Annotated in this window: 334 protein-coding genes, 2 tRNA genes and 4 pseudogenes (1 of these 340 only partly in view); 145 read left to right on the top strand and 195 right to left on the bottom strand. The window is 35.2% G+C overall.

Annotated features, from left to right (window positions below):
• The 5 genes from GXM17_RS02515 to GXM17_RS02495 form a co-directional block, all read right to left on the bottom strand.
• The gene (locus tag GXM17_RS02515) at nt 1-474 is read right to left on the bottom strand and encodes a DUF6265 family protein (protein ID WP_163397702.1); all 474 of its coding nucleotides are present in this window, start codon (nt 472-474) and stop codon (nt 1-3) included.
• 224 nt (nt 475-698) lie between these two features.
• Nucleotides 699-3,008 (bottom strand): type IA DNA topoisomerase, encoded by a 2,310-nt coding sequence (locus GXM17_RS02510; RefSeq protein ID WP_163397701.1) that lies wholly within the window; start codon nt 3,006-3,008, stop codon nt 699-701.
• A 104-nt stretch (nt 3,009-3,112) separates the two neighbouring features.
• Nucleotides 3,113-3,541 carry a copper resistance protein NlpE N-terminal domain-containing protein gene (locus GXM17_RS02505; RefSeq protein ID WP_163397700.1) on the bottom strand — a complete coding sequence of 143 codons (429 nt, stop codon included), beginning with the start codon at nt 3,539-3,541 and terminating at the stop codon, nt 3,113-3,115.
• Between the two features lie 127 nt (nt 3,542-3,668).
• A complete protein-coding gene (locus GXM17_RS02500) occupies nt 3,669-4,805 on the bottom strand; it encodes a T9SS type A sorting domain-containing protein (RefSeq protein ID WP_163397699.1) in 1,137 nt (378 codons plus the stop codon).
• 218 nt (nt 4,806-5,023) lie between these two features.
• The gene (locus tag GXM17_RS02495; protein ID WP_163397698.1) at nt 5,024-5,215 is read right to left on the bottom strand and encodes a hypothetical protein; all 192 of its coding nucleotides are present in this window, start codon (nt 5,213-5,215) and stop codon (nt 5,024-5,026) included.
• A 770-nt stretch (nt 5,216-5,985) separates the two neighbouring features.
• Between GXM17_RS02495 and prfA the strand changes: the two genes are divergently transcribed.
• A complete protein-coding gene (gene prfA, locus GXM17_RS02490; protein ID WP_163397697.1) occupies nt 5,986-7,062 on the top strand; it encodes a peptide chain release factor 1 in 1,077 nt (358 codons plus the stop codon).
• 335 nt (nt 7,063-7,397) lie between these two features.
• Here the strand turns inward: prfA and GXM17_RS02485 are convergent, their stop codons facing one another.
• The 10 genes from GXM17_RS02485 to GXM17_RS02440 all read right to left on the bottom strand — a co-directional run bounded on the left by GXM17_RS02485 (nt 7,398) and on the right by GXM17_RS02440 (nt 13,275).
• Entirely contained in the window at nt 7,398-7,775 is a 378-nt protein-coding gene (locus GXM17_RS02485; protein ID WP_163397696.1) for a hypothetical protein, read from the bottom strand.
• A 33-nt stretch (nt 7,776-7,808) separates the two neighbouring features.
• Nucleotides 7,809-8,168 (bottom strand): hypothetical protein, encoded by a 360-nt coding sequence (locus tag GXM17_RS02480; RefSeq protein WP_163397695.1) that lies wholly within the window; start codon nt 8,166-8,168, stop codon nt 7,809-7,811.
• A gap of 40 nt (nt 8,169-8,208) precedes the next feature.
• The gene (locus GXM17_RS02475; protein ID WP_163397694.1) at nt 8,209-8,493 is read right to left on the bottom strand and encodes a YtxH domain-containing protein; all 285 of its coding nucleotides are present in this window, start codon (nt 8,491-8,493) and stop codon (nt 8,209-8,211) included.
• Between the two features lie 52 nt (nt 8,494-8,545).
• The gene (locus GXM17_RS02470) at nt 8,546-8,698 is read right to left on the bottom strand and encodes a lmo0937 family membrane protein (protein ID WP_007811479.1); all 153 of its coding nucleotides are present in this window, start codon (nt 8,696-8,698) and stop codon (nt 8,546-8,548) included.
• Nucleotides 8,699-8,733: 35 nt separating this feature from the next.
• Nucleotides 8,734-9,387: a porin family protein gene (locus tag GXM17_RS02465; RefSeq protein WP_163397693.1), complete on the bottom strand. Its 654-nt coding sequence runs from the start codon at nt 9,385-9,387 to the stop codon at nt 8,734-8,736.
• Nucleotides 9,388-9,422: 35 nt separating this feature from the next.
• The gene (locus GXM17_RS02460; protein ID WP_244307315.1) at nt 9,423-9,941 is read right to left on the bottom strand and encodes a DUF4142 domain-containing protein; all 519 of its coding nucleotides are present in this window, start codon (nt 9,939-9,941) and stop codon (nt 9,423-9,425) included.
• 181 nt (nt 9,942-10,122) lie between these two features.
• On the bottom strand, nt 10,123-11,910 hold the full coding sequence (locus GXM17_RS02455) for a sensor histidine kinase (RefSeq protein ID WP_163397691.1): 1,788 nt from the start codon (nt 11,908-11,910) through the stop codon (nt 10,123-10,125).
• An 11-nt stretch (nt 11,911-11,921) separates the two neighbouring features.
• The gene (locus GXM17_RS02450) at nt 11,922-12,371 is read right to left on the bottom strand and encodes a response regulator (protein ID WP_110345566.1); all 450 of its coding nucleotides are present in this window, start codon (nt 12,369-12,371) and stop codon (nt 11,922-11,924) included.
• A gap of 20 nt (nt 12,372-12,391) precedes the next feature.
• Nucleotides 12,392-12,943, bottom strand: a complete 552-nt coding sequence (locus tag GXM17_RS02445) for a helix-turn-helix domain-containing protein (RefSeq protein ID WP_163397690.1) — start codon at nt 12,941-12,943, stop codon at nt 12,392-12,394.
• A 146-nt stretch (nt 12,944-13,089) separates the two neighbouring features.
• On the bottom strand, nt 13,090-13,275 hold the full coding sequence (locus tag GXM17_RS02440; protein WP_163397689.1) for a CsbD family protein: 186 nt from the start codon (nt 13,273-13,275) through the stop codon (nt 13,090-13,092).
• A 266-nt stretch (nt 13,276-13,541) separates the two neighbouring features.
• Here GXM17_RS02440 and GXM17_RS02435 point away from each other — a divergent pair, with 266 nt between their 5' ends.
• The 3 genes from GXM17_RS02435 (at nt 13,542) to GXM17_RS02425 (ending at nt 17,583) form a co-directional block, all read left to right on the top strand.
• Nucleotides 13,542-15,722 carry a DUF5723 family protein gene (locus tag GXM17_RS02435; protein WP_163397688.1) on the top strand — a complete coding sequence of 727 codons (2,181 nt, stop codon included), beginning with the start codon at nt 13,542-13,544 and terminating at the stop codon, nt 15,720-15,722.
• A gap of 114 nt (nt 15,723-15,836) precedes the next feature.
• Complete coding sequence (gene pyrF, locus GXM17_RS02430; RefSeq protein WP_163397687.1) at nt 15,837-16,658, top strand: orotidine-5'-phosphate decarboxylase; 822 nt, start codon at nt 15,837-15,839, stop codon at nt 16,656-16,658.
• Between the two features lie 124 nt (nt 16,659-16,782).
• Nucleotides 16,783-17,583 (top strand): ABC transporter substrate-binding protein, encoded by an 801-nt coding sequence (locus GXM17_RS02425; RefSeq protein WP_163397686.1) that lies wholly within the window; start codon nt 16,783-16,785, stop codon nt 17,581-17,583.
• 259 nt (nt 17,584-17,842) lie between these two features.
• Here the strand turns inward: GXM17_RS02425 and GXM17_RS02420 are convergent, their stop codons facing one another.
• Nucleotides 17,843-19,387 carry a hypothetical protein gene (locus tag GXM17_RS02420; protein WP_163397685.1) on the bottom strand — a complete coding sequence of 515 codons (1,545 nt, stop codon included), beginning with the start codon at nt 19,385-19,387 and terminating at the stop codon, nt 17,843-17,845.
• Between the two features lie 154 nt (nt 19,388-19,541).
• Here GXM17_RS02420 and GXM17_RS02415 point away from each other — a divergent pair, with 154 nt between their 5' ends.
• The 7 genes from GXM17_RS02415 (at nt 19,542) to acs (ending at nt 30,107) form a co-directional block, all read left to right on the top strand.
• Nucleotides 19,542-20,717, top strand: coding sequence for a 2-isopropylmalate synthase (locus tag GXM17_RS02415; RefSeq protein WP_163397684.1), 1,176 nt, complete (start codon nt 19,542-19,544; stop codon nt 20,715-20,717).
• Nucleotides 20,718-20,760: 43 nt separating this feature from the next.
• Nucleotides 20,761-21,879: a 3-isopropylmalate dehydrogenase gene (gene leuB / locus GXM17_RS02410; protein WP_163397683.1), complete on the top strand. Its 1,119-nt coding sequence runs from the start codon at nt 20,761-20,763 to the stop codon at nt 21,877-21,879.
• Between the two features lie 266 nt (nt 21,880-22,145).
• Nucleotides 22,146-23,819 (top strand): dihydroxy-acid dehydratase, encoded by a 1,674-nt coding sequence (ilvD, locus tag GXM17_RS02405; RefSeq protein ID WP_163397682.1) that lies wholly within the window; start codon nt 22,146-22,148, stop codon nt 23,817-23,819.
• 67 nt (nt 23,820-23,886) lie between these two features.
• On the top strand, nt 23,887-25,575 hold the full coding sequence (gene ilvB / locus GXM17_RS02400) for a biosynthetic-type acetolactate synthase large subunit (protein WP_163397681.1): 1,689 nt from the start codon (nt 23,887-23,889) through the stop codon (nt 25,573-25,575).
• Between the two features lie 89 nt (nt 25,576-25,664).
• Nucleotides 25,665-26,189 (top strand): acetolactate synthase small subunit, encoded by a 525-nt coding sequence (gene ilvN / locus GXM17_RS02395; RefSeq protein ID WP_163397680.1) that lies wholly within the window; start codon nt 25,665-25,667, stop codon nt 26,187-26,189.
• A gap of 46 nt (nt 26,190-26,235) precedes the next feature.
• Nucleotides 26,236-27,705 (top strand): ketol-acid reductoisomerase, encoded by a 1,470-nt coding sequence (gene ilvC / locus GXM17_RS02390; protein ID WP_163397679.1) that lies wholly within the window; start codon nt 26,236-26,238, stop codon nt 27,703-27,705.
• A 491-nt stretch (nt 27,706-28,196) separates the two neighbouring features.
• On the top strand, nt 28,197-30,107 hold the full coding sequence (gene acs, locus GXM17_RS02385; protein ID WP_163397678.1) for an acetate--CoA ligase: 1,911 nt from the start codon (nt 28,197-28,199) through the stop codon (nt 30,105-30,107).
• A gap of 66 nt (nt 30,108-30,173) precedes the next feature.
• On the opposite strand, the gene GXM17_RS02380 is transcribed toward acs, so the two are convergent.
• From GXM17_RS02380 to recG, 4 genes are all read right to left on the bottom strand, one after another.
• Nucleotides 30,174-30,632, bottom strand: coding sequence for a 2-dehydro-3-deoxyphosphooctonate aldolase (locus GXM17_RS02380; RefSeq protein ID WP_163397677.1), 459 nt, complete (start codon nt 30,630-30,632; stop codon nt 30,174-30,176).
• 148 nt (nt 30,633-30,780) lie between these two features.
• Nucleotides 30,781-31,056, bottom strand: a complete 276-nt coding sequence (locus GXM17_RS02375) for an ATP-dependent Clp protease adaptor ClpS (RefSeq protein ID WP_163397676.1) — start codon at nt 31,054-31,056, stop codon at nt 30,781-30,783.
• Nucleotides 31,057-31,094: 38 nt separating this feature from the next.
• Nucleotides 31,095-31,928, bottom strand: a complete 834-nt coding sequence (prmA, locus tag GXM17_RS02370; protein WP_163397675.1) for a 50S ribosomal protein L11 methyltransferase — start codon at nt 31,926-31,928, stop codon at nt 31,095-31,097.
• 97 nt (nt 31,929-32,025) lie between these two features.
• Nucleotides 32,026-34,134 carry an ATP-dependent DNA helicase RecG gene (gene recG / locus GXM17_RS02365; protein WP_163397674.1) on the bottom strand — a complete coding sequence of 703 codons (2,109 nt, stop codon included), beginning with the start codon at nt 34,132-34,134 and terminating at the stop codon, nt 32,026-32,028.
• 207 nt (nt 34,135-34,341) lie between these two features.
• On the opposite strand from recG, the gene GXM17_RS02360 reads away from it, so the two are divergent.
• Both GXM17_RS02360 and GXM17_RS02355 read left to right on the top strand, forming a co-directional pair.
• Nucleotides 34,342-34,755, top strand: coding sequence for a hypothetical protein (locus GXM17_RS02360; RefSeq protein WP_163397673.1), 414 nt, complete (start codon nt 34,342-34,344; stop codon nt 34,753-34,755).
• A 208-nt stretch (nt 34,756-34,963) separates the two neighbouring features.
• Nucleotides 34,964-35,506 (top strand): DUF1697 domain-containing protein, encoded by a 543-nt coding sequence (locus tag GXM17_RS02355; RefSeq protein WP_163397672.1) that lies wholly within the window; start codon nt 34,964-34,966, stop codon nt 35,504-35,506.
• Between the two features lie 62 nt (nt 35,507-35,568).
• Here GXM17_RS02355 and GXM17_RS02350 read toward each other — a convergent pair whose 3' ends face one another.
• The 6 genes from GXM17_RS02350 to gcvT form a co-directional block, all read right to left on the bottom strand.
• A complete protein-coding gene (locus GXM17_RS02350) occupies nt 35,569-36,432 on the bottom strand; it encodes a hypothetical protein (protein ID WP_163397671.1) in 864 nt (287 codons plus the stop codon).
• A gap of 16 nt (nt 36,433-36,448) precedes the next feature.
• Nucleotides 36,449-37,267: a 3-deoxy-8-phosphooctulonate synthase gene (gene kdsA / locus GXM17_RS02345; protein ID WP_163397670.1), complete on the bottom strand. Its 819-nt coding sequence runs from the start codon at nt 37,265-37,267 to the stop codon at nt 36,449-36,451.
• A gap of 192 nt (nt 37,268-37,459) precedes the next feature.
• Nucleotides 37,460-37,660 (bottom strand): hypothetical protein, encoded by a 201-nt coding sequence (locus tag GXM17_RS02340; RefSeq protein WP_163397669.1) that lies wholly within the window; start codon nt 37,658-37,660, stop codon nt 37,460-37,462.
• Nucleotides 37,661-37,789: 129 nt separating this feature from the next.
• Entirely contained in the window at nt 37,790-38,503 is a 714-nt protein-coding gene (locus tag GXM17_RS02335; RefSeq protein WP_026729302.1) for a YebC/PmpR family DNA-binding transcriptional regulator, read from the bottom strand.
• A 280-nt stretch (nt 38,504-38,783) separates the two neighbouring features.
• Nucleotides 38,784-40,814 (bottom strand): carboxy terminal-processing peptidase, encoded by a 2,031-nt coding sequence (locus tag GXM17_RS02330; protein ID WP_163397668.1) that lies wholly within the window; start codon nt 40,812-40,814, stop codon nt 38,784-38,786.
• Nucleotides 40,815-40,961: 147 nt separating this feature from the next.
• Entirely contained in the window at nt 40,962-42,044 is a 1,083-nt protein-coding gene (gene gcvT / locus GXM17_RS02325) for a glycine cleavage system aminomethyltransferase GcvT (protein ID WP_163397667.1), read from the bottom strand.
• A 234-nt stretch (nt 42,045-42,278) separates the two neighbouring features.
• Here gcvT and GXM17_RS02320 point away from each other — a divergent pair, with 234 nt between their 5' ends.
• Nucleotides 42,279-43,127 carry an NAD(P)H-hydrate dehydratase gene (locus GXM17_RS02320; RefSeq protein WP_163397666.1) on the top strand — a complete coding sequence of 283 codons (849 nt, stop codon included), beginning with the start codon at nt 42,279-42,281 and terminating at the stop codon, nt 43,125-43,127.
• Between the two features lie 6 nt (nt 43,128-43,133).
• On the opposite strand, the gene GXM17_RS02315 is transcribed toward GXM17_RS02320, so the two are convergent.
• The 3 genes from GXM17_RS02315 to smpB form a co-directional block, all read right to left on the bottom strand.
• Nucleotides 43,134-44,159, bottom strand: a complete 1,026-nt coding sequence (locus GXM17_RS02315; protein WP_163397665.1) for a Fic family protein — start codon at nt 44,157-44,159, stop codon at nt 43,134-43,136.
• 90 nt (nt 44,160-44,249) lie between these two features.
• The gene (locus tag GXM17_RS02310) at nt 44,250-44,888 is read right to left on the bottom strand and encodes a hypothetical protein (protein WP_163397664.1); all 639 of its coding nucleotides are present in this window, start codon (nt 44,886-44,888) and stop codon (nt 44,250-44,252) included.
• Nucleotides 44,889-44,943: 55 nt separating this feature from the next.
• On the bottom strand, nt 44,944-45,399 hold the full coding sequence (gene smpB, locus GXM17_RS02305; RefSeq protein WP_163397663.1) for an SsrA-binding protein SmpB: 456 nt from the start codon (nt 45,397-45,399) through the stop codon (nt 44,944-44,946).
• Nucleotides 45,400-45,469: 70 nt separating this feature from the next.
• Here smpB and GXM17_RS02300 point away from each other — a divergent pair, with 70 nt between their 5' ends.
• Nucleotides 45,470-45,703: a VF530 family protein gene (locus GXM17_RS02300; protein ID WP_163397662.1), complete on the top strand. Its 234-nt coding sequence runs from the start codon at nt 45,470-45,472 to the stop codon at nt 45,701-45,703.
• Here the strand turns inward: GXM17_RS02300 and GXM17_RS02295 are convergent.
• The 4 genes from GXM17_RS02295 to GXM17_RS02280 all read right to left on the bottom strand — a co-directional run bounded on the left by GXM17_RS02295 (nt 45,700) and on the right by GXM17_RS02280 (nt 51,310).
• Nucleotides 45,700-46,257, bottom strand: coding sequence for a DUF3575 domain-containing protein (locus tag GXM17_RS02295; RefSeq protein ID WP_163397661.1), 558 nt, complete (start codon nt 46,255-46,257; stop codon nt 45,700-45,702). The two genes, GXM17_RS02300 and GXM17_RS02295, sit on opposite strands and share 4 nt — an antisense overlap.
• Before the next feature lie 117 nt (nt 46,258-46,374).
• On the bottom strand, nt 46,375-46,923 hold the full coding sequence (locus GXM17_RS02290; RefSeq protein WP_163397660.1) for a GNAT family N-acetyltransferase: 549 nt from the start codon (nt 46,921-46,923) through the stop codon (nt 46,375-46,377).
• A 9-nt stretch (nt 46,924-46,932) separates the two neighbouring features.
• Entirely contained in the window at nt 46,933-48,663 is a 1,731-nt protein-coding gene (locus tag GXM17_RS02285; RefSeq protein WP_163397659.1) for a sodium:solute symporter family protein, read from the bottom strand.
• A 118-nt stretch (nt 48,664-48,781) separates the two neighbouring features.
• Nucleotides 48,782-51,310, bottom strand: coding sequence for a PIG-L family deacetylase (locus GXM17_RS02280; protein WP_163397658.1), 2,529 nt, complete (start codon nt 51,308-51,310; stop codon nt 48,782-48,784).
• A gap of 371 nt (nt 51,311-51,681) precedes the next feature.
• Here GXM17_RS02280 and GXM17_RS02275 point away from each other — a divergent pair, with 371 nt between their 5' ends.
• Nucleotides 51,682-52,023 carry an SMEK domain-containing protein gene (locus GXM17_RS02275; protein ID WP_163397657.1) on the top strand — a complete coding sequence of 114 codons (342 nt, stop codon included), beginning with the start codon at nt 51,682-51,684 and terminating at the stop codon, nt 52,021-52,023.
• Nucleotides 51,963-55,169, top strand: coding sequence for an AAA family ATPase (locus GXM17_RS02270; protein WP_163397656.1), 3,207 nt, complete (start codon nt 51,963-51,965; stop codon nt 55,167-55,169). Before GXM17_RS02275 ends, GXM17_RS02270 begins: the two co-directional genes overlap by 61 nt.
• A gap of 306 nt (nt 55,170-55,475) precedes the next feature.
• Here the strand turns inward: GXM17_RS02270 and arsB are convergent, their stop codons facing one another.
• The 6 genes from arsB to GXM17_RS02240 form a co-directional block, all read right to left on the bottom strand.
• Nucleotides 55,476-56,537 (bottom strand): ACR3 family arsenite efflux transporter, encoded by a 1,062-nt coding sequence (gene arsB / locus GXM17_RS02265; protein WP_163397655.1) that lies wholly within the window; start codon nt 56,535-56,537, stop codon nt 55,476-55,478.
• Nucleotides 56,534-57,166, bottom strand: coding sequence for an arsenate-mycothiol transferase ArsC (locus tag GXM17_RS02260; RefSeq protein WP_208796405.1), 633 nt, complete (start codon nt 57,164-57,166; stop codon nt 56,534-56,536). Before GXM17_RS02260 ends, arsB begins: the two co-directional genes overlap by 4 nt.
• An 18-nt stretch (nt 57,167-57,184) precedes the next feature.
• Nucleotides 57,185-57,661 carry a DUF6428 family protein gene (locus GXM17_RS02255; RefSeq protein WP_163397654.1) on the bottom strand — a complete coding sequence of 159 codons (477 nt, stop codon included), beginning with the start codon at nt 57,659-57,661 and terminating at the stop codon, nt 57,185-57,187.
• A gap of 59 nt (nt 57,662-57,720) precedes the next feature.
• Nucleotides 57,721-58,047 (bottom strand): ArsR/SmtB family transcription factor, encoded by a 327-nt coding sequence (locus GXM17_RS02250; protein ID WP_163397653.1) that lies wholly within the window; start codon nt 58,045-58,047, stop codon nt 57,721-57,723.
• A gap of 89 nt (nt 58,048-58,136) precedes the next feature.
• A complete protein-coding gene (locus tag GXM17_RS02245) occupies nt 58,137-58,787 on the bottom strand; it encodes an endonuclease III domain-containing protein (RefSeq protein ID WP_163397652.1) in 651 nt (216 codons plus the stop codon).
• Nucleotides 58,788-58,793: 6 nt separating this feature from the next.
• Nucleotides 58,794-59,657, bottom strand: a complete 864-nt coding sequence (locus GXM17_RS02240) for an alpha/beta fold hydrolase (protein ID WP_163397651.1) — start codon at nt 59,655-59,657, stop codon at nt 58,794-58,796.
• A gap of 132 nt (nt 59,658-59,789) precedes the next feature.
• On the opposite strand from GXM17_RS02240, the gene GXM17_RS02235 reads away from it, so the two are divergent.
• The 4 genes from GXM17_RS02235 to GXM17_RS02220 all read left to right on the top strand — a co-directional run bounded on the left by GXM17_RS02235 (nt 59,790) and on the right by GXM17_RS02220 (nt 67,157).
• On the top strand, nt 59,790-61,217 hold the full coding sequence (locus GXM17_RS02235) for a glycogen synthase (protein ID WP_163397650.1): 1,428 nt from the start codon (nt 59,790-59,792) through the stop codon (nt 61,215-61,217).
• Nucleotides 61,207-62,487, top strand: coding sequence for a glucose-1-phosphate adenylyltransferase (locus tag GXM17_RS02230; protein WP_163397649.1), 1,281 nt, complete (start codon nt 61,207-61,209; stop codon nt 62,485-62,487). Before GXM17_RS02235 ends, GXM17_RS02230 begins: the two co-directional genes overlap by 11 nt.
• Nucleotides 62,488-62,656: 169 nt before the next feature.
• Nucleotides 62,657-64,561, top strand: a complete 1,905-nt coding sequence (gene glgB / locus GXM17_RS02225) for a 1,4-alpha-glucan branching protein GlgB (RefSeq protein WP_163397648.1) — start codon at nt 62,657-62,659, stop codon at nt 64,559-64,561.
• Between the two features lie 196 nt (nt 64,562-64,757).
• Nucleotides 64,758-67,157, top strand: a complete 2,400-nt coding sequence (locus GXM17_RS02220) for a glycoside hydrolase family 31 protein (RefSeq protein WP_163397647.1) — start codon at nt 64,758-64,760, stop codon at nt 67,155-67,157.
• Nucleotides 67,158-67,365: 208 nt separating this feature from the next.
• On the opposite strand, the gene GXM17_RS02215 is transcribed toward GXM17_RS02220, so the two are convergent.
• From GXM17_RS02215 to GXM17_RS02185, 7 genes are all read right to left on the bottom strand, one after another.
• Nucleotides 67,366-68,427: a DUF2931 family protein gene (locus GXM17_RS02215; RefSeq protein ID WP_163397646.1), complete on the bottom strand. Its 1,062-nt coding sequence runs from the start codon at nt 68,425-68,427 to the stop codon at nt 67,366-67,368.
• A 39-nt stretch (nt 68,428-68,466) separates the two neighbouring features.
• Entirely contained in the window at nt 68,467-69,447 is a 981-nt protein-coding gene (locus tag GXM17_RS02210) for a DUF2931 family protein (protein WP_244307313.1), read from the bottom strand.
• A gap of 67 nt (nt 69,448-69,514) precedes the next feature.
• Nucleotides 69,515-71,170, bottom strand: a complete 1,656-nt coding sequence (locus tag GXM17_RS02205; protein ID WP_163397645.1) for a phospholipase effector Tle1 domain-containing protein — start codon at nt 71,168-71,170, stop codon at nt 69,515-69,517.
• 2 nt (nt 71,171-71,172) lie between these two features.
• Nucleotides 71,173-72,978, bottom strand: coding sequence for a type VI secretion system Vgr family protein (locus GXM17_RS02200; protein WP_163397644.1), 1,806 nt, complete (start codon nt 72,976-72,978; stop codon nt 71,173-71,175).
• 445 nt (nt 72,979-73,423) lie between these two features.
• Nucleotides 73,424-75,208, bottom strand: a complete 1,785-nt coding sequence (locus GXM17_RS02195) for a prolyl oligopeptidase family serine peptidase (protein WP_163397643.1) — start codon at nt 75,206-75,208, stop codon at nt 73,424-73,426.
• Nucleotides 75,208-76,332 (bottom strand): glycoside hydrolase family 88/105 protein, encoded by a 1,125-nt coding sequence (locus GXM17_RS02190; protein WP_163397642.1) that lies wholly within the window; start codon nt 76,330-76,332, stop codon nt 75,208-75,210. The genes GXM17_RS02195 and GXM17_RS02190 overlap by 1 nt, the downstream gene beginning before the upstream one ends.
• Nucleotides 76,333-76,350: 18 nt before the next feature.
• Entirely contained in the window at nt 76,351-79,149 is a 2,799-nt protein-coding gene (locus tag GXM17_RS02185; RefSeq protein ID WP_163397641.1) for a glycosyl hydrolase, read from the bottom strand.
• Between the two features lie 426 nt (nt 79,150-79,575).
• Between GXM17_RS02185 and GXM17_RS02180 the strand changes: the two genes are divergently transcribed.
• From GXM17_RS02180 to GXM17_RS02115, 14 genes and pseudogenes are all read left to right on the top strand, one after another.
• Entirely contained in the window at nt 79,576-82,758 is a 3,183-nt protein-coding gene (locus tag GXM17_RS02180; RefSeq protein WP_163397640.1) for a SusC/RagA family TonB-linked outer membrane protein, read from the top strand.
• Between the two features lie 45 nt (nt 82,759-82,803).
• Nucleotides 82,804-84,909 carry a RagB/SusD family nutrient uptake outer membrane protein gene (locus GXM17_RS02175; protein ID WP_163397639.1) on the top strand — a complete coding sequence of 702 codons (2,106 nt, stop codon included), beginning with the start codon at nt 82,804-82,806 and terminating at the stop codon, nt 84,907-84,909.
• 364 nt (nt 84,910-85,273) lie between these two features.
• Nucleotides 85,274-86,779, top strand: coding sequence for a sialate O-acetylesterase (locus tag GXM17_RS02170; RefSeq protein WP_163397638.1), 1,506 nt, complete (start codon nt 85,274-85,276; stop codon nt 86,777-86,779).
• Nucleotides 86,780-87,099: 320 nt separating this feature from the next.
• Nucleotides 87,100-88,107 (top strand): family 43 glycosylhydrolase, encoded by a 1,008-nt coding sequence (locus GXM17_RS02165; protein ID WP_163397637.1) that lies wholly within the window; start codon nt 87,100-87,102, stop codon nt 88,105-88,107.
• Between the two features lie 47 nt (nt 88,108-88,154).
• Entirely contained in the window at nt 88,155-89,225 is a 1,071-nt protein-coding gene (locus GXM17_RS02160; protein ID WP_163397636.1) for a glycoside hydrolase family protein, read from the top strand.
• Between the two features lie 38 nt (nt 89,226-89,263).
• Entirely contained in the window at nt 89,264-89,578 is a 315-nt protein-coding gene (rhaM, locus tag GXM17_RS02155) for an L-rhamnose mutarotase (RefSeq protein ID WP_163397635.1), read from the top strand.
• Between the two features lie 264 nt (nt 89,579-89,842).
• Complete coding sequence (locus tag GXM17_RS02150) at nt 89,843-90,925, top strand: PKD domain-containing protein (protein ID WP_163397634.1); 1,083 nt, start codon at nt 89,843-89,845, stop codon at nt 90,923-90,925.
• Between the two features lie 25 nt (nt 90,926-90,950).
• Nucleotides 90,951-92,234, top strand: a complete 1,284-nt coding sequence (locus tag GXM17_RS02145; RefSeq protein ID WP_163397633.1) for a DUF4861 family protein — start codon at nt 90,951-90,953, stop codon at nt 92,232-92,234.
• A gap of 201 nt (nt 92,235-92,435) precedes the next feature.
• Nucleotides 92,436-93,788 (top strand): annotated as a pseudogene (locus GXM17_RS02140) (glycoside hydrolase family 88/105 protein).
• Nucleotides 93,789-94,041: 253 nt separating this feature from the next.
• Nucleotides 94,042-95,379, top strand: a complete 1,338-nt coding sequence (locus GXM17_RS02135; protein WP_163397632.1) for a TolB-like translocation protein — start codon at nt 94,042-94,044, stop codon at nt 95,377-95,379.
• Nucleotides 95,380-95,668: 289 nt separating this feature from the next.
• Entirely contained in the window at nt 95,669-96,997 is a 1,329-nt protein-coding gene (locus GXM17_RS02130) for a rhamnogalacturonidase (RefSeq protein ID WP_163397631.1), read from the top strand.
• Between the two features lie 96 nt (nt 96,998-97,093).
• A complete protein-coding gene (locus tag GXM17_RS02125; protein WP_163397630.1) occupies nt 97,094-99,529 on the top strand; it encodes a glycosyl hydrolase 115 family protein in 2,436 nt (811 codons plus the stop codon).
• Nucleotides 99,530-99,631: 102 nt separating this feature from the next.
• Complete coding sequence (locus tag GXM17_RS02120; RefSeq protein ID WP_163397629.1) at nt 99,632-100,999, top strand: sulfatase family protein; 1,368 nt, start codon at nt 99,632-99,634, stop codon at nt 100,997-100,999.
• Between the two features lie 231 nt (nt 101,000-101,230).
• Nucleotides 101,231-101,407 (top strand): histone H1, encoded by a 177-nt coding sequence (locus tag GXM17_RS02115; protein ID WP_031453507.1) that lies wholly within the window; start codon nt 101,231-101,233, stop codon nt 101,405-101,407.
• Nucleotides 101,408-101,503: 96 nt separating this feature from the next.
• On the opposite strand, the gene GXM17_RS02110 is transcribed toward GXM17_RS02115, so the two are convergent.
• From GXM17_RS02110 to GXM17_RS02095, 4 genes are all read right to left on the bottom strand, one after another.
• Nucleotides 101,504-102,487 carry an SGNH/GDSL hydrolase family protein gene (locus tag GXM17_RS02110; protein WP_163397628.1) on the bottom strand — a complete coding sequence of 328 codons (984 nt, stop codon included), beginning with the start codon at nt 102,485-102,487 and terminating at the stop codon, nt 101,504-101,506.
• Between the two features lie 230 nt (nt 102,488-102,717).
• Complete coding sequence (locus GXM17_RS02105; protein WP_163397627.1) at nt 102,718-104,241, bottom strand: rhamnogalacturonan acetylesterase; 1,524 nt, start codon at nt 104,239-104,241, stop codon at nt 102,718-102,720.
• Between the two features lie 424 nt (nt 104,242-104,665).
• The gene (locus tag GXM17_RS02100; protein WP_163397626.1) at nt 104,666-107,524 is read right to left on the bottom strand and encodes a glycoside hydrolase family 2 TIM barrel-domain containing protein; all 2,859 of its coding nucleotides are present in this window, start codon (nt 107,522-107,524) and stop codon (nt 104,666-104,668) included.
• 20 nt (nt 107,525-107,544) lie between these two features.
• Nucleotides 107,545-108,843 (bottom strand): rhamnogalacturonan acetylesterase, encoded by a 1,299-nt coding sequence (locus tag GXM17_RS02095; protein ID WP_163397625.1) that lies wholly within the window; start codon nt 108,841-108,843, stop codon nt 107,545-107,547.
• Between the two features lie 270 nt (nt 108,844-109,113).
• On the opposite strand from GXM17_RS02095, the gene GXM17_RS02090 reads away from it, so the two are divergent.
• From GXM17_RS02090 to GXM17_RS02080, 3 genes are all read left to right on the top strand, one after another.
• Entirely contained in the window at nt 109,114-112,737 is a 3,624-nt protein-coding gene (locus GXM17_RS02090; protein WP_163397624.1) for a DUF4450 domain-containing protein, read from the top strand.
• A 74-nt stretch (nt 112,738-112,811) separates the two neighbouring features.
• Nucleotides 112,812-115,007 (top strand): hypothetical protein, encoded by a 2,196-nt coding sequence (locus tag GXM17_RS02085; protein ID WP_163397623.1) that lies wholly within the window; start codon nt 112,812-112,814, stop codon nt 115,005-115,007.
• Between the two features lie 279 nt (nt 115,008-115,286).
• Nucleotides 115,287-117,134 carry a rhamnogalacturonan lyase gene (locus GXM17_RS02080; RefSeq protein ID WP_163397622.1) on the top strand — a complete coding sequence of 616 codons (1,848 nt, stop codon included), beginning with the start codon at nt 115,287-115,289 and terminating at the stop codon, nt 117,132-117,134.
• Between the two features lie 212 nt (nt 117,135-117,346).
• Here GXM17_RS02080 and GXM17_RS02075 read toward each other — a convergent pair whose 3' ends face one another.
• Nucleotides 117,347-118,387 (bottom strand): GntR family transcriptional regulator, encoded by a 1,041-nt coding sequence (locus GXM17_RS02075; protein ID WP_163397621.1) that lies wholly within the window; start codon nt 118,385-118,387, stop codon nt 117,347-117,349.
• A 282-nt stretch (nt 118,388-118,669) separates the two neighbouring features.
• Between GXM17_RS02075 and rhaT (GXM17_RS02070) the strand changes: the two genes are divergently transcribed.
• From rhaT (GXM17_RS02070) to GXM17_RS01965, 22 genes and pseudogenes are all read left to right on the top strand, one after another.
• A complete protein-coding gene (rhaT, locus tag GXM17_RS02070; protein WP_163397620.1) occupies nt 118,670-119,740 on the top strand; it encodes an L-rhamnose/proton symporter RhaT in 1,071 nt (356 codons plus the stop codon).
• Nucleotides 119,741-119,770: 30 nt separating this feature from the next.
• Entirely contained in the window at nt 119,771-121,912 is a 2,142-nt protein-coding gene (locus GXM17_RS02065; protein ID WP_163397619.1) for a bifunctional aldolase/short-chain dehydrogenase, read from the top strand.
• 218 nt (nt 121,913-122,130) lie between these two features.
• On the top strand, nt 122,131-123,405 hold the full coding sequence (locus GXM17_RS02060; protein WP_163397618.1) for a sugar isomerase: 1,275 nt from the start codon (nt 122,131-122,133) through the stop codon (nt 123,403-123,405).
• 123 nt (nt 123,406-123,528) lie between these two features.
• A complete protein-coding gene (locus GXM17_RS02055) occupies nt 123,529-124,890 on the top strand; it encodes an FGGY-family carbohydrate kinase (protein ID WP_163397617.1) in 1,362 nt (453 codons plus the stop codon).
• 262 nt (nt 124,891-125,152) lie between these two features.
• Complete coding sequence (locus GXM17_RS02050) at nt 125,153-125,884, top strand: (Fe-S)-binding protein (RefSeq protein WP_163397616.1); 732 nt, start codon at nt 125,153-125,155, stop codon at nt 125,882-125,884.
• A 164-nt stretch (nt 125,885-126,048) separates the two neighbouring features.
• Nucleotides 126,049-127,449 carry a lactate utilization protein B gene (locus tag GXM17_RS02045; protein ID WP_163397615.1) on the top strand — a complete coding sequence of 467 codons (1,401 nt, stop codon included), beginning with the start codon at nt 126,049-126,051 and terminating at the stop codon, nt 127,447-127,449.
• Nucleotides 127,442-128,029 carry a LutC/YkgG family protein gene (locus GXM17_RS02040; RefSeq protein ID WP_163397614.1) on the top strand — a complete coding sequence of 196 codons (588 nt, stop codon included), beginning with the start codon at nt 127,442-127,444 and terminating at the stop codon, nt 128,027-128,029. Before GXM17_RS02045 ends, GXM17_RS02040 begins: the two co-directional genes overlap by 8 nt.
• 17 nt (nt 128,030-128,046) lie before the next feature.
• Nucleotides 128,047-128,865: an SDR family oxidoreductase gene (locus GXM17_RS02035; protein ID WP_163397613.1), complete on the top strand. Its 819-nt coding sequence runs from the start codon at nt 128,047-128,049 to the stop codon at nt 128,863-128,865.
• 27 nt (nt 128,866-128,892) lie between these two features.
• Nucleotides 128,893-130,047, top strand: a complete 1,155-nt coding sequence (uxuA, locus tag GXM17_RS02030; protein ID WP_208796409.1) for a mannonate dehydratase — start codon at nt 128,893-128,895, stop codon at nt 130,045-130,047.
• Nucleotides 130,048-130,213: 166 nt separating this feature from the next.
• Nucleotides 130,214-132,061: a type VI secretion system Vgr family protein gene (locus GXM17_RS02025; protein WP_341872896.1), complete on the top strand. Its 1,848-nt coding sequence runs from the start codon at nt 130,214-130,216 to the stop codon at nt 132,059-132,061.
• Between the two features lies 1 nt (nt 132,062).
• Nucleotides 132,063-133,997: a T6SS phospholipase effector Tle1-like catalytic domain-containing protein gene (locus tag GXM17_RS02020; protein ID WP_163397611.1), complete on the top strand. Its 1,935-nt coding sequence runs from the start codon at nt 132,063-132,065 to the stop codon at nt 133,995-133,997.
• Entirely contained in the window at nt 133,984-135,186 is a 1,203-nt protein-coding gene (locus GXM17_RS02015; protein WP_163397610.1) for a DUF2931 family protein, read from the top strand. The genes GXM17_RS02020 and GXM17_RS02015 overlap by 14 nt, the downstream gene beginning before the upstream one ends.
• Before the next feature lie 83 nt (nt 135,187-135,269).
• Nucleotides 135,270-135,965, top strand: a pseudogene (locus GXM17_RS02010) (DUF2931 family protein); the annotation flags it as partial.
• Nucleotides 135,911-136,363 carry a hypothetical protein gene (locus tag GXM17_RS02005; protein ID WP_163397609.1) on the top strand — a complete coding sequence of 151 codons (453 nt, stop codon included), beginning with the start codon at nt 135,911-135,913 and terminating at the stop codon, nt 136,361-136,363. The pseudogene GXM17_RS02010 and the gene GXM17_RS02005, both read left to right, overlap by 55 nt.
• Before the next feature lie 354 nt (nt 136,364-136,717).
• Nucleotides 136,718-138,310, top strand: coding sequence for a family 43 glycosylhydrolase (locus GXM17_RS02000; protein ID WP_163397608.1), 1,593 nt, complete (start codon nt 136,718-136,720; stop codon nt 138,308-138,310).
• 316 nt (nt 138,311-138,626) lie between these two features.
• A complete protein-coding gene (gene galA, locus GXM17_RS01995) occupies nt 138,627-141,449 on the top strand; it encodes a beta-galactosidase GalA (RefSeq protein ID WP_163397607.1) in 2,823 nt (940 codons plus the stop codon).
• Nucleotides 141,450-142,488: 1,039 nt separating this feature from the next.
• Nucleotides 142,489-143,955, top strand: a complete 1,467-nt coding sequence (locus GXM17_RS01990) for a DUF1254 domain-containing protein (RefSeq protein WP_163397606.1) — start codon at nt 142,489-142,491, stop codon at nt 143,953-143,955.
• Between the two features lie 17 nt (nt 143,956-143,972).
• On the top strand, nt 143,973-145,109 hold the full coding sequence (locus GXM17_RS01985; RefSeq protein WP_163397605.1) for a DUF1254 domain-containing protein: 1,137 nt from the start codon (nt 143,973-143,975) through the stop codon (nt 145,107-145,109).
• 177 nt (nt 145,110-145,286) lie between these two features.
• On the top strand, nt 145,287-146,132 hold the full coding sequence (locus GXM17_RS01980; RefSeq protein ID WP_163397604.1) for a hypothetical protein: 846 nt from the start codon (nt 145,287-145,289) through the stop codon (nt 146,130-146,132).
• A 530-nt stretch (nt 146,133-146,662) separates the two neighbouring features.
• Nucleotides 146,663-147,244 (top strand): DUF4136 domain-containing protein, encoded by a 582-nt coding sequence (locus GXM17_RS01975; RefSeq protein ID WP_163397603.1) that lies wholly within the window; start codon nt 146,663-146,665, stop codon nt 147,242-147,244.
• A gap of 136 nt (nt 147,245-147,380) precedes the next feature.
• Nucleotides 147,381-148,574, top strand: coding sequence for a helix-turn-helix domain-containing protein (locus tag GXM17_RS01970; RefSeq protein ID WP_163397602.1), 1,194 nt, complete (start codon nt 147,381-147,383; stop codon nt 148,572-148,574).
• A gap of 116 nt (nt 148,575-148,690) precedes the next feature.
• Nucleotides 148,691-149,854: a BamA/TamA family outer membrane protein gene (locus GXM17_RS01965; protein WP_163397601.1), complete on the top strand. Its 1,164-nt coding sequence runs from the start codon at nt 148,691-148,693 to the stop codon at nt 149,852-149,854.
• Between the two features lie 28 nt (nt 149,855-149,882).
• Here GXM17_RS01965 and GXM17_RS01960 read toward each other — a convergent pair whose 3' ends face one another.
• From GXM17_RS01960 to GXM17_RS01945, 4 genes are all read right to left on the bottom strand, one after another.
• On the bottom strand, nt 149,883-150,644 hold the full coding sequence (locus GXM17_RS01960) for a porin family protein (protein WP_163397600.1): 762 nt from the start codon (nt 150,642-150,644) through the stop codon (nt 149,883-149,885).
• A 9-nt stretch (nt 150,645-150,653) separates the two neighbouring features.
• Nucleotides 150,654-151,775, bottom strand: coding sequence for a hypothetical protein (locus GXM17_RS01955; protein WP_163397599.1), 1,122 nt, complete (start codon nt 151,773-151,775; stop codon nt 150,654-150,656).
• Between the two features lie 230 nt (nt 151,776-152,005).
• Entirely contained in the window at nt 152,006-152,395 is a 390-nt protein-coding gene (locus GXM17_RS01950; RefSeq protein WP_163397598.1) for a hypothetical protein, read from the bottom strand.
• A 75-nt stretch (nt 152,396-152,470) separates the two neighbouring features.
• On the bottom strand, nt 152,471-153,841 hold the full coding sequence (locus GXM17_RS01945; protein ID WP_163397597.1) for a GH1 family beta-glucosidase: 1,371 nt from the start codon (nt 153,839-153,841) through the stop codon (nt 152,471-152,473).
• A gap of 552 nt (nt 153,842-154,393) precedes the next feature.
• Here GXM17_RS01945 and GXM17_RS01940 point away from each other — a divergent pair.
• Together GXM17_RS01940 and GXM17_RS01935 are read left to right on the top strand one after the other, a co-directional pair.
• Entirely contained in the window at nt 154,394-154,873 is a 480-nt protein-coding gene (locus GXM17_RS01940; protein ID WP_163397596.1) for a TlpA family protein disulfide reductase, read from the top strand.
• Between the two features lie 11 nt (nt 154,874-154,884).
• Nucleotides 154,885-155,496 (top strand): thioredoxin family protein, encoded by a 612-nt coding sequence (locus GXM17_RS01935; protein ID WP_163397595.1) that lies wholly within the window; start codon nt 154,885-154,887, stop codon nt 155,494-155,496.
• 55 nt (nt 155,497-155,551) lie between these two features.
• Here GXM17_RS01935 and GXM17_RS21750 read toward each other — a convergent pair whose 3' ends face one another.
• From GXM17_RS21750 to GXM17_RS01920, 3 genes are all read right to left on the bottom strand, one after another.
• Entirely contained in the window at nt 155,552-155,722 is a 171-nt protein-coding gene (locus GXM17_RS21750) for a DUF3861 family protein (RefSeq protein WP_244307329.1), read from the bottom strand.
• Nucleotides 155,723-155,862: 140 nt separating this feature from the next.
• Entirely contained in the window at nt 155,863-156,591 is a 729-nt protein-coding gene (locus GXM17_RS01925) for a LytR/AlgR family response regulator transcription factor (RefSeq protein WP_167522104.1), read from the bottom strand.
• Nucleotides 156,592-156,593: 2 nt separating this feature from the next.
• A complete protein-coding gene (locus tag GXM17_RS01920; protein WP_163397594.1) occupies nt 156,594-157,637 on the bottom strand; it encodes a sensor histidine kinase in 1,044 nt (347 codons plus the stop codon).
• 267 nt (nt 157,638-157,904) lie between these two features.
• Here GXM17_RS01920 and GXM17_RS01915 point away from each other — a divergent pair, with 267 nt between their 5' ends.
• Genes GXM17_RS01915 through GXM17_RS01905 form a run of 3 tightly spaced genes read left to right on the top strand, consistent with a single transcriptional unit; the run spans nt 157,905 to nt 163,666 of the window.
• Nucleotides 157,905-159,068, top strand: a complete 1,164-nt coding sequence (locus tag GXM17_RS01915; RefSeq protein ID WP_163397593.1) for an efflux RND transporter periplasmic adaptor subunit — start codon at nt 157,905-157,907, stop codon at nt 159,066-159,068.
• A gap of 6 nt (nt 159,069-159,074) precedes the next feature.
• Nucleotides 159,075-162,242 carry an efflux RND transporter permease subunit gene (locus GXM17_RS01910; RefSeq protein WP_163397592.1) on the top strand — a complete coding sequence of 1,056 codons (3,168 nt, stop codon included), beginning with the start codon at nt 159,075-159,077 and terminating at the stop codon, nt 162,240-162,242.
• 17 nt (nt 162,243-162,259) lie between these two features.
• Nucleotides 162,260-163,666 carry an efflux transporter outer membrane subunit gene (locus GXM17_RS01905; protein WP_163397591.1) on the top strand — a complete coding sequence of 469 codons (1,407 nt, stop codon included), beginning with the start codon at nt 162,260-162,262 and terminating at the stop codon, nt 163,664-163,666.
• Nucleotides 163,667-163,824: 158 nt separating this feature from the next.
• Here the strand turns inward: GXM17_RS01905 and GXM17_RS01900 are convergent, their stop codons facing one another.
• Entirely contained in the window at nt 163,825-164,157 is a 333-nt protein-coding gene (locus GXM17_RS01900; protein WP_163397590.1) for a four-helix bundle copper-binding protein, read from the bottom strand.
• 278 nt (nt 164,158-164,435) lie between these two features.
• On the opposite strand from GXM17_RS01900, the gene GXM17_RS01895 reads away from it, so the two are divergent.
• Both GXM17_RS01895 and ku read left to right on the top strand, forming a co-directional pair.
• Nucleotides 164,436-164,801, top strand: coding sequence for a SpoIIAA family protein (locus GXM17_RS01895; protein WP_163397589.1), 366 nt, complete (start codon nt 164,436-164,438; stop codon nt 164,799-164,801).
• Between the two features lie 48 nt (nt 164,802-164,849).
• Nucleotides 164,850-165,629 (top strand): non-homologous end joining protein Ku, encoded by a 780-nt coding sequence (gene ku / locus GXM17_RS01890; protein WP_163397588.1) that lies wholly within the window; start codon nt 164,850-164,852, stop codon nt 165,627-165,629.
• Here ku and ligD read toward each other — a convergent pair.
• Both ligD and GXM17_RS01880 read right to left on the bottom strand, forming a co-directional pair.
• The gene (gene ligD / locus GXM17_RS01885) at nt 165,626-168,172 is read right to left on the bottom strand and encodes a DNA ligase D (RefSeq protein WP_163397587.1); all 2,547 of its coding nucleotides are present in this window, start codon (nt 168,170-168,172) and stop codon (nt 165,626-165,628) included. The two genes, ku and ligD, sit on opposite strands and share 4 nt — an antisense overlap.
• Complete coding sequence (locus GXM17_RS01880) at nt 168,159-168,641, bottom strand: hypothetical protein (protein ID WP_163397586.1); 483 nt, start codon at nt 168,639-168,641, stop codon at nt 168,159-168,161. The genes ligD and GXM17_RS01880 overlap by 14 nt, the downstream gene beginning before the upstream one ends.
• 599 nt (nt 168,642-169,240) lie before the next feature.
• Here GXM17_RS01880 and GXM17_RS01875 point away from each other — a divergent pair.
• The 9 genes and pseudogenes from GXM17_RS01875 to GXM17_RS01835 all read left to right on the top strand — a co-directional run.
• Nucleotides 169,241-170,674 carry an MFS transporter gene (locus tag GXM17_RS01875; RefSeq protein ID WP_163397585.1) on the top strand — a complete coding sequence of 478 codons (1,434 nt, stop codon included), beginning with the start codon at nt 169,241-169,243 and terminating at the stop codon, nt 170,672-170,674.
• Nucleotides 170,675-170,706: 32 nt separating this feature from the next.
• Entirely contained in the window at nt 170,707-171,732 is a 1,026-nt protein-coding gene (locus tag GXM17_RS01870; protein WP_163397584.1) for a glycoside hydrolase family 43 protein, read from the top strand.
• Between the two features lie 277 nt (nt 171,733-172,009).
• The gene (locus tag GXM17_RS01865) at nt 172,010-173,020 is read left to right on the top strand and encodes a GntR family transcriptional regulator (RefSeq protein WP_208796404.1); all 1,011 of its coding nucleotides are present in this window, start codon (nt 172,010-172,012) and stop codon (nt 173,018-173,020) included.
• 3 nt (nt 173,021-173,023) lie between these two features.
• Nucleotides 173,024-174,505: a xylulokinase gene (locus GXM17_RS01860; RefSeq protein WP_163397583.1), complete on the top strand. Its 1,482-nt coding sequence runs from the start codon at nt 173,024-173,026 to the stop codon at nt 174,503-174,505.
• A gap of 11 nt (nt 174,506-174,516) precedes the next feature.
• Nucleotides 174,517-175,842, top strand: coding sequence for a xylose isomerase (gene xylA / locus GXM17_RS01855; RefSeq protein ID WP_163397582.1), 1,326 nt, complete (start codon nt 174,517-174,519; stop codon nt 175,840-175,842).
• Between the two features lie 507 nt (nt 175,843-176,349).
• On the top strand, nt 176,350-177,006 hold the full coding sequence (gene fsa / locus GXM17_RS01850) for a fructose-6-phosphate aldolase (RefSeq protein WP_163397581.1): 657 nt from the start codon (nt 176,350-176,352) through the stop codon (nt 177,004-177,006).
• Nucleotides 177,007-177,148: 142 nt separating this feature from the next.
• Nucleotides 177,149-177,304 (top strand): hypothetical protein, encoded by a 156-nt coding sequence (locus GXM17_RS01845; RefSeq protein WP_163397580.1) that lies wholly within the window; start codon nt 177,149-177,151, stop codon nt 177,302-177,304.
• A gap of 96 nt (nt 177,305-177,400) precedes the next feature.
• Nucleotides 177,401-178,249, top strand: a complete 849-nt coding sequence (locus GXM17_RS01840) for a DUF4861 family protein (RefSeq protein WP_163397579.1) — start codon at nt 177,401-177,403, stop codon at nt 178,247-178,249.
• 229 nt (nt 178,250-178,478) lie between these two features.
• Nucleotides 178,479-178,730 (top strand): annotated as a pseudogene (locus tag GXM17_RS01835) (alpha-L-arabinofuranosidase C-terminal domain-containing protein); the annotation flags it as partial.
• Between the two features lie 10 nt (nt 178,731-178,740).
• Here the strand turns inward: GXM17_RS01835 and GXM17_RS01830 are convergent.
• Nucleotides 178,741-180,246: a PAS domain-containing sensor histidine kinase gene (locus GXM17_RS01830; RefSeq protein WP_163397577.1), complete on the bottom strand. Its 1,506-nt coding sequence runs from the start codon at nt 180,244-180,246 to the stop codon at nt 178,741-178,743.
• A 385-nt stretch (nt 180,247-180,631) separates the two neighbouring features.
• Here GXM17_RS01830 and GXM17_RS01825 point away from each other — a divergent pair, with 385 nt between their 5' ends.
• The 4 genes from GXM17_RS01825 to GXM17_RS01810 all read left to right on the top strand — a co-directional run bounded on the left by GXM17_RS01825 (nt 180,632) and on the right by GXM17_RS01810 (nt 185,871).
• Nucleotides 180,632-181,234, top strand: a complete 603-nt coding sequence (locus GXM17_RS01825; protein WP_163397576.1) for a biliverdin-producing heme oxygenase — start codon at nt 180,632-180,634, stop codon at nt 181,232-181,234.
• On the top strand, nt 181,235-183,505 hold the full coding sequence (locus tag GXM17_RS01820; RefSeq protein WP_163397575.1) for an ATP-binding protein: 2,271 nt from the start codon (nt 181,235-181,237) through the stop codon (nt 183,503-183,505). It begins immediately after the preceding gene.
• A gap of 317 nt (nt 183,506-183,822) precedes the next feature.
• Entirely contained in the window at nt 183,823-185,082 is a 1,260-nt protein-coding gene (locus GXM17_RS01815; protein WP_163397574.1) for a putative DNA modification/repair radical SAM protein, read from the top strand.
• A 6-nt stretch (nt 185,083-185,088) separates the two neighbouring features.
• Nucleotides 185,089-185,871 carry a TIGR03915 family putative DNA repair protein gene (locus GXM17_RS01810; RefSeq protein WP_163397573.1) on the top strand — a complete coding sequence of 261 codons (783 nt, stop codon included), beginning with the start codon at nt 185,089-185,091 and terminating at the stop codon, nt 185,869-185,871.
• A 250-nt stretch (nt 185,872-186,121) separates the two neighbouring features.
• On the opposite strand, the gene GXM17_RS01805 is transcribed toward GXM17_RS01810, so the two are convergent.
• A complete protein-coding gene (locus GXM17_RS01805) occupies nt 186,122-187,588 on the bottom strand; it encodes a glycoside hydrolase family 130 protein (RefSeq protein WP_163397572.1) in 1,467 nt (488 codons plus the stop codon).
• Between the two features lie 263 nt (nt 187,589-187,851).
• Between GXM17_RS01805 and GXM17_RS01800 the strand changes: the two genes are divergently transcribed.
• Nucleotides 187,852-188,091, top strand: coding sequence for a hypothetical protein (locus GXM17_RS01800; protein ID WP_163397571.1), 240 nt, complete (start codon nt 187,852-187,854; stop codon nt 188,089-188,091).
• 103 nt (nt 188,092-188,194) lie between these two features.
• Here the strand turns inward: GXM17_RS01800 and GXM17_RS01795 are convergent, their stop codons facing one another.
• Nucleotides 188,195-190,810, bottom strand: a complete 2,616-nt coding sequence (locus GXM17_RS01795) for a glycoside hydrolase family 3 C-terminal domain-containing protein (protein ID WP_163397570.1) — start codon at nt 190,808-190,810, stop codon at nt 188,195-188,197.
• A gap of 292 nt (nt 190,811-191,102) precedes the next feature.
• Between GXM17_RS01795 and GXM17_RS01790 the strand changes: the two genes are divergently transcribed.
• Complete coding sequence (locus tag GXM17_RS01790) at nt 191,103-195,437, top strand: hybrid sensor histidine kinase/response regulator transcription factor (RefSeq protein ID WP_163397569.1); 4,335 nt, start codon at nt 191,103-191,105, stop codon at nt 195,435-195,437.
• A gap of 651 nt (nt 195,438-196,088) precedes the next feature.
• On the opposite strand, the gene GXM17_RS01785 is transcribed toward GXM17_RS01790, so the two are convergent.
• Nucleotides 196,089-196,406, bottom strand: a complete 318-nt coding sequence (locus tag GXM17_RS01785) for a GIY-YIG nuclease family protein (RefSeq protein ID WP_163397568.1) — start codon at nt 196,404-196,406, stop codon at nt 196,089-196,091.
• A gap of 960 nt (nt 196,407-197,366) precedes the next feature.
• Between GXM17_RS01785 and GXM17_RS01780 the strand changes: the two genes are divergently transcribed.
• The 11 genes from GXM17_RS01780 to GXM17_RS01730 all read left to right on the top strand — a co-directional run bounded on the left by GXM17_RS01780 (nt 197,367) and on the right by GXM17_RS01730 (nt 218,384).
• Nucleotides 197,367-198,182 carry a hypothetical protein gene (locus GXM17_RS01780; RefSeq protein WP_163397567.1) on the top strand — a complete coding sequence of 272 codons (816 nt, stop codon included), beginning with the start codon at nt 197,367-197,369 and terminating at the stop codon, nt 198,180-198,182.
• Nucleotides 198,183-198,258: 76 nt separating this feature from the next.
• Nucleotides 198,259-201,468: a SusC/RagA family TonB-linked outer membrane protein gene (locus tag GXM17_RS01775; RefSeq protein ID WP_244307311.1), complete on the top strand. Its 3,210-nt coding sequence runs from the start codon at nt 198,259-198,261 to the stop codon at nt 201,466-201,468.
• A 20-nt stretch (nt 201,469-201,488) separates the two neighbouring features.
• Nucleotides 201,489-203,384, top strand: coding sequence for a RagB/SusD family nutrient uptake outer membrane protein (locus tag GXM17_RS01770; RefSeq protein ID WP_163397566.1), 1,896 nt, complete (start codon nt 201,489-201,491; stop codon nt 203,382-203,384).
• A gap of 12 nt (nt 203,385-203,396) precedes the next feature.
• Nucleotides 203,397-205,049, top strand: coding sequence for a DUF5123 domain-containing protein (locus tag GXM17_RS01765; RefSeq protein WP_163397565.1), 1,653 nt, complete (start codon nt 203,397-203,399; stop codon nt 205,047-205,049).
• A 170-nt stretch (nt 205,050-205,219) separates the two neighbouring features.
• Nucleotides 205,220-206,869, top strand: coding sequence for a glycoside hydrolase family 43 protein (locus GXM17_RS01760; protein WP_163397564.1), 1,650 nt, complete (start codon nt 205,220-205,222; stop codon nt 206,867-206,869).
• Between the two features lie 172 nt (nt 206,870-207,041).
• Nucleotides 207,042-208,262 (top strand): glycoside hydrolase family 88/105 protein, encoded by a 1,221-nt coding sequence (locus GXM17_RS01755; RefSeq protein ID WP_208796403.1) that lies wholly within the window; start codon nt 207,042-207,044, stop codon nt 208,260-208,262.
• A 179-nt stretch (nt 208,263-208,441) separates the two neighbouring features.
• Nucleotides 208,442-210,130 (top strand): glycoside hydrolase family 28 protein, encoded by a 1,689-nt coding sequence (locus tag GXM17_RS01750; RefSeq protein ID WP_163397563.1) that lies wholly within the window; start codon nt 208,442-208,444, stop codon nt 210,128-210,130.
• A gap of 265 nt (nt 210,131-210,395) precedes the next feature.
• Nucleotides 210,396-213,614 carry a pectinesterase family protein gene (locus GXM17_RS01745; protein ID WP_163397562.1) on the top strand — a complete coding sequence of 1,073 codons (3,219 nt, stop codon included), beginning with the start codon at nt 210,396-210,398 and terminating at the stop codon, nt 213,612-213,614.
• 12 nt (nt 213,615-213,626) lie between these two features.
• On the top strand, nt 213,627-216,209 hold the full coding sequence (locus tag GXM17_RS01740) for a carbohydrate-binding protein (protein WP_163397561.1): 2,583 nt from the start codon (nt 213,627-213,629) through the stop codon (nt 216,207-216,209).
• Nucleotides 216,210-216,333: 124 nt separating this feature from the next.
• The gene (locus GXM17_RS01735; protein WP_163397560.1) at nt 216,334-217,323 is read left to right on the top strand and encodes an alpha/beta hydrolase; all 990 of its coding nucleotides are present in this window, start codon (nt 216,334-216,336) and stop codon (nt 217,321-217,323) included.
• 248 nt (nt 217,324-217,571) lie between these two features.
• Nucleotides 217,572-218,384: a rhamnogalacturonan acetylesterase gene (locus GXM17_RS01730; protein WP_163397559.1), complete on the top strand. Its 813-nt coding sequence runs from the start codon at nt 217,572-217,574 to the stop codon at nt 218,382-218,384.
• Between the two features lie 88 nt (nt 218,385-218,472).
• Here GXM17_RS01730 and GXM17_RS01725 read toward each other — a convergent pair whose 3' ends face one another.
• The 4 genes from GXM17_RS01725 to GXM17_RS01710 all read right to left on the bottom strand — a co-directional run bounded on the left by GXM17_RS01725 (nt 218,473) and on the right by GXM17_RS01710 (nt 221,353).
• Nucleotides 218,473-218,742, bottom strand: coding sequence for a hypothetical protein (locus GXM17_RS01725; protein WP_163397558.1), 270 nt, complete (start codon nt 218,740-218,742; stop codon nt 218,473-218,475).
• Between the two features lie 172 nt (nt 218,743-218,914).
• A complete protein-coding gene (locus GXM17_RS01720) occupies nt 218,915-220,033 on the bottom strand; it encodes a sensor histidine kinase (protein WP_163397557.1) in 1,119 nt (372 codons plus the stop codon).
• 2 nt (nt 220,034-220,035) lie between these two features.
• Complete coding sequence (locus GXM17_RS01715) at nt 220,036-220,299, bottom strand: hypothetical protein (RefSeq protein WP_163397556.1); 264 nt, start codon at nt 220,297-220,299, stop codon at nt 220,036-220,038.
• A 139-nt stretch (nt 220,300-220,438) separates the two neighbouring features.
• Nucleotides 220,439-221,353, bottom strand: a complete 915-nt coding sequence (locus GXM17_RS01710) for a DUF6625 family protein (protein WP_163397555.1) — start codon at nt 221,351-221,353, stop codon at nt 220,439-220,441.
• Nucleotides 221,354-221,832: 479 nt separating this feature from the next.
• On the opposite strand from GXM17_RS01710, the gene GXM17_RS01705 reads away from it, so the two are divergent.
• The 4 genes from GXM17_RS01705 (at nt 221,833) to GXM17_RS01690 (ending at nt 225,060) form a co-directional block, all read left to right on the top strand.
• The gene (locus GXM17_RS01705; protein ID WP_163397554.1) at nt 221,833-222,837 is read left to right on the top strand and encodes a glycoside hydrolase family 43 protein; all 1,005 of its coding nucleotides are present in this window, start codon (nt 221,833-221,835) and stop codon (nt 222,835-222,837) included.
• Nucleotides 222,838-222,990: 153 nt separating this feature from the next.
• Entirely contained in the window at nt 222,991-224,031 is a 1,041-nt protein-coding gene (locus GXM17_RS01700; RefSeq protein WP_163397553.1) for a LacI family DNA-binding transcriptional regulator, read from the top strand.
• 240 nt (nt 224,032-224,271) lie between these two features.
• Complete coding sequence (locus tag GXM17_RS01695; protein ID WP_163397552.1) at nt 224,272-224,709, top strand: hypothetical protein; 438 nt, start codon at nt 224,272-224,274, stop codon at nt 224,707-224,709.
• 138 nt (nt 224,710-224,847) lie between these two features.
• Nucleotides 224,848-225,060 carry a hypothetical protein gene (locus tag GXM17_RS01690; protein WP_163397551.1) on the top strand — a complete coding sequence of 71 codons (213 nt, stop codon included), beginning with the start codon at nt 224,848-224,850 and terminating at the stop codon, nt 225,058-225,060.
• Nucleotides 225,061-225,208: 148 nt separating this feature from the next.
• Here GXM17_RS01690 and xth read toward each other — a convergent pair whose 3' ends face one another.
• The 3 genes from xth to GXM17_RS01675 all read right to left on the bottom strand — a co-directional run bounded on the left by xth (nt 225,209) and on the right by GXM17_RS01675 (nt 227,735).
• Nucleotides 225,209-225,982: an exodeoxyribonuclease III gene (gene xth / locus GXM17_RS01685; protein WP_163397550.1), complete on the bottom strand. Its 774-nt coding sequence runs from the start codon at nt 225,980-225,982 to the stop codon at nt 225,209-225,211.
• Nucleotides 225,963-226,196, bottom strand: a complete 234-nt coding sequence (locus GXM17_RS01680; protein WP_163397549.1) for a hypothetical protein — start codon at nt 226,194-226,196, stop codon at nt 225,963-225,965. Before GXM17_RS01680 ends, xth begins: the two co-directional genes overlap by 20 nt.
• Before the next feature lie 114 nt (nt 226,197-226,310).
• A complete protein-coding gene (locus GXM17_RS01675; RefSeq protein ID WP_163397548.1) occupies nt 226,311-227,735 on the bottom strand; it encodes an exonuclease domain-containing protein in 1,425 nt (474 codons plus the stop codon).
• Between the two features lie 288 nt (nt 227,736-228,023).
• Here GXM17_RS01675 and GXM17_RS01670 point away from each other — a divergent pair, with 288 nt between their 5' ends.
• Nucleotides 228,024-228,659 carry a YciE/YciF ferroxidase family protein gene (locus tag GXM17_RS01670; protein WP_163397547.1) on the top strand — a complete coding sequence of 212 codons (636 nt, stop codon included), beginning with the start codon at nt 228,024-228,026 and terminating at the stop codon, nt 228,657-228,659.
• Nucleotides 228,660-229,019: 360 nt separating this feature from the next.
• Here GXM17_RS01670 and GXM17_RS01665 read toward each other — a convergent pair whose 3' ends face one another.
• From GXM17_RS01665 to kaiC, 14 genes and pseudogenes are all read right to left on the bottom strand, one after another.
• A complete protein-coding gene (locus GXM17_RS01665) occupies nt 229,020-229,355 on the bottom strand; it encodes a hypothetical protein (protein WP_163397546.1) in 336 nt (111 codons plus the stop codon).
• Between the two features lie 196 nt (nt 229,356-229,551).
• Nucleotides 229,552-229,695, bottom strand: a pseudogene (locus GXM17_RS01660) (DUF3606 domain-containing protein); the annotation flags it as partial.
• A gap of 66 nt (nt 229,696-229,761) precedes the next feature.
• Nucleotides 229,762-229,986 carry a hypothetical protein gene (locus GXM17_RS01655; RefSeq protein ID WP_163397544.1) on the bottom strand — a complete coding sequence of 75 codons (225 nt, stop codon included), beginning with the start codon at nt 229,984-229,986 and terminating at the stop codon, nt 229,762-229,764.
• 151 nt (nt 229,987-230,137) lie between these two features.
• On the bottom strand, nt 230,138-230,596 hold the full coding sequence (locus GXM17_RS01650; RefSeq protein ID WP_163397865.1) for an RNA methyltransferase: 459 nt from the start codon (nt 230,594-230,596) through the stop codon (nt 230,138-230,140).
• 122 nt (nt 230,597-230,718) lie between these two features.
• Nucleotides 230,719-231,015, bottom strand: a complete 297-nt coding sequence (locus GXM17_RS01645) for a hypothetical protein (protein WP_163397543.1) — start codon at nt 231,013-231,015, stop codon at nt 230,719-230,721.
• On the bottom strand, nt 231,005-232,330 hold the full coding sequence (locus GXM17_RS01640) for a restriction endonuclease subunit S (RefSeq protein WP_163397542.1): 1,326 nt from the start codon (nt 232,328-232,330) through the stop codon (nt 231,005-231,007). Before GXM17_RS01640 ends, GXM17_RS01645 begins: the two co-directional genes overlap by 11 nt.
• Entirely contained in the window at nt 232,327-233,892 is a 1,566-nt protein-coding gene (locus tag GXM17_RS01635; RefSeq protein WP_244307310.1) for an HsdM family class I SAM-dependent methyltransferase, read from the bottom strand. Before GXM17_RS01635 ends, GXM17_RS01640 begins: the two co-directional genes overlap by 4 nt.
• A 72-nt stretch (nt 233,893-233,964) precedes the next feature.
• On the bottom strand, nt 233,965-234,954 hold the full coding sequence (locus tag GXM17_RS01630) for a virulence RhuM family protein (RefSeq protein ID WP_163397541.1): 990 nt from the start codon (nt 234,952-234,954) through the stop codon (nt 233,965-233,967).
• Nucleotides 234,955-234,956: 2 nt separating this feature from the next.
• Nucleotides 234,957-238,031 carry a type I restriction endonuclease subunit R gene (locus GXM17_RS01625; RefSeq protein ID WP_163397540.1) on the bottom strand — a complete coding sequence of 1,025 codons (3,075 nt, stop codon included), beginning with the start codon at nt 238,029-238,031 and terminating at the stop codon, nt 234,957-234,959.
• A gap of 261 nt (nt 238,032-238,292) precedes the next feature.
• Nucleotides 238,293-238,694 (bottom strand): response regulator, encoded by a 402-nt coding sequence (locus GXM17_RS01620; protein ID WP_163397539.1) that lies wholly within the window; start codon nt 238,692-238,694, stop codon nt 238,293-238,295.
• 4 nt (nt 238,695-238,698) lie between these two features.
• Entirely contained in the window at nt 238,699-239,952 is a 1,254-nt protein-coding gene (locus tag GXM17_RS01615; RefSeq protein ID WP_163397538.1) for an ATP-binding protein, read from the bottom strand.
• A 3-nt stretch (nt 239,953-239,955) separates the two neighbouring features.
• Nucleotides 239,956-240,255 carry a circadian clock KaiB family protein gene (locus GXM17_RS01610; protein WP_163397537.1) on the bottom strand — a complete coding sequence of 100 codons (300 nt, stop codon included), beginning with the start codon at nt 240,253-240,255 and terminating at the stop codon, nt 239,956-239,958.
• Between the two features lie 2 nt (nt 240,256-240,257).
• Entirely contained in the window at nt 240,258-240,554 is a 297-nt protein-coding gene (locus tag GXM17_RS01605) for a circadian clock KaiB family protein (protein ID WP_163397536.1), read from the bottom strand.
• A 1-nt stretch (nt 240,555) separates the two neighbouring features.
• Nucleotides 240,556-242,238: a circadian clock protein KaiC gene (kaiC, locus tag GXM17_RS01600; RefSeq protein ID WP_163397535.1), complete on the bottom strand. Its 1,683-nt coding sequence runs from the start codon at nt 242,236-242,238 to the stop codon at nt 240,556-240,558.
• 353 nt (nt 242,239-242,591) lie between these two features.
• On the opposite strand from kaiC, the gene GXM17_RS01595 reads away from it, so the two are divergent.
• Genes GXM17_RS01595 through GXM17_RS01575 form a run of 5 tightly spaced genes read left to right on the top strand, consistent with a single transcriptional unit; the run spans nt 242,592 to nt 246,864 of the window.
• Entirely contained in the window at nt 242,592-243,419 is an 828-nt protein-coding gene (locus GXM17_RS01595; RefSeq protein ID WP_163397534.1) for an STAS domain-containing protein, read from the top strand.
• 12 nt (nt 243,420-243,431) lie between these two features.
• A complete protein-coding gene (locus GXM17_RS01590) occupies nt 243,432-243,830 on the top strand; it encodes an STAS domain-containing protein (protein ID WP_163397533.1) in 399 nt (132 codons plus the stop codon).
• A complete protein-coding gene (locus GXM17_RS01585) occupies nt 243,811-244,227 on the top strand; it encodes an anti-sigma regulatory factor (RefSeq protein ID WP_163397532.1) in 417 nt (138 codons plus the stop codon). Before GXM17_RS01590 ends, GXM17_RS01585 begins: the two co-directional genes overlap by 20 nt.
• Nucleotides 244,220-245,233, top strand: coding sequence for a PP2C family protein-serine/threonine phosphatase (locus tag GXM17_RS01580; RefSeq protein ID WP_163397531.1), 1,014 nt, complete (start codon nt 244,220-244,222; stop codon nt 245,231-245,233). The genes GXM17_RS01585 and GXM17_RS01580 overlap by 8 nt, the downstream gene beginning before the upstream one ends.
• Before the next feature lie 5 nt (nt 245,234-245,238).
• Entirely contained in the window at nt 245,239-246,864 is a 1,626-nt protein-coding gene (locus tag GXM17_RS01575; protein WP_163397530.1) for a sensor histidine kinase, read from the top strand.
• 57 nt (nt 246,865-246,921) lie between these two features.
• Here the strand turns inward: GXM17_RS01575 and abc-f are convergent, their stop codons facing one another.
• Nucleotides 246,922-248,511, bottom strand: a complete 1,590-nt coding sequence (gene abc-f, locus GXM17_RS01570; RefSeq protein WP_163397529.1) for a ribosomal protection-like ABC-F family protein — start codon at nt 248,509-248,511, stop codon at nt 246,922-246,924.
• Nucleotides 248,512-248,706: 195 nt separating this feature from the next.
• Nucleotides 248,707-248,958, bottom strand: a complete 252-nt coding sequence (locus GXM17_RS01565) for a DUF7218 family protein (protein WP_163397528.1) — start codon at nt 248,956-248,958, stop codon at nt 248,707-248,709.
• A gap of 378 nt (nt 248,959-249,336) precedes the next feature.
• On the opposite strand from GXM17_RS01565, the gene GXM17_RS01560 reads away from it, so the two are divergent.
• The 5 genes from GXM17_RS01560 to GXM17_RS01540 are packed head-to-tail and all read left to right on the top strand — an operon-like array spanning nt 249,337 to nt 254,316.
• The gene (locus GXM17_RS01560) at nt 249,337-249,810 is read left to right on the top strand and encodes a (2Fe-2S)-binding protein (protein WP_163397527.1); all 474 of its coding nucleotides are present in this window, start codon (nt 249,337-249,339) and stop codon (nt 249,808-249,810) included.
• Nucleotides 249,811-249,827: 17 nt separating this feature from the next.
• Nucleotides 249,828-250,442 (top strand): cytochrome c, encoded by a 615-nt coding sequence (locus GXM17_RS01555; protein WP_163397526.1) that lies wholly within the window; start codon nt 249,828-249,830, stop codon nt 250,440-250,442.
• Nucleotides 250,443-250,468: 26 nt separating this feature from the next.
• Complete coding sequence (locus GXM17_RS01550; protein ID WP_163397525.1) at nt 250,469-252,631, top strand: molybdopterin cofactor-binding domain-containing protein; 2,163 nt, start codon at nt 250,469-250,471, stop codon at nt 252,629-252,631.
• A gap of 54 nt (nt 252,632-252,685) precedes the next feature.
• Nucleotides 252,686-253,711 carry an XdhC family protein gene (locus GXM17_RS01545; RefSeq protein ID WP_163397524.1) on the top strand — a complete coding sequence of 342 codons (1,026 nt, stop codon included), beginning with the start codon at nt 252,686-252,688 and terminating at the stop codon, nt 253,709-253,711.
• Nucleotides 253,711-254,316, top strand: a complete 606-nt coding sequence (locus GXM17_RS01540) for a nucleotidyltransferase family protein (RefSeq protein WP_163397523.1) — start codon at nt 253,711-253,713, stop codon at nt 254,314-254,316. The genes GXM17_RS01545 and GXM17_RS01540 overlap by 1 nt, the downstream gene beginning before the upstream one ends.
• 1 nt (nt 254,317) lies before the next feature.
• On the opposite strand, the gene GXM17_RS01535 is transcribed toward GXM17_RS01540, so the two are convergent.
• The 15 genes from GXM17_RS01535 to GXM17_RS01465 all read right to left on the bottom strand — a co-directional run bounded on the left by GXM17_RS01535 (nt 254,318) and on the right by GXM17_RS01465 (nt 268,871).
• The gene (locus tag GXM17_RS01535) at nt 254,318-254,815 is read right to left on the bottom strand and encodes a 4'-phosphopantetheinyl transferase family protein (protein WP_163397522.1); all 498 of its coding nucleotides are present in this window, start codon (nt 254,813-254,815) and stop codon (nt 254,318-254,320) included.
• Nucleotides 254,812-255,066 (bottom strand): acyl carrier protein, encoded by a 255-nt coding sequence (locus tag GXM17_RS01530; RefSeq protein ID WP_163397521.1) that lies wholly within the window; start codon nt 255,064-255,066, stop codon nt 254,812-254,814. Before GXM17_RS01530 ends, GXM17_RS01535 begins: the two co-directional genes overlap by 4 nt.
• Nucleotide 255,067: 1 nt before the next feature.
• On the bottom strand, nt 255,068-256,342 hold the full coding sequence (locus tag GXM17_RS01525) for a beta-ketoacyl-[acyl-carrier-protein] synthase family protein (protein WP_163397520.1): 1,275 nt from the start codon (nt 256,340-256,342) through the stop codon (nt 255,068-255,070).
• Complete coding sequence (locus tag GXM17_RS01520) at nt 256,339-256,776, bottom strand: 3-hydroxyacyl-ACP dehydratase FabZ family protein (RefSeq protein WP_163397519.1); 438 nt, start codon at nt 256,774-256,776, stop codon at nt 256,339-256,341. Before GXM17_RS01520 ends, GXM17_RS01525 begins: the two co-directional genes overlap by 4 nt.
• A gap of 21 nt (nt 256,777-256,797) precedes the next feature.
• Nucleotides 256,798-257,850, bottom strand: coding sequence for a type III polyketide synthase (locus GXM17_RS01515; RefSeq protein ID WP_163397518.1), 1,053 nt, complete (start codon nt 257,848-257,850; stop codon nt 256,798-256,800).
• Nucleotides 257,847-258,560, bottom strand: a complete 714-nt coding sequence (locus tag GXM17_RS01510) for a methyltransferase domain-containing protein (protein WP_163397517.1) — start codon at nt 258,558-258,560, stop codon at nt 257,847-257,849. The genes GXM17_RS01515 and GXM17_RS01510 overlap by 4 nt, the downstream gene beginning before the upstream one ends.
• Nucleotides 258,561-259,688 carry an NAD(P)/FAD-dependent oxidoreductase gene (locus tag GXM17_RS01505; protein ID WP_163397516.1) on the bottom strand — a complete coding sequence of 376 codons (1,128 nt, stop codon included), beginning with the start codon at nt 259,686-259,688 and terminating at the stop codon, nt 258,561-258,563.
• A gap of 112 nt (nt 259,689-259,800) precedes the next feature.
• Nucleotides 259,801-259,998: a hypothetical protein gene (locus tag GXM17_RS01500; protein ID WP_163397515.1), complete on the bottom strand. Its 198-nt coding sequence runs from the start codon at nt 259,996-259,998 to the stop codon at nt 259,801-259,803.
• Between the two features lie 88 nt (nt 259,999-260,086).
• A complete protein-coding gene (locus GXM17_RS01495; RefSeq protein ID WP_163397514.1) occupies nt 260,087-260,578 on the bottom strand; it encodes an acyl-CoA thioesterase in 492 nt (163 codons plus the stop codon).
• 51 nt (nt 260,579-260,629) lie between these two features.
• On the bottom strand, nt 260,630-261,223 hold the full coding sequence (locus tag GXM17_RS01490) for a TetR/AcrR family transcriptional regulator (protein ID WP_244307309.1): 594 nt from the start codon (nt 261,221-261,223) through the stop codon (nt 260,630-260,632).
• A gap of 78 nt (nt 261,224-261,301) precedes the next feature.
• On the bottom strand, nt 261,302-262,084 hold the full coding sequence (locus GXM17_RS01485) for a hypothetical protein (RefSeq protein ID WP_163397513.1): 783 nt from the start codon (nt 262,082-262,084) through the stop codon (nt 261,302-261,304).
• Between the two features lie 527 nt (nt 262,085-262,611).
• Nucleotides 262,612-264,921, bottom strand: coding sequence for a T9SS type A sorting domain-containing protein (locus GXM17_RS01480; RefSeq protein ID WP_163397512.1), 2,310 nt, complete (start codon nt 264,919-264,921; stop codon nt 262,612-262,614).
• A 101-nt stretch (nt 264,922-265,022) separates the two neighbouring features.
• The gene (locus tag GXM17_RS01475; protein ID WP_163397511.1) at nt 265,023-265,673 is read right to left on the bottom strand and encodes a response regulator transcription factor; all 651 of its coding nucleotides are present in this window, start codon (nt 265,671-265,673) and stop codon (nt 265,023-265,025) included.
• On the bottom strand, nt 265,660-267,180 hold the full coding sequence (locus tag GXM17_RS01470; RefSeq protein ID WP_163397510.1) for a sensor histidine kinase: 1,521 nt from the start codon (nt 267,178-267,180) through the stop codon (nt 265,660-265,662). The genes GXM17_RS01475 and GXM17_RS01470 overlap by 14 nt, the downstream gene beginning before the upstream one ends.
• A gap of 635 nt (nt 267,181-267,815) precedes the next feature.
• Nucleotides 267,816-268,871, bottom strand: a complete 1,056-nt coding sequence (locus GXM17_RS01465) for a GntR family transcriptional regulator (RefSeq protein ID WP_163397509.1) — start codon at nt 268,869-268,871, stop codon at nt 267,816-267,818.
• A 267-nt stretch (nt 268,872-269,138) separates the two neighbouring features.
• Between GXM17_RS01465 and GXM17_RS01460 the strand changes: the two genes are divergently transcribed.
• Nucleotides 269,139-270,905 carry a mechanosensitive ion channel family protein gene (locus GXM17_RS01460; protein ID WP_163397508.1) on the top strand — a complete coding sequence of 589 codons (1,767 nt, stop codon included), beginning with the start codon at nt 269,139-269,141 and terminating at the stop codon, nt 270,903-270,905.
• A 94-nt stretch (nt 270,906-270,999) separates the two neighbouring features.
• On the opposite strand, the gene GXM17_RS01455 is transcribed toward GXM17_RS01460, so the two are convergent.
• On the bottom strand, nt 271,000-273,996 hold the full coding sequence (locus GXM17_RS01455; protein ID WP_163397507.1) for a DUF4982 domain-containing protein: 2,997 nt from the start codon (nt 273,994-273,996) through the stop codon (nt 271,000-271,002).
• A gap of 641 nt (nt 273,997-274,637) precedes the next feature.
• Between GXM17_RS01455 and GXM17_RS01450 the strand changes: the two genes are divergently transcribed.
• Nucleotides 274,638-275,336 (top strand): DUF1826 domain-containing protein, encoded by a 699-nt coding sequence (locus GXM17_RS01450; protein WP_163397506.1) that lies wholly within the window; start codon nt 274,638-274,640, stop codon nt 275,334-275,336.
• A 48-nt stretch (nt 275,337-275,384) separates the two neighbouring features.
• Here the strand turns inward: GXM17_RS01450 and GXM17_RS01445 are convergent, their stop codons facing one another.
• Nucleotides 275,385-275,648, bottom strand: coding sequence for a hypothetical protein (locus GXM17_RS01445; protein ID WP_163397505.1), 264 nt, complete (start codon nt 275,646-275,648; stop codon nt 275,385-275,387).
• A 458-nt stretch (nt 275,649-276,106) separates the two neighbouring features.
• On the opposite strand from GXM17_RS01445, the gene GXM17_RS01440 reads away from it, so the two are divergent.
• The 5 genes from GXM17_RS01440 to GXM17_RS21980 all read left to right on the top strand — a co-directional run bounded on the left by GXM17_RS01440 (nt 276,107) and on the right by GXM17_RS21980 (nt 282,997).
• Complete coding sequence (locus GXM17_RS01440; RefSeq protein WP_163397504.1) at nt 276,107-278,254, top strand: pectinesterase family protein; 2,148 nt, start codon at nt 276,107-276,109, stop codon at nt 278,252-278,254.
• On the top strand, nt 278,251-279,879 hold the full coding sequence (locus GXM17_RS01435; RefSeq protein WP_163397503.1) for a T9SS type A sorting domain-containing protein: 1,629 nt from the start codon (nt 278,251-278,253) through the stop codon (nt 279,877-279,879). The genes GXM17_RS01440 and GXM17_RS01435 overlap by 4 nt, the downstream gene beginning before the upstream one ends.
• Nucleotides 279,880-280,240: 361 nt before the next feature.
• The gene (locus GXM17_RS01430; RefSeq protein WP_163397502.1) at nt 280,241-281,554 is read left to right on the top strand and encodes a TIGR00341 family protein; all 1,314 of its coding nucleotides are present in this window, start codon (nt 280,241-280,243) and stop codon (nt 281,552-281,554) included.
• A gap of 677 nt (nt 281,555-282,231) precedes the next feature.
• Nucleotides 282,232-282,567 (top strand): SdpI family protein, encoded by a 336-nt coding sequence (locus GXM17_RS21985; RefSeq protein ID WP_163397501.1) that lies wholly within the window; start codon nt 282,232-282,234, stop codon nt 282,565-282,567.
• Between the two features lie 151 nt (nt 282,568-282,718).
• Nucleotides 282,719-282,997, top strand: a complete 279-nt coding sequence (locus tag GXM17_RS21980) for a transposase (protein ID WP_244307308.1) — start codon at nt 282,719-282,721, stop codon at nt 282,995-282,997.
• A 40-nt stretch (nt 282,998-283,037) separates the two neighbouring features.
• On the opposite strand, the gene GXM17_RS01415 is transcribed toward GXM17_RS21980, so the two are convergent.
• Nucleotides 283,038-283,111 (bottom strand) — tRNA-Arg (locus GXM17_RS01415).
• Nucleotides 283,112-283,226: 115 nt separating this feature from the next.
• On the opposite strand from GXM17_RS01415, the gene GXM17_RS21975 reads away from it, so the two are divergent.
• Nucleotides 283,227-283,349 (top strand): hypothetical protein, encoded by a 123-nt coding sequence (locus GXM17_RS21975; protein WP_280115291.1) that lies wholly within the window; start codon nt 283,227-283,229, stop codon nt 283,347-283,349.
• A gap of 254 nt (nt 283,350-283,603) precedes the next feature.
• Here GXM17_RS21975 and GXM17_RS01405 read toward each other — a convergent pair whose 3' ends face one another.
• The 3 genes from GXM17_RS01405 to GXM17_RS01395 form a co-directional block, all read right to left on the bottom strand.
• Nucleotides 283,604-284,212, bottom strand: coding sequence for a 3'-5' exonuclease (locus GXM17_RS01405; protein ID WP_163397500.1), 609 nt, complete (start codon nt 284,210-284,212; stop codon nt 283,604-283,606).
• 1 nt (nt 284,213) lies between these two features.
• Nucleotides 284,214-286,130 carry a DUF294 nucleotidyltransferase-like domain-containing protein gene (locus GXM17_RS01400; RefSeq protein WP_163397499.1) on the bottom strand — a complete coding sequence of 639 codons (1,917 nt, stop codon included), beginning with the start codon at nt 286,128-286,130 and terminating at the stop codon, nt 284,214-284,216.
• Between the two features lie 337 nt (nt 286,131-286,467).
• Nucleotides 286,468-286,884: a hypothetical protein gene (locus GXM17_RS01395; protein ID WP_163397498.1), complete on the bottom strand. Its 417-nt coding sequence runs from the start codon at nt 286,882-286,884 to the stop codon at nt 286,468-286,470.
• Nucleotides 286,885-287,027: 143 nt separating this feature from the next.
• On the opposite strand from GXM17_RS01395, the gene GXM17_RS01390 reads away from it, so the two are divergent.
• Complete coding sequence (locus GXM17_RS01390; protein ID WP_163397497.1) at nt 287,028-288,254, top strand: multidrug effflux MFS transporter; 1,227 nt, start codon at nt 287,028-287,030, stop codon at nt 288,252-288,254.
• A gap of 45 nt (nt 288,255-288,299) precedes the next feature.
• Here GXM17_RS01390 and GXM17_RS01385 read toward each other — a convergent pair whose 3' ends face one another.
• From GXM17_RS01385 to GXM17_RS01360, 6 genes are all read right to left on the bottom strand, one after another.
• The gene (locus tag GXM17_RS01385; protein WP_163397496.1) at nt 288,300-289,556 is read right to left on the bottom strand and encodes an NAD(P)/FAD-dependent oxidoreductase; all 1,257 of its coding nucleotides are present in this window, start codon (nt 289,554-289,556) and stop codon (nt 288,300-288,302) included.
• Between the two features lie 168 nt (nt 289,557-289,724).
• Nucleotides 289,725-291,059, bottom strand: a complete 1,335-nt coding sequence (locus GXM17_RS01380; RefSeq protein ID WP_163397495.1) for a DEAD/DEAH box helicase — start codon at nt 291,057-291,059, stop codon at nt 289,725-289,727.
• Between the two features lie 194 nt (nt 291,060-291,253).
• Entirely contained in the window at nt 291,254-291,931 is a 678-nt protein-coding gene (locus tag GXM17_RS01375) for a metal-dependent hydrolase (protein WP_163397494.1), read from the bottom strand.
• A gap of 25 nt (nt 291,932-291,956) precedes the next feature.
• The gene (menA, locus tag GXM17_RS01370; protein ID WP_163397493.1) at nt 291,957-292,919 is read right to left on the bottom strand and encodes a 1,4-dihydroxy-2-naphthoate octaprenyltransferase; all 963 of its coding nucleotides are present in this window, start codon (nt 292,917-292,919) and stop codon (nt 291,957-291,959) included.
• A gap of 98 nt (nt 292,920-293,017) precedes the next feature.
• A complete protein-coding gene (locus tag GXM17_RS01365; RefSeq protein WP_163397492.1) occupies nt 293,018-293,851 on the bottom strand; it encodes a 1,4-dihydroxy-2-naphthoyl-CoA synthase in 834 nt (277 codons plus the stop codon).
• Between the two features lie 727 nt (nt 293,852-294,578).
• The gene (locus tag GXM17_RS01360; RefSeq protein ID WP_163397491.1) at nt 294,579-295,484 is read right to left on the bottom strand and encodes a LamG domain-containing protein; all 906 of its coding nucleotides are present in this window, start codon (nt 295,482-295,484) and stop codon (nt 294,579-294,581) included.
• Between the two features lie 415 nt (nt 295,485-295,899).
• On the opposite strand from GXM17_RS01360, the gene GXM17_RS01355 reads away from it, so the two are divergent.
• Nucleotides 295,900-295,980 (top strand) — tRNA-Tyr (locus GXM17_RS01355).
• 292 nt (nt 295,981-296,272) lie between these two features.
• Complete coding sequence (locus GXM17_RS01350) at nt 296,273-297,580, top strand: site-specific integrase (protein WP_163397490.1); 1,308 nt, start codon at nt 296,273-296,275, stop codon at nt 297,578-297,580.
• Between the two features lie 42 nt (nt 297,581-297,622).
• On the opposite strand, the gene GXM17_RS01345 is transcribed toward GXM17_RS01350, so the two are convergent.
• From GXM17_RS01345 to GXM17_RS01265, 18 genes are all read right to left on the bottom strand, one after another.
• Nucleotides 297,623-297,943 carry a hypothetical protein gene (locus tag GXM17_RS01345; protein ID WP_163397489.1) on the bottom strand — a complete coding sequence of 107 codons (321 nt, stop codon included), beginning with the start codon at nt 297,941-297,943 and terminating at the stop codon, nt 297,623-297,625.
• Nucleotides 297,930-298,205 carry a hypothetical protein gene (locus GXM17_RS01340; RefSeq protein WP_012026320.1) on the bottom strand — a complete coding sequence of 92 codons (276 nt, stop codon included), beginning with the start codon at nt 298,203-298,205 and terminating at the stop codon, nt 297,930-297,932. Before GXM17_RS01340 ends, GXM17_RS01345 begins: the two co-directional genes overlap by 14 nt.
• Nucleotides 298,206-298,240: 35 nt before the next feature.
• Complete coding sequence (locus GXM17_RS21745; protein WP_244307307.1) at nt 298,241-298,543, bottom strand: hypothetical protein; 303 nt, start codon at nt 298,541-298,543, stop codon at nt 298,241-298,243.
• Nucleotides 298,544-298,547: 4 nt separating this feature from the next.
• Nucleotides 298,548-299,699 carry a hypothetical protein gene (locus tag GXM17_RS01335; RefSeq protein WP_163397488.1) on the bottom strand — a complete coding sequence of 384 codons (1,152 nt, stop codon included), beginning with the start codon at nt 299,697-299,699 and terminating at the stop codon, nt 298,548-298,550.
• 8 nt (nt 299,700-299,707) lie between these two features.
• Nucleotides 299,708-300,577, bottom strand: coding sequence for a conjugative transposon protein TraN (gene traN, locus GXM17_RS01330; RefSeq protein ID WP_163397487.1), 870 nt, complete (start codon nt 300,575-300,577; stop codon nt 299,708-299,710).
• A gap of 12 nt (nt 300,578-300,589) precedes the next feature.
• Nucleotides 300,590-301,879, bottom strand: a complete 1,290-nt coding sequence (gene traM, locus GXM17_RS01325; RefSeq protein ID WP_163397486.1) for a conjugative transposon protein TraM — start codon at nt 301,877-301,879, stop codon at nt 300,590-300,592.
• A gap of 262 nt (nt 301,880-302,141) precedes the next feature.
• Nucleotides 302,142-302,750, bottom strand: coding sequence for a conjugative transposon protein TraK (traK, locus tag GXM17_RS01320; RefSeq protein ID WP_241687457.1), 609 nt, complete (start codon nt 302,748-302,750; stop codon nt 302,142-302,144).
• 24 nt (nt 302,751-302,774) lie between these two features.
• On the bottom strand, nt 302,775-303,986 hold the full coding sequence (gene traJ, locus GXM17_RS01315) for a conjugative transposon protein TraJ (protein ID WP_163397485.1): 1,212 nt from the start codon (nt 303,984-303,986) through the stop codon (nt 302,775-302,777).
• Nucleotides 303,987-303,989: 3 nt separating this feature from the next.
• Nucleotides 303,990-304,625 (bottom strand): TerB family tellurite resistance protein, encoded by a 636-nt coding sequence (locus GXM17_RS01310; RefSeq protein ID WP_163397484.1) that lies wholly within the window; start codon nt 304,623-304,625, stop codon nt 303,990-303,992.
• Between the two features lie 11 nt (nt 304,626-304,636).
• Nucleotides 304,637-305,251, bottom strand: a complete 615-nt coding sequence (locus tag GXM17_RS01305; protein ID WP_163397483.1) for a hypothetical protein — start codon at nt 305,249-305,251, stop codon at nt 304,637-304,639.
• A gap of 16 nt (nt 305,252-305,267) precedes the next feature.
• A complete protein-coding gene (locus tag GXM17_RS01300) occupies nt 305,268-305,951 on the bottom strand; it encodes a conjugal transfer protein TraI (protein WP_163397482.1) in 684 nt (227 codons plus the stop codon).
• Between the two features lie 9 nt (nt 305,952-305,960).
• On the bottom strand, nt 305,961-308,432 hold the full coding sequence (locus GXM17_RS01295) for a TraG family conjugative transposon ATPase (protein WP_163397481.1): 2,472 nt from the start codon (nt 308,430-308,432) through the stop codon (nt 305,961-305,963).
• A 32-nt stretch (nt 308,433-308,464) separates the two neighbouring features.
• Nucleotides 308,465-308,779: a DUF4133 domain-containing protein gene (locus tag GXM17_RS01290; RefSeq protein WP_163397480.1), complete on the bottom strand. Its 315-nt coding sequence runs from the start codon at nt 308,777-308,779 to the stop codon at nt 308,465-308,467.
• Between the two features lie 12 nt (nt 308,780-308,791).
• On the bottom strand, nt 308,792-309,127 hold the full coding sequence (locus GXM17_RS01285; protein ID WP_163397479.1) for a DUF4134 domain-containing protein: 336 nt from the start codon (nt 309,125-309,127) through the stop codon (nt 308,792-308,794).
• Between the two features lie 127 nt (nt 309,128-309,254).
• Nucleotides 309,255-309,716: a hypothetical protein gene (locus GXM17_RS01280; RefSeq protein WP_163397478.1), complete on the bottom strand. Its 462-nt coding sequence runs from the start codon at nt 309,714-309,716 to the stop codon at nt 309,255-309,257.
• Between the two features lie 197 nt (nt 309,717-309,913).
• The gene (locus tag GXM17_RS01275) at nt 309,914-311,107 is read right to left on the bottom strand and encodes a hypothetical protein (protein ID WP_163397477.1); all 1,194 of its coding nucleotides are present in this window, start codon (nt 311,105-311,107) and stop codon (nt 309,914-309,916) included.
• 56 nt (nt 311,108-311,163) lie between these two features.
• Entirely contained in the window at nt 311,164-312,033 is an 870-nt protein-coding gene (locus GXM17_RS01270; protein WP_163397476.1) for a helix-turn-helix domain-containing protein, read from the bottom strand.
• A 334-nt stretch (nt 312,034-312,367) separates the two neighbouring features.
• On the bottom strand, nt 312,368-312,976 hold the full coding sequence (locus tag GXM17_RS01265; RefSeq protein ID WP_163397475.1) for a hypothetical protein: 609 nt from the start codon (nt 312,974-312,976) through the stop codon (nt 312,368-312,370).
• 332 nt (nt 312,977-313,308) lie between these two features.
• Between GXM17_RS01265 and GXM17_RS01260 the strand changes: the two genes are divergently transcribed.
• Together GXM17_RS01260 and GXM17_RS01255 are read left to right on the top strand one after the other, a co-directional pair.
• The gene (locus tag GXM17_RS01260) at nt 313,309-314,982 is read left to right on the top strand and encodes an AraC family transcriptional regulator (protein ID WP_163397474.1); all 1,674 of its coding nucleotides are present in this window, start codon (nt 313,309-313,311) and stop codon (nt 314,980-314,982) included.
• Between the two features lie 77 nt (nt 314,983-315,059).
• Nucleotides 315,060-315,236, top strand: a complete 177-nt coding sequence (locus GXM17_RS01255; protein ID WP_042565375.1) for a histone H1 — start codon at nt 315,060-315,062, stop codon at nt 315,234-315,236.
• 86 nt (nt 315,237-315,322) lie between these two features.
• On the opposite strand, the gene GXM17_RS01250 is transcribed toward GXM17_RS01255, so the two are convergent.
• The 6 genes from GXM17_RS01250 to GXM17_RS01225 all read right to left on the bottom strand — a co-directional run bounded on the left by GXM17_RS01250 (nt 315,323) and on the right by GXM17_RS01225 (nt 320,634).
• On the bottom strand, nt 315,323-316,711 hold the full coding sequence (locus GXM17_RS01250; protein ID WP_163397473.1) for a hypothetical protein: 1,389 nt from the start codon (nt 316,709-316,711) through the stop codon (nt 315,323-315,325).
• A gap of 185 nt (nt 316,712-316,896) precedes the next feature.
• On the bottom strand, nt 316,897-317,373 hold the full coding sequence (locus GXM17_RS01245) for a hypothetical protein (protein ID WP_163397472.1): 477 nt from the start codon (nt 317,371-317,373) through the stop codon (nt 316,897-316,899).
• A 206-nt stretch (nt 317,374-317,579) separates the two neighbouring features.
• The gene (locus GXM17_RS01240) at nt 317,580-318,557 is read right to left on the bottom strand and encodes a hypothetical protein (protein WP_163397471.1); all 978 of its coding nucleotides are present in this window, start codon (nt 318,555-318,557) and stop codon (nt 317,580-317,582) included.
• Nucleotides 318,558-318,732: 175 nt separating this feature from the next.
• Complete coding sequence (locus GXM17_RS01235; RefSeq protein ID WP_163397470.1) at nt 318,733-319,491, bottom strand: hypothetical protein; 759 nt, start codon at nt 319,489-319,491, stop codon at nt 318,733-318,735.
• A 183-nt stretch (nt 319,492-319,674) separates the two neighbouring features.
• Complete coding sequence (locus GXM17_RS01230) at nt 319,675-320,145, bottom strand: hypothetical protein (protein WP_163397469.1); 471 nt, start codon at nt 320,143-320,145, stop codon at nt 319,675-319,677.
• 228 nt (nt 320,146-320,373) lie between these two features.
• Nucleotides 320,374-320,634, bottom strand: a complete 261-nt coding sequence (locus GXM17_RS01225; protein WP_163397468.1) for a helix-turn-helix domain-containing protein — start codon at nt 320,632-320,634, stop codon at nt 320,374-320,376.
• Between the two features lie 581 nt (nt 320,635-321,215).
• Between GXM17_RS01225 and GXM17_RS01220 the strand changes: the two genes are divergently transcribed.
• From GXM17_RS01220 to GXM17_RS01210, 3 genes are read left to right on the top strand one after another with little or no spacing between them, the layout of a single operon-like run.
• Nucleotides 321,216-324,185 (top strand): SusC/RagA family TonB-linked outer membrane protein, encoded by a 2,970-nt coding sequence (locus tag GXM17_RS01220; RefSeq protein WP_244307306.1) that lies wholly within the window; start codon nt 321,216-321,218, stop codon nt 324,183-324,185.
• 9 nt (nt 324,186-324,194) lie between these two features.
• Complete coding sequence (locus GXM17_RS01215; RefSeq protein WP_244307305.1) at nt 324,195-325,580, top strand: RagB/SusD family nutrient uptake outer membrane protein; 1,386 nt, start codon at nt 324,195-324,197, stop codon at nt 325,578-325,580.
• Between the two features lie 11 nt (nt 325,581-325,591).
• The gene (locus GXM17_RS01210) at nt 325,592-328,264 is read left to right on the top strand and encodes an alpha/beta hydrolase family protein (RefSeq protein ID WP_163397466.1); all 2,673 of its coding nucleotides are present in this window, start codon (nt 325,592-325,594) and stop codon (nt 328,262-328,264) included.
• Between the two features lie 41 nt (nt 328,265-328,305).
• On the opposite strand, the gene GXM17_RS01205 is transcribed toward GXM17_RS01210, so the two are convergent.
• The 3 genes from GXM17_RS01205 to GXM17_RS01195 all read right to left on the bottom strand — a co-directional run bounded on the left by GXM17_RS01205 (nt 328,306) and on the right by GXM17_RS01195 (nt 330,686).
• The gene (locus GXM17_RS01205) at nt 328,306-328,578 is read right to left on the bottom strand and encodes a DUF6520 family protein (protein ID WP_163397465.1); all 273 of its coding nucleotides are present in this window, start codon (nt 328,576-328,578) and stop codon (nt 328,306-328,308) included.
• 82 nt (nt 328,579-328,660) lie between these two features.
• Entirely contained in the window at nt 328,661-330,181 is a 1,521-nt protein-coding gene (locus GXM17_RS01200; protein WP_163397464.1) for a MauE/DoxX family redox-associated membrane protein, read from the bottom strand.
• 214 nt (nt 330,182-330,395) lie between these two features.
• Complete coding sequence (locus GXM17_RS01195; protein ID WP_163397463.1) at nt 330,396-330,686, bottom strand: hypothetical protein; 291 nt, start codon at nt 330,684-330,686, stop codon at nt 330,396-330,398.
• 394 nt (nt 330,687-331,080) lie between these two features.
• On the opposite strand from GXM17_RS01195, the gene GXM17_RS01190 reads away from it, so the two are divergent.
• The 3 genes from GXM17_RS01190 to mobC are packed head-to-tail and all read left to right on the top strand — an operon-like array spanning nt 331,081 to nt 334,727.
• A complete protein-coding gene (locus tag GXM17_RS01190; protein WP_163397462.1) occupies nt 331,081-331,473 on the top strand; it encodes a plasmid mobilization protein in 393 nt (130 codons plus the stop codon).
• The gene (locus GXM17_RS01185; RefSeq protein WP_163397461.1) at nt 331,458-332,726 is read left to right on the top strand and encodes a relaxase/mobilization nuclease domain-containing protein; all 1,269 of its coding nucleotides are present in this window, start codon (nt 331,458-331,460) and stop codon (nt 332,724-332,726) included. Before GXM17_RS01190 ends, GXM17_RS01185 begins: the two co-directional genes overlap by 16 nt.
• Before the next feature lie 18 nt (nt 332,727-332,744).
• Nucleotides 332,745-334,727: a conjugal transfer protein MobC gene (gene mobC / locus GXM17_RS01180; protein WP_163397862.1), complete on the top strand. Its 1,983-nt coding sequence runs from the start codon at nt 332,745-332,747 to the stop codon at nt 334,725-334,727.
• A 31-nt stretch (nt 334,728-334,758) separates the two neighbouring features.
• Here the strand turns inward: mobC and GXM17_RS01175 are convergent, their stop codons facing one another.
• Together GXM17_RS01175 and GXM17_RS21875 are read right to left on the bottom strand one after the other, a co-directional pair.
• Nucleotides 334,759-335,028: a hypothetical protein gene (locus GXM17_RS01175; protein ID WP_341872895.1), complete on the bottom strand. Its 270-nt coding sequence runs from the start codon at nt 335,026-335,028 to the stop codon at nt 334,759-334,761.
• Nucleotides 335,029-335,279: 251 nt separating this feature from the next.
• Entirely contained in the window at nt 335,280-335,408 is a 129-nt protein-coding gene (locus GXM17_RS21875) for a hypothetical protein (RefSeq protein ID WP_280115289.1), read from the bottom strand.
• A gap of 93 nt (nt 335,409-335,501) precedes the next feature.
• Between GXM17_RS21875 and GXM17_RS01170 the strand changes: the two genes are divergently transcribed.
• The 3 genes from GXM17_RS01170 to GXM17_RS01160 all read left to right on the top strand — a co-directional run bounded on the left by GXM17_RS01170 (nt 335,502) and on the right by GXM17_RS01160 (nt 337,679).
• Complete coding sequence (locus GXM17_RS01170) at nt 335,502-335,894, top strand: single-stranded DNA-binding protein (protein ID WP_163397460.1); 393 nt, start codon at nt 335,502-335,504, stop codon at nt 335,892-335,894.
• Between the two features lie 28 nt (nt 335,895-335,922).
• Complete coding sequence (locus tag GXM17_RS01165) at nt 335,923-336,951, top strand: DUF932 domain-containing protein (protein ID WP_163397459.1); 1,029 nt, start codon at nt 335,923-335,925, stop codon at nt 336,949-336,951.
• Nucleotides 336,952-337,214: 263 nt separating this feature from the next.
• Nucleotides 337,215-337,679 carry a JAB domain-containing protein gene (locus GXM17_RS01160; protein WP_163397458.1) on the top strand — a complete coding sequence of 155 codons (465 nt, stop codon included), beginning with the start codon at nt 337,215-337,217 and terminating at the stop codon, nt 337,677-337,679.
• A gap of 464 nt (nt 337,680-338,143) precedes the next feature.
• Here GXM17_RS01160 and GXM17_RS01155 read toward each other — a convergent pair whose 3' ends face one another.
• From GXM17_RS01155 to GXM17_RS00955, 42 genes are all read right to left on the bottom strand, one after another.
• Nucleotides 338,144-340,627: a TonB-dependent receptor gene (locus GXM17_RS01155; RefSeq protein WP_163397457.1), complete on the bottom strand. Its 2,484-nt coding sequence runs from the start codon at nt 340,625-340,627 to the stop codon at nt 338,144-338,146.
• An 82-nt stretch (nt 340,628-340,709) separates the two neighbouring features.
• Nucleotides 340,710-341,858 (bottom strand): lactonase family protein, encoded by a 1,149-nt coding sequence (locus GXM17_RS01150; RefSeq protein WP_163397456.1) that lies wholly within the window; start codon nt 341,856-341,858, stop codon nt 340,710-340,712.
• Between the two features lie 46 nt (nt 341,859-341,904).
• Entirely contained in the window at nt 341,905-344,367 is a 2,463-nt protein-coding gene (locus tag GXM17_RS01145; RefSeq protein ID WP_163397455.1) for an endo-acting ulvan lysase-like protein, read from the bottom strand.
• 52 nt (nt 344,368-344,419) lie between these two features.
• Complete coding sequence (locus GXM17_RS01140) at nt 344,420-345,937, bottom strand: sulfatase (protein ID WP_163397454.1); 1,518 nt, start codon at nt 345,935-345,937, stop codon at nt 344,420-344,422.
• Nucleotides 345,938-345,951: 14 nt separating this feature from the next.
• Complete coding sequence (locus GXM17_RS01135) at nt 345,952-348,993, bottom strand: glycoside hydrolase family 2 TIM barrel-domain containing protein (RefSeq protein ID WP_163397453.1); 3,042 nt, start codon at nt 348,991-348,993, stop codon at nt 345,952-345,954.
• A 251-nt stretch (nt 348,994-349,244) separates the two neighbouring features.
• Nucleotides 349,245-350,285: a GntR family transcriptional regulator gene (locus GXM17_RS01130; RefSeq protein WP_163397452.1), complete on the bottom strand. Its 1,041-nt coding sequence runs from the start codon at nt 350,283-350,285 to the stop codon at nt 349,245-349,247.
• Between the two features lie 33 nt (nt 350,286-350,318).
• Nucleotides 350,319-353,000, bottom strand: a complete 2,682-nt coding sequence (locus tag GXM17_RS01125; protein WP_163397451.1) for a glycoside hydrolase family 2 TIM barrel-domain containing protein — start codon at nt 352,998-353,000, stop codon at nt 350,319-350,321.
• 82 nt (nt 353,001-353,082) lie between these two features.
• On the bottom strand, nt 353,083-354,558 hold the full coding sequence (locus GXM17_RS01120; RefSeq protein ID WP_163397450.1) for a sulfatase family protein: 1,476 nt from the start codon (nt 354,556-354,558) through the stop codon (nt 353,083-353,085).
• Nucleotides 354,559-354,585: 27 nt separating this feature from the next.
• Nucleotides 354,586-356,502: an ulvan lysase-like protein gene (locus GXM17_RS01115; protein ID WP_163397449.1), complete on the bottom strand. Its 1,917-nt coding sequence runs from the start codon at nt 356,500-356,502 to the stop codon at nt 354,586-354,588.
• 435 nt (nt 356,503-356,937) lie between these two features.
• Nucleotides 356,938-357,675 carry a ThuA domain-containing protein gene (locus GXM17_RS01110; protein ID WP_163397448.1) on the bottom strand — a complete coding sequence of 246 codons (738 nt, stop codon included), beginning with the start codon at nt 357,673-357,675 and terminating at the stop codon, nt 356,938-356,940.
• A gap of 171 nt (nt 357,676-357,846) precedes the next feature.
• Nucleotides 357,847-358,161, bottom strand: a complete 315-nt coding sequence (rhaM, locus tag GXM17_RS01105; RefSeq protein ID WP_163397447.1) for an L-rhamnose mutarotase — start codon at nt 358,159-358,161, stop codon at nt 357,847-357,849.
• A gap of 19 nt (nt 358,162-358,180) precedes the next feature.
• Entirely contained in the window at nt 358,181-359,431 is a 1,251-nt protein-coding gene (locus GXM17_RS01100; RefSeq protein ID WP_163397446.1) for an alginate lyase family protein, read from the bottom strand.
• A gap of 312 nt (nt 359,432-359,743) precedes the next feature.
• Nucleotides 359,744-362,479, bottom strand: coding sequence for a T9SS type A sorting domain-containing protein (locus GXM17_RS01095; RefSeq protein ID WP_163397445.1), 2,736 nt, complete (start codon nt 362,477-362,479; stop codon nt 359,744-359,746).
• 433 nt (nt 362,480-362,912) lie between these two features.
• Entirely contained in the window at nt 362,913-364,358 is a 1,446-nt protein-coding gene (locus GXM17_RS01090; RefSeq protein WP_244307304.1) for a sulfatase, read from the bottom strand.
• A 40-nt stretch (nt 364,359-364,398) separates the two neighbouring features.
• Nucleotides 364,399-365,256 carry a hypothetical protein gene (locus GXM17_RS01085; protein WP_163397443.1) on the bottom strand — a complete coding sequence of 286 codons (858 nt, stop codon included), beginning with the start codon at nt 365,254-365,256 and terminating at the stop codon, nt 364,399-364,401.
• Between the two features lie 72 nt (nt 365,257-365,328).
• Nucleotides 365,329-367,122, bottom strand: coding sequence for a sulfatase family protein (locus tag GXM17_RS01080; protein WP_163397442.1), 1,794 nt, complete (start codon nt 367,120-367,122; stop codon nt 365,329-365,331).
• Nucleotides 367,123-367,183: 61 nt separating this feature from the next.
• Nucleotides 367,184-368,962, bottom strand: a complete 1,779-nt coding sequence (locus GXM17_RS01075; RefSeq protein WP_163397441.1) for a glycoside hydrolase family 43 protein — start codon at nt 368,960-368,962, stop codon at nt 367,184-367,186.
• 116 nt (nt 368,963-369,078) lie between these two features.
• Entirely contained in the window at nt 369,079-370,542 is a 1,464-nt protein-coding gene (locus GXM17_RS01070; protein WP_163397440.1) for a sulfatase family protein, read from the bottom strand.
• 380 nt (nt 370,543-370,922) lie between these two features.
• A complete protein-coding gene (locus GXM17_RS01065) occupies nt 370,923-373,778 on the bottom strand; it encodes an alpha-L-rhamnosidase (protein WP_163397439.1) in 2,856 nt (951 codons plus the stop codon).
• A 281-nt stretch (nt 373,779-374,059) separates the two neighbouring features.
• Nucleotides 374,060-374,851 (bottom strand): gluconate 5-dehydrogenase, encoded by a 792-nt coding sequence (locus GXM17_RS01060; protein ID WP_163397438.1) that lies wholly within the window; start codon nt 374,849-374,851, stop codon nt 374,060-374,062.
• 34 nt (nt 374,852-374,885) lie between these two features.
• Nucleotides 374,886-376,037: a DUF4861 family protein gene (locus tag GXM17_RS01055; RefSeq protein ID WP_163397437.1), complete on the bottom strand. Its 1,152-nt coding sequence runs from the start codon at nt 376,035-376,037 to the stop codon at nt 374,886-374,888.
• A 201-nt stretch (nt 376,038-376,238) separates the two neighbouring features.
• Nucleotides 376,239-377,705 (bottom strand): sulfatase family protein, encoded by a 1,467-nt coding sequence (locus tag GXM17_RS01050; protein WP_163397436.1) that lies wholly within the window; start codon nt 377,703-377,705, stop codon nt 376,239-376,241.
• 13 nt (nt 377,706-377,718) lie between these two features.
• Entirely contained in the window at nt 377,719-379,353 is a 1,635-nt protein-coding gene (locus GXM17_RS01045; protein ID WP_163397435.1) for a sulfatase-like hydrolase/transferase, read from the bottom strand.
• Between the two features lie 89 nt (nt 379,354-379,442).
• Entirely contained in the window at nt 379,443-380,849 is a 1,407-nt protein-coding gene (locus GXM17_RS01040; protein WP_163397434.1) for a sulfatase, read from the bottom strand.
• 168 nt (nt 380,850-381,017) lie between these two features.
• Nucleotides 381,018-384,536, bottom strand: a complete 3,519-nt coding sequence (locus GXM17_RS01035) for a glycosyl hydrolase (protein ID WP_163397433.1) — start codon at nt 384,534-384,536, stop codon at nt 381,018-381,020.
• A 136-nt stretch (nt 384,537-384,672) separates the two neighbouring features.
• On the bottom strand, nt 384,673-387,039 hold the full coding sequence (locus GXM17_RS01030) for an alpha-L-rhamnosidase-related protein (protein ID WP_163397432.1): 2,367 nt from the start codon (nt 387,037-387,039) through the stop codon (nt 384,673-384,675).
• Nucleotides 387,040-387,145: 106 nt separating this feature from the next.
• The gene (locus tag GXM17_RS01025; RefSeq protein ID WP_244307303.1) at nt 387,146-390,625 is read right to left on the bottom strand and encodes a glycosyl hydrolase; all 3,480 of its coding nucleotides are present in this window, start codon (nt 390,623-390,625) and stop codon (nt 387,146-387,148) included.
• A gap of 203 nt (nt 390,626-390,828) precedes the next feature.
• The gene (locus GXM17_RS21630) at nt 390,829-391,293 is read right to left on the bottom strand and encodes a hypothetical protein (protein WP_208796402.1); all 465 of its coding nucleotides are present in this window, start codon (nt 391,291-391,293) and stop codon (nt 390,829-390,831) included.
• 83 nt (nt 391,294-391,376) lie between these two features.
• The gene (locus GXM17_RS21625) at nt 391,377-392,240 is read right to left on the bottom strand and encodes a hypothetical protein (protein ID WP_208796401.1); all 864 of its coding nucleotides are present in this window, start codon (nt 392,238-392,240) and stop codon (nt 391,377-391,379) included.
• 446 nt (nt 392,241-392,686) lie between these two features.
• Nucleotides 392,687-395,548, bottom strand: coding sequence for a carbohydrate-binding protein (locus GXM17_RS01015; RefSeq protein WP_163397431.1), 2,862 nt, complete (start codon nt 395,546-395,548; stop codon nt 392,687-392,689).
• Nucleotides 395,549-395,671: 123 nt separating this feature from the next.
• Nucleotides 395,672-396,577, bottom strand: a complete 906-nt coding sequence (locus GXM17_RS01010; protein WP_163397430.1) for a T9SS type A sorting domain-containing protein — start codon at nt 396,575-396,577, stop codon at nt 395,672-395,674.
• Nucleotides 396,578-396,829: 252 nt separating this feature from the next.
• The gene (locus GXM17_RS01005) at nt 396,830-398,386 is read right to left on the bottom strand and encodes a T9SS type A sorting domain-containing protein (RefSeq protein ID WP_163397429.1); all 1,557 of its coding nucleotides are present in this window, start codon (nt 398,384-398,386) and stop codon (nt 396,830-396,832) included.
• Nucleotides 398,387-398,696: 310 nt separating this feature from the next.
• A complete protein-coding gene (locus tag GXM17_RS01000; protein WP_163397428.1) occupies nt 398,697-399,830 on the bottom strand; it encodes a glycoside hydrolase family 88/105 protein in 1,134 nt (377 codons plus the stop codon).
• Nucleotides 399,831-399,833: 3 nt separating this feature from the next.
• Nucleotides 399,834-402,101, bottom strand: a complete 2,268-nt coding sequence (locus GXM17_RS00995; protein ID WP_163397427.1) for a glycoside hydrolase family 3 N-terminal domain-containing protein — start codon at nt 402,099-402,101, stop codon at nt 399,834-399,836.
• A gap of 61 nt (nt 402,102-402,162) precedes the next feature.
• Entirely contained in the window at nt 402,163-404,724 is a 2,562-nt protein-coding gene (locus GXM17_RS00990; protein ID WP_163397426.1) for an endo-acting ulvan lysase-like protein, read from the bottom strand.
• A gap of 1 nt (nt 404,725) precedes the next feature.
• The gene (locus tag GXM17_RS00985) at nt 404,726-408,250 is read right to left on the bottom strand and encodes an alpha-L-rhamnosidase-related protein (protein ID WP_163397425.1); all 3,525 of its coding nucleotides are present in this window, start codon (nt 408,248-408,250) and stop codon (nt 404,726-404,728) included.
• A 214-nt stretch (nt 408,251-408,464) separates the two neighbouring features.
• Complete coding sequence (locus tag GXM17_RS00980; RefSeq protein WP_163397424.1) at nt 408,465-409,526, bottom strand: fasciclin domain-containing protein; 1,062 nt, start codon at nt 409,524-409,526, stop codon at nt 408,465-408,467.
• A gap of 40 nt (nt 409,527-409,566) precedes the next feature.
• On the bottom strand, nt 409,567-410,394 hold the full coding sequence (locus tag GXM17_RS00975) for a hypothetical protein (RefSeq protein WP_163397423.1): 828 nt from the start codon (nt 410,392-410,394) through the stop codon (nt 409,567-409,569).
• Nucleotides 410,395-410,413: 19 nt separating this feature from the next.
• Nucleotides 410,414-411,964: a RagB/SusD family nutrient uptake outer membrane protein gene (locus GXM17_RS00970; protein ID WP_163397422.1), complete on the bottom strand. Its 1,551-nt coding sequence runs from the start codon at nt 411,962-411,964 to the stop codon at nt 410,414-410,416.
• A gap of 11 nt (nt 411,965-411,975) precedes the next feature.
• A complete protein-coding gene (locus tag GXM17_RS00965; protein ID WP_163397421.1) occupies nt 411,976-415,113 on the bottom strand; it encodes a SusC/RagA family TonB-linked outer membrane protein in 3,138 nt (1,045 codons plus the stop codon).
• A gap of 612 nt (nt 415,114-415,725) precedes the next feature.
• The gene (locus GXM17_RS00960; RefSeq protein ID WP_163397420.1) at nt 415,726-419,784 is read right to left on the bottom strand and encodes a two-component regulator propeller domain-containing protein; all 4,059 of its coding nucleotides are present in this window, start codon (nt 419,782-419,784) and stop codon (nt 415,726-415,728) included.
• 98 nt (nt 419,785-419,882) lie between these two features.
• The gene (locus tag GXM17_RS00955; protein ID WP_163397419.1) at nt 419,883-420,935 is read right to left on the bottom strand and encodes a GntR family transcriptional regulator; all 1,053 of its coding nucleotides are present in this window, start codon (nt 420,933-420,935) and stop codon (nt 419,883-419,885) included.
• Nucleotides 420,936-421,417: 482 nt separating this feature from the next.
• Here GXM17_RS00955 and GXM17_RS00950 point away from each other — a divergent pair, with 482 nt between their 5' ends.
• The 5 genes from GXM17_RS00950 (at nt 421,418) to rhaT (GXM17_RS00930) (ending at nt 428,614) form a co-directional block, all read left to right on the top strand.
• Complete coding sequence (locus GXM17_RS00950; protein ID WP_163397418.1) at nt 421,418-423,523, top strand: bifunctional aldolase/short-chain dehydrogenase; 2,106 nt, start codon at nt 421,418-421,420, stop codon at nt 423,521-423,523.
• Nucleotides 423,524-423,631: 108 nt separating this feature from the next.
• Complete coding sequence (locus tag GXM17_RS00945) at nt 423,632-424,912, top strand: sugar isomerase (protein ID WP_163397417.1); 1,281 nt, start codon at nt 423,632-423,634, stop codon at nt 424,910-424,912.
• A gap of 81 nt (nt 424,913-424,993) precedes the next feature.
• Nucleotides 424,994-426,367, top strand: a complete 1,374-nt coding sequence (locus tag GXM17_RS00940; RefSeq protein ID WP_163397416.1) for an FGGY-family carbohydrate kinase — start codon at nt 424,994-424,996, stop codon at nt 426,365-426,367.
• Nucleotides 426,368-426,377: 10 nt separating this feature from the next.
• Nucleotides 426,378-427,526 (top strand): alpha-hydroxy acid oxidase, encoded by a 1,149-nt coding sequence (locus tag GXM17_RS00935; protein WP_163397415.1) that lies wholly within the window; start codon nt 426,378-426,380, stop codon nt 427,524-427,526.
• 41 nt (nt 427,527-427,567) lie between these two features.
• A complete protein-coding gene (gene rhaT, locus GXM17_RS00930; RefSeq protein WP_163397414.1) occupies nt 427,568-428,614 on the top strand; it encodes an L-rhamnose/proton symporter RhaT in 1,047 nt (348 codons plus the stop codon).
• 580 nt (nt 428,615-429,194) lie between these two features.
• Here the strand turns inward: rhaT (GXM17_RS00930) and GXM17_RS00925 are convergent.
• The 7 genes from GXM17_RS00925 to GXM17_RS00895 all read right to left on the bottom strand — a co-directional run bounded on the left by GXM17_RS00925 (nt 429,195) and on the right by GXM17_RS00895 (nt 445,969).
• Nucleotides 429,195-432,185, bottom strand: a complete 2,991-nt coding sequence (locus GXM17_RS00925) for a glycoside hydrolase family 2 protein (RefSeq protein WP_163397413.1) — start codon at nt 432,183-432,185, stop codon at nt 429,195-429,197.
• A gap of 118 nt (nt 432,186-432,303) precedes the next feature.
• Nucleotides 432,304-434,391 (bottom strand): polysaccharide lyase family 8 super-sandwich domain-containing protein, encoded by a 2,088-nt coding sequence (locus GXM17_RS00920; protein ID WP_163397412.1) that lies wholly within the window; start codon nt 434,389-434,391, stop codon nt 432,304-432,306.
• A 97-nt stretch (nt 434,392-434,488) separates the two neighbouring features.
• Nucleotides 434,489-437,254, bottom strand: a complete 2,766-nt coding sequence (locus GXM17_RS00915; protein ID WP_163397411.1) for an alpha-L-rhamnosidase — start codon at nt 437,252-437,254, stop codon at nt 434,489-434,491.
• 462 nt (nt 437,255-437,716) lie between these two features.
• Complete coding sequence (locus tag GXM17_RS00910; protein ID WP_163397410.1) at nt 437,717-440,392, bottom strand: carbohydrate-binding domain-containing protein; 2,676 nt, start codon at nt 440,390-440,392, stop codon at nt 437,717-437,719.
• 116 nt (nt 440,393-440,508) lie between these two features.
• Nucleotides 440,509-442,617, bottom strand: a complete 2,109-nt coding sequence (locus tag GXM17_RS00905) for a glycoside hydrolase family 3 N-terminal domain-containing protein (RefSeq protein ID WP_244307302.1) — start codon at nt 442,615-442,617, stop codon at nt 440,509-440,511.
• A 163-nt stretch (nt 442,618-442,780) separates the two neighbouring features.
• Entirely contained in the window at nt 442,781-444,160 is a 1,380-nt protein-coding gene (locus GXM17_RS00900; RefSeq protein WP_163397408.1) for a cellulase family glycosylhydrolase, read from the bottom strand.
• A 51-nt stretch (nt 444,161-444,211) separates the two neighbouring features.
• Nucleotides 444,212-445,969 carry a sulfatase family protein gene (locus GXM17_RS00895; RefSeq protein ID WP_244307301.1) on the bottom strand — a complete coding sequence of 586 codons (1,758 nt, stop codon included), beginning with the start codon at nt 445,967-445,969 and terminating at the stop codon, nt 444,212-444,214.
• A 574-nt stretch (nt 445,970-446,543) separates the two neighbouring features.
• Here GXM17_RS00895 and kduI point away from each other — a divergent pair.
• Complete coding sequence (kduI, locus tag GXM17_RS00890; protein WP_163397858.1) at nt 446,544-447,383, top strand: 5-dehydro-4-deoxy-D-glucuronate isomerase; 840 nt, start codon at nt 446,544-446,546, stop codon at nt 447,381-447,383.
• The gene (locus tag GXM17_RS00885; RefSeq protein ID WP_163397407.1) at nt 447,384-448,178 is read left to right on the top strand and encodes a gluconate 5-dehydrogenase; all 795 of its coding nucleotides are present in this window, start codon (nt 447,384-447,386) and stop codon (nt 448,176-448,178) included.
• Nucleotides 448,179-448,312: 134 nt separating this feature from the next.
• Here the strand turns inward: GXM17_RS00885 and GXM17_RS00880 are convergent, their stop codons facing one another.
• Nucleotides 448,313-448,996, bottom strand: coding sequence for a substrate-binding domain-containing protein (locus GXM17_RS00880; RefSeq protein ID WP_244307300.1), 684 nt, complete (start codon nt 448,994-448,996; stop codon nt 448,313-448,315).
• On the bottom strand, nt 448,914-449,273 hold the full coding sequence (locus GXM17_RS21740) for a hypothetical protein (RefSeq protein ID WP_244307328.1): 360 nt from the start codon (nt 449,271-449,273) through the stop codon (nt 448,914-448,916). Before GXM17_RS21740 ends, GXM17_RS00880 begins: the two co-directional genes overlap by 83 nt.
• Nucleotides 449,274-449,469: 196 nt before the next feature.
• On the opposite strand from GXM17_RS21740, the gene GXM17_RS00875 reads away from it, so the two are divergent.
• From GXM17_RS00875 to GXM17_RS00840, 8 genes are all read left to right on the top strand, one after another.
• Nucleotides 449,470-450,477 carry a sugar kinase gene (locus GXM17_RS00875; protein ID WP_163397406.1) on the top strand — a complete coding sequence of 336 codons (1,008 nt, stop codon included), beginning with the start codon at nt 449,470-449,472 and terminating at the stop codon, nt 450,475-450,477.
• A gap of 30 nt (nt 450,478-450,507) precedes the next feature.
• Nucleotides 450,508-451,170, top strand: coding sequence for a beta/alpha barrel domain-containing protein (locus tag GXM17_RS00870; protein WP_163397405.1), 663 nt, complete (start codon nt 450,508-450,510; stop codon nt 451,168-451,170).
• 17 nt (nt 451,171-451,187) lie between these two features.
• Complete coding sequence (locus tag GXM17_RS00865; RefSeq protein ID WP_163397404.1) at nt 451,188-452,000, top strand: SDR family oxidoreductase; 813 nt, start codon at nt 451,188-451,190, stop codon at nt 451,998-452,000.
• Between the two features lie 231 nt (nt 452,001-452,231).
• On the top strand, nt 452,232-453,389 hold the full coding sequence (gene uxuA / locus GXM17_RS00860; protein WP_163397403.1) for a mannonate dehydratase: 1,158 nt from the start codon (nt 452,232-452,234) through the stop codon (nt 453,387-453,389).
• A gap of 11 nt (nt 453,390-453,400) precedes the next feature.
• Nucleotides 453,401-454,816 (top strand): glucuronate isomerase, encoded by a 1,416-nt coding sequence (gene uxaC, locus GXM17_RS00855; RefSeq protein ID WP_163397402.1) that lies wholly within the window; start codon nt 453,401-453,403, stop codon nt 454,814-454,816.
• 58 nt (nt 454,817-454,874) lie between these two features.
• Nucleotides 454,875-456,248, top strand: a complete 1,374-nt coding sequence (locus GXM17_RS00850) for an MFS transporter (RefSeq protein ID WP_163397401.1) — start codon at nt 454,875-454,877, stop codon at nt 456,246-456,248.
• Between the two features lie 40 nt (nt 456,249-456,288).
• Nucleotides 456,289-457,941, top strand: coding sequence for a right-handed parallel beta-helix repeat-containing protein (locus tag GXM17_RS00845; protein ID WP_244307299.1), 1,653 nt, complete (start codon nt 456,289-456,291; stop codon nt 457,939-457,941).
• Between the two features lie 34 nt (nt 457,942-457,975).
• Nucleotides 457,976-461,373: the 5' portion of a hybrid sensor histidine kinase/response regulator transcription factor gene (locus tag GXM17_RS00840; protein WP_163397400.1), read on the top strand. The gene runs 682 nt beyond the window's last position; 3,398 of the gene's 4,080 nt are visible here — the first part of the coding sequence; it begins with the start codon at nt 457,976-457,978; its stop codon lies beyond the right edge, outside the window.

The raw sequence follows: 461,373 nt of genomic DNA, 5'->3' as shown, positions 1-461,373 counted from the left end.
TTACTTTTTAGTCATCACAAACTTCTCAGAACTAACTTTCCCATTCAGCTTCCCCGAAATCTCTGCTGTCAGAGTGTTATTACCACCTTTTGTATAAGTAATTTTTTGAGGGTAATCGTGTTGTGGATTTTCAAAAACCAATTGTTTTTCTGTTTCTGATGTTGAAGGAAAAGCTACAGGTTTGCCGTCATTTTGACCTTTTACAGTAGCAATGTATGTTAATGCTTCACCTTTTTGCGCTAAAACAATGCTTTCAAAATGTATCGTGTCTTTAGCTTTTATAAAATAGGATGCAGCTTTAAATGTGCTGTCGTTGACTTTTTGCCAGTTTTCGGTTAAAACTCCATCCGGTGATGTATTTTCCCAGTTTCCAATTAGCCAGTCTGCTTTTTTGATTTTATCTTCTACGGTTTCTTTTTTCTGGCAAGAAACAACAGCTATTACAAGCGTTAAAAGAGTAATTTTATGAAACATATTTATTAAGTTTTGATAGTACTAAAGTATAAAAAAAAAGTTTGCCACGACTCGACCGAAGGGACAGACGAAGTAATTACACAAATTTCCATGAATTTCTTTTTTATATCTTCCGCAGATTAGAATGATTAAAAAGGATTTTGTCTCCACGCAGATTCAGCATATTTATATTTAGTTCCGAATTATAAAAATCTGTCAAATCTGCTAAATCTGCGTGAAATATTTTAAACGCTTTCACTCAGAATAGAATACACCAATTCCTTTGTTGGTTTTTGATCTCGAAGTTTTGCTCTTACTTCGTCAAATGTTACTTTAAAATCACAGCCCGATTTGTATTCAGCACAGCCGTAAGCGGTTTTGCCTTTCAAAATTGTGCCTTTTTTGCATTTCGGACAAACTACTATATCTGAACTTTCTTTTGTTTCTTCTTTTTTATCGGTTTTCTTTGGTTCTAATTTTAGTTTGTAATTTTCTTCAAAACGAATCAAACCTTCAACAATTCCGGAATCGGTTTTAAAACCTTTAATATTTATAGTAGAACCTTTCTGAACCAATCGTAAATATTGGCTTTCCGTAATTTTTTTATCAAGGAAAACAAAAGGCAGTACAAAATCACAACCCGATTTGTACTCAGAACACCCAAAAGCCGATTTGCCTTTTAAAATATTTCCTTTTTGGCATTTAGGACAAATTTCTGCCGAAATTCCGGATGCTTTCTTTTTCTCTTTTTCTACTTTTACAATTGGTTTCTGAATCGTTGAGGCATGAGAAATATTAGCATGTCTCGTTTCGCTCCGAACTTCGGTTACCAAAGCTTCGACCATGCGCTTCATGTTTCTGATAAATGCTGCAGCGGTGAAAGTTCCTTTTTCAATGTCTTTTAATTGTTTCTCCCAGGAACCGGTCAATTCTGCCGATTTGATTAATTCATTTTGAATGGTTTCTATAAGCTGGATTCCGGTTGGTGAAGGTAATACCTGCTTTTTGTTTCGAACAATATACTGACGTTTAAAAAGTGTTTCGATAATATTCGCACGTGTAGATGGGCGGCCGATTCCGTTCTCCTTCATCAATTCACGTAAATCTTCATCATCGACCTGCTTTCCGGCAGTTTCCATAGCGCGCAGTAGAGTTGCTTCTGTAAACTGATTGGGCGGTTTGGTTTCTTTTTGCAAGAACGAAGGTTCATGCGGCCCTTTTTCGCATACAACAAAACTTGGTAGCAGATCTGGTTCTTTATCTTTGGCGTTAGGGTCTTCAAAAACAATGCGGAAACCTTTTTTCAGGATTTCCTTTCCGGTTGCTTTAAATGTTACTTCAGCAGCTTTTCCTATTACAGTAGTATTCGCAACCAAACAATCATCATAAAAAACAGCAATAAAACGTTTTGTAATGATATCATAAACCTGTTGCTGATTGTAAGGCAGATTAATCTCAATTCCTGTTGGAATAATCGCATGGTGATCGGTTACTTTTTTGTCGTTGAAAACCTTAGGCGATTTTTTGATTTTTTTTCCTAAAAGCGGTTCTGTTAAATGTGAATAATTTGTCAGTTTTTGCAGAATTCCAGGCACTTTGAGATAAATATCTCCCGGTAAAAAAGTAGTATCAACTCTGGGATACGTAATTACTTTTTGTTCGTATAATGTCTGTGCAATTTTCAGGGTTTCTTCTGCTGAGAATCCAAATTTCTGATTGCAATATACTTGTAGGCCTGTTAAGTCAAAAAGTTTTGGAGCATATTCGTTTCCGTTCTTTTTATCAACAGAAACAATTTCGAATTCACTTTCTTTAACTTTTTCTGCCAGGATTTCTCCGTCCTCCTTTTTCAGGAAACGGCCATCTTCATAACTAAAAAGGGTTTCTCTGTACAATGTCTGTAGTTCCCAGTAGGGTTGTGGCTTAAAGTTTTCGATTTCTTTAAAGCGGTCAACTACCATTGCAAGTGTTGGCGTCTGAACGCGACCGATAGATAAAACCTGTTTGTAACCGCCATGTTTTACGGTGTACAAACGGGTAGCGTTCATTCCCAAAAGCCAGTCTCCAATGGCTCTTGAAAATCCGGCGTAATATAAATTGTCATAATTTGCAGAAGGTTTTAAGTTTTCAAAACCTTCTTTGATTGCTTCGGTTGTCAAAGATGAAATCCATAAACGCTGAATTTCTCCTTTATAATTAGCCTCGTTCATCACCCAGCGCTGAATCAGTTCTCCTTCCTGTCCGGCATCCCCGCAGTTGATGACTACTTCGGCTTTGTCGAATAAACTTTTTATGATTTTAAACTGTTTTTCGATACCCGAATTCTGAACCACTTTAGTTTCAAATTTTTCAGGAAGCATGGGCAGGTTATTCAAATCCCAGCTTTTCCAGTGGGGCTTGTAATCGTTGGGCTCTTTTAAGGTACATAAATGTCCAAAAGTGTAGGTAACAGCGTAACCATTGCCTTCGTAATAGCCGTCGTGTTTGTTGTTGGCTCCCAAAACGGAGGCAATTTCTCTTGCTACACTAGGTTTTTCGGCAATACAGACCTTCATTTTCTCTTTTTATTTGTAAGCGAAATTAAGGATTTTTTACAGAAAACCGGCTAAGCTTCTAAGATACTATTTGTATAGACCTCCATTAAAATTAGCAAGGGGAATTATATTTTAAAAAGATCAATTCTTTGCATCCAGGAAATATCTGATTCTAAAAACTGCAGTTTAGTCTTAACTACTTTGTCGCTTTTATCTCTGGGATTTTTGGTAATAAATCTTGCTGTTGAATTATTTAAATCTAAAGTATATTTTTCGTCAAAATCTTCATTTTTGTTAGATGTAAAAGTAATCAGATTGTCTTTTGAATTCCATTTTCCTTTTCCATATTTATTGGTTTCAGGTGGGGTTCCGCCTTGTATTTTCTTATAGTAATGAAATACAAATGTTCCATCAGCATTTAAAGTGAGTTTATATTCGATTAAATGTTTTCCTTCTTCACCAAGTGATCGTGTGTATTCGCCGGAAAAATCTTTTGATTGAGCAAATGAGTTTAAGCCAGTTATGAATAGCAGAGAGAAAATTATTAGTTTCATGAATGAAAATTTAAAGATTTCTATTACACAAAGATTAAATTTTTTTCTCTTTCGAAAATGCAAAAAGCTGCAAAAAATATTTTCTTGCAGCCTTGTAATAAATTGGGAGTATGGTTTTTATTTCAGGTTATTTAATAAATTTAAATGATTTATTGCCTAATTTAATTATATAAACACCATGGCTGTATGAACTTATGTCAATCGAGTTTTCGTTTGCAGAAAGTTCTTTTGAAGTTATTAATTGTCCGGATATATTGTAAATACCTGCCTGAGAATTGTTTTCTAATCCTGTAACAGTAAGTGTTGTTTTTGAATTAGAAACAGAAACTGCTTTTAAATCCTGATTGAATTTGTCTTTAGATAAAGTAGCATCCTGTACTGTAACTACTTTCCCCTGATTTAATAGAGTCATAAATAATTTATCTCCAATTAAAACAACATCTCTGAAGTTCGCATTAAAAAAACTAATAGGGGTAGTATTAATTGGATCTTTATAAGTTGTATTTTGAGCTACGAAAGTCAATGGAGTAGATAAATTAAGTGGTTTTGTTCCAATACGATTTCCATCTGCAATAAATACATTATTACCATTTACGAATAATCCTTTGTTGAAACCCAGATTTTTCATATATTCTGTTACTGTGATTACAGGATCTGTAATATCAAATCCAAAAACTTTCTGTACACCCCCTACTGATATCATTAAATTATTGCTATAAAAAGCCATATCACTTGCTTCTACATCTTCAGCTAAATTGTTTACAACAACTGTAGCAATAGGATTATTAACATCTATTTTGAGAATCTGTACTACATAGTCATCGTGGGCTATTTCGGCCTCAGATGCGAAATAAATAGTAGATCCTGTAATAGCTAATGCTGAAACATAATTTGGAGTAGTATAAATTACATTGACAGGTGCTCCCGGATTATTGATGTCAAAAGCAACAATTCTACATCCTGAAGAAGTATTGTTTACTTCGTCATAATTTTCTTCAGAGATATAAATAATATTCCCGCTAATGGTAAGATTGGTCATGTAAAAATTTGCTGCAGCAGTATAAATTACGTTTGCAGTAGGAGAGCCTGAAGCAGTATTTATTTCGTATAGATTTTTAGACCCCTGAACATACAATATGTTTCCCTTGTTGATCATTGCCGATGGATCATCTAAACCAGAAATATAATCTGTAGCTTCTTGTTGAGAATAAGAAATAGAAAATAGCGCAAAACTTAAAAGTGTGAAGAGTAATTTTTTTGTCATGAATAATGATTTTAAAAGTTAAAATTAACTCCAAAAATACGAAATGCTTCTGTTTTTTAAATACTCCTTTTGGTGTATTTTTGAGGATTAATAAATGTCAGATGCATTAAAAACTCTAAAATTACGAGATGTTTATTTTAGTAATTACTCTTAAAGGTTAAAACTATTACATATTGAGGATACGTCTTCGCCACTGTAATTTTTTGAAAGTTCTTTATTTATTTCTCAGCTCTTTTTTTGTTGTTTTTGACCAAAATGTAAATTGATAACATAAAAACTACCATATATAGTCCGTCCAACCACGGTTTTTCAAAACTTAGATTTTTAAAATCGAAGTGTTTAAACAATGTCCATCCTAAAATGATTGCTATTGTTCCAAATATAAATGAAGGTGCTTTTTTATTTTCCATCTTTTTTTAGTGTTTTGCTGTTAAATCAATTGTTATTCCTATTGCCATTATCAAAATGAAGAAGGTTATCATTCCCAGAAAAATGCTTATTAAGGCTTTTATATAATTGGCGGCTTTTTTTTCTTCAAAAAAATTTCCGGTTGCCCAGGTTAAATAAATTACACTGACCGTTCCTGCTATGTTTAATAATTTTCTTTCGCAGCTTGTAAGTTATTGAGAATTAACTTTTCGGTTTCAATTGAACAATTCAATGTCGACCTAATCTCTTTAATGGAAACGGTAATTAATTGACCATCGACCTCAGGAAAGTAATCATCAAGGCTAAAAAATTTTTGAGCTAACTTCCTCAAAAGTTGGTGCTTTCTAATGTTGTTCTCCATATCTTTCGTTGTTGCTGATCCGTGATGAAATAGCTGGTAACTCGTTTTTATATCCGCATAAATTCAACTCCTTTTATTTGAAATGGGGTACGTTATGTGCATATTTGTTTTGTATATTTTTTCAAATATAATTTATTTATAACGAAAATTCACGATATAAAATTCTAAAATATTCTTTTGCCATATTATTTTTATAAAGCCAAAAAGTCATAGCCCTGATAGCAGCGGCATCCTTTTTAGGCAAACGAAAACCGTAATTCAACAATAGACATTCTGCCTAAAAAGATATAGCGGATAGCAGGAAACAGCTCCTAAAAAAACCATCAGCGAACAACTTTTAACTATCAACTATTTTATGTAATTTTGCAGTCCAATAAAAGAAACTAGAAAATGTTAGACAGACTTCAATATGTAAAGCAGCGTTTTGACGAGATTTCGGATTTGATTATTCAGCCGGATGTTATTTCAGATCAGAAACGTTATAAGCAGCTTAATCAGGAATATAAAAGTATTAAAGCGCTGGTTGAAAAGAGAGAAGAGTACATCATAATTTTAGCAAATATTGACGAAGCAAACGAAATTATTGCTGACGGGAGTGATGCTGAAATGGTGGAAATGGCAAAAATGCAATTGGATGAAGCAAAAGAACGTCTGCCGGAACTGGAGGAGGAAATAAAATTTATGCTGATTCCGAAAGATCCTGAAGATGCGAAAAATGTGATGGTGGAGATTCGTGCCGGAACGGGTGGTGATGAAGCAAGTATTTTTGCCGGGGATTTGTTCAGAATGTACACTAAATATTGCGAAACACAAGGCTGGAGAACTTCGGTTGTGGATATGAACGAAGGTACTTCGGGAGGTTTCAAAGAGATTATTTTTGAGGTTACCGGAGAAGATGTTTACGGAACTTTGAAGTTTGAAGCGGGCGTTCACCGTGTACAGCGTGTTCCTCAGACTGAAACACAGGGACGTGTACATACATCGGCAGCAACTGTTATGGTACTGCCGGAAGCAGAGGAATTTGATGTTCAGGTGGATATGAATGATGTACGTGTTGATTTCTTCTGTTCGTCAGGACCTGGGGGACAATCAGTAAACACTACAAAATCTGCGGTTCGTTTGACGCACATTCCAACCGGATTGGTAGCACAATGTCAGGACGAAAAATCGCAGCACAAGAACAAAGATAAAGCTTTGATGGTATTGCGTTCACGCTTATACGAAATGGAATTAGCCAAAAAGCAGGAGGAAGATGCTAAAAAACGTAGTTCTCAGGTAAGTTCGGGCGACCGTTCTGCTAAAATCAGAACTTACAATTATGCTCAGGGACGTGTAACGGATCACCGTATTGGTTTGACCTTATACGATTTGGGTAACATCATGAACGGCGATATACAGAAAATAGTTTCTGAACTTCAGTTGGTAAATAACATGGAGAAACTCAAAGAAGCTTCTGAAGTGTTTTAATTTAATATTCATATTTAGATTCTTAGATTTTAACTAAAAAGACAGAATACACAAAAAGCCAAACTTAATAAGTGAGGCTTTTTTTAATGCAAAAAAGCAAAGTCCACTAATGCAAACTTTGCTTTTTTTCTAAGGCTCCATTTAATAAATAGAGATTTATAGTGAGGTATTAACTGTTTAACCGTTTGTTAAAGCTAGAAACGTATAAACTAGTTAGATACCTAAAAATACTCTTGTGTATTCAAAGCATTTATAGAAATTCGAGTAAATGTAAACACCATTTTTAATTATTATTTCGTTTATCTTTTCCATAATAGTTGTATTAAGTTATACAATTACTCTTCAAACGATTCTTCCTGATATGAATCCTTCACTGAAGGCTCATGATGGTCTGCCGGCTTTGCTACCAAAGTCGTTACAGCAAGCTGCAATACTGACCCAAGGATGTTTTTAAACGTAGAATCTGTTTTTCCTACAACCAGTTTTTTAGCCAGGTAACCAATTCCAATGCTTATCGCTGATTGGGCAAGATCACTCTTGAAGCCCACGGCTTCATTGACTTCCTGGAGTGTATTGCGAATGAGATTAAGGGGTTTTAAATTTTCCTTAATTTCATCGATTTCATCTTTGATATCACACCATTCTCTGTCTTGTTGTTCTTCTAAAAGCTTAATTCTTTGATTTAATGAATCAATAGTGTAAATAGTTTCCATAAATAGTCTTTTTTATTTTATCAATTATTAAAATCAGTTCTTTGAATCTTTTAGAATACTCGAAACAATAATGTTCCCGATAGGCGTTTTAATCAGCTTGTGCTGTGTTTTGTGTAGTACAATTGCAACAATTAAATAAAATCCTGCTATTGCAAAAAAACCGTAATAGTATTCACCAAGTTCTTTTCCTATCCATAAACTAAGGCCAATATTTAGAAACAAAGTAAAAAATGCAACAACAGCGCCAACCGCTATCCGTGATGTTAATGTTGATAAAACATCTGCAGTTGCTGATACCGTTTTAAGTTTAATTAACTCTAAACTTGTTTTGGTATAGTTTTCTGCTTTTTCATACATATTTAGGTTTTCGTTTGTTGTTGCATTAGTTTCCATGATATTTGGTATTTTATATGGTTGAAGAAAAGGATCAGTCTTAGTAGTTTGTTTTTACAGTCTTAGCTTCATCTTTCATCGAATTGAAGTCTTCTTTTACCTGATTGAATTTTGCTTTTCCTTCTTCAATAATATCTTTGCCATTTGTGTTAATAGTGCTTAAGATACCGTCAAATTTTCCTTTAAGATTATCACCGTAACCTTTTGATTTATCTTTGATTTTTTTTCTGGTTTCTGAACCTTTATCCGGTGCAAATAATACTCCAATGAATGCTCCTGCCGCTGCAGCTCCTAAAATTCCTAAAATTGTGCTACTAGTTTTCATAATATTTGATTTAAAATGATTAATATAAAATGTTTAATAATCTTTGATTTTTTTAAATTTCGCGACCTTTAATAAGTCTGAACAGTATTGCTATAATGGCAATTACCAATAATATGTGAATAATACTTCCTGCACTGTAAACAAAGAACCCTAAGGCCCAAAGAATGACAAGAATCACTGCGATTGTATATAATAAATTTGACATGATTTAAAATGTTTATGGTTAATTAATGCTTTTTTTTAATTCAGTTTATACGCTAAGTATAAAGTTAAGTTGCTGTTTTTAACATCAGGGAATGTAACGGTGTTTCCGAAACCAGCATCTCGCTCTTTACCGATAGTTGTCAAACCATAGTTATAACGTAATCCAATACTGATTGGGTTAAAATCAACACCAACACCAGCTGATAAACCTGCATCAAATCTTTCGAAATCATCTGCGTCATACTCATCTTCAAATTCAACATCTCCTTCACCTTTTGTTTTTGCATCAACTAAGTAAGAAGCATATCCACCCACATGAATATTGAAATTTTCAGTTAGATTGAATCTTACTAACAATGGAACTTCTACATAACCAAGTTTGAATTTAGATGTGCCTTCTACACCGGCAAAGTCATAATCTAATTCAGCACCTTTTGTTGTATATAAAATCTCAGGCTGGATAAAAATGTTGTCTGCTATTGGAAAAGCTGCATAAACACCGGCATTGAATCCCCAAAGTACGTTTTCGTCATTGATTTCATCAGAGTCAGAATAAAGGTTTGACATATTCACTCCCCCTTTGATACCGAATTCCGGTCCTACAACTGTACTGCTCTGTGCAGATACTATCCCAAATGAAGTCATCATAAAAAGTGATAAGGCGTATAAAAAATTTGATTGCATTTTCATAATTTAAAAATTTTGTTAATAATTCTAATTTAATTTTAATTGATCTGTTTTTTAATTTTTTCTGTTTTTCTTAAAAATTCGTATTGTTTGGGTAAATAATGAGTAACTAATTTTAATATTACAGTGTCGTTTGTTTCATTTGCGACAGATTCAAATAATCTGATCGTTTCTGATAACGATTTTGCAGTTGAATTTAAGTAAGCCCTGTCAAATTCAGCATCTTTTTTGTTTTGAAGCTCATAAACATCTTTATTGGTAACCGCTGTGTTTATTTCATTAATTATAATGAGTTTTTGAACGGCTATTTTATTGATTTGATGAAGCAACTCGTTTTGACTTTTTTCAATCTGTCTGCTGATATCTTTTACAGCCTTTTCTGAACTTTTGTGATGTGCCAGCTGACTTTTTGAAATAATCGATTTTGTCGTTTTTGAAGTTGCTACAAAAAAATAAGCTTCAGTTTCTTCCGGATTTTTTGTAAGAACGTATTTATTGTCTTTGTTTTCTTGGCTTTTTTTTCTGTTGCAGGCTAAAATTGCTACAGATAAAATCACAAAAAAAACAGCTTTAAAAAATAATGTTTTTGATGAGGACATCCTGTTTAAATTGTTACTTCATTATTACATTACAAAGATGCTAACGAATAGTAAGTTTTGCTTTACAGCATAAAAAAGAAACGTTATATAATTCCCATTACGGAAAAATATAACGTTTTTTAAGATGTTTTTTGGTGAATTATTCCGGAAGAAATACAGTAAACACGGAGCCTTTTCCCGGTTCGCTGTTGGCGGTGATATATCCTTTATGGTTCTCGACAATTTTTTTGCAAATCGCTAAACCGATGCCAGTACCCGGATAATCAGTTTTAGAATGCAGTCTTTGAAATAATACAAAAATGTTGTCTTTAAACTGTGGATCAAATCCCATTCCGTTATCTGTAAAAGTAATTTTGTAGAATTTATTAAAAGGCTCATCCATAATTTCAGGATATTCGTTGGATAAGACTTCCTCACAATTAATAGTGATTTGCGGAGCGGTCTCCGGCTTGCTGTATTTTAATGAATTGCCAATTAAATTAATAAAGAGCTGTTCTATCTGATAAGGTATTACTTCAAGGGTAGGCAATTCGCCAATTACTTCCAGATTAGCTTTTTTTTCATCGATTGTAACTGCAAGTTCAGATTTGGCATTTTCCAATAATTCATAAAGGTCAGATTTGACGAACTCTTTTTTGGTGGTATTAGTTCTTGAAAACAATAATAAATCATCAATTAAGACACGCATTCTTTTAGCAGATGTTTCTACTTTTATAATGTAATCCTTGGCGCTGTCAGAAAGAACAGCTTTGTCTGCCTCAGAAATTCTGGAAATAAAAGTTTGAATTTTCCTAAGTGGTTCCTGTAAGTCATGACTGGCTACATGATTAAACGACGCTAATTCCTTATTGCTTTTTTCAAGTTCGTTATTTCGCTCCTGAAGTTTAATATTTAATAAATGTTCGTCGGTGATATCGAAATTTATTCCTAATAAAATAGTACTGCCATTTTGATCTATAAGTAATTTTCCAGTCGATTTAAAATGCCTGATTTCGTTGTTTGGAAGAATAATTTTATAATAGGTAAAAGGAAGCTCTCTATTTTTGATTATACCTTCTATAGATGCTGCAATAATTTCTTTATCGTCAGGATGAACAAAATTTAAAAAGGTGTCTTTGTTTGGTACAAAAGAATTTGGCAAACAACCTAAAAGGCGAAACTGATTATCAGAATAGTCGATTTTATCCGTATCCAGATCCCATTGCCAGGTGCTGAATTTACCAATAGCTTCTGATTCTGCCATTAGTCCAGATGAGATCAAAAGTTTTTTATTATATACTTTTAATCGTTCCAGGTCGCGGCTTATTTTTCTGTATGCTAATAAAATGAAAATTAAGGCAACTAAAAATAATGAAATTGAAAGAATTGGGCCTAAAGAAATTTCCTGATCGTATTTTTTCAAACTCTTATTTAAAAAAGTTTTTTCGATATCATTCATTTCGTCTACCTTAAAACGAATGTTTTCCATTAAAATTCGGCCACCAAACATATGATTGTCCAGTTTTCTTTTGTCATAAGTTTCGGGTGTACTGTATTTTAGGCAGTTTTCAAACGAAACATAACGCTGGATGATTAGTTTGTATATTTTTTCAAGGTTTTTTTTCTGCTCCGGATTGTCGGCGGTAAGTTTCTTCAATGCTATAAAAGAAGAATTTACCTTGTCGCGTGAAAAAAGATAAGGAGTCAGGAATCTGTGATTGCGGGTAATCATATAGCCACGCTGGCCTGTTTCTGCATCCTTAATCGCAGACATAAGCCGCTCAAGTTCTATGTTTATTTCATAGGTATGCATGAGCAGCTTGCTGGATTCGTTTAAATCCCGGTTATGTTTGTAAGCTATTGAGGAAAGAAAAAGTAAAATGAAAATAGCTATTATAAAAATAACTCTCAAATAATTTGAGGAATTAAACTTAGGAATCCATTTCATTATTATTGTAATTATTTAAGGCTTAACAGGAAATTATCACGGTTTAAACCTGATGTATGATAATGCCAATTCAGCGTTATAACTTCATTAATAATTTTTTTAAGCGCATTAAAATCACTTGGCTTTTTGATGTAAATATTTGCACCTTCAATAAAGGTATCTTCTATATCCTCATCTGAAGAAGATGTAGAGTAAATTGCAATTATCAGATTTTTCAGATGCTCTGTTTTTTTAATTTCTATCAGACATTCTTTTCCTGTTTTTTTAGGCATGTTCAAATCCAGAAATAAGATGTCCGGCAATTTAGTGTCAGGATTCATTAAATGTTCCATTAACTGTAAACCATCGAAAACAAATTCTACTTTGGTTTGAACTTTTACTTCTTCAAAAGCATCTTTAAAGAAAAGTCTGTCGTCTTCGTCGTCATCGGCGAGTAAAATGTGTAATGCGTTTTTTTGCATTGATTATAGGTGTTTGGTTTTTATTTTAAATTTTCTCTTCGTTTTTTAATAATTCTCAGAAATGCTGAAGGTGTTATTCCGGTTGTGTTTTTAAATTGTGTACTTAAATGTGCCACACTTGAGTAATTCAGTAAAAAAGCAATTTCGGTCAGACTCATTTCATTTACAATCATTAACTGTTTTGCTCTTTCAATTTTTTGAATGATTATAAAATTTTCAATTGATGAATAAGTTACTTCAGAAAACACATTTGATAAATAACCATAACTATGATTTAATTTATCAGCTAAATATGCCGAACTTTTATAATTATTGTTGTCATCAGTATATACCAATTCAATTATAGCATCCTTTATTTTTTGAACCAAAACACTTTTTTGATTTTCTACTACTTCAAAACCAAACGGCTCCAGGCTGTTTTTAAGTTTTTCTAATGCTTCGATGCCCAGATTTTCCTCCAGTTCAATCTCACCAAATCCTAAAGTTGAAAAATTTAAATTTTGCTCTTCCAGCTTTTGTTTTAGATAAAGTGTGCAAATTGTATTGATGTCAAATTTTATAAATAATTTCATTTTTGTAAAAATATGGTTAAAGATAACTAATTTATTTGATTTTTGCGTTAATACTGGCTTTTAGAAAAGGGAATCTTTAAAGCTTGAAAATCAAAAAAATACCGCCTAATTTTAGTTAAGCGGCATTTAGGACATGTTGAAAGTTTTTACAAATTTGATACAATATCATCCCATTCTTCTTTCGTTTTACCTAGCTTTTGCTGTATTCTTCCGTAAATCTCATCTTCTTTTCCTTCTTCATATAACAAATCATCATCTGTCAAATCAGCATATTTTTGTTTTAATTTCCCTTTAAATTCATTCCAGTTGCCCTTTATTTCTGTATTATTCATGGCTCTTAATTTTTATTATTAATATGATGTAAAAATCAAAAATTCATTAATCTTCTTTGTTATATATATATGCTAAACTGTTGTATAATTCACATATATGGGTTTTCCTTTTATGTTTTGCTAATATTCTTATAAAGGAGTTTTTGAAGAATTATATTTTTGACATAATTGGCAGAAGTTGTTACATCAATTCAACATTTTGGTAATATATGTTTAAATCTATTATTGTAGTTTTGCCGCCAATTAAACCTAAAACCCCTATTTTAATGAAAAAACAATTACTCATTTTATTAACATTTACTTCATTTGCGATTCAGGCGCAGTCTTATTCAGGTTATTTTCACGACAATTATGCCGGAGTACAAAGTGTTCTTTTTAACCCTGCTTCAATAGCTGATTCCCGTTTTAAAACTGATATTAATTTGTTTTCTGTCAGTAGTGCTGTTAGTAATGATTTGTATGGCGTTAAACTTTTTGATGTTTTTAAAGACGGCTATGATTTTGACAGTCAGTCTAAAATGAGCCCTTCCAATGCAAACAATGCTCTGGTTAATTTTGATGTTATGGGACCTTCATTTATGTTTAACATTGCGCCAAAACATACTTTGGCAGTTTTTACCCGCGCACGGTCGGTAACAAACCTTAGAGATGTTAATGGGTATCTTGTTGATCAGGTAAAGGATGGTCTGGATCAGTCAGGCAGTTTTAATTTTAATGCTGGCAGTCCAAACGGGGCGTCCCATGCCTGGGGAGAATTAGGTATTTCATACGCAGCTGTTTTACTTCAAAAAAATCAACATTTCCTAAAAGGAGGTTTTACAGCTAAATATCTGCAAGGTGTTGGAAATGCTTATATTCAGGGAAAAGATGCAAATGCAATATTTGTTGAAAACACAAGTGACCCGGAAAACAGTACATTGTTTACAAATGGACAGCTTACTATTGGCGGAAGCCAGGATTGGGAAGCAAATGAAGATTACGAATTTGATATTAATTCAGGCGGGTTCGGTTTTGATTTTGGACTTGTGTATGAATGGAGACCGGATTATGATAAGTATGATTTGAATAATGCAAAACCTGTAGATAATAATTTCAGGGATTTAAATAAATATAAGTTACGTTTCGGATTATCTGTAACTGATATAGGCTCTATCAATTATAAAAAAGCAAAACAGGATACTTATGATATAACTGGTACCCTAACACAGGAAATAATAGACGAAACAGAAGATATATACGATTTACTAAACGAACGTTATACAAAAATAGCAAGTGCAAAAGGAGTAAAAGCAAATCTGCCAACAGCATTACATGCCGATGTTGACTGGAATATCCATAACAAATTCTATCTGAACCTTAATGGTGATATTAGTATGGTTTCAGACACAAAGTTAAACTCAATTAATATTGCTGACAGAGTAAGTCTGACTCCCCGCTACGAAAGCAGATGGTTTAGCTTTTTTGTTCCTGTTACCTGGATGGAATATAGCGGAACTCAGGTGGGTTCAGGGGTGCGTGTAGGTACTTTCTTTGTTGGTTCCGGATCAGTATTATCGAATTTAGTTTCGAAAGAGTCAAAAGCGGCTGATTTTTATTTGGGATTAAAAATTCCGGTTTATCAAAAGAAATTTAAAGACAAGGATGGTGATGGTGTTATTGATAAAGAAGACGCATGTAAAGATGTGGCAGGACCAGTTGAAAATAACGGATGCCCATGGCCGGATAAAGATGGTGATAAAGTTTTTGATAAGGATGATGCTTGCCCTGATCTCGCCGGACCAATTGAAAATAAAGGCTGTCCCTGGAAAGATACAGATGGAGATACTTTACTGGATAACGTTGATGCCTGTGCAACAGTTGCTGGTCCTGTAGAAAATAAAGGCTGTCCATGGCCTGATACAGATGGAGATCGTGTTTTAGATAAAGACGATGCTTGTCCGGATGTTGCAGGTTTAGTAGAAAATAAAGGTTGTCCGGTTTTAGATGCTGATAAAGATGGTATCCCTGACAGTGAAGATAATTGTCCGATACTTGCAGGTCCAAAAGAAAACAAAGGCTGTCCTGAAGTTAATAAAACTACATTAGAGCAGTTAAGAGTGGAAGCGAAATCTATTTTCTTTCCAACAGGCAAAGCTACTCTGGATGTTGCTGATAAAGGCCAGAACTCAGGAAGACTGGACGCTATCAAAGAAATTTTGAAAAATTATCCAAATGCTAAATTTGCTGTTAATGGACATACTGACAACGTTGGAAATGCTAAGGCAAACCAAAAGTTATCTGAACAAAGAGCAAAAGCTGTTATGGATGCCCTGATTGCAAAAGGTGTGAATCCTGCTAATTTAACTTCTAATGGTTACGGATCTACAAAACCTGTTAAATCTAATAAAACAGCTGCCGGAAGAGCAGAAAACAGAAGAACAGAAATTGTTTATTTAGGTAATTTATAAGCCTGTCTGAATATAAAACCAAAAAGCCATTCTTAATTGAATGGCTTTTTTTATTTTTGCATACTTTTTAAAAAAGAAGCATTTCTTTGAATTGAAAAAACTAAAAATTCACGAATGACTACACAACAACTACACGAACAAATTCTGCAAAAAAAATCATTTTTATGTGTTGGGCTTGATCCTGATTTAAACAAAATCCCTCAGCATTTATTAGAAACCGAAGATCCTATCTTCGAATTCAATAAAGCTATAATTGATGCTACTCATGATTTGACTGTCGGGTACAAACCAAACACTGCTTTTTTTGAAGCGTATGGCATTAAAGGATGGGTTTCACTGCAGAAAACAATCCATTACATAAATGAAAAGTTTCCTGAAATTTTCACGATTGCAGATGCAAAAAGAGGTGATATCGGAAATACGTCAAGCATGTATGCGAAAGCTTTTTTTGAAGATTTAAATTTTGATAGTGTAACAGTTGCTCCTTATATGGGAAAAGATTCAGTAGAGCCTTTTCTTGCTTTTGAAAATAAACATACTATAATGCTGGCTTTAACTTCAAACGAAGGAGCTTTTGATTTTCAAACTTTAGAAACCAACGGAAAGGAATTATACAAACAGGTTTTGGAAACTTCTAAAACATGGAAAAACAGTTATAACTTAATGTATGTAGTTGGTGCTACCAAAGCGGAGTACTTTACAGAAATCAGAAAAATTGTTCCGGATAGTTTCTTACTGGTTCCTGGAATCGGTGCTCAGGGCGGAAGCTTGTCAGAAGTTTGCAAATATGGAATGAATGATAAAGTTGGTCTGCTGGTAAATTCTGCAAGAGCAATTATTTACGCTTCAAAGGGAACTGATTTTGCTGAAAAAGCGAGGGAAGAGGCTTTGAAAGTACAGCAGGAAATGGAAGAAATTCTTAGTTTGAAGTTTTAAACAACTTTATAAATAGATTAATCGCAAAGTTCGCTGAGATTTCGCAGGGTTCGCAAAGATAACTTTGTGTTCTTAGCGTAAATTTTAGCGAACTTTGCATTTAAAACCTGAATCAAAATCAGACATGAAACAATTAACAGATCAACTAGGTACTTTACACTCTTTTCAAACAGCTCCGATACGTATTGTTTCGTTAGTGCCTTCTCAAACGGAATTGTTATATGATTTAGGTTTGGAAGATAAAATTATCGGAATTACGAAGTTTTGTGTGCATCCATATCATTTGAAATCAACAAAGAAAATTGTTGGCGGAACAAAAAAGATTCATTTTGAAAAGATAAAATTACTGCAGCCTGATGTTATTATTTGCAATAAAGAAGAAAATACTCCCGAAATTGTAGAACAGTTAAGTAAAATTTGTCCGGTTTGGGTCACGAATATTGTTTCTGTTGAAGATAATTTTCAAATGATTTCAGATTTTGGACAACTTTTTAATTGCAGAACCGAAGCTCAAAAGTGGAATGACAAATTGACTTTCGCTTTAAGCGATTTTAAAAAATACGTTCAGGATATTGAGATGAAAAAAGCTGCTTATTTTATTTGGAAAAATCCATATATGGTTGCCGGGAATGAGACTTATATTAATGAATTATTAAAGTTGAATCATTTTAAAAATATCTACGAAGATAAAGGGCGTTACCCTGAAATTGAAATCAAAAAAATGCGTTTGGAAGGTGATCCTGATCTGGTTTTCCTTTCTTCTGAGCCTTATCCTTTTAAAGAAGAAGATGCTTTTGAAATTGGAAGATTTACGCATCACGCCAAAACAGTTTTTGTAGACGGCGAAATGTTCTCCTGGCACGGAAGCCGGTTATTAAAGGCTTTTTCGTATTTTAAATTGCTTCATGAAAGATTGAAGAATTAATGAATATTTAAATTCCAAAACCCAAATTTCAGCCTGATATAAAATTGGAATTTGGATTTTTTATTTGGAAATTTTATCAAAAAAAGAATGCCGGCATCTCGAAGACGCCGGCATCATTTAACTAACCAAAACCAAAATAATAAATAACCAGTTTATTACATTACAAATGTCCGACATATATCTTTCTTTTGCTGTTAAGGTTTTGTTATTACTTTGTTGGACTTAAGTTAAGATTTTTAATATATTGTTATGCATTCAATTAACGACTGTTGAGTTTGGCTTTCTCTTTAATGATATCGGCAATTTTTCGATTTTCAATTTTGCTTTCCAGCCATGAAATGATATCTAAATACAGAAAAGCTCTTTTTTCATAGGTATTTTTTTCTAATTCGATAAAGCGTTCGCGCATCTTAATAAACTCTTTTTTAATATCGGCCGGATAAAAATTATTAAGGTTTCTCATGAATTTAATGATTTCTTTCTGAACCTCATGCAAATCATTCATCTTCAAAAGGAATTTGTATGTACTCTTAAGATGATTTTCCAGATAATAATCTTTTCCTAACTCATAATGTGCAATCAATGACAGGAGTCTGGCAAAGCACATTAAATCTTCACGCATTGTTAAGTTTTTGTTGTTGATTATCTTGTCCAGATAATAAATTGACTCATTGTATTTTTCATTTCCAAAATAGATAGAGGCAATTTTGTAATAAAACAACATTTCATGATGTTCGTCAAGATGTTCGCTGTGAATTTTAATTTTTTCTAAAATTTCCGGAATCAAATATTCGCTTTCGGCAAAAGTACCTTCAAGAATATGATAATTGAGCTTGTTATTGTATATATATAAAAAGGATAGTGACGCAATGTTGTCATTAACCGGAAATCGGGCATCCTGAATTGTTTCTTCTAAAAGTGTCAGGTATTTTTTGAAATTTGACTTATGTTTCAGCATATAAAGCGATTCTAAAAAGTAATGGTTTCCTTTTAGAAAAAACACCGGATTCTGGTAAATCATATTCGGATTGTCATAAAACAAACGAACCCATTTATAGGCAAATTTGTAACTCGCAAGGAAATCCTGGACAAGGAAACTGCGCCACAAATTGGCATTGTAAAACCAATACTTTTCACGAAAGCCAAACTTGCTTTCATCTAATTTTGAGATGTGTTTATTGAAATAGTCATCAATATATTTGTATTCCTCATCGTTTTTTACGTAACCTGTTTTTAACATGATTCCATACAACTGAAGCGATAAATTGGATAACTTGCTCGAAATAGTGTTTCGGTAATTCAACTCCTTTGCCTGAATAACCAATTCATCTGCGCGTCCCTGAATACTTCGGGTAATATATTGCGACTCGATTAGTTTTTCGAATTCAACAATTTCATAAGCCATGTATTTTTCATCATTTTCAAGGGCTATCATTTTGGTTTTATCCAGAATTTTCAGGCTTTGTTTGTATAAGCCTTTGTTGTATAAGATAACGGCAAAATCTATTTGTTCCCTTAATTGATAGCGAATGTTCTGGCTCGGGATATTCAGGCGGATACTAACTAGAATCTGTTTGTACAGATATGATTTTAAATTGGATAACTGAACTTTCTTGATGCTTCCGCTTTTCAAAATAAGTTTTTCATCATAAGTTTCAGACTTATCTAAAATATTAAACAATTCAATGAATTTTGTGTTGGAACTCGTTTCCAGACGACTTGCAAAAATTTTAAATTGTCTTTTTTCCGACTTAGAAAGTGATTTTATCAGTACAAATAAAAAATCTTTTTGATGGTTAGCCATTGTAAAATATAATAATGTAACTTATTGATTTTTAATATAATAATTAATTATAAATTGTTTTATGAACAGTATAATTTCATTAAAATGAATTTCATACTGAAGAAGTACAATATATATTTGTTTCAGGATGTGAAATTACATTAAATAAATGAATATGAATAGAGAGAAAGTTCAAATTTTTGACACCACTTTGCGTGATGGTGAACAGGTTCCAGGATGTAAGTTAGATACCAAACAAAAATTGGTTATTGCAGAAAGACTTGACAAAATGGGAGTTGATATCATCGAAGCAGGTTTTCCTGTGTCAAGTCCGGGCGATTTTTTATCGGTCTCTGAGATTTGTAAAATTGTAGAAAATGCAACTGTCTGCGGGCTTACAAGAGCTGTAAAAAACGATATTGATGTTGCAGCAGCTGCCTTAAAGCATGCTAAAAGACCTAGGATCCACACCGGAATCGGAACTTCAGAATCTCATATAATCCATAAATTAAATACTACACCAGAAGATATTATTGCCAGAGCAAAATATGCTGTTGCGCACGCAAAATCGTATGTAGAAGATGTAGAGTTTTACGCAGAGGATGCAGGCAGAACTGATAATGCTTTCTTAGCAAAAGTTTGTGAAGAGGTAATAAAATCAGGAGCAACAGTATTGAATATTCCAGATACAACAGGATACTGCCTGCCTGAAGAATATGGTGCAAAAATAAAATACTTAAAAGAAAACGTAAAAGGTATAGAAAACGTAATTCTTTCGTGTCACTGTCATAATGATTTAGGAATGGCAACTGCAAACTCAATCGCAGGAGCTATCAATGGAGCAAGACAAATTGAATGTACTATTAATGGTATTGGTGAAAGAGCAGGAAATACAGCACTAGAAGAGGTAGTGATGATTTTTAAGCAACATCCATACTTAAATTTAGATACAAATATCAATACAAAAGAATTAAACGAAATGAGTCGCTTGGTCTCTGAAAGTATGGGTATGATTGTTCAGCCAAATAAGGCAATCGTAGGGGCAAATGCATTTGCGCATAGTTCCGGAATTCACCAGGATGGTGTAATCAAAAACAGAGCAACTTACGAAATCATGGATCCGCTTGATGTTGGGGTTAATGAATCGTCTATCATTTTGACTGCAAGAAGCGGAAGAGCTGCTTTGGCATACCGTGCTAAGAAGGTAGGTTACGAATTGACCAAAACACAATTAGATATCGTTTATATTGAATTTTTGAAATTCGCTGATATTAAAAAAGAAGTTTTAGACGAAGATATTCATCAGATAATTGAAGCTTCTAAAATTCAGGGTGATTTAATAAGAAGCTAATTTAATAACAATCAGGTTTTAAATACATAACGGACGAGGCATTATGAATTTGAAAATAGCAGTTTTACCAGGAGACGGAATTGGACCGGAAGTAATTGCACAAGCCAAAAAAGCATTATATGCAATTGGCGAAGTGTATAATCACGAATTTGTTTTTGAAGAGGCTCTCATGGGGGCAATTGCTATTGATAAAACAGGAAAACCGCTTCCTGAACAAACCCTGAATCTGTGTCTGAATACAGATGCGGTTTTGTTTGGTGCAATTGGTGATCCTAAATATGATAATAATCCAAATGCAAAAGTTCGTCCGGAACAGGGATTGTTAAAACTTCGTAAAGAGCTTGGTTTGTTTGCTAATATTCGTCCAATTAAACCCTATAAAGCACTGATTGAATCTTCTCCCTTAAAAAGAGAAATTATTGAAGGTGCTGATTTTACTATTTTCAGGGAATTAACAGGAGGTGCTTATTTTGGAGCAAAAACGCTAAATGAAGAAGGAACGCATGCATCTGACTTATGTGAATATTCAGAAGAGGAAATTACCAGAATTACACATTTGGCTTTTAAATCGGCACAAAACCGACGTAAAAAGTTAACGATGGTTGACAAGGCAAATGTTTTGGAAACTTCAAGGTTATGGAGAAAGGTTGTTCGAAAAGTTGCGGAGGAGTATAAAGATGTGACATTAGACTTTTTATTTGTGGATAATGCCGCAATGCAGCTGATTTTAAATCCAAAACAGTTTGATGTGATTTTGACAGAAAATTTGTTTGGAGATATTTTATCTGATGAGGCAAGTGTAATTACCGGTTCAATTGGTTTATTGGCTTCAGCCTCTTTAGGAGAAAAAAATGCGCTTTTTGAACCTATTCACGGTTCTTATCCAGAGGCAAAAGGAAAAAATATTGCAAATCCAATCGCTTCAATCTTATCAGCCGCAATGCTGTTAGAGCATTTTGGATTAGCAAAAGAAGCAAATATCATCTATAAAGCAATTGAAAAAGCAATAGAATTTAAAGTTGTAACAGTAGATTTAAAAGCAGACTCAAAATTTGGTACAAATGAAGTGGGAGATTTTGTTTCAAACTTTATTTTCAGTAAAGACGATTTGCTGTATTTTAATAATGATAACGTTCATCTTGGACAATCTACGATTGTTTAATTTTTTTTGTTAAATAATGCAATAATTAACAAGAAGTGTTTAAAATGTTGAGTTTTTGTTTTTTTAGTCCTATTAGTTTTTGTACTTTTGTGGCACCAAAAAAATAAATGATGCAAATCTCAATTATTATTACTTCTGTCATTGTTGTCAATGTGTATAACACATCTGCATCGGGAATGGTATAAATATAATTGAAAGAATATATTATAACCTCCCACTTAGTTGGGAGGTTTTTTTTAGGAATAAAATTAGAAATTAAATAGATAATGGAATTAAACAAGTACAGCAAAACAATCACGCAAGATGAAACTCAGCCAGCTTCACAGGCAATGTTCTATGGAATTGGTTTGACAGAAGAGGATCTTAAAAAAGCGCAGGTAGGAATTGTGAGTATGGGTTATGATGGAAATCCTTGTAACATGCACTTAAATGACCTGGCTAAAGATATTAAGAAAGGGGTCTGGGATGCTGATTTGGTCGGTTTGATTTTTAATACTATTGGTGTAAGTGATGGTATTTCTAACGGTAATGATGGGATGCGTTTTTCTTTGGTTTCCCGTGATGTAATTGCCGATTCTATTGAAACTGTTATGGGAGCACAATGGTACGATGGTATGATTGCTGTTCCGGGTTGTGATAAAAATATGCCTGGTGCTTTAATGGCTATGGGTAGGGTAAATCGCCCTTCTATTATGGTTTATGGTGGATCAATTCATCCTGGAAAGTGGAAAGGTGAAGATTTGAATATCGTTTCTGCTTTTGAAGCTTTAGGTAAAAAAATTAAGAACACGATTACACCAGAAGATTTTAAGGGGGTGATTCAAAATGCTTGCCCGGGAGCAGGTGCATGTGGTGGAATGTATACGGCTAATACTATGTCATCAGCGATTGAAGCATTAGGAATGAGTTTGCCATACAGTTCTTCTAATCCTGCTTTGAGCCCAGAAAAGAAACAAGAATGTGTTGATGCTGGTAAAGCAATCAGAATATTATTAGAAAAAGATATTAAACCTAGAGACATTATGACCCGTAAAGCATTTGAAAATGCAATTACGATGGTAGCTGTTTTAGGAGGTTCTACTAATGCAGTTATGCACTTAATTGCAATGGCTCATTCTGTAGGTATCGAATTGACATTAAAAGATTTTCAGGATATCAGTGATAAAACACCATTGTTAGCCGACTTAAAGCCGAGTGGTAAATATTTAATGGAAGACTTACATAATGTAGGTGGCGTTCCTGGAGTAATGAAATATTTATTGAAAGAAGGTTTCTTGCACGGTGATTGTTTAACTGTAACAGGAAAAACACTAGCTGAAAATTTAGCTTCGGTTCCTGATTTACATGATGGACAGCAAGTGGTTTTTGAAGTTGAAAAAGCGTTAAAAGCTACCGGAAATATTCAGATTTTATACGGAAATATAGCGACAGAAGGTTGTGTGGCTAAAATTAGTGGTAAAGAAGGGGAGTTTTTTGAAGGTACAGCAGTAGTTTTTGAAGGCGAAAAAGATGTAATCAGAGGAATTCAGGCCGGTGAAGTTAAGCCCGGAAACGTGGTAATTATTCGTTACTGTGGTCCAAAAGGAGGTCCGGGTATGTCTGAAATGCTAAAACCAACATCCGCTATTATGGGAGCCGGTTTAGGAAGTTCTGTAGCTTTGATTACGGATGGACGTTTCTCTGGTGGTTCGCACGGTTTCGTAGTAGGACACGTAACTCCGGAGGCTTATGAAGGAGGAGGGATCGCATTAATAGAAAACGGAGACGTTATTACAATAGATGCTGTGAATAACACCATAAATATGAAAGTTTCTGATGAAGAATTAGCAGAAAGAAAAGCTAACTGGAAGAAACCTGAAAATGGAATTAAACAAGGAGTTTTACTTAAATATATGCGTTCGGTCTCCAGTGCCTCTGAGGGATGTGTTACCGACAAATAATTTAATAAAAACAACCAGCTTGTAAGTCTAAATAAAAAAGATTTATTTGCGAAAAATATAAGATAAAATGAAAATATCAGGGGCAGAAGCCGTTATTAGATGTTTATTAGCAGAAGGAGTAGACTTGGTTTATGGATATCCTGGAGGAGCCATAATGCCTGTTTATGACGAATTATATAAGTTTCAGGATGAATTGCACCATGTTTTGGTGCGTCACGAACAGGGTGCTGCTCATGCAGCCCAGGGATATGCAAGAGCTACTGGCAAGGTAGGTGTGGCTATTGCAACTTCAGGTCCAGGTGCTACAAATTTAGTTACCGGGATTGCAGATGCGCAAATTGATTCTACACCTATGGTTTGTATTACAGGTCAGGTTGGAAAACATTTACTTGGATCGGATGCTTTTCAGGAAACAGATATTATCGGAATTTCAACTCCGGTAACCAAATGGAATTATCAGGTTACTGAAGCTCACGAAATTCCGGAAATTATTGCTAAAGCATTTTATATTGCACGTTCTGGTCGTCCTGGACCTGTTTTGATTGATATTACTAAAAATGCTCAGTTTGATGAGTTTGAATTTAGTTATGAAAAATGTACCGGAATTAGAAGTTATCATCCAAAACCGGTATTGAATCTTCAGAAAGTACAGGAAGCTGCAGATTTAATTAATAATGCAAAAAAACCATTTATTGTCTTTGGACAGGGTATTATATTAAGTGAAGCAGAAGAACAGTTAAAAAGATTAATTGAAAAATCTGGTATTCCTGCTGCGTGGACAATTTTGGGATTGTCAGCTTTGCCCACTGATCACCGCTTGAATGTAGGAATGGTAGGTATGCATGGTAATTATGGTCCTAATCTTTTGACTAACGAATGTGATGTTTTAATTGCATTAGGAATGCGTTTTGATGACCGTGTTACGGGAAAATTAGCTACTTATGCTAAACAGGCAAAAGTAATTCACTTTGAAATAGATCCGGCAGAAATAGATAAAAACGTAAAAACTGAAATTGCAGTTTTAGCTGATGTGAAAGAAGCATTAACAGCTTTGATTCCGTTAATTGATAAAAAATCACATGATTCATGGCATAATGAATTCAAGGAGAAATATAAAATTGAATGTGAAGCCGTTATTAATGAAGAGTTAGCTCCAACAAATGGAAAAGGAATTTCAATGGGAGAAACTATTGAAATGATTAATAAATATTCAAAAGGAGATGCAATAATGGTTTCTGATGTTGGTCAGCATCAAATGTTTGCCTGCCGTTATACTAAATTTAATACAACTAAGAGTAACGTTACTTCTGGTGGATTGGGAACAATGGGGTTTGCTTTACCAGCAGCTATTGGTGCAAAAATGGGCAGACCTGACCGTGAAGTTGTTGCAATTATAGGTGATGGAGGTTTTCAGATGAATATTCAGGAGTTAGGTACAATTCACCAGACAAAAGTTCCTGTGAAAATTGTTGTATTGAATAATGAATTTCTTGGAATGGTACGTCAGTGGCAGGAATTGTTTTTTGATTACAGATATGCTTCTACAGTAATGATTAATCCAAATTTCTGCGCTATTGCAGAAGGGTATTACATCAAATCAAGAAAAGTAACAAAGAGAGAAGAACTTGATGAAGCTGTTGCAGAAATGCTGGCTTCTAAAGATTCGTATTTCCTCGAAGTTATGGTAGAAAAAGAAAATAATGTGTTTCCAATGATTCCAACAGGAGCTTGTGTTTCAGAAATTAGATTAAGCTAAGAAAAAGTTTCAAGTTTTAAGTTTCAAGTTTCATTTTCTCTGCAGAATTTGAAACTTGAATCCTGAAACAAATAAAACTAAAAAACAACATGGAAGAAAAAACATTTACCATATCGGTATATTCAGAAAATAATGTGGGTTTGCTTAACAGGATATCAGGAATATTCTTAAAGCGTCACATCAATATTTTAAGTTTAAACGTTTCAGAATCAGAAATAGAAAATGTTTCAAGGTTTATCATTGTAGTTGAAACTACAGAAAAGTGGGTTAAAAATATTGTCGGACAAATCGAAAAACAAATAGAGGTTATAAAAGCATTTTATCACACAGATGAAGAAACAATTTATCTTGAAAATGCATTGTTTAAAATAGCTTCCAGCTTATTGTTTGATGAGAAACAAATTCAGAATATAATCAAAGAAAGTCAGGCAACAATTGTAACTGTTTCCCGTGATTTCTTTGTGATTTCTAAATCCGGAAGACGTTCTGAGATACAAGAACTATATGCAAAGTTTAAGCCTTATGGCATTATGCAGTTCGTACGTTCTGGAAGAATTTCCGTATCAAAAGAAAAGATGGAAATTTCGTCTTTATTGTTAGAAGAATTAAAATAATAATCAATTTCATAATTAAACATCATACTTATTAAATATTAAAAAAATGGCCAATTATTTCAACACATTACCACTTAGATTACAATTAGAACAATTAGGGGTTTGCGAATTTATGGATCAATCAGAATTTGCAAACGGGATAGATGCATTAGCAGGAAAAAAAGTCGTAATCGTGGGTTGCGGAGCACAAGGATTGAACCAGGGTTTGAACATGAGAGATTCAGGTCTTGATATTTCTTATGCTTTGCGTGCAGATGCAATTGCTGAAAAAAGAGCTTCTTTTAAAAATGCTACTGAAAACGGATTCAAAGTAGGTACATATGAAGAATTAATTCCAACTGCTGATTTAGTTTGTAACTTAACTCCGGATAAACAGCATACTGCTGTGGTAAATGCAATTATGCCATTAATGAAACAAGGTTCAACTTTGGCATATTCCCATGGATTTAATATCGTTGAAGAGGGAATGCAGATTCGTAAAGATATTACTGTGATTATGTGCGCTCCTAAATGTCCGGGTTCTGAAGTACGTGAAGAGTACAAAAGAGGTTTTGGAGTTCCAACTCTTATCGCTGTCCACCCCGAAAACGATCCAAATGGTTTAGGTCTGGATCAGGCAAAAGCTTATGCGGTTGCAACTGGAGGTCATAAAGCAGGTGTTTTAAAATCATCTTTCGTTGCGGAAGTAAAATCTGACCTAATGGGTGAGCAGACTATCCTTTGCGGATTATTGCAGACGGGATCTATTTTGTGTTTTGATAAAATGGTTGAAAAAGGTATTGATGCGGCTTATGCTTCAAAATTAATTCAATACGGTTGGGAAACTATCACAGAAGCTTTAAAACACGGAGGTATTACAAATATGATGGACCGTCTTTCTAATCCTGCAAAAATTGAAGCTTATGAATTAGCAGAAGAATTAAAAGATATTATGCGTCCGTTATTTCAAAAACATCAGGATGATATTATTTCCGGAGAGTTTTCAAGAACTATGATGGCTGACTGGGCTAATGATGATGCTAATTTATTAAAATGGAGAGCTGCAACCGGAGAAACTAACTTTGAAAAAACAGCTCCACAAGAAGCCCCGATTTCAGAGCAGGAATATTTTGATAACGGAGTATTAATGGTTGCTATGGTTAAAGCAGGTGTTGAATTGGCTTTTGAAACAATGACTGAAGCAGGAATCATTGAAGAGTCTGCTTATTATGAGTCTTTGCATGAGTTGCCTTTGATTGCTAATACAATTGCCAGAAAAAAATTATTCGAAATGAACCGAGTAATTTCTGATACTGCAGAATACGGATGTTATTTGTTTGATCATGCTTGTAAACCACTATTAGTTGAATTCATGAAAAAAGTAGAAACTAATATTATCGGCAAACCCTTTTCAGCTTCAAACGGAGTAGATAATGCAGTTTTGATTGCTGTAAATAAAGAAATTCGTCAGCATCCTATCGAAGAAGTTGGAGCCTGGTTAAGAGAGTCGATGACAGCAATGAAAAAAATTGGATAACATAATATAGATTACACACCACGTTTGTGTGTTGGGATTTTGCACTGTATCTTTGTTTTTTATATAATATTTTGAATTAGTAAGCACTTATTAAGATAATAACAGATATGGAGCATTTACATTCACTTAACTCCAATTAATAGAGAGTTAAGTGAAGTAATCCCTAATTTGTATTGAGTATGTTTTTGATTGTTAATATACTTGTAGAAAATTTCTGTTTTAATTAATAATGTTGCTGCTATTTTCAAAATGGAATAGGTTGTGATTCTAAATTAATTGTTATTGAAATTGTTAAAATTAAAAGGCATGGTATTGTATATCATGCCTTTTTCTATAATATGTAATTTTAATTAAAAGTTGTTTTTTTGTATTAAATTCATTAAATCGATGTGTTTTTTTTATGATTTGTTTTTTTTTAATAGAATTTATGAATTAAATAATTTTAAGAATACATTGTTATTTAATACATTTATAAAAAAATTACAACAACTATGAGTTATTATAAAATTGAAAATTTAGAACAATATTTTAAACATTACAATAAGTCAATAAGAGAGCCTAGAAAGTTTTGGGGTAAAATAGCTGAGGAAAACTTTACCTGGTACCAGCAATGGGAAAAAGTTGTTGATTTTAACATGGCAGAGGCGGAAGTAAAATGGTTTACGGAAGCCAAAGTTAATATTACAAAGAATTGTATTGACAGACATCTTAGTAAAAGAGGAGAAAAAACTGCAATTATATTCGAACCAAACAATCCTTCTGAGGATGCAGTACACATTACCTACAACGAGTTATATGAAAGAGTTTCCAAGATGGCAAACGTATTGCGTGAGCAGGGGGTAGCAAAAGGAGACAGAGTTTGTATTTATTTACCAATGATTCCGGAACTTGCAGTAGCTGTTTTAGCCTGTGCCAGAATTGGTGCTATACATTCAGTAATTTTTGCCGGATTTTCAGCTTCTGCCGTTTCTGCAAGAATCAATGATTGTGAATGCAAAATGGTTATTACTTCTGATGGAGGGTACAGGGGAAATAAAACAATTGACCTTAAAGGAATTGTTGATGAAGCTTTAGAAAGCTGTACTTCAGTTTCTAAGGTTTTAGTCGTAAAAAGAACTGAAACTGAAATTAATATGCAGGAAGGCAGAGATCTTTGGCTGCAGCCATTACTAGATGTTGCTATTGATTATAATGTAGCTGAAATTATGGATGCAGAAGATCCTTTGTTTATTTTATACACGTCAGGATCTACAGGGAAGCCAAAGGGAATGGTTCATACAACTGCAGGTTATATGGTATATACTGCCTATACTTTTAAAAATGTTTTCAGTCATGAAGAAAATGATATTTTCTGGTGTACTGCAGATATAGGATGGATTACCGGACATTCATATATTTTATACGGACCATTACTCAATGGAGGAACAACTGTGATTTTTGAAGGAGTTCCATCGTATCCGGATTTTAGCCGTTTCTGGGAAATTATTGAAAAGCACAAAATCACCCAATTCTATACTGCTCCAACAGCAATTCGTTCTTTAGCTAAAGAAAGTCTTGATTATATTCAGAAATATCCTTTAAAATCCCTTAAAGTTATTGGTTCTGTTGGAGAGCCAATCAACGAAGAGGCATGGCACTGGTTTAATGACCACGTTGGAGATAAGAGATGCCCGGTTGTAGATACATGGTGGCAGACAGAAACCGGTGGAATTATGATTTCTCCGATTGCTTTTGTAACACCAACTAAACCTACTTATGCAACATTACCATTGCCAGGAATCCAGCCCGTTTTGATGGATGAAAAACGTAATGAAATTGAAGGCAATCAGGTTGTTGGTAGTTTATGTGTTAAATTTCCATGGCCTGGAATTGCCAGAACTATCTGGGGAGATCACGAGCGTTATAAAAAAACATATTTTTCTGCTTTTCCTGGTAAATTCTTTACAGGAGATGGCGCTTTAAGGGATGAAGTTGGATACTACAGAATTACGGGTAGAGTAGATGATGTTGTAATTGTTTCAGGTCACAATTTAGGAACAGCTCCAATTGAAGATGCTATCAACGAACATCAGGCTGTTGCCGAATCAGCTATTGTTGGTTTTCCACATGAAATTAAAGGAAATGCATTATATGGATTTGTAATATTGAAAGAAACAGGCGAAATTCGAAATAAAGAGAATTTAACTAAAGAAATCAATCAATATATAGCCGATCATATTGGTCCAATTGCTAAATTGGATAAAATTCAGTTTGTATCAGGCTTGCCAAAAACGCGTTCAGGTAAAATTATGCGTAGAATTTTGCGTAAAATAGCTGAAGGGGATTTTTCTAATTTTGGAGACACTTCAACTCTATTAAATCCTGAGGTAGTAGAGGGTATCATGAATGAAAGAATTTCCTAAATAATTTAATTTGTAAAAAACAGAAGCCGTTTCAATTCGAAACGGCTTCTGTTTTTATGATTTTGATTAATTGTTTTCTTTCTTTAAACTTAATCCCATTGGAACCATAAGGACACCCTTTTCATAAATATTAAGATAAAGTGTTACTGGTTTTTTCTGTCCTTCCCATTTTAATTCATATACATTTAAAAATCCTGCCCCCATATCACTTCGTTTGGTCGGAAAAGGGCAACAGGTTTCTAATCTTGTATAGGTAATTTCTTCACCATTAGGTCCTGCTAATGCATTTAAAAAACGTAATTCATTCAGGTCTTCATCTTTTGTATTTCGATAGAAAATATTAATAGGGTAATCAGGATTATAACCGTACTTTTTGTTTTTGCTGAATTCCTTAATTACAAATGTGTTATTTTTACTTAAAACTAAGTCAGGAGCATTATCATCTACATTTTTTAATGTAGATTTGGTACTCACACATGAAACAGTACAAATTAATAAAGCAATAATAAAAGTTGTTTTTTTCATCGATTTTGTTTTGTTTAATACAAATGTAAAAGATTTTTTACTCTTTTAAATAGTATAACTAAATATTGTTCCTTCACTTTTACAAATAAAAAACATTCTATCCTATCCAGACTTTGAATAAAATAGAATGTTTTTTAGGTTATTAAATCTAAACAATTTCCGCACTAAGTCCTGCTTCCAGAAGTTGTGTACATTGTGGTTTTAATTTATCTATTGGGCCAGTTTTTACTGTACATTTTCCGTTATAATGTACAATTAAGGAACATTGTTCTGCCTGTTCTGCTGTATGGCTGCAAACACGCATTAAAGTATCGATTACATGGTCAAAAGTGTTTACATCGTCGTTGTAAACAATTATTTCATTATTGAAACCTACTGTTTCTTTTTCCCGAACTTTTTCTCTTACTTTTTCTTTAGTACTCATAATTTTTTCAGATTTTGTACTGTAGTAATTACTATAATCTAATTTACGTATTTTAATGAAACCCAGTTGTTTCTCTGTAACTTTTTAACATAACTTAAACCTCTTTCTTTGCAGGAAGCATCTATAAATGGAATATCTTCTTCATAAAAACCACTTAATAGTATAATTCCTTTTGGGTTCAGGCAATCTACATAAGACTGCATATCATTTAACAAAATGTTTCGGTTAATATTGGCTATTATTAAATCGTATTTTTTGTCTTTTAATAAAGCTGCATCTCCTTCGTAAACAGCAATATGTTTGCAATTATTTCGTTCAGCATTTTCAATAGAATTCAAATAACACCAGTTATCAATATCAATAGCATCAATAGGGCGGGCGCCTTTCATTTCAGCTAAAATGGCTAAAATAGCAGTTCCACAACCCATATCCAGTGTTTTTAAACCTTTGACATCCATTTCTAATAGATGCTGAATCATCATGTGGGTTGTTTCATGATGCCCTGTTCCGAAACTCATCTTTGGCTCAATTACAATATCAAATTCTGCATTTGTTTTTTCATGAAAAGGAGCGCGAACATGGCATTTTCCATCCACATCAATAGGTTCAAAATTCCTTTCCCATTCCTCATTCCAGTTTACCTGATCGATTTCTTCAATTGTATATTCGATTTTAAATTCGGCAGATTGTAAAATGTAAATGTCATCTAAAATATTCTCATCCCATAAATCTTTCTTTACAAAAGCGGAAATTCCCTTATCAGTTTCAGTAAAGCTCTCGAAAGCTTTTTCACCCAGTTCGGCAATTAATATTTCTGATCCAGGTTCTTTGGGCATAATTGAAAAATGATAGCCTAAATATATATGTGACATAGATAATTTTTTTGCAAAGGTAAGAATCGAAAGTACAAGTTTCTTATAAAAAAAAGAGTAATCTAAAAAATTTGAAATGGCTGGACTTTTAGAATAATTAACTAATGTAATTCCAGATGTTTTTTTTCCTGGTCAGTTCGATAAAAACAGCTTTTAGTACAGCATGCTCGGGTTTTTGTAAAGGACTGTCTTCTTTTAAAATTTTCATGGCGTAGTTTCGGGCTAAACTCAAAATATCGCGGTCGCGAACAATATCTGCTATTTGAAGATTTAATACACCGCTTTGCTGAGTTCCCATTAAATCGCCAGGACCGCGAAGTTTTAGATCGACTTCAGCAATTTCAAACCCATCATTGGTCTGAACCATCGTTTCCATTCTGGTTTTGCTGTCTGAACTCAGTTTATGACTTGTCATTAAAATGCAATAACTCTGTTCTGCACCGCGACCTACACGCCCCCGTAACTGATGAAGTTGAGACAAACCAAAACGTTCGGCACTTTCGATAACCATCACACTCGCATTCGGGACATTTACCCCAACTTCAATTACAGTTGTAGCGACCATAATATTCGTTTTCCCTTCCGAGAAGCGCTTCATTTCTGCGTCTTTGTCAGCAGGTTTCATTTTTCCATGTAAAATCGAAATTGAATATTGCGGCAATGGAAAATCACGGGAAATACTTTCGTAACCGTCCATTAGATCCTTAAAATCCATTTTTTCCGATTCCTGAATTAATGGATAGACAATATAAATTTGTCTCCCTTTTGCAATTTCATCACGCAGAAATTTCCAGACTTTCAGGCGGTTGCTGTCATATCGATGAACAGTCTGAATTGGTTTTCTCCCCGGAGGTAATTCATCTATTACTGAAATATCCAAATCACCATATAAACTCATTGCTAATGTCCGAGGAATAGGAGTAGCAGTCATAACTAAAACATGTGGGGGAATTTCGTTTTTCTTCCATAACTTTGCTCGTTGTTCAACACCAAAGCGATGTTGCTCGTCAATAACAGCTAATCCTAAATTTTGAAATTTTACTTTATCTTCTAGCAAGGCATGTGTCCCAATTAAAATGTGTAAAGTTCCATTTTCAAGTTCTTCGTGAATAATTTTTCGGGCTGCTGTTTTAGTAGAGCCTGTTAATATTTTGATATTGATATTTAATGTTTTTGCTAATTCAGATAAACCAATAAAATGCTGATTAGCCAAAATTTCAGTTGGAGCCATTAAACACGCCTGAAAGCCATTATCAATTGCCAAAAGCATGCTCATAAAAGCAACAATTGTTTTCCCCGAACCCACATCTCCCTGCAATAACCGGTTCATTTGTGCATTGCTGCCCATGTCTGAACGGATTTCTTTAATAACTCTTTTTTGCGCATTGGTAAGCTCAAATGGCAAATGATTTTGATAAAATTCATTGAAGAATTCACCCACTTTTGTAAAAGGATGTCCTTTTATTTTATGTTTCCGAATAAGGTTTTTTGTAATTAACTGGAGCTGAATAAAAAATAATTCTTCAAATTTCAGCCGAAATTGGGCTCTTGCCAAAGCATCGGCACTTTTAGGAAAATGTATGTTGAATAAAGCTGCTTTTTTTGAAATTAATTTCAGTTCTTCAGTTAAATAAGAAGGAAAAGTTTCAGTAAACAAAGCTTGTGTTTCAATGAAAAGCTGTTCCATCAGTTTATTTATTGTCCTGTTTGAAATTCCTCTGTTTGTTAAGGCTTCTGTTGAAGGATAAACCGGCTGCATGGCGGAGCGAAGGCTTTTTTCGTGTTCTTTTAAAAGCTCAATTTCAGGATGCGCCATACTGAATTGGTTTCCATACAAAGAACACTTTCCGAAAACTACACAAGCTTCATTCAGTTTCAGACTCTCTCTAATCCATTTGTGTCCCTGAAACCAATTTAAGTCGATTTGCCCGGTGTCATCAATAAAAGTAGCGACAAGTCGCTTTTTGTTTTTGGCAAATTCAACTGTTTTAATGTGGATTATTTTTCCAATAATCTGAACTTCAGAACCTGTATTTTGCAATTCGTTAATCTTATAATATCGCGTTCTGTCAATATATCGATTCGGAAAGAAATTAACCAAATCTCCGTATTTATGGATACCTAATTCCTTACGAAACAACTGACCACGGCTCGGACCAACGCCTTTTAAGTATTCGATAGGGGTTTCAAGGAGATTATTATACATTCAAGATTAGTTTTTTATATTGCTTATTTTTAGATTTGTAGAATTGGTTTTTATTGAATAGCGAAGATAAATTTTAATTACTAAATTTTAAAATGAATTTCAGTGATTAACTACTTCAAGGTTAAGTTTATCATTTGTCTGTATATTACTACGCAACCATTTTAATAAAGTAACATCTTAATTATAAGTAACCTTAAAATATATAAAATGAAAAAAATTGGACTTTTACTTGTATTGCTTGTCTTTTTAGAGTCTTGTTCTAACGATGATTCAGATACTAAGAAACAACCTGATGTTATAAACTATTATGGAACATGGATACAGCATGCAGAATCCAGATTTGCAAATGATCCATCTTCAAAACAGTTTTCTTACATATTTAGAAAAGATAATACATTTTCGAAAATTAGAAGATATGAAAACATCAATACGACTCTAACGGGAACTTTTAAGATTTTAAAAAAAGATAATGTAACTCAGTTTATATTGACTTATCCAAAATACAATCCGTTAATTTCAAATTGTACAAATGATTTGATAGAAAGTTTTAATTTGGAATCAGTATATTTAATTGACGAAGCTCGTGCATGCGATCGTTCATATGTATTTAAAAAAATATAGTAAACGAATATATTTTAATTTCTAAAATTTCGCTGGTTTTTCTAACAGAGTTCTTATTTTCATGGCCAATATTTATAAAAAAGATGCCGATTAACTTTTAGATCTGGCTAAATAAAATACCATGAGAAAAATGGAAATTTGACATTAAGTGGCAGATGAAGATGATGAAGGGTAATAGTTTTTTATCTTTGACTCTAAATTCGATAAAATGACAACCCACTTAGCACTTTTACGAGGAATTAACGTTTCCGGCCATAACATGATGAAAATGGATGCTTTGAAAACAATGTTGGAGAATATTGGTTTTCAAAATGTACGAACCTATCTGCAATCCGGAAATGTTTTTGTTGATACACAAGAAGAAAGTGCATCAAAAGTAGGATTTATGATGAAGCAGGAAATTTTTAAGGTCTTTGGGCACGAAGTTCCTGTTGTTGTAATTACTAAAGAAGATTTGCAATTGTGTTTTAAAAACAATCCGTTTCTCAAAGAAAAAGATATTGATACAAAAAAACTCTACGTTGCTTTTATTTCAATAGCTTTAAAAAAAGAAAGTATAAATGATTTAAAAATTAGTCAGTTTAAACCTGATGAAGCAAGTATTGACGGAAACAGGATTTTTATAAAATATGCAATTGGTGCAGGAAAAACCAGATTTGACCAAAAATATATTGAGAAGAAACTCAATGTTACGGCAACCATCAGAAACTGGAATACGGTTACCAATTTACTAAATATGTATTCGGAGTAATTAATCCAAAAAGCAGAACTCAATTGAATTCTGCTTTTTTATGATGATTATTTTTGTGTTTTTTAGATTCTGAAAACTCCTCCAAATGATATAATTTTCTGAAAGAAGAAAAATTCCTGAAAAGCGCTGTCATGACTATCGGATGTAGTTTTAATATCCTGCATATTGATATATCCGCCCTTTAATTCTCCCTGAAGAAAAAAGTGTTTGTAGAAAGTTAAATTAATTCCCGCTTTTGCAGATACACCATATCCTGAAATGTGAAAATCATCATGACGCTCTTTTCCCAAAAGTTTGGTGTTGGTTTTAGGGTATAAAATCCCTCCGCTAATACCTTCTGTTAAGTTAATTTGAACTTTGTCAATGTTTGGGAGGCTAAACCATTTTGAAACATCATCATGTCTTGAAAATTCTGAATTGATGTAATTTAAACCATCTGTATGCTCGTAAGTTAAAAACGTTTCATCTTCAAAAGGAACAGCTGTGTTGTTGTAATTACCATTATGTATTGAACCGGCCTGATCTTCAGGCAAATTTATATCGCCTGTAACGTTGGCTGTCTGACTCTGCGTCATTACATATTTCATGTGGTCTACACCAATTGATATGCTGTAATGATCGCTAATAAAATAACCCAATTTAAGATTTGTCTGTGGTATTGTCATTCTGCAAGGATTGACATAATCAATGTTCCATCCTTTTGGTTTGTCATGCGCTTTCATATCATGAACAGTAAATTCATAATCTTTACCTCTGAAGGTTACATCAGATTTGGAGTAGCTTTCTCTATTTCCTCCCCATGAAACAAAAAATTTTCCTTTATTGTGTGCTGTGTATTTGTGTTGTATTGCGATTTCTTCCTGGGCAAATGTATTCACAACGAAACATATAAAGAAAAAGTGCAAGAATAAAAACTTATTTTTCAATGAATTATTTGGGATATTAAAATGAATTAACTGTTTTTCTGATGGCGACTAACCTGGTCATTAAGCCCTCAAAATAATCTAAATGCAGCATATTGGCTCCATCGCTTTTAGCATTTGCAGGGTCAAAATGTGTTTCGATAAAAATACCATCAACGCCTACTGCGATACCCGCCTTGGCTACAGTTTCAATCATGTCTGGTCTTCCGCCTGTAACACCCGCGGTTTGGTTAGGCTGCTGTAAAGAGTGTGTTACATCCAAAACGGTTGTTGCATATTGCTGCATAGTAGGAATTCCGCGATAATCAACAATCATGTCCTGATAACCAAACATAGTTCCACGGTCTGTAACTATAACATTCTCATTATTACAGTCTAATACTTTTTGTACGGCATGTTTCATACTTTCCGGACTCATAAATTGTCCTTTTTTCAGGTTTACAGTTTTTCCGGTATTGGCAGCAGCTACAACCAAATCAGTCTGGCGAACTAAAAACGCAGGAATTTGTAAAACATCAACATATTGTGCAGCCATGTCAGCATCTTCATTGGTGTGAATATCTGTTACTGTGGGAACATGAAACGTTTCTGAAACTTTTCGTAAAATTTTTAGAGCTTTTTCGTCCCCAATTCCGGAGAAACTATCAATTCTGGAACGGTTGGCTTTTTTAAATGAACCTTTAAAAACATAAGGAATCTGAAGTTTGTCGGTAATACCAACCAATTTTTCAGCAATTCTGAGAGCCATTTCTTCTCCTTCAATTGCGCAGGGACCTGCTAATAAAAAGAAATTACCACTGTCAGTATGCTTAATTTGTGGAATATGCTGTAAGTTCATATCTGTGATTTTTTGACTGTGCAAAGGTAGTTAGGATTTGCGATTTACAGATGATGATTTGTGATTATTTTAAGAAGTAATCTTAATTTAAAAACTATTCTAATAAAATGAGTCCTAAAAAACTCCTTTGAATAATTTACGATTCGAAATAAAAAAAGCCTTTAAATACTCAAAGGCTGTGAAAAAAAAAAATTAATGATGACCGTGTGCATGTGATTTAGCACTTTTTTTGCCAGATATTTTCTTAGCTTGTCCGGGAGGCATCTTTTTTGATTTATGATGTGTGTGTGAGTGATTGTGTGTGTGATGGACAGTACAGCTCAGCATGCTTACAATTACAAATAAAATAACCATTATTATAACGGCTATTTTAGTGTACCTGGAATTTCTCATAGGGTTATTTTAAATTTGGAATTGCAAATATAACAGTTATATTGCTATTAATTTATCTGTTGATTGTTTTAAATTATTATAAAGAAAAGCCCTGGATTTCCAGGGCTTTCTAATTTTTATGTAGAAAAATTATTCTTCTTTCATTGTATGATAAACGTTCATTACATCATCGTCTTCTTCTATTTTTTCAATCAGTTTTTCTACGTCGGCTATTTGTGCTTCGGTCAGTTCTTTAGTGATTTGCGGAATACGTTCAAAACCTGAAGATAAAATTTCTAATCCTCTGTTTTCCAGTTCTTTTTGTAAAGCTCCAAAACTTCCAAATGGAGCGTAAATTAAGATTCCGTCTTCATCCTCAAAAACTTCTTCAGCACCAAAATCGATTAGTTCTAATTCTAATTCTTCGGCATCAAGACCATTATTTGCAATTCGGAAATTACAAGTATGATCAAACATAAACTCGACAGAACCCTGAGTTCCCATCGTTCCGTTGCATTTATTGAAGTAACTGCGGATGTTGGCAACTGTTCTGTTATTATTATCAGATGCTGTTTCAATCAAAATCGCAATTCCGTGAGGAGCATAACCTTCAAACAAAATTTCTTTATAGTTGGCAGTATCTTTATTACTGGCATTTTTTATAGCACGCTCCACATTATCCTTCGGCATGTTGGCAGCTTTTGCGTTTTGTATAACTGCTCTTAATCTGGAATTGGCGTCTGGGTTTGGACCGCCTTCTTTAACAGCCATAACGATATCTTTACCAATTCTGGTAAATGTTTTGGCCATTGCTGACCAACGTTTCATTTTTCTTCCTTTTCTAAATTCGAACGCTCTTCCCATTACTAATTTTTATTTTGTGATGCAAAAATACAGTTATTCCTTATTTTTCCAAAATCATTCCTATTCTTTTTTGAATTATACTTATTGAGAAATAGTCAAAAAAATGTCTTATTCAAATTAAAGTTGCTAAATGTTGTTTTTAGCCCCGATTGCAGTGGAAATCCTTGCAAGCCAGTGTTTGGCTTGTAAGATTGAAACGAAAAGCGGGACAATTGTGGCTAAAAATGACTGAGGTTTCTGCTTCAAAAAGACAACAAAACTCTGCTTTGGATTATCTGAATTATTTTGAGGTATTAAATTCATTAATAATATTTACAGCTTCGTTTAGGTAAGGATTGGTTTTCAGGTTATCAATCTGATACTGATTTATTGTTTTTTCAGCGGGATATACACCAAGTAAAAATTGATTTACTGTTGAGTTGTAAACATCCAACGGATTATTTTCATCGCTAAATGTGTTAATTTCTTTCCATAATTTTTCCCTTATGGTTTTTTGTTCAAAAATTGAGTTTAGCGTCATTGGAACTTCAGTCTTTGGCACATTTATCATTGCGTCAATTTTTGAATTGATTTCCCTGATTTGTTTAAAATAGAAATTGTCAGCGAGCCTTGCTGAACTGTTTTTGGCTATTTTATCAATCAGACTTCTTTTTACATAGGGTTTATATTTTAATAAGGGAATTATGCTGTCGTTCTTGATGGCAGTTGGAAAACTACTTTCTTTTTGAAAAACATTTTCATAAAATTCCGGAAGAACAACATCTGGAGTAACGCCAGTGTTTTGGTGACTTTTACCCGTAACCCTGTAAAATTTATTAATACTGATTTTTAAAAAATCAGTAGTTGTATGTTCATCAAGAGGAACAATGGTTTGCATAGTCGCTTTTCCCAGTGTATTACTGCCTACTAATAAAGCACGGTTATAGTCTTGTAAAATTGAAGCAAAAAATTCACTTGCTGAAGCCGTATTGCTGTTAATTAAAAGTACAATGGGACCTTTATAAATCAAACCTCTGTACGGATCGTTAATTACAGATTTGTTTTGTTTGTTGTCTACAACTACCGAAAGTGGTCCATAATCGATAAACATTCCTGATAATCTGATGGCTTCTTCCATAGAACCACCGCCATTATTAATCAGATCGATTACTAGTCCATTTATATTGTCCCTTTCAAGTTTTATAACTTCACGGGCTACATCGTCAGCACAGCCTTTACGGTCATTCTCGTCAAGATCAGCATAAAAGCTTGGAATCTTAATATAGCCGATTTTACTTTCTTTTCCAATAATAAAGCTATATACCGAATTATCTTCGTCTTTCATTATTTGTTTTTCGATATAAACCTCAAAATTTTTACCTGAATTACGTTTTAAAGTAAGTGTTATTTTTTTATTTGACTCTGATAAGATCATGCTGGAAACAGATTCCAAAGATGCACAAGAAACGTGTAATGTTTCTTTTTGATTTGAAATTGAAACAATCTGGTCTCCTTTTTTAATCTGTCCGGTCTGAAAAGCAGGACCATTTGGATCCAGTTCTTCAATAATGATCTCATTTTTTTCATTTAATTTTAAACTTACCCCTAATGAAAAATGTTCTTTTGAAAGTGATGCTACAAAGCTTGATTTTGTATCATCGCTAAAGTAAGCTGTATGTGGGTCAAAATAGGCACAAAAAAAGTTATAAAAGCTTTCCTGTTGTGTGTCTTTTCGTTCTAAAATTGTATTAATCCTGCAAATTTCGTTTGAAAGAACAGTAGATCTTGATTGTGATTCTATCGATTTAAAATTTAATTTAAGTGAATCGAGATTGTTGCTTTTTTCTGCAATATCATCTAAAATTTGATAGCGAAGTTTTTTAAGCCAGACTCTTTCTAAATCTTCTTTTTTGAGGTAGAAGGTGAAAGCTTTTTTATAAAACCGAATGGTGTCTTTTTTATTGTATTCAATTGATCCGGCCTGAATTTTTTCTAACACGGCTTTAGTCCGTAAAAGGCCAGTTTTATATTTAGCTATTATATCGTATAAAAAGCTGCAATCACCTTTTAGGATTAGATCGTCTATATTTAAACGATAAAGTTTAGACATTTCATCGTATTCCGATTTAAAAAAAACATTTCGTGAGGGATCCAGTTCGTCCATTAGATTATCAAAAACATATACGGATAAACTGTCATCTACAGGTTTTGGTCTAACGTGCTCGTTTTGTATAAGAAAATTGATCTTGTTGAGTATTGTGCAAGTGTGATCACTATTTTGACAAAATAGGAAGTTAGTAATCAACAAAAATGCTACTAATACTTTTTTCATATTTAGAATAAATGAATATTAAATTTACGCTTAATTTTTCATTAATTGTTATATTTTTTCATATTATTCTTATATAAAAAATATCTAGGAATAAAAAAATGCACTACCATTCAGTAATGCATTTTATAAAAATCTGGTTTCAAAAATTTATTTTTTGTAAAAGGGCAATTTAACCACTTTAGCCGCAACATCATTTTTTCTGATTCTGATAAAAATATCGGAGTCAACTGCACTGTTTGCAACCGAAACATAACCCAAACCAATTCCTTTGCCCATAGATGGAGACATAGTTCCGGAAGTTACAATTCCAATAACATTTCCTTCCCCGTCAACAATTTCATAATCGTGTCTTGGCACCGCACGTTCCTGCATTTCAAAAGCAACTAATTTTCTGGTAACACCTGCTTCTTTTTGCTTTTTAAGAGCGTCTGAATTCGTAAAATCTTTGGTAAATTTCGTAATCCATCCTAAACCGGCTTCAAGGGGAGAAGTAGTATCATTGATATCGTTGCCGTACAGGCAGAATCCCATTTCTAAACGTAAAGTATCACGGGCAGCCAGGCCAATCGGTTTAATTCCGAAAGGAGCTCCGGCTTCAAAAACTTTATTCCAGATTTGCTCCACTTCGCTGTTTTTACAATAAATCTCAAATCCTCCGGAACCTGTATAACCAGTTGCAGAAATGATTACGTGTTCAATTCCTGCAAAATCGCCTACTTCAAAATGATAGTACGTAATCGCAGACAAATCAACAGATGTCAAAGACTGCATCGCTTCAACCGCTTTTGGCCCCTGAATAGCTAAAAGAGAATAATCATCTGAAAGATTCCTCATTTCAACTCCCAAATCATTGTGAGACGAAATCCAGTTCCAGTCTTTTTCAATATTCGAAGCATTTACGACTAATAAATATTGCTCTTCTTTCATTTTATACACAATCAAATCATCTACAATTCCGCCTTCGTTATTTGGAAGACACGAATATTGTGCTCTTCCAATTGTCAAAGTCGAAGCATCATTTGAAGTCACTTTCTGAATCAAAGCCAGTGCATTTGGGCCAGTTAATAAAAATTCCCCCATATGCGAAACGTCAAAAACACCAACACCGTTACGAACCGTTTCATGTTCAGCATTAACTCCTTCGTACGTAATTGGCATATTATAACCTGCAAAAGGTAGCATTTTTGCTCCTAAACCTTCATGTATGTGCGTTAGCGCGGTATTTTTCATTGTGTTGATGTATAAAATTATGTTGCAAATCTATTCAAAAAATATCGAATCCGAATAGCATAAATTATAAATTTCGCAATGTTTAGGAGCTGTTTCCTGTTATTCGCTATATCTTTCTGTTTTTAAAGAAAAAACAAAAAGGATGCCGCTGCTCCCAGGGCTAAGGAATCGTTATAAACAATAATCTATGATTTAGGTTTTTTAATGTAACTTTAGTATATAAAAAGTATCGCGATGAAGTCTCCGTTTTTAATCACAAAAGAAGAAATTCTAAAATTCTACAAACCTGTAAATCCATTGACACATAAGGGGCTTCAGGGGCATGCGGTGCTAATTGCCGGAAGTTATGGTAAAATAGGGGCAGCAGTTCTGGCTTCAAAATCCTGTATAAAATCGGGTTGCGGTCTGGTAACTGCTTTTACTTCAAAATGTGGTTATCAAATTCTTCAGATCTCAATTCCTGAGGTTATGGTAGTTACTGATGAAAACCCAAACTTTATTACTAATATTCATCTGCCGCTAATTCCAAATGCAATAGGTCTGGGGCCGGGAATAGGAAAGGAGTTGGGAACGCAAAAAGCTTTGTTTGAATTTTTAAGAACAAATAAAGTCCCTTTAGTTTTAGATGCTGACGCTTTAAATATTCTATCAGAAAATAAGGCGTGGCTTGAATTAGTACCTGAAAACACAATTCTGACTCCACATCCAAAGGAATTGGAGCGTCTGATTGGCAAATGGGATTCTGAATCTCAGAAGTTTCAAAAAACAGTTGCATTTTCAGAACATTATAAAGTAATTATTGTGATGAAAGGAGCTCCAACTTACATTATCAGTCCGGCAAGGATTTACCAAAACACTACCGGAAATGCCGCTTTAGCAACCGCCGGAAGCGGTGATGTGCTTACCGGAATTATCACCAGCTTGCTGGCACAGGATTATGAACCTGTTCAGGCAGCACAATTAAGTGTATTTCTTCATGGTCTGACAGCGGATATCGCTTTACCGCAAATGGGTTATCAGTCTTTTATTGCAACTGATATTATTGAAAATCTTGGAAAAGCATTTTTGATCCTTGATAATTAATTTCATTTACTCTTTTTTGATATATCTTTCGAGGTTTTCTTTTTCTATTTGAGCAACAAAAAATATAAAATCTTCAGAATCATTATTCTCTAATAATTTTAAATACTGTCTTTTATTTTCATCATTCCCTTTTATATTTACAATTGGATATCCTTTTTGCATTAAAATCAGGTTCATTATCAGTCTGGACGTTTTTCCGTTTGCATGATTAAACGGCTTAATTTTAAAAAGGCGAAAATGCATTTCTGATGCCAAAACAACTGGGTGCAGTTTGTTTTTATTGATTTCGAACCATATAAAATATTCTTCTATTTCTTTAGGAATGCTAAGTTGTTTATCAGGCGAAGCAGGCTCTTTATCACTAGCAGTTGCAATTTTTCTGTAATTTCCACTTTCAGGATTTATTCCTCTCTGAATTAAATTATGTATAGACAAAAGATCACGTTCATAAAAAGAATTGTTTTGCTGTAAATCTTTTAAATAACGAATAGCTTCCTGATGGTTTACAGCTTCCAGATGCTCTTTCATGCTTTTACCTGATATCGTCAGACCTTCGTTAATTACCATTTCGGTTTCCTTCAGTGTCATGGTATTTTCATCTATACGATTACTTTCAAAAGTATATTCCAGTGCTGTTTTTTGTAAAATTTCATTAAAATTATTTTGTGCAGTTGTGTCGAATTTAGCCTTTAGCCAATCAATTTCTTTTAGGATTTTTTCTAATGCGCCCGATAGTTTTATTTTACTTACCGACTTCCGGTATTTAAGTTCTTCTTGTGCAGCTGTAAGAGCCATTAAAGCTAATTCTTCATTTTCAATTTCATGCAAAATTTTTTCCTTGAGCCAGCTGGTCATTATTTTTTCATAATCAATTCCTAAAAGTTCTGCTAATTTTAAAACTTGCTCCCTGGTGGGTTGTCGAATGCCATTTTCGAATTTACTGATCAATGCCTGATCAATATTCAGAATTTGTGCAACCTCTCTTGTTTTTAGACCTTTTTGTTCTCTTCCATTTTTAAGAAGTGATTTCATAGTGAAAGCATTTATTGTCTTGACTAATTTTGTCATAAAAAAAATAAAAAAAAGAGCAATATTATAAAAACATTGCTCCTGTAATACTCATTATTTAGGAGGCAGCGTACCGTCTTTTCGCATTTCTTTAATTACCGTCTGCATTATGGCATCAACTGTTTGCCCCAGATCTGTAACATATTCTGATTTTGTTGTTCCGGTCCAGATTAGTTTATTTGCTTTTAATGAAAAAACATTTGTTTCAACCATATAAGCTGTTGTTTCCTGATAATAGCCCGGGTCATAGAACATTGGAGAGTACATTCCATACCAGTTACCAAAACCATAGCCGTACATTCCTCCATATATTCCGTCAAATCCGCCATAATAAAGACCGGTATTTGTTCCAGGAACATAAGTGGTTTCCTTTTCAGTACTTACCAGACGCATGGTAACCACACCATCAAAGTTTTCATCATTTAATATTTTCAGCTTTTGGTCCTGGGTCAGTTGTAAGTTAGTACCATTAAGATACTGATAGGAAGTTTTAAAAATAGGATTTGCCGCAGCAATTCTGTTTTCGGCTGTTCTTCTGGAAGCTTCGTCTTTTAAAAGAGCAACAACCAGAACTTTTTTAAAATTTTCCTGGGCAACGGTTATGTTTGGGTCTCGCCAGCTGTTGACAATTGATGTGTTGCTTCCACAACTAAGAAACATAAACACAAAAACTAATAGTAAGCACTTTTTCATATTTATTGATTTAAATTCTATTGTAGTAAATTTAATAATAAAATATGATAATAGTCTAATTATAAGCTTTTTTTATTCGGTCCAAATCCCTTTTGGTATCCTGCTCTTTTAAAGATTCACGCTTGTCATAATTTTTCTTTCCTTTGCAAAGTCCAATTTGAAGTTTGGCCAGGCCTTTCTCATTTGTAAATAATTTAAGCGGAATAATAGTAAGCCCTTTTGCCTGAACGCTTTTATGAAGTTTTTTTAATTCTTTTCTGTTCAGAAGCAATTTTCTCTCACTTCTTGATTTGTGATTAAACTGGTTCCCAAAAGAATATTCTTCAATGTATGTATTAATTGCGAAAAGTTCATTATTGCTAAATTCGCAGAAACTTTCGGTAATATTAGCTTTTCCTAAGCGGATTGATTTAATTTCAGTTCCTGCCAAAACAATTCCGGCAGTATAGGTGTCGATTATTTCATAATCAAACCTGGCTCTTTTATTAAGTATATTGACTGTTTTTAACATAGGAAGACAAATTTAGCAACAAATATATGAAAGAGCAATTGTTTTTGTAGAAATGATATAAATTTGCAATATGGAAAACCAAAAATCTAAAGACCCTTTACACGGTATTACGCTTCAAAAGATAGTAGAAAAACTGGTGGATTATTACGGTTTTGATACTCTGGGAGAATTAATTCCCATAAAATGTTTTAATGAAAACCCCAGTGTTAAGTCCAGTCTGACTTTTTTGAGAAAGACCGACTGGGCCAAAAAAAAAGTAGAAAATCTGTATATTAAATCACTTTCTAAGTTTGGTGAAAATTAATTTAGTTTGTAAGAAATCATTACACCTCCTCCATACGGCAGATATTCACTGCTTTTATTCCAGTTTTTTACATTTTCATATCTTCCTGGAGTTCCATCATTATACAGACCTTTATAAAATCCCTGATGCCAGCCTCCCCTGATAAAAATATCTAATATAAATTTATCGCTAAGTTTTTTATTGTATCCTAAAGTTGCACCTATTCTATATCCCATACCTTTTTCATACATGTTGGTATCCCAATAACCCCATTTTTGAATTTTATAAGTATCAAATCCGGAATGGAATCCTGCGTAAAAGCCATTGTATTTTTCTTTAAAATGATAACGGATCTCAGGAGTGTAAGTATAAAATTCCATTGGATTTTTGCCATCAAATGATTTCCAGAATGAAGCCATAACATCGAAGCTAAAAGTAGTTTTCTCACCAATACTCGTTTCCACGCCAACATTTGGAACAAGAACAATGGCTGTAACGGCATTGAATTTCAGATAGGTCTGGCTTTGAACATTTGATGAAATTATAATAATGGCAAATAAAAGAATTTTTTTCATTCAATCCAGACATTTAATAATAAGATTATTCTCGTTTTATTCCGCAAATATAGAATTATTAGATTTATGATTTAGCGTTGAAATAACCTAAAGTTATATAAAGACTTTAATAAGATTTTATTTATCTAATAATGAGTATATTACCTTGTCCAGAAATTTGCCTTCATAGAACTCACATTCTTTCAAATGGGCTTCTTTGATAAAATTACATTTTTGTAAAACTTTTTCAGAGGCAAAATTTTCCGGATCGATTACGGCTTCAATTGAGTGTAGTTTTAAATCTTTAAAACCATACGTAATCAATCGTTTTACTGCTTCAGTAATAATTCCTTTTCCATGAAATTCAGGAAGCAGCATGTAACCAATTTCGGCACGATAATTTTCAGGCTGCATTCTGTAATATCCAATAATACCTAATAATTTACAGTCTCCTTTTAAAGTAATTCCCCAATTGATTCCTGCATTTGAGATGATTTTTTCTTCAATCATGGCTATATGCTCCAAAGCATCTTCAGTTGTTTTTACCAAAGGTCTAGGAATATATTGCATCGTTTCCGGATTAGAACGCAATTCGAAAATCTCCTTTACATCATCTTTTGTGATTTGTCTTAAGAGCAGGCGGTCTGTTGCTATGACCGGAAATGGTGTAAAATTAAAATTCAGCATATCTCATAATTATAGTTCATTTAATTGATGACTGTTTCTTCTGAAAAAGATTAGCTGAATTAATAAAGACAAAACAATCGTTAAAATAGCACCTATAAAATTTAGCCACAAATAACCTAATTTTTCCTGACCACTCGGGTAAACATAAATCATAAAATAATAAATGATAAAGATGGTTAACTGACTGATAATTGCACTGCAGAACATTGACTTTGCCTCGACACGTTTCAAATAAAAACCAACCAGGAAGATACCCAAAACAGTTCCGTAAAATATGGATCCAATAATGTTTACCAATTGAATTAAATTCTCAAACAATGTTCCGACACAGGCAAAAAGTATGGCGACAATTCCCCAAAAAAGCGTGAAGAATTTGGTAGCATTCAGATAATGTTTTTCAGATTTTTCTTCTTTAAGATTTCGTTTATAGATATCTATTGCTGTTGTTGATGCTAATGCATTTAATCCCGAAGCAGTTGATGACATCGCCGCTGATATGATAACGGCCAGTAATAACCCAATAAGCCCCTTTGGCAGATAGTGTAAAATGAAATGGAAAAATACATAATCCTTATCATTAGTCTCACTATTGCTGTCGGCTTTAGAAATAATTTCTTTCGCACGGTCACGCAAATCTTTTTCTTTGTTCGATAGTGTAACTAACTCTTTCCTTAGAATGGGATTATCATAATCCTGATTCAATTGTTCGATATACAAAAGATTAATTACTTTTTTGTCTTCTGAAAGTTTATTTAGTTTGACTTCCAAAGCATGATATTCATCTTTATATTCTGATTTTTCAATAATTATCTTGTTATTCGGATTAAAGTTCAGTGGTACAGGATTGAATTGAAAAAAAACGAATACCATAACCCCTGTCAGCAATATAAAAAACTGCATGGGAACCTTTAATAACCCGTTCATGATTAATCCCATCTGACTTTCCTTAACAGATTTACCTGATAAATAACGCCCTACCTGCGACTGATCTGTACCAAAATAAGCAAGCATCAGGAAAAATCCACCTGTAATTCCGCTCCAAAAAGTATATCTTTCTTCCGGATCAAAAGAAAAATCTACAATATTCATTTTGTCATTGGCACCGGCAATATGCATGGCACTTGAAAAAGTCATATCTTGTGGCAAATAATGCAGAATCAGAAAGAAAGTGATAAACATCCCGGACATAATGACAAACATTTGCTGCTTTTGAGTCACATTTACCGCTTTTGTTCCTCCTGAGAAAGTATAAATTATGACCAATACACCAATAAATATATTCATCAAAGTTAAGTTCCAGCCTAACAGAGTTGATAATATGATGGCCGGGGCATAAATAGTTAAACCAGTTCCTAATCCCCTTTGTACCAGAAATAATATAGCGGCAAGTGAACGCGTTTTTACATCAAATCTTTTTTCGAGAAATTCATAAGCGGTAAATACTTTAGTTTTATGATATAAAGGAATAAAAGTCAGACAAATGACAATCATGGCGATTGGCAATCCAAAATAAAACTGAACAAACCCCATTCCGTCATGATAAGCCTGCCCCGGTGTAGATAAAAAAGTGATTGCGCTTGCCTGTGTTGCCATTACAGAAAGCCCAACAGTGTACCACGGCGTTTCATTATTCCCTAAAATAAAATCTTCAACATTTTTACTTCCTTTGGTTTTCCAGGAGCCATATCCTACAATAAAAAGAAGAGTAACTATCAATACGATCCAATCAAATAGCTGCATAGTTTACGAATATAATTGCATGATTAAGAAAAAAATAACGATATAAACCGCATTGGCTACCAATACATAAGTGTAGCTTTTTTTCCATCTTTTTTCTTTTTTGGCTTCCATGTTTAATTTAGTTTTTTAATTCCTGTTTTGGAGCTTCTACAGGCTGTTTTAGCGAAATAATATTCGAAAGTAATCTGTAAGCTCCTGAAACACCTTCGGGCAGTTCCCTGAAAAAGCTCAAACCGGTATAAATATAATACCCTTTTCCATAGGGAGCGACCAGCAAAGCCCCTTTTTTATCTGTTTCTCCCTTGTCATGTGATGAAATAATTGGCGTAAAAGCTGGATCATATTGATTAGGGTAATATAAGCCTTGTTCCTGGGTCCAGCCTTCAAAATCTTTTGTAGTAATTTTGTTTGGTGTGTTCAAGACCGGATGATTTGGTGCCAGAAAAGTGATTTTTGCATTTTCCTCCGTAACGCGGTCATTAGAAAGTTTAAGAGGGTAGGGAGCAATATTATCCGTTATTAATCTTCCATTTGTATTGTACTGCACAATCATGGTTTTACCACTTTTTACAAAATCAAAAAAAATTGGCTGTTTGTTGGCCAAAGCATTTACTGTATTGTAAGCACGAACTCCGGTAATGACAACATTAAACTGGTCAAGCTTCTCGGGTGTAATTTCTTCAGGTTTCAAAATAGTCACTTTGTAACCCATCTGAACGAGGCTTTCCGGAACTTCATCTCCTGCACCCATAATATAACCAATGGCATCACCTGTAGTTTTTAAATCAATTCTGATACATTTTGATTCGGCTGATTTTAAAACCAGTTGTTTCGTAATGTGATTGAAATCAATAATCGTCTGATCCTTGTCAAAAATCTTGTTTTCCATTATAACTACACTTTTTGCAGCAACTTCTTCAGGGCTGGAAGGAGGGATGACTTCAAAATAAAAAGTCTGTTCCATGCCTTTTTTATCTAAAGCAAACGGAATCTGTTTTGGTGAAACTACCCAGCTTTTAGGCAGTTCCAGCTGTAAGTCACCTTTAATTCCGTTTTTGCCGGCACGCACTTTAACCGGAACGAGTTTGCTTTTGTTGTCCTTAAAAATCAATACTTTTTCAAGGATTGAAGAGGTAACTTCCGGTACGATATCCAGAAAATTATACATTTCGCCTTTCACGCCGTCATTGTATTTATAGACAACAGTTCGTTCAAACGGAATATCAACACCGTCAATTCTGATATTAAAAATAACTTTTACATCTCTGATAATGTCCGGAATCCCGATAATTTCCTGATTCGAAACCGTGTACATTCCAACACTGGCTTTTTCTTTCAGCCAATACGGCTGAGTGTATTCCATAGTTTCAGGAAGCTGAATTTCGAGTTTGAATCGCTGGTCGTTATTGTTTTTTAAGAAGAGCTTATATTTAACCGTGGTTTTGTTATCCGGTAATGAAGTTAAGCCTGTCAGCTGCATTTCAGCTGAAGATCTGTTGATTGCTTCAATATTTAGCTTAATAGTGCTTCCGGGTGTAGCTTCCTGTTCTTCAGCAACAGCTTCCAGATATAATCCGGCACTGGATGCGATGATATTTTTTATAGCCTCAGATTTTAAATCTTTCCAGTGTGTGTCTTCCAATTCCTGAATCATTGAATACGCCTTCACCAAATCCGGAATGCTTGCAGAAGGATTACTGAAATTATAATTGGCAATAATCTTTGAAATCAGTTCGCCAATTGGTTTACCATCTTTCACACGATTCCAGGAGGTATCTATTCCGTCAAATAAATCATCACGGTTTTTAGGTTTTTCGCCATTAATCAGTTCCAGGTATTCTGTTTCATCACCTCTCGCTCCGGTACTTCCAAAACCCTGCGATTGGTGACAGCTGCGGCTTAAAGCAGCAATTTCCTGATTCGATTTTCCAATTCCGGCATAATAAACACCGGTTTGCAGGGCGGTATATTTCGATTTGTCTGCAGCATCAAATTTTTCCTGACTTCCAAAAAACCACCAGGACGGATTAAAAAATTGTCTTTTTACCTGCCATGGCTGTACATATTTAAGCTGTTCCGGATATATTTTTACATCATTCGTTAATTTATAACTATCTACACTCAGCATGGCTGACGAGGTATGATGGCCGTGAGTCGTTCCCGGCGAGCGATGATCAAAACGGTTGATAATCACATCCGGCTGAAATTTCCGGATTGTCCAGACTACATCGGCAAGGACTTTATCTTTATCCCAGATTTTTAAAGTTTCATCAGGATTTTTCGAAAATCCGAAATCATTCGCACGCGAAAAAAACTGTTCACCACCATCTATTTTTCGTGCTTCAATCAGTTCCTGAGTTCTGATCACGCCTAATAATTCACGCAGTTGCGGGCCAATTAAATTCTGGCCTCCGTCGCCACGCGTCAATGACATATACCCCGTTCTCGCATTTACCTCATTCGACAAATACGAAATAAGGCGTGTATTTTCATCATCCGGATGCGCTGCAATGTATAAAACAGAGCCCAGAAAGTTTAATTTTTGAATTTGATTATAAATTTCGACAGCATTAGGTTTTTGAGGCTGCTGGGCAAAAGAAATTTGAATACTGATAAAAAAAAGTAAAAATAACTGTGTTTTTCGCATAGCGTGATTCGTATTTTTGAAAGAGTCCCAAAAATAGTAATTAAATCTTTGAACCGTAATTAAATGAAATGTTAATGTTGATTTTTTTAATGAGAAGCTATTTCCAGCTGTACGCTATATCTTTTGTGCCGAACCCCGGCACAAAAGGATGCCGCTACCATCTGGGCTAGGGCATTTGGTTTCATAAAGTTATTTAGAATGTTGTTTGACGATTTGTAAGAAATAATAAATATATTTGAAAAATTAATACGAAACAAAACATGCGCATATACACCTAAATTTGGATGTATATACGCTATTTTATAGCGAGTAAAAACAAGTTAGTGGCAACCTTCTGACGTAAACCTCTAAACAACAAATTAAAGCCGAAAATGAACGAAATAGAACTTTATCTTTTCGCTTATAATGACAAAATCAAAAAAGAAGGAATTCTAAATAAGCACGATAAAAAAATTGATGCAGAAGATTTCTTTTTGAGAATTTTTAAAAAGGTTTATAACTTTCATAAATTAAATAATCTGAATTATGAAAAACCAAATGCTCCTGGAATAGATTTATTTGAAGACATAAAAAAAATCGGGATTCAAATTACAGCAATTCAGAGCAATGAAATAAAAAAAATATCTGAAACAAAAAGACTTACATTAAGTAATTGGAAGGAAAAAGGCATAAAAGAGCTTTGGATTTTTTTATTATTGAAACTAACTATTTAAAAAGTATCGACACCTCAATTATAGAAGAAATTGATGGCGTTAAAATCCATACTAAAACCATTAAAAATTTAATTGGTGATATAAATCAATATTCTAAAGAAAAGAGATTTGAAATTTATGAATTAATAAAACAAGAAGTAAGTGAAGAGTTTTATGGTTTGTCCAAATTAGTACTTTTTAAAGAAATTGAAAAAAATCAAAAATTTGATGAGACAAATTATTTTAATAAAGAAGATTTAATATATTTCAGTAAAAAGGAACAACGTAAAATTGATAGTTTAGCTTACAATTTTACAAATGATATTATAGAACAATATTGCATTTTAGGTAATCCTTGCAGTGGAAAAACTACAATTGCTTATGCAATAATTCAAAAAATAAAAAATAAAAAAATATTTTATCTTAATCTTACAGAACCAATTTTTGACTCATCAAAAATTCTTGAAGAATTAATCCAAATATCTCATTATCATTCTTTAGTGATAATAGACAACATTCACGATGACATTAAATTATTTTTAAAAATAAAAGAAAGACTATCGAAATTTAAATGGATTAATACACTTTATTTATCACGCTACTATAAAACATTTGATGAAGAATACGAAAATAGCATTTATGATAAAATTGGAGAAATCAAATTTTACAGAATTGATCTAAATGAAAATTTAGAAGAAAAAATTTCAGGTATTGTTTCAAAAAAAATTGAATCATTAAATAATCAATATCCAAATATTAATTGGTACAAAGGAGATTTTAATGATATTCTAAAAAACGCAAGCAGTAATCTTTTAAAACTAAATATTGCATTAAAGATTTGGGAAAATAAAAACAAAAAATTAAATAATATAACGTTTGATAAAATTAAGAACGATAGTATTTTAGAGAGTTTTTATGAGGAACATAATCTAATTGAAGTTGAGAGTGATTCTCTTAATACATACTGTCTTTTATTTAAAAATGACATTCCATTTATCTTATTGAAAGGGCAAAAAAAAATAGATGATAAACTAAAAGAAAAAGGAATAATTTTAAAATACTCCTCAAGCGATTATCATTATTTCCCACATAAAGAATATGCAAAATTAATATTCGATTCTATTTCATACGTAAATGAGAATATAGATTTAGAAAAAAAATCAGAATTAATAATCAATTATATTTCAAAATTTAATAGACAAGATTACTCATTAAATATTCATCTTTTGCTTAATAAATTCTTTAATTCAGAAATTTTAGAAGAAACAGAAATTGTAATAAGCATTTTAGAAAATGAAAAAATAGAGCAAATAATAATAGAATCATTTTCAACAAACATTAAAGAATTTGAAGTAAATTCTTTAATTACAATTCTATTTAAACTTTGTACTCGAATTGATAAAATAAAATTATCAAAATATTACAATTTAATTATAACTTATCTAAATAGAAATAAACTTAATTTATTTCTATTTCAGGATTATATGAATTATTCTAACCTAATACAGATTTCAGAATCATTATCAATTGAATTACCATTTGAAAAAATTATAAATGTATTACCCGAAAATGAAATTGTAAAAACAAATTCCATTGTAGAATTGACATTGAGAATAAGCAAACAAAGTAGAAAACCTGAAACAGTATATAAAATATTAAATTCTTTTCACTTTCCTGAGTGGTTAGAAAAGATTAACAAACTTCCAGGCTTTTCAAACATAACAAATTCACTTTCGGAATTAAATACTTCAAGTGAAACAAAAAAACTTGTTTATGGTCTAATCCGAAAATTGGATTGGAATAAACTAATCGAGAAAGCTCAAAAGCAAAAAATAGATCAAATTGCAAAATCTTTAAGAGAACTTCAAAAAATTGATATTTCTGTAGGTACAAATTCTTGCACATTTATTTTCCATCAGCTTATTGAAAACAATACAATAAATCAAAAATTATTAAATTCTTCTTTATCTGAATATTCAAAAGCATTATCTGATTTATCGAACATAAATTCTGAATCAGCCAAAATGTTTTTATCAAATGACTTAAAAAATGGAATTCTAAAAAACAAATTATTAAGTGAGAATAGTTTTTCAAATTTTAGAGCAAGAGTTTTAGAATTGAAGCGACTTTCAAATCAACCTAAAGAATTTATTTTAATTGTTAGTGAAGTAACTAATAAAAATGAATTCATAACAAAAATTGAAACCGAAAAAGATATTAATTCACTTCTTTCATTTTATGAATTTGCGAAAGAAAATTTAAATATTAAAAATTCTCAAACAATTCAGATTACAAAAAAAGTAATTGATGAAATTGATTCGAGTAGCTCAATTATCGAATTAATAAGAAATCCAAAAATATTAAAAATTAAAGGTTTTGATAAAAGTATTATTTTATCAATTACACCAGAAGAAATTGATGACTATATAAAATCAAAGAAAATTACATATTTAGAAGATATATTTAGAGTAATTTCAGATTTTAATATTGATAAATCGATTAGTGTTTTTAGTCAACTTAAAAATGAATATTTAATAGCTTCGCTATTAAATATCGATTTAAATATGTCTCAATCACTTGAGGTTTTATATAGATTAAAGAATAAAGTTGATAAAAATGACAAACAGAACTGTAATGAAAAAGTTAGCTATTTGCTTGATGAATATTTAAAAAAATACACAAATATTGAAAGGCGTTATAATAAGTTAACAATCAGTGATTTTTTAAAATCATTTTATTTTAGTTATTCAATAAATCCGGAAATAACTGAAAAACATTGTAAAACTGATTTATTAAACAAATTGCAAAAAAACAATCATAAAGGTTTTCAAATCGGTCCATTATTTCAAGCCGTAAGACGCATTTCTGAAATAACAAATGGAAAATATGATACCGAATTACTAACATTTTTAAACAATAATAGTGACAATTTTATATTCACAATTCAAAACGAAGATGTTTTAAAATCACTTTCAGGCTTATTCGAATTACACAAATGTATATTCAAAATATACGCAGACGAATTATTATTCAAATGTAGAAAATCAATTATTCTAAAATCAAATCAAAGAAGAAATGATAAAATATTTAAAGATAAAATAATTCCTGATTTAGAGAAAATTGGTTTTGATAAAGCAAAAGTGATTATAAAAGAATTGAGAAAATAGAATTTCGTAAAAATAAAGGCAGCCACTAATTGAGTAAACGGCTCCGCTCCCAACGGAACGGAGTGCGCCTCTCACAACACCGGGTTCTTCGGCTTAGCTCAGGATAAACCAAGCGGTCACATACCCGGCGGTTCGCAAAGTGATGGGTTAAGTTCAAACCTCGGTCAGGGATTGATAACCCCGCTGTTTTAGGCGTTTTAAGGTAATGGTGGTACTTAAAATCGGACTCTGAGCAATTGCATACGACCTCACAGATTTATGCACAACGATAGCGCAGAAATTGTATTCTATAACGGCACAGTAATCCTAAGAATAATACTTCTTCCTAAACCAAAAAGCAGCATTCACAAGGGCAATCAAAGCAGGAACTTCGACTAAAGGACCAATAACACCTGCAAAAGCTTGTCCGCTGTTGATTCCGAAAACACCTATTGCAACGGCAATCGCCAGTTCAAAATTGTTTCCCGTGGCTGTAAAAGCTATAGCAGTACTTTTCGAATAATCAGCACCAAAATACTTTCCGGTAAAAAAGCTGATAACAAACATAACAGCAAAATAAATCACCAAAGGAATCGCAATTCGAAGTACGTCCATTGGAATCTGAACAATCAATTCTCCTTTTAAGCTAAACATAAGCACAATCGTAAATAACAAGGAAATCAGGGTAACAGGAGAGATAAACGGAACATATTTATTCTGAAACCATTCTTCTCCCTTAAGTTTTATAAGGCTATAACGACTTATGATGCCAAGCGCAAAAGGAATTCCTAAATAAATGCCCACACTTTCTGCAATTTGCCCAATACTTATATTCACATTAAATCCTGTATAGCCAAAATAAGGAGGCAGAACAGTGATAAAAATATACGCATAAACACTATAAAGCAAAACCTGAAAAATACTGTTCAAAGCGATTAACCCGGCAGCATATTCACGGTTTCCGTCAGCCAGGTCATTCCAAACCACAACCATAGCAATACAGCGTGCCAAACCAATCAGTATTAAGCCGATCATGTATTCCGGATAGCCTTTTAAAAACAGAAGTGCCAGCAAGAACATTAAAATTGGCCCTACAATCCAGTTTAAAAATAAAGATGCTCCTAAAACTTTTGTGTTTTTAAAAACTTCTCCCATGTTTTCGTATTTTACTTTTGCCAGGGGTGGATACATCATCAATATGAGTCCAATTGCCAGCGGAATATTGGTCGTTCCGCTGGAAAAGGAGTTTATGAAATTTCCGCTTGACGGAATAAAATAACCTATAGAAACGCCAATTATCATGGCAATAAATATCCATAATGTTAGAAATCGATCTAAAAAAGACAATTTTTTTCTTTCTGCAACTGGCGTACAATGATTTATAGTCATATTTTTTTTATTTGGGAGAAAACGTAAAATAGTTCACCAGCAATCTGAAGACTGCGTTCCTGATATTTCTCAGTTTGCTGTGGTGTATTGTCAAAAGCTTTTGGATCTTCAAACGTAATGGGGATCCGTTTTTCTGCTCCCGCTATAAACGGACAGCCTCCGTCTGCCTGAGAGCAGGTCATGATTGCGGCAAAACCACTTTCAGGATTAAACCCATCATCGTACGTTTTTGAAAAACCTATAATTGCTGATTGATTTTCAGCAAATTTTATGGCGTAAACCGGATTACTTTCTTCAGAAAGTTTTTGAATTTTAAAACCTGTTTTTTCTAAAACTTCAGCTACTTTCGGGAACAGGGCTGTAGCTTCTGTTCCGCCCGAATAGCAAAAAACATTTTTTATTCCGTAATAATGTGCTGCTGTTTGCGCCCATACTTGCGACAAATGACTGCGTCTGGAATTGTGAGTGCAAATTAGGTTCAGGCGAATGTCTTCCTGATTCGCTACTTTTAGCTGAATATAATCAATTAGTGGTTGCAGCGTGTTTTTGCGTTCCGGGGTTATGTCATTAAATTTAAATAAGGACACGATTTTTTCAATTTCAGGAAATAAGATTTCTTTGTTAGGCATATTTATTTGTTTAAAAAATTAGCAGCACCCTCCGCCCGGAGTACATGAATTAGCGTTTTCAGTACTAAGCTGAGGAAGATTTAAACTGGATTTTTCTGTAGGTGCTCCGCAATTTTCCTGAGCTAAACACGCTGTTTGTTTATTAAGAAGTTGAAAATTTTCACCATTGAAACCCAAATCATATTTTCCAATCGTAGTAGTGTCCTGATATTCGACTTCAATTTCAAAATTTTCAATTCCCAAAACTTTTTCAGAAAGTTCTATAATGTGAATCAGTTTTTTTGGTTTTAAACGATGTTCGAAATCGTTGGCGTTCCAAAGCTGAAAGTTGACTACAGTCTCTTTACGGACAGTTCCTCCACAATCAATAAAGTTTTTAGTTATTAAACCTACTTCTGTAACATGAAAATGCTCCGGTACAAAATTTCCGTCCGGTAATTGAAAATTTACTGTTTCTACAGTATTCAATAGGGTTTTGATTTCTGATAGTTTCATAATATAAATATTTAAATTATTTATTGCAATATTGCGATATGATATGCTAAAAAAAATGTTTAGCAACATTTTTGATCTGTGAGTGTGAGAATGATTTTAGAAAAATAATCTTTTATAATAGTGAGTGTCTTTTCATCAATACAGTAACAAATAGCATTGCCTTCTATATTGCCTTTGATGATTCCGGCATTTTTTAATTCTTTCAAATGTTGGGAAACGGTAGGCTGCGCAAGCGGAAGCTCGTTGACAATATCTCCGCAGATACAGGTATCTACTTTCAACAGATATTCAATAATAGCAATTCTGGCAGGATGTCCTAATGCTTTTGCAATCATGGCAATTTGATTTTGACTATCAGTGAAATGTTCTGTTTTAGTTGCTCCCATATTATTATTTTTATATTGCAATATTACGATAAATATTTATTTAAAAAAAACTGATTTTACTGTTTTTTAATATTTAAAGATATAGTTAATCAAATTCCATTTTTAAGATATAGAAAATAATAACAAATATCATTCAAAACACATTCTTCACATTTGGGTTTTGGCCTGCAGGTTTCCCTGCCGTGAAATGAAATGGCCATGCCAACTTCTGACCAGATATTTTTGGGCAAAACTTCCATCAGTTGTTTTTCGACTTTGTTGCCGTCCTTGTTTTCTTTTACAATGCCAAGTCTCGGGGCAACACGAATCACATGTAAATCGGTAATTATGCCTTCTGCGGGCTGATGTGTTTCTCTTAAGATCACATTGGCAGATTTTCTTCCTAAACCTTTCAGAGCTGTAAGTCCATTTAGGGTAAGCGGGATATCTTTATCGTTTTGAATTGTTTTGGCAATTTCAAGAAGCCAGTTGGTTTTGGTAGCGTGATTGCGAACTTTACTGACGTAAGGTATAAAAGTTTCTGAATCTGTTTTTGAAAGACTTTTTAGGGTTGGAAACTCAGCAAACAGGGCAGGAGCGATGTTGTTGATATTCGCATCAGAATCCTGAGCAGACAAAACCACCATGACCAATAGCTGATAGGTATTTTCATAGTCTAATGGGTGTTTTTTACCTTTGTATTTTTTTAAAATAGGTTTTAAGTCTTGTCCCCAATTTCTCGTTTCTTCAAATAAATCCATGGCAGTTTAATTAAGTGTAAATTCAATAATTTTTTTAATTACGTCCTGATTTCCCAATATCTTTCGGTGGCCAAGACCTTCTGTTAAAAGTAAACTTCCTTTTTGGAGGTGTTGATGAATATGAATCCCTGCTTTTACAGAAACTTCCGGGTCATTTTTATCATGAATCACCATAACAGGAAATGCTATTTCTGCTGCTGCTTTATATGCTGAAAAGTCATCCATTTTTACCTGATATTTATTTTCAAAATAATCACGCAGTCGATTACTAATTTCGGGTTTTAATCTTAATTTCGAAACAAATTCATCCAAAATATCCTGTACAATATCACCACTGCCTATAATAACAGCTTTTTTTACATTCAAGCCGCTTTTAATTGCATTCAGAACTGACATTCCGCCTAATGAATGACCTACAGCAATTTCAAACGGTCCGTATTGTTTTTCTATTTCTAAAATCGAGGCTATAAATTCAGACATTATGGTAGTACTGCCTTTCGATTTTCCGTGTGCGGGAGCATCAAAACTCACAATTGAATATCCGTGTTCTAAAAGTGAATCCGCAATTTTAAATAATTGTGTTCCGCGTCCGGACCATCCATGAACCAGTAAAACTTTCTTCTCGCTTTTACCATACTCATAAACTGTAATGCTTTTATCAATTGACGGCACAGGAGCTGTATTCTGGATGCTTTCAGATTCCATTTTTAATTCTCTTTTCGGAATTTTATGTTTTATGGGTGTTGTAAAAAGTTTTGCTGCATAAGCCGTTACAAGCTTCTGGGAAACAAACGCGCATAATTTCGCATAAATAATAATAAACAATGGTATTTTTAAGGATTTTACAGGATTTGATGTTTTTTTTGGCATAATGATAATTTTTATTTTGGAGCAAAATTCTACTTAGTTTTTTCCTAAATTTAAAAAACATAAAATTACAGAATAATAGCAATTTACGTATTAATTTAATTTAGTACGAATTCCATAAAACAGGAGTCTTAAATGAACATATTTCATATTAGCGCAGAATGTTACCCAATGGCCAAAGTTGGCGGATTAGCTGATGTTGTGGGGGCACTGCCAAAATATCAGCAAAAAGCGGGAAATCAGGTTAGAGTAGTGGTTCCTGGATATGATACAAAGTTTAAAAATGAAAATGATTTTCAAACGATACATTCAGGCAATGTTGTTTTAGGCAATTTTATGTTCCCTTATAATGTTCTAAAGGAAGCAACTGATAAACTCGGGTATGAATTATATCTGATTGAAATTAAGGAGTTATTTGACCGCCCGAATGTTTATGGTTATGAAGATGATATCGAACGTTTTTTGTCTTTTCAGATTGCGACTTTAGACTGGATTTCGGCTGATGATATAATTCCGGACGTCATCAACTGCCACGACCATCATACAGGTTTAATTCCGTTTATGCTTCAGTTTAGTTATAAATATGAAGTTTTGAGTAAGGTCAGAACTGTTATCACGATTCACAATGGATTGTATCAGGGATGGTTTGGTCATGATAAAATGCATTATATTCCGGAGTTTGATGTACGTCATGCAGGTTTTCTGGAATGGCATAATTCCTTGAATTCACTTGCTGTAGCGGTTAAATGTGCTGACGCAGTGACCACAGTTTCCCCGAGTTATCTGGATGAAATTAATATTTCGGCAAACGGACTGGAATCATTATTCAATAAAGTTCGAAGCAAATCAAAAGGAATTTTAAACGGAATAGACATTGAAGTATGGAATCCTTTGACAGATAAAATGCTTGATTCCCATTATTCGATTGATAATTTTGACTTTGGAAAACAAAAAAACAAGGAAAAACTCTGTGAACGATTCGAATTAGATCCTTCAAAACCTTTGTTTAGTTTTATTGGAAGATTATTCGATGAAAAGGGCGGAGATCTTCTGCCACAGGCTTCAGCAATCGCGCTGTCTGAAAATTTTGAAAATATCAATATTCTGATTTTAGGATCCGGAAACCCTGATATTGAAGCGCAGTTAGTAGCGCTTAGAAATAAGTACAAAGGAAATTACAATGTTTTCATAGGATATAATGAAGAACTGGCTCATTTGATTTATGCCGGTTCTGATTTTATATTAATGCCTTCAAGAGTAGAGCCTTGCGGATTAAACCAAATGTATGCACTGCGTTACGGCACAGTTCCGATTGTAAGAAGAACAGGAGGTTTACGGGATACTGTAATTGATTTTGGAGATAATGGAAACGGAGTATGTCATGATCAGGCTTCGGTTGAAGATATCTGCTATTCTATTAAGCGCGCAGTAAATCTGTATGATGATAAAACTAAATTCAATGAAATAATAAAAAAAGGAATGTCAACGGATCATTCCTGGGAAAGAGTTTGCAAAGAATACATCGAAACATATAACCAAATAATTCAGAAAAATGAAAGTTAACAAAAAGGGAGTCGTTGCTATTATTTTAGGAGGTGGTCAGGGATCACGTTTGTATCCGCTAACAGAAACAAGGTCAAAACCAGCTGTTCCTATTGGTGGAAAATACAGATTAGTAGATATTCCGATATCCAATTGCATCAATTCGGATATTTTTAAAATATTTGTCTTGACACAATTTAACTCGGCTTCTTTGAATGCGCACATTAAAAATACCTTTAATTTCAGCATTTTCAGCCAGTCCTTTGTTGATATTTTAGCAGCAGAACAAACCCCGGACAATCCGACCTGGTTTCAGGGTACTGCCGATGCGGTACGACAATGTATGTCGCATTTTTTAAAACATGATTTTGAATATGCATTGATACTTTCAGGAGATCAGCTGTACCAAATGGATTTTAACGAAATGCTGGACGCACATATTGCCGCTAATGTACAGATGTCAATTGCTACTTTACCAGTAAATGCTAAAGATGCGCCTGATTTTGGAATCCTTAAAAGCAATAGTGAAAGTTGTATTGAAGCTTTCATAGAAAAACCGAATACTTCACTTTTGCCTGAATGGGAATCTGAGGTTAGTGAAGAAATGCATGCTAAAGGAAAAAAATATTTAGCCTCAATGGGGATTTATATTTTTAACCGTCAATTGCTGGAAGAATTAATGGCTGATCCGGAAACTAAGGATTTCGGAAAAGAAATTATTCCGCAAGCTGTTGGAAAGCATAAAATTCTAAGTTACCAATACGAAGGCTACTGGACCGATATCGGAAACATTGATTCTTTTTTTGAAGCCAATATTGGTTTAACTGCTGATATACCTGAGTTTAATTTGTTTGATGATGAAAACAAAATCTTTACACGTCCAAGGTTACTGCCTCCTTCAAAATTTAGAAATTCAAACATTAATCAATCCCTGATTTCTGAAGGCTGTATTATCAATGCTAATGAAATTAAAAATTCGGTTATAGGTATACGATCCAGAATTGGCAACGGAACTGTGATTCAGCATTCTTATGTTATGGGAAATGATTTTTATCAGGATCTGGATGAAATGAATCGTGATACCCAAAACAATAAAATACATATAGGAATTGGTGAAAACTGTTTTATAAAAAATGCCTTAATTGACAAAAACGTGCGTATTGGGAACAATGTTCATATCAACGGAGGCAAACATCTGGAAAATTTTACTAACGAATTATACACTATTAAGGATGGTATTGTTGTTATCAAAAAAGGCGTTGTGATTCCGGATAATTTCAGGATAGATTGATTTTTAGTGCTTATTCCGTAGTAATCAGTCCCTGGTAATTAGTAAAAAAATATTTGCTTTTACAAAAGGACTGTCACTAAGTATTGATAACAAAATTTCTACACAAAAAACTAATTACTAATTGCTAAGGACTAAGGACTAAGCACTAGTTACTAATTACTAAAAAAATATGTCCAACGTTATTACGCATTCTCTATTTACTGATTTTGATATTGATTTGTTCAAAGCCGGGAAGCATTTCAGGTTATATGAAAAACTGGGTGCGCACTTAATTGAAGTCAATGGGGTAAAAGGTGTTTATTTTGCTGTCTGGGCGCCAACTGCCCAATCTGTTTCAGTTGTAGGGGATTTTAATTACTGGACTCAGGGAGAACATTTACTGCAGGTGCGTTGGGATTCTTCGGGAATTTGGGAAGGTTTTATACCAAATTTAGATAAAGGTGTTATTTACAAGTACAAAATACAGTCTCATATTGATGGGATTATTACCGAAAAAGCCGATCCTTTTTCTTTATACTGTGAAAAACCGCCACATACGGCTTCAGTAGTCTGGGATTTAGATTATAACTGGAAAGACGAAAAGTGGATGCAGTCACGTCACGAACACAATGCACTGGATAAACCTTATTCGGTTTATGAAGTACATTTGGGCTCCTGGAAGCGCGGGAATGACAATAGGTTCCTGACATATCTCGAATTGGCTGACGATTTGGTTGCTTATGTTAAAGAAACCGGTTTTACACATGTAGAATTTATGCCGGTTATGGAGTATCCTTATGATCCTTCATGGGGTTATCAGCTGGTGGGTTATTTTGCTCCAACATCCCGTTTTGGCAAACCACAGGATTTTATGGTCTTGGTTGACAAACTCCATCAGGCGGGTATTGGTGTGATTCTGGACTGGGTGCCGTCACATTTTCCAGATGATGCACACGGTTTAGGATTCTTCGATGGTTCGCATTTATATGAGCATCCTGACCGCAGGAAAGGCTATCATCCGGACTGGAAAAGCCTTGTTTTTAATTATGGTCGTAATGAGGTTCGTGCTTTTTTAATTAGTAATGCTGTTTTCTGGCTTCAGAATTATCATGTTGATGGTTTACGTGTTGATGCCGTAGCGTCAATGTTGTATTTGGATTATTCCAGAAATGATGGCGAATGGGAGCCTAATATTTATGGTGGAAGGGAAAATCTGGAGACAATAAGTTTCCTAAAAGAATTTAATGAAGTTATTTACGCTAATTTCAACGGCGTTCAAACCATTGCAGAAGAAAGCACTTCTTTTCCGATGGTTTCCAGACCAACCTCTTTTGGAGGTTTAGGCTTTGGGATGAAATGGATGATGGGATGGATGCACGATACTTTAAAATATTTTCAGAAAGAAACGGTTTACAGAAAATACCATCAAAACGATTTGACTTTTTCGATGACCTATGCCTTTACCGAAAATTTCATGCTCCCTTTTTCACATGATGAAGTGGTTTATGGAAAACAATCAATTGTCTATAAAATGCCGGGTGATGAATGGCAGAAATTTGCCAATTTAAGATTGCTTTACGGTTACATGTTTACGCATCCCGGAACCAAGTTGTTATTCATGGGAGCTGAGTTTGGGCAAACGGCCGAGTGGAATTTTGAGAACAGCCTGGACTGGCATTTATTGAAATATGATTTTCATTCAGGGGTAAAAGATCTAATTACAGATTTGAACCAGTTGTACAAATCGAGTCCGGCGTTGTATGAAAAACAATTTACCGGAGATGGTTTTGAATGGATTAACTATTCCGATCATCAAAATGCGGTTATATCTTATCTGCGAAAAGGAAACAAAGCTAAGGAAAACCTGGTTGTTGTCTGCAATCTTACTCAGGTTGTCCGGGAGAATTACAGAATTGGAATTTCTCAAAAAGGAAACCTGAAAGAAATTTTTAATAGTGATTCCAAACTTTACGGCGGAAGCGGTGTCGCAAATTCAGGAATAGTAAAAATAGAATCTTCTCCTTATGATGGAAGAGATTATTCTGTAGAATTAATTTTGCCTCCTTTAAGTGTTACGGTTTATTCTTTTGTATAATCGATTTCGTCCATGCTGTGATTTTGTCATTTTAAAGGATATAAATTACTGAATTAGTTTTTTTTTGATGTGTAATTTATCACTCATTTAGAAAAAACGTTTTCGTTAATAAACCTTTTATTCATAGGGGATTACTAAGTTTTTTTGTAAGTTTGAAACTAAAGGCAGTATCATTCAAAATTAATTCATTATTCATATGATTACAAATACCGCACTAGAATATAAGGGCAATTTATTTCCATCCAAAGTCGTTTCGTATGAACATGAAGGCGATTCCATTTCTTTTTACACAGACAATAACGTAATTTTAAAAGTCACTATTCTCAGGGACAGTTTAATTCGTTTTCGTTTTACCACAAAAGGCTATTTTAGTAATGATTTTTCGTATGCAATTGATAAAAGTCAGCTGCATGGTTATAATTTTCTGAATGTTGCCGAAGAAGAAAATCATTTTGAAATCAGGACCAGTAAAGTAAAATGTAAAATTAAAAAGGCAGATCTTCGTTTGTCGGTTTACGATCTAAATGATTTTTTAATTCTCGAAGACGAACTTGGCTTTCATTGGGAGGAAAGCTACGAATATGGCGGAAACATTGTAAAAATGAGTAAATCATCAAAGGATGGTGAATGTTTTTACGGTCTTGGTGACAAAGCCACGCAAATGAATTTAAAAGGCAAAAGAGTTGAAAATTTTGCTACGGATCAATATGCTTATCATAAAGATCAGGAACCTTTATATAAAGTAGTTCCTTTTTACATTGGCCTTCATAACAAACAATCTTACGGGATTTTCTTTGACAACACCTTCAGAACTTTTTTTGACTTCTGTCAGGAGAGAAGAAACGTGACCAGTTTCTGGAGTGAAGGTGGAGAAATGAATTATTATTTCGTTTATGGCCCCCAAATGCAGGATGTGGTTACTACTTATACTCATTTGACTGGTAAGCCGGAATTACCGCCACTTTGGGTTTTAGGGTATCATCAGTGTAAATGGAGTTATTATCCGGAGAGTAAGGTAAAAGAAATTACTTCAAAATTCAGGGAACTTAAAATTCCTTGTGATGCCATATATCTGGATATTGATTATATGGATGGTTTTCGATGTTTTACATGGAATAAGGATTATTTTCCTGATCCAAAGAAAATGGTTGCAGAACTTGCCGAAGATGGCTTTAAAACCATAGTAATTATTGACCCGGGAATCAAAATTGATAAAAACTACTGGGTTTATAAAGAAGGTCTGGAAAAAGACTATTTCTGTAAAAGAGCTGACGGGCCTTATATGAAAGGAAAGGTCTGGCCGGGCGAATGTAATTTCCCGGATTATACCAACCCTGCAGTAAGAGAATGGTGGGCTGGATTGTTTAAGGAATTAATCTCAGACATTGGTGTAAAAGGAGTGTGGAATGATATGAACGAACCTGCCGTTATGGAGGTTCCGAATAAAACTTTCCCAATGGATGTACGTCACTTTTATGATGGAAATCCCTGCAGTCACAGGAAAGCACATAATATCTACGGTACGCAAATGGCAAGGGCAACTTACCATGGTGTAAAACGATTTGTATATCCAAAGCGTCCATTTGTCATTACAAGATCTGCTTATTCAGGTGCTCAGCGTTATACCTCTTCGTGGACAGGTGATAACGTAGCAACATGGGAACACTTGTGGATTGCGAACATTCAGGTTCAGCGTATGAGTATTTCCGGAATGGGTTTTACAGGATCTGATATAGGTGGATTCGCCGAACAGCCAACAGGTGAATTGTACGCACGCTGGATTCAGTTAGGTGTTTTTCACCCTTTTTGCAGAACACATTCTTCAGGAGATCATGGAAATCAGGAACCCTGGGCTTTTGATGAAGAAGTAATCAATATTACCCGAAAATTTGTGAGCCTTCGTTATCAGTTACTCCCATATTTATATACCATGTTCTGGCAGTATATCGAAGAAGGAATTCCAATGCTAAAACCTTTGGTTTACTACGATCAGGATGATACGCAGACACATTACCGTAATGATGAATTTATCTTTGGAAATCACATATTAGTCTGTCCGATTCTGGAGCCTAATGCTGTAGGAAGACGTATGTATATTCCAAGAGGTGAATGGTACAACTATTGGACAAATGAATTTGCAACAGGAGGAAGAGAAATATGGATTGACACTAAGCTTGATGAAATTCCGGTTTTTGTAAAAGCAGGGTCAATTATCCCGAAATATCCGGTTCAGCAATATGTTGGGGAATTAGAATTTGATGAACTTGTACTCGATTATTACTTCAAAATAGGAAAGGAAAAATCAGAAGTTTATGAAGATGCACAGGATGGTTATGATTATAAAAAAGGCCGATTTAGCTTTTTATCTTTCAGAACTATAGGAAAAGAAAAAGAATTAATTATTCAGCTTCATAAAGAAGGGAAATACGAAACTCCTTACAGTAAATACAAAATAAATTTTATAGGATTGCCTTTTAAAGTGACTGAAATTGAAATTGACAATGAAAAGATTGAATTTAATGCCGATGATTTTGAATTGAACCGTTTTTTAATTGTTGATAAAGGGTTTAATGAGCTTCATATTATTGGGGAATAATTTCTTTTATATTATGAAATCAAAAAGCCAAATCCGTTTTGGACTTGGCTTTTAATATTCGTCAGATATTTCTAGCAAATTGAAAAAGGGCGCAAGTTTTAAAAGTCAAACCCCGTTATTTTAAACTCAAATACTTTTAGGATAGTGTCATTATTTTTTGACACTACCACGGTGTATTTTTCTTTTGCGTTGCAAATAAATGATACGTTTATTTATAGGACTCTTTAAATTTTTGCTCACTTAAATACAGTCTTTTATTGACCGTTTCTAAAGGTTTATTATTTAAGAACACTTCAAAACCGCTATTATCTTCGCTTATTTTTATCTGAATTTCATTATCTCCGGTATTCTCATTTTTAAATTGTTCATTGGTTTTTTGCCAGTCAAAAAAGACTCTTCCTTCAAATTTTTCTCCTTTGCCTGTTTCCCAAAAAAAAGTAATAGCACTCGGAATAGCCCTTTCTCGTTTGGCAGGATGTAATGATATAGGTCGAACTCCAACCTCAGATTCTGCATTAAAATATTCAGTCATAACTTCAAAAAGTCTGAAGTTTGAATTTGTAGAAGCTATTACAGGTCGCCAAACATATTTCTTACGGTAATTATCCCATTTTGCAGGGTTTGCATCTGGAATCATTCGGGTATTTCTTATTTGTTGCCTTGAAACTGTGATTCTGGATGAAAATAATTTGTCCGCTAATGCTTTGTCGTCTTTGACAACTTCTGCCTGATAGCGCCCCAGTTCTTTTTGAGTAGCACCATACCGCAACCACACCACAACCATCCCTTTTGGTGCAAAGCCAAAAACCAGATCTCTAAACTCCGTATAGGCTCTTTGGTCGAATTTTCTCTCATATACGTATTCTTTTAGATCTTCGTTATATTCTGAATCTTCATAATTACAATAAAATCTTTTGGTTAAATCCTCCATAGTAGCCACAGGAAAATCTACATTCAAGCGGTAAAAGGTGTCTTCATATTTAGCATAATAGGTAACATTTACCTCGATAGGGGTGCCATACTGTTCTGTCCAGTGTGCATGCGCAGCACCCCATTCTCCTGAAGAGCCTCCGTAAGGAAACGAGGCTGACCATCCTTTCTCAATAGTTTTTATTTTATCATAAACCAGTTCGATCCTATATTTGTTTTCAGGATGGCACATTTCTACGTGAAATTGCGGTAATTCTTTTTTCATTTGACAACTCATTAATTGGGTAAAAACAGCAGCTACTAAACTACGATACAGTACTTTTCTTTTTATTTTATCCATGATGTATTTCTCTTTTTTTGTTGTCAAATGAATGGCTAGTTATTTATAGGACTCTTTAAATTTTCGCTCACTTAAATACAATCTTTTATTAACTGTTTCTAAGGGTTTATTATTTAAGAACACTTCAAAACCGCTATTATCTTCGCTTATTTTTATCTGAATTTCATTATCTCCGGTATTCTCATTTTTAAATTGTTCATTGGTTTTTTGCCAGTCAAAAAAGACTCTTCCTTCAAATTTTTCTCCTTTGCCTGTTTCCCAAAAAAAAGTAATAGCACTCGGGATAGCCCTTTTTCGTTTAGCAGGATGTAATGATATAGGTCGAACTGCAATTTCAAATTCTCCATTAAAATATTCAGTCATTACATCAAAAAGTCTGAAATTTGAATTTATAGAAGTTATTACAGGACGCCAAACATATTTAGTTCGATAATTATCCCATTTTACAGGGCTTATATCTGGATTAAAATGTTTTTCACGTACTTGTTTTCGATTCATTGACCATGATGCAAATAATTTTTTTTCCAGAGCTGCGTCATCTTTTACGACTTCTGCCTGATAACGACCGAGTTCTTTTTGGGTAGCACCATACCGCAGCCAAACCACAACCATCCCTTTTGGTGCAAAACCAAAAACCAGATCTCTAAACTCAGTATAGGCTCTTTGATCAAATTTTCTCTCATATACATATTCCTTTAGCTCTTCGTTATATTCTAAATCTTCATTATTACAATAAAATCTTTTGGTCAAATCCTCCATCTTTTCTACTGGAAAATCTATATTCAAGCGATAAAAGGTATCTTCATACCTTGCATAATAGGTAATGTCAGCTCCTATTGGAGTTCCATATTGTTCTGTCCATGATTTATGAGAATCTCCCCATTCTCCTGAGGAGCCTCCATAAGGAAACGAAGCTCGGTTTCCTTGGAGGGTTTTTATATTATCATAAACAGGTTCGATTCTATATTTGCTCTCTGGGTCGCACATTTCTACGTGAAATTGCGGTAATTCTTTTTTCATTTGACAACTAATTAATTGGGTAAAAGCAACAGCTACTAAACTACAATACGATACGATTTTTTTTATTTTATCCATGATGTGTTTCTCTTTTTCTATATTTTTGTAACAAAGCGCCTTCTTTAGATGGTGCCTGGCTTTCGCGTGTTTCCAGTCCAAATTTATTGGCTTTTACGGACCAGTGTAGGTATTCGTTTCGTAAGGTTTTTAAATCCTCAGGATTTATATAATCAAGATACGATAGTTGTCGCAACTCATTTAAGTATTCCTGTGCTAATGTTGGTTTGTTCTTTATATATTCATTTCGCAAATCACTGCAGGCTTTCATATAGTTCATTATTTGATTGTAAACTCCCTGCAAAAAAACATCACTTATTTCGTGTTTATTTTCAATTATATTAGTGTCATATTTCACACCAAAATGATCGGAGAAAAAAAACATCTTTTTTAGAGGTATTTTGTCATAAGTATTGCGTAGACCTTTTCTAGTGCCCACAACGGTATAGAATGTTTCGGCATCATCAACGCTTCCTTTTGTTTCTGTACCTAAATCTGAATCACGAAGAACGCCTGCAGTAATTTGATAGGGTTTATACCAGCCTTCGTTAATTACTATTTGTCTAAATTTTTCAATCTCGATATCCGTATCATGAATTACCCTGTTGTATATTGATTCTCTTTTGTAATACAAAACAGAAACTTCGTCTTCCAGATCATTATAAGCACCGCCTATGTCACAATGTACGCCCGGCAAGGTATATTCTAGCCCATTTAATCCTGCACTTGTGATATCGGTAAGGTCAAAATTTTCTCTATATTCATCATCAGCCGAAAGCTGAAAAACAAAATGTGAATTTTTAATGGCATTAAGATCTAAGTCGCTTACATCATTGCCATGATAAATCCCGTAAGAAGCAACCGTATCATAGAGCCCTGTAAAATTGAATTTAATTGTTTTTGGATTAATTTCGTTTTTCAGCAAGCAGGCTGCAAAATAACCGTGTTTGTATAATAAAGGGCTGTAGGATACCTTAAACCTAAAATCTGCAGTTTCCATTCCCTGGTAGCTATGAGGTGTGTTTACCGTTATGTTGTTCTCCCTATCAGTATTAAAAATAATAGCGGGACTATTGGCAACATGCAAAAAATGTCTGGCTGCCGCTGCACCACGGCTAAAACCAAAAACATTTATTTTTAATTCATCTATTTTTTTTCCTTTGTATTTCTTCTTCGAAACTTTTTTCCCAGCTTCAACACACGCCTTTATTACTTTTGCCATTACTCCTCTATTGCCTATGCCCAGCGCAACATCCGGTAAAATATCGTCACTCTCTAAATCTTCTGTACCTATCCCTTCTATATAAATACTCTCCTGAAAAGAAACATTTGTAGCTACAGTATCATACCCCCGGGCGACATTGGTAAAATCATTGGTATAACTATCGTCTTCATGGTTCGATTCCTTATAATTTTTACCTTCTATTGTATTGGTTTTATTGTTTTGGGTACCATCAAAAAAAATATTTAATGTAATTGTAATACAGTCACTCATAGAATCAGCAGCATGCAAAGGCTCATAATTGTGATAAAAAATGCCATCTTCATCTCCGTACCAATTGTTATTTTGAGCCGCAATAAAGTCTACATTACCTTTGGTTGCACGTATATCAATATCGTCTGTAGCGGTTTTTTTTAAGGTGCCGCCTATAATTCTTGTAATGCTCATGACTAACCGTTTTTAGATATTTCTCCACTATAGTTATTTACATTTTTGGCACCTCGTACATTGATGTTTTTTTCGGTACTATTTAAAAAAACTTCCTGAGCCATTTCTTTAATGTCTTTGCTCTCGGTTTCTTTATTCCCTTTTATCCATTCAAACATACTTCCTACAACATTTAAGGTGAAATTTATTCCGATAGAAATAATTTTTGAACCTGTAATTGTTTCGGTATAATTTCCGCCAACAGTATTGGTTTTATTAAGGCCAACATTGGTATTCATATTTTGTCCGGCATTCATATTAATATTCTCACCAGCATTGAAGGTCATGTTTTTAGGAGCATTCACATCAATATTTCCCTGGCCATCCATTTTCCAGGTATTGCCGCTTGGATCTTCAATCAAAATACTTCCATCGCCGTCGTTCAGAATAAATTTGATTCCTGAACGGGTGTGAATTGCCTTCACATTATTCTGACCGTCTGCATAACCACTGGTTTCACTTCCATTGTATTGCGTTCCCAAAACATACGGATTCTGTGCATTGCTTCCTTCAAAACCTACTAAAACTTCTTCATCGATTTCCGGAATAAAATAAAATCCTTTGCCTGAGCCTGAGTGTGGCTGTATCATTCGGATCCAGTCAGTTGAATTTCCGCCTGCCCAGTTGAACTGTACTTTTATACGTCCCAATCCTTGCGGATCATTATTATCTTTTACTTTGGCTGGCTGTGTTTCTGCTTTGGCAAATGTATGTACATCTGTATAATGTGGTGCTGCAACATCTGCCGGAATAGCTTTGAAATTGCAGCAATAATTTCCGTGAACCTGCGAGATGTGTGATACTTCTGTCACAATGAGTTCATGTTCTACAGTCTGGTTTATAATACTAAAAACCTGTCCAAGTCCTAACGGAAAATAAGAAGTACCGCTGTAATATACGCTATTGGCATCACTTCCTGCGGTTTGCAGTCTGACCATTTCTTCAATTTCTTCATTGCTTTGGGCATTGGTTGTGAAAGCTCCATTGTTCAGGTCGTTTTGTGCAACCGTTCCCTGATTGTGTCCTATAACTGCTGAAAAGCTGTCTTTGCTGCCTCCTGCAGTTCTGGCTGAAGCATTACGAATACTGGATGCTCCATTGTAATCATAACCTCCCAAAGAAATCTTATGCGAAACCATATTCGCCTGTATTTTAAAATTATGCAGCGAAGAACCGTTGATGAGTTTTATTTTACTGGTTTTGGTCTGTCCGAACTGCATTCGCATTCCGTCAAAATAAAACCATTGTCCGTAACGTTTGGCCAATCGCTTCAAGAAATCAAAATTGGTTTCGTTATACTGCGCCAAGTATTGAAATTCCTGCAGATAAGTAGCTTTTATAGCATCTCTTTCGTAAAATTCTCCCGGACCTTCTGCTAAAATATCCAGTACAATATCATTCATACCTCTTTGCTGGTAGGTTCTCGATTTTTTCATATCATCAAGAACGATAGTGTGGCTAATACCTTTGACATGTAATCCTTCGGCGCTGCCATGAAGATCTATAGAAGAAAGTTCTGTAATGATTCCTTTGCTCATCAAACGGATTCCCGTAAGGCTTTTAAAGGTAAAGATGACTTCATCTCCGAGATAGGTTCTGATGGCCTTTGCCTGATCTGCCGGATTGATGATCGCCTTGCCGGTATATTGCCAAACGAAAGAAAAATGATGGTGATCGGCCATCTTTTGTGACAATTCTAAGTTATAATAAACCACGTTTTGGGTAAAACTTCCTATGCTGATGTGTACCTGATCTGAAAAATGTGCCATAAGTAATTTGGGGATATATTAAGTAAGAATTTATTTTCAAAAATAGAACTTAAATTTACTTTTGCAAACATATTCTGATAAAATTGTATTTTATTATTCTTATGTAGTTGTATAAGACAGATTTAGAAGTTTATTAATCTTGCATTCCGGTTTAAAATTCTATAATTTATTGCCGTATTTTATTAATACTGAAAATATAATCAATTTTTATAATCAGACTTTAAATGAAGAGTATATTAGTCTCTTGTCAAACAATCTGAAGTGTACAAAAAAGTCAAAATATGTAATTACATCTTTCAGGTATCCAAATATTTTGGAATAAAAAAAGGCTGTCCTATATTTTTTCGGACAACCTTTTGTAAAGCTATAGAAAGAAAAATAAAAGTTTAATTTTAATAGTATGGGTGAATTTAAAGGAGACTCATGTTTTGAAATATGTAAAATTCTATTCTTTTTTTAAAGCATTTATTTCAGCCGCTGAAACTTTAATTACAGTTCCGTGGCGTGTGCCTTTTGGGAAACTAACCTGCTCAGAAATATCTTCCCAGCCTTTGGAGGTTTGTTTAACAGCGCCATATTTTTTCTGGGTATATTTGTCAAAATACACAATCCATTCATTATCTATTTGAATAGCAGTAGGTCCTTCAGCCCAATAATTTCCTGTAATTGGTTCGCTTGCTTTTGTGTAGGGACCTTCCAGTTTTTTGCTGCTTGCTATTTTTAAATTTTTCTGAACGGGTACTTTTGTTTCATCTTTTAGATACATGGTGTAGCCATTTTCAGTCTTTACAATAGAAGCATCAATGACATTAAAACCAGGTTCATAAAGCAATTTGGTTTTAGAGAACTTTTTAAAGTCTTTAGTTGTAGTGTAATAAATCCTGTGATTGTATCCTTTTTCTTCTTCTGATTTGGTTTCCGGAAACTTTCCGTCAATTGTAGAAGCCCAGTAAATCATGTAGTTTTTAGATTTCTCGTCGTAAGTGATTTCCGGAGCCCAGGTATTTCTTGTCTTTTTTTCATGTACCATAACCGGAATAAATTCCTGTTTTGACCATTGAATCAAATCTTTTGAAGAAGCATACCCAATTCCTTTATCTGTCCAGCTTACCGTCCATACCATGTGATATAATCCGTCTCCGCCTCTTATAACGCAAGGATCGCGCATAAGTTTATCTTTGCCAACTTCTGGTGTCAAAAAAGAGGTGTCATTTTTTAGGGTATTCCATTTGTAACCGTCTTCGCTGTAAGCTAAATGCAGTCCGTCTTCACCATTACCTTTAAAATAGGTGAATAGATAACCATCATTTTTTAAATTATAATCGTTTACAGCAAGCCATTTTCTGCAGGTTTCAGGCCAGTATGCATTAGTGCCTTTTACGCCCAGACCAAAACCATGACCTCCGTTTTCATATAAATGCATTTCTGCCAAAACTTTTTCTTTTTTTAAAGCCAGATAATAATTGATACTGTTTTCTACAGGAACGGCCTTATCATCAGTAGCATGAACTAAAAATGTTTTTGGTGTTGAAGCTGTTACCTGCTTTTCATTCGAATATTTATCAACTATTTCTCCCTGAGCATTTTTACCTAATAAATTGTCTTTTGAACCCTGATGTGTAACACCTTCCTGCATGGAAATTACTGGATAAATCAAAATTGAAAAATTAGGTTTTGCACTTGTTGTATCACTAGGAGTATATACCTTATCGTCATAATGAGTCGCTAAAGTTGATGCCAGATGACCTCCTGCAGAAAAGCCCATAAAACCAATTTTATCAGGATCCAGTTTCCACTTTGCAGCATTTCTTCTAACCAGACGAACGGCTTCCTGAGCATCCTGCAATGGAGCAACAGTTTTGTTTTTCATAATCAAATCGCTCGGCAGTCGGTATTTTAAAACAAAAGCATTTATTCCCAGGCTGTTAAACCATTCCGCAACTTTATAACCTTCTTTATCAATGGCCAGCATGCCGTAAGCGCCTCCGGGACATATTATGACTGATGTTCCGTTTGATTTTTCCTGATCTGCAAAATAGGCTGTGAGAGTAGGCACGGTTACTTTGCGGATATCTACAGCAATTCCATCTTTGTTGGTAACAATTTTCTCTGTATATTCTTTATTTTCAATAGCATCAGGAACTTTATCCCATAGTGGAATTTCCTTTTTTTGTGAGAATACTGAAAGGCTTATTCCCAGAGAAATAAAATAGAAGAATGCTTTTTTCATTATTTCATTTTATAAATTTCAGATCCTGCAAGTAGAAAACAACCCAATCCGTAATCTTCAAAATCAGGGATTTTATCGTATGATAATGGCTGTCCGTCTTTTGGCTCTTTTCCTGTAGATTGTAAATAGCCTAAAAATCCTGTATCATGCAAAGCGTCTTTAGTAATAGCATTCCATGCTTTTTCGATTACAGGTAAATACGTTTCTTTTTTCAGAATTCCGCTGTTGATTCCATAAGCCATTCCGTAAACGAATAAAGCAGTACCGGATGTTTCTTTTTCTCCAAAATTGGTAGGATCATGTAAACTTACATTCCAGAATCCGTCAGGTCTTTGAATTGGGACTAAAGCTGCAGCCATTGCTTTTAAATCTTTTACATACTGATCTCTGTGAGGTGCATTTTGTGGAATTATCGTCAATACTTTTGCCAAAGCGCCAATTACCCAGCCATTACCACGGCTCCAGTAGCAGTCTTCGCCATTTGGTTCTTTATATGGAGGATCAAAATCAGCATCACGCCACCATAAACCATCTTTTGGGTTAAAAAGTCCGTTATCGCCATGTTTGTTTCTTGAATACATATACATTTGATACATTTTTTCAAAATAGCGATTATCTTTTTCCAAAACTCCCATTTTGGCAAAAACCGGCATTCCCATCTGAATCGCGTCAATCCAAGACCAGTCGTCTAGTTGAGGAGTATTAAGCAGCATATTGATGTTGGCTTTGGTATTCTTTAATTTTTTAGCATCAGGTTCTAAATTGTATAAATCAATATAGGTTTGGGCAGCACAGTAGTTGTCTGCATTTCGGGTTACATTTCCGCCATTGAATCCCCATTTGTGAAACTCTGCCCAGTCATAAGCATATTTGTAATACGCTTCTTTTGGGAAAATTTCGTGCAAAGCCATTAATCCTTCATAATAAACACCACGAGTCCAGATATTGCTTGGACGTTCTTTATTGGTGATGATTGTTTTACCCGTTTCAGGCCATTTTTGCATAAAATAATCATTTGCCAGAATCATTTGTTTTAGTACCAGTTTTTTATCAAATGGCTGTTGTGCGTTTGTGGTTTTCGTATATAAAAAGCATAAAGCGAAAACTAAAAGTAACTTTTTCATTTTATTATTATTGAGAAATTAATTTTGTTGTTTTAAAGGTGTAATTGTAACAGGTCCTAATAATCCGGATGGCATTGGATTCCATTTGGCAGCATCGAATTTTTTATAATCTTTGTCAACCATATTGATTTCATAGAAAATCTTCCATTCTTCGCCTTTTAATTCTTTATCTCGAATTCGGTTTGCAGAAAGGTTCGTTACCTGAATTTTTAAAGTGTTTATTCCTGGTTTTAATTTTCCAATATTTAATTTATAAGGAACAGACCATGCCGTACCAACGAATTCGTCGTTTAACCAGACTTTTGCACTTTCGCGAACATCTCCAAGATTTAAACTCCACGACTCTGTTTTAGCATTCGGATTGTCAAATTCTAAAGTATATGTCGCAGATCCGGAAAAAGCTTCAGCTTCCGGACCTAATTTTGTCCATGATTCAAGATTTGAAACTGTCGCAGCTGGAGGTAATTTTGGTCCGCCTTTATCAAAATTAATTTTCCAGTTTCCTTTTAATGCAATAGCATCAGCAGTTGGTTCGTAGTAGTTCCATTTTTTTTGTGAAGCAGTATTTTCTGTTTTCAAAAAATAAGATTGTCCCGGTTCAATTTTGACTTTTACCAAAGTATTCTTGGCTGTTTTCTGAACAATTGCATTTCCGAAATTTCTATTTAACGGATTAAAAATCACTACTTCTTTATTGCCAATTTCTAACGGAATAAATCCGTCGATTGTTTTTGGTGTGTGATTTACCAAATAATATATTTTTTCTCCGTCAACATTTCTTCTGATAAATTTTAAACCTGTATTTACAAGTGTTTCAGGATATATCTGAGCCTTTTCCAACGTTTCAAAAATATCCGAAACAGGTTTTACAGCTTCTTTATTTTCAACCAAAACAGACTGAAGTTTTGCTTCCTGATTTTTATAATCATTAAAACCCGGAACAGATTCAGGCAATCCCTGAAAAAATATTTTACCGCCAGCTTTTTGTAATTCGATCAGTTTTTGCAAAGTTGCCAATGGCATTTTTTTGCATGCAGGAATAATTAATGATTTGAAAACACCGCCCGGAAGAACAATATTACCATTTTTCACTTTGGCTTCAGCAATAAAATTATCAGAGATAAAATCAACTCCGTACCCTTTTTTCATCAGTTCTTTTGTAGTATTGTAAAATGGAGTTCCATGCAGCCATTCGTCTAAAGAGTGTATTTTGTATTCAACAAATAAACTTCCTTTTTTAAACTTGTCCCAATTGTCAAAAATAGGCCAGTAAAGCAATATTTCATTGTCCGCTTTTCCCTGCTGCAGCATGGACTGGCAGTTTGATATGTAGGAGAACAGGGCAGGAGCGTCTTCCCAAATGCTGTTGTTTGCATTAAAATTTACAGAAGCATAAAATTTCCATCCCGGCCAAACGGCTCTGTCTGGCGAATAAGTAGATCCATGAAGAAAGATATGATTCACTCCGTTTAGCATTAAATCTTCAGCTTCAGGCTTGCATTGTGACAAGGCGGTTTTAAAATGCTCTCTCAGCCACGTAAAAGTTTCAGAGGATACCAGATTTTTACCAGAAATATGTGCTGCAGAAGAAGAGAATTTAAGCATCACCGGATCAGCATCACCTTCGCGGATATCGTCTTTTTCACGTCTGAAACCCGGAATATCAAACGGCATCGATCCAAAAGTCTCACATTCGGGTATATCCGCAGAGGCGTACAAGTCAATCAAATTTCCGGGAGATCCATGAGCCTGAAGCTTGGTTTTAAAGTTTTTTGAATGTGCCCATTGCGTCCACGGCTTATCAAATTTATTCAATAATAAGTCGGCTATGGTTTGTCTGTAATCGCTTCTTATCCGGTTAGAAACTTCGTCATCTTTTTCACCTAACAATAATGCCAGTTGCTTTTTAAGATCATAACCTCTTCGGTTTTGGAATTCTTCGAAAAAATTTGGGGTAAAGTCAGTTCCGTAAACTTCATAACTGTCATTAAAAACAGCCCTGATTTTTCCTTCACGCCCTTTTAAAGCTTTGTTGAACGGAACTACATAAGCATTCAAAGCCTCTTCCGAATAATGATCTAAAGTAAATCCTTTTCCACCCGGAGCCGATCGTTTTACCTGTTGTCCGGTTTTGCCGCTAAAAACAGCATATAGGGTATAATCTGTTTTTTTTGCTTTCCATTTTAGTTTGTTTGGTTCTGAGGTATTCGGTAAAACAACAGAAGCTCCTTCGATGCCTTTATCATTTAGTTTTGAATTTTTATTTTTTAACTGATCAGTCAGGTTTACATAACTTCCGTCGCTTCCGTATGCTATTACATATAAAAGCTCAGCAGGGTTTTTTTCTTTAGGATCTTCATGTTTAATAGAGCGATCAATTGTTTCATTCTTTTTTAGCTGGTATTTTTCGACAATCAGTTTTGTGGCTGCGTGAGGTAAGGTAACATGAGAACCGCCATACGGCCATCCTGTACCCAGAACCATATCCACCTGCATGTTAAGACTGTCTGCTATATGAATCGTGTAATCAAGCATTTCAATCCATTTTGGAGACAAATAATCAATGAAATTATTTTCTTCGCCTTTTACACCATATATAGGAGTTATTTCTACACCGCCAATTCCAACTTTATGAAAATCAACAAGACTCTTTTTTAAGTTAGGTTTATCTACAGCACTTCCCATCCACCACCAACGGGCCCAGGGCTGATTGATATTAGTAGATTTTGGCCATGGAGAATTTAAGTCCTGTGAGGAGGAATTAATTATAAAACAAAGGATAAATAAGAAAGTGAAATAGGTTTTGGTATGTTTCATTATGGGGATATATTCAATGGGTTGAAATTATTTTTCTAATTAACTAATAATTCAGCATTTTTTCGTATTAGCTAATTGAGTAAAAATATATTGCTTTTATGAAATTGCTATCCTGCTGCATCCTGTAATCAATTATTGATAATATTTTAGTGAATATGTTATAAGGTGTGTTTTTTTTTGATATGTTAGTTTTTTGTTATAAAAATTATGAATGTGTAAAAATAATTTAGTTAAATTTTAAATGCTTTACAAGCAACATAAACAGTGTTTTTGATGTTGTCAATCAGTAAGTTGTCTTCATTTTGTTAAATAAAAATTAAATACAATACATAATATACTGAAAATTAACAGGATACTACAGGATGCGGTGAGAGGTACTTCTGGATAAATTTGGTTAAACTAATTAATTAACCAAAAATTATTTTTATGAAAAACAAATTTAGTCTTTTGCTGCTTTTGAGCATGTTTGCATTATTGCACACATCTGGTTATGCGCAAAACAAAGTGGTTAAAGGAACAATCACTGATGCATCGGGATTGCCGATACCAGGGGCGAATGTTCTCTTAAAAGGTACAAAGACGGGTACTAGTACTGATTTTGACGGTAAATATTCTATTAGTGCAGCACCTGGTCAGGTCTTGGTTTTTTCTTCTACTGGCTCAAAAAGTCAGGAAATAACAGTTGCTCAGAATTCAGAGATTAATGTAAAATTGGTAGAGGAAATAGCACAACTTAACGAGATTGTTGTGGTTGGTTATGGGACGCAAAAGAAATCTGATTTAACTGGAGCAATTGGTAGTGTAAATGCTGAGCAATTAATGAATCGACCAGTGCCAAATGCTGTAGAGGCATTGCAAGGTAAGGTTGCAGGGGTTGATATCACAACTACAGAACGTCCGGGAACCGTTGGTAGAGTACGTATTCGTGGCCAGCGTTCAATAACCGCAGGTAGTGATCCGTTATATGTTGTAGATGGTGTTCCTTTGATGTCAGCATCTGGTATTGAAACACTTAATCCAAGGGATATTGAATCGATGGATATTCTTAAAGATGCTTCTGCTGCAGCTATTTATGGTTCACGTGGAGCAAACGGTGTTATCATCGTAACAACTAAACAAGGAAAATCGGGCAGGTTCACTATGAATTATGCAGGTACTGTAACCACTCAGGATATAGTAGACAGGGCACCGTCAATGAGTGCATCTGAATTTATTACTTTCAAACGTTGGGCGGCCTACAATAGCCCTGAGCGCACCGTTAATGGAGTGAAAGTGCCATGGGCTCATCCTGATTCACCTACATATGCAAATGATGAATACATTTTTCGTAGTCCTGTTGATGGTAATACCTCACAGGCTAATGTATTGAAAGGTTGGGAAAGCGGTACATGGGATGCTTCTAAAGTAACTAATACAAACTGGACAGATATAGTTACACAAACAGGAATTACTACGGAACATGTCTTAAGTGCAAGCGGAGGTTCTGAAAAAGTGAATACCTATGCTTCTATTGGTTATCTGGATAATACGGGTACTCAGAAAGGACAATGGTACAAACGTTATACAGCAAAACTGAGTTCTAATATCACGCCTGTCTCATGGTTTAAGATGACTGCCTCTTTAAATGGTTCCTGGAGTGATCAGGATTATGGGATGTCAAATCTGAGTGGGAGAAGTAGCTCTGTTCCGGATGCTATATACGGTACTGCTAAGCAAATTTTTAATCATGCGGTCCCATATGATGCAAATGGTAATATTATCATTAACCCGGGTGGAGAAAATGGTATTTATACTATAATGGATGAATGGGAAAAAAGCACACAGCAATCTCAAACATTTCGTCTTTTAGGAAATTTTTCTGCTTCTATTGATTTTGGTAAAATTTGGAAACCAATTGAAGGACTTACTTATAAAATAAATTTTGGACCTGATTTTCGTCATTGGAGAGAGGGTGTTTATATTGATGGAACTTCGTCACATAAGATAAATTCTAATGGATCTGCAGGGGTTAATTTTGCAAGGCTTCAAAACCGTCGCGATTTGTCATGGACTCTTGATAATATGATTAATTACGATCGTACTTTTGCTGCAAAACATAAAATTGGAGTTACTTTACTACAAACCGCATCTGCTTGGGATATCGAGACTTCCTCTATGAGTGCAAATAATATACCTAAGCCTTCTTTCTTATGGAATGCTATGGGGCAGGTGGATGTTACAAATGCTAACAATAAGGCTTCTATGGGATCTAATATTATAGAAAGAAGCCTTGTTTCTTACATGGCCCGTTTTAACTATGGTTTTGATAACCGTTATTTGTTGACTGTTTCGGGACGTTGGGATGGTGCTTCGGTATTATCTGAAGGTAATAAATGGGACTTTTTTCCATCTGCAGCATTAGCATGGCGTATCAATAATGAGGATTTCTTGAAAGATGTAAACTGGATAGAAAATCTAAAACTTCGACTAGGAGTTGGTAGTGTAGGTAATTCTGCTGTTGATCCTTATGGTACATTAGGAAACCTTCGTACAATCTATCTTCCTTTTAATGGTATTAGCAACCAAATGGGGCAAACTACAAATGAGCCTTTTTATACTGCTCCTGTAGATCTTACGGGAATGCCTAACCCTAATTTGAAATGGGAAAGAACTACACAATATAATCTTGGACTTGATTTTAGTTTCTTAAACAATAGAATTAGCGGAAGTATTGAAGCATACAAAAGTTTTACAGAAGATTTGCTACTAGAAGCACGTATACCAAGTGTAACAGGATATCCTAATATCGTTACTAATATTGGAAAAACGCAAAACAAAGGGGTTGAGTTAACCCTTAATCTTATCCCTATACAAACTGCCATTGGTTTCACATGGGAAACAAATTTAAATGGTGCATGGCAAAAGGATGAAATTGAAGAATTGGTAAATGGTAAACAAGACATGGTGGGTAATTCATGGTTTATTGGAGAATCTATTGCTGTTCGTTTTGGTTATGATAATCAGGGATTATGGCAGGATACTCCGGAAGATCAGACTGAAATGGCGAAATGGAATGCCAAAGGAGAGAATTTTTCGCCAGGTAAAGTGCGACCAAAAGATCAAAATGGGGACTATGTAATGAATGCTGAGGATCGTGTAGTTTTAGGTAATAATAATCCTAACTGGACTATGGGTTGGAATAACAATTTTACTTATAAGGGTATTGAGTTAGGAATAAATCTTTACGGAAGAATGGGATACACTGCTAATTTAGGTGCTCAGGCAATGACTGGTACTGCAAATCAAATTAAAATAGATTACTGGAGACCGGATAATACTGATGCAGAATTCCAAAAACCAATTTTGGGCCAGTCATCTTCAGGTTCTCAGGATGCTTATTCTGGACTTCTTGGCTTTAAAAAAGCGTCATTTGTAAAAATTCGTAATATTTCTTTAGGCTATAACTTACCTAAAGATGTTACAAGCAACATTGGACTGTCAAATATGAAAATTTATGCTCAGGCAGTAAATCCTGGAAGTATCTATCAGTCTTTAGACTGGTATGATTTTGATACGGACAGGACTTATTTTAACCGCAGTTTCGTAATGGGTATTGAGGTTGGATTTTAGTAATATATTTGTAAGTAATTGAAATATAACAATAAAAGTATAAAAATGAATAATATTAAAAATATAGGAATCGGTCTTTTGTTAATGACTGGATTGTTTTTTAGCTCCTGTTCGGAAGATTTTCTGGACGAAGAACAAACAAATGCTTTTTCGACAGCTTATTTTGATACACCGGAAGGATTGCAGGCCCTGACTGTATCGCTATATGGCAATATTCGCTGGCACTTTGCTTTTGAGTGGTCTTATGGTACTACGCTTTATGGAACTGATGAATTTACGAATGCAAACGATCTCACGAATGAAATGTGGAATAAGTACGATAGTCGTTTGAACCCGGCTGGCTCTACTGTTGCTACTGGGGCAGCTAACGGTAATGCTACGAGTCCAGCAGATCTTTGGGACCAAATGTATTATGGTATCGCATCTGCTAATACTATTATTGCTAAAGCACCAACAGTAATTACTGATTTAAAGATTCGAAACCGTTGTCTGGCACATGCTTATTTTTTAAGAGGCTTTAATTATTATAAGTTAACGGCTCAATATGGTAGTGTTGCTCTTCAAACTGAGCCTTTAGAAGGTGTTGTTGTTCGAAATTATGATCGTGCAACCGCGGAACAATGTTGGGAGCAGGTGATATCTGATTTTCGTAATGCTTATTCTCTTTTTGAGGGTGAAGTTTATACGTATGGTAAAGGCATTACCTGGACCAAAGCAACTGCAGCACATTTTCTTGCAAAAGCTTTGTTGTTCCGTGTTTCTGAACGTAATAATGCATGGAATAGTTCTTATAAGGATGCGGATTTAAAAGAGGCAGTTGATGCTTGTACCTATGCTATTGGTGCACGAGGTGTATTAACACCAAATTATAGTGATCTTTATGCAAATTGGACAGGAATTGACAATGCGAATGAGCAGTTAAGTGAGATTTTAATGTCGGCAGGTTTTAATGGAGATGCAGCTACTGCAGGTCGTTTTGAAAACCGTACATTTAGTTTTTTTACACCTCAGTTTTCTAATTTTTCAGGAGGCTGGGTTACACGTGGTGTATGGATAGGTGCTATGGATTTTCAGCGTTGTCGTCCTACTGAATACTCTTATGCAGTTTATGATCATGTAAATGATGCACGTATGTGGAAGACCTTTAAAACAGTGTATGGTGTTACAAGTGTAAGGACACCAAATCCAAATGGAGTTAAATTAGGTGATCCGGGTATTGTGATGATTTTGAACACTAAAAATGACAACACTTATAATTCTTATAAATTTGGTGCTTCTGCTCAGGGACCAAACTGGAAAGATGACGCAGGACGTTTACCTGAATGGACTATAGGAAACAGGCAAACTCCAACTGCAGGTAGTCTGACAAGTAAAACCGGTCAATTTGTGCCAAATTCGTTAGTTTTGTATCAAAACGGAACTTATGTAGCGCCAAATTTTGGAACGACAACTGTTTGTAATTTCTTTGCTGGTATCAATAAAACAGATTGTGGATCACGTACCGGAGAAAGAGCAAATTCTAATCGTGATGGTATTATGGCACGTCTTGCTGAAACGTATTTATTACGTGCAGAATGTTATGTACGTCAGGGGGATTATGGAAATGCAATGAAAGACATCAATACTGTGAGGGAAAGAGCGCAATGGAAAAATGGAGAAAACAGATCTTATTACAGTGATGGTTCACAGGCTTTTAAAACCAATCCGTTAAACACTGGTACTTTGGCAACAAATTTTATAAATGCAAATTTAGATATGAATACCTACTATTTATCTAATCCAGGCGTAGCCGTTACGACTGCTGCTTCAAATTTGAGACTGACAACTTTTCCTGCTAACTTGCCAGCTGAAGATGAGGCAGTTCTTACTAAGGTTGGAGCTGGAAGTGACTATGAGCGTGCATTGCATTTTATCCTTAATGAGCGCAGTCGTGAGTTATTAGGTGAATTTCAGCGTTGGGAAACACTTTCCCGTACAGGGACATTAATTAAACGCGCTAAAGCATTTAATACTGAAGCTGCCCCAATGATTACTGCAAACAAACACGAATTGCGTCCTATTCCTCAAACATTCATTGATGTTTTGACGAATGCAGATGGAACAAATTTAACTCCTGCTCAAAAAGCTGCATGGCAAAACCCAGGTTATTAATTTTTGCCCCATTTCTATAAATTGTTTTTTAACCGCCTCAACTGAGGCGGTTTTTGTTTATACAGTATAAGACAAAATCAGGAGATCTTTTTTATTAATGTGCTAATCTTTTTTTATGTAAAGCAGGGTGCAACAGGATTGTTAAGAGAGATGCAATCAATAAATTTGAACATTAAATCTTTCAAAATATAGTTTGGGAATTTAATGGTAATTGATAAAAAAAATTAAGTGGTTTTAATTTTAAAGGGCATGACATAGTTTTGCCCTTTTTTTATTTTACAATCTATAATAAACAGGGTAGCACAGGATAGCTTTATTCTTTGAGTCGCTTACTTTTAAGTTTGTAACATTAAATTTTGAACCCATGAATTTCATACGAAATCAGTTTTTATTTTTAATTTTTTTTAGCGTTTCATTTTCTATAAAAGCCCAGGTTAAACTGCCGGCTTTGGTTAGTGATAATATGGTTTTGCAGCAAAATGCAAAAGTTAATTTATGGGGATGGGCATCTCCAAACGAAAAAATAAATATCCAGTTAGGCTGGCAAAATGCTTCAGTAGAAGTCATTGCGAATTCAACAGGAAACTGGAAAATAGCAATAGATACCCCACAGGGAAGCGAGAAAGCATATTCCATAACCATTAATGCTTCAAACAAAATTGTTCTTAATAATGTCCTTATTGGCGAGGTCTGGATTTGTTCCGGCCAGTCGAATATGTATTTTCCGGTTGGGAAGGAAGATGGTACATGGAAAACTGGAGTTAAAAATTATGAAGAAGAAATCGGAAAAGCGAATTTTCCAAATATCAGGTTGTTTACTGTATTGACAAATGCTTCTCCGAAACCGCTTGATGATGTTAGCGGAAGATGGGCTGCATGCTCTCCTGAGACTATAAAAACGTTTTCTGCAGTAGCTTATTTTTATGGGAGAGAGTTGTATCAGAAATTAAAAATCCCGATTGGTCTGATTTCTTCTTCATGGGGCGGAACAAAAGCAGAAGCCTGGACTTCTCAGGATGTTCTGGAAGAAAATCCGGAGTTTTTAACCATTTTGGAAGAAGATGCCAAAAACGAAAAAATATATCAGGAAAAATTAGAAGCCTATTATTTAAATATAAAAAATGAAAAACTGGCTGGCAATACTTTAAAAACGGAACTTAAAAAGCCTAAAAAAGAAGCTAATAAAACTTCGTATGTCCTTTATAATGCTATGTTACACCCATTAATCAATTATACAATGAAAGGTGTAATCTGGTATCAGGGCGAAAGTAATTCGGGTAAGGCAAAATTGTATCAGACTTTATTTCCTGCTATGGTAAAAAACTGGAGAAACGACTGGAAACAGGGTGATTTCCCTTTTTATTATGTTCAGATTACGCCTCATAAAGGACAGACTCCGGAGATTAGGGAAGCGCAATTATTATCGTTAAAAGCAATACCCAATAGCGGGATGGCAGTTACTACTGATGTTGGAGATGCTAATAATATTCATCCAATTGACAAACAAACTGTAGGGCACAGACTGGCACTGATAGCTATGGCAAAAACATATAACGAAAATAAATTGGTGTATTCAGGACCAATTTATAATCATATGAAAATCAAAAAAGATAAGATTCAGTTGTTTTTTGATTATGCTGATTCAGGGTTCAAAAAAACAACTGGAGATTTAAAAGAATTTGAAATTGCCGGAGATGATCAAGTTTATTATCCGGCTTTTGCAAAAATAGACGGTAAGACGATTATCGTTTCTTCTGAAAAAGTAAAAAATCCAAAAGCGGTTCGTTTTGCATGGAAAGCAGTGCCTGAACCTAATTTATTTAATGCCGAAAATTTACCTGCATCGCCTTTTCGTACAGATGACTGGTAATTAAAAACGAAGTTACTTTATAAAGTGCTCTTGTTTCATCAGAATATCCAGTATTTCTATCCGTAATCACGGAGTGTAGTTCTAAAAATAATTAGTGAAGAAGGAACTAAAACGCTTAAAATTTTGATTAAAAAATAATATCGTAAAGTATTAATTATTAAGTTGTTAGTACTGAGTGATTAGTGAAGATAGCTAAAAGAAAAGCTAATCACTAATGACTAAGTACGAATCACTCTTTTTATGCTTAAAAACTGCAGTATAGCACAGGATAGTATTCGGACAATAAATAGATATATTTGAAATTAACCTATTTTATTTTCATGAAATTGACCTTCGTAAACTTCAAAAAAATAGTTTTTTTATCCCTTTTATTTTGCCTTTCTGCTTTTGCTCAGCAAGTAAAAAATGAAATAGCTGACAAACCTTTATATCGGGATCCTATTTTTGACGGAGCAGCCGATCCTACCATTATTTGGAGTAACAAGGACAAAAAATGGCTGATGTTTTATACCAACCGAAGAGCCAATATTGGAGGAAACGGCGTAAGCTGGGTACACGGAACTCCTATTGGTATTGCCGAATCAGAAGACGGGGCACACTGGAAATATAAAACCAATTGCAATATTGGCTATACAATTGCAGACGTTACGTATTGGGCTCCGGAAGTCATTAAGCATAAGAACAAATATCATATGTACCTGACAATTGTTCCGGGTATTTTTGAAGATTGGAAACATCCAAGATATATTGTGCACCTGACAAGTAAAAATCTAATTGACTGGAAATTTGAATCACAGCTAAAACTGGCTTCAGAGCGTTGCATTGATGCTTCAGTTTTTCAATTGCCTGATGGAAACTGGCGCATGTATTACAACAATGAAAATGATGGAAAATCAATTTATTATGCAGACAGCAAAGATTTGTACCATTGGACAGACAGCGGAAAAAAAGTCGTAAAAGACAGGGGAGAAGGCCCTAAAATTTTTAGCTGGAAAGGAAAAAACTGGATGATTACAGACCCGTGGAAAGGTTTGGCTGTTTTCTCTTCGGATGATTTTATAAACTGGAAAAGGCAGGAGAAAAACATTCTTCAAATTCCGGGAACGGGAACAGATGATAAAGTAATTGGAGGACATGCAGATGTTGTTGTAAATGATGGTAAAGCCTACGTATTTTATTTTACCCATCCGGGAAGAACATCTGAAAATAAAGGAATTGACAATTTTGAAACAAGAATAAGTTCTATACAGGTGGCCGAATTAGAATATAATAATGGAGAAATCTTCTGTAATAGGGATAAACCGGTGTATATTAATTTAAAACATTAATTGAATTGCTTTAAAATATTGAAAATTTAATTTTATCTAAAAATAAAATGAACAGAAGAAAATTCATAATTGGAAATTCACTCGCTCTTATTGGGCTATGTCTTCCGTTTCCACTCAGAAGCAATAGTTTTCATATTGATCCGAAACTTTCTGATTTTGAAAAAAAACTTAAACCAGTAGGCCGTGCACTTGAATTTGAAGATTACTATGTATGGTGCAATAGTCCTATTGAAGGACCTGATGGAAAAATTCATGTCTTTTTTTCACGTTGGAAAAAGTCTAAATCAATGAGTGGCTGGATCAACGGTTCTGAAATCGCTCATGCTGTTTCAGATCAACCTGAAGGGCCTTATGAATATGTAAGCACTGTTCTCGCTCCGCGTGGGGAAGGTTTTTGGGATGCAACAACCTGTCATAATCCCAGTATTCATTTTGTTGACGGAAAATATGCATTGTTTTTTATGGGGAATTCCAATGGTAAAATGAATACCAAACGTATCGGATTGGCAACTTCAGATTCTCTTTACGGTCCGTGGAAAAGACCGGATGAACCTTTGCTGCTTCCGGGAAATGAAGGTGCGTGGGATGATCTTTTAACCACAAATCCTTCTTTTTTGAAACATCCAAACGGTGAATACTGGCTGTACTATAAATCATTGGATACAGAAAATTATGTGCATCCAAAGTTCCCCATTAAAGGAAACAGAAAATATGGACTGGCAGTAGCAAAATCTCTGGAAGGACCTTATAAAAAATATGAAGGAAATCCGGTTGTTGATTTTTCAAAATTAGGAGATAACAAGCAGTGCGAGGATGCTTTTGTCTGGTATGAAGATAAAAAGTTCAAAATGCTTGCAAGGGATTTGGGTGTTTTTGGACAGGACAACGGACTTTATATGGACTCAAATGATGGAATTCACTGGTCTGATCCTTCAATATCGTATCAGCCGTTAAATAAATATATTAATCAGCCCGAAGCGCCAAAACATCTCAACAGGTACGGTCGTGCAGAACGCCCTCAGTTATTATTTCAAAACGGCAAAGCGACTTATTTATTCACGGCTTCACAAGGCGGAAAATTTGAAACAGCCTCTTCGTATATTTTCAAAATCATGTAAATATCTTTAGAAAATACTCTTCAAAAAATAAAAAAACTATGGTAAGAAATGCTTTTAAAATGAAATTAAAACCGGGATTTGAAACGGAATACAAAAAGCGACATGACGAGATCTGGCCTGAACTGGCAAGTCTGCTTTCAGAAACCGGCATACAGGATTACAGTATTTTTCTGGATGAAGAAACGCTAATTCTTTTTGCAGTTCAAAAAATAAGTGATGATTTCGATTTTGATTTACTGCCAAATCATCCTATTGTGAAAAAGTGGTGGGCATATATGGGCGATATTATGGAGACTAATCCTGATAATTCCCCAGTCGCTATTGGTCTGAAGGAAGTTTTTCATTTAGATTAATCCATTGGGTTGTAACTATTAAATCGTCAGTTCGAGTGTTTTTTGTGTAGAGAAACGGAACAAAACTTCTCGATACGCTCCGCACTCAAAGTGACGTGTATCGAGAACCATTTCGGAAAATTAATTTTCTGTTCTCGATACAATCCCGATGAAAAATCGGGCTCACTCGAACTGACGAAAATTAATCATCAAAAAAAACATCTAACAGATTTAGGTTAATCTTTTATGATTTAGTATGATAAGGTGAAGTTTAAAAATATACTTATGAGATTTCATATAAAAAACACATTTTTTGGAGCTATACTATTTTGCACATTGTTTCAATGCTGGTCACAAGATACAAGGGCTTTTAAAGTTTTTCAGTTCCCGGCTAATAAAATTCCAACGATAGACGGAAAAGCAGATGACTGGAAAATGGTTCCTGAAAGTTATGCGGTTGGGATGGATCAGGTATGGGAAGACAGTGGAAAACACGCCAAAGCAAATCCTGAAAATTTAGCTGTAAGCGTAAAAGTTGCCTGGGTCAAAGGATTGAACCGTCTGTATTTTTTATATGAAGCTTATGATGATTACTGGGATTTTTCGTTGCCGGGGCTTCACAATGATACTTTTGAAGTTATTGTTGATGCAGACCAGTCCGGCGGACCGTTTATAGACAGGTTTCATCCCAATCCTGCATTGACAAATACAATGGATGCTTATTTTTCGTATCACGGAGTCCATGCTCAGAACTACCATATTTTCACTCCTGCTGAAGGAAAAGACTGGACGATGGTTTGGGGCAGTCAGCCCTGGATTAAGGAACTTCCGTATGCGAATGCTGCTTGCAGCTATAATTTTAAACCCGGTGAATCAGGGAAACTGATATTGGAATTCTGGATTACTCCTTTTGATTATGCGGGAAATGATCCGTCCAGAGCAATAGTGTCTGTTTTGGAAGAAAACAAAAATATCGGTCTCTGTTGGGCAATTATCGATTATGACGATGTGAATAACGAAAACAATAATGGCTTTTGGAATCTCTCAAAGGAGCATAAAATGTATGGAAATGCATCTTACAGTCTTCCTTTTAAATTAATGCCTTTGGAAAAACAATTTCAAAAGGATATCAGTGCAAAATGGACTTTTAATGTAATTGATAAAAATAAAAGAACGGTAGCTTTCGTCGATCAGTCTGTAGGCGAAATTGAATCATACAAATGGGATTTTGGAGATGGAAGTTTTTCTACCGAAAAAAATCCGGTTCATGAATATAAAGATGCCGGAAAATATGTTGTAGTTTTAGACATTTCAGGACCAAAAGGAAAATCAAGATTGTCAAAAATCTGGGATGTAGCCATTAAATAAATAGTAAAAATAAAAATTAAGAATGATGAAATCGAAACTCTGTCTTTCAATAGCTTTATCGGCTATGATTTTTGTAAGTTGTAAAGCGCAAAAATCACAATCGGCTAAAATTGTTTTAACCAATAATTCGGATTTAGAATTGCCTCAAAAAGCAGTTTCAATAAAAAGAAGTACGCTAAAAGTAAAGGGAATCGAAAAATCTTTCCCTGTGATTTTACAAAATTCAGATACAATAGCTGCACAAACAAACGATCTGGATGGTGACGGAAAATGGGATGAATTGTTTTTTGTAGTTGATTTTTCTGCAAAAGAAAAGAAAACAGTACTACTGAAATGGTTCAGTACAGATCCTAAATATACAGTAAAAACAAGTGTTAGATTCGGAAAGAGAGAAGCTGAAAACTTACCTGTACAGCCGGCAACAGAAGAAGTTTTATTAGCGAATCAGGTGTATAAAAAATTAGGTTTTCAAAAATACCAGACTGACGGACCAACCTGGGAAAATGATAAAGTAGGTTTCAGACATTATCTTGATGGAAGAAACTGCAAAGATGTTTTTGGTAAAAAAACTCCGGGAATCACACCTGAAAACGTTGGGATTAACGACAAAGGTGCCGTAGAAGACAATTATCACCAAATGCACGATTGGGGAAGGGATATTTTTCCTGTAGGAACTTCAGCCGGATTAGGCGGGTACGGTTTGCTTGTGGGTGATGAAATCAACAGACTTGGGATTCTGATTAATGATACTGTAAATAACGTTGAAAAAACGACTTTTAAAATTGTAACCGAAGGTCCGGTAAATTCGGTTTTAAGTTATAAATATCAAAACTGGCAGGCTTCAGGAAATAAATATCAGGTACAGGAAACAGCTTCTATCTGGCCTGGAATGTATGGCTATAAAAATACAATTTCCTTAACCGGATTAAAAGGAAACGAAACTTTGGTAATTGCGCTTTCAAATATCAATAATCAAAATCCGCTGCAGGTTATTGACTCCGGAGACTATGTTTGTTTCATTCAGCATGATAAACTGACCTATGAGCGTCAATGGATTTTGGGAACAGCTATTATTATTCCAAAAGCAAATTATAAAGGCTATATCGAAGCTCCAAAAACGGGTAAACTGACCAATTCCTATCTGATAAAAGTGACTACAAAAAACAATCAGCCAATTAGTTATTACCCGATCGCAGGCTGGGAACTGAGCACCGATCCAAACTTTAAAGACGCTGATTATTTCAGTAATTATGTGACCACTCTTGCAAAACAGCTTTCTGCCAAAATTGAGGTTGAGATAAGCAAATAATAAATACTTTAGCTCGTTGGGTGAAATTATTTTTTTACTGTTCTATAGCATCTGTTTAAATCTGCGTAAAAAATTAATACCAAAAAGTATTTCACGCAGATTTTAAAGGATTTTCGCCGATGAAATTAGATTTAATCCTTGAATGAAGCTTTTTATTCTGTTTCACCCAACGAGTTACTTTACTAACTAAAACATCCGACCATGACTTATAAACCAGCCAAAATCATAACCTTACTCGTTTTTGGAGCGTGCAGTTTTGCAAATGCCCAGACCAATGATGCCACAACACCGTTACATTTAATGCAGCCTGATTATCCAACCCCTTATGTTATTCCGCAAAAGGAGAACATAAAAGCGGTTTTGGACAGGGTTTATAATTTTTTAGATAAAAATTCGGCTTCTAAAATTGTAAATGCTGCTACAAAAGCAGAAATTAAGGATTATAAAAAAAATAAAGAAGACATCATTTTTGAACCGGGTGCTTTCAGGCTGACCAGTTACGAATGGGGCGTAACCTATGCAGGAATGCTTTTGGCTTCTAAAGCTACAGGTGAAAAATATTTTGCTGATTATTCGAATAAAAGAATCCAGTTAATCGCTGACGTTGCCGAAAATATTCAGGAGAAAAACATCAAAGACAAAGACATGCTCAAAACGCTTCATCCGGAAGCCTTAGATTTTGCAGGAGCACTTTGTGCAGCCTTTATTAAAGCCAAAAAAGACGGTTTAAAAGCCAATATCGATCCTTTAGTTAACAATTACATCCATTTTATCAGTAAGGAGCAATTTAGGTTAAAAGACGGAACTTTAGCCAGAAACAGGCCTCAGGATAATACGCTTTGGCTGGATGATATGTTTATGAGTGTGCCGGCTTTAGCCCAAATGGGAAGTTATACCGGAGATTTTAAATATTTTGATGATGCGGTAAAACAGGTGAATCAGTTTTCTAAAAGAATGTTCAACGAACAAAAAGGAATTTACATGCACGGCTGGGTGGAGTCTATGTAAGTGCATCCGCAATTTCATTGGGCAAGGGCAAATGGCTGGGCAATAATGACTATGGTAGAATTACTTGAAGTTTTACCTAAAAACCATCCGGGATATTCACAGGTGTTGTCACAATTACAAAAACACATTGCAGGATTAGTTCAATACCAGCATGGAACCGGTTTTTGGCATCAGTTACTGGACAAAAACGATTCGTATTTAGAAACGTCTGCTACTGCGATTTATACGTATTCAATCGCCCGAGCGATTAATCGTGGTTATGTTGATAAAATGACATACGGCCCGGCTGTTTTATTAGGCTGGAACGCTGTAGCTTCAAAAGTAAACGACAAAGGTCAGGTAGAAGGAACCTGCGTAGGAACTGGAATGGGTTTTGACCCAGCGTTTTACTATTATCGTCCAATAAATGTTTTTGCTGCTCATGGTTATGGCCCGGTTTTATTGGCTGGAGCCGAAGTGATTTTGCTATTGAAAGACACTCAGTTTCAGATAAACGACAGTGCTATACAATTAAAAGTGGAAGGGAAAAATAATCTTCATAAGTAAAGTTAAGTGTTAGAAGTTATGTTAGCAGCTAATGCAATACATGCTAAGAATTATTAAACTCACTTCTCTCAAAGGCGTAAAGTTTTTTCACTCAGATTTAAAAAAGATTTAAGCAGATGCAGGCAGATTTTTTTTATAATCTGTTTAAATCTGTAGAATCTGCGTGAAATATTTTTTTTGATGTTTTTAAAACTTTATTACTCTGCTACTTTGCGGCTTTTGAAGATTAATACAGTCCCAAAATATATAATTTATGAAACTCCTTCCAATAAATATACTTTTCCTGTTATTCACTCTAACAACTTTCAGCCAGATTGGTACCCGGTTCCCATCAGAAAAAAAGATTATTAAAGATCCTGTCACGGGTCAAGAACTGATTTTTTTAACCACAAAATCTGTCGGTGATTCTAAAACGTATCCAACGCATCCTCAATGGACTTCAGACGGAGAATGGTTAATTTTCAGAACGAAAAGGGCAAATGGCGAAGCGGTTGCTGTCCATGAAAAGTCGGGTGTAATGGTTCAGGTCACTGAAGGGGGCTATTCAGGTACTTTGTGCATGGCGCAGAAATCGATGAAATTGTATTTTATGCGCAAAACAGATGGTGATAAAATGCAGGTTATGGAAGTCAATCTTGAAGCTGTTTTTAAAGACAGTCAGACCGGAAAGATGAAACCCGTTTCGGCTTACGAACGAATTTGCGGTATAACAAAACCGGAAATGGGTGCTTCGGGTGATATGGCTTTGGATGCTGATGAGGAACGGATTTATTTTAGAATCGGAAAAGAAGAAGCCGCGAGACATTTGGATCCAAATATCAAGATTGAAAAAAGCATTGGTCCCCGAAATATGGGAGCAGGGCCGGGCGGAATTAGTAGTCTGAATTTAAAATCAGGCGAATTTAAACATGTTATTTCAGTACCATTTCAGGTGGGGCATATCCAGTCCAATATCTGGAATCCGGGTGAATTGGTTTTTTGTTGGGAAACAGGAGGAAAGTCGCCTCAGCGTACCTGGACAGTAATGGCAGACGGAACAGGTTTAAGACCTTTGTATCCTGAATCTGACTTTGAATGGGTAACGCATGAAGCTGTGATTTCTAAGGATGAAGTCGCAATGGCGATTATGGGGCATCGAAAAATTGATATCCAGAAAGAAGCTCCTGTTGAAATTGCCCAAAATGGAGAAATCAGAAATCCTGAAAATCCAGGTCAGGAAAGCAATTGGGGTAATTCGGGAACCCGTGAAAAACCTACAGGTCTTGCCATTGTAAATTTAAGGACACGCGAAATGATTATTGCCGGACAAACCAAAAGTGGCAGCGGATTATGGCATGTACACGGTTCTGCAGACGGAAGATGGGCGGTAGGAGATGATTTCTCCAGAAGTTTATATCTGATTGACCGAAACACAAACGAAATGCTGCTGCTGACAACCGGACATAAAACAACTGCAGCTGACCATGTTCATCCCACTTTTAACAGGGACGGAACGAAAATCCAGATCCAGTCGGCAATGCTTTCAGAGGATAATCGTACGATGAATATTTGTATTGTGAATGTTCCGAAAGAATGGCTGAAACGTAAATAAGTGATTTAAAAAGCAATACAGTATAGAACAGGATACTGAAGACTTATGGAAAAACTAAATTTGGTTTTACTGTAATTTTATATAAAAAATGTCCAGAAATAATCGTTTTATTTTCAGAAACTTAACCAAAGAAATGATTGAAGCCGTTAATAAGTTTAAGTTTCCTGGAGAGGCAAAAGGCCAAACTGTTCGGACAAAAGAAAATTAAATTACGGAAGTACAGGTTATTACATTTCTATCAATCAAATTAAAATAAAACCTCATAAAATTTAAAACCAAAAAAGATCCAATGAAAAGATTATTGACACTTGCAATCTGCATTTTGGGAGTTTCCCAGTCTGCATTTTCTCAAAATTATAAAAATGACACCTTTCCTGATGGAAGCGCCATTACAACATGGTTTAAGGATTATACTAAAATTCAGCTGAAAGATTTGGGTAAACAATACACGATTACAGATTTTGGCGTTACGAAAGACAGTACCAAAATTCAGACCGTTGCGATTCAAAAAGTAATTGATAAGGCATCCAAAAACGGTGGAGGAGTTATTGTGATTCCAAAAGGTGTTTTCCTTAGCGGGGCTTTGTTTTTTAAGCCAAAAACAAGCTTATATGTTGCTGAAGGAGGAACTCTAAAAGGTTCTGATGATATTGCCAACTATCCAGTTATGCCATCCAGAATGGAAGGCCAGAACCTGGATTATTTTCCGGCATTGGTAAATGCTTACGGCGTGGATAATTTCTCTATTTCGGGAAAAGGAACGATCAATGGAAACGGTTATAAATATTACGAAGCTTTTTGGGCAAGACGAAAAATCAATCCAAAATGTACCAATCTTGAGGTTTCAAGACCAAGACTGGTTTTTGTATGGAACTCGAATAATGTGCAGTTTCAGGACGTAAAGTTGATCAATTCAGGTTTCTGGACAAATCATTTTTACAAATGCAATAATGTGAAATTACTGGATGTTTATATTTTTTCTCCACATAAAGAAATCAAGGCTCCAAGTACCGACGCTATTGATGTTGATATTTGTACCAATGTTTTGATAAAAGGCTGTTATATGTCAGTAAATGATGATGCAGTTGCCTTAAAAGGAGGAAAGGGACCTTATGCAGACCAGGACAAAAATAACGGTGGAAATGCCAATATCATTATCGAAGACTGTACATACGGATTTTGCCATTCTGCTTTAACAAATGGAAGTGAGTCCATTCATAACAGAAACGTAATCATGCGTAATTGTACCATTGAAGGCGCAACCAGAATGCTGTGGCTAAAAATGAGACCGGATACACCGCAGAGATATGAGTATATCAGGGTTGAAGATATTAAAGGAACAGCAAAAAACTGTCTGGTTGTTTTGGCATGGAAACAATTTTTCGACTTAAAAGGACGTCCTGATGTTCCATTATCTTATGGAGATCATGTAACGTTGAAAAATATCAATATGAAATCAGATACGTTTTTTAATGTAGAAAAAGACCCGAACGTTCGTTTGTCTAATTTTACTTTTGAAAATCTGAATATCGAAGCAACAAAATCAGTTATTGATAAAAGTATTGTAGATGGGATTACTTTAAATAACGTGCGTATAAACAAGCAGTTAGTTGAGTAATTTTTTTAGAATTTAATAATTCAGTAGTTCAAAGTTTTTAACGGAAATGGTTTAGAACTTTGAACTTTTGTTTTTTACAGCAAAATAATTTTTTACATGAATAAGAACATATTTGCAGGGTTTCTGCTGCTGTTTCATTTTTTATGTGACAGCATTTACAGTCAGAATAATAATTCTGTTGATTTTTTAATTGGAGATGCAAATCAGTCAGTTTCAATTTATATTGATAAAAATACTGATCCGCTTATTCTTTGGGCTGTAAAAGAACTGGCTGACGATATAAAAGAAATAACAGGCAAAAGACCTGAAATCATTCCGGTTCAGGCTATTTCGAAAAAAGGAATTTATATCGGACAGGCTTCAACAGGTCTTTTTAAGTCAAAATCAAAAGATTTGTCTGGTCAATGGGAAACATTTTCCATTAAAAAAGAGAAAGAAAATCTTCTGGTTACCGGAAGCGATGTAAGAGGAACGGTTTATGCCATTTTTGAAATTACAGAGCGTCTCGGCGTTTCTCCATGGAAATGGTGGGCTGATGTCAATCCTGTAAAAAAAGAAAAACTAACGTTTCAGCTTCCGCAAAAAGGCATCATTTCATCACCATCGGTACAATACAGAGGAATCTTTTTAAATGATGAAGACTGGGGATTAGAGCCATGGGCAGAAAAAACATTCGAACCGGAAGTGGGTAACATCGGACCCAAAACTTACGAAAAGATATTTCAGTTATTACTGCGTTTAAAAGCCAATACGATCTGGCCGGCGATGCATCCGTCAACAAAAGGTTTTTTTACCCTTCCCGGGAATAAGGAAATAGCTCAAAAATATCATATCGTTATTGGTTCTTCACATGCTGAACCGATGCTTCGGAATAATGTTGATGAATGGAAGCCCAAAATTCACGGAGAGTACAACTATTTTACCAATAGAACAAAGGTTGACAAATACTGGCAGGACCGATTGGATGAATTAAAATCAGCCAATAACGAGACGATTATGACCTTAGGCATGCGTGGTGTTCACGACAGTAAAATGGAAGGTACCAAAGATTTGAAGGAGTCAATTGAAATGGTCGAAAAAATCATTTCCAATCAGCGTGAAATGCTTTCAAACACTTTTAAAAAGCCGTTAAAAGAGATTCCACAAGCTTTTGTTCCGTACAAAGAAGTATTAGAATTGTACGATAACGGACTAAAAGTTCCCGACGATATAACGCTTGTATGGCCTGATGATAATTACGGTTATATCCGTCGTCTGAGTAATGAAGAAGAGCAAAAAAGATCAGGAGGAAGCGGTGTTTATTACCACATCAGTTATTGGGGCAGACCGCACGATTATCTTTGGCTGAGTACGACCCAACCGGGATTAATCTGGTACGAAATGACCAAAGCGTATGAAAATGGTGCAAAAAAAATGTGGATCGTAAATGTTGGGGATATAAAACCGGGGGAGTACAACACAGAATTTTTTCTTGATTTAGCCTGGGATATTAACAGTATAAAACACGATGGAATCAATCAATATTTGAAGGAATGGCTCACCAGAGAGTTTTCTACTCAAATTGGAGAATATTTAGGTCCTGCGTTAGAGGAATATTATCGATTAGCGTTTCTCAGAAAACCGGAATATATGGGATGGAGCCAGACGGAACCCACTACGCAAATAAAACTTTCTAGTTTTACGGAAGAAGAGTGTTTGGAAAGAATAAAAGCCTACGATTATTTGATTAATGAGGTAAAAACCTGGGGTTCTGCTGTTGGTGTAGATACCGGACCAGCGGTTCCTGAAGGAAGAGAAGATGCTTATTTTCAATTGGTAACTTATCCAATTGAAGCGGCAGCCAAAATGAACCATAAATTTTTATACTGGAATCTGGCAGCAATGACAACCGATTTGAAACAAAAGGAAAATTATCTGAATTTATCCGCGAAAGCTTATGAAAAAATCAAAGAACTTACAGCATATTACAATAAGACTTTAAGTAAAGGAAAGTGGAACCAGATGATGTCGATGCATCCCAGAAATTTACCGGTTTTTGATTCGATAAAAGCGCCTGCTGTTTCACAAGAAGTTGCTGCAAAACCAAGTTCCAAACCAACTATTACAATTAATGCAAATAGTTTTGTTGCAAATAAAGCTGTAAAAAACTATAAATGGGAAACGATAAGTGGTTTAGGATATAGTAATAATTCGGCTACATTGTTTCCGTTTAAGCATTCTTATTTTGTTGAAAAGCCGTCTGTAACCTATGAATTTGAAGCTGAAAAAGCCGGTGATTATGAAATAGAAATTCATTTGCTTCCAACGCATGCAAACAATTTCGATCATCAGATTGAAGTACAGTTAGATGGAAATAAAGCAAAATCCTTTTCAATTAATACAAAAGACCGAGACAAAACGTGGAAAGAAAATGTATTACGAAACAGTGCTATTGTAAAATTACTTTTTTCAAGTGCAAATAAAGGAAAACATACTATTACGATTGCCGTAAATCAAACAGGAATCGTACTCGATTATATAACTGTAAAATAATTTTATAATAAGTGTCAGGCTGAGCCCATTCGGCTTAGCTCAGGATAAACTTAGTCGAAGCCCTTTTTAATACCTAAATTATTTTTTTAATGATAAAAATATATGAATATAAAAAATCAATTTTTAATACTGTTGTCACTCTCTTTTGCGTTCTGTTATAGTCAGAAGAATCAAAAGACTTCAATTGAAAAACCGAATATCATTTTGATAATCGCCGATGATGCAGGGTGGAATGATGTTGGCTATCACGGTTCGGAAATAAAAACCCCAAACATTGATTTTCTGGCCAAAAACGGAGTAGAACTGAATCGTTTTTATGTCAATCCAACCTGCTCACCAACAAGGGCTAGTTTGTTTACAGGAAGACCCGCGAGCCGTATGGGAATTGTAGCTCCGATAGGCGATAAAAGTCAGTTCAGGCTTCCGGATTCAATTCCGACCTTGCCGAAATTGTTACATAAAAGGAACTATCAGTCAGCGCTTATAGGCAAATGGCATCTTGGATTGCAGCAAAGCAGTGGACCAAAAGTTTACGGATTTGATTATTCGTATGGTTTTTTGCACGGTCAATTGGACCAATATACCCATTTGTATAAGAACGGGGATAAAACCTGGTATCGAAATGGTGAATTTATAGAAGAAGATGGCCATGTAACTGACTTGATTACAAATGAAGCTATCAAATGGATTTCAGAAATAAGAGATCCGAAGAAAAATTTCTTTTTGGAAGTGGCTTATAGTGCTCCGCATTTTCCGTTGCAGGAAGAACAAAAATGGAAAGATCCTTATATGCATTCGATAAAAGACAGTTCACGCAGGGATTTTGCAGCAGCTATGAGCCACATGGATAACAGTATCGGAATATTGCTTGATAAGTTAAAACAGGAAAAACTGGATAAAAATACGCTGGTAATCTTTATGAGTGATAACGGAGCTATGGAAAATTGGGACTCTAAAAACGAATACAACGGAATCCATCCATCTAATACTGTTCTGGGGGACAATACGCCGCTCAGGGACTGGAAAACCTCAAATTATGAAGGTGCAATCAGGGTTCCGTGTATCTTTTACTGGAAAGATCATTTGCGCCAAAACAAAAATAATGATTACATTTCGGTTATAGATTTGCTTCCAGGTATTTTGTCTTTAGCCGGAGATAACAATATGCCGAAAAATATTGAAGGAAAAAATATCTGGCCAACGGTTTGCGAAAACAAAACGTTTACTAATAGAGAAATTTATGTAAGAGGTCATTTGCAGGAATCCTTAATTCAAAAACCCTGGAAAATAATCAGGACCAGACATGCCAATACTCCTGCCGATTATGAACTTTATGATGTCGAAAAGGATCCTCAGGAAAAGAACAACGTTTTGTTACAAAATGAAACTTTAGCAGAAAAGATGAAAATTGCACTTGAAAATCAATTCAAAATGGATGCTAAAAAGGTGAATTATGATAAGTTAAAATAATAATTTAACAATTACACACCTTGGAAAGGCTGATAAACAACTAAAAAAATCTCTTTTTTAAGCAAAATAAAAACCTTTTTGTTTTGTAAATAATTGATTATAAGTGATTCCTGAAACTTGCTAATATAATATTAACTCTATAAGTAAAAACTGTGATAATTTTAACACTAAACTTACGTTATCTATAAAGCAAACTTATATTTTTGCGAACTTAATTTAACATATATAAGCATGAAAGATCTATTAGTAAAAATCAACGCTGAATTAGAAGTATTCAAAACAGAATCAGAATCATTATCTGAAAAAGGTGTTAAAGCAGCAGGAGCAAGAGCACGTAAATCATCTTTAGAGATTGAAAAACTTTTAAAAGAGTTCAGAAAAGTTTCTATCGAAGAATCAAAAAAATAATACTAAAAACCTCGTTTATTTCAAACGAGGTTTTTTTATGAGAATTTTTGAAGAAAAGAGAAATATTTAATTATCAAAGCACCTAAATAAAGCAAATTACCATTTAATATTTTTTTCTATAAAAGCAATTAAATCATTTGCCATCAGCTGTTGTTCTTCTTTTGTTGGATGGTTTCCTGTGTTTTTATATGGAAAAGCTACGCTGTAAATTTTAGAATCATGCATTCTTTCAACGGCTTTTTGAATATAACCCGGCCACTTTGAACCTTCTTTGGTGGCATCCATATTTCCTAGTGCACAAATAATCGAAGCATTTGGATATTTTTTTCGGATAGAACTAACGAAATTTTGATAAGCCGAAATGATAAAATCATCTGTTGGTTTAGTGGTACCAAATCGGGAAATAAATTGTTCATGATTTGGCAAATTGACAATCCAGGAATCATTCTGAAAAAGATTAATCACAACGATATCTGGCGTGTATTGAGCAAAATCCCATTGGCTATTCGAATCCATCGGGTTCAATCGATCGTATATTTCAGGCATAATCTCTGGAAACCAACTTACCATAATGCCAATTCCGCTACGAGAAATTGAAGAATACTGTGCGTTAAAATGACGGGCTGTCAAAGCCGCATACGTATAATAATTATTGAAAGTTTCTGGTTTTCCAGAATCTATTCCGTCTGCTCCCAAATCTATTCCATGACCTGCCGTAATGGAGTTTCCGTAAAATTCGATTTTTCTTTTTAAAGGTTTTTCCGGAGTATTTATTTTGGCTTTTCCATCAATTTGAAAACCATAAAAAATATTTTCTGAAGTGTTGTTTGAAAGTTTGTACAATTGCAAAGTATGGTTTCCAGACGAAAGTCCGCTGGCTAACGAAATGGTCGTTTTAGAATGGTCGGATTTAAATTTAAAAGCATGTTCAGCATCATTATCGATAATGGCATAAAAATATCCAATATCGTTGTTTGATTTCAAAGTAGTACTAATCCCAGTTCCTTTAAAATGAATAGTTGCCGAAGTGCCAGGCCAGTAAAAACAAGCAGAATCCTGAGCAATCTTTACACGTCCCATGTAGCTTATATTTTTGTCATTTGGTTTAATTGTTAATTGACAAAATCCATTTAGACTAAAAAGTAAAAGAGTTACTGTTGAAATTTTTCTGATTAACATGAGCAGAGTAGTTTATTTGGTTTTGAATAGTGTTTAAAAACAAACCGCAAATTAGCAAATTTCAGAGAATTATAATTTGCTAATTTGCGGTAATAAAATGTTCAAAAAGGCTGAGTTTAAAATCACTCAATTTATCTCTTCTCGGCAGATTTCGGAATCTCAATATAATCCCTGAGTTCACAACCTTTAGTTTTTTTGATACTTTTGGCTGCGACCCAAGCATTGAAATCAGCTCCCTCAGCTCCAGTATGCGTATGATCTTTCGGGAAAAATGGAGCTACTTTTTCTTTACCCATTTTTTCATATTCTTCGGCAATCAAAACATTCAAATCAATAAAAGTCGCTTTTTGATTTTCGGCGGCAATTTTCGACCATTTGTTGTAACTCTCGTCGCGAAGTTCAGGTTTTCCGTTTGGCCATTCGTTCCGTACCGTTTGACTCATCACAATCGGAATAGCTCCTTTTTCACGAGCTTCTTTGATGTATTTTTCAATGTAAGCGCCAAAAGTATGAACCGTTTCATTGATACTATCAGCGCGGTTTACAACTCTAGTTTCAGTACCGTTACCCGGTAAAGAACCACGGTATTTCTCCGAATCAATTTTTCCGGCATCATTATGACCAAACTGTATGATCACAAAATTCCCAGGTTGCAATTGCTCACGGACTTCCTTCCATAATCCTTCATAATCATACGTTCGGCTACTTCTGCCACCACGAGCTTTGTTGATGACTTCGATTCGCATCGTGTCAACATATTTAGGAAAAGCAACTCCCCAACCCACAGCATTAGAATTTCCGTTATTATTGGCTATGGTAGAATCGCCAATCAAGAATACTTTTTTCTTCGCTGGAAGTTTGATTTTTGGATTTTTTAAAAGGTATTTTTTTAAAGAATTAGTGCTTTTTTCTAATTGATCAGCAATGGTTGTGGCAGCTAAAACGGCTCCTTTTGCAGATGGATGTGTATGGTCTTTTTCGTAAAAATAAGTTCCCATTACTTTTTCCTGACCCACTTTGTCCAATGCCGACGACATATTTTCATTCAAATCAATAAAAGTTACTTTTTCCTGCTCGGCAATTTGTTTTGCCCACAAACCATACGATTCGTTGTTGCGAATCACTTTTCCATCTTTCCAATCGTTTCTCGGAATAGGCGAAAAAATAATCGGAATCGCACCTTTTGATTTAGCATCTTTCACCAATTTGCGAATATACCAACCATAACTGTGTACGATTTCGTGTTGTTTGGTTAGTAAGTTATCGATTTCTTCAGTTTCTTCTCCAATGCCTTTGATAGTTCCTCTGGCTCTAACGGTATCGTTGATTGGACCATTATCGTTATGTCCAAACTGAATCAACACATAATCGCCTTTTTTTAATTGTTTGAAAACAGGTTCCCATAATCCTTTACTTTGAAAACTTCGACTGCTCGTTCCGCCCAAAGCATGATTCTGAACGGTAACTTTCGTAGTATCTAAAAACTGACCGATAAAATCACCCCAGCCCCAAAGTCCGCCATCGCCTTTGCCACTTCCATTTTTTACTGTCGAATCGCCTACGCAATATAAAGTTGGTTTGGTTTCTTTTTTGGTATTAAAGTTTAAAAAAAGTGTAGTAGCGCACAGCAATGCTGTTATTTTTAAAAATTTCATATTAATTTTTTTAATAGGTTCTCGACTGCGCTCGAACTGACAATAACCGTTTGTTACATTGGGCGCAGTCGAGATGGTTTTTTGACTGCGCTCGAACTGACAATAACTATGTGTCACATCGAGCGCAGTCGAGATGGTTTTTTAATAGGTTCTCGACTGCGCTCGAACTGACAATAACCGTTTGTTACATTGGGCGCAGTCGAGATGGTTTTTTAATAGGTTCTCGACTGCGCTCGAACTGACAATAACTATGTGTCACATCGAGCGCAGTCGAGATGGTTTTTTAATAGGTTCTCGACTGCACTCGAACTGACAATAACTGTTTGTTACATTGGGCGCAATCAAAATGTTTTTTAATAGGTTCTCGACTGCGCTCGAACTGACAATAACTGTGTGTCACATCGAGCGCAGTCGAGATGTTATTTTAATTTCTAAAATCAAACCATAAATTCATTGTAATTCCATCATCGCCGTTTTTGATACGGATGTTGGTTGGTTGGCTAGATGGACCTTGTTGTTCCAATGGTTTGAAAGATCGCATCGCCGGAATTTCGTACATAAAAGATAAATCACCTTCTGGGAATTTCGGTTGCGGATAACTTCCTGGCAACGCATGTTTAGGTTCATCTGGCGTGAAAACTCTAAAGGTTACATTTTCTGAAGCACTAAAAACTTTAAACGAATTGTTTCCTGCCTCTAAATTGGCTCCAAATAAATTGGCGTGGTAGCCTTTGAATTCAGGATAAATCAAATTATCAAAACTTTCGCCTGTAATGGTATTGTTATACTCTTTGTGCCAAACGCCGTAAGTTGCTCCTTTCATACGGTTTTTCCAAACGTGATAAGGGCCTTTTCCAAACCATTTCATTCCTGTTACATCTTGTTCTGGGTAGCTAAAAGTGATTCCGAATTTATCAATTTTATCATCAAAAGCAGCTCCGTCAAAACCACCATTGTTGGTGGCATTTGTCAAAGCTCGTAAATCCATTTTTACACGACCATCGGCTTCCATTGTCCATATTACCGAGTGCATCGCTCCGTTGTATAATACCGTACAAACGGCTTTGTCACCAATTTGCTCTGTTTTGATTTCTTTAAAAGTAGCTTTCATCCCAATTGGGCGTGGACCTTGTGTAAGCGGAATGGTATTTTTATCATTTTTAACCGAGAGAACTTCTCCGTTAGTAGCGTCTAAAACCAACTCGACTTTATTTGCTGAAAGCGTGATTTGATTACCTTCTTTTTTTATCGTTGCTTTTGTATTTGTTTTTTCCGTTAATATGAATTTTTCTGCAAAATAAGCCGCTTTATGAATGGGCCAGGACCAAGTGTAAATTTCACGTCCGTGTTGGTCTTTGGCCGAAATTTCAAGAAAATCTCCGTTGAAGAAACTGTCATTCACCGGAATCGAAATTTTTCGGGTTTCACCTGGTTCCATGCTCGGAATTTCGATTTTTCCTGAGGCTATGCTTTTGGCTTGATTATTTCCGTAAAATAAATTTTTATCAGCCTGCATCACGCGATATTCCATTTGACAGGTATTCAAATTGCTGAACAAATAATCATTAGTAATTAAAATTTTGCCATCAAATTTATCGGTAATTTGAAAAGGAGCAAACTGAATAGGCGCCCAAATTTCTTTAATCGCATAAAAACTTCCTTCGCGCTCACGATGTGGACCTAGAATTCCGTCGGCAGCTAAAGAACCTTTCGAATCAAATTTTTCAGCTCCCGTCCAATCCGAACGCAAAACCGCTTCATCGACCATTGCCCAAATAAAAGCTCCTGCAAAAAGCGGACTTTCTTTATAACGTTTCCAGAAATCTTCCAATGCTGCTCCACCACCATTGTCGTAGGTCGCGTGCATGAATTCGGTTGGGAAAAATACATTTTCCCCTTGATTGAAACGATGCACTCCTGTTAAATAGGTTGGGTAATGGTGGGCATCCCAGCCATTAAAATCGGCCCAAGGGTGAATCACAATTCTTTTTTGAGGATCGTATTGTTCAAATACTTTGTCAACATCATAATTCCATCCACCTTCGTTTCCGTTGTCCCAAATAATCACTGACGGATGATTCACGTCACGTTCAACCGTTTCTTTTACCAATTTGGTTCCGGTTTTGGTATCGTAAGCATTTTGCCAGCCCGCCAATTCATTCAAAACAAATATTCCTAAAGAATCGCAAGCTTCCAGGAAATGCGAATCGGGGGGGTAATGACCACGAACCGCATTCATATTCATATCCTTTAATAAATTCACATCCATCACACTCAAGCGTTTGCTGGTACTGCGCCCACCTTCCGGCCAAAACGTATGACGGTTAACCCCTTTCATTTGAATTTTGGTTCCGTTAACGTAAATTCCGTCTTTCTTTTTAAACTCTAATGTTCTAAAACCAATGCGTTTTTCGAACTCGTGAACCGTTTTTCCGTTTTCCTTTAAAGTTAATTTCAATGTATATAAATTCGGACTCTCAGGATTCCAAGGTTCAACGCCATCCCATTTGGTTTTTATAATTTCCTGAGTACTTCCTTTTTTAATGTTGAAAGAAGTAGAAGCAAAAGTTTTTTTGTCTTTTACCCCAACAATCGTAGTCTCAACTTCAACATTTTTCGAGATATTTTCTAAATCTAAAGTTGCTGCCAAAGAACCATCCATTTTGGCATCAACGGCAATATGTTCGATGTGTGCTTTGGGAGCAACTTCTAACCAAACCGGACGATAAATTCCGCCAAACAACCACCAATCGGCTTTGCGCTCAGCAGCATTCACGGATTTGTTGGCAGAATGTTTCCAAACGTGAACTTCAAGTGTATTTTTAGCTCCGAATTTTAAAAGTTTGGTAATATCATATTTGAATTCATAAAAACCACCCTGATGAATTTCGCCCGCCAATTTGCCGTTTACTTTTACTTCGGTGTCGGTCATGGCGCCACCAAAAACGATGGTGATGTCTTTATTTTTATAATCGGCTGGAACCTCAAATTCGTATTTGTACAAACCTTCTTCTTTGCTCGGTTCTTTTTGATTCAATTCTTTGTACCAACGGCCATAGGTGTATTCGCCAAAACCTTCTAATTCCCATTGCGAAGGCACATTTATTTTAGACCAGGTTTTACTTTTATTGCCATCGGTACAATAAAAATCCCATTGTACAGGATGTTCAAAATCTTTTCCGGAAAGATAGACTTTATCAGTTTGCTGAGAAGCGCTATTTTGATATGAAAATAAAGCAAGGGCAGCAATTGTAAAGTTTTGAATGGTGTTTTTTAGTAACATAAATGAAGGTTGTATAATGGTTAGTTGCCATCTGGTTTAGTAACTTCATAGCGGTCGCTCATCGGAAGTGTCCAGTTTGAAATATAATTTGGTTTCTTTGGATTGTAACTCGGAACTTCTTTTAGGATTTGTTTTTTTAACGGAATATCAAGTTCGCGAATTCCTTTCAAAACACAAAGCGCAATTTCATTCGCTCCAAAACTATTAAAATGAGTATTGTCCTCCAAAGCTTTTACCTGTCCCGGAAAAGTATTTGCAGGATATTGTACAAAAGCTTTTCTGGAAGGTTCATCTCCCCAGGTTTCATATAATTCGGTGGTCATTTTAGTAACATCAATAAGGGCAATATTGTTTTTTTGTGCAACGGCTCTCATAGCAGCAGGAAAATCTCCATGTGTTTCCTTTAAAGTTCCGTTTTCGTTAAAAGCGCGTCGTTGTGTTGGTGTTACCAAAACCGGAATAGCACCTTTGTCTTTGGCTGACTGAACAAATTCGGCTAAAAGAGTAGAGTAAGAGCCCCAGGCGCCATTTCCTTCGCCTTTTATTTTTTCGTCATTATGTCCAAACTCCACAAATAAATAATCACCTTTTTTGATTAAGGAAAGAATCTTTTTTAAACGATTTCCTCCTTTAAAAGAACTCAGCGCCGAACCTGAAACGGCATAATTCGCAACTACAACAGTACTGTCAAAATAATTGGTTATAAACTGGCCCCACGAAGCCCATGGTTCCACATCCTGATCGGTAACGGTGGAATCTCCGGCAAGATAAACCACAGTTAAATTGTCTTTTGGCGTAATTTTTATACTTTGAATTGCAACTTCTCCTAAAAACTCTAATGTAAGTTTGTCGTCCCAGTTCAAAATATCTTTTTCCCTGTCTTTTAGTGAAACATTCTGGGTCTCATCAATTTTTGGAGTTCTGACATTTACATTAAAAATTTTGGTTACCGGTTTTCCTTTTTTAATGGAAAGCTGATCCAGCATCAATCTTCGTGATTCGGCTTTTATGGTAACATTGGTCTGTTTTTCAGCACTTCCCAGAACCACTTCAATCTGGTAATTTCCTTCTGGAAGTTTTACAGAAAAGTACGTTGGTTTAACAGCAGAAAAACTATTCGGGTTGATTTTTACATTCGGAGCTGAATTGATATCAAAACCATATCCTTTAGTAGCATCATATACTAAAGGAGTGTTTACTAATATTCCTTTTTTATCTTTTGATGTAGTACCGAAATTAAACAATTGATTTTCAGTAGTATCTTTTGGATTGATTTTGGTTAAAGAATTACCGTTTAAAGCAAATAAATTCGCTTGCATCAATAAGCAAAAAATTATACAGAAAGAAGTTTTAATGTTTATCAAAGTTTTTCTATTTAAATTATTGTATTTTCAAAACTAACGGTTACTTATTTATATAGTATCCTGTACTATGATGTTAAAAAAATGAAAGAATATAAATTATGATATTGGAAAAATCAGGTAGGTACAGGATGCAATCCCATAAAAAAACGAGGAAATTGCGATTGCATTATCAAAATTAGTATATCAATAATAATGATTATGTGCCTTCTGACTATCTATAACTTTATGAAAACCAAAAACAATACCATCCCGACCCTTATTGGCTTATTATTACTTTGTCCCGCACTAATTATCGGACAGGAAAAACAAGCTGTGCGTAAAATTCATTATGCTCCTGAAGGGAATAGTTTTGTTTTAAAAAACGGAACCCGAAAATTCAACAGAGCACTTTATGGTTCGAATACTGGTTTTAGGGTTGAAACAGGAGATTTGCCTGAATTTGCCATGTATATGCCGGGAATGGGTGGAAATTTGAAATTTGGTTTAATAAATGGTAAAGAAAGCAAATGGATTACAGAAGCTTCAAAAATTGATACCAAATATGTATTGGGTACGATGCAATACGAAATTCAGGATCGCATTTTAGGTAACGGAAAACTGATTGTAAAAGTTGTTGCCTTAAAAGAAAAAGAAGGTTTTGTTGTAAAAGTTTATGGTGAAAATGTACCAAAAAAGGTAAATCTAATCTGGGCTTATGGCGGTGCAACCGGTAAAAAGTTCAGTCGCGATGGTGATATTGGTGCCGATCCTGAATCGGTGTTTTATTTACAGCCTGAATATTGTACTAATAATAAGTATACTTTAAAAAAGCAGTCTTTCCTCTTGGAATATGGTTCTGAAAGCAATAAAGCCAAAACAGGTAATAACAAAAGTCTTGTTGGTTATTTTCCAGGTTCGGATATCAAGTTAGCCAATCCGAAACAACAAAAAACACCATTGGAATTATATGGTTCTAATCCTGAAAACTTAGTTTTAATTACAGGAAAAAATACTATTTCAAAAAACGAATTATTCTGGCTTTTTTCAAGCGAAGATTTAAATTCGGATGTTTCTCAAAAAGGATTATCGCAATTGTATGACAAATCGGTTCAGGAAACACATCTTTTAGCAAACAGGGTAAAAGTTACAACTCCGGATCCTTACATTAATACATTAGGTTCTGCACTTTCCATCGCAGCTGACGGAATCTGGGAAAGTCCGGCTTATCTTCACGGAGCAATCGCATGGAGAATGCATTTGAATGCATGGCGTGGCGCATATACGGCAGATCCTTTGGGCTGGCATGATCGTGCGAAAACTCATTTTACAAGTTACAGCAAGTCACAGGTTACATCTCCTGAAAGCGGTCCGATTGTTTTGGATACGGTTCGAAATTTTGCCCGCCAGAAAGAAGTTTTGGGAACCTCCATGTTCAGTAGTGGATATATCAGCCGACATCCGAACAAAAATACGGTAGCGCATCATTATGATATGAATCTGGTTTTTTTCGATCAGATGCTGAGACATTTTAAATGGACAGGAGATACTTCATTTATGAAAGAAATGTGGCCTGCAATTCAAAGACATTTAAACTGGGAAAAAAGAAACTTTGATCCGGATAATGACGGACTTTACGATGCTTATGCTACAATCTGGGCGAGCGATGCGTTGCAATACAGTGGCGGAGGGGTAATCCATTCTTCGGCATATAATTTTTATGCGAATAAAACGGTTGCTGAAGTCGCCAAAAAAATTCAGCAGGACGAAAATCCCTTTGTTAAAGAAGCTGATAAAATCCTAAATGCTTCGAAAGACCAGCTCTGGATTCCGAAAAAAGGAATTTTTGCAGAATATAAAGATGCTCTTGGAAACCAATTACTGCACGATGTTCCAGGTGTCTGGAGTATTTACCATACTATTGATTCCGAATTGTCCAATCCTTTTGAGAGTTATCAGATGCTGAGTTATGTTGACAAGCAGATTCCGCATATCCCGATTTCGGCAGAAGGACTTGATAAAACCGATCTTTACACGATAAGCACCACCAATTGGCAACCTTACACGTGGTCTATTAATAATGTGGCGCTGGCAGAACAATTACATACATCGCTGGCTTTCTGGCAGGGCGGACAATCTGAAAAAGCATTTAAGATGTGGGAAAGTGTTTTAATCGAAAGTATGTATCTGGGCGCTTCTCCGGGTGGTTTTGAGCAGCTTTTGTATCAGGATGCGATAAGAGGCGAATTGTATCGTGATTTTGCTGATCCAATTGGAATGGCTTCCAGAACATTAGTAGAAGGGCTTTTCGGAATCCAGCCTGATGCTTTGGCGGAAGTTTTAACGATTCAGCCTGGATTTCCTTCAAAATGGAATCACGCATCTTTAGATATTCCGGATGTTTCGATTATTTTTAAAAGAGAAAACAAAACAGATTCGTATCTTATAAAAAATCAGTTTTCAGCAAAAATGAATTTGAAACTGGTTGTTAACGCACCTTTTGACGGAATTCAGGATATAACGGTTAATGGAAAATCAGTTAGCTGGAAAAATATTCCTGAAAGTATCGGAGTTCCAAAAATTGCTATTGAAGTACCTTATGAGGCTTCTTATGAGGTGAAAATTAACTGGAAAGGAGAAGCTTTGGAAGAAATACAATCTATAGAATCTTTGACAGCAGGTGAATCTTTTGACATAACAACTACGAAGGCAGACATTGTTTCGGTTTATGATCCACAGTCTATCCTCAACGAAGTTTCAAAGACAAATAAAACCTATCAGGCAATTGCTTATGGAAACAAGGCTAAAACATTTTTTATTCAGTTAAAACAAGGTGATGTAGCCTGGTGGCAGCCTGTGGAAGTGGATTTAAAACCCAAAATTGAATCTGAAATTGTTCAGTTAAAAAATAACAATGTAGAAATTACACTGAAAAATAATTCGGAAAATAAAATTGAAGGTAATATAGTTTTTGATGCTTCCACGAAAGATCCGCAAAAGATTTCTTTAGATGTAAATCAAAAAGAAACAGTTGTTATTCCGTTTCAGCAATTGGTTCCGGGAACTAATAAATTTTCAATTAACTCAGGTTCAAACACGGTAAAAGAAGTAACTTTTACAAACTGGGATATTCCTTTCAATAATTCAAAAAAACAGGAAACAGTTTCACTTTCTGCGTTTTTTAATTCGAAAGTAACCGATGTTTTCAATCATGAATATTTATCTCCGAGGCCGCAGACAGTAACTTTACAGCTTCCAAAAAACGGAATTGGGAATTGGTGTTATCCTAATGTTTCCGTAAAACTTGACGATTCCGGACTGCGTGAAAAAGCAAAATCAAATGGAGAAATCATTACTCCTGAAGGTATTACATTTAAAACGCCTTCTGATGCAAATTCAAAAAACATTATTTTTACATCACAATGGGATAATTTTCCTAAAAGTATAAATGTTCCGTTAAGCGGAAAAGCTTCCCACATTTATTTTATGGTAGCCGGAACTACAAATCCAATGCAAAGCCGTATTGTAAATGGCGAAATTGAAGTAAATTACACAGACGGTACTTCCGAAATTTTACAATTAAAAAACCCTGAAAACTGGTGGCCAATCGAGCAGGATTATTTTGTTGACGGACTCGCGTTTACAACGGATGCCCCAAAACCGCTAAGAGTTTATTTGAAATCGGGTGAGGTTTCGAGAACCTTTAAAGATTTCACGACTATAAAAGGATATTCTAATTTTGGAATTGATGGCGGGGCAGGAACGATTCTGGATTTGCCTTTAGATAAAAATAAAACATTAAAAAGTCTTACTCTGAAAGCAATTGCAAATGATGTGTTCATTGGACTGATGAGTGCTACGTTAATTAGATAATTTGACAATTAGATAATTAGTCAATTTCCTAAACTTGATAACTGAACGATCAAAATTAAAAACTAAATATTCAAATGAAAAAATATCAATTAATTATTGCATTTGTATTTTCGATTTCGCTATCAGCGCAACAAAAAATAGACAGGAAAGCATTGGTAACAAGGCATAATGTTCAGGTTACCGCAATAGATACTTTAGCATCGTTAACCGTTGGTAATGGTACTTTTGCATTTACCGTTGATGCGACCGGATTGCAGAGTTTTCCGGAAAAATACCAAAATGGAATTCCGCTTGGCACACAATCTGAATGGGGTTGGGACAGTTATAAAAATACGGAGAATTATAAGTTTTCTGAGACTTTAAGATATGTAGATCAGTATGGTCGTAAGATTTCATATTCAACACAAATTAAAGAACCTGCACGAAAAAAAGAAGCAGTCGAATGGTTTCGTCAGAACCCGCATTTGTTGCAGTTGGGCAATATAGGTTTTGAAATCACCAAAAAAGATGGCAGTCTGGTAAAGCATGAAGATATTAAAGCCATTAATCAAAAGCTGGATTTATGGACAGGAAAAATTGAGAGCTATTTTGAGGTGGAAGGCACTTCTGTGAAAGTGGTAACGGCTTGCGATCAGACAAAAGATGCTTTAGGCTTTAAAGTTGAATCGGATTTAATTCAGCAAGGGCGTTTGAAAATTCGTGTCCGAATCCCTTTTCCAACAGGACTTTGGGGTGATATGGGTACAAAATGGGAAGAAAAACAGGATGTAGCTATTTCACAGGTTGCTATTGCGGGGACTGAAATGGGAAAAAAATGGGGAGGAAAACAAGATTATAAAAGCATTCTGAAAATCAAAAATAAATCAGAAGCTACCATTACACACGTAATGGACAGTATTTCGTATGATATTAATCTGAAATGGAAAGGCACCGCATCGATTAAAGAAAAAGCAAAACATTATTTTATTGTAGAACCTTCAAAAAGCAATACAATCGAATTAAGTTGTTCGTTCATTCACACAAATAAAAACAAATCTGGAATTGCTTCTTTTGAAGCGATTGAAAACAGTAGTGTAAAAGAATGGAAACGTTTTTGGGAAAGCGGAGCGGCAGTTGATTTTTCAGGAAGTACAGATAAGCGTGCACGTGAACTGGAGCGCCGTGTGATTCTTTCGCAATACCTGACCAAATTACAATGTACGGGGAAAGTTCCGCCACAGGAAACCGGTTTGACTTACAACAGCTGGTTCGGAAAACCACATTTGGAAATGCATTGGTGGCATGGTGTTCATTTTGCATTATGGGACAGACCGGAATTACTTGAAAAAAGCCTTCCGTGGTATCAGAAAGTTTTTGAAAAGGCTAAAAATATTGCAAAAAGACAAGGTTTTGAAGGGGCAAGATGGCAAAAAATGACAGATTATGATGGTAATGAAAGCCCGTCTTCTGTGGGGGCATTCCTGATTTGGCAGCAGCCACATTTTATTACCTACGCCGATTTGATCTATCAGGCAAAACCAACTACCGCAACATTAAATTTATACAGCGAGCGTGTTTTTGCAACAGCAGATTTTATGGCTTCATTTGCCAATTACGACAGTAAAAATGATCGTTACGTTTTAGGACCGGGCGTTATTCCGGCGCAGGAAAGATTCAAAGCCATTGAAACTTTTAATCCAACGTATGAATTAGCATATTGGAACTGGGCTTTGAAAACGGCTATTAACTGGAAGAAAAAATTAAACCAGAAAGTTCCTGAAAAATGGGAAACGGTTTTGTCTAAATTATCGCCTTTGCCAATTGCAAAAGATGTATATCTGGCAACAGAAAGCGCTACAGATTCCTATACCAATCCTGAATTTAAAACGGATCACCCGTCTGTTCTAGGTACATTCGGAATGCTTCCGGAAACGTCTCTTCTGGATAAGAAAATCATGAAAAACACTTTCAATCTGGTTTGGGATACCTGGTCATGGGACAAAACCTGGGGATGGGATTTTCCAATGACAGCTATGTCAGCAGCACGTTTGCAAATGCCCGAAAAAGCGATTGATGCCCTTTTTATGAACGTGGTAACCAATACCTACCTGAAAAACGGGCACAATTATCAATCGCCAAGGTTAACCCTTTATCTTCCGGGCAACGGAGGTTTGTTAACAGCAGTTGCTATGATGTGTGCTGGCTGGGAAGGAAATAAAATCGAGAATCCAGGCTTTCCTAAAGATGGGACATGGAGAGTGAGAAGCGAAGGATTTAAGAAAATGTTTTAATTTTTAAAGGAGCTAAGTTGCTAAGGTTCTGAGATGCTAAGCCTTAATTTTAAGCTCAGTTTGTCATTTCGAGGAACGAGAAATCTCCGTAAGAAACTCCGTAAAGTGAATCGTCAATCTTTGTAGAGCTACTTGTGAAGATTTCTCGTTCCTCGAAATGACATAAATTGTGTCAAAAAATCTGCTTTTAGTTAAATAAAAAATAATAATATTCACAATAAACCATATCGACCAAATTCAGTCTTAATCTGCATCTAACTTTATAACCTACAACCAATTATGAAACCTAAAATTTTACTCACATTATTGTTTTTGTCCTCTACAATTTTTGCACAAAGACAAATGGAAAGTTTAGATCGTGGCGTAATTGCCATAAAAGATAAAGGTCAGTTTTTTATCAGCTGGCGTGTTTTAGGGACAGATGCTGATGATTTGGCATTTAATTTATATCGAAAAAGCGGTTCAAAACAAGCCGTAAAATTAAACGAAAAACCAATTACCGGAGCCACAAATTTTGTTGATTCCAAGGCAAATGCAAAGGAAGATAATACCTGGTTTGTAAAAACGATTTTAAAAGGAAAAGAAACAGATGCCAAAGGAAGCTTTACTGTTCCGGCTTCGAGTCCGGATAAAGATTATTTATCAATTGTAATAAAACCTGTTGAAGGTTATATTCCAAATGACCTTTCGACGGGGGATTTAGACGGAGACGGAAAATACGATTTAGTAGTACACATGACCGGAAAAGGACATGATAATTCGCATACCGGGATTACTGATCCGCCTATTTTTCAGGCCTATACTTTAGAGGGAAAATTTTTATGGCAGATTAGTTTAGGCAAAAACATTCGTGAAGGAGCACATTATACACAGTTTATGGTTTATGATCTGGACGGTGACGGGGTTGCAGAACTGGTTTGCAAAACCGCAGACGGAACAACCGATAGTCAGGGGAATGTGGTTGGGGACGTTTCAAAAGACTGGGTTGACAGAGATCCAAAATCGGGAACTTATGGGAAAATTTTAAAAGGCCCTGAATATCTTTCGGTTTTTGATGGAAGAACCGGAAAACTGGTTACCACTACAGATTATATTCCGGAACGTGGCGATTTGGCAGGCTGGGGCGGACATGGAGGCAGCGGAGGAAACGATACGAAAGGAAACAGAATTGACCGTTTTACAGCCTGTGTAGCTTATCTGGACGGCATTCATCCCAGCGTGGTGATGTGTCGAGGCTATTACGGAAGAACTGTCTTGGCAGCTTTTGATTTTAAAAATGAAAAACTGACTTCAAGATGGGTTTTTGACAGTAAAGATGCTGATAATCCTTATTCGGGTCAGGGAAATCATGGGTTGTCTGTTGCTGATGTTGACAATGATGGGAAGGATGAAATAATTTATGGGTCGATGTGCGTAGATGATAATGGCAAAGGATTGTACACTACAGGTTTAAGGCACGGAGATGCTTTGCATGTTTCAGATCTGGATTTGGATGTTCCGGGATTGGAGGCATTTGGAATCCATGAAATTGAAAATAAAACAACCGGCCCGGGAGTAGCCGTTTTTTCAGCCGTTGATGGTAAAATTTTGTTTACCGATTCGCCAAATGAAGATGTTGGACGTGGTGTGGCTGATAATATTGATCCGACAAGAAAAGGTGCACAATGCTGGTGGTCTGGCTCTAAATTTTTATATGATATGAAAGGAAACAAAATAGGGGATGCTCCAAAGTCAATCAACTTCCTTATTTATTGGGATGGTGATACTTCAAGGGAACTTTTGAACTCCAATTACATAGACAAATACGGCAAAGGCAGATTGTTTACGGCAACCGGAGCAGTTTCGAATAACGGAACAAAATCGACTCCGGCACTTTCTGCAGATATTTTGGGTGACTGGAGAGAAGAACTGATTTTAAGAAGCGAAGACAATAAAGAATTACGAATTTATTCGACTACAATTCCAACGGATGTTAGGCAATATACACTGATGCACGATCCTCAGTACCGCTTGAGTATTGCATGGCAAAATGTAGGGTACAACCAGCCGCCTCATACCGGTTTTTATTTTGGAAGCGGGATGCAGCCGGCTCCAAAACCTAATATTGTTTTAGTTCCTAAGAAATAAGATTGTAAATAAAAAAGTCCGTTTCAAATACATGACACGGACTTTTTAGGTTTGTTGTTATTTTTGGAAAATGGTATTATTAGTGCCAGAAATTTCAAGATTCATTATCTTGCCAGTGGCATTATTAAAGTTTTAATAAAAGTGGTAAATAAACTATTTAATCTTTGTTTACATTTAAAATTTCACTAAAAACTCATGCCACGAAACTAATTTTAAATAGAGTTTCGGTCTATAAAATTAAAAGGGACTTTTATCTCTCCTTTTTCTTTGTTCAAAATCATTCGTGCTGCAATTTCCCCCATTTCATTAAAATCAGTAGACATAACTGTTATGCCTAATAAATCTTTTAGCGGGGTATCGTTATAGGATATAATGCCAATGTCGCTTCCTAATACGTATTCTTCGTCCCTGATCTGTTTGACTAAATTAACCAGGTCAGATTCTTCTATAGTGATGAATAAGTCTCCTTTCTTAAGGATCATATCATCATAGACTTCACTTAAAATTTCAAAATTAATTTCATGCTCTACACAAAATTTTCTAAAACCATGCAAAATTCTTCTTGGATAAGGATATACTGCTTTCTCAGGATAGACCAGAATTAGTCTTTTATACTTGTTTATTTTAGCAAGCCCTTCTTTTAAGGCATTGTAAATGTCATTTTCAAAATCCTGATATATTTTGATTACTTCGCTTCCTAATCCAATTTTTATGTTATCCATAATTACCAGTTTATCCTGTGGTATTCTCTGGATTGCTTTTGCAACTTCATCAGTAAAACTCAAATGTTTTAATTCGTCTGTTTTAAAGTGTGTCGTAATAACATAATAATCGTAAGCACCTTCAAATTTATCCAGCAGATTTAAAAATAAAGTCTCATCGCAATGGTAGATATGAAGATCTACATGCGCATTTGCTCCTAATGTATTAATAAAAGAGCTGTAAGTTTTCATTTTATACGCACTCAGCTTATTAAACAGGAACAAAATATTGACTTTAGACTCTAACTTTGTTCTGGTAATATAATAGCCTTTTCCTCGTATGGAAGAGATAATTTTACGCTCCTTTAAAATATTATAAGCTTTCTCAACAGTATCCCTTGACATATAAAATTCCTCACTAAAGTTGTTTATCGAAGGAATCTTTTGATTTATTTTCAGGTTACCATTAGCAATATTTTGCAGTATAGAATCTACAATCTGCTTGTACTTTGGTACTCTCGAATCTTCATCTATTTTTATTAATTTAATCATGGTAGGTGTAGTAAAGTCTTTCTCAATTGATGAGATGGTATTATAAATTGCATTATGTGTAATAATTTTCTTTAAAAAGAGATAAAAAATGTTGATTACGCATGCGTTCGCTAAAATATGAATTTTTAATTTAAAAAAAGACATAAGCACAATCTTATCGCAATAATTTATGATTTAAAATAAATATAAATAGGGAAAGGACAGTACAGGATAGTTTTCTTTTTTACATTCTCTTATTTTACCACACCAATAACTATCAACTTAAAACCACAAAAAAATTAAATGGAATCATTACTCGGAATTATTTTTCACTCCATTGGAGGATTTTCTTCAGGCAGTTTTTATATGCCTTTTAAAAAAGTTAAAGACTGGGCATGGGAAAGCTACTGGTTAGTAGGAGGTTTTTTCTCCTGGCTGATTGTTCCGCCAATTGCCGCTTATTTAACTATTCCGAATTTTACTGAAATTATTGCTGCAGCTGCTCCATCTGTTAAAGCACTGGCGTACATGATGGGACTGATTTGGGGAATTGGAGGATTGACCTACGGATTAGGCGTTCGCTATTTGGGAATGTCTTTAGGTAATTCAATCACTCTAGGATTTTGTTCTGCTTTTGGTGCTTTAATTCCGCCAATCTATTATAATTTCAATGCAGTAGAAGGAAAAGAGTCTATCAGTGATATGTTTTCTAACTCAGGCGGACAAATGGTTTTGGTTGGGGTACTTGTATGTATTATAGGTATAGCTATTTTAGGTAAAGCCGGAATATTAAAAGAAAAAGATTTTCAAACCGGACATGAAGATAAAGACAAAGATTTTAATCTGGTAAAAGGTTTAATCATTGCCATAGTTTCTGGTATCCTAAGTTCGTTTTTTAACTTCGGAATTGAAGCTGCAAAACCCATGGCGGATGTTGCCAATGAATCATGGAAAGCATTGCATCCGAATCAGGGAGAATTTCTTTTTCAAAACAATGTGAGTTACATCATTATACTTTGGGGTGGATTAACAACCAACTTTATCTGGTGTATCTATCTTAATTTTAAAAACAGAACTTTTGGTAATTATACTGATAAAAATACACCAATTTCAAAAAATGTACTTTTTTCTGCGATTGCAGGTACAATGTGGTTTCTTCAGTTTTTCTTTTACGGAATGGGAGAGAGTAAATTAGGTAATGGAGCCAGCTCGTGGATTCTGCACATGTCAACAATCATCCTTACAGCAAACTTTTGGGGGTTCTACCTAAAAGAATGGAAAGGCGTTACTAAAAAGACCTTTAATACTTTTCTGCTTGGAATTGTACTTATGTTTTTATCCATTGTTTTGGTGGGAATCGGAAATTCTTTATAAATAATTAATAATAAATATAATCAATAATAAATGTCAAATATAAACACAAATAATATGACTTTTCAGCATGTAAGCTATCTTTGGGATGATGCTAAAGCTGCAGCCTTGGCAGGAGATGAAGTAGCTCTTTTTATCTATCGCTCTAATTTGTTAGGAGCAGATTTAAGACTTACTAATTATGGAGGAGGGAACACTTCGGTAAAAATTACAGATAAAGACCCATTGACAGGCGCAAGCTCAGAGGTAATGTGGATTAAAGGTTCTGGTGGAGATATCGGAACATTGACAAAATCAGGTTGTGCTGCTCTTTACTTAGACAGATTACGCAATCTTGAAAATGTGTACAGAGGAATTGAATTTGAAGATGAAATGGTGGAGTTGTTTAACCACTGTATTTTTGATTTAGCTTCTAAAGCACCTTCTATTGATACGCCATTACACGGTTTCTTACCGTTTAAACATATCGATCACCTTCATCCGGATGCGGCTATTGCAATTGCAGCTGCTAAAGACGGAGCAAAAATTACAGAAGAATTATTCGACGGGGAAATCGGTTGGGTAGGATGGCAGCGTCCGGGCTTCGACTTAGGGCTTCAGTTAAGAAGCTGTCTGGAAGAAGCGGAGAAAAAAGGAAAAAAATTACGTGGCATCATGTTAGGTTCTCATGGTTTATTCACATGGGGAGACACTTCTTACGAGAGTTATATCAACACACTTGAAGTTATTGAAAAATGTGCTGAATACTTAGAAAGCAACTACGGAAAAAAACGTCCTGTTTTTGGAGGTAAAAAAATTGACAGCCTTCCGGAAGCAGATCGTAAATTAAAAGCAGCAAAAGTGGCTCCAATTTTAAGAGGTTTCTGTTCTTCAGAGCGTCAGATGATTGGTCATTATACGGATGATGCAAGAGTTTTGGAATTCATTAACTCTAATGATTTATCAAAATTAGCTCCGTTAGGAACTTCTTGTCCTGATCACTTTTTACGTACGAAAATCAGTCCTTTGGTTCTGGAATTAGATCCAAACGAAGATTTATCAGACGTAGATGCAATCAAAGCAAAATTAACTCCTGCTTTTGAAGCGTACAGAGCAATGTACAAAGACTACTACAATGCTTGTAAAAAGTCTAATTCTCCTGCAATGCGTGACCCGAACCCGGTTGTAATTTTATATCCCGGAGTTGGTATGTTTACGTTTGCCAAAGATAAAACGATGGCTCGTTTAGCATCTGAATACTATATCAATGCCGTAAATGTAATGAAAGGTGCTGAAGCGGTTTCTGAATATACTTCTTTGCCTCACCAGGAAGCTTTTGATATCGAATACTGGTTGTTGGAAGAAGCAAAATTACAGCGTATGCCAAAACCAAAAGCACTGTCAGGAAGAGTTGCTTTAGTTACCGGTTCTGCTGGTGGGATTGGTAAAGCTATCGCTAAAAGATTTGCTGAAGAAGGAGCTTGTGTTGTAATCAACGATATTAACGAAGAGCGTTTAGAAGGTGCAAAAGCAGAATTCATCAAAACATTTGGCAGAGATGCTGTTTCTAGTACATTATTAAACGTTACTGACGATGTAAGTACAGAAAAAGCTTTAGATGCTGCTTGTTTAGCATTTGGTGGTGCTGATATCATTGTAAACAATGCTGGTATCAGTATTTCAAAATCAATCGCTGAGCACACCCTTGAAGAGTGGGACAGATTATATGATATTTTGGTTAAAGGACAGTTTATTGTTTCTAAAGCCGGAATCGAAGTAATGCGTAAACAAGGTTTTGGTGGAGATATCGTAAACATTGTTTCTAAGAATGCTGTAGTGGCTGGTCCAAACAATCCTGGATACGGTTCTGCAAAAGCGGCTCAGGCGCATTTAACACGCTTGATGGCTGCTGAATTAGGTGCGGATAAAATTCGTGTAAACACAGTGAATCCTGATGCTGTAATCTCAGATTCTAATATCTGGTCTGGCGGATGGGCTGAAGGTCGTGCAAAAGCTTACGGAATTACCGTTGAAGAATTGCCTGCTTATTACGCGAAACGCACATTATTAAATGAAATTATATTGCCTGATGATATTGCAAACGCATGTTTCGCATTCGTAGGAGGTCTGTTGAATAAATCGACAGGAAACGCCCTGAATGTAGACGGCGGAGTAACAATGGGCTTTTACAGATAAGTTGTTTAGTTTTTTTTAAGTTTATTTAACAAAGTGGTTTTTGTTTTCTAACGTTCGATTTCGGTCGGACGTTAGATTTTTTATGACAATTCTATTTTATAAATAAATTTCCTAAACACATTAAAAACAAACAAGAAAACACAAAAAGTAACGTATAACAAGGGTTTGGTTTTTAGAAATAGCCTTATATTGTAAACCCTATTTTAAAATAAATAAGTATGTTAATTCAATCAAACACTATCGCATCTCATAATGATGATTTATTAAAAAAACATCAGAATAAATTGGTTTTTACAGCTTCTGAAATTGCAGAAAGTGAAGCTATAATTCAAAAATTAATCGATTTTCAAATCGCAATTCCATCCTGGGCATTAGGAACCGGAGGAACAAGATTCGGACGTTTTGCAGGTGGAGGAGAGCCTCGCTCATTAGAAGAAAAAATTGAAGATGTAGGTTTGCTTCATAAATTAAACAATGCTTCAGGAGCGATTTCTTTACATATTCCGTGGGATATCCCACAAGATCATAAAGCGATAAAAGCGTTAGCAGCGCAGCATAACTTGCTGTTTGATGCAGTAAATTCAAATACATTTCAGGATCAGACAGATTCTGCGCATTCATACCGTTACGGATCTTTGCAGAACGTAAACAAAGCAATTCGTAAACAAGCTGTAGATCATAATATCGAAGTAATTAAGCAAGGTATAGAATTGGGTTCTGAATCTTTGACAGTTTGGCTTGCCGATGGTTCTAATTTTCCGGGACAATTAAATTTCAGAAGAGCTTACGAGAATACTTTAGAAAGTTTACAGGAAATTTATGCAGCTTTGCCTTCAAACTGGAAATTGTTTTTAGAGTATAAATGTGCTGAGCCTAATTTTTACTCTACAACTGTTGCAGATTGGGGACAATCGTATTCTTATGTGAAAAAATTAGGTGATAAAGCAAAAACACTGGTGGATTTAGGTCACCACCTTCCAAATGCAAATATCGAGCAAATTGTTTCTTTATTATTGATGGAAGATAAATTAGGAGGTTTCCATTTCAATGATTCTAAATATGGGGATGATGACTTAACAGCAGGAGCTTTAAAACCTTACCAGCTGTTCTTGATTTTCAACGAATTAGTTGAAGGAATGGACGCTCGTGGAATGAATCATGCCAAAGATTTAGGCTGGATGATTGATGCGTCTCACAACATAAAAGATCCTTTGGAGGATTTATTACAATCTGTTGAAGCGATTATGATTGCTTATGCTCAGGCCCTTTCAGTTGACAGAAAAGCGTTAGAAATTGCACAAGCTGAAAATGATGTGGTAAAAGCACAGGAGATTCTTCAAAATGCTTTCCGTACAGATGTTCGTGCTTTAGTTGCTGAAGCCCGCTTGCGTTCAGGTGCAGCGTTAAATCCTGTTGAATTGTACCGCAGTCTTGACGTTAGAGGAAATCTAATTGGCGAAAGAGGATTAAAAACCGTAGCGACAGGATTGTAATAATTATAAGGTATGAATTATGAGTTATAAGTTTAAAAACAAAAAGACTTTGCTTAATAATCACGATTTTTTCGAATAGAAATTAACTCATAATTTATAACTCAAAACTCAGAACTAAAACAAATGAATGTAGTTGCAATTTTTGATATTGGTAAAACCAACAAAAAGGTATTTTTATTTGATGAAAATTATAAAATCGTTTGGGAAAAATCAGTAAATCTGGAAGAAACCGTTGATGAAGACGGTTTTCCCTGCGAAAATATTGATGTACTGAAAGAGTGGATTCTCGAACGATTATCAGAAATAAAAGAACTAAACAATTATGTTCTTAAAGCGATTAATTTCAGTACTTATGGAGCTAGTTTTGTTTATATTGATGAAGAGGGAAATTCATTGACCCCTTTATACAATTATTTAAAAGATTATCCGGAAGAACTGAAAAATGGTTTTTATAAAAAATACAGAGGAGAAGAGGTTTTTGCAGTAAAAACAGCTTCTCCTGTTTTAGGAAGCCTGAATTCCGGAATGCAGATTTACAGGTTAAAAGAAGAGAGGCCGGAATTGTTTGAAAAAGTAAAATATTGCCTCCATTTGCCCCAATACCTGAGTTTTCTGTTAACCGGTGAAGCTTATACTGACATTACAAGCATTGGTTGTCATACAAATCTTTGGAATTTTAAAAAGATGAAGTATCACAAATGGCTTAAAAGTGAAGGTATAAGAGAAAAACTGGCGCCACTTCATTATGGTAAAGATGTCATAAAAAAAGAAAATGACCTGGCTGTCGGAATTGGTTTGCATGACAGTTCATCGGCCATAATTCCTTATACAATAAATTTTACTGAACCTTTTGTTTTGTTGTCAACAGGAACATGGAGTATTTCACTGAATCCTTTTAACAATAAACCTTTAACGTTTGAAGAACTTAAAAATGACTGTTTGTGTTACATGCAATACACGGAAAAACCTGTAAAGGCAGCCCGTTTGTTTTCTGGTAATGAGCATGAAATACAGGCAAAAAGACTGGCAGAGCATTTCAACGTGCCATTTGATACTTTTAAAAATGTCTATTTTGACAAAAAAATTGTATCGAATTTAAGAGCAGTGAATTTTCAAATTGTTTATCCAAAAAAGTATGATTTTGATATTTTAAATGAATGTCCTTTTCAAAAGAGAGACCTTTCCGCTTTCAAATCATACGAAATCGCTTACCATCAATTAATGCTGGATCTAGTTGAACAACAAGTTTTTTCAACTAATTTAGTGATTCATAACAGCCCTGTAAAGAAAATTTTTGTGGATGGTGGATTTAGTAAGAACTCTATTTTTATGAATTTACTTGCCGAAGCTTTCCCGGATGTAGAAGTTTATGCGGCTTCAATGGCACAGGCAAGTGCTTTGGGAGCAGCATTGGCAATTCACCAAAACTGGAATCCTAAACCGATACAGAACGATTTGATTGATCTGAAGTTTTATAAACATTAAGATAAATTAGTAAATTAAAGGATTAGAAAAAAAATCTCCTAAATCTGCAAAATCTGCGGGAGTTTTTTATTTCTCGCAGATTTTGCAGATCAAGCAGATTTAATTTTAAAATAAACTGCGTAAAAAAAGATTACCGAAGAAAAATATAGATTTTTTTGACACTGATTCTGCAAATTATAGCAAATTAATTTTAAAATAATATGTGTAAATCAGCTCAAATCCTTTTAAAAATCTGCGTGAAAAAATTATAATTACCAAGAATATGAAAATTGGATTATTCATACCCTGCTACGTCGACCAATTTTATCCTAAAGTAGGAATTGCAACTTATGAGCTATTAATGAAACTGGGATGCGATGTCCGTTTTCCGATGAAACAGACTTGCTGCGGTCAGCCAATGGCTAACAGTGGTTATGCGCATTTAACCAAAGGCTGTGATGCAAACTTTATAGCTAATTTTTCAGAATTTGATTATATCGTTTGTCCTTCAGGAAGTTGTGTTTTACATGTTAAGGATCATTTGCATGATGAAAAACAGGAAGAACTGGCTGCAGAAATGCGCAAAAAAGTTTTTGAATTAACTGAATTTATTACTGATGTACTTAAAGTAGATCACATCGAAGGAAATTTTCCGCACAAAGTAGGGATACATCAAAGCTGTCATGGACAACGCGGACTTAAGCTTTCGCAGATGACAGAATTGAATGCTCCATATTTCTCTAAACCTGAACAATTACTGAACAATATTAAAGGTCTGGATTTAGTTTCTTTAAGCAGAAAAGACGAATGTTGTGGTTTTGGAGGTACTTTTTGTGTAACGGAAGAAGCGGTTTCTGTAAAAATGGGTCAGGACCGAATCAAAGATCATGAAAAACATGATGTTGAATATATTACAGGTGGTGATATGTCCTGCCTCATGCACTTAGAAGGAATTCTGAAAAGACAAAAAAGCCATATAAAAACGATTCATATTGCTGAAATATTAAATTCATAGAAAATAAATTGAGTCAATAGTAATTAGTGAAGAGTGATCAGTCTGTTGATTTAAAAATAAAATTATAATAATGAGCACTTTAGTTATGTGTTTAAGTTTTTTTAAAGCTAATTACTAATAACATTTACTAATCACTAATTGATTATTGTCAAAAATCATTTAAAATGTCTTCAGAAAAAACAATACCACATAGCGAAGCCGCCACTCGTTTCAACAAGGATGTTGAACGGGTAAACTGGCATGATGAAACACTTTGGTTTGTTCGTGAAAAACGTGACAGGTCCGCACACCAAATTCCGGATTGGGAATTGCTTAGGGAAACGGCTTCACAAATTAAGCATAATGTGCTCTCAAACATTCATGATTATTTAATCGAATTTGAGAAAAATGCTCAAAAGAACGGAATTACTGTTCACTGGGCAGCCGATGCGAAGGAGCATAATGAAATCGTTCATTCGATAATGGCGAAACATGATGTAAAGCAAATGGTAAAGTCAAAATCAATGCTTACTGAAGAATGCCATTTAAACGATTATCTCGCAGAAAAAGGAATTGAAGTTATCGATTCTGATTTGGGGGAGTACATTGTACAGCTTCGTAAAGAACCGCCAAGCCATATTGTTTTACCGGCTATTCACCTTAAAAAAGAAGATGTAAGTGAAACTTTCCACGAACATTTAGGTACTGAAAAAGGAAATTTTAATCCTCAATATTTAACTGAATCGGCTCGCCAAAGTTTAAGAAATACTTTCTTAACCCGGAAAGTAGCTTTAACCGGAGTAAATTTTGCCGTTGCTGAAACCGGAGAATTCGTAGTATGTACAAATGAAGGAAATGCAGATATGGGTGCGCATCTCGCAGATGTACACATTGCATGTATGGGATTCGAAAAACTCGTTCCGCAGCGTAAACATCTGGGTGTTTTCTTAAGATTGTTGGCCAGAAGTGCTACCGGACAGCCAATAACTACTTTCTCAAGTCATTTTAAAAAGCCTAGAGAAGGTCAGGAAATGCACATTGTTATTGTGGATAACGGCAGAAGCAAACAATTAGGCAGGGAAGAATTTAGAAACTCGTTAAAATGTATCCGTTGTGGTGCCTGTATGAATACATGCCCTGTTTACAGACGAAGTGGAGGGCATAGTTATCATAATGCAGTAGCCGGGCCAATTGGTTCTATTTTGGCACCAAATTTAGATATGAGCAAAAATGCTGATCTGCCTTTTGCCAGTACACTTTGTGGTTCATGTACGAATGTTTGTCCTGTAAAGATTGATATCCATGATCAGCTATACAAATGGCGTCAGGTATTGGTTAAAGAAGGACATACGCCAACTGCAAAAACAGTAGCGATGAAAACAATGGCAACGGTTTTGGCAAATCCTACCGTATTTAATTTAGCCGGAAAGTCAGGAAGGTTTGTGATGAAAAATATTCCCGGAATGGTTAATAATAAGATGAACAAATGGTACGATCAACGTGAAATGCCTGATGTTCCTGAGGAATCTTTTAGAGAATGGTACAAGAAAAATTCACGTGAATCTAAAGCGAAGAATAATGAGTAGTAAAGCCGAAATTTTACAAAGAATAAAACAAAATCAACCTGATTCTGTAACAGACTTACCTGATTTAAATCTTATAAGCTCTGAAAATCCTAATGTTTTAGAAACCTATAAAACCGTTTTGAAAGGTATTGGCGGAGAAAGCGTTGAAGTTGCTGATTATAATGCAATTTTAGATTTTATCAGAAATAATTATTCCCTTGACAGAAGGATCATTACGACTATTCCGGAACTTTCTGAAGTCGCATCACTGGACTGGAAAAAAGATGATCCGCATACACTTCAAAATGTGGAGCTTGTTATTGTGAACGCTCATTTTGGTGTTGCCGAAAATAGTGCACTTTACGTAACTGATGATATTTTAGGACAACGCGTAGCACCTTTTATTGCGCAATATTTAGCAATTATTGTAAAAAAAAGTGAAATATTGGCAACAATGCACCAGGCTTACGAAAGAATTGGGAATTTAGAGTATGGTTTTGCCACTTTTATTGCAGGACCTTCAAAAACAGCTGATATCGAGCAATCTTTAGTGTTGGGCGCACACGGCGCAAGAGGATTAATTGTATTTTTGTTGGATTAAAACTAAAATATAAAAAATTGAAGACAGATTTTGAATTAAACGGTAAAGTAATAATCGTTACAGGAGCGACCGGAGTATTGGGAGAAGCTTTTGTTAATGGTATCGCGGCTGCAGGCGGAATTGTAGGTGTTTTGGGGAGAAACGAAAAAGTTGCAAATGAAAGAACAGAATCAATTATCAAAAACGGAGGAGAGGCAATCGCTTTGATTGCTGATGTAACTATTGAAAGTGATTTGATAAAAGCGCGTGACCTTGTGCTTTCAAAATACGGAAAAATTGATGGTTTGGTAAATGCTGCCGGAGGAAATATGCCGGAAGCAGTAATTCAGTCCGATCAGGATATTTTTAAACTAAACATGGATGCTTTGCAAAAAGTAATGAACCTTAATTTATTCGGAACACTTTTACCAACTCAGGTTTTTGGCGAAGTAATCAAAAACAATGAGGGCGTAGGAAGCATCGTAAATATATCTTCTGTAGCAACAGAACAGGCGATAACAAAAGTTTTAGGATACAGTCTGGCAAAATCAGCTATTGATTCTTACACCAAATGGTTTTCTGTTGAAATGGCAAAACGATACGGCGATAAAATCAGAATGAACTCAATCGTTCCGGGATTTTTCTTAACAGAACAAAACCGTACGTTATTGACAAATCCTGATGGAAGTTTAACCGAAAGAGGAAATTTAATTATTGCAAATACACCTTACAAACGTTTTGGAAATCCGGACGAATTAATTGGAGCTTTGGTTTGGTTACTTAGCGATGCTTCAAAATTTGCTACAGGTTCAAAAGTGACTATAGACGGTGGTTTTACAATCTTTAGTGGTGTATAATTTTAAGAAAAGAAAAGTATGAACAGAATGATACAAACCTGGAGATGGTTCGGTCCTAATGATCCGGTAAGTTTACAGCATATCAAACAAACCGGTGCTACCGGAATTGTAACAGCCCTGCACCACGTTCCTCACGGAGATGTATGGACAGTTGAAGAAATTAATAAGAGAAAAGCCGAAGTTGAAGCATACGGCCTGACATGGGATGTGGTTGAAAGTATTACGGTTCACGAAGACATTAAAACAAAAACCGGCGATTATCAGCTTTATATCGAAAAGTACAAAGAAAGTATCCGCAACGTTGCAGCCTGCGGAATCAAAATTATTACTTACAATTTTATGCCGGTTAATGACTGGACACGAACTCAATTGGATTACCTAATGCCTGACGGTTCTGAGGCTTTGTATTTTAACTGGGTAGATTTAGCCATTTTTGATATTTATATTTTAGAAAGAGAAAATGCTTCAGATTCTTTTCCTGAAAATATTGTAGCTAAAGCAAAAACTAAACATGCTGATATGTCAGCTCAGGATTTACAGGATTTAGCAGATGTGGTGATGTTTGGAATTCCGGGAGAGAAAAAGATGACTGTTGCTGATATGCAGGCCAAATTAAAGCCTTATAATAATATTGACAGAGCAGCCTTAAGAGAAAATTTAAGTTACTTCCTGAATGAAATTTGCCCTGTTGCAGACGAATGCGGTGTAAAACTGGCCATTCATCCGGATGATCCTCCTTTTGATATTTTAGGATTGCCTCGTATCGTAAATTCAATGGAAGATTATGATTTTATTCTTTCAAAAGCACCTTATAAATCAAACGGAATCTGTTTCTGTACAGGTTCTCTTGGAGCATCAGAAAAGAATGATTTACCTGAAATAGCAAAAGCTTTAGGTGACAAAATACATTTTATTCACTTGCGAAATGTACGCAGGGATGAAGAAGGCAATTTTTTCGAAGCAGATCATTTAGACGGAAATGTAGATATGTACGCAGTCGTTAAAGAATTATTACTGATTCAAAAGGAACATGACATTTCAATTCCGTTTCGTCCCGATCACGGTCACCAAATGCTGGATGATTTAGGAAAAGTAAATAATCCGGGTTATTCAGCAATTGGAAGATTAAGAGGTTTAGCTGAATTAAGAGGACTGGAAGAAGGGATTATTCGGTCACTGTAATATTTTACTATAAATAAATTAGAGGTTGTCAGGATTTTGTTCTGGCAACTTTTTTTATGCACTTATATCAGAAGATTATTAAATGATTCGGAGTGTATTTTTTATGTGGAAAATAGAAGTAAATTATTGTAGGATTTATTTGGGTAATTAATTTTAAGTCTTATTTTTGAAAAAAAATTCTTACTTAATATTTCAGCAAATTACTTATGGCACATTTTTCAGATCAGGTACACATCAGCATAGGAAGTTTTACCAAAACGTAGTTTATCATAATTTAGAACTGTCACAAAAGATGGCAGATCACCATCATTTTTCGTTTGTATGGCAATATACCGGCAAGGCGATCATCAATCCGGCAGATCAGGCAAAGGCAATCAGAACCTATCTCGGAGATGAAGTCATCTTTACCTTTAAAAGCCTTACGGGAATCCGTTTGATGAGCAAAGGAATCATTACAGAACTTTCTTCTATAGATCTTCACGGCAGCGCCGAAGGATTACATGTCAAAGGTATTAGCCATACTATCGTTCTGGATGATATGAAAAAATCAAGAACCTACCAGCAAAGAGGTATGAATGATATTGTACTGGATATTTTAGCAGAAGGTCCGGGAGAATTCTATGAAAGAGATGCTATAAAATCCACCTATCTTCAGGAGTTCAACTACATGGCCCAGTACAATGAGACCAATTTTGATTTCTTAAAACGATTGGCCAAACGCTATGGGCAATGGTTTTATTTTGACGGAATGCGAATGCAGTTCGGACAGACCAAAACCAGTAACATAAAACTCATCAACGGTTCTTCGCTGCATAGTTTTAAAATACAGGCGAATATGGCTTCGCATAAGATTTCTTTAGGAGGTTATGATTACAATGGAGCATCCAGTATTCGTAATGCTTCAGCCAGAACTGCAGGAGGCAGCAAAGACAGCTTTTCAGCAGTTATAGGACACAATCAGGGAACGGTTGCACAAAACGACCTGAACAATGGAGCTTTCACAACCAATGCCCAAAGCAATGAAGAAATTGAAGAAATGGTCAGACTGCAAACCGCAGGAAGTGATGCCAATAGCGTATATTACAGCGGTACTTCTTATTTTCCGTTAGGACTTGGACAGGTTTTCAGTATCGTAAACCAAACCGTTGAGCATGAACTTATCGTTATTGAATCCCAACACCGCTCAGAGGTTCACGGAAATTACACCTGTCATTTCAAAGCCATCCCGGCTGATGTTGCAGCACCACATTATACAAACGTAAACGCATTTGCGAAAGCAGAAACACAGCCAGCCAAAGTAAAAGACAACAACGATCCTGAAGGATTGGGACGTGTAAAAGTAGAGTTTAACTGGGGAGTCGGAAACCATTCAAGCGAATGGATTAGAATGATACAGCCACACTCAGGCTCAGGAAAAGGATTTTACTTTATTCCCGAAATCGATGAAGAGGTTTTGGTAGGATTTGAAGGAAGCAATGCGCAGAATCCGTATGTTTTAGGAACACAATATAATGGAAGCGCTACCAGCGGTTATGCGGATGGTCAAAATAATGTTAAGGCGATTCATACCCGTTCAGGAATCAAGTTTATTTTGAACGACGGCGATGGAAGTATTTTGATTGAAGACCCGAGCGGTAACACTTGGAAAATGGATGGTCAGGGAAATATAGATGTCAATGCGCCAAACAAAATTTCTTTTAATTGCACCGATATGGATATTAATGTTTCTAATAACTTTTCTACATCGGTTGGGGTAAATAAAACGGATAATATAGGAGTAGATTTCATTGAAACTATTGGAGGTATGAAAACAGAAATAGTTGCAGGAAATAAAAATAGTATGATTACAGGCAATTTTATAGAAAGAGTAGAAGGTAATTTAGAATCTCATACAGCCAAGGAACTTATATTTAATGGTGATAAAGATGTAGTTATTTCCTCTGTAGAGGAATTTACAAAGCATTCCCAAAAACAGATCATTCAGAATAGTTCAGAACCTAGTAATTTTTATTAATATGAAACAGAGAAATGTAGGAGGTAAATCGCAAATCACTTCTGATGGAAAAATTACTTTTTATTCTAACGGAAACATTACCACAAATGGAAAAAAAATAAAAACAGTTGGAGATCAGGAAGGAGTTAAATTAGGCGTAAATCCAGAGAAATTAACGATAAATTATGTCGAAAATAATGACTCTGTAAATGTTTACATAGGTATGTTTTTTGACGGTACAGGAAACAATAGATACAACTCAGAAAAAACATATTATTCTAAGGTCGATTCCAGTGACAAGTTTTATAAGGCAGATACCATTCCCTCCAGTTTTAAATTTGTAAAAACGGTTAAGAATAAAAATAATGAAGAAGTTAATGTAAAAGTAAAAGTTACAGATAGAGACAGCTACTGGAATCCTTATTCTAATGTTGCAAAACTTTTTGATTTGTATAAAGAGGTTAAGATTGAAGATTATAGAGATAATGAACATCATCCCGAATATGGAGTACATTACATCCTGAAACAATATGTAGAAGGGATAGGCACCAAAAAAGATGAAGAAGATGATATTTTAGGTTCAGCATTCGGACGTCATGACTGGGGAATAATTGGACGTGTAGAAGAAGGTATTGAAACTATGATTGCCGAGCAATTTGTAACTGTTCCAAAAAATAAAAAAATTAATAAAATTGTTTTTGATGTTTTTGGTTTTAGCCGGGGCGCAGCAGCTGCCAGACATTTTTGTAATGAAGTGAAGAAAAAAGAAGTTTATGAAAACGAAATGGTCAATGACCCTTATGATAAGTATCCAATGCCTTCGGGAAAAATAATCTTAAGAAACCATGCAGGCGGTTTGCTGGGACAGAAACTAAAAGATGCAGGATATCAACCAGCAGGAAAAACATACGATATTGAGATTCGGTTTTTAGGCGTTTTTGATACAGTTGTAGGAGATATGATCATCAGGGATAATTTAGGTTATAAACTTTCAGTTATTCCCGGAATTGGTATTGTAACAAGTGTGGGACAGGCGATGCTACAAACTATCAAAACGAGCCTGACAGGTTTGGGTATAAAAAAAGTATTTCATATTGTGGCTCAAAATGAGTGGAGAGAAAATTTTGCACTCACTCCTACAGATGCAGGTTATACATTATACATGCTAGGTGCTCATTCTGATATTGGGGGCGGTTATGCAAACCTTGATAAATATAAAGCAGTGGTGGATTATTTTGATGTCCCTGTTAATGATGACACCATCTTAAAAGAAAAACAAAAAGTAAAGGAATTTTACACAAGCCGCTATTTTTCTAAGGATAAAGAAGAAATTAATATCGTTAATACTTACGATCATTATCAGGAGGTAAGAGCTGAACCTCTGCTATATGATGGATTTCCGGTAATAGAAAGCAATGAGGTACAAAGACCAGGCGATTACGTATCTCCAAAAGAATGGATGTACGATCCGACTAAAAAACATATGCTGAGTGAAAGAAAAATATCAGACCATTATATGATAACCGATGAGCGGGTAATTTCAAATAAATACAGTTTAGTGCCTATGTATGTAATGCTTGAAAAAGCAATTGATAATGGTGTTCCGTTTTATGAAGATTATAAACAAGCAGAAAAAAATGGTAAAACGATACCTAAAACTTTTGAACATGAAATTCCGGAAAATGATACCATATTGAAAGATTATTTAAAAAGGATGTTAGAAATAGCAAAAAAACAAGCTAATGAGGTTTATAATCTTCCTACCGAAATGTATAGTCATATTTGCAATAAGTATGTGCATTTATCAGCGCATTATGGTGGTTTAGATGCACTCTACTCTAAAACCGGGGATCATTATTTATTAGGTAATTACGGCTTTATAAACCATCCTGTAGCCTATTCAAAAGATGAAAATGGTAATATAAATTATAAAAGAAAAATTTATGAGAATCGTTAATTTTATTTTTTTGCTGTTAGGCTTATTGATGAGTTGCCAATCTCCAAAAGAAAAAGCAAAAGGGGAAGGAAAATTTAGATGGAATGCGGGGATTTCGGCACCAAAACATTATCCTTCTGCTCCTTTTGTAGAGTTTTTATATCAGGGTAAAAGTGTTGCAGGAGCTTCCACAAGTGCAGGAAATGGGTGGGGAATCACAAGTGGTGGTTTCACCGGAGGGGATGTTTTTAAACCAGTGCCTGATAGCGTTTTTGTACTCTGGAAATGTGGTGTTGATCACCTTCTGTATAAAGGAGGGTTTAGATTGCCAAGAAAAAAAATGTTACTATTGTTCAATAAAGGAACCAAGGATCCTTATACTGGTCAAAATGAAGAATATTCCACTTTGGTTGCAGGTACAGCACCCGGAGGTAATGTTACAATATGGATGAAATCCGGGCCTATAATAACTGAAATTATTAGATTTAAGGCTGAAAATAAAGGAGTTTATAATGAAGGAAGCAAGGAGCAGCAGAAAATTATGGATGAACTTTATAAATCAAAAGAATTCATTAATTCAGAGACAAATATATATCAGTATTTTCATGGTGTTCCCTATAAAGTTTGGGAGACTGGTGAAAAAGAATACAATTATGATATTGTTTTCACTAATAAGAATGAATTAATCAATTATAATAGGAGGATAACTGGATATTCGAAAGATGGATCTTTGATTTCCAGTAATTCTGACAAAACTAGTTTTGCGACATTAGAATGGAAGAAAAAATTTGATGCTCGTGATAATAGTAAAGAATATAAAAATAAATTTCCGGTTCATATATTCGTTCAAAGAAGTAAGGATAATAAACAATGGTGTGAAGCAGACATCGTTTTACCTAATAATTTTGAAGAACTTTTTAATAAACCATATATAAATCCTCAAACAGGGAGTGTAGAACATTACAATCGTATTGTTATTGGATTAGAAAAAGAAGAGAAAGATTTGCCTTATTTATTTGGTCACATTTGGATTTCCGGACTAAATAAACAAGAAGAAATTATGCGTTTTCGTGCTGCGAAATTTGATACGATTAGCAGAAAATTTTTAGTTTCAAAATATTCTATTCCAAAAGGTTTTGTGTTTCCAAAATGGGAAAAAGGCAAAGAACCATTAGGTAAGCCGGATATTGATTATTGGCAGGAGCAATAAAGAAAAATTTATGAGAATCTTTAATTTTATTTTTTTAATATTAGTTTTTATCAACAAGCTGTCAGTCGCCAAAAGATAAAGCAAGAGACCAAGATAAGTTTAATTGGGATGCTGGAATTTCTGCACCAAAGAATTATACTTATGGAGCTCCATTTGTAGAATATTTATATCAAGGGAAAGGGATTGGTGGTGCTTCTGCAAACATAGCGTCAGCTCAAGGTTGGGGAATAACAAGTGGAGGCTATACAGGAGGAGCTAAATTTAAACCAGTTCCCGATAGTGTTTTTGTAAAATGGCGTTGTGGTTTTGATTTAATAAATTACGAAGGAGGTTTTAAATTGCCTAGAAAGAAGATGCTTCAATTATTCAGCAAAGGGATTATAGATCCATTTAGTGGAAGAAAGGAAGATTATGCAGTTTTGGTAGCAGGGATGGCACCTGGTGGAAATGTGACAATTTGGATGCAGGCAAGTGGGATAAATACAGAAATTGTAAAATTCAAAGCTAAAAAAATAAGTCAAGATGGACGATATGATCCTCATACTGTAACATTATGGTCATCTATAGGTCAGGAAGCCAAAGATATTTTAAAGTACATTAATTTTCATGGAGTTCCCTATAAAGTTTGGGAAACAGGTGAAAAAGAGTATAACTATGATATTGGGTTTAGCAGTAGAGAAGAATCTTATGGTTATCATTTGACATTTAATGCAAAAGATGGCTCTTGGTTTTCATTAGAGAATCTGATTCATTTGTTCCTTGGGGTGAAAAAGAAATAAGAACAAAAAATATTGTAGAAAAAAAGCAGAAATCTCCTGTTCAATTAGATATTAGCTGGTATACTTATGAAAAAAACTATAAAAACAGACAATGGTATAGTGGTAAAATAATTTTGCCCCAAAATTTAGAAAATCTTTTAAAATCAGGAATTTTTAAAAGATTACTTATACGTATTGAAAAAGATGAACATAAAGATGCTGTATTTGGTACATTATCATTAAATGGTAAAAATGTAGAAAAAAAAATTATGGTCTTTAAACTTGGAAGGTATGATTACAAAATAGAAAAGCAACTATCCCCGGAATATATATTACCAAAAGATTTTATATTTCCTAAATGGGAAAAAGGCAAAGAGCCATTAAGTAAGCCAGATGTTGATTTTTGGCAGGAGCAATAAATTAAACACTATGAAAATCTGTATTTTACTATTAGGTTTGCCAGTTTGGTGAAAACAAAGCAAAAGAAAAAGAAAAAATTATATGGAAGCGGATTTTCGTAACAAAGCAATATCCTTCAGCTCCTTTTGTAAAGTTTTTAATCAAGATAAGAGCGCTATATTGCAGACCGAAGGCGAAATTGAATACATCCGTATTGTACACGATACAGGACAGGAATATTTTAAGTTTTGATTTTTTAGACAGGATAGTTTAATAACATGTTTTAATTACATTTAAACAATTTTAAATCTATTGTTCAAAATGTAATTATTTGACTTATTCATAAATAAGGCATTTAATCTAAAAAATAAAACATGATAATTAAAAAAACACCCTTTGTTTTAATGATGACTATTTTGGCTTTAAGCATAATTATAAATGTGAATGCACAAAAAAGCAATATTAAAAATGATGTTTTCTGGAATACCAAAGAGGGACAGCCACTAAACAGTCAGGGTGGAGGTGTTTTTAAATTTTCTAAACCCGTTGCAGGAGTACAAAAATATTACTGGTACGGTGTCCAGTATGAAGAAGCGGACATTTACAGGAATGCTCCCTATATTACGCTTCCGAATGCCACTTTTAAATCGGTTACCTGTTACAGTTCAACTGATTTGGTAAACTGGACGTTTGAAGGGGATGTTGTTACTAAAGATGATGTGAATAAATCCGGCAGGACCTGGGTTGGTCGTTTGGGTGTCGCCTTCATTAAAGAAATGAACAAATATGCTATGTTTGTTCAGCATGAAAATGAAGTGTTGATAATGCTCGCAGATTCCCCAACAGGAAGATTTGTCTGGCATCAGAAAATAAACATGGAAAAAATGATCGGAACCAGCAATACTGGTGATCAGACCGTATTTACTGATGAGGATACCGGTAAGTCATACTTAATTTATTCTTACGGAAAGGGAAGAAACAAAATTTATGTTTCTGAAATTGGTATTAAAGACGGTAAAGTAAATCTTTTAGACTGCACCCAGATTTTTAAAGGAGAAAGCCGTGAAGGAAACTGCATGTTCAAGTACCAAAATAAATATTATATGTATGCGTCTAATATATATGGCTGGGATGCTTCGTTTGCCTATTATTTAGTTGCTGATGATATCAGGGGACCTTATGTGCCTACAAATGAAATGCTGATAACAAACGGTTCGTCAGATGATTTTGCCCATGTTTCTCAAACCGGTTTTTTCTTTTCTGTCAAAGGCTCCAAGCAGGAAACCATTATGTATTGTGGTGACCGTTGGTCAAATTTTGCAGGCAACGGGCTAGGCTATAATCAATGGTGTCCAATGTCTTTTAATGGGAAAGAGCCATATTTTAATTCTCTTAGCTCATGGAATATTAATGCTAAAACAGGCGAATGGGAAGTAGCTAAAGATAATAATTATGTCAAAAACGGCAGTTTTGAAGCGGATCGAAGACACATTCCAAGTCCTGTAAAGCCTGTTCAAACAGAATTGACTGGCTGGACTAATGAGGTTATTGAAGGAAATAAAATTAGTTTAGATACTTTAACTTCTCCGGTAATCAATTATTTTAATACTGAAAATGACAGAAAGATTGTTATAGGCGAAAAAAGTTTAAATATTACCGACAAAATTAATTTTAAACGAAAAACTTTTCAAAACATTACTTCATCACCTTACGTGAAATTAGAAGACGGATTGTACACGCTTACAGCTAAAGTTAAGAATACCAAAGGTTTTAAAAACTTAGAAATGTATGCTTTGAGCAACGGCAAAAAACTTAAATATAATTTTAAAGATGAAAATGCATCCTGGAAAACAATTTTTATAAAAAATATTCCGGTCAGGAATGGCAAAGTTGAAATCGGTTTCCTTTCTGATGGCGCAGCAAATGCCTCTTGTCAGGTTGATGATGTTTCATTGGTTAGAAAATAACTTGACCTTTGGGCGAAATTAAAAATGTGTGTCAGGCTGAGCGGAGTCGAAGCCCTTTCGTATTCAAAAGCCTTCGACTCCGCTCTGGATGACATCAATTCCTTAAGTTATAAATCATGTTTTACTCCCGATTTTATGCTTTTATAATCAAATCATTTTTTTAAATCAATTTAGCTCAAGAGGTTAATGTAATTTTATATAACAGTTTTCGATTATCGAAATTCATTACACTTTGATAAAATACTATTAATTCCGGCGCTTTTAAAAGGGTATATTTATAAACTTTACACGACCATCAAACCAACCGGAATTATTTATGAAATCTATTGCTCTTAACCGATTTTTCTTGTGTTTTATTTTTTTTGTATCTTTTTGTATTTCAGCACAAAAGCAGGCTGAGAGAGATTTGATTTTAATTGATAAAGACTGGCGTTTTTCATTCGGACATTTATATGATACTCAGAAAGATTTCAATCACGCAACAGGTTATTTTTCCTATTTAACTAAAACCGGATTCGGAGACGGACCTGCAGCCCAAAAATTTGATGATCGTGCCTGGCGAAAATTAGATCTTCCGCACGACTGGGCAGTGGAACAGGCATTTAGTGAAAAAGGCAGTTTCAGCCACGGATTTAAAACAGCAGGAAAGGGTTTTCCTGAAAAAAGCATCGGCTGGTACCGAAAAAAAATCACTATTCCGGAAAGTGATAAGGGGAGAATTATCTCTGTAAAATTTGATGGTGTTTTTCGAAATTCTAAAGTGTTTTTTAATGGATATTACCTCGGAACAGAAGAGAGCGGCTATAACGGATTTGAATACGATGTTACCGCTTATGTAAATTATGGGGGAGAAAATACGATTGTAGTGCGTGCAGATGCCTCTATGGAAGAAGGCTGGTTTTATGAAGGAGCCGGAATTTACAGGCATGTGTACCTGAAAAAAACAAACCCAATTCACGTAATTGCAAACGGAACCTATGTAACGTCTGAAATGAAAGAGAATAGTGCTGAAGTTACCGCTGAAGTTTATGTTCAGAATAAAGGGAATTATACAGGTCAAATAGAAGTTGTTCAGCATATTTTGGATGCATCCGGAAAGCAAATTGCATCAGTTTCCCAAAAAGCAGCCGCTCCTGATTTTTATAAAACATCAATTTACAGTTCAAAATTAGCGGTAAGCAACCCGTTATTATGGGATATTGAAAACCCGAATTTATATCGTTTGATTACTGAAATCAAACAGGAAGGAAAGACAATTGACCGTTATGAAACTTCTTTCGGAATCAGAACGATTCGCTTCGATTCAGAGAAAGGTTTTTTCCTTAACGGAAAATCTTTAAAACTCAAAGGAACCAACAATCATCAGGATCATGCCGGAATTGGAACAGCTTTGCCGGATGAACTCCAATATTACCGAATCAAAAAGCTGAAAGAAATGGGTTCGAATGCCTATCGCTGTTCGCATCACCCGCCAACACCCGAATTACTTGATGCCTGCGATAAACTCGGTATGCTGGTTATTGACGAAACCCGCTTAATGGGAATCAATGATTATCATCTGAACGATTTAAAACGAATGATAGAACGCGACCGCAATCATCCGAGTGTCTTTTGCTGGTCGGTTGGAAATGAAGAATGGAATATTGAAGGCGGTATTATTGGTGAGCGTATTACGAATGTCATGCAGGGACTAACAAAAAGTATCGATCCTACAAGACCGGTTACGGTTGGAATAAGCAGTGGTTTTAAAAGCGGAATATCGTCTGTGGTTGAAATTATGGGCTATAACTATCTGGGAAACGGAGATATTGATGCACACCGAAATGAATTTAAACAACAGCCCGGAATGGGAACTGAAGAAGGTTCAACGTTTGCAACCCGCGGTATTTATTTTGATGACGAAGCCAGACATTTTAAAAGCGCTTACGACAAAAAACCGCGACCATCATTTTACAGCATCGAAGAAGGATGGAAGTTTTATGCCGAAAGACCGTATTTAGCCGGAATGTTTATCTGGACAGGTTTTGATTACAGGGGTGAGCCAACGCCTTATGGATGGCCGTCGGTTACCTCTTATTTTGGAATGATGGATGTTTGCGGTTTCCCGAAAGATAATGTGTTTTACCTGAAATCCTGGTGGGGAAAAGAACCGGTTTTTCATATTATGCCACACTGGAACTGGAGTGGAATGGAGGGCAGGGAAATGGATGTTTGGGTACATTCAAATTGTGATGAAGTCGAACTTTTCCTGAATAAAAAGAGTCTTGGTAAAAAGAAAATGCAGCAAAACAGCCATTTAGAATGGAAAGTAAAATATACACCAGGAACACTTGAAGCGATTGGATACAAAAACGGTAAAAGAATACTTTCTGAAATTCAAAAAACGACTGATGTTCCTAAAAATATAAAACTTTCAGCAGATAAAGAAAATCAGCCTGATGCAAATGTTGTGGTGGTAACTGTTGAAACCACGGACAAAAAAGGATTACATGTACCAACTTCCAATGATGAAATTACATTTTCTGTAAAAGGAGGGAAGATTTTGGGTGTCGGAAACGGTAATCCGACTTCTTTAGAAAATGATCAGTTCACAGATCATATAGAGCTTATTTCGATTACAGATTTTGAAGAAAAGAAATTAGCTTCGTCGAATCATTCAAACCAAATCCCTTCGGATGATAACAACTGGAAAGAAGCCTTTAAAGACCGTGATTATAAAAATCAGGCTCCGTCGTATGTGTATCGTGGGAAATTTGAATTAAAGAACAATTTAAGCACAAATACCGTTAATTTCTTTTACAAAAAAATAGGTACTGATGCAGTTGTCTTTGTTAACGGAAATAAAATTACTCAGAGCGCAGAAGACAATCAAAAGTATGTTTTGAATGCTAATGTTTTAAAGCAGGGAACAAACACCATTCAGATCATTGCGCCGCCTTTGCAAAAATTAAAAGACTGGGATGTAATGAACACCGATCCGGGAATTATTCAGATGATTACACCGGCAGAACAATGGAAAAGAAAACTTTTTAACGGATACGCTCAGATTATTATCCAAAAAGATATAAATGCTGCAGAAGTAATTTTATCCGCTAAAGCTAATGGATTAAATGCAGGAACTTTAGTTCTAAAAAAATAGTTTGGTTTTTAAAATCTGTAAGCGTACTTATTGTGGACTTTTAGTTTATTCAATCAGAAAAATGGAGTGTAAATTGATAAAACAAAAGGCCATAACAATACTATCGGGATGTGTTAAATAGTTGTTTTTGATAGTAATGATTCCAGGACTCAGGATATAATATATTGTTCTAATTGGAGTTTCTCCATTAGTAATTAAACTAAGCCTAAATCAAAAAAATAAAAGCCGTATTTCATTATTTTGAAATGCAGCTTTTATTTTTTTAGTGTATTTGAAGAGCTATTATAAAATTGCGTACTATTTCTGTTCGCATTATATGTTACAAATATGCATTTTTCTTGTTTCATATTATAAAATGAAACAAGATGAAACTAAAATAAACACAACTTACCATTTAATATTCTTTAATTTTGTTTAAAAGGATAAGAAATTTCCTGTTGATTTTTGAGTTTATCATCAATTTTTAAATAAATAATTGTTCTCTGATATAGACTTCAAAAGATGACAGAAGTAATCTTGAAATTTATAATAGTCTTTATTTATCAGCAACTAAAGGAAAGTCACTAATAATTTGTTCTTTTTAATAATGCTGGTTCATCATGAAAAAGAAGTAATCGCAGGAGTATTATCACATAAAATGAAGAATTTTAATTAAAGATAACTCGTTGGGTGAAATAGAATAAATAGCTTATTCAAGTATTAAATCTAATTTGATCTGCAAAAATCCTTTAAAATCTGCGTGAAATACTTTTGGATTATTAATTTTTCACGCAGATTTACACAGATTAAAGAAGATTTAGACAGATTTATATCTAAGTTGATGCAATAGAATTAAAAAAAAAATAATTTCACCCAACGGGTTAAAGATAATAATTCAAATAATAATTGACAGAATTTGAATTTACCGTTTGACTGAACTCTGATATCAGTTATAAAACATTTGTAAAGTACTTCGGGAGCTGTTTTTATATGAACAGAATTAGCCGGGAGGTAAATATGATATTGCAGATAAATATTAATTAATCATAAATTTCAAACTATGAAAAGATTATTCGTTTTACCGATGTTTCTTATAGCATTTATAAACACTTTTGCCCAACATGGAGGGCAAGTTTTACAACCCACAAAATCTTCTGAAGTAAAAGCGCCAATACCGGGTGCGCCATTGTCTAAAGAATATGTACAGGCTGTTGGAAAAATGGCCTATATATGGGGATGGCCGTTAGTCAATATGCACAATCGTGAAGCTCAGATTGGGGGTAAGTCTCCTTATCGGGGCTATATGGGAGGAGTTTTACCTGTTGCCCCAAGTAATCAAAATACTATGTTGCACGATTATCTTGCACCAGAACAACGTTTTATTACCAGTCCCAACCAGGATGTGGTGTATGGACTTGGTTTTTTGAACTTTAAAAAAGATCCTGCGGTTATTATTCAAATTCCAGATTTCGGAAACCGTTTTTGGGTATATCAAATTGTAGATCAGCGATCTAATTCTTTTGCAACGGTAGGAAGCATGTACAATACCAAACCCGGTTTTTACATGTTCGTAGGTCCCGATTGGAAAGGGGAAAAACCGGCAGGAGTTGAAGCCGTTTACAAATCGCCAACTAATATTGGGGCTATTTTCCCTCGTGTCTTTATGGACGATACTCCACAAGATAAAAAAGACATTCAGAAGCTAATCAATCAGATTGTACAATATCCTGCTACCGATTTCACGGGTAAAATGCAAACTATAAACTGGACAGAAACCAAAACAATTCCGGATCCAAATGCAGGAAGTAAAGGAGAAACGGCCTGGGTAGTTCCGGAAAAATTCTTCGAACAATTGCCTGTTGTAATGGAAGAAGTTCCTGCTCTTCCGGGTGAAGAAGCAATGTATGCCTGGATCAAACAAGTTTTGGATGCTGCAAAAGACAATCCTGAATTACAAAAAGCTTTAGTAGATGTTGCGGTTGAGACCGAAAAAGAAATTATCAACCCGATGTTCGAATTTAGAAATAATGGTGTTGAGGCTGGTAATGGCTGGCGTACCCAAAAAAATGCTGCCGAGTTCGGTTACGGTTATTTCCAGCGTACCGCAACTGCCAAAGGGAATATGTTCTCTAATATTCCGTTCGAAACCATGTATTTTGGAAACGATTTTGATTCGAGTAAAGGACGACTAACTGGGGGAAAAAGCTATGAAGTAACTTTTAAAAAAGGAGAAACACCACCCGTAAACGGATTCTGGTCTTTAACTCTTTATAACGAACAGCATTTCTTTTATCCCAACGAAATTAATCGTTTTTCATTAGGAACCAAAAATAAAGATTTGGTTTATAATTCCGATGGTAGTTTAACCATTTATGTACAGCCAGATGTTCCAAAAGGAAAATTAAAAAATAACTGGCTGCCTTCTCCAAAAAGTGGTGTATTCTCATTATACATCAGAGCTTATGGCCCTAAAGAAGCCATTTACAAAGGTACCTGGACTCCGCCATTGATTAAAAAAACGAATTAATTTAATAAAGGAAAATTATGAAATTAACAAACAAAACATTTTGTGCAATGAGTTTGGCAGCATTAACTTTTATGAGTTGTGAACAGAAAAAAAAAGATACCGTTGCTACTGAAACTACAAGTGATAAACCAGCAAATGATACTTTACCGCCCTCTCATTTAAAAAATGGTCAGCATACGCCAGCAGATTTTAATACTGCCGAATATGTTTATAAAGTATCTGAAGGGGATTTTAACTTTTTAAGAAGTTTAAAGACAGCACCTGTCAACCAGTGGTCACATAAACCGGATCTCAGTAATGTGAAAACACAACAGGTAATTCGGGAAAATCTTGATGTGGTGTATTCCAGTGCGGTAGTAGATGCCAGTCAAGGAGCTACGATTTCGGTGCCAAAAGGCGATTTTTATCATGTGATTCAAATTTTGGATATGCAAAATTATACAGTCAAAACCTTGTATCCAGGTGAAACATTTACCGTTACACCTGCCCATTTAACCTACGGTACGCATGTGTATCTGAATATGAGGATTCGTAAAAAAACAAATGACGAAGCCGGTTTAAAAGAATTACAGGAAAAACAACGATTGTCAACTATTAATGCAAAATCGAGCAATCCCTATAAAACCCCAGATATTGTTATTCCTCTAAAACAAACAGAAGCAATCCGTTTGGCGCTTTTGGATGATTTATCAAAAAGCCTTTTAAAAAACACTTCAAACATAATGGGAACACCATTTAATACCGATCCGCAGGGTCATTTGTACGCTACAGCTTATGGCTGGGGCGGTTTGCCTCTTGAAGATGCTGGTTACTTGGATTTGGTAAACGATTCGAAGGTAGAAAATGGAAAAGCAATTCCTTCCAGCATAACTTTTATGCCACCAAAAATTGATTTGAAAAGAGGTGGTTTTTGGTCGATTACCACTTATACCGCAGATGGATGGTTAGGCAAAGATGAAGCGGCTATTTCCAATACAACGGCAACACCAAATCCTGACGGAACTTACACCATTTATTTTAATACGCCTGGCAAAAAAAATAATTTAAACACACCGGCTCCATTCACCGCTTTGCTTCGTGCGTACGTTCCCGAAAGTAAAAAATCAATAGATGAATATCTGAAAAAATACAATGGTAGGCTAATTATTGAATAATTGTTTTTAGGCTTTAAAACAACAAAAACAACTAAGTGATAGAGTTGCATTTTTCATGCTTCTACTCTTAGTACTTATCGATTAATAAAAAATAAATGCCCAAATTGGTTTAAATAATACTTAAAAGACTTTCTCTGTTTGTACCAGATTTTATTTTCCTGAAGAATCTGTAATACAATGAACTTATTAATCATCACAACTGAAAAAAGGAAAGTAGAATTGAGCAAAATGAAAATACCTTTAGCAATCTTTTTATTATTAATTTCATTTTTATCTTTTTCACAGGAGGATACAAAAGATTCTTCTGTGGAAGAGATGAATAAAAAAAGACAAAATCCTGTTGAAGGGCTAAGAAGTATTTATGGTCAGGCTGTACTCATTCCTGATACAGGTGATGGCACTTTTCAATCTTACAGTATTCAGCCTGTTTGGCCATTTAGAATATCTGAAGATATCAGATTAATGACTTATACTATTATACCTATTCAGCACATTCCAAAATTATCAGAGAGCACTGGTGAAGCAACGGGTTTGGGTAATATACTGTTCAATGGCTATTTTAGTCCTGTAAAGAAAAGGGGCAATGTAGTTTGGGGAGTAGGACCTGCAATTCAGCTGCCTACAAGAACAGAATCAATCCTGGGTTCGAATAGAGTTAGTATGGGACCATCGGCACTAATTTATCTTACGGGTGAAAAAATTTCTGGCGGAGGTGTTATACAAAATTATTGGTCTCTTGGTGGAAGCGGCGCGAATAAAGTTAACTTATTTAACTTACAGTATTTCGTTTACTACAATTTTAATCAGGGATGGTTCGCATTAAGTAATGCTTCAATAGTTTCCAATTGGTTAGCCGAAAGAAACCAACAATGGCAAGTGCCTCTTGGTGGCGGAGCTGGAAAAACTTTTAAAATGGGAAAAAAATTTTACTGTGGGACCGGTCAAATATTATATAATACAGTGAAACCTGATTATCTGGGTAATTGGGAATTTATACTTCAATTACAAGTAATTTTTGATTAAAAAACTACATCGCTTAGAATTTTTTAGCTTCTCTTTCGTATCAGCATTTTTAAACATTTATATTATTTGTGAACCCATTGGGGAAATTAAAAATAAGTGTCAGGCTGAGTCCATTCGGCTTCGCTCAGGATAAACTTAGTCGAAGCCCTTTCGTGTTCAAAAGCCTTCGACTACGCTCAGGATGACATCAATTCCTTAAGTTATAAATGAAGTTTTACTCCCGATTTTATACTTTTTATAAGCGAATCAATTTTTTAATCAATTTCACCCAATGGGTTATTTGTGAAATTCAAATGTTAAATAACATTGAAAGTTATTTTTATGATACATTAAGTAAGAATTTTAACATTTTTTTATTGCTCTTCAAACAAAAATATTTATCTTTGATAGTAGTGTAAGCTTTTGTTATACAGTATATTGTATAATTTAACAACTGTTTATCTTTATTTTTTGTTCATTCCGGATTTACTACAATTTTAATAATTTCACGTTAAACTAAATTTAATTACTAATTTAAAAAACAACAAAAAATGAATATTAAAAGAAAAAATCTCCGAATAATTCCAATCTTTTTTTTGGGACTGATTTTTAGCTGTTCTCCAACAGTAAAAGTTACAAATGATTATGACCACGCAACTAACTTCGGTGAATTCAGGACTTTTGCCGTATATGATTTAAAAGCACAGCAAGGCCAGGTAAACCAATTAAATGTTGATAGGGTCGCAAAAGCAATACGTGCCGAAATGACTGCTAAAGGCTTTACGGAATCAACTTCTAATCCGGATTTGAAAGTGAATGCTGTTTCTATATTAAAAAACAAAACGCAAGTTACAGCTGATACTAATTTCTACGGCTACGGTGGTATGTACCGTCCATATGGATATTGGGGCGGAGGAGCCATGATGGGTGGCGGTTCTACAACATTTAATTCATACGATTATGTTGATGGCTCTCTAATAATTGACATTGTATCTGCTAAAACAGATAAATTGGTCTGGCAGGGAATTGGAAATGCCGAAATTGATAGTAAACCTGATAATCCTGAAGAATTTATAAGTGGTGCCATCAAAAAAATTCTGGAAGGGTTTCCGCCGGGTACAGAAAAAAAATAGTTTATACAGTTTTGATGAAGGGCTAAATGTACTTATCTGTATTGATAATTATATTATTTGTTTGATTGATAATTGAAGATTGATTCTTTTTTAATCTTAAAAACAAAAAGAAATATTTAAAAATAAATTAGGCGTTATGATTGATATTCTACTTTCACTTTTCTTTTTTTTAGCGATAATAGTTGGTTTTGCAACTTCGTTTATAGTGCTTTTTTCAAAAAAAAATTATTATTCTAAAAGCTTTTTTTTAGGATTATTTTTGTTTAGCCTGGCAGTAACAAGTATATATAATTTTTATTTATCAGCAAATACTTTTAAGCATTTGCCCAGCTTATTTACCATTACCAAATCCTTTATTTTTTTAGTTGCTCCATCTGCTTTTTTGTACATTAGAAATACTTTGTTTACCGATCAGTTATTTAAGAAATACGACTGGCTGCATTTCTTGCCTTTTCTTATCTATTTTGGTTTAACAATTTTTGTATGGATTGGAAATTATTTTGAATTACAGATCATCAATCTTCTATCTGAACAAATTGACAGTCCTTTTTCAATGCTGAGCCTTACGGTTTGGCTGATGTATGCTTTTTGTCAGACTATGATGATTCTAAATTATGATTTAAAGAAATTTGAAAAAAACTACTCTTACAAAACCAAAATAGTAGGATGGATAAGAGTCTATAATTTAGTGCTGTTGTTTTTGTTTTCAACACTTTTTTTACATTATTTTCTAATTAGCCAAATTGACGAAGTAGATTTTTCATGTTATATTTTGATATCATCAGTCCTTATTTTTACTGTGGGCTGGCTCTATTTTAAGCCGCAAGTGTTTTATGATTCTAGTGATGATTCAATTGATAATTCTGATTTTATAAAAGAAGAGTTTCAAACGATAAAAGCAACTAAAAAAAGCAAGAACATTCAACCGGTAATTAAGGAATTAACGCCTGAAAAAAGAGAAGAATATATAGTAAAATTAAATAAAGTTTTTTCTGATAAAAAGCTTTATTTGAAAAAAGACTTTGTAATTCGTGATCTTTCGGATGAAACCGGAATATCTGTACACCATCTTTCTAATTTGATTAATTCAGAATTCAATCTTCATTTTCAGGATTTCGTAAATCTTAAAAGAATTGAATACTTTAATGAAAAAATTAATGACCCTGAGTGGAAAGATTTATCACTTGAAGGGATGGCCTGGGGATCGGGTTTTAAATCAAGAACTACTTGCTTCAGGGCTTTTATAAAACATACAGGAAAATCACCATCAGAATATTTTAAAGTAATCAGGCAAAATCCTGAAACAGCAAATTATTTTATTCAAAGCTGATTTCGTACTATACAGCGTATAGATGTCTTTTATTCATTAGCATACATTAATGGAAGTTTTATCTGATCTGTCCGCTTAAAATAAATTAGTTAAAATAGTTAGATTCACATTCAACTATGAACAACACAAAACTCTTCCGCAAAGTAGCTCTCGCATTTGTTCTTTTTCTTTTATCTCAAAATGAAATGATAGGGCAAAAACAACGGATAAGCTTAAAAGATTCTATAGACGGCGCAATCGATTTGAGTGATTACATTATTTATGCACATGGCTTTATTGTTGTTCCAACCATAATTACCGAACCAGCTTTAGGCGGAATTGGAGGCGCCATTGTACCGGTTTTTCTAAAAAAGCATGCTCCGGTTATTGATGAAAATGGAAAAAAAAGATTTATAAACCCCGATATAACAGGAGGCATCGGAATGTATACCGGAAACAAAAGCTGGATGGCAGGTGCGTTTCGTTCCGGTTCTTTGATAAAACCAAGAATTTTATATCGTGTAATGGCTGGTTATGGAAATATGAACCTGTCTTTTTATGAAAATTTACCTAATGGAAATGACAAGGAATTTAAACTTAATTTTAAATCCACAATTTTTTATACCCAATGGTTAAAACAGTTTAGAAATGCAAAATGGAGTGCCGGTCCGCAATATTTATTTTTAAATTCTGATATAAGGTTGCCGGATTTAAACCTAAATCTTCCACCTTCTTTTGTTAAGCCGGATGATATCAATAGTTTGGTAAGTCAATTAGGAGGGGCTATTCAGTTTGATGGTCGTGATAATATTTTTACGCCTGATAAAGGAATTCGGATACAGTCTGATTTCTTTTGGTCAGATGGTGCAATTGGGAGCGATTATGATGCCTGGCGTGTCAATTTATCTGCTATTGGTTATTATCCCATATCAAAGAAATTAATTGGAGGTTTAAGGCTTGAAGGAGAACAAGCTTTTGGAAGCCCGCCATTCTATCTTTTGCCTGGTATAAATTTAAGAGGAATTCCTGCCGCGAGATATCAGGGAAAAACAAGTATTGTAACTGAAGTCGAATTGAGATGGGATTTGTACAGAAGGTGGAGCCTTATGGGATACGGTGGTTTGGCAAGTGCTTTTAATGATTGGGATGAGGCTTTTGCTAAACCGGCTGTATATAATTATGGGTCAGGTTTTAGATATTTACTGGCTAGGAAATTCAGACTCAGAATGGGAGTAGATGTAGCAAGGGGTCCTGAGGATTGGGCATATTATATTGTTTTTGGAAGTAATTGGTTGCGTTAATTACGTTAATGTTTTACTTTTAAGCTGATTATTGCTCTTCTTCAGGAAGAATAACCCTATTTTCTAATGTTTCTTTTTCAGCTCTTTTTTTAGCAGCTTTTCCTTTTCCTATAGGAATTCCTGCTGTCAGATACAATGATCTGTTATATTGTTTCGAACCTGAATCTCCTTTCATTAAAGGAACTAATCCGTAGTAATATTGTACTGTTACGTTCAGGCCATTTCCAACATTCATATGGTAACCGGTCCCAATAGCTATACCGGCATCTATAACATGTATTTTATCTCTGATGTTATTTTTATAAATGACATCTTCATCATTAACTTCTTTAGTAAATTTATCAAAAGCTTTGGCTAATAATCCTAATTGGGGACCGGCTTTCAGATAAATGTTATTTTTAAACTGATATTTGATCAGAATAGGAACATTAAAATAACGAATTTCCCGGTCAATGCTTCCTCCTGCAAAGGTATTGTCTAAATCTTCATTATTTAAAGAATATAAAGGAATGCCTTTTGCACCCATAGGGGATTTAACAATAACGCCAGTATTGAGCATCCATGCCGGATTTTTTTTTGATTTGAAATCAAAATAAAATCCGAGATTGAATCCAACATTAGTGCCGGAAGTTTCCTGATTGGAAATAGTTGAAAAATTAGCCCCGCCTTCCAGACCAAATTCTAAAAAAGGAGAATTAAGTTTATCTCCAAAAAGCAAGGAAATCAAAACCTGCGATTGTGCCGAAGCAAACCAAAAGCAAGAAACAATTAATAATAGAGTTTTTTTCATATAACTGGATTAAAGTCCAAAACGGTATTGTAAACTTCCTAATACTTGTGTACGGCTTCCTAAAAAACCACATTCGGCACGAAACATTAAGTGTTTATTGTACTGAAATTGCGATCCTACAATGAAATTCCACATATCTTTAGGTCTTTTTTGGAGTGAGTATTGTATTGATGAGGATTCGGCCGTACTTAGTGCCCCATCTAATGAGGCCAAAATATTCCCAGCACTTTCTAAAGCTCTGTTAGCAGTATTATGCTTGGCAACATTTCCGGGTTTTTTTTGTTCGGCTGGCGTTAGACCTTCCCACCAATTATCAACTTTTGTTTGATTTTCGGCTATTTTTTCAAATCCGCTGTCTACTTTTTCCTGAGCGGTACTCAAATCAAAGAGATCTGATAATGGTAGGTTTCCATTAGTATCACCCGATATATGTACTCTAAAACCACCTACCCATCCGGTAATATTTCTTTCCGGATTACGTAATTTAAAAGTTTTACCTAACCTTGGTCCAAAAACGTAAGAGAAAGCAGGTTTGTCCAGAGAACTAATATCCGTCCAAGCCATATTCATATCAAGTGCAAACCAGCCGCCTCCAATACCAATTGTTGGTGTCATACCAAGACCAAAAGTAGTAGCTTCGAAACTAGCCTTGGTGCCAAAACTTACAATTTGTGACCAATTATTATCTGCATCGGGAACATATATTCCGGCATTAATTTTAGTTCCAGTGTTTGCCTTTCCAAAAATTCCATAAATATTCAAAAAAGGGAGCAGCCATATATCTGGTCTGATAGTAAGTGCACCTGCTTCAACGGTAGATTTGTCAAATCGAACAATTTCATCTAAGTTATATTTTGGTCCATTATTAAAACCTACTTCCAAATCATTAATCACAATTTCAGATTCCTGCCAAAAATAGTTTACCGACACTCCGGCAGAATAAGGAAGTTTATAGCCTTTCTGAGCAACTTTTTCTCCCCATATTGGTAATGCATAAGGATATTTTTCAATCTTAAGACTATCTATAATTTCTTCATTTTTTTTTCCGACTATCTTATCGCTGTAAACTTGTGAAAAAGTTTGAAATGTGAAAATGAAAAAAACGAAAAACATCAATTTACTTACTTTCATAATTCTTTTTTTAAAATGAATATTTAAATAAAGGGCTGGTAATCTAAAAAATTTTAATCTTCTTATTTTTAGGACGTTAAAAACAGATTGGTTCCGTATATGCTAAAATTACGTTAAAAAAACTGATTAAAAAAAATGTTTTTTAGATTTCTTTCCTAATTATGATGAAAGCATTAATTTAAAAAAATATAATATATAAACATTTGTATTACAGTTGTTTAAGCTTTAAATTACTGAGATTCGTTGGTGTCTGTCTCAATTTTTTTAATTTCGACTTTTTCTTTTTTGATCGTTTGCCTCAATAATGCAAAAAAACTCATATACACATTAGCTAAAAAGACGAGTGAAAAACCTGCAATTACATACCCTCTCCAGTCTGATAATAAAAGCCTGAAATCGCAAAAGAGTAAAAAAAATAGTGTGATATAGTGGCTAAAGCAATACTCGCAAGTGAAGAGATAGAAAAATTTTCTCTTTAAAAGTTTCTTTCCGTTCTGAGAACGGTAAATACACCATTCCCTCGGCTCCCTAAATACTTCTTCGTGAGTAACTGTCCAACTAATACAGGCAATGGGGATGGCAAGAATAAAAAGCCAGAATATTTGTGTCGTTGTATCCATTCATCCTTTTTTAAGGTTCAGTAATAAATTTAAGAATGAAGTAAAAATTTTGTCTTATATAATTCAATATACAGATTACATAATTTGTGTACTATCTTCTAAGAAATCCCTAAACCAGATTCCGGATTGTTTGATAGTTCTTTTTTGTGTTTTAAAATCAACATGTACTAATCCGAATCTTGCATTGTATCCTTCTGCCCATTCAAAATTATCTGTAAGACTCCAGACAAAATAACCATCTACTTTACAACCTTCCTGTTTTGCTTTAAGTAATTGCTCTAAATGATCTTGTATATAATGAGTTCGTTTGATATCGAATATTTTACCGTTTATAACGGTATCGTGAAATGCAGCTCCGTTTTCGGTAACAATAATTTTTTTTATTCCATCGTATGAATTAAATTTTTGAAGAATGTGGTAAAGCGCCGGAGGGTAAATTTCCCAGCCCATTTCAGTCGATATAACATTTCTTTTTTCGGCACTTACCAGTTCAGCACCGATATAAGGAGTAAGCAAAGACGATTTAACAATCTCTCGTGTATAGCACTGGAGTCCTATAAAATCAAAGTCAAAAGCTAAATTGTTAAGATCATCACCCTGGATGTAATTGTTTAGTTTTTTAAGAACAGGAAGATCTTGCTGTGGATATCCAAGCCCTAAAACTGGTTCTATGAAAGTTCTGTTCAATAAGGTATCAACACGTTTAGCAGCCTGGACATCTGCTGATTTCTCTGTGAATGGTTCGATGTGAGTACACGAAAAGGTAGTACCAATATTGGCATCAGGTATATGTTTTCTTAATTTTTTTGCACCTGCAGCAGTTGCTAATGTAACGTGGTGTATAGCTTTTATATAATTTGTAATGCCTTTTTTTCCAGGGGCATGAATACCAAGAAAATATCCTGCACCGGTAAAAACAGAAGGTTCGTTCATGACCATCCAGTTTTTTACCCGATCACCAAAATGCTGGACACATACTTCTGCATAATCAGAAAACCAGGAAACACACTCTCTGTTTGTCCATCCGCCTTTTACTTCAAGAGCATGCGGTAAGTCCCAGTGGTATAGTGTAACCCAGGGTTCAATATTGCATTCCAGTAAAAAATCGATTATTTTATTATAGTATTCTATTCCGGCCTGATTGACTGGCTGGACACCAGTAGGCATAATGCGGGACCAGCTAATTGAAAATCTGAAATTTGGAATATTTAGCTGTCGGATTAAATGTATGTCATCTTTATAACAATTATAAAAATTACATGCATTTACAGCATGATGGCCATTTTTAATTTTACCCTTTTGAGTAGTAAAAACATCCCATATTGAAGGGCCTTTTCCGTCTGCGTCATGTGCGCCTTCTATTTGAAAGGCGGCAGTCGAAACACCCCAAAGAAAATCCTGACCAAATTGGTCTTTATTTAAAAATGACTTCTCTAATTTATTCATTCAAATGTATTTTCTTTATTTTGAAAATTAATGAATAAAGGATGAGTGCATGGCTCTGAGAAATAACCATTCTTTGATTGAAACCAAAAATTTTAGACTGAAGAATTTCATAACTATTTGTTTTATTCAAATTAAGCAATTAAATATAAAATGGTTGTAACTTAATTGTTATCAAATAGTTAACTGTTTTATTTAATAGGTTGTACTTTGAAAGAATTATCATCCGGAAACAAGAAATTGTTCAAAGGTATATCTCGGTCATAAACATCCGGAAAGAAGTTCAATAAGCAAAAGCGACAGATAAGATTAAGTTTTTCATTTTTCTAAATTTATGAATGACAAAACAGTTAAGAAAGGATTTTGTGAATGTAAATCTCTTTAAGATTTGAATGTTAAATTTAATAAAAATGAGATAAAGTACTTATAATTAAATGATTAAATAACCAAATAATTTGTTTAACATTTGAAGAACTTAGTATTTAACTTTTATTAACAATAGGCAAAGCTTCATTAATTTATATTTGTATGACAAAAAATAAAAGTTAGCAATTCATGAGACCACACTTTTTTACAATATATGTTTTTCTTTTTCTGGCTTTTTCATTTACAGCTTATAGCCAAAATGTAAAACTGATAAATATCGATCAGTTGAATGAAAGAATAAAGTCCGGTAAAGACAGCACTTATGTTGTTAATTTTTGGGCTACCTGGTGTGCGCCATGTATCAAAGAGCTTCCACATTTTGAAGAACTGGGGGCAGAATATAAGTCGGATAAACTGGTTGTATTATTGATAAGTGTCGATTTTAAATCTAAACTAAGCTCAGCTGTTGTGCCTTTTGTAAAAAAGAAAAACCTTAAAAGTGAAGTTTTTTTATTAAACGAAAGCAGCCCTCAGGAATACATAGACCGAATAGATCCTTCATGGTCAGGAAGCATTCCGGCAACAATTTTTATCAGGGGAGATAAACGAAAATTTGTCGAAAGTGAATTTACTTACGAACACTTATTAACTGAATATAAAAAACTGTAAACTATTAAACCATGAAAAAAATAATTCTTTTATTAGTATTGGCATTTTCTGCCTTATTTTCTCAGGCGCAGACAACTACGCTTAAAGCCGGAGATGCAGCACCTGATTTTAAATTAAAAAATGTAGATGGAAAAGACGTTTCTTTTGCAAGTTATCCTAAAGCAAAAGGTTACATCGTTGTTTTTACCTGCAATACGTGTCCGTATGCAGTTGCGTATGAGCAGAGAATTATCGATTTAGATAATAAATTCAGACCACAGGGATATCCTGTAATCGCTATTAACCCAAATGATCCTGAAGCGCAGCCAGACGATACATTTGTTAAAATGCAGGATTTAGCAAAACAAAAAAAATATCCTTTTCCGTATCTGTTTGATGCAGGTCAAAAAGTGACTGATCAGTTTGGTGCAAAGCGTACACCTCACATTTTTATCATTTCTAAAACTTCAAAAGGGAATGTTGTAGAATATGTTGGTGCAATCGATAATGATCCGGAGGGGAATAAAACTGAAAAAGTAAAATATGCCGAAGATGTTATTACTGCCTTAAAAAACAATCAAAAACCGGCTATTACCCAAACAAAAGAAATTGGCTGTACTGTAAAAAGAAAAGCGAAAGCTTAATTTTAAGTTAGCATGTAAAAAACAAAAGCGTCTCATATCGAGGCGCTTTTGTTTTTTACATGCTTTTTAGTTTTTTCATAAAGACCGGAAACACTTCATTCAACTCATCAAACATTGGATTTTTACGGTGTTTAAGTTTTATCTCGCTGAACAATTTTAACCCCAATGCAAACTGAGTTGCTTCAGACGGGTCGTCAAATATGTTTTTGTCTTTTATTTTTTGAATGATTCCAAAAATCTCGTCGTGATTGCTAAACTCTATTCCGAGTTCTTTTGCGGTTGTGTTTCCCCATTTGCATATTCCTTAAGACTTAAAGTGAGGTAATATTTGTTTGTTTTTTTTTCCATAATAATTTATTCTGTTTTTTATTTTAACCATCTGTCAACAATGATTTTAAAGGCTTCTTTGTATTGCTCACCAACTGTTATTTCTGTTTTGCCAATTAAAACAGAATTTTTGGTAATCGCATTTATTTTATCCAGTGAAACAATGAACGACCGGTGAATTCTCATAAATTTTGCTGATGGTAGTTTTTCTTCCAAAGCTTTTAGGGAAATTAGAGAAAGAACAGTTTTTTGAGAGTCAACGAGATGCACTTTTACATAGTCTTTTAAACTTTCGATATACAAAACATCTTTGAAAGAAATTCGTACCCATTGGTATTCAACCTTTAAGAAAAAAAACTCATCATCTGTCGCTATGGATTGGTATTGATTTGAAGCTTCTTCAGCGATTTGGAGCACTTTATTGGCAGCGCGGAGAAATTCTTCATAACTAAAAGGTTTTAAAAGATAATCCACTGCATTTACCTTATAACCTTCAATTGCATAGTGATTATAAGCGGTTGTAAACACAATTTTTGGCGTTGGCCCCTGATGTTCCTGTAAAAGTCTTGCGAGTTCCATCCCGGTAAGATTGGGCATATTGATATCGAGAAAGACAAGATCAGGCTGTTTTTCCCGAATTAAACTCATTGCCTCAACGGCATTATCGCAGCTAGCCGCCAATTCCAGAAAAGGAGTCTGAGCAATAAAAGTTTCTACAAGCTTTAATGCAAGAGGTTCGTCATCGACTGCTATACATTTTAATACCATGATTATGCTAAATTTAATTCGAGTTTTACATTGTATTTACCATTAGTAGCAATACCAGCCACTAAAGTATGTTTGTGCGGGTAGATTAAGTGAAGTCTTCGTTTGGTATTCGTTAAACCGATTCCACCCACATCTGAAATGGCAGATTTCTCAAAATACGTATTCTCAACTTCAAATTCAAGATGGCTTCCGTTCTGTCTGAGTCTGATGTGAATTTCACTTTTATCAGTTGCATGAATTCCATGCTTGAATGCATTTTCTACTAAAGGTAATAATAACATCGGAACAATCGGGTAATCCTGTATTTTTTCGGGAATATCAGTTGTAATCGTTAATTTACTATTGGCACGAAGTTTCATTAACGCAATAAAATCCTTCATAAAATCAGCTTCTTTGAGCAATGTCGTAGTTTCTTCTGTACTGTAAAGCAGGTAACGCATCATTCGGCTTAAAGTGTGAAGTGCGTTTCTTGAATCTTCAATATCTGTATAAGTAAGCGAGTAAATGCTGTTTAGCGAATTGAAAAAAAAGTGCGGATTAATCTGAGCCTTCAGCATTGCGAGTTCTGCCATGGTTTTGTCCTGTTCCAGTTTTTGTTTGTGCTGAGCGGCTTTTTGCCAGTATTGCAGCATAGACCAGCTGGTACTGATTCCTAAAACCAGGAGGGTAAGGGTAAGAACATAATTGTCAAAATAAGGATTTCGGTATTTTTTGAATCCTAAAACTTCACTGATTTTATTATGAAGGTCCGTTTCTGATGTATAAAGAAATGCGATAATCTGCATGATAAAAATGGCCAGAAATGCCCATAGCAAAAACGGTGAAGTATTGTTTTTTATGATTGTTCTTGGTACTATAATTTTAGCATTAGCATAAAAAACAATAATTAGTAAAATCAGTATGATTATCTGCCAAAGCCAAAATGCGAAAGGTAAAACTACATTCCATGCTAAAGGGATGTAAAACAGCATAGTAAACCCCAATAATAACCAGCCAAGAATATGGATTCCTGTAAATAAATAAGGTCTGTAGAAGTTTGAAGCCATAATAAATTCTCGTTAGATGATGACAATATTACATTTTATTTGAATATGATAAAGGAGCAATCGCCCAAATAAGGTTTACAGTCTTTAAAAACCATTTTAAAGCCGACAATTACTAAATTAAACAAGTGTTTAATTTTTAAAAAACATCCATCGGGTGTGAAGTCTTCTCTATCGATTGTCATTTGCTTTTCGTCTATTGTAAATTTTTTGTGTATTCTATTTTAGTTATTTTGCTTAGAAATAAATAGACAATTACACATTTTAACAATGAATAAGCCATCATTTTTAAGCATTTTAGCAGCGTTTCTTGTTATCGTTTCATGCGGTAATAAAAATGATAAATCGGCTCAGGCCGGAGGTGCACCACAAATTAAGGAGTATAAAACACTGACATTACAGCCTCAATCTGCCACTTTGTACAGTGACTATCCTGCGAGTATTCAGGGACAGCAAAATATAGAAATTCGTCCGAGAGTTGAAGGCTACATCGATAAAATATTTGTTGATGAAGGAGCCGTGGTAAAAGCAGGGCAGCCATTATTTAAAATCAGTGCTCCGGAATATGAGCAGCAGGTTCGTACTGCAACGGCAAGCATCAAAAGCGCACAGGCAGAAGTTAGCGCTGCAAAACTGGCAGTTAACAAAGTAAGACCATTGGTTGAAAAAGGAATTATCAGTAAATACGATTTAGAGTCTGCTCAATATACATATGAATCAGCTATGGCGTCTTTGGCTCAGGCAAATGCTAGTCTCGTGAATGCCAAAACGAATTTAGGATATACAACGGTTACGAGTCCGGTAAACGGTGTTGTGGGTTCAATTCCTTTTCGCTTAGGAAGTTTGGTTGGTTCTAATACTGCGGAGCCATTGACTACGGTTTCCAGTATTGGAAATGTGTATGCTTACTTTGCTATCAATGAAAAGAAGCTTTTAGACTTTACACAAAGCAAGGCCCCGGGAGTTACACTGGCACAAAAAATCCAAAACATGCCTGCGGTTTCATTATTGCTTTCTGATGGTACAGCTTATCCGGAAAAAGGACGAATAGAAACCGTAAACGGATTGATCAATACAGAAACAGGTTCGGTTACTTTCAGAGCGCGTTTTGCAAATCCAGGAAGCATCATCAGAAGCGGAAGCAGTACGACTGTCCGAATCCCGAATGATGTTAAAAATGCCATTATTGTACCTCAAAGTGCTACGTATGAACTTCAGGACAAACTTTTTGTTGTTACTGTTGGAAAAGACGGTAAAACAAAAAGCACCAATATTACCATTTTAGATAACAATGCAGGAAATTATTATGTGGTTACAAATGGTTTAAAAGCAGGAGATCAGATTGTTTTGGAAGGCGTAGCCACACTAAAGGACGGTACTGAAATTAAGACTCAAAATCAAAACGCTGAAACTGTTTACGCAGACTTAAAATAAAAACAGATGTTCAAAAAATTTATACAACGACCTGTACTCTCGACGGTAATATCTGTTATTATCGTCATTTTAGGTGTTTTAGGCTTAGTTGAACTGCCTATTTCCCAATATCCGGATATTGCTCCGCCAACGGTAAATGTTTCGGCAAGTTATACAGGAGCCAATGCCGATGTAGTATTGAAAAGTATTGTGATTCCGCTGGAAGAACAAATTAATGGTGTAGAAAACATGACCTACATGACTTCTACAGCAACAAACGACGGTAATGCTTCTATTAAAATTTATTTTAAAGTAGGTACAAATCCTGATTTAGCAGCGGTAAATGTTCAGAACAGAGTTTCAAGAGCAACCAGTTTATTGCCGGTAGAGGTTACTCAGGCCGGGGTTACGGTAACCAAAAGCCAGAGCAGCAACTTATTGATTTTCTCTTTGTATAGCGAGGATAAAACGTACGATCAGACTTTTCTTCAGAATTATGCCAAAATCAATCTTGTACCACAAATTCAACGTGTAGTTGGAGTAGGAGATGTTACGGTCTTTGGTGCCAAAGATTATTCTATGAGAATCTGGCTGAGGCCGGATGTAATGCAGCAATATAAATTGATTCCGAGCGATATTTCGGCTGCATTGGCTGAGCAGAATATTGAAGCGGCTCCCGGTAAATTTGGTGAAAACGGAAATCAGGCTTTTCAATATGTAATCAAATACAAAGGCCGTCTGACCAGTGCCAAAGAATTTGAAGATATTGTGATAAAATCGGTTGGCAACGGGCAGATGCTTCGTCTGAAAGATATTGCGAAAGTAGAACTAGGATCGTTAAGTTATTCTTCAACAATTAAAACAAACGGTGTAGAGTCTGCAGCAATGGCCATTAGCCAGACTCCGGGATCAAATGCACGTGATGTAATCAATAATTCAAAAAAACTGATTGAAGAAGCAGCAAAAAGTTTTCCAAAAGGAGTAAAATATACTGTTCTTGTAGATGTCAATGAAAACCTCGATGCATCTATTGAGAAAGTAATTCATACACTGATTGAAGCCTTTATACTGGTTTTTATTGTAGTATTTATTTTTCTTCAGGATTTCAGATCAACTTTAATTCCGGCTATTGCAGTTCCGGTAGCTATTGTAGGAACGTTTTTCTTTCTGAGTTTATTCGGATTTACAATTAATCTTTTAACGCTTTTTGCGATGGTCCTTGCGATTGGTATTGTGGTCGATGATGCAATTGTAGTCGTCGAGGCGGTGCATGCTAAATTAGATCACGGCTATAAATCGGCTAAAAAAGCGACCATTCATGCGATGGATGAAATTTCGGGAGCGATTATTTCGATTACTTTGGTAATGGCTGCTGTATTTATTCCTGTAACTTTTATCAATGGATCAACAGGGGTTTTCTATAAACAATTTGGTATTACGCTGGCGGTTGCTATTATACTTTCGGCAGTAAATGCTTTGACACTGAGTCCGGCTTTGTGTGCGCTTTTATTAAAACCTCATGCTGATGATCATAAACACAAAAGTTACTTACAGCGTTTTTATACTTCATTCAACGTTGCATTTGATAATGTTACAGCAAGGTATAAGCGTTCTGTAAGTTTTCTTTCTGCCAAAAAATGGATTGTTTTAGCCTCAATTCTTATTGCTGGTCTGAGTTTATTTTATATGATGAAAACGACTCCGTCTGCTTTTGTACCAGCAGAAGATCAGGGAACTGTTTTCGCTAATATCAGCTTACCGCCATCTGCTTCTATGGAGCGTTCTGATATAATTGCCAAACAGGTGGACAGTATAGCAAAAACAATTCCGGGTGTCAAAAATACCCTTCGTATTGTTGGGCAAAATTTTACAGCAGGAGCGGGGAGCGCTTATAGTATGGTTATTGTAAAATTGAAGCCATGGGATGAACGTGATTTGAGTGTTGATGATGTAATTGGACAATTGTTTGCAAAAACAAGCGGAATCCGTGAAGCCAATATTTTCTTTATTTCACCGCCAACAATTCAGGGATTTGGACAAAGCGGCGGATTTGAATTTCAATTGCAGGACAAAGGCGGACACACAACAGCTGAATTTTATAAAGTGAATAATGAGTTCCTGACGAAATTAGCTGAACGTCCGGAAATTCAATATGCGACAACACCATTTAACCCTGGTTTTCCTCAGTATATGATGGATATTAATTTAGCGAAAGCAAAAGATGCCGGAGTTTCCGTAAACAGCATTTTATCAACTATGCAGGGGTATTACGGAGGATTGTATGCTTCAAATTTCAATAAATTCGGAAAACAATACCGTGTGATGATTCAGGCTTCTCCGGAGTTTAGAACAAATACTCAGGGATTGAATAAAATCTTCGTTCGCAACAGCGCAGGAAATATGGCGCCAATTACAGAATTCGTGAATATGACGAGAGTTTTTGGACCAGAATCAATTTCAAGATTCAACCTGTTTACCTCTATCTCGATTACAGGAGCACCAAAACCGGGTTACAGTTCCGGAGATGCTATTAAAGCGATTCAGGAAGTGGCAGCAGAAAATCTTCCGGCAGGTTATGGTTATGAGTTCTCAGGTTTAACACGTGAAGAACTGGCTTCAGGAAGTGAAACGATTTTTATTTTTATTCTGTGTCTGGTTTTCGTTTATTTCTTGTTAAGTGCGCAGTATGAGAGTTACATTTTGCCTTTTGCAGTATTATTTTCAATTCCGTTTGGATTGGCCGGAGCTTATTTATTCTCGATTATTTTCAAACTGAACAGCAATATTTACCTGCAGATTTCATTAATTATGCTAATCGGACTTCTTGCGAAAAACGGTATTCTGATTGTCGAATTTGCTTTAGACAGAAGAAGAAAAGGACTGCCAATTGTTCAGGCTGCAATTGAAGGAGCTGTGGCACGTTTACGACCAATTTTGATGACTTCATTTGCCTTTATCCTCGGACTTGTTCCGTTGATGTTTGCCAAAGGAGCAGGAGCTGTAGGAAACAAATCAATTGGTACCGGAGCAGTAGGAGGAATGTTAATCGGAACTATTTTAGGAGTATTCGTGATTCCGGTTTTGTTTATCATTTTCCAGACTTTACAGGAAAAGGTAAGTGGACCGGCGAAGGACGGGTACGACGATGAAGACGATGATGAGGAAATTCATTTATTAGAAGCTCACAAGGAGTAAAATTTAATCCAAAAGAAATGACAAACAGTTCAAATAAATATATTTTGATGGTAATGACAGCGGCACTCCTGAGTGCGTGCTCTGTTACCAAAAAGTACGAACGCCCCGCAGCTTTAAAGACAGACCAATTATACAGAGATCAGGTTTCTGCCGATTCGGCTACTATTGCAGATATGCCCTGGCAAAGTGTTTTTAAAGATGAAAAACTAAATGCATTAATTCGAAAAGGTTTAGATAATAACCTGAATCTGAAAAATGCTATTGAGAATATTGTTCAGGCACAAGCTTCATTACGCCAGAGTAAACTGGCCTATTATCCAACATTACAGCTGGATGCAAATGCTACACATAACAAGCAATCAGAAGCAGGGCTGAATTTTCCGGCCGGAATCAATATCAATACTTTAACAACGACTTATAAATTAGGCTTGAGTACATCATGGGAAGCTGATATCTGGGGAAAGCTGAGCAGTTCTAAAAGAGCAGCTTTAGCAACTTATTTAGCTACAGATGCAGCAAAACAAGCAGTACAGACGCAACTAATTGCTGATATTGCCAACAATTATTTTTTATTGCTTGCTTATGATAAACAACTTGTCATTACACAGAAAACTTTAGAAAGCCGTATTAAAAATGTAGCTACGATCAAGGATTTAAAAGAGGGCGCCATAGTTACAGGCGCAGCTGTTGTGCAAAGTGAAGCCAATCAGCATGCAGCAGAAGTGCTTATTCCGGATTTGAAACAACGCATTCGTGAAACAGAAAATACGATTAATATTTTGCTTGGTCAGTCACCGGGACCTATCGAAAGAGGAGCTTTGGAGGATCAGTCAGTTCCTGAAAATCTATCACTTGGGCTGCCATCGCAATTGCTTCAAAATCGTCCGGATGTCCGCCAGGCGGAGTTTAATTTCAGAACTGCCTTTGAAATGACCAATATGGCTAAAACCTATTTTTATCCAAGTCTGACTCTCACTGCGAGCGGAGGCTTTTCGAATCTGGAACTGAAAGATTTTTTTGCAAACTCAATCTTTTATTCGATAATTGGAGGTCTGACACAGCCAATTTTCAATCAGGGACTAAATAAAATGCGATTGACAACTGCCCAGTCTCAGCAATTGCAGGCCTACAATAATTTTCAGCAAAGTCTTTTAACAGCGGGTCAGGAAGTATCAGATGCTTTATATGCTTACCAAATGGCGGTTGAAAAACAAGACTCAAGGGAAAAGCAAATTGAGGCCCTAGAAAAAGCGGTGGATTTTACACAACAGCTTCTGGAGTACAGTTCAGCTACCAATTATACTGATGTATTGACATCACAACAGAATTTACTGGCTGCTCAATTGAGTGGTATCAATGATAATTTACAAAAATTGCAGGCTGTTGTTGATTTGTATCGTGCTTTAGGTGGCGGTTGGAAATAAAATTTCAATCACCATCGTTAATTAAAATTGTTAAAGAGCGTCTCAGTATTTGGGACGCTTTTTTTATCAAATCATCCCAAAGCCTCTCCAGGGAAGAGGGAGTTTAAAAAAAATGGATTATACCATTTAATAATCCATAAATAAAAAAGTACTGAAAGTTAAGCAGCCATTTTTCTACATTCACTGGCGCATTCTTTACATATAACCGAACATTCCTGGCAATGCTCATTCTCATGATTAGAACATTCAGCACCACATTTTTCACAAATATCTGCACAGATCCTGCAAATTTCATTGGCTTTTTCGCTTCCTAAACTCATTAACTGTGCAGCCGCATAACAAATCGCTGAACATTCCATATCCAATTGAATACAGTTAGCCATCATTGCAAGATTTTCTTCTTTCGTACACGATGAAGCACAATGATTGCATATTGCAGCACATTTTAAACACGCTTCAATACAAGCTTGATAGGTGTGATAATTTTTCATAATTGCTAAGATTTTATAATTAAAGAATATTTTCAATCAAATTTACTTTAGAACCACGAATTATGTATTACAGAATTATGTAGTTTAATTATAATTTCTGCATAATATATTGATTCATAAATAAATTCAGGGGATATAGATTAATTAGTCAGATATAAATGTCTATGCTGGGTTTATCGTTGAAATTAGATAGGTATTTTGTAAAAATATACCGATATAATATAAGTCGGAATATAGTGAGGTAATTTAAATTTGAGGGTAATTAAAAAAATATAATAATGATACATATAATTGATACACCGGATAATGTAGTCGCTTTCAGAGCCTTAGCAGAAGTAACGAAAGATGATTTTCAGGCAGCTGTTATTCCTGCTATAGATAATTTGGTAAAAAGAATCAATGAAATTAATTTTTTGCTGGTATTAGATACTGACATCGGAAACTTTACGGCAGGTGCCTGGTTGCAGGATGCTTTGATCGGACTGAAACATTTAGGAAAATGGAACAGAGCTGCAATTGTGACGGATACAGAAGAAATTATATCATTCACAAATGGTTTTAGTTATGTCGTTCCGGGTGAATTTCGCGGATTTAAAAAAGCTGAATTTAACAAAGCTCTGAATTGGGTTGAAGGAAATATTTAATTTTATTTAATTTTTTTTCGGAAGAGACATCTATAAAAAATATTCATTATGAGATCAATATGGACAGGTTCAATTAGTTTCGGTTTAATTAATATTCCGGTTAAATTATTTTCTGCGGTCCAGGAGAGCAGTCTCGACATGGATATGCTCGATAAAAAAGATCATGCAAATATCAAATTCAAGCGCGTTAATGAAAATACAGGGAAGGAAATTGATTTTGCGAATATTGTAAAAGGCTACAAAATCGAAGATAAGTACGTCATCCTTGAAGATTCAGATTTTGAAGCCGCTGATGCTGTTAAAACAAAAACTATTGATATTCAGAGTTTTGTTGATGAAAAAGAAATTGCAAGTCTTTATTACGAACAACCCTATTATCTCGAACCTGATAAAGGAGCAATGAATGCTTATGCCTTGCTTCGTGATGCTCTTGCAGCGTCAGGAAAAGTCGGAATTACCAGTTTTGTGATGCGTAACAAGGAAGGCCTTGCCATTTTAAAGCCATATAAAAATGTTATTGTGCTGAATAGAATTCGTTTTGAACAGGAAATTCGCGCTACGGATGAATTAAAACTTCCGCCACTTTCTAAGGCAAAAACGAAAGAAATTGATATGGCCAATAAATTGATCGAACAGTTGACAGAAAAGTTTGATATCAGCAACTTTAAAGATGAATATACCGCTAAGCTTTTGGATATCATCAAAAAGAAAGCTAAAGGAAAAGCACCTAAAAAGCCTTCAAAAATGAAAGTAGTTCACAAACAAGGTGATAGCCTGATTGATATGCTTAAAGCAAGTTTAGAGACCAAAAAGAAAAAATCTTCTTAATCTTTTTGGTCTTCAATTTTTTTTAGGATTTTTTTGATATTAGCTCCTTTTGATAAAACAGGAGTCCATAAATCGCCTTTTTTCTCAAATCGTTTCAATACGTTTTTAATCGTGAATTGCGAAGGATGCAGTTTACTGTTTACTTCACTCCATTCTAATGGTGTAGAAACCGTAGCACCTGGTTTTGGTCTTACAGAATATGGTGCGGCTAAAGTCTGACCGATTCTGTTTTGCAAATAATCGATATAAATTTTATGGTTCCTTTTCTTGATGCTGCGCTCCAAAGAAGTCGTGTCCGGTAATCTCGATTGTACCTCATGGGCAATTAGTTCTGCTAAAATTTTTACCGAGTCATAATCGTATTGCGCTCCAAGTGGAATGTAAACATGAAGTCCCGAAGCACCTGAAGTCTTGCAGTAGCATTCTGTTTCCAGTCCATCCATAACATCTTTTACCACTAACGCCGTTTCCACAACAACAGAAAAATCCTGCTGGTCAGGGTCAATATCGATTACCAGCCAGTCCGGGTTTTCAATATTCTGGATGGTTGAGTTCCATGGATTCATTTCGATACAACCTAAATTAGCCATATAAATAAGCGTCTCTTTGTTATTGCAAATTAGGTAGTTAATGTTTTCGTTATTAGATTCTGAAAAGATTTTTTTAGTTTTTAGCCACGAAGGTACTTTATCTGTATCAACATCTTTTTGGTAAAAGCTTGAGCCATCAATTCCGTTTGGATATCGATTCATGGATTCGGGACGATTTTTAAGATAAGGCAAAATTAAATCGGCTACTTCATTGTAATATTGCACTACATCTCCTTTGGTAATACCGTCTTTCGGAAAATATATTTTTTTCTGATTGGTTAAATGAAGTATCGTTTTTCCGATTTTTAAATCGTAATCATTTTCAGTATTAGTTTTGTTCTTGTTTTTGGTTTTAGATTCCATAATTTCTTCTTTTGATAAATCCGGGTTTTCATTACCTGAAGGGGTAAAAACTTCGCTGGCTTTTTTATCTAATCTCAGGCCAAGATATACGGGATGCCTAAGATTTTTGTCTTGTGTCCACTCAGAGAATTTAACCTGACAGACTAATTTTGGTTTAACCCATTGTATCTTGTCACGTAATCCTGTTTTTTCTGTAAGTGGTGAATTATCAATAAAATAAGGTTGTAGTCTGCTATGTAATTCTTTAAGTGTCTCTTCGGTAAAACCTGTTCCGCATTTTCCAATAAATTGAAGTTTTTTACCGTAGTATTGCCCTAATAATATAGCTCCAAAAAATTGACGTGAATTTTTAGGTTCCGTAATTCCAATGATAATAGCCTCTTCCTGATTCGCAGCTTTTATTTTGAGCCAGTCGTTACTCCGTCTGTTAAGTGCATAAGTACTGCCGGCTCTTTTAGCAACAATACCTTCCTCTTTGTTTTTAATGGCAAGGTCAAATAATTCCTTTCCTTTTTCGATTATATGATCAGAATAGAAGACATTTGTAAAATCATATTTATTAAAGAGAATTTTCAGGAGTTCCTTTCTTTCAAGGAGCGATAATTCCGTAATCGAATTTCCATCCAAATTCAAAAGGTCAAAAACATAATATTTTAACTCTCCGGAACCTGTTTTAAGGTAATTTTGAAGCAGCTGAAAATTTGCTTTTCCCGATTCATCCTCGACGACAACTTCGCCGTCTAAAATAGCAGTATGGTCCATTTTTTTTAAATCTTCAGCAACTGCTTTAAAATTGCGGTTGAAAGAAATTTCATTGCGGCTGAACAACTCGGTCTCAGGCGGGTTTATCACAGCGATGGTTCGGTAGCCATCGTATTTATTTTCAAAAATCCAGTCGGGATCATTAAAAGGTTTTTCCTTTATATTGGCGAGCATCGGTTTTACAAAAGTTGCTTTTTCAACCGGATTATTCTTTTTTTTTGAAGGTGTTTTTTCTTTTGCAGCGGAAATTGCTTTTTTAGATTTTTCTTCCAGTTCTTCCAAAGAACGTTTAGAAAGTACCGATTTGTTTTTCTCTAAAATATCAGCATCTGTAGCATATCGGTCGTTTTTCTTAATCAGCAGCCAGGCATTTTCCTGTTTGCCTTTTAATTTTACCAAAGAGAATTCTCCTTTGAGTTTTTTTCCTTTTAAAACAAAGCTTAGACGCCCTTTTTTGAGATCAGCTAAAAGTGTTTTTTCAGCAGTTGAAGTTCCTTCATCAGGAGTATAAGTTCCATTATCCCATACAATCACGTTGCCGGCTCCGTAATTTCCCTCGGGAATACTACCTTCAAAGTCTTTATAACTGTACGGATGATCTTCAACCATCATAGCCAGGCGTTTGTCATCCGGATTCATTGACGGTCCTTTGGGAACAGCCCAGCTTTTGAGAACGCCATCCATTTCCAGTCGAAAATCATAGTGAAGGTGAGAAGCGGCATGCTTTTGTACAACAAATATAAGTTCACTTTCCGACTTTTCAATTTTACCCTTCGGTTCCTTCGTTTGCCTGAAGTCTCTTTTCTGATTGTATTTAGATAGTGACATTTGACTTCGCGATTAAGATTATGGTTAAAGAAAGATAATAAAACAACGCTGCTACAACGCCGAAAATAATATGGGCAAAAAACAGCTGAATGTAATAACCTTTAAAATCGATTTTAGGTTTATAATCAGCCAGTCTGAAGAGTATCATCCAGCCAAGAATTCCGATAATTCCGCTTATGCTTCCCAGTAAAACAGCATTCAGTAATGATAATTTTAAAATGTTATTTATCCATAGAAAATGGTAAATCACAACAAATATAAATCCGATCAAATAATGCAACATCCAGGCTAATCTTGCCTTTGATTTGTTAGAAACCTCAATTTTTATTTGATCCAAAAGAAAGATTAACAGTACAGGCTCCTTGTACAATTCCCTGAAACTTGCCGAAATAGCATAGCTGAACAAGGTCATGGCCGTTGTTGCTGCAAAGGTGGCTAACAGGATTTGTAAAAATGCATAGATGTCCATAATAAGGCTTTTTCTATTACTTGTTTTGTTTTTATTAATAGAAAGTTAAGTACAATTACTTAAAATTCCAGTTTAACTATTGTAAAAAACTAAAAAAATTAAATCAATAGTTTTACACGATTAGTTTTACACTATCAAATTTAAAATCCTTAATTTATTTTTATTTATACAATTAGTAATTCTGCTTATATAATTAAAAGGATTAGCTTGTTATATTGGATTTATAATTCATTGTAGTTAGAGCCAGATAGCAAAAATTTTGGATAAATTCAAACTAAAGGTATTGTAATTTCGATGAATTATGTGGATTATTGATAGTGACGAATCTTAATAATTAACTTAAGTATTTTGTGAGAGTTTAATTTAAAACAGCAATTTTTTTTTGTTGATGCCCAACAATTTTTTATGTTTACACAACCGATTGCAAGGTTATTATGTTTCAATTGAGCTGTGTTTTGTAAAATATTTAGTATAGAAAATATATTTTTAATAATTTTACACAACCGATTGTTTTTATTGTTACTTTTGCCACGTGACAAATTATAAATTCTGTTTTTAAACTTAAAATTTAACTAACCTCTATAACCACATACACAGAAATGAATTTATCCTCGCAGAAATTATCAATTAAAGAAAAAATAGGGTACAGTCTTGGTGATCTGGCCGCCAACTTAGTTTTTCAAACACTAATGACCTATCTGGCCTATTTTTATACAGATATTTATGGGTTATCGCCAACACATTCATCCATAATAATGCTAATTGTGGGCTTAATTGCTGCTTTTATTTTTAATCCTGTTATTGGTGCACTTGCAGACAGGACAAATACAAAATGGGGTAAATTTCGTCCCTGGATTTTGTGGACATCAATTCCTTTAGGCTTTATTGCACTTTTAGCTTTTACAACACCTGATTTTTCGTATCAGGGCAAAGTAATTTATGCAATTCTGACTTATTCGTTTCTGCTACTATTTTATGCAGCGAATAATTTGCCTTATTCAGCTTTAAGCGGCGTTATTACCGGAGATATGTCAGAGAGAAACAGTATGTCATCATACCGGTTTGTGGCTGTAATGTTTGCCCAATTCTTTGTTCAGGTTTTTATGCTTGGGATTATTAAAAGTGCCGGAAACGGAGATAAAGCTATCGGTATCGAAAAAGTAATGACGGTATTAGCAATAATTGGAACTATTATGCTGCTGATTACTTTTGTTACGACAAAGGAACGTATTGTACCCAGGCCTGAACAAAAATCCAGTATCAGGGAAGATTTAGTTGATTTAGCCAAAAATAAACCGTGGATTATTATGCTGGCTCTCACTTTATTGGTTTTTATTACACTGGCTATCAAAGGCGGTTCTTATGTGTACTATTTTGAGAATTATGTCAACAAGCAGGAATTAGCTTCATTTATACAGCCAATTTTAGATTTTCTTTCCACAATTGGTCTAAATACATTTGGTGATGACCCTGTTTCTGCGGGATTTGGTTTGTTTAATGCCGGTGGGATTATTTTTATGATAGTCGGAATCACATTATCAAAAAGATTCGCAGACAAATACGGCAAACGAAATGTATTTGGATTGTTTTTATTTATTTCAACCTTATTTGTTATTGCTTTTTATTTCTTTTCCTCAACCTCAATTGCCCTGATGTTTTTTTCTCAGATTTTTCACGGATTTTTCTATGGAATCACAATTCCATTGCTTTGGGCAATGATAGCAGACGTAGCTGATTATTCTGAGTGGAAAAACAACCGTCGTGCAACTGCGATTATATTTTCAGCAATGATGGTGGGATTAAAAGCCGGATTGAGTATTGGAGGGGCATTAACGACATCACTTTTAGGGTATTTCGAATATATTCCAAATTCAGCACAACAAACAGATACTGCCATTAACGGAATCAAATTATTGGTAAGCATTTTTCCTGCAATACCTTTTCTAATTGGAGTAGGATTATTGTTCTTCTATGAAATTGATAAGAGAATGGAAGTACAGATTGAAGCTGACCTAAAAGAAAGAAGAGCATAAATTATTATCAATAAAAATAAAAAAATACGACTATGCCTGAAGATAGCATTGAACAGATTAATTTTGAAACAATTAACAAAATAGCGATATCGCAACCTTTAGTTAAGCACATGTACACAGCTGATCCTTCAGCACACGTATTCAATGGCAAAATTTATATATATCCATCACATGACATTGATGCCGGGATTCCGTTTAATGATAACGGGGATCATTTTGGAATGGAAGATTATCATGTGTTTTCTATGGAAAATATAGAATCAGCTGTAATAGATAATGGTGTTGCCCTGCATGTAAATGATGTTGCGTGGGCACAAAAACAAATGTGGGCCCCTGACGCTGCCTGTAAAAACGGTAATTATTATTTGTATTTTCCGGCCAAAAATGCTGACGGAATTTTCCAGATTGGAGTTGCCATTAGTGATTCTCCAACAGGACCTTTTATTCCGGAGCCTGAAGCAATTAAGGGAAGCTATTCAATCGATCCTGCAGTTTTTGAAGACGAAGACGGAAAGTTTTATCTTTATTTTGGTGGAATTTGGGGAGGTCAGCTTCAAAAATACCGAAATAATACATTCTGTGAAGAAAACGAAGAACCTAATAAAGATGAACCTGCATTGGGACCAATAGTGGCTTTGCTGACTGATGATATGAAGGAGTTTGCCGAATCTCCAAGAGAAATTAAGATTCTAGATAAAAATGGAGATGCATTATTGGCAGGGAATAATGAACAACGTTTTTTTGAGGGACCCTGGATGCATAAATATAATGGCAAATATTATTTTTCATACTCTACAGGTGATACACACTTCATTTGTTATGCAATTGGTGATACTCCTTATGGTCCATTTATATACCAGGGGAAAATTTTGAATCCTGTAATTGGCTGGACGACACACCATTCTATTTGTGAAGTTGAAGGTAAATGGTATCTTTTTTATCATGATTCCAGCCTTTCAAAAGGAGTTACACATTTGAGATCGATAAAAGTAACTGAAATTACTTATAATGAGGACGGCTCGATAAACACAATTGATCCGTATGGTAAAGAATTGTAGATAAATTTCTGTTACAGGTATTCTAAAACGTTAGCTTATTACTATGGATTTTGTCTCTGATTTTGATGCTTATACATGAAGGTCTTAGTAGTTAAGAAATTAGGGGTTATATTTTCATCTGGGGTTTGACGACGACAAGATTGAAAGTACTTCAAATCAATGAGTCGTATAAAATAATTTTTTTAAAAACTCTAAAGGATAACAAATTTGTTGTGAAATGCATTTTTTTATAAAAAACAAATAGTTAATTTAGCAGACCAGAACAGAACGGAATAGTATGATAAACCAGGAACATGAAAAGTTTGTATTTGTTATAAACCACGATAGTGATATTCCGAAATATCAGCAGTTGATTAACGGAATAAATAACGCAATTGCTGAGAATATTTTGCAGAAGGGGGATTTGCTTCCATCTGTAAATGCAATCTGCAAAGAAAATCAGTTGTCCAGAGATACTGTTTTTAAAGCTTATTCAATTTTAAAGGATCAAAAAACAATTGACTCTGTTCCGAACAAGGGATATTATGTTTCGGGTGAAACCAGAAAAGTACTTTTAGTATTAGATACTTTCAAAGCATATAAAGAGGTTTTGTATCATTCATTTGTAAATAATTTACCTGAAAATATTATTACGGATGTACAATTTCATCATTATAACATTGATGTTTTTAAAACCATTATCAATAATAGTGTTGGAAAGTACTATAAATATGTGGTAATGAATTTTGATGACAAAGAGGTATCATCAACTTTATCAGCTATTTCGAATGACAAATTGCTTTTGATTGACTGGAATATACATTCAAAAAAAGAAAATAATTATGTTTTTCAGGATTTCGGAAAAGCATTTTACAACTCATTGAAGGAGGCAGTTAATTTGTTCAAAAAATATAAAAGTATCCATTTTGTTTATCCTGATTATACAAATCATCCAAAAGAAACACTGGAGAATTTTAAGAAATTTTGTGCCGATTATAATTTTAAAAATGAAGTTACAACTGATCCAAAAAAGTTCGATATCGAGAAAGGAATCGCTTATATAAGTATCAGCGACAGGATTTTAGGACATTTCTTAGAACAATGCAAAGAGAAAGATCTTGAGCCGGGACAGGATGTTGGTTTCCTTTCTTACAATGAAACCCCAATGAAAAAATTTATATACAAAGGAATTTCGGTTATTTCAACTGACTTTAAGGAAATAGGAACGAAAGCAGCAGCATTTATTACGCATGATGAAGTAGTTCAGTGTTATGTGCCCACAAGTTTAATATTAAGAGAATCATTATAAATTATGTATTATATAGGATATGATATTGGAAGCTCTTCGGTCAAGGTTGCCCTGGTTGAAGCAGCAACAGGCAAAAAAGTTATCGTACTAAATGAGCCGCAAAACGAAATGGAAATCTTGTCATTACAGCCGGACTGGGCTGAGCAGGATCCAGAAATGTGGTGGCAATACATTTGTACAGCAACAAAAAGAGCTATTAAAGAAGCGAATATCGACGCTTCAAAAATTCAGGGAATCGGTATTTCGTATCAGATGCACGGATTGGTTATTGTGGATAAAGAAGGAAAATCACTGCGTAACTCGATTATCTGGTGTGACAGCCGTGCGGTTGAAGTTGGCAACAAAGCTTACGCCGAAATTGGAGCTGATAAATGTGCTGAACATTTGTTGAATTCTCCCGGAAATTTCACAGCTTCAAAACTGAAATGGGTAAAAGAAAATGAACCTGAAGTTTACAGCAAAATTGCTAAATACATGCTTCCTGGAGATTACATCGCATTGAAATTAACCGGAGAAGTAACGACTACTAAAAATGGTCTGTCTGAAGGAATGCTTTGGGATTATAAAGAAAATAAAGTAGCGGACTGGCTTTTAGATTATTACGGAATCGATCAGTCACTGACACCAAATATTGTGGAGAATTTTACAAATCAGGGAACTGTTACCAAAAAAGGTTCTCAGGAATCAGGTCTGCCTGCCGGAATTCCGATTGTTTACCGAGCGGGTGATCAGCCTAACAATGCGTTATCACTGAATGTACTACGTCCGGGAGAAGTAGCGGCAACAGGAGGAACTTCAGGCGTTTTTTATGCTGTTACCGAAACCAATTCTGGTAAAAGTACACGTGTAAACAACTTCGTTCATGTCAATTATTCAGAATCAGATCCGAGAGTTGGAAAATTACTGAATATAAACGGAGCAGGAATCCAATACAGATGGATGCGCAATAATATAGGCAGTGAGTCGTATGAAGAAATGAATGAGAAAGCATCTCAGGTAAATGTGGGCTCGCAAGGACTAGTTGTCATTCCGTTTGGGAATGGTGCAGAAAGAATGTTCAATAATAAAAATATTGGATCTCATATTCTGAATCTGAATTTTAATATCCATACCAACGCACATTTATACAGAGCATCTTTGGAAGCAATCGCGTTTTCTTTTGTGTACGGAATGGAATGCTTGAAAGATGATAATGCGAAAATCAATGTAATCCGAGCCGGGAACGATAATTTATTCCGTTCAGAAATTTTTTCTAACACTGTTGCGACATTAATAGGACACGAAATAGAAATTTACAATACAACCGGAGCCGTAGGAGCAGCCAGAGCAGTAGGTTTGACTGATGGTGACTTTGAAAAATTTGGATCTGGAATTACAACCAATGATCATGTAATGACCTTTTTACCTTTAAAAAATAAAGAGGAATACGAGAAAGCTTATCTAAACTGGAAAAAAGAATTAGAAATAATATTAACAAACAAATAAAAAATAAAAAAATGATAACTTTAGGAAATAAAGAATACTACAAAGGTATTGGCCAAATTAAATTTGAAGGAAAAGAATCTGATAATCCTTTAGCATTTAAATATTACAACCCGGATCAGATTGTGGCCGGAAAAACAATGCGTGAGCACTTTAGATTTGCAATTGCTTACTGGCATACATTCTGCGGACAGGGTAGCGATCCATTCGGACCAGGGACACAAAATTTTGCATGGGACCAGTCTTCAGATCCTTACCAGGCTGCAAAAGATAAAGCAGATGCTGCTTTTGAATTTATCAGCAAAATGGGATTCGATTATTTCTGTTTCCACGATTACGATTTGATTAACGAAGGACCAACTTTCGCAGAATCAGAAAAACGTCTGGCATTTATTACAGAATACCTTAAAGAGAAAAAAGCAGCATCAGGAATTAAATTGCTTTGGGGAACTTCAAACTGTTTCTCAAATCCAAGATTCATGAACGGAGCAGCTACAAATCCTGATTTTAATGTGGTGGCAAGAGCCGGTGGGCAAGTAAAACTGGCTTTGGATGCTACAATCGCCTTAGATGGAGAAAACTACGTATTCTGGGGAGGAAGAGAAGGTTATATGTCTTTATTGAACACCGATATGGGTAGAGAATTAGACCACATGGCACAATTCTTAACAATGTCGAGAGACTATGCAAGAGCTCAAGGTTTTAAAGGAACTTTCTTTATCGAGCCAAAACCAATGGAACCATCGAAACACCAATACGATTTTGACTCTGCTACTGCAATTGGATTCCTGAAAGAATATGGTTTAGATAAAGATTTCAAAATCAATATCGAGGTAAACCATGCAACGCTGGCTCAGCACACTTTTCAACATGAAATTGAAGTTGCTGCAAAAGCAGGAATGCTAGGAAGTATCGATGCGAACAGAGGTGATTACCAAAACGGCTGGGATACGGATCAGTTTCCAAATAACATTCAGGAAACAACAGAAGCTATGCTGGTTTTCTTAAAAGCAGGTGGTTTACAAGGTGGAGGAGTCAACTTTGATGCTAAAATCAGAAGAAATTCTACAGACCTGGAAGATGTTTTCTTAGCTCACATTGGCGGTGCAGATACTTTTGCAAGAGCATTGCTGACTGCTGACAAAATCATCACTTCTTCTCCTTACGAAAAATTAAGAAAAGAAAGATACAGTTCATTCGATTCCGGAAAAGGAAAAGATTTTGCTGACGGAAAATTAGGCTTAAAAGATCTTTATACTATCGCTCACGAAAATGGAGAATTAAATCTTCAAAGCGGCAAACAGGAATTGTTTGAAAACATTATTAATCAGTATATTTAATTGATTGAAGAAGAAATAATTTTTGGTAATAAAAAACCGAAATTATGATTGTTTTGTAGTTTTTATCTCTGGCAGATATTTTTGGTTAGTGTATTTGCCAGGGAAAATTCAGTGAATTATTTTAGTAATTTTGGCCGTTGATGTTAAAGAATTAGCGGCCATATCATTAAACTTTTTGAAAAAAAAAAGTTTTCAGGCACTTTCTACGGTGAATTTCTTCACCATTTTTCACTTAATTACAGTTTTTTACTTATTTCTAATTCATTCATGAAATGGGGATACAATAACCTGTTGGGGTACTTATTAAAAACGTCAGTTCGAGTGTTTTTTGTGCAGGGAAACAGAACAAAAAATGTAACGGGAAGCGTTTTTTAATGATAACTTTTCTGTTCTTGATACAGTTCAGTCAAAGGCTGGGATCGAGAACAGAAAAATTATCATCATGAACTAATTACATACAACGCGTTGCAATACAATTAATCAAATTAAAAATTTAAATCAAAACCAATGAAATTTTTTATAGACACAGCAAATTTAGAAGATATTAAAGAAGCCCAGACTATGGGTGTTCTAGACGGAGTAACTACAAATCCGTCTTTAATGGCTAAAGAAGGCATCACAGGAAAAGATAATATTTTGAAACACTATCTGGATATTTGCAATATTGTCGACGGAGATGTTTCTGCCGAGGTCATTTCTACAGATTACGAAGGAATGGTTAGGGAAGGCGAGGAGCTAGCCGCCTTGCATGATCAAATTGTTGTAAAACTGCCTATGATTGGAGATGGAGTAAAAGCCTGTAAATATTTTTCATCAAAAGGAATCAGAACGAATGTCACATTAGTATTTTCAGCAGGCCAGGCCTTATTAGCAGCAAAAGCAGGAGCTACTTATGTGTCGCCTTTTTTAGGAAGATTAGATGATGTTTCTACAGACGGAATGAATTTAATTGCTGAAATCAGAGAAATTTATGATAATTATAATTATGAGACACAGATTCTTTCAGCTTCTGTAAGACATACCATGCATATTGTAAATTGTGCCAAAATCGGATCAGATGTTATGACCGGACCTTTGTCTGCTATCAAAGGTTTACTAAAACATCCATTGACAGATATCGGACTAAAACAATTTGTTGAAGACGCCAAAAAAATGAATCTGTAAAATGATACTGTTCATTTGCTCCAAATCTAAATTTAAAGTTATATCACCCTCTCATTAAAAAATGTAGCAAAATTATAATGTTGAAAAGTAACTTTGTTATAAACCAAGGTTACAGGAAGATTTGAGGCATTTAATAAAGATTGTGAGAAAAGCAATTCAAAGAAGTATCATTTTTAGAAAACTAAATTCAGGAAATGATCAGATTTGCAGAATGGTTGACTTGTGTGTAACTGGTCTTACTGAATTGGCATCTCAAAAAGGTGCGGTTATATTCTGGAAAGATATTTTTAGAAATTAAATACAGTTTCTTAATAATATAAAAAATGTTGCGGTATTATTGAAAGGTTGTTTTATTTTTACGGAAAATAAATTAATCTTATAAATAATTGAAATTATGAAATTATCATTTTTAGCTGCTCTGCTGTTATGTTGTACTTGTTTTTCACAAAATAATACAGACACCAGTTTGTATATGAAGTCTGACAAAATAACGTATTTGACAGATATTGGTTCAGAGTCGGGAGATTTGTATAAAACAATAGGTCATCATGGTCCGGCAATCGAAAATGAGTGGATGGCATTGAGAATCTATTTCAGTGATAAAGTAGCTATTGATGTTTACAATAAAGCAAAAGCAGGATTAGAATTAAAAAAAGCACGTTGGTATCCAACCCCGGAACAGCAAAAAGAAGGATGGGGAGCTGATTATTATAAGGTTGCATCAACAAGCGGTTTAGGAGGTGTAAAGCTGTGGGATGGTGAAAAAGTAGTTCCGTTGAATCCGGTAACAAATCGTTTAGCGCGTGTTGGAAAAACAGATACGACTTCATGGATGGAAATGATTTCAAAAGGAGTGCCTTATAAAGGTAAAAAAGTAGATATTTTAGTTCGTGTAACAGTATTTTCAGGAAAACGTGAAGCTAAAGTAGAGGCTTTTAGCCTAAATGGTGAAAAGGTACAATTTGTAACCGGAGTAAATTATTTTAAAGATTTTCAAACTAAAAAAGGAACTAATTATATCGCTGTTTGGGGAAAACATCCTGAAGATGTAGCTGCAGAGATTGTAGAAGTTGGTGCAGCTATTATGTACAATCCTAAAGATTTTGTAAAAACCAATGACGACGGAACACAATATTTGCTGATTTCTAAGCCAACAAAACATTTAGAAACAAAAATTATATCCTCTTGTGCAAGAGAAACAGAATTAAATACTTTAGATAAGTTAGAAGCTTACATTAAATAGTAAGAGGTATTTATACTCTGATACATACAGTTTTAGTTTAATTTTTTGACGTTATTAGATACTAAAGTATAAATGTCAAAAGAATTAAACTAAAACTTTTTTATAAATTCTACTTTGATTTATGCAGATAAATTTAGGCTGTAAAGACAATTATTCAAATTATTTTTGGAAAGCGGAATTTTAAAATAAACTTTAAAGAAATTAGCAAGACTAATCAGCCCAGGAAGTTTCCTTGAATCTGAAGGGATCTAAATTAGCTTCAAAAGGAAAAATTATTACGCTTTCAAGTCCGAATTTACAAGATGAAAATACTTTCGATAGTCCACAAAAAATAAGTCCAAAAGAAACCGACTATAAAATGAAAGGAGAAAATGCAGAACTAAAACTCCTGGCTTATTCAGTCAATATTTTAAAGTTAAAAGTTAAACAGACAACTGTATGTTACTGTATAATAAAACTTTATGTTTTTTTGATAAAATAGAATCTGTTGTTTACATCATATATTCTTTTTGCTTCAGGGGCAGGGTTACTGTAAACTCGCTTCCATTATTTATCTCACCTCTGGCTGTAATTGTACCATGATGTCTTTTTACAATTTTTCTGCAAAGGGATAATCCAAGACCGTTTCCTTCATATTGGTCTTTGGAATGTAAACGTTCAAATGCATTGAATATTTTCTCTGCGTAAGTTTCATCAAGTCCTATTCCGTTGTCTTTTATGGTAATCTCAACACAATCACTTTTATCAATCTTTACAACTCTCCCTGATATTAAGATTTTTGGCGGCTCTTCTGCTTTTGAAAATTTTAATGAATTGTGGATAAGATTATAAAAAAGCTGACTGATTAAAATCGGTGCCCCTTCTATTACAGGTAGTTCACCAATGATTAAGATAGCATCTTTTTCGTTTATAATCAGTTCGAGATCTGTTTTTATACTTTCTATAACCTCATTAAGGTAAATTTTTTCAAATGGCTGCTTGTTTTTATCCATGGTTGAATAGGTGAGAATGCCTTCGATTATATTTTGCATTCTCTCTGCAGACTGATCTATTTTATTTTGATATTTAATGATACCTTCACTAAAATTTGCTTCTTTGTCATTTCTGATCAGCCCATTAAAAATCTTAATTTTGCGCACAGGCTCCCTCAGATCATGGCTTACTACATTAGCAAAGTGAAGTAAATCATCATTAGATCGACGTAATTCTATAGTGTTTTGTTCAACCTGTTTCTTTAATTCTTCCTGAAACTGCTTGTGTTCATGAATGTCAATTATACTTCCTATAACCTTTATGGGAAAATCATTTTCATCACAAATTATTTTTCCGCTTACTTTAATCCATTTTGAGCAGGTTTTATGTATAATTCGTGTTTCATACGATATAAGACCTGTATTTTTTGATTCTTTAATCGCTTTTTCACGGGCAAACAAATCATCAGGATGAAGTTTTGAAAACAATTCTTCAATATTTGATGTATTTTCACTGCACATGATTGCATCAAAATTATCACATGTTTTAATCTCCTTTGTTAACAAATCAATCTCATAAGTTCCTATTCCGGATGACTGAACAGCAATTCTCAGTCTTTCTTCCACATTTTGAATTTGCTGTTTCGCAAGGTATAAATCGGTTACATCAACGCCGGTATTCATTACGCCGTAAACCTTTCCTTCCGAATCAAATAAGGGAATAAAGCTGTAATTAAAATAATGGGATTTTATAGTACCGTTAATGACCAAATCTACTTTTTTGTTTTCACCATGAAAGGGAACTCCGGTAGAAAGTACAGTGGTTGCCTGATCAAAAAACTTTTCTTTTTTAACTTCAGGAAGAATATCAAGATAATATTTACCTACTATATCATCACCTTTACCCCATGCTCTGATCATAGCAGTATTGACTAATTCAATTTTTAATTTGCTGCCTGTATATACCGCTATCGGCAAAGGTGTATTTTCTATTATATCCTTTAAAATTCTTATATCTGAATACATAATGATATGTTAATTTTTTACAAAGCTAATTTTTAATGATTTAATTATGTTATATGACGTCAGAAAAGAGTTTCATAATTAGTACAAGAAAAAGTTTAATTTTTTGATAAAAACATTAAACAACTACGAACATACAATTATTTATAGTATTGCTATCAATTAAATTAAGAAGTTTAGTAATTTAAAAACTTCACGATTTTGTCTAATTAGATTGATTTATCATTGAACAAACAGACTCACCGGACTATAAAAATTATTGCAGATTAATGTTAATTAACATAATTTGAAGAGTTTACATAAAGCTATTCTGTTAGAAATAAAACATTTTTTTTACATTTGTAGAGAAGTAATAATAATTTAGTTCTCCTATAAACAGTTCAATTTAATGAGTGGAAATTTGACTTCTTTAGTGCCTTCAGCCTTTCTTAATGATTTAAAAAATAAAACTTCAGATTCCCACAGAAAATTAGAAAGCCTGCCAATATCAGCCTCAATCCTTTCTCCTCAAATGAAAATATCAGACTATACCAAATATTTGAGTTTGATGTATGATGTCCATAAAAATACGGAAAATGTTATATTTCCATTATTATCAGAAATTATAACCGATTTAGATAAAAGAAAAAAAAGTCATCTTATTCAGGAAGACTTTAACTACCTTCAATACAACAAAACGAATTCAGGTGTTGTTTTTAGAAACAAAGAAATTACAATACCTTTTGCACTTGGAATATTATATGTTATAGAAGGTTCAACACTTGGCGGAAGGTTTATATTAAAAAATATTTCAAAGATCAATGGTCTTGACAAGGGACAAGGAACATTATATTTTGAGGGTTATGGTGATAAAACAAGTGTTTTTTGGAAAAATATGCTTGGCTATTTAGCTGAATATGAAGAGAATTACAATTGTGGAAATAAAATCATAGACGGAGCGATTTTTGCTTATGAAAGTATTTTCAATCATTTTAGGAGTACAGAAAAATAAATGAAGATTAAAGACATTGTTAATCGGGATCTTGTTACATTAACTAACTGTGAGCATGAACCTATACATATACCGGGTAAAATCCAGCCACATGGTTTTTTGATTGGTTTGACTTCTGAGGGCAAAATAGATTTTTGTACAGCAAATATTTCATGGTATCTAAGTGTTACGCATATAGAGGCCCTTGGAAAAAAAATTGGAGATATTTTCGGAACAAAAGCAGAAAAGCAAATTCTTGAATACATTAACAAAGACAATAACAAGGAGGTTTTTCCCCTTGAAATTGATTTGCTTGGGAAATTTTTTCAAATCAGCATTCACAAAAGTTTTGATATTTATATTTTAGAAGCAGAGTTTCAGTTTGCGGGCAAAGAGAAACTCGCAGATGTGTACACGCAGACTATTCAGTTTGTGACCCAAATGAACAATACTACTTCACTAAAGGATTTGTGTGCGCTTGTTGCTGAAGGAACCAGAAAAATAACGGGATATGACCGTGTAATGATTTATCGTTTTGATGAACAATATAATGGTGAAGTTTATGCAGAAAGCTGCAGGGAAGATTTAGAGCCTTTTTTAGGGCTTCATTATCCCCACACTGATATTCCGGCTCAGGCAAGGGAATTATATATAAAAAATCAGCTAAGACTTATTGTTGATGTTGATTATACACCGGTCCCAATTTATACAGTTGATGATAAAGAAGGCAAAAATCTGGACTTAAGTCTTTCTATATTAAGAAGCACATCCCCAATTCATGTCGAATATTTACAAAATATAGGAGTTGGTGCTACACTTACAATTTCGCTGATCCATAATGACAGGTTATGGGGCTTAATTGCCTGTCATCATTATTCCAGTAAAAATATTTCTCCTGAAATAAGACTGGCAGCAAAGCTTCAGGGGCAATTTATTACTTCACAGATTGATATACGCCAGTCAAATGATGAAAACGTAAATGCTCAAAGAACGGCATTGGCACTTGAGGATTTATCCGGAATGCAGTTTCCGCTTATAGAAGAATCTGTTCAAACTATAGTTGAGGCACCTCAGTTATTAAATATTTGTAATGCAACCGGTGTATCTATTATTAGCAAAGGAAAAATATACAAACACGGATTAGTGCCAACTGAAGAACAGATTGAAAATTTAATCGTCAAAATTAAAAATAAGACCTCTGAAAAATTGTTTGTCACTAATAAGTTAAGCGATTGTTATGATGACTTAGGAAAATGTTCCAGTTATGCAGGGATTATTTATCATTCTGTAGGGAATTCTGATTCTATAATCTGGTACAGACCTGAAACAATATCTGAAATCAACTGGGGAGGGGATCCGGAAAAAGCAATTATTAAGGACAGTACTGGTCTTCATCCGAGGAATTCTTTTGAAATCTGGAAACAGATTATAAAAAGCCAGAGTACTCCCTGGAAGCAATATGAAATCAACGGAGCAATTCAATATGCACATACACTGGATAATCAGTTAATGATGATTTCGTTAAGTGAAGAAGAAGAAAAATACCGAAATCTCAATGAAATTTTAAAAGAAACAAATTCAGAACTGGAAAACCTCAACTGGATTAGTACTCATGATCTTCAGGAACCTTTACGTAAAATTCAGTTGTTTACTTCCAAAATGCTTGCTGAACCGAAGATTGATCAAATGGAAGCTATTTTTTCTGCTTTGCACAAAGTATCTAAATCTGCGGGCAGAATGAGAACTTTGCTTGATGATATCCTTAAATTTTCGCGAATAAAATACACAAGGGAGAATTTAGAAAAAATCAATTTGAATACTATTCTGAAACTAACACTTGCAGAAATGGAAGAGACCATTTCTGAACATGAGGCCGTTATAGAATATGAGAATCTGCCCGAGGTTCATGCCATATACTTTTTAATGCAGCAGCTGTTTTCAAATATTATCCAAAATTCTTTGAAGTTCGCATCTCCTGACAGGACTCCCTATATTAAAATAACAGCCTCTAAGGAGCCAGAATTGGTAGCTCATTATAATAAGATTTATTGTCATTGGATTTGTTTTTCAGATAACGGAATTGGGTTTGAGCAAAAATATGCAGAAACAATTTTTAAAGTTTTCGGCAGATTGCATAATCAGGATGAATATAAAGGTTCAGGAGTTGGGCTTGCATTATGTAAAAAAATTATGCAGACAGTAGGAGGAACAATTTATGCAACAGGAAAACCGGGAGAAGGTACTGATATAACGGTTTATTTTCCATGTGATCCTTCAGATTCACTTTTATAATTTGCTTTTATTCAGCCGAATGATTTTAAATCATTTTTTTCAAATTTCAACAAGTATTTCCAGCTACAAGGAGATACGTGAAGTGGCACGAAATAAGTCAGATATCTAAACTGTAATTATAATCCATTTACTATTCTGCTAAAATACTAAACTCCAAAGTTATTTGATTTTGGAGTTTTTTGTTATATATGTATTTGAGGATTGTGAGCCTTTTGAACTTTTTTGATACAATTTGGAACACTAATTAAAAATGTTTTGTTATCATAAATAACTAATTTTGATATTAATTTCAGTTTTCAAAATAATAAAGTATTAAAATGATGAATGAAAGAGTGATGGAGAAGCTGGGAATATTGGCAGATGCTGCAAAATATGATGTTTCCTGTTCATCAGCATTAAGCAAACGGGAGAATAAAAATAAGGGTTTGGGAAATGCGAAAGGCTACGGTATTTGTCACGCCTATACTGAAGATGGCCGTTGTGTGTCGCTGCTAAAAATCCTGCTGACAAATCATTGCATTTTTGATTGTGCGTATTGTGTGAGCAGAAAAAGCAATGATATTAAACGTGCCGCTTTTACTGTCCAGGAAGTTGTTGACCTTACAATTGGATTTTATCGCAGAAATTATATAGAGGGGTTGTTTTTAAGTTCAGGTATTTTTGATAATCCTGATTATACAATGGAGCGTTTGGTGAGAATTGCTAAAAAACTACGCAGTGAACATAACTTTAATGGCTACATTCATTTGAAAGCAATTCCGGGAGCCAGTGAAGCATTGCTGAAAGAGGCCGGTTTGTATGCTGACCGCCTAAGCGTAAATGTCGAAATGCCAACTGAACAGAGCCTAAAATTACTGGCGCCGGATAAAAATCATATCGACGTGATTAGTCCGATGAAATATCTTAAAAATGAAATTATTGGTCATAAAGAAGAAAAAAAATCGAACTACAAAACGCCTCTTTTTGCTCCAGCAGGACAAAGTACTCAAATGGTAATTGGGGCAACACAAGAAAATGATCTCGAAATTTTGGGAATGGCGGATTATTTTTATCAGCAAATGAATATGAAACGGGTGTACTATTCAGGTTATGTTCCAATAAGTTATGATAATCGTCTTCCCGCTATTGGTACTCCTGTTCCCATGATACGTGAAAACCGTTTATATCAGGCTGACTGGCTGATTCGTTACTATGGATTTAATGTAAATGAAATAGTAGGATTCAATCACCCAAATCTTGATCTTGACATCGATCCAAAATTGGGTTGGGCTTTGCGCAACCTGGATCAATTTCCCGTTGATATCAATACAGCCGACTTAGAACTTATAAAACGTATTCCGGGAATTGGATATCTGAGTGCCCAAAAAATTGTTGCCGCAAGGAAATTTAAAAAACTGTGTCCTCACGATTTACAAAAAATGGGTATTGCCTATTCGCGTTCCAAATATTTTCTGGCTTTTGCGACACCATTTCAGCTGCAAAAAGATTTGACATCAATTCAGATCAGGGATCATATCCTGAATTTCCAAAAAAGCAAATATAAAAATGATTTTTCTAATCAGCTTTCTTTATTTTAAATTGTGATGACAGAGGTAATTTACGACGGGACTTATGAAGGCTGGCTTACAGCTGTTTTTGATGTGTATGAATACAAACTGGCAGACATCGTATTTACAAAAAATGAAACTTCAGGAGCATTACTGTTTGCGACCTCACATTTAGTGGCAACTGATATCTCAAAAGCAAAACGCGTTTTAGACGGGTTGAAGCAGCATCTTTCGCCAGAAGGTCTTGCAGATATGTACAAGGCATTTTTGTCTGAACTTCCTCAGATAGAAGAAACGATGTTTCAGTTTGCCCGGCATGTATTTTCTAATTCAAAAAATGTAGAAGGGGATTATAGCAATAATGCGGTATGGGATCTTAGAAAAGCGACACGTCTGACCCGAAAAGAGTCCCATCGCATGGAAGCGTTTGTTCGTTTTAAATTGACAAAAGATCAATTATATTATGCTATTATTGAACCGGACTGCGATGTCCTGCCTCTTATAGAAAGTCATTTTAAAAATCGTTATGCAGACCAGCGCTGGTTAATTTATGATGGAAAACGTAAATACGGTATTTATTATGATCTGGAAAATGTTTCTACTGTAGAATTACAGTTTGATATGAAAGCTACATCATTTAAGCATTCAACGGAAATCTGCGATGCAGAGGAAGATTTTTTTCAAAATTTGTGGAGGCGTTATTTTAACAGTGTCAATATTGAATCCAGAAAAAATATGAAACTTCATATTCAGCATATGCCGAAACGTTATTGGAAACATTTGATTGAGAAAATTCCAAATGTAAATGATTATAAATGACAAAATATGTACTTATTATTATTTTTGATTATTGATTATATTTTTTAATAAATTGTATCTATTAAAAACAAGCTTCATAAAATTAATTAGAGATTGATTTTTTAATAAAACATATCATAAGGTCGGATTTAGTAAAATAATTGCTTAAATCGTCTTATTTCAATTTAAGTTGTTTTTTCGAACATAAAAAAACAAAAAAATCCCATTCCAAGTAATGAGATTTTAATTTTATGTTAGTTTTTTAAAAATTTTATTTGCTTTTTTTCAAAGCATCAATCAGTTCTACCATATCAACTACAGCATAAGTAGAAGAATAGTCTGAAACAGCATAAGGTAATATAAGACTATTGTTATGAATAATGGCACCGCACGAGTACACAACATTAGGTACATAACCTTCTCGTTCATCCTCAAGTGGTGACAGTAAAGGCTCCGTTAGTCTTCCAATTTCTTTAGACGGATCATCAAGATCAAATAACGATGCACCAATACAATAACGTCGCATAGTTCCTACACCATGAGTAATAACAAGCCATCCTTCTTCTGTCCACAATGGTGATCCGCAGTTACCTATTTGGGTAAACTCCCAGGTATAACGTGGTTCCTGAAGTAGAATAGGGGTGTTCCATTGTGTAACCCTGTCAGAATACATGATGTAATTATTAACTCCATCTATTCTGGCAAGCATAGCATATTTGCCTTTTACTTTTCTTGGAAACAAAGCCAGGTTTTTATTTTGCGCACCGGCTCCGTGCAAAGGCATTACCCTAAATGTGTAAAAATCTTCAGTTGAAATAAGTTTAGGTAATATAGTATGTCCATTGTACGCTGTATAAGTAGCCATTACTCGGGATGAGCCGTCGTCATCAGTAAAGCGAACAAAACGGGCATCTTCTATACCACGGCTTTCAGAATCAGATATCGGAAATATAACACGCTCAGTAAGATCAGAATCATGCTTGAATTCCACATCATAAAAAGATTTTGCCAGCCAGATTATTTCGTTCAGTGCTGTCCTTCTTTCTTCACGAATTGTCGGATCGCTTAAAGCTGATGCTACTGTACTTTTTAGTACTGAATATTCAAACTCATTCGGCAAATCCTGCATAATCTGCGTAATGTATTTATCCTGAGTATGCATTTCGGATAATTTAAGTAAAAATCGCTCTTTGTTAAAAAAACTTTTATGTATAATCTCTGCTTTATCGATGTTATGACCAATTTTCATGACCTGGAGATTATTGTCCCTGTCCAGTATCCCTCTTCGGAAAACAATGGATGAGATATGACCTTCACCGGTTGCACGAAAAGAAATAATAACACGTTTTTCGCCCGCTTCAAGACCACTCTGATCAAAATCTTCTATTATAGACGGATTAAAAATAGCTGCAGACTCTATAGCATACTCCATTGTACAAAAAGAGCCTATTAGCATTTTTCGATCAAGAGACAAAGCTTCGTAATCAATTTGCATGTCTTCAATAACGTCCCGAACTTTTTCACAGTGCCTTAAAAATATGGCAGAAATATTTCGGTGGCGTCTTGCAAATTCACGAAGTGTCTGTTCCAGAGTTTCCAATACTTGCTTGTCATTTAGCGTCATTATACGAAGAACCATTTGTCTGGTCCGCTCATCACCATTTACAAAATATCTTGCAACAACTCTTTTTGAATCCGGGGTAAATTTTATATTTTTTCGTATGACAGATACACGCATAATTTATTTTTTATAATACAGTACTTTTATTGATTGAAGTTAGGAAATATGTTAATAAAAAACCTTTTTTTTTTGTTAAAAAATGATGTTTTATATGTTTTACGAAAGAGGATTTCTTAATTTTTTGAATATAATAAAACGAAAAACAATATAAATGCTTAAAATTTAAGTTGTTGCATTTTATAAAACGAAACATCTTTTTAAAATATTGCGTTAGCTTTATTTGTAATTTTAAAATAATATTACAGCTAAATCTAACAAATATGTCAGTACCTCAAGAACTATATAATGCAAAATTTGCAGGATTTATGGAATCTATTAAAATTTTATATCTCGTAGATGACAAATTCAAAGCCATCTGTGATGAATATTGTACCAGTAAAATAGAAACTGTAAGATTGCAGAATAGACTGGAAAAAATTTTCAGTCAAAAGTTAAAGATTGAAAATTTATCAAAAGAACTTGAAGAAGAAATATTAATCTATCTATTAAAAAATGTTTAATGGACTATTTTATGTTTTTAATGATGATAATAAATAAAAATGTATTTCTAAATCATTTTCAGAAATACATTTTTATACAATCACGGCATTTAAAAAATATAAACTATTTCTCCAATGTTAATGTTTTACCCGTTACAATGAATCTTCCATTTTGATTTTCAGCAGAACCGTCAGGCTGTTTTCCACCCATAGAAACAGTGAACCATCCCGGTTCTACAACACGCTGGCCTTTTTTGTTTATTAAGGACAACTGTCTGGGTGCAATTGTAAAACGTACCGTTTTTGTTTCCCCTTTTTTCAGATGAATACGTTCAAATCCTTCCAGTTGTACAATTGGGCGTGGCGTAGAGGCTTTTTCGTCTTTTAGATACAATTCAACTACCTCGTCACCATCTCGGTCACCAACATTGGTTACATCAACCAATACTTCAAAATCTTTCTCAGCAGAAACATTTGCAGGAACTTTTAAGTTGGTGTATTCAAATTTTGTATAGCTCAAGCCATATCCAAACGGGTACAGCGGTTTCTTTTCGAAATAGCGGTAGGTACGGCCTTTCATATCATAGTTTTCAAAAGCCGGAAGCTGATCAACAGATTTATAGTAGGTAACCGGCAGTCGCCCGGCCGGATTGTAATCTCCAAAAAGTACATCCGCAATTGCATTCCCGCCCTGCTGTCCAGGATATCCCGCAGTAAGAATGGCAGGAACATTATCATTAGCCCAGTTTATCGAAAGTGCGCTTCCGTTTATTAAAACCAGAATTACAGGTTTTCCAGTGGCAATCATCTCCTTCATTAGTTCTTCCTGATTAGCCGGAAGATTCAGACTGGTGCGGTCTCCTCCCTCAAAACCATCAGCTTCAACTTTCATTTCTTCTCCTTCCAGACGTTCATTTAACCCTAATACCAAAACTACAGCATCTGCCTGACTGGCAACCTGTACAGCTTCTTTCAATACATTTTCCTGAGGTTCAGCCCATAAAAGCTGTGCGATTGCATCTCCGTAGAAATTTTGGTATTTAACTTCGATCTTATATTTCTTCCCGGCTTTCAATTCTATTTTCTGAGGACGGATGCGCGGATGGTGATTGTTTTTTCCACCAGTACTTTTTCCACCTTCAATTTCAACAGTCATAAAAGGTTTCGACCATTCCGAAATGTTGTAAACTCCTGTTTTTGGAGCAACAATATAACCTGTCCATCTAACGCTGTAGTTGCCCATTTTTAAACGTGTATCAGGCGTATTCATATCCCAGTGAAAATCGATTTTATCATCAATACGGGTAAAAACAGGTTTCCCTTCCCATTTGCTATTGTCAAAATATTCTGCTGTAAGACCCTGTATTCCGTTTTCGTTTTGAAAATATACTGAAGGAATGACTTTCATTTCTGGAACTCCTTTGGCAAGGTCTGTACCTTTCGCATACAATACTTTAGCCTGAGGTTCAATTTTGTTTTGAATACCTTTTAATACCGTTACAGGATTGCTGGGAATACCACTATAATTTCCCCACAAAGACTGCACATCATTTGCATTAGGGCCAATTACGGCAATAGTTTTAATCTCTTTAGAAAGAGGAAGTGTATTATTCTGATTTTTTAAAAGAACAATACTTTTTTGAGAAGCAACACGTGCCAGATAATCGTGGGCAGGGTTGTTGTTTACAGAAAAAGGAATCTGAGCATAAGGTACAATCTCCTCAGGATCAAACATTCCTAATTTAAATCGGGCTGTAAACAAACGTTTCAAAGTAATGTCAATATCTGCTTCGGTAAGTAATTTACGATCCAGAGCTTCTTTTAATGATTTGTAACTGCTTCCACACTCCAAATCCAATCCTGTTTTTACAGCCAAAGCTGAAGCTGTTGCAGCATCAGGGGTAATTTTATGCCATTTCCAGATGTCGACAACTGCACCACAATCAGAAACAATATAACCTTTAAATCCCCAGTCATTTCGAAGAATATTGAACAAAAACGGACTTGCACTGGCAGACTCACCTCTAAAACGGTTATAAGCTCCCATTACGGAATAAACATGCCCTTCTTTTACCAAAGTGCGAAAGGCAGGCAAATAAGTTTCGTACAGATCGACATCGCTGGTTTCTGCATTGAACAGATGTCGGGATGGTTCCGGACCAGAGTGAACAGCATAATGTTTGGCTGTAGCAATTACTTTAAAATATTTTGGATCATTACCCTGAAGACCATTAACGTAGTTAAGTCCGAGCTGACTGGTAAGAAAAGGGTCTTCACCATAAGTTTCATGTCCGCGTCCCCAGCGTGGATCACGGAAAATATTGACATTAGGAGACCAGAATGTCAACCCCTGATACATTCCGTGTTGTCCTCTTCTTAAATATTCGTGGTATTTGGCACGCGCTTCATCTGAAATTGCACTGGCAACTTCAAATATCAGCTGTCGGTCCCAGGATGAGGCAATTGAAATAGATTGTGGAAAAACAGTTGCATATCCCGCACGGGCAACACCGTGTAACGACTCATTCCACCAATTGTATTCCGGCACGCCCAAACGTTCTATAGCCGGTGATGAATCCATCAACTGACTGATTTTTTCCTCAACAGTCATTCTTGACACAAGATCATTTACACGCTGTTCTGTTGCTAAATTAGGATTATTGAATGGAAATTTTTCCTGTGCGAAAGTGTTTAGCGCTACTAAATTTAGCATAAACACGAATTTATATACTTTTTTCATTCAGGTTTTTTTTGATTCTGGTTTAAAAGATAGTTAGTTTCTCTTATTAATATTTAAAAAATGGCTTTAAATTTAGATTTACAAAATTAAACGATTCGGAGTATCTGCTTAGGATTAATTGCTATTTGAAGGGTGTTGTAAAGCTTATTATAATTTTTGAAATTTTATTTAATAAGACAAAAGGTAGATAAATTGCTAATTAAAGGTAGGCATTTGGTTAATTGTGGGTACTATTTTAGGTTGGGAAACTAATTTTGATATTTTTGTGAATTCCGATAAAATAAATTTCAAAATGTTGAAACAGAAAATAGTTGTGGTTTTCTTTAGTTTGATTTGTGCTTTATGTACAGCTCAGCCAATTGGTGTACTTACTCATTTTTCAAATAATGGAGGGTTAAGTCAATCGCGTGTTTTAGGAATTCAGCAGGATAAAAAAGGATTTATTTGGTTAGGTACTTTTAACGGTCTTATCCGTTACGATGGCAACACTTTTAGAAAATTTAAAGTTGGACAGGACGGTTCTCTAAAAGTGCTTTCCAGTCGTGTGTCAAAATTCAGCTTTGATAACAGCGGACGTATCTGGATCCAGTCAGAAAAGAATGATATTTATTATTTTGATACAAATGAATTTCGTTTCTATGATCCCATGCAGGGTAGCTCCTTAAGAATTGCTTTTGATGAATTTAAAATTATGCCATCAGGCAAAATATGGCTATTCCCAAAAGACAAAAATTATATGCTGTTTTTCGGAACAGACAAACAAATAAAAAGGATTGATTTTAGTGCTGCTAAAGGTTTTGGAAAGGTAACCGATGTTTTTGAAGATAAATTAGGAACTACCTGGTTTTTAACAGATGCAGGGATTTCCAGATTGAAGAAGTCGGCTAAAGTGCCTGAATATTTCTTTTTAAACATGACAGGGCAATCCGGAAAGTCTTATTCTTTCAATATTGCAACAGAAACTAAAGATGATCTTTGGTTTGGTGGAGATAAAGGAAAACTTACCCGTTACACCAAAAAAACAAGTACTTTTTTTGATTTAGATTTGGACATCAAAGATGATATTGTACTAGTTAAAGCCTTGACAGATAACACAATATTTGTTATAACAAAAGAGCAGGGTATAGGTATGTATGATATTAAAAAAGAAAAATTAGATCAGTACAATAGTAAAACATTACCTGGCTTTCCTGAGGGCAGTCTTACTTTTTTAGGAATAACCGGTTCACGATATTTTTGGTTCGATACCCCTTCTTCAGGAGCTTTTCAGTTTGATTTTCTCACTCGAAAATTAAAATCCCTGAAAGTGGATTTAAATAACCACCACGTAACAACAGCCGGTAAACAAAAAAGTTTTCTCTTAACATCGCCAGACGGAACCGTCTGGATTCAGTCAAACAAAGGGCCATTAGCATATTGGGATGAAAAGCAGGGCAAATTATTTTCTGTAATGAAATGCATCCGGGAGTCAAAAGAAACTTTTTCTGATGTGATGTACACTGCTATGTTTGATAAATTGGGCAATCTTTGGTTTTGTTCTTACAAGCAGGGACTGGATATGATTACGTTTAACAACACTAATTTTTTGAAACTGAAATTGAATTCGGCTGCGGAATCTGTGAAACACAATGTCCGAAGCCTGATGGAAGACAATAAAAGAAATCTTTGGGTAGCAGGGCGTGAGGAAAAAATTACACTATTTGATTCTCAAAAAAGAAAAATAGGTTTGTTAGGATCAAACGGTATAATAGGCAATGCTGGACCGGGATGGGGAGCTGATATTTACAGTATGATGCAGGATCATAAAGGCAGAATCTGGGTTGGAACCCGTGGCAACGGTGTGTATTGTCTCACTTCCAAATCACAGTCATTTAACTTCGAAGTGGCTAATTACAAATATGATAAAAATGACAAATACAGTATTAGTTCTGATGATATTTATAAGATTTTTCAGTCATCAAATGGCAATATTTACCTGGGTACCTGGGGTGGGGGAATCAATATAGTGAACGAGTCAGACGGTAAAATTCGTTTTATAAATTATAGAAACGAAATGAAAAATTACCCGATAGAGACGGCCGACAAAGTGCGTTCCATAGCTGAAACAAAAGATCACAGACTCTTTTTTATCTCTTCTTATAAATTATTTTCTTTCGCCGGCGGAAACACATCTGCTGATCAATTACAATTTAAAGAGCATTATCAGGCTTCAGGGAATGATATTTTAGACTTAATCGTTACAAAAAATGATCGTCTGGCATTGGCCACTAACGGAAAAGGACTGATTTTGGTTGATATTGATAAACAAGATCAGGTAAAAGCAAAAATATTCTGGAATGAAAATGTTGGATTTCCATTAGAAGGTGTTGTAGGAATGCAGGAAGATGAGATGGGTAAAATTTGGCTCATGGGAGACAATCAGATTGTTAGGTTTGATACCAAAAAAAATAGTTTTGAAACCTTTCCGGAGCTTAAATCGATTACGGGAACAGAAATATTTTCTGAAGCTACTAAATGCCGGTTAGCATCAGGGGAGATTGTTTTTGGCTACTCAGACGGAGTGATTTATTTTAAGCCGCAAGCCATTAAAACTTCCACATTTAAACCGTATTTAGCTGTTTCTGAATTTTTAGTCAACAATAAAGAATTGTTTGAAGTCAATTCTGAAATTCCGGACAATCCTGATCTACTAAGTGAAGTAACCTTAAAACACAATCAGAATTTTTTTAGAATTCAATTTTCGGCTTTAGATTTTATTAAAAATGAAAATGTAGTTTACCGTTATAAGCTGGACGGAATTGATAAGGACTGGAATTATCTGAAAGGCGGACAGTCTATAAATTATACCAATCTTGGCAGAGGAACTTATACATTGCTGGTTTCATCTACAAATGGCCACAATTTATGGACTGGAAACGAAAGACAAATAAAAATCACTATACGGCCATCAGTTTGGGGAACTTATTTTGCTTATTTCTGTTATTTGCTGCTGGCAATCGGACTGTTTGCATTGGTCAGACGTGCAATTTTAACTATTTTAAAGTTGCGTAACGATGTAAGGGTTCAAAAACAAATGAGTGAATTGAAACTGAATTTTTTCACAGATATTTCCCATGAGATTCGCACACCCCTTACGATGATTACGGCCCCTCTTGAGACAATGCTTACGGATGAACATATTAATGATTCGGTAAAATCACAACTCCGGATTATCGAAAAAAACAGTAATAAATTATTAAATCTGGTCAATCAAATTTTAGATTTGAGGAGAATTCAGGATCGAAAACTGGTCGTAAATGAAGTGAATTTAGGAGAGTTTGCTGCTAAAATGTGCGAAAATTTTACTGAAATGAGTATTCAGCGCAATATACAGCTGAAGGTCAACATCAGTGCAGCAAATTCAAATATATGGGCAGACCCCGACAGTCTGGATAAAATTTTGATTAACCTGCTTTCTAATGCTTTTAAATATTGCAATAAATGCGATACAATTGAAGTAATAGTGGAAGAATCTGAAAAACATGTTTGTTTAAAAGTGAAAGATAATGGTCCGGGAATTAACCCGCTGCTTCAAAAAAGGTTGTTTGTGCGTTTTTCAAATTACAATGAAAACCCGCATAACCCAAGTACCGGAATAGGACTTTCAATTGTAAAAGATCTCGCAGACAAACATGGAGCAATTATATCGGTTGAAAGCACACCCGGAAAAGGAAGCTGTTTCAAGATTGATTTCCTGAAAGGTTACAAACATTTTACTGAAGATGTTGATATTTTACTAGAAGAAACAGATGAATATGTACAGGCAGACACGATAATTGAAGATGAAATTGATTCAATACCATTTGAAATTGAAGAAAGAGAAATGCCTATTGGCCTTATTGTTGAAGATGATCCCGAATTGAGAGGTTTTATTGTTTCTGTTTTAGAAAAAGAATATACCATTTATACAGCAGAAAATGGTGCAGAAGGATATTTAAAAGCCAAAGAACTATCGCCTGATTTCATTATCAGCGATATTATGATGCCGGAAACAGACGGTATAGAAATGCTAAAATTGATCCGTGACAACTTTGCTGTTAGCCATCTTCCGGTTATTCTTCTCAGTGCAAAATCATCGATAGAAAGCAAACTGGAAGGAATGGAATATGGTGCCGATGATTACATCACCAAACCTTTTAATGTGAGTTTTTTAAAAGCACGGGTAAAAAATGTCCTGCAGCAGCGCCTTCGCCTGCAGCGACTGTATTCTACTGGTAATATTACTGAAATTGTCGAAGAAGAGCCATTACAGATTTCCAATAAGGACAATGCATTCATGGTTCAGGTAATTAAACTGGTAAAGGAAAATATGTCTAAAACAGATTTTTCTGTTGATGAATTAGGCAGACTGATGTGCATGTCACGTGCGAGTTTCTTTAATAAACTAAAACATATTACCGGCGTTTCGCCAGTCGTATTTATTCGCGACATGCGACTCAGTGAAGCTGCCGAACTGATTAAAAATGAAGATTTGCTGATAAAGGAAATTTGTTTTGAAGTTGGTTTCAATGACCTGAAATATTTTGGAAAATGTTTCAGGGCAAAATTCAATCAGACCCCGGCTGAATATCGCAGGCAGTTTCGTTAAAATTCAAATATTTAAGACAGATATTGTAAAAAGAGGCTTCGACTCCGCTCAGCCTGACATAGAGATCATTTTGTGATACCCAGATGTCATCCTGAGCGGAGTCGAAGGCTTTATAACGTAAATTTTCTGTTAGGTTCAGCCTGACAGAGAGATGGACTTTTATAATTGATTCGAGTGTCATCCTGAGCGGAGTCGAAGGTTAGTTCAATTCTGTTTTTTCATTATGCAAACTTATATTAGAAGGGCTTCTACTCCGTTCAGTCAGACAGGGAGATAAACTTTTTAATGGATCCGGAGTGTCATCCTGCCCGTAGTCGAAGGCTGGTTTATTATTAAAGTTTTTTCGACTCCGCTCAGCCTGACATGAACACAGATTTTATAACTAATACTACTGTCATCCTGAGCGTAGTCGAAGGCTGGTTTATTACTAAAGTTTTTTCGACTCCGCTCAGCCTGACATGAACACAGATTTTAAAATTAATACAACTGTCATCGTGAGCGTAATCGAAGGCTGGTTTAGTTCTATTTTTGTTTGTGCTAACATATTAGAATAGGGCTTCGACTACGCTTAGCCTGACATTGAATTTTATAATTGATTCCAGTGTCATCCTGAGTCAATTCGTCTTCGCTCAGGACAGACTTATTCAAAGGCTATTTACCCCTATAGTTTCTATGAGCCGTTTCATTTAAACATGCTGAAAGTTTTTTCAGGTCTTCCCATTTATCATTGATTATGGCTTCCTTCTTTTTTCTACTCCATCCTTTTACTTGTTTTTCAAACGAGATAGCCTGATTTACTTCATTGAATTCAGTATAAAAGACTAATTCTAATGGTCTCTTATCAAAAGTATAGCATTCTTTATTGAGTCCTGAGATATGTTCCTTTAACCTTCTTTCAATGTTATTTGTCATTCCTGTATAAAAACTGTTATCAGAGCATTTTAAAATATATACGAAGTAATGTTTCATTTCAATAATTAATTAGATTGAAAAAATATTTATTCCTTAAAAGTAAGAAAAATACCTTTAAAAAGCAATTGGAATGAGTTAGCTTTTTTCATTATTATTAATTTAAGTGTGTACCAATTGGAATGGGGCTTCGACTCCGCTCAGCCTGACATGAACACAGATTTTGAAATTAATACAACTGTCATCCTGAGCGTAGTCGAAGGCTGGTTTATTACTAAAGTTTTTTCGACTCTGTTCAGCCTGACATGAACACATATTTTATAACTAATACAACTGTCATCCTGAGCAGAGTCGAAGGTTTGTTCAATTCTGTTTTTTCATTATGCAAACTTATATTAGAAGGGCTTCTACTCCGTTCAGTCAGACAGGGAGATAAACTTTTTAATGGGTCCGGAGTGTCATCCTGAGCGTAGTCGAAGGCTGTTTACTACTAAAGTTTTTTTTGACTCTGCACAGTCTGACATGAACACAGATTTTATAACTAATACAACTGTCATCCTGCCCGTAGTCGAAGGCTGGTTTACTATTAAAGTTTTTTAATAATGATTGTCCAAATTGAATACGACTTCGACTCCGATAAACCGGCAATTCAATATTTTCTATTCTTATTCACTGTCTCCTTAATTTTGAGTTAATAAACTCCAACTTCATTTTTATTTGCACTTATTTTTTAATACAATGTAAAAAATATCCTAAATAATTAGAAATTCATCACCAATACATTGTTGAATTAGCAATTTCACCCTACTCGAAAAGCAATATTTACACCTATTTAAAATTCACTATCTCTAGTTTTGCCTCATAACCAATAGTTTTTAACTAATTCTTAACTAACTAATAATAACCAGGCTTATGAAACAAACCAGCACTTTCATTCTATTATTCACTTGCAAACCTATAGTCTCCTGTAGGCAGGTATTTACCGGGCAGTAACCAATTTCCAATTTTAAATAATATGATATGAAAAACATAAAAAAACTAATACTCGGAGTAGGCGCACTTCTTTTAATAATGACATCCTGCTCCAGTGACGAAATGAAATATGAACCCTCTGTTGTGAGAGATTATGAACTTCAGCTGAATGGCAACCCTTGGAATATTAATGTAGGTATTTCAACCAGACCAATTTTTATTTATAAAGATAACGGGGATTATTTCGGAAACTACAGTTCACTTTATCGTTTTGCACTCGAGAAAGGAAGTTACAAATTTATTGCAACAGATATTCCGGCAGAAATGGTTCCTTTACCAGTTAACCTGAATGATTTTGTTGTCCCGCAATCAATAAATGCTGATCAAGCTGTAAAGTTATCCGCTGTTGTGCCTTACGCATCACCTTTTGATAACAAACTCACCCTGAACATTGTTGCAAGATCGGGTATATTGCGTCTGAAGTCAAAAGATATTGTAGCCGATCCGAGTTATACGGTTATAAAAACAACCGTTTTTGTAAAGCGTAACGGATACAAAGTCGCTGATGAGTCCTATGTGCAGGGAGACATGTCGGTTTCCAGATCTAAGAAAACAACCACAGGAGGAATTAACTACTTAGACGATTTTATTGTATTTCAGACAGATGAAGTAGCAAACAATGTTAAGATTCGTATAGAGTTTATGACTGATGATCTGGTTGTGGTAAAAACAAAAGAAATTGAAGGCTCTTTTCCAATCTTAGGAAATGGTGTTACTAATATCGATTTTAATCTTAATGATCCGGATACGCCAATCATCAAAGATTATGTGGTAACCATTAATGGAGTTGTACAGACCAAATAAATAAATCCAATTGTACAGATTTGAAAACAAATCTAAATCAAAATAAAATATAGTGATGATGATAAAAAAACATATCATGAGCACGTTAATCGTCTTGTTCTTTGCGGTTGGCGGTTATGCTCAGGAAACTGTGACGGGAGTCGTGAGAGATAAAATGGGCTCTATTCCCGGTGCAACAATTAGTGTAAAGAATGAAAAATCAAATACCACCAGTGATTTTGACGGAAAATTTTCAATCAAAGTGACAAACCCTAAAACGGCAGTTTTAGTGGTTAAGTTTATTGGTATGGAAGATATTAGTGTGCCTTTAAATGGACGTACTTCCGGAATTAACATCGAGATGAGAGAATCGACCAGTGAACTGAATGAAGTAGTCGTAATTGGTTACGGTACACAAAAACGTGCCAACCTGACCGGATCTGTTTCGAGTATAAAAGGAACAGTATTAGAAAAGGTTCCAACCAGTTCTGTAGCGGAAGCATTGGTGGGTAGATTACCTGGAGTTCAGATTACTTCGGCTGACGGTTCTCCGGGTTCTGAAATAATGATACGTGTTCGTGGAGGAGGTTCTATTACGCAGGACAATGCACCTCTAATTTTGGTTGATGGTTTTGAGGTTGCCAGTTTAAATGATATTCCGCCAACAGACGTAGAATCGGTAGAGGTATTAAAAGATGCCGCATCTACTGCTATTTATGGTGCCCGTGGTGCTAACGGGGTTATTTTGGTGACTACAAAAAACCCAAAAGTAGGAAGGGTTTCAGTAAATATAAACAGCTATATGCAGGTAAAAACCTTAGCAAACCGTCTGGATGTAATGGATCCGTATGAATTTGTTATGATGCAATATGAATATGAAAGAGGAAGAACCTCAAATCCAACAGCTTTTTACAATCGTTACGGACAGGCTAATGAAATGTATATTTATAAAGGGGATGCTGGTACAGACTGGCAGGATGAAATTTTTGGGACTAACCCAATTACTAAATACCTTGATTTTAATATAAATGGCGGTAATGAAAAAACCAAATTTAAGTTTTCTGTAACCAATCAGGATCAGCCAGGGGTATTGGTAGGAACAGGTTTAAAGCAGACCAATATGAACCTGACGCTTAATACAAAACTGTCTGATAAATTTACTTTTGAATTTCAGTCCCGTTTTATAAATAAGACAATTGATGGGTCTGGTACAGAAGGAGTTAGTCTGCTTAATGCAATACGTCAGGCACCAACACTTGGTTTGCAAGATTATATGACATTACCGGAAGATGATACTTATTTTGATCCCGAAGATTATGAACCTGTTACGCGTATGAATCCAAAGCAGGAAGCGGAAAGAAATTATCGTGAGCGTACCGCACGTACATTCAATACAGTAGGAGCATTGACCTGGAATTTAATGAAAGGATTAACTTTTCGCAGTTCCTTTGGTTTTGAATACCAATATGAAGAAGACGGCCGTTTTTGGGGCTTAAAAACCAGTACGGCAAATGCTAATGGAGGACTGCCGGTAGTGGGCTGGCAAATGACTCAAAGCCCGCGTACTCAATTAAATAATGTATTGAATTATAGTTTTAAAATCAATTCAGTTCACGATTTTCAAACTATGATAGGACAGGAAATGAAGGATCAGAGAAGCTTTAGTAAAACATATACCACGCGTTATTTTCCTGAAACTATAACTGCAGAAAAAGCAATAGATAATCTTGCACTGGGAACTGCTTATGCAAACTCATCAAAAGAAGGTTCACCTAATAAAATTTCATCATTCTTCGGTCGTGTAAATTATGGTTATGATGACAGGTATCTTGCAACATTTACCATTCGTGCAGACGGTTCGACCAAGTTTGGTCCGGATAATCGCTGGGGAATATTTCCGGCAGCAGCTTTTGCCTGGAGAATATCAAATGAAAAATTCTTAAAGGAGAGTACAACTGTTTCAAACTTAAAATTGCGTTTAAGCTACGGAGTTTCTGGTAATGACCGAATTGATGGCGACTTGTATGCCAAATATTATGGTGTTTCCCAGGACAGGTCAGTAGGCTGGGGAGAGAAACCACATTACTACTATAATTTTTATAATCCTAGTGGGAAGAGTGTAACGTATTTAAACAATCCAAATGTAAAATGGGAGACAACTTACACAGCCAATATTGGTGTTGATTTTGGATTTTTTAAAGAACGCCTAACTGGTAATATCGAATTTTACCAAAACACGGTAAAAGATTTGTTAGTACCTTCTGATATTCCGGGAGCATCTGGTTTTAGCAAAATCATGACCAATGTGGGGCAGACATCCAACAAAGGAGTTGAATTTGCTATTAATGCAAATCTAATTCAGAAAAAAGATTTCCATCTGGATGTAAATTTCAATATTGGATATAATAAAAATAAAATTGATGCACTTTCAACCGGAGAAAATGAATGGATTCTTAGTTCAGCATGGGCAGGAACACAATTATTAAATGATGATGATTACCGTGCTTATGTAGGCGGTGCAAAAGGTTTGATTTATGGTTTTGTTAATGATGGTTTTTACACGATGGATGACTTCGATTCATTTGATCCATTAACTAAAACGTGGAAACTGAAAGAAGGTGTGGCCAACTCCAAAAACCTGTCAGGTGATCCGCGTCCGGGAAATGCTAAATTTAAAAAGCTGACACCTGTTGACCCATCAGATTCAAATACGTATGTAATTGGTGCAAACGACAGACAAGTTATTGGTGATACTAATCCGAAATATTCAGGAGGTTTTGGAGTGAATGCAGTATGGAAAAACTTTGATTTTAATACTTTCTTCAACTTTGTGTCCGGGTTTGATGTTTTCAATGCTAACAAAGTAATGATGACTTCATGGTACCAAAACAACCAAAACAACTTAGGTTCGGAAGTAGGGATGGAAAACCGTTGGAGAAACTTTGATGATATGGGGAACGATCTACGTTATTCACCGGAACTTTTGGCTGATTTCAATAAAAATGCGACAATGTGGAACCCAACTTCAATTGGTCGTCCTATTGCTTCTTCTTATGCGGTTGAGGATGGTTCTTTTTTACGACTAAATACACTTTCTATAGGATATACAATTCCGATAGATGTATCCAAAAAATTAATATTTAACAAAGTCCGTTTGTATGTAACCGGCACTAATTTGTATGTCTGGACCAATTACTCAGGCTATGATCCGGAAGTTAATCTGGCAACAGGATTGACACCTAATATTGATCACGATGCGTATCCAAGAACAAGAAACTACACTTTTGGGGCTCAGTTATCATTTTAATTAATTCAAATTTTAAAATCATGAATAAAAAGATATTATTAAGTATGCTATGTAGTTTCGCTCTGTGTTTTACAGCCTGTGATGATTATTTAGACGTACAGCCGGCAACCGGTTTTACCGGGGATGAGGTTTTTAGTTCTGAAGCTGAAATACAATCTGCACTTGCGGGAGTATACACACTTATGCTTACAGACGATGCGTATTCTAATCGTCTCGCCTTTGTTTTCAATCCGAATACAGATGTAGAGATGGCGGCAGTGAATACTACTGCGGTGAATGTTAACGGCTCAGACATTGCTTGTTTTGAACCGAAACCGTATTGGACAACCCTGAATTCTACCTGGAATGCCATGTACAAAATTATCAATAACGCCAATGATGTTATTCAGGGAATTGAAGGTTCTGATCTTTACAAAAACGCCAGCAAAACAGAGGCTTCGAATATTACGCAGATGTACGGAGAGGCTAAAACAATCCGTGCAATGGTATATTTAGATATGATCCGCATTTGGGGAGATGTTGTGTTTCGTACTACATCATCAACCGGTGATGAGGATTTTAGGGTAGGAGTTACGGACAGAAATAAAATCCTTGAGTTTTTAATAGATGACCTTAAATCGGTAGAGCCATTAATGCAATATGCAAGTGCAGTAGAGTATGGTACAGAGCGTGCCACAAGAAGCTTTAACCAGGGATTGATTGGTTTACTTGCCCTTACACGTGGAGGATGGACTTTACGCCCTGATAGCGATCCGGCCAGTATTGGACACATGGTTCGTGGAGAAAATCATGAATTGTATTATGATATTGCTATCCAGTATTTAGGTAAAGTAATTAATGAAGGACAGCATGACCTGAAATTAAGCTACCGTGATTTTTGGATTACTCAGAATAAGCTGGGAACTCCGGTTAATGATGATGTAATGTTTTCATTACCATTATTAAAAGGTGTTTCAGGGGAATATGGCTATATTGTCGGTATTCCAATTATAGAAGGAAGTCATCCTTATGGAAGCGCTTCAGGAAACGTTAATTTAGCAGGGACCTATTTGTTTTCATTTGACAGCCAGGACTTGAGACGTGATGTTACCTGCGCACCTTATTCGTACGATGCCAATTTAAAACAGGTAATTCGTCTGGATTTAGCTAAGCTGGCTGTTGGAAAGTGGTCAAAACTTTACGGAGATCCTCAAGGTAGTACAAGTCAGAAAGGAACTGGTGTCAACTACTCCTGGATGCGATTTGCAGATGTATTATTGATGTATGCAGAAGCAGTAAACGAACGATTTGGTCCTCGTCAGGATGCTCAGGAAGCTTTAAAACGAGTACGTCGAAGAGCGTTTGATGCAGCAGACTGGCCCACAAAAGTAGATGGTTATGTGGCTTCAAAATCAAATCCGGATCTGTTTTTTAAAGCTATTATGGATGAACGTGCCTGGGAATTTGGAGGAGAAAGCAAGCGTAAGTTTGACTTAGCCCGCTGGAATAAATACAGCGAGGTAATTTACAATCAATACAACAAATTCGTGAACTGGGGTAAAGTAGCTAATGGAGCTTATGTACCGGGTGTAGATGAAGTTCCGGGAAGTGTATATTGGAAAGAGATTCCGAATCCGGATGCTAATAACCCAAGTAAAACAATTTTAGATATTAAAGGAATTGACCCGATTCTACAGGCAAAACCTGCAGGTTATACAGAGACGGTTTTTGCAACAAAATGGTATGCCTTAAATAGTGATACCCAGTCTTATGAGCCAAACAACGATGTAAAGTGGAGTTTTAGAGGTTTTATCAATTTTAATAATGCTTCAAGTAAATCTCCTAATGACCCATTACGTTATTTATGTCCTTATCCTTCAAAAGTAATTTCGGATCATCGCGGGGCTATTCAGAATTATTATGGTTTTAACTATTAAATTGAATTACATATGAAAAATTCAAAAAGAGCTATTTATATTTTATCATTCCTCAGCATGATTTTGCTTGGAGGAATGTTAAACTCCTGCCAGCAGGACGAGTTTGCTTATGCAAAAGTCGGAGACTTGTTTCAGCCTAAGTTTGTGCTGTCTGCCCCTGTTGTAAAAAGTAATTCAATTGCAGTAGTATGGTACAAAGTGAATGACGCTGTTTCTTATACGGTTGAATTGCATCTGGATAATTACTACAACAGTCTTTTCAAAACGTACACGATTACAGATACTCAAATTTTGATGGATGATATTCCTTACAAAACGCAGTTTTATATCAGGATTCGTGCGAATAGCGCTGATCCTAAATTCAATTCGCAATGGGCATATACAAATGCTTTGACCGAAGAACGTCCGGAGTATGCTCAGATACTAAAACCTGTTCAAAAGGTAAATATTACTGAAACTGAAGTTACTGTCAGCTGGACAGTAGATGCTGCTAATCCGGTAGATAGTATTGCTGTTGCACCGGCTCAGTCTAAGGAAATCCCGGCTATAGGACGTAAACTGACTCAGTCAGAAATAAGTCTTGGGCAGGCCAAAGTTGAAGGTCTGGAAAAAAGTACTGCCTACACTGTAAATGTTTATGACAATAATAAACCACGTGTTTATGACAGACCATACAATCAGGTTACCTTCCGTTCGGCAGGTCCATCACCAGGACAGATTTTGGTTATGAAAGGGGATGATTTAGATGCATTGCTGAAAAACAACAATACGGATGCAACAATTCCGGAAGGAACAGAATATTTCCTTGAAGCAGGTTCGTTATTCAAGATTACACCATTTACTATTACAAAAGGTTTTAAACTTACAGGGGGTACAGGGGGAGCGAAACCTCAAATTGAGATGAACGGAAACTGGAATATTACCGAAGGATCATTTTTAACATCATTAGCATTTGAAAACATTCGTTTTTATCAGACCATTGATGCCAGTTATTTCTTTAACAGCGGAACTTCATGGACACTTGGAGATGTTACTTTCTATAACTGTGAATTTAATAATTTTAAACGCGGTTTCTGGAGACATCAGGGAAGTGGAAAATATAAAGAAATAGGAAAAATTGATATGCAATATTGCACTTTTGACCAGGTAGGGGGGCATACAGGAACTTATGGTACATTTGTTTTTGGTTCTGCCGGTGCAGACAATGTTAAAGAAGCTTTTTTCTCAAATATTACTTATATGAGGGATTACTATCAGACAACTGACAGAACCCGAAATTTTAAAAATTTGTTTGATTACGGATCATCGGCATATCCGATTCGTCTTGAATTTCAGAATTTAACGATTTATGATTATGCCTATAACCGTGGATTGATTAATATGCCTTCTGCCGTTGGTTCTACTTTAATCTTTAAAAATGTATTGTTAGCCTCTTCCTCTGGAAAAGTTATTCAGGGTATTGGTGCTAATTCTACCACCGAATTCAGTAATAACTACACCACTACAGATTATCTGTTGGGAGCTGCAGCCATTAAAGGAACTGAATTAGGAATCAGCGCACAAAACTTATTTGTTAATCCAACCGCAGGAGATTTAACAATTAAAGATGCCAATTCTCCTATTGTTACCAACAAGGTAGGAGATACCAGATGGCTTCCTAAATAAATATTTGTTGGTTAATTGTTTAGTTAAAAAGGAGTATCCTAACCCCGGATACTCCTTTTCCTACCAAGTTTTTTCTAATGCTGATACCTCAGATAAATTACTCTGAAGATAAACAGTGCCTATACATAAATGTTTTTTAGTAAAAACATGTTGATTAAATACTATTTAAAATGAAATTAAAACAATTAGTACTGTTCATTGGTTTGACAGTTTATGGATTTGGAGCAAATGCTCAGGGATGGAATGGTGACTTAGGAAACGGAAAGTATAAGAACCCAATTTTACATGTTGACTACTCCGATCCGGATGTATGTACAGGTAAAGATGGATATTACATGACCGCTTCGAGCTTTAACAGTTCTCCGGGACTTCCTGTTCTGCATTCAAATGACCTTGTAAACTGGGAATTAATTGGATATGCATTACAAAATCAATTGCCGGAGGAACATTATCGTACTGTACGACACGGTGATGGTGTGTGGGCTCCGTCCATTCGGTATCATAATGGCGAATATTATATTTACTGGGGCGATCCTGATTTTGGGATTTATATGGTAAAAACCAAAGATCCTGCTGGCAAGTGGGAAACTCCTGTTCTGGTAAAAGAAGCAAAAGGAATCATCGATACCTGTCCGTTTTGGGATGAAGACGGAAAAGCTTATTTATCATATGCTTTTGCGGGAAGCCGTGCCAATGTAAAAACGGTGATGATGCTTTCTGAAATGGATTCAAGCGGAACTAAATTAATCGGGAATCCGGCAATGATTTTTGATGGTCATAACGGTCATACTACTGTTGAAGGTTCTAAAATGTATAAAAAAAATGGCTACTACTGGATATGGGCTCCTGCAGGAGGCGTAAAACCGGGATGGCAATTAGCCATGCGTTCCAAAGATGTTTGGGGACCTTATGAATCTAAAATAGTACTCAATCAAGGGAAATCTCCGGTTAATGGGCCACACCAAGGTGGTTATGTAGAAACACCAAACGGAGAAGGCTGGTTCCTGCATTTTCAAGATCGTTGGGCTTTTGGGCGTATCGTTCACCTGCAGCCGGTAAGCTGGAAAAATGATTGGCCTTTGATTGGTGTAGATACGAATAAAGACGGAATTGGCGAACCGGTTATGGAATGGACAAAACCTAATGTGGGTAAAGACTATCCGGCAACGCCATTAATTTCTTCAGATGAGTTTAATAGTCATCAATTTGGTTTACAATGGCAGTGGCAGGCAAATCAAGATCCTGCCAAACACTGGGGCTGGTCATCGGCAAATTTGGGTTACATGCGTCTAAATTGTATTCCACGTGAGGAGAACATCAAAACCATGTGGATGATGCCTAATATTTTACTTCAAAAATTTCCCGGAGCTAATTTTACAGCAACCGCAAAACTTAGTTTTCAAAATAATCCGGATGCCGGAGTCTGTAATTCTGGTTTGATTGTTTTTGGAGAAGATTACTCATACATCGCTATTGAACAAGATGCTACAGGAAAGTTAAAATTAGTACAACGTTCCATGAAAAATGCCCGTACTTCAAAAGAGGCGGAAAAAGATATAGCAACAATTGCAATAGATAAAAAAGAGGTGTTTTTACGTACCAAAGTAGAAATGGTTCAAAACAAGGAACCTTTTGATGGTAAAGTGACTTTTTACTACAGTACAGATGGAAAAAACTTCAAAAAATTAGGAGAATCATTTAAACCGAGTGCAGGTCGTTGGGTTGGAGCCAAAATTGGTCTTTTTGCTTCGGGAACCAAAGGAGTTAATGACAGCAGTTATGCCGACTATGACTGGTTTAGAGTGGAAGAAGATAAGTAATAAAAAAATTACAACGTGTCAGGCTGAGCGGAGTCGAAGCCCTTTACGATTATCAAGCCTTCGACTCCGCTCAGGGTGACACCCAGGTAAAATAGTGTTTAGTACAATTAAGAAATATCAAATGTTTCGAGATCGTTTTAATCCGTTATCACAGATTATTAAGTTAAAAACAATGAGAAACAAAATTAAATATTGCATCCTCTCAATTCTGGTTTGCTATTTGGCTTCATTTGGACAATCAAAACCAAAGGATAATGAATTTTCTCCAATAGAATGGGCAAAAAAAATGGCCGATTCGGACCAAAAACGTGTTCCGGATCCTGTTTATCTGGATGGAGTAAAGTACCCAAAATGGAATTACACGAACGGATTGGTAACACTTGCCAATCAGAAGTTATACGATTATACCAAAGAACAAAAATACTGGGATTATGCACTGGCATACGCAGAAAAGCTTATTGACAAAGACGGAAAAATAGGCGGTGGTTATGAGCTGGAAAAATATAGTCTCGATTTAGTGAATTCCGGAAAAAACCTTTTTGAAATTTATAAAAAGACAGGTGAGGAACGCTATAAAAAAGCGATGGATACACTTCACAAACAGTTAGAAGGTCACCCAAGAAATTCTGATGGCGGGTATTGGCACAAGAAATCGTATCCGTGGCAAATGTGGCTTGATGGTGTTTATATGGCAGACCCGTTTTCTGCAGAATATGGTGCAGTTTTCAATGTTCCAAAAGCAATTGATGATGCCATTTTGCAGGCAGAACTGATTCAAAGACACACTTTTGAACCTAAAACAGGCTTGAATTTTCATGGTTATGATGAAAAGAAAGCACAGTTCTGGGCGAATAAGGAAACCGGACGTTCTTCTCACGTATGGGGACGTGCTCAGGGCTGGTATTGCATGGCTTTGGTTGATATTTTAGATTTTGTTCCAAAAGACCATCCGAAGCGCAAAGAACTGATACAGATTGTTCAAAAGGTTTTTGCAGCGGTGCTTCGTGCTCAGGAAAAGGAGACTGGAGTGTGGTGGCAGGTGATGGATCAGCCGGGTCGAAAAGGAAATTATCTGGAATCTACCTGTTCGACCATGTTTGTTTATTCTTTTGCGAAAGCGTACCGAAACGGATATGTGGGTAAAGCCTATCTGAAATCTGCAAAAGTTGGGTTTAACGGAATCCTGAAACAGTTTATTAAAGACAATCCAGATGGAACAATTTCAATTACAAAATGTTGTGCTGTTGCCGGATTAGGAGGAAAAAATCCTCAAGACCGCGACGGATCATTTGAGTATTATATTTCTGAACCTATCCGGGATAATGATGCTAAAGCTGTTGGTCCGTTTATTATGGCAGGTATTGAATTACAAAAGATCCTGGATAAAAAATAATTCGATTTTTACGACTGAAAAAAGCAAAATATCTCAATTAGCCCCGATAGGAGTGGAAATCCTTTTGTGCCGGTGTTCGGCACAAAAGATTGTAACGAATAGCGGGACTATAGGCCTGAAAATATTCAATTTTTCTGCTTCAAAAAAATTATAGCAGCGATTAAAACATAAAATTAAATATGATAAAAATTAAAGAAGTTTCCCTTATTGGATTAGTAATTTTCTCCCTGATTTTCAGTAACAATAGTGTTGCTCAAAATAAATCTAAGCAAAACAAGGTGTCAACAGAAAGCAAACTTCCTTTTGATATGCCTGAAGTACAAATTCCAAAATTTAAAAAAGATACTTTGAATATTGTCAATTTCGGAGCTGTTCCAAATACCGAAGTGCTTTGTACAAATGCCATTAATGAAGCGATAAAAAAATGTTCAGAGTCTGGTGGCGGTGTAGTTGTCATTCCTTCGGGTTTGTGGACTACCGGCCCAATAAAAATGCAGAGTAATGTAAACCTTCATACAAAAAACGGAGCTTTTATTTCTTTTACAAGCGTTATAAAGCAATACAAACTGATTGAGTCTTATTTTGAAGGAAACAAAGTTTTACGATGCGAATCACCGATTATGGGAATTGGTTTAGAAAATATTGCGATTACCGGCGAAGGAATTTTTGATGGAAATGGTTCTGCATGGCGACCAGTTAAAATTGGAAAAATGACAGCCGCACAATGGGATGAACTGGTAAAATCCGGTGGAGTTTTGTCTAAAAATGGCAAAATATGGTATCCTTCTGAAGGGGCAAGAATCGGTAATGAAGAGCAGGATAAACTTCCAAAAATACCAACTCCGGAAAATATGGAGCCTTACAAACAAGCGTTACGGCCTGTTATGGTAAGTTTTGTAAGTTGTAAAAAATTGCTTTTGGATGGTGTTACTTTTCAAAATTCTCCTGCATGGAATGTTAATCCGTTGATGTGTGAACATATTACTTTGAAAAATTTAACCATTCGAAATCCGTGGTATTCTCAAAATGGTGACGGTTTGGATTTGGAATCTTGTCGAATCGGTACAGTAACCAACTGCACTTTTGATGTGGGCGATGATGCGATTTGTATTAAATCGGGTAAAGACAAAGAAGGCAGGGAGCGTGGAAAACCAACTGAATTATTCGTGATTACCGATTGTGTGGTCTATCATGCACATGGCGGTTTTACCATTGGAAGCGAAATGTCCGGCGGTGTTTGTAACATTTTTGCTAAAAATTTAACTTTTATCGGAACCGACTGCGGATTGCGTTTTAAATCCGTTCGGGGTAGAGGAGGAGTCGTTGAAAATATTTGGATGGAAGACATTCGTATGAATAATATCCCTACCGATGCCATCAATTTTAACTTGTATTATTTTGAAAAAGCCATTTCAGAGGACAAAAATACGGGTGAGATAATAGTCGAAAAACAAGCGATTACCGAAGCAACGCCAGCTTTCAGAAATATGTACTTCAACAATATTTATGTAAACGGAGCGGCACAAGCAGTAAAAATCATGGGGATTCCGGAAATGCCTGTAGAAAATATTCAATTTCAAAACATGACTATTCGATCAACAGTTGGTATTCAAATGAATTATGCGCGTCAAATCGATTTTAAAAATCTGGATTTAAGGCTCGACAAACCCGGAATTGCTGTTAGTTTTTCAAACAGTCAAAAAGTGTCAATCGAGGATTTTAAATCTACGGGTGAAAACCAAATGTTTTGGGTGGGAGGAGTTTCAACAAAATCGGTTTCCTTGAATGCTAAGGGGAAGAAACTGACTTTGAATAAAGAGGTAAAAATGCTGGAATCCATTAGAGATGAAGTTAGAATAATAGAATAAACAAGTATATGTAACTAATTGATTTTCATTTACTTATAAAAAAAATACAAATTAAAATATTAACCTAGTCGGGTGTTTTTTGTTTAGGGAACAAAAAATGTATCGGGAACTGTTTGATAGTTTTCAGTTCTCGATACAATCCCGATAAATCATCAAATTAACTCAATATGAAGAATTAAATAAAGAATGAGCCTTATCAAATCTTAAATTCCTGAAATTTTGCATAAGGAACAAACACAGATTATCTAACCAAAACCAAACCAAAATGAAAAAAAATTACTTTATGTTCTTGTTACTGATACTCTTTTCAGTAATGGGATTTTCGCAAACCACCCTCAAAATCGAAGCAGAAAGTTATAATCTGAATTCGGGTGCAAAGTCAGAAAACAATGCTGCACTTTCAGGAGGAAAAAATGTAGGTTACATTAAAAACAATACCTGGATTGCTTTCACCGGACACGTTTTTAATCAATATGACACTAATTTTAATGTCCAGGCATCGGGAGCAACCGGAGGAACCATTGAGTTTCGATTGGGTTCTGCTGCCGGAACTTTAATAGGAACAGCAACTATTAGCGGATCTACAGGATTCAGCGATTACAAAATGTTCTCGTCTGCCATTACACCTACAGTCGGTACGCATGATTTGTATCTGGTTTTTAAGCATCCAACCAGTACAGGTTATCTTTTTAATATAGATTATCTGGAAAAAGTTACTAATATTCCCGGTGCGGTTACTTACAGTTTGGCAACCAGTGTTAGTCCTGCTTCATCGGGAACAGTTACTTTAAATCCGGCTGGAACCAGTTTTAATGAAGGTACTGCCATTACGTTAACAGCCAATAAAAACTTCGGATATAATTTCACGAGATGGGTTGATGGTAATGGAGATTTGGTTTCAACAGCTAATCCATATACCTTCACAATCAATTCAAATACTACGATTATTGCAGAGTATACAGTTATTGAAACTTATACTTTAAGTGTAAATGTTAACGGAGCGTACGGATTAGGGGATTATTCTGTTTCTCCTGCCGGGAAAGATGGCGCATTTTCGGTTTACGAAAAAGGAACGAACGTTACGGTAACGGCCATTGAAAATGATATTGTAAAATTCAGCAACTGGTCTGACGGATCAACGGCGTTAAGCAACACCATTGCGATGACCGAAAACAAAAGTATTACAGCTACATACGATAACGCCGCTTTTATCGCAGGCTGGACCTTTAAAAATGACCAATATGCAAATCCAAGGATAGCTGAATTGTACAGTAATGTTGACAACAGACCTCAGTTATCTGCTTATAATGTGGCAGATAATGTTTTTGCTCCAAATGTGAGGCTTTTAAACAGAGGCGGAAAAAGTGGAGTAGGCGTATGGAATACAATCAGAGGTGATTTTTTCTACTTTATGACCTCTTTTTCGACTGTAGGTTATAAAAATATAAATATTTCATCAGGAATGATTGGCTATTACTATGGCTGTGATGAATGGACTTTTCAGTACTCGCTTGATGGTATAAATTTCCAGAACATTTCAGCTCTGACAAGTATCAATACAAGTTCTGTTACACCAATTGGAGGAATACTGCCTGTTGAATCGGAAGGAAAAGAAAAAGTATATATCAGGTGGTTTCCAAATGTAAACGGGCCAAAACACGGAACTGCAACTGATGTAACGGCTACAGTTTTGTCAAATGTTATGATAAAAGCAGAGGAAGTTTTTGTTGCTGATGCGACTGCTCCGATATTATTATCTTCAATTCCTGCTGTTGCTTCAAATACTGTTGGGGCGAGTGGAAATATCATCCTTAATTTCGATGAAAAAGTAAAATTAGGTACGGGACAGGCGACACTTAATGCAAAAAATTTAACGGCAGAATTTGTAAACAAAACAGTAAAATTCAGCTATTTCGGATTAGAATACAACACACAATATACTTTTACTTTACCTGCAGGTTTTATTACAGATTTATCCGGCAATAATGCGGCTGCAGTAAATCTGTCGTTCACAACAATGGAAAAACCGATTCCGGCAAAGAGAGGTTTTGACTTAATTGTCGATGCCAGTGCAACGGCAGAACAGCTGACTTCAGGTAAATATGTAAAAACGATTGCTGAAGCATTTACGAAAGCACCTTCTAATTCTTCAACAAGATTTCTCGTACTGATTACAAACGGAACTTATAATCTGGGCGGTGATGGTACAAATCCTCAGGGAATTGTGTTACAGCTTCCGGCAGGAAAAAACAATGTATCCTTAATTGCACAGTCAAAAGACAAAGTAATTCTTCAGGGAAATCCTGGATGGGGAATCAAAAATGCGGTTCTTTCCATTGAAGCCAATGATTTATACATGGAAAATATTACCATTGAACACAAGGACGGAATCACGACATCAGGCCAAAGACCTGCATTGAACCCAGCCGGAGACCGAAATGTGTATAACGGAATCAGACTAAGAAGCAAACAGGATACTCAGGTTACAGGAGGAAACAGAAGTTTTTATTACAAATCAACGATTGAAGGTGATGTAGATTTCATCTGCGGAGGCGGAACACACTGGTTTGAAGAGTGTAAACTGGTTTCTGTGGCAAGTGGATATATAGTAGCTCCAAATCATACTGCAGACATTAAATACGGATACATTTTTAATAACAATACCATTACGGCAGCCACCAGTTATTTTTTAGGGCGTCCATGGCAGAATGCACCGAGGGCTGTTTATCTAAACACAACAATGATAAACGAACCGAATACGCTGGGCTGGGCAAGTATGGGAACAGTGCCGGCAATTTTTGCAGAGTACAATAGTGTAAATGGAAATGGAGTGGCAGTCAATACTGCCAACAGAACCAATATATTTAATGTTAACAGCGTTCCTCAGACGGGGAATTACAATCCGGTTTTGACCAAAGCACAGGCAGATGAATATACTATCGAAAATGTTTTGAGCGGTACTGATAAATGGGATCCACGCCTGATAGTGGAACAAATTGCAGCACCTTCAAACCTTGCTCTTTCAGGAAACAACACGCTGAAATGGGATAACAATCAATATGCTATCTGTTATGTGATCAGCAGAGACGGAAAAATAATTGACATTACAACCAACGCAACGTATGTTGATAATGCTGCAACTGCAGGTACGCACGAATACACCGTACAGTCAGTAAGTGAATACGGAGGATTAAGTGTTGCCAGCACTTTTAGTGCTACGTTGGGATTAGGAGATATTACCGGATCTAATTCAGTAACAGCTTATCCAATACCAGCAAAAGATATTGTAAATCTGAGTTTGCCTGAAGGAATTGGAAGTCTTAATTATGAAGTTTATGCTGTTCAGGGACAAAAGGTTAAAAAAGGCATTTTAGAAAACACAATTCGTTCGATTGATTTAAGTATGCTGAGTCCTGGTCTTTACATTATTAGCTTAAAAAATGAAGCAGGAGCAGTTTATAAAGTAAAAGTGATTAAAAACTAAAAAAAGCTGAAGATGAAAAAACAATTATTTTTTAAGCTGTTGCTGATGTTATTTTCAGTAATAGGATTCTCGCAAACCACCCAGCGCCTTGAAGCTGAAAATTATAGTACCTTCAATGGAGTATCTATAGAAACCAATGCCGCGCTCTCAGGAGGAAAGAATATCGGAAATTGTAAAAATGGATACTGGATTAGATTCGCCGACCATGTCTTTAATCAATATGATACCCGTTTTGATGTTGCAGCAGCCAGCAGAACTCAAACCGGATCACCGACTGTTGGCTCTTTAACCGGGACTGTCGAAATAAGGACAGATGCAGTAAATGGTACTCTAATAGGAACCGCCAATATCAATGCTACGTCAACCGGAAACTGGACAACCTACCAGATTGTCTCTGTTCCTATAGCCCAAACGACTGGCACTCATGACTTGTATTTTGTATTTAAGCCTGTTACGGGAAATAACTATGTAGGTAATTTTGATTATTTTGAAAAAGTCACAGATAACTCTAATGTTGCTATTTACACTCTGACAACCACTACAAGTCCTGCTTCTGGGGGAAGTATTTCTTCTGCTCCGTTAGGAACACAGTTTGTTGAAGGGACGCAAATGACGCTGACAGCAACTCCAAACTTTGGTTATAATTTTGAGCGATGGGTTGATGGCAACGGAAATCCGGTTTCAACGGCTAATCCGGTTACTTTTGCTATTACCTCAAATGTTACTTATACAGCAGAATTTAAAACGGCCAACACCTATACAATATCGTATCAAAACTCAGTTGACGGATCAGCCTTAACAGGACTAACTCCAACATCTTATACAGAAGGAATTCCGGTGACCCTGCCAGTTCCGACTTTGATGGGGTACACCTTCCACGGCTGGTCAACATCGTTAACAGTACCCAATACGATTAAAAAAACGGAAACTACAACTACAGGGAATCAGGTTTTTTACGCTTTTTGGGGACCAGAAGGAGGAAATGGCAAAGATACTCCAGCTTTTCCCGGAGCTGAAGGTTATGGTAAATATGTTACCGGCGGTCGTGGCGGAAAGCTTATTTATGTTACTAACCTGAATGATTCAGGTCCAGGTTCACTTAGAGATGCTATTAATCAGTCCGGCCCAAGAATTGTTGCATTTAAAGTATCTGGTACCATCAAACTTGAAAGCAGACTTAATATCAAAGATAATATTACCATTGCAGGACAAACCGCTCCGGGCGGAGGAATTACCCTGAGAGATTATGATGTTAAAGTAGGAGGGAACAATGTGATTATTCGTTATTTGCGTTTTAGAATGGGAGATGAAAAAGCTGTAGAGGATGATGCAATGGGTGGTCGTTTTCAAAAAGATATTATAGTAGATCACTGCTCGATGAGCTGGTCAACAGATGAATGTGTGTCGTTTTATCAGAATGAAAATTTTACGCTTCAGTGGTGTATTATTTCAGAGAGTCTTCGAAATTCGGTTCATGATAAAGGAGCTCATGGTTATGGTGGAGTCTGGGGAGGAAGAAATGCTTCGTTTCATCACAATCTCCTGGCACATCATGACAGCCGTAATCCGAGATTGGGAGAATATGCAAACGATCCTTTTGCTCTAACCGATTTAGTAGATATACGCAATAATGTGATCTACAACTGGGGAGGAAACAGCTGTTACGGTGGTGACGCTATGAATGTCAATCTGGTGAATAATTACTGGAAACCGGGTCCCGGAACATCTAACTCTACTAAAGAACGTATTTTATCAACAGGAAGAAGCCTGGATTCAACATCACCATTGTACGGAATCTGGGGGAAATATTATGTTGACGGAAATTATGTAAACGGCTCAACAAGAGCTACTCAGGACAACTGGACGTACGGGGTATTTAATCAGTTTCATGGAAGCCAGTTACCTGTAAGTCAAGCTCAAAAAGACGAGTTAAAAATTGAAACACCACATGCATCCGGAGAAATCACAACTCACACAGCCGTAAAAGCGTATGAACTGGTTTTAGACCATGCCGGGGCAAATTTGTTCAGGGATGCAGTTGATGCCAGAGCAGTTGCTGATACAAGATCCGGAACAGCATCAATCATGAATGGAGGAAACGGAAGCACAAACGGATATATTGACACGCCGTTAGCTGCCGGTGGATGGCCGGTATTGCCAACTGAAGCAGCACCTTTGGATTCTGACGCTGATGGTATGCCAGATGCATGGGAAACAGAAAAAGGCTTAAATCCTTCAAATGCTGCGGATGGAAATTTAAAAACACTTGACGCAGGCTATACCAATGTAGAAGTGTACATCAACAGCATTGTAAAAGCAATCACGGACATTCAAAACGGAACTCTGGGCGTCAATGAATATTCGAATAAGAGTAATTTGTTTTATGCTTATCCAACTGTAAGTAAGAATAAAATAACCCTCAAATCATCTGTAGAGTATGACACAGTTGCAATTATTAATCTTTCAGGTCAGGTTGTAAAGAAAATTTATACAACAAGTACAGAAACTACGATATCAGTTAGTGATTTATCAAATGGAATTTACATTATAAAAAGCAAGAATACAGGAATGACAACAAAATTAATTGTTCAGTAATTTTTTTAAATTAGGATTATTATTAGCGTCATAAATTGCTAATAATAATCCTTTTTTATTTTAGCTTCAGCGCATAAATCAATACAATTGCTGTTCTTTGTAAAAAAGATTTAATAAACAAACAATGAGATTATTTACTCAAACCATTTTCTTTCTTATTTTTTTTCTGAGTTTCCAGAACCGGGCTCAAAAAACAGTTAGTACCATTCCAAGGGATACGTCTTTTAATATAACTAATGAATATAAGAAGCAGCTTAAGCATTTTCCAGATATAAAAATTGCCAAAGATATATTACCGGCAGGAGTTACTGAAAATAGACAACTGGTTTACGCTACATTAAAATATACACCTTTTGGAGACAGGGATTTGCATTTGGATCTTTTTTCTCCAAAAAAGCCCGGAAAATATCCAGCGATTATTATGATTCATGGGGGAGGCTGGAGATCCGGAGATAAGAAACTACAGATTCCGATGGCACAGAAACTGGCAGCCAAAGGAATGGTTGCTTTATGTGTTGAATACCAGCTTTCGATGGAAGCAAAATACCCTGCAGCAGTTTATAATATCAAATCGGCCATAAGATGGGCACGGGCAAATGCAGAAAAATATAACATTGACACAAATAAAATTGCTGTTTCGGGATGTTCAGCCGGCGGACAGCTTGCGATGTTGGTTGGACTTACAAATGGCATTGCTTCCAAAGAAGGGGATCAGGGTAATTCAGGTTTCTCAAGCGAGGTACAGGCCATTGTGGATATTGATGGAGTTGTCGATTTTTTGGCTCCTTTATCCCTTAATTTAACCCGCAAACCCAATTCACCTGATGTAGAGTGGCTGGGGGGAACATTTTTTGAAAAACCGGAAGTGTGGAAAGATGCTTCGGGTATTTTCTGGGCTAATGAAAAATCTTGTCCCATATTGTTTATTAACAGCGGCTATCCGAGATTTCATGCAGGCCAGGATGAGCTGATCGGGATGATGAAAGGGTGGGGAATCTATACAGAAGTACATAAATTTGATGAAAAAATTCATCCTTTCTGGCTATTTGAACCGTGGGTAGATCCTACGGTTAATTATATCCATAATTTTTTAATTAAAAACTTAAAGAAATAATGCCATTTCGATTTATACAATATTCCAAAATGTTAGTTGGGCATAATGTCATCAGGTTAAGCAGTTTTAGCCGTCACTTCGAGTGATTTTAAATATTAATGCGATAGCTTTAATGTTTAAAATTGTATCGAGAAGCTTTAAATACATAAGGGTTCTCGATAATTCGTAATAATTTTCTATCGTAAATTATTACTCAACTCGGACTGACGAATTCTTAGATAATTAGAATAAACAATTATAATAAAAATATGAAATCAAAATTTGCAATCTTTATTTGTGTTGCTACAAGCCTCATCATCATGGCTTTTGCTACAAAAAAATCTAATATAACAACCATTTATTTAATTGGTGATTCGACTATGGCTGATTATGCCAATAATTATGAACCGGGAAAAGATTATATGAAAACGAGATATCCTGTTACAGGCTGGGGGCAGGTTTTTCAGCCTTTTTTCGCAAAAGACAGTTTAAGACAACTAAAAAATTTGATAAAATCAGATAGTGTTCATGTTGATGATCGGGCAAAAGGAGGAAGAAGTACCAGAACCTTTTTTCAGGAAGGAAGATGGAGATCGGTATATGAAAATCTAAAAAAAGGTGACATTGTTATTATGCAGTTTGGACATAATGACGGAGCGAAAGAAAAAACAGAAAGATATGTAGATATTGAAGGCTACAAAGAATTTTTGAGACTATTTGTGTCACAGACCAGGGAAAAAGAGGCGTATCCGATTATATTAACTCCTGTGGCAAGAAATTTTCCATGGAAAGAAAATGTTTTAAATGATGTTCACGGAGAATATGATAAAGCGCCAAAAGATGTAGCAGCCGAGATGAAAGTAGCTTTGATAGATCTGAATAAAGCTTCAAGGGAGTTTTTTACAAAAAAAGGGAAAGATTTTGTATCAGAAAATTATTTTATGAATTTACCTGCCGGAAAATATGAAGCTTATCCTGAAGGTCAAAAAGATAATACCCATTTTCAGACTGAAGGTGCTGTAGAAGTTGCCAGACTTGTTTTTGAAGGTCTGATGCAAGTAAATTCTAATTTTAAAAAATAATTATTTAGGTGTAGATAAATCTATAAAAAAAAAATTACTTCCCTGTCACAGTCTAATATTACTATAAGCAGGGAAGTAATTAATTTTGTTAGGCATTTTCAGGTTCTGGTTCAACGAGTGCTTCTAATTCAGACTTTATAACATCCTTATATTTTGCCAGTCCAATTGCTACTATAGGGATAGATAATTTACTAATTACTGAACTGGCCTGATTTTTACCAATTTTCTTAAGGTATGAAGATAAAAGCAGAGATCCAATTGCGCCAAATAGTATATAATTAGCCGGAACATCAGCAATTTTTTCTTCGATGAATTCCCTGATTTCTTCAAGATTCTCCTGATTAATTAAATTTTCCATAATACTGTCTTTTTTAAAGATTATTCAGGTCTAATTTACAGATTTATGGATGCAGTTATTTTACAAAATTAGAGAATTGGCTTACATAATTATGAGAGATTCACACAAATTTATTTTATAAAAAAAAGACTTTTGAATTATTCATTAAAAAACTATCTGTTGTCATTATATCTTATCGATTTGAGCTTGTATTTAGTAATGGCAAAGTAAATTTAAAAGTACTGCCATTTCCTTCTTCGCTTTCTGCCCAGATTTTGCCTTTATGTAAATTTACAAATTCACTGCATAATAATAGTCCCAGACCGCTGCCCGTTTCGTTTTGTGTCCCTTTTTGAATGACTTTTCTGTTGATTTTAAATAGTTTTTCTTTTATAGTATTAGGAATCCCAATTCCGTTATCAATGATAGATATTTCTGCTTTTCCATCAGTTTTTAGGAGTCTGACTTCAACTTTGCCATTTTTGTCAGTAAATTTGATGGCATTGTTCAGTAAATTACGTAAAACAGTATCTATCATATTTTTATCCGCATCAGCTTCTATAATGCCAGATGGTTCAAATAAAAGATGAATATTTTTATTTAATGCGGCATTTTTGCATAGCTCAATGTTTTCGTCAATCAGTGTATTTAGCAATATTTTTTTTGGAATGAAGGTAATCGTTCCGGTTTGTACTCTCGACCATTCTAATAAGTTTTCCAGCAATTTATAACTGTTTTTGTTTGATTGGTACAGCATTTCTGAAATTTCCCTGATTTCATCCCGACTGTATTTACCTACATCTTCAGCCAATAATTCTGATAGTGATGCTGCTGCACCCACCGGACCCCTCAAATCGTGTGAAATAATAGAAAAGAACTGATTTTTGTCGTCCAGAAGTTGCTGAATTTTATCGTCTTGTTTTTCTTTTACCAACAGCAAAAATCCTACAATTCCAACAAGGGCTACAAGGAATAAACCAATACTGTAAAGACTATCCAGTATGTCATAGGAAAAAAATTGATTCTGAGGATACATATACCTGTAAGCTGCTCGTATTGCTATCAGAATCTCAAATACAACATAACACAGTATATAGAAAGTCCTGAAAAAATTTTTCTTTCCTTTTTCAGTAAAATACAGTAATGTGGGGGGCAGATAAATAGCAAATATTCCAATTGCCCCAATTAAAACCCGGTCATTTATTGTACTCCCAAATAGTGTTGCTGTATTGAAAACCAGAACAGCAGCGAATGTAATTGCTATTTGTAACCTGTAACGTTTTTTTGTGTTAGATTTAAGCAGAGAAAGCATGGCTATGGTTTCATAACAACAGGCACAAAAATCATGGAGTTTGCTACATTTATGGAAACAAAATCGTTGATGATATTTCTCAAAATTATCAATATCCATGCGATAGTCAACAATAATTTTCCTAAACCAAACCACATTAAGGTTTTTCTGTTGTCAGTAGTGGAATAGGAAAATGAATAACTGATAATAAGTATGCAGGTAAAAAAATTGCCCCAGAAATAAAGTAAAAAAATGGTTTTTGGATCAATAAGTACGACTTCGGGCATTATAAACTCTGTCTTATTTAAAAAATGATTGGCAAATATACAAATTAGCCAATAACATTCTATTGAAATCCCTGATTATGAAACGCTTTAAAATAGTTGTTTTTACGCAATAACAAGAAGACTTCATAAAGCTGGCTGTTTAATGTTCATAAACCCCGACTCTTTTTAAGTTCCTTTTTTTTGGAATCATTTTTAATCCTGCTAACCTCCAAAAACTTTTTTTATTAATGCCTTTTTTATTAAAATAAAAAACATCAGGTATGGGTAAGGTTACTGTTTTATCCTCGCATTCATTTTTATATAGTATCATATCATAAACCAATAGTTCTTTTTTATTGGAATAGATGATTCTCCCATTATCCCATCTGATCTTATTACTCATCCTTTTGTGATAGAGAAAGGACTCAAAAAGAACGTTAATTCTTTGTTCTTTATATGCTTTACAAACAATGTGAGTCATACTTTTGTGGTCTGGAAATTCAAAGACTGTTACATTTGGTTTCTGCAATTCATCAAATAAAAAATCACATTCGTCAAATCCTAAATATTCTGCAGAAGAAAATATTTTTTGATAATCCCCGCCTTCCCTAAACAAATTCCTCATTAAATCATTATTGCGATATAAGCAAAAGGTTCCTGCAATAAAATATTTGTGTGCATTTATAAGATCATATTGATTTAAAGCATCTGATGTAATAAAACCTCTGATGTTGCCATATACCATATCAATATCACCATGTCCCCAAAAATCATACTTCTCAAGAATATCCTCAAATAAAAATCCATACGCAGGTTTCAGGTCACATAATTTATAGGGCTTATCAAAATCCATTTCAAAACCAAATTTTGTTCCTGCCATTATTTTTAAGTCCTCGAAGGATTTCTGAATTAGAATAACATTTGGGGGTTTATTTGGAATTTCCTGCTTATTCCCCGTTACAATTATAAAATCAATTGTTGGGTTATGAATACAAGATTTTATAAAGTAGGGGAAATACCATGGGTAATCTCCATACCAACAGGTTAATAAAGCTATAGTATGCTGTTTATTCATTGAGTAAATTTAATTCAGGTATTTTAATAATAAATCTTTGCTGTCCGGAAATTATTAAAAATTTAAACAACTTCGGCCAGGATCCTTGGATTCAAAACCAAAATTATTTTAATCAATATAAGAAGCTGTCACTATTTATGAGGATTTTATCCTTGCACTATAATTTTTCTTTTTATCATAACGTTACTTTTTAAGGTTCCGATATTATTTTTTAAAAAAAAAGTGATGTTATTAAAAAAATGCCTTTTTTTGTAAGTGTTGATTGTACAATTAATAATATTGTTTTTAGATCCAATAAATGATGCATGGATTAAATTAAAAGATCTTTAAAACGCACACGGAACAATTAGCCATTTAATCAACAAACTGTTAATATAAATCTAAATTTGACTATATATAGCTAAAGAAATAAAAGCAGGTTTATTTAAATTATACTATTTTAAACAGTAAAATTAAATTTACCTTAAATAAAAACTAACATGAAATCAAGTAGCATTTTCATTCTGGTAATAATCGCTTTAATAAAGCCATTTTATTGCAATTCTCAGTCTGTTACATTTAATAATCCAATTGCCGAACAGCGTGCTGATCCCTGGGTATATAAATCAGATAATGGCGAATATTATTTAATTGCAACAGTTCCTGAGTACGACCGAATTGTAATAAGAAAAGCCAGCAGCATAAACGGTTTGAAAGTAGCTGAAGAAAAAGAAATCTGGCATAAACATGAAAAGGGTGTCATGGGCAGTCATATCTGGGCTCCTGAATTGCATAAAATAGATGGAAAGTGGTACATCTATTTTGCTGCAGGTGAATCTGAAAATGTCTGGAATATCAGGATCTGGGTATTATCTAATTCTTCTGCGAATCCGATGGAAGGAAAATGGACGGAAGAGGGGCAACTAAAAACACAAAAAGAGTCATTTTCTTTAGATGCGACTACTTTTGAGCACAAAGGAAAAAGATATCTTATCTGGGCACAAAATGTAAGAGGAGGCAATCACGGTACAGCTTTGGTTTTGTCAGAAATGAAAAATCCAACTACACTTACCGGACCCGAAATTATTTTAACCGAACCGGAATTCAGCTGGGAAAGGGAAAAATACAATGTAAATGAAGGTCCGGCGGTAATCAAAAAGAACGGAAAAATATTTGTTACGTACTCAGCAAGTGCTACAAATCACAATTATTGTATGGGATTGTTGTGGATTAATGAAAATACCGATTTACTGGATGTTGCAAACTGGCAAAAAGCGCCCGGACCTGTTTTTTATACAAATGAAGACTTGAAGAGATACGGTCCCGGCCACAATTCATTTACCACTGGCGAAGACGGAAAAACAACGATAATGATTTATCACGCAAGGGATTACAAAGAAATTCAGGGTCACGAATTGTCAGATAAAAATCGTGCAACAAGAGCAAGAGTCGTTGAATTTACTAAGTCCGGTTTTCCTGATTTTATGCAGAACAAAAACGACTAAACAAGACATATATCGGTAAGGTATCCTTAATAGAAATAATTAATATATAGCAAAAAATAAGATTTTACCTTAATATGATGTGTATCTTACTAAATCCATTATCACATTGATAATTTTTTGCCTTAATCAGTTGTTTTAAGATATATTTGCAGCATGAGTACAAAAAGAATCACCATATACGACTTAGCAAAAGAACTCGGGCTTTCAGTATCGTATGTTTCCAAAGCCCTGAATGGCAAGCCGGGCGTCAAAGAAGAGGTACGGCAGGCAGTTTTAAAAAAAGCGGCCGAAATTAATTTCAAGCATAATACTCAGGCAGCAAATTTAAGACGTGGTTCATCGAGAACACTTGGTGTAATTGTACCTCAGATCAATCAGAATTTCTTTTCGGATGCCATTTCCGGAATTGAAAAAGCTTGTACCGAAAACAAACACAATCTCATTATTTGCCAGTCTCATGAAAAATCGGATGTTGAAGAAACAGCTATCGAAACACTGATTCATCAGAACGTGGACTGCATTCTGATTTCCCTTTCCAAAGAAACCCACTCTGCGAAAATTCTGGAGCAGGTTTTAGAACATAAAATCAATGTTGTTCAGTTTGACCGCTGTGATGAAAATTTTCCGGGTCACAGGGTCATAAATGATAATGAGGATGCAACTTATAAAGCTGCCAAAAGCATGATTGCAGAAGGCTATCAGAGGCTTGCATTTATTGGTGGCCCATTGCACATGGACTTATACATGAATAGAAAAGAAGGATTTATAAGAGCAATAAACGAAGCCGGAATGCACGTTCCGGATCACTTTATTGTAGATGATAATATAAGTAAAGAAAATGCATTTCAGACTGCTATGAAACTTCTTGCACTGCCGGAACCTCCGGATGCGTTTCTTGCAATATCAGATTTACAGGCTTTAGGAATCATGCTCGCCATTACGGAATCAGGACTCAGGATTCCACATGATATTGGTGTTTTTGGTTACGCCAATGAGCCTTTTACAGAAATGATTATACCTTCTATATCATCCATAGACCAAAATAGTGAAAGATTAGGATATCAGGCTGCCATGGTGTACTTTGACCATATTTTGAAAAACAAGGAAAATCATGAAGTCATAACTAAAATAATTGAATCAGATTTGATTATCAGAAGCAGTTCAAAAAGAAGTCAAACGACTGTAAGTTTGTAATTTCAAAATTCAGCTTAAAGTGATACTTATTGTACGCCTTAAATATTTATTGTCTTTCCACTATTGTTTAGGTAACTTGTTTTAGTTAGCTAATTTTAAGTAATTTATTTTTTTTTGAACTATAATTTATAGTTAGTTTTCCGTGGATATATTATAACCCTGCAGCATAATAGTGAAACTTTTTTTTCTCCATTTTTATTTAATTTATAAAAATTATTTATCACTTAAAAAAGAACTATTATGAAAGTACCAAAAGAAATCATCAACGGATTTTTTATATTCCTGGCAATTGCGCTTTTTTTCTTATTATTGGAAGTTTTAAATCTTGCCCATTTATATTACCTGCGTTTATTAAATGTGCTTTTCATTTTTTATGGTGTAAACAGAACATTAAAAATGAATCTTGCAGAAGGCCAGACAAACTTCCTGCCGAATGCTATTTCAGCAATGGTTACTTCATTTACCGGAGTAGTATTAAGCATTGTAGCATTGCTTATCTATAGTTACGCGAGAGGTGGAGATGCTTATGTAAAATCGCTATCAGAAGCTTTTATGTTTGGAGGGGATCCTTCTGTACCAGTCTATACTCTTTGTCTGTTTTTTGAAGGAAGCGCCTCATGTATAATCGTTACTTTATTACTCATGCTGTATTGGAACAACAAATACAAGGCAGATTAATTAATGAGTTTGTTAAAAAGAGCCACTGTTTAATCTATAACATTAGATTCTGTAAAAACAAAAAAAAATTATGTAAGAATTTGATATCATAAAAAACTAAATTTGAAAATATTTAGTATTAATAAAACAATCATTATTATGAAAACACTTATCAAAACCAAAATTGCTTTGTTAGCTCTTGTAGCCGGATTGTCATTTTCGTGTAAAAAAACGGATACTGTTCCAGCTGATTCGACTTACGATTCAACCGCTGTAACTGTTGATTCTACTACTATAGACACTACAAATGTTCCTCAGGACACGACTATGGTAACAACAGATACAGCAGCTACAGCTGTACCACAGCAATAAAAAAAATTAAAGAGAATAGATTTAGGATTTAGATCTATTATTGATTCATTACTTTATAACATTAGTTATTGATTCAGAAGCCTGCAGTATTGACTATTGCAGGTTTTTCTATTTAATACTGTCTGAATAAATAGCTCAATATTTTGTTTTATTTCTCAATTTGAATCCAGACTGGCGCATGATCACTGGTTTTTTCCCAACCCCTTACATGGCGGTCCACACCACCAGATTGCAGTTTTTTGGCTAATTGCGGACTTAAAAGAAAATGATCAATTCGCAGACCCGCATCTCTTTCATACGCTTTTCTGAAATAATCCCAAAAAGTATAGATTTTTTCATCAGGATAAAGAGTACGAATCGCATCTGTCCAGCCCTGTGAGACGATATTCGCAAAAGCTTTTCGAACTTCAGGCCTGAAAAGTGCATCTTTTACCCATTTTTCGGGCTTATAAACATCAAGTTCTGTTGGCATGACATTAAAATCGCCTATCAGTATCACAGGTATATTTAAGCTAAGCAGGGTTTTGGTACGATGAGAAAGTCTTTCAAACCACTTCAATTTATATTCGAATTTAGGTCCCGGTGCCGGATTGCCATTCGGAAGATAAAGACAGGCTATTACAACACCGCCAATCAAGGCTTCAATGTAACGGCTCTGAATATCATCATGATCTCCCGGAAGTGTGCGGGTGATTTCTTCAATTTCAGAATTTCGGGCGAGGATGGCGACTCCGTTCCACTGTTTTTGTCCATGCCATATTGCATTATAACCCGCATCCTGAATAGCCTTTAGCGGAAATTTATCTTGTGGCGCTTTCAGTTCCTGCAGACATACAATATCCGGTTCAGCTTCCTCAAGCCAACGAAGAAGTACATTTAAACGGCCATTGATTCCATTGACATTATAAGTAGCTATTTTCATTTGGAACTCTTCTTAGTCCAATTGAACTTGCTTCGCTGTCTTTCTCAGGGCAATCGAGGGTAGTAGTAGTATTATCAGGTAAATCGTCCCAGTGTCCCCAATCTCCTCTGTAGGCTTTTCGATATATGAAATCGATATTGTCTGCCAAACAAATCTGGCTGTGCAAAGAATCCGTGCTGTAGGCTGCATTGTTGTATGTGTTTGAATTTTCCATGATTTGAGTTGTTTAGATAAATACAAAGATACTTCCGTACACTATTTTTTAATTTATATAAAGATCCTCAAGTGTTATGTAATTTACATGTTTGGAAAGATTTAGATGATTTGTTTACAAACCATGTATGAAATCAGATTCATCAAAAGAGATATGTTCACTATCTTTCTTTTTACGTTTTTTATTAAAAACTTTTCCAGGATATTTCTGAGCATAACCATTGATAAGTTGCATAATATAGTGATTACTTTTATAGGGCGTTACATACTCTTTGACCTCTGAAGGCTCTGTAAATCCAATATCAGACGCAACATAGCCCATTCCGTAAAAATGTCCATTCTCAACCCAGATACAACTGCGTTCGGTTGCAGAGCGTCCTTTGTCTATAATAGCAAAGCTCGCTCTGTTACCTAATAAATGCTCAATCGCATTTTCTATTTTTTTATTATGAGCCTGAACTTCCGGCAGCGGTGTATCATCATCAGGAAAAATTTCACCAGCCGTAGTAATACCGTATTTGCAAAAGCGATTATCGATTTCAAACTCCTGTTTCAGGCTGATGAGCATATTTATACCTTCATGGACAGTATTAAAATGTTCAATACAGGTTTGGAACTTGCTTAGTTTTCCGGTTACCAGATATTTGTATCCGCTTCGGGCTTCATACTGATAAAGTCCGTATTTGGGTTCAAAACGTTTGAGTGCCCTGTTGTAAACCGGCCAGAGTTTTTTTATTTCTGCACATTCCAGCAGTAAAGCCATCAGTTCAGTGGCACAAACTTCAAAAGATATGGCATAAATATCCCGAAGGAAATACTGTCGCTGTGGCGTAATTTTATGACCGCTGAAATGAGAAGTCACACGTTTTTTTAAATTGATTGCTTTACCGACATAAACGACCTTGTTTAGCTGATTATAAAAATAATACACACCCGGTTTTTCCGGTAACGCATCGAAATCTTCAGGAGGAAGGTTAGGAGGTAAGCGCTGGTCCAGTGCTGTATTTTTTACCATTTTTTGCAAATGACCTACGGTGTCCCATTCTAATAATCTGGAGAAAAGTAAGGCAGTGGCATCAGCATCTCCGCCGGCACGATGCTGGTTTTTCAAGGGAATATCCAATGACTGGCAAAGTTTCCCCAGGCTGTACGATTTAAATCCGGGCCTGATTTTTCTCGCTGCCCTGACGGTACATAATTTTCTGGCTTTCCAGATGAATCCGGCTTTTTCGAGTTCATGCCGAACGAAAGAATAATCAAAATTCACATTGTGGGCAACGAAAATACGATCTGTAAGCATTTCCAAAACTTGTTCTGCAATATCATCAAAGATTGGGGCATTTCGAACCATTTGATTGTTGATGCCTGTGAGTGCAAAAATAGGAGCGGGGATTTCTTTTTGCGGATTGACCAGTGTTTCAAAACGATCAATAATATTTATTCCATTATGGATAATAATCGCAATTTCCGTAATGCGGCTGCCACTTGCATTCCCGCCTGTGGTTTCAATATCTACTATAGCATATTCAGTCTCTTTCATCTTCTGTCACAACCGGAAGCCTATTCTGTCCGGGGAATGCAAAATTAACAGAGACTATTCTTATTTAGGTTAAGTTATAGTTCTAAATTGTAACAAAACTCACCTTTCGAGAGCGTAAGGTTTTCATAATGAGTACTATTAGTGTATTTTCTTATAAATTTAAATCATTTTCGCTTTGTCTTATAATAATACAATTCATTTGAATAGTGTAAGTATTAAAAAAATTTCTGTAAAAGTAATTGCAGCATGTATCGGTAAATTTGAAAAATACTTTAAAAATTAATTATTATGAAAACCGCAGAAAAAAATACTACCGCTACAAAAGCAAAAACTACAGCAGCAAAAACGAAAACAGCTGCAGCAAAAAGCAAAACAACAACATCTAAAACAAACTCAGCAGGGGTTGTAAAAGCAAAATCATCAGCCGCAGACGGCCTGAGAGAATTGTTTGTTGATTCGCTTAAGGATATTTACTGGGCTGAAAAAGCACTGATAAAAGCATTGCCTAAAATGGCAAAAAATGCAACTTCTGAAAACCTGGTTAAGGCGCTTCAGGATCACTTGGCAGTGACAGTAGAACAAAAAGAGAGACTTGAAAAAGTATTTTCACTGGTGGGCGAAAAAGCTGTTGCCAAAAAATGCGATGCCATGGAAGGTCTTATCAAAGAAGGTGAAAGCATTATGGAAGAGACTGAAAAAGGTCCTGTACGCGATGCCGGAATTATTGCAGCATCTCAAAAAATCGAGCATTATGAAATTGCTACTTACGGAACTTTAGCTGCTTTCGCTACTACTCTGGGAGAGGATGACGCAGTACTATTACTGGAAAAAACACTGGCAGAAGAAAAAGAAGCCGACACGCTTTTGACCGACGCTGCTTACAACAGCATCAACTTTGAGGCTGCAGAAGAAGACGAAGAGTAAGTAAAGCATCTGACATTTTTTATATCATATTAAAACCTGTATTATCCAATGATACAGGTTTTTTTTATTTACCAAATACAATATAATTAAACAAATATTGTATTTCGGAAACAAGACATTATACAAATATGGAAAATGCCTTGACAAGTAAATAAAAGCCATAAAGAAATAGTTAAATGGACGATTACCAAAACCAACGCAAGGGATTATGAAACTGAAAACTTAATAGTGTCCTCAACAATTTTATCGAAAAACCTATGGTATCATAAAAAAGGCCTCTGCAATATCAAACTGCAAAGGCATCTTTTTAATTTGTTCTTATTAGTCAAAGTTCGAAAAACTAACTGATTCGATCATAGACTAATCTATTTTATAACCGTCATCAGCAAATGTTTCGGGTTCAGCAATTTCTTGCTGATCGTAATTTTCTTCCTTTTCATTCTGTTCAGGATCTTCTTCTCCTTCGGAATCATTTTCATCAAAATCATTTTCAAAATCGTCAAGATCAAGTGCGTTTGAGAATTCTGTATCAAGATTTTCGTTTTCTGGCGGCTCAGGAGTTTCGTCTTGCTTTAAAAGATTTTCTTCTTCGCTGTTTTCCTGTTGGTACTGTTCTACGTAGCTTTGATTGTCCTGAGTGTCGGGGTTGAAATCATAATCGTCCTGATTATAATTTCTTTCGTTATCTGTTATCATAATAGTATTTTTAAAGTTAATTATTTCGAATTGCTAACTTCAGGTTATTAGGTTAAAAGTAAGCACAAGATTTAAAGTGATCTCTTAAAATATTTTTTGAAGTCTTTTCCAATTATCATAAAGTTATTATTTATATTAATTCAATTAACAATTTAAAAAATAGATATTTGTATAAAAAAATATTTATGAGAATATTTTAATTTCGTTTTCTACGTATGAAAACGAGATTGCTTCCTGTTGCATTAATAGCCGACTGAAGTTCTTGTCTGGTTACGCCAAATTTTTCTGTACAATAACCAACTTCATAGTCTTCATTCCTAATGATTCGCAAACGATCCTGAAATCCTTTTTGCTTAAATCACCGCTCATCATAATTCCTTTTTAAGGTTAATAATTTCAGATTGTGTTAGCTGTTGGTAGCAGCACTTCCGGAACTTCCTGCGCCTCCTGAATTATTATTGCCACCTTCTTCTTCATAACGATCGGGATCTGTACCATCTTCATCGCGCTGGTCGTCCCAGTCTCCGGTATTGGCTTTATCACCTTCATTATTATTTTGTGTCTGAGCAAGTTGTGCGTGATATGGGCATTTTGCCAATTCTTCACTGGTGTAGTTATGTAAATTTTCCATGATATTAATTTTTAAGTTTTTACTGGTTTAAAATTAAGTCAATAGAATAATTACTTCTTATAAGAAATGCTGGATATCTTACTAAATTATCATGTAAGTAATTAGAAATTAAGCAAAAAAATCCAAATTGAATAGAAAAGGATGCAGTAGTTCAGGAACGCGGTTTTGGCAAATTTCTGTCGTACATCACAATTGTTCCTGCCACGGCCACGTTTAAACTTTTCTCAGATTTGAATTTTACCAGATGATGGCACTTTTCCATTGTTTTTTTAGGCAAACCATGATCTTCTGCACCTAACAGATACACGCAGCGTCTTGGATGCTCGAAGGTTTCCAGATCAGATGCGCTCTCATGCAATTCCACACCAACCAATCGCGCTCCTTTAGGCAGGTTTTCAAAAAAAGCTTCGAAATTTTCATAGTGAAAATACGGAATCGCTTTCACCGCATCATGTGTATCACAAGCTTGTTTGGCATATCGATTTCCTATCGTAAATATAAAAGTTGCCCCTAAGTTTTGAGCCGACCGCCACAAAACACCCAAATTCTCAGGCGTTTTACCATTGTGAATGCCGATGCCAAAGTATTCGTTCGTAAAATTATCATTCATGAGGGCAAAAGTACGAAGTGTTAGTGTGTTGGGCAATTTTTTTATTAGGGAAGGAGAGAAGCTTATGAATATTGAAAGGGGAGGTTTTTATGATTATGAGAAAATGTAGTTTCTTCATTACTTTAATCATTTAAAACCATTGCAATCTCTTTTATTTTCCATTCTTTGATGACTTTACCACCTCTGATAGATTTCATTTTGCAATCTAAATCATTAAAAGAATATTCGAAAGCAACTACACCATTTATTTTTAAAACACCATTTTGTTTTTTACTTTTTAGTTCAAAACGCCAACTACGTTTTAGTGAGGCTGAATAAAATATAAGATAGTTTGGGATATATCCAAGTCTTTCTAATGCAATACAACCACCGGTTTGGTAAGTAAGCCTCAGATCATTTATTATTGTATTATTCTCCATAAATAGCTCTTGGTTCAGCTACCATTTGTAATTCTTCCTGCAAATCACCAACCGTAACCTGACCGTTCATTAACATGGGTAACAACCAGTCACGTAATGAAGCTAATTCTATGTTTTGTTCATCTATATGTTTTATTTCTTTTAATTGAGGTAGAACAATTTTATTAAATTCTTTTTGTATCTCTAAATTTGGGATGACAATTAATATTTTTCTAAGCACATCTTGTCTAATACCAAACACAGTACTACCACTTAGACTACCCATAATTTGTGAATATCCATTTCCTTTTGATAATTCATAATACATATAAGATGGCATAACTTTTAGTTGATTGGCTCTAACCGCAAACAATCTTTGACTCATGCAATATTCTGTTTTGCCATGAATAAAATAAAATTCACCAGCGGGGGCTTCTGAAGTCATTAAAACATCTCCATCGATCAACTTTATTGGCATCCATTTTTCGTACAACTCCCTGTTTACTTTATTTGCTTGGTTAAGATTTATTAGTTTTCCATTCTTTACGATTTTTGCAGATAAAGCTATTATTCCATTCTTGTCTTCTGTCCAATCTCCTCCAAGTTTTTTCGGGGTTTTTCCTCTATGATCTAATATAGTTTCTATTACGCTATTTAAAGATTTTACCTCCCAACCCGCAGGAATCTCCCTCTTCAATTCCTCATTCCAAACCATTTTACCACCAGAGGTTTTATAAGGCTTTCCGTTGTCATCAGGAAAATCAAACTGTACAAACCAATAATCATAAAGCGTTTTGGCCATTGCTTCTAACTCAACATTGATTTTATTATTGAGTTCGATTTTTGCATCTAAATCGGATAAGACTTTGGTTATTTTTTTTTGTGTATTTATACTTGTAGGAATTTCTAATTCCATCAAATCAAATGATTTTAAATTGATTGTATCAAATACAGAGCCTTGACTTCTTTTTTTAATATGTTGTACGTAGTTTTTTAAAGCAAAATAGAGAAAGTCGTTATCAACTACTTCTTTTTTTCCTCTTATCCCAAAGCAAGATTGATTAAAACACATTGGTTTTCCAATTTGTGCCAATGCTCCAACGGTTCCTCTTGCAGAAATTATTATATCTCCGTATTGTAATAATTTAGTATTACTTTCTTTTAACCCCTTTTCTGTGATTTTTTTTTCGGAATCATATACATATCTAATATCATTATTGAAATCAGTAACAGATAGCCATCCTATATTTCCGTTATTCCAATATTCTTGAACAGAAGTTTGCGGTGTTCCTCCGCTGATTATATCAATTATTGAGCTTAAAACTACTTTAATCATAACTTTAAGCCTTTCAAATTATTCTGAATTTCCAATTCTAGACTTTTACTTTCCTTAAAAAGTTCACTCAAATTAGCCTCAAAAGTTTTCATTTTAGCAGCAAAAGCTTCAGGAGTAATATCCGTATATTCAATTTTTACTTCAAAATATTGTCCAGCACTCAAAGAATAGTTTTTAGCTTTAATATCTTCATACGAAACCACTACTGAGAAATCTTCCTTAGCTTCGTGTTTATTAAAAGTCTCAATGATATAATCTTCTTCGTCGTGAGATAAAAGCGTTTTTTGATTTTTGCCTTCTTTTACGGTTGTTCCCAGTTTCGATGCATCCATTAAAACAATATCGCCTTTGGTATTTTCTTTATCCAGAAATAAAATAGAAACATTGGTTCCTGTAGTAGCAAAAATATTTGAAGGCATACTTACTACACCACGCAACATTTTGCGTTCGACCATTTGCTCACGAATTTTGCGTTCAATACCGCTTTGTGCTGTAATAAAACCTGTTGGTACTACGATTGCCGCTTTTCCTTTTGCAGTAAGCGAATACATAATATGCTGAACAAACAAAGGATAAATTGCCATGCTTTCTTTTTTGGTTTTCGGGATATTGGGTGTTCCGGCAAAAAAGCGTTCGTGGTTTTCTTTGGTGTTTAAATCATTTACATAATCTGAGAAATCCAACTTAAACGGAGGATTCGATACGATATAGTCAAATTGCTTCAAACGTCCATTTTTGTCTTTATGAAAAGGTTCTAAAATGGTGTTTCCCTTAACTACATTGGGTATAGAGTGTACTAAATCATTCAAAATTAAATTCAGACGCAATAAGTTGGATGATTTTTGTGAAATGTCCTGAGAGTAAACTGTACATTTTTCTTCGCCAATTTGATGTGCCAGATTCATCAAAAGCGTTCCGGACCCCGCACTTGGATCATAACAGGTTACATCGCTCACACTTTCGTTTACTAAACAACGTGCCATGATTTTAGCAACGGCATGCGGTGTGAAATATTCTGCGTAAGTTCCACCACTATTCGTATTATAATCTTTAATTAAATATTCGAAAATAGTAGCGTAGAAGTCAAACTTTTCGTGAAAAATATTCTCAAAACTAATATTAACTAGTTTATTTATCAGCGCTTTGCAAAAGTTATCGCGTTTATCAGTTACATATTTACTTATGTTTTCGAATAAGACAATTTTTTCACCACTTTCTGTAACTACTGAAAAAACCTCACTATTTTGTTTGGCAATATCCAATAAAGTATTGTCGAATATATCGGCAAACTTAGGCTCATTCTGACGATCAAACAAAGTTGAAATCAATTGATCCGGATGAATGCTGGCAGTACTTTCGCTCATTTGCATGGTCAACATTTCGTACTCACTGGCAGGATAACTTCTTAATGTTTCCTCCCAATTATCTGATGCTGCTATTTTTTCATCCAGTTGCTTTATTTCATGGATAAATTTGTCATTAAGAAATTTATATAAAAATACCTGAGTAATAATCTTGAAATTCATTTCCGTCATTTCCCAAACCATAATTGGCGCATACACTTTTTAAGTCGTCAATTAGTGTTTTGGTTTGCTTTTCAAATTGTATTGTGGTAGTCATTGGTATTATTATTGTTATTTTTTCAATTTTTTAATATCGGCTTCAATCTCCTTAAGACTTTGCTCAATCTCTGTCGCTTTTCTATTTTCCTTAAATTTTTCAAATTCCTGTGTCGATTTATCCAAAGCCATTTGATGACTAATTTTTCCTGCATGCGTTAACAATTCCCGTCCGTTGAGCTGTAAAATACTATCGAGTCGTTCTGCCCAGTCTTTCATGTACATGGGAGTTTGTTGCTGTGCCATTGTTTCGGCAAACGCTAAATATTGCTCTACCAATAATCCTAAAAGTTTTATTTCGTCTTCATTAAGATAATTTTTAGCAATACTAACATCAGTTTTCTGAACTGCTTTGGCTTCTTTTTTGTCAAAAGACTGCATTCCTAATAAGGGTAAAGCAGCATCAACTCTGCGATAGACTAATTCGGCTGCGGTGTTTTGAGAAATAGCCCAAAGAAGTTTATTTTGTACGATTTTGAAAAATGAAATTGTTTTTTCGTCTTTTGGATCGTAATCTATACTTGTGGTGTAAATATCCTTTATTTTTTGGTAGAAAAACTTTTCAGATATTCGTATTTCGCGAATGCGTTGTTGCAGTTCGTTGAAATAATTCATTGTATTGCCAGACTTAAAACGGTCATCATTCAAGGCAAAACCTTTTACGATGTATTCTTTTAATCGTTGGGTAGCCCAAATCCTGAATTGCGTTCCTTGAAGTGATTTTACGCGATAACCAACGGAAATAATGACATCAAGATTGTAAAAATTGGTTTCATAGCTTTTACCATCTGAGGCAGTTGTTCGGAATTTCCGAACAACTGAATTTTCATTCAATTCTCCTTCATGAAAAATATTTTTTATATGCTCGCTGACCGTTGCTTTAGATTTTTGAAAAAGCTCACAAAGTTGTGCCTGATTTAACCAAACAGTATCTTCATTAAGCTGAACGTCAATCTTAATATTACCTTCCTGATTTTGATATATTAGTATTTCTCCTGTGCTCATACTTATGCTGTTCTTCCATAAAATTCATTCATATATTCTTTAACTACCAAACTATTAATACGTTTCGAAGTTTGGGGATCTAAAGGAATTTCGTTTTTATTCTTAAATTGATTAATCACAAATCGCATAATCATTTTCTCCACATAACTCTCATTTTCTAATACTTTTGAGTTTTGCAAAAGCTGATCGTCGATTTCTTTTTTTAATCCGTTTAAGGCTTCAAAGAGTTTTGTTTCACTATCGGTTAAAGGGTCTTTTTCCATTAAACGTTTATGCAAACGGGCATATTTCTCGTCATTCGCATATTTAGCCCTTAATAACTGGTTTTTTCTTTCCAGTTCTTTTGCCTTGCCATAAATAAGTTCAAGGTTTTTAATATTATCCTGCATGCCTTCCTTGGTGACTTCGCTTAAGTTTTTCTTTTTAAATAAGCGTTCCAATTCTTCGCGCAAAGATACAAAAACAGGGTCTTTGGGATCAAAGTTGCCACCGAGTATTTCACGAGTTTTTTGCAAGGTTGATTTCAGGACATCAGCAAGCAGCATTTCTTCTTCTTTTACTTTTACAAAAGCAAAAATGACATCTTCAAGCGCAATATTTAATAAATTGGTGGTATCTACATTTTCTTCCAGTGCTTCTTTTGTATTGATCAAAGCCAAATGATTGTTGGCTTCACGGGACAGTATCGTTAATTTATGAAAGTCAAGACGTTCTAATAATTCATAATTCCCGGATAACCGAATAAGGTTATATAGACTTTTAGCATTGTTTAATACTCTGTTGATTTTCAGCATTTCAGTTCGATCCTGAATCTGTGAAATTTGCTGGGAAAAGATCTCAGCATTTAAAGTATCAAACGGAAATAAAACTTCTTTAATTTCATTAATTTCCTGTCTGATTTCTTCCGGTGATTTGAAGATGTTAGAATAATGTTCCATTTCATCACCTAATTCGGATTGTAACTCGTTAAAATAGTCCTGATTTGTTTTCTCAAACTCTTTTTGAATGTCTGCAAAATCAACTACATAACCATATTTAAAATCTTGGTAAGTTCTGTTTACACGGGTAAGTGTTTGCAATAGATTGTGTGCTTTGATGACACGACCGATATATAATTTCTTCAATCGGGGAGCATCAAAACCAGTTAACAGCATGTTATAAACAAAAAGAAAATCTATTTTTCCCTCTTTAAATTCTGAAACTTTTTCTTCTCGTTCTTTTTTGGTTCCAACATCATGCAAAATTACCGCAGCAGTTGTCACTTTGCTTTTATTCTTTTTTTGAGTGCCATAACTTTCACGAGGATCGGCAACCATTTGAAGAAAGTTAAAATCTGTATTGATTACTGCATATTTTGATTCAAAAATTTCAAATAACATTTTTGCCTGTTCGGAAGAATCACAAACCACCATTCCGCCAATTGAATTGTTGTTTGAGGCAATACGGGCTTTTTCAAAATCCTGAACGATATAATCCAGCATTGGTTCTACAAATTTAGGATGTGCATAGACTATTTTTTTATCGGCATTACCTTTTAAAATTTCAATTTCTTCAAGCGCTTGTTTTAAAGTCAGTTTATAATTGGTTTCAATCTCTTCCCGAATTAATCGTAAAGTATAACCATCTGCAATTGAAGAATTGTAATAATATTTGTGAATATAATTTCCAAATAAAGCTTTAGAGTTGTAGTCGTTTCCTAATAGCGGTGTTCCTGTCAGACCAATTTTTATAGCGTTGTTATCAGATTCATTAAGATTGGCTAAAAAGCTACCTTTTGGATTATAACTACGATGTACTTCGTCTAAGAAATACACACGCTGTATGTTTAGATTGTAATCTGTATTTCTAATTACATCAGGATCATCCTGAAACTTTTGGATATTCACAACGGTTATTTCAGGTTTTCCTGAATTGTTATGAATTACAGATGTAGATTTGATATCTCTGGAAAATTCTTCTCTCGAATTGATATTATGCACAACCAATCCCCGACTTTTAAATTCTTTTCCAGCCTGAATCAATAAATCCAGCCGATCCACAATAAAATAGAATTTAGGTACAATGCTTTTCTTTTGAAAATAATTAGTTAAATACTTAACATTATAAAAAGTTAAAGCTGTTTTTCCACTTCCTTGGGTATGCCAAATGATGCCTTTTTTTCCGCCTTCTTTTAGTTTTTCTTCAATTGCTTTTGTTGCAAACAACTGAGGATATCGCATAATGTGCTTTTGCAATCCCGTACTTTCTTTTACATACGCTATTCCAAATTGCAAAACAAAAGCAAGTCGATCTCTTTGAAAAAGAGAAGTACAAATTCTATTAGTTGGTGTGTTATGATTTTTGTTAGTAAGGAATTCAGGCGAATTTTTAATGCTTAATAAATTAGTGTCTTTTAATACAAAGTTTTCGTTTTCGTCTTCTATGTTTTTTAATAAAACATCAAAATCAAACTCTTGTTCTTCTCTAAAGTAGTTGAATATTGGTTTATAATAAGATGGTGTGGCATAGAAAGCTCCTTCAATTGGCAAAGGAGAACTATCATCATATTCCATATTATTAGAAAAAACCATCAATTGAGTAAGGTTCACAAATTGCCTGAACTTTTTATTTTGAAAACGAGTTTGTATGCGCTTGTGTTCGGCTGTAACACCATCCTGATTATTTGGCTTTTTGACTTCTATGAAAGCCAAAGGCATTCCATTTATTAATAAGGTAATGTCTGGTCTAAATTCTTCTTCGTCTTTTTTATAAGTTAGTTCAGTAACAACATTAAATGAATTATTATTGAAATTTTCAAAGTCAATTAGCCTCAAATCAGACTGATCAATGAGCTTTTCATAAAATATTTTTCCTAAATCTTCATTCTCCAGACAAATAGCTACTTCGTTATAAGCCCGATCTATGTCACCAAATGATAACTCAGGATTCAATCTTTTGAGATTCTCTTTGAAGATATTGGTGAATATGTTAGTTGTCTCGTCCCATATTTGATTGGATAATGATAAATAATCATAACCCAATCGCATTAGATGTAATATAGTCGGTATTTTAACACGTGAATCTTCGTTGAAAGCCATGAAAGGATTTATATTATTACTGCAAAAAAACAATTCGATTGCTAAAGTATTGAAATATTTAATAAAGATGTTTATCAAGAATCATAAAAACGAAAGAAAACATCTACACTTCTCATGAAACCAATTACACCTAGCCCTGATAGTAATGAAAATCCTTTTATGCCGGGGTTCGGCATAAAAGATTGAAATGAATAGCAGGAATCAGCTCCTAAAAAAAAACGAAACCTTCTCTAAAAGAAAAATCTCGTTTCTAAATTATTTTTAATCTGAAATAATGCTCAGAATCGTCTTTGGGATTTCGTCAAAAGCTTCAAAAGAGTAGGGCTTTATAAGGTAGGCTTTTACGCCCAATACGTCGCATTTTTGTTTGTAAGAAGGGTTTATGCTGGTGGAATAGACAAAGCACGGAATATTTTTAAGCTCGTGGTGGTTTAATATTTCCTGCAGCGCTTCGATGCCGTTGCGTATGGGCATGTTGATATCGGTCAGGATAACATCCGGGGTTTCGTTGACAGTGTCCTTGAGGAAGTTCAGCAATTCTTCGCCATTGGCTACGAGGCTTACTTTTCCAAAGTGTGGATTGTTGTTAAAAGTTTCGAAGATTACATCTGCATCATCATTATCGTCTTCGGCAATTATGATATGTAAGTTTTTTTGAGGCATTGTATTAAATTGGAAAATAAATGGTAAATGTTGTCCCTTCATTCAGTTTACTTTCGACTGTAATCTTTCCGGAATGGTTTTCCATAATCTTTTTACATATCGCCAGGCCTATTCCGTTTCCTGAATATTCGTTCCGGGCATGCAGGCGCTGGAAAATCGTAAAAATCTTAAGCAAATGACCCGAATCCATTCCGATACCGTTGTCTTTGATCTGAATCTTTACAAATTTAGGGTTTTGATTTGGTATTTCCTCGTCTAAATTTTCAGCCTGATAAATTTGTATCAACGGGGGAATGTCTGCTTTGGAATATTTAATGGCGTTCGAAATCAGATTCGAAAAAAGCTGACGCATCTGGACTCCTGAAGCCTTTATGACCGGGAGGTTTCCGATTTGTATTTCGGCATTTTTGTCGGTAATACTCACTTCAAGATCTTCTAAAACTTCAGAAATCAGGGTAGCTAAATCAACTTCTGTATGTTCCTCCTGCTTGGTATGCGACGAGTATTTTACCAAATCATCAACGAGGGAATTAAGACGCAAAACGGATAATTTTATTACATCCATAGATTTGGCATCAATTTCAGTCAGGTAACTGCCGTCGATTTTGCTGTTGTGCATGATGATTTTGCGCAGCGGTTCTTTTAAATCGTGCGAAATCACGTGAATGAATTCTTCGAGATTGCTGTTGATCCGGTTGAGTTCCTTAATCTTTTCTTCGAGTTCTTCCTGATGCTTTATTAACGCTTCTTCATGGTTTCTCTTTTCTGTCAGATCAATCACTACAATACCGATAGCTTTAACTGAAGGCTCCAGATCTGTGAGGGAGATATAAGCCGGGAATGTAGCAGGGGAGCTGTTGGTTTTGAAAAGGATCTCATGTGTGCTCAGTCCATATTTTAAAGCTTCAATCATTGTAACAAACTGACTGCTATTGTTAAAAAATTCCTGTATGTAATTTCCAATTATATGCTCTGAAGGAATGTTTACCAGTTTCGCAAAAAAATCGTTGCAATACAGGATTAGTCCCTTTTTGGTAATACTAACCGCGCCCTGTCTGAATTTTTCAACCAGGAGCCTGTAGGTATAATCGGCAGTTTCAAGGGAATAAAGCTGCGGAACCCCGTTATTGTTGACCACAAGGGCATCAACGCCTCCCTCTCTTATAGCTTCAATAATACTGTTTGATTCATCCAGTTTTTCTTTTAATGATTCAATTTCAGCTAATAAGGAGTCTGTATTTTTATCGTTTGCTATCAAATTCTATTCACTTAAATTAAGTATTTTTAGTACCTTTTCGTTGTCTGACAAATCACCGATGATGATTCGTCTCGGGGCAGGATGTGTTTTTATCAAAGTTGGTATCGCTACAATCTGATGTACTAAGGCCTTTTCTGAATCCCTGCTGATATCTACGATCTCCAGTTCATAATTGTTCTGAAGATATTTATCGCATATCCGGCGCAAATTTTCAATTGCATGTCCTGATTTAACAGACATACCCGTGACAAAAAGTATGAACTTATGCCCGGCTGTACTTGTTTCATCAGCTGAATTATCCATTTTTACGGGTTTAAAGGTTTAATATTAAGCCCTACAAGTACTCTTTCTTCATTAGACAGGTCGCCAATAATCTTGCGAATGGGTTCAGGAAATTTTCGGACCAGCGTAGGCACAGCCAGAATTTGATCTCCTTCTGCCAATTGCGGATTTTTGAGCAAATCTATAATCTCAATGCTGTATTTACCTGCCAGATGTTCTTCGGCATATTTTTTTATATTTTCCAGTGCCTTGATCGATTTTGGCGTCTGACCCGCTATATAGAGCAGTAACTGCCATTCGGCTACAACTTCTTTTTTCATTTTATTCCTTTTTTTTCTTCGAAGTCAGTTTTGCATACAATTCTTCCGTGGCTTTCAGAATATTTAATTCTTCCTCAGCCGATTCAAATTCGTTCCTAAGTGCTTCAATATTGGCTTCAAGAGCTTTGCGTTTGCGCTCAATTTCTCTGTCCTTTCTGATAATTTCATTTTGATGCTTCATATCAGACATCTTTTTCTCTATTCTGTGAGATTGTCTTTCACTGCCGGTAAGTATTCCTTTTGGTCCTAATTCAACATCAAGCAATTCCATTCCCTGATCTGTAATTACGAATTCCCTTACCTGATTAGAATGTCCCATTCCCCGGGCTTTTACTATAAATATTCCCCGGTTTCTTTCGCCTATTCCTTCCATATCCCGAACCGTAATCCATATATCGACTAATGAAGATACAGATTCTTCAGCTAGATCAGGCCTGAACTTATCGGTTCTTTTATTTAAAGACGTAAAAAGTACCGTAATGTTGTTTGCCTTTAGCATATCGATAAGCCTTACGAGCATCGAACGAACTTCGTCCTGACTTCCAACGGTTATTAAATTGCTGATAGGATCAATAATTATAGTTGTAGGCTGAAACTCTTTAATGAGTTTTCTAAGAGTCAGCAAATGCAGTTCGAGTCCGTTAAGCGAAGGACGCGAAGAGTGAATTTGTAAAGTACCTTTTTTGATATGTTTTTCCAGATCAACACCTATTGACTTCATGTTTCGGATAAGCTGTTGCGGTGACTCTTCAAATGCAAAATAAATAGTTTTTTCATTTTTATTGCATTGTTCATTTGCAAAGTAGGAGGCTATAGTGGTTTTAGCTGTTCCGGCTGTTCCGGATATTAAAGTATTACTGCCACGATAAAATCCGCCACTATGAAACATTTCATCTAAGCCGGGAACCCCTGTTGATATAATATCAGAACTTACATCATTATCCAGTTTTAGGGAAGTGATAGGAAGTACCGAAATTCCATCAGCGTCTATCAAAAAAGGGTATTCATTTGTACCGTGGGTAGAACCTCTGTATTTTACGATTCGCAGTCTTCGGGTTGAAACCTGATCGATAACACGATGATCCAGAACGATAACGCAGTCTGAAACATATTCTTCGAGTCCCTGACGTGTCAATGTTGCTTCGCCACGTTCTCCGGTAACAATAGCGGTTACCCCTTTGGCTTTAAGCCAATGAAATAAGCGTCTTAACTCGGCACGCAGGATTGCCTGATTATCCAGACCTCCAAATAACGATTCTATAGTATCCAGGACAACTCTTGTAGCCTTAATGGAATCGATAGCGTGCCCCAATCTGATAAATAAACCATCCAGATCGTATTCGCCTGCTTCTTCAATTTCTGATCTTTCGACACGAACATGATCTACGATCAGTTTTTTGTCCGCCTTCAGTTTTTCAATGTCAAAGCCTAATGATTTTACATTTAAAGTAAGATCATCAGAAGGCTCTTCAAAAGACATGAAAACACCGGGTTCGTTATGTTCGGTAATCCCTTTAATAAGGAATTGCATTGATAATAAAGTCTTTCCACAGCCCGCACCGCCACAGATTAGGGTTGGGCGGCCTTTAGGAAAACCTCCGTTCGTAATCTCATCCAGTCCGTCAATTCCAGTTGGAGATTTAGGAAATATAAATTGCTGTGATTTTGTTTTTTTGTATGCCATTCTACTCTAATGTTGTAATTTCTCAAATATACGTTTTCTTACATTATTAATGAATAATTATTATTAAAGATTTAACAGGTGTTTAAGTAAATTATGAATATTTTTTGCCTTTTTATGGTTTAATTTAGTGTTAAATCTTTTATTTGGCAATTAATGTTAGTTTTTCAGTATTGTAAAATGATAAGATCTTATTATATATCCTTTAAAAAAAACAGTTTTATTAAAGCATATTACATAGAAAAATCTATGCTTTTATAGCATCAAAAAAACCAATTGATCAGATTAACACTTCTTTTCTTTATATCCGATTTAAAGTTCTATATTTGTTAAGAATCTCAAAATTTAAAACGCAAATGCAAAACAACTCATTAATGGGCTTAAAAGAGCACGAAAACAAATTATTAACAATATGGTCCCAGATTCTTCAGGATAGTGGGGCTGGTGATGGAGCAATGGAAGAAGAAGAGTCTAAGGAATTTGCTTCACTTTTTTTAAGTGCATTGGAAAAATCCGGAAATTTTGACGAATTTGAAAAAGTAGAGGATCTTATTATAGGAATTGCATCTTCAAGAGGAAAACGCGGTTTTTCACCAAGAGAAAATGCACAATATCTAATATCATTTAAACAAGCTGCTTCTAAGGTAATTTCAGAACTTATTACAGATTCTGCCGAGCTTTATGATGCCAATCTGAAACTGAACGAAATTCTTGACAACATGATGATCATGACGTTTGAAGCTTTTATGAAAGGGCGTGAAGATATAATTTCAAGACAGGTAGATGAAATAAGTGAAATTTCTACACCGGTTATTTCAGTTTGGGAAGGAATTGTGGCATTGCCGATTATTGGAACACTTGACAGCTCAAGAACACAGGTTGTAATGGAAAATTTATTACAACAAATTGTGGATACAGGAAGCTCAATTGCTATACTGGATATCTCCGGTGTACCTGCTGTTGATTCACTTGTAGCGCAGCATTTAATCAAAACCGTAAGTGCAACCCGGTTGATGGGTGCAGAATGCATTATAAGTGGTATTCGTCCTGAAATTGCACAAACCGTTGTACATCTAGGAATTGACCTTACGGGAATTATCACAAAAGCATCATTGGCAAGTGCACTTCGTACGGCATTTGATATGTTGCAGCTCAATGTTGTTAAAAGAAAAGTAATAGGATAAGAGGCTGTTTATATGGAAAGAATTCCTATATTAAAAATGGGGCAATATTTGCTCGTTACCATACAAGTAGATTTGTATGATCAGTTGGCAGAAAATCTGGAATCAGATTTAATTAATACAATAAGTAAGCATAGCTCGAAAGGTGTACTGATTGATATTTCTGCAGTTTCTATCATAGACTCATTTATGGGTCGAATTTTAGGAAATATTGCAGTGATGTCTAAAATAATGGATGCGCAAACCGTAGTGGTGGGCATGCAGCCAGCAGTTGCAATTACACTGGTAGAATTAGGACTGTCCTTAAATGGAGTCATAAGTGCCCTGAATGTTGAAAGAGGCATGGAATTACTGCGCTCAAAAATGCACAATAGTGATAATGAAGAGCCGGAATATGACGACGATAACGAATAACAGAGAAGAAGCACTGATTGTAAAGGAACAGGACGTAGTACCTCTCCGCAATCGCGTAAAAGAGTATGGAGTAAAAATTGGTATGAGTATTTTAAATCAAACCAAATTAATTACTGCCACAAGCGAACTCGTTCGTAATCTCCTAAAGTATGGAGGGGGCGGCAAAGTCATTATCGAATCGGTCAGCAATGGCCGTGACAATGGCGTACGCGTTACTTTTATAGATAATGGACCGGGAATAGCAGATATAGCTTTAGCAATGAAAGACGGATACAGCACAGGAAAAAGTTTAGGTCTGGGATTACCAGGAACCAAAAGATTAGTCAATGAATTTGACATTAAAAGTGAATTAGGAAACGGTACTACAGTTACTATAACAAAGTGGAAAAATGGATAATACTTTTTCCAGTTATAAAATTGATGACAGAAGTCTTATTCCGTTTATAAAGAGAGAAATACACAACCTGGCAATTCAATTAGGTTTTACCCCACACAGGGCTGCAGAAACCGATATTATTGTTGCCGAACTGACTTCAAATCTTATAAAATTTGCAAAAGAAGGAGTACTCTTGTACAGACCTCATTTGGTGGCAGAGCAAAGTGCAATTGAAATTTATTGCCTCGATAAAGGAATAGGTTTTGAAAATGCAGCACGAATCATGAACGACGGCTATTCAACCGCAAACACACTTGGTCATGGTTTAGGTTCTATTAAAAGACTGAGTAACGATTTTCAGATCTATTCGATGAAAAACTGGGGCTGTGTACAGTATGTCAGAATTTGCGAAAAAGTTGATATATGCCTTCCTTCGTTTAAAAATGAATTAAAATACAGTACAATTGCAGTTAATTATCCGGGAGAAAAAGTCTGCGGGGATGGGTATCATATCAAGTATTTAAAGAATGGTTTCCAGATATTTGTAGGGGACGGATTAGGTCATGGAGAATACGCATATGAAGCAGTACAGGCAGGACTTAAGGCTTTTAGACAGACAATAGAATTTCAGCCATCTGAAATCCTGAGGGATATTCATGCTAAAACTAAAAAAACCAGAGGTCTGGTAGCTACGATAATTACTGTTGATTATGCAGCAGAGGTCTGGAATATCTGTGGTATTGGAAACATCAATACCCGTATTTACAACGGACTGGAAAATAAAACCTATACACCTTACAATGGTATCCTGGGGCATAATATTCCGCGTACTTTGAACAATACTATTGTACCCTATAAAAAACATCAAATCATTATCATGCATAGTGATGGCCTTCGTACAAGATGGAGCCTGAACGATATGAATGGTATTTTTAAACAGAGTCCGGGAATAATTGCAGCTTCTTTGCTTAAGGAAAATATACGGGGGAATGATGATGCAACGATTTTTGTAGCCAAAATAATTTAAGAGCCATGAAAGAGATCATACAAATCAATCTTGATAACGAAATGGATTTGATATTAGCGCATAAAAGATGCATGAAGATTGCGGAAATGTGTGGGATGCCTTCTTCTTTTCAAACAAGATTTTCTACTGCTGTTTCTGAAGTCGCAAGATGCTCAATTACAAAAGGCAGCAATTCATTACTCGTTTTGGGAATCAGAATTGTAAAAGCGACACAGAAAGAAATTGTGGCAATTATAACGGATAATGTAGATTTAAAAAAATGCAGTCCCGAAGCTTTTAATTATGCCTCTAAAATTTCAGCAAATATTGAATACAGTTTTGCTAACAATCAGTCGACAACCCGAATCAGTCAGCCGGTTTTATCTCCGGGACTTTTATCAGAAGCGAAAATCAGAACCCTGAGTGATTATTTTAAATATGAACCACCTTTGTCTCCTTATGATGAAATAAGAAAGAAAAATATTGAATTAATTGCGCTATCCGAAAAACTGACCGAAAGTGAAAACAAGTACAGGCAGCTTGCCAATACTATTCCAATTTTGATTTGTATTGTTGGTGAACGTAACAATGTTATTCTTGCTAATGAATCAATAGAGAGTTATCTTAAGCTTCCCTTACGTAATTTTGACAGAAAAACATTAATCAATTTTGTCCATCCTGAAGATATTGATGGTATCCTAGAAGACTGGAACAAGGCAAGAACCAATCGTTCTGATTTTTTAGGTGAAATCAGAATTAAAAATGACAACAACAATTACGTTTGGCATTTGGTTTCTATAATTCCGAATAAATCAGAAGACGGTTCTTTTAACAGCTGGCTCATTTATTTTGTAGATATCAATGCGCAGAAAATCATTGTGGAAACACTAAAGGACAACTCCGAATTAAAAATAATTCAGCGTGAACTGGAAAGTGCCAATTCAAAACTGGTTTTTAAAAATAAAGAGCTGGAACAGTTTGCATACATTGCCAGTCACGATTTGCAGGAACCACTGCGAAAAATTATGATTATGCTTTCACGCGCAGGTCAGCATTTATCAGAAGATCAGAAAAAGGAATATTATTTTGACCGAATTACTTTAGCAGCCGGCCGATTATCACATCTTATCACTGATGTACTTAATTATTCCAGGGTTGACAACAAAAAGCAGCACTTTGAAGAGGTTGACCTCAATGAAGTGATGTCTGAAATTCTGGGAGACCTCAGTCTGGTAATTGAGGAGAAAAAGGCTGTGATTCACGTCAATGAACTTCCAGCAGTTTCAGGATTGAATACCCAGCTTCGCCAGTTGTTTTACAATCTGGTTAATAATGCATTAAAATTCAATACATCAGACCCTATTGTAACTATTTCTGCAACCAATCTGCCTGATAACAAGAACGAGTTGGCATTGTCAGGAAATTATCATCTTATTTCAGTTTCTGATAATGGAATAGGAATGGATAGTCAATATTCAGGACGAATCTTTGATATGTTCCAGCGACTGCATGAAAGAGATCAGTATGGAGGAAATGGAATAGGACTTGCATTATGCCGCCGAATTATAGAAAACCATAACGGCAGTATTGATTTTACCAGCCAGCCCGGAAAAGGAACTACTTTTTGGATTTACCTTCCAAAGCAGCAGTAAACAAGAAAGATAATCTTTGTGGATTGTCTTTCTTGTTTATAAATTAATTCTAAAAATTTAATTCAAATAAATATTCCGGTTTACGCTTATCTGCTCTAGAAAGGTTTCATCATGTGAAACTATAATCAACGTTCCCATGTATTCATTTAAAGCAGCAGTTAATATCTCAATATTCTGTATATCCAGATTATTTGTGGGCTCATCTAAAATGATTACATCAGGTGCTTCATTTGCTATCGTTAAGGTGCAAAGCATCAGACGCATTCTTTCACCTCCACTTAAATAACGACATGGTTTATCCCAGTCTGTTTGGGTAAACAAAAACCGATTCAGCCTCATTTTAATGTCGTGTTCTTCTAAACCGGAAACATTGCTTTGCTGTGCCTGATCGTAAACAGTTAAATCTGTATTTATTAGCGAATAATCCTGATCGATATAAATCATTTCGCAATCTACTGTTTTTAGAATTCCTTTCTTAGGTTTTAAATCTTCTAAAATTAGTTTTATCAGCGTTGTTTTTCCCGAGCCATTATTACCGTTTATGGCAATTCGTTCACCGCTCAAAATCTGAAAGTTCAAATCTGTTTTCCAAATCCACTCTTCATTATAACTGTAATTAACCGATTCGGCTGCCACAAGAATCTTTCCTTTGTGTAAGCGTGAATTATCGAGACCGAATTTCATTTTATCCAGACTTGAAACTTCGTCACGCAATTCACGCAATTGCTGTGAAATTCCGACAATTTTTTCAGCATGTACACTTTTGGTTTTTGAAGTGCTGTTTTCGGCTTTATTCCTTAAAGTATTCATCATGATTCGGGCAACTCCGGCTTTTTCCTGCTTCTTTTTCCCTTTCGAATCACATTTTTGTTCTCTCTCCAGAGTTTTCCTTTGTTTTTCTTTGGCTTTCTGAAGCGATTTTTCTTTCGAATGAATATCCTGGGCTAATGCTTCTTTTTCGATATTCTTCTGATTTTGGTAAAAATCGTAATTGCCTCCGTAGGCTTTGATTACGTTTGTTTTTAATTCACAGGTAGCATCCAGCAAATTCAGCAACTTCCGGTCGTGGCTTACTACTAGCATTGTTGCCGCTGAAGCTTTTATGAATTGATATAGCAATGCTCTTCCTTCAGCATCCAGATGATTACTGGGTTCATCCAGCAATATAAGCTTGGGCTGATGGATCATAATGCCGGCCAGAAATACTTTTGTTTTTTCACCACCGCTTAAAAATCCAAGCTTTTGAGTTAATTCTAAATCATTTAGACTCCAGTATTTCAAGGCTTCATTACAGCGATCCTCGATAGTCCAGCCGTCATTAAGTATGTTTAAATTTGATTCATTGACATTGCCTTCCAGAATTTCATGCAAAGCAGTAAGTTTTTCATCAATCTGTAAAGCTTCTGAAATAGACAAGTGATTGTATTGCCCGAAAATCTGCGGGACATAATAAGGCTCTGAATCGATTTCCATTATTCCGCCTGACGGAAATAATTCTTTTGCGATAATTTTTAGCAATGTTGATTTTCCGGAACCATTATGACCAACTAAGGCAGTTTTGTTTCCGCTATTCACTGTTAAACTGACGTTGTTAAACAGCAATTCTTTATTAGAATGTGTATATGAAATGTTTTGCAGAATAAGCATAATCTCTTTCTTAAGCATTAATAAAATGGCAAAACCAAAGTCTGGCTAGCCGTCTTTATATCTGAAAGAAATTATTTATTCACATTTATGAAGTCTTTAATTGAAAGTGCAAATATAGGGATTAAGTCAAAAAAATTAAAGTCTAAAGTCAGAAAGTGTAGTTCTCATTCGACTTTAAACTTTAAACCTTTGTGATTAGTTATTACGTAATGCATCCATCAATTGTTCTTTCGTCATATTCGATCTTCCTTTAATTCCAACTTTTACAGCTTCTTTGTATAGATCCTGTTTTGTTCTGTCTTTGTAATCTCCAGCTTTGCCGCCTCTTTTTTCGGCACCCTGACTATTGGCTATTCGCGCAGATTTTTGTTTACTGTAACCTTTATCGCGCAATGCTTCGTATTGATCCTTATCTTTAACTTGGGGACCCGGATTTTCTTTTGGCATAATATTACTTTTTAAAGTTTATCTCTTTCATCAATACAGATTTTCTCGTTGCTATGTTTGATATTTCATTCGCTCTCGATCAAGTTGATTTGGTTGTATAACCACTTGTCCCGACATCGGCTTTATGATATGAAATATTATAGCCTGATCTTTAAAATACTTTACAAATCTAAATTCGTTGAAAATCAAAAGATTACACAATTACTACTTTTAATTATATTATTATCAGATAATTAAAGCAAAGAGATATTTTTTTCATTGGTTAAAACAATTCCGAGCTCTTTAGAACGATGTCAAATAACAGTCTTAATTTATAATGTATGTTTTTTTTGTAAATTTAGGAATCAAAAAAAAAAGACCACTTAAAAGATAGACTTTATGATACAACTAACTGTAAATGGCAAAACCGAAAATCTGGATGTCAGCCCGGAAATGCCTCTGCTTTGGGCAATTCGCGATACTTTGGGGCTTACCGGAACTAAATTTGGCTGCGGTGTTGCACAATGCGGCGCCTGTGTAGTGCATCTCGATGGCGAAGCAGTTCGTTCCTGTGTAACCAAAATGAGTCGTGCCAGAGGAAAAAATGTAGTGACTATAGAAGGATTATCTCAAAATAATGACCATCCGGCACAAAAAGCCTGGCAGGAAATCGACGTACCACAATGTGGCTATTGCCATTCCGGACAAATCATGTCGGCTGCAGTACTTTTGAGGGAAAATCCAAATCCTACAGATCAGGATATAGACGATGCCATGGCCGGAAACATTTGCAGATGCGGGACTTATCCGCGAATTCGTAAAGCCATACATCTGGCTTCACAAATGCAGGAGAAAACAAAATCTGATAAATAAGCAGTAATCAAAAAACTATGTCAACAAAAATTAAATTTATATGGATTGCCATAATTCTGGTCTCAGGTATTGGACTGGCATTTACTGTTTCAAAGAACCGGATTGTTGAAAAAGAATATGTTTCTATTGTACCGATAAAAAAAGACAGCGTGGCATCAGTTGCGGCGTTTAAGCAGGTCTATAAAGTTCTGATGAGTCCGCGTTGTGTCAATTGTCATCCAAAAGGTGACATTCCGCTTCAGGGAGATAATAGCGTTATTCACAGCATGCAGCCTAAGCGAGGGAAAGACGGAAAAGGTGTGTATGCAATGAAATGTGCTAATTGCCATCAGCCATCAAACAGTCCCGGACTGCATACACCACCGGGAAATCCGGAATGGCATTTACCGCCTGCAGATATGAAAATGGTATTTGAAGGAAAAACAGCCCACGAACTTGCCAAACAACTGGTGAATCCGCAGCTTAACGGGCATAAAGACCTGCAACAGCTTATAGCGCATGCAGATGACGGTTTGGTAAAAGCAGGATGGAATATGGGAAAAGGCAGAACCGCTCCGCCTTTAACACATGCGCAGTTTAAAAAAGCATGGATTACATGGCTGAAAACGGGCGCTTATGCTCCTGCAAAATAACATTATCTTAATTTAATGATTATCCGATGACTCAAAATAATAACATAGATACTACAAGACGAAATTTCCTGAAACTTACCGGACTGGGAGGTGCGGCACTTTGTCTTGGTTTTTACTTTCCGGCAAATGGAGCGCCAGTGGTCGTACATCCTTCTGAATTAAGTGATTCAGAAATCGAATTATGCCCCTGGATTATCATCAATCCGTCAGGAAAAGTGACCCTTGTAAATCACAGGGCAGAAATGGGACAGGGTTCGTATCAGTCGGTTCCGCAAATCGTAGCTGAAGAACTCGAAGTTGACATGAAAGATATCAACGTCATCTTTGCCATTGGTAACGAAAAAAAATACGGAGGGCAAATTACCGGAGGAAGCTCAACCATTCGCTCAGCTTATAAAAAACTGTTAAAATTAAGCGCTGCAGCGCGTGAAATGCTTATTACTGCAGCAGCTGCAAAATGGAGTGTTCCTGTAACCGATTGCTATGCAGCATCCGGACATGTGATTCATAAGCCATCCGGAAAAAAACTGCATTATGGAGAACTCGCTGAGGCCGCTTCAAAACTCGAAGCTCCAAAAGAACCAAAGCTGAAGAAAATTTCGGAATATAAATTGATTCGCAAACCGCTTAAAAGAATTGACACACCGCTTAAAACCAATGGTGAATTAATTTTTGGCCTTGATAAAAGAATTCCGGGAATGCTCTTTGCTTCAGTAGAGCGTGATCCCCGTTATTTTGGAAAAGTAAAAAGCTTTGATGCAACTGCTGCATTAAAAGTTCCGGGTGTGAAACGCGTTTTCAAGGTCGAAATGGGGTATTACGAGCATATCCGTGAAGGTGTTGCCGTAGTCGCTACTTCAACCTGGGCTGCCCTTGAAGGCAGAAAGCAATTAAAAGTAGAGTGGAATAGTAGTGGTTTTAAACACTGGAGCACCCCGGAGATATTTGAAACCCAAAACAATCTTCTCAAAACAGAAGAAGGGATGCCACTGAAAACACAGGGAAATCCAACCGAATTATTGTCCAGAACCAACAAGAAATTAGACGTTATTTATCAGACTCCTTATCAGTCACATACTGCAATGGAACCTATAAATTGCATTGCACATTACAAAGGCAATTCAATTGAAATCTGGGGACCAATACAGGCTCCTGGCTGGGTTCAGGATTATATAAGTAAAAAGTTTAAAATAGATAAAGAGAAAGTGATTGTAAATATGACTTTTCTTGGCGGTGGTTTCGGGCGAAAAGCTATGAATGACTATCCGTATGAGGCGGTGGCAGTTTCTAAAGAAATTGGCGGTCCGGTTCAGGTTGTATGGACACGTGAGGATGATGCTACATTAGGGCCTTTTCGTCCTGGAATTTCTTACCGCTGCGAAGGAAGTATGTCTGATGGCAAAATTAATGCCTTGAAATTCAGAATGGCCGGTCAAAATAACGGGCACTGGAGCGGAGCACCAAAAGACAAACCAAATGGAAGCACCAGCGAAGGATTTTTAAAACCTTATTATGAAAGCATTAAAAATGTAAGCTTTTCAGATATCCTTTTTGAAACCAGTATTCCAACAAGTTTCTGGAGATCCGTATATGCTTCTACAAACGGATTTGCCTATGAAAGTTTCATTGATGAAATGGCTCATGAAGCAGGAAAAGATCCCTTGGATTTTCGTCGGGAACATTTACATGAAGAGCGCTGCCAAAAATTAATTGATAAAATAGAAGAAGTTTCAGACTGGAAGAGACGAAAAAAAAATGAAGGCTATGGCGTCGCTATTACAGAATGTTTCAACTCCACAGTCGGGCAGGTTGTAAAAGTTTCCAAAAATCCTGATGGTGGTGTGAAAATAGATAAAGTATGGGCTGTCATGGATTGTGGCTGGTATGTAAATCCGGATATCATTCATGCACAGGTTGAAGGTTCTATTGTCATGGGACTGGGCGCTGCAACAACACATCAGATTACATTCAAAGAAAATATCGTTGAACAGCATAATTTTTACGATTATCCAATGCCCCGCATTAATGAGATTCCTTTAATAGAAGTACACATTATAGACAATGAAGAAGATGCGGGCGGAGTAGGCGAACCTGCACTGCCGCCTTTTGCACCGGCACTAACCAATGCTATATTTGATTTGACAGGAAAACGAATCAGAACCTTGCCTTTTAGCCTGGGAACAGTTTAAATAAATTATCAAATCAATATTGAGAGTGAAATTATTTCAAAAAAGGATTATAATATGATGCACGAATTATTAAAATTAAAAGAATCGTACATTTTAGCGCTGTCAACAGGACTTAAAAGCGTCATGGCCACAGTTGTCGCTATTGAAGGTTCCTCGTACAGAAGACCGGGCGTTCGCATGCTGATTTTTGAAAATGATAAAATGGTTGGAGCAGTAAGCGGAGGTTGTGTTGAAAAAGAAATCCTCAAACAATCCCAGTCTGTATTTTTGGATAACAAAGCAAAAATTATGATTTACGATGGAAGGTACCGACTTGGATGCGAAGGCGTTCTTTATATTCTTTTGGAACCTTTTTCTCCTGATGCAGCTGCTTTGGATGCTTTGGAGACCGTTGTAAAAAAAAGAGAAACGCTGGAAATTGAATCTTTTTATATCAAAACAGAGGGAATTCAGACGGGTCTGGGTTCAGAATTTCATTTTGAAGGGGAAAATTTTGCTTTTTCGAATATCCAATTAGATAGAGCACTTCCTGCTTTCAAACAAATTCTTCAACCACGCTTTCATTTAATTATAATTGGATCAGAACATGATGCTGTACAATTATGCCAATTTGCTTCGTTAACAGGCTGGGAAGTTACAATTGTGGCATCTGTAAAAGATCCTAAGACGATCGCTAATTTTCCGGGGGCAAACCAGGTTTTGCATTTGCAGCCTGAAGAAATTGGATTACTTTCTATAGATAATGAAACAGCAGTTATCTTAATGACACACAGTTATTCAGCCGATTTAAAATTCCTTATCGGATTAAAAAATACACTGCCTGCTTATCTTGGACTTCTGGGTCCGGTTAAAAGAAGAAATCAGATTTTAAACGATTTTTTTGAATTTACTGATTACTGTAACGAAGACCTGGTGGATGTAGCGTATGGCCCGTCAGGCATCAGCATTGGAGCAGAAACTCCTCAGGAAATTGCCATCAGTATTATTGCTGAAATACTTTCGGTGGTACGTAAAGAGGAACCAATCTCTTTAAAATATAAAACCAGTACTATTCATTCGCAAATTACAATTGATAAGTGATGAGTAAAATCGCCATCGTAATATTAGCGGCAGGAAATTCAAAAAGAATGGGTCAGTCAAAGCAATTGCTTGCCTGGAAAGATTCGACTTTATTAGGTAGCGTGATTGAAAATGCATTTTGTGCAGATGCAGATGAAATTTTTGTGGTTCTGGGTGCATACCGAAATGAAATTAAAGAAAAAACAGATTTATCGAAAACCATTATTCTTACCAATAAAAACTGGCAACAGGGATTAGGGAGTTCTATAGCATTCGCTACAGCAGAAATAGATAAAAATTATCCTAACATTAATGCTATTTTGTTTGTATTGGCTGACCAGCCTTTTATTAGGAGCCAGCATCTGAATGCAATAACAGCACTCCACAATAAAAAAAAAGAAGCTATTATTATAACCAGAAGGGAAGAGTACGGCGGAGTACCTGTTCTTTTTCCCAGAAAATTTTTCTCAGAGCTTGGATCGCTATCGAATGACGAAGGAGCAAAAGAAGTCATCTGGAGAAATAAGAGTCATGTTAGTGAAGTTGTAACAGATGATGATATTACTGATATAGATAATTTTGAATCCTATATTATACTAAATCAAGCCCTGAACAAAACGAAATGAATTAAATAAGCTTAACTACTTTTTCAAATCTTCCATGATTACTAATTGACACATTATTAGATATTTTAGATAAATCACTTAAATAAGGAATTCCATACTGGTCTTTAAAAATCCCTCTCTTTTCAACTTCAATTACGTTGTTTAAATCACAATAGGAGCTAACTGCAATTGTATGAATGCCATCATTTAAAATAGCGGTTTTAGTATAATAAATATTCCCCCCACAAGTTACCTCACCTTCAATGTAATCGTTTTCATTTAATACAATTCTACAAATCAGTTTTTTAGGAATGTATTCCCTTCTTTTTGTTTGTCGGTTATAGATTTTATAAGCAGCTTCTTTCATGCTCCAAAACAGCCACACTAAAATTTCAGGATTTGTTTCCTGTTTTATAAAAAGCTGTTCTTCCTCAGTAAAGAGCTTTTCCAGAAATCCTCTACGCTGCCAATTACTTTCCTGACGTGACTGTAATATATCGACCACATCATTGCCAATCATTTTGCAGCGAGTTTGGTTTCTATAATTTCTACCGCTGTTTTTACATCCAGCATTCTTTCCATATCTGTATTATCAATAACCACATCAAAATTTTCCTCGATATCCAGTACAATATCTACCAGATTAGCCGAATTGATTTCAAGATCCTTAATAAAATCTGTGTTCTCAGTAAGATTGTCATATGCTTCACTATTTGCCGTATAAGGCTTGATAATGACTTTTAATTTTGCAATAAGTTCTTCTTTATTCATATTAATTTTTATATTTTTTAAATAATACACAGGCATTTACATCCCCAAAACCAAAACTGGCCTTAGCAATTACATTTAAATCTGTATTGAACGTTTTAAAAAGTACTTTTGAAGGATCAATAAGCGCCGCAATTTCCGGATGAAGGTCTTCGCAGTTGATATTACCAAACAAAAAACCCTCATAAAGCTGCAGCACCGAAGCTATACTTTCAATACTTCCGGCAGCACTAAGGCAATGACCGGTCATGCTTTTCAGCGAATTTATATACGGAAAATCATTTCTGCTTCTGTTTAATGCTTTTGTCCAGTTTTCAATTTCCAGACTATCTTTTGTAGTAGCTGTGAGATGACCGTTTATAGCATCAACATCTGCTGATGAAATTCCTGAATTCTGTATTGCAACTGTAATGCATCGCTGTACTGCAGTACTGTTTGGGGCAGTCATACTTCCGGTACCACGTTGCCCTCCTGAATTTACATTTCCGCCTAAAATTTCAGCATAAATAGTAGCACCACGCTCCAAAGCAGAATCCAAATCTTCAATAAGCAAAGCGCCGGCACCGCTTCCGGGTACAAATCCGGCAGCTGTTGCACTCATTGGGCGTGAGCCAGGTTCAGGATTATCGTTATACTTAGAACTACATATCCGAAGTGCATCAAATCCTGCCCAAATATACGGACCGCTGTCTCCAGTGCTTCCTGCTAATATACGTTTTGCCTGTCCTGATTTTATACGGTCATACGCCACAAGGATAGCTTCAGTACCGGTTGAACAGGCCGATGAATTTGTGGTTACCTGATTCCCCAAACCTAGTTTACCGCCAAGATAAGCACTTATACCACTGTTCATGGTCTGAGCAACGACGGTGCTTCCTAATTTTCGGGTTTGCAATTCGTCTATTTTATAAATGCTTTCGCGGAATTTATCAATTCCCGAAGTACCGGATCCAAAAATAGTTCCGCTGTCCCAATCCGGTTCTTCATTAATTTCTATTGGAAGTCCCGCATTTTTCCAGGCTTCCATACCTGCAATAACACCATACAAAATACCGGTACTATTAAAGCCGCGCAATTCAAGATCGGTAAAATATTGCGATTTGAGTTCATCTGTGATTTCAGGCTTACCTGCAATCTGACAGGAAAATTGAAGCTCTTGTAGCTGTGAATCATGTCGTATACCAGATAAACCATTTTTTATGGCAGACGTAAACGCAGGAATTCCAACCCCGTTTGGAGCCGCAACACCAAGGCCGGTTATTACAACACGTTTACTCATAATTTTGTCGTTATCATTCCGGCCAAAATTCCTTTGCAGACTTCCTGTCCGGCTTCGTTTTTCATTACCGCCTCACATTTTAATTTTCCAAACCTGAAAAAAGTTTTTTGGGCAGTGACCATAATTTTTTCATTTGGATAAACCGCTTTTAAAAACTGCATGTCAGCAGAGGTGAAGGCGATGACTGTTTCATTATTAAAGGCATCACCCAACAAATAGATTCCCAGGCAAACCATACCTATCTGAGCCATGGTTTCTGTCAATATAACACCAGGTGTTACAGGATTTCCTTTAAAATGACCTTTGTAAAAATCTAGATCTTCCTTAAAAGTATAAGATCCCGAAATGCTGTTTTCATCCACATGCTGCAGTTCATCCACAAACAAGAAAGGTTTAGTATAAGGTAATTTTTCTATAATTTCGTTCAGGTTCATAGTATTTGGTTTTTATCTGATTTACCATTGCAGCAATACCCTTTGTGCCGAAAATCCGGGGCCGAAACTAAGCATTAGTCCTTTTTCTCCTGATTTTGGACTGGCATCCATAATTCTTTCTAAAACATATAAGACGGTAGCACTGGACATATTTCCGTATAGTTTCAATACCTCTTTTGTGTCATCAATATTTTTATTCAGATCTGCAAAAAGAGATTCAACTGTAGTGACAATTTTTTTGCCTCCCGGATGGAATATCATATAATCCATGTCTTTTATTTCTAAATTATTTTTCTTCAGAAAAGGATGGATAATATCCCCAAAATGAGCGGCAATCGTATCCGGGACTTCGATATCTAATACCATTTGCAAACCACCGTTGGTTAGCTTAAAGCCCATCATGTGTTCTGCATCATAAAAATGATACATTTGTTCATCCAGTATTTCAGGTCCCTTATCTTCTTCATGCGATGATAAAAGACAACAGGCTGCTCCATCACCAAAAATAGCTGCGCTCACAATATTAGGCATCGAAAAATCATCAAGCTGGAAAGTTGCTGTAGGAGATTCTGCTGCAATGACCACAGCACGTTTTCCGGGATTTGCCTTAATAAAGTTTTTGGCATATATGATACCTGAAATCCCAGCTGCACAACCCATTTCTGTAACAGGCAAACGTACAATGTCCTGCCTGAGATTCATTTTATTGATTAAATAAGCGTCCAAAGAAGGAATCATAATACCAGTACAGCTTACCGTAATAATGTAATCGATGCTTTGAGGATCCCAGTTTGCCTTATCAAGTGCTTTTTTTAAAACTTGTTCGCCTAATACAATCATTTCACGACTGTAAATATCATTTTTCTCTTCAAAGGAAGTTGCTGTAAAAACTTCGAGGGGGTCCATAATTGAGTAACGTTTGCTTACGGCCGCACCTTCAAATATTTTTTTTACTTTTTTTATAAAACGTTCGTCCTGATCTTTCAGCCACTTATCCAATAAAGGCATTATTTCTTCTGTTGTTCTTGAATATTGTGGGAGTTGCTTGGCAACGGCTATTATTTTAACACTCATATTTTTGTAATTATCCATTGGTAACGGAAAGCCCATTTCCAGCTTATGGTATAGTTTTTTAAATTCAGCTTTCTGGAAAATTCCTCCAGTTCATTTTTTCTAAATCCTCTTAAAATAGACACCAGACCATCTTCCCGTGACATTTTGTTGAGGTTAAACACATTGCAAATCAATTTAAAAAGTCTGTAAGCCAATTTACTTCGATGCAAATCATTGATAATAATTCCAGTGTTTGCTTTACTATTAAAGATACTAATTATATTTAATATTTGTTCATTCGTAAAATGGTGCAGGGTTAAGGTACACAGTACAATATCATAGTTAATTTTTGAAAATTCTTCGCTAAAAATGTCCAGGCATAAGTATTCTAAATTTGGGTAATCGTTTGACAATGTTTTGGCATAATTTACAGTAAACTCATTAGCATCAATCCCGATCAGTTGAAATTTAAGATTGTTTTTTAATCCGTAGTCCGCTATCATACGCAGCATATCACCGTTTCCGCATCCTACATCAGCGATTACTATAGGTTTAAATGTATTGGCTTTTTTTAATACTTTTTTTATTCCGTGAAGCGTTACTTTGTTGCCTCCAAGTAGTTGATTAATGCGGGCAATCTGATCCAGAGCCGCACGAAGTTCCTGACCCTGAAGCGAAAAATCGTCCATTATTTCAGCCTCTTGTGTTCTGTATTTTGTGTTTATTGCCATTTAATTGACTGCTATTGGTTTTCCGTGTGTCTGTTTGATTATTATTGATAATAATGACGGCATTGATGCAATCAATCTTACGAATATATTTGTCATTGCTTTATTGGTTAAGGCACTTGCTAAAATTCGACCCATTATTAATCTCTTTCCAAAATGTTTTTTCCATTCTATGGTGTATTTTTTTTCTAATATATTTCTTGATGTTATTGTTCCCCAATGATATTTAAGTACTAACTCTGATGCAATTTTTGCACTGTGTATCGCCATAGCCATACCATTACCACACATTGGATGGATGAGACCCGCAGCATCTCCAATCATTAAGATATGACTTTCTACTGGTCGCTTTTTATCGAAAGAGATTTGACTGATCGTAAGGGGTCTCTCAAACAAAAGTGTACTTTTTTCAAAAACTGATTTAAGCTGCAGGTTTTTATATAGTACATTTTTTTGATACTCTTCAATATTTTTATACTTTTTGAAAGTAGCATAATCAGCAAGATAACAAATGTTGATAATACCATTTTCTACTTTTGAAACACCACAGTAACCTCCGCTAAAATTATGAAGTGATACCTGATCTTTAGGCACATTACCAGAATAATGAGCCTTAACTGCCAGCCAGGGTGATTTTTTGGCTATAAAGTTCCGGGTTAAAAACTGATCGATATTAGAACGTTTTCCAAAGGCACCTAAAACTAATTTGGAGTTTATTATCTGATTTGGAGTTGTAACTGAAAAACCATCGTTTTCAAAAGAAATAGCAATAACTGTATCTTTTAGGATAATACAGCCATTAGATAATGCTTTTTTATATAAAATATTATCCAGCATATACCTGCTGATTCCAAAACCGCCAAGAGGAAGTTTTGTTCTGGCTATTTTGCCGTTTTGAGTTGTAAATTCAAAAGAGGAAATTTGTTGAGAATTAGACGGTGAAATATCTATATCAAGCGAAAGAAGATAGGGCAGGACTTCATTAGAAATATATTCTCCGCATACCTTATGACGCGGGTATTCTGATTTTTCGATTAAGATTACTTTTAATCCTTTTTTGGAAAGATGTATTGCTGCTGTCAAACCTGCAAGACCGCCGCCAATAATTACTACATCCTGTTTTTTTTCCATATTGTAATTTAACAAAAAAAAGCGTATATAAACTAAGTATTTTAAATAAATACTGCTGTTATTCAGCATTTCAAAAAAACGTCTCAAAATGTTGTTTTTGAGACGTTTTTTATTACTTATTTTTTTCTTCATTATTCAGTTTATCGTCAAATTCAGGCTCTTCGCCTTTGAATTTTTGAGTATCTACATCATAATTTTCGTCGTTTGTTAAAACTTCATCATGATCTTTGTACTGATGTTTTCGGGTATCCACACGATTATCAGAACCTCCCTGCTTAGGGTTATTTGGATTTTGATTATTAGTTTTCATAGCTCGTAAATTTAAATTTTATTAAAATTACCGCAAATAAAACTGCTACATTTATATAATCATTTTAAAAAGTTATAAAATCCCTGCACTAAGCAAACGTCCGATTTTTTAATTCCTGAATTGTAGCCAGATATCTATTCTCAAAAACGGACTGATCAACAGGAACTACTACTGATTGAAACAGCTTCATTAACTCATCAGAATGACTTGCTGTCTTTCTAGTCTGTAAATTATAATGAATAAATTTTATCCACAATAATGCTTTTAATTCGGTTTCAGTTTCGTTCCACATTTTCATTTCTACCAATAGTGCATTATCGGTATATTGAATTAGCTGCGATTCAATAACTACGCTCTCCATCGTAACAGCAGGTCTGATATAACTTATCTGATTAGAGGCCACAACCCAGCTTTGGGCAGTTGTTTTCATAAGTTTAAAAATATCCAAATTGTAATTTTCCTGAACTTGATCTTCGCGGGCATTTATGAAATACTCCAGATATTTCGAGTTGTTTAAGTGATTGAATGGATCGCAGTCCTGAAATCTGATTTTTCTTTTTGTTTTTAATATTTTATTCATTTCTATATAATTAAACAGATACCAATTGGTATCTGTCGGGTTAAAATTTTTTTACTCTTTTTTAATGCTTTTTATCAAAAAACTATCGATATGATCCATCGCATTCTGAATATAGGATTCTTTATCATGAATAAATGCAAGAAGTGAACTTCCTTCAATTAATGACAAAATAACTTTGCTGTACTTTACTGGATCAGTGTCATCTTTGATTTCATTATTAAGGATGCCTTCCTGTATAATATTTATTAGACCGGTAGTGAATCTTAGAGATAATTTTTGAGCTTCTTCAAACAATGGCGGATTGATAAACTTTGTGTCAACACCTACCCGGAGCATAGGACAGCCTCCCCGGTCTTTAACTAAATCATAATAATTGCGCTGGTAGTTTGTTATAGCCTGCAATTTATTTATACCTCCGTTGGTATTTTCAATTATTCTGAATAATGGTTTAATAGCTAAATCTACATTCAGCTTGAATGATTTTAATGCTAAATCTTCCTTGTTTTTAAAATTACAATAGATAGCACCTTTTGTAAGTCCGGTAGCAGTTGTAATATCAGAAAGACTGGTTCCAACATAGCCTTGTCTATTAAAAATAGGCGCTACTTTATCTAATATATATTCTGATGTATTCATGATGCTCATAAATGAAACTTTAGAACAAATATAGCAAAAATACCGATCGGTATTTGAGAGAGCAAAGTTTTTTTAGACTCAAGGTTTCTAAACTCTTCTTGGATCGCCTTTTAAATAAGTTTTGCTAAATTTAAAATATTCGGTTGATGTTCTTTCACCTGCCTTGCCATCAACTCGCAATATACTGCCAGCCTTGTTTAGCAGTATTTGTAATTCTTTGGCTTCATTAGTAACAGTACCGGAATAGTACATTGTTTTATTTCCCAGAGCTAATATTTGCTCTAATAAATTGCCATTTGGCAATGTTATTAATTTTTGCTCACTCATACGTCGAAGCAATACAGCAGCACCGCATTGCTTTGAAACGGCAGTAGGATCATATCTGCCATCCTGAACATATTTTCCTTTGGAATAATGATTAGAATAATTCCATAAATAAGGCGAATTAATGCCTTGTCTGTAATAGCCCAAACCATTATATAATTCCAGTTTATAAAGTATTCCGGCAATGCTCCAGTTTGTCCAGGTGTTAAGTTTGTCATAGACTAAAGCATCTTTGGCACTTTCTTCCCATGTAAAGGGCGGGTTTCCTGTCTTTGGACGTCCTGCAGGAACCTGGACTGTCCGGTCTTTTAGAGGATCACCGTTATGCAAATGAGTATCAAACCTTAAGCTGGCTTCCATATTATGTATAATTGCGATTACAAACCATGGGATATTTAGCCGGTCACCCACAGATTCGTATCGGGCTTTATTTGAAACCATTTTTGCTGTTATTTTATCAATTTCGGGATACTTAGCTTCTTTTATAATACAGGAAGCAAATAACTTTTCGTAATTACTCTTTTTGTCCGGAGGTACTGTTGCCATGGCTGCTGTTTTAAATTAATGAAATCAGTTTTATTGTTTGAAATGAGCAGAATCCAATCAAACATGATGGAAGAAAATTAAACAGAGATATACTATTTCGGCTGATACAGTAGAGGAGTAAGTCAAATTTAATAAAAAAAAACAATAATATACTGAATTTCAATATTTTAAATTAATGAAATATAAATTAAGGAAAAAAGAAAAGTATTTACAGGGGTTTTTAAGACTGAAAAATTATTCTGAGATAACATATTAACCCGCTGGGCGAAATTATTCTTTTTCTAATTTTATCGCATTAGCTTAGATATAAATCTGTCTAAGGCAGTTTTAATCTGGACAATCTGCGTGAAAAATTAATATGCAAAATTATTTCACGCAGATTTTTAAAGGATTTTGCAGATCAAATTAGATTTAATCCTTGTAATGAAGCTATTTTTATTCTATTTCACCCAACGAGTTATATTAAAAAAATAAAGCCATGTCACAAAAATGACACGGCCTTTTTATTTCCGTTGCGAATGCTTATTCTAATCTTTAAAAAATTTAAGCGTTTTTATTTCATTTTCGGTAAAAACCTGAATCAGGTAAACACCTTTAAGCAATGACTGGACATTTATTTTGTGATCTCCATTCAATGTTTTTTCAAGCAATTTCTTTCCATTTACATCAAAAACAGCAATTTTATCAATTTCTGCTTCAGCATTAAAATGCAAAACATCTTTTACAGGATTTGGATACAGTGTTATTTTTACATCAGATTTTATATTATCATTAACTGACAAAAGTGGATTATACGCCTTGATAGCCAATGGAACCGCAGATGCACAACTGCCCTGAGTTTGCGTGGCATAGTACGTGGTATTGTTGATAATAGGTGTACTTAACGGCAATTCATCCACAAGATTGGTTGCATTTTCCGCAGTAGCATACCATTTAATATTTTGACCATTAGCAATCAATACACTTAAATCATCTCCGGAGTTAAAACTCTGAACAGCATCACCTGTGGGAGGATCTACCGCATCCGGCTGTAAAATAGTTGCTGAAACTATACCGGTGCAGCCATTAGAATCATTTATTGTTACACTATAAGTTCCCGCAGCAAGACCTGATCTGTCTTCTGTCTCAATACCGTCGTTCCAGGCGAATGTGTACGGAGGAGTTCCTCCCAGTGGGGTAAGATTTATGCTGCCGTTCGATTCACCATTACAGCTGGTATTATTAGCAATCCAGCTGCCGTTTATTGCTGAAACAGTCAATGTTACAATATTAGATGCTTTCGAACCACAATTTCCTAAAGCTAATAGTTGATATTTAATGCCATTTAGTTGCGAGGTTGCACCGTTGATAGTTAAGGTATTTGTGGTTGATCCGGAATAAGTCGAAGTGTCATTAATATTGACAAAACCTGACCCTGTATTTACCTGCCATTGATAACCTGTTGCATTGGTAGCACTAGCAGAAAAAAAGGTACTGTTTCCATTACAGATTGTTTTGGAAACCGGTTGGTTAGTAATTGCCGGAGATGGATTTACAGTAATTGTGAATGTTTTTGAAGTGCCTGAGCAAGTGCCTCCATTAGTATATTTAGGTGTAACTGTTATAGTAGCCATAATAGGCGAGGTAGTGGAATTAGTCGCTACAAAAGAGGGTATATTACCTGTCCCGGAAGAAGCTAATCCAATTGATGTATTGCTATTAGTCCAGGTATAAGTAACCGGAGTATTATAATTCAACTGTACTTTTAGATTTTTTGGCGTGCCAAAGCATGGTTCTGCAAAATTTTCATTGGTAGCAGCAAGACTAAATGAATTTTTACCTAAAGCAGCTGTGGAAATAACAGATAAACTATTAGGTGAATTGCATGATCCTAAAACAAAAGTGCCGCAACTTCCGGTTGGATTTCCATAACTGGCAAACTGCACGTTAGTGAACACAGCACCCGGCGGAGCGCTGAGATTTAAAGTAGCTCCTTCATTTACGTTTCCGCAAATTACTCCGGCGTTTGCAGGACTCGTAAAATTAATTGCACTTACTGAAGCACCATTACAAAGCGTTTGGTTATTTACATTATTAACAGTAGGTATGGGATTTACATAAGCATTTTGAGTTTGTGAAGCCGTAACAGTTCCATTACTTGCTGTTACCTTATAAAGCCCTGAATTAGCTGCTGAGGAATTACTTATACTGGGGTTTTTAAGAGATGAAGTAAAACCGTTAGGACCTGTCCAGTTATAGGTAACACCGCTTGTTACACCACCGAAATCTGAGGTCAGGTTTAGAGTGCTGCCTGTACAAGGAGTGTTTGTTGTAGTAACAAGAGGTAGAATTTCGACGACAAATATCCAATAATCACCACCATTATTTTGTATTTCAAGAGATTTAATTTCCGGTTGTGTAATTGTAATCAAACCATTGCCGCCAACTAAAGCTCCGTTTGATAAAGCACCTTGTGTGTTATAACCACAAGCGTTAAAGGATGAAATGTTTGAGGAATTCAAAGCATATGATGTTCCGTTTATTTTTATGGCGATATTGGTATTGCTACTAAATGTCTGGCGGATTCCTCTTATTCTTACTCCCGCAACAGGAACATTAAAGCCAAAAGTAAAATAACCACCATTAGTGAAATTGTACCCTAAAACATTCGGACAGCTATAGTCAATATATACCTGACCACCATTAAGATTGTAATTAAATACAACGTTTATACCACCAACTGAATAATTTCCCGGCGAAGAAGCATGAGTAAAGTCGTAATAAGGCTGAGCAAATGTTTTGTGTGTAAAAAAGACAAAAAATAAAATCATTAAAATATAAGAGTATTGTTTTTTCATAAGTATTAGTCTTAGTTAATTTGTAAGTTTAAAACTAATAACTTCTAATCTAACCTTTCAAAAAATGTTCTGAAACACTCCTTTCTTGTTCTAAAGTACCCTTAAAATTTTTTAGAAATCTTAAAAATTCTATCTTCAATAAACAATTTATCGTTTATAATTTTTGAGATATGATAAGGATTTACACCAATACTCCGGTTAATTCTTTTGAAATGTCTGGACGGAAAAATCTCTTCCAGATGGGCCATGGTTGTTCTAAGAATCTGATTTTTACCGGTTTTCAAATGAATTTCAACATACACATGATCAGCTTCTGCAAACAGAAAATCTTTAGCCTGAAAATAATAGATTTGCTTTCCAATCTCAATCTTAAAAATTGTGTCCTCATTCGCCAAAGCCAGCTTTATTGCTGTTATGAGGTTAACGTTTTCAACTGGTTTAGAAAGATAGGCAGAGGGTTTCAGATTTGTTATTTTTTCCAGAGTTGACGGATCCGTAAGTGCAGTCGTGAAAATAAAAGGAATGTAAATATTTGTATTGATAAAATTTGCCAAATCAAGTCCTGTTTTATTTCCTGAAAGGGAAATATCAATCAGGGCAAGATTAAATGGTTTATGTGAAAGGAGAATTTTGGCTTCTTCATAATCATGCGCAATTTCAGAGACGAAATCTTTATCCAGCATTTTCTTTAAGGAGAATGCGATTAAAACTTCATCTTCTATAATTAATATCCTGCTTTTATGTTCTGACATTTGGAAATATTATTTTATAATTTGCTTTCTCTCTTGTATAATTTCCTTTTAACTGTTTGACCATTCCTTCAATAATCAAAAGTCCTAAAGAGTTGTTATTATTTTCAAAACAAAAAACGGTTCCGTTATCTGAATAATTTAATTCAACTTCATTATTTGTTTTCCTGAGATTAATGTATATAATCAATTGTGCATCACCTGATTGGGCATGCTTTAGGGAATTTGTAACTAATTCATTTACAAGCAGTCCCAGAGACAGGATTTTATCAACATTAAAATAAATAGATTCAATATCATTTATATATTGAAATGCTCTTAGTGCGCTATTTTGATGGGATTCAATTATTTTGCTGATGTAATCCGAAGCCTCAATCAAATCATTGTCACTATGATTCACACTATACGAATAAAATTCATGGGCAATAGTTATTGTCTTAATGCGCTGATGCAAATCGTCAAATATGCTTTTATAATTTTTATTCCCTGCCTGATCTTTTTGAAAATCAATCAGACTCAAAATCACAGCGAGATTATTTTTAACCCGGTGATTTAGCTCCTCAACAAGAAATTGTTTCTCTTCTACGTTTGTTTTCAGAGTTATATTGTTCTCAGCAATTTTTTGTCTCTGGATTTCGATTTTTCTTTTGTCTTTAGTAATCTGCCAGGCAAAAAATGATAAAATCATAATCAAAACAAAAAGTGCTATGTTCAGTATCCTTGTGATCCTTATATCTTTTTTGAGCAATCGTTTTTCAGACTTTTCTTTGTCAAAATTATATTCAATTTCTAGTTCCTTTATCTTTAAATCCCGTTGTTCACCATTGTATTGTCTATACAACTCTGACGCAATTTTATAGTAATACAAAGCAGAATCAGCTTTGTTTTGTTTTTCTAAGATATCGCTCTTCGTCTGAAAAACATCGGCCTTGTAATTTAAAACATTTGATTTTGATGAAATAGTTATTGCCGAATCAATATAGGTATTAGCCATTTTATATTCACCTCTTAATAAATAAAAATAACTCAGATTGCTATACATCGAAATAATTGCTTCATAATGATTCAGCTGCTTGTATAAATAAAGGGAACGATTGTAATGCCGTAACTCTGATTCAGGATTTGCTTTTCGGTTACCAAGTCCTAAAATCAGTTCTACAACAGGCATATTTACTTTGTCGCTGACAGATTCAGCATATTTTTTTGCCTGAAGAGCAAGATCGTATGCTTTTTCTGAATAGCCATTGACCCTGTAATAAGAAGATTTTCGAATAAGAAAATTACTGTAGTTTTTAACTTTAAATTCCGGATGTTTTATAAATAAAGCTTCCGCTTTTTTTAATTCTGATAAACAGGATTTATAATCATCGTTAATTTCATAAATAAGGGCTCTTTCGACATGAATTTTCAGTTTCTGCTCTTCTGTAATTTCAGAATTGGCTAAAAGATTTTGAGAAACTTTAAAAGCCTCATCATAAAGTCCAAATTCAGTCAGAATTTTGGTTTTCATGACATCAAGATCGTTTTTTTCTAAATTGCCATAACGCTCTCTGTTTTTATTGATAATGTCTAAGGCAGTTTTAAAATCTGAATACGCTATTTTGTGTTCAAGATCCTTTTTCAGGGTTTGAAAAGAATTTTGACTCGAACAAAAAAAATGTAAACTAAGCAGAAGTAAACTAAAATAAATTCTCACTGTTTAAATTGAGATTGTATAAGATTTATATTCGCACTATATATATATAGAAATTGTTTTACATTTCAAATATAGGAGTTTCAAAAATCACCTGACTAAAAATGTTCTGAATTACACATTGTTTGTTCTTAAAATTTGTTCGAAAACCGAATATATAGCGAGGCTAATATTAGTTAATTTACTGAAATTTAATTGTTTTAGAAGTTTAATTAAAGCTTTTCCTGAACATTCAAACATGAATCAAAATAGATCTTAAGAATTTTATGTAAAAAATGATTGCGAGAATACAGACAAAGTGTGCGAATGATTCAAAGCAGTGATCAATTGATAATAGTAAACACAATCAGATTTTTAACCTGTGATAAATCTTTATAAATTCTCAGCTATACTTATACAAATTGTAAATTAAATTTTAGCATTTTATAAAAAGAGGTTTTCCGAATTCGTTTTTATAATGAATTCCGTTCGATATATAGAAAAGGGTTTTTAAACTTTTCTTTTGTCTTGGTAAGTATTGCTTCTGCGGCTTTTTGTCCCATTGTTATAAAATCACTACTTAGCACTGTGATATCCAGCAAAACTTTTAAAGGGGTATCATTGTAAGATACGATTCCTATATCTTCACCTATTTTAAGTTTTTTTTCTTTGGTTTGCTGAACCAGATTTACCAGGTCATTGTCTTCAATAACTATATAGGCGTTTTTGGATATAAATTCAAGACCGGCAGATATTTCTTCCATAATTCCAAATTCAAATTGCTGATCGGAACAAAACTCTATAAATCCATCCAAAAGTCCCGCAGGGTATGGAAAAACTGCTTTGGTAGGATATACTAAAATTATTTTTTCATATTTCTTTAATTTTTCAGCTCCTTCCTTTAGAGCATTAATGACGTCTAATTTGAAATCCTGATAAATTACAGGAAAACTGCCCGAAATTTCAGAATGCGAATTATCCAACAGAACCAATTTCTCTTTCGGGATGGAATTAATAGCTTTAATCGTTATTGAGGTGTGATTTATGTGGTTTTGTTTCGCGTCTCTAAAGTGAGGCATGATGACAAAATAATTATAATTGTTTATATTTTTCTTTATAGCATTAATAAAAAGTTCTTCGTCACAATAATAAAGATACATATCAACCCGTCCGCTCTCTCCAAGTGAGGTAACAAATGAATTGTAAATTTCCATTTTATACGTGCATGGCTTATTTATGAGAAAAAAAACATTGATACCTGAATCCTGATTTTTTGATTCTACAAAATTGCCAAGACCGGTAACAGAATAAATTAAACTGCGATCCCGTAATTCCTTAAATGCTTTTTCGGCTGTATCACGCGACACAGCATTACTGTTACTTATAGCCCTTATTGAAGGAAGACGTTCGCCTATTTCAAATTTACCTTCCAGAATATCATCTGCAATGCTGTTTGCAATCTGAATATATTTAGGAATACTTGAATTTATTTGCAAATTAATTGCGGCATTCTCTAATTCTGCTTTCATTTGTTACCAATCTATTTGACGAATATAATCATTTTTCAAAAATTAGTGTAAAAAATACAATTATAATTTTATATTATTCAAAAATAATTGAGAAAAATTTTATACATGATAATATTAGTAATTGACAGCCTTTATATGATAATTGCAATTGTAACCTTCCAGCTGAATCAATCTGCAAAGTGTAATTTTGAAAATTTCAAAGCAAGGTTTCTTTTGTCTGCTATATTTCTTAAATTTAATAGTTCGACAACTGAAAATATACAAATTATGATATTATATATTAAACGTTTATTGCCACTACTGATGTTAATTGCATTACTGGTAAAACATAATACAGGTAAAGCACAATTACTGGCACCAAATAAAGCCCTAACAGAAGAGTCCCAAAAAGCTCCTGAGGATTCGCTTGGGAGGAGAACACCACAGGGAACGGTGAATGGATTTATAAGAGCTATAGGTGAACAGAATTATCTTCGGGCCAGTCAATATTTTGTCCTTAGTAAACGTTCATACCGAAAAACCTCAGAAAGAATACGCATAGCAAAAACTTTCCAGCTGTTACTGGATCAGGGTGGTAATTTATCGCCTTCCTCCATTATCAGCAATAAGGAATCCGGACGCACAGACGATGATCTGGCTGCCGGCGAGGACCTTGTTGGAAATATTGCGACAGGAAAAACAGTGTTGCCCCTGTATGTAGAAAACCAGTCTGATGATAGTCAGCCCGCTTTATGGCTTTTCTCAGCTGAAACAGTAGAATCAATACTTTCTGCTGACATCAGGGTTGAAAAATCTTTTTTGGACAGAATATTACCTCCTGCATTAATCGAACGAAAATTTGGAAATGTACCAATAGGCCATTGGGCGGTAGTGGTCATTATGACTGTAGTGTCATATCTGCTCTCCAGAATGCTTATTTATCTGTTAATCTTTATGCTACAAAAATTGTGGAAAAAATCGGCTACTGAGAAGGGGGCAGCAATTATCGAAGCCTTTTCATTGCCTGTAAACATGTATCTCACAGTAATTTTATTTGTAGCTTTTACTCAGCGTATGGGAATTTCAATAGTGGTTCGACAGCGATTCAGCATCATACTGATCACGATCGGAATTACGGCTTTTCTTATATTGCTGTGGAGAATAACCGACTTTGTGAGTATGTTTACTCGCAGCAGGATGACGCGCAGAGGACGAATATCTGCGGTATCTGCGGTATTATTTCTGAGTCGTACGACAAAAGCGGCAATTGTTTGTATAGGTATAATTGCGCTGCTCGGCGTTATTGGTGTAGATGTAACAGCAGGGCTTGCAGCATTAGGAATTGGGGGAATCGCATTGGCTTTGGGAGCACAAAAAACAATAGAAAATTTTGTAGGAAGCGTGAGTCTTATTGCTGATCAGCCTTTAAGGGTAGGGGATTATTGCAGAATTGATGATATCAAAGGCACTGTCGAATCTATCGGTATGCGTTCTACGACACTGCGCACCGCAGCCAGAACTATTGTGACGATTCCCAACGGACAACTTTCTGCAAGCAAAATAGAAAACTTTGCCCATCGCGACCGTTATATTTTTAATCCTGTATTTAATTTCAGAATGGAAACTACACCCGATCAGATGCGTTACCTGCTGGTAGAACTTAGGTCTTTATTGTATGCTCATCCGGCAGTTCTCAATTCACCTCCTATGGTACGTTTTACAGGTATTACAGCGGATGCCTTAAAGGTCGAAGTGACAGCCTATATAGAAGCTTTCACATTTGAGATATCTCAGGAAGTACAAGAGGATATTTTGCTTCGTATGATGGATATCATTGAAAATAGCGGAACATCTTTAGCTTACCCTTCACAGACACTTTATATGGCGAGAGACAGCAAAATGTCGGAAGAGAAAGCCTTAAAAGTTGCAGAAACCGTTAAAAAATGGAAAGATAATAACGAACTTCAGCTCCCTAAATTTGATCCTAAACGTGTTGATGAATTAAAAGACAGTATTCAGTATCCCGGAGAAGGCAGCTACAAGGTTCCCGAGTAAAAAAACTATCAGGCAATATGAATTACCTGATAGCAGCTAATTAACCAAACAAACTTGATTTTTGAATCTGTTTTTGGACTCTTAACCTGAATTTTTATTTATCAAGAGGCTCGTAAAATTCTGCTTCAACGATTGGCAATTCGCCATTTTGTTTATCTCCCGATTTTAATCCGGCCTGATCAACCTTTCCTGTAATTTCGACAAGGTTTATCTCGCTGCTGTTTTTGGATGCACCGGCCAGTTCAATTCTGACCTTTTTACCTTTTGCGGGCTTAAATTCCAGTGTTACGTATCCTAAACTGGTTGGTGTTGTACCATTGAATACTTCTTTATTATCTACGTAAATTTTAATTGGATATTTTTTGCTTCTCCATCCTGCCAGTTTCAGTACTGACTGACTGATTAAGGCTTCACGTTCCAGTTCAAATTCAATCATCGGACTTCCATCTTTGCTGTTAGACCATTGGGTCAGCTCATTATCATCATAGCTTTTTCCAGCGTCAGCCTGGTTAGAAGCTGTTTTAGCATCAATTATTGCAATTGGCGTTCGGGTTTTCTTAAAAGAAGGTGTGTTTGGAGTTGCTCCTCTTTTAGTGTAAGATGGCAAGTTATGATCGGGCATAACTGTCGTCAGTTTTCCATGCTCTGCAGCAATCGTTTTAATCACCAGATTACCCGTTTTAAGATTTTCAGAAGTAGCTTTTATTTTAATTTCTCCTTTTTTGTCGCTGGCTCTTACCATGATTCGGTTTACCCCACATTCAACAGGAAGGCTTTTCGAACCGATGTAATTATCAGGTCCCTGAGCGATTCCGCCAATAAATGTACCTTGTCCCTCAACATCAAAATTGATTCTATTTAAAGCTGTCGGACAGCGGTTTCCTTTTTCATCCACAACTTCAACTTCAACAATCACGATATCACTTCCGTCAGCTAATGTACCTCCCGGTCTTTGAATAGGAGTTAGTTTAACAGCAGCAGGTTTCCCGGCGGTTTTAATTTCTGTTTCACAGATTTTTTTGCCTGCGCTGTCGTATCCAATTGCCCTAATAGTTCCCGGCTCAAATTTTACATTTTCAAAGCTGAATAAAAACTGGTCTGACTGAACACCTTTTCCTAAACTTTTGTTATTCACAAACAATTCTACTGTTTCAGCAGATGATACAACCGAAACTTTTTTTGTAACAGGGCTGTCGTAGTTCCAGTGACCAATAATATGCGCAGCAGGATTTTCGACATCTACCCATCCGTTCCACATCACCTTATGGGCAAAAAAGCCATCTTTTGGAAGCCTTATCGGATCAACTTCACCGCTTCTTCTGTAGTTTTCGGCACCTCTGAAATGTGTATTACTGTCTGAAAAAATAATATTGACACCGCCCGAACTTACCCTTGTTCCTGTTCCCGGACGCTCACGATAGTAATCATACCAACGCGCTACGTTTTCTATGGCATGAGCATCCTGATTGTGATTATAGGCGCTGGCATCTGCTACTTTTGTTCCGTTAACATTAGTATGAGATGTTCCACCTGTTCCTTCTTTATGAAAAGGCGGGGTATATTCATCCCAATATTTACGAAGGCCTTCATCACGACTGTATTCTGTAGCCCAGAAAGGGAGTCTTGCACTTTTGTTGATATAGAGCATTTCGCCGCCATATTCTGCAATTTTGCTGTCCAGCATTTCACGGCTTCCTATTGCCCGTCCTCCATAAGGGTCGTATTTATCCCTAATAGCTTTCATCTCTGCCATATGTTCTTCAGAGATGCTTTCATTTCCACATTCGTAGAACAGAATACTTGGATTATTTCGATTATAAATAATGGCATCACGCATTAACTCGGTACGCTGTTCCCATCTTCTTCCGGTAACATCTTTTTCTGAATCCCCAGCCGGCATTGCCTGAATCAGACCAACTCTGTCGCAGGATTCCACATCCTGTTTCCATGGTGTAATATGCATCCAGCGTACCAGATTACCGCTGCTTTCTATCATCTGGCTGTTGCTGTAATCGCTCATCCAGGCAGGAACCGACATTCCCAATGACGGCCATTCGTTACTCGTTCGCTGTGCATAACCGTGCATCATAATGACACGATCGTTAAGCCAGATCATGCCTTTTTCGAATTTTGTTTTGCGAAATCCGGTGCGAATAGTGGTTTGGTCTGTGACTTTATTGTTTACAATCAGTTCACTTTTGACATTGTATAAATAACCATAACCCCAGCTCCAGAAATTGAGGTCGTTCACGATTTTCGAGGCTATGAGTTCTTTTGTTTCATTAGGAGCTATTTTAGAATTTTCTCCTGAAAAAACAGAAATAACTTTTCCTTCCATGTCTGTAATGCTAATTTGTAGTTGTGCATTCACAGCTGAATTCTGTTCATTTTTAACTTGTGACGAAACATTAATCAATGCTTCCATTTTCGCAATATCGATATCAGAGGCATATACGTAAGTTCCTGTTGTGCCAAGGCCAGAGAACAGAGGCAGGGTCTGATACACATTTGATTTTATATGCAGATAAACATTTTTGGGAATTCCGCCATAGTTAGCATTAAAGTTTTTGTCATTCCACTGAAATCCTGATTGTGTTGCTTTTTCCTTGTATTTCCAGTCATTATCGGTTTTAACGGCAATGACATTTTCCTGAGGAAAGGGCTTTATCAAAGAGGTAATATCGAAACCAAAGGCCATAGCACCATTTTCATGCCTGCCAACAAACTCCCCATTTACATAAATTTCTCCCATCTGTCTTACACCTTCAAATTCGATAAAAACTTTTTGATTTTTTGATTTTGCCGGAAGCTGGAATGTTTTTCGGTACCAGGCTATACCTGTAGATAATCTTGTAATATCTACTTTAAATGCCTCTGACTGATTCCAGGCGTAAGGGAGATTTACTTTTGACCAGTTTTTATCATTATAAGTTGTATTTTTTGCCTGATCATCATCACCTGCAAAAAGCCTCCAGTCATAATTGAAATTGTATTTAATTCCGTTGGGAGTGGGGTTTTGTTTTTGGGCAAATGTAAAGTTTGCAAACAAAAGCAATAAAGTTAAAACAGGGTAAAAAAACTTTCTATTCATTTTGGTTTCTTAAATAAGTTAGTAATCTTTCAAAGCTTCTGCTAAAACCTGTTAGAAGCATTATCAAATTTAGTTTTAATGTGTATTTCTCTGCTATCAAAGATTGTCAATTTTTATCATATTCTGCCATGTCCGTTATGATATTTATGTCAAAGGTTAAAAATATAATGATGATATGATACAGATCGAAATTTTAAGATAATATTATAAATTTCATTTAATCAGCATTTGTGGCTAAATAATGTATGACTATTGTATTCTAGTCCTAATTTTAATAAAATTAATTTTAATTATTACATTTCAAATAAGTATAGATAAAAACTATTTACTTTGACTTATATATCTTGAATTTAAGAGTGTATTTTAAAAAAGGAATGTTCTGAGTTCTTCTAAGTGTTATTTTTTTTTAATAACGCTCTAATTTGATTTTTTGTATTTTTAAATAAGCAAACTATAAATTATTAAGCAAATTAAATTTTTTTAAAAAAGGTACATCAAAAAATTTATGGATAATAATTCGGGTAGCCTTAACTTTTTATGAAAAAAAACAGCTCCAAAGTTTTAGCAATAGATATTTCTCAACTGAAAGCTATTACATAATTTTGTACCGCATGAAGTAATTAGCATCTTACTGTTATCCTATGAGAAATACATTTTCTGCCTGCAGCCAAATTGGAATAGTATCCACTTTCTCTGAACTTGTGAATACCGATTTTACCGGAGAAATAAATGCGCTGTGCTGGTACAGAAATTTAGATGGTGATTTTAACGAGATTGTGACCCGCCTATGCCTAAAAGAAAATATAACAGAAGTTTATCCAGAAGATTTAATAGCCCTCCAACTATCTGACAAAGGCAATATTGCACGGGAAATAATCTTAAATGATTTACAGTTATTAACAGATTTTGGAGCTTCGCCTTCTCTTAATTTACTGAAGTGTTATGAGCGTGATGATGAATTTGATTTCATATCTACTGATGTGTATTCGTTTCATGTAGATCGTTCACCTGTTGGGACTGATACTTTCTTATGCACCTATGACGGAGTAGCAAGCGATATTGTTTCTAATTCGCAGGCAGTGCAGAAAATTTTAATCCCGGAAATACGAACAAAATTAAAAGAACTCCACAATGGGCCAGAGGATGAATTTGAAAACTTTTTGAAGGAGAATTATTTTGATTTGCATTATCAGGCAAATGAAGATGCTAAACCTATAAATTTAGGCTTGATGCATCTGTGGCGTCTGGCTGTCGATCACCCAAAACAAAAAGTGCTGCCTTGCATCCACAGAGCGCCAATAGAAAATGAAGGCGAATATCGGTTGTTGTTGATTTGTTAAGTGAAATTATTTATGTCTTTTTTTACTTAATATGCTTTACTATTTCAGTTAGTTTCTATTGGACAAATTGATAAAGCTTTCATCCGTAATCTGGTTTAAATTAATCAGCTGGAGATCAGAAAGAAAGATCAATGACATCATCACTTTGGTTTTATATTCATTTTCAGCAGAAAGCAAATCACTTGAATCATCAACTTTCCTGATAACAGGGTAAAGAATGGTGCATAGCTCTTCAAAAGGAAGTGGTCTCTCCTGATTTTCAGAAAGACAGCGGTATATTTTTGCAGTCATACGTAATGAAGTAGAAATCATAATGTTAGTTTTGTATTATATACGATATATATATTATTAAGGTTTTAAAACTGTTAAAGTATAGTTTAGTTATAGTCCTTTAAATTTTAATCCCAAGTATTCTTATTAAAAACACAGCTTCCTCGCTCTCCGAAATCTATGATTCTTTGGGAGCAAATTTTTATTCAGTTTAAAACTGTTTTATTTTTCTTTCCAGAAATCGTGTAATCTTCACTAATAGAATTTGCTGAGTGGAATTAAATGTGGTATTTGGCAACAGACAAATTGATCCGGTTTTATTTATTTAAAATTTTGATTTATAAATAATTACCGGAATTTGCTTTTCGTACCCTGTTAAATAGCGATATGTCCACCTTCTTGAAGTTTTGTTTTTTTAGCTTTGATTTAACATGAAAAGTACTTGCTTAGATTCTCACTCACGAGAATAACTTTTTTAACTATCTAACCAAACCAAAAAAATGAAAAAAAAATTTTTACTATTAACGCTTTTAGCTTTATGTACCATACAGCTGAAAGCACAAAACTACGATATCGTAGTCGCCAAGGATGGTTCTGGAAATTACACCACTGTTCAGGCAGCAGTGAATGCGGCTCCCTCAAATAGTTCATCCCGAACTGAAATTTATATTAAAAATGGCACTTATTATGAAGTAATCACCGTTCCTTCAAATAAAACGAACCTGACATTCATAGGACAAAGTTCAACCGGCACTGTTTTGACCTATAATAATTATGCTTCTAAAATTAATCCGGCTACAGGAGCTGCTTATGGAACTTCAAATTCAGCCAGTGCCTTCATAAACGGGACAGGATTTTACGCATTAAACCTTACATTCGCAAATTCATCCGGACCTGTCGGACAGGCTGTAGCGGTTCGTTGTACAGCTGATAAAGCTGTTTTTAAGAACTGTCGCTTTTTAGGAAATCAGGATACTTATTATCCTCACAGCGGAAGATCTTATCATGAAAACTGTTATTTCGAAGGCACTACAGACTTTATTTTTGGAGGAGCTATTGCTTATTTTCAAAACTGCCAGCTTTACACAAAAGGCGGAAGTTCTTTAACTGCGGCAAATACAGCGTCGCATCTGGCGTACGGATTTGTATTCAATAACTGCCAGATTACAGGTTCAGGAAGTAATATTACTGATCTGGGGCGTCCATGGGGAGGGTATGCATCTGTTACTTTTATGAATACAAGTATGACCAATGCTATTAAGGCAGCAGGATGGAATGACTGGGGTAACGCTGCAAATCAGGCTACAGCACGTTTTGCCGAATATAATAACTCCGGAGCAGGGAATGTACCTGCATCAAGAGTTTCATGGGCAAAAAAACTGAATGCTGCTCAGGCGGCTTCTTATACAAAACTAAATGTTTTAAAAGCAAATAATGCGAATCCACAGGTTACTGACAATTGGAATCCCGATACAATTATTAATTCTGTTGCAACTGGCGGAACTGCTTTTCAGACCATCCAGGCCGAAAATTACAATAGTCACTCCGGGGTTCAGACTGAAGCCAGTTCTGAGGGTACTGATAATGTAGGTTATATCAATAACGGGGATTGGATTATGTTTGAAGATATGGACTTTGGTTCTTCAGGAGCAGGCAGTTTTCTGGCAAGAGCTTCAACAGCAGGAGCAGGAGGTACTGTTTCAATCCGGTTAGGAGGAACATCAGGCACCCTTATTGGAACTTGTAATATTACACCAACGGGTGGTTGGCAGACCTACACAAATTTTACATGTCCGGTAAATCAGGTTTCAGGAATACACGATGTCTATCTTGTTTTTGAAGGTGGAAGCGGCTATTTGTATAATCTAAATTATCTAAGTTTTTCAGCGCCTCAGGCTGCAGCTAAATTAATAAAACACGGAGCCGGAGGATCCAGTCAGACTGTAGCAACAAATACGTCTATTACTGGTTTTTATTACAACTGGGAAAATGCCGCCACGGTAACTGTATCAGGATTGCCTTCTGGTATCACAGCTGCTATAAACAATTCAGCTAAAAGTGTAACGTTTAGCGGAAAACCAACTGTTAGTGGTACTTTTAATTACACAATTACAACGGTAGGGGGTAGTCCAAACACAACAAAATCAGCAACTTTTACGGTAACGGCATCCACTCAAAAAGTTGCAGTGGCTCAGGCAAATAATTCACCTGCATTTCCAGGCGCAGAAGGTTTTGGACGTTACACCAGTGGAGGTCGTGGAGGAAGAGTAATTTATGTTACAAATCTGAATGATTCTGGTGCAGGAAGTTTAAGGGAGGCTGTCACGGCAACTGGGGCCAGAACAGTAATGTTCAAGGTATCCGGAATCATAGCGCTTAATTCAGATTTAAGAATTAATAACGGAGATATAACTATCGCCGGTCAGAGCGCTCCGGGTGATGGAATCTGTCTGAAAAATTATTCCGTAAATGTAAACGCTGACAATGTCATCATCCGTTATGTTCGTTTTCGTATGGGCGACCAGGCACAGCATGAAGGCGATGCTATTGGAGCCAGAAATCATAAAAACATTATTATTGACCACTGCTCTATGAGCTGGAGTACAGACGAATGTGCTTCTTTTTACGACAATGAAAATGGTGTATGATGTCCGAAAGTTTGCGCGTGTCTGTTCACGATAAGGGAACTCATGGGTATGGCGGAATTTGGGGCGGAAAAAAAGCCTCGTTTCATCACAATATGTTAGCGCATCATGATAGCCGAAATGCACGTTTTTGCGGAAGCAGATACTCAGCACTTCCTAATCTTGAGATGGTTGATTTCAGAAATAATGTTATTTACAACTGGGGCGGAAACAGTGCTTATGCTGCTGAAGGAGGTTCATATAACCTTACTAATAATTACTACAAGGCTGGTCCGGCAACAGGTTCAGGAGTAAATGACCGAATTATTTCTCCAAGTCCTGATAATGGAGCGAACTCGCAACCCGCAGGTGTGTGGGGCAGCTTTTATGTTAATGGAAATTTTACTACAGCAAATTCATCAACTTCCGGTAACAACTGGAATGGAGTTGATCCTAATCCATCTTCAAAAAACAAAGCGGAGCTTCGTGTTAATACAGAATATAATTTTGGTGATATGACCACGCATTCTGCAGCAAATGCTTACAACAGAGTATTAGCGTATGTAGGAGCAAGCCTAAAGCGTGATGCAGTAGATACAAGAATAGTATCTGAAGCTACAAACGGAACTTTTACTTACAACGGTTCAAACGGAAGTTCTAAAGGTCTGATAGACACGCAATCTGATGTTGGCGGATGGCCGGCCTACAATTCAACAACAGCTCCTGCGGATACAGATATGGATGGAATGCCGGATAACTGGGAAAGTGCTAATGGTTTAAATAGCAACAATATTTCAGACGGAGCATTGTACACACTGAATTCTGTATATACTAATTTAGAAGTTTATATCAATGGATTAGTGGCTGCGATAACTGCTAATCAAAATCTAAATGGAACTGCCAACTATACAGATCCTGATTCTGGTACTTCAAATACTGAAATTTCAATCAATGAAAACGAAACGGGTTTCTGTTCTGTTGAAGGCACAATAGACAGTAATAACGCCGGATTTCAGGGTGCTGGTTTTGCAAATTCAAATAATGCAGTTGGTGCAGGAATTGAATGGTCTGTAAATACTTCTTCAGGAAATTATATACTTCGATGGAGATATTCGAATGGAGGAACTACTCCGAGAAGTGCTAATGTAATCGTTGATGGCGTTACAGTCGCTACTCCGGCATTTAATGCCACAGCCAATTGGACTACCTGGGCAGAAAATTCCAGTTCGTTAGTTACAATACCACTTTCTGCAGGTACTCATAACATCAGACTGGAGGCTACTACATCATCAGGGCTGGCTAATATCGATAAGATAGAAATAGAAGGACTTAATGTAACTGCAGTTAGTTGTGGCAATACCTCCAAAAATACTGCCGCTGACAGTACACTTGATGTTGTTGCTGGCGAAGTAAAGCCTGAAATTAAAATATATCCTGTGCCTTTTAAAAATGAATTTTATATCGATCTTGGTACTGCATCAAAGGCGAAACAAATTTTAATATTCAATATGCTTGGACAGCAAATCCATGCAATAAACGAAATTACTGATACAATTGCAAAAGTGAATATTATTGCACCCGCAGGTAGCTATGCAGTGAAAATATTTACGAATAATGGAGTTGTAAATAAAATTATTATCAAAGAATAAGTTTAAAAAGCAAGTACTTTTAATGTAAAACCCTATTAGAAATGCACAATTTCTGATAGGGTTCTTACTTTTAAAGTTTTAAATGTAAGGTTTGTGATATATTGAAGCTATAGTACTAAAACAATTATTTTTCTGTATTACTATCATAAGCTCGTAACAATATTTACCATTTTTCTACTGTGTTTAAAGTCATTTGTGTCAAAATAATCATTATTAAGATAGTGAATCAGTAGTAAATCAGTTTCTAAACAAATACTATTTTAAATCATAAGATGAATAATTAGAGTTTAACTTAATTCTTCACGCAGAACTACATATTTTTGTAACTTTAAATATCAGGGAATTTACAAAGAGATTAAGTATGATAAATATTTCAACACTTTTCAGTCTTCATGAAGGGGAAGATAATAAGGAAAAAACGCTGGAAAGCGTAAAAAAAAATATAGATTTTAAGGGCGCCAATATATGGATTTTGGCCTGTGCAATAATTGTTGCTTCAATTGGGCTTAACGTCAATTCAACTGCAGTAATTATTGGCGCAATGCTTATTTCTCCTTTAATGGGACCTATAGTGGGTGCAGGTTTTGCTCTGGGTATTTATGATTTTTCACTTCTTAAAAAATCACTTAAAAATTTATTGAACGCAACGCTTGTAAGTCTTTTATTTTCTACAGTTTATTTTTATCTAAGTCCTTTCAAAGATGTTCAGTCAGAGCTTTTGGCAAGAACTTCCCCAAATATTTATGATATTCTGATTGCTTTTTTTGGCGGGCTTGTAGGTGTCATTGCGGTAACAAGGACAGAGAAAGGAAATCCTATTCCGGGGGTTGCAATAGCCACAGCACTGATGCCTCCCTTATGTACGGCAGGATACGGAATTGCAACACTGCAATGGACGTTTTTTTTAGGAGCTTTCTATTTGTATTGTATCAATTGTGTATTCATTGGAATTTCTACTTTTCTTATTGTAAAATACCTTAAATATCCTGCCAAGCAGGAAGTGAATAAAGAACAACAGCGAAAGGTAAAAATTATTATTACATTACTCATAACGGTTATGATTCTGCCAAGCAGTTATTTGGCTTATACACTTTATGAGAAACAACAGTTCAGAAAAAATGTTGATCTTTTTATAGAAAAAGAATTCACGTCTAAAGGATATACGATGATATATAAAAAAACTGACTTTAACCCAAAAACAAAAATGTTGGAACTTGCTTTCCTTTCTAAAAGATTTAACACATCAGAAAAGAATCATCTCAAACAAAAAATGAATGAAAATCAATATTTAAAAGGAACTAATTTAATCATAAAACAAGACAGTACCGATCGATTCAATGCTTTAAAAGGGGATATCCTCAACCAGATTAAAAACGGCGAAAATGAAATGAATACAAGAGATTTAAAGATTATTCATTTAGAAAAAGAACTCGCAAAATACAAACAGGACAATATTAAATTTTTAAAAGAGACAAGAATATTGTTTCCTGAGGTTTCTTCCTTATCGATTTCAGAACAAAAGTTAGCTGTAAAAAATGACTCCTTAATCGATGTTACTTCGGTTATTTATGATTCTGAACCTGAAATAAGTAAAAAAGATAAAGAAAAATTTAAAAATTGGCTTAACCAGAGATTAGCTGTAAAAAATGTTATTCTTTTTAGAAAACAAGATTAAGCGTACTTTTAACAATTGCAGTTTCTTTGAATACATAGACTATTTGTTAAATTAAATTCCTGCTGATTTCACAATAACTGTTTATTAGCAGAATTTATCAGCGTTTCACATGTGTGCTGCATTGGTTTATTGCCTATAGCTTCAGCATTACATCGACCTGCATGGATGGAGGAGACAAGGTATCTGAAATATTGACCCTGCTTTTAATACCGATCTGTCTGCTGGATTAAGGAAATGGCACTGGTCAGAGGATAGCTCTAAGCATTTTTTTTTGCCAAAGCAACGGCTGCAGTCGCATTTTATCTTATGTCTTTTCAGATATTTATAATCTACTTTTTCGTTTCGGTTTGAAAATTCAAAATACAAGAGTGGAAAAAGGGAACTGCCCTTTATTATTGGTTTACCCAGCCATTGTTCGGGGTAACTGATTTTTTTAAGTCTTTTATTGAAGTCCTTCTCAGCAGTCCAAGTAATTATAACACTGCTTAACTGGTCGGTACTCGTCATTGAATTGTTAATTGCTTTTAATATCTTTACAATGGATGCCGGAAGAAAGAAAAAGATGGTTTTCATAGGCATTCTTTTTCACTTTTTCATCGCAATTTTTATGGGCATAATCAGCTTTTCATTTGTAATGAGTTCTGCCTTATTATTATTAATTTCTAATACCGTTAATTATGAGTACAGAAATATTAATCTTCCTACTCTTGTTTTTTATTTCAGTGGTTTATTATTTCTTTCAGCCAAAAAAAATAAATATGTTTTACGGCTATAGAAGCAGTAAATCCATGAAGAATCTTTCCAACTGGCAATATTCTAACAGACTTGCTGCCATAGTTTTATTTAGGATGTCATTATTCAATGGCATACTTTTTTTTATCATTTCACTTGTATATGAAAGCCTTAACAAAAATATCTTCGGGATTTTTCTAATCGTCCAATTTGTTGTTATGTTTTTTTACATAGAAAAAAGATTGGAGAGTATGAAAAGAAATTGTAGATTGTTTTGTTAAGAATTGTGAACCGTATACAAAGCCTTTTAAGTCGTATGCTTTTTAAGGTTTTTTTGTGGTTTGTTATGTCGGTGGATAAATCAATCTATAGCCTTTACAGAACGACAATTATTAATATCAGATAAGAGAATAGTGGAACAAGCCATTTTTTTTGTTTCAGTGGAACAACAATCATATAACTTTTAATTACCGGTCTATCTTAAATTACTTTGAGAATAGAAGTACAAATACTTCTGCTGAATCTTTTAATGCAAAAATAAAAGCGTTTAGATCTCAATTTAGAGGAGTAAGGAAAATTGATTTCTTTTGTTCAGATTATCCAATCTTTTTGCCTAATCCCCAACTTTTGAACTTGATCCTTAACTTAATTGGATTTACAAACCATTCACATTATGAGTTAAAGTGGGTTAAATTATGTGAAAAAGTATAAAAAAAACGCTAAAACTGATGTTTTAACGTTTTTTTAAGAGTGACCTCGACTGGATTCAAACCAGTAACCTTCTGAGCCGTAATCAGATGCGCTATTCAGTTGCGCCACGAGGCCTTTTTTGTTTTCAACAAGCTAATTTTTTGTAGCTTCGTTGATTGCTGTTAGCGGGTGCAAATATAGGGATAAATGTGAGATGTACAAGCAAAAAATAACATAAAAATAAAAAAAAATGAACTCAGGAAATTATATACATGATATTCAGGGCTTTCCTGAAGAAGGAATTTTATTTAAAGATATTACATCACCGCTAAATATCCTATGGAAAGAGAATATTGTCTCCAAATTTTACTAAATTCTCTAAACGCTCAATGAATTTATTGGGAAAACAAGGTTTTTTCTTCTGAATTAGCTGATCGATTGAAGGCAGGTTCTCTTACTTGTTAGGAAACCTAAAAAACCTCCTTTTAAAACTATTAGTAAAATGAATCAGAAGGTGAAATTGTTCAGTTTGATTTTTTGGCAGAACATTCATTTCTAAACGGAAGAGAGAAAATAAAAGATCTTTCCGAATTGCCGCGATTCACTATCAAAATCAAAAAATATTTATTATGGGCTTACTTGTTTGATACCTAATCTGGATTTTAGCTTTAAAAACAATAAGGCTATTTTATAAGCATCATCTGCGGATGAGTTTCTGTCGCTTTTTGGAATTTTAAATATTTCGCATAAATCATCCAAAGAAAACTGCTTGTCATTAATATCATGTAATTTTCGATACATAACATCAATATCCAGTGCTTCATTTTTTAATCTTCCGCAATCAAGTCTTTCTAATGCAGCATTTATCATTTCAATGTCAAAATTAACATGATGACCAACCAAAACTGCATTTCCAAGATAATCGATAAAAGCCTGCAGAGCTTCATTTTCGTGAAGCTTTTTCATTTTACTGTCGATTATAAATTCATTTGAAAGGCCATTGTCATGCAAATATTTATATTGCAGTAAAACCGCTTCGAAATTATCCTGGATTACGATACTGTCATCCATAACAGCAAAAGACCCCAAAGATAAAATAACATCTTTTAAGGGATTAAGTCCTGAAGTTTCGGTTGATACGACTACAAATCTATTAGGCTTAGTTTCGAATTTACTAATGTAGTTTTTCCAAAAGTCAGGATAGTCTTTATTAATGTTTTTCAGCCAGTCCAGCATATTATGAAAATTGTGTAAGTTGAAATTTACTTTTAATTAATTCCTCTAAATCACGCATTGGAGCCAATGCATTTTTTAATTTCTCTTTATCTGTTTTCGATAATTCTTTAATATTTATATATTGACCTGAGTCGTCATTTTTCAACCCTTCAACTGTTCTGAATTTTAATAACGTCAGAAACGCTTCCGCACAGCTTAAATATATCTCAGCATTTTTAGAGTCTGAAATAGCAAGTTGTTTAAATCTTAAATAAGTGTTATTGATTCCTTTAATATTTGAACTTAGTATCAACAGTCTTGCAGAATCGATTAGAGGCATTAATGCTCTCGTTTTTATGTCAAATTTCATTTTATGAGGTCCTTCTTCCTCTAAGATGAATTTTTTGAAAAAACTCAATGGTGAATTCCGTTTTAAAGCATCATTTCCTAAAAAGTCAAAAAACAAAGGATTATTAATTGCATTTTTAAAAATGACATTTTCAATAGCTTCTTCAATTTTTGGTTCGCCAAAAACAATTTCATAATCAAAGAAAATGCTGCTTAAGTCATTACTGTTTTCACCTGGAGTATTCATCCAGCTATTATACTGTTTAATCCAGTCAGTCAAGGATTTACACCATAGCATATTACTTGCCATATGGCCATTTGGACAATATTCATAGCCTACTTTTTCCAGCAATGATGTAGTTCTTTTGGCTAATCTTAAAAAATAATCTTTTACTTCTCTGTACTTTTCGGGAGTAACATCTTCAAAAATTAATATACTGTCCTGATCCGTAAGCAGAAGCTGTTCTTTTCTACCCTGACTTCCAATACTTAGCCACGCAAAACGGGCAGGAGGGGAGCCCAAATCCAAAATAGTTAATTCAACTGCCCTTTTTATCAGCGCAAGATTTATTTCGTTGGCAATATTGCATACGTGCGAAATTGAAATGTTTTTTTGTATTGAGTTCTGAATCAAATCAGATAATCGGTCCCGAATCTGCTTTAAATCTTTTGGTAATTGAGATCTTTTAATTTCCTTAATTAACACACCTGGATTACTGGCCTGAGCTACAATTAAGTCATGTTCAGAAATAATTCCTTTAACTGCTGATTTGTTGGTTCCGTCTTTCGTAACACAGAGATGTGTAACATTATGTTTCAGCATTAATAATTGTGCTTCTGCCAAAGAAACATTTTCTATCACCGTAACGACAGGCGATGACATGATTTTATCTATAGTCTCGGTGATTGGATAACGGCCTGTAGCTATTTTTGAGGATAAATCAGCGTCAGTCAGAATGCCAATTGGATTATTGTTTTCGCACACTACAATATTATCAACCATAGAATCAGTCATTAAGAGTGCAACATCTTTTACAATTTTATCAGCTGTGGTTGTTAAAGGTGCGTTATTATAACTAAGTGACTGTATATATTGCAGTTCTGATTGTGTATCAGAATAAAATCCATTATCAGAAGCCAATTTATTTCCGGAATTTACATTGTCTTTAGTGTGGCGTGAATTGATTGCAAAACTTTCCAATAAAAAATTTAATACATCCGAATTATTGGCAACAAACGGCCTGAAAGCAGCAATAGGAATAGCATAAACAATACTTTCTTCTCGTGCTTTGGCTGTCATCATATAATTGTTTTTTGCAAAAAAAGGACGTAAACCAAAAATATCACCTTCATGACATTTATTTATAATAGTTTCTTCAGCATCTGCAATGGTTGTAAGATTGATAGTTCCAGATGATACCACATAAAAGCTATCATGAAGTAAATCATTATTTTGAAACAATACGGCGTGTTTTTCTAAATTTATTACACGAATATTGGTTGCAATATTAAAAAGTTCCTGAAAGGTCAAATTATCAAATGGCGGATATTCTTTTAAAAAATCTGCAATATGTTCAGCAATTGTATTCATAATAAATTTAATATAGTCAAATGTAAAAATAATAAAATAAATAAATCATTATACGATATTGTATGAGCAAAACGATTGATTTATACAATTCTTATTTTTTTACAAAAATTTCTAATAATTAAAAGATTTTGATTTCGTATTTTGCTCATTGTCTTTATATTAAATATTCTGTAATATTCGACACAGGATAATTTTTGTATAGTTAATTTTTTTAATATCAAGTAAATCATTTTTTAGCACAGAGGAGATAATTTATTTTCTATTTTACATAATATAAATTATGATTCAATTTGATTCAAATTAAAAAGCATTATTTTTTTAATGCTTTTGTTGATTATTAAATCTTTTTCGAATAAACAGCTTTTCCATTTAGTGAAACTTCAATTTCATTTCTTTGTTCATTAAAAGTTGTTCTTAAAACATTGCCTTTGAAAATTGAAACGTCACCGTAAATTTTTCCGGTTTCTGATGAAACATATTCAAATATTAATTTTTTGTTGTCTGGTTCAATACCTAATTTATAACTTGAGAATTTGGTACCCTTTAAATTAAATTCCTGTTGTGAATCAATAATCTTTCCGTCCGCATAAAAATTTGTTATCGATTTGTTAAGTGTAATATCAGGATAATATTCATTCACTTTTTTAAGAAGTTCATACTGACCAGTGTTCACATCTTCAATTTTTGATGTTATGGTTTGAGCAAATGAAATTGTTGAAAAAATAAGAGTCAGGAATAAGGTGATTTTTTTCATGTTTATAATTTTTTAGTTTATCGTTTCTAAAACTTTTTTAAAAACTTACATAATAACCATTTTTGAACAAAAATTAATTATTATAGATAACAAGATAGTAAATATTTATCTTTGCATGAAATTTATAGTGATATTTTAAGAAAATGACAACAAAAAAATATTTCAAATTAATACTGATTTTAGGCTCTTTAACCGCTCTTGGTCCATTTTCAATCGACATGTATCTGCCTGGATTTTCAGGGATAGCTGCAGATTTAAATACTACTGTTGCGAAAGTTTCTATGAGTTTGTCCAGTTATTTTATCGGAATTTCTGCAGGGCAGCTGCTGTATGGTCCATTATTAGACCGGTTTGGTCGAAAAAAACCTTTATTCGCAGGTTTGATGGTTTATATTCTGGCTTCTTTGGGATGTGTGTATGTTGCGGATATCGATACATTTATACTTCTTCGGTTCATACAGGCAGTTGGCAGTTGTGCCGCGACGGTAGCCTCTGTTGCTATGGTTAGGGATTTGTTTCCCGTGAAAGATATTCCTAAAGTTTTTTCATTGCTGATGCTTGTTCTCGGACTTTCACCAATGTTGGCGCCTACAATCGGCGGCTATGTAACCGAAGATTATGGCTGGCATTTCGTGTTTTTAATATTAATGTGCATGGGTATTGCTATTCTTGCAGCGTCTCAAATAGGTTTGCCAAATACTTATAAACCGGACACTTCGATTTCATTAAAGCCAAAACCAATTATTACAAACTTTTTAAAAGTGCTTAAAAATCCGCAATTTTTTACTTATGCGTTTACAGGTTCAATCGCTTTTTCCGGATTATTTTCATACGTAGCGGCCTCTCCTATTGTTTTTATGGATATTTACCATGTTGATGCTAAAACATACGGTTGGATTTTTGCTTTTATGTCTGTAAGTTTTATTGGCTCCAGTCAGTTAAATTCGGTTTTATTAAAGAAATTTTCGAGTGAGCAGATGATATTTTGTGCTTTAATTGCACAGTCGGTAATAAGTATCCTTTTTTTGATTCTTTCATTGAATAATCTTTTGGGATTGTACGGAACTATCGGGATGTTGTTTCTGTTTCTAGGCTGCCTTGGTATCTCAAATCCTAATACCGCCGGACTTACGATTGCTCCTTTTGCTAAAAATGCCGGAAGCGCTTCTGCTCTTATGGGGGCAATCCAGCTTGGTTTAGGTGCTTTAGCTTCGTTTGCTGTCGGTATATTTGTTAAGGATTCTGTTGTGCCAATGGTTGTCATTATGACATCTACCACTATTTTGGCATTTATAATTCTGAATATTGGAAAACGTTTTATAAAACAAAAAATAGCAATATCTGGAGATGAAATTAAGATTGGTCATTAATAAAAAAAAAATCCGGAATTTCTAAATTCCGGATTTTTTTTATAGCTATTTTTTATCTGGTCTGATGATCATTCTAAGAGACTGGTCTCTTGCAAAATAAGCAACCATCCAGTTGTAAAATGTATTTAATCTGTTTCTGTAAGTAATCAATGAAATTAAATGGACAAATAGCCAGATAAACCAGGCAAAGAATCCTTTGAAATGCCATTTAGGATTTGGCAAATCAACTACAGCTTTGTTTTTTCCTATAATCGCCATAGAGCCTTTATCATTGTAAATAAAAGGTTTAAGCGGTTTGTTATGAAGTGTTGCTTTGAAGTTTTTAGCCAGGTTTATTCCTTGTTGTATGGCAACCTGCGCTACCTGAGGATGGCCATCAGGGAAGTTTTTATCAGCAGTTAAAATAGCTGTATCACCGATAGCATATATATTTTCTGTAGCATTCACTTTGTTAAAAGCGTCAGTAGCCATTCTTCTTCCGCGGCCATAACTTTCGGCTGGCATTCCTTCAAATATTTTTGCAGTAACACCTGCAGCCCATATTAAATTTTTAGTCTTAATTGTTTCTCCATTTTCAAAATACACAGTGTCATCTACGTAATCTGTTACCTTGCTGTTCAATTTAACAACAACACCTAATTTTGTAAGTGCCTCTAAAGTATCTTTTTGAGAAGCCTCACTCATTGGTGCAAGCAGTGCGTCTCCTCCATCAACCAAATAAATATTACTTGCTGTAGTTTCTAATTCTGGATATTCCTTTAACAGAATATTTTTTCGCATCTCTGCAAACATCCCTGAAACCTCTACTCCTGTCGGTCCTCCACCGGCTACAACAATAGTCAGTAATTTACGACGCTTACGGATTTCTTTGCAGATTGCTGCTTTTTCCAGATTTTTAAGCAATGTATTTCGCATTACGATGGCATCATTTAAAGTTTTCATCGGAATGGCATTTTTCATCACGTTTTCCATACCAAAATAACTGGTTTCGGCACCTGTTGCAAAAACCAGGTGGTCATATGATAATTCACCGTTATTCAAAATTACTTTGTTTTCCGCCGGAACAACTGATAATAATTCACCTAAACGAAACTGAAGATTCTTTTTTCCGGCAAAAAACTTCCTAAACGGATAACTGATACTTGAAGGTTCTAAAAATGCCGTAGCAACCTGATATATAAGGGGTGGGAAAAAATTGTAATTATTTTTATCTACAAGTGTTACTTGTATTTCAGGATGATTTAGAAGTTCTTTTGCCAGATTCAATCCTGCAAAACCGCCTCCAATGATAACTATGTTCATATATTATATTTTATGTAGGTTTAATAAAAAATCACCTCTTAAAAGTACAACATTAATTAGTTTTTTAAACCAATAAAAACATTACTTTTCATATTTTTAACAGATTTTTTTAACTATATCGATATTGTTACAAAGACTATTTAGGTTGAAATTTTAAATTTGAAATTGCTATTTTTTGAACTTTTTGGCAGGCTTTTCAGTTATTTCAACTTTATTCTGTAAAACATAATTCGCCAGTAATTTTTCAATTAGCTCGTCTTTTGTAAGATGATGAAAAACAGTTTTGATTTTTGTTTTCAATTCATCTGAAATATCGTGATTTGGTTTTGTTTTAAAAATTTGTTTTGCCCAGAGCAATGTGTTGTTTTCTTCAAGACTTATTGTAGTAGGTTTTTTGAATTCAGTAAATTTCAAACCCAGCTCTCTTTCAAATTCTGCAATTTCAGCAACTTCTTCCTGTTGTAAAACTGTCAGAGAAAGTCCCTTTGCTCCTGCCCTTGCAGTTCTCCCGCTTCTGTGGACATAATTTTCGTAAGTGTCAGGCAAATGATAATTTACAACATAAGAAATTTCTTTTACATCGATTCCTCTTGCTGCCAAATCAGTTGCAACTAAAATATTGATATGCCCTTCACGAAACTGCTCCATAATTCTGTCACGGATTCCCTGTGACAAACTGCCGTGAAGCGCGCCAGATGAAAAACGGTTTATAGCCAGATTTTTAGCCAGTTTATTAACTGCAGCTTTAGTTTTGCAGAAAATAATACCACGTTCTCCCTCTTTTGAATTTAAAAAATGCATCAGAACATCTAATTTTTCAATAGGATCAACTACAATGTATTCATGGTCTATTCCCTGGTTGCCAACTGTTTCCATATTGGCGCTAATCTGAACTACATTTTTGTTTAAATAATTCTGAATTAGCTGTTTGATAGTTCCCGGCAGAGTTGCGGAAAACAATACTGTACGGTGTTTTTTAGGAAGCTCTGCAATGATTTCGTCCAGACTCTCTTTTAGGATCGCAACCATTTCGTCTGCTTCGTCTAAAACCAAATATTGGGTTTGTTTTAAATCGACTGCTTTTCGCTGAATCAAATCAATTAAACGTCCGGGAGTTGCCACAACAATATGTGTTGGATTCGTAAGCCGTTCGATTTGAGGTTTTATTGGGATTCCACCGCAAACAGATGCGATAGAAATATTTGGAATATGCTTTGAAAAATCTTCCAGATTCTTAAAAATCTGTTGTCCAAGTTCTCTTGTTGGTGCTAATATGACAGCCTGGACAAAAGATGATTTTGTGTCGATTAATTGTAATAAAGGCAGTCCGAAAGCAGCAGTTTTTCCGGTTCCGGTTTTGGCTAAGCCTACCAGATCATGAGTTTCAGATAAAAGTAGCGGAATTGTTTTTTGCTGAATTTCGGTTGGTTCAACAATGTTCAGTTCGCTTAATGCTTTTAAAATTGGTGCTGAAATTCCTAATGATGCAAATTGCTTAGACATTGTTTTTGTTTTAGATTTTTGAATAAATTGTACCACTTGTTGCGTGGATTGTATGTTTTTTTCTAAAGAAATTAAACTTCTTATGAAAACTAAAGCCCTAGCCCTGATCGAAGCGTTATCCTTTTGTGGCGGGGTTCGCCACAAAAGATTAAGCGGAGAGCAGGAAAGAGCTTCTTATAAATGAAAAAACGATTTTAAAGTTCGATTGACTCCCCTATTTCCAGAAGCATTAAATCCTTTCCTTTATCAAAAAATTTGCGGATTGCTTCTTCATGATTGATTTTGATATAACCAAATGTGTCATAGTGATAACCCAGGATTTTGTCGCATTCTATAAAATCAGAAGCAATAATGGCATCTTCAACATCCATCGTGAAATTATCTCCGATAGGTAAAATGGCTAAATCCAGTTTTGTTCGCAAAGGAATCAGTTTCATATCCATTGTCAATGCTGTATCTCCGGCGATATAGATGTTTTTGTGTTCGCCTTCGATTACAAAACCTCCGGGATTTCCTCCGTATGTGCCGTCAGGAAAAGAACTTGAGTGAATAGCACTGACATATTTTACTTTTCCAAAATCGAATTTCCAGCTTCCTCCATGGTTCATTGGATGCGTTTTAAATCCTAATTTATTGTAATACTCAGCAATTTCTGCATTTGATACAATCACTGCATTGGTTAGTTGTGCGAGAGCCTCAACATCCAAAATGTGGTCGTTATGTGCGTGTGTCAATAAAATATAATCTGCCTTTAAGTTTTGTAAATTTATTGATGCCGCTTCCGGATTTGCAGTAATAAACGGATCAACTATAATATTTTTTCCTCCTACTTCGATTGCTAAAGATGCATGACCGTAAAATGTAATTTTCATTTTGATAAATTTTAAAGTGAAACAATTATCTTCCTCCTAAAAAAAGATTTACAATAATGTCTGAAATCAATGAAATCATACAAACTGTTAATAATACAGAAAGTAAAAAAGTGCTCAGTGCCAGTTTTTTTAATTCCGGATCTAACAGTTTAGGATTCTGATTTTTATAAACGGTAATTAAATGTTTAGTTAAAGGTATATACGCCACTAGAAAAAGATACTGATCAAATCGATAATTGCTTAAAACAGCAAAAATAATCACTAAAAGCATTGCAGCAATAATTAATGAAAAGTGATAAATTTTAGCTTGTGTTCCGCCTATCTGGACTACAATAGTGTTCTTTCCTGATTTTCTGTCTGACTCTTCATCACGCATATTATTCAGGTTTAAAACTCCCACGCTTAATAAGCCAATTGATATGGCCGGTAAAATCAACAGCGGATCAACTTCTTTGGTATGCAGAAAATTAACGCCCAAAGTACTTACAAGTCCGAAGAAAACGAAAACAAATACATCTCCAAACCCTTTATAGCCATAAGCAGAATTACCAACTGTATAACGAATTGCCGAAGCAATTGCTGCGACTCCCAATAGTAAGAAAAAGATAGAATACCCAAAATTATTTTCTCCAAAAGCAAAGTATATCAGGATAATTGCAGACAAAAGTGTTAGTAATGAAGTGATTACAATTGCTTTTTTCATAGCCTGCGGTGTTATTACACCACTTTGGATAGCTCTTTGAGGGCCTACTCTGTCGGCATTATCAGTGCCTTTTACTCCATCTCCGTAATCATTTGCGAAATTGGATAAAATCTGTAAACCCAGTGTTGTTAAAAGTGCAAAGCCAAAAACTTTCCAGCTGAATACTTCTGTTGGTGTATTGATAGTTTCGGTTGGATTAGATAAGGCATAAATGCTTCCTACTATGATTCCGGAAACTGATAAAGGTAATGTGCGCAATCTGGCGGCTTCGATCCAGTGTTTCATTCTGTTTTTTTAGTTTATTTAGTTTCAGGTTTCAGGTTTCAGGTTTTTTTTACAGAACGTGTAACATTAAACTTGAAACCTGAAACAGTTTTTTTAATCTATGGAAGCCATTTGTTTTCGCCAAAATTCGGCTTCCTCTTTTCTAAAAAGGCATTTCTTCCCTCTTTTGCTTCTTCAGTCATATAAGCCAGTCGGGTTGCTTCGCCTGCAAAAACCTGCTGACCAACCATTCCGTCATCAGTAAGGTTCATGGCAAATTTTAGCATTTTTATAGACGTTGGAGATTTTTGAAGGATTTCCTGCGCCCATTCGTATGCGGTTGCTTCGAGTTCATCATGAGGAATCACGGCATTTACCATTCCCATTTCGAAAGCTTCCTGAGCCGAATAATTTCTTCCTAAAAAGAAGATTTCACGTGCCTTTTTCTGACCAACCATTTTAGCCAGGTAAGCTGATCCGTATCCACCGTCAAAACTGGTTACATCTGCGTCAGTTTGTTTAAAAATAGCATGTTCTTTGCTTGCAAGCGTCATATCGCAGACTACATGTAAGCTATGTCCGCCGCCAACTGCCCAGCCCGGTACAACTGCAATTACAACTTTTGGCATAAAACGGATTAATCGCTGTACTTCAAGAATATTTAAACGGTGTTGTCCGTCATCTCCCACATAGCCCTGATGTCCGCGTGCATTTTGATCTCCTCCGCTGCAAAAAGAATAGATTCCGTCTTTTGTTGAAGGACCTTCTGCAGATAATAAAACCACCCCTATTGACGTATCTTCCTGTGCATCGTAAAAAGCCTGGTATAATTCTGATGTAGTTTTTGGGCGAAAAGCATTCCTGACATTTGGTCTGTTAAAAGCGATTCTTGCTACACCATTGCATTTTTTATATGTTATATCTTCGAATTCTCTGACAGTTTTCCAATCCATGTATATATTTCTTTTGATTTTTAAATTATAGTGTAAAAATAAGTCATTTTTACATTTTTACCTACTCAATTCCCGGGAAGTCTTTTTTCTGGAGCAAATAGCTGAAATAATAACACTGAAAAAAATAAAAAATAACACTTTTTAACACTTGCCTTTAAAAAAATTAATTAATTTTACAACCTAGAAATCAATAAGATACATTTTATTTTATCGGTTTGATGACTGATTTCTTTCACTGATTTATTAACCTAAAAAATGACTTTTTTGAGAAAAATTAAAAAATTTGTCGCTCATCTTTTTATGGTTTTTAATTATATGACTAAAAGCAATGGGCAAATGATTTATTTGTATGTTTCGACTTCAGGAAAAAGATAGTAACACCAAAGGTTAAATAGTAGAATTGTTTATTTCGATTATGAAAAATGATTATGGAAATGAGAAATAATAATTGAAAACTTTCTATAAGATACATTGCAAAACCAAAGGATAAGCCGTGAAATTGATTGATTGTTGCTGAATTATACGGATGAATTATTTAAAAGACATAAGTTAAAGAAGTAAATCTTAAAATTCGTAAAATTTTTACTTTTTAAAATACATTAAAGATTATTTTATTTCTGTTTTTTTTTAATTACAATTTTTTAAAACTGAATAAAAAAGAGGAAGGCTATTCGTAAAGGATAGCCTTTCTTGTTTCCCTTCCGAAAAAATCTGATAATTGAAGAGTCTATTTAGATGTAACTTTTTTAGATGGGAGATTGGAAACTTTCAATAGATAAGTACCTTCCGGAAGCTGGTTTAGATTTATATCCTGAACATTATTGCTTAGTATTTTTTGTCCCTGAGAAAATATTTCTATTTTTTTTGAACTTAAGACAGTTGGTTTTATGATTGGCGTTGCTAAATCTGAGTGTATTTTTTCATTTTCTTTGTTAACTACAATTTCTTTTGTGTTACTGGCTAAAGTTGTAGCAGGTTGTTTTGAAGATTCATATAAATCATATATTTCTTTATCAGAAAGGGCAACATTATAAATTTTCAAGTCATCAATATCAGCATTCACACCTATTGTTGTATTTATCTCGCCTAATCTGAAAATTGTCCCTTTTGTATCACGGGACATGCCTTTGATGTACTTTAGTAATTCGCCATTTCTGTATATTTTTGAAATCGTGCCATCAAAAGTAATGCTGTATTGGTACCATATATTTTTAATCAAAGGAACATTCACAATAAGATCATTTGATGAGCCCCATCCGGCTAAGCTTAAATCAGAGTTTGAAGTTGTAGTTCCTTGCTGCAGCAGTCCAAAGTATTGGGCGTTATACGCTGAACCATATCCCCAAATATAATTCGGAGTAGAAATATCATTCATCTTAACCCAGATAGTTATTGTTCTGGAAGCGTATTTCTGTGGAAGATTGTCAATTACAGCCTCCAAAGCCTTATTTGTTAGCCTTTGAGCGCTTTTTTCATTTCCCATTCGGTCCGGAACGTAATTTTCTGCCCCTGTAAAAGATATAGTATTTTTTGTATTATGTAATGTACCATTAAAATTGAATTCCTGAATTGGTATCTGTGCCAGAATAATATCTGAAATAATTATGATTAGAGTGAGGAATATTTTTTTCATGGGACTTTTAATATTAAAAATATCATTTTAATACTACTAAAATAAGAGTAAGCCTATTTTGGAAGAAATTTAACCGATAAACAGCATGGATAAACGTTAAAATACTTAAAGTAATAAAGCGGCATAATACATTTTGAGTTTGTCTTTCAATAAAGTTTTATTTTTTGATAAAAAGCGATGTAGTGCTTTATAAAAATTTAGTTAAATTGTAAGGCATTTTATTTGGAGGACCGAAAATTACCTGAGTTGTTTAGATAGGTTAAAGAAAACAGCAAAAAAATTTCAACTTATATTTTATTCACAACCAATGAATTAAAAAATAACTTTAAATTAAGTTCAATTTTTGTTTGCAAACACCAAAAACGTTGCTATATTTGCAACCGCTTAGAACAACAAAGCGCATGATGCTGAGATCGGGGAGATACTCAAGCGGCCAACGAGGGCAGACTGTAAATCTGCTGTGTGAACTTCGCAGGTTCGAATCCTGCTCTCCCCACAAAAAGGGTAAAAGAAGCCGAAACGAAAGTTTTTCAATCTTTTCAAAAACCCGCAAAAAACGTGGTAAAGCCTGCAAATCCTAAGATTCGCAGGCTTTTTTCATTTATACTGCTTTTCAAATTTTTTAAAACCTAACAAAATGTCTGTGGCAAAATCGTGGCACTTTTATGTGACTGGAAAATGTGCCACAGAAATTGAACAAATCCCTTATAAACACAGGGATTAAGGAGGTTAACGACTTGTTTTTTTGACGCTATAATTCTACATTTATTAATCTAAAAGACTGAATTATGTTGGAGAACAGTTTTGGGTTGGTTTTCTTTTTGAAAATACCCCGCAATGAAAGTAAAATTAGAACGGTTTATTTCAGAATAACCGTAGACAGCATTCCAAAGGAGGCGTCCACTAAAAGAAAATGGGACATCACCCGATGGGATCAGAAAGCTGAACGCGCAGTCGGCTTAAAAGAAGATGCAAAATCTTTAAACTTCTTTCTGGATTCACTGACTTTAAAAATCAATGAAATCAAAACCGAAATGATGTACAGCGGTAAATCTATAACCGCTGAGAAAATTATGGATCACGTTCTTGGAAGAATAGCTCCAAGAGTTAAGGTCCTTGAAGAATTTCAAAAACACAACGATGAAATGAAGGCGCTTCTGGGAAAAGGATATGCTAAAGGCACGCTTGATCGGTTTACTATTACTAAAAATCATTTAACAGCCTTTATTAAATTCAAATTCAAGAAAGATAATATTGAATTTACAGATTTAAATCTTGAGTTCGTTAAGGACTTTGAATTTTACCTGAGAACAGTCCGCGACTGCAGCAACAACACCACCCTAAAGTATATTGCAAATTTCAAAAAGATTGTAATCCGCGCCATTGATAAGGAATTAATCACCAAGGACCCATTTAAGAACTTTAAGGGACGTAAAACAAAACTGGTAAAAAAACCACTCACCACACAGGAATTGTACGAACTGGAAAGACATTATTTCACAACTGACAGACTCAATGTCGTAAGGGATGTATTCGTCTTCCAATGCTACACTGGACTGGCTTACATAGACGCATATCAATTAAAGAAAACTGATATCAAAGAAGGCATTGATGGAAATCTATGGATTATGTCCGAAAGACAAAAAACAAACTCATCTTTTAATGTCCCTCTTCTTCCCCAAGCACTGAAAATAGTTGAAAAATATAAAGAACATCCTCTGTGTATCCAGCGTGGAACCGTACTCCCTGTTTCATCCAATCAGAAAATGAATGAATATCTAAAAGAGGTGGCAGTCTTGTGCGGCTTTCCTTTTACATTAAACACGCATATGGCACGGCGTACTTTTGGAAGCACAGTCACGCTCAATAACAATGTTCCTATAAACGTAGTTAAAGAACTGCTCGGCCATTCCTCAGTAAAGCAGACAGAGGCGTACGCAATAACTGAGCAGGTAACAATTGGTCGTGAAATGTCCATTCTCAATAAAAAACTCAATAAAACTGGATCCAAAATATCTAAACCTGATTTGGCGGTTCTCAGCAGGCTCGAAAAGGAAATTCAGGCAATCAAAAAGAAATACAACATTTCTTCGTGATCAATAAATTTAAAAATATATTTAAAATTAAAAGAGGCTATCTCAAATATTTTGAGATAGCCTCCTTTTACACAACTTAACTTCGCTTTTATATCCTGGATGATAAGATGGGGTGTACTTAATGTATCCTAAATCCTGAAGCTGTTTAAAATACTTATGATAAGTCGGCAGCGTATTGACATGTGACAGCTCCATAATTTTACTGCGGCTGACTTTAATCCTTCTTCTTTGGCCCTGCCTATAGCCTAATCCTAGTATTGCTGTCAAAATTGATAGATGCCAGACATTTAGTTTAGGATCATTACTATACATTGACAGATAACTCATTATAAAGCTTTCTTTTAATCTCTTAGTGTTTATCATCATCAAATAATTTTTGAAGATCTTCTTTATTATAGTAGTACGACCCAAGCACTTTTTTGAAACGGACTTTTTGGCTTGTTCTAAGATTCTGTACTGAACCTGCTGAAATATCAAGCAGTTTTCTCACAGACTTGCTTTTAATCCACTCTGGTTCCAAAGTTTCTTTCCGTCCAGAATCCTTATCTTTAAATAAAGCCTGTATTTTATCTACTAGAAGAAGACCAAACTGTCTCAGATCTTCCTTGGTTACAATTTCATTCATAGTACAATTTCATAAAATTATTAATTGCAGAATCTTTAGATGTCCGCGTCAGCTGAAAACAAAAAATATACTTCACTTCCACGATTTTTTTTAAAAGATGGTCTATACTTTATATATCCATACTGATGAAGTTCCTGGACACATTTATGATACGTATTTGCTGAAGAAACTTTAGCAATAACAATAATCTCCGAGCTAAAGACAAAAATTGGATTAATAAAGCCCTTAACGGATCTGAACTGCAGTAAAGCCGCATAAATGGCAATATGCATTGGACTGATCCGATAATCATTCTTTATTGCGGTGAAAAAATCCGATAAAGGCTTTAAAGTTTCCATAATTTTAAAGTGAAGGAGATTTTCTTTTATTTACTTTATTATCTTTCCTCCCCCAATCCCCTTCATCTGAATCTGGACTCTGTTTGTGATCTTTAGAAACTGATTCTTTTTGAGATTCAGCCTTTTTTTCTTCCTTGCTCTCTCGATGGTTGATTCTCTGAAGATTTGCATCATAAACATTGACAGTCTTAAATTGGGGATTTGCCTCCACAAACATTTTACTTTCAACACCGCTAACAAGGAAAGTCGCTGACTGAAGATTTCCTTTTTTAAGGGAATTTAAAAGGTCTTCTTTATAATGCGGAGTATTGAGCTCTTTGATTGAATGTTTTGCCAGACTTGCTTCCAAATCATACCCATAATTCTGATGGTATTGGTTCAGCTTAAAATTACCATTGTCAGATTGTTTAAAGTCGATTTTCAGCCAGCAATTATAGCTCTCCCCTTCTTTGTTTTTAAGATCTTTATTGACAGATCTGCCTTCCATCAAATTATAAGCCTCTTTCATTGTAATGCTGGCGCTGTCTTTGTTGATGTAAAAGGTCTGTTCCAGACCAGGTTTGTTTTCTTCTTTCTGAAGATTGACATGATAGGAATTAAAAAAGTATATATCTGTCTGCTCAGACCTTTTGAAATTTAATTCTACAGTTAAGGTATCCTTATTTGGCAGACCATTGTTCATAATGCCGGTGTGCATAATTTTAAATTCCTTATCTCCCTTCATTATGTTCTCTCGCAGTTCAGCATCGAACGTTTCTCCAAATCCAGTATATTTTAACTGGTCTTTCAGGTATTCTAAATTTTTCTCATTCATTGCGTTTTCATTTAAATTATTTTCTAAAATTTCTCTCCTATCTATTTCCCTTTTGGCAAATCCAGTAAGTTCTATTGCTTCATTTTCGGAAGTATCTGCCCCGCTATTCAAAACTGCTCGCAAGTCGTCGATAACTGATTCAATCGGCAGGCTATGAAAATAATTCGCATCATTGTTCATAACCAAACAGTACTCCTTCGCATCCAAGGGATTTCTAAAAAACTCAATTGTGTCGGTATCAGTCACCTCATCGGTATTAAATGCGGCAAATCGATGGCCGTTATAAGCCATTTCCTCAGCAAATGACAGCATCATTTCAGTGTCAGCTAAATTGATTATCATAATTTATTTTAAAGCTTAAAAGTGTCACTGCTTAATTCTGTAATCGGAATTACCTTATCAGTCAGATTATTATTAATATCCACTTCCAAATGTCTTCCGCCGTTTTTTTCAATCATCTGAAGTGTCAGATACTTATTCTCCGGGATGGTAAATTTCTCCAGAGCATAAACTTTTATTATTTCAGATTTATAAGGAATTACAGAAGAAGATGAAGTCGCGTACAAAGGCTGCAGTTCAATTTCCTGCGACGCGGTACGTTTGGACTTCTTCTGGTCTCTGATAAAAAAACGGAGCTGATCAATATCGTAGTTAATCTTTGATTTGTTTTCAAAAACAATACGCAGATACAAAACATCCTGCTGGATAAAGATCCCGTTCACCTCCAGTCTGATCTGATACTTTGATTTTTTTAGACCACTGATTTTTTTCTTTTTGGAATATGCAGTCAAAGCACACTGTTCAATTCTTTTCTGATTTTCGTTTTCTAAAGAAAACAGAACATCCCTGCTTGCAGCCACTGCATTTTCAGCCTTAAAATTTAAGTCAGGGCAGGAATCGTCATAATTCAGTACAAAAACATACAATTTCCCGTCAGAAGTTACAACTGTCAGATTGGTCTGAAAAAAATGCTGTTTAGCAGCTTTTACAAGTAGTATATTCTCAACTCCTTTTGCTTTCTGTACAAGCACTTCTGCGCTTCCTATATCTATGCTCTTGATTGTATAAGGAAAAATAATGCTTGTGGTTTTAGAAAAACCTACTTGTAGATTTTTATACTGGTCTTCGTAAAAGACAGTTTCCCTTGCGTTTGACTGTGGATTAACTGAAACACAAACCAGCAGCAAGCTGATTAAAAACAAATAATTCGCTCTTTTCATACTTTCTCTCTTTTAAGGTTTTAAATTCTTTTGTTTTTCATCATACAGCAGCACCTGATACCCTGCCTTTACAACCACTTTTATGAGTTTTACCTTTTTGCTTATCAGACTTTTGGCTGCCTCGATGCCCATACCTGCGGCCTGTGCACCCCAAGAATCCGAAATCCCGGTAATACCGAGTGTCTGAATGGATCTGTCAGTTGATGCCTTAGCCACATCCCTGTTAATCGCTCCTGGAATATAGATGCCGTCAATCCCGTCCATATCATAGACTGCCAGCTCGACGGGAAATATCGAATTATTGTACTGGATGTTTGTGATTTTTACCTCCAGCCTCTCCCCTTTTAAAGCCGCCATACCATACAGAAAAGTATTTCTGGGTATCATTGTTCCTTGGAGAAAAATATCATCCGTAAGTCTTAATTTAACCATCGAGCCATTGACAATAGTCTGCGTCTGATGCACAACTGCTTCAATAGAATTTTGTATTTCTTCAGCAGGCTGTGCTTCGTCCAGAGAATAAAATTCATTTGTTTTCAAAGAGGTCTGCAAATCGGCATTCCGATGAAGTGAGCTTATGTTATTCTCTGCTTCTTTTTTCTGCACTGAATATATTTTGCCTTTTTTGCTCTCAGATGTTTGTTTAAGCCTTTCCTGCACGCGCTGCGGATGCTGTATATCCAAAATATTTTCCAGCATACCGCCTAATTGCTGAAGTTCCGGATCAGGTTCCTGAGGCGTGCTCATTGTCGACATTAGCCCTTCAAGTTTTTTAATCTCTTCCGATTCTCCACTAGAAGTGCCGTAATTTTCAAATTCCCTCATGTCCTGACCGTAAGCAGGGACAGCAGGCTGGCTGATTATGTTTTCAAGAGCCCTGAGCTTCTCATAAACTTTCTCTTCATTGCGGTCCTGAAAAGACTGAGAATTAAAAGCTGATCTGTTTTTTGGAACCATGCGGGATTCAAAATCACTTGTGGAAAAAGAATCTGCCTTATCTTCCGAGACTTTATTATCAATATAGTTAGGATCTTTTTTTATCTGTTCTCGCAGTTTTATCGAATCAACTGCCGCCTGATCGTAATAGCTCATCTTATCCAGTGCTGAATCTTCTTTAAATTTAGGCAGTGGCAGATTAAAATTGAATCCTTTCCTTTCATCGTTCCCTGCCATATTGGATTCCATTCTTCCGCCGCCTAATGAATAGAATAAGAATGTCAGAAATGGAAATGTTATAAGAGGCAGCATTAAAAGCATCTTTCTCTTTTTAGATTCCTTTGGAGATAATGTTTTCTCTTGCATAATTTTAGTTTTTTAAATTGATTGTCTTAATTTTTGAAGCTGTTGAAACCTCAGCTTGTTTATAAAATGTCCTATACAGGTTATAAATTAAATAACCCGATGTCAAAACCGTAAAGAACAGAAGTCCCCAGATCAGTTTTGTTTTAGAGAGCCCATCTGTGACGCTCTTCATTTTTTCTGCCCACCTTTTCTGCAATAGCAGATAATACTTGTGATACACAAAAGGCTCGGTCTGTCTTATAAAAAAGGATTTCATAAATCTCTATTTTCTGGTTTCTGCGGAAAGATCTTTGTTTTCAATCGTATTAAACCGCTCGATAAGAAAACCATGCGGATTATTATCGCTTCTTGATACATTGCGAAGCGCACCTTCTGTAAGCAGGCTTCTTTTTAAAATACTGGTAGTACGGATAATGTTCTGTCCGGCATAACATCTAAAACGGTAGGGATATTCACGGATATCAATGCTCACACTGTCAATCTGGATGGTCTGGCTGATATTTCCTGATATAATACCCGAATAAAAATTGTTTTCCTTCAGGTCATCATAAATCCGTTTTGCACTGTCGTCTGCCAGATATAGCGCTTTTGTGATATTGGTTTTAATGACCTTATCATCAGGATCAAGGGTAAAGAAAAACTTGTGAAAGGTTTTCACATGGTCCCTTGCTTCAACAGCAATGTTATCTTTTCTTTCCGAAGCGTAAGCTTCCAGTGCTTTACCATTTGCCAGAATATATACTTTATCTTGCATAAGGCTTACTGTCTGGAAACTTTTATAGACAGCATAGCAGCTTATTATGATGCAGCCTGCAATTACAAGCATCGTGAAACCTCTCACATATCTAAATGCCGTATCAATGTTTTTCATTTTGGTAAACATATGCTCCTGTTATTAAGTCTGTTTAGAATTTCCTTTAAGCCTGTCATTCATATAGTTTCCCTTATCAGTAAAATAAGGACTGCTTCCTGCTGTCGCAGCCATGCTGCTTGTCATTCTCCGATCCGCATCTCCCATCGCATCAGCAGCCATTCCAACTGCATTTGAAGAGGTTCTCACAACAGAATTGGCTGAATTGCCAAACATGCTTGTCACCTTATGACCCAGGGCTCCTCCTCCGCCTGCATGAACTATATAATTGGCAACAGAAGGCACCGTAAAATAGCCTATGATGCCTATTATCATGAAAATTAAATATGACATGTCGGTCCTGCTGAAAAAAGTGTCACCTGTAGCCTGCACCTGCGAGAGGTCCAGCTTGAGCATGAGCTCCTGAATCTTTCCGATTATGCTTCCGAATATATTGGCAACAGGAAGCCAGAGGTAAATATTGATATATCGGGCAAGCCAGACAGTGAGCGTGTGCTGGAAGCCGTCAAATACTGCGATTCCAAATACCAGCGGACCTAAAATGGAAAGCACCACCAGCTGAAAGGTCCGAAGGGTGTCAATGCATAAGGCGGCAGCTTCAAACAAAACCCTCAGCACCTCGCTCAGCCATTCCTTAACCGAATTTCGAAAACTGTAAGAAGCTTTTTCCATCGCAAATTTGACATCATTGCCTATACCTGCGAGCATGCTCTCATCCGATGGATCAGCACCGTCATGCGTATACTTATACCATCTGTCACGATCACCCGTACCTGCAGTCCCGACATACATCTTCCATGGATCGGTTTCTTTAATTGCTTTTTCTTTCTCTTTAAGCAGAACAGCAACTGCATTGTTAGAGCCTGTTACCATAGCAGCAGTAGCTGTAACAGTTGGTTTCATAACTCCGTTAATAAGTGCCAGGACCGACGGAAAAATCATAATGCAGAATCCTATAACAAAGGGGCGGAAGAGCGGATAAAAATCAATGGGCTCGGCACTTGCTATATGCCTCCACACGCGTGAGGCGATGTACCATATAGTTCCAAAGCCTGCTATTCCCTGCCCTACTGCTATAAGATTAGAACACAACGGCATCATTTGATCATAAAGCTGTTCTAAAACCCCATGAAGACTAGTCATATCATCACCTAGTCCCTGTGCTATTATTCTGCAGGGAAGCAGTAATATGATAAGCATCACACAAACTGCTTTTTTGTTTAATAGCCATTTCATATTCTATTCTTTAAATTCCTGAAAACTCTTTGAGACATAAACATCATTTTTCTCTTTTGATCTCTGAAGAGCCAGCACATTTGACGTAGTATTAAAGTTTCTTAAGAAAAGCAGTTTATCCTGCATCTGCTCATAGATATCGTCAACTGCCTTTAGTCTTTCGTCGTCCGACATCCTGAGCTTATCAGCTGTTATGACCATCGTAAGTTCATCGAGATTTCGCAGGCTCTGATTAAGCAGGTTTCCGTAAACTTTCTCAAAGTAATTTATTTCCTGTCCGCTGAAATTTCCGCTTTTTATAAATCGGTTCATTCCGTTGCGGCTTTCCTTGACTATTGAAATCTGATATTCCACTATCTCTGCTACCCTTTTGTAATTCCTCACCGCTGGACTTACCTGCATAAGCGCATCTAGAAAAGTTTTATGCAGGCTGAAGTTTCCTTCAGTCATATCTTTCACCGTTTTGTATCCTCCAGAAAGCAGCTCATATCCCTTTTTCATATCACTGAGAATTTTCTTGAACTGGGATAGCTTTTCGATATTCAAAATCAGCTGCTGAATTTCTGCTGACTGCCCCATTGATTTAACTGGAATCATTAACAAAGTGATCAATATTGTCAAAATCAAAATCTTTTTCATAGTAGCTTAATTTATAATCCATATAATTCATCAACATTCTTAGAATCCTTTTTATCGGCAGATTTTGAAACCGACAGCAGTCTGGCATCCCTGCTGAAAGAAAGACAGAAATTATAATCCTCCAGCATAGTTTTGTGCAGAAGATCAATGCGCTCAAACCTCTGGTCATCTTTTAGTTCCAGTTCTGCATCGGTGGTAATAACAAGCAGTTGGTCAAGAGTCTGGCTGCAGTTCTGAAGCAGCCTCCCAAAAGACCTCTCTATATAGTCCAGTTCATTACCATGAAACAAATCAACAGTTTTAAGATCTGACAAAGTCTTTCTACAGAGTTTTATTATTTTAAACTGCATGGAAATGATCTCAACAGTTTTATAATAATTCCGAACCTTTGGATTGATTTTTAAAAGTGAAGTAAAATAGTCACCATGCAGGTTGACTTCACCTTTTCTCGCATCCCCAATAAAATTGAGTCCCTTTGATACTGCCGAATATCCTTTCTTTGCATAGTCAATATAAACCTGAAGTGCCGCTATTTGAAGGATTAGTTCCTTCCTCTGCTTTGCCTGCCCGCTCATACTTTGATTAAAAACACAGAGCGCTACTAGTAGTACAGCTATCTTTTTCATGTTTTTTTTTATTGAATTATGGAATTCCGTAAAATTGTTTCACTTGGTTTACATCTGCTTCTGTTTTGGCCCTCTGAAGACTCAGCAGTATGTTCTGCTGGTTAAACATTGTAAGGTCGTCGTAGTTCCCATCAATCTGATCAGCAGCCTTGTTGATGATTTCTAGACGTTTGAGATCGCTCATCTGGGTGGCAAAAGAATCCAGAATCAAAAAAATCTGGTCGATATTCTTCACACTTTCCTCTAGTATTCCTGTATAAACGCGCTCCATATACTGGATTTCGCTGTCTTTAAAATGAGTATCCTGCTTGAAAAGATTCCAGGCTCTTTCATATTCCTGAACAATCTGTGTCTGCTTTTTGGTAATCTCTTTTATCCTCTGGTAGTAGGTGATTATTGACTTTACTTTAGCGAGCTCTTCATAGTAGCCTTTGTAAAGATTTTTTTGTTTCTGGGTCCAGTCCGAGATCTCATCGAGCTTCAATTTGGAAAGTACATTTTCCACCTGCTTCTGTGCATTCTGAAGCCAGATCGTTTTATTCTGTAGCCGCTGGATTCTCAGGTCAATGGCTTTAATCACCTTTTTCGTAACAGCTTTTACAATTTCCAGTATCGGCAATACCGCAACTTTTTCCGCAGGTCTTGCCGAGGTGCCCACTAGCAACAGGCAGACCATCAAGAGTATTAATTTCTTTTTCATTATTCCTTTTCATTTAATTCCATTTCTCATATCCTGAGCCATTGCGGCTATTCCTTTCTTTATGTCCCCGCCAAACTTCTTCGCATAGGCATTCATTTTCACTTTCTCGCTTTCCTCTGTTGTATAAGCTAAGTATTCCTCCAGCGAAACTTCGGTTCTGTAGACCTTTGAAAGCATCCCTCCCAGGGAGATAAACACTTCTTTGTATTTCCTGGCTGGATCATTGGCTTTATTTACAGAAAGTACAAGTGCCTTTTCTTTGTCTGTAAGTCCCAGCAGCTCCTGAATCTGGTTAAACTTATTTTGATATTTGCTCTGGTCCAGAAGGATCTTGCAGTCGCTGTTGTTGATAATGGCCTGCTTGACCACTGGTGAAGAAATAATATCCTCCACCTCCTGCGTGACCACTATCGCTTCCCCGAAGAATTTACGCACGGTCTTAAAAAGATACTTAATGTAATCTGCAAAACCCTCCTTCATCAGTGCTTTCCATGCTTCCTCAATAAGTATCATTTTTCGGATACCCTTAAGTTTTCTCATCTTGTTTATAAAAACTTCCATTATTATGATGGTCACTACTGGAAAAAGAATCGGATGATCTTTGATATTATCCAGCTCGAAGACAATAAACCTTTCTTTTAGAAGATCCAGATTTTCTGTCGCGTTCAGCAAATAATCAAACTCGCCTCCCTTGTAATATGGCCTGAGCACATAGAGAAAGTTATTCAGATCAAAGTCCTTCTCCTTTACTTTATCGCCTTCCAAAATCGAGATAAAATCCTCTTTCAGGAAATCATAGAAGCTGTTGAAACAGGGAAATATCTTTGAGTTTATATCCAATTTCTCGTAATACAGCTGCAGCGCATTTGAGAGTGCTACATACTCGCTCCGGTTAAAGGTTTCGTCGTCTTTTTTCCAGAGTGCGAGCAGAAGCGTTTTAATGCTCTCTTTTTTCTCCGTATCCAGACTGTCTCCTTCTGAAATATAAAATGGGTTAAAACGGATAGGATTCTTTTCATCGTAAGTGAAATAATACCCGTTTACCATATCGCAGAGCCCTTTATAGCTGTGACCAACATCTACCAGCACAATGTGCGTTCCCTGCTCGTAATAGCTTCTCACCATATGATTGGTAAAAAAGGACTTGCCGCTGCCCGAAGGTCCCAATATAAACTTATTGCGATTGGTGCAGATTCCCATCTTAACAGGCTCATCGCTGATATCAACATGAACTGGTTTTCCTGTCAGCCTGTCTCCCAGCCTAATACCGCAGGGACTCAGCGAAGATTTATATCCCGTTTCCATATTCAGAAAGCATACCGCCTGTTCCGTAAAGGTGTCGAAGGTGTCATTCATGGGAAAGTCCGCAGCATTTCCCGCCATTCCAGCCCAATAGATCTGAGGAGCTCCGACAGTTTCCTGCTTGGCAGCCGCATCCATCTGCGCAAGAGCTGATGACACTTTGTTTTTAATCTCTTTCAAGTCTTCCTTATCCGTGCTCCAGGCCAGTACATTAAAATGGGCTTTAACCGGAAGCCTCTGCTGTGATAATGCCTCGTTCAGAAAATCATTCGTCGCATCCCTGGCAATCATATTCTCCCGGCTGTAGGCAGAGAGTGACTGCAGTCTGAGTCGCTTGCTTTCCAGCTTTTGGATGGTTTTCTGTGAATCCTCAATGAAGATATACTGATTGTAAATATGATTACAGGATAAGAGCTGGCCGAGGGTTGACGCAAAACCAATACTGAATTTGGTCTTATCGGTTGAATAGCGGTCAAAATTGATTCTCGATCCGCATAATCCAGGAAGATCAGCTGCATCGCCAAGAGTAAAGAGCTGACAGTGTTTATCCCCTACTGCTAATCCTTCGTCAAACCTTATATCCTTAAAAACAAATGAATCTTCACGCTCTGATAAAAAACAATACTTTTCCACCAGCCCGATTCTTCTGCTCTCGCTTCTAAGCGATTCATTTTGCAGACGCACCAGCTTTATAAATCCGCTGTCTTCCATAATTCTCTTAAACTGGCCGCAGGTATCTGCAAAATCCTGCAAAAGCTGCGGTTTTAATGTTTCCTCTGGAACTATGGAACTTCTAAGCAGATTAGAAAACAATGATGTTGCATTTCTTCTTCCCTCTGGTTTCTTGGTCAGCATGATATAGCAGGAATGATCCAGAAATGGTCTCTCATTAAAGAAACGCTCGCTGCTTCTGGTCAGAAAACTGCTGTCTTCACTTGAAAAATCAGCTCTATAAGCACTTTCTAAGAACCAGTCCTGTTTATGAAAAACACAAAACTTCGGCAGCACTTTTAACGCCTTTATCCACGATTGGTGGAAAGCTTCATACTCCTGATCTGACAGCGTAAAAATTTCAGGCAGTTCTGCCTTAAAAACTATAGTTACATCGCCCTGTTTTGATAAAATGCAGTCATGCTCCACTACCATAACCGGCAGCTGCTCTTCCATCCTCTTCTCCATCCTTTCTCTATTATATCATTAACGCTCTACAGCTATAACTTCATAAAAACTGCTCTGCTGTAAACTTTAATCCACTTAGGAATCTGTTTTTTAGCCAGAGCCTTCATCATGCCGTATTCACCGTAAGTATTACTCATTCTGTATATTTTAAAAACAAGAAAACCTCCCGCCGTTCCAACAAAACCAATGCATATCAAAGAAGGAATTCCAATTATATACAGGACAGCAAACAGAATCATAAGACCTACGACACCTCCGCCCAAATACCAGATGTACTGCGCTTTAAGTCCCTTAAATTCTATACTCTGATTGATTCCTTTATTGATCGAATAAACGCTGTTACTCATCTTCTCTTTCGTTTAAACCCCGAAAAAGGATTTAATGACAGTAGCGACTACCACCAGAAACACACAGCTTCCAAACCAGGCTGCTGCGACTTTTCCGGTATCAGGATCTCCGGCATTCCATTTCTGGTATACTTTTACTGCCCCTATCAGACCGAGGATCGCTCCTACCGCATACATTAATTCAGTGCCGGCATCAAAGTAACTTCGCACTTTCTGGTTGGCTTCATTAATGCCCGCCACACCATCCTGGCTGTAAATAACATTACTAACCAGAATCATCAGTAGCGATGATCCCATAGCTCTAAATCTTCTAATAATACTTTTTAATTTCCATCTGCATTTTTTCATCACAAATCATTTTTAAAGTTATTCTTTATAAAAAGAAGAGGAATACCACCGTTGCTGCTCTATTTTTCCTGTCACATAAAGCCATACCGCACCAGAGAGAACGGGGAATATTCCTCCTCTGAATTTTTTAAAATACCGGTCCTTCCCAAAGACTGTCTGCCTCACTGAGCGTTAAAAGCAGATCGGGATGCTTTTGAGATTCAAAGACCATTTGTTGGTTAATGTTTTCTCTGAGGGAGGAAATTTTGACATAAGGATATTCATCCAGAAGCATTCGCAGGTAGTTTTGAAACTGCTGTTTTGTTAGTCGTTTTTCTGCACTTTCTTTAACCGCTTCTTTGATACGCTGCGATAGATTTTCCGCATCTTCAAGAGTATCAAAAGATTTCGGAAATGAATCGGATATCGATTTTATATCCTGTAAATTTTTAGAAGTTTTTTTTAGAAATGGTATTTGTAGCTTCTTTTCACCTGATAAGATTTTTTTAAAATCACTACTGTGAAATTTCAGTAAGATTATTAGATACCAGAAAATTATAGCAATACCAGCCGCGGTCAGATAACTGCCCCATGAAATATTTGTAAACATAGCTCCTCATTTTATCGTTCAACATTTTATCCTCCTCTATGAAAATCACCACCAGTTAAATCTTGATGAGATTTATTCTACAAGTCAAAGGAACAATTAGTATGAGTTTTCTACAAGTACAACTTTTCTGTACCCTTTTTGTACCCTTTCAAAGCGCCTGAATTTAAAGGGTTTTTAACTTAAGGTGACAGTGAAATTTAATACGTTTTTATCTTTCGGATTATTTTTTCAAGACTTTCAATCGCAATTTCCTTATCGCGCTCTTCCGCATTATATGATTTGCTTCTTACTGACTGATAGGAAAGATTTCTCTTTACCGGAGTAGATAGGTAAGGTACTATGCTTTTGAAGATGTAGTTCATAGACTTAGCCTTAATAATTCTCGCCTCATCTGTCGCCCTTAAAATAAGTCCAATCTGATCTCCTGAAAGTATACATTCAAGTTTTGAATCTGCCTTCTCCACAAATTCACTTCCGACAGAACCATTAATCTGTTCCTGTATTAGAATTGCAGCCTTTTTTTCAGCAAATCTGATTTCGCTGGAGAACCAGTATTCCAAAAATGAAATAAGATTCTGCTGGGATGGATTAAAGGTTAATTTTAAATCCGCATTTATTTGAGACAGTTTCTTGCAGAAGTTTAGCAGCTTTTCAAGTCTTTCAGATAAATTCTCAAAACCTTCTAAATACCTGCCTATTCTATTAACCAGTCTCTCGGTATATTCACTGGAATTAAAATTCATTCTTATGAGCATAAGATCAAGATTTGAAAAACTTTCAGATTCCGTAAATGGATAATTTAATTTTTCAAGTTCGATGATTATCTCCCTATAGTACAAAATCTGGCGATAGGTATACTTACTCTTTCTGCTGTTTTGAAGTGGCGCAGCAAGAAGATTGACAACAAATTCCAATTCTGGATCATTCTCCCCGGTATTGTCTTTTTTTTTATTCACGTTTTTTAAAACCTTAAGTGTCTCTTTTTTCCAAATTGAAAAATAGCTATTGGACACTCTCTGGTCCAAACTCATAAAGGACGAATATCTGATTTCTACAAATGACAGCAAATCGTCCAGCGAACTAACAATCAGGTCAAATATTCTAAAAAATTCAGGAGTATTGAATTTTTCGATCTTTCTTATTTCTACTACCCTGTCTATTAAAAAAACCAATGAAGAATGATATTTTCTTATAAGAAGTCTAATCTGCCTTTTACTTTTCAGCTCGAAAAAAGAATATTTAATATGAATTTTAATTTTTTTTGATTCAGATACTATTGTTTTACTCAAATTCTCCAATTCGTACTCCGATACTTTTACAAAAGAATTATCAGCATCAAGTGAATCTATAATCAACGAATCAAACCATTCCAAAGGATACATTTTAATCATCGTCTTATCGTTTTAATTAAACAATCTCTGGCAGAATAAGGAGCTATTTTGGCAGCTTACTTTTTAGTAGAACGAAAATCGGTTGGCAGCATACCGGTATGTCTTTTAAAAAATACGCCAAAGTTTTCAGCGCTGCTGAATTCTAATTCATCGGCAATATTAGCCACGGAATAACTAGAGTCCGTAAGAAGGTTTTTTGAAACATTGACAAGAGCTTCAATTATAAATGCTTTCGCTGTTTTACCTGTGCTTTCTTTTACCATCTTATTCAAATGTCCTGGAGTGATAAATAAAGCTCCTGCATAAAACTGAACATGATGCTGTTTTCTCAAATGAATTGATAATAGAGTAAGGAATTGTATTACAATGCTCTCCCTTCTTGAAAAGTCAAGATTTAAGTCGGGTTTATATTTCGAATGTATAAACTTGAGTTCATATATAAATAAATTAAAGCATATCCGGCGCAGCTTAGTAATTACTTCCGGTTTGTCATTGCTGTTCTGCAATACATACATTAATTTATAAATAAGTGACAAAACTTTAAAATCCGTTTCATGAAGACTAATCTTTCGATCTGATTTTAACATTAGAAAACTAAAAGCATCCGAAAGCTCTTTCTCATAACAATTATTAAATGCAAAATCAAAATTTGTCCTTACAAGATAAAGCTGGATATTTTCCGTCGCTTCAAGCCTGGTGCAAATGGAATTAAATGGTATTACCAATAAATCTTTCCGATTAACTATATTGGTTTCGTCATGAAATCTGATATTCATTTTACCACTTTTGATTAAAAGCACTGAAAAATTTGAAACGGGAAATGGGACCGGTACAATATTTTTTGCCCTATAGTCTGTAATGTACACTACATCAATACCATCATTTTCAATGCTTTTAATCTCAGTATTTAAGATTTCTCTAATCATTTTTGCTATTTTAGTTTAAATCACCTTTTAGATTTCATCCTTGAAAAAATATTCCATCCATGTAAAAAACTGGAAATATAAATTAGACAAACAGCAGACGTATAAGATATACGCCGTTAATCTCGGACTCTCAATTATATTGTCCTGGTAAAGTACGTACCGAACCAGCTGATCAGCAGCAAAAAGCTTCATTATAAAATAAAGGCAGCAGAGATTAAAAAGGAACAATAAAATATAAAACAAAGCTCTCTTTTTCATAAATCAGATAGATTAGAAAATTATTAATCAACTATATTAAAGTAGGAAGTGATTCAAATTCAATCACGTCGTTACATCATTGATGACTGGTACTCCTACTAGTGGTGGATGTCTCCCAATCTCTGTCCTTTCTGTCCTTTTCGCTAAATAAAACTGCTTCTGAAATTGAGGAAATAGATAAAATGGATTCCTTTTCATCTGTTAAAAGTGTTGAATCCTGTCTCTTTGAAATCTCATATTGAATTATAAAATCATCCACAATGTGGTACTGCTGGCCGCGAAGATTTCCGAGATTGACTATATATCCTTTCAGATCAAGTTTCAATGATGATCCCAGTGTACTTTCATCAACAATTATAAATAATGTTGAGACAGGATCCTCCGTGGAAGAAATTGTATCTAAAGCAGAACTGCTTTTCTCAAAAGTCTTTAGTTCATTTCGCCCTGGTTGGGCTTTTAATACTGAAATGATCTTTTCTTTTAATTGGGCAGGAACTAGAAGTACGTAATCTCCCGCCGGAACTTCCTTAAAGTTTTCCTCTAAAGCAGACCCATTTTTAAAATCTGCAGTTTTCTCTTTGCTGATTGCTTGGCTGGAAACCAATCTTAAATCAGAATTGTCAAAATCGTCATTTGAACATGAACCTAAAAAAATAATTAATACAGTTAATAGTAAATTTTTCATAATGCAAAATGGTTTGGTTAATTGAGAACTTGTCTCAGTCCATTTTACCCGGGCCAGCAGAACTTTTGCTCAGTACTTTACTGAATCTTTTGCTGTTGAATTCAAGGCAAATCTAGAGCGCAAAAAACCATTAATCAAGAACATGTGTGTGGGTTTTCGGAAAATCCACTATTGATTTCCATGAAATCGATAAAGTATTTTTCCTACATTACTACATTGTTTTTCAAATATTTACATTATTTTTGAATGCTTCTCACAGACCGTTTCCGCATTTTTAAATATTAATCTGTTTATGCTTTTTCCAAGGTATAAACTTAAAGCTTCCATGTATTATGAAATGTACATTACCTGTATTGCTGGTTTTATTTTTAGCCCATTCATTAAGTGCACAGAAGATTTCAAAATCAGTTCCCGATTCTCTTCTTTTTAAAACATATACCTATTTAGATGATAGGATTTATGAATACAAAAATGACAGTCTGAAAGCAGCTCCTTATTTATTTGCCTATTTAAAGAAAGCCAGAAAGGAAAAGAATTATGAAGAGACGGTTAATGCTTATCAAAACATACTGCATCAGTCTCCAATGAATCTTCGTTTGAAATATGCTGACAGTATGGTGATCGCAGCAGAAAAATCAAAAAGCGATGAGCTGATCGGCTCGGCTAATTTATCGAAAGGGATCGTCTATTACAGCCAAAAAAATTATGTGAAAGCATATGACTATTACATTAAGGCAAACGAAAGCATTTCCAAAACCGAAAATAATTACCTGATCTATAAAACCAAATATCATATTGCTCAGATTAAATATTATCTCGGTTTCTATGATGAGGCTATTTCACTCTTTAATGACTGCATTGAATATTTTGAAAAAAATCAGGCCCGCCCCTATTTAAATTCACTGCACTCACTTAGTGTTTGTTACAGCAAGATTGGAGATTACAGTAAATGCTCCGAAACTAATGCTTTAGGAATTAAAGAATGTGAGCGCCTTAAGATTCCCGAGATGGAATTATTTTTTAAGCACTCCGAAGGAATCAACCAGTTCTTTCTAAACAATTATCACACTTCTATTCTATTGCTTCAGGAAGTTATACCACAGTTAAACAGCATGACAGAGTTTGCAAATGAATCAATTGCCAATTTTTACATTGGAAAAAACTATTGGAAACTACAGCGTCAGGCAAAAGCAGTTCCTTACTTTAAAAAGGTGGAAAAAGTATTTATTGAGAAAGGTTACATTCGTCCGGATTTAAGAGAAGTTTTTGAATTAATGATTAAATATTACAAGAAAGAAAATAACCTGAAATCCCAGTTGTATTATATCGACCAGCTTTTAAAAGCAGATTCCATATTAACAGATACCAATAAGTACCTAATGGGCAAAATTCACAAGGAATATGACACAAAAGAAATTCTTCTTGAAAAAGAAAAAATACAGCAGCAGCTTGTAAAAGAGAAATATTATGATGTTATTTTGATCAGCATAGTTGTCGTTCTGTTCTCCGCTGTCATTTACGGTACTTATAATCACTTTGAAACCAAAAAGCGCAATAAGATCAAATTTGATCTGCTTCTGAAAAAAAATGAACAGAGCAGCTTACAGAAACAGGTAACCGATAAATTCGAAATAACCGATATTTCGCAGGAGACTGTACAGCAGATAATAAAACACCTTGAAAAATTTGAAAGGGACAAAAAATTCCTGCACAAAGAGGTAACACTAGCCACTTTAACTGTAAGGTTTAATACTAACAGCAAATACCTCTCAAAAGTGATATACCATCGCAGCGGCAAGCGTTTTGCTGATTATATCAATGACCTAAAAATTGATTATCTGGTGGAACTGCTGCAAAACTCAAGCATGCATAGAAATTACTCCATAGGCTCACTGGCGGAGGAAGCCGGTTTTACTTCCACTCCCCGGTTTACTAATGCATTCCACTCAAAAACAGGAATTTCGTTCAGTTACTTTCTTAAAGAGCTGAAGAAAGAGAATTCATGAAAATATTTTTATAATAATACCGTTTTCATTTAAGGCAAAATTTTACTTGTGCCCGATTAATTTAAAAAAATTGTATAATGAAAGACCTAGTTGCAAAAATCAACGCAGAAATCGAAACGTTTAAAACAGAATCAGAAGCAGTAGCTGAAAAAGGAGTTAAAGCTGCCGGAGCTAGAGCAAGAAAATCATCTTTGGAAATTGAGAAACTTTTAAAAGAGTTTAGAAAAGTCTCTATTGAGGAATCTAAAAAATAAATTCATCCTTACCTTTACTTAATTAGCCTTTCAGAATCTGAAGGGCTTTTTTGTAAAAGTTTATGAATGCATAACGACTTAATCTTTCATAAATCAATATAAAATTGAAAATATCCATTAAGTCTCTGTAATCTAAAGCTAATATTTTTTAATTTCCATTTTCTTCCAATCCATTTTTCTTCCTGGAATTCATCAAAATTAATCTCTCCAATATTTTCTATATCCTTTCCAAGTAATTCACTTATTTTATTAACTAAACGTTTTATTTCCATAGAATAAATTTTATAATGCTTTGAATTAATTTGCCCAAGAACGATTATAGGATCTTCGCTTTTGTTATTTGATGTGACTACGGTCATTTTATTAAAAAAATCAAATAAAAAATATGGGAAATAATATGTTTTCCATTTATCATTTTCTGTTTTTTCTTCGTAATATTCACCATCTATCAAAAGTCTCAAAGGGTATGATAAATTAAAACCAATCTCATTAATATTTAGATATTTATTGTAAAAGTTTAAAAATTCAGCAGGCTTAAAAACAAATGTATTTATTCCTAATTTCTCATATATTCGTTTTGTTTTATAGTAAGATTTGTTGTTATTTACGACATAAAAATTGCATGTCGAAGCAAAAGCGGCATGAAAAGCATCTTCCGTTGTATTTTTAAAAGTTTCTTTTCTGCCTTTTTTTACATTAACGTTGTCTTCTTGATAACCATGAATATCTAATAATAAATATTCATTTGAGATTTCATTAAACCAATCAGGGGCATTCTTAGAATTATTAATATATTTCTTTTGATCAATATTTAATTTGGAATATTTATCCTCAATCAGTTTTAACGGATTTTCAGTGTTAAAAATACTATCTCTATTAATTCCCACTCCAGATTGAACTATTTGCCGTAATTCTTTATAATTTTCACCTTCATTTAATCCTATATTCATATCACTGAAGCTTTTGAAAAAACCTTCCATTGTTGGATTATTAGTTAATCCCGGGAAAATTTTTTCTAATTGTTCTGCGCTTTCTGGGTTTTTTAAAGCTTCTTTAAATGCACTGTCTAAGGGCATTGCTTTAATTAGTTCCGAAAAGATGGAGCTAATTCCTTTAGTTGCATCATCTTCTGCAAATAATTTTTCAAGTCCATCAATACTCAAATCCTTAAATAAATTTCTTTCCTCAGCTCTTTCTTTAAATAATTCATGCGGTTGATAGAGATCTAAAACTATATCTGCTCCTGTATTTATTAGACAATTGTTTTTAGTTAATTTGCCAATAAATTCTAAATCCGAATTGATATAATCGTTTATTGTCTCATTTTCTTTTAAACCTGATAAAAGATCTCCAATATGTGAAGTAGAATAAGGAAGAAAAAATTTATCATTTTCTAAAAACACTTCTCTCAGCTCATTATGTTGATTATTCTTCATCTGAGCCATAACATTCCAATCTAAATATACCTTTATCATTTATAAAATTGTTTTAGATTCTTAATTTTGTGGTAAGCTTGCTCATAACTTTACAGTTACAATTACAGGTTTGGGACTAAACTAACTTGCAACTTCGGAATTACCAAATCATCACAATCAGTAAACCAGTTTTCTACTTAGCCGCTGACGACCAATTTCGTTGTAGTAGGCGTTAACAACAGTAATTATGGATTTCTACTTAATTTATCGCCAAAAACTTCAACTGTTGGTCTATATTCAGCTTGTGGATCAACGAGCGACAGTTTCATCATATCTTCAAAACTTAAAGTATCTTTATATTCTGTTTCATATTCAAATTGTTTTCTACCTTCAAAAGAATTTATGTCTAAACTATATTGAAATCTTTTATATTGTCTTTTTAGCGTTTCTGACCAACTTATAATAGGTAAATTTTCGGGTTTTACTGCCTCAAATTTTTCCAAGCAAACTAAAAAAGCACTGTTAAAATCTAATAAATCAATATTAGAAATCCAACTTTGCGAGCATAAATATACTGGTAGAGAATAAACATTATATTCTGATTTATTGTCATATGACCAGATTTCATTTAGAGAAAACTCAATGGTAGCGTTATTCTCCTTTTTCGTTAAAATTCCATTATTATTAATAGTCCATCTTCCAATGAGAATTTTCTGTTCCATACTGTTTATGGTAATGTTGTTAATAACGTTTTGGTACTGGATCAAGTTTACTACTAAGTAAAATCCTTATTTCTAATTAGACAAAGACAATAAGTACAAAACCATCATCCAATAAAGTCTATTGCCCAAATCTGTTATAGTGGATGATTGCCGTCGTATTTTATCTTTCATTTTTATTTAGCGTTTGCATAAAAGAAAAAAACTCATTAAACTCCAATTTCGCCTTTCAATATTCCATTAAGATATCGTTTTGATTCTTTATCGAATTTTGCTGAATTGTATGGTGATCCTTTTGCTGCAATGATAAAATTATAGTCTGAAATATATCTTACACGAAGTTCAGCATCATCAGCATTAACCACTTTTCCCCTGATTATAGTTGCTCCATCATCATAGTGTTCTCTACTTATAGGCTTTCTCCAAAACCAGAAATACTTAATTAATCCATATTCTTCTCTACTATATCCAAAATATTCGATTTGTCTTTTTATTTCATCTAGAGTCATTTTGTATATACCTGTTTGCTCTTCGCCAGTAGTTTCCACATAAACAAAGTCTCTATAGTAGGAATTTCCATGATATGAAGCGATTCGTTTTATTTTTAGTTGGTCAATATTCATTAAGACTTTATTATTTCTTAATTTTTCAAATTTCTGAATATACAAAGAAGAACCGCCTCTAAACCACCAAATTGGGTCTGATTCGCATTCAAATGAACCGTTTTTAAATCTTAATGGTTTTGTTAAAAGAAGTAATAATCTTTTTTTGGCTTCACAAGGCTCATTGAACCACACAAGGTCTCTCACACCAGGAAATGCTTTTGCCATTCTGTAAGAGAATAATACTGTGGAATTTTCTGTTGCATTCGGAATTTTCTCTTTTTGGTTAACTATTTTCGGTTTTCTAATTTTGTCTATAAGTTCTTTGGAAAATGATACAATTGGCTTTAATGTAAAAATTAGAAACGCTGCACTAAACAACAATAATATCCAAAGTGGTAAAGTGATTACTTTTTTTATTATACCGTAAATTGATTCAGGTATGTCAAGAAAAGAAATTTTTGAAACTATACTTTGAATAATAGCATAAATTGTTCCCAGAATGAAAATAATTCCAGCTGCAATTACTTTGCTCCAGACAGGGTCTTTCCAATATTCTTTTATTTTACCAATCCATTTGTTCATAGTTACTATATTGTGTTTTGTGCTGATTTTGTTATTATTACCGCTAATGTTCCTGCGCTTCTCGACGTTTAAAAGTTATGAAAACATGCATTTTCAGCCGAAAGAAAATTCGATAAAAAAAGATAACTCCACTAATTTGCACAAACCAAGAAATGTGTATTAAATGTAGCCTTTATTATTTTTCAAATAAATATTTTTCCAATTTTAGCTCTCTTATTCTTGTTTTTAATCTTTTTTCTTTAGTCCAGAACAAATCATTTTGGCCTACGTAAACTAAGTTAAACAAATCGATCCAATCATTATCGGTCATTTTTTTGTTTGTCTTTGAAACTTCTCTTAAAAATGAATCAAAAGTACTTAGAAGTAATTGAAATTCTTTTTTATGAATGATTTTCAATTCTTGAAATACTTTATTTTCGTCAATTCTACAATCATTAATATACTTGAGTAGTAAACTTTCAGTAAGTGGAATCGTATCTGTTTTTTTGAATTTAACTGAATTTGCAGAAATAATTTTTTTATAACTTTTTGACGTTTCATTTATAAACTCAGTTAAAGTTGAAATAGAGGGTCTAATTGGAGGAACATTTTTTACATCTTCATATTTAAGTTGTACCATAGCTTCGAATTCTTTAAAATAAAACTCTGCATTTCCGTAATATTTAATATTTAGGTTATCATATTTTAGTATATATTCAAATGGGAAAATGTCAATTATTTCAATTTCCTCTTTGTAGCTTAAAATTGATTCTATAGCTGAAATTAACATATCGAAATTCTCCTGACTTTTTTGTGCATTTGGGGAAGAATATATTTCAGATAAAACAATTAATGGAACGCATAAAATAATATTAGAATCTCCGGGAAATATAATGGTTTTTTGACCAATTCCATACCAAATATTTGTATCAGTTATTACTCTTGTCGGTTTCATATATTTATTTTAGTACGTATTTTAAAGTTACAGTTACCGTTCTGGTACTCAGCGGATATGGAATATTACAAATAATAGCAATACAAACCAACTTCCCTTCTAGTCGAATTCTCAAATCCGTTATAGTATCTGTTCGCTGACGGTGCGTTTTTTTATTAAAAGATTCCAACGAGTTTTTATTTACTACTTTTTTGGAGGAATTAATTGTTTTGGCTTCTGATGAGTAATCCTTTTTTGCATTTCGTTTCTATTTATATTAGCTTGCTCTTCTTTTTCTGGTTCACGTATTGTTAACAATATTGCAACTAGTGAAACTAAAAAGGAAACGATAGAGATAATGAAACTCCAACTAGATCTTGAACGCTCGATTCTGATTCTAAGATATTTTTTATCTTCATATGCAAAAACTCCTTTGTTAGTAATTGCATATCCTGAGAAACCATCTTCATCAATAGAGTTATTGAATTTAATTTCTTCATTAGCTAACAATGAAGCTAAGATAAGTTTTGCAACATCATAACTCAGTTTTTCTTTTTTTACTACTTCGTCAATTGTTAAATAAAACTCTCTAGTAAGGTGATATTCTTCAATGTAATCCAGCTTTACTTTTACAAATAATTTTAATACTTTATGCTTGGCGTTATTATAATTCATATTTAGTTCTTAAATTTTTGGACACAACTCGTTTATTCTAACATAGAATGGGTTTATGCCACTTATAATCTTTTAATTTCAAACTTAAAGATCCACTATCATTTTCCGATACGGTTTTCCATAATTCTAAAATTATTTGCAAAATACCTTTTTATTAAAGATTCAAATCACGTATAACTACCTGTTTTAACAATTCAATGAGACAAAAAAAAGATGCTTGCAAGCATCTTATTTATGAACATCAATTTTATTTAAATCGAATTCGAAATCAAGTAGTTCTTTAGGATGTATCCCTAGTCCAGTGGCTATACTAACTATTGTTTCTAGGGTTGGGTTTCCGGTACCCACTTCGTACTTATGATAATTACTGGAATCAAATTTAGTTTTACTATCTACTCCGCTAAGTGTTTTTATTTTTTCTGTCCTAATCTTTCTTAAATTTTCGCCAAAGGCTTTTTTGTAAGCTTTCAATATTTCTTCCTTAGCCATATCATTATTGTTTTATTTAACAATATTTGACTTTTCTCGAAAATATTTATGGTAATATATCACCATAAATATTTTTTTCCATATATTTGTAACAATTCATATGAAAATGAATTTATATATTTGCGATTCTTCAAAACAATATTGAAGCATTCGCTTTGAATCTCGTTTCAGAAAATTGGCGTTTTTAAAACCACGAGATGATAAGTAAGATGCTCACGGCCTTATGGGCGTGGGCTCGCTTATTTGTGGTTGGGTATGCCAATGCCTCTGAAACGATAAGTTGAGTTCCGCGTCCTTTTTTTACGTTACTCGCTTAATTCTTAGCTGTATCACTTCTATTCTTGTTCAAGTTTCGAAATTTTTTGTCGAACTTTTATCACTATTGCCCGTGAATTAAACACAATCCGAATTTGCATATTATTAAACACTTAATTTAATGCATAAAAATGGCCCTCTATTTCGTCGCCAAACAACCATAGAGGACCGATAGCTAATCAAATCATATTTAACTAACCAATCCCAATATTATGAATTATTTTTCATTTTACAAGGATGGAAGAGCTCTTTGTTGCCTAATTTTTATGGGCATTACCTTAGCTTTTTCGTCAACTCATGCCGCCAGCTCAAAACGGCATTTCAAATTTACACCTCGACAATTTCAGGTCAACGGAACAGTAACTGACGGATCGAGTCCTCTGCCGGGTGTAACGATAGCCATTAAGAATAAAGTGAATTCCACAGCAATTTCTGATTATAGTGGACAGTATTCAATTACGGCATCACCATCCGATACTTTAATTGTATCTTTTATAGGGTTTAAAACTTCTTATATTCCTGTCAATCGACGAAAAATTGTCGACGTTAAACTTCTCTACGATACAACCACGCTGCAGGAGGTTCGGGTGAATGCTGGTTATTATTCCGTAAAAGAAAGTGACCGAACAGGGAGCATTGCCCGAATTACCTCGAAAGATATTGAAAACCAGCCCGTGACTAATGTGCTGGCCACAATGCAGGGCCGTATGGCAGGAGTAAGTATCACACAGACTACAGGCGTGCCTGGCGGAGGTTTTGATATAAAAATACGAGGACAGAACAGTCTTAGATCCGATGCTAATTCACCGCTTTATATTATTGACGGTGTGCCAATCTCTTCAGATCCCATCGGCTCTTCTTATACGGGAACCACATTTCCTACATTGGTGAGCCCTATCAACAGCATTAATCCTGATGCAATCGAAAGCATTGAAGTGCTCAAGGATGCTGATGCAACATCTATATACGGTTCAAGAGGAGCAAATGGTGTGGTATTGATTACCACCAGAAAAGGAAAAGCAGGAAAAACAAAATTTAATGTTTCCGCTTCCACAGGAACCGGCAGGGTAACTAAATTTCTTAACCTTATGAATACCGATCAGTACTTGGCTGTTCGCAGGCAGGCCTTTATAAATGATGGCAGAACTGCATACGGTGCTACAGATTACGACATTAACGGCATTTGGGACCAGAACCGTTATACTGACTGGCAGAAAGAACTTATAGGGGGCACTTCATTGATCAACGATCTGCAGGCATCAGTGTCAGGCGGTTCAAACAATACCCAATTTCTATTAAATGGCTCTTATCATACAGAAACAAACGTTTTTCCCGGTCAGTTTCGATATAAAAAGGGCGGAAGCAATTTTAGTTTGAACCACAAATCCGAAGATGAAAAGTTTTCACTTAACTTCTCTGCGGGATTCAATTCACAGGACAACAACCTGCCTTCTTACGATTTTACAAGCGATGCCAGAAATCTTCCTCCAAATGCTCCCGCCCTTTATACTCCGGATGGAAATCTTAACTGGGAAAACAATACTTGGCAGAACCCGCTTAGAAATCTAAACACAAAAGCAGAATCTGCTATTAATGATCTTACAGGAAATGCCGTTCTTTCTTATGCTCTAACAGGAGAGCTTTCAGTCAAAGGAAACTTCGGATTCACTTATCTTGACAATACCGAAACTAGAATTGTTCCATCCACTATATATAATCCCGCATTTAATGTCGGACCTTCACAATCTTCTATTTTCACGAATGATGTAAATAGATCTTCATGGATTGTAGAACCGCAGATAAACTGGATTAAGCAGCTGAAGGATGCTAAAATTGATGTACTTGTTGGTTCTACTTTTCAAAGCCAGCACGGTACAAAAATATCCAATTTTGGATCAGGCTTCACTTCCAACAGCCTTATATACAACTTGGCAGCAGCGAAAACGGTAAGGGTACTGCTGGATGAGGAAACACTGTATAAATATCAGGCTTTCTTTGGACGAATTAACTTTAACTATCAACAGAAATATATCGCAAACCTTACCGCTAGACGCGACGGTTCAAGCAGATTTGGACCAGGCAACCAGTTTGCGAATTTCGGGGCATTGGGCTTTGCGTGGCTGTTTTCTAACGAAAAATTTACCCAGAATTCGAGGTGGCTTAGTTTTGGAAAAATACGAGGCAGTTACGGTACCACCGGGAATGATCAGATTGGCGATTATCAGTTTTTCGACACTTATTCTGTCAATGGAGTACTATATAACGGAATTTCCGGCCTATCGCCAACAAGGCTCTTTAACTCCGATTTTGGATGGGAGACAAATAAAAAACTGGAGGCCGCGCTTGAATTAGGTTTCTTCAAAGACCGCATTTTCACAACCGTGGAATGGTATCAGAACAAATCTTCCAATCAGCTGGTCGGTATTCCGCTTCCCGGAACAACCGGTTTTTCATCCATGCAGGCCAATCTGGATGCGGTCGTACAAAACAGGGGATTTGAATTTACGGTGCGAACCGTCAATTTTAACAGCGGAAATTTTAACTGGACCACCAGCTTTAATTTAACTGTTGCTAAAAATAAACTCCTATCTTTTCCTAATCTTGCAAGTTCAACCTACAGCCAGCAGTACAGGGTCGGTCAGCCGCTTAATATACAGCTGTTATACAAATTTAACGGAGTCAACCCGCAGACGGGAATCTATAAGTTTGAAGATCTCAATAAGGATGGGCTTTTGACAGCTGCTGAGGATAGGCAGATAATTGCAGATTTGAATCCTAAATTTTACGGTGGCCTTCAAAACAGGCTGGCTTATAAGGGTGTGTCGCTGGATTTCCTCTTCCAGTTTGTAAGCAAGGACAGCAAAGCCTATTCCATGTCGTCAGCTGGAACAATGTCCAACAAACATGTCAGGCTTTTGGATAGCTGGTCTTCGCAGGGGGATACTGGTCCATATCAGATCTATACAGCAGGATTTAACAGTTCGGCAGTAACCGCAAACAGCCTGTTCAACCAGAGCACTGCCTCTATTACCGACGCTTCCTTTATAAGACTTAAAAACATTGCCCTTTCTTATAAACTCCCTTTGAGCCTTAATGATATGCAATGCACGATAATGCTTCAGGGGCAAAATCTGCTGACTTTTACCAGATATGATGACGGCGATCCTGAATTTACAACCTATGGCTACCTGCCTCCACTAAAAGTAATTACGGCAGGAATTCAATTAACTTTTTAATATCCGGTTATGAAAACAAAATTTTTATTTGCATCCCGATCTTTAATATTTATGATTCTGCTAGTCGCTGTTTCCTGCGATTCTTTTGTGGAAGTAGATCTGCCAAAATCACAATTAACCACAGAATCTGTTTTTGAAAATTATAACACTGCCGAAGCGGCTCTTACCGATATTTATTCAAAAATAAGAGATAGGGGAATGCTAACAGGTGATGGCATTGGAATATCAAATCATCTTGCCTGCTATTCCGATGAGATGATAAGCAATGAGAGTGTGTCAAATCCAAGTTTCAGCTTTTACGCTAATGCACTCCTTCCTACCAATACTATTGTTGCGGACTATTGGAATTCTGCTTATAATCAGATTTATGCCGCCAATTCAATTATCAGCGGTTGCGAACACAGTTTGTCGCTAACGCAGGCCCAAAGAAACCAGCTGACCGGCGAAGCACTTTTTATTCGTTCTCTGGAGCATTTTTATTTATTGAACATTTTTGGAAGCGTACCGTATGTTTCGGGTACGGATTACAAAACAAATAGTAAAATTTCCAAGATGGATCCTGAACAGATGTATGGAAAAATTATCACTGATCTGGAAACTGCCGTAGATCTGCTTCCTGAATCCTATATAGCCGTACCCCGCATTCGTCCAAATAAGTACGCCGCAAAGGCACTTCTATCCAGAATCTATCTCTTTAGCGGAAAATTCTCTGAAGCCTCAAATACAGCATCAGCGGTGATAAATAACCAGAGCCTTTACGCCGTTGAAAATATAAACTCTGCATTTCTCTTAAACTCTAAAGAAACATTATGGCAGCTTCATTCCGGCACAGCCGGCAAAAACACCGCTGACGGCGCCTATTTTATATTTACCGCCGGCCCACCGCAGTTTGTCTGGATGAGCAGCAGTCTGTACAATTCATTTACGGACGGCGACCTTCGCCGAACGTATTGGACAAAAGAAGTTAAGGATGCTTCAGGAACCTGGCACCATCCTTATAAATATAAAGAAAATTTTGATACATCAGTTTCAAAGGAATACACAGTGGTGCTTCGGCTTTCCGAACAGTTTTTAGTACGATCTGAAGCAAGGGCTATGCAGGGAGATCTTATCGGAGCCAAAGAGGACCTGAACCAAATCAGAAAAAGAGCAGGCCTGCCAGATACCCAGGCACAGACACAGAGCGAAATACTCGATGCCGTTCTTGAAGAAAGAAAACATGAACTTTTCACAGAGTACGGCCACCGTTTTTTTGACCTCAAAAGAAATGGAAAGCTTAACACCTCGCTTGGAAATATAAAGGCCGGATGGAATTCCTCTGATCAGGTTTTCCCCATTCCCGAGGCAGAAATTAATGCAAATCCGAATCTAAAACCGCAGAATCCGGGATACTAATTACAAGACTTATGATTACAACATATTTTTATCGAAGATGTGCCTTTAGGGCATTGTTTTTACCTTTTTTAGTTTTATTTTTTATTTTGCCGTTAGTAGCCTGTCCCTTATGGGGACAGGTGGTGCAAAAAAAGAACCTCACGCCTCATTCATATGCGCAATGGGGTGATGTCGTACTTGATAATATATCCCCTGACCAGAAATGGGCAAGTTTTAGAATGAGATACAAAAATCTCAGTGATACTCTTTTTGTGCGAAATGTCGCCAGCCTTAAAACCTTCAATTTTCCTGCTGCCAAAAACTGCGGTTTTTCTTCTAACCGTATGTTTTTCTGCCAGATTGGAAAAGATCTGATCATTGTAAATCTTTCAAATGGCAGAAAAGAAATCATTAAAGAAATAAGTGGTTTTGACTATTATGAAAAAAACGACAAGCTGGTTTTTCTATCCGACAGAGAAAATAAAAACCGCACGCTTACAATCCGATCATTAAAAACTGGAAGGGATAGGGAAATCAGCAATATTGACCAATTCTCACTTAATAAAGAAAAGGGTATGCTGGCATACAGCACATTTTCAGAACACAAAAATGCCCTTTCAATTGCCAGCCTGCAGAAAGACGAAACATTTGAAGTTACTGAAGGGAATCTTCTTTTCTCCAACCTCAGCTGGCAGAAAAATGGTCTGTCACTAGCTTTTACAGCAGGAAACGATCCGCAGCATCCTCAAGCTATTTACAATTTTATTACATCTGAAAAAAAACTGCATGACTTTAAATTCATTCCTGACAGCAATTCTATTATTAATGCAGATACAGCATTTGACTCAGAAAGTCCAATTATAATATCGGACGATCTACAGCGGCTGTTTTTCTCTACTGTTTCTTTAAATCCTCAATTACACAGAAACGAATCAAAAAATGTTGAGATATGGGGTTCAGCTGATAAAAGAACCTACATCCAGCAGCAGAATGCCGACAGATCAAAAAAAGGAAGAGTGGCAGTCTGGACTCCAGTCATAAATAAAGCTGTATATATCACATCATCTGATCTTCCTGATCTAATTTTAAGCGGTGATATGCGATATGCTGTTTTATCAAATCCAGCAGATTATGAACCTCAGTTCGAGTACACAGCACCAAGAGATTTTTACGTAATGGATCTGCAGAACTTTGAGAAAAAATTATTCCTTAAGAACATCGCACCTGAGCCTCATTGTTTTAATGCGTCACCTACAGGTAAATACTTTGCTTATTTTAAAGATGGAGACTGGTGGACTTATAATTTTAATAATGGAATTCATAAAAATATCACCGCTAAAATCGGTATTAAGTTGACGGCCAAAGAGCAGTCTCTGGTGCCTGAATCCGTCTGCGGCAATCCAGGATGGACCCAAAATGATACGGAAATACTGCTGTATGACCAGTTTGATGTCTGGGCAGTAAGTCCAGAAGGAAATTCTTTTAAGAGACTTACCAGAGGGAGGGAATCGGACATTACATTTAGAATTGCAAAATCGCATGATAAACCTCGATTTAATCATTTATTTGAAGGACAGATACAGGATAATTTTAACCTAGATAAGGATTTAATTCTGAGCGCAAGAGGAAACGATGAAAAAACAGGATTCTACATCTGGAATAAAAAAGTTGGAGAAAGTTCTATTACTTACAAAGATGCTTTGTGCGACCAGATAATTTATAGCGAAGGGAAGAAATATATATTCTTTCGCGAACAGAAATTTAACATGTCTCCAAGATTGGCAGTTGCAAGTACTTCATCACCTTCAAAATACTATTTTAAAAGTAATCCCCAGCAGGATAAATTTTTCTGGGGCAGATCACAGCTCATCGAATATAAAAACTTAAAAGGAATAAAACTAAAGGGAGTCCTGTATTATCCCGCAGCCTACAATCCTTTGAAAGAATATCCAATGATTGTCAATATCTATGAGCGTAAATCATATGAACTTCATAAATATCAAAATCCAACTTGCTACGAGTCCGTCGGATTTAATCCATCTGTGTTTACATCTGAAGGCTATTTTGTATTGCAGCCTGATATCAGACTAGAACTTCAAAATCCTGGAATTGCTGCCGCTGACTGCGTTATCAGTGCAGTAAAAAAGGTTGTGGAGTCCGGCATAGTAGATGAAAAAAGAATCGGACTCATGGGCCATTCTTTCGGCGGTTACGAATCTTCATTCATAATAACACAGACCAATTTATTTGCTGCGGCTATTGCAAGCGGTGCCATTACAGATCTGGTCTCCTTTTATTATACTATAAATAAAGGCAATGGCAGACCAGATATGTGGCGGTTCCATAATGAAGAATGGAATATGGGCGGCACGCCTTATGAAAAACCTAAAGCTTATTATGATAATTCGCCTATAAATTTTGTACAGAATGTGCAGACCCCAGTGCTTCTCTGGAGCGGTAAAAATGACTATCAGGTGGATACTCACCAGAGCATGGAATTTTATCTTGCCCTGCGTCGTGCCGGTAAAAAAAGTATGATGTTATTGTATCCAGAGGAGGGGCATAATCTTATTAATGCTGAAAAGCAGAAAGACCTATCAATAAGGACGCTCCAATGGTTTGACCATTTTTTAAAAGAAGATAAAAAAAGTGAGTGGATAATTAAGGATGATAGCAATAAAAAAAAACAATGCAGTTCCATCTAGGAACTGCATTGCCATTTAAAAATGCAGAATCTGAACCCATATTATGGATTTTGTTTGTACAAAGGCTGAACACAATTCGTGTCCAAATCATATGCAATAGGACTGTTGTCGTCTACACGGCAAAGATTTGGAGTCGGAGTGTCATCACATGCGATTCTTACGTTACTGCAGCCTGCAGTTGCATTAGGGTAATATCCCCATTTGAAGGCTTCCTCTTTCGGAGCACTCTGCATGGAAATAGTCGCAAACGCACCTCCTACCGCCAAAGCAATAAATGCTGCTGGCATCATGTTTTTCAAAAATAACTTTTTCATGATTTCTAATTTTAAATTTATATAGGATCTACTTTTTTCTACAGGTGTTCGATCTTCCTTCCTGATACTGATCAGTATATTTTTAATTCTTTGACTTATACTTTTTAATCTGCTTGCTCTTTAACTCGTAAACCACTAGATCAGTTCCAATCACGGCATATAAATACTTCCCATTTACCATTATTGAACGAAGCTGTTTTGAAGCAGTATGAAAAACTGGAAAACTCAGCACATAAGCATTGCGTTCGATATCATAAACGTCAATAATGAAGCAGGTTTCCCAAAGTTTGTCATTTTCGTACCTGCCCTTTACTTTTGAATTTATAAACAATAGATTTCCTGATATTGCAGCATTTTCATTTACCGCATAGGATGGTGTGGACATCGCATATCGTTTTCCCTCCTTTAATTTGGACACCTTCACTTTTACTTTGGAAATGGTGTCGATAGTATGACCTCGGCGAATAAGACTGCCCTTTTTATCAGCAATAATAATTTCGTTGCGGTAACGATGTACGTAGACAATTTTCCCGCTTATTTCAGAATAAAGCAGTACACCGTCAGTATCAAATATGCCGTCTACCTGTTTTTGAAGTAACGTTCTGTTAAACTTAGCTTTTGGAACAGTATATTGGTCAAAAACCCCGAGCATATTCTGCATATTTTTTGAGCTGTTGGATCTGACTGCGACGCTGGTAGAATCTATTGGCTGCGCAATTGTAAAGTACGGACTCCCCTTTAATTCTTTGTCCACTTTCCAATTTTTTAAATCTCCTCTTAAAATGATCGGAACGCTTCCGTCTGTCAGATAGAAATATGAACTTTGGATTTTTGTCGTTATCATCTTAAATGGAATTTTCTTTGGATCCATTAATATTTTTTCTTCTTTTTTGTCACTAATTAATGCATTATAAGACTGTATGTACGAAGGGTAATCGTAATTTGCAAGATATATTCTGCCGTACGATTCGCCAGCTATATAAAATGAATTGTACCCCAGATCTATCTTCTTTTTAAATTCAGCAGGATGCTGTGGGTAGCGTCTTATAAATGGGTTATCATAGTACATTACTTTTTCTGATGAAAGAAACAAAATAACTACCATTAGAATACATCCCGCGACAGTTCCAAGAATTGATTTAATTGTTCTGTATTTTCTTTTTCCAGCAGTATTGCTATCTGCCGGTTTGGCGTTTAATAGAATACCCAATGCAGCAAGCGAAACAAAGGCTATATTAAATATAAGATGCGTGTTCCAGCTCATTTTCTCGAGCACGCCGCCACAGGAACAAGGCACAAAAGAACTGTAATGGAGAAGTATAAAAATATAGGCTGTAAACATCGTCATTAATCCTAGAGAAAAGAATAGCGCTGCCATTTTTGTTCGTTGGTTCAAAAGCATCAGAGCGATAAGAAGTTCTATGGCGATCACTGCAGGAGAAATCCAGTCTGCATATATGCTAAGCATGGGAGACTGCCCAATCTGTACTTTAAAACTTTCAAAATCAAGAAGCTTGCTTATTGCTACATAAACAAACAATAAGACATACAAATAGGATATGGCTAAAACAATATTTTTCTTAATTGGGGTGCTTGAATTCATATCTCAAATATTTTGCATTAAGCTTTACTTTTATATCTGAAGCTTCTATATTATGTATTACAAATTTAAATGGGATATTTCTTATAGATACTTTGAAAATCAAGCCAAAAACTTTGAAAATCAGGCAGTTTTACATTTGAGATGGCATAAAAAATAAATGCCTGCATTTTGTAAGAATCATGCAGGCATTAAATCATAGTGGGTCTTCTTGGAATCAGTCTTTTATGGACGCGCTGATTCCGGCAAGTTTTTCATGCAGCTCTATAAGCCCTGCTTTTTGCAGGCACTCTTGAGAGAGACTCTCCAGTTCTGTCCTTCCCTGCTCGCTTATGCTCTCCAATAGTACCGAAGATCCTTCTCTTATCTTCAGCCCGTCCTGTATCAAATGGCTTAAAAGCAGCACATTTTTTCGTGAAATTTTCAAATCCATTTTCACCGGCTCATTCATTCCAGGGATACTCAGCACCGTATCAAAAACCTTGGCCGCATCATTTGCTGTAATCATACTTCATCATTTTTAATTAATATTTCACTTACCGTAAAATTATAAAGTATCATCCCTATTTACCCTACTCAAAATTTGGGGAGGATTGCAGGGCTTGAAGGCCTTTTCTAATTTAGCTCTCAGGTAAATCCCTAGAACCTGTTCAATTGGTGCATTTTAGATTTTTAAAGCAGATTCTGAAGTAGATTCCCTTTAATTTTTAATAGGGATGACAGCTTCTTCTTAGCTGATTGCTACAGCTGAAAAAAGACTTTAGAAGCTTTCAGACTGCGGTTTTCTGCAGTCAGCAAGATGTCCGGTTGTATCACAACCGATATCTTGCCGCCTTTTTACTCGGAACTCGTTGGCGGTGAAACCAGAAGTAAAATAGTTCGTGAAATGAAAAAGAAAGATGATGAAAGAAGAGAACAAAAACAAAACAAAATGGTTGCATCTTCGCTTAAGTTCCGCAGAGCATGAGCAACTTCAAAAGCTTTTTAGAAAGTCAACCTGCCGAAAAATGAGTGATTTTGCCCGAAAAAATCTGTTGCAAAAACCAGTTATTCTAAGGTATAGAAATGAATCACTCGACGATTTAATGACCGAGCTTATACTGCTACGAAAAGATTTGAATGGAATCGGAAACAACTTTAATCAGGCCGTTAAAAAACTTCATACACTGCGACAAATTCCGGAATTCAAACACTGGCTTGCCATTACTGAATTAGAAAAAAAAATCCTTTTTAATGCTATCAATTCGATCAAAAAAAATATCGAAAATCTCTCTAAAAAATGGTTGCAATCATAAATACAGGACACTCCATTCGAGCTATTTTTAATTACAACGAGAACAAAGTCGCTCAGGGTATCGCGCAGTGCATTGGTGAAGGCAATTATCCTATGGACATTGATAAAATGAGCCCTAATTTTAAATTAAATATGCTTTTAAAACAACTGGAACTAAATGAAAACGTGACTCGAAATAGTGTACATATTTCACTGAATTTTGATCCCTCAGAAAAAGAATTGACCAAAGAAAAACTCCTTGATATCTCTAAAGTGTATATGGACAAAATTGGTTTTGGTTCCCATCCGTATTTGATCTACCAACATCACGATGCGGGTCATCCCCACATTCATATCGTTTCCATTAAAGTGAAATCAGATGGACAACGAATTGACATGCAAAACATTGGTAGGAATCAATCCGAAACAGCAAGAAAGGAAATTGAGACCCAGTTTAATTTAGTGCCGGCACAGCGTCATAAAAACAAAACCGATTTGAATCTTCTACCCATTCCTATTCAAAAAATTCAGTACGGAACAATTGATTCAAAAAAAGCAATATCTAACATTTTAAAAAACGTGATTCCTACTTATAAATTCATAACCATTGGAGAATTAAATGCCGTGCTGAACCTCTATAACATAACAGTATTACAAGGTAAGGAAAATTCTAAAATGTTTCTTCACAAAGGACTGGCATATCAAATACTGGACGCCAATAAAAAACCGATCGGAGTTCCGATTAAAGCAAGCAGTTTCCATTTTAAACCTACCATTTCCAATTTAGAGAAGCGCTTTGAAAGTAATAAAAAAGCGCGCATTGGGGATATGATTAGAGTCAAAAATGCAATTGATCTCACACTGTTAAAAAATACAAAAACACCTCTTTTCAAGCTCGAAAAAGAAATGCTAAAAGCAGGTATCTCAGTAATTTATAGAAAAAGTCCTCAAGGTCTACTTTATGGAATTACCTACATAGATCACCAAACAAAATGTGTTTTCAATGGTAGTGCACTTGGCGTAAAATATTCGGCAAAAGCAATACAGGAACGTTGTGGTATTGCTCCCGTTTTAAATAATAAAACAACAACCAATTTTAAAGAAACAGCACTTACATCAAAACCAAAAAATTATAAACCCTTTATTACTGATGACGAACTACAAACCATTATTGACCAAATACTACAACCGGAATATTCTCAAGAGTATGTTTCAAAACAGTTAAAAGGCAGACGCAAAAAAAGAAAGAGAAAAGGAACATCAGATAACTTATAAAAAGAGAATATCATGGCAATGCAGACAGGAGAAAATGATCAGGCGCTTAGAAAAATACTCGATATGACAAGGCTCATTAGCATACTGCTTTTAGGCATGCATTTCTATTACTACGGTTATAACAGTTTTAAAAATTGGAAGTTAGTTAGTCCTTTTAGTGATCGACTACTCCAGAATATTTACACTACGGGACTTTTTGATACTTTTCTTAGATCCAAGTTTTTCGCTCTGGGATTTTTATTGATTTCTTTATTAGGCGCAAAAGGTAGAAAAACCGAAAAACTAAAATATAAAACAGCCTTCACTTATATAATAGCGGGTCTAATGCTATATTTTGGGAGCTATCTCTTTTTGATTACTGCAATGGAAATTCAAACTAAAGTAATAGGATATATCTTAAGTACTTCAATAGGATTTCTTATAGTACTCTCAGGGGGTACTTTACTGTCTCGAATAATCCAAAAAAAATTAAATCATAAAGATATTTTCAATAAAGAAAATGAAACCTTTCCACAAGAAGAAAGGCTCATTGAAAATGAGTATTCCATTAATCTTACTGCTCAATATTATTTAAAAGATAAACTCCGAAAAAGTTGGATCAATATCATCAATCCTTTTCGTGCGCTGATGGTATTGGGAACACCTGGTTCGGGTAAGTCGTATTTTGTCATTCGACATGTCATTACACAGCATATCAAAAAAGGATTTAGCATGTTTGTCTATGATTTTAAATTTGATGATTTATCAATTATCGCCTACAATACTTGGTTGAAAAATAAACACCTCTATCGTGTTGAACCACAATTTTATATCATCAATTTTGATGATTTAAGCCGCACTCACAGATGTAATCCTTTAGATCCCAAGTCAATGACGGACATCACGGATGCAAGCGAATCAGCTCGTACAATACTACTGGGACTTAACCGCGAATGGATTAAAAAACAAGGTGATTTTTTCGTAGAATCGCCAATCAATTTTCTAACGGCTATTATATGGTACTTACGGAAATATAAGGACGGAGAATTTTGCACCTTACCCCATGTCATAGAGCTAATGCAGATGGATTACGATAGTCTCTTTACTTTACTTAGAACTGAGAAAGAAATTGAAGTACTCATAAACCCCTTTGTGAGCGCATATCTGGCAGATGTTATGGAGCAATTAGAGGGACAAATTGCTTCTGCTAAAATATCCATGGCAAGACTTTCCTCTGCACAACTGTACTATGTACTCTCTGGAAATGACTTTACCCTCGATATCAACAATCCGCTAGATCCCAAAATTGTATGCATGGGAAATAACCCCCAGAAAATACAAACCTATGGCGCCGTTTTATCGCTGTATGTAAGCCGATTAATTAAACAAATCAATCAAAAAGAAAAACTAAAAAGTAGCTTGATTTTTGATGAATTTCCGACCATATACCTAAACAATATGGACAGTCTTATAGCTACAGCGCGAAGTAATAAAGTAGCCACCTGTTTGGGAATTCAGGACTTTAGCCAGCTTAGAAAAGACTATGGTCGAGAACAAGCGGATGTTATACTAAATATTACAGGAAATATTATAAGTGGTCAAGTAACAGGAGATACAGCCAAGCAACTCTCTGAGCGGTTTGGTAAAATTATGCAGGATCGTGAGAGTCTTTCGATTAACAGCGCAGACATATCAATTAGTCGTTCCAAACAATTGGAATCAGCAGTGCCTGCCTCCAAGATTTCTTCGCTAAGTTCAGGTGAATTTGTGGGGGTCGTGGCTGATAATCCTGACTGCAAAATTGAACTTAAAACCTTTCACTCTGAAATTATAAACGATCACGATGCACTTAAAAAAGAACAAGAAGCCTACCTGGAAATTGCTCCTGTTCGTAGAATTGATACTGTAATTGTACAACGTAATTACCTGCAAATCAAACAGGATATTCAAGACATTGTTAATTCCGAAATGGAACGGCTATTAAATGATCCAGCACTTTGTCATCTAGTGATTAAAAAATAATTATAATCCGGAAATAACTATAGCTCAATTACTATTTTTCGAGTACTGTAATCATGGTGTTAAGTTCATTGTTTGCGATGTATTCCAATAAATACTGCTCTGCCTCTTTTCTTAGTTCAGAGGAAGTTGAAAACGAATTGAGGTAAAAATCGTCATTCTCATCAGCAATATGAATAATCTCGGTGTAGCCTTTGGTAATTAAACTGCCTTTTAGCTTTAAAACTTTAAGCTCACTGCTCCTATCTATTTCCTTTCTTACCCTAAGATTTATTGTTTTATCCATCGTCGTATTCTTTATCATAGAAGCGTAAATCTATAAATAATTCCACTAAATCCACTGGTAAAAATCACTTTTTTTTTACTATAACAGTCTAAAAAAATAAGTCCTTCCTTAATTTAAAGCCCATTTTTTTTTCTTAATAAACATTTATTTCTTTACAATAGCGGTTTACAAAACCCTATTTCTTCAGGGTGATGGTCTAAAAACGATTGCTTGAAATACTGATTTTAATTCAATTTTTAGAGTTATTTGAAAGAGTAAAATAGTCTTTTTCATTCGAAACGGACTAAAAGGGCAGCTAAGATAGTAACGCCCCAATACGTCATGCGCATAATGGCCTGCGCTTCCCTTGCCCACCCTTCGGGACTTATAGCACTCCATATTGGATGCGATACTGGCATCTTGCTTTCTTTTTTTCCGTTTTTTCTTTGAAAAGATTTTTTTAATGAGCGGATTTAGAAATAGAAAAAATAGTAACACTAAAAAATAACCCTATGGAAATCACTGGAAGAATTACCAAAGATGCCACGCTGACTAAAATCAGTACTCAAAAACAAGTTGTCAATTTTTCAATTGCCATAAACGACCACTACAAACCAAAAGGCAGTACACAAATCAAACAAGTCGTAACCTACATCAATTGCGATTATTGGTTAAGTCCTAATATAGTACCCTATCTCAAAAAAGGTTCTCTGGTTTCCCTTTTCGGAAGAATTGGTCTGAGCGTCTATTGCAATGCAGAAGGGAAAGCCCTTGGAAGCCTAACCTTTCATGTTAACCATCTTAAAATTTTAGTTTTTGCTAAAAAAGAAAATGACCCCTCCAGTACTTTCAACTCGACTGCCCCCGCTATCACCCAGGAACAGCCCGATGATCTTCCCTTTTAATTTATTGTTTCACTTAAATAGTTATACCATGTCACATCAAATCCATTTTAACGAGATCACTCAAAAACATGCCTTCTTTTCAGTTAAAGAAAAACCTTGGCACAATCTAGGTCAAATCATCACCGACTATCCCACCAGCGGGGAAGCGGTTGAACATGCAGGACTAAACTATGAGGTTATTAAAACGCCACTGTTTACAGAGTACAGTGAGAATAATAAAATTGTGGTGCCTGAGCTATACAGTACACTTAGGACAGATACGCAAACGGTACTGGGTGTTGTAGGTAAAGACTATCAGATCGTACAAAACAAAGATGCCTTTTCTTTTTTTGATAGTATTGTAGGAGGTGACGGAATCCTCTATGAAACCGCTGGAGCACTGGGAAAAGGAGAACGCATTTTTATAACCGCCAAACTCCCCAACTATATCCGTGTGGGAAAAGATGACCTTATAGAAAAATATTTATTTCTCACCACCTCCCATGATGGTAGCGGAAGCATTACCGCCGCCTTCACCCCGATTCGAATTGTATGCGCCAATACCCTAAATGCGGCACTGCGAAATAAAACCAATACCTTGCGAATTCGTCATACCAGCAACGCCCAGTCCAGACTCGAGCAAGCCCATAAAGTCATGGGAATAACAGATCAATTATCCACCGACTTAGAAGAAATTTTTAATCATTGGGCAAAAGTACGCATTACAGATAATGAAGTAAAAAAACTAATTTCACTGGCCTTGGCTCCTAGTCCAGCCATTGTAAGCCAGCTCAAAAACAATGAAATCGAAGCACTTTCTTCCTGCTTTTCCAATATTATCGAAAATACTTATCAGTATGCTTTAAGCGATGAAACCCAACTGACCAAAACCACCGAAGGAACGCTCTTTGGTGCTTATAACGCCGTAACAGGTTATTTTCAAAACGTGAGAACCTACAAAGATTCTGAAGCCAAACTAAAATCGCTATTGTTAGGAGGCAATGCTCAACTACGCTCCCAAAGTGCTTTTAACCTCTGTGAGGAATTTGCTAAAAAAGGAAGCTGTATTTTTAATTAAGAATCCTATAGCAATGGACGTCTTTTAAGCCCATTGCTATTTTGGCGCGCGACAGACACTTCAAAGCTCTGAAGCTTTGGTAATGGGGTTATTCTTATTTATATGTCATTAATAGTGCCACAAAGTTAGGAAACCTTCGGCGGTTCGCTACAAAAAATTCCCCCATAAATGCACAGGCGTAGCTGTGCTTTATTGCGTTGCTTTTTGCCCTCGCTTGAAGATTTCCGGGTCTAGTTCCATTATTAATTTAAAATATAAAAATCATGGAAACTACCACTCAAAAATGGCAAATGGTCTCAGAAATTGAACTTGTTTACAAAACAAAAGTAAAAGCGTCCCAAAGACCTCAGATTAAATCCTCAAATGAAGCCAGTACTTTACTTAGATCCTCATGGGATGAAGGAAAAATTGAATACTTCGAACAATTCAAGATACTGCTTCTCAATCACTCTTTAAAAGTTCTTGGACTCTACGAGATGTCCTCAGGGGGTATTACTGGAACAGTAGTAGATCTTCGCATGATTTTCTCAGCCGCGCTTAAAGCCAATGCTACCAGCATTATGATTGCACATAACCATCCTTCTGGAAATCTAAACCCCTCCGAAGCCGATAAACACCTCACTAGAAAAATCAAACAAGCAGGGGAACTGCTCGAGATTAAATTAGTAGATCATCTGATTATCACCGCAGAATCTTATTACTCATTTATGGATGATGGCGCCTTATAGGGGCCATTTTTTACTTAACGAAATTATGGTTTATACCAAGGAAGATCTTGTTTTTATCACTTTTATCTAGCAAATTGGACTTATTTAAAAAGTTCTGACTTTAGCTAAAATTATAGCCATTTACTTTTTTAAGTGATAGCAAAAAACTATCACTTAACTTAGGATTAAAGTCATATCTTAACAACATTCTATTAAAATAAGAAGTTTGAATACCAAATAGCTCCAAATTTATTATAGCGTTTTAATACAAATAAAGATTCCATTTTTTTCTATATTTTGAATCTATCTTAAAAATCATACACTCAATAAAGAATATTGATCTTCAAATATTATTAAAATTAATTAATCAAACCCCCTAAAAATTATCCTCTTTTGAGAATAAAATTTTAAAGAAATTTTCTTTAGCAAATAGTTTTAGTTTTTACCATTTATAATCGCGATGTTTATTCGAGTAGAAAATTAAACTAGAATTCTTTCTTACCAAATTCACTATCAATGAATTTTGATTTGTTTTTGCTTTTATTGAAAGTATAAGAAAGGTTTAAAATCACCATATCTACCTCATACACATAATTGGTTGTGGTATAAAAGGCGTCTGGACTGTAAGTAGTAATACGCTGTTCGTTGGTGTCTAAAAGTCCCATGTCTATGTTCTGCCACTGTAGGGTTACTACCAATTGATTGTCTAAGAATGTTTTTCTAAAACTTAGATTAGGTGAATAAAAATGAGAATCTTCGCCTTGTGCGGTAATGCGCTCCGACAAATAATTAAACGTGAATTGCAAAGAAGCAGTTTTGGAAAAGTTGTAAGTACTATTAGCATTGATAGCATACTGAGTAGCCGTTGAGTTGATTGCCATACCATTAAAACTTCCATTGATGTTTAAGCTGTAAACGTTGGCTCCGATGAAGTTTTTCCACTTGTCGGTTATTTTAAATTGTGAACCTACCTCTAAACCAATGGTGCGGCCGCGACCTACGTTGGTATAAATTCGATCTAAAATAGTATCGTTTAAAACCCCAGCGCTGTCATAGGAAAGTGTATTGACGCGGTTAATTAGGTTTTGTACATTTCGGAAATAGGCAGTTGCAAAAATCGAATTTGTGTCATTAAAATTTTTGCTCACGCTAAGCTCTACTAAATCGGTAAATTCGGGTAATAAATTTTTGTCTCCTTGTTCGTACGTTTCCGAGTGCTCTCTTTCTTTAAAAGGATTCATTTGGTAAGTAGGGGCACGATCGACACGTTTGCTATAGCCTAATTTTAATTTCAACTCTTGATCTGTCGTGTATTGTGCCGAAGCAGATGGAAACAATTTTACGTAGTCATAGGAAAGGTTTTCGGCTGCTTGATCGTATCCTTTTAGATAAAAATCACGGTTCATGGATTCCAAACGAAGTCCTGCGGCATATTCCCATTTCTCGTTGCTTCCGTTTAATTGCGCATAACCCGAATGAATAATTCGCTTTAAGTTGACTTCACTGGTAAACTCTGGAACAATTTCATACTTTCCTGTGGCAGGATTACGTCTTTCGTAGATAAAATTACCTTCATTCGAAATTCCTCTGTATTGGTACCCCGCTTCGATTTTTCCAAAAGAAAAAGGTCTAAAAGTATAGTCCAATTGCGCTCGTGTACCATGCAGTGGATTGACATTCGTATTGTATTCGTCTTGATAAACTTGTGTTTTGTCGAGGCTCAAATTCAGATTAGTAGTTGGTCCTCCCAACAAACTGTATTCGTATAAAAAAGTAGCAGTTAATTTTGATTCATTTTTGAAAGAATGCGTATAGTCAAAACTTCCTAAGGCAAAATCGCCATCACGGGTACGTAGATTTTCATTTAGGTAATCAAAAGTACTCAAGACACTATTATCAGCCAATGAAGTGGTTTCATTGTTATAAATAATATTAGCCGTTCGATCATTTTTTCGTTTTCCTCCATAAAAAGCAACCGAAAAAGCATTGTTTTTATTTGGGGTATAATCCACAGTCAAACGACCACTATAATCCAGCAAGTCTGTACTGCGTTCTCCATCTGAGGGGAAATGTGTTTTGTAATTTTCTACCTCATTAATTGTGTACACATCGCCTTCCCGACGGCCTGTGATATCGCTACGAGAATAACTACCGCCCAAAGCGATATCCCATTTGTCTTTTCTGATGGTATAAGTACCGTCAATTCCGTAACGATGGACAGGATCTTGGTTGTCATAATCTTCAATAGATGGAAATCCACCTTTAAGATTCAGTTGTGCATAGGTTCCATTTAGGACTCCTTTTTTGGTTATAATGTTTAGCAGTCCTGCCTTTCCATCAGGATCATATTTTGCCGAAGGTGCCGTTACCACTTCCACCCGCTCGATTGCATTGGCAGGTAGTTGTCCCAAAATGGTAGCGACATCGCCTTGTGTTGGCTTTCCGTTTAACAAAACCTTGAATCCTGTGGTTCCTCTCACACTTACTTGTCCTTGACCATCGATGGTAACAGAAGGTAAGTTTTTCAAAACATCAGTAGCAGTTCCACCTTTACTGTTCTGAAAAGCTTTGGCATCGTACACTTGGCGGTCTATTTTGTTGGTAACTGTTTTTTGTTGGGTAGTTATTACCACATCGGTCAATTGGTGTTCGGCCGAAATTAAAGAGATGGTTCCAACATCAACAGTTTTATTTTTGGCTGCTATCTGGATATTCGATATTGTTTTTGAATGGAAGCCAATAAAGGAAACTTCTAAATAATAACTTCCGATTTTTATATTTTCTAAAGTAAATTTTCCCATGGCATCGGTTACAACTCCCGTAACCAAAGTTTTGTCTTTGGCAGAAAAAAGAGTGGCTGTGGCGTATTCTAATGGATAATTTTCATCGACTACTTTACCGGTTATCTGAGCGGAAATTCCGATACTAAACAATAGCGTAAGCGTTAGAAAAAAAGTTTTTAATTTCATAATCAATTTAAAAAAATAAAAATTTAAGCTCTCGAATGAGCTATTTAAAGTAGATTAAAATATAAGTACAATTTGTGGTGTCCTACTTATAGCTTCGCATTTGCAAACTTGATGGACTTGGTACAGTAATTTCTTTGGGTAATTTTTGCAGTTTTCCCGTTTTAGAATCTCTACGAAAAACAACAATTGAATTGGAGTATTGATTCGCAACTAGTAAAAAATTACCCGAAGGATCAATAGCAAAATTTCGAGGATGCTCGCCGTAGGTAGGTTCATGCCCCACTAATTTTAATGTACCCTCTTTTTGATTGACTGCAAAAATCACAATACTATGTTCGTTTGGGCCTCGGTTAGAAGCATACAAAAATTTTCCATCGGGCGAAATATGGATATCGGCTCCGCTATAAATAGTCTGATTGGTCTCATAGGCTTTATAGGCAGCTAGAAAATCCAATTGGTCCTGATTAGTATTATACGCCAAAACTTCTCCACTAAATTCTGTAACACCGTAGGCAAACTTACCATTAGGATGAAAGGTAAAGTGCCTTGGACCACTCCCCGTTTTTACCTTTATTTCGCCTGCTTTTTGTATTTCAAAAAAATCATCTTTTCCGTGAATTACTTTAAATTGATACATTTTGTCAGTTCCTAAATCCTGCACCAATAAAGCTTCATTGTCTGGAAAAAAATTGGAAGAATGAATGTGGCTGGTTTCTTGTTTTACTTTTATAATACTACTACCCGAAAAAGTAAAAAACTGATTGAATTTGTTGAGACTACCGTCTGGTTTGATTTTGAAAACGCTCAAACTTGGATCGGCATAGTTGGATGCAACAAGATGCTTACCTGATTTGTCTATCTCTAAATGTGCTGGATTTCTGCCACCAGCATCCTGGATAGTAAGCAGTTTTAATTTTCCCTGAGCAATATCAATTTGGAAAGCGGCAACTTTGCCATTGGTAGGCATCTGACTTTCCAAAACACTGTACAGGTATTTCCCATTTGGTGCCAATCTTAAAAACGAAGGATTAATAATTGAATCCACTTCATCGGTCAAGATAGCTTCCCCGGTTTTTAGATTAAAATTATAAACTTTAATCCCTTTAGCGGGTTTCTTATCGGTATAACTCCCTACAAATAATAAGGTGTGTTCCTGTACTTTGCAGGAGCTTAACAATATGGAGGTCATAAAAAAAATGGCTAGTTTCTTTTTCAATAAAAGTGGTTTCATTTTAATTTAAATTTCAATTAACTAATAAAATACCTACCAAGTGGAATTACAAAAAAGTTTTAAAAGCACGATTTTGATCGTCTCCTTTCACCTCAAAAGAAACAAAACCTATTTTTTTCCCCTCACCAATGTACAGACTTACGGTCCTTTTTCCTTTAACCTCTTCTACTCTTACAATGCCAAAACGACCTTCAAAATTTAATTTCAAATCTTTATTCGAATAAACAGAATCTGCTTTATCCTGACAAATAATATAGTCGGTAATTAGCGTTTTATTTATTTTAGAAATCACTTTGGCTCCCACTACTTTATTACCATCCATCAAAGGCTCTACACTTTGAACACTAGATTCGGAATTTAAAGAAGGTTCAAAAACAGCCATAAAAGGTTTGTCCCAGGCCTCTCCTTTTTGTCTGATAGCCACGACTTGTGTTTTCTTTTTTAGATACCCATTTTCAGCCTCACGTGTGGGTGGCGCTAAGGCGGAGGTATATTCACGTTCCACTCCTTTTGGTACCATCATGTGCATGTATTTTTTATCAAAATCAATTTTAAAAGTCACATCCACTCCATCTTTTATGGACTCGGTTACTTTGGTATTTTCAAAATAGCGCCATCCTGGTGATTGCACAGGGTCACCTATATCATTGTTGTAACGGTCGGTTTCTTTCAAAGATAAAAGCTGTCCTTTTTCATTTTTTATAATAGTTTCATCGCCAATATTGTGATAGATATAATCATGAAATTTATTTTCGCCATTCGATTTAGAACGGAAAATATCCAAATAATAGGCTGTTTTTTCACTGGTTCGAATCGTACTTAGTGTTCGTTCCTGAACACAATTATTAACCTCGTCCTTCAAAAATTGAGTAGCAAAGCTAAAATTTTCAGCAATCGGGTTTTCCAAATGTTTCGGCTCAGCAGCTATATTTACAGTATTGTTTTGCCAAACATAAGCATCTCCTTTCCAGGAACCTTCATCCAAACCATGAGAACTTCCGTTCACAATTACCGAATTATTACCGGCATACAATCTGAAATATTTTTCATGAAGCGGAATTTTACGTTCTGCAACAGTAGCAGGAAGTCCAGCATTGGCAGCCATTACATAACCAGCGCCATACAATTCCATAGAAATCCCGGTTAAATGCGAATGCACATACGAAGCACCTCCAATGATACCGCACAAACCATAAATTTCATTTTCTTTGGCAACATAATTACGTTGTAGTGCTATACCTGCATGTTTTACGATTACCGTAGGTTTATTAAAATTAATATGTCCATCAATTTTTTCAGGAATAGGATGTCCCCAAAACAAGTCTAGTATTTGAAAATTGTTAAAAATATTATCACCTAATTTAGGCTTATATCCTCCATTGGCTTCATTGGTTTGTTTTAAAGCCAGTTGTGCCTTTTGTTTAATATCATCATAACCTCTTCTTTCGGCAATATCCAAAGTGTAGCGATAAAGGTCGTCGGTACTATCATTATTTCGTTTGGAGTCACCAAAACGTACAAATGTTCGGTTTGGATGCCTTAGATAATCAAACAAAAAATTGCCATTCAAAATGTGTTTATTCTCCTGAGTTACATTCATTTCTGGATAAATACGATCTACAATATTTAAAGTCATCGTAATAATGGGCATAAAACTATAACTCAACGATTCCGGCCAGACGCCTTGCTCTCCAAACATGGGTAGAATCGTATTTTTAAATGAATTTTGGTGTGCCGTTCCTTTTTCCCAAAAAACATCAAACAAGCGCTGACGTTCTTTATCATCTTCAATACATAAAATACTGAACAAAGCTCCCGAGGCTGTTAAGATAGGATGATTCGAAATGGTTTTACCATGCTTGTCGGGTTTGCCATATTCTTGCAATACATTACCAGCTACATTAGCCATTGCTTTTTGAGCTTTTGCATTGTCAAAAGGAATGCGCTTTTTTTGCATTTTAGAATAGACCGTTGCATTGGCTTGTTTTAAATACGGATAAATAAAATCATAGGTTATGGCAAAAGGTCCATAAGTAGTCCTTGGGTCAAAAAACTCATAGCCACAAATAGTAGTCGTTTGAGGAGTTAAAGGCGTAATATGATCAATATAAACGCCCAAAATATCTGCTGCAAATTGGGCATATTTCTCGTCTTGGGTCAAATAATACAAATAACCTGCATCCGAGGCAAGTGCCAACACTTTATTGTGCGCTGACGCTAGAGGTCCTGCTTTTTGCTCTGAATTTTCACGGTCGTGTTTGGCAAAAGCTGGGACGGAATTCAAAATCGCATTAGGATCCGATTGGTGTTTTTGGAGTGCTCCATCCACACGCTGATGCAACTGATTGAGCATGCTTTTTGCCCAATCGTATTTTTTTATTTTCTCTAAAATTTGTGGACGCTCTTCATTGGTCACCCAAATGGCTGGATGTTGTAAGGATTGCGCTTTAAAATGAGTGCTAACAAGACAACAAATCGGGAGGAAAAACAAGACTATTAACTTTTTCAAGGTACTTTTTTTTAAAATTATAAATTACTTTAGGGTTACTGCTAAAAACAAATTACTGGTCGGCGCCAATTACATTCACTGGTTTGACTTCCTCTCCATTGCTTTGCGCTTTTTGTTTCACAAAATAAGGTTGGAAGGTATAAGATGAATTCTTGTCCCATTTTTCATTGGTTTTAGGGAAGTATTTTTTTAGTTTTCTGATTTCATTTTTATACTCTGCAAAATTAGCCAAATTAGTAAATTCGTTAGGGTCAATTTTATGGTCGTACAATTCTTGTCCTCCGTCTTCATATTGTGTAAATCTAAATCTTCCTTGGTTTACCGAATGATTATTTTCACCATAAGTAGTAAGCGCACAGGCTTTATTTGCTACTTTATCGCTTTTCATTGTTGCTACCAAACTAATTCCTTCGTTTCGGCTGTAAGCAGGTAGGTTACACAATTCTAAAAGTGTTGGATAAATGGAAAGCATTTCGGCAGGTGTATCAATTACTTTTCCTTTTTGCAAATTGGGTGCCACAAATAACAAAGGCGCTTTAGTAGCTGAATCCCATAAACCGTGTTTGGCAAAAGTTCCCTTTTCGCCCAAACGATAACCATGGTCTGACCATAAAACAATGATGGTATTAGCGCTATGCTCGCTGTTATCCAAAGCATCCAAAACACGACCAATTTCATAATCAACAAAACTAACACAAGCCAAATAGGCTTGAATCATTTTCTTCCACTCCCCCGTTTGAATCGCCCATTCGGTAGAAGGCATCATAGGCAAATCATTGATATCCAATCCCACTTGTGGCACATCTTTCAAATCATCTGACAAATAAGGAGCAACCTGAATGCCTTCCAGCGGATGCATATCAAACCATTTTTGAGGTACATACAACGGCACATGAGGACGCAAAAATCCAACCCCCATAAAAAAAGGTTGGTCGTATTTTTTATTCAGACGATCAATAGCCCAATTGACCGATTGATGGTCTGGCATTTGTTCATCTTGTTCAGGGAAAGCACCCCAATCGGTACTGGTGCGTCCGTATTTGGTTTTGTCTGCTGGGCCTAAACCATCCCAAACAAAACGTTTTTTGGGCAAAGGGCCAAAGCCTTTGACTCTGCCGCCTTCTTCATCAAAAACGCCTTTGGGAGCAAAATCGTGAAATAGTTTCCCAATTCCCATGGTGTGATAGCCATTATTTTTGAAATATTCTGGAAGAAAGACTATCTCTTTGGTAGCAGGATTTTCGGAACGTATTTTCTCATCCGCTATCATTCCATAAATTCCTGTTGATGACGGACGCAAACCCGACATAATCGAAGCACGAGAAGGCCCACACAAAGGTGCTTGGCAATGCGCATTGGAGAAAAGCACCCCTCTAGCTGCTAGTCTGTCTATATTTGGCGTTTTGGTATTCGAATAATTATTTAAGCAGCCCAACCATGTATTCAAATCATCAACCGCAATAAATAACACATTGGGTTTGGGTGATTGAGCAATTTTAGATTGTGCCGTAATTGTTGTTCCAGCTAAAACGAACGCCAGTATTGCTATTATTTTACTTCTATTTTTCATTTGTGTTTTTTGCATTAATCAATAAAAAGTTCGTCAATATAAGGACCACTTTGACCTGTTGTTTCCAATCGGATGTTATTGGCACCCGATTTAAAATTTACAATAGTGTTTACAAATTCCCAGTTTTGTATCCAGCCTCCTGTTGCATTAAATTCAAAGGTTTTGATATAGGTGTCGTTTACAAATAACTTCATTGGGTATTTTTTGTCCTTGTCGTTGTGCATGTATCTGAATCGAATACTAAAATCGCCTGCTTCACCATCATTTTCTTGGTAAAAAGTAATACTACCTTCCTTATTATCAAATTTCACAAAACCAGTTCCTTTAAAATGTTGCGCTTCATTACTCGTTTTTGCACCCCCTTTTAAAATAGCTTCTTCAGCGGCAATATTTACCCCTCTACCATTCCAAATATTAGCTGATTTTTCATCTCCCCAAAACAAACCTTCGTTAGCGCCGAAGGTTTCTTCTAACGCTAAAATCAATTTTCCATTTTGTTTCACAATAGCTTTGACTGTAGTATTGTTTTTTACTTCGAATGGCTTGGTATAAACAGTTCCCTGTTTTTGAGGGTCAGCGCCATTAGTGGTATATAAAATTTCAAATTTTGATTGGGAAATTTTTCCTATCAATCCCATTTCTTGTACATCAATTGAAATCAGGTTAGAAATATACAATGCTTTGTCACCCAATATAGAAGCCGTGATAACCGAAGCATTTTTAGCATTTTCTTTTTCTCTTAAAAATAAACGTCCTTTTCCAAAAAATAAAGTTTTAAAATCCGATTTGGTACGACTAATGGAATCGATAGGATTTCCGTTTTCCATAGACACTTTTTCGACATCACCTGAAATATGATAATAGACTCTGTTTTCTCCATAAGGATAAAGATTCGCTTTCGAATCTATGGATTCACTTGTAAAAATATAACTTGACGAAAATCCGTCCTCAGCTTTTAGCTTATTGAGACTGTTTTTTAAAGATTGAGGTACACCACTTGTTGCAATTGCTACTCGTTTTACTTCTTTACCGTTTTTATAAGCTACGGCTTCTAGTTTTCCTTCTTCATAAGGCACCATCCAATCGCATTGCATTTCGTTCCAAACAGTTCCAGGTTTGCCTTTTCCTAATGATTTTCCGTTTAAAAATAACTCTACCTCATCGGCATTTGAATAGACCCAAACCGGAATTACCGTTCCTTTTTTCATTCTTGGATGTGTCCAATGTGGCAAAATATGTACCATGGTTTCCTTAGTCCATTGGCTTTGGTAGAAATAATACAAATCTTTTTCAAAACCCGCCACATCAACTGCACCACCCATAAACAGATTGAAAGGCAAACCACCGTGAACCAAACCCGCTTCGCCATAATAATCAAAACCTGTCCAACGGAAATGCCCGCTATGCCAAGGCGTATCACGCATGACTTCCCAATTTTTACGAGCAGAAATACGAACCGTAGCATTGTCATAAGAGGAATTATAACGTTGTTTTCTATTCTTCCATTTTTTTGGGTCTAAACCTTCATAAAAAAAGATTTCCTTTTCGGTTAAATTAGGTAACGGATAGGTTCCTGGCAATTCGTTATCACGCCACCAAGTTTGCGTTCTATAGTACCCACGTGTTTGCCAAGTATGTGGTGCTTCAGTTGATACAAATGGTTTATCAAATTTGGCAGACTCTAAGAATGTTTTGGTTTCTGAACCACCATTTATCCCTGTGATATCCATATCCTCAGGATTTCCTGCTCCTGATGAAAACAAACGAGTATCGTCAAAACTTTTACCAAATTTCACTAATTCAGGTGCTACGGCACTATGTGTTTCATTCCCCAAACTATACACAAAAACACTCGGATGGTTGCGGTCTCGGGTAATCCATTCTTTCATATCGGCTTTCCACCATTGGTCAAACGCCTGTTTACCATAGTCTTGAGGTGCTTTTTTGTGCCAACCGTCAAAAATTTCGTCCATAACAAGCAAGCCTATTTCGTCGCAAATGTCATAAAACATTGGAGGAGTTGGATTGTGCGAAGGACGAATGGCATTGATGCCCATATTTTTTAACAATTGTAATTTCCAACGCAACATTGGTTTAGTCCAAGCACCGCCTACGGGTCCACCTTCCCAATGCTCACAAACGCCTTTTAGCTTCACATTTTTTCCGTTGAGCCAAAAACCAGTTTCCGTTTTCCATTCGACCGTTCTAAAACCAAAGTTTGTCTTTATTTCATCAATTACTTTTTTATTTTGAATTACTTGAGTGATTAACTGATATAAAACTGGGGTTTCAGGACTCCATAATTTAGGATTAGGTATTTCTATTGAATTATTAGTTTTTGAATCGTCAATTTTTTGAATGGCGGTTTTAATTGTTTTACCCGCTGGAGAAACAATAGAAAGTTTGCATTCCAATCCATTTACAGGATTCTCGTAATCGATTTTCACATTTACCGTAGCCGTTGTTGTTTCAATTTTTGGAGTTGTGATAAAGATGCTATTTGGAGTAATATGCGTTTTGTTGACCGTAATCAATTTTACAGAAGCATATATTCCACAAGGATGATACCAGCGTGCCGAAGGTTCTAAACTATTATCGACTCTAACAGCGATAGTGTTTTTTCCTTCTTTCAAATATTTTGAAATATCATATCTAAAACTGATGTAACCATAAGGTCTTTTGCCTAAATAATTCCCGTTTATCCAGACTTCACTATTCATATACACTCCATCAAAATTGATGTAGTTTGTTTTCGAAAGGCTTTCTTTTTTAACAACAAACGATTTACGATACCAACCAATGCCGCCATCGTGATAACCACCACCTTGTCCTTGGTCTCCGCCTTTTCGAACGCCTTTTTCAAAAGACCAATCGTGCGGAATGTTTAGATTTTGCCATGAACTATCATCGAATTCTTTAGCTGAAAAAAGGTTTTTATCTTCTAAAATAAAACGCCAGTTTTGATTGAAATTCGTTTGGGTTCGCTGAGCATATCCAATTTTAAAAATGGCAAAAAACAAACTAATTATTAAGAACTCATCTTTTAATTTTTTCATTAAATTATCTTAAATTTTGATAAAGCATTACAATTGATTAGAATAAAAATTTAATTTGTAATTAACAGGTCTAAATTTCAGATATCTCGGAAAGTAATTTGTCCTGCTTTGTAGGCTTTAAAGAGTTAAAAAATGCAGAAGATATTCATTAAGAAAGCACTAATACTTATTACGTATTTTTTAAATTTCTTAGAAAAAAATGGCTATTATATTAATAATAAAACCTAAATAAAATAATGCAATTAATAAATTTATATTGAACTTCTGTCGATAAATTGAAAAGGATTTTTAATTCTTCCTTTTTCATTTTTGATTATCATTTTTGCCGCCGTTTCTCCCATATTAACAAAATTCGTGGATACAACAGCTATGTTCAACAACCTTTTTAAAGGTGTTTCATTATACGATAAAACACCAATATCTTGACCCAATAAATAATTTTTAGCTGAAATTAAATCTAAAATTTTCACCAAAGAGTCATCTTCTACAATAATATAAAGACTATCGATGTTTATAATAGTAGTATCCGAAATCTGATCTAAAATCCCAAATTGAAAAAAATTTTCTGAGCAAAATTTTTGAAATCCTTGCGAAATTTTGTTTAAATATGCAATACTTTGTGTTGGAGCCACCAAAAAAAAATTTTTGTATTTTTTTATTTTATCAGTCGCAGCATTTAACGCATTGTACAAATCATTTTCGAAATCCTGATAAATTTCGATTACATTCCCATCAATATTTAATTCGTCATTATCCATTACTACCAACTTATCTAAGGGAATAGACTTAATGATACTAATCGAGTTTTTAAAATAATTAGTTGTGTCCCCATTTTGGGTTTTAAAATGAGGCATAATCACATAATAATCATAATTATTAAAATGTTTCTCCATTAAATTTAAAAATAAAGTCTCATCGCAATGGTAAACCTCAAAATCAGTATGATACTGCTCACCTATAACTTCCAAAAAAGAATAATATATTTTCAACTTATAAGAACTTAGTTTATTAATAAAAAAAATGATTTTTTTCTTTTTTACGAGCTTCGTGCTATTAATGTAAAAGCCAACTCCTTTCTGAGCTATGATTACATTTCTTTTTTTTAGTTCTTTATATGCTTTTTCTACCGTATCTCTAGATACAGCATAATTTTTACTAAATTCATTTATAGAAAGCATTTTGTCATACATTTTAAGCTTTCCACATACAATCTCATTAATAATTTCTTCCACAATCTGTTGATATAATGGTATTGATGCAACTTTATTAATATTTATTGACAACTCTTTCATAATTTAATTTTTTAGTTATTTTATTTCCCCCTATTAAAGCTTTTTATAAATCTCTATCGCATTCAAAACAGGTTCACCTACTATTTTTTTGAAATTCACTAGCAATGGTTCGCCTTCTTTGACACTCACTTCCGATTTAATTTTGACCGCTTGGTATTCGCCATAATCTCCCAATAAATCTAGATTTTCAATTACTTTTTTATCATTAATCAGTACCGAAAACTTACGGTTAGCCACCTTAGTAACCTCCTTTGATTCTTCGGTTAAATCAAAAGCTAGATGCTTGGCTTTTGAACCTTCTAATTCGGCAAAATGCAATTTGATTTCATACAGACCAGGCGGTACATCAAAGCGGTATTGCTCAATGCCTACCAACTGCGTTTGGTAAATAGGGTCGTTAAAAGTTCCTTTGATGGTTTGCTTCGCTCCATAAGGTTGTTGCACATTTTTTTCAGGACGCACATAAGGTTTTCCGCCAATGTGCCCCCAGCTTCTTGGGGTGTATTCTTTGTCAAACAACCAAGCTTGGTCTATTTTGTCATCATAAAAAAAGCGTTGGTCTCCTACATTTATAGAAAAACCTGCGGCTGGAAAGTTTTTTAACGAAAATGGAATAATATTGATACAAACCGTAGAAAAATCCTCTACTATATCGCCACTTTTTGCTACTAACTGATTGATTCCGTCAACAAAAGGGACATTGAAAATTGCAATTTTATCTTCTACTTTTTTGGCTCCTAAACTTTTTCCATTTATAAAAAGTGTTACTTCATTTTGATTCGAAAAAACTTGCACTGGCATTGTTGCAACTCCCGAACCCTCTTTATCTTCTACTTGCGAACGTTGGTTCCAAGTTTTGGTAGCAATGGCTAAAAATGGTTTGGAGAATAAAGAAGCTTGGTAGTAAAAAAACACATCTTTGGGTTTTCTATCCAAACCAACTAAACCTTTATTATTGATACTTTGCACTGCATCAATACGGTCTTCTGAGTTAAAATCGGCATAATTCCATACGTTGACACCGGCTATAAAATCTTGTTTCATAAAATATTCAAGATAGTATTTATGAAATTCGGTTCCGTATTCCTGAGAATAATCAAAACGCATCGGATTTAGAGTATGCAACCTTGGGTCCACTCCTGCACCGTACTCCGTTATTATCATTGGTTTTTTTATGGTCGAATGAAATTTTTCAATTCTCTCAGGCAGTAAGTTATAAGAACCACCGTACCAACCCAGATATATATTCCAGCCTACAATCATTGGAACCTCGGTCAATCCAGCTTCATGATAGCGTTCTAGGCCATTATGGTTCGGAATCATCGTATAGCGGTATGGGTCTTCGGCACGGGTTAGATTTTCAATTTTTTTAGCCAATTCCACAATATAGTTCGTGTATTTTTTGTAACGTTCTTTATCATTACCATATCGAGGATGCAAAATTACCTCGTTCATATACGCCCAAATAATCAAACTAGGGTGGTTGTAATTTTGACGAATCATTTCCAATTGGGCGCTCAAACAATTTTGAGTAAAAGCCTCAGATTCGGTAACGGTATCCACAATTGGTGTTTCAACCGTAGTTAAAATTCCCAATCGGTCACACATTTCAAGGATAATGGGATCTTGTGGGTAATGGGCTATGCGCAAAAAATTGCTCCCCATTTCCTTCATTCGCAAAATATCTTCGACATGAATGTGGTCTGGAACAGCATTTCCGATGTCTTTAAAATCTTGATGGCGGTTGGTTCCAACCAATTTTAAATGTTTTCCATTCAAGAAAAAACCTTTGTCAACATCAAATACAAACCAACGAAAACCTAAGGAATTAGTTGATTCATCAATTTTTTGATTCGTTTTTGCATCGAAAATTTCACAAACCACTTTGTACATATTAGGCGTATCTGGCGACCATAATTGGGGGTTTTTAACCGAATTTAACGCAAAATTAAACTCATTTTCAATTCCTGATTTTAGCTTAAACGTTTGCACTTTCTCTGAAACCAATTGCTGATTTGGGCCAATTAATTTGGTTACCAATTTTACATTCTGATTGGCTTTATCATCGTTCTTGATTTTTACTTTCAATTGTACCTCGCCTTTTTGTGCAGATACTTTTGGAGTCGTGATAAACACCCCATTGGCAGCATCATCTTCAATACTAAAATGCACTTTATCAGTTACTACCAGATTGATATCGCGATAGATTCCTCCAAAAAAAGTAAAATCGGCATGCAAGGGTGGCACATCCTCATCATACGAATTGTCGGCTTTTACCAATACCATAAATGAAGTAGTGTTTTTGGAAGCATCAAAATCGATGAATTTAGAAACAGGCACTACAAAACGAGTAAAACCGCCAATATGTTTATTGGCCAATTTATTATTGATATACACTTCAGACACCATAGCAACGCCTTCAAAAAACAGAAAAACTTCCTTATCCTTGTAAGCCGTTGGGATTTTGATGGTTTTAGTGTACCAACCGGCACCACGGTAAAAACCTTCTTCTTCATCCATCACATCTTTGTCATTCCAAGTATGCGGGATAGCGACTTTTACACCTTTATGATTTTTGAGTTGGTTAATTTCAGTAATCGATTTATCTTGAACAAACTGCCATGCATCATTGACCGTATATTTAATTTGCGCTATTAATTGCGAACAAAAAGTTTGCAATAGAAAAACGAATATGATTAAAAAATTATTTTTCATCTTTGGGTTTTATTTTTTGACTTTGGATGTAAAGCAGTAGGTTCCTTCTTTGAATAATCAAATAATAAATATAGCGATTGAACTAATTTTGTCTTTTAGGTGAAATCACTTTGCCTTCGCCTTTATCCCAATTCCTAAAATCAATGGCTCTTTTAGATGGATCAAGTGTATAATTCCATTTTTTCATATAGAATTCTCTTGGTTTAAAATCGTCACCTATCCTTTTTAATTCATTGTTGAGTTGCTTCTCTAAATCTTTTTGAATCTTTTCATAATCGGATTTATCTAGCAAATTTGTCATTTGATAAGGGTCTTTTAAATTGTCGTACAAATTAGAAGCTCCTTCAGTGGTGCGTATATAAGTATATTGTTTGGTTCTAATAGCACGATACTCTGAATCATTAAAATTAGACCCAAAAGGACTAACATTCATTACCAAAGCCGCTCTATCAGCTTTTGTATTTGGATTTTTGATTAATGAAGATATATCTTCACCTTCAATTCCTTTTGGAATGTCAATTTTAGTTAAGCCTAATAAAGAAGGTAAAATATCAGGTGTGGTTATAGGTGCTTGAACTGTTTTGCCTTTGTTATTTTTGATATTTGGATAAGAGATTAAAAAAGGAACACGTACAGACTCATCCCAAACCAATTGTTTCACAAATGGTTTTACGCCATGCCCACCCATCATTTCACCATGGTCAGCCGTAAATACAATAATAATGTTGTCAGATAAATTAAGCTTTTTGATTTGTTCCAAAACCGTTCCGATAGCCTCGTCAGTAGCGGTACAATGTGCGTAATAGCCTTGTAATTCATCACGAACCTTATCTTTTAAATTTTCAGGGATATTAGGAGCTAAAACCAAATCCTTTGGAGGATACATCTTTTTGTACTTTTCAGGCGCACTATCATGTGGATAATGTGGAGTTGCTAATGAGATAAGCATTAAAAAAGGTTCTTTGTCCTTGGCATGATCGGCCAAGTATTGGTTTGCATCCTTAGTGATAGCAAATGGAGAATAGCCTTCCCAATATCTTTTTTTCGGGTCATTATTAGCATAATAATGTTCTTTATTGTAGTTGTGGTCACATTCTGTCCCTTTCCAATAATCAAATCCTTGACGTCTTTCGGGTGCTACATTGTTTTCACGACCATGGCCGTCTAAATGCCATTTGCCCCAATAGGCTGTACTATAGCCTTCGGCCTTGAAAATTTCTGCCATACATAATTCTTCTGATGGTAGATAAATATCATTCAAGAACATCCCTGTTGTGGTGGGGAATTTCCCTGTGAACAAAGCTGCTCGATGCGGAGTACATACAGGGGTAACTGAAACTGCATTGGCAAAATTGACAGCTTCTTTGGCTAATTTATCTAAATTAGGTGTTTTTACATTTGGGTCACCATTATAGCCTGTGGCAGAACCTCTCCATTGATCGGTGAGGATATAAACAATATTGGGTTTCGTTTTATTTACAGTTTTATTTGTGTGTTGACTATGTACTTGTGATAGCACTAAAAAGAAAAAAACAATTGATATTTTATAGAATTTCATAAGTTAATGGTATATAATTAAAATTTATTAAACAACCGAAATTGTACAAACAACCTCTTTGGTGTTTTTAGGAAAAGATACTAAGACAGGTACTACTTCCATTCCAGGTACTTGATTAAAAATGCGTTCTTTTGTTGTTTTTTTAATCGTAAGTGGCACACTCGATTCTACAACAACAATCCCTTCTTTTTTATGAATTTCGATTTTAGTAGCCGAAACTTGTACTACTTTCTCCCCTGTAGGCGAAATAACAGGCAATACTAGTGTATCTCCATTTGCTTCGGAAGTAGTTCTTTGGGCTTTGATAGTTGTTTGATTTTTATCAAAAAGATAATTCAGTTTGAAATCACTGCCTGATGCTAGGGTTTCTTTTTTATTGTTGGTCATGGCGGTTTCAATAGTAAAATCAATGATTCCTTTTTCGTCTTTGAAGCTGACTTTAGCTTTCAAATCCTGTAGGTTTGTGTACCAAATTCCGTTGACAAATCGCTCTACACGGGGAGTTATGCAAAAATCTTCTCCTTCTTGTTCTTGTTGGTTATAAGGTTCTACCAACAAGTATTCGACCATACTAGCGGTAAATATAGGCCCTACTTTTTCATGCCATAACACCGCTAGCGAACCTCCTGTAGCTGCTACTGATTTTTCTTTCTTAAAGATTTGGTCATAGGATGAAACGGTGCTTCGCCAAGGCCCTCTGGCTGCTAACCAAACATCAAGTTCCGAAAAGTGTTTCACTCCATCATTGATACTTCTTGGTAGAGGCGTTTTTTTGTTGACCTTTTTTAGTTTCTCGGCATTGTCCATCACAAAAGCTAGATTTTTTGCATGGGCAAAAGTATGATGCATACAGGGTTTTACGCCATGGGTTTGATAATGCAAACCACCTGCTAAAAGTCCTTTGACGGTACAACGTTGCAATAATTCGGTACTCATAACCGCAGCGGTTCCAAAAGCAGGATTTCTATCCGCCAACAATGAAAAAGCAGGTTGACAACCATCTGTGGTTCTGCTGCCCCAGTAGGTCCATTTGTTTTGTCGTGTTCCAAAACTGTTGTCCCAAGCGCCATCAGGTAGCATAAATTCTAAGTGACCGTTTAACGATTGGGTTAGTAAATCCAATAATTTTTCGTCTTGGATATGTACCGCATATTGCACTACTGCATTTAAACTTTCTTCTACATTGTATCCTATGTCAACAGGCAGTAATCCTTTGGCACTTTTTTTATCGTCTGGATGATTTTCGCCAAATAATAATTTATTAGGTTCTGTTAAGTATTTCGGAATCAGCAAAGCCAATTCTTTACTTCTGGTTTTATATTTTTCTTCGTTAAAATAATCCCCCACAAACGACAGAGCATAAATAGCGGTAAAGCGGTAATTGATATGACTAAAATGATCATCAAATTTTGTAAAAACAAAATCGATTGCTCTTTTCAATCGGTTCTCCCATTTTGTTTTGGTCTCTTTTGGCAACAAATGTCCGTGATACTGTAAGGCTTCACCTAAAGCAATTACGCCAAATACAGTAGTACCATACCACGATTTTGGGTCAATCATATTGGTCCAACTACCATCTGGTAAATCAACGTTCACTGACCAATCCATTACTTTGATAGCGGCCTCTAGGTATTTTTTATCCCCCGTTTTATCGGCCATGTACAAAAATGGATAAACAGACTCTTGACAGCGGCCATGAATCTTCTCGCAAGCATGACAATACAAAGCGCCATGGGTAACTTTATCATTTGGGTTGTTCACTTGGTCCCAAATCATCGCATCACACCAAGTGGTTAACAATTGGAAAGTATTGTTTTCAAACGGAGATAAATCTTCCACTAGATTTCCTTCCTGAGATATACTCGCTGCTTTACAAGAATACAATGGTAGCATCAAGCTTAAGCTTCCCAAAACAGATAATTGCACAAATGACCTTCTTTTCATTATAAAAATAATTAGATACGAAATAATTAGCAATAAAAATATTGAATGTTATAAAAAATCCTGTCCTGTTTTAGAGGGTTGCATTTTGAGTGTAAAAAAAAACAGTCAAAAAATTTAATCTCTTTTGACTGTTTACTTTTGTAATTAAGCACCTATTTTTTAGTGAAGAGTATTTTGTTTTGATTATTATTTTCTCGTATATTCAATTTCTATAGTTACATAAATTCCTGTTGAAAAAGTTATCATTGAGTTAGCTATTGTGCCTTTTAAAATACACCATTTCCTTTTCTAAAACATTTATACTACCAGCATCTAATTTTAATTCTTACCCCCGAAATAGTAAATTAATCAATTCTGGGGTTTGGAATTTTTTCTGTGGCCAAAAAAATGAGCCATGAACAAATTAGGAATCTTATATTTAAGAAAATAAGTATATTAATTACTTTCCCCCATTGCATACTTGATTCCTCCTAGCAAGTGTTTTAAAAAAAATGGTTCCTGATAGGATTCATTTGTATGTCCTAAGGCTGTATAAAATGCTCGACCACCATCGTAATTGTGATACCAAGCCATAGGGTGATAAGTACCCATTTTAGCTGGACCAGCATCATAACTGCTTTCGTCAATTTCTATAAGGATATGTAAATCTTCATATACCCATTTGTAATTATACCACTCATCAAATCTTTTCCAATTCTTTGGTAAGAAATTCGTAGACAAATGTTTGTCATCAACAACTTTTAAAGTTGCCATTTGTTGTTTTGGATGAGCACTAAAATAAGCTCCTACTAAATTTCCGTACCATGTCCAACCGAACTCGCAATCAGAGGCAGCATGCACCCCAATAAAGCCGCCTCCAGATTGAATATACTTTTGAAAAGCATTTTGTTGCCTAGCATTAAGTACATCTCCTGTCGTATTTAAAAACAGAATTGCATTGTATTCTTTAAGCTTTTTATATGAAAACGTAGCTGCATCAGAGGTAGTATCCACTACAAATCCATTTTCTTTACCTAGCATACTTATAGCAGTTATTCCTTCTGGTATAGACTTATGACGAAATGCCGCAGTTTTACTAAATATCAATATTTTATGGGATTTATTTGCGAATGCATTCTGAGAACCCAACGTGATATATGTTAGTATTAAAACCGCCAATAATTGTTTAACCATAATTATTTTTTTTAATATTGATTTAATAAGTTCCTTACATAATATTAATTTTGGATAAAATTCTTATTTTTTTTCGATAATTATTCATCCGTATCTGATCATAATCTACTATTTTGTAAAATAGGAATTTCTTTCTTTTTAGTAAAGGCTAAAACATATCAAAATTTTAAATCAAGGCATATAAAACAACTCTTCTAAAGGTACTGAAACTGGCGAGTTATCAGGATTTGTCTCCATAATATCAGCCATAAAGTCCCACCATTTTTTTACAATTTCATTAGAAGCTAAATCCTGTGAACCACCAGCTCCCGTAACTTTTTGAAAAGCAAAAAGTGTATGAGTTTCTTCATCCAAAAAAATAGAATATTCACTCACTCCATTTTCTTTTAAAAGCGCATGAAGTTCTGGCCAAAGTTCGTTATGACGCTTGATGTAGGCTTCTTTTTGACCTGGATTCAATTTCATTTTAAAGGCAAGTCTTTGCATGATTTTTATTTTAAGTTAATTAATTACATTCGTGCAGTAAAGAGTGGAGTGATGCTTTTTTATCACTACCTATTTGGCAATACTCTTCCTTATTAAATTCACTACCGGCCATTGCAAATAGTTCTTTCAAGTTTTTTATAGCTTTTTCCTCATCAGCTATTTGTTTATAATCCCATTTTTTTAGTCCCTTAGCGTAGGGTTTCAAAAATTCGAAGGCATTGATTATACTAGCACCATTAGCCGCCTTATAATTCCATAAATCAACACCCAGCTTTTTTCCTAAAACAGCCAATTCAGTAAAACCTCTCAAATTCATCGTACTATACGACAAGGCTTTGGTTCTGGCTAGTTCCAAAGGTTGGGCTCCATTGAGTTGAATTTGTTTGGCAATGCGCTCTGTTTTTACAGCTTCCAAAATTTGTTTGGCTTCGGCTGTTTTATTTAAAAACAACAAAATTTGAATTAATTGCGTGTCGTAATGCGTTCCGTGGTTGTTTTTAGTATTTTTTTCAAAAACGCCATTTTCACTGGTTTGCAACCAATACGCATAATCTGTAAACCATTTTCGCAAGGCTTGACTGGTCTTCCCATCCATTTGTTGGTTTAACTCTAAAATTTCAATTGCTGTTAGCACCTTAGTTACATCAGCAAATTCAATAATTCCGATTCCCCTACCTGCATTTTCACCCGGAACGCCTTGAGCAAAATTGAGATTGGGATTCATTTTGGTATCTTCATTAACAAACCACACCTGAATTAATTCTAGCGCTTTAGTAGCATACTGTTTTTTATTCGAAAAGAAATAGGCTAAGGCCAAAGATTCCGTACTGTTGAACATTTCTTGTTTGGTTTCAAAATCAGTACTTCCTTCTCTTGTTAAGGGGTTGACTTTTCCATCTTTTCTTATCCACGGCAAACCGTCAGGTTTTGCAGGATCAGGCCACCAATAGGGACCAATCGAATAATAATCGTGCTTATCGCCACTGGCAGGCGTTTGTGTTTTTTGCATGACTGAATAAGTTCCTTTCAGCAAAGCGGTATCTGCGTCATGAAGAATTTCTTTATATAATGAGTAGTAGGAATCAGTTGTTATTTTCTTTTTTACTTTTAGAAGTTCATCATAAGTTACGGTTGAAAAATGCACCTCTTTTTGTAATGATTCTGTCTTTATTGATTGTTTGTTATTGCCCACTTGAGCCATTATATTGGTTGCTGAAAGTGTAAAAACAAACAGAATCAAGCTATTTCTTGTAAAGAGTTTTATGTTCATCTTTCAAATATTAGGTTATTAATACAATCATAAACCAAAAAATCATTCCATCTTTCCATAATAAAAAAGACAGAATGATTTTATTCTAAAAACTATAACTAAAGACTATATTAAAATAATTCTTTAAACTAACCATATCAAAGATAAAACTACCTTCATTAAAGTCTATCCTGTATTGTGGGGTAAAGTAGTAAATTGTAAATTATATTTTCGCAATCACCTCATTTTTAAATAAAATTTTCTAATAAATATCCAATGTTACTTAATCCAATTGAAAGTCAGTATGGTTTGTTATCAAACTTACGATTGAAATTATTTTACCACTAATTTAGAACTACATCTTTTGTTTTGGTTGTCAACAAATTCCACAATATAGACTCCCGCCTTCAATTTATGCTCTTCTGTATTTAACAAAAGTGTCGCTTGACCTGATGTGTTTTGATATACTTTTTTACCTTGCATATCATAGATGGTTAGTTTTTTCCAAATTAGTTCATTTGTTTGAATTTTAAATACTCCTTTTGCAGGATTGGGAAAGATTTCAATTCTATTACTTTTATCAAAAGAAGAAACCGCTAAACTAACATCCTTAACCTCCAAAAGTCCTTTTTTATCGATATCCCCTGTAAGAGCGTATTTTTCAAAATTAAGTTGTGTTCCTTCTCCAATATAAAGCGTAATATCTTTTTTATCGGTCTTTACTTCTGTTCGAACAATAGCAAAACGTCCTTTGAAAGTCAGATTCAGTTGCGGAAGACTAATATCTCCAGTATTATTTTCATTACAAATAATATAATCTGTGGTTTCCCTATCGGCTAATTTACTTTTGACAATAGCTCCTACAATTATATTATTAACCGTAACATTCTCTACTGATTGTACCGTTGCAGTAGCATTAGAAGAAGGTTCTAATATTGAGATAAACGGTTTGTTCCATGCCTCCCCTGTTTGTCTAACAGCTATGATTTGCGTTTTCTTACTCACATACCCATTGTTAGCCTCGTAAGTAGCTGGTCCTAGCGCTTTCGTATATTCTCTTGTTACACCAGCAGGCAGTAGCATGTGCATGTATTTATTCGTTGTAGTAAGGTCAAAACGAATTTTAACGGCATCATTAATTCCTACTGTTGACTCAGTATTTTCATATTGTAACCAGCCTGGCGATTGTTGCGAATCATTGACCACGACTTGATATTTTGTAGTTGGTCTAACCACAAGGGTATTATTAGAAGCATCCTTAAGACTGGTTGCATCACCAACATTATGGTAGATATAATCATGAAAATTATTTGTGCCTAATGATTTTGAACGGAATAAATCAAAATAATAACCTGAAGTAGCACTGGTACGAATAGTACTTAGGGTACGTTGCTGATCACAATTATTAACATTATCATCCATAAACTGAGTGGCAAAACTAAAATTAGCACTCAATGGATTCTCTAAATGTTTTGGTTCTGACGCTATATTCACAACAGGATCTTGGTATAAAAATTTATCATTCCCCCATGCACCCGCTTTCGATGCGCCGTGAGAAGTACCGTTAACGATAACCGTGTTGTTGCCTGCATATTTGTTAAAATACCCTTGAAAAGGCAAAGTTTGTCTTTCTGCTAATGAAGGAGGTAAGCCTCCATTTGCAGCCATAACGTCACCCGCTCCATACAATTCCATCGAAATTCCAGCACAATGCGCATGTACATAATGTGCCCCACCAATGATGCCGCACAAACCATATTCCGTATTATTGGTGGTAACATAGTTACGTTGCAAGGCTACTCCCGCGTGGTTTATTATAACTGTTGGTTTATAATCAAATGCTACAACAGAAGTATTAGGCAGTGGTTCACCCCAAAACAAATCCAAGGCAACATAATTTTCAAAACCTGTAGCAGGCACACTAGTATTATACCCATTTGTGGTAGGAAAACTTTGTTTTAATGCTATTTCTGCCTGCGTTTGTATATTGGTATAACCGCGTCTTTTTGCAAAATTTAACGCGTACCTACTAATTTCGTCCGTACCATCACTAGTTCTATGTGAGTCACCGTAACGTACAAAGTTTCTATTAGGAAGCCTTAAATTCTCCAATAAAGAAGCACTTTCAAATAATTTGATATTATTAGCACCAGCATTTAGTTGCGGTTTCACTCTGTCAACTAAATTTAATATCAATTGAACATTAGACATAAACCCATAACTTACTGATTCAGGCCAAAGCGCCTGTTCCGTAAACATTTTTAGAATGGTTTTGGTAAAAGAATTTTGACGCTTAGTACCGCGATCCCAAAAAAGTGTGAACATACGTTCTCTTTCGATATCATCTTCAACACATAAAATGGAAAATAAGGAACCAGGTGCTGTCAAAACGGGGTGGTTTGACACAATACTTCCTTGCGTATCCAAACCTCCTGATTCTTTTAAGGTATTTCCAGCAATGTTTCTAATCACAGTTTGTGCTCGTGTATGATCGTAAGGTACACGAGTATTTGTAGCTTTGTTATAAACCGTTATTCCTGGTGTTTTTAGATAATTATAAACAAAATCATAAGCCACAGCCAATTGTGCATAAGTAGTACGAGGATCGTAAAAATAGTTTCCACTAATAGTTGTTGTAGCGAGTGTACGATTCGATAAATTATCAAAATAATAATTCAAAATATCAGCCGAAAAACTGGCGTACTTGACATCTTCAGTAATATAATACAGCATGGCCGAATAAGCAGCTGTAGATAATACTTTTCCGTGAGCTGAAGTGTAAGGAGAAGCGTAAGCCTCCGAATTTGCATCGTTAGCAGGAAAAAAATCTACCGTACTAAAGATTGCAGCGGGATTTGTACTATGTGTGGTAATTTTAGAATCAACGTTTGATTTCATTGAATTCACCATGCTATTAGCCCAACTATTGGAACTTATTTTACTCAATATTTGTGGGCGCTCTGCTGCTGTTGCATAAATAGTAGGGTGTTGCAAACTCTGTGCAATTGACGGTAGAGATAGAATAAGAACTAAAAAAACAGTTATTCTCATTTTGGTCTTCCATTTCATAATTTAGGTTTAGTTTTTTTTAGTTTTGGGTTTAAAAAATCAAGCGCCAATGAATCTTTTGATTAAAAATCGGCAAACTAAATTCTTTCAGTTACTTAAATGAGGACACCTCTTGTTAACAGCGCATATTAATCTAGAAAACAATACTTTTCATCATTTTAATTCAGCCAACCAAAATTATCATCAAACAATTATTCCTATATCCTGTTTTGTCCTGTAAAGGCATCAAAATCAGCAAAAAATATTATCCTAGAGCAACCATTGGAACGCTGACGCACAGATGAAACAGATTTAGACCCATTTTTGTTAATTTAAAAACATAAAATCCTCATAAGAATTTTAGAATTAACAACAAAAAACCGAACCTTTCAAAAAGAAAAGTTCGGTTCCTATATCAAAAAATTAAATGCTAAATAGGTATTCGTTACCTCAATTATTCAGCACTTCCTGCTTCGTTTCTCCCTTTGTCATTTTGAGGATACGAAGATCGAAGTTGTAATGGATATTGTTTTTCTAACAACAATTTCATTCGCTTTACTTCTTTAGCACTTTTTGTGTTTTTCGCAAGATTCTCGACACGCACCATATAATTTTCTTTACAAGTATAAAGTTCACTATCTATTGTTTTTTCTGCTTTGTTGTCCCACCATTCCGTGTATCTCCAAGTTCCATCGGTACAGGTGAGTCCCATGATATTTTTACCTCTTGGAAACACGCTGTAAGCTCCTTGACTCCACTTAAGATTAGGGTTATTTACCAATGGTAAAAGGCTTTTTCCTTCTAAGGCATGCGTTTTTAGTCCGCAAGCGTCGGCTAGTGTAGGGAATAAATCCAAATTTTCAACTAAAGCATTGGATTTGGCATTGGTCGCTCTGTTTTTATAGCCCGTTTCTCTGCTAATAATTAAAGGTACATTTACATCTAATTCAAAATTACTGTGTTTGCACCAAGCACCATATTCGCCTAACTTCCAACCGTGGTCGCTCATAAAAACGACAATCGTATTCTTGCGCAAGTCTAGTTGCTCCAAAGCCTTCATCACCTTACCTACCTGTGCATCGGTGTAACTCACGCTCGCATGGTAGCCATGTATCAATGTTTTGGTCATTTCATCATCCAAAACGCCTTCCTGCGGTATGCCATAATACCCACGTAGTTCACCCCAATTGGTCAGTGCTAATTTGTACATATCCTTTGGTTCTTCTTTTGAAGGGACTTTAAAATCTTCTTTATTGTATAAATCCCAATATTTTTTTGGCACATTAAAAGGCAAATGGGGTTTGGTCAGTCCTACTACCATCATAAACTTATCGTTTTTCAACTTTTCAAGTGTTTCAATTGCATTTTTTACCGCACGACCGTCTTTATAAGCTTCATCTTCTACCTCTTCACATTCATAGGCTGGTCCATTACTGCCTTTTCCTGATTTTTTTAGACGCTCAATTAAAGCTAGGTTTTCGGGCTTTACCCAAGAATTGCTTTCTTTCGGAAACAGAATACTCCAACTCTCTTTATCATCAAAACCGTGATGGTAGACCTTCCCTACACTGACTGTCTGGTATCCATTGGCTTTAAAAAATTGAGGCAAAGTAACCACCTCCTTATGAACAGAACGAAACGGTGTAAATAACGAATAAATCCCGATAGTTTCAGGGCGCAAACCTGACAATATACTCATCCGAGAAGGTGCACAAAGGGCTTGCTGGGCGTAGGCCTTTTGAAACAACACCCCCTCTTTGGCCAAGGCATCAATATTAGGGCTTTTCACTATTGGATTGCCATAACAACCTAATTCGGTACGCAAATCATCAACTAAAAAAACCACAACATTCGGTTTTTCTTGAGCCATCATACCCAAAGTACAACCTAGATAGGTCATGACAACCAAAACTCTTTTTTTCATATTATTAATCATACTGTTATTTCTTTTCTTTTTTATCTAAATAATTAAGCAATAATGTTTTCACATCTTCTACTTTTCCTTCTTTCAAACCGCCATTGGTAGCCCCTGTAATCCAATACAATACCATTCCCGCATCTGAACAATCCCAATAGCCTTTTTGGAATTTAACCACATTATCAATCTCAGCCATTTTTCCCATTAACCATACAAATTGCATGCGGTCGTCAGGATGTTTCATCGCCCAGACCCATTGTGATTCTTTTACTTTTAGATAGGTATTTTGGTCTGGAATACGCACTTCTTCTACTCCAAAATCCAGAATTTGTTTCCATTTGTAAAAATCCCCAGCATCATCGTTAGCAGGATGATGGGTAATCACTTTAACAAATTTGTGTTTTTCTTTTGGCGTAGCATCCAACGCAAAACCGATGATGTCAGGTTCCCCGGCTTCAATTATCCACAACGGATCATCAGCGGTTGAAGCATTGATTGCTTTACTTAAATCTTTAATTGTTTGTTCCAATTGCCATTTGGCGTCCCAAAAAGTGATATGCTCAAAACCGCCCCAACGTCTGGCTGTACCATCACAAGCCGTTTGCATCATCGCATGTCTTTCCTTTTCTGCTGCTTCCGAAATTCGATCTACACGTACTAAATCACAACAGTGTGAATAATGCACCAATCGATCTGTCAAAGCTGTAGCTTTCAATAAAGCCAAGGTGATGGCTGTTCCACCTAAATCATCTGGGTCAGGTGAGTTTCCATCTGCCACAATAGCTATTCTGCCTACCGGCGGTTTTATCGTTTGAGCATAAGACGATAGCTCAACCATATTCAGAAGTATTGCCAGTATAAAAATTAGTTTGTTATTCATCTATATCATTTTAAAATTATTTTTCCATCTAAGCTTCAAAAACATAGTTTTCCATTCGCGAAATATAACAATCTATTTTATAGCTGTAAAATTAATTTCAACAATTTGACTTGCTTTGTATCCAATACGATGAGCCATTACGCTCAATTCAGTGCCTTGGGGTAAAGCAACTGGTTTTTGATAAATAGTCCAACTTTTAGGCCAAGACCCATTTTTGTTTTTGACTTTATAGCCAATTGAAGCTCCAGCCGTTTCACAACTAATAACTAATTTTCCCTGATTATAAGATATAATTGGTTTGGCCGTTTGAGGTTGGTTCTCTTTTCCATTCCACAATTTACGGATGAGTGCTGCCTCAGGCAATTTAGGATCGTCATGAATTTCTTCGAGCCAACGATTCATTTCTGTTCGCAGCTCTTGTAGTTTTGAAGCGTATTTAGGGTTTGACGCTAGATTAACTAATTCATGAGGATCTGCTTTGCAATCAAATAATTCTTCCGTTGGTTTCGATTTTCTAAACCATTGATCTTGAATTGCATTTAATTTTCCTTCTTTGTGCAGTCGCAATAATTCTTGCATCGTTGGAATTTGTTCTCTATAGGCTAATGGCAAATAATACCCTTGTTCTGGTCTATAATTTCGAATGTATTTGAATTGCTTATCACGAACCGCTCTAATAACATCTGTTACTTCATCAAAACGATCTGCTGCAGCGTGTATGTACTTGCGTTCTACTTTTACTTTTTTATTCCCTGCAAAAGCTTGTCCTTGCATATAGCTAGGTGCTTTAACGCCAATCATTGAAAGTAAAGTAGGAGCAAAATCTACAAAACTAATTAATTGATTGTCCTTTGTCCCTGCCTTTTGTTTGTTGGGATAGCGAATAATCATTGGTGTATTTAAACCCGAATCATAAATCAAACGTTTTCCTCTAGGTAAAGGTCCGCCGTGGTCACTATAAAAAACGATAATGGTTTTTTCGAGTAAACCATCGGCTTCCAATTGCTTTAAAACAGCACCAATTTGCCTGTCTGTTTCGGCAATGTTGTTGTATAATTTCCACATATCTCTACGCACTACCGCATTGTCTGGCAAGTATGGCGGAATTTTAAATTTTGTATTTTTAGGTAGATGTACAGGAGTTTCGGCCTCGGTCATTCTATTTTTAGCATCAGGAAGTCCGTTTTGCTTCCAAACGTAGGAGGTATCCCCCTCATGATAATGTCTAGTCTCTATTTGCCTAAAGCCATAAGGTTCAAACAAGCCCGATTCATGCGTTTCTGTAAAGTTAAAAACAGAAAAAAAAGGCTGGTTTACGCCTCTGTTTCTCCAGTGCGCATAGGCGCTACTTTCATCCCAGGCCGTTACAGGTGGATTAAATTGATAGTCTTCTTTATAATTATTCGAACAATAATACCCATTCATTCTAAGCAACTCGCTTATCATTTTTACTTGTGGGGGTGGTAACGCTTCATAGGGTGGCAATCCTGTTTCTTTCATATTCGAATTGGTTCGCATATTATTAGCACCAATACCTGAGGGATACATTCCTGTAGCGATTGCGGCTCTACTTGGCGAACAGACTCCCGAAGTTGAATATAAATTAGTATAAACTACTCCTTCTTTAGCCAATCGGCTTAAATTGGGGGTTACAATAGTGGAGTCTCCAAAAGAGGGCAAGTAAGGACCAATATCTTCTGTAACCAGCCATAAGATATTAGGACGATTAGGAGAATTAAAATCCGCATCACCACCTTGGGATTGCTTATCCGATTTCTTAAAAATTTGACATGAAAACAACAACAATCCTACTAATAGAAATAAATAAAAAGTCCTGTTTTTCAATAATTCAAATCTCTTTTTCATATGTATTATATTTATCTCTATCTATAGTGAACTAATTTAAAAAGTCTACAAATTAGCTTATCTAAAAATAATATCGTTTCTCTTTAGGTCCATCATAATCATATTGAAACCAATCGACATCAATATATCCAGCATCTTCTTTTTCATTCCAACTAAAGAACCCTAGACGATCGCCCGTCCATTTTCCAAATTCAATGGTAAAAGTTGGGCCAAAGGATTTAAAATTCTTACCATCCAAACTATACTCATAGGTAGCTTGATTGCTATTATTTGAGGTTCTCACATACAAATCTTTCCCTTTTATTTCGGGTCCCATTGTTTTTTTGGCCATTGCATTCATATAAAAAAGGTTCTTTTTCCCTTTTTCATCAACTTCAATACCTAATAAATTAAATACACCTCCATATCGAACAAAACCCGCTAGTTGATGCGGTTGCATGCCTGAAATATCAAATTTCGCAACAGCAGTACCCGTTGTAATCCCCATGATACGTTGACTTAGGGTATTGCAAGCTCTCCAAAAATCAGAATCAGAACCATCATTATTAGTCCATTCGTTTTGATTAGGCCCATAGCCTTTTTTATTAGGTAATACTTTGCTTGCTTTTAAACGCAACCAACCGGTTCTTTCGGTTAACGACCAATGGGTATTTCTAGGGTTATGATTCCACTCCCATTGTGGACCTATTTTAGACGATGAAAAATCGTCATCAGAACTTGGTGCCGAAACAGGATAGCCATTGATAGGTTTTTTGAAACGTTTTACTGGTTCTCCTATGCCGTCCTGATCTTCATCAATACCAATTATAGGCCAACCGTCAACCCAAGTCACGGGAGCCAAACATTGAGGTCTGCCTTGAAAAGGAATGTCATCATTTTGAATTAACTGATGCATAAACCACCAAGATTTATCAGGAGCCTGCATTAAACCTCCTTGGCTACAACTGCGATTATTAAAAGCTGTTCCTTTTTCTAAAACCGTTTTTACCTCATAAGGGCCGTAAATGCTTTCTTTGGAACGCAATACAATTTGTTTTCTGTCGTTTTTTGGATTTTTAACTCCTGGTTTTGTAGTGGTATCCCCCATTGTCCATTGTGCTATAAAAATATACCAGGTACCGTCAATTTTATAGATTTTAGCCGCTTCGGCTCCCATTCCGGTGTACACTAATTTTCCTTTGTCTAGAATTTTAGTCCCATCCCAACTCATTTCGTAAATTCGATTCTCATTGCCTTCGATAGTGTTACTTGCTTTCTTTTGCTTTCCAGCAGTATTTACAATAACGTAAGCTTTGTGTGCTTCTTCATCCCAAAACACTCCCGGATCATCTAATACTTCAGATTTAGGCAGCATTATTATTGGCTTGCTCCACGGCCCTTTTATATCTTTAGCTGTGGTAACCATCAATCCATGTTCGTAATCAATTTGGTAGCAATACCAAGTTCCTTGATGATAGGCTAAATCACCAGCCCAAACACCAAAAGAATAGCCGTTCATTCGATCCCAATTGTATTCTGGAGCCCACGATAAATTGCTAAATACATGCCCTACATTCGTCCAATTGACCATGTCTTTAGATTCTAATATAGGCATCCCAGGTGACATATGTTGCTTGGAAGTAATCATGTAATAGGTATCGCCCACTTGCTCAATATCTGAATCTGGATAATCCGCATTCAAAATAGGATTAATGTAGGTTCCGTCTCCTTGATCTCCCCAACTGCCAATTTTGGCTTGACCTAGTTTATTCGATTTATTGGATCCTTGTTTATCTGATACCGATTTACATCCAAAACAAAGGAGGATTATGAAAAGTGTAAATGATTTTAAAATATTCATCTATAAAAAATTAATTGTGTTCAAAACTGTTATAAAGACCTCACTTATGATACATTTCGACAAGCTCAATGCGACAATAGGCATAACGTTAACGGTTCATTTTTTCAGCCAACGGGTTAAAATTCTTTACTTGATTTTTGCCAAACTGAAGAAGGAACGCCATGTTTTTTCTTTAAATCATTGTATCTGCTGCGCAATTGCTCTAACTTCAATTTGTATTGAGGATTTTTAATTAAATCTTCTATTTCATGAGGATCGTGTTTGGTATCAAACATTTCTTCAAAACCTGTCTCCACATAATTGATGTATTTAAAATCGGGAGTAACCACAGCTTCGACTCTTGGTATTTGTGGTCCTCCTAGAAAATAATGTTGGTAGAAAAATTCTTTTCTTTCGGGTATTTTATTCTGAATTACATCTATCAAATTAACGCCTGCCATTTCTTTTGGAACTGGAACTCCTGCCATAGAAAGTATCGTAGGGGCAATATCAATATTCAGTGCCATTTGCGGAGCGCGGTATTGCTTCACCTTGTCTGGTGAATTTGGATCATAAATTACAAGAGGAACTCTTATGGATTCTTCATGTCCATACCATTTTCCTTCCATGCCATGTTCTCCCAGGAGCATCCCATTATCGCCCATTAATATTATAATGGTATTATCAGCAATACCTAATTTTTCAAGCTTCTTCATCATATCTCCAAGAACATCATCTACACCTGTTATCAATCGATAGTAGTTCTTTACATTTTCTTGATACAATTCAGGCGTACCAAAAAGTCCTTTCCATCTTGCTCTACCAAAATTAGTTTCGGTTCTCAAAACATCTGGCAAGAGTTCCCAATATTTAGGATTTGCGGTTACAGGTTCTGGAATAGTCACGTCTTTATAATAATCCTTGTATTTGGACTGAATCACATATTTAGGAGGATTACCATCCTGTTCGTGAGGCGCTTTAAAACTCACCGAAAGACAAAAGGGTTCTTTGTTAGCAAACTTTCCTAAAAATTCCTGAATAGAGGAATTAATTGTATCAGTATCATGAATGGGTTTTCCGTTTTTACCAATTGTTATATAATCGGGTTGTGCTTTCCCGCCTTCTTCTGTATCATAAACGTAATCAAAAGTTGCAAATGGAGGATGATGTCCAATACCGTATTTACCAATAAACCCTAATTTATAGCCCGCCTCTTTTAAGAGATTGGGATATGATTTATTGAAGGTTTCGGGTTTTAAATCTTTATTAAAATCATGGATACCGTGTTTTGATTCGAATTGACCTGTGAGCAAACTAGCACGACTTACACAACAGATGGATGTGGTAACATAAGCGTTTTGAAACAAAACCCCTTTATTAGCCAACTTATCCATATTAGGGGTTTGAATGATGGAATTTCCCATTGCCCCCATAGCATCCCAACGCTGATCATCGGTCAATAGAAAAATTATATTGGGACGCTGTTTTTGCCCGATATTTTCTGAAGTAACCTTATTTTTAGCGACTTGTGCATGACTTATATTGGCGACAAAGCCAAATACCGCTAGGGCAAAACAACTAATACTTAAATATTTTTTCATATGTGTAAATTTTATTTTTTAAACGGTCACATATGGTATCGCCCTTTTACTCATTGGTGTTTGCTTCACTAATTTACTATTTTTCATAGGTGTTCAGCGAATTTCATTTGCTTGCGCAAACTTCTAGTTAATGGCGATTGCATATGTTCATTTTTTACATTTATCCAATTACTTATATCAGGAAACCATTTTAAATTCAAAACTTATTTGTTATTTGGTTCCTTTCAATTTGACTGTTTTTAAATTTATTTACCTCTGCTATCTTTTTTAATTTTTGAATAAGTTTAAAAACACAGCAAAAAATGTTTTAGCTAATTTAATTCTAAGTCAATTTTTAAGAGAATATATTATTAAACGAATTAATCTGGATTTTAATTATCTTATTTCACATATTCAATGCTATATTTCCCTGATCCTAAAATAACCGTTGATTTGTTATTTAAACCCACTTTATTTTCTTTTTGAAAAGCCTCAAAGTCAACCCCATTAATTTGCAAGGTTTGTAATTCTTTTGGAGTTAAAACCACTTGTGCTTTGGTATTAAATGGCACTTCTAAATCCATTGAAAAATTAGCGCCTGTCAGTTTCCAACTGTTGTAAATCATGCCATAAGGTGTAGGAATAGCCACAGTAGCATTGGTAAGGTTTTTTGGAAAAACAGGCTTTACCGTAAATTCTTTGTAACCCGCTCCTTCAAAAGTAGATTTAATTCCGCCAAGAGATTCAAAGAAATAAGCCGAAAACCCACTGTGCATTGGGTGGTTTAACGAATTGGTCAAGCCTTCCATTTTGTCCCAATTAAACTGACGCTCTGGCCAAGTGGTAAAACCGTAATTCATAATATAGGTTTGACTTGGAAACGTAGGCGTGGTTAAAATTTGGTGAGCCAAATCGGCTTTACCATATTTCGTTAAAACGGTATAGATATAGCGATTGCCGTGGATTCCTGTAGAATGATGCCCGCCTTTGATTGTATTTATATCATATTCTAATCCGTTTAATACTGTATTAATTTCAGTTTCTGCTACCATTCCAAATTGTAAAGCCATCACAGTTGCCGTTTGGCTGCCGTACCATTTGAATTGCGTTGACGGAATTGTTATTAAGAATGTCTTATTAAAAGCTTGAAACAACGCTTCTTTTTCTTTTTTTACTTTTTGTTCAAAAGCGGTATCCTGATTCATTTTTGCAAATTTTTCCATAATGCCCAACACATCATAAAAATAAGCATTGGCAGACACGATTGGGTCACATTCCATAGCGCCAGGATTTTTTAAGCGATCCCAATTGGGTGGACACCAATCTCCCATCCCGTTTTGAATGATTCCTTTTTCATCTTTGAAGGATAAATAATAATTCGTCAAATCTTTCATATCTTCATAATACTCCTTCACAATTGAATCATCACCATAATAAAGGTAATTGTACCAAGGCAAATACATGGTAGCTACACCCCAATCAAGTTTAGCAATTCCCGAAGTACGTTTTCCTGGAGCGATCATCGTAGGTACTTTGTGCTTGATTTCAGGATTGTTGTTGGCTTTTACTGGAATCATTTGGGTGCGAATGTCTTCCATGTATTTTTTATAGAAGTTTTCCATGTCGTAGTTGTACAACGCATATTCGCAAAAAGCATGCGCATCGCCCAACCAACCACATTTTTCACGGTGCGGGCAGTCCTCTGGGATTCCATGAATATTATCTACAATCGTCCATTTGCTAATGCTGTGCATTTTATTAAACAAAGGTTCTGAGCAACTGAAGCTTCCTTTTCCTTGAATATCGGTTGCTACTAATACCGCCTGAATCATAGCAGCATCTGGCTTTGTTGAGATTCCTTTTAATTCGGCATATCGAAAACCGTGGTAGCTAAATTGTGGCTCCCAAGTTTCGATTCCTTCTCCTTTACAAATGTATTTGAAGACTTGTCGCATCCCATTGGCACCACCATCCGTAGAACCTGGAAAAATATCTTTGCCGTTTTGAGTCAAAGCTTCGGTGGTAGTAATTTCTATCAACTGTCCCTTTGTTCCCTTTACTTTTATTTTGACCCAACCTGCAATGTTTTGACCAAAATCAACGATCCAATTACCATTGGTTCCTTTGAAGACTTTTTGTGGTGTTAATTCTTTTAATTTTCGAATGGGCGGAATTTGCTGTGCACTGATTTTTTTTACTTCTGGCGAAATCACCTTGGCTTTGCCCCAGTTTGTGTCTTTATAATTGGTGTTGTTCCAATTCCCTAATTCAAAACGGGCATCGTAAGTATCACCTCCATAAATGTTATTAAAGACTATTGGTCCTGTGTTTTCTTTCCAATTTTCGTTGGTATAAAAATCAGCTTTACTGCCATCCTCATAAGTAACTTTAATTAAAAGTCGCACTGCGGGTGGACCGTAATAAATACTTTTCTCCGATTCTTTATCGCTTTTCCACGAAATATCTTGACCGTAAAAACCATTTCCTAAAACAATTCCAATGGCATTTTGACCCTTTTTCAAGGCATTGGTCACATCATAATGAAGATAGTAAGCTTGTTTATCATAGTTAGAAGGTGCTGGATCTAGGACATGATCGCCCACTTTTTTCCCGTTGATATACCATTCGTAATAACCCAATCCACAGATGTACGCTTGGGCATTTTTAATTTTTTTTTGGGTTGAAATTTCATTTCTAAAATATCCTGCAGCTTGCCCTGCCACCATTTCTGGTTCTTTCATTTTGCCAATTTGGTATTCTCTAAAACGATGTGGGGAAGTGCGGTTGTCTTTTTTGAGGCTAATCCATTTCGAGTCGCCCCAATTGTTTTTATCCATTAAACCCATCTGAAACGTTTGCACCGAAGACCAATTAGAAGACTCTCCTTTTTCGTCCCAAATTTTCACTTTCCAATAGTATTTTTGAGTAGCTTGTAACTCCTTACCTGCATATTTGACATAAACTGATTGCGAAGATTTTACCTGATTGGAATTCCATAAATCAGCCTCTTTTTCGTTCAATTTAGTCTCCGATGATGCTACCAAAACCTGATAAGCTGATTGTGATTTATTGTACCCTTTTGTTTTTATTATCCAAGACAAGGATGGTTGCTTGCCCTCAATAGCCGTTGGGTTAGTGATGGCATCACATGTCAACGATTCAAATACAGTTTCAGGAGTAATTAAATTGTTTTTATTAAAAGCTGTAATTAAAAAAGCCAATAACACAAACAGAAAGTAAAATTTCGTTCTTTTCATCTCAATTATAAAATTTAGTAGATTTTCAAAAATAACCATACAAATAGTCAAGTATGTCCTGTTTTGACCTGCTTATAATAACACAACTTTAATTTAAGCGTTTAGTAAAGGTGTCATATCAAATCAGTAACAACAACCCAATTATATTAAGCAACTTCAATATAATTTTAATTTAGCTCAAAATAATCCAAGCTTAAAAAAAAAAACAGTAGTAAACATGAGTTCACTACTGTCTATTCATTCATTTATATTTTATAAGAATCCTGAGATTAATTCCGGGTTTAATTTTCATTTGAAGGCTTTCCAATTGTTGCTAAAATTCCGCCATCAACATAAAGCACGTGACCATTTACAAAGTCGCTCGCTTTAGAACTCAAAAAGATAGCCGCACCTTGTAAATCCTCTGGATCTCCCCATCGTTCAGCGGGAGTTCTATTAATAATAAATTCATTAAAAGGATGGCCATCTACTCTAATTGGTGCAGTTTGACTAGTAGCAAAATACCCTGGCCCTATTCCGTTTGTCTGAATATTATATTTAGCCCATTCTGTCGCCATACTTCTGGTAAGCATTTTCAATCCTCCTTTGGCTGCAGCATAGGCACTCACTGAATTTCTTCCCAATTCACTCATCATGGAACAAATATTGATTATTTTTCCGCCTCCTCTTTCAATCATTCCTTTTGCTACTTGTTTAGAAACAATAAATGGTCCAACCAAATCAATTTTAATAACTAATTCAAAATCGGCAACTTCCATATCAATAATAGGAGTTCTTTTTATAATTCCCGCATTATTAATCAGAATATCAATAGGTCCAACTTCTTCTTCTATCTTAGCAATCGCTTGAGCAACTGCTTTTTCATCGGTTACATCAAATAGATAACCGTGCGCATTTAAACCAGCAGCTTTATACTCATTAATAGCTGCTTCAAGTTCTGGAGCAGTATTATTGTTAATCACGATTGTAGCACCTGCATTGCCCAATCCTTTTGCCATTGCCATACCTAAACCGTGCACAGCTCCAGTTATTAATGCTGTTTTTCCAGTTAAATCGAATAAATTAATTGACATACTTTATATATTTAGTTTTATATATTAAAAAACATTACTGTAATTCATTTAATATTGAATATTTGATTTTTATTTTATTGCTTTTAAGCTCCTCTTTACGTACTTGTAAATATGAAAACCAATCTTTAGCAGTTGTAATCTCACCCGCTCTATCCCAAGCTGCTCCTGTATAATATGTGAATGTGGTATTAGTAGGAACATCTGTAAAAGCTAAATATTGATCTTTGCGTAAATACATATTTTTTACCTTGGTTGGAATAATCACTCCAACACCTGTTGTACCGTACTTAGCTTCTGTAGGCTCCCAATAGCCTAACACACCTCCTTTAATATCAAACAATTCAGTTCCTACTTGATCTCTTTTGATGATTCCGATAACAATAGGAATATGCGTAAGCCCCTCAACTTGATAATTCATTTCAACTTGATTTAATTGAGAACCTGCATCCAAGCGAATTGTTTTTACAGCCTTTACTTCGTGCCCATCAACATTCCAAGTGTCATAATATAATTTGAAAGTAGTACGCAAGGGACCATTATCCAATATTTCATATCTCGTATAATTTTTAGAATACCAAATACTATCATTTACATAAGGTGCACAATTACCCGCTCCCAAAGTATAGCCAACATGGTAGTAATCCATACCATCTCCATGATCTTCATGATATTTACCTCTACTATAACGTTCATTAATAACCATTTTAGTGGTTCTTTTTACCCAAACGTCAATTCCATAGGCATTTTGTTTTGGATTAAGTTCTAAAGCTTTACCATAAGTTCTAAAAGCAATTTTATCATTTTCCCATGCAAAATCATCTGCTCTTTCAGGCACATACCTACCGAAAGTTTTAGTTGGAAAATCACTAGGTTTTTCTTTAAGCAATTCTAGTTGTATTTTTTCTTTTTCATTTAAAGACAACTGAACTAACAAGTTTAGCGGTGTCTTATTACCGCTGTACTCCAACTGATATGGAATTTCCTGTTGTGTTTTAGAGTTTATTACTTTAAAATTACCCTCTTTTATCCAAGGATTTTTTTTAAAAATTTCAGAGTAGGATAACGAAATCACTTTGTCATTATAATGTAATTCCTCTTTATTTTGTATTGAAATCTTTTGACAATAAACTGATTTACAAAAACAAAATACTAGGATAAGAAATAAAGTTGATAGTGTTTTTTTCATAAGAATTTTTCGAAATTTTATTTTTATTTAAAGAAATAAAGGCATCTGAAAGATATTTTATATGGCTATCTCTTTCTAAATTTAATATGCCTAATCGATTACAATGTTAGAAACTTTATAAAAAATTCTTGTCCTGTATTGTAAGGTGTTTTGAAAATATTCGATTAAAAAAGATCTTATTCCATTTTTATAATTTTTTAACTACCAATACTTAATAATCAAATAATCTTCTTCTTTTAAGGTGTTTTTTATGGCATCAGGTATTTTTCTTCGCGGTGTATCTTCGTCTAGTCTGAAACCCGCTTTTCCTTTTCCTTTTATCAATGGCATAATTCCTACTTGCTCATTCAAAAAGTCGCCTTGAGCTTTCATCCAGCTAAACAAGTCTTTTGTTAATCGCTCCTTTATCTCTTTTAATTCGGGTTTGTTTATTAGATTATGCTGTTCAAAAGGGTCGTTTTGCAAATCATATAATTCTTCAAAGGGTTCGTTTTTAAAAGCATTAGCACCTCTACGAATGAAAAAATCAACATTGGTTTTATTTGTTAGATTCTGTTCTACCACATCAACAGAATTAAAGTTTCGGATGTATTTGTAACGGCTATCACGAATCATTCGAGACGGAAAAACTTCCGAATTGAGAATGTTTTGATTGGTTCTCACCCCATAAACGTATTGATGAATGACAGTATCTGTCCCTTTTAAAATGGACAAAAAGCTGGTGCCATCCATATCGGGAGTTGCTTTACCACCGGCAATTTCCATAAAAGTGGGCAACACATCGGTATAATGAATAAGCTGTTTGGACTTGGTTTCTGGTTTAATCACTTTTGGCCAACGAGCCACAAAGGGTACTTTCAACCCAATGTCTTTTACTGTAAATTTCCCTGAAACTCCGTGGTCTGCACTGTAAATAAAAAGCGTATTTTCTCCCAAATAGTTGTCGGCCGCTGTAAGCACTTGGTCTAATTGTTTGTTGTCTTCTTCAATGCTTCTGTAATAACCTGCTTTGGTTTTAACAAAAGAAGGGTCATTTTTTTTCTTTTCATTAAAAGGATAAAACTTAATATCATTGGCAGTCGCCCCCTTCACATCAAAATACTCTGAATGTGGGTAATAGGAAGTAATTAACATACAAAAAGGTTTCTTTATCTTTTTAAAATAACTCTGAATACTGTCTATAGGGATGTATTCTCTTGGCCCTTCGGGTCTTTCTACCGCATGCCATTCTTTGTCCCAATCAAAAACCTCATCAGGACTCACATGACTTTTTCCTGCTAAAACCACTTCATACCCAAGTTTTCGCAGATGCTTGGTTATACTAACGATATCGGGTTTTACCTTAGAATGATTCGCAAAACAACCGTTTTTCAAAGGATATTTCCCTGTGAATAATTGCGATCGACTAGGCGCACAGATGGCCTGAGCGGTAAAAGCATTTTCGAACAAAATCCCTTCTCGGGCAATACGATCCACAGCGGGAGTTTTTACTTTTTCGTTTCCGTAACAACCGTAATCATAGACATCTTGGTCATCCGATAAATAAAATATTATGTTGGGCTGTGTGTTTTTAACATTTGCTTGTTCATTCTTTTTTTGAGCCAAACAAGAAGTCATTGTTAAAACGATACATCCGAAAACAAAGAATATCAGACTATTTTTTTTCATTTTATTGTACTAATTATTGTTTGTATTTGCTAACTCCATCTGCTTTAGGATAAGGTACTGCTGCTCCATCTTTTACAAAAGTTCCTGTAGGCGCTTTATTTGCTTTTAACCAAGCGACCATATCCGCATTCATTTTTAAAGCAATCTTCATGTCATTTGCAGAAGGATTCTTCAAAAGATTGTTTTTCTCTTCTAAATCTTTATCCAAATTGTACAGGGTGAACTCTTCTGTTTCATAATAATAAAACAGTTTATAATACTCCTCTCTTATGCGTTTTTGAATAAGTGTGGTAGGCCTGAATCGTTCGTCCATATAGCCTGGCAAGTGCCAAAACAAGTTTTCGCGCTCAATCCTTTTTTTATTTCCTGTTAAAACATCCGCAAAAGAAGCACCATCATAAACCGCTTTTTCGCCATTATTTTTGTTCATAGACGAAATCGAAGCCCCTGCCATATCAGCTAGTGTAGGCAAAAAGTCAATACAATGAACCGCTTGATTGGAAATAGTATTTTGTTTGATTACCCCTGGATATCTAAAAATAAGCGGCACTCTAATTCCTCCTTCGTCCAGACTTCCTTTTTTTCCTTTAAGCGGAACATTATCTACCAAACCTCCGTTATCCGAATAAAAAATAAATATAGTATTGTTTGTAATATCATCTGATAAATCGCCGTCTCCGTTAGGGTCTTTTAAGGCATTACTAATTTTACCCACGTTTTGGTCCAAAAGTTCTATCAACGAACCATATTCGGCCAATCGAGGACTTAAGCCTTTTTTCAAATATTTTTCCGTTAAATCTTTACGACCTACCACATCAGAGTGCACAGCATGAAAAGGCACATACAGAAAAAATGGATTTTCGCCCCTTGCTTTCTCTTTAATATAATCTACAGCATAATCACCAATGGCATCGGTAAGGTGTTTAGGGGAACCAATTAAAACAGATTGATTGCTATTCTTTTTGTATGCTGATAAAGTTTGCTCGATGTATTTTTGATCGTACGGATTAGCATACTTATCCACAAATTCCGAGTTAAAAGTCCATCCTTCAGTATCTGATTTTAATGCCAAATAGGTTGATTTTGTTTTTTTACCATTAACCATCTCCGTCAATTCATGATGAATATCGGCTGGTAAATCAATGCCGTAACCTGCTTTCAGAGGATGCGGTGTACCATGACTTTTGCCAATTAAAGCAGTAATATAGCCTTGGGTTTTTAGTACATCAAATATACTAGTACCTACATCTGCTATAACATTTCGTTGTTGGTGCGGTTTAATGGATAAATTAGGAAAACGTTGGGTTCGTTTGTCGGGTCTGTTTAACGAACCAACATTGTACACCCCATTATCAACTCCTGTAGCATACTGACCGCTAATCAAGGCCGCACGAGAAGGCGCACAATTTTGATTGGTGTAAGCATGGGTGAAAGACATTCCTTCGGAGGCTAATTGAGCGATTTCAGGAGTTTGATAGATTTTAGAACCATTATTGAAATTCATATTACCTGTGCTTACATCGGTCCAGCCTAAATCGTCTGCAAAAATCAATACAATATTGGGTTTTGATTTTTGTTGACTTTGAGCATTTCCTGAAAATGTAAACAGGGAAATTAGCAGTAAAGCAAAACGTTTCGTTTTTTTCATTTATAACTATTTATAAAATTTTAGCTTATTGAGGTTGTTGAAGTCTTCGACTCCCGAAACTTCGGGACAGACTGACATTTAGATGGCAATTAATTCTTTTTTAAAAAATCCTTACCCCATTTTGCTCTTAATTCAGCAGCTAAATCCTTTACTGTCTTTTGATATTCTGGCTTTTCAGCCAAATTATCCAGTTCTAAGGGGTCGGTTTTGTGGTCAAAAAGCATGCGGGCATACGCCTTGCCTTGGTCATCTGTCCATTCGGTATAAAACAAATCGTCTTTTATTAAGGTTACGGCATCTTTAAACTTACTTACTGCCCAATTTTTATCGCTTTTCTTTCCGTTGATAATCGGTACAAAACTTTTGCCTTCCACAGTAGTAGGGTTTTTCAAACCTGCTAGTTCTACCAATGAGGGATAGACATCTATATATTCTACAATATCATTGCTTACAGTCCCTTTTGTTTTTCCTGGTACTTTGATGATTAAGGGCGTTTTAAGTGCTTTTTCGAAAGTAGAATGCTTGCACCAGAGTTTGTGCTCGCCTAGATTCCAACCGTGGTCGCCCCATAAAATCACTATCGTATCTTCTTCTAAATCCAATCGTTTCAACTCGTCAAGAACCAAACCAATTTTCGCATCGACATAACTCACGCAAGCATAATACCCGTGAATCAATTCTTTAGCCATTTCATCTTGCAAGTCTCCTTTCTTTGGAATGCCATCGTATTGACGCAATTCCCCATAATTATGAAAAGCTTCTTTGGGAGTTGTTTCAGGTTGCACATAATTTGCTGGAAGTGCAATGGTATTTCTATCATACAAATCCCAATATTTTTTAGGTGCATTGAACGGTAAATGAGGTTTCATAAAACCAAGTGCCAGAAAAAATGGTTTGTTTTGCCCTTTCAATTTGCGCAAATCTGCCATTCCTTTTTGAGCAATTTTGCCGTCAAAATAAGCAGTATCATTTACATTTGCATTTTCAAAGGCAACCCCTCCCGCTTCTGAAAGATTGGCTTGGGCATTTTTTTCAATATTTTCTGCTAATTGATAATTGCGAATATTTCCTTTTGGAAACCATCGGCTGTCCCAAGCTTTGTTGTCATCTTTTTGATGGTGGTAAATTTTCCCGTTGGAAATGGTGGTATAACCATTATTCTTTAACAACAAAGGCAGTGACATCGCATCGGGATTGTCTTTGTCTTTTTCGGTATAAGCATCAATAAAACGGTAACGTGTAGGTCTGGTACCTGACAAAAGACTTGCTCTTGAAGCACCACAAACGGGAATATTGCAATAGGCTCTATTAAACACCAAGCCATCAGCGGCCAACTTATCCAAATTAGGCGATTTGATTTGGCTTGCACCATAACAATTCAGTTCCGGACGCAAATCATCGACTACAATGAAAAGAATGTTGGGCATCTTCTTTTTGGGTTGCGCAAATGCGAACAAACCAATTGACAAAATAGCTATAGACAGGATATGCTTCATATCAAATGTTTTACTTTAAAATCTTAATTCTGTTTGGCATCCCATTTACGGGTAGCCACGACGCCACTACCCAGAAAAAATGCCAAGAATCAAATTTATTTCGAACTTTTAAAAATCCTGTCCTGTATTGTACGGCTATTTTCTATATTCGATCATCCATTTCCTATGCTATTGCAGCACTGCCACTTTATAAACTATAATTTTAACAGGTCCCAATAAACCCGATGGTAGCAGTTTTGAATCTTTATGCCAATGTTTAAAAGCAGCAAAAGTAGTACGGTCTGTGGGACGTGAGCTATTGTTCAAAAGCCAATCGGGCCATTTGGAAACATTAGGGCCTTTTCGTTCGTAATCCAAAGGCAGTTGTTCATCGCCAATCAAACGGTTGGGCCAAAGGTTAATAATTTTTATTTCTAATGTATTATTTCCTGCCACCACTAACTTATTGATATCAATGCTAAACGGCGCTTTCCAGTAAATGCCCAGATTTTTGCCATTCACAAAAACTTCAGCAATTTCCTTTACAATTCCCAAATCTAATTGTAACGAATACTCCTCTTTTAGTAAATGCGCTGGAATATCAAACTGCTTTTTATAACTGGCCGTACCCGAAAAATAACGAATATCATCATTAGCTGCAGTTGCCCAAGATGTTAAATTATTGAAGGTTTCTTTTAAAACCGTTTCGTTCTTCATCGGAAAACTTACCTCCCAAGTCCCTTTTAATTCAATAGCTTCTGGAACTGATTTCACCTTTAGAGTTTTGGTTATACCTGTAGTAGTTTGGTACTTTAATTTCCCTACCCAAGGGGTAACCCAATTTAATTTTTCTTGGTTATAAATCAATTGGGGTTCTGCTGTTGCCTCGGTCAATTTGAGTAGTCCTCCATCAGAGACCGTTATGGTTTTTACCTCATCATTGGTAGCATACTCCAAGCGCAAGGATTTTTTGGTCAGGATCTCATTTCCTTCAAGAAAGCTTTCATTTACTGGAATTTCATACACTCCTGAGTCCACCATTTTTTTAACCTTTTCCGTAACATCATACAGCTGATTATTTGCAGGAAGTCCTTCAAATCCTCGTTCAAATTTCCCGAAAATGGCTTTCAAAATTTCTAATTTCCCATTCTCAGGCGCAGCAATTTCCAGCCACTCTCTTTCCATCGCATTTTTTTCGAGAATTGCATTCCCTACTTTGTATTGAAGACGCAATTCTTTTTTGTAACCCGGAGCAGGGTCACCCCCGCAAAGGTCTCTAGTTGCCTGTACTTTCAATTGATTTTTTTGAACACTTTTGGCCACTACTGCTGTTACGTCAACCACACCATCAGGCAAGAAAGTACCATATTCGGCTTTGATGATTTTTAGGTTAAAAAGTGGCGTACTCCTATTTTTTTGAACTTCTACAGTGGCACTTAAAAGGTGATTTCCTGCATCTATTGAGTTTCTAAAAACAACAAAAACAGCTGCTTCTGAAGCAAACGGAATAGCCACAGTAGTCGTTCCATCAGCATTATCCTGCCAAACGGCCGCCTTGGAAATGGCGCCTGTTTCGGCATTCCAAAATTCAGGTTGTTTGCCCGATACTCTAAAACGACAGTTTATCGTTTGACTTTCTTTTAGCTTATTGACCACAAAATAAATATCGGTGTCGGCTGTTTTTCGGTGGATGTATTCTAAAGCTTTGTTGTTTCCATTTGCAACAGAAAAATCAGGTGGTAACGTCCCTTTTTGCAAGCTTTTAACGACTGAACTATCTTGTATGAGTCCGTTATCCCATAAGGCATCAGCTATTTGAGTCAGTTGATTATCACAGTTAGGAAAATTTTGAAGGCTAGGCGATTTTTTAGGTTTTGTACCTAAAATAACAGCACCTCCTTTTGTCAATTCTTCTATTTTTTGCAGTATTTCTGGTGTCATCCAAGGCGTGTCAGGAAGCACCAACGCTTGGTATTTGTCGCCAACTGCGGTACAAATCAATCCCTCTTTTACCGATAGACTGCTTATTTTATTAGAACCTATCACATCATAATCATAGCCTAAAGCTTTTATTTCGGGCATCAATAAGGCGTCATTAGGCGAGGCTTCTCCTGTAAACACCAACACATCGGCTACTGATTTGCCTTGTTGCAGCAAAAACTGGCCACGACCGATATAGTCTAAAAAGGATTTCCCTTGGTTCCACCAAGTATTCAATCTATTAAAATCAATTCCGAAACTTTGCAAAGTCAAGCCTGGCCCCAGATTCCAAGGTTGGTGCACATAACAATGAATCACAAAACGATTGATGCCTTGTGCCCAAGCCAAGTCTCCCATCTTTTTCAATGCACCCGGATGTCTTTGCCAACCGCCTGTATCAGTAAAAGCTTCGGCTTCGGCAATATTGTTACCATTTAATTTGGCTATCGAAGCGACAAACTTAGGCGAATCGAAAAAAGCTAAATAGCCACTCCAAAATTCAGACATCACCAAATCGGCCGTTTCGCCCACTTGCATATTATCAAAAGGGCCCCAATAAGGTTCGGTTGAAATGAGCATGCCGTGTTGATGGCTAAGTTCGGCCATGCGCCCATAATACTTTTTAGCCATTAAATCACCAATGGTACGGCGAAAGTCCCAAAGAAAACGTTCGGATTCTTCGCTACTTTCTACATAATACCCCGCCAGCGTAGGCAAATACATATGACAATCATACGAACGCAGCCTTTGGAATTCGGCAGCAAAATTTTTAGTCCAGTTGGTTGTCCCCACTTCATAACTATCAATATGGCATCTGTTTACCACTGTTCCTACTAGCCCGTCCAATTTGTTGAGGATGGGCATTATATTTCCATTCCAAAATAAATCAACGGCCTCAGTGCTCATTTTATCACATTCTAAACCACGACCACCATCACTAGCAAAACGATTCATCTCGCCCGTGGGTGTGTGGCCAATACGCAAAATCACCCAATCTCCTGCGGGTGCTTTCCAGTTTAACGAACCATCAGTTGCTAGTTTAGAGGTTAAATCTATTATTTCTGATTTTTTTACGATGGCCAAATCCGAAATCGGTTTAGCATCGGGAGCTAAATGACTGCGCACTTTGTCCGAAAGGGTTTTTATATCCAATTCATCGATGCGTTGGTTGCTTTTGGGATTTGGAAAAGCAAGTATAGCGATGTCTTTGTAATAGTCTAATTTGGTTTCGGGTTGAGGCAGTTTCCCTCGGAAAACTTTGTTTCCTTGATGGACGGTTTTAGAATACACCAGTTTTTGCATGGCAAATTCAGGAGTAATCGCAGGACCGCCCGAAGACGACCAACCAGCTCCATTGTGAAAGCCCAACTCTAACCCTAACCGTTTGGCTTCTAAAGCAGCAAAATGAAAGAGTTCTAACCAGTCGGGACTTAAATAAGACACCACCCCTTTGGGATTTCCTAAACTGACATTAAACAGAATAGCGCCTTGAATCCCATTCTTTTTCATCGCCTCCAAATCGGCGGTGATACCTGCTCTACTTACATTTCCATTAATCCAAAACCAGATGGTTCTGGCTTTTGCCGAGGCAGGAGGATTTTGGAAATTTTGTTCTAGTGTTGTCTTTTGCGCTATCCCATTTGAGAGGAACAAACACAATAGCAAGCTTATAAAAACAGTTTTGTTTTGTAATATTATTAGTGTTTTTAGAAAACCTTTTTGATTCATTATACTATCTAAGTTATAAGCTATTATTTTTTTTATCATATAAAAAACATTCAATATTGATAATCTATAATAAATTATCATCATTTTAAATTTAGACAAATTCTTCTTCAACTATTTTAAGCATCCCCTTATTATATTAGTATTCAGCAACCACAGACCATTTGCCAGCAGCAACTTTAAAAATGACATCATTTGAATCTTGACTTACATATTCAAAACCTTTCAATTGTTTGAATTTCTTATCCCGCTTCCAAACATTTTTTTCGTTTACTAAAATCTTGCTAATCTTTTTACCTGATTTAGGTACAAATATTGTTGCTGTTGTTTCTTTGGGAGAAATTAAATGAATAGAATACCTATCTTTGGATTTATTGACTTCGACAGAAATATCGCCTTTTACAGAAGGAACAATTTGCTTTACATAAGTTAGATGTGCTAGATTTGGTTTTACTTGAAAGGATTTCCAAGCTACATCAGTTGCCTTTATTCCTGCAATATATCTAGACAATACATAATTAGGAGCATTCCACGCATGGTTAGGGGTACCAGGTTTTTTATCATCAAATTTTTCATAAAGCGTTGTTAGTTCTTTATTATTTACTTGAGATTCATAACGCTGTTTCATTCGCAACAAGCCCTTATCATATTGACCTGTCAACATAATAGCCTCTTGTGCAATCCATTCCATGTGAGGACTTGCTTTTTGAACAGGAAGTAAAATAGAATCTACTAATTTGTCATAATGGGCTTTGTCTGCCAAGCCACTAATAATAGCCAAAGAGGTGGTACGCTCTTCTATTGGTTTCCCTTTTGTTCCATAATGTGTTCCTTGCCAATACTCATTTGCGAAGTTTTTTTCAATACTTGTTATTCGATTGCTATACCATTCAATATCTTTATCTTGCTTCAATGCTATTGCCATTTTTTTGGCAGCTTTTAGCGACATATAATACCAACAAACGTTCGTTGGAGTTGGGTCTGTATCTTCCCCCCAATCTACCCAATTGGCATAGCCCTTGCGATGCTCAGGTAAACCATTTGGTTTCATTTTCCAAAGATTTAGATAGTTAAAAATAGCAGGATAAGCATTTGCTAATGTTTCTTTATCTCCAGTATTGTAATAATATTGCCAAACTACTTGATCGATAAATTGTAAACTTTGACAGGTAAGTTCGCTACTTTTTCCTCTGTAAGCTCCAAAGCCGGGCGCTAACCCTTGAATTGTATCACCAACGCGATAGGCAATCGTATTGTCAATTCCTTTTTTCAGCAGCTGACGTCCGGCATCATCCAAAGTGTAGAAAATGGCACCAGTTTGATCGGCTACATCACCTATCCATAACCCACGTTCTCTATCCGGACAATCCATATAACCATCACGGGCACATATATATAATGTATTACGAGCCATCCACCAAAGACGTGTAAAATAGTCATCATTACATTCAAAATTACCTGTCATTTCTCCAACACCTGTCCATCGGTATTTTAAGTCTAATACCTCAACACCTGGCGGAATACTATAGGTTACTACATGACCATTTATCCAAGAATAACTTTCAAAGGCTTGCTCTCCATCTTTCGTAATATAAGTTCCACTTAACATATTAAATGGATTGTCGGTATTTGCAATAATGATTTTACCCGCAGTGCTATTCACTTTCAAATAAGGTGTAATTTGTTTGTTGAAAGGAAGTTTAGCATGGATGATTATTGTAGCATCTGTATTGTTTTTATAAGGTAATTCAATATTAACCTTATCCGTTTTAGAGCTAATTTTAAGTGATTCATAATTAGTTAAGCCTCTGTCGTTCCATTGCGGAATAGCTCTTTTCACTAAATTCCCCCACGGTAAACTGTTTGCCAATCCTTTTAGGGTTGGACTGCTCCAATTACTATCATCATAATTTTGAGAGTACCAAGCCTTATCAGACCAATCCCCCATAGCCAAACGTGCATCAAATTTCACATTGTAAGCATTTACACGATTGGCAGAATCGCCACCGCCACCGCTATTGGGGTCGTAAGCTGGATGCACTTTTAGCTTCCAGTCTGTATTTGATTCTATAATCTGATTTCCTAAATTGGCATGAAATAAGAGACCGCCTTTGCCACTATCGTCATGAACTTTTCGTGTTCTTCCCCAGTACCAAACCAAAATAGCGATGGTATTTTGCCCTTTTTTTAAATGGGGTTTTAAGTCAACCTCATCATAATAATTGGTGTTGGGTGCCGCTCCACGAGCCAAACCACCTTCAAACAAAACCGCTTTACCGTTCACCCAAAGCCAATATTTGGTATCTACGGCTAAATGTGCCAAAGCTTCGGTAGGAACATTTTTAAGGTCAAAAGTTTTACGAAAAGCAACCCAGGTATTGGCTGGTCCTGCCTCTTCTTGCCAAATCCATTGTGCGTTACCCCAATTGGGGGTTTTGGCATAACCGATAGTTACCATTAAAACCAAAATTAATGAAGTGCTAATTTTTTTTCTTACTGTTATCATTTGTGTTTTCATCTAATATAGAGTAACAGCTTTATCGCTATTTTGTAAATTATTTACTTTTTATGATTTAATAGATTTTAAAAGACTGTTTGTTATTCAAAAAAAATCATTTATTAAAATAGGTTTTTAGTGTAACAGGTCCGATTAAACCGGATGAATCCAATTTTATATCATCCTTTTTAGGCGGATTGGTTGTCCAAGTTTTTTTATCTTCTTTTGAACGTGTATTATCAAAAATCAATTGATTTCGCCAGGTATTGGTCACTTTGATTTCTAATTCATTTTCGCCTTTTTTAACATATTTACTCACATCAAAAGTAAAAGGTGGTGCCCAGCGTGTACCTACTTTTTGTCCATTGCACCATAGTTCGGCAATGTTGGCTACTTCACCTAAATCAAAGCTACAATTTTTACCAATACTTTCGAGCTTGAAATCTTTGGTATAGGTTATCGTCCCTGAATAATGTTTTACTGCATTATTCTCGTGGTTTGCTAATGATTCTAATTTTGGTATTTGAATGGATTCGGGAGTATCCCAACCTTTTTCAAAAGCAGCTTTCCAATTATTTTGAAGTGCCTTTTCTTCAACCTTTAATTGAATTGAATTGACTTTTTCTCCTTCATAAAATTGATAAGTACCCAATTTTGAAGCTAGTATGTCATTTCCTGTTTTTGAAACAGTTATTAAATTATTGTTATTATGAATTCTATACCATCCTTTTTCTGAACTCAAAATCGTTTGGTTTTCAAAAACAATTTTGGAGCAACTCGATTTCTTTTCTCCTTTTGGAAAAACCACTATGGCACTACCACTTGGACTAAAAGATAAGGCCACATTAATTCTTTCCTTATCCTTAGACCAAACCAAGGCGTCTTGTTGTTCTCCAGTAAAAGCATCCCACAATTGAGGATGTGTATTAGTCACTCTAAAACTTAACGAAACATCTACCGGTTTATCGCTTGTAGTACTCACAAAATAAATATCCGCATCGGCGGTTTGGCGATGAATCCAATGAATTGGCAAACCTTCAGGCACTACAACATCAGGCGCAAGGGTTTCGGCTTTTAAAACCTCATCAAGAGTTTGCCCCCAATACACCTTACCCAAGCCCACTTTTTTAGCCCCTCTATTGTCAGTTCCCCATAATTCATCTGAAATGGATTTGAGTAGGATTAAATCGTTTTCATCATCCATTAAACTTGGAGAACCCATTGGTTTGTCTCCAACAATTACCGCACCTTGAAGCACTAATTCTTTTAACTTTTGAAGGGTTGAAAGCAACATTTCATCAGAATCTCTAAGTAAAATAACTCGGTAATCTCCCGCTTCTTTTACATTGATTTTTCCGTCTTTTACCGATAATTTAGTTTGTAAAATTTCTTCATTCAAATAATCAAAACGATAGCCTTTCGGAAAATAATCCAAATCAGAAGGCGGACGTACAAAATCATCGCCATAATACCAAAGTACATCGGCTACATATTCGCCTTGTTGTAGCATATATTGGTCACGTGCCAAATAAGTAATCCAATCTGGCATGTGCTTCCACCAAGTTTGTTTTCGCACCAAAGGAAAACCGATATTTCCTCCAAAACTAGAACCAGGAGTAACATTGGTTTGTGGGGTATGTGAAAAAGTATGAAAAACCAAATGGTTAATCCCTTTTGTAAAATTATAATCTATCAAGTATTTGACATCAAAAGGGTGTTCGTTCCACTTAACATCTAATTGTGTACAGGCTTCTGCGGCTAACTTTGGTTTGTTATACAAATGCATGGCAGAGGTGGCAGAAAATACTAGTTTATCGTTTTCATTTTGCTTCGAAGGTGCGGTAGGATACCAAAATTCCGTCATGGGTATATCACTTACGCCATAATAACGCATGGGGTCAATAGGCAATACTTCTCCACCTGCTCCTTCTGTATATACTTCTGTTCCCATTTCATGGGCGATGTTTGCGAAATGGCTGAAAAAATTATCCACATACACATCATCCATGGTTTGGCGTATATCCCGTAAAAACTTGGTGGTTACCTCAGGACTTTCAACAATATATCCCATGGTTGCTGGTAAATATTTTTTCATACTATACCCACGACGTTGCTCAAACTCTTGAAACATATCTTCGGAGTTCATCGTCCAAGTGGGTACGTGACTTTCCCAACTATCAATCAATAAACCTTTTAGTTTTCCGTCACCAATGGGACCGCCAGGTTCAATCATCTTCCCAATCATCCCCTTACGCAAATGATTTTCAATGGCTATTTTATCTAATTTACTCGATTCCCAACCCGTTGATTCTGGCATGGCAGGCTTGTTGGTTAGCCTCATATTGATGTGACCAAAACGTACTACTGTCCAATTTCCCTTAGGAACATCCCAAGTTAACGTTCCATCAGAGGACATTTTATCAGTAATATTCAAAATTTTATCCGCAGGAATAATCGTGTTTTCAGCATAATTATAGGTCATTTCCTCTTTAATACCACGCAGGGTTTTGGCTGCTTTGGCTTCGTGATTATGAAGCCTTGGTTTTGAAGTTAAATGAATAAATTCTGGTTGAATAACATGAGTCCCTTCAAAAGTGAAAACAAATTCTTTTGCCGTAGTTTCAGGAACAGCCAATGTTAAATATTTTTGTCTGTCATTCCAGTGACCATCAGGTATTTTAATTGCCGCTATCTGAGTTAGAGTATTTCCTAAAACTGCTTCTACTTTGAGGATAACATCTACTTTTGGGTATTGCGAATCCATTATAATATGGCGCAATGGTGGCAACTCAATAGAACGAAGGGTAACGGGATTATTAAATATCGTTTTTACCCAACTGTTTTTTGTAGCTACTTTGGCAATCCCTTCGGCTCTGTATTGTGGTAATTCTTTGTCAAGCATGGTGGTTTTGGCTGTGACAATGATTTTAGAATTAGGGTTAAAAATATCTTCCCAAGGTACAATATTATTATTAGTCTCTACTTTTGAAGGATTGAGTATAGCTGTATCGTCGCCTTCTGGAGTTGGAAATGCCAGAACCTGCACCTCTTTATAATCATAATCTGGAGTTTTATACAACGAATCAATTGATAAAACTTCATTAAATTTCGCTCCACCTTTAAATCGGTAAACCTTTTCTACAATTTCTCGTTGCGCCTCTTGGGCAGGTACCCAAGGACCGCCTGTCATGGACCAGCCTGGGCAATTTTGCATCGTAAACTTTAATCCCAAACGCTTGCATTCATTGGCCGTATGGCGCACCATGTCTTCCCATTCTGGTGATAATACTTTGATTTGTTTAACACCTGGATATACTTGTCCGTTTTTATTAAATAAATGTACTCCTTGAATACCTGCATATTTTATTGCTTCTAAGTCGAGTGTAATCCCTTCTTTGCTAATGTTATTTCCGTTAAAATGAAACCAAGTTTCGGGATGGTATTGCATTTCTGGTGATGAAAACCCTTTTTTTAATTTTTCAAGACTCATTTCAGGTATGTTTTTTCCTGAAACAACAGCTGTTTTTTGAGGTTTACAACCTACAAAAAACAGCTGAATACTTAATACAAAGCATACAATAGAGGAAATTTTCATGATTTTTATTTTAAAAAAGTGTAAAAAGTAGAAACTATTGAATTAATAGTTTTGTATGATTTTGAAACAACATTAAGAATGAGGCATCAAATATTCATTTACAACTTTATTTCTATTGTTGATAAACTTAAATCTTAGCTATATAATTTTTATCCTGTACTGTCTTGGTTATTAACCAAAAAAAAAACATCCCTAAGCAAACATTAACAAATTCGAACCACTTTTAATTTCAATAAATTACCGAGTTTGTCAATTTTATTGGCAATATGTCCTACCCCAATGGCGCAATGATGTGAAGGCCCTTGTTTAGACCATTCGTTCATAGAAGCACGTGCGCCAATTGAAAAACGATAACGGCTGTTGGTATTCCCTATTTGAAGCACAGGACCTGCGACTGATTCTCCTTCGGCGACCAATAAAAAGACTTCATCTTTACCTTCTACCACCGAGAGTAAGGTTACAGGACCATGTTTTACGGTCATTTGTATCGAAAGGCCTTTACCCGGTTTTCCGTGGTAAACAGGAAGTGGCACTAGTTGTACTTTACCTTCGGCAATGGCAAAATGAGCAGGACCATCATGCCCTAGCATCACAATATCATCGTTAAAATCCATCGCATAAAACTCTGAGAAAGATCCACCCACACCAAAGGCATCCATGATTTTCATGGCTTGGGCATTTTTAATTTCGTATTCTCCTGCTACTGGGATATTTTTCCCTGTTAGCAACGTATTTCCAGCGATTACAGAGGTTACAATATTTTCATATTCATTCCCCGATTCTCCTTCGTAATAATCGCCAAGGAACCTAAATTGTGATTCTGCACCAATTTATCCAAGGCAATTGAAGTGAGAACAGCACGAAATAACTCTTGTTCCTCACATTCGTCAACAACCTCAAAAGTATTCTGAAGCTCTTCCATTTTTGCTTTTATTTCTGCATGGGTGGCTTCGTCTCTATGTTTTTTAAGTTCGCACATTTCAACAATTTCGATATGTGTGCCAAAGGCAGCTGCTTGTTTGGTTAAATCAGAATAGACATCAAGCATCCCGCAATAGTAATGCCCTAAAACACCGAGACGATTATTGTGCATCACATCGGCTACGTTGGCAGCTTCAATCCAATCTTGAATTTCATCCCAAACCGATTGTTCGCCCAAATAACCTGTTACAAACTCATAGTCCAAACCGGAACGGTTAAAAACATTGGCAATTTCTGGTACAGAACAGGCTTGGCAATGCGCTAGCCATTCGCCAGTCATTAGACCACGATCGCCCATTTTATTGAACTTTTCATAATCAATAGCAGCTACTGGTTGGATATTCAAAATTACTATTGGGCATTTTAATTTTTGCACCACTGGTAAAACAGTCGATGACAAGGCATAGGTCGAAACATATAGAAATATAATACCCACATCTTCTTTTTTCAAAAATTCAGCAGCTTCTCTTGCTTTCATAGGGGAGTCTATCAATCCTACATTCACTACTTCGGCTCCGAAGGTTTCCATTTTATTGGCAATCTGGTTTTGGTAGCCTTCCAAACGTTCTAACAAACCCTCAAACTGTGGCCAATAGGTATCCAAACCGATACCAAACAATCCTACTTTTATCATTTTATTATTTTTATTAAATACGCAATCATTCAACCGCTTTCAAGGGAACTAAATTTATTTTTAAGCCACAGATCTCAAGAAAAGTGGTTTTGGAACATTAACGAAAGTGTTCTAACTTTGGTGAAGCGACTAGAATATATGATTTAGAAAAGCCACGAATTCACGAATTAAATTTCGTAATTCATGAATTCGTGGCTTTCATTTATCCAACTCAAAAAGAGTAATTAGATAGAATTAAAAAGATTTTAAGGGTTTTTAATTATCTAATATCTTAAAACCGTAGTAAATCTACCTCACACATTATAATCGTGTTTATCAAAAGATTTTGAAAAAATCTGCATAAATCTGTGTAAATCTCGAGCAAAAAATCAGCACGCAGATTCGGCAGATTTTCGTAGATAATAATTTAGATTACAATTTCATTTTTGAAACAGACTTAAAGATATCTATTGATATAAAAGCTTTTTAGCTATTTCGCCTTCAATCTTCAACAAATAGATTCCTTTAGAAAAGGCTGCAAGATTAATCTCAGTACCTTCGCCAGATAAAATTTCGCTACCTGTCAGCGTATAAATTTTCCATGAATTTGATTGGCTTAAATTAAAAATCCCATCACGACTTGGATTAGGAAAGACCTTAGTACCTTCATCTTTTTTACTAAAATCTTTAACCCCTAAAGAACTATCCCTTACAAGCGTAAAACAATCGTAATTAGGTCCAGCTCCTCCTGATGGTATTTGTAATTCAATCACCCAGTTCCCCTCATAAAGATTAAAACTGGTCGAAATATAATCAGCGTAAATAGCACCACCACCACCATCAACTTTTTTAATCACTCCCGAAGTTGTAGAACCACCAGCATCGGTAAATAATGGAGTTGATGACGATAAATCAGCTGCTAATATCGCTGCAGCTATGGGTTTAGAAGTAGTAGAAGATGTTTTATAATTCAACTCCATATGATACACCCCAGACTGTGTCACATAAATAGGATATCTGGTATATTCACCACCTGCCAGTGCTGTTGACACAAAACCTGTTCCTCCAACGACTAAATCGACATCATTTTCTGTTCTATAACCACTCGTATCATTACCAAGTGTAGTATCATTGTAAGCCACCCCTTGCCCGCCTATGGCATAGTCTTCGATTTGTACCGTTCCTGGAATATTCACTATCGTTTTAAACGGCTTCAAACCTGATGTTTCAACAATTATTTTATCCAAATTAAACCCACCCGACTGGACGTTGATTCTTAATTCATGAACACCTGAAGTCAATTCTACTTTTAACTTACTAACTGTCTTAAAATCGTTTATCCCCAAGGTTTTAGGTAATGAAAAATTACTAAAAAGAGGTACTCCATCCACATCAATACTCACTACTGAACCTGCACTGGCAGCACTATATAAAAAATGAAAATCATGATTTCCATTGTTCTCTACATTTACGGTATATTTCAACCATTCTCCATTTTTGGTATCTCCTACGTATTTTGAACCATTATATATTCCAAAATCAACGCCATCAATACCGTTTCCAGAACCTAAAGTATCCACAGTATCCGAATCCGAAAACCCTACACCTTGCCCTCCTGGATTGTACGACTCTGCTTCAATAGTTCCCGGAATTACTAAGATGGAAACATCTTTGATTCGGAATTCATATTTTTTAAATGAAAACGAAGACAAGCTGGTATTTATAGCTACCAAAGACCCTGAACCTCCATCGGTGCGAGCTGTTGTAGTGACCTCACTCCAGTCATTAAATGCATACCGATTAGGATTGGTATAAGATGCCCAAGCAGCCGCTCCAGCAGTATTTAAAGTTCGTGAAGGGTCACCTCTTCTATCAAAACCTGACTTTATCCAACCAGAAGTGGGTTCGTTTTTTAAGAAATTTTCCAAATCATTTTGATCCTTACCATAGGTTAGATTTCGGTATTTTAAGACAGTACCCACTGGTAATTCGCAATTAAATGAAATTCTTATTGATTCATCATTTTGATAATTAAGCGAACTTGCATTGAGGTTATACACCAACACATCCACAACATCCTTTTCAGTAGCACTTTTAGAAAAAAGAGCATCTATGTGATTTCCTGTTACAGAAGATGAACCCGTGATAGTGGTTTCATATCTGTTTTTACCCGTCATTGTTTTCAGCACCGCGATGCTAGGTACTTCCACAGAAGTAGGTCTTTGCCCCCATCTAAAGAAGTTTTCAAGTCCCTTATCACTATTTCTAAAAAACACATTGGAATAAGCCAAATTGATAATTTCGGTATGTGGTGTAGCACAATTGATATAGCCTAAACCATCCGCGCCATCCATGGTAGTAACAATAGCATATTCCATCATATCAAATTTTGCATTGGGATTCCACTTCGGGTTATTGATTAATGGCGCAAAAAGTTTTGTGTATTTTTGACTGATATTTCTATCAGTGGAATTATTAATCAAAACATATTCCGAAGCTCCCCAAAAGTCATACTGAATATTATTGGCAAAACAATAATCCAAAATTCCATTGGCAAAAGATTTAATTGGCTCGCCTTTATAATTCAGTTCTGTTCCATTTTTATAAATAAAGTCAGGTTCACGAGTGTGCAATCCTATCGTAGCAGTTGGCAATACTTCACGAACGGCTCTAACAGTATTAGCAAAATGATCGATAAAATCTTGCTCGGTACCTTTCCAATGTTCAGGAGTTTCGATTTCAGAACCTACTCTAAAACGCCAAGACAATACTTCATCGGCTCCATAAGTTACTACTAATTCGGTCATCATGGCCTTTATAAAATTAAAGTAGGCCACTTTGTCTTTAGGCGGTAACGAATTTCCATAAATGGTTACTCTTTCGTCTTCTCTAAAATTGATATTATCTCTTGTTCCCGTAGGTATAAAAGTATAGCCCTGTTGAAATGCCCACGGCACTTGGTCAAGAACAAATTGATAAATCTTAACCCCATCTCTTCTAATGGCATTGATACGGTTTTTTAGCACAGTCCAGTTATAGACATAGGTGCCTGTATTGGTATCATAACTTACGGGATCAAAATCTAAATCAGGGACATTTTCTCCATTGACTTTTTTATTAATCCCACCAACCATTCGGATGGTATTCACCTCAAAACCAGTTCTTACTCCAGCACCTGTTGTGGGCGAAATGCGGTTAGCGACATTCCAAATGTCTTTTAACTCCCCCTTGTTATTGCTGTTTTTAGTAAAATCAGTAGATAACACCACTTGGGCATTGATACTCAATGTATTCAAAAGCAGCAAACTTATTAAATTGGGTAATTTCATTTTGTATATTTTATTCATTTACATTAAAAAAACTGCCTAAAAACTTAAAAAAGCATTTTATTTTGTTAACAAGTAGCATTTTAGTTTTTTAGACAGTTTAAAATTTAGTGGAGAAAGAAAGGACTATTGGAATACTACTTTAGTAGCCCCTTTAGCTGTCTTAACTACGTATACTCCTTTTGTCTGAGCAGATAGATTGATCTCAGTACCTTCACCTTGAGCTACTCTAGCACCTAAAACAGAATATACTTCCCATTTTGTTGATTCACCTAATTGGAATATACCCGTCGCACTTGGATTTGGATATATGTTTACTGTATTATTTGAATCAAATGAATCTACACCAAGTGTTGGATTACCATCTCTGATAAACTGAAAATAATTAAAACTAGGACCTGCATCATTAAAGGTAAATTTAATTACAAAGCTTTCTCCTGTTGCTAAATCAAATTGAGTTGGAGCACCAGATGGTCCCGCTGAAGCTGTAGCAAAAGTAGAAGCATTAGCTGTTTTAGGCAGTCCATTTGCAATATCAGTCGTACCATCGACCAATGTTACGGCTGTAGAAAAATCTGTACTTAATTTTTCAATTTTATACCTTTTATTTGCTGTTGAACTATGAGCATAATTAACATCTATATGATACTTCCCTGAAGTTCCCACAGTAACGGTATAATATAAATATTCGCCACCTTGAATTCCTGTTACATACTTAAAATCAGTATCGGCAACTAGCTCAGCCACATCCACATCAGTTCCAGTACGTAATGAAGAAGGCTGTACTGTTGCACTTGAAGTTACACTATTCCCAGCACTTTTATCACTGTAACCAAAGGGAGTAACACCTGATGGATTTACTGTTGCGTCAGCATTGGCTCCTACATCAAATCTTTCAAACTCAATAACTTTAAGATGACCAATACTTGGAGTAGTTCCTCCAAATGCACCATTAGTTTGTGCATTTACCATTTCTGTTCCCATAAATACTGTTATAGCAATAGCACTTAAAAATTGTAATTTTCTTTTCATAAGTTAGTTTTTAAATTAGTTAAACATTCTATGAGAAAAGCAATCTTTATGGACTAAACTTTTATCATAACTAATTCAAATTTATTTTCTTAGAAAAAAATTCATGTCCTGCATTGCCCTGCTAGCAATTAAAAAAATTAGCAAAAAAAAGCAAATTACAGTGATACATATCCTATCTGAAACAAAATTTATTAAACAAAAAAAGCAGAAAGAATTAATATTTCTGCTTTTTTTAAAAAATTCAAATAAAAACTATTCTATTATTAGTTTGGTAAAATAAGAATTGTTATTGGAGGCATTTACTTTTACAAGATAAACACCAGATTTAAGTAGACCATTATTTGTTACTACGTGATTGTTTTCGTTGATTGTTTTCGAGTACAATAATCTCCCCAATACGTCGTAAATATTAACAGATACTATACCTAGTTCTTTAAATTCGAGGGTGAATTCATGTTTAGCTGGATTAGGATAGAGTCTTATTAACGAATTGCTTTTGGAAAAATCTTCCACACCAAGAGAGGTTGATATTGGAATGGCTTTCCATTTACTTCTAGTATCTGTATCAGGCACAATAACATGTGTTACATTTCCATTGGCATCATGATACAAAAATCTGCCGCTAGTACCCGATTCAAATCGATACGTATCATCAGATTCGTCATAATGTATCGTCCAAACTTTGTCGCCATCACTTGATGGTGGATTGGTTCCCGTAATTACAACGGCATAAGCTCCCGCAGCAAAACCAGCTCCCGTGGCACGCAATACCCCATAGGTTTTACTATCTAAATTATAAAAGCTTCCACTATCAACAAAAGTCCATTGTTTGTTATCCTCAACACCTGAATCACTCATCGTCACTGGTGTAGCACTTACTCCTGAATCAGTTAAAAATTTCCCAGTCGCTACGTTTTTCAATCTGTAAACGTCACCTGTTGCAGGTGGAGGATTAGTATCCACAACTTCTGCTTTTTGATAGGTCGTATTTGCCCATCTAATTTGCGCTCTTCCGCCTTTTACTCGATACGCACCATATCGAATTCCCGATTCTGTTCCTCTTTCAGGTGAAGGTATGTTCCATTTAAAAACCTCTCCTCCGATTACCACATCACAATATTGAATTTTCTTAGTTGCATCATTCGGGTCTTGTCTAAAACCTACCTCTAATTCAAAAGTAGTTTCCACATTTTTTGATATGTTCTTTAGAAAAACGATTTCCCTACCACTACTTCCTTCTCCACCACGAACCAAGATACGCTCGGCATAGATATCGAACGACACTTGCTTACCAGCATCGGCACCAGTACCATATACGGGCATCGCTAAATACAAACAAATAGCTGGATCTGCAGAACCACCACCGCCTGTGTGTTTTCCTTTGGCTTGTGCTATATAAGTACCATCATTGCTGGTTCCGCTTGTATCGCCCACTTCAAGAATTCTGACAGTTCCAGTGAATTTTGCATAACTTCCCACACCAGTTTGCTGGGATCTACTTAATGAGCGCTCAATTCTGGGCTGCAAGCTTGTATCAAATTTATTTGAACCGGCTGTGATGTTGTAAACGCCCCATGTTTTTCCATAAACGGTGCTTTCTTTGTAATTCGCATAACAACTGCGATCGTCGATAGTTCCTGTATTTACAGGATTTGGAATATCTGTTTCTCTAACTGCATTTTCGCCATCTGGGTTACAGGTCGTGTAAGAACCAGTATCTTCATCGGGAGCTGTTGTTTGCGCTATCAAACTAAATGATAAGAGTAAAAAACTTGCAAACAAAAAGGATTTAATAGTATTTTTTTTCATAATTAACTTTAAAATAGGTTATTAGAATTAGTATTTAGAATGCAATTTCTATAAATAAAGCCTAATTCCTGTACTGCTTTGTCCTGTTAGAAAAACAACTCTTTTTACGGTACTTTATAAAAAGTAAGAAAAACAGTTCTTTTCTAAAAAATAAAGAAAACAAACTAATAATCAATACTTTACCTGATTAATAATTTTAAAGTCGTATAATTAAAATTAAATTCAATCCCTATTATGAATAAAAAAAATCTGCCGAAATCTCATACAAACTTCGGCAGATTCTAATAGCCAGTTCTATTTAAAAGAACCGTTATTTTTGCAATTTCATCACTTCGCTACCGGCTAATAAGTAAGCTCCAGTCCCAAAGTTTTGCCAACTTCCTTCAGAAGCTGGTTCTGGAAAAGCTCCAATATTTTGTACCCAGCCAATCATTCCGTCTTTATGTTGGCATTTAGTTAATGCTGTCCAAGCTTTTTTAACAGCAGGCAAATATTTGTCTTTTTCTAACAAGCCATTATTAATTCCCCAAGCCAAAGCATAAGTATAAAAACCACTACCGCTTACTTCGCCATGATTATAGGTCTCAGGACACAATAAACTGGTATTCCATAAGCCACTTTTGGTTTGTAACTCCAAAATTCTTCCTGCCATTTCTTTGTACAAATCCACATAAAAAGGGCGGTTTTTATAATTTGCAGGCATATCAGTCAAAATCAAAGCCAAGCCTGAAATCACCCAACCATTCCCTCTAGACCAAAATACTTTTTTACCATTCGGTTCTTTCATATCCTTGTCAGAACCCGTCCAAATAAACCGTCCATCTCTAGCAAACAATCGTTCTTCTTTGTCATACAACTTGTTGTAAGCATCCATATAATTTTTGTGCATCAAGTCTAAATAAGTTTCGTTATTGGTATGTTTGGCATATAAATTAATTACGGGAGGAGCCATAAACAAAGCATCACACCACCACCACAAAATATTTTCGTCTTTGTTTTTCGACGTACCATCCGACCATTTATTAGGCTCTACAATATGCGCTTTTAGAAAATCTTCTGTTGGTTTTAAATTCACAAAATCTTTTCTTTTGAAAGTCATATCTATATACAAATAACTGTATGAAATAGCCACATCATCGGCATGAAAGACACGTTTGTAAGTTTGCCAATCACTATTATACCCTTGATTTTTGAGTGCTGCTTCAAAAATTTGATTTTTAGTGGTTGCATGTGCTCTGGCCACCCCAGTATAATAAGCCCCAACGGTCCAATCTGTCGGAGCTAAAGCCATGATAGGATGTGCTTCTTGCCATTCTAAGGCACGTACCATGGAGGTTTCTATTTTTGATTGATCAAAAACATTTTGAGCTAATGCACTTTCGCAAACTGAAAAGCTAACTACTGCTGCTAGCGTTACTGATTTGATTATCGACTTGATTGCCATTTTTTATTTTTTAAGTTTAAAGTTTGTTTTTAAATAGTCTTGGGAAGAGGTTCCTACCATCACGGTATAATCTCCTGCCTCTAAAATTTTGTCCATCTTAAGTCCTGTAAATTCTAACATTTTAGGAGTAATTGTAAATTTTACGACTTTAGATTCACCTGGATTTAATTCAATTTTTTCAAATCCTTTTAATTCTTTATCAGGTCTAGTTACTGAACCAATTTCGTCCTTGATATACATTTGAACCACTTCTTTTGCTTTTACAGCTCCCGTATTTTTGATAGTTACGCTTACTTCAATTTCAGAAGTTGGAGTGATTTCATTAGCAGAAATTTTTATATCTGAATATTCAAAATTTGTATAACTCAAGCCAAAACCAAATGGATAAAGCGGTCCATTTTTAAGAAACAAATAGCCTTTTTTATAATTAATCTCTTTCATACTATAATGAAAAGGGATTTGCCCAATCGATCTAGGTACTGTCACAGGAGATTTACCCGATGGCGAAATTTCTCCAAAAACTAATTTAGCGGTAGATTCGTCACCAAATTCACTTAAATCCCAAGTATCTAAAATAGCATCGGCTTGTTCAGAAATCACATTGATAGATAAGGTTCTGCGGTGTTTCAATACTACAATAACGGGTTTTCCAGTAGCTTTGATTTTTTCGACTAATTCATCTTGTGCTCCTACAGGATCTATGGTTGCTCTATCTCCGATAGCGCCATTAAAAAAAGCCTCTTTCGAAGTGTATTCATCACCACCTAAAAATAAAATAGAAACATCGGCATCTTTAGCCAATCCAATCATTTTATCGATAGCTTGAGGATTTCGTGGTAATAAAGTAGGTATATCTCTTTTGCCATCAGTTAAATTAAAGCCTTTCTCCGCTACAAATGATGCATTTTCACCCGCAACCGATTCAAACATCACCTTGGTATTCTCTTTTACCATTGGGCCTAAAAGTGCAATTTTCAACTTTTTCTTTTTATCCAAAGGCAAGGCATTCCCTTCGTTTTTAAGTAGAATAATCGATTCTAAATCGGCTTCTTTGGCCAATTCTAAAGAAGATTTAGCACGAACTCCTTTTTCTACTTTTGAAATGTTAACATATGGATTATCAAACAAACCCAAAATAAATTTGGTTCTTAGAACACGTCTTACCGCTCTATCGATTAGTTTTTCAATTTCGGGATTTTTCTTCACCATTCCAGGAAGTAACGCATAAGCATCTTCAGCATACAAATCGATATCTACTCCAGCGGTTAATCCCATCAAAGCTGCCGCTTCAGGAGTTTCAGCCACTTTCATAAAATAATGCAAACGTCCGATGTCATTGGCATCCGAAACTACATAACCATTAAACCCCCATTGGTCACGTAAAACACCCGTTAATAATTCAGGATTTCCATGACTTGCAATTCCGTTTAAATCTCCGTGAGAAGCCATAATCCCTAATGTCTTAGCCTCTTTTACAGCTGCTTCAAAAGGAGGATAAATTTCGTCAATCAAAGTACGCTCAGAGATTTCAATCGCTGCAAAATTAGTACCTCCCAAAACTTGACCGTATCCTGCAAAATGTTTGGCTACCGCACCAATATGGGTTCCTTTTACTAGTCCATCATAATTTCCTTGCACTCCTTTTATAGCATTGGTTACCATTTGTGTAGTTAAATAAGTATCTTCTCCAAAAGCTTCCGACATACGTCCAAAACGAGGGTCACGAACCAAATCGGCCTCAGGCGAATGACACATGTGCATCCCACGCAAACGCGCTTCTTTCCCTACTACATCCCAAACACTATTGACCAAACTTGGGTTAAACGAAGCCGCAGAGGTCATTGGTCTTCCAAATTTAGTACAACCTTCAGCATCTACTCCATTGTAGGATTCGGTTACAAACAATGCTGGAATTCCCCAACGGTTGTGCTCGATAATATATTTTTGAAGGGCATTATTGAATTTGGCAGCTGCCAAAGCTTCCATATGTTCGGCTGGATTTTTAATTCCAGCTGTACCTAATTTTAATTTTTCGACAACCTTATCGGAGAGTTTCAAATTTCCTTTGGCATCAGCTTCAACCCCTATATTAGCATGAAAAAGGCGCATTTGAGCCACCTTTTCATCCAAAGACAACAAAGGCAACAAAGCCTCTACGCGTTCATCCACGGATAAAGAAGCATTTTTATATCGTTTGGTGTCTTTCGTCTGTCCATAGGACTGAAAAATAACCGTTAAACTGAGTAAGGGTAAATAAAATATTTTTTTCATTCGGTATAGAATTATTTAAAATGTAATCGTTAGAAACTATTTCGATGGTAAAATCATCTTCTTATTTCAAATTAAGGATTGCATTATCCGTTGCATTAATTTGGTATTCTGGTGTGGTAAAATCAATATAAGCACCGAGACTTTTAGTATCTTTAGTAGTAATCGTTACCTTATCCATTGTTAGTTTTTTACCATCCCCTATATAAATTTTTTCCAATTTATCGTTTTGATTCATCGTAATAATTGCAAAACCGCCTTCAAAAACAAGTCCTAAATCTTTATCCTCATAAACCGCATCAAGGGCTTGGTTGATGATGTATTGTGTAATGGTTTTATCGTTGATATTACTAATCACTTTGAATCCCTTAAAAACTCCAGCTGTTTCCAGTTTTTCTAGAGTTTGAATTCCATTATCTGGTTTTTTATCAAAACTAGGTTCGTAGATGACCGCAAATGGATTAGTCCAAGCTTCTCCTTTTTGACGAACAACGAGTGTTGGCGTAGGCAATTTATCATAGGGTTTTGGAGCTTCAAAAGTAGGCGGTGCCATCACTTTGGTATATTCCCTATTGGTATTACCCAGCATAAAAAGATGCATATATCGGTTCTTTTTATCCTCTATTTTTGTAAGTTCAAAAGTGGCACTAACATCTTTGGAATAAACCTCAGATGATGCTACCTTTTTAAAGAAATGCCATCCTGGATTTCTATAGTTTTTGTTGTAAATGTATTTCACATTGGCATTCCCTTGGAAACGATTTTCATCGGGCTTAAGGGTAAGGTCTTTGTTCAAAAACTGTAATTCATCCCCAATGTTGTGATACAAATAATCGTGGTATTCATTAGGTAAAGCCGATTTAGAACGAAAAACATCTACATAATAGCCCGTGGTAGGTGAAGTTCTTACCAGTGCCAACGTACGCTCTTGAGTCGCTTCGGCCTTGTCTCCTCTATCGTCTAAAAAATTCGTTCTCGTGAAGGAATAATTAGGAGAAAGTGCTGTTTCAAGTGGCTTAGGTTCCATAGTGACCAACTGGGTTCTATTAATTCCCAGATTAACCCAATCCCCTTCGCCTTGGCTTGCGCCATTAACTACAACGGTGTTGTGTGCTGCAAATAATCGGGAATAATTTTCGTGTAAATCGGTGCGGTATGCGCCACGACCATTATCCACTCCTAAAACTTGTCCCAATCCATACAATTCCATGTCCATACCACTGGCATGACCATGTACCATCTGCCCTCCTCCCACAAAACACATTAGACCATCTTCAGGATTTTTGGTAGTACTTAGATTGCGTTGTAAAAAAACACCAGCATGTGAAAATTGGTCTGTTCTTGCTAAAGCCGTTTGATTGACATCATGAGTTTCTTTAATATCCTCCAACCACAATAATTGTAAAGGGGTGAAATAAGGCGAAATACCACCAGAACGTTTGCCTACTGTGGCTCTATCGTATTTTTCGGATTGGATTCCTTCTGTTACTAAGGGACCAAATTTTGTTGTCAATTTGGCAATACCTTCGTTTTTTCCCAATAAGTAGGCCATATCATAGGCATCATAAGGCGCTTCAAAACGGCGATGCCCATCACCAAAACGGATGATTTCGCCATTTGGATAACGAATGCTATTCCAACGGTCTAACGAAAATGGAATCTTATAATATTTTTGACCCAAATGTAAATTAGGATTATAGTGATCCAAAAGAAGCAACATTCGAGTGGTAAACTCCGCTACTCCATTTGAATACTGCGAAGTCTCAGGATATACATCACCATCATTTTTATATTTATGAGCCACATCGGGCAAAGCGTCCTGTTGTTCTGTGCCTTTTACTAAATAAAAATCCAAATATTTTTTTCTCAAACTTTCATCGTTCAAAGCCAACGCATTTTGTACCAAGCTAAACGATTCCAATACCGACCAATTAGAGCCTGTATGACCGTGTTCAACCGCTAATTTTGCATACGTTTCAAAAACTTTTTGCGCGTTTTCAACAGAAAAATTGGAGTTTTTATTGAGGCCAATAGAAAAGGCTTTTTTATTTTTATCAATATAAGTTGCTACAAAATCATAAATAATAGGCAATTGTGCGCCAATGATTCGCGCCTCTCTTAAATGGTCAGAAGGATACAACCAACCTCCATTTCCTTTTTCGGTCGACGGTTGGATTTGGAGTAATCCTTCAACATAGGCATTGAGAATATCTACTGCACATTGCGCATAGTTTTTATCATCGGTCAAAAAATACAACACACCACAATCGATACCAATTTGCAAAAATTTGTTTTGGAGCGAACGGTCTGTATTGTTTTCATCCACAGAATCTTCAAAACGCTTTAAGGGCGGTGTACTACCCGCTTTTTGTTTGGACCAATCAAAAGGAATTTGCTTCAAAAAATCCTCAGGCGATTTTTTATACAACAAAATATCTTTATCCACTCTTTGTTTAAACTCTTTGTAAAAAGCATTAGCCCAAGCTTGGTTTTTGATTTTATCTAAAAGTGGAGCTTTTTCCTCCTGCTTCACCCAAATAAAAGGGCGTTGCTGATTTTGAGCGAATGCCATTGCACCATTTAAAACCAATAGTAGTACTATTATGTATTTAACTAACGTATTCATTTTAAAAAGAATTTATTTTTAATTCAATTTTGTGTTTCCCTGGAGTCAATCGGATGGTTTGAAATGCAGTTGGTACCTTTTCACCATTATGAATCAAATCTTTACCTGCAAGATGATTCAAGGAGAACTCGGCTACCATATTGCCTGGTATTTCAATCTCATAGGTTTGTAACCTTTGACCGTTGAAAGTATATTTCCCTTTAATGGTTCCTAAAACCGTTGGTACTTCAATTGCACTAGATTTCAAATTGCTCATTTGAGGTTTGATGGTGGCAATACCAAATCCAGCCGTTTTAGGCTTGATTCCCCACAGTCCACGCGGAATAACATTGGCTGGCACAGCACCCCAAGCATGATTCCAGTCTAAATTATTTTTGAATTCTAAATCCCAAGCTTCTAAAGTAATTGTCGAACCTATGCGAATCATGTTGTACCAACTTCTTTGGTCGGTACTGGCTAATAATTTCAAAGCATAATCGGCTTCACCAGCATTGTATAATCCGTCCATTAAAAACTGTGAACCATACACGCTACAAGCCATACTACGTGATTTTACAAACTCCACAACCGTTTTTAAATGCTCCTCTGGTACAAGTCCGAAGGCCAAAGGCATCATATTGGCATGCAAAGAGGCATGGTCAGTCCCAATTCCATCTATATAAACGCCACGTTTTTTATCAAACATTTGTTCGTTTACTGCTTTTTTCACTTTGGCAGCACGGTATTCAAAATCCAAGGCTTCCTCTGCTTTTCCTAGAAGTGTGGCAAATTGCGCCATAATCTTCATGTTTTCATAGAAGAAAGAATTGATTACAGTACTATAGGGTTTAAACACAAAACCATCGTGTTCTCCTTTGGTTTTACTACCATTAAAATTAGCCAACGGCCAATCTACGATATCGGTCAATGGTTTGGTATAACCTTCTTTAAACCCTAGCTTGTACATGAACTCAGGTGTTACTTTGGTTGAAGTAATCAAGCCTTCTTCATTTGATAATTCATAAAGCGTTTTATGTTTTAGCTTTTCATAATAACGTTGAATCAATTCGGTATTCCCTGTGTACATATAGTCGGCATAAATCAACAAGGCTACGTGTTGTTGCCACTCGGTAGGCCAAGTAGGATTTTCCATAAAATATTCTATGGTACGTCTTGCCATCGCATATTCTCTATCCGTGGTGTAATGACTCAACTGATTCAAATAAGCATCAGCTTCATATGGAATACGTTCTCTTTCCCCATCGACATACAAACCATTGAAAGTAGTGGCTTTGATAGAATATTTACACAAATCCCAAACTTGGTTCAAAATATCGTTGTTGCTCTTAAAACTACTCGCTTTTTCATCCCAAAAAGTATGATATACCAATTGTTCTACGTCAACAGCCAAAATAGGTTCTTGAGCGCCTTCAATTTCAGCATATCTAAAAGGCATTAAAACAGGTACTCCATTTGGCAAAGCGATGGCTTTGTTTGGCAAGGTGTTTCTTTTATCTGCTTTTATCGCAATTTGGTATTTGGTTTTGCCTGGCACTACCTCCAATTTTATTTCTTGGTAGCGAATGCTACTTTTGGCTGGAGGCGTTTGGTTTACCCTATTCCCTTCTACCATTTCTCCAATTCTGATGGTTAAAGTATGGGCATTTTTAGCATTGTAATTAAAGTCCATAGTTGCAAAAGCAGCTTTCCCAAAATCAATAAAATAGAAATCGCCACGATTTTCAAATTTTACAGGTTTGATTTTGTCCACTATATATTTGTTTTCTGTCGAAAGCATATAGGAATCGCTGTTAGCTGTAGTGAATTGTTGTGGTTGCGAATAATCAACTAGACGGTTTTCTTCATCCCAAATACGAACTTTCCAAAAATAAGTTTTGCCTATTTCGAGTGCTTTGCCTGTATATTCGACATTAGTCGATTGATAAGAACGAACTTGCTTGCTATCCCAAACATCGCCAACATTCAAGTCAATATTTTCTTTGGAAGAAGCTACTAGAATTTGATACGCCGATTGGAAACTAGATGTAACAGGAACTGTCCATCCAAATTCTGGTTTTGTATCCAAAACCTTAACGCTACCGCTAGGATCTCTTATTAGTTCTACCGTTAAATCTGTAGGTGGTGTGCGGTATTTATTACTGTTTTCTTTTATTAATTCCTCTAACTTAGCCCTTAATTGAGCAGCAATTTTTTGGTATTTTTTATCCTTAATAAGATTTTTGGTTTCTTTAGGATCTTTGGAAAGATGGTATAATTCTTCCACCCTTTTATTGTTTACATATCTAAAATATTTCCAATCTTTGGTACGAACCCCTTCACTCGGTGGAATTTCTGAAAAATCCCAAAGGTGTTCGATTAGAATGGCATCTCTGCCTATGCTATCGGTTTCTTGTTTTACTAATGGCAACAAACTTTTTCCTTGCCATGATCGTGGCGCTTTAATACCTGCTATATCAGCTATGGTAGCTGGTATATCAATATTGAGTGCCATCTCGTTGATATCCTGATGTTGTTTGACTCTTGGGTCATTAATAATTAAAGGAACGCGAATGGAGTTATCATACATCAACCATTTTCCTGCTAATTGTCTTTCGCCCAAGAAATACCCATTATCACCCATCACAATGATTACGGTATTTTGATCTAATCCTTTTTCTTTTAGTTTTTTCCTAATTTTTGCAATTTCTGTATCGATTTCAGAAATCATTCTGTAGTAGCCTTTTAAACTATGTTGGTATTTTGCGGGCGTGTCATAACGCCAAGTCCAACGCAATCTATTGAATCCTGCCTGAACTTCTTTAGGCAATGCTTTAAAATATTTATCACCAGCTAGTTCTGGTCCCGGAATGCTTATATCGGCTAATAAATTATCAGATTCTGGTTGCCAAAAATATTGCTCTTCTGCCGGGTCATGGGCGTGTGGAGCACTAAAACTTAATGACAAGCAAAAAGGTATGTCATGTTCCGATTTATCTAAAAAATCTAGAGCCTGTTGGCCTGTATAACGTGTTAAATGAACTGTATCTTTTCCTATAGTTTTATAATAATACCCTCTTTTATCTTTATAGGTTGTATTTCTATCATATGAATCATAAACATCAAACTGCTGCTCTAAATGATCGTATCGGGTTCCATATTTTCCGAAAAAAGCGGTGTAATAACCGTTATTTTTAAGAACGGCTGGATATGAATTTGCTATATATTCGTCTCTTAAATTTCCCGTTTGAAAATTAAAATTATGCGAGCGTTCATACAAACCAGTCAAAATCGAAGTTCTACTTGCAGCACAAATAGGTGTGGTAGCAATTGCTGTATTAAAATAAGAGCCAGTAGCTGCTAAACGATCCATTTCAGGAGTTTGAACATATTTATTTCCTGCGTAACCAATGGCATCAAAGCGCTGATCATCCGTGAGGATAAATATGATATTCGGTTTATTGTTCTTGTTTTGGCTTTGGGCATAAATACCATTAGCAGTAACAAGAACAAAACTTAGTAAAACAGTTAGAAGGCTTTTTTTGTACATTATAAGTATCTTAATTTAAATCAACTTCAACCTTTATCTATAGGAAGAAAGAGTATATAAAATATGCGTCTTAATGAAAAATTTCTTTTTCATAACTACACAAAAGGCATATAAAAAACTCACCACTATAAAGAACTTTATAGTGGGGAGTTTAACTAATTACTATTGTTTATCCCTACTTAAATAGAATAAAAAATTTTATAGTCTTATTGCTTTATAAGGTTAATGGTAACAATACTTTGTCAAGTGTATGCAGCACTCCATTTGAACCTTGTATATCAATTAAAGGCACAATATTACCCGTACGAGCTCTTTGGTCTTTAATAGTACGTGTTGTTCCGTTAAAATTAATTTGACCAGGAGTACCTGCTAAAATGGTTTGCAATTTTGCATTGGTTCTCGAAACAAATAAATTGGAACTAATAGCTGGGGTCGTTGTCACTGTGCTTACAACATGAATTTTTGTAATATTAGCAACTTGTGTAGTCGGAAGATCTTGAATACTCGAAATACCTAATTCAGTAAGTACATTAATAAAAGCAGTATTGCTAGGTGCAAAAACAGTTACCGATGCGCTTGTATTAGCAATAGCATCGCCAACTACAGGTGTTGCTAAATCTGTGTCGCCGCGCACAACAGCTGCAGCAAAGCTTGAAGTCTCTGGATTCAGAGCAATCAAATCTTGCACCGTTGGTACTTTTACAACAGCATCTACTGTATGAATAATACCATTATTAACATTTGTATTTGATGAAACTACTTTAGCTGTATTGTTTAAAACGACTCCGCTATTTGTATTAATATACATACTTAAGTAAACTAAATTAGTCCCCGTTCCTCGTGTAGCTTGAGTTGGTACGAACCCAGTGGTTAAATCAGTGGTTAAAAATTTACCCGTTTTAATATGGTAATAAACTAAGCTTGTAACCAATTCAATAGGTAATTTATTTAAATCAGTTATATTATTAGCCTGCATAAAATCAGTAAAAGCCGCATCAGTAGGAGCAAATACGGTGTTATTGCCTGGTACGTTCAAATTGGTTATTATCCTTCCTGATGGATTAATTGCAGCCGCTTCGATTCTGCGCATAAGACTTTCCAATATGCTAAAGTTAGGATCTTTAATAATAACTTGAGCAATAGTTTCAGGGTTTTCTACTTCACCCGGTACAAACGGTTTTCTAGTTACATCAACTTCATCAACATTACAAGATACCAACAAACTACAGGTAAAAAGGAAGATAAATGATGTTTTTAAATATTTTTTTATTTTCATAATATTAAAGTTATGTATGAATATTCGTAGTTAAAATACACTAGTTAATTGGCAAATTAGTGTATAATGCATAGGGTTGATACCTTACCATTTCATTTAAGTAATGGCCAATACCATTATTAAAAACATAATTATGTCTTCTTACATTTTCATTAAAAGCCAAGGTGTTGGCTGTAACTGGTAAAGGAGACGACGGATCGTTAATTACAAGCGTTGTTCTGGCATCTGGATTTCTGTAAAAAGCTATGTCAGACATTTCAGTAGAAAGACTAACAGGCGCTCCAACTGCATCAACTTCTACTTTTGGTAATAATGTTTTAAATAATACATTTACTCCAAATGTTGGAATTGTAGGTGTTTGCGCAACAAAATCAGTTACAATGTGGTACTTCAAGATTGCCTTTAAAAGGTTAAGCTGTGTAGGAGTCCAATTATCAAAATAAGTATCTGGATTTAAAGTGGAGTTATCCGCTAATTGTGTACCTGTAATTGATTTAACAATATCACGATCTGTATTTCCTGTAAAAGCATTATTATTTAACAATAAATAAGTTCTTCCATTGGTTGCCGTTTGCTGATACAAATCCTCAAATCCAACGCGTTTTATAGCGGCAATCATTAAATCCAATTCATCTCCACTAGCACCATATACACTTGTATTACTTACTAGTTTAAATCGACCTTGACTATCTCTAATTGTATTTGATTTTCTTAGTTGAATATACTCCCATGCAGTCATGTTCTCATAGGGATCTACCTCACTATAGGTTTCAGATTCGTAGTTAAACTCATCTTGTACACCCAATGTACAAGAACTTAGAGCCGCTACAAAACAAGTAGCCATTATTAATTTTATATGTGTTTTCATAAGCTATATTTTTTTTAAATTACCATCCTTCATTTTGCTTGTAGGCACCTAAAGCTTCGATAATATGATTTTGATAAATTGGAAAAAACAAACGATCTTGAGTTAACGGATTTGCACCTCTACTTTCTAAAATTGGATTCATAATTTCCAAAGCTTTATCATTTCTTATTAAATCCCACCAACGTTTTCCTTCTCCCATCAATTCAAACTGACGTTCATCTAACAAATAGTTAATTTGTTGATCTTGAGTTGTTCCAAATTCCTCTGCAATTACTGGAGGTAATTTTCTAGCCACACGAATTTGATCAATTAACGCCTTCGCGGCATCTGCTTTACCAAGTTTAATTTTCGCTTCAGCTAATAATAATAACGCGTCAGCATATCGATACATCACAACATCAGTTCTATCCAAGTTTACTTGCAAATTAGAACGATCTTTTGTCCATTTGTAAAGTCTCGCTTCTCCGATTATACTAGGTCCCATACCTACTTCAAAATCTCCTCTATCACGTGAAGCAAATTGTCTCCAATCTCCGTACAAAGGTGTTGTAGTAACAACACCTCCAATAACTTCTGTTCTACTTAATGCTGGTGGTGTATTTGGATATTTAGCATTCCATTGCAATTCATCAATAGGAAATCTTTCTATCCATTTATTTTCAACTAAAGGTGAAATTACTGTAATTGTCGATCCAGTAACATACGCATTCCACATTCCTGACGGAGTAGTATCAGTATCATCATAACGAATTGAAAAAATAAGCTCCGATCCTGTTTGAATTTTACCCGGCGCAGTTGGCATTGCTGTGGTTGGTGGTTGGTAGTAAAACATGTCTTGCCAGGCCTGCGGTGTAGTAGTCAAAGTATAGGCATTAAGCGCAATTAATTTTTCTAAAACTTTTTCTGCCTCTGCTTCTTGTTTTATCCACATGTATACTTCTGCTTCGTGAGCAAAAACACTAGCTTTGGAAAAATTATATGGTGAAGGAGCATCCGAAATCAACAGCTCTGCACGCTTCATGTCTGGAAGAACCACTTCGTTCAAGATTTTATCGTAAGAGGTAACAGGTCTATAAGCTTCTGCAGGTGTTTGGATTGGTTCTAATAATAAGGGTACGTTTTTCCAAATACGAATTAAATCAAAATATACTTTTGATCGAATGGCATAGGCCTCTCCTAAAGTATTAGGCTCAACTCCTTGCAATGCTTCAGCCGAAATTATTACTCTATTAACTCTGTCAATAGTTTTATAAAAATTGGTCCATCTCAAAGTAGCATCAGCTGCATCCATAGTACTATTATGAAAGGAACTCCTAGAAACATTGGTAGAAGAGGGTGCTGGTGCATAGCTATCTGAGCGAAACTCTCCAAATATACTGTTAGCATCATTGTAGGTATTTTGCATACCATCATAAACTCCAGCCAAAGCAATATCTAATTCTGTTTGATCTTTGTAAAACGAATCTGGTGTTACAAAACTTTCTGGTTCTGTTTCTAAAGTATCGTCGCAAGAATATAGCATTCCTAGCGATAGCAATAGAACAGCCGCTTTTATTTTAAATATTTTCATAATCTTAATTCTTAAAATTGTAAGTTTAAACTCAATAGAACTTCTCTTTCACTAGGATATCTTAAATTATCCACACTAGGTTGCAAGGCACTATCTCTAGTACCAAACTCTGGATTATAGCCTTGATAATTAGTCCATGTCATGATGTTGTTTACCTGAAGGTTAAGCGTAAAAGCTTTCAAACCAATTTTGAATCTATCTAAATCTTCTTTAGAAAATCCATATCCCAATCGAATATATCTCCACTTAATAAAACTACCATCATCTATATATAAACTATTTGCAGTATTAGTCGCAAAATCAAATCGGTTTTGAGGACGGTTAGCGGCACTAGCTATAATTGGGTAAGTAGCGATATCCCCCTGGTTGGTCCAAGCTTGATCTATACGATCTGGTGCAGGAGTAATCGTATTAGCTCTAAAACTATTTCGATCATGATCATAGCGACGGTATATATCATTACCAAAACTATAGTCAAATAGCACACCTAACGTAAATCTTTTGTATTTAAAGTCTTGAGTTAATCCTCCATACACGGTCGCTAAACCATTTCCTAAAATTTGGGTGTCATCAGTATTGATTTTTCCATCGTTGTTGGTATCTTCCCAAATATAATCTCCTCCTTTTAAGACGTTTCCTGATGCTTCATGTACCAATTGTCTAATAGGACCATTATACGTCTGTCCTGCGGAAGTATTGTATGTTCCTAAAAAGAAACCGTTGGCATCAAAATTAGGATATAAACGTGCTCCAGTCGATGGATCATAAGCATTTGATTCATCATATTGGTAAATACCATTTTGTTTAAATCCAGTAAAATTACCTATTGATTGTCCTTCTTCGATTCTCGAAACACCAGTTATAATAGGAGTATCAAGCTCTAATACCTTGTTGTCCAAAACTCCTATATTAAAACTAGCATTCCATGTAAAATCTTTTTTATTTATGATTGTACCGCTTATAGCGAAATCTATACCTTTATTTCTGATAAGTCCATTATTTTCTCGAGCTGTAGAAAATCCTGATTCTTCTGGAAGTTGTGTATTTACTAATAAATCCTTAGTATCTCTTTGCCAAAAATCAACTGTAAGATTCAATCTTCTGTTAAACATGCCTAAATCAAAACCAATATTACTAGAAGCCGTTTCTTCCCATTTAATATCTTGGTTTCCAAATGTTACAGGAACAAAACCTTGTACACCATTATAATAACCTTGAGGTTCTAAACTAGACAAATATTCAAATCTACCAATTCTATCATTTCCAACAACTCCGTAACTAGCTCTAAACAATAAATTATCAATCACCTCAACTTCTTTTAAGAAACTCTCTTTACTTGCTCTCCAACCTAAGGAAGCGGATGGAAAATAACCAAATCGGTTATCTGGGCCAAAGCGAGAAGATCCATCACGACGTATAGTAGCTCCTACTAAATACTTATTGTCAAAATCGTAATTTACTCCGGTAAACAAAGAAAATTGGCTTAAATCATAATTTTCAGTCGCATCAGTTGGAATAAAGAAATTCAAATCGGCATTGTTCATGGTTTCGATTAGATTATTAGCCAATGATGTGCTAACACCTAGGATTTCAGCTCTTGAAGATTGAATTTGCATACCACCAAATGCAGATAAACTATGTCTTCCCCATTTCTGAAGATAATTTAGGAAGTTATCCTGTTGCAAACTTGTAGTAAGGGAATGCGTTTCGTTAGCTGTTGCACGCGAATCTGGTGCAAGACCACCACCTACCAAGAGATCTGTTGGAGCAAATCCCTCGCGTTTATCGTAACCCATACTTACACCCAAAGTAGATCTAATTGATAACTGAGGTAAAATTTTGAACTCAGCATAATTAAAAACATTAAAAGTGTAATTTTTACGTAATGATTCACGTAGTAATAGTTGTTGAACGGGATTCGCAGAACCATTATATCCTGTTGGAGTTGGAGATAAATCACCATTAGGCTCATAAATAGGAATATAAGGTATACGATTAAGTGAATTTCCTAAAACTTGGCCTGAATTAATACCATTCGTTTGCTCATATGTCAAATTGGTTACCACACCAGCACTAAATTTTTTAGAAGGTGTTAAATCTAATTTCAAACGTGTATTGATTCTTTTAAAATCACTATTAAGTACCACGCCCTCTTGCTTAAGATAACCTGTGTTCCAATAGAACTTTGACTTATCACCTCCACCACTCAATGCAATATTAACCTGTTGTCTTAAAGCTGCTCTTGAAATTAAAGCTTGGTTATCTGGGGAATTTCGAAAACCTAAACTTAACGAATCTAATCTATTAACATTAACCAAAGTGGGGTCTAGCGCTCGCTCCATCTCTATTCGTTGTCTAGCATTTGCAACTGGTACTGCCCCCACTAGCTCACTCATACCGCTTATTGCCGAAACATTTACATTAAGCTCTCCTTTTTTACCAGATTTAGTTGTAATTAACACAACACCATTTGCTCCTTGTGCCCCATACACAGCAGTAGTGGCTCCATCCTTAAGTACTTCTAAATTTTCAATATCATTCGGATTAAGGTTATCAATATTAAAAGTTTGCTGCCCATCTACTACGTACAAAGGTCCGTTAGATCCATTAAAAGAACCGATTCCCCTAATTTTAATATCAAAACCTTCACCTGGTCCATTGTTTGTTAAAATTTGAACTCCCGCAACTTTTCCTTGGATACCCTGCAAAGCATCAACAGGAGCTGATTTCTCAATAGACTCTGCTTTCACGTTGGAGATAGATCCTAAGACTTTTTCTCTTTCTACTTTTTGATATCCAATAATTACGACATCTTCTAATTCATTTGCTGCATCTTTTAATGTTACGTTTAATGTTCCGTTTGTAGCAGTTAATACTTTTGTTTCAAATCCTAAATAAGAAAACTCTAATTTCTTATTGCCTGGTTGCAATACGATTGTATAACTACCATTTCCATCAGTAACAGTACCATTTGTACTTGAGACCTGATTAACATTCACACCGGGAATTGGAAATCCTGTAGCGTCTTTAACAATTCCTGTAACTTTGTCTTGAGCATGCAGATTAATAGCAGATAATGTAAAAAACACAATCAACATTAATCCTAAACCCGAAACTCTACGTTTTTTTTTGGTTTGTTGTTTCTTCATTAGTTTTGGTTTTAACATATAAGTAATAATAATTAGTTAATATTATTAGTTTGATAATTTTGACATCAATAATATAACTTTTATACAATTTTACAGCATCTCATCATTCTCTCTGTCCTGCTTTATACGGTTAGAAGTAAAAAAAATTACTTTTTTTAAATATTGTCAGGTTTTTTAACAGAAAAAAATAAAAAAACCTAGTATTTATAAAAAGAAAAGTTAATTCTGGACACAATAGATAAATGGAGTTAGGATTATCTAAATAAAATAGAATATCATTAAAAAAAGTATAACAATAAATAGTAATAACACTACTTCTAAAAATTTTGTATGCTTGAAATTCATTTTGTAATTAAATAATTTATATTTTTTTCAATAATAGAATTAAATCAAAACTAAAATTGTAATTGAATGAAGTGTAAAAGTAGTTGATAAGAAGTGCTTAGAAGTATCAAAATGGGAGTTAAAAGTATCCTTTTTCTCTTGTTTTTGGCCGTATTTATAATTACCAAATATTTTAAGATAAAAAAAGTATAACCTTCTAAACCGAAAGTTATACCTCAATTAAATTTTATTTAAAATGACTTATCTGAACTCCAAATATATTCTTATTTAAAAAGAGGTGTAAAATGTTTTAGCATATTCGGTTGGCGTTTTACCATATTTTTTACTAAAACATTTACTGAAATACTTTGGATTTTTAAATCCCAACTTATAACTTATTTCCGAAATATTAATTTTTCCTTGTTCGAGAAGTTGAGCACCTTTTTTTAATCGTATATGTTGGATAAAATCATTAGGTGTATAATCTGTCCAAGCTTTTATTTTTCGGAATAGAACCGTTCTACTCACACCTAATTCTTCAGAAAACATATTTATATCAAACAACTCATTACCAATATTTTTCTCAACTATTTCTAATGCTTTTTTATATAGTTTTTCATCTAAAGAAGATAAAACTACTTCATCTTCTTTTAAGGATTCAATTGAAGTTAACTTCGTTTTTAATCGCGTTATTGCACTCAATAAGTTTTTAATTCGTAGCTGGAATTCAACTACATTAAAAGGTTTACTAATATAATCATCCGCACCCGTTTCCAAACCTTCCAATTTATATATGAGCGAGGAACGCGAAGTCAATAGTATCAAAGGAATATGACTTGTTTTTATATCTTCTTTAATCATAGAACAAAGTTCAGTACCTGTCATTACAGGCATGACTACATCACTAACAATTAAATTTATTGGCTCTTTTTGTGCCATTTCAAAAGCCACTTTACCGTTTTCTGCTTCCAAAATATTGTAATTATCCATTAACAGATTGCGCATAAATTTGCGTAGTTGTTTGTTATCTTCAACCAATAATATGGTTGGCTTTTCTATTTGCACCACTCTATCAAGTACATCTTCTTCAAGCACTACAGGTTCAATATCTAATTGATCAACATATTGTGATAAATCATCACTAAATTTAAAATCAGGAATTATTTCCGAATCTGCTAAATGTAACCTTCCTAATAAAAGGGTTACCGAAAAAATAGATCCTATGTTATTTATGTTTTTACGTACGGTAATTCTCCCTTTGTGTAAATCCACTATATTTTTTGCAATTGACAAACCAATACCAGTTCCTTTATTATAATCATTATCGGGTTTATTATTTACAGATACTTCAAAGAATCGTTCAAAAATTTTATCTTGGTATTCTGTAGCTATTCCTACACCCGAATCTTCAATTTGTATTGTTATTTCTCCTTTATTTTGTAAAATTCTTATGCCTATTTTTCCATTTTTAGGCGTATATCGAAATGCATTTGATATTAAATTATAAAAAACACGTTCCAATTTATATCGGTCATAATAAACTAAAATTTCTTCAGCAGGTGCGTCAAAAGTATATTCATAGTTTCCATCTTTCGCATACTCTGTAAAGGATAAATATATTTCTTTTAAAAATTTTACAATATTTCCTTCTGCCGTTTCGAGCTTTATTAGATTGCTTTCTAGTTTTCTAAAATCCATTAATCTATTAATGAGTTGTAGCAAATGATTGGCACTACTTTCGATAACTCTTAATTTCTTATACATCGTACTACTTCCCTTGTAATCTTCAAGGATTTGATGTAAGGGACCTAAAATAAGTGTTAATGGAGTTCTGAACTCGTGGGATATATTGGTAAAAAATTCTAGTTTAGCCGCATTTATCTCTTTTTCTTGTTCCGATTCTATTTTCTCTAAATCTAGTTGATGTTTCAAGTTTGATTTTGACTTTAAAATATTCAGTAAAAAATATAAAGCGAAAAAAATAAGCGCACCATAAATTAAAAAAGCCCACCAAGTTCGCCAAGGTGCAGGATTAACTCTAATTTTTAATGTAGTTGCTTTACCAGTTGATACTCCGTCATTGTTTACACCTTTTACTTCAAAAACGTAATTTCCGGGATTCTGAATGGTATAAAACACCGAGTTTTGACTCGTTTCATTCCAATCTTGCTCTAATCCTCTTAATCTATATTGATAACGATTGCTACTGGTATTAATAAAGTTTGGAATAGAGAAAATAATATTAAAATTACCTTGCTCATACGAAAGTTCAATCTCTTTAGTGAAAGTTATTGTTTTAGAGAGTAATTTATTTGAGTCATGTACAGAAATTGATTTATTTTTAATTTTAAAATCAGAAATTACTACTTGAGGCGAATAGTAATTTTTAATTAACCGATTAGAATCAAAATAAACAACTCCGGAAGGGCCTCCAAAAAAGAATTTAGAATTTCCTAAATGCAGACTTGAGTTATTATTATATTGATTACTTATAAGCCCTTGTTTTTGTGTGTAGTGTGATAAAATACTTTGCTTAACTGGATTATATTTAATAATTCCCTGATTAACTGTACTTATCCAAAGGTTTCCTTTTTTATCTTCTACTATACTTCTTATCCCAATTATCCAATTTGTATTTCCAATTTTCAAATCTATTGATTTAAGACCTTTTTTATCAAGTTTATATAAGCCGTCTCCTTCAGTGCCAATCCAAATAGTTCCTTTAGAGTCCTCAAAAAGAGTATTAACACTATATCTTTTACTTACTGTTTTGTCAAAAAAAAACTTTTTAATTTTTCCCTTCGGTGTAATAACATTTAAACCTTTAATTGTACTTACCCAAATATTATTTTTAGAGTCAACCAAAATGGCTCTAATAATATTATTTAATAATCCTATGGGTTTGGTTTCATTATCAATTATCTGAAATGATTTTGTATGAATAGAATACCTAATTAATCCTTTTCCAATGGTTCCAAGTAACATATCGCCATTGTTATCTTGCTTTATAACATATACACCAATTCCACTCAAATATGATAGTAATTTTTGATGTAAAGGATTGTCTTCTATTTTTTTTGTCTTTAGATTATAAACTACAAAAGCATCTTCAAAAGTCCCTATCCACAGATTATCATCTTTACTAATGTATAACGTTTTTATATTATCGCTTTTTAAAGCAGGAGTGTTACTAGTATTGATGTAATTATACTCTTTATTTTTTGTATTTAGTACTGTAATCCCACCTCCCTCTGTTCCAAAAAATAAAAAATTTTTATACTCAGCTATAGAACTCACCACTTTAAATCCTAAACCTAAATTACCTGGTTTTTGAGTAATATTAATAAAATTAACATTTGCTTTATCCCAAAGATCAATACCTCCATTATAAGTTCCAATCCATATTGATCCTTTTTTGTCTTTAAATAAAGTTCTAATGAAATTGTCACTAATACTTTCGTTGTCATTAATATTGGTGGTAAAACTTCTTTTACTTTTAGTTCTATCCGCAATTTTAATTCCTTTATAGGTACCAATCCAAAGTTTTCCGGCATTATCAAACAATAGTTGTCTTACATTTTCATTTTTTTCTTGTAGTACTTCCCCTTTAAAGTAAGGTGTCAATTCATCTTTATTACTATTATATTCTAATACACTTTGGGTTCTGGTTCCTAATAATAAATTACCATTCGAATTTTGTATTATATCCTGAATATTCAGATTTTCGGTGCCTTTTATCGTTCTAAAAAGATACTTCCCTTCCGATATGCCCATCAATTGTTTTAACCCTTTTTTAGTGCCGATGAAAACAACGCCTTTGTTTGTTTCAAAAATGGATAGTATTTGCTCATTTTGTAAGATAGATTTAAATGAATTAGTATCCCGATGGTAAATTGATAGACCAGATGGAGTTCCTATCCACAATTCTTTATTAGATAATTCTTTTATTTTCCAAATAACATTATCTATTAGAGAAGTGGTACTATCATTACTATAATAAGAAATAAAAGTATCATCCTTGGGGTTGTATTTGTTTAAACCCAAGGCCGTTCCAATCCAAATAAACCCTTCACTATCTTGCTCTAAGGTATTGATATCGTTATTACTAATAGTTTTCGAATCATGTTTGAGATGTCTAAACACTGTAAATTCCGAACCGTCATATTTATTCAAACCATCTCTGGTACCTATCCACATTTGCCCCAAATTATCCTGAATGATCGACATTACAGAACACTGAGATAGACCTTCGGAAGTTGAAAAATGTTTAAACTTGTAGATTTCGTTTTGCGAAAAACTACTCCATGTAAATGAAAAAAGAATTAATAATACAGAAAATTTAGGCATTGTAAAGCTTTTATTAACTAATGTAAAGGGCTAGCAATGTAAAAAATATTTCTATTAAATATTAAAATTTAGTTCTTGTTTTTGCACTACCAACTAATTTAAATTGACATTCTGTCTATAAATTTAAATGGAACTTTAAACCTCCCTTTTTCGTTGTTTAAAATCATATCGGCGGCAGTTTCTCCCATTATTTTAAAATCGGTAGTCATTGTAGCGATACCCAATAATTCTTTTAATGGAGTATCATTGTAAGAAATAACACCTATATCCTCTCCCATTTGCAATCCCTTTTTACGTATCTGACTAATTAGATTAACCAAATCACCTTCTTCGATGGTAATAAATAAATCTTTTTCTTTAAACTCCATATCTTCGCATATTTCGTTTAGTATTTCAAAATCTTTTTCAAATTCTAAACAAAATTTCCTAAAACCATGTAAAATTCTTCGTGGATACGGATATATTGACTTTTCTGGATAAACCAAAGCAATTTTATTGTATTTATTAATTTTATACATGGCTTGTTTTAAAGCTTCATAAATATCGTTATCATATTCCTGATATACTGCTGTTACATCTTTATCTTCTAACAAAGGAGGCATTACATTATCTAAAATCATTAATTTATTTTTAGGAATACTTTGTATTATTTCTAATGTGGAGTCGGTAAAACTAGCATGTTGCAATTTGTCGTTTTTAAAATGCGGCATCACCACATAGTAATCGTAAACTAACTTTGCATTTTTTAAGGTGTTCACAAAAACAAATTCATCACAATGGTAAATAGCCAAGTCTATTTTTGATGTTACTCCTACTCTATTTAAAAAGGCGTTATAAATACTCATTTTGTAAGAACTCGTTTTGCTTACCAAAAAAAGAATATTCAGCTTGTGATTTGTTTCCACCTTTGCAACATAATTTCCTCTGCGTGGTATAGAAACAATAATATTACGTTCTTTTAGTATATTATATGCTTTCTCTACCGTGTCTCTCGATAAATTAAAATCTTCACTAATAGTATTGATAGATGGTAATTTATAATTTAATTCAATTTTACCAACAGAAATATTATTGGTGATTGAATCAACGATTTGTTGATACATTGGTATTCTAGATTTTTTATCAACATCTAAGTGGTGTAATAATTCCATAAGCATCAAGTATGAATTAATATTTAGAAAACTTAAGTGCAATTTAAAGGGTTATAAGAATCAAAAAGTACCAATTAGAGTATTCAAAAATCCCATATTTAAGCGTTCATTCATGAAAATGAGTGTTTTTTAAGTTTTTTTCTTACAAATAGAATTTGACAGTAAAAACGATCGATAAAAAATTAACTAAACATTAAGTGATTTTTGGTTCTGAAAAAATTATGATTATTTTTTATGATTTTTAAAATAAATTGAAAAATAAAATATAGATACTGTAATTTTTAAAGTATTGCCATTTTATTAATTTCCCTTTGAAAAATTATTTTTAAAATTTTTTTGAACAATAGCTTTTTACTAAAACCAATATATTTTTATAGAAATAGAAAATCATTACTAAAAAAACTGCTTATACTACAGTACAAAACAGGATAGATGAACTTGATGCATACTATAAATTTGCTGAAAACACAATAAAACAATTTATGGATACAGCAGTTAAAAAATTCAACCATGTGAATTACTTATGGGATAACGAAAAAGCAAATGCTTTAGGAGATGATCAAGTAGCTTTATTTTTATATCGCTCAAATATTTTAGGTGCCGACCTAAGAATTACAAACTATGGTGGTGGAAACACGAGTTGTAAAACTATCGAAAAAGACCCTTTGACCAATGCGGAAGTAGAAGTAATGTGGGTAAAAGGTTCAGGTGGTGATATTGGAACTTTAACCAGAGCAGGTATTGCAGGTTTGTATACTGAAAGATTACGTGACTTAAAAAAAGTATATGGCGGATTAGAGGATGAAGACCGTATGGTAGGCCTTTTTGACCACTGTATTTATGACTTAGATAGTAAAGCACCTTCTATCGATACACCTTTGCACGGATTATTACCATTTGCACATATTGACCACTTACACCCTGATGCTTTAATTGCGGTTGCAGCTGCTGCTGATAGCGAAAAAGTTACTAAAGAAATTTGGGGTGACACTATGGGATGGGTGCCATGGCAACGTCCTGGTTTTGACTTAGGTCTTCAATTAGAAAAATGTTTAGCTGACAATCCAGGAATTAGAGGTATAGTTTTAGGTTCTCACGGTTTGTTTACTTGGGGAGACACTTCTTATGAGTGTTACATGAACAGTTTAGAAGTTATCGAAATGGCTTCTGAATATATTGAGAAAAAAATTGCTGAAAAAGGAAGTGTTTTTGGTGGACAAAAAGTACAAAGTTTACCAAAAGAAGCGCGTCTTGAAAAAGCAGCGCAAATCATGCCTTTATTAAGAGGACTTTGTTCATCTGAAAAAAGAATGATTGGTCACTTCTCTGATAGCGATGTCGTGATGGAATACATCAATAGTAATGATTTAGAGCGTTTGGCTCCAATGGGGACTTCTTGTCCTGACCACTTCTTGAGAACTAAAATCCAACCTTTGGTATTGACTTTAGATCCAAATGAAGATTTATCTGACTCGGACGCTATTCTTAAAAAATTAGAGCCTGCTTTTGAAGCTTACAGACAAGAATATAAAAACTATTACGATACTTGCAAAAAAAGCAATAGCCCAGCGATGCGTGATCCAAACCCAGTGATTATCATTTATCCTGGTGTAGGTATGTTTAGTTTCTCAAAAGACAAACAAACCACACGTGTAGCAAGTGAATTTTACATCAACGCGATCAACGTAATGCGTGGTGCTGAAGCAATTACAGCCTACACTTCATTACCAAGACAAGAGGCTTTTGATATCGAATATTGGTTGCTAGAAGAAGCCAAATTATCTCGTATGCCAAAAGAAGCGGCTTTGTCTCGTAAAGTAGCCTTAGTTACTGGTGCAGGTGGAGGAATTGGTAAAGCGATTGCTGATAAATTAGCAGCAAATGGTGCTAATGTAGTCCTTACTGACATCAATGAACAAGCACTTATTGAAGCAAATGCTACTTACAAAAGAGACGTTTCAACCTATGCTGTTTGTGACGTAACGAATATTGAATCTATTGCATCGGCATATAAAAAAGCGGTTATTGAATTTGGAGGTGTAGACATTATTGTTCACAGTGCAGGTTTAGCAATCTCTAAATCTATCGAAGAAACGACAGATAAAGACTGGAATATTCTACAAAGTATCCTTGTAAAAGGACAATTTGATTTAGCGAAACAATTTACCGAAATCGTTCGCAAACAAGGTTTGGGTGGTGATTATATTGCTATTGCTAGTAAAAATGGTTTAGTCGCTGGTCCAAACAATGTAGCTTACGGAACTGCAAAAGCAGCGCAACAACACATGGTACGTTTATTAGCAGCTGAACTAGCAAAAGACAAAGTAAGAGTAAATACGGTCAACCCTGATGGTGTTATTGTAGGTAGTAAAATCTGGGAAGGTGCTTGGGCTGAAGGAAGGGCTAAAGCGAACGGAATTACCGTGGAAGAATTACCAGCATTCTACGCTAAAAGAAATTTATTAAACGAAATCATCACTCCAGATGATATTGCAACTGGAGTATTTGCATTAGTAGGTTTATTAGACAAATCTACCGGAAACATCATCAATGTTGATGGTGGAATGGCAAATGCTTTTGTAAGATAAGAAATTAGTCTTAAAGTTTAAAGTCGAAAGTCATAAAGTATTCTAGCTTGTCTAGTTTTGCTTTATAACTTTCGACCTTAGAATTTTCACTTTATATAAAATACAACCATGAAAATAACTACTGAACAAATTCAAGATGCTAACAAAAGTGGTCTTGATTCACATAAAGAAAATTTTGATTTCTTAGCCAATAAATTAACTAAAAACGGTCACAATGTAGAGGCTATCCTTTCTAAATTGGCTGACTTTCAAATTGCTATTCCAAGTTGGGCATTAGGTGCTGGAGGAACACGTTTTGGACGTTTTTCTTTCTACGGAGAGCCTTCTACTTTGGAACAAAAAATTGAAGATATTGGATTAATCCACTCCCTTACTCAAACTGCTGGTGCGGTATCTTTACACATTCCATGGGATGTACCGCAAGATTACAATGCTATTAAGGATATAGCTCAATCATTAGATATTAAGTTCGATGCCGTCAATTCGAATACATTCCAAGACCAAAAAGATTCTAAATACAGCTACAAATACGGTTCGCTAAGTAATATTGAAAAAGAAATAAGACAACAAGCCATCCAACATAATATTGATGTAATCAACATTGGTAACAAACTAGGGTCAAAAGCTTTAACAGTGTGGTTGGCTGATGGTTCTTGTTTTCCAGGACAAAATAACTTTCAAGCAGCTTTACAAAACACCCAAGACAGTTTAAAAGACATCTACAAAGGATTGCCTGAAGACTGGAAAATGTTAATTGAGTACAAACCATACGAGCCTAACTTCTACTCTACTGTAATTCAAGATTGGGGAACATCCTTTATGTTGGCTAACGAATGTGGTGAAAAAGCCTTATCGTTAGTAGACTTAGGACATCATTTACCAAACAGCAATATTGAGCAAATTGTTTCGATTTTAATGTTAAAAGGAAAATTAGGTGGTTTCCACTTCAACGATAGTAAATACGGTGATGACGATTTAACCGCTGGAAGTATCAAACCTTATGCTTTATTCTTAATTTTTAAAGAATTGGTATACGGAATGGCTAACAACCCTCAAAATCCAGACTTAGCTTGGATGATTGATGCGAGTCATAACGTAAAAGATCCTTTGGAAGATTTAATCCAATCATTAGAAGCAATTCAAGAAGCTTTTGCAAAAGCCTTATTGGTAGATCAAGCAGCTTTAGAAGCAGCACAACAAGAGCACGATGTAGTAAAATGCCAAGAAATTTTGCAAGGAGCCTATAGAACAGACGTGAGACCTTTGCTGGAAAAAGCAAGATTGAACAGAGGTGGCGTTATTAGTCCAATCCAAGCTTTCCGTTCATTAGATGTAAGAAATGAATTAATCAAAGAAAGAGGCCGTAATTCAGTAGCAACAGGTCTTTAATTTTAAAGCTTTTTTTATAAGACCATTCCTTTTTCATTTATTGAAATTTGGAATTTAATTTTTGGAATTTATTTAATAAATATGAAACAAAAAGTAACCGCCGTTTTTGATATTGGAAAAACCAATAAAAAATTCTTTCTCTTTGATAAAGACTTCAAAGAAGTGTATCGTGAGTACATTAAATTTGAGGAAATTAAAGACGAAGATGGTTATCCTACCGAAGACATCGTCGCTTTACATAATTGGCTTAAAGAATTATTTCATAGAATTTTAGAGGCACAAGAATATGATGTTAAAGCCATCAATTTTTCTACCTATGGCGCTAGTTTTGTTCATTTGGACGAAAATGGCGAATTAGTAACTCCTCTTTACAATTATACTAAACCCATGGACGAGGCGTTAATTGCCTCTTTCTATGAAAAATACGGGCCTGAATTAGAATTTTCAGCCCAAACGGGTTCTACTAATTCGGGTATGTTAAACTCAGGCATGCAATTATATTGGTTAAAACACTCCAAGCCTGAAGTGTTCAAAAGAATCAAATACTCTTTGCACTTGCCACAATATATGAGTTATATCTTTACTGGAATCCCGTTGAGCGAATATACCAGTATAGGTTGTCATACGGCGCTTTGGGATTATGAAAAGAAAGATTATCACAGTTGGGTGTACGAAGAAGAAATTCACAAAATCCTCCCTCCCATTGTTTCTACCGAGACGAGTATCAATATGAACTATAACGGAAAAAGAATCAAAATTGGGGTGGGAATTCACGATAGTTCATCTGCTCTATTACCATATGTGCGTAGTTCCAAAGAACCTTTTATTTTGGTTTCTACAGGAACTTGGAGTGTTTCTATGAATCCTTTTTCAGATAAAACATTAACAGAAAAGGACATTCAAGACGATTGTATCAATTATATGCGAATTAATGGTAAACCCGTAAAATCAGCTCGATTGTTATTAGGTAATGAATACACTCATCAAGTACATGCCTTAGCGGATCATTTTGGTTTAGCACATGATTACCATAAAAAAGTGGTTTTTGATTCTGAAATATACCACCGTATTAAAAAGGATTTTAAATATTATTTTAGATGGAACGCTATTGAAGATGCTAATATGCCTGCAAAAACCGAAATTATTTATGATAATTTCACAGAGGCCTACCATCAATTAATGATTGAATTGGTTCTTTTACAAGTACAAAGCATTAAAAGAGCAGCAGGAGGTCTTAAAATCACCAAACTTTTTGTAGATGGAGGCTTTAGCGACAATGATGTATTTATCAAGTTACTATCCCATTATCTTAGAGATATGGTGCTTCGCTCTACCAATTCTTCTTTAGGTTCGGCTCTTGGAGCTGCCATTTCCATTTCAGACACCAAATTGAACTCTAAGTTTTTGAAAGAAAATTATTCACTTAAAAAACACGTTCCTTTTATAATCAACTAAAAAAGCTATTATGGCATCACAATTAGACTCGAGATACCCTTCCATAGACGACTTAAGAAAACAAGCGCAAAAAAAGATACCAAGATTTGCTTTTGAGTATCTTGACGGAGGTTGTAACGAAGATGTTAATTTACATAGAAATACTTCGGAATTAAGAGAAGTACAACTAAAACCAAATTACCTTAGAGACCATCAAGGTTCTAGTATGAAAACCAAGTTATTTGGCATTGAATACGATGCGCCTTTTGGTGTAGCTCCTGTTGGACTACAAGGATTAATGTGGCCTAATGCTACTGAAATTTTAGCAAAAGCTGCCTTTGATCACAATGTTCCATTTATCTTAAGTACGGTAACTACCAGTAATATCGAACGCGTTAGTGAGATTACCCAAGGAAAATCATGGTTCCAATTGTACCATCCTGCTAAGGATGAACTAAGAGATGATTTAATCAAAAGAGCCGCTGCAGCCGAATGTCCAGTTCTGGTGATCCTTTGTGATGTACCTACTTTTGGATTCAGACCCAGAGATGTTCGTAACGGTTTAGCAATGCCTCCTAAAATGTCGGTTGCTAATATTTTACAGGTAATGGGCAAACCAGAATGGGCGATGCAAACTTTAATTCACGGTCAACCTGGTTTCGCAAACTTACTACCCTATATGCCTAAAGGTTTGGATTTAAAACAATTGGGGAAATTCATGAACGATACTTTTTCTGGACGTTTGAACGAGGCTAAAATAAAGCCTATCAGAGACATGTGGAAAGGAAAGTTAGTACTTAAAGGTGTCGCATCTGAAGAAGATATCGAAGAAGCGATTCGTTTAGGAATTGATGGAATTATAGTTTCCAACCACGGTGGTCGTCAATTAGACGCTGGAGAATCAGCAATAAACTCATTAAAAAGATTGGTAGCCAAATACGGCGACCAAATCGAAATCATGATGGACAGTGGGGTACGCTCTGGACCAGATGTAGCACGAGCAATGGCGTGTGGCGCGAAGTTTACCTTTATGGGACGCTCATTTATGTACGGAGTAGCTGCCCTTGGTAAAAAAGGAGGCGATCACACAATGACATTATTAAAAACAGAATTACAACAAGTAATGGAGCAATTAAATTGTGCAACTGTTGAAGATTTCTCAAACCATTTAATCAAATAATTACTCCAAATACTATAATTTAACCCTAAAAAAACAAAAATATGCAAGCATTATTAGGTCTTCTTTATCATACCATCGGGGGAATTTCATCCGGAAGTTTTTACATGCCTTTCAAAAGAGTAAAAGGATGGGCTTGGGAAAGTTACTGGATTGTAGGCGGATTATTCTCTTGGTTGATTGTTCCTCCATTGGCAGCTTACTTAACGGTTCCTAATTTTATGGAAATCATCTCGGAAACTGTTTTTTCTGTAAAAGCTTTTACCTATTCTATGGGAGTAATCTGGGGAATTGGGGGGTTGACCTATGGGTTGGGCGTTCGCTACTTAGGAATGTCGTTAGGTAACTCTATTGTATTAGGGTTCTGTTCGGCTTTTGGTGCATTGGTACCTCCTATTTATTACAATTTTAATCCTACTGAGGGCAAAGTTACTTTTTCGGATATGCTTGCTAGTCCAGGGGGACAATTAGTTTTACTGGGCGTTTTTGTTTGTCTTTTAGGTATTGCTTTCTCTGGGAAGGCTGGAATGATGAAAGAAAAAGATTTAGCAGGAGGAGAATTAGACAAACAAGAATTTGATTTAGTAAAAGGTTTAATAATTGCTATCATCTCAGGTATTTTAAGTTCATTTTTCAATTTCGGAATAGAGGCGGGAAAACCAATGGCAGACGTAGCAGTAGAACAAGGGTTCAATCCATTATTTCAAAACAATGTAACGTATGTTGTCTTACTTTGGGGTGGATTGACAACTAATTTTATTTGGTGTTTGTATCTAAATTTCAAGAACGGAACATTCGGCGATTATACTAATGAAAATACCCCAATTCTTAGAAATGTGTTGTTATCTGCTCTCGCGGGAACCATGTGGTATTTGCAATTCTTTTTCTATGGAATGGGAGAAAGTAAATTAGGAAACGGAGCTAGTTCATGGATTGCACATATGGCAACCATTATCTTAACAGCAAATATTTGGGGATTAATCTTAAAAGAATGGAAGGGTGTGTCTCCTAAAACGTTCCGTACCTTTTTATACGGAATTGCTTTAATTCTGCTTTCTATTGTTTTGGTAGGTATCGGAAATTCGATCTAAAAATATCTTTCAGTAAATCATAGAATCGATTTATTGAAATCAAAATAAATTAATTTGTTTTCGAAAAAAAGCAGTTGCTGTTAATATTATTAACGGTGATTGCTTTTTTGTTTTTATAATACAGGTATAATACTGAAAAATGGTTGTAAAAATCTTTGAAAGCCTTTATCTGTATGGTATAACGAGAAGTTTTATACTTAAAAAAACATACCCTTTCTGTACGAGTAGTGCTGTTCAGCAAATGATAGTAAATATTGAGAACCCCAATAGTATCTCGAGCACGTACAATGTGACAAAAAATTCAAATGCATTTATATATCTCATTCTCAATCAATGAATCCGCATTTGGATTTTGTTATTTTTCCCGCTGATTATGCAGATTTCAAAGATTTAATGCAAAAAAATAATTAAAGAATTCCGTTTTATTCGTGTTATCCTTGCGCCAATACTTAATCCAAGTTAACCTAAAACATAGCATCCAAAAATTATAAGCAGTATATAAACACAAAAAAACTGCTAGAATACACAGCCTAGCAGTTTTTTTTAAATAATTAGGAAACGATTATAATGTACCTATATTTTACTTTTTCTTTCCAATCACCACATACATACGGCAATCTTTTGGTGCATCACCTTCAGTATTTCCAGCCATAATAATGCTTTCTCCCGCTTTGGCAGTACGTTTAAATAAGGACATTTTTACACCAGCTAAATCAATATCGTCACCTGTATCTACGTATTCTTTTTTCAGGAATTCAGGTCTTGACACGCGGTCATCATGCCCTACATAAATTTCCATATCCACCCCAGCGACAAATTGCAATTGATCACGAGCCCAATATCTTTTGTCTGAATCAGGGGTTCTAACATATTCTGCTCCTCTTAAATAACTTGGGATTACGGTGTAATTGTATTCTAAGTCGGTATAGGCCTTTTTACCCCAATCCATTGTGGTTCGCAACATTGCTTTTGCATCCCCTGTGTAACTAAACTTAGTAAACAACTTACTTGTATTGTTTTCGGCTGGATCATAGACTGGCATTGCTGGCGTGTGCACGGGCATAGGCTCTTCTTTTGGAACATTTTTATATACCTGAGGCATCTCTAATGTCAAACCATTTTTTATATCCACAGGCAGAGACTTCAAAACAATTGTTGCTGGTTTTAAGCCTTTTCTTGTTGCAGTAATAGTTACTTTACCAGCTTTTAATAAGGAACGAACCGCTACACGATTGATCCCACATTCTGTATCTAAATACAGGTTGTTGGTACTATTGGCTTTGCCACTATTGTATCCACCACGCCAGATGGCAGGACCTGAAATGGTAAAATCAACACGGGCAGCATCTAGCGGACAACGGTTTCCGTCTTTGTCAACCACTTCAAAATCCACCAAAGTAATATCTGAACCATCTGCTTTCCATCCTTCTGGACCGGTAATCGGAGTTAACTTGATGGCTACTGGCTCACCAACTGTCTTTTTCGTTTGTGTTACCAATACTTTATTATCTACATAACCCTCAACTTTAATTTCACCCGCTTCCCAAGCCACAGCTGGAAATTGGTACACATACCCATTTTCAGCTGTATCATCCGTTCCAATCAATTTACCATTGATGTACATTTTAACAGCAGCACAATTGGAAATCACATACATATCTTTCTTTGTTCCTTGGGTATAATTCCAATGCCCAATTAGGTGCACTTGAGGTTCTGGTCTCCACATGGCTTTTAAGGCATAAAATGCTTCTTTAGGCAAACGAACACCATCCACTTCTCCACTAGCTCTGGTTACCTCAGTAGGATTTCGCCCTCCGTGTGGCCCATCAGAAAAAACCCAATTGGCACCACCAGAATGATACACTTTTTTTCCCATTTTATTCCACCAATGGTCTGCTTGACGCACCGCAAATTCCTCTGAACCTATTTGGTAGGTGTTTTTATATAAATTAGGATTGTTCCAAAAATTATCGTCTGGCGACTCTTTATCCCAAATACGTCTAGGCGCTTCATCACGCATGTATTCACTTTCGATAATGGGTAAACTAGCAAATTCTCTTTGCCAACCTTCGGTACCTACTTCGATAGTCAAGTATTTTTCGGATTCTATTTTTAAATCAGAACGTCTGTTCCCTATCAACCTTTTGCCTTTAGGGTCATACGTATTAACAATGTCTAGAATTTCTTGGTAATGTTTTTCGGTTTCGGCCCAGTTACCGCCTTCCCAAATAAAAATAGAAGGATTATTACGGAACTTAACCACCATATCTCTAAAAGCGGCAATACGAATATCCCAAGTTTCACCTTCGTCTTGTGATTCTCCTGAAACTCCTGGCATCAAGGTTACAAAACCATATTTATCTCCCATATCTACCTCTGATTGAGAGGCAGCACAATGTCCCCAACGAATGAAATTACCACCCGCTTCGTCCATTAATTTATAGGTAAAATCACGTAACCAATCTGGCAAAGCAGCTCCTAAACCCGCCCAAGTATTGGTTGGTTTTTGACCCCATCCGTGTAGTTTAGCATATTCGCCATTGTTATGAAAACCCGAATCTTTATTGAATTCAAAACTTCTGATTCCCAATGGAGTTTCGTACTTATCTATTACTTTTTTACCTTCTTTCAAAACCGTCAAGACCTTGTACATATACGGCTTACGTGTGTACCAAAGCTGAGGATTCAGCACTTTGGCTGTAGAGGAAAAAACAAACTTTTCACCTGCTTTAAGGTTTCTGGATGAGGCTGAAGTACTCACTACTTTGCCGTTAGCATCAATAATTTTAGTTTCACAAATAATTTCTTTTCTAGAATTATATTCGTTTTTTACTTCGGCTGTAACGGTAACATCTGCACTTTTTTCACTTATATTTTCAGCATACACATAAGTTCCTACCGTTTTCATGTTGTCGTACAAAGGCAGGGTCACATGAGCCAAATCAGTGGTGTGCAGAAAAACATTGCGATAAATTCCGCCATGTGTTGGATGCCAGTGTTCATGGTTCCAAACTAAAGGATCGTTGTCTCTAAAATTATCGCTTTTACGGTCATTATTCACTTTAACAGCAATCACATTATCCGCACCTCCATATTTAATATATTGGCTAATATCATATCCAAATGCGATAAAACCGGTTCGGTTCGTACCAATGTAAGTTCCGTTGATATAAACATCTGCAATTTGGCGTACACCTTCAAATTCGATAAAGACTTTTTTCCCTTTATCGGCAACAGGTAATTTAAAATGCTTGCGATACCAAACCGTTCCTCTCCATTGGTTTTTCTCTCCATGATGACCTCCCAAACTCAAATCATCAAAAGTATCCACATCATTAAAAGTATGGGGACAACTCACGGTACTCCATGACGAATCATCAAAGTTTAGCTCTTGCGCATTTTTGGGATTTTCTTTAATAAACTTCCAATCGGGATTAAAATTATACTTTGTACGGTTTCCTTTGGAAGCCTCTTTAAAATTTTGACTATTCGCCGAAAGGCTTATCAAAATAAAAGCGGAAATCGTCCATAAAAATAGGTGTCTTAAACTAGTTAAACTTTTTATATTCATTATTAATTTCTTTTAAAAAACTATGGCTATTATTAAACGCTAAAAATACAAAAGAGAAAAAATCAGCCTGTCCTGTGTTGTGCTGTAATCCTTTCTTTAAAGTACTTTTTTACTGAAATTAAAATTGCAACATAAAAGACACACACTTACCTGCTTCGTTACCATCTGGTAACTTTAGATTGAGAACAGACTGATTATTTTCAATTACCAATTGCTCGTTTTTGTATTTTTTATCGAAAGACACACGAATAGTTGTCAACTTATGCGTTGGGTCACTGACCGTTACTTTCAATCCGCTATTTTGTTTTTCAATCAATAACAAACAAGGCTCGCTCACTGAAATTCCGCCAAACAAATCCACCTTACCTGCTTCATAAAAAACAATACCTGCTAGACTTCCATCTTTACGACTAACGATTTGTTGGCTTTTCGCATTCTTAATTTCGAATAAAGGCTTTTTTTCTAATTGAATTAATTGTTGCTGCGTCGCATTAGGAACCAAAATATATTGGTAGTCTGCATCTTTTGGTTTGGTTCCATGATTGAGATATACATTAAAGATATCCGCTTTTACAGTTTCGTCTTTGTAACGTTGCGCCACATTGTGCCAAGAACCAGAAACAGTATCAGCAACCAAACTGACATTACCACCCGAAGGAAAAAGATAACCTACTTTATCGTGCAAAATCCAGCTAGGATTGGTAAAATCCTGTTTACCTGTGGCTTTTTGTATGTTGCTTTTGTTTTTTATTATAATTGCTCCATTGCGATATACTTGATTGATTCCTGTAGTCACATTAAAAGGCGTATCAGCTATTATACCATTTCCTAAACACACAATTTGGTTGTCAAACATAAACCATGCTTTGTTGGCCTTTAAACCGCCACGATTGTATTGCAAAACCGCAAGTCCATTAGTTCCATCCTTAACGCCGCCAACAAAATCACCTTCAATTTTATAACCCCAAGCATTGGATACAGGAATAGGAGCATCATCCTGAATAATCGTTGTCCCTGGTAGTTTTTTCCAATCCCAAAAAGGAAAAATATCCAAGTATTCATTGTCTGATTGGTACAATAAAGTCATTCCGCTTCCCAAATGATAGCCTAACATGTTTTCAAAATTCACTGTTTCATAACCATTCACACGGCTTGAAGACATTTTGAGCGTAAACAAATAATTGGGAGTTCGAGAAATATGAAAATCCGAATTCCAAAAATGTTTATTCCCCGACAAACTTTTATAATCTTGTGCTTTATTATAAGCGGATGCAAACTCAGGATCTAATTTTTCTAATTGTTTAAATTTTTTCAAAATGGCATTTTGCTTTTTAGCCAATTCGCCTTGGAACAATTGCCTACCGCTACCTCCAATATCAAAGTTTTTTTTCCATAAAAACCACTGGGTTCCATCAAGAGCAAATTCCCGAATAATGGCTACTTTTTCTTCATCAAAAGCAAAAGGCGTCTGGCGCAAAACAGCAATCCACTGAATCATATCACCTAAATACGATAAACCATAATTCCCTTGTTGCAACATGGCGCCATGCTCATGAAAACTATTATCGGGCTGAATTCCTAAACCTGTTGATACTTTCAGTTCACCTTGAATTGCTTTTGATGCAATATTTACGCTATCAACGTTTCGAACTAACAAAGATTTATACAAAACATTACCTGCCAACCAGACTTTGTTTTGTCCTCCCATACCAATCTTGGCTTTATTCAAGATTTTTACACCAGTTTGCAGCTGCTTGTCTGAAAGTTTATCTTCCATAACAATCAAAATAGGAGCCAATTGTTGCGGAATTCCAATTTGAGGATACCACCAGTTAGGACTCACAAAATCATTTGCCAACCAATAATCTAAAGCATGATGAATTTTAGCTAACAACTCTGGACTTTGATAATAATTTGAACCCTCTTTCAAATAAGCTTTAGACAAACGATTTAAATTCAAAAGGTGTAATAAAACTGGCCAATGCCCTCTTTGTTGGCTACTATAATCAATGCCTGGCCAAGCTCCTTTTGCATCTAAGCTTGCAAGTAAATGTTCCATATCGGAAGTGAAAACAGCGTCTTCTAAATAATTCTCTTTTATATTTTCAAGGAGTTGCTGCAATTCCTGTGGATACACTTTTTTCGATTGAGAAAAACTTGTAATTGAGAATATCAGGAATACTAGAAGCCACTGGATTTTTTTCATCTATTTCTTTTTTTTTTTTATAAAAGTAAAAAAGGAATCTAAAACGGATTCCTTTTTCAAACTAAACTCAAATTATTCTATCTACTTAAATCAAAACTTACTTAACTACTTTATTAAACTCTTTTCCAGCTGGGTAACTAAAAACATAGGTTCCTGAGCCCAATGCTACAACCACATTATTATCAACTTCTTTAGCGTTTTTCTTCACTTCCCCTTTAAGAGCACTGCCATTTAAAAGTACTTGGTTCAATTTTGCTTTAGGCAAAGTAACTGTTCCTGTCGTATTGGCTGGTATACTCACTTTATAAATAAAATCATTTCCTTTAATTTCCCAAGCGGATTGTACCAAACCATATAAGGATATAAATTCAGCTTTTGCATTGGTCAAACCTCCACCAGGATGAGGGTGAAAGAAAGTATGTTTGTACCCTGGATTTTGAGGGTCGATACTCAAACCTGCCACATGCGTGTACAACCATTCGCCAATGGCTCCATAGGCATAATGATTAAAACTATTCATACCGTCAATGATAGTTCCATCTGGTTTTTGGGTATCCCAACGCTCCCAAATCGTTGTCGCTCCCTGTGTTACAGGATACAACCAGGATGGATATTGCTTGCGATTTAATAACATAAAAGCCAAATCATCACGACCAATAGCCGAAAGCGTACTGCACAACAAAGGTGTCCCAACAAAACCAGTAGTAAGATGACCAAATTTCTTCACATCATCGGCAAAATACTGAGCCGATTTTTGTCTCAAATCTTTTGGAATCAAATCAAATGAAAGCGCCAAAGCATAAGCGGTTTGCGTATGTGACACCAATCTTCCGTTAGCTGTTAGGTATTCTTTGATAAATGCTTTTTTAACATTATCCGCTAATTTTTCATACTTTGTTGCATCAGCAGTATTCCCTAAAATGGTAGCTATTTTACTCAATAAAGTAGTGGAATAGTTAAAATAAGCGGTTGCAATCAAATCTTTTTCGGTCACTGCACCGGCATAATCGGGTTTATCCGAATGGAAAGCCAACCAATCTCCCCAATGCCAACGGTTTTGATTCCATAAATAATCATCACCAGCATTTTTAGCCATATATTCTACCCAACCTTTCATACTGCTGTATTGTTGCTCTAAAATACGTTTGTCGCCATAGGTCTTATAAACCGTCCAAGGCACAATTACCGCAGCATCTCCCCAAGCCGTAACTCCTCCTAATTTGTTATTCCACATATCTGGAATAATGTTCGGCACTTCGCCATTAGGTTGTTGGTCTAAAGCCAAATCTTTCAACCATTTGGTGTAAAACGAAGCCACATCAAAATTGAAACCAGCAGTCATACTAAACACTTGCGCATCGCCCGTCCATCCTACTCGCTCATCCCGTTGCGGACAGTCTGTTGGGATGTCTAAGAAATTATCTCTTTGTCCCCACTGTATGTTTTTTTGCAGTTGATTAATCAAAGGGTCTGAACAGGTAAAAGTCCCTGTTTGCTTCATATCTGAATGAATTACAATACCTGTAATTTGGGCTGCAGTTGGCACAATTGGTCCTTCGACTTTTATAAAACGAAAACCATGAAAGGTAAAATGAGGTTCAAAAACTTCTTCTGCTCCGCCTTTTAAAGTATAGATATCAGTTGCCTCGGCAGCACGAAGGTTTTTAGTAAAAAAGTTTCCCTCTTTATCCAATACCTCAGCAAATTTCAAAGTCACTACATTACCTTTTTTTCCTTTTACCTTGATTCGTGCCCAACCTACGATGTTTTGTCCTAAATCAAAAACCAATTCTCCAGAAGGTGTTTTAATCGTTTTGATGGGTTTGATTTCTTGGGTGGCTTTCACTGGCAAGCCATTTGAAGCTATTAAAATATCTTTAGAATGATTCAGGATTCCAGCTGGCTTCCATTTAGCATCATTAAAGTCGGCTTTAGCCCAGCCGTCCATTTCTAGTCGGGCATCGTATTTTTCGCCATTATAAATATCGGCTTTCAAGATAGCACCGTAAGATGTTTTCCAATTGTCATCTGTTACAATGGTTTCGCTAGTTCCATCAGTATAGTTTATTCTTAATTGTACCAATAAACCTAATTGGTCACCATAATAGGCACGCAATCCATCCCAACCCAAATAGCCACGGTACCAACCATCACCTACCATTGCTCCTATGGCGTTTTTTTGTTGTACCATTGAAGTTACATCATAGGTTTGATACTGAATACGTTTTTTATAACTAGTAAAACCCGGTGTAAAAAGTTGGTCTCCCACTTTTTTCCCGTTCAAGAACAATTGATACAGACCCAAAGAAGTGACATACACTCTTGCGGAACTCACTTTTTTGGTAGTTGAAAACTCTTTTCGATAGTACTGAGCAGGTAAGGAAGTAGTTGATTTGGCTTCGTCTTTCATGGTAATCCACGACGCTTTCCAGTTATCTTTTTCTAAAATCCCCATTTCCCAATAAGCAGGTGCGCTCCATTCTGAAACTTTGTTTTTATTATCCCAAATGCGTACTTGCCAATAGGCTCTTTGCATGGATTTCAACGGTGTTCCTTGATACTCTACATTTACGGATTGATCGCTTTCTACTTTTCCAGAAGTCCAAAATAAATTCTTCTTTTTTGATAAATTTTCAGCAGAACTAGCTACACGGATTTCGTAAGCTACTTGCTTCGCATTTTGTGTATCTGCAATCATTTGCCAGCTAAATCTTGGTTTTAATACATCAATTCCAATAGGATTCACATGGTATTCACAAACTAATTTACCTACACCTGTTTTAGCAAAAGATACTATCGAAAATGGTATAAGAATGATTAGAAACAAAAAACTTTTAAAATCTAATCCAACATTTTTTTTCATATTAATAGAATGATTAATTATACCCAAAACCATTTTACTACATCTTATAAGGAGAGTAAAACAGTTTGGATTATCATGATTTTTATATTTGAACTTCAACTAAGAAATTTCTAAATAAGTAATATTTAATTCGTAGTGCATTATCTAACCACCAACGTCAATGGATTATCAGCAGTATTAAACAAGACTTCTACAAGCTCAGTCTGAAATAAGTGTAAAAAACACTAACCATCTAATAAAACTTGCTAAAAATTTATATTACAGCACATTAATAATCATTTAATTTCTAAAAAAAGATAATACGCTATCGATTAACACTTAATTAAATTTACCAAAATTTAAATTTACAGTTAAGCAAACGACTCTTTATCCTGTTTTATCCTGTATTGATTTGAAGCCAATAGAAGAAATTTGATTACGCAAGCCTTTTTTTTCATTATTGAAATAACAACTCGTTATTCATTACTGATAGATTATTTTTTTAATTGGTTCTCCTTTTGTTTTTAGTAAATATACCCCTTTAGCAAATAACGAAAGATTAACAACATTTCCCTCTCCAGATAAGATTTCACTCCCTAAAGTAGTATATACTTTCCATGGAGTCGATTTACTTAAATTGAATAAACCGTCTTTACTTGGAACAGGAAAAACTACGATATCGTTTGTACCTTTATTAAATGAATTCACCCCTAGAACACCATCCCTTACCAAAGTCATATAATCATAATTAGGTCCAGCACCTCCTGAGGGAATCTGAAGCTCTAAAACAGAATTGCCCGCATACAAATTAAAATTGTTTGAGATATAAGTTCCATATACTACGGTTCCATTTCCATCAACCTTTTTAATAATGCCTGAAGTCGTTGAACCAACAGCATCAGTAAATAACTGGGTAGCACTTGACAAATCTGGGGATAAAATGGCTGCAGCTATCGGCTTAGAAGTTGTTGATGATGTTTTATAATTAATTTCTAAATGATAACTACCCGATTCGGTTACATAAATAGGATACCTTGTGTACTCCCCACCAGCTAAGCTTGTCGACACATAGCCTGTCCCTCCAATGGCCAAATCAACATCTTTTTCATCTCTATAACCGCTGGTGTCATTTCCTAATGTAGTATCATTATAAGCCACTCCCTGACCCCCCAAAGCATAATCTTCAACCTGTATTGTCCCTGGTACATTTACAATAGTTTTAAAGGGGGTTAATCCATAGTAATCCACACTGATTTTATCTAAACTAAAGCCACCTCCTTGGACGAGCACTTTTAATTCATGTTGTCCTGCCGAAAGCAAAACTTTTATTTTACTAATCGTTTTAAAATCATTGACTCCAGAAGTTTGAGCTAAAGAAAAATTGTTGAATAAATTAACCCCATCGATATCCACACTAACTAGTGAACCAGAACTAACAGCGCTATATAAAAAATTAAAATTATACTCTGCTGTTTTGATAACATTGACACCGTATTTCAACCACTCTCCATTTTGAGTGTCTCCTACATATTTTGAACCATTAAAAGTTCCAACATCTACGCCATCTTTTCCATTTCCTGAACCCAACGTATCCATTGTGTCTGTATCCGAAAAACCTACACCTTGTCCTCCAGACTTGTATTCCTCAGCTTCGATAGCTCCAGGAATGTTTTTCAAGTCAGAATTTAAAATAATGTCCGAAATTTTACTGATGGACAAAGGGGGCAAAGTAATCGTCCCAGAACCTTCTTTAATTAGGACCAAAGGATTCGCATAAAAATCAATAGGAGTTACATACCCTACATTATCAAAAGTTAAGGCTTCGTGCTTAAAAGTATTTGTATAGGCTTTATTATCAATATTTAAAGTGAATTGTACCGGTTTATCCCCTAAATTAACAACAACTGCTGAAGTATTTCCTCCTTTAGTCACCATACGCCCGTTAACCACATTAACAGTCCCAAGTGAGGTACTCAAGGTTTCCGATGACGTAATGGTTCCTTTTAAAAGGGTAGCATCTTTGAATACCCCTCTTATAATTTCATAAACAGACAAATAGCCTCTTTTTTGTAAAGGATAAACTGGTTCTCGATTTGAACCCACCACAACCATTGAATTTAAAACACGATTGAAACTAAACCAATTCGAACGTTCAAAAATATCCTGATTATCAGCCATATACAAATAGGCATCAGCCATCCCCAGACAGGCAGCGCCATGAACATCAGAACCTGCTGAGACCCCCCACTCTGTTAACCAAATAGGCTTTCCTGGAGCGTAATTATTGCGTACCCATTTCACATCAGAATCCAATTCAAGTTTAGCTGTTAATAAGGATTGGTAAGCGGTATTACTTTCACCTGGAACATCTGGATCAGCTCCTAAGTATTTATGAATGGTTACGGCATCAAAATAATTTCCATTTCCGATAATCTTACTATTATAGGTTCCTTGGTTTCTTCTCCAACCTAATGGAATAGAAAGTTTTATATCAGGAAACTGTGCTTTTAACGCTACAGATACTGCCGAAGCTTCTCGTAAATAATCGGCTTCTGTAGCTGTTCGTAACGCTCTTTGATTAGACCAAAAATGTTCGTTTCCTAATTCAATTGCTTTAACTTCAAGGCCTAAATTAATATCTTTCAATGCTCTAGCCACACAACTAGGCCCATCATCAAAATTAATAGAATAAGTCCACATCATATCAAAGCCTTTTTTCCCTGCGTCGGTTCTTTCTTTATTCAAAGAGGCTATGCCGCCTATATTACCTTTGATTCTATCGACATAAATAGCCAAAGTAGCTTCGTGATCTTTATTGTCATAACTATCATTTTGATAGCCATCTGTTTGCCATTGGTAAAAATTAGACCATACTCCATGCGGGAATCGAATGGTTATGGGATCAACCAATCGGATAAAATCTTTTTGTAAACTCGTACTAAACCCTTCGATATTATATCCTAACAAAGTGTTTCTAAATTCCTCTTTAGTAGTGGTATCTACATTTAAAGATGCTGTAATTGTATTAGGTAAAGTAAAAGGATAGGTTTGAGCCATTGCAGGATTAGCAATAAATAATAATGTTATTATTACTGCTTTTATTGAAAAGCTAAAAGTTCGGTGATAAACCGAATTTAGAAATAGTATTTTTGTTTTCATAAATTTGTTTTTTTTGGGTTATTCATCATTAATAATTTGAGTTTATGGATTCCTTGGATGAGAAAAACATAATAAAAAAACCACTAACAAATGATCATCGATGGTATTATAGAAAATTACTTTACGGTTAGTTTAATTGTTGTCAAATCTTTGGCTAAAGATGAAGCTCCAACTGAAATGGTAAAATCTCCTGGCTCCACCACTTTTTTCATTTCTTGATTGTAAATCGATAGATTGTCAAAATTCAATTCAAACTGAACCGATTTGGTTTCACCTGCTTTGAGATGAACACGCTCAAAACCTTTTAGCATTTTGTTGTATCTTCCAACAGAAGCAAAATCATCTCTTACATACATTTGCACAATCTCGTCACCATCACGTTTGCCAGTGTTGGTCACTTCAACCGAAACTGTTGTTTTTTCGTTAACAGTAATGGTCGGCTGAGTTAATTTTAAATTTTTATATTCAAAAGTGGTATAACTCATTCCTTGTCCAAAAGCAAATAATGGTGTTTTATCAGCAAACTTATACAATCCTTTTCCTGAACCTACAAAATCAGGTTTTTCCAAATAAGTAACCGGAATTTGCCCTACCGAACGCGGAAAAGAAACGCTCAATTTCCCTCCTGGATTGTTGTCTCCAAAAATAGTTTCAGCAATCGCCTCACCTGATTTCATGCCTAAATACCAAGTTTCTAAAATCGATGGAATTTTTTCAGCTATAAAATTGATGGACAAAGGACGCCCATTAATCAACACAGCTACAATCGGTTTTCCTGTTTTATGAATTGCTTCTACCAATTCGTTTTGAACGCCAATTAAATCTAAATTATCTCTATCGATTCCTTCGCCACAAGTAAGAGAAGAACCACCAACAGCTAGAATAACCACATCTGAATTTTGAGCTGCTTTTATTGCCTCATCAAATCCAACTTTAGAATCTGTATATAAATCACAACCTTTGGCATAATTTACTTTTATATCTTTCCCTACTTTATCCTTAATTCCTTGTAAAACCGAAACATAATAAGGAGTCGCGCCAGTATAGCCTCCTAACAAAGGAAACTTTCCATTTGGCAATTTATTTTCATCAGCATTTGGCCCTATTACCGCAATGCTTTTAATTTTGTTTTTATCCAAAGGCAATAAATCATTTTCATTTTTCAACAATACGATTGCTTTTTTGGCAATTTTCAAGGATACTGCTTGACTTTCAGGCTTACTAACTAATTTATCAGGATAGGTTTTTCCTAATGTTTCAAACAAACCCAATCTGTATTTAGCCGTTAAAACTCGGCTCACACTTTGGTCAATATTTTTAATAATCGAAGGGTCTCTTTGTAAGGCTTGTTTCAAAACGGCATTTGTATAAGTGGACCATTCCAAACTTTTACCAATTACCAAGTCCATATCGACTCCTGTTTTCAATCCTAAAATGGCTGCTTCTACTCTATCTTTAGCAATCGAATGCATTAAATTTAGTCGTAAAACATCATTATTATCTGAAACAACAAAGCCATCAAATCCCCATTTATCGCGCAACAATCCTTGCAAAAGCACTTTATTCATGTGCATAGGAATACCATTAAAATCTTGATGTCCTGGCATTAACGAACCTACTTTGGCTTCTTTTACAACAGCTTCAAAAGGTGGCAAATGAATTTCAAACAATCTTCTTTCAGACATATCACTAAAACCTCCATTGATACCACGACGGTTTTCAGGATAGCCTACAAAATGTTTGGCCGTAGCCATAATATGATTTTTATCAAAACGTTCATTACCCGTTCCTTGAAGTCCGTTTACAAAGGCAACACCCATTTTGGAAACCAAAAACGGATCTTCACCATAAGATTCTTCCACACGACCATAACGTGGATCACCTGTAATCACATCTAAATTAGGTGAATAACAATGCGTTAAATTAGCCGCTCTGGCTTCTAAAGCAATATGCGTAGTCATTTCCTGAAGCAATTTCGGTTCCCAAGTAGAACCCAAAGCAATCGCTTGCGGATATACTGTGGCATTGTCTAACCACAAGCCGTGCAAACATTCACTGTATTTCATCATAGGAATACCTAAGCGCGTGTTTTCAGGAGCATCTTGCGTTAATTGTTCTATTTTTTCGTCTAAAGTCATTTTTCCCAATAGTACTTTAACCTTGGCAGCAATCTCTGTATTCGATTGCTGTGCAAATCCTAATTGAACATGGGCTACTACTAGCACAAAAAAGAATCTAACAAATAACGAATGTGATTTAATCATTGTAAATAATATTAATACTTTTAGTCTACTCTATTCTAGATTCTAAAATTAGTATAGGGGATTCAAATAGTTGTCCTGCTTTATCGGGATGGAGCATCTGACAAACCCATATAGGCTTTCATTATTACTTTTTAACTATCCCTGGAGCTATTTTAAAATGGATGTTTTTTTGATCTTCAGGCCATTTTTTAATGTTCAACTGTTGGCGCATTTCGTCCCAAACAAAGTCATAAACGGTCGCTTTTGTATTGTTTTTTACTACTTGAAGTCCTTCTTTTTTAATAGGATCATAGGTTAGTATCATGGCATCATCACAAAAAATAGTAAACCCATCTGGATAATGCCTATTGGCTCCCACAAACACAACCGAAGTTCCCTTGTTATTGTCTGATTTTAAGTTAACATGTAGTGTACGGGTGGCAAAATCAAATTTGAATTTCAAAATATCTCCCGCAATCGTTTGGGGATAAGGTCTTGCAATGATATCGGTAATGTATTTACGCTCTACCGTTCCGATGGCATTTTTGTCACTAAAAATAGCCCAGGTTGAAGGTCCTTCTGGCAAAAAATTTTGCATTTTTGGATTTCCCGAAAACCAAGCTTTAATGCTTCCTACACCCATTTCATCAAAGACTTCGGCGGTACGCATATACAATTCAGTATATTTAAGCTGTCCAACTTTTCCACTTACAAGAGTATCTGTTTTAGAAAAAGTAGGAAAACCCCATTCTCCTATAAAAATGGGAGCATTTAGCATGGTCGATTCGCTATCAAAACGTTCCATTACAGGTTTTACCAAATCCATATTGCTCTGGTAAATATGGGGAGCAAAAACCACATTTTTTCGATTAACGGGTGCTTTAATTTCAGCATATTGATTATTGTCCATCCCTTCGCCTTTATTCATAAAAATGGACTGAATCAACACTTTTTTATTTGGATTTATCTTTTGACTTTCATCAATAATTTTTTGGTACAACGGCACAAGGTATTTTGCAGTCAAATCATCGTATGAAATATCCATCGTAAGTTTTCGCGGTTCGTTCACTACATCATAACCTAAAACAAAATCTTCGTTTTTATAACGGTTCCAAATTAACTTCCATGCATCTATATAGGTCGTATGCTCCTTTTTTTTATTCAGCCAAAATTGCTCCCATGAAAAATGCTCCACTCCATAAACCGTCATTTTAAAAACCGTTTTAATTCCTTGTGATTTAGCTAAATTGACAAGTGTGTCCAATTTGAGTATATAATTGTTATCTACTTTGGCACCTTGAAATGTACTGAGTTTCCCTAATTCCAGTCGGATTACTTGAGAATTGGCACCCATTCGCACCATTCGCAGATAATCATCAGCGGTAAAATCACCATCGTTAGTTACCACCACATAGCCTCTAGGGATAACATGCCTGCCTTGTTCGTCACGCAAACCGTGTTTGATTTGGGAAAAAGCCGAACTCATTCCTAAGCTGAACATCAAAATTAAAAGGGTATTTTTCATGTTTTTTTATTATTTAATTAACCCTTAATCGGGTTTGCTTATAGTTGATTGTTATTTTTTAATTTGAAAAGATTTGGAAACCGAATAATCTCCGGTTCTATTAACTTCATCCCACAAACGAACTTTCCAGTAATAGGTTTTTCCCGATTCTAATGATGAACCATTGTAGGCAATATTTGTAGCTTGTGTTTTACGCACTTCTTCGCTGTTCCAAACATCCCCAATATTTTGGTTGAGTTTATCTAAAGAGCTTGAAACTAGAATTTGATACGCTTGTTGTTTGGTAATTTGTTTCGGTACAGTCCAGCTAAATTGAACCAACTTCGCATTCGCTGTTTTATCTTTTGTATTTTCTCCAAAAGTCACTGTTAATCCAGAGGCTAATCCAGAATAAGGGTCGTTATTTTTTGCAATTAATGCCTCGCATTTTTTTCGTAATTCGTTTAATGTTTTTGTATAATTGGTATCCTGAGCTAAATTATGTAACTCGTTAGGATCATTCTTTAAATGGTACAATTCCTCTATTGATTTATCATTTACGTATCGGAAATATTTCCATTCATTCGTACGAACACCTTCACTTGGCGGAATATTTTTAAACTCCCATAAATGTTCAATTAAAATAGCATCACGTTTTAAATTGGAACGAGACGAATTAATCAATGGCACTAAACTTTTACCGTCCCAAGAAGCAGGTTGTTTTACACCTGCCATATCCAAAATAGTAGCGGGTACATCAATATTCAATGCCATTTCATCCACATCTTTATGTTCTTTTATAAGTGGATCGTAAATCATCAAGGGCACTCTAATCGAATTATCATACATTAACCACTTACCCGCCAATTGTCTTTCGCCCAAGAAATAACCATTATCCCCCATCACAATAATAATGGTATTATCAGCCAAACCTTTCTTTTCTAATTCTTTTCGGATTTTAGTAATTTCCATATCCACTCCAGCAATCATTCGGAAATAGCCTTTTACATTGTGTTGGTATTTTTCTGGAGTATCATATCGCCAAGTCCATCTCAAACGATTAAAACCGTCTTTAACTATTTGAGGTAACTTATCAAAATAGCTTTTGTCCGAAAATTTTGCATCGGGAACGGTAGTATTACCAAGAACAAAATCTTGTTCTTTATCCCAAAAATATTGATCTTTTGCAGAATCATGAGCATGAGGAGCACTAAAACTCAATTGCAAGCAAAAAGGCTTGTCCTTCGGAGCTTTGTCTATAAAATCTAAAGCTTGTTGCCCCGTATAACGTGTTAAATGCACCGTGTCTTTTCCGATTGTTTTGTAATAATACCCTCTTCTATCATGAAAAGATGCTTTGCGGTCGTAATCATCATATTCGTTATATAACTCATCTAAATGCTTGTACTTTACACCAAATTTCCCAAAAAGTGCCGTGTAATAACCAGCTTCTTTAAGTACTTTGGGAAAAGCTTCTTGCATGTATTCCTGCTTTATTTCGACCGAGCTAAACGAATATCTATGTTTTCGCTCATGCATTCCACTAAAGATACTAGCTCTACTAGCTGCACAAATTGGTGTGGTGGAAATCGCATTTTTAAAATAAACTCCTTCTCTAGCTATATTGTCCATTTCAGGGGTGTAAGCCAATGGATTTCCAGCATAACCGAGAGCATCAAAACGTTGGTCATCAGTAAGAATAAAAATAATATTGGGCTTTGTTTGTGAATTATGTGTATTAGATGCTGTTTGTGCGTAGGCACATTTCATCTGAACAAAACCCAAAAAAAGTCCACAAAATAGTCTAAGTAAAAGCTTATGTGTAGTCATTATCTAAAAAAAGTATTAATTCATCTTGTAGATTCAAAACCCTTGTTTTATTTCATTTTTTAACTTTATTCGCTTTTTTAAGTTTGTATATAAAAACGAATTCAAAACACCGCAAAACAAAAAATTTATCATTTTTTTACTTCAAAAAATACGGTTAAATAAAACAAGTGAAATTCTTAAAAACAAATTAAAGGGCTTGCTTGAAATAATCTGTCCTGTTTTATACTGCTGCCTCTTTATTATAACGGATTTATCTGATTTTTTCTGGTTAAGAAATGAATTTATAGTTTCTACTTATGCATTTATAATTTATAAGTAAAGTATCAAATAGTTTGTCCTTTAGAATTTTTATTGATGAAAATCGATACTAAAACACTATATAAAAGCTTAGTAAAAACATTACATCATGATTCTACTTATTTCAAAACACCTCAGTAACACATTAAAAATAAATACTTTGTACAAAAATGAACCTAATAAGTACTTTTAAACTTTGTTGAAATATGTACCTCGCTTTATTAATTAATACATTTGATAAACACATATTAAAAATCAAATACAAAAAAAGAAAATGATGACCACCAATTACGAAACACGTTACGCGTCAAGTCCGCAAGCAGTAAAAAAATACGATACGGAAGAACTAAGAAAGGAGTTTTTAATTGATAATTTAATGCAAGTAGGTAAAATCAACCTTACTTACACGCATTATGACCGTTACATTGCTGGTTCAGCAGTACCGACTACAACACTTTCTTTAGATACTATCGATCCTTTAAAATCGAGTTATTTTTTAGAAAGAAGAGAAATGGGAATCATTAATGTAGGTGGAAATGGAGCTGTTATTGCAGATGGCGTTACTTACGAACTTGGTTTTAAAGATGCATTGTATTTAGGAAGTGAAAATAAAGAGGTGGTTTTCAAAAGTGATGACGCAAACAATCCTGCAAAGTTTTATATAAATTCAGCACCAGCGCACAGTAAATTTCCAAATAAAAAAGTAAGTCTTGCTGAAGCCAAAAAATTAGAATTAGGAACATTGGAAACGGCCAATCACCGTACAGTAAACCAAATGATTATTGGTGGAATTGTATCTACCTGTCAACTCCAAATGGGAATGACGGAATTAAAAACAGGAAGTGTTTGGAACACCATGCCTGCTCACGTACACGATCGTAGAATGGAAGTATATTTCTACCTTGATATTCCAGAAAACCAAGCGGTATGTCACTTTATGGGACAACCTCAAGAAACAAGACACATCTGGATGCACAACCACCAAGCGGTAATTTCTCCACCATGGTCGATTCACTCGGGCGCAGGAACTTCCAACTATACTTTCATTTGGGGTATGGCAGGTGAAAATTTGGATTATGGAGATATGGACATTGCCAAAATAACAGACTTAAAATAAATGGCAAATTCTATATTTGATATTCAGGGCAAAGTAGCCTTAATCACGGGTAGCACTCACGGGTTGGGATTGGCAATTGCAAAAGGTTTGGGTAACCACGGTGCTACTATAATTATCAATGGAAACTCTTCGCAAAAAAAAATAGATGACGCTGTTACTCTGCTTACTAAGCAAGGAATCAAAGCCGTAGGTTATAAATTTGATGTAACCAATGAAAAAGAGGTTATTGATGCCATTAACTCAATTGAAAAAGAAATTGGTAAAATAGACATCTTAGTTAACAATGCTGGAATTATTAAAAGAGTACCTCTTCTGGAAATGGAAGTAGATGATTTTAAACAGGTAATTGATATTGATTTGGTAAGCCCTTTTATTGTTTCGAAGCATATTGCTAAAGGAATGGTAGCGCGCAAACAAGGAAAAATCATTAATATTTGCTCAATGATGAGCGAATTAGGAAGAAATAGTGTTGGGGCTTATGCTGCAGCCAAAGGTGGTTTAAAAATGTTGACTAAAAACATGGCTACCGAATGGGGAAGACATAATGTTCAAGTGAACGGAATTGGACCAGGTTATTTTGATACCGAACAAACAGCTTCCATCAACGTGGAGGGAAATGCTTTTAACGATTTTATTATTAATCGAACACCTGCTGCTAGGTGGGGCAAGCCAGAGGATTTAACAGGAGCGGCTATATTTTTATCTTCACAAGCAAGTGATTTTGTTAATGGTCATATTTTATATGTAGATGGAGGTATTTTAGCCACTATTGGGAAGCCGAGCAATGAAATTTAAGATTTTTTACCGAGTTATAATAAAAAATGCTTTGAATTAAAATTTAAAGATTCCGACAAATTTCACAAAACAAATAATTTATAAACAAACACAACTTGATATAATTCTTATTAAAAAATATTAAGTTGTGTTTTTTATAACTCAAATGTGCAGTTCTCTTTAATAACAATATCGAGTGACATAAAATGAGTTGGTTTTAATTCTTCTTGTAGAATAAGTTTTTTATACAAATATTGAACTGCCAAATAACCCTGTTCTTCAGGTTTTTGATTGATTAAAAAAGTAATAAAACCAGAATTTAAATAGTTCACATTCTTTGCTAAAAAATCGTATCCAATAATACGAATGCCTTTTATATCATGTTGCTCTAAGAATTGCGCTACTATATAGGCTCTAGAATTAGGTACAAAAATACTTTTAATAGTCGCAAACATTGCAGTCGTTAACTGACTTTCACCTGAATCCTTAATAGTGATTTCTGAAAAGCTAAAATTAGTAAGTTCTGGATGATCTTCGAAAAAGGTATAAAAGCCTTTAATACGTTGTAAATAAACCGAAGTACTTTCAATCTCACGTGCAATTTTGATAATCAAAACTTCTCGTTCACTCTTTACCGCAAAACTAATCAAACGGCCTGCTAGATAACCGCTTTGAAAAGCATCTTGACCAATATAAAAGTGTGGAATTTCATTTTTAATATCCGAATCTATCATCACTATAGGAATTTCCCGCTTATTAAATTCTTCTAAAAAGACCAGTGATTCTTCGTAAAATATTGGCGAAAAAAGCAATCCAATCACACTGAAAATCAAGTACACTAGAAAACATCTTTTGAAATGAAACAATATCAAAATCATAAAAGAAATAATGAAGCTCAATCCCAAATTTTCCAAATTCTTCACTCGCTTTTTTAACGCCCTTTATTTGACTTTCCCAGTATTCCAACTTTTCATATTTGGGCAAAAAAACAGCAATCTTACATTTTTTATTCGAAGCTAAATTACTCGCAAAAATGTTTCGTTTAAAACCATACTTTTCAATTATGGCATTAACCTTTTCAATATTCTCTTGCGATACCTGTCCTCTATTGTGAATAATTCGATCAACAGTCCCTGGAGAAACATTAGCTAATTCAGCAATTTTTTTTATTGTTATGATATTCTTGATTTTAGAGTTAAATAAGTAAATATTTTGGTAAAAATATTTTTTTTATTTCAATAGTCTGTTTTTTTATACAACTTTTTATATATATTTGTCAAGTCCGTGTTCGCACACGTAAAAACACAACATTATGTCTAAAGAAATTATTGTATTCGGAGAAGTACTCCTTCGCCTTTCTCCCCCAAATCATTCTAAAACATTCAAGTCTAAGTTATTTGAGGTTCACTATGGTGGTGCTGAAGCCAATGTAGGGGCATCTTTATCGCTAATGGGGCTTGATGTAAATTTAGTTTCTTCTTTTCCAGAAAATGATCTTGGTGCTTCTGCTAAAAGTGAAATGCTCTCTTATGGAATGAAAACAACAATTGTAGAACAAGGTGAACGTATTGGAACTTACTATTATGAACATGGAGCCTCTGATAGACCCGGAAAGGTGCTTTATGATAGAAACCACTCCTCATTCTCATTATTAAAAAAAGGAATGATAGACTGGAAAACAATTTTTAAAAATGCCAATTGGTTTCATTTTTCAGGTATTACTCCTGCTCTATCTCAAGACCTAGCAGAGGTATGTGAAGAAGCGCTAATTATTGCTTCAGAAATGGGGTTAACTATTTCTGCCGACTTAAATTACAGACCTTCTTTATGGAAGTACGGCAAAAAAGCAAATGAAGTTATGCCTTCATTAATCAAATATTGTAATATACTTTTAGGAGGCGCTGATGATTCAGAAAATTGTTTAAATATAAAAACAGCACCTGAAGAGCCCTTTGAAAGCGTCTATACTAAATGGCAAGAACACTATCCAAATTTAAAAACTATTGTTTCTACGCTTCGTTTCAAAGCTAATGCTTCATCAAATAGTATTGCTGCCGTACTCTGGTCAAAAAATAAGTTATATCGCTCAAATCAGTTCAACGTTACTCACATAATCGACAGAATTGGAGCTGGTGATGCTTTTATGGCTGGTCTTATTTACGGATTAACAACTTGGCCAGATGAACCCCAAAAAACAGTTGAATATGCGATTGCTGCTTCTTGTCTAAAACATTCTATAGCTGGAGACATTAACTTGTCTACGATCAATGATATTAGCGCATTAATGGATGGTGCAACTGGAGGAAGAGTTATTCGATGATTTAATACTAATTATAAAAAATTATAAAAAGTGAATACTATATCACAAGTTATAACTACAATTACTAACCAAGGAACTTTGCCTTTGTATTATAATACAGATCAAACAGCAAGTATCGAAATATTACGTGCGTTGTATCGCGCTGGAATAAAAGCAGTTGAATATACACACCGAGGAATTGAAGCGACTGAAAACTTCAAAAAAATGATCGCAATCAGAGATGCAGAAATGTTTGATTTGCTTATCGGAATTGGAACCATAAAAAATGCATCTCAAACTGAAACTTATCTTGAACTTGGTGCTGATTTTTTTATAAGCCCTGGCTTTGTTCCTGAAGTAGCCGATTTACTAAAAAGCAAAGAAATTTTATATATACCTGGTTGCATGACACCAACAGACATAATCGCTGCAGAAAATAAAGGCATTCAATTCATAAAATTATTTCCTGGAAATAAAATCGAACCTGATTTTCTTTCGAGTATAAAAGAGATATTTCCTGATTTAATCTTTATGCCAACTGGAGGTGTCGATACCTCTAAAGAAAGTATTAAGGCTTGGTTTGATGCAGGAGTTTCTGCTGTAGGATTAGGGAGCAAACTAATTAGCAAAAAACTAATGGAATCTGCCGACTATCAAACCATCGAAAATCAAACAAAAAATGTACTTAATATAGTGCAAAATATAAAAAAATAAACCAATAAAAATATAAAATGAATTCAATTTTTAATCTTGAAAATAAAATCGCCTTAATTACTGGAGGCGCAGGTGTTCTCGGAAGTAACATGGCACAGGTATTAGCTAAACAAGGTGTAACAACAGGAATTGTTGGACTAACACTAGAAGAAGCACAAGTAACTGTTGCAGCAATCGAGAAAAATGGTGGAAAAGCATTTGCTGTGAAGGGAAATGTTTTAAACCAAGATGAAATGGAAGCCATTCGCGATCAAATTGTGGAGCAATATGGCCGTTTAGATATCTTGATTAATGCTGCTGGTGGAAACATGCCAGGTGCCACTATTGGACCCGATCAAGCTATTTTCGATTTAAAAAAAGACCACTTGCAAAAGGTTTTAGATTTAAACATTATCGGAACTATTTTACCGACTCAAGTTTTTTCTGAGCTATTCGCTAAACAAAAAAATGGTGTGATTATCAATATTTCATCGGCTTCAGCAGAGCGTCCTTTGACAAGAGTTGTGGGTTATTCCGCTTCAAAAGCAGCAATTGATAACTTTACAAAATGGATGGCTGTTGAATTGGCTTCGAAATACGGCGAGGGCATCCGTGTAAATGCAATCGCTCCAGGATTTTTTATTGGAGAACAAAACAGAGCTTTACTACTTACTCCAGACGGTGAATTAACCGCGAGAGGTATCAAAATTATTGACCATACTCCAATGGGACGTTTCGGTGTTCCTGAAGATTTAGATGGTGTTTTGCTTTTCTTATGTAGTGATATGTCTAAATTCGTTACTGGGACGATTATTAAGGTTGATGGTGGTTTTGGTGCTTCAAGTATCTAATTTTTTTTAAAAACTATATAAGAGATCTCACATTTTTTTCGAACCATTAAGGCATTAAGAAAATTAAGAATTGTGATTTTGAAAAATTTAAAATAAAAAGGCTGTTTTAATTTCCTGCAATGTTTTCAAAACCTTGTAGGTATACAATTCAAAACAAGCGAAAACCTATAAGAAAAAAAATGAAGCACTGCTTCGATAAAATACAAATACAACTGTAAAAAATATATAAAAATGGAACAAACTTGGAGATGGTACGGACCTAATGATCCTGTACAATTGGCAGATGCTAAACAAGCGGGTGCAACTGGAATCGTAACTGCTTTACACCATATTAAAAACGGACAAGTGTGGGAAGTGGACGAAATCATGAAACGCAAGAATGAAGTAGAAGCAGCTGGCTTGACTTTTTCGGTTGTGGAAAGTATTCCGGTACATGAGGACATCAAAAAACAATCTGGTGATTATTTGAAATACATTGAAAATTACAAACAAAGTATCAAAAACTTGGCTGCTTGCGGTATTTCTATCGTATGTTACAACTTCATGCCTGTTTTAGATTGGTCAAGAACCGATTTGTCTTACGAAATGCCTGATGGATCAAAAGCACTGCGTTTTGATATCAATGAGTTTGCTGCTTTTGAATTGTTTATTCTTAAACGTCCAGGAGCGGAAGCTATTTATACTGAAGCGCAAAAAGTAAAAGCAAAAGCCACTTTTGAAAAGCTATCGGATGCTGATAAAGTAAAATTGCAACAAAATATTATTGCAGGTTTACCAGGTGCAGAAGAATCGTACACCGTCGAAGATTTCTTAAAGGTTCTTCAAGGATATGACGGTATAGATGCTAAAAAATTAAAAGAAAACTTATACTATTTCTTAAATGAAATTATTCCCGTGGCCGAAAGTGTTGGTGTAAAAATGGCTATTCATCCAGACGATCCTCCTTATCCTATTTTAGGATTACCAAGAGTGGTGAGTACAGAGGCAGATTTGGTACAATTGTTAAACGCTATTGACTCACCATCCAATGGGTTTTGTATGTGTACGGGTTCTTACGGTGTGATTGCTGAAAATGATTTATCCGGAATTGTAGATCGCAATGGAGAGAAAATGAATTTTATTCATTTAAGAAGTACACAACGTGATGCTGAAGGAAATTTCTACGAAGCCAACCATTTAGAAGGTGATGTGGATATGTACGAAGTGGTGAAGTCAATTATAAAAATGGAGCAAAAAACAGGTAGAATCATTCCAATGCGCCCTGATCACGGTCACCAAATGCTAGATGATTTGAAGAAAAAAACTAATCCTGGTTATTCTGGAATTGGTCGATTAAGAGGTTTAGCAGAATTAAGAGGTTTAGAATTAGGTATCAAAAGGAGCCTTTAAAAAATAGTTACATGCAAAATAGCTTTATAACAAACGATTTTTTATTGCACAATGAGGTAGCAAAAAAGCTCTATCATGAGGTGGCCAAAGTACAGCCTATTTATGATTACCATTCGCATTTGTCCCCAAAAGACATAGCGGAAGATCGACAATTTGAAAATATTACTCAGTTGTGGATTGAAGGTGACCACTATAAGTACAGAGCCATGCGTGCCAATGGGGTGCCCGAAAAATATATTACAGGAGATGCTACTGCTTATCAAAAATTCGTAAAATATGCAGAAACAATTCCAAATACGTTAAGAAACCCATTATACCATTGGACTCATTTAGAATTAGAACGTTACTTCGGTATTACCAATTTACTAAATCCAGAGTCAGCAAAATCTATTTTTGATGAATGTAATGCTTTATTAAAAAGGCCCGAATTTAGTGCACGTGGTTTATTAAAAAAAATGAACGTTCGAATGGTGGGCACCACAGATGACCCAACGGATAATTTGTTTTACCATGAAAAGCTAAAGAAAGAAAAATTTGAAATTTCAGTTTTACCTACTTTTCGTCCTGACAAAGCAACGGAGATAGAAAAAGGAGCTGATTTTGTAAAATGGATTCAAAAATTAGAAATTGTTGTTGGTTTTAGTATTCAAAACTTTGCAGATTTAGTAGGAGCATTACAAATACGACATAATTTTTTTCATAAAGTAGGCTGTCGAATCTCAGATCATGGACATTCGACCTTTTATCATGCTAGTGCTACAGACACAGAAATTGATGCAATTTTTCAAAAAGGACTGTCTTTAGAATCCTTAAACCAAAATGAAATTGAACAATATAAAGCAGCGCTATTGCATCGGCTTGCCATTATGAATCATAAAAAAGGTTGGGTACAGCAATTTCACGTGGGGGCGATTCGCAATAATAATAGCAAAATGCTGACGCTACTCGGACCTGATCAAGGATATGATTCTATTGGAGATCAAAATATGGCAGAAAATATGAGTCAGTTCTTTGACAAATTAAACACTGTAAAATCCCTAACAAAGACCATTGTATACAATTTGAACCCACGTGATAATGAAATGATGGCTTCGATGGTGGCTAATTTTAATGATGGAATAATTCCTGGTAAAATGCAATACGGAGCTGCTTGGTGGTTTTTAGATCAAAAAGACGGAATGGAAAAACAATTGAACGTACTTTCTAATTTTGGGCTATTAAGTCGTTTTGTAGGAATGCTTACCGACTCTAGAAGTTTTTTATCGTTCCCACGTCACGAATATTTCAGACGCCTTTTATGTAACATTTTAGGAGAAGAAGTTGAAAAAGCAGAACTTCCGAATGACTTTGAACTAATAGGAGATTTAGTAGCAAAAATTTGTAGTCAAAATGCAATCAGTTACTTTCGATTTGATGCACAGCCTTAAGCTGAAATTTTAAAAGAAATAGCACCTCTCAACAATTAATAATTAATAATTAACAATTATGAACACCCATAACGAAACAATTGGAAAATATCGCTGGACGATATGCGGACTATTATTCTTTGCGACGACTGTAAACTATTTGGACAGACAAGTTTTAAGCCTTTTGACTCCTAGCCTATCCGAAGAGTTTGGTTGGACGAACACAGACTATGCAAATATCACCGCTATTTTTCAATTTGTCTATGCCCTTTCTATGTTATTTGCGGGACGATTAATTGATAAAGTAGGAACCAAAGTTGGCTATCTATTAGCCATTGCAATTTGGTCGGTTGGAGCAATAATGCACGCTTATGCTATACCGATTGGAAATAGCTACAATACTATTATGTCTTGGGTCGGCATTGCAGCAGTACCCGCGTCTATAGTTGGATTTATGATTGCTCGATCATTCTTAGCCTTTGGTGAATCTGGAAACTTTCCAGCTGCCATTAAAGCTACAGCCGAATATTTTCCAAAAAAAGAACGTGCATTAGCTACTGGAATTTTTAATTCTGGTTCTAATGTAGGAGCCATATTAGCTCCATTAACGGTGCCATGGATTGCGCTTCATTGGGGTTGGGGAAGCGCATTCATCATCATTGGAGCTATAGGCTTTATTTGGATGATTTTTTGGTACTTTATGTATGAAAAACCAGAAAAACAAAAAAGATTATCACAAACAGAATTGGAATACATTTTAGAGGATGAGGCTGTTGAAACAAGTGTTGAAAAAGCTACTCCAAAAGAAAAAATTTCTTGGATTAAATTATTAACCTACAAACAAACTTGGGCTTTTGTATTCGGAAAATTTATGACCGATGGTATCTGGTGGTTTTTTTTGTTCTGGTTGCCAAAATACCTAGAAGCACAATTTGGATTAGTCAAAACAGATATTGCTTTACCATTAACAGCACTTTACAGTATGACAATGATAGGAAGCTTATACGGTGGTTATTTTCCGATGTATTTCATAAACAAAGGTTATAACGCTTATGAAGGTCGAATGAAAGCCATGTTTTTTATTGCATTATTCCCTTTAGTTGTACTATTAGCACAACCATTAGGACACATTAGCTATTGGATTCCTGTAATTCTTATTGGAATAGGTGCTTCAGCTCACCAAGCTTGGTCTGCAAATATTTTCACAACAGTATCGGATATGTTTCCTAAAAAAGCCATTGCTTCCATTATTGGTATTGGAGGAATGGCCGGAGGAATTGGAGGTGTTTTGGTCTCTAAATTAGGAGGTGCCCTTTTTGATTATTATGAAGGTTTGGGACACATACAAACTGGATACACCATCATGTTTGTAATGTGTGCTGTAGCGTATTTAGTGGCTTGGATAGTGATGAAAACCTTAGTTCCTAAATACAATCAAATTACCGACTTGTAATAGTTACTATCTTATAATTTAATAAAAATTAGTAAAAAAAATGAATGAAAATACCACAACAAGACTACTACTAACGGCACTCATTTTTATTCCTTTTTTGATGGTATCGCAAAGTAAAAAAGAGATACAAAATTTGCTAAGCAATAAGTCGCTTACGTACATGCCCGACTTTAGCTTTGCTGGTTATCACAACGGGGAAAAAGCAATTCCAACCACTTCTGAAACAATTATTTTTGCTACGGATTTTGGGGTTATTGCTAATGATGTTTTGGATGATTCTAAAGCATTGCTTTCTGCTATGGCTAAATGCGAAACTATAGCTGGTCCTGTTATTCTAGCACTACCTGCTGGAAAGATTATTCTAAGTTCAGTTCTCTATATCGAAAGAAGTAATTTCATCCTTCGTGGTGAAGGTGCTGATGAAAAAGGAACTGAAATTTATTGCCCACGACCGATGATGTATTTGGAAAATCCTGAATCTTTAACCGAATTACGGGAATATTTAGAAACTTTTCATAAAGTCCAAAAAGAAAAAGAAAACAACATCAACCTCCCCTTTTCACAATATGCTTGGTCAGGCGGAATGATTTGGACACAAGTTCCCGGTGAACGTGTGAAATCGTATTTGGAAAAATATGATCCAAAAATAAATGTTCTTGCCAAAATTAATTCAGGTAAAAGAGGCAAAACCATATTGACTGCTTCAGAAATTAAAAACCTAAAAGTAGGTGACATTGTAGAATTAGAACTTTTTAATAAAGAAGGAGAAAATGCCGATATCATCAAAGCTATGTACAACAATGCCGATATAAAAGCCGGTTCGCATCATTGGAAGTTCCCTTCGCTACCACTAGTGCGTCAACAAGTAGAAGTAGTAGAAATTAAGGGAGACAAAATAACGATAAAAGATCCCTTGCTATTAGATATAAAACCAAGTTACGCAGCACAATTAATTGAGTGGAAACATTTGACTGAAGTAGGAATCGAAAATCTAAAAATTACGATTCCAAATGCTCCAAGAGTGGCACACCATGTAGAACCAGGCTTTAACGGAATTTTTTTGACACGCGTCTATAATAGTTGGGTGAATAATGTGACCATTCATAATGCTGATAGTGGCATTCTAACAGAAGAAATCGCCAACACTACTATTCAGAATATAATTACAAAGGGTTCAAATGTCGCGCATTATACTGTTGCCTCGGGCGGTGTGCATAATGTATTGATAAAAAACTTAAAAGTATATAATGATGCGGTTCATCCCTTGAGTTTTAATACTTTTTCTACCAAAAATGTGTATCAAAATTGTACGGTTTACAAAAACCCAGTACTGGACCAACATTCGGGTGCTAATCATCAAAATTTATTTGATAATGTAACCGTTTATCTTGAACCTCTGGCTGATAATAGCTACCCTATTTTTGGCGGTGGCGGTGCTGACTATTGGAAACCTTCGCATGCTGCTTTCAGTACTTTTTGGAACTTAAATGTACAAGTGAAAAATTCTACTTCGAACAGTCCTATTTTGTTAAATGGTTTAAAAGACGGACCTTACGCCACACTTGCTGGTGTACATGGAAATACACCACTTAAAGTTTCCTATGAACCAAATGCGACTATTGTAGGCACCAATGAAGAATTTAATGAAATCCCTCCGCTTTATGACTACCAATTGAAGAAAAGGTTAGAATAAACTTTTTGGTAAAAAAAATAATTCCCGCAGCTTAATGAAATATTTTATACAAAAAACGTTTTTTATTCTTTCCTTTTTGGTTGTTTGCTCTACTTATGGACAGACAACCAAATATCGTTTTAAAAATTTTTCAGCAGCAGATGGTTTATCGCAAAGTTCCGTAATTGCTATCCATCAAGATAAGTTGGGACAAATGTGGTTTGGTACTAGAGATGGCTTGAATAAATTTGATGGAAGTAAATTTACCGTATATCGATATCATCCAACAGACGGTCTTTCCTTATCGAATAATGATATTTTAGCTATAACCGAAGATCATGAAGGCAAAATATGGGTCGGGACATATAACGGATTAAATATTTATGATCCTGTTAAAGATAGATTTACACGTTATTTTCATACCAATAACAAATATTCTTTAAGTAATAATGCGATTTGGTGTGTAACCGAAATTAAAGATAAAATGTGGATTGGTACTTCAAAAGGCCTCACCATCTTCGACAAAAAGACGAAAACCTTTAAAAACTATTTTCATCAACCTAACAATTCTAGTTCACTACCGAGTAACTTCATTTTAAGTATTACCACAACTCCAAAAGGCGCAATTTGGATTGGTACCTCAAAAGGATTGTGTGAGGTAATGGACATAAATGCAAAGACACTTCAATTCAAAACAAAGTTTGATGACGTTATTGAAAGTGTCTTTGTTCAAACAATTATTACCGATAAAAAAGGCAACTTATGGATCGGAACCAAAAATAAAGGGTTATTTAGGTTAGATGCAAAATCAAATGCCGTGACCACTTATCAAAAATTACCTGGTTATACCGAAATAGGTATGGACGTTCGAGCATTGACCATTGATCAACAGGGACGTTTATGGATTGGGAATTACAATGGTATTTCTATCATTGAAAATGATAAAACAGTTTACACCATAAGAAACAATGACAATCCTAAAATAGACAAAGTAAAATCACTTTATACTGATAAAAAAGGATCTGTCTGGATTGGAACCTATTATAAGGGAACCAATTTATGGGATATTTCTAATAATAATTTTACAAGTTTTAATCAAAGTAAAGGCGAATTTAAGTTAGGTTATGATGTGGTGAGTTCTATTACAAGCGATAATCATAATAATATTTATTTTGGAACAGAAGGTGGTGGCGTCACCGTTTACAATAAAATCTCAGGAAAAACTTCATATATTGAAAATAATACTGATATAAAAGCACTGCATTTTTCCAAAAATGGCATTTTATGGATGGGAACTTTTTCAAACGGAATCAGTGCTTACAATACCAAAACGAAGCATATTGTTACTAATTCCATAAGTGAACAACTTCAAAATATACTTAAAATTACTGGGGTCTACGCAATAAAAGAAGATAAAAATGGCATTTTATGGTTAGGTACATTTGGAAAAGGGTTGATTCGTTATGATTTAAGTACAAAATCTTTTCAAACGATCAGTACGACAAATTCAGCCAAAAATAGTCTTACTAGTAATCGCATCCGAACCATTTTGATTGATGCTAAAAAACAAATTTGGGTCGGTACTCAAAGCGGTTTAAATGTCCTAAGTACCACTAAAATGGGTAAAAAACACCAAGTAAAACATTACTTCTTTGATAACAATGTTTCTTCTGGGGATGATATTTTGACCCTGTTTACTGATAAGCAGGAAAATATTTGGGTAGGAACAAAAGCAAAAGGACTATTTATACTCAAAAAGAATCAATTTAAAAAAGTAGTTATAGATGCGAAAAACGGTAGTATCACCACCATTCATGCCATTTTACAAGATAACAATCAAAATCTTTGGCTGAGTACCAATCAAGGAATAATTAAATACCAAATTAGGACACAAAAAACTACCATTTACGACCAAAAGGACGGATTAGTTAGCAATGAGTTTAACGATAATGCTTGTTTACAAATTGGTAATAATGACTACTATTTTGGTGGACCGTCAGGAGTAACGTATTTTAACAGTCAAAAAATTGCATTGAATAATTTTGCTCCAAAGGTAATTGTTACCAATCTTACCATTCGAGATGAGTTGGTAACTACTAGCAGTGACAATGAAATTTTAGAAAAAAACATCTCCTATACAGATAAAATTACCTTGCCTTATGATAAAGCTAATTTTTCGATTTCGTTCTCAATGCCTAATTTTATTCGATCAAAAAATAACCAATACCGTTATCGATTATTGGGTCTTGAGGATTCTTGGATCACCACTAAAAATAATGAGGTATCCTTTGCCATCCAAAATGCCGGCAATTATGCACTTGAAATTATGGGTGCCAATAATGACGGCGTTTGGAATACTACGCCAACTGTATTGCGAATTGAAGTTACTCCTGCTCCATGGCGCAGTAATTGGGCGCTCCTCCTCTATTCTATATTGATTGTATTGTCTGTTTACGGTTTGATTTGGATTATGAAATCAAAAGATCAATTAAAACAAAAATTAGAATTCGAGTACATTGAAGCGGAGCGTATCAAAGAAAACAACTTGGCAAAATTGGAATTTTTTACCAATATTTCACACGAATTTCGTACACCACTTACTTTAATATCAGGTCCCTTACAACAAATTTTAGCCGATTACTCGGGCAGTAATGAAATGTACAAAAAACTACTAGTGATTGAAAGTAGCTCCAATCATTTACTGAACCTCATCAACCGTTTGATGGATTTTAGAAAATTAGAAAACAACCAATTCACCTTGGAGTCTGCTAAAGGGAATATTGTTAAGTTTACTCGTGAAATATTTTTGTCTTTTGAAGAATATGCAAAAGATGGCCACTACGACTTTAGTTTTGAAAGCAGTCACAAAGAAATCATAGTTTATTTTGATCGTTATAAACTAGAAAGAGTCGTTTTCAATCTGATTTCCAATGCATTCCGCTATACACCTAAAGGTGGAAAAATCAAGATTAGCTTACATAAAGAAAAAGATGGTGTCCGTTTGGATGTCGAAGATTCAGGAGTTGGAATTGCACCTGAACATATTTCTAAAATATTCGATTTGTTTTTTGAAGTCCCAATGCACAATCAGGTTAAAAACAATTACAATAAAGGAACGGGTATCGGACTTTCCATTGTTAAGAACATTGTAAAACTGCATCATGGAACCGTTTCAGTAGTTAATAAAGAAACCGAAGGAGTTGTTTTTTCTGTCGTGCTTCCGAAAGGGAAGAAACATCTTTCAGAAAGTGAAATAATCCAAGATTTCAAAATTAGTGATGACATCAGCCAATACACCTCTCAGCTAACCGTTCCTGCAGATGCTGTAGAACAAGATGATTTAAAAGATTTAATTATAGAAGAAGACAAGCCAACTATTCTGGTTGTAGAAGACCATAAAGAGTTGCGTTCTTTTATAAAAAATATTTTGAAAGAAGACTATAACATCATCAC

This window comes from Flavobacterium fluviatile (assembly GCF_010645065.1).
Lineage (GTDB): Bacteria > Bacteroidota > Bacteroidia > Flavobacteriales > Flavobacteriaceae > Flavobacterium > Flavobacterium fluviatile.
The sequence above is the reverse complement of the archived record's forward strand: the minus strand, read 5'-3'. Positions and strand labels throughout refer to the sequence as shown.

Bases quoted from the DNA above. Each gene is read 5' to 3' on its own strand.
- GXM17_RS02480 (WP_163397695.1), bottom strand. From the start codon at position 8,168: ATGGAAACTAATGCAACAACAAACGAAAACCTAAATATGTATGAAAAA.
- GXM17_RS02015 (WP_163397610.1), top strand. From the start codon at position 133,984: ATGAGAATCGTTAATTTTATTTTTTTGCTGTTAGGCTTATTGATGAGT.
- GXM17_RS01610 (WP_163397537.1), bottom strand. From the start codon at position 240,255: ATGGATAATTCAGCTGATGAAACAAGTACAGCCGGGCATAAGTTCATA.
- GXM17_RS01775 (WP_244307311.1), top strand. From the start codon at position 198,259: ATGAGCACGTTAATCGTCTTGTTCTTTGCGGTTGGCGGTTATGCTCAG.
- GXM17_RS01295 (WP_163397481.1), bottom strand. From the start codon at position 308,432: ATGGAGAAGAGGATGGAAGAGCAGCTGCCGGTTATGGTAGTGGAGCAT.
- GXM17_RS01275 (WP_163397477.1), bottom strand. From the start codon at position 311,107: ATGATTAAAATGTATCCTTTGGAATGGTTTGATTCGTTGATTATAGAT.
- GXM17_RS01005 (WP_163397429.1), bottom strand. From the start codon at position 398,386: ATGAAAAAAAATACTATTAAATCCTTTTTGTTTGCAAGTTTTTTACTC.
- GXM17_RS01880 (WP_163397586.1), bottom strand. From the start codon at position 168,641: ATGGACATCTATGCATTTTTACAAATCCTGTTAGCCACCTTTGCAGCA.
- GXM17_RS02435 (WP_163397688.1), top strand. From the start codon at position 13,542: ATGAAAAAACAATTACTCATTTTATTAACATTTACTTCATTTGCGATT.
- GXM17_RS02260 (WP_208796405.1), bottom strand. From the start codon at position 57,166: ATGCCTAACAAAGAAATCTTATTTCCTGAAATTGAAAAAATCGTGTCC.
- GXM17_RS01865 (WP_208796404.1), top strand. From the start codon at position 172,010: ATGATAAACCAGGAACATGAAAAGTTTGTATTTGTTATAAACCACGAT.
- GXM17_RS01405 (WP_163397500.1), bottom strand. From the start codon at position 284,212: ATGCTGGACTGGCTGAAAAACATTAATAAAGACTATCCTGACTTTTGG.
- GXM17_RS01625 (WP_163397540.1), bottom strand. From the start codon at position 238,031: ATGGCTTTCAACGAAGATTCACGTGTTAAAATACCGACTATATTACAT.
- GXM17_RS01545 (WP_163397524.1), top strand. From the start codon at position 252,686: ATGATGCACGAATTATTAAAATTAAAAGAATCGTACATTTTAGCGCTG.
- GXM17_RS01300 (WP_163397482.1), bottom strand. From the start codon at position 305,951: ATGAAAAAGAAATTAATACTCTTGATGGTCTGCCTGTTGCTAGTGGGC.
- GXM17_RS01945 (WP_163397597.1), bottom strand. From the start codon at position 153,841: ATGAATAAATTAGAGAAGTCATTTTTAAATAAAGACCAATTTGGTCAG.
- GXM17_RS01750 (WP_163397563.1), top strand. From the start codon at position 208,442: ATGATAAAAATTAAAGAAGTTTCCCTTATTGGATTAGTAATTTTCTCC.
- GXM17_RS01565 (WP_163397528.1), bottom strand. From the start codon at position 248,958: ATGCCAAAAGAAAATCCGGGTCCCCAAGTTAAAGATAAGGATCAATAC.
- GXM17_RS02420 (WP_163397685.1), bottom strand. From the start codon at position 19,387: ATGGCTAACCATCAAAAAGATTTTTTATTTGTACTGATAAAATCACTT.
- GXM17_RS01335 (WP_163397488.1), bottom strand. From the start codon at position 299,699: ATGATAATCAATTTAGCTGACACTGAAATGATGCTGTCATTTGCTGAG.
- GXM17_RS00900 (WP_163397408.1), bottom strand. From the start codon at position 444,160: ATGAAAAATACCCTTTTAATTTTGATGTTCAGCTTAGGAATGAGTTCG.
- GXM17_RS02125 (WP_163397630.1), top strand. From the start codon at position 97,094: ATGAATAAGAACATATTTGCAGGGTTTCTGCTGCTGTTTCATTTTTTA.
- GXM17_RS01710 (WP_163397555.1), bottom strand. From the start codon at position 221,353: ATGAATAAACAGCATACTATAGCTTTATTAACCTGTTGGTATGGAGAT.
- GXM17_RS02185 (WP_163397641.1), bottom strand. From the start codon at position 79,149: ATGAAACATACCAAAACCTATTTCACTTTCTTATTTATCCTTTGTTTT.
- GXM17_RS01270 (WP_163397476.1), bottom strand. From the start codon at position 312,033: ATGATTAGAGAAATCTTAAATACTGAGATTAAAAGCATTGAAAATGAT.
- GXM17_RS01085 (WP_163397443.1), bottom strand. From the start codon at position 365,256: ATGAATAACAAACTAATTTTTATACTGGCAATACTTCTGAATATGGTT.
- GXM17_RS02110 (WP_163397628.1), bottom strand. From the start codon at position 102,487: ATGGGACGTGTAAAGATTGCTCAGGATTCTGCTTGTTTTTACTGGCCT.
- GXM17_RS02090 (WP_163397624.1), top strand. From the start codon at position 109,114: ATGAAAACCAAAAACAATACCATCCCGACCCTTATTGGCTTATTATTA.
- GXM17_RS01390 (WP_163397497.1), top strand. From the start codon at position 287,028: ATGACAACAAAAAAATATTTCAAATTAATACTGATTTTAGGCTCTTTA.
- GXM17_RS01795 (WP_163397570.1), bottom strand. From the start codon at position 190,810: ATGAAAAAAGTATATAAATTCGTGTTTATGCTAAATTTAGTAGCGCTA.
- GXM17_RS02320 (WP_163397666.1), top strand. From the start codon at position 42,279: ATGAAGTCTCCGTTTTTAATCACAAAAGAAGAAATTCTAAAATTCTAC.
- GXM17_RS01040 (WP_163397434.1), bottom strand. From the start codon at position 380,849: ATGAAGCATATCCTGTCTATAGCTATTTTGTCAATTGGTTTGTTCGCA.
- GXM17_RS00865 (WP_163397404.1), top strand. From the start codon at position 451,188: ATGAATTCAATTTTTAATCTTGAAAATAAAATCGCCTTAATTACTGGA.
- GXM17_RS02415 (WP_163397684.1), top strand. From the start codon at position 19,542: ATGAATAGAGAGAAAGTTCAAATTTTTGACACCACTTTGCGTGATGGT.
- prmA (WP_163397675.1), bottom strand. From the start codon at position 31,928: ATGTCACATATATATTTAGGCTATCATTTTTCAATTATGCCCAAAGAA.
- GXM17_RS01130 (WP_163397452.1), bottom strand. From the start codon at position 350,285: ATGAAAGAGTTGTCAATAAATATTAATAAAGTTGCATCAATACCATTA.
- prfA (WP_163397697.1), top strand. From the start codon at position 5,986: ATGTTAGACAGACTTCAATATGTAAAGCAGCGTTTTGACGAGATTTCG.
- GXM17_RS01090 (WP_244307304.1), bottom strand. From the start codon at position 364,358: ATGACCTATCTAGGTTGTACTTTGGGTATGATGGCTCAAGAAAAACCG.
- GXM17_RS02100 (WP_163397626.1), bottom strand. From the start codon at position 107,524: ATGTTACTAAAAAACACCATTCAAAACTTTACAATTGCTGCCCTTGCT.
- GXM17_RS01655 (WP_163397544.1), bottom strand. From the start codon at position 229,986: ATGGAAAATTTACATAACTACACCAGTGAAGAATTGGCAAAATGCCCA.
- GXM17_RS01035 (WP_163397433.1), bottom strand. From the start codon at position 384,536: ATGAATCAAAAAGGTTTTCTAAAAACACTAATAATATTACAAAACAAA.
- GXM17_RS01245 (WP_163397472.1), bottom strand. From the start codon at position 317,373: ATGGAACAGAAAATTCTCATTGGAAGATGGACTATTAATAATAATGGA.
- GXM17_RS01800 (WP_163397571.1), top strand. From the start codon at position 187,852: ATGTCAGTACCTCAAGAACTATATAATGCAAAATTTGCAGGATTTATG.
- GXM17_RS02515 (WP_163397702.1), bottom strand. From the start codon at position 474: ATGTTTCATAAAATTACTCTTTTAACGCTTGTAATAGCTGTTGTTTCT.
- GXM17_RS02240 (WP_163397651.1), bottom strand. From the start codon at position 59,657: ATGCCAAAAAAAACATCAAATCCTGTAAAATCCTTAAAAATACCATTG.
- GXM17_RS01150 (WP_163397456.1), bottom strand. From the start codon at position 341,858: ATGAAACCACTTTTATTGAAAAAGAAACTAGCCATTTTTTTTATGACC.
- GXM17_RS02045 (WP_163397615.1), top strand. From the start codon at position 126,049: ATGTCTTCAGAAAAAACAATACCACATAGCGAAGCCGCCACTCGTTTC.
- GXM17_RS01985 (WP_163397605.1), top strand. From the start codon at position 143,973: ATGAAATTAACAAACAAAACATTTTGTGCAATGAGTTTGGCAGCATTA.
- GXM17_RS01045 (WP_163397435.1), bottom strand. From the start codon at position 379,353: ATGAAAAAAACGAAACGTTTTGCTTTACTGCTAATTTCCCTGTTTACA.
- GXM17_RS01030 (WP_163397432.1), bottom strand. From the start codon at position 387,039: ATGATAACAGTAAGAAAAAAAATTAGCACTTCATTAATTTTGGTTTTA.
- GXM17_RS01680 (WP_163397549.1), bottom strand. From the start codon at position 226,196: ATGGAAAATTCAAACACATACAACAATGCAGCCTACAGCACGGATTCT.
- GXM17_RS01665 (WP_163397546.1), bottom strand. From the start codon at position 229,355: ATGATAACAGATAACGAAAGAAATTATAATCAGGACGATTATGATTTC.
- GXM17_RS02510 (WP_163397701.1), bottom strand. From the start codon at position 3,008: ATGAAGGTCTGTATTGCCGAAAAACCTAGTGTAGCAAGAGAAATTGCC.
- GXM17_RS01455 (WP_163397507.1), bottom strand. From the start codon at position 273,996: ATGAATAGAAAGTTTTTTTACCCTGTTTTAACTTTATTGCTTTTGTTT.
- GXM17_RS01115 (WP_163397449.1), bottom strand. From the start codon at position 356,502: ATGAAAAGAAGGTCATTTGTGCAATTATCTGTTTTGGGAAGCTTAAGC.
- GXM17_RS01340 (WP_012026320.1), bottom strand. From the start codon at position 298,205: ATGAATGAAATTGTAACCAAGGAAGATCTGAGACAGTTTGGTCTTCTT.
- GXM17_RS01755 (WP_208796403.1), top strand. From the start codon at position 207,042: ATGAGAAACAAAATTAAATATTGCATCCTCTCAATTCTGGTTTGCTAT.
- GXM17_RS01620 (WP_163397539.1), bottom strand. From the start codon at position 238,694: ATGCCTCAAAAAAACTTACATATCATAATTGCCGAAGACGATAATGAT.
- GXM17_RS01605 (WP_163397536.1), bottom strand. From the start codon at position 240,554: ATGAAAAAAGAAGTTGTAGCCGAATGGCAGTTACTGCTCTATATAGCG.
- GXM17_RS01050 (WP_163397436.1), bottom strand. From the start codon at position 377,705: ATGAAAAAAAATAGTCTGATATTCTTTGTTTTCGGATGTATCGTTTTA.
- leuB (WP_163397683.1), top strand. From the start codon at position 20,761: ATGAATTTGAAAATAGCAGTTTTACCAGGAGACGGAATTGGACCGGAA.
- GXM17_RS01360 (WP_163397491.1), bottom strand. From the start codon at position 295,484: ATGAAAAAAATATTCCTCACTCTAATCATAATTATTTCAGATATTATT.
- GXM17_RS01915 (WP_163397593.1), top strand. From the start codon at position 157,905: ATGAATAAGCCATCATTTTTAAGCATTTTAGCAGCGTTTCTTGTTATC.
- GXM17_RS02190 (WP_163397642.1), bottom strand. From the start codon at position 76,332: ATGAAAAAGTTACTTTTAGTTTTCGCTTTATGCTTTTTATATACGAAA.
- GXM17_RS02300 (WP_163397662.1), top strand. From the start codon at position 45,470: ATGGAAAACCAAAAATCTAAAGACCCTTTACACGGTATTACGCTTCAA.
- GXM17_RS01740 (WP_163397561.1), top strand. From the start codon at position 213,627: ATGAAAAAACAATTATTTTTTAAGCTGTTGCTGATGTTATTTTCAGTA.
- kduI (WP_163397858.1), top strand. From the start codon at position 446,544: ATGACCACCAATTACGAAACACGTTACGCGTCAAGTCCGCAAGCAGTA.
- fsa (WP_163397581.1), top strand. From the start codon at position 176,350: ATGAAATTTTTTATAGACACAGCAAATTTAGAAGATATTAAAGAAGCC.
- GXM17_RS02235 (WP_163397650.1), top strand. From the start codon at position 59,790: ATGAACATATTTCATATTAGCGCAGAATGTTACCCAATGGCCAAAGTT.
- GXM17_RS02095 (WP_163397625.1), bottom strand. From the start codon at position 108,843: ATGCAAGCGAATTTATTTGCTTTAAACGGTAATTCTTTAACCAAAATC.
- GXM17_RS02455 (WP_163397691.1), bottom strand. From the start codon at position 11,910: ATGAAATGGATTCCTAAGTTTAATTCCTCAAATTATTTGAGAGTTATT.
- GXM17_RS02275 (WP_163397657.1), top strand. From the start codon at position 51,682: ATGAACGAAATAGAACTTTATCTTTTCGCTTATAATGACAAAATCAAA.
- GXM17_RS01970 (WP_163397602.1), top strand. From the start codon at position 147,381: ATGATTGATATTCTACTTTCACTTTTCTTTTTTTTAGCGATAATAGTT.
- xth (WP_163397550.1), bottom strand. From the start codon at position 225,982: ATGAAAATAGCTACTTATAATGTCAATGGAATCAATGGCCGTTTAAAT.
- kdsA (WP_163397670.1), bottom strand. From the start codon at position 37,267: ATGAACTTACAGCATATTCCACAAATTAAGCATACTGACAGTGGTAAT.
- GXM17_RS02250 (WP_163397653.1), bottom strand. From the start codon at position 58,047: ATGGGAGCAACTAAAACAGAACATTTCACTGATAGTCAAAATCAAATT.
- GXM17_RS02470 (WP_007811479.1), bottom strand. From the start codon at position 8,698: ATGTCAAATTTATTATATACAATCGCAGTGATTCTTGTCATTCTTTGG.
- GXM17_RS00950 (WP_163397418.1), top strand. From the start codon at position 421,418: ATGGATACAGCAGTTAAAAAATTCAACCATGTGAATTACTTATGGGAT.
- GXM17_RS01140 (WP_163397454.1), bottom strand. From the start codon at position 345,937: ATGAAAAATAGAAGTAAAATAATAGCAATACTGGCGTTCGTTTTAGCT.
- GXM17_RS01100 (WP_163397446.1), bottom strand. From the start codon at position 359,431: ATGAACATAAAACTCTTTACAAGAAATAGCTTGATTCTGTTTGTTTTT.
- GXM17_RS01170 (WP_163397460.1), top strand. From the start codon at position 335,502: ATGGAAATCACTGGAAGAATTACCAAAGATGCCACGCTGACTAAAATC.
- GXM17_RS01640 (WP_163397542.1), bottom strand. From the start codon at position 232,330: ATGATTAAAGTAGTTTTAAGCTCAATAATTGATATAATCAGCGGAGGA.
- kaiC (WP_163397535.1), bottom strand. From the start codon at position 242,238: ATGGCATACAAAAAAACAAAATCACAGCAATTTATATTTCCTAAATCT.
- glgB (WP_163397648.1), top strand. From the start codon at position 62,657: ATGTCCAACGTTATTACGCATTCTCTATTTACTGATTTTGATATTGAT.
- GXM17_RS01285 (WP_163397479.1), bottom strand. From the start codon at position 309,127: ATGAAAAAATGCAGATGGAAATTAAAAAGTATTATTAGAAGATTTAGA.
- GXM17_RS01965 (WP_163397601.1), top strand. From the start codon at position 148,691: ATGAACAACACAAAACTCTTCCGCAAAGTAGCTCTCGCATTTGTTCTT.
- GXM17_RS02170 (WP_163397638.1), top strand. From the start codon at position 85,274: ATGAATTTCATACGAAATCAGTTTTTATTTTTAATTTTTTTTAGCGTT.
- GXM17_RS00990 (WP_163397426.1), bottom strand. From the start codon at position 404,724: ATGAATACGTTAGTTAAATACATAATAGTACTACTATTGGTTTTAAAT.
- GXM17_RS01015 (WP_163397431.1), bottom strand. From the start codon at position 395,548: ATGAAATTACCCAATTTAATAAGTTTGCTGCTTTTGAATACATTGAGT.
- GXM17_RS01955 (WP_163397599.1), bottom strand. From the start codon at position 151,775: ATGAAAGTAAGTAAATTGATGTTTTTCGTTTTTTTCATTTTCACATTT.
- GXM17_RS21875 (WP_280115289.1), bottom strand. From the start codon at position 335,408: ATGCCAGTATCGCATCCAATATGGAGTGCTATAAGTCCCGAAGGGTGG.
- GXM17_RS02310 (WP_163397664.1), bottom strand. From the start codon at position 44,888: ATGAAAAAGTGCTTACTATTAGTTTTTGTGTTTATGTTTCTTAGTTGT.
- GXM17_RS01950 (WP_163397598.1), bottom strand. From the start codon at position 152,395: ATGGATACAACGACACAAATATTCTGGCTTTTTATTCTTGCCATCCCC.
- GXM17_RS01435 (WP_163397503.1), top strand. From the start codon at position 278,251: ATGATGTCCGAAAGTTTGCGCGTGTCTGTTCACGATAAGGGAACTCAT.
- GXM17_RS02375 (WP_163397676.1), bottom strand. From the start codon at position 31,056: ATGAGTACTAAAGAAAAAGTAAGAGAAAAAGTTCGGGAAAAAGAAACA.
- GXM17_RS01500 (WP_163397515.1), bottom strand. From the start codon at position 259,998: ATGAAAACTAATAATCAAAATCCAAATAACCCTAAGCAGGGAGGTTCT.
- GXM17_RS01980 (WP_163397604.1), top strand. From the start codon at position 145,287: ATGAACTTATTAATCATCACAACTGAAAAAAGGAAAGTAGAATTGAGC.
- GXM17_RS01395 (WP_163397498.1), bottom strand. From the start codon at position 286,884: ATGAAAAAAATCACCTTATTCCTGACTCTTATTTTTTCAACAATTTCA.
- GXM17_RS01595 (WP_163397534.1), top strand. From the start codon at position 242,592: ATGCAAAACAACTCATTAATGGGCTTAAAAGAGCACGAAAACAAATTA.
- GXM17_RS01765 (WP_163397565.1), top strand. From the start codon at position 203,397: ATGAAAAATTCAAAAAGAGCTATTTATATTTTATCATTCCTCAGCATG.
- GXM17_RS00980 (WP_163397424.1), bottom strand. From the start codon at position 409,526: ATGAAAATAAAAAAATATTTAAAAACATCATTTATCTTCCTTTTTACC.
- GXM17_RS01365 (WP_163397492.1), bottom strand. From the start codon at position 293,851: ATGGATTGGAAAACTGTCAGAGAATTCGAAGATATAACATATAAAAAA.
- traK (WP_241687457.1), bottom strand. From the start codon at position 302,750: ATGAAAAACATTGATACGGCATTTAGATATGTGAGAGGTTTCACGATG.
- GXM17_RS01590 (WP_163397533.1), top strand. From the start codon at position 243,432: ATGGAAAGAATTCCTATATTAAAAATGGGGCAATATTTGCTCGTTACC.
- GXM17_RS02285 (WP_163397659.1), bottom strand. From the start codon at position 48,663: ATGCAGCTATTTGATTGGATCGTATTGATAGTTACTCTTCTTTTTATT.
- GXM17_RS01540 (WP_163397523.1), top strand. From the start codon at position 253,711: ATGAGTAAAATCGCCATCGTAATATTAGCGGCAGGAAATTCAAAAAGA.
- GXM17_RS01810 (WP_163397573.1), top strand. From the start codon at position 185,089: ATGACAGAGGTAATTTACGACGGGACTTATGAAGGCTGGCTTACAGCT.
- GXM17_RS02195 (WP_163397643.1), bottom strand. From the start codon at position 75,208: ATGAAAAAAGCATTCTTCTATTTTATTTCTCTGGGAATAAGCCTTTCA.
- GXM17_RS00925 (WP_163397413.1), bottom strand. From the start codon at position 432,185: ATGAATATAAAAAGTTTAACTAGTTTAAGACACCTATTTTTATGGACG.
- GXM17_RS02135 (WP_163397632.1), top strand. From the start codon at position 94,042: ATGAAACTCCTTCCAATAAATATACTTTTCCTGTTATTCACTCTAACA.
- GXM17_RS01375 (WP_163397494.1), bottom strand. From the start codon at position 291,931: ATGAAAATTACATTTTACGGTCATGCATCTTTAGCAATCGAAGTAGGA.
- GXM17_RS02075 (WP_163397621.1), bottom strand. From the start codon at position 118,387: ATGATTAAATTAATAAAAATAGATGAAGATTCGAGAGTACCAAAGTAC.
- GXM17_RS02335 (WP_026729302.1), bottom strand. From the start codon at position 38,503: ATGGGAAGAGCGTTCGAATTTAGAAAAGGAAGAAAAATGAAACGTTGG.
- GXM17_RS01760 (WP_163397564.1), top strand. From the start codon at position 205,220: ATGAAATTAAAACAATTAGTACTGTTCATTGGTTTGACAGTTTATGGA.
- GXM17_RS02290 (WP_163397660.1), bottom strand. From the start codon at position 46,923: ATGCTGAATTTTAATTTTACACCATTTCCGGTCATAGCAACAGACCGC.
- ilvB (WP_163397681.1), top strand. From the start codon at position 23,887: ATGAAAATATCAGGGGCAGAAGCCGTTATTAGATGTTTATTAGCAGAA.
- GXM17_RS02165 (WP_163397637.1), top strand. From the start codon at position 87,100: ATGAAATTGACCTTCGTAAACTTCAAAAAAATAGTTTTTTTATCCCTT.
- GXM17_RS01895 (WP_163397589.1), top strand. From the start codon at position 164,436: ATGATACATATAATTGATACACCGGATAATGTAGTCGCTTTCAGAGCC.
- GXM17_RS02115 (WP_031453507.1), top strand. From the start codon at position 101,231: ATGAAAGATCTATTAGTAAAAATCAACGCTGAATTAGAAGTATTCAAA.
- GXM17_RS01900 (WP_163397590.1), bottom strand. From the start codon at position 164,157: ATGAAAAATTATCACACCTATCAAGCTTGTATTGAAGCGTGTTTAAAA.
- GXM17_RS01725 (WP_163397558.1), bottom strand. From the start codon at position 218,742: ATGGAAAATTTAATTAATCAGGAGAATCTTGAAGAAATCAGGGAATTC.
- GXM17_RS00845 (WP_244307299.1), top strand. From the start codon at position 456,289: ATGAATGAAAATACCACAACAAGACTACTACTAACGGCACTCATTTTT.
- recG (WP_163397674.1), bottom strand. From the start codon at position 34,134: ATGTATAATAATCTCCTTGAAACCCCTATCGAATACTTAAAAGGCGTT.
- GXM17_RS00955 (WP_163397419.1), bottom strand. From the start codon at position 420,935: ATGGAATTATTACACCACTTAGATGTTGATAAAAAATCTAGAATACCA.
- traJ (WP_163397485.1), bottom strand. From the start codon at position 303,986: ATGAAATGGCTATTAAACAAAAAAGCAGTTTGTGTGATGCTTATCATA.
- GXM17_RS01450 (WP_163397506.1), top strand. From the start codon at position 274,638: ATGAGAAATACATTTTCTGCCTGCAGCCAAATTGGAATAGTATCCACT.
- GXM17_RS01875 (WP_163397585.1), top strand. From the start codon at position 169,241: ATGAATTTATCCTCGCAGAAATTATCAATTAAAGAAAAAATAGGGTAC.
- GXM17_RS01255 (WP_042565375.1), top strand. From the start codon at position 315,060: ATGAAAGACCTAGTTGCAAAAATCAACGCAGAAATCGAAACGTTTAAA.
- GXM17_RS01160 (WP_163397458.1), top strand. From the start codon at position 337,215: ATGGAAACTACCACTCAAAAATGGCAAATGGTCTCAGAAATTGAACTT.
- GXM17_RS02495 (WP_163397698.1), bottom strand. From the start codon at position 5,215: ATGGAAAATAAAAAAGCACCTTCATTTATATTTGGAACAATAGCAATC.
- GXM17_RS00920 (WP_163397412.1), bottom strand. From the start codon at position 434,391: ATGAAAAAAATCCAGTGGCTTCTAGTATTCCTGATATTCTCAATTACA.
- GXM17_RS01555 (WP_163397526.1), top strand. From the start codon at position 249,828: ATGTCAACAAAAATTAAATTTATATGGATTGCCATAATTCTGGTCTCA.
- GXM17_RS01055 (WP_163397437.1), bottom strand. From the start codon at position 376,037: ATGAAAAAAACACTATCAACTTTATTTCTTATCCTAGTATTTTGTTTT.
- GXM17_RS01520 (WP_163397519.1), bottom strand. From the start codon at position 256,776: ATGAACCTGAACGAAATTATAGAAAAATTACCTTATACTAAACCTTTC.
- rhaM (WP_163397635.1), top strand. From the start codon at position 89,264: ATGGTAAGAAATGCTTTTAAAATGAAATTAAAACCGGGATTTGAAACG.
- uxaC (WP_163397402.1), top strand. From the start codon at position 453,401: ATGCAAAATAGCTTTATAACAAACGATTTTTTATTGCACAATGAGGTA.
- GXM17_RS00940 (WP_163397416.1), top strand. From the start codon at position 424,994: ATGAAACAAAAAGTAACCGCCGTTTTTGATATTGGAAAAACCAATAAA.
- GXM17_RS02340 (WP_163397669.1), bottom strand. From the start codon at position 37,660: ATGAGAAATTCCAGGTACACTAAAATAGCCGTTATAATAATGGTTATT.
- GXM17_RS02040 (WP_163397614.1), top strand. From the start codon at position 127,442: ATGAGTAGTAAAGCCGAAATTTTACAAAGAATAAAACAAAATCAACCT.
- GXM17_RS00915 (WP_163397411.1), bottom strand. From the start codon at position 437,254: ATGAAAAAAAATGTTGGATTAGATTTTAAAAGTTTTTTGTTTCTAATC.
- GXM17_RS01815 (WP_163397574.1), top strand. From the start codon at position 183,823: ATGATGAATGAAAGAGTGATGGAGAAGCTGGGAATATTGGCAGATGCT.
- GXM17_RS01550 (WP_163397525.1), top strand. From the start codon at position 250,469: ATGACTCAAAATAATAACATAGATACTACAAGACGAAATTTCCTGAAA.
- GXM17_RS01380 (WP_163397495.1), bottom strand. From the start codon at position 291,059: ATGTCTAAGCAATTTGCATCATTAGGAATTTCAGCACCAATTTTAAAA.
- GXM17_RS01670 (WP_163397547.1), top strand. From the start codon at position 228,024: ATGAAAACCGCAGAAAAAAATACTACCGCTACAAAAGCAAAAACTACA.
- GXM17_RS01210 (WP_163397466.1), top strand. From the start codon at position 325,592: ATGATTACAACATATTTTTATCGAAGATGTGCCTTTAGGGCATTGTTT.
- GXM17_RS01860 (WP_163397583.1), top strand. From the start codon at position 173,024: ATGTATTATATAGGATATGATATTGGAAGCTCTTCGGTCAAGGTTGCC.
- GXM17_RS00895 (WP_244307301.1), bottom strand. From the start codon at position 445,969: ATGACTACACATAAGCTTTTACTTAGACTATTTTGTGGACTTTTTTTG.
- GXM17_RS01650 (WP_163397865.1), bottom strand. From the start codon at position 230,596: ATGAATGATAATTTTACGAACGAATACTTTGGCATCGGCATTCACAAT.
- GXM17_RS02440 (WP_163397689.1), bottom strand. From the start codon at position 13,275: ATGAATAATACAGAAATAAAGGGCAACTGGAATGAATTTAAAGGGAAA.
- GXM17_RS01935 (WP_163397595.1), top strand. From the start codon at position 154,885: ATGAAAAAAATAATTCTTTTATTAGTATTGGCATTTTCTGCCTTATTT.
- GXM17_RS01805 (WP_163397572.1), bottom strand. From the start codon at position 187,588: ATGCGTGTATCTGTCATACGAAAAAATATAAAATTTACCCCGGATTCA.
- mobC (WP_163397862.1), top strand. From the start codon at position 332,745: ATGCAGACAGGAGAAAATGATCAGGCGCTTAGAAAAATACTCGATATG.
- GXM17_RS01870 (WP_163397584.1), top strand. From the start codon at position 170,707: ATGCCTGAAGATAGCATTGAACAGATTAATTTTGAAACAATTAACAAA.
- GXM17_RS01025 (WP_244307303.1), bottom strand. From the start codon at position 390,625: ATGAAAATTTCCTCTATTGTATGCTTTGTATTAAGTATTCAGCTGTTT.
- GXM17_RS02000 (WP_163397608.1), top strand. From the start codon at position 136,718: ATGATAATTAAAAAAACACCCTTTGTTTTAATGATGACTATTTTGGCT.
- GXM17_RS01575 (WP_163397530.1), top strand. From the start codon at position 245,239: ATGAAAGAGATCATACAAATCAATCTTGATAACGAAATGGATTTGATA.
- GXM17_RS01690 (WP_163397551.1), top strand. From the start codon at position 224,848: ATGAAAACACTTATCAAAACCAAAATTGCTTTGTTAGCTCTTGTAGCC.
- GXM17_RS01205 (WP_163397465.1), bottom strand. From the start codon at position 328,578: ATGAAAAAGTTATTTTTGAAAAACATGATGCCAGCAGCATTTATTGCT.
- GXM17_RS01440 (WP_163397504.1), top strand. From the start codon at position 276,107: ATGAAAAAAAAATTTTTACTATTAACGCTTTTAGCTTTATGTACCATA.
- GXM17_RS01400 (WP_163397499.1), bottom strand. From the start codon at position 286,130: ATGAATACAATTGCTGAACATATTGCAGATTTTTTAAAAGAATATCCG.
- GXM17_RS02050 (WP_163397616.1), top strand. From the start codon at position 125,153: ATGAAAATTGGATTATTCATACCCTGCTACGTCGACCAATTTTATCCT.
- GXM17_RS01280 (WP_163397478.1), bottom strand. From the start codon at position 309,716: ATGTTTACAAATATTTCATGGGGCAGTTATCTGACCGCGGCTGGTATT.
- GXM17_RS01070 (WP_163397440.1), bottom strand. From the start codon at position 370,542: ATGAAAAAATATTTAAGTATTAGTTGTTTTGCCCTAGCGGTATTTGGC.
- GXM17_RS02230 (WP_163397649.1), top strand. From the start codon at position 61,207: ATGAAAGTTAACAAAAAGGGAGTCGTTGCTATTATTTTAGGAGGTGGT.
- GXM17_RS21975 (WP_280115291.1), top strand. From the start codon at position 283,227: ATGAACTCAGGAAATTATATACATGATATTCAGGGCTTTCCTGAAGAA.
- GXM17_RS01110 (WP_163397448.1), bottom strand. From the start codon at position 357,675: ATGGTTAAACAATTATTGGCGGTTTTAATACTAACATATATCACGTTG.
- GXM17_RS01000 (WP_163397428.1), bottom strand. From the start codon at position 399,830: ATGGCAATCAAGTCGATAATCAAATCAGTAACGCTAGCAGCAGTAGTT.
- GXM17_RS00910 (WP_163397410.1), bottom strand. From the start codon at position 440,392: ATGAAAACAAAAATACTATTTCTAAATTCGGTTTATCACCGAACTTTT.
- GXM17_RS00970 (WP_163397422.1), bottom strand. From the start codon at position 411,964: ATGAAAATATTTAAAATAAAAGCGGCTGTTCTATTGCTATCGCTAGGA.
- GXM17_RS01630 (WP_163397541.1), bottom strand. From the start codon at position 234,954: ATGAGCACAGGAGAAATACTAATATATCAAAATCAGGAAGGTAATATT.
- GXM17_RS01585 (WP_163397532.1), top strand. From the start codon at position 243,811: ATGACGACGATAACGAATAACAGAGAAGAAGCACTGATTGTAAAGGAA.
- GXM17_RS01830 (WP_163397577.1), bottom strand. From the start codon at position 180,246: ATGTATTCAGATATAAGAATTTTAAAGGATATAATAGAAAATACACCT.
- GXM17_RS02180 (WP_163397640.1), top strand. From the start codon at position 79,576: ATGAAAAACAAATTTAGTCTTTTGCTGCTTTTGAGCATGTTTGCATTA.
- GXM17_RS00875 (WP_163397406.1), top strand. From the start codon at position 449,470: ATGTCTAAAGAAATTATTGTATTCGGAGAAGTACTCCTTCGCCTTTCT.
- GXM17_RS01155 (WP_163397457.1), bottom strand. From the start codon at position 340,627: ATGAAATTAAAAACTTTTTTTCTAACGCTTACGCTATTGTTTAGTATC.
- GXM17_RS01310 (WP_163397484.1), bottom strand. From the start codon at position 304,625: ATGAAAAAGATTTTGATTTTGACAATATTGATCACTTTGTTAATGATT.
- GXM17_RS01345 (WP_163397489.1), bottom strand. From the start codon at position 297,943: ATGATAAACACTAAGAGATTAAAAGAAAGCTTTATAATGAGTTATCTG.
- GXM17_RS02500 (WP_163397699.1), bottom strand. From the start codon at position 4,805: ATGACAAAAAAATTACTCTTCACACTTTTAAGTTTTGCGCTATTTTCT.
- GXM17_RS02220 (WP_163397647.1), top strand. From the start codon at position 64,758: ATGATTACAAATACCGCACTAGAATATAAGGGCAATTTATTTCCATCC.
- GXM17_RS02315 (WP_163397665.1), bottom strand. From the start codon at position 44,159: ATGAAATCACTTCTTAAAAATGGAAGAGAACAAAAAGGTCTAAAAACA.
- GXM17_RS01840 (WP_163397579.1), top strand. From the start codon at position 177,401: ATGAAATTATCATTTTTAGCTGCTCTGCTGTTATGTTGTACTTGTTTT.
- ilvD (WP_163397682.1), top strand. From the start codon at position 22,146: ATGGAATTAAACAAGTACAGCAAAACAATCACGCAAGATGAAACTCAG.
- GXM17_RS01745 (WP_163397562.1), top strand. From the start codon at position 210,396: ATGAAAAAAAATTACTTTATGTTCTTGTTACTGATACTCTTTTCAGTA.
- GXM17_RS01080 (WP_163397442.1), bottom strand. From the start codon at position 367,122: ATGAAAAAGAGATTTGAATTATTGAAAAACAGGACTTTTTATTTATTT.
- acs (WP_163397678.1), top strand. From the start codon at position 28,197: ATGAGTTATTATAAAATTGAAAATTTAGAACAATATTTTAAACATTAC.
- GXM17_RS02160 (WP_163397636.1), top strand. From the start codon at position 88,155: ATGAACAGAAGAAAATTCATAATTGGAAATTCACTCGCTCTTATTGGG.
- menA (WP_163397493.1), bottom strand. From the start codon at position 292,919: ATGAAACACTGGATCGAAGCCGCCAGATTGCGCACATTACCTTTATCA.
- GXM17_RS01475 (WP_163397511.1), bottom strand. From the start codon at position 265,673: ATGTCAGAACATAAAAGCAGGATATTAATTATAGAAGATGAAGTTTTA.
- rhaT (WP_163397414.1), top strand. From the start codon at position 427,568: ATGCAAGCATTATTAGGTCTTCTTTATCATACCATCGGGGGAATTTCA.
- GXM17_RS01175 (WP_341872895.1), bottom strand. From the start codon at position 335,028: ATGATAAAGAATACGACGATGGATAAAACAATAAATCTTAGGGTAAGA.
- GXM17_RS01920 (WP_163397594.1), bottom strand. From the start codon at position 157,637: ATGGCTTCAAACTTCTACAGACCTTATTTATTTACAGGAATCCATATT.
- GXM17_RS01445 (WP_163397505.1), bottom strand. From the start codon at position 275,648: ATGATTTCTACTTCATTACGTATGACTGCAAAAATATACCGCTGTCTT.
- uxuA (WP_208796409.1), top strand. From the start codon at position 128,893: ATGATACAAACCTGGAGATGGTTCGGTCCTAATGATCCGGTAAGTTTA.
- GXM17_RS01695 (WP_163397552.1), top strand. From the start codon at position 224,272: ATGAAAGTACCAAAAGAAATCATCAACGGATTTTTTATATTCCTGGCA.
- GXM17_RS02210 (WP_244307313.1), bottom strand. From the start codon at position 69,447: ATGAAAAAAGAATTACCGCAATTTCACGTAGAAATGTGCGACCCAGAG.
- GXM17_RS02150 (WP_163397634.1), top strand. From the start codon at position 89,843: ATGAGATTTCATATAAAAAACACATTTTTTGGAGCTATACTATTTTGC.
- GXM17_RS01240 (WP_163397471.1), bottom strand. From the start codon at position 318,557: ATGAACAAATGGATTGGTAAAATAAAAGAATATTGGAAAGACCCTGTC.
- GXM17_RS02255 (WP_163397654.1), bottom strand. From the start codon at position 57,661: ATGAAACTATCAGAAATCAAAACCCTATTGAATACTGTAGAAACAGTA.
- ilvC (WP_163397679.1), top strand. From the start codon at position 26,236: ATGGCCAATTATTTCAACACATTACCACTTAGATTACAATTAGAACAA.
- GXM17_RS01060 (WP_163397438.1), bottom strand. From the start codon at position 374,851: ATGTCAATTAATTTATTCGATTTAACTGGAAAAACAGCATTAATAACT.
- GXM17_RS01305 (WP_163397483.1), bottom strand. From the start codon at position 305,251: ATGAAAAAGATAGCTGTACTACTAGTAGCGCTCTGTGTTTTTAATCAA.
- GXM17_RS01470 (WP_163397510.1), bottom strand. From the start codon at position 267,180: ATGAAAACCAAAATTCTGACTGAATTTGGACTTTATGATGAGGCTTTT.
- GXM17_RS01940 (WP_163397596.1), top strand. From the start codon at position 154,394: ATGAGACCACACTTTTTTACAATATATGTTTTTCTTTTTCTGGCTTTT.
- GXM17_RS01195 (WP_163397463.1), bottom strand. From the start codon at position 330,686: ATGATTACAGCAAATGATGCGGCCAAGGTTTTTGATACGGTGCTGAGT.
- GXM17_RS01265 (WP_163397475.1), bottom strand. From the start codon at position 312,976: ATGAAAAATTTACTATTAACTGTATTAATTATTTTTTTAGGTTCATGT.
- GXM17_RS02200 (WP_163397644.1), bottom strand. From the start codon at position 72,978: ATGGCACATTTTTCAGATCAGGTACACATCAGCATAGGAAGTTTTACC.
- GXM17_RS02295 (WP_163397661.1), bottom strand. From the start codon at position 46,257: ATGAAAAAAATTCTTTTATTTGCCATTATTATAATTTCATCAAATGTT.
- GXM17_RS01165 (WP_163397459.1), top strand. From the start codon at position 335,923: ATGTCACATCAAATCCATTTTAACGAGATCACTCAAAAACATGCCTTC.
- GXM17_RS01010 (WP_163397430.1), bottom strand. From the start codon at position 396,577: ATGAAAAGAAAATTACAATTTTTAAGTGCTATTGCTATAACAGTATTT.
- GXM17_RS01235 (WP_163397470.1), bottom strand. From the start codon at position 319,491: ATGAAACCGACAAGAGTAATAACTGATACAAATATTTGGTATGGAATT.
- GXM17_RS02280 (WP_163397658.1), bottom strand. From the start codon at position 51,310: ATGCGAAAAACACAGTTATTTTTACTTTTTTTTATCAGTATTCAAATT.
- GXM17_RS01065 (WP_163397439.1), bottom strand. From the start codon at position 373,778: ATGAAAAGAACGAAATTTTACTTTCTGTTTGTGTTATTGGCTTTTTTA.
- ligD (WP_163397587.1), bottom strand. From the start codon at position 168,172: ATGTCACTATCTAAATACAATCAGAAAAGAGACTTCAGGCAAACGAAG.
- smpB (WP_163397663.1), bottom strand. From the start codon at position 45,399: ATGTTAAAAACAGTCAATATACTTAATAAAAGAGCCAGGTTTGATTAT.
- rhaM (WP_163397447.1), bottom strand. From the start codon at position 358,161: ATGCAAAGACTTGCCTTTAAAATGAAATTGAATCCAGGTCAAAAAGAA.
- pyrF (WP_163397687.1), top strand. From the start codon at position 15,837: ATGACTACACAACAACTACACGAACAAATTCTGCAAAAAAAATCATTT.
- GXM17_RS01675 (WP_163397548.1), bottom strand. From the start codon at position 227,735: ATGAAAGAGACTGAATATGCTATAGTAGATATTGAAACCACAGGCGGG.
- GXM17_RS01260 (WP_163397474.1), top strand. From the start codon at position 313,309: ATGAAATGTACATTACCTGTATTGCTGGTTTTATTTTTAGCCCATTCA.
- ilvN (WP_163397680.1), top strand. From the start codon at position 25,665: ATGGAAGAAAAAACATTTACCATATCGGTATATTCAGAAAATAATGTG.
- GXM17_RS02055 (WP_163397617.1), top strand. From the start codon at position 123,529: ATGAATGTAGTTGCAATTTTTGATATTGGTAAAACCAACAAAAAGGTA.
- GXM17_RS01975 (WP_163397603.1), top strand. From the start codon at position 146,663: ATGAATATTAAAAGAAAAAATCTCCGAATAATTCCAATCTTTTTTTTG.
- GXM17_RS02130 (WP_163397631.1), top strand. From the start codon at position 95,669: ATGAAAAGATTATTGACACTTGCAATCTGCATTTTGGGAGTTTCCCAG.
- GXM17_RS01095 (WP_163397445.1), bottom strand. From the start codon at position 362,479: ATGAAATGGAAGACCAAAATGAGAATAACTGTTTTTTTAGTTCTTATT.
- traN (WP_163397487.1), bottom strand. From the start codon at position 300,577: ATGAAAAGAGCGAATTATTTGTTTTTAATCAGCTTGCTGCTGGTTTGT.
- GXM17_RS01580 (WP_163397531.1), top strand. From the start codon at position 244,220: ATGGATAATACTTTTTCCAGTTATAAAATTGATGACAGAAGTCTTATT.
- GXM17_RS01960 (WP_163397600.1), bottom strand. From the start codon at position 150,644: ATGAAAAAAACTCTATTATTAATTGTTTCTTGCTTTTGGTTTGCTTCG.
- GXM17_RS01215 (WP_244307305.1), top strand. From the start codon at position 324,195: ATGAAAACAAAATTTTTATTTGCATCCCGATCTTTAATATTTATGATT.
- GXM17_RS01645 (WP_163397543.1), bottom strand. From the start codon at position 231,015: ATGGAGAATAATACAATAATAAATGATCTGAGGCTTACTTACCAAACC.
- GXM17_RS02355 (WP_163397672.1), top strand. From the start codon at position 34,964: ATGACAACCCACTTAGCACTTTTACGAGGAATTAACGTTTCCGGCCAT.
- GXM17_RS01190 (WP_163397462.1), top strand. From the start codon at position 331,081: ATGAAAGAAGAGAACAAAAACAAAACAAAATGGTTGCATCTTCGCTTA.
- GXM17_RS01910 (WP_163397592.1), top strand. From the start codon at position 159,075: ATGTTCAAAAAATTTATACAACGACCTGTACTCTCGACGGTAATATCT.
- GXM17_RS02505 (WP_163397700.1), bottom strand. From the start codon at position 3,541: ATGAAACTAATAATTTTCTCTCTGCTATTCATAACTGGCTTAAACTCA.
- GXM17_RS01490 (WP_244307309.1), bottom strand. From the start codon at position 261,223: ATGAGCATCATGAATACATCAGAATATATATTAGATAAAGTAGCGCCT.
- GXM17_RS00935 (WP_163397415.1), top strand. From the start codon at position 426,378: ATGGCATCACAATTAGACTCGAGATACCCTTCCATAGACGACTTAAGA.
- abc-f (WP_163397529.1), bottom strand. From the start codon at position 248,511: ATGCTTATTCTGCAAAACATTTCATATACACATTCTAATAAAGAATTG.
- GXM17_RS01770 (WP_163397566.1), top strand. From the start codon at position 201,489: ATGAATAAAAAGATATTATTAAGTATGCTATGTAGTTTCGCTCTGTGT.
- GXM17_RS02215 (WP_163397646.1), bottom strand. From the start codon at position 68,427: ATGGATAAAATAAAAAGAAAAGTACTGTATCGTAGTTTAGTAGCTGCT.
- GXM17_RS21625 (WP_208796401.1), bottom strand. From the start codon at position 392,240: ATGATAAAAGTAGGATTGTTTGGTATCGGTTTGGATACCTATTGGCCA.
- GXM17_RS01505 (WP_163397516.1), bottom strand. From the start codon at position 259,688: ATGGAAAAAAAACAGGATGTAGTAATTATTGGCGGCGGTCTTGCAGGT.
- GXM17_RS01925 (WP_167522104.1), bottom strand. From the start codon at position 156,591: ATGGTATTAAAATGTATAGCAGTCGATGACGAACCTCTTGCATTAAAG.
- GXM17_RS21630 (WP_208796402.1), bottom strand. From the start codon at position 391,293: ATGAAAATCATGGATGCCTTTGGTGTGGGTGGATCTTTCTCAGAGTTT.
- GXM17_RS01185 (WP_163397461.1), top strand. From the start codon at position 331,458: ATGGTTGCAATCATAAATACAGGACACTCCATTCGAGCTATTTTTAAT.
- GXM17_RS01385 (WP_163397496.1), bottom strand. From the start codon at position 289,556: ATGAACATAGTTATCATTGGAGGCGGTTTTGCAGGATTGAATCTGGCA.
- GXM17_RS02080 (WP_163397622.1), top strand. From the start codon at position 115,287: ATGAAACCTAAAATTTTACTCACATTATTGTTTTTGTCCTCTACAATT.
- GXM17_RS01825 (WP_163397576.1), top strand. From the start codon at position 180,632: ATGAGTGGAAATTTGACTTCTTTAGTGCCTTCAGCCTTTCTTAATGAT.
- xylA (WP_163397582.1), top strand. From the start codon at position 174,517: ATGATAACTTTAGGAAATAAAGAATACTACAAAGGTATTGGCCAAATT.
- GXM17_RS01495 (WP_163397514.1), bottom strand. From the start codon at position 260,578: ATGAATAAAATATTAAAAACAAAAAGAAAAATCAGATTTCAGGACTGC.
- GXM17_RS02120 (WP_163397629.1), top strand. From the start codon at position 99,632: ATGAATATAAAAAATCAATTTTTAATACTGTTGTCACTCTCTTTTGCG.
- GXM17_RS01735 (WP_163397560.1), top strand. From the start codon at position 216,334: ATGAGATTATTTACTCAAACCATTTTCTTTCTTATTTTTTTTCTGAGT.
- GXM17_RS02105 (WP_163397627.1), bottom strand. From the start codon at position 104,241: ATGAAATTTTTAAAAATAACAGCATTGCTGTGCGCTACTACACTTTTT.
- GXM17_RS01135 (WP_163397453.1), bottom strand. From the start codon at position 348,993: ATGAAAAAATTAAAAGATGAGTTCTTAATAATTAGTTTGTTTTTTGCC.
- GXM17_RS02085 (WP_163397623.1), top strand. From the start codon at position 112,812: ATGAAAAAATATCAATTAATTATTGCATTTGTATTTTCGATTTCGCTA.
- GXM17_RS01225 (WP_163397468.1), bottom strand. From the start codon at position 320,634: ATGGCTAAGGAAGAAATATTGAAAGCTTACAAAAAAGCCTTTGGCGAA.
- GXM17_RS01730 (WP_163397559.1), top strand. From the start codon at position 217,572: ATGAAATCAAAATTTGCAATCTTTATTTGTGTTGCTACAAGCCTCATC.
- GXM17_RS01250 (WP_163397473.1), bottom strand. From the start codon at position 316,711: ATGATAAAGGTATATTTAGATTGGAATGTTATGGCTCAGATGAAGAAT.
- ku (WP_163397588.1), top strand. From the start codon at position 164,850: ATGAGATCAATATGGACAGGTTCAATTAGTTTCGGTTTAATTAATATT.
- GXM17_RS02205 (WP_163397645.1), bottom strand. From the start codon at position 71,170: ATGAGCATTACAAGAATTATAGGCGGCACCTTAAAAAAAACCGCTACA.
- GXM17_RS01525 (WP_163397520.1), bottom strand. From the start codon at position 256,342: ATGAGTAAACGTGTTGTAATAACCGGCCTTGGTGTTGCGGCTCCAAAC.
- GXM17_RS01705 (WP_163397554.1), top strand. From the start codon at position 221,833: ATGAAATCAAGTAGCATTTTCATTCTGGTAATAATCGCTTTAATAAAG.
- GXM17_RS01120 (WP_163397450.1), bottom strand. From the start codon at position 354,558: ATGAAATTCTATAAAATATCAATTGTTTTTTTCTTTTTAGTGCTATCA.
- GXM17_RS01785 (WP_163397568.1), bottom strand. From the start codon at position 196,406: ATGAAACATTACTTCGTATATATTTTAAAATGCTCTGATAACAGTTTT.
- GXM17_RS01350 (WP_163397490.1), top strand. From the start codon at position 296,273: ATGTTGGAGAACAGTTTTGGGTTGGTTTTCTTTTTGAAAATACCCCGC.
- GXM17_RS01220 (WP_244307306.1), top strand. From the start codon at position 321,216: ATGGGCATTACCTTAGCTTTTTCGTCAACTCATGCCGCCAGCTCAAAA.
- GXM17_RS01790 (WP_163397569.1), top strand. From the start codon at position 191,103: ATGTTGAAACAGAAAATAGTTGTGGTTTTCTTTAGTTTGATTTGTGCT.
- GXM17_RS02425 (WP_163397686.1), top strand. From the start codon at position 16,783: ATGAAACAATTAACAGATCAACTAGGTACTTTACACTCTTTTCAAACA.
- GXM17_RS01530 (WP_163397521.1), bottom strand. From the start codon at position 255,066: ATGAATAAAGAAGAACTTATTGCAAAATTAAAAGTCATTATCAAGCCT.
- GXM17_RS02445 (WP_163397690.1), bottom strand. From the start codon at position 12,943: ATGAAATTATTTATAAAATTTGACATCAATACAATTTGCACACTTTAT.
- GXM17_RS00960 (WP_163397420.1), bottom strand. From the start codon at position 419,784: ATGCCTAAATTTTCTGTATTATTAATTCTTTTTTCATTTACATGGAGT.
- galA (WP_163397607.1), top strand. From the start codon at position 138,627: ATGAAATCTATTGCTCTTAACCGATTTTTCTTGTGTTTTATTTTTTTT.
- GXM17_RS21745 (WP_244307307.1), bottom strand. From the start codon at position 298,543: ATGGAAACTTTAAAGCCTTTATCGGATTTTTTCACCGCAATAAAGAAT.
- GXM17_RS01510 (WP_163397517.1), bottom strand. From the start codon at position 258,560: ATGGCAATAAACACAAAATACAGAACACAAGAGGCTGAAATAATGGAC.
- GXM17_RS02485 (WP_163397696.1), bottom strand. From the start codon at position 7,775: ATGGAAACTATTTACACTATTGATTCATTAAATCAAAGAATTAAGCTT.
- GXM17_RS01535 (WP_163397522.1), bottom strand. From the start codon at position 254,815: ATGATTGGCAATGATGTGGTCGATATATTACAGTCACGTCAGGAAAGT.
- GXM17_RS01075 (WP_163397441.1), bottom strand. From the start codon at position 368,962: ATGAATATTTTAAAATCATTTACACTTTTCATAATCCTCCTTTGTTTT.
- GXM17_RS01515 (WP_163397518.1), bottom strand. From the start codon at position 257,850: ATGAGTGTTAAAATAATAGCCGTTGCCAAGCAACTCCCACAATATTCA.
- GXM17_RS02020 (WP_163397611.1), top strand. From the start codon at position 132,063: ATGAAACAGAGAAATGTAGGAGGTAAATCGCAAATCACTTCTGATGGA.
- GXM17_RS01480 (WP_163397512.1), bottom strand. From the start codon at position 264,921: ATGAAAAAACAATACTCTTATATTTTAATGATTTTATTTTTTGTCTTT.
- GXM17_RS01715 (WP_163397556.1), bottom strand. From the start codon at position 220,299: ATGCCCGAAGTCGTACTTATTGATCCAAAAACCATTTTTTTACTTTAT.
- GXM17_RS02245 (WP_163397652.1), bottom strand. From the start codon at position 58,787: ATGGATTTATTTGAAGAAACGAGAAATTGGGGACAAGACTTAAAACCT.
- GXM17_RS00975 (WP_163397423.1), bottom strand. From the start codon at position 410,394: ATGAAAACACATATAAAATTAATAATGGCTACTTGTTTTGTAGCGGCT.
- GXM17_RS00985 (WP_163397425.1), bottom strand. From the start codon at position 408,250: ATGTACAAAAAAAGCCTTCTAACTGTTTTACTAAGTTTTGTTCTTGTT.
- GXM17_RS01990 (WP_163397606.1), top strand. From the start codon at position 142,489: ATGAAAAGATTATTCGTTTTACCGATGTTTCTTATAGCATTTATAAAC.
- GXM17_RS01780 (WP_163397567.1), top strand. From the start codon at position 197,367: ATGAAAAACATAAAAAAACTAATACTCGGAGTAGGCGCACTTCTTTTA.
- GXM17_RS01820 (WP_163397575.1), top strand. From the start codon at position 181,235: ATGAAGATTAAAGACATTGTTAATCGGGATCTTGTTACATTAACTAAC.
- GXM17_RS00995 (WP_163397427.1), bottom strand. From the start codon at position 402,101: ATGAAAAAAATATTTTATTTACCCTTACTCAGTTTAACGGTTATTTTT.
- GXM17_RS00945 (WP_163397417.1), top strand. From the start codon at position 423,632: ATGAAAATAACTACTGAACAAATTCAAGATGCTAACAAAAGTGGTCTT.
- GXM17_RS02060 (WP_163397618.1), top strand. From the start codon at position 122,131: ATGTTAATTCAATCAAACACTATCGCATCTCATAATGATGATTTATTA.
- GXM17_RS00885 (WP_163397407.1), top strand. From the start codon at position 447,384: ATGGCAAATTCTATATTTGATATTCAGGGCAAAGTAGCCTTAATCACG.
- rhaT (WP_163397620.1), top strand. From the start codon at position 118,670: ATGGAATCATTACTCGGAATTATTTTTCACTCCATTGGAGGATTTTCT.
- gcvT (WP_163397667.1), bottom strand. From the start codon at position 42,044: ATGAAAAATACCGCGCTAACGCACATACATGAAGGTTTAGGAGCAAAA.
- GXM17_RS21985 (WP_163397501.1), top strand. From the start codon at position 282,232: ATGAGTACAGAAATATTAATCTTCCTACTCTTGTTTTTTATTTCAGTG.
- GXM17_RS01905 (WP_163397591.1), top strand. From the start codon at position 162,260: ATGACAAACAGTTCAAATAAATATATTTTGATGGTAATGACAGCGGCA.
- GXM17_RS01700 (WP_163397553.1), top strand. From the start codon at position 222,991: ATGAGTACAAAAAGAATCACCATATACGACTTAGCAAAAGAACTCGGG.
- GXM17_RS00965 (WP_163397421.1), bottom strand. From the start codon at position 415,113: ATGAAGAAACAACAAACCAAAAAAAAACGTAGAGTTTCGGGTTTAGGA.
- GXM17_RS02175 (WP_163397639.1), top strand. From the start codon at position 82,804: ATGAATAATATTAAAAATATAGGAATCGGTCTTTTGTTAATGACTGGA.
- GXM17_RS02145 (WP_163397633.1), top strand. From the start codon at position 90,951: ATGAAATCGAAACTCTGTCTTTCAATAGCTTTATCGGCTATGATTTTT.
- uxuA (WP_163397403.1), top strand. From the start codon at position 452,232: ATGGAACAAACTTGGAGATGGTACGGACCTAATGATCCTGTACAATTG.
- GXM17_RS02465 (WP_163397693.1), bottom strand. From the start codon at position 9,387: ATGAAAATGCAATCAAATTTTTTATACGCCTTATCACTTTTTATGATG.
- GXM17_RS01430 (WP_163397502.1), top strand. From the start codon at position 280,241: ATGATAAATATTTCAACACTTTTCAGTCTTCATGAAGGGGAAGATAAT.
- GXM17_RS01460 (WP_163397508.1), top strand. From the start codon at position 269,139: ATGATATTATATATTAAACGTTTATTGCCACTACTGATGTTAATTGCA.
- GXM17_RS01125 (WP_163397451.1), bottom strand. From the start codon at position 353,000: ATGAAAAATAATTTTTTAATCATATTCGTTTTTCTATTGCAAACTTTT.
- GXM17_RS01465 (WP_163397509.1), bottom strand. From the start codon at position 268,871: ATGAAAGCAGAATTAGAGAATGCCGCAATTAATTTGCAAATAAATTCA.
- GXM17_RS01200 (WP_163397464.1), bottom strand. From the start codon at position 330,181: ATGAATTCAAGCACCCCAATTAAGAAAAATATTGTTTTAGCCATATCC.
- GXM17_RS01290 (WP_163397480.1), bottom strand. From the start codon at position 308,779: ATGAGTAACAGCGTTTATTCGATCAATAAAGGAATCAATCAGAGTATA.
- GXM17_RS01485 (WP_163397513.1), bottom strand. From the start codon at position 262,084: ATGGCAACAGTACCTCCGGACAAAAAGAGTAATTACGAAAAGTTATTT.
- GXM17_RS02475 (WP_163397694.1), bottom strand. From the start codon at position 8,493: ATGAAAACTAGTAGCACAATTTTAGGAATTTTAGGAGCTGCAGCGGCA.
- GXM17_RS01720 (WP_163397557.1), bottom strand. From the start codon at position 220,033: ATGCTTTCTCTGCTTAAATCTAACACAAAAAAACGTTACAGGTTACAA.
- arsB (WP_163397655.1), bottom strand. From the start codon at position 56,537: ATGACTATAAATCATTGTACGCCAGTTGCAGAAAGAAAAAAATTGTCT.
- GXM17_RS02330 (WP_163397668.1), bottom strand. From the start codon at position 40,814: ATGAAAAAAGTATTAGTAGCATTTTTGTTGATTACTAACTTCCTATTT.
- traM (WP_163397486.1), bottom strand. From the start codon at position 301,879: ATGCAAGAGAAAACATTATCTCCAAAGGAATCTAAAAAGAGAAAGATG.
- GXM17_RS01230 (WP_163397469.1), bottom strand. From the start codon at position 320,145: ATGAATTATAATAACGCCAAGCATAAAGTATTAAAATTATTTGTAAAA.
- GXM17_RS00850 (WP_163397401.1), top strand. From the start codon at position 454,875: ATGAACACCCATAACGAAACAATTGGAAAATATCGCTGGACGATATGC.
- GXM17_RS02450 (WP_110345566.1), bottom strand. From the start codon at position 12,371: ATGCAAAAAAACGCATTACACATTTTACTCGCCGATGACGACGAAGAC.
- GXM17_RS02380 (WP_163397677.1), bottom strand. From the start codon at position 30,632: ATGAAAAAAACAACTTTTATTATTGCTTTATTAATTTGTACTGTTTCA.
- GXM17_RS02360 (WP_163397673.1), top strand. From the start codon at position 34,342: ATGAAAAAAATTGGACTTTTACTTGTATTGCTTGTCTTTTTAGAGTCT.
- GXM17_RS01560 (WP_163397527.1), top strand. From the start codon at position 249,337: ATGATACAACTAACTGTAAATGGCAAAACCGAAAATCTGGATGTCAGC.
- GXM17_RS02065 (WP_163397619.1), top strand. From the start codon at position 119,771: ATGTCAAATATAAACACAAATAATATGACTTTTCAGCATGTAAGCTAT.